Genomic DNA, 461,373 nt, shown 5'->3' with positions numbered 1-461,373 from the left:
ACAAGGCCGATCGCGTTCAGCACCGCATCCACAACGGGCCGGACACGGGGGTCGCTCGCGCGGACGCCGTCGAGCATTCGTGCAACCGCAGTGGCAATCAGGGCCGGAAGAGCCGCCTCTCCGAGGCGCCGGATATCCGGCGCGGGCCACAGCGGGACTGTTGCAGGCAGCCCGCCGAGGCTTTCGGCTGTGGCCGGCGTCACATGCATCGTCGCGCTGAAAGGTGCCAGACCGAGGGACACATGAGTATCATCAATGGCGCCAAGCCGCATCTCTGCAGAAGACACGCCGGCAGGTCCCAGCGTCGCCGCGAGGGCCCATTCGCCCGGGAAGGGCAGGCCGGTGGTCGCGCCGACCCCGACAGTGAGTTCCCGCCGTGCCGGGTCAAACGAGAGACCCGCGTGCTCGCCGAGCACTCCCCCGATCAGGGCCATAAGCTGCGTGCGCAGTTCTGGCGTTGTCAGGACATCATTGAGACGACCGGCGGGGTCGTCCATCCAGTTCGACAGAGCTATCGCGTCAAAGGTTTCGCCCGGTCCGATGATGCCCGCAGCCCGGAGTGCCTGGGTGATGCGGGTAACTGCGGGGTCAGCTGTCGCCCGAATCTGGTTGATCACCGCGTTCATCAGTTGTCTGATCTCGGGCGTTCCAGGGGCCGCGAGCCCATCGATCCCGAGGTCAGCTTCGCTGGTGTCCGGCGACAATTTCAACCTCGGGAAGCTGCGCCCGTGAATGCGTACTCCGTGCAAAATCACTGCGACGCGGTTCAGCGCGGCCTCCGGGCTGGCGCCGATGGTCAGCTGCAGATCGATTTCCACGGACCGCAGTTCCAGATCCAGCGGTCGCGGTGCTGCCGCTGGTCCACCGATCAGCCAGCCAGAGCTGTGGCGCAGTTCTGCGGCCACCGCGATGGCACGCGCACTGCGGGGCGAGACATCCGGAATGTCTCCTGCCAGATCGATGTCAAGGCCGATGATCTCGGCCAGAGCATGCCCGCGCACCTGAAGACCAGGCACAGCTGCTGCCGTGGACAGGGGCAGCCATAGTCCCAGCGATGCGGAAGTAATGGCTTCAGTTTCGCGTGCAGCGCTGCGGGCCAGCGCATTCAGGCTCAGGCCAGCGGCGATTGCCGCTGTCAGCGCGCGTCTGACGGCATCCCCGTCATAGACACCATAAACGAGATGAACAGCCAGATCACCACGCCGCGCACCCGTCCATCCGGCTGGCAGTGCGAGATCAGCTGCCGACGGCGCATCGGCTGACAACGCAGCGGTCAGCAATTCGCGCGCAGCTGCAAGATCCGGGTCGTCGGGCTCGGCGGGGTCCGGGTCCGGCAGGAATTCGGCCAGTCGGCGGATGATTTCCTGTGCCCGCACTGGCAGAGGTGGCGGTATCTGTGCTGGACTGGTGACCAGACCTGTGCTGACGAGCCTGTTGATACCGCTGCCGAGAGCCTGCAGAGCCTGCCAGGCCGCATGCCCTGCCGCAGCGTCCGAGACGATGACTGCGTCCGGCCTGTTGCGGATCAGTGACAGAGCGTGTTGAAGGCGTTGCGTCTGTCCCTGTGTACCATCAACGTCTCCGGCGGGCAGACGCGCATCGGCCCGCGGAGCCAGCAGGATGGTCCATTCGCCCGCCTGATCCGGCAGGGGTGTAAAGGCCAGCGGGTCGCGTCCGGCTTCGCGCATGTCCAGAACACGCGCAACATCGCCCGGGACATCGACAGAGGCAGTCACAGGCAGGACGCGGATATTGATCCGGGTCGCCGGAACGGAGCCCAGTATCTCCTCAAGCGACGCACCCGAGAACAGCGCTTCTGCACTTTCGTTCGGTGTCAGGTGCAGCGTTGTACCTGAGACGGCCACAGCAGGCGGACGGACAAATCCGTCGCTGCCGGTCCAGCGACCGACCAGATCAGTGAGCGCGGAAATCAGCTGACTTGCATCCGGACCGTCACGGAACGGACCGGCGAGGTCCGGAAATTCGCTGAGAATGGCGTCGGCGAGTTTACCCGGATTGAGCCCGGGTACACCGGGTCGCCAGCGGCGCAGCGGTGTCGAGGCCAGAAATTCCGGGAACGGCACCGGTGCGTCGGGCTGTCGCCAGACGGCGATGGCAGGAATACCTGCGCCGGCAGCCAGCGTGACGCGCCATGGATCGCAGATCGTGCCGTTGCCCTCGACGTGGAAATTACCGTCCGGGCGCGATGACAGGACGCGCGCCAGCGGCTGGAGATGCCGCGCGATCTGCTGTTGCCCGTCTGCCAGCAAATCTGCCAGCCAGGACCGCAGCGCTGTCTCTGTGTCCGAAATGAGGGCCGCAAGACGCAGACGGTGACGACGCGGGTTGCCCAGAACGGGTGCCGTGCGCTTCCAGCCGAGCGCGTCGACCAGATCATTCAGCCATGTGACCCCGACGCGTCTTGCAACAAGGCTTATCAGCCGTTCGATGGCATCCCAGTGCGTGTCGCTGAACCTGTCCAGCAGACCTTCGAAACCACCTGACAGATCAGGAACGGGTAACGGCACATCCAGATCGTCAACGAACAGCGCAAGGTTCGGCGCCTCGTGGTCGATGCCAAGACCGCCGTCCGGTGTCCAGCGCATCACAACGCCGACGTGATCAACCTCCAGACGAAGCGCGCCTGATCCGCTGCTCAGCCGGCCACCACCGCGGGCCCGCCCCAGCGCGCGCACCAGAATTTCCGGCAGAAAGCCTGCCGCGCCGGCAGTCAGGTCAAACGCGACCAGCGCAACTCTCAGGCGCGTCTCAATGACGGTGCACCTTTCGCCCAGCGTATCAACACGGCGCAGCAGGCCCAGCCCCAGCAGCAACCGGCCGCCATTGTCCCGCCACACGGCGACATGCAGGCCAGCATCAAGAGGCAGTTGCCAGGGGTCCGTTTCACTGCCCGATCCTGTGACGGCACCCGGCGTCGCATCGCCTGTCAGCAACTCCCTCAGAACCGCCAGCAGGGCAGGGATATCGCCCGAATGACTGGTCAGCACATCGTTCCAGTGTGCGCGCAACAGACCTATCGGGTCGCCCAGAAACTCCAGCAACTCGATCCGCGGATATCCGGCGCCCGCGCCCGGCGGTGCGTCCCAGCCCAGCACGATGCCGATCAGGTTACCGGCTGGCCCGAGATCGCCGATGACTTCGGCAAGTGCGTCGGTCACTGCCTGCGAGGCAGTCGCCGCAAGCGCATCCGGGTTCGTCAGATCAAGGCGCGGATGCGTCGAGCTGAAAATTGTTGCCTGGCGCAGTTCGAGCAGAAGGACGGGATACCGGTCCTCATTGAGGCCAAAACCGAGAACAAGACGGTCGACAGAAACGTCGGGAATACTGAGCCCCGACAGATCGATACTGGCTTCGGCCCGTATAGAAGGCACCGCCACGGCATTGCCGGTGCCCAGATCAATGCGGACCAGATCAGCGGTGATACCGATGTCGGCCTCGGCGCTGTCAAAGCCAAATCCGGCGGAAACCGTGACAATGGGCCGTCCTGTGGCGCCGGCCGGTGCCGAAAGCCCGAGGCGCAGTGATGCAGAACCGATCGGCAGAACGACCGTGCCGTCATCGACGGTGGCTCCGTTGTCCAGCAGTTCGGCAAGCGCCTGCAGCCAGGCCGTGCGCGTGACGGTATCGCCCAGAAGCGCTGCAAACCAGTCGGCCAGAGCGTCAAGACCCCGCGTGAAGATATCTTCGACTGGCAGGGTCGGTATATCAGGGTCATTCCCCAGGCCCAGCATCTTAGCGAAAGCGCGGATCTGCGCCCCGCCGGAGTTTCCAAGCTGCGCCTGCAGCAGGCCGAAAATCAGTTCGAGACCAGCCTCTTTCAGGCTGTCCGGTTCCGTGACGGACAGCACCAGATCCCGCCCGGTGGATTCGCCCGGCAACTGCAACCCGCGCAGTGTCAGGCCGACCTGGGGCGCGCCGTCGACAGTGTCTGTCGGGACGACAAGGCGCAGACCCACAGCCTGCAGACCAGCCTGTCCGGGCGGCGCCGGCGTTTCCGAAACGGTGATTTCGCTGGACAGGGTGATCACACCGCCCGGCTGACCGACAAGCTCCGGAGACGGAGAATTATCGCCCTTACCGGCGCGGAACAGCGGGAACATGAGCGCCGAACGGCTCGCGGTGAGCGGAGCCTGTGTCTCGAACCGGACACCGACAGAGATATGGACTTCAGACGATGGGGCATCATCGACCACAAGAAAGAATGCAATGCGGCCGGTACCTGGCAATGCTTCGGCAAAAATCTCCACCCAGAGGCGGTTTTCACTGTCGCGTTCAGCCTCGCCACCACGGATGGCGGTCACGAATGCCAGCAGCGCTTCGCGCTGGTGATCATTCGCCAGAATGGATTTCAGATAGGTCTCGGGGTTGGCCAGCCAGTCACTGTTGAAATTACCATCTTCATCCACCAGACCCAGCGCGCTGAGCAGGTCCGATGTGTCTCCGAACTCGTCGGGGGAAAACGCGTTCATCGCAGGAACCTCCGCAAGGAAATGTCTGCCTGCGTCTCAACCGTGAACTGCCCCCTTTGGGCTGTCAGTCCGCGGATCACGAGTTCCCTGTTTTCGGCATCACGGCCCGACGCGCCGGCCATCTTACCGGCCACTTCCACCAGGGCTCCGTGTGCCAGCGCAATCAGAGAGTCCCCCCAGATACGGGCCACAACCGCGTTGCCCGCAGGGCGGTCAAGTGTGGCCATCACCAGCCCGCTTTTGCGCTTGTCACTGCCAACCGAGAAAGGCACCTGCATCCTAGCGCGGAGGCTGTCCGCTTCGACGGGTATGTCGATCCGTATGCGTCCCTCGGTGACGGTTGCGTCGATACGGCCGGCATGCACCATGAGCTGGTTGATACCATCGTCCCAGATCACACTGGCCTGACCTTCCGACCGGTTGATCGCCGCCACGCGGATGAGTTTGGCGAGTGCCTCTGTGTTAACCGGCAACGCGGCGCCCTTGTCTCCTGGTTTGAGCGGCCCGTCCGGCAGGGCACCGGGAAATTTCTCACGAAGGCGTTCAAGAACCGAACCCGTAACACCCCTCAGCGGGTCACGTCCGGTGGTCGGTCGCGCCTCATTCAGGGCATCTTCGATTGTACTCGAAACGTCCCGCGCCCGCAGCGCGGGCTTTGGTTTCTCCTCCTGCACATCAGGTGCGGGTCTGTCCGACACAATGATCAGGTCGTCGAGGTTAAAACGATCGAGACCTTCTGCTTCGCGCATGATCCTCTCGATGCGCTCGCGATCCGCCGGAGACAGATTTTCCAGGCGGTTAAGTTCGGAAAGCCTTCGGCCTACGGCTGGCATATTCCGGATGTTCGTGGGTCGGCGTCCCATCGATCACTCCCTGACCGGGCGCTGCTGCTGCGTCCGGCTGATACCGGAGGCTGGAAGTGCGAGTTCCTGAACGGGCGGCGCGCCCTTAAAAATAAATTTTCAGCTGCTCAAAAGATCGGAGATCCTGTTGAACCATCGCATCAAAGCGACTGATCCGGCCTGTTATCGGGTATGTCCCGCTTTGTATCTGCGGCCGCTGTGCGATCGGGAAGACCGCGCAAAAAACACTCGTGAAAAATGAGTTTGGTACGGCAGGGACACTCCCCTGCGGTCGTGGATTTAAGCGAACCTCCCTTCTTCAGACCACTGGCGAAAGAGTAGAATTTCGAAATCTGTTTCTAGTTAACGTTGTATGATGTGATTCCGTCAAGAAGTTGTTTACCTTTGTCTACACGGGCCAGTTCGGTTTCCGGGCTTTCCGGCGGGACTTCGCCACCCGTCATACCGGCGCGAAAAACAACTGCGTAGAACTGCCGGAGTGTAATCGCTATAGTTGTAGTGCGGGCGGTGCGTGAACCTGTATTTTCGGGTAACTCCAGACGCTGCCGTACTTTTGACCGACAGACTTTCGGGGAGTGAAATTATGTATTCTTTGTTTCGGGAACTGGGTGTTCAGATGGCCCTGCGCCGGGAAGCTGTGCCCTTTGCTGCGGCCTTCATCATCGCAGAGATGTTTTACAAATGGAAAAGCTTCACGCTTGAGTGCATCGGGTTTCTGATTACCTGGCTGCTGCTGAGTTATATCCAGTCACTGTTTGTCAAAGACGATGGCTGAACCACCACCTTCGTGTGTCAGAGCCTGGTAACAACTTTCCAGACGAGCACGAGGTACAGTCCGGTAAGAATCGTGCCGGACACACCCGAGCCACCCAGGACCCAGATCCCCGCGCCGACCGCTGTGACCAGGGTAATGAGTACGAGCCAGACCACTGGCGCGAACCGCGATACGCGTGCCAGCGCGGCAGACTGATCTTCGGACCGGATGGATGTGGGGATTTGCGGCGTCTCCCCCGTTACGACAAATTCCGCGATCGCACTCCAGTTTTCCTCGACCAGCGCTGCACTGTGCTGGCCGCGTACGTACCGGACCTGGAAAAGGTGGTTGTCCGCAGCGTCTTCGTCAAAACCGTCATGCCCGCCGCTGCCCAGATCCTGCAGACGCAGAAGCTCGATCGCTTTTGGAAAAATGGCCACAACCCAGTCTGATGTGGCAACAAAGTTCAGGACCCTCTGTACCTGGCCGCGTTTGTATATGGCTGCCCAGTCATAGTCTGACCGCACGACGCTGCCGGCAAAAACAACATTTTTAAAACGGCAGAACGGATAATCCCGCAAGGCACGTGCCAGCAGATACGTTCCGTTGCTGTGGCCCACGAAAGAGAAATGCGCTCCGGGGAATTCTGCCAGTGCTTCGGCGTACTGGTCCATGAACCATTCGACCTTACGCCGCCGCTCCCATGGCAGGAGAAAAGGAAGCATCGGGAAAAAACCATAGCTGGACGTCTCGGAGGCCATGCGGATGACGCCATGGGTCTCCTTGTGTCTGGTCATGATCGCGCGGGCTATTTTCTGTGTCCAGTGGCCGACGTCGCGAATGCCGTGGATGACAAAAACCACATCCGTTATATCGCGGTTCTGGGGATTGAGAGGCCGGTCCGACGGGATATAGCCGGCCCTGTCAAGTGTATCCGGATCCGCGGTCAGCGCTGTCGAAAGAACCTTCCGGCGTTCGTTGCCTGCAGTACTTGCCCTGCCGGCCCGGTCCATGACAGGGGTCTGGTCATCAAGATGCACGACAGATGCGTGACCGGAGTAGGGCACATCCAGATAATGAAAGCTGCGCCCGGAGACGAGATCGATATTGTCCGATGGCGCAACCATATCATCGACCGACCCAAGAAGCTGAACGGTACGTGGAAAATGCCTGCCGCCGGCGGCTGCAGCGTTCGCGGCCCGGATCCAGCCCACCCGTAGTTTTGTGATAAACGGCGCGCCGCGACGGATCGACATGATCAGAAAAGGTGCCTTGCCAGACCAGTTGAGCATCCCGGCAAGGGCTGCGCCCGCCCGCCATTGAATATAGTTGAGCGGGCTGAGGTGGTGCCCCGCGCTCCAGCCGCGGTTCATGCCCGCCAGCAGAACGATACGGCTGACATGGTCAGCCCACGCGGGCTCTCCCGGTGACCCGGCTTCCTGTTCGCGTTCGTGTTTCAGCAGGAAAATGCGCCTCGCCAGCAACCCTCCTATGCTGTGCCCCACAAAGACCACCGACCGGTAGCCGCCGTCTTTTGACGCCTGGATTCGGTCGATTTCCACCAGCTGTTCTTTGGCGATGCGCTCCGGGTCCGCGCGCGAAAACAGGTGGCACGGCAGTTGCGGCACATATTGGTCGGCGTCCGGAAATTCGGACTGAACATGCTCGCAAATGCTTTGCACGGATCGTGGCCCGCCGCGGAATGCATGCAGGATAACAACGAGATCTTCTGATCTGCCACAGCGCCTGAGCGCCGATGATTGTGACGTCATGGCCGGCAGGATCCCTCAGGCAGCCCCTGGCAGGGATTCATGATCCCTCGCGCGGTGGTTCTGTTTCGGCGGTGTCGGCGTTTTCTGCAAGCAGCGCCTCACGAAATGCCACCAGACGGGCCTGCTGCTCCTCAGTCAGGGTTTCATCGGGCCGGTCACGTTCGCGCTCTGCTGCAATCAGCGCCTCGGGCTGGATTTCAGCGACCGCGGTAAATCCATTGGCAATGGCGTCCACAAGGCCGGCCGGATCAAGCTGGCCTTCCTTGTGTCGCAGGATGGCCACCCGCATCCGCCAGTAAGCATCATAAAAGACACTGGCCATACGACCAGGCTGAACGAACGACACAACACCAACAATCACCGTCGACAGAATGCCCAGAAACTGAGGTTCGAGAAACTTCCAGTTGGTCTGGAAATCTGCGGCGATCAGCGAGCCGATAACGATTCCGGAAATGCCGAGGAAAAAGTGGAGGTAGAGCAGCATATGGTAATAGCGGTTCCACCATTTCATTGAATCGCGGGCTGCCGCCAGAGCTGTTTCATCTGCCATTTCCGCACCTTTAAATCTGTTTTATCTGTGCCAACAGCCTGCAGTCACACTCTGAAGTTGTCAAACCTGCCGCTGTGCACGCAAAGACCGGTCCGGGAAAGCAATCGCGCTGTGGCGTCAGATCCGTGTGCTGGACGCGCGGACTATCAGTTCAACAGCGAGCCTGTCCGGGGTTTCAGACGCAGCATCATTGCGGATCATTTCGTACAGTATTCCGGCTGCCATCGCACCGAAGCGGCCAACGTCGCATCTGATCGTGGACAGGGGCGGATAAACAAGCCTTGCCTCTTCGATGTCGTCAAAACCGATCAGGAAAAAGTCCCTGCCGGGCATCTTTCCTGCCTGCGACAGGCCTGCGTGCACCCCGAGTGCCACAAGATCGTTAAAGCAGATGGCCGCCTCAACCTCAGGATGCTCAGCCAGCAGCTTTTCCACGGCCAGTCTGCCAAAGGCGCGTGTCGATGGCCCGTGGAGTATTGTCGTCGGCAGCGTCGCGGCCTGCATTTCTGCCAGATACCCTGACATACGTTCTGCGGTAATGTTCCGTCCCTGCACACCGCCGACAAATGCGATCCGATCAATTCCCTGATCCAGCAGGTGCCGGACGGCCATACGGCTGCCAGACGCATAGTCATGACTGAAAAACGGCAGTGGCGCAGTGTTGCTCTGGGTGTCCCTCAGGACCTGAAGCGCAGGAATTCCGGCCCGCTCTATCGCCTTAAACCCCTTGTCTGCATCACCATAGCAGGGCGAAATCACAAGACCGGCAACATCGTGTTCGAGCATTGTCCCGATTGTCCGGGTCTGGGTTTCCGGGTCTTCGTCACAGTTTGCAATGACGGTGGCGAAGCCCCGTTCAGCAAGTGCCATCTGTACCGATGCTGCAAACTCGGTAAAAAACGGATTGCGCAGATCATTGATGATCAGACCGACGAGGCCGGTCCCGGAACCGCGCAGCGTTGCTGCGGCGCGGTTCCGCACATATCCCAGCGCCACCATGGATGCATTTACCGCCTTGCGGGTCTCTTTTCTGACAAGCGGTGAATTCTGGAGAACAAGCGAAACAGTCGACTTGGAGACCTTTGCATGGGCCGCCACGTCGACAATTGTTGGTCGCTTGCCCGTTGCCATCAGCTGATCCCGTGCATTTCCAGCAGCAGACCCATACGTTTTTCTGCAAGGTCCGGCTGTGCCAGCATGCCTGCTTTATCCGCAAGACGAAAGACTTCGGCATAATGCGCGATCTCACGGCTGGCCTGAAAACCCTGAGGCATGATGAAGTGTTCCTGAGCACCGTTCAGCCAGGCCAGAAATGCGATCCCTGCTTTGTAGTACTGCGTCGGAGCTTTGAAGATTTCGCGGCTCAGCGGTACCGTCGGTTCAAGCAGTTTGTGGAAGGTCGACGTATCGTTCCGGGCCAGCGCCTCAAGGGCCTGCGCGGCGGCCGGCGCAATGGCTGCAAATATCCCCAGCAGGGCGTGACTGTACCGGTTGCCATCGCCTTCGATCAGCGCGGCATAGTTGAAATCGTCGCCGGTATAGAGGCGTACGCCTTTCGGCAGCCGGGCGCGGAATGCCTCCTCGCGCGACTGTTCAAGCAGGCTGATCTTGATACCATCAATCCGTGGGGCGTGATCACCGATCAGTTCAAGAACAGCATCTGAGGCATCGTCCAGATCATCATACCCCCAGTAGCCCCGCAACGCGGGATCAAACATATCGCCCAGCCAGTGCAGAATAACGGGCTGGGCTGCACTTTCGATCAGCCGGCCATATACGCGGGCGTAAAAATCGGGCCCGGTGCCGTTCGCCGCCATGGCCCGGCTGGCCATGATGATGATCTGTCCGCCGTCCGCTTCAATTGCTTCCATCTGAGTGGAATAAGCGGCGACCAGAGCGTCCTCGGTTGTCAGGTCAGCAGGTTCAGCGTGATCAGTCCCCGCGCCACAGGCGACGCGCGGTCGCAGCGGGTGCGATCTGGCCTCTTTCATTGTCCGGCCAATCAACTCGCGCGCCGTGGCCCAGTCGACCCCCATGCCCCGTTGCGCGGTGTCCATCGCCTCGGCCAGCCCCAGCCCCTGATCCCACAGAGAGTGCCGGAAGCGCAGCGTGCTGTCCCAGTCGACGGCGGGCCGCCCCTGCCACGGATCACGCTCGGCAAGCGGGTCAGACACCACATGCGCGGCAGCAAAGGCTGTGCGGCTGAAAGGATGCTCAGGTGCGCGCGGCATGACTGGTGTGCCGGACTGCCGGTAATTTTCAAGGGTGCCGTGATACGTGGGAAGGGTCAGCATCTGCAGGCTCCTCAGTCGGTCCGGACCGGCAGGTCAAGCACAAGAATGCCATCGATGCCACCGACAGCATTCTCGACAAGCTGTCCGCCCAGTGCTTTATGTTCGGGGTTGTCGGCATAGGCCTGCAAAGCCTCCCAGCTGTCGAAATCGACAACGAAACCATGCATGTAGCCACGCTCGATCTGCTCGGGACTTTCCGAGCGTCCGCCTGTGAATCCCCGAGCGCCGGGCAGGCGGTTCGTCAGGTTAGACAAGCCCGCGTAAATCCCGTGGATGGTTTCTTCGGATGTCTCCGGCCTGAATTTTGTCAGAACGATATGGCGTATCATATGGCTATCCCGTGATCCTGCCGGATCATGTCCGAGGCTTTTTCCCCGATCATGATTGCGGCAGCGTTTGTGTTGGAGGAAATGACGGTCGGCATGATCGAATTATCGACGACACGCAGTCCGTCCACACCGTTCAGGCGCAGTCGGGTATCAACGACTGCCTGATCGTCACCGCCCATGCGACAGGTGCCTGCACAGTGATGCGAGGTTTTGGAATGCTCGCAGATAAAGTCAAAATAATCGTCGTCCGTGCGGACCCCTGGCCCTGGCAGGCGTTCTGCCAGAATAAACGGTTGCAGCGCTTTCTGTGACAGGATTTCCTGCGTGATCTTCAGGCCACGGATTGACATTTCACGGTCGCGCGGGTCCTGCAGGTAATTCGGATCGATCAGTGGCGCCTTGGCCGGATCACCGCTCTGAAGCCGGACGGTGCCACGGGAGCGGGGGCGCAGGTAGCACGAATTGAGCGTGACACCGCCCTGGGGCATGGCCTGTACCCCCTTTTCAATGCCCGTACCGAGACCAAGATGAAACTGAATGTCGGGCGAGCGGGCGTCCGGGTCTGCATACCAGAAACCGCCGGTTTCAAACAAGCTGGACGCGACCGGTCCCTTGCCTGTCAGCAGATACTGCAGTCCCGCAAATGCAGAAAGATGCGGCTTTGCATAGCGGTCATAGGTATGAGGGCCCGACACTTCGCAGATACAGTAGAGATCGAGATGGTCCTGCAGGTTTTCGCCAACCTGCGGGTGATCTGCCACCACGGCGATACCGTGTTCGTGCAGATGATCCGCCGGGCCGATGCCGGAAAGCTGCAAAAGACGCGGAGAACCGACAGCGCCCGATGACAGAAGAACTTCTGCCTCAGCCATAAGGCGTGTGCCGTCCATCAGTTCCGCGCCCCGTGCCCGGCCATCCTCAACGATGATGCGCCTGACCTGAGCGTTCAGTTTGCGTGTCAGGTTTGGCCGTTTCAGGTTGGGCGCCAGATAGGCCATGGCCGCAGATGATCTGCGCGCGTTTCGCTGCGTCAGCTGGTAATATGCAGCGCCGTCCTGTCTTTCGCCATTCACGTCATGGTTCCGCGGAATGCCGGCCTGTGCCGCGGCCTCAAAATATGCCTCGCAGATCGGTAACGGGGCAATGGGCTGCGAAACACCAAGGGGGCCGCCCTGGCCGTGGTATCTGTTGTTGTGCGTGTCGTTGTCCTCGGATTTCCGGAAATAGGGCAGCACATCCTCATACGACCAGCCTTCGCAACCCATCTGTCGCCACTCGTCATAATCCTGCGGATTGCCACGGGTGTAGATCTGAGCATTGATCGCCGATCCGCCACCAATAACTTTTGCCTGTGTATAGTTGAAAATGCGGTCCTTCATGTGGCGCTGGGGCACTGTCTCCCATCCCCAGGCGCCGATGCCTTTGGTCATTTTCGCAAAGCCGGCAGGCAGATGGTAAAGGGGATTGCGATCGCCGCCACCCGCTTCCAGCAGGCAGACGCGGACAGAAGGGTCCTCTGACAGACGCGCCGCCAGCACGCAGCCCGCTGATCCGCCGCCGATAATGATGAAATCCCAGGTCTCTGACATGTTTCCCTCTTAAAGACGCTGGATGCTCAGTCCGCCGTCGACCGGGATCACGGCGCCGGTTGCATAGGCCATATCGCCCGTGACGAGAGCACGTACGATCGTGCCGATATCTGCAGGCTGGCCCCACCGGCGTGCGGGTACGAGACCCTCGGCAATCTGCGCGTCGTAGCGGTCATGCACAGCGGCGGTCATATCGGTTTCGATAATGCCCGGGCGCAGTTCAAAAACGCCGATACCGTCGCTGGCCAGACGGGCTGCAAAAAGGCTTGCCATCATCGACGCCGCCGCCTTTGAAATGCAGTATTCGGCCCGTTCGACTGAGACCATCTCTGCACTGACCGACGTGATAAAAACCAGAGAGCAGGCGGCGCTGCCCGCGTATTTCTGCATCCGCTGCGCTGCCCACTGCGCGAGAAAAAAACCGCCCCTCAGGTTTACGTTCATCACCAGATCGAAATTGTCCGGTGTCACATCCAGCATGTCACTACGGACGGGAGCCGGAATTCCCGCATTGGAAACAAGGCTGGTGACAGGCCCCGCGCGCTGTTCGATTTCATCGAAGAGGGCGTCCAGGTTGTCCGGCCTGCGCAGGTCATGCCTGACATAGAGCGCACCGGATCCCAGCTGATCGAGTGCCTGTGTCACTTCCGGATCATCGACGGACTTCTCGGCCGCAAGAACAACCCGGATGCCAGCATCGTCAAGCGCTTTGGCGATCCCCAGACCGATACCGCGCTGGCCACCGGTGATAAGTGCTACCGGGGTCATGCTGCCAGGTCCCGTGACCTTATGTGATCCGCGATGCGCAGGGCCTGCGCCGCTACGGTCAGCGCCGGGTTGACCGCCGCAGAGTTCGGAAGAAAGCCCGCGTCAACGACAAAGAGGTTCGCGTGGTCATGGGTCCGGCACCATATATCCAGCGGGTTTCTTGACGGATCCTCGCCAAAACGAACGGTTCCGCACTGATGTGACGGCACGGTCCGATCGAACGCCCGTGACAGCAGAACCGGCCAGCCTGCGCGCCGCAGCAGCTTGCGCACCTTACGCACTAGAAGCAGGTGCGCCTCCCAGTTAGAGCGTCGCCAGTCCAGCACAATTCGGTCGCCGCGAACGGTCACGCGACTTTCCGGATCGGGCAGGTCCTCGCTCATCAGATACCAGTCAACAGAGCGGCGGGCGATCCAGGCTGTAACCGGCGCGGGCAGGGGGACCTGGCTGGCCAGTATTGCCGGTGTGATTTTTCCGAGCAGCTGGACATTGCCCAGCGGTGTATTGCCCGGTCCGCCGCCAAGGTAGAAGTCATTGAAATACATTGTTTTCTGATAAACAGACGGGTTGCGACGGAAAGGGTGCAAAGCGATCATCGCATGCGTGTTGTGGTTCATAAAGTTCCGCCCGACCTGATCAGAACGGTTCGCCAGCCCGGTGGGAAAGTTATCATTCGCCGACCGCAACAGCAGTGCGGCAGAATTCACCGCACCTGCAGAAAGGATCACGATGCCCGCCCGGATACGCCGCAAAGCGCCATCCTGGCGGTACTCTACGGCCTCGATCCTGCCGTCTTCGGCGCTGACCAGCCGGGTGACATCACATCCTGTTTCCAGCCGGACCGTGTTGTGGCGCAATGCTGCCTTGAGACCCGCGCTTTCAGCGTCCTTTTTGCCGTCTCCGGTATTGGGGTGTGCGTCCCATCCGGTTTCCCCCTCGGACAGCCACGCGTCGATGTCCACTCCCAGAGGCAGATGCGCCGGGTGCAGGCCCTGGTCTCTCAGGCGCCTGGCGGCGGCGTCGATGGCCGGTTCGTGCGGGACAGGCGGATATGCGTAGCTGCCGGAATGCACCGGCTCGGTGGGATCTTCGCCGCTGGCTCCGCGCACTTCATAGAGCTTTTCGGCTTTCTGGTACCAGGGCTCAAAGCTCTCGTATGTGATGGGCCAGGCTGGAGACGTGCCGCCCATGTGCTCAAGAACGCCGAAATCTTCGGCCCGGTAGCGGAACAGCACCGCACCATAGAATTTGGAATTTCCGCCGACGTTATAGTAGTTGCCCGGATTAAACGCGTTGCCTGATGGGTCGTCCCATGTCTCATCGTTGCGAAACACACCACGTTCGAAAATTGCCCGGGCATCGCGCGTATCCGCGGAGGGCCTGATGTGCTCGCCCCGTTCAAGAATGGTGATGCGCGCACCGGACGACGCAAGTCCGGCCGCTATGGTGGCGCCCCCCATGCCGGAACCAATGATGAGCACGTCGGTGTCCATTACGCGATGCGATCTTCCGTTTGTGGATCAAAGGCGACGGCCTTTTCCATGTTGATCGCAAAGGTGGCAGCTCTGCCTGCGGCGACGTCTGCGTCTGACCGCATCCGGCCCACACATTCCGCTCCGCCAATGGTGGTGGTCACAAAAGTGTCGGACCCGGCAGGTTCCGTTACGGTGACTGTGTTTTCAATCTGCTCCACGTGCGAGGACCGCTGATCGGCGCCGTCCACATCCGTCAGAGCCTCAGGGCGTATCCCAAGTTTGACGGTCTTGCCGTCAAAGGACCGCAGTGCTGCGCCGGGTGCCGGAAAGGCGAGGCTGACTTTGCGACCCTGATCGTCTGTCGTGTCTGCATAGACGGCGTTTCCATCGGCGCGGATCGCCACATCAATCAGGTTCATGGAAGGAGACCCCATAAACGTGGCCACAAACAGATTGGCGGGCGTGTCATAGATTTCCTTTGGCGTGCCCAGTTGCTGGACATAACCACCATTCATCACGGCAATCCGCGTCGACAGCGTCATCGCCTCAATCTGGTCGTGCGTCACATAGACGATCGTGGTGCCAAGGCGCTGGTGCAGTTTTTTGATCTCTGTGCGCATGTCGACACGCAGTTTTGCGTCGAGGTTTGACAGCGGTTCGTCGAACAGGAACACATCAGGATCGCGGACAAGCGCCCGGCCCATGGCGACCCGCTGGCGCTGACCGCCTGACAATTGTCCGGGTTTACGGTCCAGCAGCTGACCGATCTGCAGCATATCAGCGACTTTGGCCATTGCGGCATCACGTTCTGTTTTGGGAACACCGTGCATTTCCAGACCGAACGTAATGTTCTTGCCAACGGTCATGTTCGGATAGAGCGCATAGGACTGAAACACCATCGCGATGTTGCGCTTGGACGGGTGGACCCCGTTCATCGGTGCGCCCTTGATGGAAATCTGCCCGCTGGTGATATCCTCCAGGCCTGCGATCATGTTCAGCAGGGTGGATTTGCCACAACCCGACGGACCGACCAGAACCAGAAACTCGCCTTCCTCAACCGAGATGTCGACCTTGTGCAGCACCTCGACCGACCCGTAGGATTTGGTTGCGTTATCAATATCAAGAAATCCCATGGAATTACCCTTTCACTGAGCCTGCCATGAGACCGCGCACGAAGTAGCGGCCGGCAACAATGTAGACGAGGAGTGTGGGCAGGGCAGCGAGGATCGCGCCTGCAAAGTGGACGTTGTACTCTTTCACGCCTGTCGAAGACTGAACGAGGTTGTTGAGTGCCACGGTCATCGGCGCACCGTTCCCGCTGGCAAAGGACGCGCCGAACAGGAAGTCATTCCATATGTTCGTGAACTGCCAGATAATACAGACGACGGCGATCGGACCCGACGATGGCAGGAGAATGCGCCAGAAAATCTGAAAAAAGCCTGCACCATCTATCTGGGCTGCACGCACCAGTTCGGTCGGGAAGACTGCATAGTAGTTGCGGAAATACAGCGTTGAAAACCCGATCCCGTAGACCACGTGCACCAGCACCAGCCCGGCGGTGGATCCGGCAAGACCGAGAAAGCCGAGCACAGCCGCCATCGGGATCAGAACAATCTGAAACGGGATAAAGCAGGCAAAGAGCATCAGCCCGAAGAGGATCGTGTCATAGCGGAACCGCCATTTGGTCAGAACATATCCGTTCAGGGCGCCAAGAACTGTCGATATCGCGACCGCCGGTACGACCATCGAGATCGAGTTCCAGAAATAGGGGCGCAACCCCGTGGGCTCGACGCCGATCTGGGCGGTGGACCAGGCCTTTTTCCAGGGCTCAATTGTCCAGACATCGGGCAGGGACATCATGCCGCCACCGGTGATCTCTGACAGGGGTTTTACCGAGTTCACCATCATCACATAGAGCGGGAGCATGTAGAACAGGGCGAAGAGGATGAGCACGAGGTAAATCAGCGTGCGGGTGACCCGGCCTGTGCGGATCGCGGAGTCCTGCGTTGCGGCAGCCATCACTTCTTCTCCTTCAGTTCAGCGTAGAGATAGGGGATCATGATGGCCGCGATGGTCATCAGCATGATCACCGCTGACGAAGCACCGATGCCCATCTGGTTGCGGCTGAAGGTGTAGGAATACATGAAGGTTGCCGGCAGTTCGGTGGCCCGGCCCGGCCCGCCGCCGGTCATCGCAATGACAAGATCGAAGGTCTTGATTGCCAGGTGCGCCAGGATCACAAAAGCAGACAGGAACGCAGGACGCAGTTGCGGAATAATGATGCGGCGGTAGAGGTTCCAGTTCGAGGCACCGTCCATCTGGGCGGCTTTGAGGATTTCATTGTCGATGCCGCGCAGGCCTGCCAGAAACATGGCCATGACAAATCCGCTGGACTGCCACACTGCCGCGAGTACGACTGTATAGATGGCAAAATCCCGGTTCTTGATCCAGTCGAAGGTGAAACTCGTCCAGCCCCAGGTTTGCACAATATTCTCAAGGCCGATGGCCGGGTCGAGGAACCACTTCCACGCGGTTCCGGTCACAATAAAGCTGAGCGCCATGGGGTAGAGGTAGAGGGGGCGCAGAAGGCCTTCGCCGCGGATTTTCTGATCGAGAAAGATGGCCAGCATCAGTCCGACGAGCGAGCAGATCCCTATGTAAAGGCCGGCGAAGATCGCCATGTTGGTAATCGAGATTTCCCAGTGCGACAGGCTGAAGAGTTTGTCGTAGTTGGAAAAGCCAATCAGGTCATAGGCCGGTTTGCCGCCGTTGCCGACAAAAGGCAGGATGCGGCTGTCGGTGAAGGAAATGTAGACCGTGAACAGGATAAACCCGTAGACGAACACAAATATCATGGCCAGAGACGGTGACAGGACCAGCTTGGGAAGCCAGTTCTGCAGACGCGTCTGAAAATCCGCCTGAGTGCGGTCCGACATGGCGACAATCCCCCGGGAAAATGGTCAGAACAGGTGGGGCGGCCCGGAGGCCACCCCTGGTCTGGTTATTGCGCGATAGATACCGCGTCGACGAGCTCTTCGACAGCTGTTGCGCTGTCGTACTCGCCGTTGAAATGCGCGGTGACCACGTCATAGATGGCGTTTTTCACCGACGCCTGGTTGGCGTGGCCATGGGCCATGGAGCCAAAGAGGTTGCCCGAGGACGCTGCCGCTGCGAGATCGGCCATACCCTGCTTGCCGCAGGCGTCAAAGGCTTCGTCCGAGACGTCCGTACGCGCCGGCACAGAGCCCTTGACCACGTTGAACGCTGACTGGAAGGACGGCGACAGGATCGCGCTGGCCAGTGCTGCCTGCTCTTTGGAAACAACACCACCCTGGTCAAACATCATGAACTGGTCGGCATTGAATGTGACCTGCTCCTGTGTGCCGGGGAAGCGGAAGCACAGAAAGTCCTCGCCCGGTACTTTGCCCGCGTTCAGAAACTCACCCTTGGCCCAGTCGCCCATCATCTGGAATCCGGCTTCGCCGTTGATGACCATCGCTGTTGCCAGGTTCCAGTCGCGGCCCGAGAAGTTGTCGTCCACATTGGCGCGGATAAATGCCATACGGTCGAAAGCTTCTTTCATTGTATCAGAGCCCAGCGCTTCTTCATCGAGATCGATGAACGCGGCCTTATAGAACTCGGGGCCACCTGTAGACATTGCAACGGCGTCAAAGACGGTTGCGTCCTGCCAGGCCTGACCACCGTGTGCGATCGGCGTCACGCCAGCGGCTGACAGCGCATCAACTGCTGCTGTAAAGTCTTCCCAGGTCTGCGGTACGGCAATGCCATTTGCGTCGAGAACCGCCTTGTTTGCCCATACCCAGTTGGTGGAGTGCACATTTACAGGTGCAGAAATCCACTTGCCGTCGTGCTTTGCAAAGGCCTGCAGAGCGGCGGGGACCACGTCGTCCCAGCCTTCTTTGGCGGCAACAGCATTAAGGTCCGCCAGTGCGCCCTGCGCGCCCCAGTCCAGAATGTCAAACCCCAGCGCCTGCACAGCGGTCGGTGCATCACCGGCCGTGACGCGTGCGCGCAGCACGGTCATCGCCTCGGTGCCACCACCGCCAGCAACAGGCATGTCCTGCCAGCCGATGCCCTGGTTTTCCAGATCACCTTTGAGGACGTTGAGGGCGGCGGCTTCACCGCCCGATGTCCACCAGTGCAGCACTTCAACGTCGCCCGCTGTCGCGAGGCTGCCGCTGAAGGCAAGTGCCGCCAGTGTGGATGTTGTCATCTTCATAAAGTCACGCATGGGTTTCCTCCCTTATAGACATGCATGTTGCGCAAAAGCTTCCGCGCAGTTTGTATCAGACCCATTTTTGGCGCGTTTTGCCAATTCGCATCTGTACGGTTTTTAATTCCAGAAACTCCTCGATTCCGCCGGACCCGAGTTCGCGGCCCAGACCGCTTTCCTTGACCCCGCCGAACGGAAGTTCAGGGTAGCCATCCATCCACGTGTTCGTCCAGACTGTTCCGGCTTCTGCCCGGCGAACAAATTCGAGACAGGTGTGAACGTTATCGCTCCATACACCGGCCGAAAGACCGTAACTGGCGGTGTTTGCCAGGGCGATGGCCTCGTCAAATGTCCGGAACGTCAGAACCGAAAGAACCGGGCCGAACACTTCTTCTGTGGCAATGGGCATCTGCGCACCCACATCTGCGACAACGGTGGGCTGGTAAAAATTGCCACTCAGACCATCAATGCTAAGCGCTTCTCCACCCAGCAACACCCTGGCACCGGCGTCCACGGCCTGTCGCACATATCCGTCTATCCTGTCCTGGTGAGTTTTCGAAATGATCGCCCCGACCCGGGTCTCAGGGTTCATTGGGTCGCCGAACGGTACTTTGCGGGAAAGCGCCACGATTTTTTCGTTCAGCGCGTCGGCGACATCCTCATGCACGATGATCCGGGACCCGGAGTTACAGCATTCGCCCGCGTTAAAATACACGCCGAAGACTATGGCATCGGCGGCTTCGTCCAGATCGGCGTCAGCAAAAATCACCTGCGGGTTCTTGCCGCCCAGTTCCAGCGAGACTTTCTTGAGCGTGGCGGACGTAGCCGCAACGATAGATTTCCCGACGCCGGTTGATCCGGTGAAGGAGACCATGTCGACGTCGGCGTGGGTTGTCATCACAGTACCGACCGGATCGCCATAGCCCAGGACGATGTTCACGACACCCGCCGGCAACCCCGCCTCGATCAGGAGCTGACCCAGGAGGACTGTGGTGGCGGAGGTCAGTTCAGAAGGTTTGATGACTGCGGTACACCCTGCGGCCAGAGCGAAGGGCAGTTTCTGGGACACAATCAGAAAGGGAAAATTCCATGGTGTGATGATCGACACCACACCCACCGGGACCTTGAGAACCATCCCCAGCATGTCCGGTCCAAGTGCGTTCTGGCTCTCTCCGCGGATGTTCCAGGCCAGCGTTGCCGCATAACGCCATATATTTGCTGCCCCCTCGATCTCAGCCTCGGCCTGAGAGATGGGCTTGCCACTTTCCTGTGTTTCGAGGCGCGCAATCCGGGTGCGGTTCGTATCAATCAGGTCCGCAACGCGGTTGAGAAAACGCGCGCGCTCTGCGCCGGGCACATCGCTCCAGCGTCTGTCATCAAAGGCCTTTCGGGCAGCCGCTATGGCCTTTTCGGTATCAGAAGCGTCACCGCGTGATGCACGGCTGATAAGCTGCCCGCTGGCAGGAGAATGGCGCTCGAAGGTCTCGCCCGAGGCTGAATCCGTCCAGTTTCCGTCAATAAGATGCTGCAGCTCCACAACGTCCGGCCCGCATGAGGTCTCAGCACTGCCGGCAACAAGTGTAAGGTCATGCTCTGTCATGACTGAACCTTTCCAAAATCGGCTCTGCGTTTTTCGGCAAAGGCGGCAACGCCTTCGGCTTTTTCCGTGGTGGGTGACATGGCGGCGCCGGCCAGCGCTTCGATGGCGGCTGCGCTGTCTTCCTCAAGTGCAGCCGAGATCAGCCATTTGGCTGTTTCCGTTGCCTGCGGGGCGCTGTCCGAGATGCGTTCTGCGATTTCAAGCGCGGCGCTTCTGGGATCGTCCTCGACACCGTTCAGAAAGCCCACAGCATGCGCGCGAGATGCAGAAAGCCGGGCGCCTGTCAGCGCCATTTCCTTGAGGACAGCCGGGGGGATCTGCCGTGCGAGGCGTTGTGTACCCGACCAGCCCGGCACGATACCGACTGTGGTTTCCGGAAGAGCAATGGTAGCGCCAGGTGCGGCAATACGCAGGTCGCAGGTCGCGGCAAGCTCAAGACCTCCGCCAAAAGCGTGGCCCGACAGGACGCCGATCACCGGAACAGGCAACCGGGCGATCCTGTCGAATACACGGTGGCCCCTGCGGACCCAGTCCCGGGCAAATGTCCGTGCGTCCAGTGAGGCCCATTCCCTGATGTCAGCACCGACACAGAATGCCCGGTCACCGGCGGCGGTCAGCAGGACGGAGCGGATGTCTCTGCAGTCTTCAATGCGGGCGCAATGCGCATCCAGTGCTTCAATCATGCTCATGGTCAGAGCATTCAGCTTTGCCGGGTTTTCCAGGCGGATCTCGGCAACGGATCCGGCAATTTCAAGGTGTACAGCGCTCACAGCATCAGCCCCATCGGTCCTTCGGCCAGCAGTGAAACCGGCATGCGTGATGCGTTTCCACAAACCCGCACACGCCCTTCCGAAGCCTGAACGATATCGGCTTCGGGCTCAATGCCCGGCATGATCTCTGTGGCGACGAGCCCGTCGTCATCAAGGCGCATCACACAGCGTTCCGTGACATAGAGAACGTCCTGACCACGTGCCCGCGCGCGCCTGCCCGCAAAGGTTACATGTTCAACCGTGTCCACCATTTTGGTGAATTTGCCCTTTTGCGCCACACGCAGCGCATCAGGGGTCAGTTCGAGCCGGGCGCCGGCTTCAAAGTATCCGGAGAATACGATTTTTCTGGCATTTGCCGTGATATCAACAAATCCACCACACCCTGCAGTAAGATAGGGTTTTTTCCCAAGCTTGGAGACGTTGACGTTGCCGTCGGTATCCACTTCGAGAAAGGAGAGGAACGACACGTCAAAGCCGCCACCCTGAAAGTAAGTGAACTGTGCTGGCGATGGCAGGATCGCGTCCGCGTTGGACGCACAGCCAAATGCAAAACCTGTCAGCGGCACGCCGCCAACAGCCCCCTGTTCGATGGCCCAGGTGACCGCTTGCGCGTGGCCTTCCTCGAGCAGTATGCGCGGCACATTGGCCGAAATACCAAAGCCCAGGTTCGCGCTCTGGCCCTGCGAAAGCTCCATGGCCGCGCGACGGGCGATGACTTTTTCAATCCCGTGTTCCGCCAGAGAGAAACTGTCCCATGGACGCATGATTTCACCTGAAATCGCAGGATCGTAACCTGTTCCCGTTGTCTGCTTCTGATCGGGGTCTGTGACGACGAGATCTACCAGATGGCCCGGAACATGGACGTCATGAGGGCGCAGTGATCCGGTCGCTGTCACACGCTTGACCTGTGCGATCACGAGGCCCCGGTGATTTCGGACAGCGATTGCCTGGTCCAGTGCGCCCAGCGTCGCGCCTTCGTGCTCGAATGTCAGGTTACCGGTTTCGTCAGCGGTCGTTGCCCTGATAATCGCGACGTCGGGCACGATGTTCGGAAAATGCAGCCACGTATCGCCCGCCAGCTCATGGCGGTGCACGATGGGAGCTGCTGCGGCGCGTTCATTCATCGCACAGCCTTCGCGAACAGGGTCAACAAACGTTTCAAGGCCGACCTGGGTGAAAACACCCGGTTTGCGGGCTGCTGCATCGCGGTGCATGTCAAACATGATGCCCGAGGGAACATTGTAGGCCTCGATGCGGTTGTCGACGATCATCTTCCAGATTTCCGGCATTTCCATTGATGACGGACCGCTGGGGTACGAGCCCGCCAGAATGCGCGAGAGCAGCCCGTCGCGGGCAATGTGGTCGACACCTTTGATACCGTACATGTCGCCCGCTGCGATCGGATGAAGGGTTGTCAAGTTGCGCGGATGGCCTTCGGTCTCGAAGCGTTCGCCCAGAGCGCGGAGTACGAGATCCGGGCAGCCCAGACCGGACGAAGACGAAACCGTGACAACGGCATTATCGCTGATCTGTGAAACAGCTTGCTGAGGGGTGACAACCTTGCCCATGTCATACACCTCCATAGTCGACGGAGATCTTCTGGCCGGTTGTCGCCGCTTTCTTTACGGCTGCGGCGACAGCCAGTGATTTGACCCCGTCAATACCCGTTGCAGAGGGAGATCCGTTGCCGGCGCAGGCATCAGCGAACAGCCCCACGGCACGAGCATAAAGATTGTGATCGCTGAAGCTTACAGCTTCCTCTCCGGCTTCGGTGCGCAGGACGATGTCGCCTACAGGTTGCTGCGTCATCACACCGGTCGCGACGATAGAGCCTTTGGTGCCGTGAATCTCAAAGGATGTACCCGCGTGACGGATCGTAAACCCTTCGTGCGTCTGCACCGTCACGCCCGAAGGCATCTGCCAGACGCTCATAACAGAATCCTCGACGCCGCGCCCGAGGCTTTCGGACCGTTCAATGGCAACGACCTCGGCCGGATCTTCCTGCAGGTGAAATCGCACTGTGTCGGCGTCGTGCACCACGATATCAGGAATAACGCCACCACCCGCAGCCGGGTTGTCAATGCGCCAGCCCTGAAGGTTTGGTGGCAGATAAACGGCGTGCGCGACCCGCACGGCCTGCACTGTACCGATCCTGCCGTCCGCGATCAGCTCGCGGATTCTGAGGTGGGAGCCGGCATTGCGCAGATGATGGTTTGTACCAAAGGTCACGCCTTTTTCTGCCGCCGCGCGGACCATCGCGACGGCCTCCGCTACAGTCATTGCCAGAGGTTTTTCGCACAGCACGTGTTTGCCCGCAGCGATTGCCGCCATTGCCTGTGCGTGGTGCTTTTCATTTGTTGTGGAAATGTACACTGCATCGATATCGCCGGAAAGCTGTGCATCCAGGTCTGTGAAGGCTTCGGGTATGTCATGCGCGTCCGCATAGGCGCTCCCGCGATTGCTGTCGCTGCTCAGTACGGACGAGACACTGTGGCCTTCCTGAGCGCGTATCGCGCCGATCATATGTTGTGACGCGATGGTGCTTGCGCCGATCAATGCCCACTTCACAATGATTCTCCGTACTGGATCGTTCCAAAATACGTTACTGGAACGATCCAAAAGATCAAGCTCCGTTTCTTAACTATTTGCTGAGACCGCTGAGCCGGCCGCGTAAGGCCCCCTGTTTCAGAGCAAGCAAAACCGCTCTGACCCGGCTCCGTCCGGCGCCGGGGTGGCTGATTTTCCCATATTCCGGTTATGTATTGCGCATCATGCCTGCAAACCGGGCAAGGCTCAGCCGATTGTGAACGAACACCGGGCGTATGCACTTGCGAAAGAGCAATCGGGCACCAGATAAAACACAAAGTTCAGGAGGAATTCGAATGACGCGCACTCTGATTTCCCGACGAAAGGCGATTGTTGCTACCGGCTCGATGGTGGTGGCCGGTGGATCCGGATTGCTGGTGCCGGCCCGGGCCGCCGGTCTGGAGCCCACACAGTCCATGCGCGGAGGGTCCAACAATTACCGTCCCGGCGCACCAGTTGTTGATCGTATCGGTGGCGGCGGGTTCTGGATGACCGGAACAGTGCGCCGGGCAGGAGACGGCGCACCCCTGCCAGGGCAACGTATTCAGATCTGGGCGCATACGACCGAAGGGCACGAACGTGACCCCGAAAGCCACGGCGCAACCCTGACCGATGCCAATGGAGAGTTTCGTCTTGAAATGCCTCAGATCGTTCCGGCCTTTGGCCAGCCCCACGGGCATCTGGCGTACGACAGCCAGGACTTCCGAACCGTGTTTCTGAGGCCGGTGATGTCCAGCGCAGGTGACAAGACACTTGAAGCACATTTCGTGCTGGAGCCGGCCTGAGGACGGTTCGGCACCGGAATGAACGTTTTTCGCACGGCCTTTCCCTGGCTGGTCCTCGCCGCGGTCATTTTTGTTCCCATAGGGGCCGCTGTTGCCAGCCCGCTTCTGGCCTGGCGTGATCCCGTCTATATCATTGCCGGATTTGCAGGCATTTTTTCGCTGGCACTGCTTCTGGTTCAGCCGTTGCTTATCGGAGGCGACCTGCCGGGACTGAAAGCAATGCGCGGGCGGCTTGGTCATCGCCTGACAGGTGCCTGTGTCATTATCGCTGTTTTGATCCATGTCGGGGGTCTGTGGATCACAAGCCCGCCTGACGTGATCGATGCGTTGCTGTTTGCGTCGCCAACGCCATTCTCTGCCTGGGGTGTCGTTGCAATGTGGGCGCTCTTTGCAACCGGCGTGCTGGCGGTCCTGCGGCGCAGGGCGGGGATCCGGCCCCGGATATGGCGGATCATACATCTGTCGCTCGTCATTGTGATCGTCGCCGGCACGCTGGCGCACGCGCTGCTGATCGAGGGGGCGATGGAACCCTGGACAAGGTTGGTGTTATGTCTGGCCGTCCTGCTCGCAGTTGTTCGCGCGCTGATCCGGTTCGGACTTCCGGCTTTGCGTGCGCTGCTAAATGACTGAAGTGTCGGGTTTGTCTCAGGCGGTCGCGAAGTAATCTGCATACGCATCGCGCAACAGATTTTTCTGGACCTTACCCATCGTGTTCCGAGGCAGTTCATCAATAAGAACCAGCCTGCGGGGGTGCTTGAACCGGGCAAGCTGCCCGGCGGTGGTTTCCGCGATCTGGTCCAGATCTGGTGTGGCGCCCTTCTCGGCGACGATAAGGCCGAGCACCGTTTCCCCGAAGTCTGTATGCGGCACGCCGATTACCGCGCTTTCAAGAACACCGGGCTGGGCATCAAGGACAAGTTCAATTTCCTTGGGATAGATATTATAGCCGCCTGAAATGATCAGGTCTTTGTCCCGTCCGACAATGTGCAGGTACCCGTCAGCATCAAACTTGCCCAGATCTCCGGTTATGAAAAATCCGTTCTCACGCAGCTCGGCCGCTGTTTTTTCCGGCATCTGCCAGTAACCGCGGAATACGTTGGGCCCGCGAACTTCGATCTGACCGACGGTGTCAGGACCCAGTCGCCCGCCCGTAGCTGGATCGGTGACAATGACCTCCACGCCGGGAAGCGGGAAGCCGACCGTGCCTGCGCGTCGGTCTCCGTGGTACGGATTTGACGTGTTCATATTTGTTTCCGTCATGCCGTACCGTTCAAGGATGCGATGGCCTGTTCGTTCCTCGAACTGTACGTGCGTGTCCGCCAGAAGCGGCGCACTTCCCGAGATAAACAGACGCATGTGCGACGTAAGTTCCCGTGTAAAACGTGCGTCTCCCAGCAGGCGGGTATAAAACGTGGGAACGCCCATCAGCGCTGTTGCCCGAGGCAGAAGTTCTATCATCCGGTCCTGGTCAAAACGGGGAAGAAATATCATTGCTCCCCCTGATGCCAGCATCACGTTTGTTGCCACAAAAAGACCGTGCGTGTGAAAAACCGGCAGGGCGTGCAGCAATACGTCGGATGCATCGAACTGCCAGTAATCCGCGAGTGTCAGCGCATTGGACAGCAGATTGCCCTGGGTCAGCATGGCTCCCTTTGAACGGCCTGTGGTTCCTGAGGTATAGAGAAACGCGGCAAGATCATCTTCCGTGCGGGGTGCTGTCCGGAACGGTTCGCTGTACTTTGCTGCTGCGCCGGAGAGCGTCCCGGTGCCGTCGCCATTGAGTGTTTCGACCTGGGTTTGTGTTTTTGCGCAGATTTCCCGGATGGTTTCGGCTTTTGCGCCGTCACAGACGACCAGACCAGCGCCACTGTCTTCAATAAAGTAAGCGAGCTCGCCCGCGGTATACGCAGTATTGAGAGGCAGAAAGATAATGCCGGCCTGAACGCAGGCTGCGTAAAGCGCGAGCGCCTGGGGCGATTTTTCTGTCTGGGCTGCCAGTCTGTCGCCGGGTCCAAGACCTGACTGTGTGATGGCGTGCGCAAACCGTGATGCCATCGCAAGAAAATCCGCATGAGACAGGACAGAGCCGTCCTGCATCATCAGAAAGGGGGTCTGCTGGCCGGTATGTTTTCCAAAAAGCGTGTCAAATAGCACATTCGTCATGAAACGGCCTCTTCCAGAATGACCTTTTTCCCAAGGGCGCTCGCTGATCTGATCTCAGCGGACGCAGCAACACGACCCGAATTGGCGAAGCTCTCATGGTTCTGGGCGACTTTTGCCAGATCGTAAAGATAGTTGACCATCACACCATGTGACTGGCCCAGTCCTTTCGCCGACAGATCAGCGCCCGCATGAACTCTGTGGATCATTGCGCCGTTGCCGAGGTGGAACCGCGCAACCGGGTCACGTGGCCGGCCTTTCGCGTTTTTTGCCTCGGTAAGATAGTATGCCGCAAGCGTGGCCGCATTTTCCGCAGTTATGCGGCTTTGCGGGAAACGCTGTTCGTCAAGCCAGCTGTTCATGCCCGGTATCGGCGACAGCGTGACGTATTGCTTCAGCGACGGCAGTTCGAGCGACAGATCCGTAGCGACCTGTTTGATCAGTGAATTGCCAAAGGAAATGTTGGCCAGACCGGCCTGACAGTTCGAGATGGAGTAGAAGACTGCTGTATCTGCGTCTTCAGCGGCAATTGCATCCCGGTCTTCCGAAAGCAGGTCCTGAACCGAAGAGGGGATGCCTTGTGTGAGGGCAACTTCGACAAAGATCAGGGGTTCGTCTGCCATCGCCGGATGGAAAAAGGCAAAACACCGGCGGTCCGCAGGTTCCAGCCGGCGTCGCAGATCATCCCAGCTGTCAATGGCGTGCACTGCTTCATAAGCAATGATCCGGTCGAGGATATGCGCAGGACTTTCCCAGCTGATCGGCCGCAGCACCAGAAAACCGCGATTGAACCAGGAGCTGAACAGGTGCTGGAAATCAAAGTCGAGTGCGGCAAGAGCCGGGTCAGAGCCGGTCAGTTGCAGCAGGTCGGCCCGCATCGCGACCAGCTGTCCAGTTGCCTGGGGAACGCGGTTGAGGCGTCGGATAAATTCCTGCCGGGCGGGTTCGGCGGCCCGGGTAAACATCTTATAGGTTTCTCCGCCAGGCTTTTGTTCCCAGGCGTTCAAGGCGCTGCGTATCCTGTCCGGGTCGACATCCATGGCATTGGCGAGATGACTGAAAAACGCATGTTTGCCGGTGCTGTCCATCTTTGAGTAGCGGTCCAGGATGGTACGCCCCAGCTGCTGACCGGAGATCTCGCCATCGGTGCCGATCAGAGCTGCCGCCAGCGTCTCTGTGCTGCGCGGGTCATCCGCAGTAGCACCGGGCAGGCGGAGCCTTCGTTCAAAGACTGTCGAGAGCAGGTCTGCCAGCATTGTCATCCGGTCGTTCCCATGACCGTGTCCGGCAACCACGTTGCGATGCCGGGAAAGAGGCACAGCAGAATAATGGCGATGACCATGCAGGCCACAAAAGGCAGTGAGCCGCGCAGGATCGTTTTGAGCGAGATATCCGGTGCGATGCCGTTGATAACATAAAGGTTCAGGCCAACGGGCGGAGAGATGAGGCCGATTTCCATGTTGATCGTCAGAATAACAGCAAACCAGATCGGGTCGAAACCGGCGGTTGTGATAATTGGCAACAGAATGGGTGCCGCCATCAGAATAACCGCGACCGGTGGCAGAAAGAAGCCTGCGATCAGCAGGAAAACGTTGATCGCGCCCATCAGCACCCACCGGTTGACATCCAGCGTGCCGATCCATTCCGCGATGGCCTGTGTGATGAAAAGCGACGACAGCATATAGCTGAAGACACCTGCAGCTGCGATGATGAACAGGATCATCACGCTTTCTTTGGTGCTGTCACGGAGCACGACCCACAGATCAGCGGGGTTCCAGAGTCTGTAGATCACCATTGCGATCACCAGGCACAGCAAGGCGCCGACGGCGGCGGTTTCCGATGGTGTCGCAATACCGCCGTACATCGCATAGAGCACGCCCACAATGATCGCGAGAAACGGCAGGACGCGCGGCAGTATTTCGAATTTTTCACGCCAGGTGTAGCTGGTTGATGAGAGAACGGACGCATCCCCTGAACGCCATGTGGAATAAAGCGACCACGCCATGAAGAGACCGACAAGCATAAGGCCCGGAAAGACGCCGGCGAGGAAAAGCCGCCCGATCGAGGTCTCTGTCGCAATGCCGTAAACAATCATCGTGACAGACGGTGGGATCAGAATGCCCAGCGTACCGCCTGCGGCTATCGAGCCCGCGGCAACCGCATCCGGATAGCCACGTTTACGCATTTCAGGAATGCCCATCTTGCCGATGGCGGCACATGTCGCCGGCGACGAGCCGGACATCGCGGAAAACAGGGCACAGGCCCCCAGGTTGGAAATCACCAGTCCACCGGGCACCCGCGTCAGCCAGCGTTCCAGCGCTTCATAGAGGTCGGCACCTGCGCGGGTGGACGCGATCGACGCGCCCATAATGATAAACATCGGGATCGACAGCAGCGCAAAGTTATCGAGCTTGCCGAAGAGTATCTCGGGCATCAGCTCCAGCGACCGCATTCCATCGAACACGATCAGGAAACCGGCGGAAACGATCAGCAGGCCAAGCGCCACTGAAACACCGGAGAACAGAACAAGAATGGTGGCGACGGCGACAATAGCGCCAAGAAGCAGCGGATCCATCAGCTGTCCTCCAGTCCAAAGGGTTTTTCAATCCCGGTGATTACCGCGACAAGGTCAGCAATCAGCTGCAGAAGCAGCAGGCCAAATCCCACCGGAATCGAGAGGTAAGGAATCCAGAGGCGCACACCCCAGACAGTGTCTGACCGCCAGCCACGTTCCCAGGCAAAATGCCAGTAGTCGTAACCATAAAACAACATAACGGCGACGATCACGACGGAGGCCGACAGTGTGAACACTGCAAGTACATGGCGTGGACCTGGCCGCAGGGCAAGCGGGACAAGATCGACGTTCACGTGGCCTCTGAGGTATTGCACATAGGGAAGACCGATCAGGGTTGCGGCAACGACCAGATAGATCACGGCCTCGGTCTGCCAGACGGTTGAGCCGTTGAGCACAAACCTGATGAAAATCATCTGGCAGGTGATCCCGACGGCCGCAACGATCATGCCGGCCGAGCACCAGCCGGCCAGGGTCGAGATCCCGGCGACAAAGCGCAGAAAGGGGTTGTTGCCCGTTTGAGCAACTTTAGTACTGCTTTGGCCTGCCATTGCGGCCTCCTGAACAGGGGATTTTTTGCGGGGGCAGCCGGGAAAGCAGCCCCCGTGTTCAGATCAGTCGACTGAAAGCGCCATGTCGAGCAGATCCTGTCCGCCTGGCGTTTCCTCGACGAATTTTTTGTAGGATGTCTCCTGAGCCAGCGCCCGCCATGCGTCGAACTCGCTCTGGCTCATTTCGGCGATTTCGACACCGTTGTCGGCAAAGATTTTCGCCGAGTTTGCATCCTGTTTCTTGGCCTCTTCGAGATAGAAGGCTTCGGCCTTGGCTGCACCGTCCATCAGGGCCTGCTGTTGTTCCGCGGACAGACCATCAAAAGTCGATTTGTTCATCAGAAGCGGCTGGTACATGAACCAGAGCGCAAAATCACTGGCCGGCGTATAGCAGGCAACCTGCTCATAGATCCGGTAGCTCACAAACGAAGAGGATGACGTGTTCGCTGCGGTCAGAACGCCCGTCTGCATAGCATTGTAGATTTCCGACGACGCCATGGACGCGATTGAAGCGCCTGCACCTGCCAGCATCTGTTCAAACGCCTTGCCCGCGGCGCGGGTCTGTTGTCCCTGCACATCATCGGGTGATGTGATGCACTTGTCTTTGCCGACAAAGCCCCCGGCAAGGTATCCATGTACCAGAACCATCACGTCATCATTGGCCATAATCTCTTCGATCTGACCCATAAATGCGCTCTCGTTCAGGCGTGCTGCGTGATCATGGTTTTTGACCAGCCCCGGCATCAGTGTCAGGTTGTAGGCCGGTTGCTGACCACCTGCGTAGCTGAGCGGAAAGACCGTCATGTCCAGCTGACCGCGGCTGAGCGGTTTGTACTGTTCGCGCGGTTTGAAAAGTGATTTCGAAGGAAAAATCTTGATTTCCAGGTCAACGTTCGCCGCTTCAACTTCGTCGGCGACAATCTGTGCGACCTGGTGGCGGACGTCCGCTGTGGACCACTGATGCGACAGGCGCAGTTCTGTTGCACCTGCGGCAACAGAACTGGCGAGCATGGCGGCGGATGCCATGGTGGCAATGTATTTCGTATTCATTTCAGTCCTCCCTGACTCTCCCGACTCTGCGTCGGGTCTTCGCTTAAGATGCAGCTGCTGTGTATCAAGTCAATGTTTTTGTATACAAGATGCAAAATCTTGCGTGCGAAAAATCGATATGTTAAAAGAAGATCATGGAACGCAAGCGATCAGACATTATTGCCGACCAGCTTGAAGAGCTGATATTTAACGGCACCTTCGGCAACGGAGAGCGGTTGGACGAGGTTCAGCTTTCTGCCCGGTTTGGTGTGTCCCGGACGCCCGTGCGCGAAGCGCTGCTCAGGCTTGCGCAGTCGGGGCTGGTGGAGCATTTCCCACGACGCGGGGTCTTTGTGCGGCAACCCGGACCGATCGAACTGATTGAAATGTTTGAGGTCATGGCAGAGCTTGAGGCCACCTGCGCGCGTTTCGCCGCCTCGAGGATTTCTGACAGAGCGGTTTCTGAACTGAATGAGACGAACAGGCGCTGCCATGCCGCGGTCGAGGCCGGGGATGCGGATCTGTACTATCGTGAGAACGAGAAATTTCACGCGATATTATACAAGGAATCCGGGAACAGCTTTCTCGAGCAGGAATGCCTTCGTCTTCAGCGCAGACTGCAACCCTTTCGCAGAACACAGCTTCGGCTGCGTGGCCGGCTGAAGCAGTCGATGCAGGAGCATGAACAGATTGTAGCGGCACTCGGGCAGGGGGACGGTTCGCACGCTGCTGAGGTCATGCGCGGGCACGTCGCCGTTCAGGGCGAAAAGTTCCATCACCTTATGGCCAGCCTGAAGACCGCTGCCGCCTGAAAAAACCAGACTGCGATACAGGTGCTGATCCTGTCCTTTTGTGCACCGCCGGCGCACCGGTATTCAGCCTTTTCTAAGATTCGTCTGGCATGATCTCTCTTCATCCTGTGATGCGGAGATCGGTTTCATGACGACAGCAAATGAGCAGCCAGCCAGGAAGTCCGTAAGTCGGTGGCGCCTGCCGGATTCGATTTACCTGAAATGCCTTTTTGCACTGGCACTCTCTTCCGCGCTGACCATTGGGCTGGTGACATTCAAGTCCATGAAATCGTCAGAGGCAGTCGCAACGGACTCAATCACCAAGATTGGTGCCGAGGTGGTTCTGCAGATCGGTGCCCGCACCGGACCAGCTCTCAAGTTCCGCAAGGTGGACGATCTCGACACCGTTTTGCGCTCAACCCTTGACGGACTCGGAGGCAGTGCTTCCGGAGCGCTCATTCTCGATGCCACGGGCGAAGTCGTTTCGGTGGAACTGCTTGACGGATACACCTCGGCAGACCTCCTGGAAACGGCGCGCGTCGCCCTGCAGAACAGTGCTCTTCACAGCAACCCGGAAAGCCTTGTTTTCGCATCACCAGTTCGTTTCGGCCAGGACAACGCAATAATCGGTGTGGTTGCGCTCGACTGGCGTACAGACGTCCTGTTCGCTGCAGTCCGCGAGCAGAACCGCGCTTCCCTGATGTTGGCCAGCGGTGTCGGTTTGGTAATGCTGCTGGTGGTCGGTTTCCTGATCAAACGCACTGTTGCACGCCCATTGCTCGAGATCGCGGCTGCTATGCGGCAGGTGGCCAGCGGAAATTTTGGTACGGAAATTCCAAAATACAGACGCGGCAACGAGATTGGGGTCGTTGCCCGGACACTGGAAGAGTTTCGCGATCAGCTCGAAGCTTCCGAGACTACGCGCAAAGACGCTGCGATGAAGAGTGCTGCGCTTGATGCCGGCTCTTCCGCCGTCATGATCGCATCAGCAGATTTAAAAGTGCAGTATGCCTCGCCGGCCATGATGAACATGTTTGAAATGCACCAGCACTTTCTGGCTGACCGGTTTCCTGAATTCCGTACAGGAAAGATCCTGAATCAGAAGATCGACGGTCTGCTGCACGAAACAGGTGTTTCAGCACAAGCCCTTTCTGAGCCGGGCGCCGGGGGTAGTCAGAAAAGTATTGAGTTTGAGGATGTTACACTGGTGGTAAATACGTCTTCGATAGAGGGCGCGGATGGATCCTGTATCGGCTATGTGCTGGAATGGTCGGACGTGAGCGAGGAGCGGCTCAATGCTGCCGTACTGCATTCGCTCGACAGCAACCAGGCGCGCGCTGAATTCAACGGCGAGGGGCATCTGGTCGACGCAAACGAGGCGTTTCGCAGGCTTGCCGGCACGGATGAGATCAAGGCTGACTGCACTTTTTCCGGCTCAGTTTTTCAGGAAGGCGTTCCGGCAGACCCTGAACAGCCCTCATTCCGCGAATTTGAAATCCGGACAGGTGACGGGCCGCCCTCGTTCCTGCTGGGCGGTATCAGTCCTGTTTTCTTCAGCGATGGTACGCTGAAACGCAGTGTCCTGATCGGCGCGGACGTCACCAGTGAACGCCGTCAGACGACTGCTGCGGAGCAGGAACGGCTTCGTTTGCAGGCAGAGCAGGATGCTATGGTCAGCGAACTCAGTACCGCGCTGGCGACACTGGCCGAAGGTGACCTGAAAGTACGAATTGAGAAAGAGTTCTCCGGACCCAATGATCAGATCCGCCGGGACTTTAATGTAGCGGTTGACCGGCTTGAAGACGCGATCAGTTCTGTAATTTCCAGTGCCGTGACAATCCGCAGTGAGATCAGGAGCGTTGCAAGCGCGGCTGACGAACTGAGTAAGCGCACCGAGAGTCAGGCGGCGACACTGGAAGAAACGGCCGCGGCCGTATCACAGATTACCGCGTCAGTAAGCAGTTCCGCCGAGGGCGCCGAAAATGCCAATGCAGTTGTAACTGCTGCACAGGACAACGCGCAGTCTTCCGGTGGCGTCGTTCGCGATGCCGTAGCGGCCATGGGCAGGATCGAGGAGAGTTCTTCGGAAATTAAGTCCATTGTCAAAGTCATTGACGACATCGCATTCCAGACCAATCTTCTTGCCCTGAATGCCGGAGTCGAAGCCGCACGGGCAGGTGACGCTGGCCGGGGTTTTGCCGTTGTCGCGTCTGAAGTCCGGGCACTCGCGCAAAGGTCTTCCGAGGCGGCGAACGAAATCAGCGCACTCATTGGCGCGTCGTCCGAAAGCGTGGATCTCGGGGTCAGACTTGTCGGTGACGCAGGCGAAGCACTCGACCGGATCATCGCCTCCATATCCGATGTGTCGGGTTATGTCGTCCAGATTGCCAATGCGTCCGGTGAGCAGTCGCAGAGCATTGGAGAGATCAATACTGCCATGAACCAGCTGGACCAGGTAACACAGGAGAACGCCGCCATGTTTGAGGAAACAACAGCTGCAAGCCAGAATCTGTCAGTTGTTGCAGATGAATTATCCAGTCGGGTGCAGTTGTTTTCCACAAAAGGGCAGACAGACACCGAAGCTGGGACTGAACGAATCAACCGGCGAGGTGCGGCATAGCAGCTTATTGTCGGCGATCTTTTTGGCGGCGTGACCCGGCACAGTACAGCCCGTTCAACCCAATTTGCCTTTGCCGTTGCAGACGACGCAGAGCGCCTAAAGAAATCCGTAATTCATCATCCTTGGAACAGGTCAGCAGGCTTTCTTCTGTGGATGCGACGCTGTTTCAGTACTGAACTGAAACAGCGCATCACCCTTTTTGAGTACCGGTTTATCTTTGCCTAACCCCAGCGCGTTAAACACATGGTTGAGGAAACAGGCGATCATGAGTTTTAACGTTCTTGGAAAACGTTTCATTGATTTGTCGACCGAAGCTGTCGCGTTCGGTCGGCTGAAAACCGGTAAGCAGGCTGCACGTTCCGTCTATGTAAACAACGCGTTTCGTAAGTTATATGGTCTGGCTTCAGAGGTTGACGAAAACGAAACGTTCCTGGTGTCCCCGGACGACGATTCAAAAATCTGGAAATTCCTGTCGGGTATCGCGGTCGATATGGATGCCGACAATGAATTACGTTGTTGCGCTGTATCGCTGAGAAGAGCAGATCAAAGCGAAATCCGCTGCAGGGTCACCTTCTTTGTGACTTCATTAAATAATGATACGGACAAAATTATCTGTGCCGGGTTCCGGGAATGTGGTGGCGCCGCGTTGCTATCAGGCGAAGTAAGTCGCTCAGATACGGCCGGAAATTTTTCGGACAAAAAGTATTCCCCTGGAAACAGACCTGACCAGACTGCGCACACGACGGTAAGCACAGTCAGCAACGACGCGATTCTTGACGAAGTCGCCGAACTGATCAAAGAACGAGATGAGGCGATGAATGCCCGCGAGCGTCTTCTCGCAGCGCTGAATGCCTACCCGGATCCCATCGTTATTTACGATTCAGAACTGAACCTTGTGCACTGGAATGAAGGATACGCAGCCTCTGTTTCCGAGGATGCAGACGATCTGGTTGCAGGTATGCACCTGCGGGATGTGCTTCTGCTTGCGGTTGCAAATGGGCGTTATCCGGATGCCCGAGGACGCGAGGAACAATGGATCAGTGAAGTGGAAGCTTCAGTAAAGCAGGAGAAACAGTGGGAAGATGTGGAGCTGGACGGTGATATACATCACCGGCTGCTGCGATCGAGATCGTCGGGCGGCGACTACGTTGTCATCCGTCTGAATTCTACAGAACTCGTTCGTCAGAAACGTTCAGCTCAGGCTGCCGAAGCACGGTTGATTGCTGCGCTGAATGCCTATCCGTCGCCATTTGCAATTTATGATTCAGATGATTGCCTGGTTGTATGGAACGACGCTTATCGCGTTTCCATGACAAACGACCCGAACGGACTGCAGGTAGGCATGCATCGCACAGAGGCCGCCTGCGTCGCGATCAGATCAGGAAAAATCGCAGAGGCCATTGGCCGGGAAGAAGAGTGGATGTCAGCGGCACACCAGCAGGAGGCCGTACAAAAGCCGGTGCAGGACCTTGAGCTGGCGGGCGATATCCACCATAGAATCCTGCGGTCGCGAGCGGAAAACGGTGATCTTGTGATCCTGCGGATTGATACGACTGAACTGGTACGTGAACGTCGGGCCGTCGAGCAGTACGCGGAACGTCTGGAAACGGCGAACAGGGAAATTACCTACAAGGCAGAACACGATGACCTGACAGGTCTTGGAAACCGGCGCCACCTGACCGAAAGATTTCTCGAATTTTCAGATCTCAGAAAACGCTGCGGCGGGGAAATTGCCGCGCTCCACATCGATCTCGACAGGTTTAAACAGATTAACGACACGATGGGGCACGCCGCCGGCGATAAAGTGCTGACTGAAACCTCGGAGAGGATTTGCCGAAACGTAGGGCCGGATGACGTGGTGGCCCGGATCGGTGGTGATGAATTCGTTGTTTTGCTCTATCTGGCGGAAGAAAGCGAACGGCCAGAAGAACTGGCACAGCTGCTTCTGGTGGAGCTGTCGAAACCCACCCATTTTGAGGGGAAGGAGTGCCGTTTCGGTGCTTCCATCGGACTTGCCAGGACACCACTGGCAGAAATCGACGAGCTGCTCACAAACTCCGATGTCGCCCTGTACAAAGCCAAGCATCGCGGACGTGGTCAGCTGGGGATTTTCGACCGCTCCGATCTTGACGAACTCCACAGAAACAAAGCGCTTGCTGATGACATTCTCCGCGGGATCGAATGCTCACAGTTTGTGCCGTTTTATCAACCTCAGGTGGATGCAGTGACAGGCAGAATGGTGGGTATGGAAGCCCTCGCACGCTGGAAGCATCCGGAAAAGGGCATTCTTGCACCTGATATCTTCCTTTCTGTTGCCACGGATCTCAATGTTGCGGCGGACATCGACCGGATGATTTTTGAGAAAGCCATCACAGAATGTCAGGATGTGTTCGGACACCTGCGTGAGCCACCGTCATTGTCGTTCAACGTAAGCGCCAAGCGGGTAAACGACGGAGATATTCCTGCCATCAGAGACCTTGTGCGCGCCTACTCAGGCCAGGTGGCTTTCGAACTTCTGGAGACCATTTTTCTGGAGGAGGAAAATGACGAATTTCTCTTCCAGCTGGACCGGCTGCGTGATCTTGGGATTGCGATAGAAGTGGACGATTTCGGCAGTGGGCGGGCCTCTGTTGTCGCTCTGCAAAGGATAGGACCCGACAGGCTGAAAATTGACAGGCGCCTGGTGTCCCCGGTTGCCGAAGACGGAAACGGTCTCCGGCTTCTGAGATCAATAGTGGAAATCGGGCTGGCGCTGGAAATGGGTGTAACGGCCGAGGGCGTTGAAACCAGCGAACAGGCCGAAATTCTGGCGCGCCTGGGATGTGACAGATTGCAGGGGTTTTTCTTTGCCCGCCCGATGCCTTTTGACGAACTGGTTGGGTTTGCGGGCGAACATCTGACAGGTCGCTTTACGGCGTGACATCTGACCGTCAGGGGCGGCCTTGCCATTCCGGTAATCAGTCCAGGGGCGCAGCGTGCACGTCGTAACGCTGCGCAACAACATCCAGTGCGTGGGTGCAATGCGCGATATCTTCTGCCGCCCGAGCTTTCATCCTGTAAAGGCCCGCCATGCGTCGTGGCAGAGGATACCAGCGATCAAGATCAAGGCCACATCTGTCGAGCAGCATCATCGGGAGTGACTGAACCGCGATGACCTGGTTGAGATAGGCCTGTGCCGCCGAGGCACCGACCCAGGCGTTGCGGTTTTGGCGGAACAGTTTTTCATGGTCCATTGTGTAAAATCCGCGCCCTCGGAGCATGTCCCGGAAAAGCAGGTGAACCAAGAAAAAGCCTGAAACACTGGTCAGAAAATGAAAGCCATCTCTGGCGTTGATGCTGACCAGCGTTCCATGGGGAGATATGCAGGGCAGGTGTTCCTGTTGCATTTCCGCGCGGAAAAAACTGCCGGTACAGTTCACGAAAATGCTGCCCCGCCGCACCGTTTCAGTCGCACCGGACCGAAGTTGCATTTCCGGACCCGCATCTGTGTCTCTGATGTCGGCAAGATATCCGGGCAGTCTGCGAGTCAGCCCCGATGAAATCCGTGCGAGCTCTTCTTCGGACTGCAGCCCGTACAAAAATACACCGTTCGCCGCATCTGGTTCAGTGGAGAAGTTCTCTCTGAAAAATCCAACGGTCGCTTCCCCGTTCGTGCCATCGAAGCTGAGTGCGATGTCGCGAAAAAGCGAGGACACCAGAGCGCCCGAAGTCCATCGTTTCAGCCCGGTCGGGAGAAACCTTGTCCTGTTCAGAAAATTCGTGCCCCGTCCGTTGATCATGGTAACGGTCCGCGCAGGATCCTGTTCCAGAACGGCAAGCACCGTGTCCATGGCGGTCTTGCCACCCCCGACAACGTAAACGTCCGTGCCAGGGTGATCCTGCAACGTCTGACGCAGATCCTGCGGAATAACTGACACCACATTGTTGCTGCTCAGGGCCAGCGGTTCTGCGACGCGATAGTTCAGTCCTGGTGCATGAATGACCCGGCGCGCCCTGAATGTTGCGATGTCAGACGGTCTGTCGACCGGGTGGCAGCTGACCTCGGCAACAAACCCTTCCGTGTCATGGATTTCTTTGCACGATACGACCCGCCGGGAGAATTTTGTTTCGAGGTTTACGGCTTTTGCCACAGGCTCCAGCGACGCCGACAGATGATCGCGTACCTCGTCCCGCCGGGCCAGGTAGTCTCTGGGCCGGTTCCAGTCCCACTTCAGGTTTCCCACAGTGAACATCGGGTGTGGCTGATGGAGCCGGACATAATCATAGGCGGTGTTCCACATGCCGCCGGCATTTGCCTTTTCATCGATAAGCAACACCCGTGCGTCAGAAGAAAGGTATTCAGTTGACGCAAACAGAGCATTCAGTCCGGCGACCCCTGCACCCACGACGATCAGATCATAGGGTAACGTCGGTGAATTCTTCTGCATTTCATCCTGCGCGGAAGCATGATCAAACATAAGTGTCCCCCTTTTCCACGACGGAAATATCACAGATCCAGCGGTTTGTCGTATTCCGTGTCAGATCAGGATTGTGTTCGGATGCACGTGCGGCCCCGGAAGCGGGATCATAATGGCGGACTGCGGCGTGACGCGGGCCAGGGTTGTCGGAGCAGTTGCAAAGACAGCAGCGCAGCGTTCCGGCAGGAACAGAGCTTTGCCAGTGACACACCGGTGCCAGTGCAGATCAGATCCGGAGCACATTCAGTGGCTTCGGGCAAAACTCAGGGTTCGTCAGGGATTGGTTTTGGTGGCCTCCCCGGCCCCTGAGCTGCCTCCTGCGCGGCCCCTGCAACGGCGTTGCGTTGCTCCTCGGTCAGCGCTTCGCCGCCTTCGATTTCGACTTTCACGTTGCGTTCGGCCATACGGATGCCGTTTGCTTCAAAAACGTCCCGTATTTTCTGATAAGCGTCGCGCCGAACCAGCCACTGTTCCCCCGGTTTGGTCATGAACTTCACGCCGACAACCATATTGAACTCCTCCATGCGCCGAACACCCTGTGATTTCAGGGTGCTGAGAATGGATGGTCCATAGTGTTCGTTGGCCGCCAGCTCGGCGCCAACTTTCTTGACCAGCTTTTTGACAAGCTGCAGGTCGGTGTCAAAGGGCACCCGGAATTCGAGCTTCATGATAACCCAGTCGCGACTGTGGTTTGTCAGGCTTTTCAGCTCGCCATATGGGACAGTGTGCACTTTGCCGCGATGATGTCTTATCCGCATGGACCGAACGGAAATGCTCTCCACCGTGCCCATCAGGTCGCCGACCTCGATATATTCGCCGAGCCGAAAGGCATCATCGATCAGAAAGAAGATTCCTGCCACGATATCGCGCACAAGCGATTGTGTCCCGAAACCAATCGCGATCCCGACGATACCTGCCCCGGCCAGAATGGGTGCGATGTTGACGCCGGCGGCGCTGAGAACACTGAGAGAGACCATAATGAGCAGGGCGACCATCAGGATTGTGCGCAACAGGGGCAGAAGCGTAATCATGCGTGCTTCCGGTCCCGGTGCCTGACCGTCTACAGGAGGTTCATAGTCGGCAACGCGCTTGTCGATGACTGTCCTCGCCCAGGTCCAGATCAGATCTGCCAGCAACAGGGCCACGATGCTGTCGATCAGCACTTCAAGGATGCGTCCCAGCACACTGCGGTCTGCAGACAGGTCAAAAATGTTCACGCCCCACGCCGTTGAGAGCAAAACGACAGCGCTCATCAGGAAAATGAACCGTGCAGCCCGCTGAACGATCGGTCGCGTTGCCGCATAAGGGTCTGCAAACTGAGGTGTTTCAGGCTCCGTATCTTCGTCAGCGCTCTCAACATCACTGTCGCCGGGCGCGGCATTTTCTTCACGTGCGATCAGCGCGCGTGCCATCTGTTGCTCGTGTTGTGCTGCGGTCGACTGGTCAAAGAAATGGTCAATCCAGGCTGTCATCAGTGTCAGCCCCGGCACGACCATGCCCACCACCAGCACAGCCGACATCAGACCAAAAAGACCGATAAGCCAGAGCAGAAACACAAGTCCGGTAAGCACGATCAGGTAGTTGCGCCAGAATGTCAGGCGGCGGGGATCTGGTTTTTCACTGCAGAGTTCGGGTACCCGGCGAAATGCGAGCCATATACAGGCCCAGGTCACGAGGACGACGACAAAGGCGAGGAATACCGTCTGTGCAAGGGCGACTGCTGCCAGATTGTCTCCCAGGTCCATTTCCCGCATTCCGGCGATACGGTTCAGCATGTAAGACATCGCCGTTGCCAGAACCACCGCGAGGGTAAGCAGGCGCACCTTGGTGTGCAGGTAGCGTGCTATCGGTGTGTTGTAGGGAACCAGCCGCAGTTCTGGCGCGAAAGGCGCCTGAAAGAACAGCGAAACTGTTGTGACAACTCTGAAAAGCAGTACCATCACAAGGAAATCGAGCACCAGCGCCTCTACCAGAGGATGCCAGTCAAAGGCGTCAAATGCGCCGATACTGCCGATGGCAAATACAACGAGACCGGCAAAAATGATTGCGGCCCGGACTGTGGCACCGGTCAGTTTTTCCAGCGGTGCGTCCTTGGGAGCCTGTTCCATGCGCAAAAGCGGATAGCGCATAAACTGACGATACAGCCATTCCAGACCCAGACCGATCAGCAGAAAGGTCAGAATATAGGTAACCGAACGGACTTTCTGGGCATGCGACAGTTCGCTGGCCCAGACGTCGGCCATCAGAGCCGGCATCTGCGGAATGATGTCCCAGGCGAGTGACAGAGACTGCGCCCGTTCAGCAATGCGCGCCAGCTGGACTTCCAGCTGCTCGCGCAGGCTGAGCGCCGGGCCGTTGTCGGTCTGGCCGCTGTCGTCGACACTGGTGCGGATCCAGTCCTGTATTCCCGGGTCGCCCAGGAGTCTGAGGAACTCCCTTACATCGTTCGGAGAGGGCTCCGGGATCACCTGTTCTTCGGGTGCAGAGGCGCCGGGCACAAACTGCGCCTGCGCCGTTCCGGCAAAAACGCCAAGCGCCAGCACAGTCATCACAACATGGAGTATTGTTCTCAAGTGGCACCTGCCGGCGTGCCGCCGTCCCTGAGAGCCCGGACGTCTTCGAGGTTCGAGTAGTCAGCCTCAACGACCCGCTCAACCACCAGATCACCGGCCATGGGCCTGAGCTGGCAGGCCAGACGTTCGTTCGGGCCCGCCTGCCAGCTGGCCAGAACTCTGGCTTCCGGCTCACCTGCAGGCGGAAGCGTTTCACCCCCCGACACAACACGCACCCGGCATGTACCACAGCGCCCGCGACCCCGGCACATACTTGCATGTGGCAGATCATTTGTGCGGGCCATTTCCAGCAGCGTCAGGCCTGTTTCAGCTTCAAAAGTCGCGGGCCGCCGTCCTCTGTAGGTTACACGTACCGGGCTGCGGACAGTCCGGTTCAGCCTGATCCAGCGCGCCAGAAGCACCAGAGCGACAAGTCCCAGCGAGATACGGGTGGCCGTAACAGGTCTTTCTTTGGCCTGCGCGATAATTTCCGGGATCATGGCCGGGTCAACGGTCGGGCCGGCGGCATTGGGGTCGTTTGCCAGAACGAAAGCTTCACCTCCCTCCTCAACCGGAATGATCTGCCGACCCGCCTCGACATATCCCAGCATGGCCAGGATCGGCAGCGCGACAACAAACGGATAGAAAAACCTGCGCGCCCTGACTGCACCTTCACGCGCCTGGAGCCAGGTATAGACACCGATTGCACCGTGTATCCAGGCCACAACAAGCATCACGACCTGTTGCAGACCGTCGAGCGGCGAAACAACCCAGAATTGCCCGAGCACAAGTGCGTAGGTAGGTTCAAGCCCCAGTTCTTTTACCGCCATAACACCAAAAACATGCATGCCCAGCAGGGGGATAATGAGTACACCCGCGACCAGCTGAGCTGTGTCATAGGCCGGAAGCCGCAGTGTGTTGCGCCAGTAAAGAGACACCAGCGCCACGAGGAAATGCAACACCAGCGAGATCTGAAGCAGCACCTTGAGCGGAAGGAATGATGACCAGACACCGCTGAGCGCCCAGCGCCAGTCTTCCATGGTCTGAACAGACCGCAGACCGAGCGCAAGGTTGGTCAGGTGCATGGTGATAAAGACGAACATTACCATGCCCGTCGCGATCATAATTCTGAGCCGCAGTTTTGCCCCCCGGGCGCCAGCGGTTGCGGTGTCGGCCATCCAGGCTTTCCTTTTTGCGCGTACCTGGCGTCAGGAACGGTTCGGTGCGCCCGACCCTGTGACAGAAAAGGGCGTCAGGTCAAGCCGCAGACCTGTTTACAATCGTGTGCCGGTTTTCAGGGATCGCGGGTTCGGGCGGGAAACAGGGTGCGGATCGCCACGTAGAACACCGGTGTCAGGAACAGTCCCAGAAAGGTCACGCCTGTCATGCCGAAGAAAACGGCCGTCCCGAGTGCCTGGCGCATTTCAGATCCCGGCCCCTCAGCAACCATCAGCGGCAGTACACCAAGAATGAAGGCGAGCGCGGTCATAAGAATGGGTCTGAGACGCAGCCGGCTGGCGTCAATGGCGGCCTCTGCCGGAGAGCACCCGCGTTCTTCTTGGGCCTGTTTCGCGAATTCGACAATCAGGATGGCATTCTTTGCGGCCAGCCCGACCAGAACGATCAGGCCGACCTGTGTCAGAATATTATTGTCCATCCCGCGCATCATCACGCCGATCAGCGCGCCCAGAACAGCCATCGGCACCACCAGAACAATGGCTACCGGCAACGCCCAGCTTTCATACAGGGCCGCGAGGAACAGAAAGGCGAAAAGAATAGAGAAGCCAAAGATATAGGCAGCAGTATCTCCCTGGTTTCGTTCCTGCAGTGCCAGTTCGGTCCACTCAAAATCCACCCCGGGTGGCATGAGCGATGCTGCCAGTTCTTCCATTGCGATCAGTGCCTCGCCGGTAGACACGCCCGGCGCGGCCGAGCCCTGAACAGGAACGGAAACCTGCTGATTGTAACGCTGCACCAGTGCCGGGCCGGCGGTGTCCACAACAGACACCAGCGTGCCGAGCGGGACCAGTGCGCCTGTAGCCGAGCGGACTTTCAGGGCAGTGATATCCGAGACATCAAGGCGAAACTGCTGGTCGGCCTGCGCGCGGACCTGAAACAGCCTGCCGAGCGCATTGTAGTCGTTGACATAGGCAGACCCGAGGTTGATCGACAGGGTCTCGAAAATCGCGCCGATCGGTACATTGAGCATCTGCGCACGAACCCGGTCGATTTCCAGATAAACCTGGGGCGATCCGGCAGAGAACGTTGTAAAGACGCCCTGTACGGCATCGGACTGGGCGGAGGCTCCCATGATTGCATAGGCCGTGTTCAGTACACGGGACATATCCGCGCTCTCGTTTTCCCGCAGCTGCAGTTTGAAACCACCGCCATTGCCGACACCGCGCACGGCTGGTGGCGCTATGGCGATGATAAATGCCTCGCGCAGGGTCTGCATCCGGCCAAAGAGCTGACCGACAATCGCACCCGCATCAAGGCCGGTTCCTGCCCTGTCCTCAAAGCTGTCAAAGGTGGTGAAGATCACGCCCTGATTACTGGCGTTTGTAAAGGTCGCACCGGAAAACCCGGCAAAGGCCACAGCGTTGGTGACACCCGGCGTTTCCAGCGCGATCTCTGTAGCTTGGCGGATAACGCTGTCTGTGCGTTCCAGCGATGCGCCGTCGGGTAGCTGGACCACGACAATTGCATAGCCCTGGTCGGCATCCGGAATGAACCCGGTTGGCACCTCCTGGCTGATCCACCAGGTGGCGCCCAGCAGGGCCACGAATACTGTGAATGACAATGCCAGCATACGGATGGACCCGACCAGCGCCGAGACTGCGGCCGTATAGCCATTGGTCAGCCTGTCAAAACCGCGGTTGAAGATACCTGCAACTGCCGCTCCCAGTCGGGATAGCTGATTTTGCGGTGTTCCCTCACGATGCGGGCGCAGTATGCTGGCAGACAGTGCCGGCGACAACGTAAGAGAGTTGATGGTCGAGATGACCGTTGCCACGGAAATTGTAACGGCAAACTGTTTATAGAACTGTCCTGTGATGCCGGGAACCAGAGCTGCCGGCACAAATACCGCGATCAGCACCAGAGAGGTTCCGATAATGGCACTCTGAACCTCGTCCATCGTGCGCATGGATGCTTCGCGCGGTGTCATTCCGTTCATGATGTTGCGCTCGACGTTTTCCACCACAACAATGGCATCGTCGACGACGATACCAATCGCCAGGATCAGGCCGAAAAGCGTCAGAAGATTGAGCGTGTATCCCAGCGCGAGCATCACCGCAAAAGTGCCGATCAGGGACACCGGTATCGCGAGAAGCGGGATGATTGCGGTGCGCCAGCTTTGCAGAAAAACGATGATGACCACGACGACGAGCAACACCGCCTCGAAAAGTGTTCGATAAACTGCGTTGACCGATGCTTCGATGAATTCAGTCGGGTTGTAGACGACATTGTATTCTAGCCCGGGTGGAAAATCCTCTGCCAGCTCGTCCATCACTGCTATAATTTCGTCAGCCGAGGCCAGTGCATTCGAGCCCGGACGCTGGAAAATACCAAGTGCTACGGCGGGTTTGTTGTTCAGATAGGAATTGTTGACATATGACCGCGCGCCGATTTCGACCCGCGCAACGTCGCGCACCCTCACAACGCGGCCTTCATCTGATGCGCGCACAATCACGCGGCCGAATTCGCGAGGGCTTTCAAGCCGTCCCTGCGTGGTAATCGTGACCTGAAAGGCGCTGCCGCTGTCGTTGGGCGGTGCACCAAGTGATCCGCCCGAGACCTGAACGTTCTGTTCTCTGAGCGCGCCGACCACGTCTCCGGCCGTCAGCCCGAGTGAGGCCAGCCTGTCCGGGTCCAGCCAGACGCGCGCCGAAAACTCCCGTTCTCCAAAGATGAGCAGGTCGCCCACTCCGTCGAGCCGTACCAGTCTGTCCCGCACCCGCGACCGGGCATAGTTGGATACATACAGCTGGTCGAAGGTTTCGTCCGGTGACAGCATATGCACAACCATCATCAGGTCGGGCGAAGATTTCGTGGTGGTTACGCCAAGCGCCCGCACCTCCTGTGGCAGGCGCGGTTCTGCGATGGCGACCCTATTCTGAACAAGCACCTGCGCGGCATCAAGATCTGTGCCGAGCTCAAAAGTAATGGTCAGGCTCATCGAGCCGTCTGCTGTTGAATACGAGGAGAGGTAGAGCATCCCCTCAACCCCGTTGATTTCCTGCTCGAGCGGGGTCGCCACTGTGGCCGCAATCGTTGCGGCATCCGCGCCGGGATAGTTTGCCCGCACGACGATCGAGGGAGGTGCGATCTGCGGATACTGCTCGATAGGCAACTGCGTATAGGAGATCAGACCAACGATGGTCATGATTACCGAAATGACGACCGCAAAAATGGGTCTGCTGACGAAAAAACGCCCCATATCAGTTGCCTGCGACCGGTGGCAGCTCGATCAGCTCGGGTGCTACCACGCTGCCCGGGCGGGCTCTGACAATGCCCTCGACGACAATGACTTCCGAGCCGTCCAGGCCTTCGCGGATTACCCTGTACCCGTCAATTCTGGGGCCGGGTCGTACGGGCAGGGGGGTCACATTTCCCGCATCGTCAACGCTCATGACAAGGCGTCGGTTCTGGTCAGCAACGACGGCATTGTCGGGGACAAGGATGCCTTCATATGGCAGCGAGCCGGGGACGTTTACCCGACCAAACAGGCCAGGCGTCAGGATGTCATCCGGGTTATCAAGCACGGCCCGGACACGCATCGTTCCTGTGGCAGCGTCAATCCGGTTTTCGGAGAAATCCAGATAACCGTCGAGCGGCGGAATGCTCTCGTCAGACAGAGAGACCTTCACTTTCAGCTGACCTGCACCTTCCTGCAGAGATGCACCGCGCGCCCTCGCATCCCGCGCGTATGCAAGAAAATAACGCTCATCAATGTCAAAGTAAAAGTAGATGGGGTCAGACGAAACGATGGTTGTCAGCTGCGTCTGGTTGGCTTCGACAAGGTTACCGGCATCCACCAGAGCCTGACCGATGCGCCCTGACATCGGCGCCGTGATCTGGGAATATTCGACGTCCAGCTGAGCAAGCTCGAGCGCCGCGCGCGCCTGTTCCAGTGCTCCCTGCGCCGACAGATAGGCCTCGCGGCGTGAGTCTACGGCACTCTGGGAGATATTGCCATTTGTCACGAGGGCTTCGGCACGCCGCAGCTGGTCATCAGCGAAGTCAAAAGTGGCCTGTGCCACGTCAATCTGGGCCTGTGCCTGCCGCAGAGCTGTGCGGAACTGGCGCTGGTCGATCGTAAAGAGTATCTGGCCTTTTTCGACCAGGCCGCCGTCGCTGAAATGTACTTCCTCAAGATATCCGGAGACACGTGCGCGCACCGTTACCTGGCCTTCTGCGTCGAACCGGCCGACGAATTCATCGTCCTCTACAATGGTCTTCACCACCGGTTTTGCGACAGTTACAGGTGGCGGGCCGTTCTGTGCGAGTGCCTGTGTCCAGAGAAAAAGCAGTGTAAAAGCAGAGACGAGGCCGGTCGCATAATGCATGGCTTACCCTTCTGGTAATTCGGTGTCGCGCTGAATCCTAATGCGATTGAGCGCGGAAACCAGCTTTACTTGAACTAAGCAGTTCACTTTTGCGGCGTATTCCGCCGATTGTCAGTTCTCTGAGCTGTTTCTGGTCGGCGCGGGTGTGTTGATAAAATCAACGACGCGCCACGATTACGGCTCAGGCGGCGTTTTCCCGCGGGGCCACCAGATTCACACCGCGGGAGACTTTCTCCCACGATGACAGTTCTGCCAGTACAGCTTCGCTATGGTTGCGGGGCGCGTCATCAGCATCGTAACCCGGAGCCAGCCGCAAAGGGCGCGCTTTGCAAAAAGACGATCCTGCGTTCTGCGGTTGCAGCGCAAGTCATGCCAGACACCTTCCGCCTGCCTTCGGCACGTCGAAACCCATGCCCGCCGGTGTCTCAGACTTCCCGGAGCGCTTCGGCACCGTTTTTCGGAAGAGCACTGCGCATGAGGCGGTTCCGTGAAATACCCGTGCCGGCAAATGAATTCCGGTTGTTTTCCCTGCAGATGAAAGCCCTGCCTTTCTGTTATCGGGCTGGCATACAAGCTGTCGATCATAGTGCCCTTGCGGTCAGCGACGTGACGTCAACGGTGATTTCGTCAGCAAGCAGCGCCCGGGCAGCGTCCCGGTCCTTTGCGTTTGCGGCGACGAAAATGCCGTCGTCCAGACGGACCACGTCGGTGCAGCCTGGCAGCGTCTGCATTACTCCGGGGTCGCCGGAAAAGTTGTGAAGGCGCGTGCAAAAACAGCTTAGCGCACCGGATTCTCTGTTCAGGTAAAGGCCGCAGTTGATCTCAGTCTGCTTCGGCAGGCAGGAGTTCGGTCAGGGGACGGTTTTCCCACAGAGGCGTTGTGTTCAGGGCAGTGACCTGCCAGCCCCCTTCCATATTCTTGAGCAGGTAATCGAGGCGACCGGTCTGCTGCCAGGTTTCGCCGTCCCGCGCATAGGTCGCCGTGTATCGCGCTGTGGCGCGGGCAATGACCCTGGTGACTTCGTGGATTTCGATCCCGGTGATGGCGTGTTCGGTTGTGTCAAACTGCGGAAAAAGCGCGGACCAGGTCTCAACCACCGTCTGTTCCTGCACCCGCGCACCCGTGGTTGTGGCAAGGGAAAGCTGGTTCAGAACGACGTGATCCGCAAACTTGTCGTCCAGTGTTTTCCAGTCGCGCGCGTCAGCGGCCTGCGCAATACCACGGATTGTCTCGGTGATGGTCTGTTCAGGACTGGCATGGCCCGGAACAGGCAGAGTGATCAGGGCAGCCAAAATCAGGTGTTTCATGACATTCTCCTGTTGTCGTTGCGTGGGCACCGGGCCCGATGACATGACAGATACAATGCGCGGTGATCAGAGACTTGAACCTGCCGACCTGGTTTTTGAACGGAACTGCTTTTCAGCAGAAATTCAGGTTGCAGCGGCCAGTTCATTGCGGAACGCACGCGGTGTCTTGCCTGTCAGCTGTTTGAAACTCCGCGAAAAGTGCGCCTGGTCGGCAAACCCGCAGGCCATGGCAATCGCGCTCAGCGGCAGGGCCGGGTCCTGCATCATGCGCCCGGCCTGCTCGACGCGGTAGGCCAGAACATACTGCATCGGTGCAGAGCCCAGGGTCTCTTTGAAAACCCGCGAAAAGTGCGAAGGGCTCATACCGGCTTCGGATGCCATGTCATCGACTGTTATTGTCTGGTCCAGCCGCGCCCGGATGAACGCCAGCACGCGGTTGTAATGCGCCGATGTGAACCGCGCAGTCATTGCCACGTCTTCGGGCCGGCGCTTGCCGTACCGCTGCAGCAGTTTGACCAGTAAAACACGACTCATAGCCTCGAACATGACGCCGGAAGAGATGTCATCGGCTTCGAGGGCGTCGCGCAGCATAACACCGGCCGCACAAAGGTCGGCGTCAGAGAACTGTGGCAGGTCCCGGAACTGTTGCGCGTCCAGCAACAATCCAAGCTCGGTCTGGGCAAACCGGTGAACTTTTTCAGGATCCAGCGTGACGACAATGACGTCGGATTTTGCAAACCACCGCCAGCCGGATTTCATACCGGCAGGTGTCACAATGATATCGTTGCAGCGCAGCGTAAAATCGCGCAGCACGCCGTCTCGCCGGTTCTGAACACGGTGCGGTTCAGGACGCAGGTTCAGCAGAACATGGTGTTCCGCAAAAACTTCTTCGGGCATCACGTCGGGTTCCGCCTGGAAGTACCGGACAGACATCAGTGCTGCGGCTGAGACATGTTCCATCGCATCGCTGTCAAGCAATGGCCGCGAAGGATAAATCTCCTCGTATCGGCGGGGCATGGTGCTGTCCTTTCTTCGCCAGACCTAGCGTGCCTCGTCGTGACGACCAGGCGATGTTAACCGAAGGATCCGGCCGGTGCCGGTGTGCAGTATCCGATTAACAGGACAGTAATTCCGCCTTGTTATACACGCCCGGGAAATTCAGTCGGGGATCAGATGTGGCCAGCGGGGTTGGATCAAAACATTCGGGTGTTCCGGCATTCATATTCGCCAGCATGGTCGTTGCCGGCGTTGTCGCGACGGCCTTTGTGCTTTTGCTGTCTCTCTGGATGGCGGCGGAGGCGAACCGACAGGCCGCCGATCATGTTCAGCGGCTTGTGGACCGTGCTGTTGCCGGGCTTACGCAGCGCGCTGAGCTGACCAACTTCGATTTCGCCTACTGGGAAGAAGCTTACTACGCGGTGATTTATGAGGATAAGCCGTGGATCGATTCCAATATTGGCGAAAGCACTTCTGAAACCGGTGTCATGCAGATCGTGCAGATTGTCAGTGGTACCGGCGAACCTCTCTACGGCTATGCGGGCGAAGAAGCTGGTACACGCGTCCTGCCTGATGAGGTGATCGAGGATTTCATGGCCTCTGTGCGCGAAAACCCGGTTGAGCCTGAGATTGCCGCTGTCGGATTTGCGCAAACGAACGAGGGATCCTATCTCCTGGTGGCAAGCTACATGTTTGCGTATGAGCCGGACGAGATGAAGGATGGCCCGCCTCCGGTGCTGATCTCCGGGGTTGACCTGTCATCTGATCGTCTGCGCGAGATATCCGCAGAATATCTTGTCGAGGACGTACAGCTGCGACCTTTGAACGCCGACGTGCCCGATACGCATGGTGCGCGACCACTGCGCGGCGCAGACGGCTCGTATCTTGCGCAGCTGACATGGCGTGCGCCGCGCCCCGGCGACACCCTGATGGCCACTGCGTTGCCGGCCATTGGCGGCATGTCACTGTTTCTGCTGGCGTCCGTCGTGCTCATTGCCCGGCGGTCTTCCGGGATGGCCTCTGTTATTGTCAGCGAGCGCGAGGTGGCCCGAAACACCGCGCGCACTGATTCGCTCACCGGCCTGCTGAACCGGACCGGGTTCGAAGATGCGACCGCTGCGCGTGCCATTTCTGCTGCTATACGGCGCGGGGATGTGGCTCTTGTGTACCTTGATCTGAACGATTTCAAATCGATCAACGACCAGTTGGGCCATGACGTCGGCGACGAAGCGCTCCTGATTACCGCGCGGCGTCTGCGCGCGGCAGCCGGGCCGGGAGACATCATTGCGCGGCTGGGTGGGGATGAATTCGTCTGCCTGCTTATTGGCGTCGACGCGGAAGCATCGGCCCGGAACTTCTGCAGCAAACTGGTCGAGCAGACGTCGGAACCGATAGATCTGGGCCGCGAGATGCGTCTTGTGCGGTGCTCGGTCGGCGTTTCTGTTGGTCAGGAGGGCGACAGCCTGGACGATCAGATGATGCGCGCTGACGTTGCTATGTACCATGCGAAGCGCACGGGCACTCTGAAGCCGGTACATTACTCTGAAGAACTGCGCGACGCGCACAGCTGGCAGAAATCTGTCGAAGAACGGCTGCGCCTTGGTCTGACAGACGCCGCCAGTGGCCGGTCACCTTTCAGGATGGTGTTTCAGCCGGTGGTGAACGGTGCCGACGGTACATTCCTTTATGCCGAGGCGCTTTTGCGCTGGCGTGATCCGGCGCTTGGAACAGTCGGCCCGGATGCTTTCATACCCATCGCCGAAGCGCGGGGGCTGTTGCCTGAAATCGGGACGTATGTCCTGGCCGAGTGCTGCGAGGTCCTGGCAAAAATACGTGACCTGACCCTGAGTGTGAATATCTCGCCGCTTCAGCTGATGGATCAGCAGTTTTCCCAACGCATTCAGGAGATCGTGCGCGCCGCCGGGATCGAGCCACACAGGCTCATTCTGGAAATAACAGAAAGTGCGCTGATCGAAGTGCCTGAAACGGCGCGGGCGCGCATCGATGCGCTGCGCGCGCATGGGTTCCGGTTTGCGCTGGATGACTTCGGTACCGGATATGCTTCGGTAAGCTACCTGCGTCATTTCCCCTTTGAGATTATGAAAATTGACGGCAGTTATCTGTCCCAGGTCGAGACATCGCCGCGCGCGCGCGCGCTCTTCGAGACATTTGTTCAACTGGGGCAGACGCTTGGTATGGAGACTGTGGCTGAAGGTGTTGAAACCGCAGTGCAGGCAACAATTGCCAGCGACTGCGGTTGCCACATTCACCAGGGTTTTTATCACGCTTACCCGCTGTCGCTGGACGACCTGGCCGGTTACCTCGAAAAGCAATCCGCTGACCAGCCGGCCAGAAAATCACCGCGCACGGGATAGTCGTAAAGTACTTTACGGTGCTATTTTGAGACAGCTCAGAGAAGCACTTTCCATCAGGCGTGGCGGTCGCCGGATAATCCTGAAACGGCTCTGAAACTACCTTTGAAAAACCATACGCTGGCGTTTGTAATTTTGCGCGGGTTACAGCCATTGGCTCCGGATGGCTGAACCGTTGCTTGCCAGATCACAATATTACCGCCTAGGTTGAGCAGGCTACACCGTTTTCAGATAATATGTTTCAGATCTGCTGCCTGCAGGGGGGATTTATGCTCGATCAGACGACGAATGCCGAAGTGGAAAAAGTGCTGGGCGCACTTGATGAGGCACTGACATCACAGAATGTCGAAGCTGCCGCAGAACTCTTCACCGAAGACTGCTATTGGCGCGATCTTGTGTCATTTACGTGGAATATAAAAACGTTGGAGGGCCGCGATGCCGTCTCCTCCATGCTGGGATCGCAGCTGCCATCGGTTGAGCCGTCGGGCTGGCGTATCGCAGACGGAGAAGTAGCAGCCGAAGACGGTGGCATAACGACAGCCTGGATCAGTTTCGAGACCGGTGTGTCACGTGGATATGGTCTTATCCGTCTGCGCGACGGGCTGATCTGGACACTTCTTACGTCGATGGTTGAACTCAAGGGCCATGAGGAGCCGCTTGGTATGGAGCGCCCCATGGGCGCAAAACATGGTGCGGGCAAACACCGTCCGACCTGGAAAGAGGAGCGCGAGCAGGAAGCAGCCGAACTCGGCTATTCCAGGCAGCCCTACACGGTCATTATCGGAGGAGGGCAGGGTGGCATAGCACTCGGGGCCCGGCTGCGTCAGCTGGGTGTGCCGACGATCATCGTCGAGAAGAATGACCGGCCTGGCGACAGCTGGCGCAACAGATACAAATCGCTCTGCCTGCATGACCCGGTCTGGTACGACCACCTGCCGTATCTGCCGTTTCCGCCCAACTGGCCGGTCTTTGCCCCCAAAGACAAGATCGGCGACTGGCTGGAAATGTACACCCGGATCATGGAGCTGAACTACTGGACACGGTCCACCTGCCAGAGCGCGCACTATGATGAGAACACCAAAGAATGGACGGTCACCGTTGACCGGGACGACGAAGAGGTCGTGCTGAAACCCAGACAGCTTGTCTTTGCCACCGGCATGTCCGCCAAGGCCAATATGCCCGACCTGCCGGGCATAGACAGGTTTCGCGGCGATCAGCATCACAGTTCGCAACACCCGGGCCCGGACGCCTACAAAGGTAAAAAGGCCGTCGTCATCGGCTCGAACAACTCTGCCCATGATATCTGTGCGGCGCTGTGGGAAAATGACGTTGACGTCACGATGGTCCAGCGGTCCAGCACCCATATCGTGCGATCCGAGCCGCTGATGGAAATCGGCCTGGGTGATCTCTATTCCGAACGCGCTGTGGCCGCTGGGATGACAACAAACAAGGCGGATATGATCTTTGCGTCGCTGCCTTATGCCATTCTGCATGAATTCCAGATCCCCGTTTACGAGAAGATCAAAGAGGTGGATGCAGATTTCTATGCGGGCCTCGAAAAGGCCGGGTTTCAGCTGGACTGGGGCGCGGACGGATCCGGACTGTTTATGAAATACCTGCGCCGCGGATCAGGATATTACATCGATGTCGGGGCCAGCCAGCTGATCATCGACGGCCAGATAAAGCTGGCCCATGGTCAGGTCAGCGAGGTGTTCGAAGACGGTATCGTACTGGAAGACGGCACCAGACTGGAGGCAGATCTGATCGTCTATGCAACGGGGTATGGGTCCATGAACGGCTGGGTTGCAGATCTCGTGGATCAGGCAACAGCCGACAAAGTGGGCAAAGTCTGGGGGCTTGGGTCAGACACGCCCAAGGATCCGGGCCCCTGGGAAGGCGAGCAGCGCAATATGTGGAAACCCACACAGCAGGAAGCGCTTTGGTTTCATGGCGGTAATCTGCACCAGTCGCGCCATTACTCGCAGTTCCTGTCGTTGCAGATCAAAGCGCGCATGGAAGGGATCCCGACCCCCGTTTACGGACTGCAGGAAAGCTTTCACAAGTCCTGACGGGTGTCGCGGGAACGGCAAGGGGCGCGTGACAGCGGGCCTTCGGCCGTTTGTCTACGCGCGCGCTCTGATCAGGGCCTCGACCTCTGCCAGTTCAGGCATCGAGGGTGCGGTGCCTGGTCGGGTGACCGAAATGCCCGCTGTGGCACACCCGTAAAGTGTTGCTTGTTCAGGGGGCATCCCGCGGGCCAGCGCCGCAGCAAAACCGCCGTTAAATGCGTCACCTGCGCCGGTTGTCTCGATCACAGGCCCGGCGGCCATCGCAGGTATCAGACCGTGGCCCCAGAGGTATGCACCCTGTTCACCCATGGTAATGATCGGCGTGCCGACCCCCTTGTCGCGCAAAACCTCGCAGGCCTTTTCGGCATCGCCTGTGGTCGTGACGGTAACGCCGGTCAGCGCTTCGCATTCGGTTTCATTGGGCGTCACATAATCGCAAAGCGCCAGCATGCCGTCTGGCAGTGGTGCCGCCGGCGCGGGGTTCAGCACCGTGGTGACGCCGGCATCCCGCGCGATCTGCAAACCGCGTATGGCCGCGTCCATTGGCTGTTCCAGCTGGGTCACAAAGACATCTGCATCCCTCACAAGCGCCGCATGATCATCAAGATCAGCGGCAGAGATCAGCGCTCCGGCGCCCGGTGCAATGATGATCGCATTGTCGCCGGTTGCTTCTTCGACAAAAATATGCGCGGCACCGGTATAGGTTTCGGACGTCTGGATCACATGGGGTGTGACGCCCGCAGCTGACCAGGTGTTCAGCGCCAGTTTGCCGAAATCATCCTGCCCGAGCCGCGAGATGAAATGGGTGCTGGCCCCGGCTCGCGCGGCGGCCACGGCCTGATTGGACCCCTTGCCACCAGGGCCGAGCGCAAAGGCGTTGCCCATAATCGTCTCGCCCATACGCGGCATCCGGTCAGCGCGATAGGCCGTATCTGCGACAAAAACTCCCAGAATGACAACACTGCCCACGATCAGCCCTCATCCGGTGGCACAACACCCTTGCGAAAGGCAAAACAGCCATAAAACCGCCTCTCGCCGGTCTGAATAACTGCGTAGGCGTCTTTTGCCCGTTCATAGAATGCATAGCGTTCGACACCGATCATTGCCGGACCGCCAACGGCGCTCACCTCTGCCTGAACGCCCTCCATCACGGGAAGGATCGTGTCCGGTTCTCCCACCACTTCCATGCGCGCAGCGGCATCGTCGACAAATGTATCAATCGGATAGAGCGACAGTACCGCCTGAACAACCTCCGCCGCGGGCCGGTCAATACGCAGAACCCTGCCCAGTACAGTCTCGCGGGCAATGCTGTCCGATGGAAAATTGGTATCCGCAATGATCAGATCATCGCCATGGCCCATGGCCCGGATGGCATAAAGGACATCGGCATTCAGTATCGGGCTGATCCCTTTGAGCATGTTCTACTCCCTTTCTGTTTCCAGTTTACGCCGCACAGCCGTCGCCATTGCAAGCCCGATGGCTGCGTGGGCTTCCGCGCTGAGATGTATGCCATCAACCGGATCGACCTCCGCTGCCAGCCCGGCATCTTCGAACCCGGCGCCAGTACGTTCAGCGATCAAAGCCAGAATGGCCGGCAATGCCTGTGACTTTTCTCTGGCTCCGGCGAATATCTCTTTGAAAATGCCCGTTTCCTGCACTTGTGCAGGCGCTGCAATCAGAACCGCCGGCGCTGTGCCGTCGGGTCCGGCATCCGAGCCGGAAATCTCTGCAACCAGCCGTTCGATACCAAGGGCAACATCTGTTGCAGAGGCGCCAAAACGGGCTTTCAGATCATTGGTGCCCAGCATGACAATCACCAGATCAAGGGGCCTGTGACTCTCCAGCAGCACCGGCAGCGCCAGCTGCCCGTTTTTGTGAGACCCTTCGATGGGGTCGGCAAAAACTGCCGTTCTGCCGGGATGGCCCTCTGCAATGACGTCCCAGTCAGCCCCAAGTGCCTGTGCCATAATATCAGGCCAGCGCAAACCGCGCGGATGTCTGCGCCGGTCCCCCCAGAACCGCATCGCCCGGGTGCCATGTGTATTGCTGTCGCCAAAGCACATGATGCAGGGCACAGGTGCTATCCGATCCGCTGGCCGCTCGCGGCATCAAAAAGATGCAGATGAGCAGGGTCGGGCCTGAGATGAATGATCTGGCCAGAGGTGAAGGCATGGCGTTCGCGGAAAACGGCTGTGACTGTCTGTCCCTCGAAGTTCATAAAAACCATCGTTTCCGACCCGGTGGGCTCGACGACTTTGACTTCCATCGGCAGGCCGTCGTCAGCAAGGATGAGATGCTCGGGCCGCACGCCCAGCTTTGCCGGACCGCGCCCACCGGGGCCGGCAATAAGCTGGCCTGCAACCATTATGCCACTCTCCTTCAGCTCTGCATCCAGCAGATTCATCGACGGGGCGCCGATAAAGGTCGCAACGAATTCGTTTGCTGGGTTGTCGTAAAGTTCCAGAGGCGAGCCGATCTGTTCTATCCGCCCCGCCTGCATAACGACAATGCGGTCAGCCAGCGTCATTGCCTCGATCTGGTCGTGGGTGACAAATACCGTGGTCGTCTTCAGACGCTGGTGAAGTTCCTTGATTTCGGTACGCATCTGAATACGCAGCTTGGCATCCAGATTGGACAGGGGCTCATCAAACAGGAATACCTGAGGGTCACGTACAATCGCGCGGCCCATAGCGACCCGCTGCCGCTGCCCCCCGGACAGATGCCGGGGTTTACGGTCCAGATATTCGGTAAGGCTCAGGATTTCGGCGGCCTCACGCACGCGGCGGTCAATTTCCGCACGGTCTGTTCTGGCCACCTTCAGCGCAAAGCCCATGTTCTCGGCAACAGACTTGTGGGGGTAGAGGGCATAAGTCTGAAATACCATCGCAATGTCGCGGTCCGACGGCGGCAGATTATTCACCACACGATCACCAATGGAAATTGTTCCGCTGTCCGTTGGTTCCAGTCCTGCGATCATGCGCAGCAGTGTGGACTTGCCACAGCCCGACGGCCCTACAAGAGCCACGAACTCGCCGTCCGGTATATCCACGTTCAGCCCGTGAATGACTTCGACTGCGCCATAGGATTTTCGGATATCCTGTATCTTTACGTCAGCCATTCAGCGTATTCCCCCACCTTCTCGGTTCGATGCTAGACAATGCCATCTGAGCTGTCCACGCCCATAACCTCGCTTTTGTTGACTCGTCGTCAATATGGCTCATACTGAATTTTCAGTGGGGGATGTCAGAACAAAGCTTGTATAATTTCCAAACAATTTCTTCAGCTTGTCCTTTTCTCACAGTGAAACCAACACCTGTTGTCTTGGGAGGAAACACGTGAAAGTCGAACTCTATAACTACATAAAAGCGGCACAGAAAATGAACCGCCGCCAGATGCTCAAGGGCTCTGCTGCGATCGGCGCGGCCGCGATGATGCCAAAGGCCGCCTTTGCGGACGGGCATGCAAATGTGCGCGCCGAAATCCTCAAAATTCCGGGCGTTGGTGCCGGCTCGCCTACTGACAGCGACTGGCAGAAAGTCGGCGAAATGTGCCTCGGCGCGACAAAAGAGAACGTTGCCGAAGGAGAGTTCGCAGGTGTTGAACTTACTTTCATGGGCCTGAACAACCAGAACCTGCACAACTTTCTGTTTCGCGGGTTCCTTAAGCCCTGGGAGGCTTATACGGGCGCCAAAATCAACTGGATCGATCTGGCCCAGGCCGACTACAACGCGCGGCTACAGCAGTCGATTGCAACGGGTACAGTAGACTTTGATATCGTCGAAATGGGTGCGCCTTTCGAAGGCGACGTTCTGGGCAAGGGTCTGGCTTCCGAGATGCCCGACTGGGTCAAAGAACAGATCGATATGGACGATTATGTGGATTATCTCAAAGCGCCTGTCGGAACCTGGAATGGCAAAACCTATCGTGTTTCCATTGATGGTGACTGCCATACGTTCGCGTATCGTAAGGACTATTTCGGAGCAGATGGCATCGGCGGTGCCGAGGTGCCGAAAACCTGGCAGGAGATCAACCAGGTGAGCAAGGATCTGGTGGGCAAGGAAGACCCGCTGACCGGGCTTCCGGCGCATGGATATCTTGACCCGCTCAAGGGCTGGGGAGGCTTCGGGTTCTACTTCCTGGAAAACCGTGCTTCCGCATATGCCAAGCATCCGAACTCCCCTGCATGGCTCTTTGAGCCGGACACGATGAAGCCGATGGTCAACAACCCGGCCTGGGTGCAGGCGATCCAGGATGTCATGGACCTTATCGAGGCCGGCGCCTACCCGACGGACCAGATCAACGCTGATCCGGGCACAACAGCGTTCCAGCAGTTCCTGGCAGGTACCGGCTCCATGCTGATGTGGTGGGGTGACGTGGGCTCGTCGGCACGTACGTCTGACACTTCCGTTGTGGGCGATGTCGTGGGCTTCGGGATTAACCCGGCGTCCGACCGTGTCTACAATGCACAGTCCGGCGCATGGGAAGAAACCATGAACGAGGCACCCAATATGGCTTACATCGGCTGGGGCGTCTATGTGATGGCGACGGTCGAAGGCGATGAAAAGAAAAAGAAAGCGGCCTGGTCGGCGGCAGCCCACCTTGGCGGCAAGGATCTGTCGCTCTGGGCATCCGCTTATCCGTCCGGTTTCCAGCCTTACCGCAACTCGCACTTCCAGTTCGAGGAGTGGGAAGAAGCAGGTTACGACCGCGCTTATATCGAGGACTACCTTGGTTCCAACGCGGACAGTTACAACCACCCGAACGCGGCGATCGAACCCCGTATCCCCGGTATCTTCCAGTATTACTCGGTGGCCGAGGACGAGCTGGCCAAAGGCTACGCAGGGCAGTACGGATCTGCTCAGGAAACGGCAGACGCAATTGCGGCAGCCTGGGAAAAGATCACCGACCAGATCGGGCGTGAGGACCAGATCGCCGTCTACAAGGCCTCGCTGGGCCTCTGACGTCAGAGATTAAATCTGGAAAGGCGCGGCCAAGCGGTCGCGCCTTTTTTTGTTCCCGTCAGGTTTGACCCGGTCGGATCAAGTGGCCGCTGTTGCCTCGATCTCAAACATGAGCCCGGGGATCGCAAGCCCCGTAACGCCAAGCAGAGTCATTGGCGGGGTGTTCCCCGTGGGTCCGAAGCGCATGCCCATCAGGTCAAAGTTTCTGAGCGCCTCGTCTGTGTCAGTGGCATAGATGCCCAGCCGGATCACGTCGCCCAGCCCCATGCCGGCGCCTTTAAGGACAGCCTCAAGATTGTCCAGAGCCTGACCGATCTGACCCCGCATGTCGCCCGGATGCACCGGGTTTCCTTCGGCATCGACTGAGGTCTGACCGGCGCAGATAAGCTGCCGGGCAGGGGTCTCGATAATTTCAGCCTGATTGTAGCCAAGTTTCAGCGACCAGTCCCAGGGGTTTACGGCAGTACGTTTCATAATTGGATTCTCCTTGTTCGGGTGTCTGAAACAGGTGTAAACGAAAAAGGTGCCAAAATTTGGCACCAAAATCTGCCAGAGATGAAAAATGAACATTCGCTTAAGGCATGACGCCATCGTGCGCAGCCTCCGCCGCAGTGGCACTTCAACGATTGATGAACTGGCCCGGGAGGTCGGGGCATCACGACGTACAGTGCTGCGCGACATCTGCGATCTGCGGGATCAGGGATTTGTGATTCATTCCGAAGCAGGTCGCGGCGGTGGTCTTCAGCTGGATCCGCAGTCCGTTCAGACCACGGCGCGATTGTCCGTTGCAGAGGTTTTTGCGCTCCTTCTCAGTGTTGCGGCCATGCGGGCCGCGCGCAGCCTGCCGTTTGCGGATCTGGCGGATGCGGGGCTCGCACGCATTGAAAAGGCACTGCCCTCCGACAAGATCCGCGATCTGCGTCTGCTGCTGGAGTGCCTCCACGTGGGCCAGCTCTCACCGCTCCAGGACCTGTCGGATATGGGCGCGATGGATCCCGCACTGTTGCCGGCCTTCGAGGCTGCGTTTCTGGATCGCCACTGCCTGCGGTTCCGTTACCGCGATGCCCGGGGCCGTATCACTGTCCGCGAGGTGGAACCTCAGGCCATGCTGATCCTGCCGCCGCTTTGGTATCTGGTGGCCTGGGATCCCGCGCGCGATGACTTCCGGCACTTCCGGATGGACCGGATCAGCGCACCGGAAACTCTGGAGGGCACATCATTCCGTCGCCGGCGCGTGCCGTTTGGAGACGACGTCTGTCCCTACAGCGATCTGCCGCTGTGAGCTGTCAGGACGTCTTCAGGGCCAGTTACTGATTTCCGGTTGCGTAAGGTGGCCTGCAGGCGAAAAGCCCATGACGGCACCGTAAAACACCAGTTCCTGTTCGAGAGACGATATAATGTTCGGACGCATCCGGAACCCGTGGCTCTCGCCGGCGAAGAAGGTCGATGATACCGGCAGGCCCGCGTGCAGCAGAGCGTCAATCATCACCTGTGCCTGATCGGGTGGCACGACCGGGTCGTCGAGACCCTGGAAAATAATCATCGGGCACCGGATCCTGTCTACATGAAAAAGCGGCGAGCGCGCCCTGAAGACTCTGTTTGCAGCGGGCCAGGGACCTACCAGCAGTTCTGCGTAGCGGGCTTCCAGCTTGTCGGTGTCGGTCGCGATCATCTCAAGGTTTGAAATGCCATAATAGCTCGCTGCAGCGCTGAGCAGATCGGTGAATGTCGCCAGCGCCAGCGTCGTGTAGCCACCGGAACTGCCACCCCGGCTGGCAATCCGGAAGCGGTCGACGCGATCCTGTGCGATCAGATCGCGGGCAACGGCGACGCAGTCTTCGGTATCGACGAGGCCCCAGTTGCCATACATTTTCTGCCGGTACGCGCGACCGAAACCGGTGCTGCCGCGATAATTGACGTCCGCCACCGCAAACCCGCGCGACGTGAAATACTGGATCTGCAGGCTCAGCGAGGATCCGGCCACAGCCGTCGGGCCGCCGTGGATAAAGATGATCAGTGGCGGTCTCTCGGTCGGGGCGGGTCGGAAAGATGGATTGCAGGGTGGGTAAAAGAAAGCATGCGTTTCTTCTGTGCCGTCGGGACCGGTTGGCACGGTGATTTTTTCCGGGGTCGACAGAACGGCCTGAACTTCATCCGTCAGGTCACCAGAGGTCCGGATTTCCGTCACCTCCAGCGACGTCAGATCGAGACGGACCAGCCTTGACGGTGCGTCCGGGCGACCACCGACAAAAGCGGCAAAACCATCCGCCACCTGCAGATGACTGATGTCAGACCAGGGCAGGTCGATGTCCTGTACCGCACCGGTTTGCAGATCCACCCTTGCAAGACGGCTTTCGGCTTCGACGCTGTAACTCAGCAGCATCTCTGTATCGGAAATAAATCCGTAGCCGGATGTTCCCAGGCGCCAGAGCGGTTTTGCGCATTCGCCGGCTATCCGTGTAACGGTTTCGATGCGTCCGGCCCGATGCCGGCAGATGTTCCAGTATCGTGTCCCGTCGACCTCTACGCGGTCGGATGCGAAATACAGCGTTCCGTCAGGGGCCCATTTCGGGTCCAGAATGGATTCGGACGAAGTGCGCAGCGCATCTTTCAGCACCGGATTAAGCGCGGGGTCGATCTCTGCCTCAGGCACCGGGTCGCCGGCCACTCTGGCAATATTGCGCAGCTCGCCTGCTGTATCGATGTCCGCTGTGTACAAACTTGTACCTTCCCACGGCATCGACGGATAATCCCAGGAAATCCAGCACAGTTTCCGGCCGTCAGGACTGAGCCGCGGGCAGGCATAGAAATCGGCACCCTCCACAAGCGTCCGCGGCAGTTTCTCCCCTTTAAGGTCAATCGCAACCAGGCTCTGTTTGTCCTGTCCGTTCAGCTTTTCATCTGACTGTTCGCACACCCACACGCCGAAGTTGCCGCTGTGGTGGATCACCCCGTCTGCATAACGCGTGCGAACCTGTGGTGTGATTGGCCGGGGCTGCATCCCCGGTTTCTGTGCGTAAATTCGCTGGTCTTTTGATCCCGGAAAGTCCGGCGGGGCAAAGTTACTGAAATAGAACGTGCCATTGCGTGCCGCTGCAGCGCCCCCGCCGTATGAATTAACAAGTGTACGCGCCGAAAAACCCACGGGCGTCAGGGTTTCAGGCGCATTGCCGACGGTACTGCGCATCAGAACAGACCGCCCGTTTTCATCTGGTCGTGTTTCGACCCAGCAGATGGTTTCGCCGTCGGTCAGGATCTGTTCGAACGAGCGCGCGCCCGCAGCGACAGCCGAGGCAGAAATCGGAGAAACCCAGGCACCATAAGGCGTATAGTCGGCATCGGTCATCTGTCACTCCGGGTATTGATCTGCTGAACAGGACCTGGCTCTGCCAGTTCATCATTAGAGTATGATCCCAGCCCCGCCACACGGCAAGACATTGCGCCGTGCATCCCGACAGGTCAACTCATCCGCGAGCAGCAGATGGTGCTAAACCCTGATAATTATGGTTTTTCCCTGAATTTTCTGGACAGAAAGAGTAACGCTTACTACCGTCGGTTAACCTCACGTTAACTAACCGAAAAGGTCGCTGACACAATGCCACGAGCCCCTCTGAGCGACGATCTTCTTCGGGAACTCGGTCAGTATCACCTCAGGGACAGGTCCCGGGAGCTTGGTCTGAACCGCCCGGGCTCTCAGGTTCCGGAGACATGGTTTCTGGGCCCCAAGGCCGAAAACAAAGAGATGATGTCCGAGCTGATCGTGCAGGCGCTGGAGGGAAACTACCTGTTTCGCGAGGAATATGCGCCGCATGACCCGCCGATTTTCACGCCTGAAGATATCAGCGAGGATCAGACAGACGACGAGGGGAAAGCAAAAGCGCAGGCATATCACCGTTCGCGGGCACTTCTGCACGAGCGGCTGGACGAACTGACCCGCTACCTCAGGGGATCCATCCCGCTTGCCAGCTACCGGAACCAGTCTCACATGTACTGGGATGTGTCGCTGCCCGGCGTCGTCGGGTATATCGCGGCACTGCTCTACAATCAGAACAACGTCGCCGCCGAGGCCTCGCCGGTCACAACAATGCTTGAGATCAAAGTCTGCGATGATCTCTGCCGTATGCTGGGTTACCGGATCCCGAAGCAGTCAGAAATCGGTGATGGTGCGCTCAAACCCTGGGGGCATATCACCTGTGACGGTTCGGTTGCGAACGCCGAGAGTATCTGGGCGGCGCGCAACACCAAATATCTGCCCGTAGCGCTTGCCGAAGCAATCCGTGCTGAAGCTGTTATGGCTTCCGCCAGGAACGTCACCGTCCGGATGCTCGACGGCAAACGCCGCCGTCTGCTTGATCTGGATGGCTGGCAACTGCTCAACCTGCCGCTGGACGAGGTAATCGGCCTGACGCCGCGTATCACCAAAGCAACGGGTATCTCTACGGACGAAATCACGGCCGTGCTCGGTGGCTATTCGGTTCAGTCCATCGGTCTGGTCGATTTCCACCGCCGGTTCCTGCCCGACACGCCACCACCCGTTCTGCTGGCGCCGTCGCCTGCACATTATTCATGGCCAAAAGGCCTTGCGCTGGTCGGGTCAGGCCGCAATGCGATGCGGGTCATCAAGGTCGATCTTGATGCACGGATGTGCATGGTTGATCTGCGCGCGACACTGGATGCCTGCCTTGCTGAAGGTCAGCCAGTTATGGAGGTGGTGGCAGTGATCGGCACGACCGAGGAAAGCGCCGTCGACCCGTTGCACGATATCCTCGAGATCCGCGAGGAATACCGTCAGCTGGGCATGGAGTTCTCGGTCCATGCCGATGCGGCCTGGGGTGGTTATTTTGCCTCGATGCTGCGCGAGGCAGAGGTCTTCGAGGACGAGACCGATGTGCCGGAGTTTTCGGTTACTGACAAGGCAGAGGACGACGCCGCAGAGGAATTCCGCGATGAGGTTCGCCGAATTATCAGCGAAGACATCTTTACCTATGACGGTATCGCTGCGGGCATGCATATGAGCGATTATGTCATGCGCCAGTACCGGGCGCTGGGTCGCGCGGATACGATCACTGTCGACCCGCACAAAGCGGGGTTCATTCCCTATCCGGCCGGTGCACTGTGCTATCGCAACGGGGCCATGCGTGATCTGATCGCCTTTACTGCACCCGTCGTTTATCACGGCGGAATGGACCCGACGACAGGTGTCTACGGCATCGAGGGTTCCAAACCCGGGGCGGCGGCGGCGGCGGTCTGGCTGTCGCACAGCGTCATTCGGACGGACCAGTCAGGCTATGGCCGTCTGCTGGGGCGCTGCATCTTCAACAGCAAACGGCTTTATGCGGCGCTCTTTGAACTGGCCGCCGATCACCCCACTGTCACGGTCACGCCGCTCCAGCGGTTGCCTGCCGAAAAAGCAGGGGGCACGAAGTATGAAATTGAAGAACAGAAGCGCATCCTGGCACGCCGGGTGGCACCGCGCTCCAACGAACAGCTGCTGGAGATTTTCCAGACCCGGCGGGAGGTTTTCGAGCTTTTCCGCGAAGCGGGTTCGGATCAGAGCATTGTGACCTATGCGCTCAACTTCCGCACGGGTGAGGGGCTGAACACCAGCCTTGATCTGATGAACGAGCTGAACGCCGACATCTTTGCGCAGCTGAGCCTTCAGTCTTTCAATGGCGGTCACGTCCCACATGCCGAATTGTTTGTGACGTCTTCGCAGTTTGAGCCGGACACCTTCGGGCAGGACTTCGTCGACCATTATGCCGGGCGGTGCGGTGTCATTCCCGAACCGGGCAAGAGCCTCTTTTACCTGATCTCTACAACGCAGAACCCCTGGCTCACCGAGACGGTGCACAACCACAAGGCAGAAAACGGTAACATGCTGCCCGAAGTGATGAAGGCGCTGGCCCGTGCGGCGGAAAAGTCGGCGGCCAGAGTAATCAGAAGACATGGACTGAGCATGCCCGGGTGAACCGCCGGCACAGACGGAAGGAAAGACCTTGGATCACACAGACTACAAAGCCTCAGCCGGCAACATGAACCTGCCCAAATATGTGACCAACATGCCGCATCAGCATGCGCTCATACTGGTCGGATACGATACGATTTACGGGGTTCACATGACCCAGTATCACCATGAAGAGCACAAATATCAGATGATCCTGGAACTGGATCTGCCCGAACCTGCGAAAACCCGCTATCGCAAAATGCGCGAGACCTGGCCGGAGATGCCGCTGGTGCTGTGCAACGATGTCAAAGACCCGCTGATGGTGCCCGATCTGGGTGGCGGCACGCGCCCGGACTTCAGCGCGAACTTTTTCCCGGGTCTGTTCCCGCTCGATCAGCTGAAGCCTGAAGAAGAAGAGAGCATGCACTTCTTCCCCTGGTCTGCGGATATCATGAAACCCGTGATGGACGCGCCGTTTAAGGTCAAGGTGAAACGGGTCGTGCTCTTCCGCCCGTTCAATCACCAGGAAATTCTGCCGAAATACGCCAACTACATCATCTGGGGCAGTGACACCGAAGCCCATATGACGCACTGGCAGACGGCGCACATGGCCAGCAACAAATACGACACCCCCGCCTTTGGCCCGGACTATGATCATATCATGTCGCTGAAATCTGCGCCTGACTGGGTTCATCCATCCCTGCTGCGCGCAGGCATTACAGTAAGCGTGCCTGCCATCCGTCTGCGGGCCCCTGGCAAAAAGCGCAAAGCCTCGATACCTCTCACGCGGCCGTTCAGGTACAATCAGAAATTCGAGGTGCTCTATCGCGGGATCGGACAGCCCTACAAGGTCAGGGCAGGTTACACTTTTGTCTTTGGTCCGCAGGTTTCGACCAGCCCCGCCATCATGCCCGTTCCGGATCCGTCAGATCCGGATGCAAACAACCCGGAACTGACGCTCTTTATGACCGAAGCACCCGAGGAATACTGGGCCGATCAACGCAGGACGTCGAACCTGAAGGACGAAATCAACAATGAGTGATACTGACATGCAGACCGGGCATGAAGAGCTCTGGAAACAGGTTTTCGGCGAGGGCCACCCGGTTCTGGTCAAAAAACAAAGACGCTTTCTGAAGTGGCCCAACGATCCACGTTGCAAACTTTGCTATGCGCCTTTCGCTGGTTTCGGGGGTTTTCTGGTGCGGCTGACCGGGTTGATGCCGTCGGACCGGAACCCGCACTACTGCAACAAATGCGACGGCTTCCTGCAGGCCTTTCCGGGAGGGGCCGAGGTTGAGATGACCGTGCTGATCCTCGATATACGCGGTTCCGTCGACCTGTCCGGCCGGATCTCGCCCAGACAATTTGCCGAGACCGTCAACAGGATGCGCGAAATTACAAGTGCGGTTCTGGCCGAGAACCGGGGATTTATCCTTGAGTTTCAGGGAGATTCCGTCGTTGCAGTGTTCCCGCCCGGTTTCACCGGCGAGGACCATGCAGAGATGGGTATTTCTGCTGCGCGCAGCATTCTGGAACAGTCACTGACTGTTCAGGGTACTGACGAGCCACTTTCTATAGGCATCGGTGTACACACCGGGCCGGTTTATATCTGCACGGTCACCGCCGCGGGCGGCAACATGCAGGGTGTCAGTGTTTTCGGCCAGAACGTGAACTTCGTTGCCCGTCTTTCGGCAGCGGCAACGGCTGGTCAGGCGCTGGTCAGCCCGGAGACGTTTGCCGCTGCCGGAATGGAAATGCCGCGCCAGGATACTATCGAGGTAGACCTCAAGGGGATAGAAGGTACGTCGTCGGCTGTGCTGCTCAGCTGATCCGCCGGTCGTCCGGTATTGAATCTGGCTGCGCGATCGCCCCGCTTCAGAACTTTCATCCCGTCAACCCCATCCGGCTGTCGGGGGCGCTGCTCAGACAGATTGGATATTATAGTTAAAACAATATCTTACCTGAAGATGCGGATAATCCCTGCGTTTCAGGTTTTCTGGCCCCGAACACTGGTTGCCGGTGCCTGGCACATTCATGCTTAACAGGCGCGGAACCTGCCGTTAACATTCCGGTATGAGCAATACCGAAGGCGATCTCCTCCACACAGTGACGGCCGACAACATTCCCGACGCGCGCAGACGTTTCGGAAAGGCAATCGTCTGGGGCAGCGCGCTCCTGGTGGCCGTGCTGGCGATCTGGCAGATGGCCTTTGAAACCGGTCGTATTGCCAGCGGGTTCCAGACATGGAGGCCGGTGCTATATGCCTATATGCTCTGGGCCACGGCGCTTTGTGCTGCGCAGGTGATCGTGAACGGCGAAAAAGGCAAGCGGACCCTTTTCGTGCTGCCCGCAGCGCTCTTTGTGATCAGCCTTGTCGTCTTTCCGCTGCTCTTTGCGCTCTACATCTCGTTCACCGACTGGAACCTTGCCTCACCCAATGGTCCGCAGCCCAATGGCTGGGACAACATGCGCCAGATGTGGAACGATGGGTTTTACTGGAACGCATTGAAAAACATGGTTTATTATGTGCTGGCAGTGAGCGTGGAATATGTCATCGCCTTTGGTCTTGCATTGCTGCTGAACGCCCAGATCCGGGCGCGCAAATTCTTCCGCGTTGTCTTTCTGCTGCCACTGATGCTCAGCCCCGTGGCCGTTTCCTGGATGATCGGCAAGTCGATGCTGGAGATCCGGTTCGGGCCCATATCGCGGGCATTGCGCGAGTTCGGTGTCGAACCCAGTTTCTTTGGCACACCAGAGATTGCACGGTTCATGATCATGGCGATGGATGCATGGACCTTCATTCCCTTTATGATGATCATGCTGCTGGCCGGTCTGCAGGCCCTGCCGCGCGAAGTGATTGAGGCCTCGAAGGTTGATGGTGCCACCGGCTGGCAGAGCTTCCGCGAGGTGATCTTTCCGCTCATGCTGCCTGTCTCCGTCACGGCCATCGTGATCCGCATCATCTTCAAGCTCAAGCTCGCGGACATCATTATCAACGTCACCTCCGGCGGGCCGGGCGGGGCCACGGACAGTGTCACCAGTTTCATTTTCCGCGAGTACCGTGACCGCTCGAACGTGGGCTACGGCACTCTGCTGGCCATGGTCTATCTGGTGCTGATCGTGATCTTTGTAACGCTGCTCCTCAAGGTGGTCAGCCGCTGGATGGAGCGCCCTGCATGACCGCCGTTTTCAAAGACCACGACGCGGATCACCGCGTAAAAACAAAGTGGTGGGCAAGCCGTATTGCCATCTATGCGGCGCTGCTGACATGGGCGGTGATCTGCCTCTTTCCGATCTTCTGGACGATCACAACCTCCTTCAAGCTTGCCCCCGACGTGATGAAAGGCAACCTGATCCCCTGGGTGGATTTCACACCCCGCTGGAAAGGCTGGGAGTCTCTGGGGATGTCCCCACGTCTGATCGGCGAGGTCTCGACCGTGCGCGAGGAATTCCTCAAACGGTTCTGGAACAGCACAATCGTTTCGCTCTCCGCCTCGACCCTTGCAGTGATACTTGGCTCACTCGCCGCTTACGGCCTGTCGCGCTTCAGCTACCGGTTCGGGTTCATGCGCAATTCCGACATCTCATTCTTCTTCCTCAGCCAGATGATCCTGCCGCCGGTGGTCCTGGCGCTGCCGTTTCTGGTGCTCTACAAATCGCTGGCGCTGCTCGACAGCCGGGTCGGCCTCATTCTGCTCTACACGCTGATGGTGCTGCCCATTGTCATCTGGATCATGCGCGATCAGTTTCAGGGCATCCCCGTCGAGCTGGAGGAGGCCGCTCTGGTGGACGGTCTGGGTATCTGGGGCGCGTTTTTGCAGATCGTGCTGCCCATCGCCCTGCCGGGCATGGTCGCGGCCTTTATCCTGAGCCTCGTGCTCTGCTGGAACGAATACTTCTTTGCGGCCTTGCTGACGGCGACCAATGCCACGACCCTGCCCGTCATGGTGGCGTCACAGACCGGCTCTCAGGGCATCAACTGGTGGTCCATGGCGGCGCTGTCCTCGGCTGCGATCCTGCCCCTTGTGATCGTCGCGATCTTCCTTGAGAAATACATCATCAAAGGCATGGCGGCGGGGGCGGTGAAGTAAAACTGAGTGGCGGCTTTGAGCCCTTTTACCGGATGCTGCAACGTCTACGAACGTCTGCTACTAGTTGGCCAGGGAGTTGCCATTGTTTACAACGTTTGAGCCCGCGATGACATCGAGATACGTGCATTTGGCCTGCCAATTCGCAAAGATAGCATTTCCTGTTATTTTTGCAGCGCCGCTGGCTGCGCAGACGCCGTTACAAGACGTACTTGCTGCATGCGAAGCAAGCGTCGTTGAGGGATCAGATTCTCGCCTGCGAGAAGTTGGAACACTGATCGACAAGAATGACCGCCGCTCTCGAATTCGCGTGGATACACCAGTGGGCACCGTTATGGCGTTGTATGTTCCGCCCACAGGAATAACGACGGCGTGCCTTTTTTGGGGGCGGCAACCAGAGTTAGAAATTGAATTTCAAGAACAATGGCTGGACTGGGTTGAATGGGAAGAAGCCGTCGTTGCCTCAGAGGCTTGGTTCAGCGACGCTATGGAAAATCCCGGTAGCTACGACCTGACCGATTATACCCAACCCGGATATGTCGTCGCACGTTGTAGTGAATTGGAACATGGCTTGGTGCTAACGAGCCAGCCTATGGTTGCAAATGTCGGACGAATGCTTCTGCCAAAACTGGAACCTAAGAGGGAGCAAGTGGTACACTATCAGTTTAGTGCAGTCGCGGCGCTACCCGGTCGATGCTCAGCTGCAGTTGAGGCCCATAAAGCTCAGAACTGAAGTACGCTTCAGCAAACCCGAAAGCCAACATTTGAAATGCCCAGCAATTGGTCAGCTTTGTCCGCACAGCGACCAGGGCGATCAGGTTCTACAGAGCGCCCAGCTCAGCCGCGATATCCTTCGTCTGCTCATAAAGACGCCGGAACAGCGCGTATGATCTGTCATACCGCGGATCGCTTTGCGCTGTGACGGATGTCGCCACCGGGTTCCACTTTGCGATGTCGCCGCGGTCCACGAGACCCACAGCCAAAGCGGCCAGAAACGCATCACCATAGCTGGCACCCGTGGTTTTCTCGCAGACGATCTGGTCGATCCCTGTGATGTCCGAGGTCGCCTGCAGCCAGAGCGCGTTCTTTGTCCCGCCCCCCACGGCCAGCAGCCGTTCGGGGGCCTGCCCCAGTTCGGCAAAGGTGTCCGTCACATGCCGCGTGCCACAGGCGATGCCTTCGATCAGCGCGCGGTACATGTCGCCGCGCGTGTGGGTCAGGTTGAGCCCGAAAAACGTGCCGCGCGCGTTCGTGTCGTGGATGGGTGTCCGCTCGCCTGAAAAGTAGGGCAGCATCAGCAGGCCATTGGCACCGGGGGGCGATGCTGCGGCTTCTGCGGCCAGCGCCGGAAAGGCATCGGCGGGGTCCAGATCACGGGCAAGCTGGTCGCGGAACCAGTGGGTCAGCGTGCCGGATGTGGCCAGCCCGGCCATGGAGGCATGCTCGCCCTCAAAGAGCCAGGGCGCATACCAGATGCGTGGATCGGCCACGCGCTCTGCCGTGCGCAGGATGATAAAAATGGTCGAGCCGTACATCATCATCATATCACCGGGCCGGTCCACACCCACAGAAAACGCCTCGGCGGCAGCGTCGATGGTGCCCGCAGTCACGGGCGTGCCGGGGGCAAGGCCGGTTTCAGCCGCCGCCGCTGCGGTGATGTGTCCGGCGATGTCACCCGACCACAACAGGCGCGGCAGCTTGTCCAGATCAAGAATGTCGTCGGCCAGATCGTCTGTCCAGGCCTGCGTCGCCACATCGTACAGCGGCGAAAAATTAGCGGCCGTGTAGTGGTCGATCACCACCTCGCCCGTAAGCCGCTGAACCAGAAAGCTGGTCGAGGTCAGCACATGCGCCGTCTGCGCATAGATCTCCGGACGATGTCGTTTCAGCCATAGGATTTTCGGCCCTACCGACTGGGATGTCAGGGCATTGCCACAGCGCGCGATGATGGTATCTTCGCCGATCTGTTCCGTCAGGTCTCTGACCTCGGCTTCGGCCCGCCCGTCCACACCGTAAAGCACGCCGTTCATCAGCGGTTTTCCCGCATGATCCACCGGCAGCATGCAGGGGCCGATGGCACTGCAGGCCACCGCAACAATCTCCGACGCCTCAACGCCGCTTTCGCGCAAAAGCGTCCGGCAAACGAAAACGAAATCGCCCCACCAGTCTTCTTCGGGCCGGTGTTCAGCCCATCCGGGCTGTGGGACCAGCATCCGGTGACCCCGGGCGGCGCTGGCGACAACAGTGCCGGCGTGATCGACCAGAACGCCCTTGGTTTCATAGGTGCCGATATCAATTCCCAGCGTCAGTGGCATCAGGTCAGTTCATCCCTGTTAAGTGAGAAATCGGGGCCGATGCGGCCAATGGCCAGCTCAAGCAGTCTGGTGAGTGCGACAAGATCGTTCAGATCGCAAAGCTCGCGCGCGGAATGCGAATAGCGCATCGGAAAACCGACATCGATACAGGCGACACCCTCTCCTTCGAGCTGTACATAGGACAGATCGGTCAGAACCCCGGTCTGGGCGCTCCGCTGCAGCGGCAAGTCATTCACTGCAGCCGTTTCCTCCATGAGCTGCACGAGGGCAGGGTGCGGGATCACGCCGTTCAGCGTACCGCGCCCGTGAAAGGAATAGAGGCTCATGCCCGCGCCGCCGCCCAGAACCATATCGCCGCGATCTGCCAGATCCGGTGTGTCTGTCGCCAGCATCAGATCCAGCTGGATGGCGATATCGGGGGCAATGCGCCGTGCCATGGGCACCACGCCGCGCAGGTTGAACTCTTCCTGAACAGAGAAAACCAGATGAACCGGCGGGCCGTCCGCACGGGCTGCCAGTGCGCGCGCCAGTTCCATGAGGACGGCACACCCCGCACGGTCATCGACGCTGGTGCCACTGATCCGGTCGTCGCCGAGCGCCATTGCCGCTGGTCGGTAAATCACGGGTGTTCCGATCCGGATGCCCGCTTCGGCGACAGCAGCGTCCGAGCCGAGCCCGGTGTCCACGTAAAGCTCGGCATAAGGGATAACCCGGTATTTCTCCGCGGGCGGCGTGGCGTGGTGGCTTTTGTGACCGATGATCCCGGGCACATCACGACCCTCGCCGACACAACAAAGCACGTCCTGCGCCGGCAGGGCGCGTTCAGGTACCCCGCCCAGGCGTTCCAGCCACAACAGGCCATCCGCGCTGATACGGCGCACAACAAACCCCAGCTGATCCATGTGGGTAAAGACCATCACCGTCGGACCTGTGCCGGGAAAATACGCTTCCAGATTACCCATACGGTCGCTCTTGGTCCCGACGCCGATCTCCTGCAGGCTCGCGGAGATGGCCCGCCGTACGCGGTCTTCATGGCCGGACAGACCGGGTATCATCATCAGGTCGCAAAGAGTCCTGCGAAGACGGCTTTTCATGCGCGCGCCTTTCTCACCCGTTCCATAAAGTCACGGGCGCGGTCCGGGTCCACCGGGTTCCAGGTGTCGCCGTCAACCTTGAGCGATGAGCCGACAATACAGCCATCGGCCACCGCAAGGACATCGGCCACTGTTTCATGTTTCACGCCTGTATTGGCCATCACCGGGGTGTCCGGGAGCACCGCCTTGACGGCCTCAAGATCCGACAGTGCCGCCGCCTCGCCGGTTATCTGGCCCGAAACCAGCACTGCATCCGGCACCGACGAGAACACGGCGCTGCGGGCCCGGTCGGGCAGGGAACGCGCATCCAGAGAGTGCGCGAACTCGGCGCTCACATTGTACAGCATCGCCATATCCGACCGGCCGAGGCGGTTGCGATAGCGCATCGCCTGCCCCGCGTCGGGTGTCCAGGGCCCCATGTCCGAAGCATAGGTGCCGGTGAAAATCTCGCGTACAAAAGCGGCCCCCGTCGCAGCCCCCAGAGCGACGGATGACATCGGATCCCACAGAACGTTGACCCCAAAAGGAACCGTGATTTCTGATTTCAGCGCTCCGATGATCGCGGCCATTGTGGCCGTGGAGGCTGTATCGACGCTGAATTCATAGGGACGGTCGTTTTCGTTGCCGAACATGACCGCGTCGAAACCGGCGTCCTGCAGCGCAATGAGGTCGGCGCGTGCAGCGGCAACAAGATCAAGACCGGGATTGTAAAGAGGGGTGCCGGGCAGCGCGCCCAGGTGCACCATGCCGATCACGGGACGCGTTGCGCCAAAAATTCTGGTGAAATCTGAACTCATGGTATCCCCCTCACGCGATCTTATGGCCGGTGGCCTGTTCACGCAAAGGTATACTGCGCTAAGCTGGCCTCAACGAAAAGGGAGACATCCATGGGACTGAAGACACGTCACTGGGACCGGCTGGGCAACGGCGGGCTGACATTCACAGAACTGGGCTTCGGTACCGCGCCGCTCGGCAACCTTTACAGGGCAATTTCCGACGAAGACGCGCGGGCCACACTCGACGCTGCATGGGAGGGTGGGGTGCGGTATTTTGATACTGCGCCGCTTTATGGACTTGGTCTGTCAGAGACGCGGCTCAACCCCTTTCTGCGCGGCAAACCGCGGGACGAGTATATTCTTTCAACGAAGGTCGGGCGGCTGATACAGCATTGCGCGCCCGAGCACCGCGACGGAGAAGGCAAATGGTTCGAGGTCCCGCAGCGCCGCGAGCAGTTTGACTACAGCTATGATGGCGTGATGCGCTCGTTCGAGCAGTCCTTTGCCCGTCTGGGCGTTGATCAGATCGACATTCTCTATGTGCACGATCTGTGCATCTTCTCGCATGGCTCCAAAGAGGCCTCTGACGCCCGCATTGAGGAGTTTTTCGGCGCGCGCGGCTATGATGCGATGGTGTCACTGCGCGACCAGGGTCTGATCCGGGCTATCGGCGGGGGCGTTAACGAATGGCAGGTCTGCCAGACGCTGGCCGAGCGTGGTGACTTTGACCTTTTTCTGCTGGCCGGCCGGTATACGCTGCTGGAACAGACGGCGCTCGACAGCTTTCTGCCGCTGTGCGAGGCGCGCGGGATCGGTATCGTCACAGGCGGGCCTTATAACTCGGGCATTCTTGCGACAGGTGCGAAACCGGGAGCGTTTTACAACTACGACCCGGCGCCGCAGGAAATTCTTGACCGGGTGGATGCCATCGAAGCGGTCTGCCGGGATCACGATGTCCGTCTGATTGATGCGGCGTTTCATTTCCCGCTGTTGCACCCGACACATGTGTCGGTCATCCCGGGCGGGCAGGGGGTTTCTGAAATGGCCGGCAACCTTGAAGCGGCACAGGCCGTGATCCCCGGTGAGCTCTGGCAGGCGCTCAAAGAGAAAGGGCTGATGGACGAAAGAGCTCCTGTATGAGGATCGATGCCCACCAGCATTTCTGGCAACCTGCGCGCGGCGATTATGACTGGATGCCGCGCGACAATGCGGTCCTGAACCGGCCTTATTTCCCGGCCGATTTGTCGGCAACTCTGGACCGCCACGACATCAATGGCACTGTGCTTGTCCAGGCCGCGGCGACAGTCGCTGAAACAGAATACATGCTGGGGCTTGCCGATGCCTCACCGTTTGTGCGCGGCGTGGTCGGCTGGATCGACTTTGAGAAACCCCGTGATATTGATCAGCTGGAAAGGCTCGCGCAACATCCGAAGTTTCTGGGTGTGCGCCCGATGATCCAGGACATCCCGGATACAGACTGGATGCTGCGGGACGATATCGCCTGGGCCTTCGATGCGCTCTGTGACCTGGATCTGACCTTTGACGCGCTGGGCTTTCCACAGCACCTGGGCAACTTTCTGGAACTTATCGGGCGTTACCCGAACCTGCGGGTGGTCTTTGATCATTGCATGAAACCGCGGATCCGCGACCAGCAGGCCGGAAACGATGCCTTTTCAGAATGGGCAGCGGGCATATCCCGGCTGGCCGCCGAGACAGACGGGTTCTGCAAATTCTCCGGCCTTATCACCGAGGCAGGCGAAGGCTGGGTTACGGATGACCTGCGGCCTTTCGCAGATCATGTGCTTGCTGCTTTTGGCCCTGACCGTTTGATGTGGGGGTCTGACTGGCCGGTGTGCCGGTTGCAGGCAGAATACGGCGACTGGCTGGATGTCGCGCAACAGCTGACATCGCACCTGACAACCTCGGAACGTGCGGATGTTTTCGGGGGAACGGCTGCGCGGTTCTACCGTCTGGACTGAGCGGCGAGAAATGCATCGACCTGTAAGTGGTCGAGCGCATCACGCGCCTGCCCGCGGGCCGATACATGAAGCGACGCCGCGCCCTGGGCAAAGGCCAGGGCCTCTTTGATGCCTGCGCCTGCGTCAATCCGGGCAGCCAGGGCACCGACAAACATATCACCCGCGCCATGTGTCGAGACGACATCGGTAACAAAGGCCGGATAGATTATACCTTTGTATTCGACACCCTCGGCGCCAAGGGTTCTGAGAACGTCAGTTGCGCCAGAACTCTCTGCGTAGAATGCAGCTTCGACCCGGTTCACGATCAGCAGATCAACCAGTGCCCTCAGGTCGTCGCACAGGGGCCGGGCAGGCGCGGCATTGAGCCAGACAGGCACGCCGGCCGCACGCGCTTTGCGGGCGATGGTCAGGTTGACGCTTTCCGGCAGTTCATTCTGCAACAGCACAAGTGATGCGGCCGGTGGGACCGTGACCGCTTCCGCATCCATCCTGGCATTTGCCCCCGTCACAATGACTGCGCCGTAATCCCCCTGATCATCAACGATTGCCGTGCTCATACCGCTTGGCCCTTCGTCGGTCTGGAGCTGTGAAAGATCCGGCCCGGCACGCTGCAGCGAATCGCGCAGCATGTCGCCAAAACGGTCGTTGCCGGCACATCCGGCGAAATGCACGTCTGCCCCCATCCGTGCTGCCGCCACAGCCTGGTTCCCGCCTTTCCCGCCAAATACGTATTCGACGGAATGACCGGGCAGTGTTTCATCAATTTCCGGCAGGCGCGGCGCCCGGACAACCACGTCGAGGTGCAGTGATCCGGCCACCAGCAGGCTCATGCCAGCATGGCGCCCTGAACGATCCGCATGGCGGTTGGCGCGTCCTGGGCACTGATGGCCTGTTGCAGCGCCTCATCTGATACCAGCCGCTTCGCAACAGCCCGCAGTTTCTGCACGACTTCAATGTTGGTGCGCGCTTCTGCTACCGGATCCAGCCCGGAATGATCGGGGAACGTGTCGAAATAGATCGTACTGTCGTAGCCCGCGCGTTCCAGTTCCACCAGCAGTTCGACCGTCTGAAGCGGATGCACGGCGCCAACCATCAGCCCGTTGTCCCACTTGCCATACCCGTCGTTCAGATGAACGCCCAGAATGCGTGAATGCCGTGCCACCAGCGCTGCGGCAAAGGCGGGCATTTCGTCGGCATAGAGAACATGCGCGAAATCCAGAGTGACCCCGGTATTGTCGCGCCCGATATCGCGCAGTGCGAGGAGGGTCGTCGCTGCATCGGGCATCAGAGCGAACGCGCGGGGTTCGTTGGGTTTGTATTCAAGTGCGATGTCAATATCGCGATTATGATCGGCAACTTCGGCCATCGCAGATACCGTGTTGTCCCAGGCGCGGGCATAGTCCATCTGGAAGGAATAATCGAAGCCGTCCTGCCCCATCCACAGCGTCATCAGCCGGCCGCCCATTTCGGCCAGCACATCCAGACCGCGTTTTGTTTCGTCAATGGCGGCGCGGCGCACCTGTGGATCGGGATGGGTGAAGGCCCCCAGCTTGTATCCGGGATCTGTGTAGTAGCGCATCGCCATGCCGTTGAGCACCATTCCGTTGTCATCCAGTGCGCGCACCAGATCGCCCGGGCGATCGTCGACAAAATGATCCGGATAATTCAGATCGGCAGCGTTCAGACCCGCAGTCGCGGCGCGGGCAAGCAGATCGGTGGTGGTGACCTTGTTTTTGTGGGGCCAGTAGCTGTCCGCACCAATTTTGAATGCATTGAGACGTGCAGCGAAGCGGGGATAGTTGGGTGTTTCCATAAAATCGAGCGTAGCAGGACAGTGGCACAGCGCGCAATCGCGTCTGCAGACGTTGCGTCCGGGGGGCACAGCGTGTTCTCTGCTCTTCGGGTGTGTCACGGCCACAATAATTGACAAGGGACAGGAAGATGATTGCCGCAGAAGATCTGACAGCGCTGCGACGTGAGTTTCACAGGTTTCCCGAAACCGGGTTCCGCGAAGACCGGACACGGGCGCGGGTCGCGGGTATTCTGCGGGATCTTGGCCTTGAGGTGCACGAAGGTGCGGGCGTTGTCGGGGTGTTGAAACGGGGAAGTGGCAACCGGGCCATCGCCCTGCGCGCGGATATGGACGCATTGCCGATTATGGAAACAAGCAACCACGACTATGTTTCTGAAAATCCCGGTGTGATGCACGCCTGCGGCCACGATGGACATATGACCATGCTTCTCGGGGCCGCAGCACGTCTGGCAACGGCCGGCGATTTCGATGGTACAGTGGTGTTTTTGTTCCAGCCCAACGAAGAGCACGGGCTGGGCGCACAGGCGATGATCCGTGAAGGCGTGCTCGAGCGTTTTCCCTTTGAAGAGGTGTACGCGATTCATAACCTGCCGGGCATACCAACAGGCCATGTTCTGACAAGACCCGGTCAGATCTGTGCAAGTGAGAGCCTGTTTGAAATTGAGGTATCGGGCCAGGGTGGGCATGCGTCTATGCCGCAAACGGGCCGGGATGCGATTACCATAGGCGCCGAGATCGTGCAGGCACTGCAGACAATCGTATCCCGCAAACTGTCACCGGGTGCCGGCGTTGTGGTTTCGGTCACAGAGTTCCTGACCGACGGGCAGCGCAATGTGCTTCCGGGCCGGGCCGTACTGAAAGGAGACGTGCGGGCCAGAAACCGTGAGGACCGCGAAAAGACGGCATCGCTTATGGCGCAGATCGCCGAAGGGATTGCCGCGGCGCACGGTGTTTCGGCCAGCGTGTCATTCGACACAGAGTTCATTGAGACTGTGAATGCACCGGGTCCGACCGAGGCCGTCGTGTCAGCCGCGCGCCGCCAGGGGCTGCACGTCACCCCGGACTGTGATGCAATGAGTTTTTCCGAGGACTTCGCCCACTTCAGTACAGCTGTGCCCGGGTGCTTTCTGCTGCTCGGGAACGGGCATGAGGCTGCCTGCGCGCAGCCGCTTCATTCCTCAGACTATGACTTTAATGACGCCCTGCTGCCTGTGGGGGCGGCCTTGTGGGCACAACTGGTCCGCGACAGGTTGCCGGTACATGCCGGCCACGGAAATGGTCCGGCGACAGGGAGAGAGAAACAGACATGAAACCGGTTATTCTGTCAGCGCCGCATCCACGCACGCTTGATCTGATTTTTGCCCCGGAGAAACTGGCGCAGCTGCATGCAACCTATGACGTGTTTGAAACATCCGGAGACGCCCTGCCGGCGCTGCCCGACGACCTGCTGGCCCAGACACGCTATATCCTCGGGCAACCGCCCCTGTCCGAAGAAACACTCGAACGGCTGACCGGTCTGCGGGCTGTTCTGAACGTCGAATCCAACCTGATCGACAACATGCCGTACAACCGCGTTTTTGAACGCGGTATCCATGTGCTGACGACGGGCGGCGTTTTTGCAGTGCCGGTGGCCGAACTGGGTATCGGGCTTGCACTGGATCTGGCGCGGGGCATTTCCGGTGCCGATCAGGACTTTCAGCGGGGCTGCGAGAAATGGGGTGGGGATGGAAACGCTGATGCATGTCTGCTGTCCGGCGCGCGGGTAGGCATTGTCGGTTATGGCGATCTGGGACGTGCGCTGCGTCGCCTGCTCGAAGGGTTCAGGTGCCGGATCGACGTCTACGACCCATGGCTGCCCGCCTCACTTCTGCTCGAGGACGGCGTCAGTCCTGCATCGCTCGATGATATGCTGGCGCAGGCCGATTTTCTGTTTGTGGTGGCGGCACAAACATCCGAGAACCAGCACTTTCTCGACGCTGAAGCACTCGCGCGCATGAAAGCCGGGTCCCGTTTTATTCTGCTGTCCCGTGCAGGCGTCGTTGATTTCGACGCCCTGATCGAAGCCGTCCGGTCCGGACACATAACAGCAGCCAGTGACGTCTTTCCGTTCGAGCCCATGCCGGCGGATCACCCGGTGCGCACGTTGCCGGGCTTTGTCAGATCTGCGCATCGTGCAGGGGCGCTGGACTCTGCCTTTCGGGCTATGGGCGATATGGTGCTGGAGGATATGGCGCTGATGGACCGGGGTCTGCCACCTCTGAGATGTAAACGGGCAGAGCGTGAAACCGCCAGAAGGATGCAGTCAAAACCGGTGGACCACAACTGAGACCGGTTCATGATGGCGTCAGGTGAATTTACGGAAAAGCTTTGTCCTGTCAAAGATTTCTTCGAGTTCCTGCATCCTGTCGCGGGTGTTGTCCCAGTCCAGGGTCTGTACCGCCGAAATCATACTTTCGACCAGCAACATCGTGGTCGCTGCGGAATCCCATGCCGATGGCACAATGATCCGGCTGGTCAGACTGATGTCCGCAAGCCTGTGCACAGGCGAGCGCCACTGATCAGTGAACAAAACGATCCGCGCGCCGCGGGCACGGGCCATTTCTGCCAGCTTGAGAGTGTTGTTTTCGTATCGCCGCACATCAAAAATGACAAAAACATCACCCTCGCGCGCGTTCAGCAGGTAATGTGGCCAGGTGTTTGACGTAGACTGCACATGGGTCAGGTTCGGGCGGATCACCTGCATGTGCATAAAGAGATATTCTGCGAGCGTATGCGTGATACGTCCCCCGGCGATATAAAGATGCCGGTCAGGATCAGCCACCAGAGCGCAGGCCTCATCGAAGGCCGCGGGATCAATATGCGACAGCGTGTTGCGGATATTGTCGATCACCGCATCCGTGAACCGGTTGAGAATATGCCCTGACGGTGCGGCGCCTGCCCAGGTCTCGTGCTTGGCAATCGGACCTTTGGCAATTGCCCCCAGCTCGTCGCGCAGGTCAGCCTGAAAGTCGGGATACCCCCTGTAGCCCAGTTTCTGAACCATGCGCGCGACTGTCGGTACGGAGACATTCGCTCCCTTTGCCAGTGCGGCGAGCGGCCCGAGGCCCGATGCGGGGTAGTTCTCGAGGATCGACAGAGCCAGTTGTCTTTCCGCGCGGGTCAGATCATCCAGCTTCTCCTGAATACGGTCCGAAATCGTCTGGTTTTCATCGGCCATGCACGGCGCCTCGCAATTGGGCAAAAAAATATCAGCAAAGATCAGTGTGTGATAAATTTTTCACAATTGTGTTGACAGAACGCCGTCATGGCAAGACCTTTCCTGCGTGGGTGCTCAGATGAATCAGCTTGAAAACACGTCGGTTGACCGGAACGCGGAAGTGCAGAATGCACAGGCGGTGTCTCCGGTCGTTCTGGTCTGTGAACACGCGAGTTCTGAAATACCGCTTGAATTCAATGGCCTGGGGCTCGCCGATGAGCACCGGAACAGTCATGCGGTCTGGGATCCGGGCGCCGGGTCTGTTGCGCGGCGCATGTCGATACGCCTCGATGCCGTACTCGTTTCGGCACGGGTGTCGCGTCTTGTCTATGATTGTAACAGGCCGCCGCATGCGCCGGATGCCATGCCAGACAAGAGCGAAATCGTCGAGGTTCCGGGCAACCGCGGGCTCTCTGATGCAGAGAAAACCGCCCGGACAGTGGCGTTTTACGAACCCTTCCGCGCCGCCGTCGCCACTGCTCTGGCGCGCCGCACCGACCCGGTGCTGATCACGGTGCACAGCTTTACCCCGGTCTACCATGGCCAGAAGCGTGATGTCGAAATCGGCGTTCTGCATGACCGTGACACGCGGCTGGCGGATGCTCTCATGGCACTTGCAGACAGGTGCATGCCCCACGTTGTGCGGCGCAACGAACCCTATGGCGCCGGGGACGGGGTCACCCATACGTTGCAGGAACATGCGCTGGCAGGCGGGTTTCTGAACGTGATGCTTGAGGTGCGAAACGACCTTATTGCCGACGAAGCCGCACAATATAAAATGGCTGATCTGCTGTCAGACTGGGTGTCACGTGCAGTCGTTGCGACGCGGGCCGGCGCGTGCTGAGGTTCGTGCTCGGATACATCCGTGTCATTGACGCGCTGAACTACCGGATCGGGCGTGTCATGATGTACGGCATCTTCGTGATGATGGGCATCCTGCTCTGGTCGTCGGTGTCCAAAACATTCTTTGTGCCATCGCTCTGGACACTGGAAATGGCGCAGTTCGCAATGGTCGCCTATTACATGGTCGGTGGCCCCTATGCGATCCAGATGGGCTCGAACGTGCGCATGGATCTGCTCTATGGCGAATGGACTGACAGCCGGAAGGCCCAGACTGACGCGATTACGGTTCTTTTCCTGATCACTTACCTGATTTTTCTGCTCTGGGGCGGCTGGGAAAGCCTGATGTATTCGCTGAGTTATGGTGGTGAGCGCAGCCCGTCAGTCTGGCGACCCTATCTGTGGCCGATCAAGTCCATCATGGTGTTTGGCATTTTCCTGATGCTGCTGCAGGCGATCTCTGAGCTGTTCAAGGATGTGTTGCGCATCAAAGGGCACGACATGGGAGAGAAGACCTGATGTCGTACGAGGCCATTGCCATCCTTATGTTCTCGTCGATGATGCTGATGTTGCTCACCGGGCAGCGCGTTTTTGGCGCGATTGGCTTTGTCGCGGTGATCGCAGCGTTCCTGCTGTGGGGCGATCGCGGCGGATATGATCTGGGCTTTGCCGCCGCGATCAAGCTGATGAAATGGTATCCGCTGCTGACCCTGCCGATGTTCATTTTCATGGGCTATATCCTGTCGGAATCCAAAATTGCTGACGATCTTTACAGGATGTTCCATGTCTGGATGGGCGGGTTGTCTGGCGGTCTGGCGGTGGGCACCATCGGGCTGATGGTGCTGGTCTCGGCCATGAACGGGTTGTCGGTCGCGGGTATGGCGATCGGTGCCACGATTGCGTTGCCCGAACTTCTCAGACGCGGATACGATAAACTGATGGTCACAGGGGTGATCCAGGCGGGCTCATCGCTCGGCATTCTGGTGCCGCCCTCTGTCGTGCTGGTTCTCTATGCAATGATCGCGCGCCAGCCGGTGGGCCAGCTGTGGCTTGCGGGTGTGTTGCCGGGGCTGATGATGGCCACGATGTTCGTGATCTATATCGTCATCCGCTGCCGGATGAACCCATCGCTGGGGCCGGTGCTGCCAGCAGAAGAGCGCGACATTCCGATGGGTGAAAAACTGCGGCTTCTGGGGGCGGGCTTTCTGCCGCTGTTCATCTTCTTTGCGATGATGGTGCCGTTTGTAAACGGCTGGACATCGCTGGTGGAAAGTTCGGCCATCGGCGCAATTGCTGCCTTTGTCGCCGCTGTCGCCAAGGGCCGTATGACGCGCGAGGTTTTCGAAACCTCGGTACGCAAGACACTGGGTATTTCCTGCATGTTCATGTGGATCATCCTGGCGGCTCTTGCCTTTGGTGCCGTGTTCGACGGCCTGGGGGCGGTGAAGGCCATCGAAAGCCTGTTCACCGAAAGACTTGGCCTCAGCCCATGGATGATCCTGATCCTGATGCAGCTCAGCTTTATTCTGATGGGAACCTTCCTTGATGACACCGCGATGCTGGTCATCGTGGCACCGCTCTATGTGCCACTGGTGGGTGCACTGGGGTTCGATCTGATCTGGTACGGCGTGCTTTACACGATCACCACACAGATCGCCTATATGACGCCACCCTTCGGCTATAATCTCTTTCTCATGCGTGCCATGGCGCCGCCGGAAATCACATTGCGCGATATCTATGCCTCTATCCTGCCCTTTGTTCTGGTGATGGTGGTGGCGCTGGCAACGATTATGGTCTTCCCCGAAATCGCACTCTGGCTGCCGGGGTATGTCTATGGAAACTGAACCAAAAAGACCCTGTCAGGGGGCATCTGAGACGAGCAATTCACAGAGAGGATATCAAAATGACAACGAGACGTAAGTTTATTACCACCGCCGGTATCGGCGGCGCCGCAGCTCTGGCAAGCCCTGCTATTGTGCAGGCTCAGACGGCGGTCAAATGGCGTTTTCAGACCTATGCCGGCGCCGCTCTTGGGGAACATGTCACCAAACCGGTGATTGACTACATCAATGCAAATGCCAACGGCGAGCTTGAGGTCGAGCTTTTCTATGCGGATCAGATCGTGCCAACGGGCGAGCTCTTTCAGGCGCTCCAGCGCGGGACAATCGACGGTGTGCATTCGGATGACGACTCGATGGCGTCGCCCACACCGCTGCGGCAGTTCGGCGGCTATTTCCCGTTTGCCACCAAGCATATTCTCGACGTGCCCGTGCTCTTTAACCAGTACGGCCTGAAAGAGATCTGGGAAGAGGAATATGCAAAAGTCGGCGTGAAATGGCTGTCTGCGGCGGGTCAGGACCCCTGCAACTTCAACACCAAGAAGGAAATCACCAGTGTCGCGGATCTCGACGGGCTCAAGCTCTATACCTTCCCGACAGCGGGCCGTTTCCTGTCGAAATTCGGTGTGGTGCCGGTGAATATTCCCTACGAGGACGCAGAGGTCGCTGTTCAGACGGGCGAGCTTGATGGCATGGCCTGGTCGGGCATTACCGAGGACTACACTGTCGGCTGGGCAGATGTGACGGATTACTTCCTGACAAACAACATCTCGGGTGCCTGGATCGGGTCCTGGTTTGTCAATGAAGAGCGCTGGGCCGAACTGCCGGATCACCTGAAATCGGTTGTGATGGCCGCAACCGAGGCCGGTCACACATACCGCAACCAGTGGTACTGGGGTGGCGAGGCCGCGCTGCGTGCCAATGGTGACAAGCTGGCCCTGCGGTCGGTGCCTGCGGGTGAATGGGCCGAGGTCGAGAACGCTGCCAAGGAATTCTGGGAAGAAGTGGCCCAGGAAGGCGAAGTGCACCAGAAGATCGTCAACATCTTCAAAGAGTACAACAGCGTAATCAACCAGGCCGGCGTACCGTATAACTTCGAGTAATCCGACCGGAATTGATACCTGGCGTCCCCGCTGTGCGGGGGCGCTTCCCGTTCAGAAAGGACCCTGACATGTCTGCCAACCTGACCTTTGACGGTTTAAAAAACGCAGTGAAAAACGGCGCAATCGATACGGTGCTGGCCTGTTTTCCGGATATGCAGGGCCGCCTGATGGGCAAACGCTTTCACGCTGTAAATTTTGTGGAAAGCTCGTTCGAGGAAACCCATTGCTGCAATTACCTGCTGGCCACTGATCTGGAGATGGCGACGCCAGACGGATATGCTGCATCGAGCTGGGAAAAGGGCTATGGCGATTATATCATGGCGCCTGATCTGTCGACGCTGCGCCTGCTGCCATGGCTGGAAGGCACCGCCATGGTGCTGTGTGATATTCTGGATCACCATACGCACGAACCGGTGCCCCACGCGCCGCGCCAGATGCTGAAAGCCCAGGTGGCCCGCCTCAAAGCGCTGGGCTTTAATGCGATGATGGCCACCGAACTGGAATTCTTCCTGTTTGAGAACTCTTTTGACGACATCCGGAAATCCGGGTTTCGCAACCTGACGCCGATCAGCGGCTACAATGAGGATTACGCGATCCTTCAGACGACCAAGGAAGAAGGTGTCATGCGACCCATCCGAAACCATCTGTTCGGGGCGGGGTTACCAATTGAGAATTCCAAAGGCGAGGCAGAGACCGGTCAGGAAGAACTGAACATCCGCTATGCCGATGCGCTGGATTGCGCGGATCACCACACGATTGCCAAAAACGGCATCAAGGAGATCGCATGGCAGCATGGGGTTGCTGCGACTTTCCTGCCGAAATGGCACCACGACAAAGTCGGGTCGTCGTCGCATGTGCACCAGTCGCTGTGGCGGGATGGCGAACCGGCTTTTTTTGATGAGCGGGACGATCTGGGCATGTCGCAGCTGATGAAGCACTATATGGCCGGGCTGATCGCCTATGCGCCTGATTACACGTTCTTTCTCGCGCCCTACATCAACAGCTACAAACGGTTCGCCAAAGGTACCTTTGCACCGACAAAGACGGTCTGGTCTGTCGACAACCGCACGGCCGGTTTCCGTCTGTGCGGCGACGGAACCAGAGGCATCCGCGTTGAATGCCGCGTCGGGGGTTCTGACCTGAACCCCTATCTGGCGCAGGCCGCCATGCTGGCCGCGGGCATCAGAGGTATTGAGGAAAAGATGGAACTGGCACCGCCAACGCGGGGTGACGTCTATGAGGAAGCAGGCGCTCAGGACATCCCGCGCACGCTGCGGGCGGCGACGGATACACTGCGCAATTCAGCTTTCCTGCGCGATGCTATGGGCGATGATGTGATCGACCACTATACCCGTTGCGCTGAATGGGAGCAGGAAGAATACGACCGTGTGGTGACCGACTGGGAAATCGCGCGCGGTTTCGAAAGGGCCTGAGAATGATCAGATGTGTGTCCCCGATTGATGGCTCGGTTTTTGCCGAGCGTGAAACCCTGTCCCCATCAGAAGCCAGCGCGGTGGTCGAGCGGGCGCGTGCCGCACAGGCAGCCTGGGCGGCGCTTCCGCTCGAAGAACGGATTCACCTTGTGATGGCCGGTGTTGCAAATGTTGGCGGGATGAATGATGAAATCGTTCCGGAGCTGGCGCACCAGATGGGCCGCCCGGTCCGCTATGGTGGCGAGTTCGGCGGGTTCAGCGAGCGCGCGGGCCACATGGCCGAAATCGCTGGCGGTGCTCTGGCAGATATCATCATAGAAGACAGTGGCGCGTTTCGCCGCGTGATCAAACGGGTACCGCACGGTGTGGTGCTGGTCGTGGCGCCCTGGAACTACCCATATATGACGGCGATAAACACCGTCGCGCCCGCACTGATCGCGGGCAATGCCGTTGTTCTGAAACACGCCAGTCAGACGCCGCTGGTCGGTGAACGTATGGCCTCGGCCTTTCACGCAGCCGGTGTTCCTCCAGAGGTTTTTCAGAACGCTTTCCTGGATCACGACACCACGTCCGCACTTATTGCTGCCAGGTCTTTTGGTTTTGTGAATTTCACCGGTTCGGTGTCCGGCGGGCAGGCGATTGAGCGCGCCGCGGCGGGGACCTTTACAGGTGTCGGTCTGGAACTGGGCGGCAAGGACCCGGGCTATGTCTGTGACGACGCAGATCTGGATGCTGCCGCCGAGACGCTGATCGACGGTGCGATGTTCAACTCCGGTCAGTGCTGCTGTGGGATTGAGCGCATCTATGTTGCCGAACAGCATTTTGATACTTTTGTCGAAAAAGCGGTTTCCATCGTCAGGGGATACAATCTGGGCAACCCGCTGAAGCCCGACACGACGATCGGACCGATGGCGCATAAACGCTTTGCCGATGAGGTTCGTGCGCAGACAGCCGAGGCTGTTGCACAGGGCGCGCGGGCCCATATTGAGACATTCCCCGAGGATGACGGGGGGGCTTATCTCACCCCGCAGATTCTGACGAACGTTAATCACGATATGCGGGTGATGCGCGAGGAAAGCTTTGGCCCGGTGGTAGGGATTATGCCGGTCCGGGATGACGACGCGGCCATTCGTCTGATGAACGACAGCGATTTTGGCCTGACCGCCTCTGTCTGGACGCCGGATGTGGCCCGTGCAGAGGCAATCGCTGACCGGATTGAAACTGGCACCGTGTTCATGAACCGTGCCGATTACCTGGACCCTGCGCTGTGCTGGACCGGGTGCAAGGACACGGGCCGCGGCGGCGGCCTGTCTGTCATCGGGTATCACAATCTGACCCGTCCTAAATCCTATCATATGAAAAAGGCATAAACGATGACGCTGACTGCCAACTGGTCATACCCCACAGCGGTGCGCTTTGGCGCGGGCCGCATTTCCGAGATCGCCGATGCCTGTGCCGCAGCCGGGATCAAAAAGCCACTTCTCGTTACGGACCGCGGCCTTGCCGGCATGGAGATCACGCAGAAAACGCTGGATCTGCTGGATGCAGCCGGACTTGGCCGCGCGGTTTTTTCGGATGTGGATCCGAACCCCAACGAAAAGAATGCCGCCGCCGGTGTGCAGGCCTTTCGCGATGGTGGTCACGACGGCGTTGTCGCCTTTGGCGGCGGGTCTGGCCTCGACCTGGGCAAACTGGTCGCCTTCCTCGCCGGGCAGACGCGGCCCCTGTGGGATTTTGAGGACATCGGTGACTGGTGGACCCGGGCGGATGCCGATGCCATCGCACCCATTGTGGCCGTTCCGACGACCGCAGGAACCGGGTCAGAAGTTGGCCGTGCGTCGGTGATCACCAATTCCGAAACCGAAGAGAAAAAAATCATTTTCCACCCGCGTATTCTGCCCTCGGTGGTGATCTGCGATCCGGAACTGACGGTCGGCATGCCGCCCTTTATCACGGCAGGCACGGGGCTTGATGCCTTTGCTCATTGCGTCGAGGCCTATTGTTCGCCGCATTACCACCCGATGTCGCAGGGCATGGCGCTGGAGGGTATGCGCCTCGTCAAAGAGTATCTGCCGCGCGCCTATACAGACGGGTCTGACCTTGAGGCGCGTGCACATATGATGTCGGCGGCCGCCATGGGGGCCACGGCTTTTCAGAAAGGGCTGGGGGCCATTCATGCGCTGTCGCATCCGATCGGTGCGATTTACCACACGCATCACGGGACAACGAATGCGGTCTGCATGCCGGCGGTGCTCCGGTTCAACCGGCCCGCGATTGAAGAGATCATCGCTCAGGCGGCGCGGTATCTGGGAATCGACGGAGGCTTCGATGGCTTCTGTGCCTATGTGGATGCCCTCAACGACAGCTTTCAGGTGCCAAAAACCCTCGCGGCGCTGGGCATCGAAAATCCCGATATTGACCGCATCGTGGCCGGCGCGCTGTCTGATCCCAGCACAGGCGGGAACCCTGTCAAAATGACCGCCGAGAACACACGTGCGCTTCTGCTGGAAATCGTCTGAACCCTGCTGAACGCGCGGTCAGATACCCTGGTCGGGCAGTGCATCTGACAGAATATTCTGGCCGATGCGTGTGTCAGGTCCGGTAACTGACGCATTAAGCGACCCCGCACCGGTGGCCAGATGCCGGACCATCTGCGGTGCAGCCACGCTGGTGCCGCTCACAGCGACGCGGCTTCCGGAGCGCGTCCCTGCGGCGAGAACGCCCCGACGAACCGGCGATCGGTCGCCCGGGGCGCTGATATCAACGCGCTCTGTTGTGTCATCCAGCGGGGTCGCAGAATAGGTCGCAGGTTGCGGTGTGCCGTCCGATCCGGAAAGGGCACCGGCGCAAAAGATACGCACCTGGTCTGTTGCCGTGGCGATGGCATTCAGACTTCCTGCGCGCCTGATGACAGAAGGGCCTTCATCGGTGACGACCGGATGCCCCGACGGGTGCCGTGCGCGGTAGTCGGGGTCGGTGAAATAGCTCTGTCGGCCCGTATCGGTAAATCCGACGGGTACATCATCGCGCAGAACCCAGGCATCAATCCGGTACAGCGTGCTGGCCGTGTAGGAGACCGAGACCTCCCATGTGCCGGGCGGTGACACCTGCCGCAGATCATGGCCGGGATCGGTCCCGTCGAGAGCAAGCGTCAGCACGGCAATGCCATCCGGATGGCGCCAGACCGACAGTCGGCCGATGATTGCGCCGTCTTTTTCCAGCAGTCTGATGTTTTCCAGCGTCCTGCCGGTCGCCGGAAAGACCGTGGTGGTGATCGGTCCGTCGGCACCGGGTGGCGTGATGCCGAGCGTGACCACCAGCGGCTCCGGCAACGGGTCCTCTTCCGGAGACAGCCGGATTTCCAGGAAGTTTGCGGTTGGGTCGCCGGGCTGCAGCTGCCAGTTGACGCCAAGACTGGTACCTGCCGGCGTACTGCGGGCGTGGCCCTGGCTGAGGTTGTTGTTGCCCGCGGCCACAACAACGGTGAACGGCGCATCTTCTGTGTCCATCAGTTCTTCGATCTGGCTGCGATGACGCTCTGCGACCCGCGCAATGGTCTGCTCCAGCCGGTGCAACCCGTTGCGTGGTCCGCCCGTCAGTCCAAGACTGAAGTTGACGATAACCGGCACCACCGTTCCTGTCTGTCGCATCAGCCTTCGGGCGCGGTCGGCGATGTATTCGAGACCCAGCGCAAAGGGCAGAGCAAGCATCGATCCGGCGGTTTCGCGGGTGACAACCGGCGGCAATGACACCGCGATAATGGGCAACGTGTCGCCGTCAGTGTGCTGCGGATCAAACCCGGCGGCCACATCCAGCACATGGGTGCCGTGGCTCGTCCGCTGGCTCAGAGGGCTGAACGCGGGGGCTGCGGGATCATCGCCCGCAAGGCGCAGCAGGCTGTCCTCATCGCCGCCGGTCGCGGTAAGTGCCTCTTCGACATCGGCCTGCAGCCACTCACGGCCAAAGGGCAGACGGTCGGCCTCTCTTACGGCGCCCTGCATCCACGCGGCGGCGATGCGCGTGCCAGATGTGCGGTGCCTGAACCTTTCGTGGAAAATGTTGATGCCGTGGTCGATGATCCCGACAATTGCGGTTGGTTCGGGCAGCGGGTGAGAGGGGGCAGGCGTTCTCGGGGATCCGATCCCGGTGCGCTGCCGTAGCCTTTCTGCAGTCAGGGCGGCGCCCTCCCGGAGTGGCAGAACGAAAACCCGTGGGTCATCGAAGTCGTCTGCCAGTGGCGACAACAGATCATCCAGCGCTTCGGGCGTGAAGGCCAGCTGGGCCGGGTTATCGCCGGTCGCCGGATTCTCTACCCGCAGTGCGCGCCACGAATCCCGGACGTCTGGTCGAAACCCCTGTGGGTTGACCGGCATAGAGAAAAGCGTTGCCGTTCCGGCGCCGCCGGTGCGCAGATAGGGGCTGTTACGCCGGAACAGCCAGGCGCTTACCGGCTCAAGACGGGGGTGAAATGTGTCCCGTCCCGGATCCTCGGTCCATTGAAATGCCATCTCAGAGGGTCCATTCGGCGACGGCATCGGTCCAGACACGCGCCAGCAGCGGTGACAGATCGGTACCTGCAGTGCCAGGCAGTTGCTCGGTGATCGCGACACCGTCTGAAGTGACCGGCAGCTGGCGTGCGCCGTCATGCCAGACGCGGGTGGTAAAGAAGTCCTCCGTCCCGATCCCCGCGCCGTTGAAACGCAGCGGCTGCACGGTGTCTTCCTGTCCGGCTCTGGCCGCAATCGCATCAGAAATGGCCATGCCCAGCACCGCGCCCGCGAAACTGTCTGCCGGGAAATGCACGCCGGCAATGGTCCTGTTGACCGCGATGCGTGCTGCCATATGCATCAGTTGCGTATCTGTTCCGGGCGCGGCGGTCGCCAGTCTGGACAGCAGGGAAGCGACGGCGAACGCCTCGGTTGCGTGACCACTTGGCAGGCTCGAATGGGTCGGTGTCGGGATGATGGGGTGAATCTGCGGTGACAACGCAACAGGCCGATGACACGCGAGGATATGCTTGCACTGCTGTGCGGCGTGCGTCGCACAGTCCTGTGCCAGCATCAGCAGTTTCAAAGTCGCCGGGTGTCTGGGAGCTTCAAGGCCGGTGATATGGGCGTAGTATCCGATGGTTCCGGCGGTCTGGTCAGTTATTTCCGAGATACGGTCCGGGCGCAGGTCGGCATAGTCGCTGACCATGCGAGCCTGCGCGGCAAAGTCTTCCGGCGTGGGTGCCACCATCTGCACAAGGGGCGCCGCCGTAAGCTGCGGCGAAGTGCCGGAAGGGTCGGTCTGATCGAGAAGGTAAACAACTGCCGCGCCACTGTCCGGGTCGGTTCCGTAGGAAAGCCGTGACAACATTTCATTCGACAGCACAATCTGCTGGCTCTGTGCCCCCCAGAGACCGAGGCTGGCCGGGTCCGCAATATTGCGCGGATTGGCGGCAGCGCTGCCCTGCCACAGCCCGGCAATGCCGTCATGCGCGGTAATGTATCCTACTGGCGATGCGGCGGGCTGCGCGCCCAGTGACTGGAGGCTCTGGAGCGACTGGAGGGATTGCAGAGACTGCAATGACTGCAGAGACTGAAGCGATTGCAGGGATTGAAGAGACTGTAGGGATTGCAGAACCGGCATAAAATATCCTTTTTCCTAAATCAGTTGACCGGAACACCGGCATGTCTGAGCGCATCTGCCCAGACCTGGCTGATATTGCTTTGAGCCGCAGGGTGGTTGCGCTGGTAATCCGAAACCCGCAGCCCGGGGTCGAGCCGCATCAGTTCGCCGGCGGCTTTGCGCGCTTCGGCTTCCCGTCCGGCAAGTTGCAGGCCGATGACGCGGCAACGATGCGCTGAAAGGTGCAGCGGGTTGTGCCGTAAAGAGGCTTCTGCCATCTCAACAGCCTCATCATAGCGCCCGCCGGCCACGTAGCTGCCGGCGCTCAGTGTCTGGAAAAACGGCCTGCGCGGATCGCGCGGAGACAACATGAAAGCGCGGTCGGTCAGAGCGACCGCCGCGCGGCCGTCGCCGGTAAAAGTTTCGAGCACTGCGTTCAGCTGCGAGATGAAAGCGCTGCTCGGATTGATTTCGCGCGCTGCGTCAAACCTCTGCCGTGCAAGGGCAAAATCGTTCTGCAGAATGGTTCGTATATTGCCGTCAATAGCCAGAGACAGGGCGCATCCTGCATTCAGGTCCAGCGCGTTCCGGATTGCGCTCCGGGCTTTCATCTCGTCTGCAGGCGCGTCGTCGCTCCATTTCTGATAGATCCGCAGCAGGTGCCACTGGGCAAGCCAGGCACGTGGTACTGAATGCGACGGACATCTGGCGATGACCTCTTCCAGCTGTGCGGCAGCCCGGTGAAAGTGCCGTTTCTCAAAGGAATGCATCAGGGCCACGGCGGATAGCATCAGCGTATGTGCGGCCAGCTCCGGCAGGGGCGTGCTTGACCCGGCCGCGATGGAGCGCGACATGATGATCCGCAGGGCCTGGCCTGCGATCTTACCCGTCAGGTGATCTTCTCCAGCCAGGAATGCGCCCAGATCAATTCTCTGGCGGTCTGACCAGAGGACACGGTGATCGCCTGCGTCAGTAAGGGTTGCGTCCACAATCAGCGTACCTGCGTTCTGTCGGCACTGTCCGGTGAGTACGTATTCCGCGCTGGTCTCCGGCCTGTCCTGCGGCGCAGCGAGCGCACGGCTTGAAAAATGAGAGATCGCGTCAATCAGTTGCGACCGGGCGAAATGCCCCGTCAGCTCCTGCGCCAGGGCGTCACCGATGCCGATGGTCTGTGCTGCGCCAGTTTCGTTGAACGGGCAGACGATAATGCGCGGCAATACAGAGACACTGGCGGCGGGCAGAACCGGGGTCGCCTCCCGATTGTCCAGCAGGCGCTGATCCCGCAGCCATTCCTCGAAGCCCTCTTCTGCAAGATCAATGCCTTCGAGAAACTCTCCGGTTCCGGTGTTGTCGAGCATTACAGCGTCCGTTGCCAGACTGATGTGGTCGCGTTCCGTAATGAAGACGGTGTCAAACGCCGGGCCGATGGTCTGACGCAGAGCATGCAGTAACTGTCGCAGATTTGCCCTCGCGCGGTCCGGTGCACTGTCGGACCACAGAACGCCGGTCAACCAGTTCCGGCTCCGCCGCATGCCGGGTGCGCAGGCCAGAAGGGCAATCAGAGCCGTGTTTCGTGTTCCGGTGATCCGCAAGGTCGAGGCCCCCGCAAGACATATGTCGGGTGCCCCGTACAGCTTTACGCTGAGCCAGATTTTCCGGCTTTCAGACAGCATTTCACGCGTTCCCACACCAGCGGGTACACCCGGATCGCAACGGCGGACCGGTCGCCCGGGGGCCCGCTCTCCACACTCAGCAGCATGTGGCAAAAGGTCAGTGAAAACAAGCGCAGCGGTATGACACGTGCGACGGGCTTGTGCTGTGGCGGTCTTTGACCGGCTCGGATCAGAGGGGCAGCGGGCGTTCATTGCCCCCAGATCGTCGCGCAGCAAACGTCAGATATCCGTCAGGTCCGCGCCTGACGGATATCTGATGGCCGGTGGTGTGCAGTGCAGTTGCGCATGTTTCTTGCGCCCGTACGGAGCCTGCCCAAACGGCAGATCAGGGTTTGCATCCCCGTTCGGCATACCAACGAAAAGAAAGTTATTGTCATGAAAGCACATGTTTTTTCAGCATCCGCCATTGCGGCTCTCTGCGCCGGCACCGCGTTCGCTGCGCCTATCTCGGCAGACAGCGCGCTGACGCTTTATCACAGTTATACCGTCAACTCCGGGTCTGCCCCGGCGGCCGTCAGGATATCCACTCTGCCCGGATCGCTGGTATTGCAGTCTGATCTCGCCAGCACGGTCGACGACCCCACGGCAACAAACACAACGTCGGTCAACACCGTCATCGGCAACCCGTTTGCCGATCCGGTTGTGCCTTTCAGCAGCGAGCGGACAGATGAAACAACGCTGCCAGGCGGGTCCGAAGGATCGGCCGCCGCCTACAGCGTTGAGATCACAGCGGTCGATGATCCCGAGGCCGATCCCTTCGTCACCTCGATTGTTGAGCGCACCATAAACAACAGCGGCAGCGCCAGCGCCGAAATCACATCTGATCCGGTCGCCGCTGCCGCCCGTGCATCCTTTCGGAACGAGCGGGGCTATCTTTTTGAAAACACCAGTGACGCGCTTGTCTCGTTTAATATAGCAGGCGATGTGCGCGCGTCCTTTCTGTCGACTTACGACGGAACGGACGGGTTCTCACGCGCATCCGGCACGCTGTTCAGCGAATTCGGATCAGGCATCGGTGCCGAGGTCGGCTATCTGCCTCTCGCGCCCTATCTGCGCACGATCACAGAAGAAGGTGAGGGCGCCATGGTGGCTGAGACTCTGGCCACCAGTGGTGAAGGCTTTGATGGTTTTGTCTTTTCGGCGGCCACGAGTGCGCCGGGCACCGGATCACCTGTCGAGGCCGCGCTCGATGTGACGTTCCGCTATCTTTTTTCCATCAGTCTTGAACCCGGCGGATCCCTGGAAATGCGGACCGGTTTCAGACAGTTCAACGCGGTTGAATATGCCCCCGGTCCTTCACCTGTACCGCTGCCTGCCAGCCTGTCGTTCCTGCTGGCTGGTCTTGTCGGTCTGGGCGTCGCGCGCCGGTGCACGCGGGCCTGACCACCAGGCAAACTGTTTCTGATCAAGGAGTTTTTACGATGTTTTTTTCAAGCAACTTTTCTGAGAAGCTGTCTGCAATTCCGGATATCCGACGGATAATCGCGGCTGCAACCATGGCGGCTCTGACGGGCCCGGTGATGGCTGCTGAAGGCCACGCACCTGCGTCTCTGACCTCGGGCATCGACGGTGAAATCAATGCTCTGATGCAGGAGGGCGGGATCATTGGCCTGACCGTTGCGGTGACGCAGGGGGGACGCCTCGTCTACACAAAAGGTTTCGGTCGGTCGCGCCGGTCAGAGGACGCCGGAGGGGGCATCCACGTCATGCAGCACGATGACCGGACCCGGCAGGGGTCTGTCAGCAAGGCGGTGGTTTCGGGACCTGCGCTGTACAAAGCGATGCTGGACCGGGGCATGGACCCTGCCACAACCCGTGTCTATGGCCAGAACGGCATTCTCGGTAACCGTTATAACGGCGTGCAGCGGATCTCGACCGACAGGCATCGCCCGATCATCGCCATGGCGATTGCCTCGGACGATCGCGTCTATGCCTGGTATCGCAACGGCACAGTCAGCATCGGCACCTCGGCCAACCTTACTGCCTATCAGGCGCCCAGGTCTTTTACGGTGGCGGAAGGCCGCGAGATCAAGGACCTGCACGCAGTGGCAATCAGCCCGGATGATCATGTCTATGCCTGGTACAAGGATGGCACCCGGAGCATCGGCACGTCACGCGATCTGGACGCCCGGGCCGGCATTCCTTTTGACGAAGACAACCAGCCGACCCAGAAGGTATCATTGCCGGTGGGACCTGACGGCGACCGTAAATCCATGCACGATGTTGTGGGTATCGGCATCGCCAAGTCCGACAGCCATGTCTATGTCTGGTATGACGACGGTACCGTTTCATCGGGTTCATCGCTGGATTTCGACCGGTACTTTTCCAACCGGACCTATGCGTCACCTGTGATCAGTCAGGCCAACTACCGCTACCGCATCCGGGGTATGGGTATCGCGTCGGATGATCATATCTATGCCTGGACATCCGGAAAGCTCGCGTTCTCCGGCCACAGTGGTAATCTGACGGCATACCGCGCGCCCTACGCCTATTCGCATCCCTTTGATGCGCCCAAACCCAACCGGTTCAGGGACATTACGGTGCAGCACCTCTTTGATCACACCAGTGGGTTTTTCGGCAGCGGTGATGAGGCGGCGACACGGCGGACCTATCCCTCGAACGGGGAGCCGGATTACGATCTGATCCACAAGCACTTTCTGGCGACCCGGCCGCTGCAGTGGCCGGCGGGCGACCGGTACTCCTATTCCAACCATGGCATGGGGCTGACAACGCTGCTTATCGAAGCGCTGACCGGCAAGACCTATCGCGAATACACGGTGAACAGTTACCTCAGGCCAATGGGGCTGAAGGGCAAAGTGCGCGAACAGAAGGCCACACCCGATGCACATGACGCCTATCCCTATGAGCGCACGACCGGCGGGTACAATGAATTGCCGTTCAAACAGTCCACAACCGGTCTGGCAGCCGGAGGCTGGACGTCATCCGCACAGGGTGTGCTGGCGATTACAACGCATCTTGCGGATACGATCGGATACGACGGTATGGATAGTGCGGCCTTCCGGTCCACATCGCGTGGCAAATTGCACCACAATGGATCGCTTGGCGGTGGTTACTCGACTGTTGCTGTCTTCCGACCGGGGTATACTGCTGTCACCGGCGAGGATCTCAGCGAGATCCATGTGGCCATAAGCTCGAACACCAGCGGACTGTCCGACAGTACAACAGCTGATATTCGCGCCATGACCGGCAAAATTGCGAAAATTTTAGCCAATGCAAATGTGCCGCAGAGCACCGACTACTGGGACGTTGCCTGGTAACTTCCGTCCGTTTCCCGATGAGGAGCGGTCTCGTGCGCGGGGCCGCTCCTTGTTTGTGAAATGGTTCAGATATCCGTTCTGAGCTGATACCCGGGCGGGTACTTCAGGCGGACCCGTGTTATGGCTGCATTGTTGTTCCAGGTCAGGCGGTCGATGACGAACATTGCCTGGCCCGGGTCGCAGGCGAGCCTGGCGGCATCCTCGCGGCCGGCCTGCGTCGCGGCGAAGGTGATCTGACCGTGTGACCACGGCGCATTTGCCAGAAGCCATTCGTTGCTGCTGACGCTCTCGAAACGCTCCTGCCGTGCCGCCGGCACAGCTGCGAGGCTGATCCACCGGTCTTCGAGTGCGTAGGGCGTTTCATTGCCAAGGTGGAGTGCAACAACATGCAATTGTGCATCGTGGGCGGGAAGCTGCATCGTGGCTGATACAGCATGCGGCGGCACGGCTTCTGTCCGGGACAATAAAAGATAGCTGTAGGTCATGCCGCGGTCTTCGATTTCGCGGCGGATAACCGGAATATCCAGCGTGGCGCGGGCGACCGGCTGAAGCGCCACGCGAGTACCTGCCTTGCGCCTGCGGTCGATCAGGCCACTGTCTGCAATGCGTCTCAGCGCGCGGTTTACAGTTGCCCTGGCACATCCGAATTCGAGCGCAAGGTCCGCTTCATTCGGGATCAGTTCGCCGGGTGCCCACTCCCGCGTCTGAATACGGCGCCTGACTTCCTGCTCGACGCTTTGCCAGCTGTTGATGATGGGTCTGTTCAAAGCCTGTCCCTCAGTCTGGCAAGTGTTCTGGTATATCCTGCAACGATCCGGTCCCGGTGAATATGCCGGCCTTCTTTTACCATATGCCGCCCGGCCGACCAGACATCCCTGACTATTCCGTTGCCTGCGGCAAATATCCAGGTGTCGAGCGCGGTGTCCTGCCGGGCCTGACCCATGCTGTAGTGGCCCGCGTCCAGCAGCATCAGATCCGCGACACGCCCGCGTTCCAGTCCGGGCTGCCGCCCTGTTGCCTGTGCGCCTCCGGTAAGCGACCGTTCAAAAAGGCTGCGGCCCGTCGAACGGGTGCTGTCGGCAAAAACAGCCCGCCTGTGGTCTCTGAGGCGCTGGCTGTATTCCAGCGTGCGCAGCTCTTCGGTCAGGGAAATCCTGATATTGCTGTCGGTACCAACCGCAATTGTGCCACCCGCTTTGTACCATGTCGTTCCATTGAAAATGCCGTCGCCCAGACTGCTTTCCGTGACCGGGCAGAGACCGGCAACGGCGCCGGTCCGCGCAAGCGCTTCGGTCTCCCCGGCACTCATCTGTGTGCAGTGGATCAGGCACCACCGGTCATCCAGGTTCATATTATCAAGGGCCCACCGGACAGGCCGCGCGCCAAGATGGGCCTGCACTTCGGAAACTTCAGCCATCTGTTCTGCAAGATGCATATGGAGCGGTCCTGTCGGGAAATCCCCGGCGAAACGCTTCAGATCCTCTGGAAGGACAGCGCGCAGCGAATGCGCTGCTGCGCCGCACAGGCTGTCGGCTTCCAGTGAGCGGACGGCTCTCGCAGAGAGCTCCTGCAGGCGCCGGAACTTCCTGCCATCACTGGCAAACCGCCTCTGGCCTGCTGACGGAGCCCGTCCGTCGCATCCCCCTGCAGTATAAAGAACCGGCAACAGGCACAGCCCGATTCCCGTGGCAGATGCGGCTGCGGCAATGCGCACACCCATCTCGGCCAGATCATCATACGCAGTGCCACCGGCCTGGTGATGCAGATAGTGAAACTCCCCGACCGCCGCATATCCTGCCTCCAGCATTTCCATCTGTGCCAGGGCGGCAATACTTTCGACGTCATCCGGTGAAAGGCCTGCAACAAACCGGAACATCTGATCCCGCCAGGTCCAGAAGCTGTCTTTACCATCCGGCCCCTGTTTTTCAGTCAGCCCTGCCATTGCCCTCTGAAATGCATGCGAATGTACGTTGGCAGGCGCCGGCAGCAGCAGACTGCCGGCCGGTGCGGCTCCCGGGATGTTGACGGCGACATCGGCAATTCTGCCGTCATCCCCGACAGAGACCTCGACGTTCTGCGCCCAGCCGTCCGGCAACAATGCCTGTTCTGCCCTGATTATGTGCATGGCGCCCTCGCTTGACAGACTAATATGTACATACATAAAATTATAAAGAGCAGTTTTAATCAAGTGAGTCGCTGTGCTTCTGACCAATTGTTCTCTGGTATCCATGCGGGATGAAGACCCGGGCGTGATCCGGCACGCAGCCATTGCTGTCGATGGCGGCACAGTGCGCTGGGCCGGCGCGGCAAAAGACCTGCCGGCGTCTCTGAGCCGGAACAACAGCGTGGATATGGAGGGGCGACTGGTCACACCGGGCCTTATCGACTGCCACACACACCTTGTTTTCGGCGGCAATCGCGCAGCAGAGTTTGAGCAACGTTTGCAGGGCGTGGATTATGCAGCGATCGCCCGGGCGGGCGGTGGAATCCTGTCAACTGTTCGCGCCACCCGCGCCGCGCCCGGGAGCACCTTGCTGAAAGATGCCCTGGGGCGTGCGGACTGCCTTATGGCCGAGGGTGTTACAACCGTCGAAATCAAATCCGGATATGGGCTCGATCAGGACACCGAACTGAAAATGCTGCGGGTTGCCCGGGCGATCTCGGAACAGCGTATGCTCGACGTGCGCACAACATACCTTGGCGCTCATGCCCTGCCGGAAGAGTTCATCGGCGATCCGGATGCCTACACCGACACGGTCTGCATCCCGGTCATGCGCAGGGCGGCCAGCCAGGGACTGATTGATGCTGTGGACGGTTTCTGTGAGGAGATCGCCTTTGATGCTGACCAGATCGGCCGCGTCTTTGAGGCCGCCCGTTCCCTGGGATTGCCGGTCAAACTCCACGCGGAACAGCTGTCTCACCAGGGCGGGGTGGCACTGGCCGCACAATATGGCGCGATGTCGGTCGACCATATCGAATACGCGCGCGAACCGGATGTCGCGCTCATGGCGCAGGCGGGAATGACCGCTGTTCTGTTGCCCGGCGCGTTCTACACACTGGGGGAAACCCAGCGCCCGCCAGTGGCGGCCATGCGCCGCGCAGAGGTTCCGATGGCGGTCGCGACCGATTGCAACCCTGGTTCTTCTCCGCTGACCTCACCGCTTCTGGCGATGAACATGGCCTGTACGCTTTTCGGCCTGACACCGGATGAGGCGTTGCGCGGTATGACCATCAATGCAGCGCGCGCGCTGAGGTTGCCCGACCGGGGACAGGTGGCACCAGGCCTGCGCGCAGATCTGTGTGTCTGGGACGTGGATACACCGGCAGAGCTGGCATACCGGATAGGGTTCAATCCATTGCACCAGCGCTACTGCCAGGGGGAACCTTCATGGAAACCCTGACCCCGGGACAGGCATGCGCAGAACAGCTGCAACGGATCATAAAGCCCGGGGTGCAGATACAACTTGATCCTGCGGCGCGCCCGGGGATTGAGAATGCGGCCGGTGTGATCGCGCGGGCCGCTTCTGGTGAAGAGGCCGTCTATGGTGTGAACACCGGTTTTGGAAAGCTGGCCAGCGTGCGCATTCCACCGCGCGACACCGCAGCCCTTCAGCACAATCTGATCCTGTCGCACTGTTGCGGGGTAGGCACGCCGCTTGACGCGGAAACGACGCGGCTGATGATGGCGCTCAAGCTGCTCTCGCTGGGGCGCGGGGCGTCAGGCGTATCGCTCGCAACAGTGGATCTGATCACGCAGATGCTGAACCGGGACGTGCTGCCGGTGATCCCGTCGCAGGGATCTGTGGGCGCGTCCGGTGATCTGGCTCCGCTGGCGCATATGGCCGCAGCAATGACCGGTCGCGGTGACGCAGTTTATCAGGAGCACCGGATGCCCGCCGGGGAAGCTCTGAAAGCCGCAGGTCTTGCCCCTCTTGATCCTGGTCCGAAAGAGGGACTCGCGCTGATAAACGGCACCCAGTTCTCAACGGCCTGTGCGCTGACGGGCCTCTGGGGTGCCTGGGCGAATGCCGCCGCGAGCGTTCTGACCTGCGCGCTGTCAACCGATGCGATTATGGGATCCACAGCACCGCTGGAGGACAGAATTCACACATTGCGCGGGCATCAGGGGCAGATTGCCGTTGCGCGGGCACAACGGGCGCTGATGAAAGGCTCTGCAATCCGTGACAGCCATCGCACCGGTGATACGCGTGTACAGGACCCGTACTGCATCCGCTGCCAGCCTCAGGTGACCGGCGCGGCGATGGATCTTCTGCATTTCGCGGCAAAAACGCTGGTCGTTGAGGCCAATGCGGTGACGGATAACCCGCTGGTTCTGGATACGCAGGACAGGATCGTTTCGGGTGGAAACTTCCATGCAGAGCCGGTTGCTTTTGCGGCGGATCAGATTGCTCTGGCACTTTGTGAAATCGGGGCGATTTCGCAGCGCCGCGTTGCGCTGATGGTCGATCCGACACTGTCTTTTGACCTGCCGCCTTTTCTGACGCCCCGGCCGGGTTTGAATTCCGGCCTGATGATCGCCGAGGTCACAACAGCCGCTCTGATGAGCGAAAACAGGCACCTGGCCAACCCGTGTTCGACAGATTCTACACCGACCTCCGCCAATCAGGAAGATCACGTCAGCATGGCGGCCCATGCGGCACGACGACTGGAACGGATGAACGCAAACCTCAGTGTGATCCTTGGGGTCGAGGCGATCTGTGGTGCGCAGGGGATAGGCTTTCGTGCGCCTCTGCGGACCAGCCCGGCTCTGGAAGAGGTCATACGCGTCCTGCGCACCGGTGTGCCTGCCATTGGCGATGACGTTTACATGGCGCCGTTGCTTGAACGCGCCGCAGTCATGGTGTCGGACGGCAGGCTCGTCCGCGCGGCAGGCCTGACCGGGTATGTCACGGGCAAGCCGGAAGCGCCATGAGAAGAGGAGAAAACCATGACCAGTAGCCGTCATAATACCCGGGACATCTACCCGCCCACGGGTCCCGGACTGACAGCCAGAAGCTGGCTGACTGAGGCACCTCTGCGGATGCTGATGAACAACCTGCACCCGGATGTGGCGGAAAACCCGCACGAGCTGGTCGTTTATGGCGGGATCGGACGCGCCGCGCGCACCTGGCAGGACTTTGATACGATTGTGGCCAGCCTGCGCGATCTGAAAGACGATGAAACCCTGCTTGTTCAGTCGGGCAAACCAGTTGGCGTGTTCCGCACGCGTCCGGACGCGCCACGGGTTCTGATTGCCAACTCCAATCTGGTGCCGCACTGGGCCAACTGGGAGCATTTCAGCGAACTCGATAAGCGTGGACTGGCGATGTACGGGCAGATGACAGCAGGTTCCTGGATCTACATCGGAACGCAGGGCATCGTGCAGGGTACCTATGAGACCTTTATGGAGGCCGGACGCCAGCACTATGACGGAAACCTGCAGGGGCGGTGGATTCTGACTGGTGGTCTGGGTGGCATGGGCGGGGCCCAGCCGCTGGCGGCAGTGATGGCCGGCGCAAGCTGTCTGGCGGTCGAATGTGATGAAACCCGCGTCGATTTCCGGCTGCGCACCGGGTACGTTGATGAAAAAACCCATGTCCTGGACGATGCGCTCGATATGATCGGCGCCTGGACACGTGAAGGTACGGCAAAGTCTGTCGCTCTGATCGGCAACGCCGCAGATGTGTTCTCTGAGCTGGCGCAGCGAAAAGTGCGCCCTGATATTGTTACTGACCAGACCTCTGCGCATGACCCGCTGCATGGTTATCTGCCGCGTGGCTGGAGCGTGGCAGAGTGGCGTGCCCGGCAGGAAACCGACCCCCGGGCCGTTGAAGCTGCGGCACGGTCCGCGATGAAGGATCAGGTTGAAGCAATGCTGACGTTCTGGCGGGCAGGGGTGCCGACACTGGATTACGGAAATAATATCAGGCAGGTGGCGCTGGACGAAGGGTTAAAAGACGCATTTGACTTTCCCGGTTTCGTGCCCGCTTATATCCGGCCTCTCTTTTGTCGCGGCATCGGGCCGTTTCGCTGGTGCGCGCTTTCCGGTGATCCGGAGGATATCTGGAAGACCGATGCAAAGGTCAGAGAGCTGATTGATGATCCGCATCTGCATAACTGGCTCGACATGGCGCGGGAACGGATTGCGTTCCAAGGGCTGCCGGCCAGGATCTGCTGGGTCGGGCTGGGTCAGCGCCACAGACTTGGCCTTGCCTTCAACGAAATGGTGCGAAACGGCGAACTGTCCGCGCCTGTTGTGATCGGCCGGGACCATCTGGACAGCGGCTCTGTCGCGTCGCCCAATCGCGAAACCGAAGCAATGCTGGACGGGTCGGACGCTGTGTCCGACTGGCCGCTGCTGAATGCGATGCTCAATGTCGCCAGCGGCGCCACCTGGGTGTCAGTGCATCATGGTGGGGGCGTGGGTATGGGGTTCAGCCAGCATTCCGGGATGGTGATCTGCTGCGATGGCAGTGAGGACGCGGACAGGCGTATCGCAAATGTTCTCTGGAATGACCCTGCCACCGGTGTGATGCGCCACGCCGACGCAGGATATGATACCGCCCTCGAATGTGCCCGCGAACAGGGGCTGAACCTGCCGGGGATACTGAACCGGTGACGGCCAAAACAACATCAACACTTTAAGAAAACTTCCCAGACCGCGTCCGGGAGCAGCGCCTGTGCGGATTGACTGAACATAATCGTTTCTGACGTTTCAGAGCGGTGATCTGAACGGGATGAAAGCGGCCTGCGTCTGACGCGAAATGCCGGTCAGCGACAGAGCCCGTTTGTGTTTGAAATGATCGGCAGGCAACACAGGCCAGGCTGTTTCCTGTCCAAATGACTGCCCTCAGGGCGTGTATGCTTGCGGCGCGTAGCCGTTTGTGAAACCGTTCTCACATGGCCGCTGGGCCGTTTGCGGGGGGCAAATGTGATGAAGATACTGCCAGTTCTTACAATTATACCTGCTTGCGCCGGCACGTTTCTGTTGGCTGGCTTTATGCTGCTTCAGCCCGTCAGGGTGTCTGCTGACTGTGTACAGACAGAATTGTCAGACCCACCCCGCCAGGCATTTACCTGCTCACCCGGCTTTGTCATGGAGCGTGAGCCATCTGCGGCCATAACGATCAAGGAACGCCCGGGCGATGCGCCACCGCGTGCGATTGAACTTCAGAACGGAGCAATCCTGATCAATGTCGTTCCCGGCAGCCGGGCGACACAGATACGAACACCCGAGGCTATCGCTGCAGTCAGGGGAACGGTCTATATCGTGGACGCGCGCGCTGGAGAAACATCCGTTTTTGTGCTGGAAGGTGAGGTCACCGTGACGCGACCCGGCGACTCGTCAGTATTTGCCAGGGTCAACGCCGGTGAAGGGGCCGATGTGAGCAAAGACAGTGGTATTGTCGTCAGCCGCTGGCCACAGGACCGCGCTGTGGCTCTGCGCGCGCGTTTTGGTCGCTGACAGTTCACAATCGTTTTCCCGAAGTGCCGTCCTGCTGGCGCTCGGTGCTTTGCTGGTCTGGGTTGCCGTTGTCGTTCTGCCTCACATATCCGGGCGCACGGGAATTACAGAGGCGACCGAACTCCGCACTGCCGATCTTCGCTTTCGCCTGACGGGGCAGCAGGCGCCGGTTGCGGATATTGTGCTTGTCGCACTGGATGATGAAACACTGGAAGCAACCAGCGGTGCCGGACGGGCGGAGCTTGCAGGCCTGATCCGAAACATCAGTGCCAGCGGTGCCGGCGCACTGGCGATGGATGTGCTGCTGGCGGATGAGCGCGATACTGAAACCGACAGCGAACTGGCGGATGCTCTGGCCTCTGTCCCGTCAACCATTGCAGCAGCAGCACGGTTTGAGGGTGAGGCCACCAGCACACTGTTGCCGCACCCAAAGTTTGCTGCCGTCGCGCAGACCGGGCTGGTGAATATCTCAACAGATACCGGTGGCACCCCGCGTTACATGCCGCTTGTGCTTGAGGCCGGCGGTGCCTTCTATCCTGCTATGGCGCTTTCGGCTGTCGTTCTGTTTACGGGTGAGCAGGCATCATTCGGGCCAAATGACCTGAGTATAGGTAGCCGAAGTGTCCCGCTGAACGAGGCCGTATACCTGCCTCTGCGCCATCTGGGTCCGGCCGGGACCGTGCGGACGATCAGCGCAGAGCTGTTGCTTGCAGGCCCGAGACCAGACCTGCTGGATGGAAAACTGGTGGTGCTTGGGTTTACAGCATCCGGTGTTGGCGACCGTTTCCCCACCCCGTTTGATGACAGCACGCCGGGCGTGGAAATCATAGCGACGGCGGTGTCACAGATGCTCGGGGGCTCCGGATTGCGCCGCGATGCCTCTTTGCGCTGGTGGGATGCTGCGCATGCACTGGTTCTGACAGGCCTGTGTTTTCTTGCCCTCGTCCGGCTCCCCCTGTCACGGGCGGCGCTGGCCGTATCGGTGTTTGTCTCCATCAGTTGTCTGATCGCCTGGGCTGTTTTTGCCGCGGGTATCTGGATCAGCATGGCGGTGCCGCTGCTTGCCGCAGTTCCCCCGGTTTTTGCGGGTGCGGGTCTGCGTTACATGGCTGAGCGTCGCAGCGCGGTCCTGACTGAGCGGGCTGCATCCGCGCTCAGCCGGTTCCAGGCGCCGGCTCTTGCCGACCGGATTGCGCGTGATCCTGACTACCTTGTGCGTCCTGAGGACAGGTTCATGGCCATTCTGTTTGTGGATCTTTCCGGGTTTACAGGCCTGTCGCAACGGCTTGGCCCGGACGGGACGCGGGATCTTCTGCGCAGGTTCCACGAACTGACCGGCGAGGCGGTCGGACAGGCAGGGGGCAGCGTTCTCAACTATATGGGTGATGGCGCGCTTGCCGTTTTCGGTCTCGAAGCAGAAGAGTCCGGGGGGGCGGCGGATGCGGCGATGCGTGCGTCGTTTGCGATTGTTGGTGCCCTGGAAAACGCCCGGATGCCGGAAGCCGGTCAGGGGCAGACCTCCTGCCGGATCGGACTTCACTATGGACCTGTTGTCCTCTCGCGTCTTGGCGCCAGCAGCCAGCAGCAGGTCACTGTGTCCGGTGACAATGTGAATCTTGCAAGTCGCCTGATGGAAACGGCCAAGGAAACGGGTGCGGTTATCGTGGCAAGCCAGGACTTTGCCGCAGCGCTGAAAGAAGCACCAGCTTACCAGCCTGAGGAACGCGATGGCATAGCCGTGCGCGGGCGCAGCGGAGACATTTCAATTGTGTTCTGGACAGCGGCGGCGCTGGCAACGCGCAGGGTCTGACACTGCCGGTTACCGGGAAACGCTACCGGTGCGTGTCGCTGCCAGAAAGTGATTCTATTAAAACGAGAAAAGACAGCTGTCTGAAATACTGCCCTCTGGCGGGCAATCTGCCCGAAAAATTTGCAAACTAAAGGCAGGTTATCCGAAAAATGAGAAAAATAAGACCCATTTGCTGGGGGAAATAGTTAATGATTTCTGAATGGGGCGATATTTGAGTGCCACAGAACTGCCCCGGGATAATCACGGCACACAAGGCGCACGTAAGCGCGCTGATTTAAACACAAGAGGGACATATGCCAACAAAACTGGTCATCGGTCTGGATGGAGCGGGGTCGGGCAATCGTGCGCTCGAACATGGCAAGCAGCTTGCCCGGCTTATCGGAGACTGTGAGATTCTGGTGGTTTACGTGATCGAATGGTCGCCGTTCACTTTCCAGACAGCAGAGGAAAACGCGCAGCGTCACAAGCGGCGCGAGGAGGAAATTTCGATCGCGAACAGCAGGGTTATTGAGCCTGCCGTCGAACAGCTTTCGTCTGAGGGTTTCAGCGCCACGGGCAAAGTGCGCCACGGCGACGTCGCTGAGACGCTGAACGCAATCGCTGTCGAAAACGGCGCCGACCAGATCGTGGTCGGCCGGTCGTCGGAGAGCGGATTCACATCCCGCATTTTCGGCAGTTCGACCAGCAATCTTGTCATGCATGCCAGCATGCCAGTCACAGTTGTCGGGTGAGGGAATAATATGAAAACAGATATCAGATATCTTGCCGGCGCTGTCGCTGCGACCCTTCTGGCCAGTCCGGTTGCCGCTCAGGAAGCTCAGACGCTGGATCAGCGGGTAAACGAGATATTCGCTCAGTTTACCGGGCCTTTCGTCAGTTTTATTTTTGCGCCGTTTCCGGGCACCTCATTCCCGTGGATCGTGATGTGGCTGGTGATCGCAGCCACGGTCTTTACGGTCTATTTCGGGTTGGTCCAGGTGCGTTTCTTCGGCCATTCGATCTCGCTGGTCAAAGGGGATTACTCCGACCCGGATGATGCGGGCGAGGTCAGTCACTTTCAGGCGCTGGCCACGGCGCTGTCGGGAACTGTCGGTCTGGGCAACATTGCCGGTGTCGCGGTTGCCGTGGGTATCGGGGGGCCGGGGGCCACCTTCTGGATGATCCTCGCGGGTCTGCTGGGCATGGCCTCAAAGTTCACAGAATGTACGCTGGGCGTGAAATACCGCAATGAATACCCCGACGGCACAGTTTCGGGTGGCCCGATGTACTATATGTCCAAAGGGTTTGATGAACTGGGCCTGCCGGGTGGCAAAATACTCGCGGTGCTCTTCTCGGTTTTCTGTATTCTGGGGGCACTTGGTGGCGGGAACATGTTCCAGGCCAACCAGGCTCATGCGCAGATCTCCGGGATCGTCGGCGATTATCCGGGCTGGATTACCGGTCTGGTGTTTGCGGGTGTGGTTTTTGCCGTGATCGTGGGTGGTATCAAATCCATTGCCAACGTCACGGAAAAGGTCGTGCCCTTCATGGGCATTCTTTATGTCGGTGCCGCACTTATCATTCTGATCGTAAACTACGATATGATCGGCTGGGCGTTTGGCCAGATCTTTGCCGGTGCCTTTACCGGTCTGGGCGTCGCGGGCGGCTTTGTCGGCGCGCTGATCCAGGGGTTCAAACGGGCGGCCTTCTCGAACGAGGCGGGCGTTGGTTCTGCGGCGATTGCACACTCGGCGGTGAAAACCAAAGAGCCCATTACCGAAGGCTTCGTGTCCCTGCTTGAGCCGCTGATCGATACGGTTGTGATCTGCACAATGACGGCGCTTGTCATCGTGATCTCGCAGCAGCTGATCATTGATGAGGCCACGGGTAACTATGTGCTCAATGAAGCGGGCACGGCGATTGCGACAGTGGGCGGTGTTTCGGGTGTCGAACTGACGTCCGCGGCCTTTGCCTCCGGTATCAGCTGGTTCCCCTATGTGCTGGCCATTGCAGTTGTGCTCTTTGCCTTCTCGACCATGATCTCGTGGTCGTACTACGGGCTGAAAGCATGGACCTATCTCTTTGGCGAGGGCAAAGCGTCTGAGCTGACCTTCAAGGTAATCTTCTGCATCTTTATCGTGATTGGTGCCGCGGCCAGCCTTGGCCCCGTGATCGATTTCTCGGATGCGGCGATCTTTGCCATGGCGGTGGTCAACATCTTCGCGCTCTACTTCCTGATGAAGCTTGTGCGCCAGGAACTTGACTCCTACAGCGCGCGCCTGAAATCAGGTGAGATCAAGAAGTTCTCGCACTGACGGGACAGCCGGGGGCGGCACATCCGCCCCCGGTAGCTGCGGCGATTAACTGCGTACCAGCTGATAATCCGGATCATACGGTCCGGGTGCTGTCACTTCACAGCTGACCAGCTCACCGAGCATATCCACAGACAGCCTCTGACCTGGCTGTGCCAGGGCCGGATCGACAAAGGCCAGCGCCAGGTTCAGGCCCGTCCGGTGGCCGTAGTCGCCCGATGTCACTGTCCCGACAACTGAGCCATCCAGCATGACCGAGGCGCCCCCGTGAGCAGGTGCGTCATGGGTGCCGACTGTCAGCGTGACAAGCCTTTTACGGGGGCCCTGTGCCTGGCGTTGCAGCAGTGCCCCGCGCCCCACGAAGTCGGGTTTGTCCATCCTTACAAAGCGGTCGAGGCCGGTCTCAAAGGGGTCAAACTCAGTCAGTATTTCCGCTTTCCAGTGCAGATAGCCTTTTTCAAGGCGCATGGATTCCACTGCCCGGCTTCCAAACAGCCCCAAACCAAAGGCTTTGCCGGCGTTGCGCAGGGTCAGCCATGCTGCGTAAAGCTGGTTGTTCGGCACGTGGATTTCATATGCCAGTTCGCCCGAAAAGCTGACCGACATCACCACTGCAGGTGCGATGCCGATGAAACACTCCCGCACATGCAGCCAGGGAAAGGCATCCGCCGACCAGTCCTCACGACTGACAGCTGACAGAACGTCCCGCGCCTTTGGCCCGGCGAGCACCAGAATCGTGTGCTCGTTCGTCAGTGAACGGATCTGCACATCCTCATCCTGGCCCCGGTGTGCCTGCAGCCAGTCCATATCGTGGAATTCTGACGCAGCAGCCGAGCCATACCAGACACGCCCGCCGGGCAGCCGGGCCACCGTGGCCTCTGATTTGAGCATTCCCTGATGGTTCAGCAGATACCCCAGGCCAACGCGTCCCTCTTTCTTTAGTACGCGGCCACAGATCATTCGGTCGAGGAAGCCATCAACGTCTGATCCGGTCAGTTCAAACCGGTTGAAGCCGTTGACCTCGGTCAGTCCGACAGCCTTCTGCACGGTCGCAACTTCTCCGGCGACCAAGTCAAAGACGTTGTTGAACCGGAACCCATAGTCTTCGTGAAAATCCGGGTCCGGTTTGATGTATTCTATCCGTTCCCAGCCGTTCATCGTACCGAACGCGGCGCCCTCTGCTGCAAGGATCGGCGTCAGGGGCGTCGTCTTCATGGGCCTGCCGGCGGGGCGGTGTTCGTGCGGAAAGTGGAACCGGAATTCGTTCTGATAATCCTCGATCGCCTTGAGCGCTGTCAGTTCGACATTTGCATGGCCGGTAAACCGGCGCGGGTCGATCACCCAGGTGTCAAAGCAGGCCTCGCCGTGCACGATCTGCTGGGCCAGCAGCCAGCCGTGTCCGCCGCCTTCGCCCAGGCCCGCGCGCAACCCGATGATGCAGAACGCATTGCGTTTGCCCGGGATCGGCCCCACCAGCGGCGCGCCGTCAATGGTATAGGTAATCGGGCCGTTGACCACGGTGTGAATGCCGGTTTCCATCAGCGCAGGCATCCGTTCAAACGCGCCTTCCAGCACGTCCGTGACGCGGTCGAGATCGTCGGGGCAAAGCGCGTTCACAAAGTTCGGGTCGATCCCGTCCATGCCCCAGGTTTTGCAGTCCTGCTCGTAAAAACCCACCAGCAGACCGTTCTTTTCCTGACGGCAATAGTAATCGCTGATCGGACAGCGCAGCAGCGGCATGCGGTGCCCGGCCTCTTTGATCGCGGGGATTTCCACGGTCAGGAAATACTGATGCTCCATCGACATGACAGGGTGGTGCACACCCATCATCGCGCCGACCTCATTCACCCGGTAACCACAGGCGTTTACGACAATCTCTGCGTGAACATCGCCCTTTTCGGTGGAAACGATCCAGCTGTCGTCTGCCAGCTGTCGCAGCGCGGTGACGGGTGTGTTTCGGTGCACTTCTGCACCGGCTTTGCGCGCCCGTCGTGCCAGCGCCTGACACAGCTGCGCCGGGTCGATGTCACCATCGAGCGGGTCCCACAAACCACCGATCAGATTGTCGGTCGAGATCAGAGGATGACGGCGCGCGCATTCCTCGGCGTCGATGACCTCAAAATGCACGTCCATCCCCCGCGCCATCGAGGCGAAATGCCGGTATCCGTCCATCTGCTTCTCGGTGTTCGCAAGGCGTATGCCGCCGTCACCATGGTGATAGTTGATCGGATATTCAGGGTCTTCTGCCAGTTCTTTATACAGACTGATCGAATGTGTTTTCAGCCCGACCATTGTCTGGTTCATACCAAAATTTGTGACCTGCGCCGCCGAGTGCCAAGTCGTACCGGATGTAAGCTCGTTGCGCTCCAGCAGCATCACGTCGCTCCAGCCTTCGCGGGTGAGGTGGTAGAGAGTAGAGCAGCCCGCAATTCCTCCGCCAATTACGACGACTTTGGCTGTGTTTCTCATAGTTATTCTCCGATGCTCACACACTGCCGAAGTGATGGCAGCCCACTATGCCGCGTCAAGGTAATCAGACGGATACAGATTTTTTCGAAATAGTCTTTGGAAAAATCCGAAAAGCGGGTGGCGGCACTTGTCAGGCACGGGCCGGGAACGGCAGCATCACAGATGTAACCGGCAGAGGGAGCGGCACATATGGCACCCGGGGCAGGTCGCCGCAAAGGCAGGGCGGCGCTGAAAGCGCAGCGGGCAAAAGCACCGGAGTTCAATCCGGCGGCACCCGGGCAGTCCGGCGGGGCTTACAGGCCGCTGAGCGACAGTGACCTCAATGCAATTCTGGATACGGCCCTGAGGCTGCTGGCAGAACTCGGGATGGGTGAGGTGCCGGACCGCCTGCGCCAGGACCTCCTGCGGTCGGGCGCCGCAGAAAGACCGGATGGCCGGGTGACATTTCCCCGTGGCCTTGTGTCAGATGCCATTGATCAGGCCGCAAAGAGCTTTGTTCTGCACGGCCGGGACCCTGACAGGTCTATCGAGGTTGGCGGCGACCGGGTCTGGTTTGGCACGGGAGGTGCCGCCGTTCAGACACTTGATCTGGAGACAGGCCTTTACAGGCCCTCGACGCTGCGCGATCTGCACGATTTTACACGCCTGCAGGACCGGCTGACAAACATCGGCTGGTTCACGCGGTGTTGCATTGCCACGGACGTGGCTGATCCGTTCGATCTGGATGTGAACACCGCGTACGCCCTGATGAAGAATACCACACGTCCGGTCGCGACCGCCTTTACCCTGGCCGAACATGTGGCACCGCTGGTCAGAATGTTTGATATTGTCGCGGGTGGCGAAGGTGAATTTTCAAAACGCCCCTTTGTCAAAGCGCATATCAGCCCCGTGATATCACCAATGCGTTACGGCGAAGACGCTGTCGACGTGACCTATGCCTGTCTTGAACACAATATTCCTGTGTCGTGCATCACCGCGGCGCAGTCCGGTGCTACAGCACCTGCGACACTGGCAGGTTTTCTGGCGCAGTCGCTGGCCGAAACACTGGGGTCACTGCTTATGGTTCACGCTGTCCGGCCGGGTCATCCGATGGTGTTCTCAAACTGGCCGCTGGTGGTCGATTTGCGGACCGGCGCCTTTGCGGGTGGTGGCGGAGAGACTGCTCTGCTGAATGCCGCATCGGCCCAGCTCAGCAACTGGCTGGGGCTGCCGTCCGGGGTTGCCGCATCCATGACAGACGCCAAGGCAATCGACGCGCAGTACGGCGCGGAAAAAGGAATTTCCTCTCTCGCGGCGGCCTTGGCGGGGGGGAACCTGATCTACGAGAGCTCCGGTATGACCGCGTCGCTGCTGGGTGCCAGTTTCGAGGCCTTTGTGCTGGATGATGAAATGCATGCTGCCACGTACCGCACATTGCGCGGTGTGGAAGTGACAGAGGATAATCTGGGATATGAGGCGATATGCGACGCCGTTCTAGGGGCCGGGCATTTTCTGGGGGGGACACATACCAGCGCTGCGATGGAGCGGGATTACTTCTACCCGTCGCTTGCCGATCGCGAAGCACCCCGTACATGGGAAGAGAACGGTGCCGAAGACGCATGGAGCAGGGCGCGCGATAAAGCGTGCCGCATTCTGCGCGAACACCACCCGGAATACCTCAATGCAGCGCAGGATCGTGCAATACGAGAGGCTTTCAGGGTTCTGAAGTGAAACTGGCGTGCTCCGGCACCAGCATTTTCCCGATAAGCCAGGGCATTTTATCCACCGCAGGGGTCACCACGCTGTCACTGATCAGGCTTCGCATGTGGTTCCGGACGATCTGAGTTGTCATGGGATCAAAATCGGCGCGGGCAAACACGGAAATATAGCGGGCGAATTCCCTGCCCGGGAGGGGCGCGATCTTTACTCTGTCGCGAAAGCGCCGTGCGCGCAGGTAGTTTGTAGGAGTGGTGATGGCCCAGCCGGTGCCATCGGCGATCATGCCCATGAGCGACTGGTTGCTTTCGAACTGAAACCTGTGGGGCAGATCAATCCGCTGGCGGCGCAGGTGCGCGCTGATCTGTTTGCCGATAAGCTGGTCATCGCTGTAGCGCAGAAAGGGCAGGTCAGACTGACTGGACAGCATGTCGGCAGGAGCAGCCGAGGCACCGGCCGGCATGGCCAGAACGTAAGGGTCGCGCAGAACCGGCCACTCTGTCATGCCGTCAGGAGGGGACTGGGGCCTTGTTGCGATACCGATGTCGATTTTACGGCTGTGCAGCAGGGCAAGGATATCGTGGCTTGGCCGGGTAAGGTGCACAAACCGGCACGATGTCATATCCCGCGCAAGCAATCTTGCCAGGTCGGGCGCAACACTGCTGTCAAAGTCCTCAATAAGTGCCAGACGCAGGTTGCGCACGTCTGACAGACGCCCTGTCAGCGCAGCACTTTCGGCTTTGCGCAGAATGTCCAGCGCGTCATCGACGTATTCAAGGAATGCCGCGCCCTCTGCTGTCAGTGCCATGGGGCGCCTGGCGTGATCCAGCAGGGCAACCCCCAGTGCCTCCTCAAGCTGGCTCAGGTGATGTGACACAGTGCTGACGGACAGGCCAGCTTCACGCGCAACTGTCCTGATCTGTCCGCAGCGGGCGGTTTCGCGGAAAAGTTCCAGCGACTTGAGGCTGAGTTTTGACCGGTGCATGGCGGTTCTCCGTTTCTGCACCGGACAGTATCGCGTTTATTGCCTGTTTGAAATTTCCGAAACAGGGTTTCGACGATTTTACATCTGGTATCCGGGGGTGGATTTCGAGATTGCGGTCTCTTCGTCGTTCATCTCGGCATCAATTTCCTCGAACATCGGTGTCGAGAGATAGCGCTCGCCCGTATCCGGCAGCATGCACAGGATAACCGATCCGGGCGCTGCCGTTCCGGCGACTTGTTGCGAAATGGCAAAGGTCGACCCGCCCGAAATTCCGGTGAGAATGCCTTCTTCAGCGGCCAGCCTGCGGGCCCACGCGATACCGTCGGTCCCGGCGACGGGCAGCAGCTCATCGTAATAACTGCTGTCCAGCCCTTCCTGCAGAACCGCCGGGATAAAGTCCGGTGTCCATCCCTGGATCGGATGTGGCTCAAAGGCGCTGTGGCTGACCGCAGGGGCCCCGTTGTCGCGCCGGTCCTGGGCTACACCACTGCCGACCAGCTGTGCATTTGCGGGCTCGGTAAGGATGATTTTCGTGTCAGGCCGTTCCCTGCGCATGACGCGCCCGATCCCAGTGACAGTCCCACCCGTCCCGTAGCCCGTGACGATGTAGTCGAGCCTGCGGCCGGCAAAATCTCCCAGGATTTCCTGTGCGGTTGTGGCTTCGTGAATATCGGCGTTGGCTTTTGTCTCGAACTGGCTTGCGAGGAACCAGCCGTTCGCTTCGGCCAGTTCAGCCGCCTTGTTATACATACCGAAACCTTTTTCGGCACGGGGCGTCAGAATGACCTTTGCGCCCAGCATCCGCATCAGGCGGCGGCGCTCGATCGAAAAACTGTCCGCCATCGTCACAACCAGCGGATAACCCTTTTGTGCACAGACCATCGCCAGACCGATGCCAGTGTTGCCCGATGTCGCCTCGACCACGGTCTGGCCGGGTTTCAAGGTGCCGGACCGTTCGGCGGCCTCGATGATATTCAGGGCGAGGCGGTCCTTGACCGATGCGGCAGGATTGAAGAACTCGGCTTTGACGTAAAGCTCGACGCCCTCTGGTGCGAGGTTGTTGATGCGGATCACCGGCGTATTGCCGACGGTATCCAGAACTGAATCGAATGTTTTGCCCTGACCTGTCGTCCGGCGGATGGAGGAAGCTGTCATCGGATGTCCTTTCTGTCCCGGTGATTTCGGGTGTCGCGATACTGGCGCGGGCCTGCAGCATCACGCAGGTGCGACCTGTTTGGCAACCATTTAAGCAAACCCGCGCCGGCGAAGGTGGCTGGTGCTGCCTTGTCAGCCGCCGCGGGCCGGTGCTAGCGTAACGCCACCTAACCGGGCAGCGGGGTGTCTACCGGACCCGCCCGACGTCACAAAGGTGGCGCGTGAAATCTCCGCTTTTGACATCCCTTTTCAGGGAAACGGAACGCAGGACGGGGAGGTAACTGTCATGTTCAGAACGGGAATCGCCGGTATTGGCGATATGGGCAGCGGTATCGCGCTTAATCTTATCAGAAACGGGTTTGAAGTCTCGGGATATGACCCGAAACCCGACAGGATGCAGGCATTCATCGACATGGGCGGTAAGGCCGTGGTGAACCCAGCCGAAATCGGCCGGTCCGCAGATGTCGTATTTGTCATGGTGATGACAGGGCAGGAGGCACGCGACGTGATCCTCGGTCCCGACGGGCTGGTGTCGCATATGGCGCCGGGCGGCACTGCGATCCTGAGCGCTACGGTCCGGCCCGACGAGGCCCGCGCAATCGGCGCGGACATGGAGGGATCAGGCATTGATCTGGTCGACACGCCGGTGTCGGGCGGTTACCCGGGTGCACAGTCCGGCACTCTGACGATGATGGCAGCGGCGCCGGATGACGTGCTGGACCGAGTTGCCCCGGTGATGCAGGCGGTTTCCGCAAACATTCACCGGGTCGGCACCCGACCGGGAGATGGTCAGACGGTCAAGGCCTGCCTTCAGTCACTCATCGGCGCGCAGTTCTCCGCTACCTTTGAGGCCGCCGCACTTGCGGCGAAGGCTGGTGTGCCGGGACAGGTTATTCTGGACGTTTTCTCAACCTCTTCTGCCGGCTGTGGCGTCGTCAACAACGCGCTGGAAAAGATCATCGACCGGCAGTTCGAGGGAACCGGCAGCCATATCAACACGATGCACAAGGATCTGACGATCTCGATGGGTCTTGGCGAAGCGCTGGGCGTGCCGTTACATACAGCCGCCGCTGCGATGCAGATATTTCATGCCGGCCGGACAAAATATCCTGACGGCGACAACTGGGTCTGTACACGCGTTATCGAGGAAATCATCGGAGCTGAACTGCACCGCGAGGGCAGCAGGTGAAGCTGGGCGTTATCTGCGACGGCATCAGCCGCGATCTCGCCCGGGCCGTTGATGTGATGGACGATTTTGGCCTGACCTATGCCGAACTGCAGTTTGTGGGTGACACCGAAGTCGGCGATCATTCACCGGAACAAATCCGGCAGATCGACACGTTGCTGCGTGATCGCGGCAAACCTGTTTCCTGTCTCTCCCGCCACATCTTTGCCGGTCTGACAACCGGTAACCACGCGGGAGATCCCGAGCATACCGTCCATATGGATGCCCTGAAACGTGTGATCGATATGGCGCACCGGACCGGCGCACCGCTGGTGCGGATCATGACCCAGAAAAAAGAGCAGATTCTCTGGGGTCACGGTGGCGCCGAGGTCTGGAACGTGGCGCAGGGCGCCTGGGACAGTTTGTTGTCGATGACTGCGCCAGCGGTTGAACTGGCACGGGCAGAAGGGATCAGGCTTGTGGTCGAAACGGGCAACGGTACCATGGTCAACTCAAGTTATACTGCGCGGCGGATGATTGACGACCTGGATGCAAAGGATGTGCTGCAGGTGCTGTGGGATCCTGCCAATAACTGCTGGTGTCATGAAACAGCCTGGCCGGATGGCTATGGCGCACTGCGTGGCGGATACCTTGGCCATCTGCACATCAAGGATGTCATCGTCGATACCCCCCGCGCTACACTTGAGGTCCGACGTCTGGGAGAGGGACAGCTTGGTCCGGTGTTGCGTCCCATCGCTGACGCGCTGCGGGCTGACGGGTATGATGGCGTTGTCTCGCTTGAAAGCGTGTGGCACCCGGGCAATGGCAGTTTCGAAGACGGATTTCGCCAGTGTGTCGGACCGTTTACTGAGATTTTCGGCCCTGACTGACCTCGGACGGAGTCCGCGGCCTTTGAATTGCGTTCATGCAGGATTAGAGTTGCACCGTGGCCCGTGAAACCGGGCGGGAGCAGGTGGGGCTGACAATCGAAACGCCCCCAAGAAGGACGGGCAGGTGGACGTACAACGCCACGAGATTGCAACGCTGCAAACCGGCGCGGGAACGGTTTTCGGCGTCGTCGCGCCCGTAGACGGCGCGCAGACCAGCATGGTGTTTACAGATGTCGGATTTCCGCGTGATGCGCTCGACAGCAACGCCGGGTTTGACATCCGTGCGGTACGCCGCATCGGTAACGCGTTGCAGATCATAGGTAAATCGCCCGCGCCGGACAACGGTGTTGTGCTGCCTCTCACCGGTGAGGAGATGCAGGTTATTTCCCTGAAGCCGCAGCCGGAACTCTTTGACGACCTGAATACCTGCGTTGCGATCAGGCATGCAGAGACAGCAGAAAACGTGCGCGACTGGCTTGTCTTTCACGCCGGCCAGCATGACCTCGAGGCGTTGTTGCTGATCGACCGGGCCGCCGATCCCGAGACCAGCGCACTGGAAACTCTGTTGAACGCGCGTCCGGTGCCCGGGATCAGACGCGTTCTGATCCTGCGTTTTGATACGCCACTGGGTGTGCCCGGCGAGGGTGACGCGCGCCTGCCGTGGTACGCGCCCGATGCGCCGGGCCGTGATCGGATGCAGCACCCGCTGCCGGATCAGGAGAACGCCCCCTACGGTGCCGTCATTCTGTACGAAATGACGCGATACCTGTACCTGGGAAAAGCTGCAGGTGTCATGAACCTGGACGTCAGCGATCTGCTGCTCCCTCTGAAAGGCGATACCGTTTTCGACGCAGCGGCGCGGTCGCCGCGCGGTGTCCTGTTGCTGAAAGGCGAGCGGATTTACCCATGGGGCCTGCGTCCGGGCGGGACAACAGGGTTCGGAGATCATATCTGCCGGAGATTTGATGCGGAGGGGGGAGCGTCGCGGTGGTGCGTCGCACCGGACAGGGTATCCGGCGCTGCGATCTGGCGGCAGGTACGTATCGTCGGTGCAACGGATGATGACACGCCGCAGATGCCCTTCGTCCAGGCGATGGCGTTACGCCACCCGGGTGTACAGGTCTCTGGTATCGCGCCCAAGTCCAGCCTTTCCGAAGATAAAGAACTGATAGCCCTTTTTGCCGGACATTTTGGTGAAACGCCCCGGCGTGCGCCCCGTGTCAGCCTGAAACCGCGACCGGGCGCAGATGCCAACCGGACCGGCATTGTGACCTGTATGAAGAACGAGGGGCCGTTTATCCTTGAATGGCTTGCCTGGCACCGGTCCATCGGCGTTACCGATTTCATCGTGTATTCCAACGACTGCACCGACGGAACCGACAGCTTTCTGAGCCTCCTTGAGGAAAAGGGTCTTGTCCGCCACCGTGACAACCCTTTCCGGCAGATGGGGATGAAACCGCAGCATGCCGCACTTCATGCTGCCGACCAGGAACCGCTGTTTGCGGATCTCGACTGGGTTGTGTCGATGGATGTGGATGAGTTTATCAACATCCACGTTGGAGAGGGGAAGTTAACGGATCTTTACGCGGCAGTGGGTGATGCGAACCTGATCTCAATGACCTGGCGGCTTTTCGGCAATGCCGGTGTGGAAAAATTCGAAGATCAATTTGTTACTGAACAGTTCGCCCGATGCGCGGCACAGTTCACCCGGAAACCGCATCAGGCCTGGGGATTCAAAACGCTGGTGCGGAACATCGGGATATTCCGCAAAATGGGCGTTCACCGACCCAAGGGTCTCCAGCCTCAGCTGGTTGATGAAATCAGGTGGGTGAACGGATCAGGGGCGGCGCTGCCACGCAGCGAATACCGCAACGCCTGGAGATCTACGACAGCGACCTGGGGGTACGATCTGGTAACGCTCAACCACTATGCACTGCGCTCCGCTGACAGCTTTCTGGTCAAGCGCGACCGGGGCCGGGTGAACCACGTGGATCGGGATCAGGGACTCAATTACTGGTTTCGCATGAACCACAATGCTCAGGAGGACCATTCGGCGCAGCGCCTTGTACCGGGAGCGCGCGCTGAATTCGACCGGCTGATGCAGGACGCGGAAATCGCCGCTGCGCACAATCAATGTGTCGAGGCCCACTGTGCGCATATCCGGGCGCTGAAGAAAACGCAGAAATACCAGCAGTTCTACAGTGAGATTACCGGACAGCGCCTGCAGAAACTGTCGCTCATGCTGCGCGCTTTCGGGTCTGCGGTTTTTGCACAGGGTCCTGATTGCATACCGGATCACGTGCTGGACGAGGCCGGAAACCCTGACTTTTTCTTTACTGTTGAGGCGGAGGCTTCGCTGGAGGAAGAAACCTGAGAAGATCAGGCGTTCACCTGTTCCGCGAGCTGGGCCGCAGCCCTTTTCAGAGGCTCGACGAACTGTCTGAGTGTCTCGGGGGTCTGTCGCTGTATCGGCGCATGGACGGACAGCGTGGACATCAGGCGCTTCTGATTGTCCAGCACCGGCACCGCCACCGCAGCCATATCTTCCATGAACTCCTGATTGTCGCAGGAGTAGCCCCGTCTGCGCGTCAGTTCGATCTCTGATTTCAGCGCCACACGGTCAGTGATCGTACCGGGCGCATGCCGTTCCAGTCGCGCGCTTTCCAGATAGCGGTCCAGGTACGAAGGGCGCAGCGACGACAGGTACATCTTGCCACTGGCCGTGCAGTGAAAAGGCACCTGGGTGCCCACCGGCAGCTGAATGCGCAGTGGCCAGTGTGTCTCGATACGGTCAAGATATGTCATGCCCTCGCGGTCAGGCATGGCAATGTTGCAGGTCTCACCGATTTCATCGGCAACACCGCGCAGGATGTTCAGACGCAGCATGCGTACCCGCTGCGATGAAATAGCATTGACGGCCATCGTCCGGAGCCGGGGCCCCGGAGAATAGGAACGGCCGTCAATATCACGTTGCAGGAACCCTTCGGCCTCGGCGGTGTTGAACAGTCTGTGCAACGTGGGCTTTGGCAGGTTCAGGGCATCCTTGATCACCGAGGGGGTGACCGGCACACCGGCCTTCACCACTTCCTCCAACAGGACCAGCAACCTGAGATTGGTGGGTATCTGGTCCTGTTTTTCAGTCATGTTTCCGTCCGGCAATTCTGTCTGGTCCTCTGCTTATTGCATCAACTGAACCAACCACAAGGCGGTGATCGGTGTCAGAGCAACAAAAATCCAGACGATCAGGAGTGACACAAGGTACATCGTGGAGAACTTGAGCAGCCTGAAGTAGGGCACTCCCGTCACCCCGGACGCGACATAAAGGTTCAGACCATATGGCGGCGTGATGAACCCGATTGACGCACCCACAAGGAAGACCACGGCAAAGTGGATCGGATCCACACCGACAGACACGGCAATCGGTGCCAGAATCGGTGCCAGGATGATCGTCACGGGCAGGGATTCAAGGATCATACCGGTTACAAACACGATGACCATCGCTGTGGCCAGAACCGCGTAGTATCCGCCCATGCCGGTGACAAAGTCGCCGATGTACTCTTTTGCGCCCAGCGATGACAGGACCTGCTGCATCGCAACCGACACAGCAATCAGCGGCACCAGAATACCCGTGATCTGAGCGGAGCGGGATACGATGGCCGGCACGCTCGGCAGGGTGAAGCCTTCGACGACAAACATCGACATAAAGCTTTTTTCCTCGACCGGAATGTCTGCGTCGCTGCCCAGCAGTTTGTTCAGCGGGTAGCAAAGGATACCCACAAAGACACAGAAACCCACGGTAATCCCGGCAGCCTCGGTTGGTGAGAACTTACCGGTGTAGATGCCCCACAGAACCAGGCCGATGGCAAAAAAGCCCAGCCATGCGCCGAACGCTGTTTTGAGGACCCGTGCGAATGACAGCCTGATAAGGATACCCCAGCCGTTGATGGTGCAGACGATGAAAGCAACCGCCATCATGGCAATAACCATCAGCGTACCGGGAAGGATCCCCGCGATGAAGAGCTCCGAGATGGGCAGGTTCATCAGGAAGCCGTAAACAATGAAGATGATCGACGGCGGAATGATGATCCCGACCGTACCACCCGCGGCAGCGGTTGCCGCCGAGAAGCGCTCATCATAGTTGCCCTTGACCATTTCAGGATGCAGCATGGAGCCGATTGTGGCAGTCGTTGCAGAGTTTGATCCGGAGATCGCAGCGAACAGTCCGCAAGCTGCGATAGAGGCCATCGCGAGGCCCCCGCGCAGCCACCCCAGACAGGAATAGGCAAAATTCGACAATCGTCGGGCAATGCCGGACTGGTTGATCAGGTCCCCGGTCAGAATGAACAGTGGCATCGCAAGAAGCGCAAAGCCTTTGCTGAAGACGTTGATGAGCTCATTGCCCGTGTTCGACAGCGGCAGGCCGATGACGAAGCTGCAGCCGATGACCCAGTAAAAAATAACAAGAAGCACCGGAGTTCCGAGCATAAAGAGCGCCGTCACGCCCAGCGAAATAAGTGTGATCCATGATCCGTCGGACATTATACGTCTCCCCCGATAACGGCTTGCTTGATGATCGGGCTGCCGGACCGGTAGTTATTCCAGTCTTCCAGCCAGTTTCCGATGACGCGGCCAGACATCAGTGTGAATGCAATGGGGACGGTGATGTAGAACCACCACTTCATCACATCATCGACGCCATCGACGAGCTGGAAGTTGTCTGCGGAAAGTGCCGTGAACCGCAGCGACGTGGTGATTGCGATCCAGCAGAAGCCGAGCCACAGCAGCGCGTCCATCGTCAGTGTCAGCATCTGCCCAGTCGGGCCCATTTTCGCGCGAAATTCGCTGAAGCTCAGGTGGGTGCGCAGTTTTACGTTATACGAACACGCAAACCAGGCCATGACCATAAAGAGAAATGGCGGCACTGTTGTGGATCCGGACCACTGGTTCGAGAATACAAAACGGTCAATGACGCCCCAGCAGATGATGCCGGCGATGATCAGGTACATCGTGACTGAAAGCCCGCGTTCCAGATGCTTTTCGGCGAATGGCACCAGCTGGTAAAACAGATGTGCCACAAATCCGCATACGAATGTCGCTACAAAGCAGAACAGCCACATACCATCGGCGTCAAATGCCTGCCTCATATCCCAGGAACTGCCTGAGAATAATGCGGGAACAACGGCCACCGCTTCAGCCAAAATCGACATAAAGATCTCCCCCTCGCTTTAAGAATTCCGCCACTTCCGGTCGGTATTTTTGAGATGACAAAGGCTGACCCGCGCTTTTGCGCGGATCAGCCCGGTCTCAGGTCAGGCAGATGCCTTGATCAGGCTTTCCACCACCGGCGAGGCTCAACATTCTCTGCCAGAGTATCACCAGGGATCTTGCGCACTTCGTCATAGATGTCCTGATACGTATCAAGGCCACCGGACCAGCCGTTAAGCCGCTCACGCCACTGCTCCCAGAGCTGCGGCTGGTACTCTGGCGAGCACATTTCTTCGGCTTTCTTGATCTCTGCTTCTGACAGGAACGCGTTGCGCACGTTGTTCTGAGCGAAGATTGTATTCGGAAGCTGCGGGTCGGACTGACCAACGGTGTTGATGAGCGCGACTTCGTTGGCTGCCTGGACATGAACCTGTGCCAGATAGGAGGATTCCATCACGGCGTCCTGCAGCTCGCCACCGAGGCTGTCGAACACGGAGGCCGACATGGCCGTGTGCTCGGTGCCGCAGAAGAAGTTCAGGTGAACCGACTGGGACACAACCGGCGACATGTTTGCGTAGGCAACAGCAGACGCCCATGTTTCCGCACCGTCGATGAGACCCTGTTTGAGGCCATCAAGTGTTTCTTCCCATGCAACCGGAACGGGGTTCAGGTTGAGCGCTTCCATTGCGATCCGGCCAAGCTGTGTACCCGTGACACGGTTCTTTGTGCCGGCGAGTTCATCGATCGATGTGACCGTCGGTTTGTCCGCAAAGTTCAGACCCAGCTGGATCCCGCGGAGTTCAGCGTGGCTGAACAGGAACTTCAGGCCGTGACGCTTTTCATAGGGTTCACGCAGCAGTGCCTGAGAGGCCGGCGAGTACAGGAAGTAGTACTGGTCTGCCCGGTTGCGGAACATGTAGGCGTAGTCGAGAACGTTCAGATAAGGTGCGCCCCCGGCGGAGTTCTGAGTGGAAGCCGCATAGATGTCGACGATTCCCTGCTGTGTTTTCTCGACGCAGGATGTCTGACCGCAGATCTGATTGTCGCCGATGAACTCTACGCGAATCTCTCCGTCTGTGCGGCTTTCGAGGTCGCGCGCGAATTCAAGACAACCGGCACGTTCGATCAGAAGGTTGCGGGCGTTGAAGCCTGACGCACCGAATTTCAGTGTATATTTCGGCTCTTTGGCAAAGCGCTTTTCGTAAGTGGATTCAGCAGCTTTGGCGAGATTTGCCACACTCATTGCGCCGCCGAATGTACCGGCTGCCAGAAGCGTGGAACTCATGCCGTAGCGACCCGCAATTTTGAATAAATCGCGGCGTGATATACCATTGATGTTGTTTGATGTTTTCATGCGTTCCTCCCTGAACGTCGATTATTGAGACTTTTCGTCCCAAAAAACACTAGTATGATATTGCGTTTCTGCATAGAGTTTTTTTCATACTACATGGAGGAGACCCTCGTGGAAGCGGATTTTATCGTTGTTGGTGCAGGTTCAGCGGGCTGCGTGCTGGCCAACCGGCTGAGCGCAGACCCGAAGAACAGCGTTATCCTGCTTGAAGCCGGTGGCCGGGATCTGAATCCGTGGATTCACATCCCCGTCGGTTATTTCAAGACAATTCACAACCCGTCAGTGGACTGGTGCTACAAAACCGAACCCGATCCGGGTCTCAACGGCCGATCCATTGAATGGCCGCGCGGCAAGGTTCTGGGTGGCTCATCCTCTCTGAATGGTCTTCTGTATGTCCGCGGGCAGCCGCAGGATTATGACCGGTGGCGCCAGATGGGGAATGCCGGCTGGGGCTGGGATGATGTGCTGCCTCTGTTCAAGCGGGCGGAGAACAATGAACGCGGCGCGGACGATTATCACGGCGATCAGGGGCCGCTGTCAGTTTCAAACATGCGGATCCAGCGTCCCATCACAGACGCCTGGGTCGCTGCAGCGCAGGCCGCTGGCTATAAGTTCAATCCGGACTACAACGGAGCAGATCAGGAAGGCGTTGGTTTCTTCCAGCTGACGGCCCGCAACGGACGCCGTTGCAGTTCGGCCGTTGCCTACCTCAATCCTGCACGTGGCCGCCCGAACCTGAAAATCGTGACACATGCCCAGGTGGACAAAGTCGAAATCAGTGAGGGCCGCGCCACCGGCGTCACCTATACAGACCGGTCCGGCAATCCTGTGACCGTGACGGCGCGACGCGAAATCATTCTGTCTGGCGGGGCGATCAATTCGCCACAGCTTCTGATGCTCTCGGGTATCGGCGAGGGCGCACAGCTTGCGGAACACGGTATCGAAGTAAAGAAAGAACTCGCTGGCGTGGGCAAGAATATGCAGGACCATCTGCAGGCGCGTCTTGTGTATAAGTGCAACGAACCGACGTTGAACGATGAGGTTTCCAGTCTGTATGGACAGGCAAAAATCGGCCTGAAATATCTGATGTTCCGCGCCGGTCCGATGACGATGGCGGCCAGTCTTGCCACCGGATTCCTGAAAACCCGTGACGACCTGGAAACGCCCGATATTCAGTTCCACGTCCAGCCGCTTTCGGCTGAAAACCCGGGCAAAGGTGCCGACAAGTTTTCAGCATTCACAATGTCTGTGTGCCAGTTGCGACCGGAAAGCAAAGGCGAGATCCGGCTGAATTCTGCGCGACCGCGGGAATACCCGAAAATCATTCCCAACTACCTGTCCACGGAAACGGATTGCCGGACGGTTGTTGCCGGCGTGAACATCGCGCGTAAAATCGCGCGACACGCGCCGCTGACCTCGAAGATCTCCGAGGAGTTCCGCCCCCATGCCAGCCTGGATATGGATGACTATGATGCCACGCTGGACTGGGCGCGCAACAACACTGCCTCGATCTACCACCCGACGGGCACTTGTAAAATGGGCTCTGGTGAGGACTCGGTGGTCGACGAACGCCTGCGTGTTCACGGGATAAAGGGTCTGCGTGTTGCGGATTGTTCGATCATGCCGGAAATCGTGTCCGGCAATACCAATGCGCCGGCGATCATGATCGGTGAAAAGGCATCTGATCTGGTGCTCGCTGATAACTGAGGACAGGCGGAACTGTCACAATCGCTTGATAGGCTGGCGATGTGGGGGGGCAGCCGCAGCGTGGATCATTGTATTTCCCGTGATATTTGGTGACAGTTACCTGTGTACGGGCGCGCGCGCCGCGGTCCGGTCCGCTGACATTTTGCGGACATAAAGAAGTTGAAGACATGTCGCCGAAGTTTTTTTCCGCCGCCGGACGCGCGCCGCACCTGGGCAGTTATCCCATGGAAAAATGTGCCCGCGGCAGCCGTCCCGATCTGAAGGCTGTTCCGGTCATGCCGCCGGTCAGCTTTCACAGGCCGCAGGATCCGCAGTCGATTGTAAATGCGATGGCCGACTATCAGGCAACAATGGACGCGCTGCGCGATGGTCTGGTCAACCGCAGCCGGGCGACGATACCGGATGATCCGGGCGAGCGGTCAGACCACCTGAAATCCTTCGGGTACTTTTGCGACGCTTCTGTTGTTGGGATCGGGCCGCTCCCGGCATCTGCGCGTCTGAAAGATCCCTGGCGCAATCCGGATATTGATCGTCTGGCCGGTGAGCTGACGACCCGGCAGACCAAAACACTTGCCTCTGGTATTGACGTGATCCTCGCAGATCTGCGTGACAGTATGCTGGCGCCGGCCACAACAGCAACGGATCACACGACGGTTCTGACATTCCTGTGCGAGTGGCAGCGCGATCCGGCTCCCGGAGAGCCGGGCACCGACTGGCTGCAGAATGCACAGGAACAGCGGGCGGCGATGCGCAGTGCCGAGATTGCGGTGGTTCTGGCCAGCTACATTCGTCTTCTGGGGTGGGACGCCAGGGCCCATACCGCGACCAGCACCGACATTGATCTGAACCAGGCGACCGTTGCGGCCGGTCTCGCTGTGGCGCAGAACGGCATGCTGCTCAACCCTTTCCTCGGCGACCGGTTCGGCGTTGCCTGCGTAAGCACAACCATGCCATTGCGACATGACCGGCCTCTGGCGCCAGCGGCTCTTGAGAACGCCGGCGGTCTGGCATGGCGTTTTGGTGTCGGAACGTCCAGATCCGCGCGAAACCGCGATCCGTTTGCACACCGCGATTTCCGCGACGGGCCACACCCGTTTGAGACGCTCAGACGCCGTGAAGCCCCCACGACCTATATCGATGAAGCGCGTGTCGCGCGTGTGCCAAAACGGGCGGATATGTTTGCCCGCGCCCAGTTCGGCGATATGGGCAAGGCTGTTCAGGACGGCGCGTCGGGGGGCCATTACGCCCGCAAGGCGGCCCCGTCCATGGCGCAGCGCCGGATGCTGGGGGCGCTCACGCTTTTGCAGGACGGCCCGTCCGGTGACGGTGATCGCCCTTCTGACGCGCAGCGCAACGCTGATAATATCAAAGCCGCCTGTTACTTTCTGGGCATTGACGCCACCGGGCTGTCGCGCTGTCCGGAGTGGGCATGGTACAGCCATGACGCCACGGGACAGCCGATCAACCCGCCTCATGATCAGGCGATCAGCATGATCGTTGACCAGGGTTTTGACACCATGGAGGGCGCAAGCGGAGATGACTGGATCAGTGTCGCGCAGTCTATGCGCGCCTACCTGCGGTTCTCGCTTCTGGGGGGCGTTATCGCCCGACAGATCCGCAACCTGGGCTACAAGGCCAAAGCGCATACAGTGATGGACGGTGAGGTGCTGCAGCCACCCTTGCTGTTGCTGTCGGGCCTGGGCGAGGTCAGTCGCATCGGTGAGGTCATTCTGAACCCGTTTCTGGGACCGCGACTGAAATCGGGTGTCGTGACCACAGACATGCCGATGGCGCATGACAGGCCGATAGACTTCGGTTTGCAGCGCTTCTGTGAGAGCTGCAATAAATGTGCCAGGGAATGTCCTTCGGGTGCGATCACGGCCGGGCCCAAACGGATGTTCAACGGCTATGAGATCTGGAAATCCGACAGTCAGAAATGTGCCACTTACCGGATCACCACGGCGGGCGGTTCGATGTGCGGGCGCTGTATGAAGACCTGTCCCTGGAACCTCGAAGGCCTTTTTGCGGAAAAACCGTTCCGCTGGGCGGCAATGAAAATACCCGCGGCAGCTCCGGTGCTGGCGCGGCTGGATGACAGGCTGGGACGGGGCGGGCTGAACCCGGTCAAGAAATGGTGGTGGGACATCGAGCTTGCGGACGACGGCGGATACCACCCGGCGCGCAATCCGGTGAATGCCCGCGAACTGCAGCCTGATCTGAAGCTGCGGTTCGAGGATCAGACACTTGCGGTGTATCCCGCACCACTGGCGCCGCCGCCGGCACCTTATCCGTTCCCGATGGACCGCGAGGCGGGCATCCGCGCCTATCAGGACATGATCTCCGCGGATGACTACCGCGCGCGCCGCGCCGCTGGTGACACCGGACCGTGGGACCACCGTTATACCGCAAACCGCGAAAGCCCTGTGGTCGAGGTTAAACTGGCTGAGGTCCGGGCGCTGACGGACCGCGTGTCGCTTTACGCATTCGAGGCCGCCGACGGAGCGGACCTGCCCGCCTGGACCGCAGGTGCGCATCTCGATATCGTCATCAGCCCGGACAAGCTGCGGCAATATTCGCTCTGTGGCGACCCGGCAGACAGGAAACAGTACGAAATCGCCGTCCTGCGCGAAGAAACGGGCAGGGGCGGATCGGTTCTGCTGCACCGCATTTTCCGGCCCGGACGGCGTGTTTTCGTGGCAAAACCAGCCAATCATTTCCCGCTGGAGCCAGCGGCCACTGCATACATTCTGATGGGGGGAGGGATCGGCGTCACCCCGATGATCGCCATGGCACACGAGCTTGCCGCACGGGGCCAGAAGTTTGAGCTGCACTATTCGGTCAGTGACACAGGCGACGCTGCCTTTGCATCTGATCTCGCAGCAGTGCACTGGGCCGACCGTGTGCATCTGCATGTCTCGGCACAGGGCACCCGCGCTGAACTCGATACGGTTTTTGCCGCTGCCGCACCCGGCACGCACGTCTATACCTGCGGACCAGACAGCTACATGAGCGCCGTTGTGGAAGCCGCACAAAAGGCCGGCGTGCCCGAGGAAGCCTGTCATATCGAGTATTTCACGGTACCCGACACGCCGGAGTACGAAAATCACCCGTTTCACCTGCAGCTGCGCGACGGGCGCGTTCTTGATGTGCCGCCCGAAGCATCTGCAGCGCAGGTTCTGATTGATGCAGGGGTTCCGGTTGATCTCAAATGCGCGGACGGGCTTTGCGGTGTCTGCAGGTGCGGTCTTTTGGGCGGTGATGTCGAACACCGCGATTTTGTCCTCTCAAAGGCACAGCGCGAGCAGAGTATTATCCTGTGCCAGTCCCGTGCTGCCGAAAAAAACGGCACACTTCTGCTCGACCTCTGATCTGTCCACAGGATGCGCCGGTAAACCGTGCCGGATGTGCCGGTTTATCCACAATGATCAGAGAATCGGTGACACGACAAAGAGCGCCCCGGTACCATCGCCGGGGAATCACAGCGGAGCCGGGTCAGCATGGAACAAGAGATCATTTCTGAGAAATATTGCGCGAAAAACATCCTCGACCTTGAGAACGGCGATGTAGCGGCGTTTGTGACCCGGTGCGTAAAGGAACGGTCTCTGAGTTCTATGGTCTGTGAACTGAATGCGGCCCTTTTGTCCGGCACACCGGAAGAGCAGAACAATGCCCGCAAAGCGCTGCAACATATTGGCTTTATCTGATCAGGCCGCGCCCAGCGGCAGACGTGCCAGTTCCTGAAAATGACCGTCTGCGCGTTCGCCGCAGAGTGTAAGCGATGTGATTTCGAATGGTTTCGGCACGCAGCCTGCGAAATGCGTGCTGGCGAGGCTCTGGGTTGCGACACGCGCATCGTTCCCGAGTGGCCCGGTCAGCGTCATATGAAACCGGAAGGCGTCCATAACGTATGGATACCCCCACTTTTTCAGGTTCTCTTCGTGCAAATCTGTCATGCCGGGTTTTCTGCGACGTGCCAGTTCTGCGTCGGTCGGCGGGCGGCGCCAGGCATCGAGACCCCGCACCATTTCTGCGGCAAGGGAAGCAAGCCGCGCTGTATCGCCCTGTGGCGTAAAGGCCAGAAACCGCCCGAGCGCTGAAATCTGCAGACCCTCCAGCGTCACCGGCCGAAGCCCTGCACATAAGGCGCGGGCTTCTTCTTCCAGCGTCTGCGCCGACATACCCTCAGCGAGTGCGAAGGGTGGTTTTACCGTGCCGTGAAAACCGTATTTTCGCGGTTTTTCAGATGCTTCTCCGGCCACCGCGGTCAAAGGTTTTCCGCATGAAACGTCCCAGCCCAGCCAGCGTGCCCCGGCATGGGCAAATGGCCCCGATGGCGGAGTGTAGTATATGGCATATCTGGTCCACATCGTGATCTTGCCCCGGGCTGCAGCGCTGGCGCAGAACCTGCCATCATCCGCGGCGCAGGCCAATGCCCGTTTTTCGCGCCGGTGCCGTCTGTCCGGCAAACCGCCTCTTGCACTTGTCGTGCCAAACAGGCCACATCGGACGGACAATCCAGGAACGGAGATACGTAATGCGTGCGATGCAGGTGACAGAACTCGGACAGCCTCTGAGCATGCAGGACATTCCCGTCCCGGATGCCGGACCGGGGCAGGTCGTTGTCAGAGTGCATACCTGCGGGCTCAACTTCGGTGATCTGCTGATCATCAAGGGGACTTATCAGGAAAGGCCCAAGGTGCCCTTTACACTTGGAATGGAGCTCTGCGGAACGGTGACCGCTGTCGGTGAAGACGTGTCAGGCCTTGCCGTCGGGCAACGGGTCGCCGCCTATTGCGGGTTTGATGCGCTGGCGGATTATGCCGCGATACCGGCCAGCGTCTGCGTGCCGGTGCCGGATGAAATGTCCGATGAACACGCGGCGGCTTTTCTGATAGCCTATGGCACGAGCCACGTGGCGCTTGACTATAAAGCACACCTGAAAAAGGGTGAGCGCCTCCTGGTGCTTGGCGCCTCCGGCGGCGTGGGGCTGACTGCTGTCGAACTTGGCAGGCTTATGGGCGCCGAAGTGATCGCAGTTGCGCGCGGGCCGGAAAAGCTGGCGGTTGCGAAAGCCGCAGGTGCGGATCATCTGATCGATTCCGAAACGGATGATATCCGCGAAATCGTTAAAGGGCTTGGTGGTGCGGATGTGGTGTATGACCCGATTGGCGGCGACCAGTTCAAAGCCGCCCTGCGTGCCTGCCGGCCTGAGGCGCGCCTGATCCCGCTGGGGTTTGCCAGTGGTGAGGTGCCGCAGATCCCTGCAAACCATCTGCTGGTCAAAAACCTTACTGTGATCGGGTTCTACTGGGGTGGTTATACCCGCGTGAACCCCAGAGTGCTGACCGACAGTTTCCGGGTTCTGACGGACTGGTATGTACAGGGGAAAATCCACCCGCACGTCAGCAACGTCCTGCCGCTTGATCAGGCGAACGAAGCGCTCGATCTGCTGCGCACCCGCAAAGCGACCGGCAAAGTGGTTGTTCGCATCGACTGATCCCGTCCCGGGCGATTTAACCGTAGCGAGGTAGCGCAAACCCATGTAGCGTGCCGACGTTCATCAAGGCATTTTGAGGTCGATCATGTCCGAAAATATTCACCCGCAGGCTCCGCATCACCTGCCGCACTGGTTTGCATCCGCAGATGGCGGTGACGGGCTTTTTACGATCATGGTGTTTTTCGTTCTGGGTCTCATTCTGCTGCTCGGCGTTGCCTACTTTACGCTGCACGCGTTGCCGGAACGCATGGCGCACAAAAGCAACTCTGCGCAGCTACAGCTGATTTCCATCCTCTGCATGCTGGCGCTCTTTACGCACAACAACCTCTTCTGGGTCGGGGCTCTGGTGCTCGCGGCTTTCAGGCCGCCGGATCTGGCCGGCCCGCTGAATTCGATGGCGCAGTCGCTGCAGAACCTTGTGAGCAGGGAGCGCTGAGATGCTGGAGCTGATGATCTGCTCGCTGGTCACGATCCTTCCGGACTATCTGCTGCGCCGCCAGTTTCAGGGAAAACGCTGGGGTGATCAGATCAACTTTTTCACGGTGTGGTACGAGTTGCGCTGGGGTATCACGCTCTGCGCAATGCTGACCATCAGTCTGATTACAATCGTCTTTTACTATCACCCGACCACGTCCAGTGTGGCGTCGTTTTTCCGGACGGTGACCATACTTTCTGAGGCCGGCGGCCGGGTCGAGGATGTCTTTGTTGAGAACAACCAGACGGTCGAGGCCGGTGATCCGATTTTCCGGATGGACAGCAGCCGCCAGGAGGCCGCGCGCGAGACGGCCTTGCGCCAGATTGATGAGATCGAAGCGGCTCTGACACTGGCGCAGTCGGACCGGGCTGTGGCGATCGCCACACTGGATCAGGCCCGCGCCAACTATCGTCAGACCTTTGAGGACCTGGAGCGCCGGCGCACGCTGCAGGAGCGCGGGTCGACAGCCGTTTCAGCGCAGGAGGTGCAGAGCCTCGAGAATGAGCTGGATGCGCGACAGGGCGCTCTGGATGCTGCCGAGGCAGGTGTTGCAGCGGTGGATGCAAACATCACTGTCCTGCTGCCCGCGCAGCGCGCTGTGGCCGAGGCCGCACTGGAGCAGGCGGAAGTCGAGATCGCCAAGCTGACCATTTACGCCGGTACCGCCGGGCGCATCGAACAGTTTACCCTGCGACGCGGCGATATCGTCAGCCCGGTCCTGCGTCCGGCCGGTATTCTTGTGCCTCAGGGTGCGGGCGAAGGACGGTTCCAAGCCGGATTCCCGCAGATTTCCGCACAGGTGATCAAACCGGGTGGCGTGGCCGAAATCATGTGCGTATCCAAGCCCTTTACGGTTATTCCCATGGTTATAACAGATGTTCAGGACGTCATCGCCGCAGGCCAGATCCGACCCTCGGACAGGCTGGCTGATGCACAGTTTCAGGGCGCGCCGGGAACCATCACGGCCTTTATGGAACCCATTTATGCCGGGCAGACAGATGATATCCCACCGGGCAGCCGCTGTGTTGCAACCGCCTATACCAACAACCATGACAGGCTGGATGATCCGGAACTGGGACTGGGCAGCTGGATATTCATGCACGTCGTGGATACGGTTGGTGTCGTGCATGCTGCGGGGCTGCGCATTCAGTCTATTCTGTTGCCGCTTCAGACACTGGTATTTACCGGACACTGACCGGGGCTGTCTGACCACAGACCGTGGGCGGCGAGTTCGTGCGAAGTTGCAGAAGTCAGCTTTTCAGACCCCTGACGCCCGGCCCGGCATGATGTCGCTTGTGCGATATCACGTCTGCTACTACAGGGGCCTGTATCGCCCGTGCAGCTGAGACAGCACGCACGGTCTGGCCCGGCTGCCGGGAATGATGGACGGTACTGCAGACAACGGCATTCTATCGGGCGCTGAATGCCGGTCAGAATGGGTCAGGTAACCCGGCGGCTCAGCAACAGAAAACCCATAGTCACAGAAACAACAATGATGGCGATGACTGCTTCTTCGGACGGGCGGTGTGCACCAGAGCCACTGAACGCATAAACCCAGGCGTAGTAGATGCCGGCAGCAGCCAGGGACACACCAAAGGCCTGTTGTGCACCGGCTGAGCCGGAAAAGAGAAAAACAGAACCCGCAACCCCTGCGCCGGATGCGAGGGCAAATGCCAGCCAGATCAGAAGAGGCGTGGCGTCAATAGCGGCGCTGTGAGCCGCTGTGATGACGCCGGACTGAGCCGCAGCTGTGGTGTCCATTGAAAACCCAAGCCAGAACTGGACAAGGCCAAACGTGTACCAGATGATCCCGACAGCCGCGATGATCCTGACCCATCCGGATCCCGCATATGTCGAAGTCCGTGTCGCTGAAATATCCATTTTTGTCCCTTTCTCTGCTTATATGTCGTGGCGCGCAATCTAGCGAAGTGGCCAGTTAGCGATGTTCTGCTCTTTCTTCGCCAGCAACCCGAAAACCGGTGACAGCAAACCGACCATCCGTCCGGTAAAGGCCGGGCGGCCGGTTTCGCAGAGGGCTTTCAGGTTCGTGCCGATAAAGCCCTGCGCAGACACCATTTCCTTAAACAGCTTCCCACCTTCGATTGCGTTTTCAATGGTCAGCGAAAACTCTGTGCCTCCGTCTTTTTCGACGAGCTCATAGGTTACTTTGCAGGGCGGTTCGTCGATGTTGGTCATCTGAAAAGTGTGCGCGTAAAGGTGTGGCGGATCAAAAGCGATGACTTCGCCAACAACCATCGCGATTTTCCTGTTGGGATGAACCATCCGGTACCGCGCACCGGGCTTCAGGCCATCGGTTGTCTGACAGACTGAGCCAAAGAAAAATGGCAGCGCCCTGTCTGTTGCAACAAGGGTGGACCAGACTGTTTCGACAGGCGCTTTGATAAAGGTACGGTTGATATTGGCTTTGGCATACACAGGTTCAGTCATCGTCGTCTCTCTCTTCCAGTTTACGAGCCGCTGCCTCAGCAGCATGTCTGATGATGTTGACGCGATCAGCCCAGTGTGCCGAAAAGGTGTCTGTCCAGCGCTCATGAATGTCCTGGATCGGCATGGCGTTCAGGTAGAGCCTGCGCGACCGCCCGTCCTTTTCGCTGATCACAAGCCCTGCTTTCTCCAGAACAGCCAGATGGTTCATCACAGCGATCCGGCTGACGTCAAAATGGCTTGCCAGCCTGCCGACAGACAGGCCGGGATCATCCCGCAGGTGGTCCAGCATGGCCCGACGGGTCGCATGTGCCAGAGCCTGAAAGATCGCATCCATATCATCATTAGTAATCATGTAATTACATTATTACATAAAAACTGTCTGTCAAGTCGTCTCGGGCCCGGTCAGAAGGCAAGGACCCAAAGCGGGCCTGTTCTGCGTGGCCCGGAGGTGCGGTTTTCTGATGAGAACGTGGGGCTCAGCGACGTCTGACAGGTGCGCGCGAGATGACACGAGCTTTTTGCTTTTCACGCAGAAAAACAAAAAGCCCCGAGCCCAGAATGAGCGCTATGCCTGCCCAGACTTCCCAGACCGGGAGGTCGCCGAAGACGACCCAGCCCCAGAACACCGCCATGGGCAGCCCCACGTATTCAAAAGGCGCAACAGTGGCAGCATCGGCGATGCGGTAGGCCTGGCTGAGGCAGTAGCCGATCACAGCCGCATTGGCACCCATACCCAGCAGCCACACCCAGTCGGACGAAGTGGGCCAGACCCAGGCACGCAGCAGAAACTGCATCGAGGGGTCTGTGGCATTTTCCGCAAAGCGCCCGTCACCGGCGACAAGGAAAAAGGCCACAGAGACCACAATAAACGCGAGCTGCACATAGACTGAAAGAGCAGAAGCCTTGCTTTCGACACCCAGCTTGCGGGTCATCAGCTGGTTCAGTGCATAGGTCAGTGCGGCGAGCACCGGGAGCAGCAGTACAAGGCGCGAGGCCTGCAGCTGGTCGGCGTCCGCCCAGGGGCGCTGCATGATGATCACGCCGGCAAATCCCACGATCACTGCGGTCATACGCACAGGCCCGACTTTTTCGCCCAGGATCGGAATCGACAGCACCGTGATCATCAGCGGCGCGGCAAAGAACAGCGCCGTGGCGTCCGCAAGCGGGATCGCAGCCAGAGCGGCAAAAAAACTCATGTTGGCTACAACGATCAGCAAACCGCGGATGGCGTGCAGGACAGGCCGGCGGGTTTTCAGGATCTGCCAGCCGCCTTCCATGCGGATCAGGAAAAGCGTCAGGATCAGCCCGACAAAAGACCGGATGAACACGATTTCGTGCAGCGGATAGCCGCCCGAGAGTTGCTTGATGAGCATGTCGTTGAAGGAGATAGCGGCTACGCCGCCCAGCACAAAGGCGATGGCCAGAGCGGCATTATTTGTGGGAGTCTGCGACATGATCCAACGGTTATCAGGCCTGCACGGTCTGTCGAGCCAGAAAGCGACATGGATCGAAAACCGATTGGCGCGTCGCTCTGCTTTGTGTCAGTCTTGGCGGGACATGGAAACAGCAGGGAGAGACCGACATGAAGATGTCCGACACACGCCAGATCGCCGCTACGCCCGACGAGGTTTATGCTGCGCTGCTGTCTCCTGAGGTGCTGAAGGCCTGTGTGCCCGGAGCGCAGGAAGTAACCGGCTCCCCCGAAGACGGGTTTGAGGCGACAGTTGTACAGAAAGTCGGGCCGGTCAAAGCGACGTTCAAAGGGGCTGTGACGCTGTCGGATATGGTGCCGGGCCAGTCTCTCACCATCACCGGTGAGGGCAAGGGCGGTGCGGCTGGTTTCGCCAAAGGCGGTGCGGCTGTCAGTATGGCACCCAGCGACGGCGGTACGGCGCTGAGCTATGACGTTGAAGCCAAAGTGGGTGGAAAACTCGCACAGCTCGGCAGCCGGATCATCGACGGATTTGCCAGAAAAATGGCCGATCAGTTCTTTTCCAATCTGCAGGAAACGCTTGAAGGACCGGCTGATCCGGCGGAACCAGGCGAGGAAGCACCCGAAGCGCAAAAGAAAAGCTGGCTTAAACGGGTGACCGGAAAAGCCTGATACGTGCGTACCTGCGGGTTTGCGCACAAAACCTGACAGAGATGTGCGTCAGCGCGCTGTTGTTCCTTTTGGTTTCACCCTAGGACGGATAAACCGCAGGGAGGCGGGCCTATGTCAGCGATTCTGAATATCACCGACCTGCGAAAATCCTACGCTGATGGTTTTGAAGCGCTCAAAGGCGTGAACCTGGAGATCAAGAAGGGCGAGATTGTTGCTCTGCTGGGTCCCAACGGTGCCGGTAAGACGACGCTGATCTCGACCGTTTGCGGGATCACAACAGCGACATCCGGCGATGTGCAGGTCGGGGGGCACTGCATACAGCGCGAGTACCGTGCCGCGCGCAGTATGATCGGCCTGGTGCCGCAGGAGATAAATCTGGAGCCTTTCGAGAAGGTGATCAACACCGTCCGCTTCTCACGCGGGCTGTTCGGCCGGCCGAAGGATGACGCGATCATTGAACGTATTCTCAGACAGCTGTCGCTCTGGGACAAACGCAACAATCAGATACGCGAACTGTCAGGCGGTATGAAACGCAGGGTACTGATCGCCAAGGCGCTCAGCCATGAGCCGCAGTTGCTGTTTCTGGACGAACCCACGGCAGGCGTCGACGTAGAGCTGCGCAAGGACATGTGGGAGGTCGTGGCCGGGCTGAAAGCCTCGGGCGTGACGATTGTGCTGACGACGCATTATATCGAAGAGGCTGAGGCGATTGCAGATCGCGTGGGCGTGATCGCGCGGGGCGAGATGTTGCTGATCGAGGACAAGGATGCGCTGATGGCGCGTATGGGGCAGAAGCAGCTGGACGTGCAGCTGTCGCAGCCACTGGACAGCATTCCCGAGGCGCTGGCGGGCTACGACCTGGTGCTGGGTGAGGATAAACATACGCTGACGTACAGCTATGACACACGTGCCGAGCGCACAGGGATTACCAAGCTTCTGCAGGATGTGAGTAAATCCGGGCTGGTGCTGCGGGACGTGGTGACCCGGCAGAGCAGTCTGGAGGACATTTTTGTTGATCTTGTGCACGCAGACGACGGGGAGGATGCGGCATGAACCTGACAGCGATCCGCGCGATCTTTATGTTTGAAATGGCGCGGTTTTTCCGCACCCTGGCGCAGAGCCTGATCTCGCCGGTCCTTTCGACGTCGCTTTACTTTGTGGTTTTCGGTGCCGCCATCGGCAGCCGTATCCAGGAGGTTGAGGGGGTCAGCTATGGCGCGTTCATCGTGCCGGGGCTGATCATGCTGTCGGTGATCACCCAGGCGATTTCCAACGCGTCGTTTGGCATCTATTTCCCAAAATTCATCGGCACGGTCTATGAGCTGCTCTCGGCACCCGTGAGTTTTCTGGAGATCGTCGCCGGATACGTAGGTGCCGCAGCGGCCAAGGCACTGATCATCGGGGTGATCATCCTGGGCACCTCGTTTTTCTTTGTCGATGTGCAGATCGCGCATCCCCTCGCGATGCTGGTTTTTCTTGTGCTCACCTGTATCAGCTTTGCGTTGCTGGGATTCATCATTGGCATCTGGGCGGGCAGTTTCGAACAGTTGCAGCTTGTGCCGCTGCTGATCGTTACCCCGCTGGTGTTCCTGGGCGGGGCATTCTATTCGATCTCTATGCTGCCGCCGGTCTGGCAGACGATTTCTATGTTCAATCCGGTTGTTTATCTGATTTCCGGGTTTCGCTGGGCCTTCTTTGAGACATCCGACGTGCCGATCGGCATATCACTCTTTGCGATTGCCGGCTTTACGGCACTTTGCCTTGCCGCAATCTGGTGGATATTCAGAACCGGCTGGCGCATCCGGCAATAAAGACGCAGGCTGCAAACTCTTGTGCCGGTCTGCCTTGTTTGAGAGGGTGGTGCATTCTACATGGGGTCACATGAAACGCTGGATACCCTTCATGAAATCCGACCCCGTGGTCGCTGTTGTCCGCCTCTCTGGCGTGATCAGTGCGTCCGGACGGGGCACACTGAACGACGCCACTCTCGCCCCGGTGATCGAAAAGGCCTTTTCACGCGGCAAACCAGCCGCCGTGGCGCTTCAGATCAACTCGCCTGGTGGCAGCCCTGTTCAGTCTTCTCTGATCGGCGCGCGAATCCGGCGTTTGGCATCTGAAAAAGAAGTGCCTGTTATCGCCTTTGTCGAGGACGTGGCGGCGTCAGGTGGTTACTGGCTGGCCGCGGCCGCAGACGAAATTTATGCAGATGACAGTTCAGTAGTTGGTTCAATCGGCGTCATTTCAGCCTCTTTCGGCGCCCATGAACTGCTGGCCCGGCAGGGGATCGAGCGGCGCGTCTATACCGCAGGGAAGTCAAAATCCATGCTGGACCCGTTCCGGCCGGAAAATCCCGAGGACGTCGAGCGCCTGAAGGGGTTGCTCGAAGACATACATACGAATTTCAAAGATCACGTGGCAGCGCGACGCAAAGGCAAGCTGCCCGAGGACCGTGACCTTTTCACCGGAGAAGTCTGGCTGGCGCGCAGGGCGCAGGAACTGGGTCTGATTGACGGTATCGGCCATCTGAAGCCGATGATGCAGGACCGTTTCGGCGAAAAGGTCAGGTTCCGCGCCTATGGCATCAAAAAGCCCCTGCTGGCGCGCTTTGGTGCGCAGCTGATTGACGACACACTGCAGTCCGTCGAAGAGCGCAGCGCATTCGCGCAGTACGGGCTGTAACCGGATGATCTTCAAGATTGTCACCCTCTTCCTGGTCGTCATGGGTGTCCTGGCGATGTTCGGCAAGATGCACTGGCTGGGTGGAAAACGGCTGGCACAGGCCAAATGCGGTGCCTGTGGCCGGTACCGGATCGGGCGGGGGCCCTGCAGCTGTGGCGCGGGAGGGCGTTCGTGAGCGAACTGATGCCATGGCTGCTCTCCGGCCTCGGTCTGCTGATCCTGCTGCTGGCCGGCGATGCGCTGGTAAAGGGTGCTGTGAACCTCAGCCTGCGGCTTGGGGTACCCGCGCTCATCGTATCACTTACAATTGTGGCTTTCGGAACATCTGCGCCCGAGCTTCTGATCTCCATTCAGGCCGTGCTGGAAGGTGCACCGGGCCTGGCGCTGGGCAACGTTGTCGGCTCAAACACCGCCAACATCCTGCTGGTGCTGGGGGTGCCCGCGATCCTCGCGGCGATGCACACGTCGGAATGCAACACCCGGAAAACCTACAACTTCATGATCGTCGCCTCGCTGCTCTTTATCGGGCTGGCGTACCGGGGCGTTTTTGACTGGATCGCGGGCATTATTCTGCTGGTTGCAGTGGCCTTTGTGCTGGGAGACGCCTTTCGCGATGCGCATCAGCACAGGCAGGCCTGCAAGGGCGATGACGACGAGGAGCCCGAAGGCGCCGATCCGGATATGCCCGGATGGCGTATTGCCGTCTTTCTGGTGCTGGGTCTTATCGGTCTGCCACTTGGGGCTGATCTGCTTGTCGATAATGCCACAATCATCGCGCGGCAGTATGGCGTGTCCGATACGGTTATCGGTCTGACGCTCGTGGCGATCGGTACATCTCTGCCCGAACTGGCAACGACCACTATGGCTGCGTTGCGCCGTCAGGCAGATGTGGCGCTGGGGAATGTCATCGGCTCGAATATGTTCAACCTGCTGGCCATCATCGGCATTGCGAGTCTGGTCGGCCCGATCCCGGTTGATCCGGAGTTTTTGCGGTTCGATCTCTGGGTGATGCTGGGTGCATCCCTGCTGCTGGCGGTTTTTGTCTACGGCAAGGTCAATATTACGCGGGGGTGGGGTATTCTGCTCGCCGCCCTATATGCCGGTTACATGTTGTTGCTGCTCAGCTGAACAAAAGACGGGAGAGGATGCTATGGCCAATGCACTTGTTACCGGTGCAGGGCACCGTATAGGCCGCGAGATTGCCCTGTATCTGGCATCACGCGGGTACGCGGTGGCAGTCCACTATGCCTCGTCCAGCGCCGGAGCTGATGAAACTGTGAAACTGATCTCACAGTCCGGCGGCCGGGCAATCGCACTCCAGGCAGATATGCTGGACGACCATCAGACTGAGGCATTGTTTGATGCCGCCACTGAGGCGCTTGGCGGGCCTGTCACCTGTCTGATCAACAACGCCTCGATCTTTGAGTACGACACGATTGGTTCGGCCACGCGCGTGTCCTGGGACAAGCACATGCAGAGCAATCTGCGTGCGCCGTTTATCCTGACGCAGAAGATGGCAGCTCAGGGTCTGGAACCCCTGCGCGATGCCCGGGGCGAGCCTGTGGCAGCAGGTGTTATCGTGAACATGATTGATCAGCGCGTGCGGAAACTGACACCTGAGTTTTCGACCTACACGCTGGCTAAGGCCGCACTGTGGGCGTTCACACAAACCAGTGCCCAGGCGCTGGCACCGGCCATTCGGGTGAACGGTATCGGCCCGGGACCAACACTGCGCGGAGGCCGCCAGACAGACGCGGAATTCGCCAGCCAGCGCGCCGCAACCACGTTGCAGCGGGGGTCAGATCCAGAGGATATAACAGCTGCAGTCGGCTACCTGCTCGATGCCAGAGCGGTCACCGGTCAGCTCATTTGTGTGGATGGCGGTCAGCACCTCGGCTGGGAGACGCCGGACGTCCTGGGCGTGGAATAAATGCGTGACGCACGGGAAGTTTTGCACCGGAGGTGAAGTTGTTACAAAATCGTTACCAAAATGCCTTTGTTTTCAAAACCTTGGCCGGTGTACAAGAAAAAAACGTTTGATAACAATGGGTTAAAATGCTGCCTATTTTTTGTGCAAATCGAAGAAATGCCCATAATCCAACAACATTTTCCGAGTGGCGGGAAGTTATCTGCAGAGTTGTCCACAGGAACCGTGGAAAGGTTCTCTCTTGCGGCTGGCTTCGCTACAGTGCAGCGCCGGGGAAGAATCACTCGAAGTTGACATGACAGATTCGCTTGACACTCAGCCGCAGGATGTGCCGACCGGCCATGAGATCATCCAGGGGTATATGCGCACGCTGGACACATCGCCTGGCGTCTACCGTATGCTGGATGCCGAAAGCCGTGTTCTATATGTCGGCAAGGCCCGAAATCTGCGGGCTCGTGTTTCCAGCTATGCGCGCCCCGGTGGGCATTCAGGTCGTATCGCGCGGATGATTTCGATGACCGCATCGATGATGTTTCTGACCACGCGGACAGAAACCGAAGCGCTGCTGCTGGAGCAGAACCTGATCAAGCAGCTTAAGCCCAAATTCAACGTACTGCTGCGCGACGACAAAAGCTTTCCCAATATTCTGGTGACTGCGGATCATAACTATCCCCAGATCAAAAAGCACCGGGGCGCAAAAAAAGAGAAGGGGAACTACTACGGACCTTTTGCCTCGGCGGGCGCGGTGAACCGGACCCTCAACCAGCTGCAGCGTGTGTTCCTTTTGCGCAACTGTTCAAACTCGGAGTTTGAGGGCCGGACGCGCCCCTGCCTGCAGTATCAGATCAAGCGCTGTTCGGCCCCTTGCGTGGGCCGCATCACGCCTGAGGACTATTGTCAGACGGTGCGCGATGCCGAAAAGTTCCTGACTGGCAAAACGACCGATATCCAGGCGCGGCTGGCCGCAGAGATGAATGTTGCGTCTGAGGAGATGGAGTTCGAGCGGGCCGCCGCGCTGCGGGACAGGATCAAGGCGCTGACCCAGGTCCAGACAGCCCAGGGTATCAACCCGCAGAGCGTGTCGGAGGCGGATATCGTGGCGCTGCACATGGACAGCGGACAGGCCTGTGTGCAGGTATTTTTCATCCGCGCGAACCAGAACTGGGGCAACCGCGACTATTACCCGCGCGTTGGTGCGGATGTGGATGCAGCAGAGGTGCTGGAGGCGTTTCTTGGCCAGTTTTATGACACCCGTGAACCACCGCGCCAGGTGATCCTGTCCAACGGGATCGAGAATCCTGACCTGATGGCCGAAGCCCTGTCTGGCAAACTGGGGCGCCGGGTTGAGCTGGTCGTGCCCAGGCGTGGCGAAAAGGCTGAACTGATTGATGGTGCACTGCGTAATGCGCGCGAGTCGCTGGCGCGCAGGATGGCAGAGAGCGCCACGCAGGCCCGCCTGATGAAGGGACTGGCAGAGGCCTTTGAACTGCCCGCACCACCGGAACGGATCGAAGTCTACGATAACTCGCATATTCAGGGGGCCTTTGCAGTAGGCGCGATGGTTGTCGCAGGGCCTGAAGGGTTCATGAAAAACCAGTACCGCAAGTTCAACATCCGCGGCGAGGAGCTCACACCCGGCGACGATTTCGGCATGATGAAAGAAGTTCTGTCGCGCCGGTTCAGGCGGCTCAAGAAAGAGGATCCCGAACGCCGCGAAGGCCACTGGCCGGATCTGTTGCTGATCGATGGGGGCGCAGGACAGGTGAGCGCTGTGCGTGAGATCATGCGCGAATATGGTGTCGAGGATATCCCTATGGTCGGTGTGGCCAAAGGGCTGGACCGCGACGCGGGCAAGGAAGAGTTCTACCGGACTGGCCGTCAGCCTTTTGCGCTGCGCCACAACGACCCTGTGCTTTATTTCATCCAGCGGATGCGCGACGAAGCACACCGTTTTGCCATCGGTACACACCGGGCAAAGCGCGCGAAAGCTGTTGGTGCAACGCCGCTGGATGACGTGCCGGGCGTCGGTGCGGCGCGCAAACGTGCACTTCTGGCGCACTTTGGCTCGGCCAAGGCCGTGTCGCGGGCGAACCTGAGCGATCTGAAAGCTGTGGACGGTGTTTCCGAGGCGCTGGCGGAAAAGATCTATGACTATTTTCATGAACGCGGGTGAGGCCGCGCCGGTGGCACCGCGCGTTATATCCCGTCTACGGCAGGTCCGCCCGCTTCAGGGATATTTCAGCTCGGGAGACGCCCTGTGCCGGTTGCCGCTTTCGCCCGCAATTCTGGCGTTGTAGGGTCGCTCCATGACACTGACCCTGCCCAATGTGCTGACGATCATCCGGCTGGTGGCCGCGCCGATGGTTGCTGTGATGTTTCTGTACTTTACCCGGCCCTATGCCGACTGGTTCGCTCTGGTGCTGTTTGTGCTGGCGGCGGTCACAGACTGGATCGACGGATATCTGGCACGGGCCTGGAAACAGGAAACAAGACTGGGCGCAATGCTCGATCCGATTGCCGACAAGGCGATGGTGGTCATCGCGCTGATGGTGATCATTGGTTTTTCGAGCTGGTCGCCATGGCTTGTACTGCCGGCAACCGTGATCCTGTTCCGCGAGGTTTTTGTGTCCGGTCTGCGTGAATTTTTGGGAGATACGGCCGGAACGCTCAGGGTTACAAAACTCGCAAAGTGGAAGACGACCTGCCAGATGGTTGCCATCGCAGTGTTGTTTTCCCAGGGAGTTTTCGAGCACTATCTGGGCATGTCGGCCTGGGGTATGGACCAGCAGATGGTAGCGGATATTTTTGAAGGCCGCGTTGAGGACCTGCAGGGGCTGCGCTGGAAGCATGCGGCCATGGAATGGGCCGGGATTATCGGCCTGATCCTGTTGTGGATCGCCGCGGTGCTGACGTTTGTGACAGGTATGGATTACCTGAAAAAGGCAATGCCTTATCTGAAGGATGAACCATAGTGGACGTTTTGTATTTCGCCTGGGTCCGGGAACGGATCGGACTGCCCCGCGAGACGGTTGAGACCAGCGCAGCCACGGTAGCCGAGCTGGTAGAAGAGCTGCGTGCGCGCGAGGAGCGGTATGCCGCGGCCTTTGCCGATATCTCAGCGCTGCGTGTCGCGATCAATCAGGAACTGACGGACTTTGATGCCTCTCTGGACGGCGCGCGCGAGGTCGCGTTCTTTCCGCCGATGACCGGGGGCTGATCCATGCGTGTCGATGTGCGTGAGGCTGTATTTGATCCCGGAGCCGAGCTGACGGCATTCTCGGCTGGCCGGACGGATATGGGGGCGGTGGTGACATTTACCGGTGTGGTGCGGGACACCGGTGACAACCAGTTGCAGGTCATGGAAATCGAGCACTATCCGGGCATGACCGAAAGCGCGCTGACCGATATTGCGCGGACGGCTGTTGAACGCTGGTCGCTCGGGGATGTGCTGATCATTCACCGGCATGGCAGGCTGGTGCCCGGAGAGGTTATCATGATGGTGGCAACCGCGTCGCGGCACCGCAAAGACGCTTTTGAGGCCGCTGAGTTTCTTATGGATTACCTGAAGTCGCGCGCGCCCTTCTGGAAGCGCGAGATCACCGCCGCGGGCACGTCCTGGGTCGAGGCCCGCGACGATGATGAGGCGGCACTGGACCGCTGGCGCGGCTGACTTGACGTGGATCATACCGGAGACGGTGCGCCCGCAATACACTGTGGGCATACTGATCAAAGGGAGATCTGACGATGTTTACGAGAATAGTTGTAGGACTTGACGGCTCTGAACAGGCGGATCGCGCGCTGGACGTGGCCTGTGACCTTGCTGACAAATACGGGTCTGAAATCCACCTGGTGCACACGCCAATGGCCGAAACAGTCGCCTTCGCACTGGGAGCCGTTGCAGGCTATCACGTGGCAACCACGATGCCCTCGCCGGAAAAGGTCAGGGAAGCTGCTGAAAAAGTACTGGGGGATGCACAGCAGAAGATGGGAGGGCAGCCGCTAAGTGCGGATCAGCTGCATATCGGAGATACAGAGCCCGCAGATGATCTGGTGGCCTGTGCCAGGACCTGTGGTGCGGATCTGATCGTGACCGGGAGAAGAGGTCTCGGCAGTGTCTCGGGTGCCCTGCTTGGGAGCACTTCTCAGAAAATCAGCCATGATGCCACCTGTGCACATCTGACCGTGGCCTGACCGAAACAAACCAGCGGGCGGCTCAGCCCGCCTGCTGTGACTTTAGATGCGCGCGCATCTCTTCGGCTTCGTGGCGTGCGTCCCGCAGACCGTCCATGGCGGCGCGCAGTTCTGCCTCGGTCTGGGCGAGCTGATTGGTCAGCTCTGCCTCGCGTTGCTGCAGGTAGGTGATGGCCTGGTCGCGGGTTTCCTCGGCCTCGTGCAGTTCCTGGCTCATCCGGTCCAGCTGGGCCACATCATCCGCCGCCACCCGCGAGAACCTGTGCACCAGCCAGTTGGCAAACCACCCCAGACAAAAGGCAACAAATAAAATGATGGCTGTTGCCACCACAAACTCAGTCCTGCTCATCGCCCTGTTCCTCAGTGCCCGTCCCGGACCCTGTATCCCTGTTTTCCGCGATGCTTTCCAGCGTTGATTCACCCTGCGGGATGCTGGGTTCAGGCTGGATCAGGCGAAATTCTATGCGACGGTTGGCTTCGCGGCCCTCCTCGGTGCCGTTATCGGCGACCGGCGTCGCCTCGCCATAGCCCCTGGCAAGGAAGGAACCGGTCAGGACGCGGCGTGCGCGCAGTTCGTTCAGCACTGATTCTGCGCGGGCCTGGCTGAGGGCGAGGTTCATTTCCTCGCGGCCCTGGCTGTCTGTATGCCCCTGAACCTCAAGGCGCAGGTCACCGCACTCCTGCAATACGCCCGCAATTTCGTCCATGATGGACAGCGCGCTGGCGTCAATGGTGGCTGATCCGGGTTCAAAATTGATTTTACTGGCCGCGACGATCTCACCGATACGCGCCTCGCATTCCTCAGGCGTCGGCAGGCTCGCCACCGGGTCGAGTTCTTCCAGGTAACGCACGTCGATATCAAAAGCAGCGTTCTGACCCAGCTTGCTGACCATCAGCCGCGCAATCGTATCGCTGGCATCCGGATCTCCGGAGGCGCCGGACAGTTGCACGCTGTCTGCCGAAACGATGACCGCGCCGTTGTTCAGAAAGCCGAGCGCTTCGATGCCGGTCAGGACCCGTGCGGGCCAGTCACCGGGCAGACCAGGCACAATCCGCGCGGCTGTATAGACGTTTTCAGAGCCAAACCGCGCGCGGGCAAAGCTGTCAGCGACCTCGCGCATTTTCTCATCTGTGATCCGCCCGCGCAGCTGTACCTGGCCCTCCGGGCTGAGTGTCGCGACAAATTCGCTGGGGCCGGTATCGGGATCGCTGGGTGTCGGGAGAACTGCATTGAGCGCAAAAACATCGGGCAGAGCATTCTCAAGTTCGCCTACGACCTGTTCGAACAGATCGAAATCGGTGCCTTCGGCTGCTGCCAGTGTCACATCGGCATTCGAGAACGTCACCGTGCCGCCCCCGATGCGGGCCAGTGCGTCGATCGCTGTCGTAACGGCTTTGGCCCAGGCCGGGCTGGGTACGCCCATTCCGACGGTGCACCGGCCGGGGCCGGAAAGACCGGCTTCGAAGGCGGCATTTAGAATACTGGTGCGCGATGCTTCCGTATCGGCAGAGCAGGTGTCAAACCGGGCGCCTTCAGCATCCATCACAAAGCGCAGGGCAAAGGGCGTGATAACCGGGCGGGGGGCAGTGATGTTCAGCGAAACACGCAGCGCCGGCGGTGCTGCGTGCGTCAGACGGGCTTCTTTGTCGGCCTTGTCCTCCGCGCTGTCGGCGATTGCGGTTATTTCTACGCGGCCGGCATCAACAGAGACCTTGGCGCGCGGCAGCATTTCCATCGCCGTGATCGCATAGGCAAGGGCGTCTTCCCAGCCGGACGGGGCCGGATAGTCAGCGGTTTCCAGCAGGTCAGTGACCGGCAGGTCGATCATCGCCGTCAGGCCTTCGATCAGCGCCTCACGGTCAGTCGTTTCGGGGATCAGCCCGATAACCGACAGGCCCGCGGTATTGCGCAGCACTTCGGCGGAAAAGCGCGGGGGTTCTATCGCTGCTACGGCCGCGACGTCCATTTCGTCGATGACCCGGGCTGCATCCACGACCGATCCCGTCAGGCTGAGCGCGCGAAAGCGCAGGGCCTCGTTGGGGGCCGTTCCGGCGAGGACCACCTGCAGGCCATTTGCCTCGACCTCGGCCCAGGTCAGCGCATTGAGATCCAGCACCTCACGCACGCCGATCTCCGAGCTTTCCTCGACCAGTTTCACAGAAGAATTGGCAGCTACCAGAGAAAGGGCTGCTGCGACCACAAAAGCCGCGGTAATCAGAGGAAGACGGGTGTTACGCATGTGTCCAGCTGGCTGATCCGGTTCTGCCTGTTTGATACGCCCCGCCGCAGCAGGTTTCAATCACACCAGCAGCGCTGCCACAAAAAAGACCAGCGGGATCATGCCGGTATCCCGGTTGGCGCGAAAGAGCCTGATAAGCTTCGCGTTATCCTCGATATCGAGGCCTCTGAGTTGCCAGGCCATGTGCCAGCCCATGGCCCAGGGCCCTGCCAGCGCGAGGACAAGCGCCAGAATATTGCCGCCTGGCTGGACGGCGAAGATTACCGCAAGCCCCATAAGGCCAACGGTGGCCATCAGAAATCGGCGCAACCAGGCCGCGGTGCGGTCGCCAAAAAGACGAGCCGTGGATTTGATGCCGATCAGGGCGTCATCCTCGGTATCCTGGTGGGCATAGATGGTGTCATAAAACAGCGTCCAGGCAATACCGGAGAGATACAGAAGCACGGCCGGTGCGCCCAGCTGGCCGCTGTGCGCAGTCCAGGCCAGCAGAGCACCCCAGTTGAAGGCGAGGCCCAGAAAGACCTGCGGCCACCAAGTGAAGCGTTTGGCAAAGGGGTAAACGGCGACCGGCAGCAACGCGAGGATACCGAGCGCGATGGCGGCAAGGTTGAACGTCAGCAGGATGCAAAAGGCGAGCAGTGCCTGTGCACACATCCAGATCACCGCACCACGGACGCTGACCTGGCCTGCAGGTATCGGACGGGATCTCGTGCGTTCAACCGCACCGTCAAAATCGCGGTCTGTGATGTCGTTCCAGGTGCAGCCCGCACCGCGCATCAGCCAGGCACCCATCGCGCAGCCCACCGCGATCCAAAGATCATGAAGCGCGGCCTGACCGCTGTAGAGCATGGACAGGGCCAGACCCCACCAGCAGGGCAGCAGCAACAGCCAGGTTCCGATAGGGCGGTCCGCGCGGCTGAGCCTGAGGTAGGGGCGGGTGGCCAGAGGGGCCCATGTGTCGACCCAGTTGTCTTTGACCGCGTCTGCAACGGCACCATCTGGTGCGGGCGTGCGCTCTTGCATATGGTCCCCTTTATGGAACGTGACGTATCAGCAAAAATCCGGCTTTATGTAGAGCACCCTCTGGGGCAGGCGCAAACGCTTCCTTTGACGCGTGAGCAGGCGCACTATCTGTTTGGTGTTATGCGTCTTGGTGTCGGCGCGCATGTACTGGTTTTTGACGGCGCGAACGGCGAGTGGCTGGCAGAGGTCTCTCAGGCGGGGAAACGGAACGGCGCTTTGCTGGTTCTCAAGCAGACCCGCCCGCAGCAGATGCCGCCCGATCTGTGGCTGCTTTTTGCGCCGGTCAAAAAGGCGCGCACAGATTTTATCGTTGAAAAGGCGGTTGAGATGGGCGTGTCGCGCCTTGTACCCATACAGACCGACTTCACGAATTCCGGCCGGATCCAGCGCGACCGGCTGCAGGCGCATGCGGTCGAGGCGACCGAACAATGCGGCGCAACCTTTGTCCCTGAGGTCGGGGAAATGCGCAGAGTGGGTGCAGTGCTGGATGCATGGGACAGTGCCCGCAACATCATGTTCTGTGATGAGACCGAAGCGGGCGCCAGGCGCGGACTTCCCGTGGTAAACGGACCCTGGGCGGTCCTTATCGGACCCGAAGGTGGGTTTACGCAGACGGAACGCGACCGGCTTCACCGGCTGGGGCATGCGCATGCTGTCTCTCTGGGCCCGCGCATTCTGCGGGCAGATACGGCGGCAGTGGCCGCGCTGACACTGTGGCAGAACGCTCTCGGGGACTGGTCGTGATGACACCCGAAGTTCGTTTGCATCTGTTTTTTGCAACAGAAAACGACAGTGCGCTGATCCTGTTGCGTGCCCGCCGCAGGCTGTTCCGGCTTATTTCCTGGGACCGCGCCACGGATACGTTTCAGGACGGGCAGTGGCTGCGACGGCAGGTGTTGCCTGAACAATCGGATCTTTCACCGGACGGGTCGCATTTCATCTACGGCGTTTATGACGGGCGCTACCAGCAACCCGCAGGAGAAGCATACACCGTGGTGTCCCGCCCACCCTGGTTTACGGCGCTTGCGCTCTATCCAGCGGGTGTTTCATGGTCTGTGGGCGGGTACTTTCTGAGCAATACGCTCTACAGACTGCCCTGGGCGGATGGTGCCTGTGACATCATCGGCCGGGCCGACGGGTTGCAGCGGGTGGTTTCCGGGAAAGTCACAAAAGACTGTAAAACCGGTCTGCGTCTGGAAAACGGCAAGGCTGCTCCGCTGCCACGGGACATCCGCGTGGCTCTGCTGGACGGAAAGCCGCCCGCTGATCCCGGTTATCTGGATCGCTACGATACAATGAACGGCTGTCTGCACCGCATTCTGCCGGGCGGAGACCTTGAACTGATCCGGGACTTCCGGGAAATGGAGTTTGAACCCATGCGCGCACCCTATGATGACCGTCCCGAAGGCGACGGCCCGGACACGGACGGTTCCTGGCACCCGTTGCAGAAAGATGAACCATGATCCGACCTGAAGCCCGGGAGACCCTCTGGCGCTGGCGCGAGGTGCTGGCCGGTATGGCGGCGGCTTTGCTGGGCCTGTGGTGGCTGGCCGGTCCGGGCCGCCTGCTTGTGTTACCGGCGATTGCCCTGCTGGTCGCCGGCGCTGCGCTGATCTGGATCGGGGTACAGCGCGCCCGCTTCCGCACTGTGGGGGCGGGTCCGGGCTCTGTCGATGTCGATGAAGGCCAGGTAACCTATTTCGGTCCTCTGACGGGCGGCACTGTCGCTCTGCGTGAAATGCGGCGTCTGGCACTGGATGGTACGGTTTTTCCTGCGCACTGGCGGCTGGAGCAACCGGGACAGCCTGCGCTGATGATCCCTGTGAACGCCGAGGGCGCAGATATGCTTTTTGATGCCTTTGCGACGCTGCCCGGGCTCCGTACAGCCCAGTTGCTGCGCGCCCTCGAACATCCTGCCAATGACCAGATCGTGATCTGGCAGCGTGATGTTGCGATTTCTGCACAGGGTTCGGTGCATTGACACCCCGCTGAAATCGGACCATCCCTGGAAGACGAGAACTGCTCAGCAAAACGGAACCTCCCTCATGTCTATTCCTCAGTCCGGCGGTGGCCCCATCACCTCTTTTGATCAGCTGGCTCAGTATCTCGAGGATGGCTGCAAGCCGCGCGAGGACTGGCGTATCGGGACAGAACACGAGAAATTCGGGTATTGCCGCGACACGCTCAAGCCGCTGCCCTATGATGGCGAACGGTCAATCCGGGTAATGCTGGAGGGCCTGCGCGACGGGCACGGATGGTCGCCGGTGACCGAAGGCGGTCACCTTATCGGCCTGGAGAAAGACGGCGCAAACATCAGCCTGGAACCGGGCGGTCAGCTGGAACTGAGCGGTGCGGCGCTGGAGACAATCCACGAGACCTGTGATGAGGTAAACACGCACCTGCGGGAAGTGCAGGACGTGGCGGACCGCATCGGCGCAGGGTTTATCGGACTTGGCGCGGCCCCGCACTGGACCCATGAAGACATGGATCTGATGCCAAAGGGCCGTTACAAACTGATGAATGATTACATGACGCGTGTCGGCACGATGGGCCGTGTCATGATGCGCCGGACCTGCACGGTTCAGGTCAATCTGGATTTCGGATCCGAGGCCGACATGGTCAAAAAGATGCGCGTGGCGCTGGCGTTGCAGCCTGTCGCCACCGCGCTGTTTGCGAATTCGCCGTTTTTCGAGGGCAGACCAAACGGGCACAAATCCTGGCGTGCAGTTGCCTGGCGCAACCTTGATGCCTCGCGCACCGGCATGCTGCCGTTCGTCTTTGAGGATGGGTTCGGATTCGAGCGATGGGTCGACTATGCCCTTGATGTACCAATGTATTTTGTCTATCGCGACGGCAAATATGTTAATGCCCTGGGGATGTCATTCCGGGATTTTCTGAAAGGGAAACTACCCGCGCTGCCAGGCGAGGTTCCGACGCTGTCGGACTGGGCAGATCACCTGACTACGGCTTTCCCGGAGGCGCGGATGAAAAAGTTCATCGAGATGCGCGGTGCGGATGGCGGCCCCTGGCGGCGTCTGTGCGCGCTGCCGGCGTTCTGGGTGGGTCTGACCTATGACCAGACGGCGCTCGACGCGGCGTGGGACCTTGTCAAAGGCTGGGATATGGGCACGCGCGATCTGATGCGTGTGGCGGCATCGGTTGATGGCCTGCAGGCAGAAGTGCACGGCATCCGCATGCATGATATCGCCCGTGAGGCTGTTGCTATCAGCCATGCAGGTCTCAAAGCGCGGGCGCGCCCTGGGGCGGGTGGTATGGTGCCGGATGAGACGCATTTCCTGAATGCTCTGCATGAGAGCACAGAAAGCGGCAAGGTACCTGCGGATGAGCTGCTGGAGCACTACAATGGTGACTGGCAGGGCGATCTGAACAGGATTTATGCGGAATATTCTTACTGATGTACCTGGATCGCAGAAGCTGATCTGGCGGTCCGGCTGCAGGCTGGGCCGGATGCGTCACGGCTATCCATAAGCGAAGCGTAAACGACCCCGAAAGTTGCCGTTGTTTGGGCTGGTTTTCAGGCTGCACAGTGTGGTCGCGGACGGAGCTTACAGAATGCTGGAGGGTTTTGACGCCAGTTGCGCGGGTAAAGCGGACAGGTGCCGTCGCAGTCTTCGCCTGCGTCAATATCCCGGGACCTTCGACCCCGGTTGAAAAGGTGACCAGTGTTTTTGATGATCTCCTGTCTGACATGCAGGCGCTGAACCGGGGCTGGCGTGGAATCCGTGTCTCGCTCAGACAGGTTTGTCACTGACGAGGCGCAGCCCGAGGTGAGCAGGCGGTGTCCCGACCGCGCACCCGCCCCGTGCGGGATCTCTGATCAGATAGGACATAGCTGCAAGGTGTTCGCCTCCCACGAAAAACGCAGGACAGCGATCGGCAGCCAATCCACTGTAGGGTCCGTCATAGCATTCCATGGTCCATTCCCACACGCTGCCATCGAGATCTGCGATGCCTTCCGGGGAGACAGAAAAGCTGCCCTGCGGCCTGAGCGCCCGGGGGGCCTGGCCTTCGATGAGGTAACTCGACGCCCAGGTCAATGCCGGGTCTGTAAACAGTGGGTCGGGTTTCTCCGGAAGTACATCGGCAGCCATGACACCCCATTCTGCGGCATTCGGCAGCCTGAAGTCGTGACGACTTCTGCCGTTGATCCAGGAGAGGTATTGCTGAACATCTGCGTAGCTCAGACCGGTCGCTGGTGTAACGGCAGGATCCTGGTCAGGACGCGTCCGCAAAGTGAGATGACATGCATCGTCGTCGGCACATCTGTTCCATTCGGCTACTGTGACCTCGAATTTCTGAACATATACCAAATGGCCGTCCGGCATAACGACGGCCTGCTCGGCCATCACAGGCAAATAGTCCGGATCCGGGCCGCGCTGATGGAACGCGGCCCATGCAATGCCGAACGCTGCAAGACCCGGAATGATGAAGCGGAGAGACATCTTTCCAGTTCTTCTTTCTGAGTATGCAGCGGCGGACATCGGTGCTTCTCCTGTGTCAGGTTTCGAAACTGTGCGGGGCGACGACCTGCTCCATGAGCGCATTGTCCCACTGGCCTTCGACCACAACATGCGCGGTCGCACCCAGCATCACACCTTCGATCAGGTTGTGGTTGACGTAGGCGTAGACGCCCGGTTGTTCGAAGGTGTACATCGCGGCCACAGCACTGCCGCCACGCACGAACCAGGTTTCCATGTCCTGCAGTGGCGGATCGGTAAAGGAGGACTCCCAGACATAGTTGCCGTGCCCGCCGATGAGGTGAGGGCGGGAATCGCGGTTCGCCTGGTTGTGGATCATCAGGACGGTCTCTCCCACGCCCGCCCTGATCGCACCCTCGCCGGTCAGGGCACCAACGGCACCGTTGAAGACCGAATGGGTCGGGATCAGACCACGCATCACCTCAAGACTGTCGGCGTAGTCGTCACCGGCGGCCTCGTATGTGCGGTAGTCGCCGTTTTCGTCTTTGGGCAGATAGTAGTCCTGCTCGCCGAAATAGGCGATACGGTCATAGCGCAGCGGATTGCCGTCCTTGTCCTTCAGTCCGTCGCGCGGCAGCACCATGATGGCACCGTTCATACCGTGGGTGACGTGATAGGGGATCATGTCCCCGCCAGGTGCGCAGTGATAGGTGAAGCATCCGGGCTTGGTCGCCTTCCAGCGCAGCACGCATTCCTCGCCGGGATAGACGTGGGTCAGGCCACCGCCACCCAGAGCACCTGTCGAGGCGTGGAAGTCGATATTGTGCTCCATCATGCTGGAAGTCGGGTTGCGCAGGGTCAGCTCAACCATGTCGCCTTCGTGCACGATGATCAGCGGCCCCGGAACGGACCCGTTGTAGGTCAGTGCCCAGACGCTGGCACCGTTGTCCTCATCGACAACCATCAGACGTTCCTCGGTCTCCATGGTGATCTCGACGATTTTCGGCCCACCGGTCGCCACCTGCTCATGCTCGGGCGCGAAAGGAGGGGCCACGAGTTCCTGTCTGACCCGGGTGTAGCCGGACAGATCAGCCGCCCTGGCATTGCTGGCAGCTTCTTCCTTTTCAGCAACACGGTAGAGGTTGTTCGAAGTTCTGTTGATGCCGTTCAGCTTTGGCGCGCGCGGTTTTGCCATCGCAGCAGTACCTGTCATGGCGGCGGCTCCTGCAAGCATACTGCCGCGCAGGACATTGCGCCGGCTGGTCTTCATGAGTCCCGGATTGATGAATTTGGTCATGGTTCCCTCCTCTGAGGTCTGGTTGGTCGGGGGTCACTGGAACGTGTCCTCCGACGATTGGAATGGATTCAGATGTTGCCGAGCTGAGCCTCAAAGCGCTCTCTGGCTTTCGGTGGCACGCGACCCTCAAAGAAACCTTCGGGTACCTCCGCGTCGCCAACTGCGATGGTCATCACCATGCCCATGGCAAAGTGCGGCTTGCAGATCACCCCGTAAACGCCTTCTGCGTCCAGAGTGACCTCGATCTCTTCGTTGATCTTGCCTTTGAAGGCTTCTGCGCCTTCGGGCAGCATGCCTTTGTTGACCTCGGCATTATGGCCCTTGTCGGCCGCGATAAACCTGACGGTGTCGCCGGGTTGTGCCTGGATGAAGGCTGGTTCGAACACCATGCGTTCCCCGTCAGAACCCTTGTTGAGCATCCGGACCTCGAAGGTTTCTGCGAATGCGGCGCCACTCATGAGTGCGGCCAGTACGAGGCCAGTAGCGAATGTACGGATCATTGGTGCTTCCTTTCAGATCAGTATTTCTGTTGATCCAAGGATTACCTGAGGGCGTGCTACGTACTTTGCGCTGGAACAAAGAGTTTGGAAGTTCCGGACAGGCCTTTGCCGCGCAATTCAGTGGCGCTGCACGGTGCTTTCGTGACAACATCCGTGCATGAATGAATTACCGGCCCGCAGGACATTGCCACGACTTGACGAAAGTCTGCTGACGCATCTTCCGCCGTTCTCGCGGCTGGAGCCGCGCGACATCCGCACGATCCTGGATCAGGCGACCTCGCGCAGATACGATGAAGGCGTGGCGATCTTTGACGAGGGGGCCGAAGCCGAACGCTTTTTCATGCTGCTTGATGGGTATGTCCGGGTGGTGCGCATCACACCCACCGGTGAACAGGTTACAGCGCTGCATATACCAGCGGGCCAGCTTCTGGGCATCGCCAGGGCCATCGGACGGGACACCTATCCCGCTACGGCAATAACTGCGACTGACTCTGTCGCGCTGAGCTGGCCGATGCGGTTGTGGGACAGTTTTGTGTCTGATTACGACGGATTTTCCACAGAGAGTTACAAGACGGTCGGAAAACGTGTCAGCGAACTGAACAACCGCATCGTAGAGATGGCCACACAACAGGTGGAACAGCGGGTGGCAAACGCCATGCTGAGGCTGATCAATCAGACCGGACGCAAGGTCGACAACGGGATCGAGATTGATTTCCCGATCACCCGGCAGGATCTGTCGGAACTGACCGCAACCACCCTGCACACCGTGAGCCGGTTGCTGAGCAGTTGGGAAAAACAGGGACTGGTTCAGAGCAGGCGAAAGCGGATCACCGTTCTGGATCCGCATGCCCTCGTGATGCTGAGCCAGAGATAAGGATCACCCGATGCCGGCGGCATGCACCAGTTCAGCCAGAAATGCGGTTTCATCCAGATCATATTCCTGACAGCAGTCCACGATCGTATGAAACGGGCTGATCAGGCAGCCAACACACAGCATCCGGTGGCGATTGAACACGGCAATGGTTTCCGGCCATCGCGTCATCAGGTCGGCTAAAGACAGGTCGGGGTCATCCGGTCTGGGGTGCGCCATGGCGTTCTCCTTCATTGCATCAGGTTAGGCGATAAATCCGCCTGAACGTTGTTGCAGCGCAAACTCCGGAAATCCGCAGGCGGCTACCAATCGGTCATCCAGAATTCCAAGGAGGCCAACCTATGGCGGAATTTCTCACAAAATCGCGGGCGCGAAACATCTTTTACGGAGGCTCGCTGTTTTTTGTCGTCGTCTTTGTGGCGATGACCGTCCAGTCCCACCAATACGTTGTCAGGGTGTCGACGGCAGGAATGCCGCTGAGCGAAGCGGTGATCCATGGCAAGCATGTGTGGGAGCGACATTCCTGCATCAACTGTCACAGCCTGCACGGCGAGGGCGCCTACTTCGCACCGGAGCTTGGGAATGTGATGACGCGCTGGGGCGTTCTCGAAGATCCGGAAGACGCGTTTGAAACGCTGAAAGCCTGGATCGAAGGCCAGCCGAGCGGCATCGAGGGCCGTCGCCAGATGCCAGCCTATGACATGACCGACGAAGATCTCCGTGGCCTCGCGGAGTTTCTGCGCTGGGCGGACCAGACCGATACGCAGGGCTGGCCGCCCAATGATGCCGGCTGAGCCGCGAGAAAGGAGAAAAACATGAAATATCAATCACAAAAAGTGGCTTACTGGTACTTCCTCGCGGCAATGGCGCTGTTCGGGGTGCAGGTGCTGGGTGGCCTGGTCGCAGGGTGGATTTACGTCTCTCCCAACTTTCTTTCGGAAATCCTGCCGTTCAACGTAATCCGGATGATCCACACCAATGCACTGATCGTCTGGCTTTTGCTGGGCTTTTTCGGCGCTGCCTATTTTCTCATTCCTGAGGAGTCCGAGCGCGAGATCTGGTCGCCCGGACTGGCCTATCTGCAGCTCATCATCCTGCTGGTCGGCACGCTGGGCGCTGTCGGCAGCTACCTCGTGGGCATCCACGGAGGCCGCGAGTTTCTGGAGCAACCCCTCTGGGTCAAGTTCGGCATTCTCGTCGCTGCTCTGATCTTTCTGCTCAATATCTCCATGACCGTTCTGGCGGGCAGGAAAACCGCGATTACGGGCGTGTTGCTCATGGGCCTGTGGCTGTTGTCGCTGCTGTGGGTTTTCGCCTTCATTAACCCGGACAACCTCAGCCTCGACAAAATGTACTGGTGGTTCGTCGTGCACCTGTGGGTCGAAGCAACCTGGGAACTGGTGATGGCGGCAATCCTTGCCTTCCTGCTTCTCAAGCTGACAGGCGTGGATCGCGAAGTGGTGGAAAAATGGCTCTATGTCATTGTCGCCACCGCGCTCTTCTCAGGCATCCTCGGCACCGGGCACCATTTCTACTGGATCGGACTTCCGGGATACTGGCAGTGGGTCGGATCGGTCTTCTCGACCTTCGAGGTGATCCCGTTCTTCCTGATGATGTCCTTTGCCTTTGTCATGGTCTGGAAGGGCCGCAAGAACCACCCCAACAAGGCCGCATTGCTGTGGTCCCTGGGGTCCAGCACAGTGGCCTTCTTTGGCGCGGGCGTCTGGGGTTTCCTGCATACGCTGCATGGGGTCAACTTCTACAGCCACGGCACGCAGATTACCGCGGCACACGGGCATCTCGCATTCTACGGGGCCTACGTGGCGCTGAACCTTGCGATGTTCACCTATGCGATGCCGATGCTGAAAGAGCGCGCGCCGTATAACCAGGTACTCAACATGGCGTCCTTCTGGCTGATGACCGGTGGCATGGCCTTCATGACCTTTGTGCTGACCTTCGCGGGCACCATCCAGACGCACATGCAGCGGGTTGTGGGTGACTATTACATGGACGTGCAGGAGAGCCTGTCGATCTTCTACCTGATGCGCTTTGGCGCAGGGGCGGCGGTCGTGCTTGGGGCGCTCCTGTTCATCTACTCCATGCTGGTTGTCCGGAGGGCCGAGATCATCACGCCGGGTCCTGCGGCATCTGTTCCGGGAGAATGAGCAATGAACATCGCAACTCAACCCAGACTGCCGTTCTATAAGGCAACCGGTCGCGAATGCGATCTGTTCGAGATGGCCCAGGACAACGGTTTGCCCCTTCTTCTGAAGGGGCCGACCGGTTGCGGCAAGACGCGTTTCGTCGAACATATGGCGGCGCGTCTCGGTAAGCCGCTTTACACCGTGGCCTGCCATGACGATCTGTCCGCCGCCGATCTGATCGGGCGCTACTTGCTCAAGGGTGGTGAGACCGTCTGGGTCGATGGCCCCCTGACCCGCGCCGTGCGGGAAGGCGGCATTTGTTACCTCGACGAGGTGGTGGAGGCCCGCAAGGATGTAACTGTGGTGCTGCATCCACTGACGGACACGCGGCGCACACTGATGATCGACCGCACCGGCGAGGAACTGGCGGCACCGCGGGAGTTCATGCTGGTGGCCAGCTACAACCCCGGCTATCAGAACGTGCTCAAGCGGCTAAAACCCTCGACCCGGCAGCGTTTTCTGTCGATCAGTTTCGACTTCCCCGAGGCGGAAACCGAGATCGCGGTCGTTGCTTCAGAAAGCGGGCTGGAGCCGGGACGTGCCGCACCTCTGGTCCGGCTGGCAGGCCACATCCGCAAGCTCAGCGGAATGGACCTCGAGGAAGGCGTTTCCACCCGCCTGCTGATCTATGCCGCGACGCTTATGGCGGGCGGTATGGGCGTCACCCAGGCGCTGGAAGCGGCCATCATAGAACCGCTGAGCGATGAGCCGGATGTGCAGCAGGCGCTGCGCGACCTGGTCAGCACAGTCTACGGGTGACGGCGATGCATCTGCGCGATCTCATGGAGCCCGAAGAAACGGTTGGAAACCTCTGGCACAACATGGCCCATGGGATTGGCGCAGGCGTCACCTATCCGGATGCGGGCGTCACACTGGCCTCCGTCCGCCCCAGTCTCGTGGTGTTGTTTCGTGCGCTTGGCGGCGCACCAGGCGTCGAACTGGTCGAAGTCGCATCGAGTGTGGTGCAGCACCGTCAGGTGATGCGCCGCAAGCTCGGCGCTGAACGGGATCGCGAATGGGTGGCACGCTTTGACGGCGAACGGCTGGCCCTGCCACCTGTCATGGAGGCTTTTCCTGATGCAGTTCTTAACCGTGCCGCTTTCTTCTGGCTGACGGCGCTGGCCGCAGTGACCGTGGTGGATGCACCTGATCCGGGCAGTGGCGGTCCCGGACTGGACCGGGCGCAGATTCTCGCCAATGGAGCGGCTGCAGAAAGGGCGTATCTGGCCTGCCCCGGACTGCGGGAGAGCTATCAGGTAATGGCCACGTTCTGCGCAGACCATCGGACAGAAATGCACCGCCCGGCACAGGAGGCGGCAATGGAACAGGCAATCTGCGACCAGCTGCGCGGCAAGGTGCCCGCGACAGAGACTGTAAATGCCGAGGCACGCAGTTATCTGCCGGCTGCCCCGGTTCCGATCTGGCTGCGCTTTGAACGTCCCGGCTCCGGCGGACAGGCCGCTGAAGATGCCGACACCGATCCAGCCGCACCGGCGCCCGATGCCGCCCTCAGCAACCGCAAGCTGGGAGAGCGCAAGGATCAGGACCAGCAGAACCGCAAGGACAGCTTCATCATTCACCGCTTTGAATCAATCCTGTCCTGGGTCGAATCCATGAATATCAATCGCAGCGTCGATGACGACGATGACGAAAACGCCCGGAAGGCTGCTGACGATCAGGACCGGATCACGCTTTCGAAACAGGATCGCAAGGTCGCCACGCGGTTGCGCCTGCATCTCGACCTGTCGCCGGCCGATGCCGATCACGAGGCGCTGGCGGGCGTGCACACCTATCCGGAATGGAACCACAGGTCACGCAGCTATATGCAGGATCACTGCCGGGTGCTTGATGCGCCTGCGGTGGCCGAAGGGGAAACCTACACACCCAACGCCCGCTATGTCCGTGAGGTCCGACGCCAGTTCGAGGCCCTGCGCCCACGCCGGGTGCTGCAACCCCGCCAGATCGACGGGGCAGAAATCGATCTTGATGCTGTTCTGACAGCGCGGGCGGATATGGTTGCCACGGGGCGCGGATCCGACCGTATCTGGCAGGCAGCGCGTCAGAAAGATCGCGACGTGTCGGTTGCCTTCCTGATCGACACGTCGCGGTCCACCGAAGCGGCGATTGGCGACACCTCGGTCATCGACGTGGCACGTGACACGATGGCGGCATTGGCCACAGGGATCGACGCTGCCGGTGATCGCTGTGGCATCTGGGGGTTTTCGTCACTGCGCCGTGACAGAGTGTTCCTGACCCGCTGCAAGGGCTTCGACGCCCCTGTTTCGCCATCAGTCACCGCCAGTATCGGCGCGCTGAAACCCGGCCATTACACCCGGCTCGGCGCCGCGATCCGGCATGTCAGCGCCCAACTGGCCGAGGAACCCGGTGCCCGCAAACTGTTGATCGTCCTGACCGATGGTAAACCGAATGATCTGGACCACTATGAGGGCCAGCACGGCATTGAAGACAGCCATATGGCCGTGCGCGAAGCCCGTGCCGCGTGTCAGAGCCTGCATGGCGTTGTGATTGACGAAGATGGACAGGACTGGTTTGCCCGCATCTTTGGCCGAGGCGGATTTACGCTTTTGCCAGATCCCGAACGGCTGTTGCGCGCGCTGCCCGACATCTACAGAACACTGACACAGGAGACCTGAAATGCGCTTCTTTCTTCCTCTCACCGGTATATTTGTCGTCGCGGGCGCGCGCCTTTTTGCGGAAGGCTTTGACCGGCCGGTGCCCCAGGCACAATCCGCGACGGCCGAATTCTGGTATGCACTGGCCTGCCTGATGCTCATTCTCAGTATGGTGGCGGTACAGTGGCTGGTTTCGCGCAGATGAAACGGGCCTCATGGTCTGCGCGCAGGATCGCTTTGGTGCTCTACCCCTTCGGGGCAGGCGCAGCAGCGGTGAATGTGTTCTTTGCCGCCCTGATTTTCAGCTGGGTCGGCGGACCCGTCCTGTCAACCGGCCTTTCAGTTCTGATCGGAGCGCTTCTCGGCATTCCTGCCACATGGTATTTCGCAAAACACATACGTCATCTGATGGACACGGCAGACAAAGGAACGGTGCAGTGAAAATCGACATGAGTGGTGACCAGCCCATAATTGACGCCCGCGACCTTGGTGAATTACTCGATCTGCCCGCAGACGAGATCCAGGCTCTCATGCGCTCAGGCGAAATAACCTCGCGTTTTGAGACAGGGGAGGCCGAAGATGCAGGCAAGGTCAGGCTGACCTTTTTTCATCAGGGTCGCAGGGTACGCCTGACATGCAGCAACGACGGGACGGTTCTTTCCACGTCCCGCGTGACAGCGGAGCGACCGTGATGGCGCAGTCATCCGCAGAACAGATGCGCAGCTGGAAAGGGCCCGCTGTCTTCAGCTTCGGGTTCCGCCCGTTTTTTCTGTCTGCAGCGATCTGGGTCGTCGTGGCTATGATCCTTTGGCTTGCAGTGCTGACAGGTGGGCTTGACCTGCCAACCCGGTTTGCCCACGGTTCGTGGCATGCACATGAATTCCTGTTTGGTTATCTTGGTGCTGTGCTGGCCGGCTTTCTGCTGACAGCGGTGCCAAACTGGACCGGGCGCCTGCCCATTGTCGGCTGGCCACTGGCGGGGCTTTTCGCGCTCTGGTGCGCCGGGCGTGCGACGATCCTGTGTTCTCAGCTGCTCCCGCCCTTTCTGGCGCCCGCAACGGATCTCGCCTTTCCCATCGTGCTTGGTGGTCTGATCCTGCGCGAGATCATTGCAGGCAAAAACTGGCGTAACCTGACTGTACTGGCTCTTCTCGCTGTCTTTGCACTGGCCAATGCGCTTTTTCATTATGAGGCGCTTGTCGGTGAGTATGCGGCGCAGGGCTATGGGCTGCGGCTTGGTCTGGCGACGGCGGTAATGATGATCGCCGTCATCGGCGGGCGGATCATCCCTTCCTTTACCCGCAACTGGCTGGTCAGCAAAAACCACACCGCTCGACCCGCACCACCGATGCAGCGGTTTGACAAACTGACAATTGTGCTGAGCCCGCCGGTTCTGGCGATCTGGACGTTCCGGCCCTTCACGATCATGACCGGGTATTGTCTGCTTGTCTTTGGCGCACTGCACCTGATCCGGCTCATCCGGTGGCAGGGGCACCACGCGTTGTCTGAACCGCTGGTGTTTGTTCTGCATGCCTCATATGGCTTCATTCCGCTGGGCGCTTTCGCGCTGGGGCTGGACCAGATCTTGGGCGGCCAGGGCACTGCAGGGGCGCAGCATCTCTGGATGGCGGGTGCGATCGGCGCGATGACGTTGTCTGTTATGGTCCGTGCGACACTCGGCCATTCGGGCCATGAACTGAAAGCCGACAAGGCCACTGTCGCAGTCTTTCTGTGCATCTTCGCCGCGGGGCTGACACGGTTTCTGACGCCACTGCACCTGCACCTGAGCATGCTTTCCGGTGTTTTCTGGATTCTGGCGTTTGGCGGGTTCGCGCTGAGCTATGGTGCAATGCTTCTGCGGCCAAAAGCAGAGTCTGGCGCGTGAGCTGGGCGGGCTTCATCGGCATTTTTGTCCTCTTTTTTGCGACGCATTCCATCCCGGTGAGACCGGCGATCAAATCGCGCATTGTCGGGCGGATCGGGCCACGGCGGTTTGCCATGGGTTATTCGGTTCTGTCGCTTGTGATGCTCGCGCTGCTGATACAGGCGGCGCGCATGGCCCCTTACATAGGGCTCTGGCCCCAGTCTGACTGGCAGCGACACGTTGCGCAATCGGGTATGCTGATCGTTTGCCTGATCCTTGCATTTGCAATCGGGCGCCCCAACCCGTTTTCCTTTGGAGGAGTGCACAACGAAACATTCGAGCCCGCGCGCGCGGGCATCATTCGTCTGCTCCGGCACCCGATGCTGGCAGCACTGGCGCTTTGGGCTTTCCTGCACATGCTGCCCAACGGCGATCTCGCCCATGTCCTGATGTTCGGCGTTCTGGGCAGTTTTGCCCTTGGCGGTCGGAGGCTGATCAACCACCGCAGAAAAACGGAAATGGGTCCGGCGGAGTGGGAACGCCTCAACGCAGCGGTTGCCCGCGTGTCGGTCCCCATGAGGCCGGTGTCCTGGCCTGGAGCTGCGGTCAGGCTTGCCTTCGGGATCGCCCTCTTTGCCGTCCTGATCGTCCTGCATCCGGTCGTGATCGGAGTGCCGGCGCTCTGAGCACTGCCCGCCGGGGCCAGTCTAGATATTTTTTGTGCATAGATAGTGACCTGTACCGTGCGGAAAACAGACGCCTTTCAGATCTGTTTTTTCAGAGAACAGAGGTTATTTGACGGTATCCGCAAAAGGCTCAGCGACCACCTGATGCGTATCCTCGTAGATGATGTAACCAATGCGGTTCTCTTTCAGCACCTCAATCCCATAACCGTATTCTTCCAAAATACTCTTGAGTTCAAAAGCTTTTGAAATGTGCTCTGTCGCACTCGGTTTAAACCAGCTCAGGCCCTTCGTTTCCTTCAGATAATATCCTTTTGAACTGGTCCTGGAAAAACGGTCAGGAAGTTCCAGGTGATCGCCGAACCACAGACGAATGGTGTTTACACGCCGGGTTACAAAAACGTCGGTGAGCGGATTGTTTGCCAGTTCGGCAGCAGCCTGAAAAAAACCCTTACGGGCAGCCATTCCGTTCACTGGCCTTGCATATACAAATCGCAGGTACACAGGGCTTTTTTAGCAATGAAAACTGACCAGATTATGGCCTGACAGCCGCGCCACGCCAGGCTGAGGGCAAAAATTGACACATCAGGTTCTGCAAAAAAAAAAGCCCCGGCATTTCTGCCGGGGCCCAGTCGTTTTCCGATGCGTTCGGACGCACCAGAGATCAGTTCGGGATCTCGCCGGTGATGCCTTCGACATAGAAGTTCATGCCGGCCAGCGTGCCGTCATCGGCTGTCTCGCCCTCCGCCAGGAAAGGTGAGCCGTCCTGTTTGTTCAGCGGACCGGTAAAGGCATGATAGGAGCCGTCCGCAAGTGCCGCTTTGAGTGCCAGCGCTTCTTCTTTCACATCCGCGGGAACGGCGTCAGAGATTTCGCCGATGCCAACCATGCCGGCACCGATGCCGTCCCACGTGTCCGTGCTTTCCCATGTGCCATCCATCACAGCAGCCGTGCGTGCGATGTAGTAGGGCGCCCAGTCGTCAATGATCGACGAGACCCGCGGGAAGGGCGCATACTGACCCATGTCAGAGGCCTGACCAAAGGTGATCACGTTGCCTGCTTCCTGTGCGGCGGCCTGGGGAGCGGTGGAATCTGTGTGCTGCAGCACAACATCCGCACCCTGTTCAATCAGCGCCTTGGCGGCGTCGGCTTCTTTTGCCGGATCAAACCAGGTGTAAACCCAGATGATCTTGAATTCGACATCAGGGTTCACGCGCGACGCGTGGATATAGGCAGAGTTGATGCCGCGGATCACTTCGGGGATCGGGAAAGAGGCGATGTAACCGATTGTATTGGTCTTGGTCATCTTGCCCGCGATGTGACCCTGGATGGCGCGGCCTTCGTAGAAACGTGCCGAGTAGGTCGAGACGTTGTCGGCGCGCTTATAGCCGGTGGCATGCTCGAACTTCACATCCGGGAACTTCTGGGCAACGTTGATTGTCGCATCCATGTAACCGAACGACGTGGTGAAAATCAGGTCAGCGCCGTCGAGCGCCATCTGCGTCATAACGCGCTCGGCATCCGGGCCCTCGGCGACATTTTCAACATAGACTGTTTCGACCTTATCGCCGTGCGCTTCTTCGACGGCCAGACGGCCTTTGTCGTGTTCATATGTCCAGCCGCCGTCACCGATCGGGCCAACATAGACAAAGCCGACCTTGGTCTTTTCGTGGCCATCGGCATAGGCCGCGGCACCGAGGCCGAGCGCGACAGCAGCGCTGGCCAGAAGTGTGGTGAGTTTCATTTTCAGGTCTTCCCCATGTTAAATCGCCCCGTTCCCCGGGGCGTTGATTGGCCTCTATCCTGAGGCATGGAATGGCCGGCCCAGCGAGCCGGGTGCCGCGCTCTTATCTGCAGAAAGAATAACCAGCACGACAATGGTGATCAGATAGGGCGACATTGCCAGATATTCCACGGGGATGGCAACGCCTGCGCCCTGGAGATTCAGCTGCAATTGCGTGATTCCGCCAAAAAGATAGGCACCCAGAAGAACGCGCCAGGGCTTCCAGCTGGCAAATACCACCAGAGCGAGAGCAATCCAGCCGACGCCCGCCGTCATGCCTTCGGTCCATTGCGGCACGCGGATAAGACTTATGTAGGCGCCGCCGAGGCCAGCCAGCGCGCCGCCAAACATGATGGCCAGTGTCCGGATGCGCACAACCTTGTAGCCAAGCGCGTGCGCCGCGTCGTGGTTTTCGCCAACGGCGCGCAGCACGAGGCCCACGCGGGTATACCGCAGAACAGCCCAGACAATCGCAACCAGCAGCACGCCCACATAAAGAACCGGATCGTGGGAAAAGAGAATGGGTCCGACAACCGGAATGTCTGCAAGTGGCCCGAAATTCACATCACCCATACGGGGCGGTTTGATCCCGACATAGCCCTGACCCAGCAGCGAGGACAGCCCCAGTCCGAAGAGCGTGAGAGCAAGGCCCGAGGCGACCTGGTTGGCAAGGGTCACCTGAGTGAGCAGCACAAACAGCAGGCTGAGAAGCGCGCCACCGACGGCCGCTGCGACAAATCCGGTTGTCGGGGAACCGGTCTCGACTGCAATGGCAAAACCACAGATCGCACCGGTGATCATCATGCCCTCGACCCCAAGGTTCAGAACCCCGGCTTTTTCGACAATAAGCTCGCCGGTTGCAGCAAGGAGGATGGGTGTGGCCGCAGACATCAGCGCGGCAATCAGCAGGATCGGGTTGATTGCAGACAGGTCCATTACGCGGCCTCCGTCCGGCCAGTACGCAGCCGGTAATTGGTAAAGAGATCAAAGGCCAGCAGGAAGAACAGCAGCATCCCCTGGAACACCTGAATGGCGGCAGCGGGCAGGCCCAGCTGGCTCTGGGCAATGTCGCCGCCGATGTAGGTCAGCGCCATCAGCAACCCGGCCAGCACGATGCCTATGGGGTGCAGACGACCCAGAAATGCGACGATAATTGCGGTAAAACCATAGCCGGTGTTGAAATCGATCGTCACCTGTCCCGCAGGACCCGAGACCTCGAAAAGCCCGGCCAGCCCGGCCAGCATGCCCGATGTTCCAAGGCAGAACAGCACCAGACGTCCCGGGTTCACGCCCGAGAATTTTGCCGCGCGCGGGGCCTCGCCCGTGACGCGCACGGCAAAGCCCAGTCGGTGACGGGTCAGCAGCACATAGGCGAAAATAACCGCGATCATGGCCGCGACAACGCCCCAGTGCATGCCGGAACCGGCGATCAGTTCGGCGTTATGTGCCGAAGGATACTGCTGCAGATTACGGCTGCCCGGAAATCCGAAGCCTTCAGGGTTTTTCATCAGTCCCAGTGACATGGAGGCCAGAAACTGTTCGGCGACATAGACCAGCATCAGCGACACCAGAATTTCATTGGTGCCGAAACGCACTTTGAGAATGGCGGGAATCATCGCCCAGATCCAGCCGCCAAAGGCACCGGCCAGCACCATGCCGGGGAAGATCAGCGCACTGTCGGCGGGATAAAACGCCAGTCCGAAACCTGCGCCGAAAAGCGCTCCCATAATGTACTGGCCCTCGGCGCCGATGTTCCAGATGCCAGCGCGGAAGCCGAGGCTGAGACCGATGGCAATCAGTACCAGCGGCGCACCTTTGATCAGCAGTTGAGGACGGTAAAAAAACGAGAATTCACCAAAGAGCGGCTGCCAGAAGATTGTAAGAATGGACTGGACCGGATCTTTTCCCAGAGCCGCGAACAAAAGCCCGCCAAAAAAGAATGTTGCCAGTACCGCAAGGAGCGGAGCAGCCCAGGAAAAGGCGCGGCTGGGCTGCGGGCGTTTCTCGAGCCGGATCATACCGTATCCCCGCAGGCTCTGCGTCTGTGAAAAAGCCATTCAGACATGTGCGACCTCCATGCCGTGCGCGCCGCCCATCATCAGCCCGATCTGCTCGACACTCAGACCCTGTGCAGGCAGGGGTTCGGACAGGCGGCCTTCGTTCAGTGCGGCAAAGCGGTCGGAAATTTCCATAAGTTCATCAAGGTCCTGACTGATGACAATGACAGCTGCACCGCCGGTGGCGAGATCTAGCAGTGCCTGGCGGATGGCAGCGGCGGCCGAGGCATCGACACCCCAGGTCGGCTGATTGACCACCAGAACTTCGGGACGCTGCAGCACTTCTCGGCCGATCACGAACTTTTGCAGGTTGCCGCCTGAAAGTGACCGCGCCGCATTGCCGGGGCCGGGGGTGCGCACGTCGAAGGTTTCAATAATTTTTTCGGCAAAACTGCGCGCGGCTGGCCAGTTCAGAAAACCGTTTCGCACAAGCTGTTCGCGCGCGGCACCGGTCAGCATGGCGTTCTCCGTCAGCGTCATATTTGGCGCGGCTGCATGCCCAAGGCGCTCTTCGGGGGCCGCAAGAAGGCCCAGTTGCCGGCGCGCTTCGGGGCCCTTTGGGCCGATGTCAGAGCCTTTGAAGCTGATCATGCCGGCAGGCGAACGCATCTCACCGGACAGCGCAGCCAGCAGTTCATCCTGGCCGTTACCTGCCACGCCACCGATCCCGAGCACCTCGCCGCGGCGCAGGGTGAGTGTGATCTCTCTCAGAGGCATTCCGAAAGCCGACGGTGAGGCATGCGAAAGCTGTTCGATTTTGAGCACAGGTTCCCCCGGGGCAGTGCCTTCGCGCGAGGGTGTTGCCAGTACCTTGCCGACCATCATCTCCGCCATGTCCCGGGCCGTCGTTTCGCGCGGCACACAGGTACCCACGACTTTGCCCAGACGCAGAATTGTGGCGGCGTCACAAAGCGTGCGGATTTCTTCAAGCTTATGGGATATATAGAGAATTGCCGTACCTTCGGCGCTCAGTTTACGGAGGGTCTCAAAGAGGATTTCGACCTCCTGCGGTGTCAGAACCGAGGTCGGTTCGTCCATGATCAGCAGTTTGGGTTCCTGCAGCAGGCAGCGGATAATCTCGACGCGCTGGCGTTCCCCGGCGGACAGATCACCAACAACCCGGTCCGGTGACAACGGCAGCCCGTAGGTGTCAGAGACCCGCCGGATCTGCTCGGACAGCGCGCCCATAGCCGGTGCGTTTTCCATTCCCAGCGCAATGTTTTCTGCCACGGACAGGGCATCAAAGAGGGAAAAATGCTGAAAAACCATCCCGACACCTGCCGCACGGGCGGCACGCGGTTCCGGAGGGGAGAAATCGGTCCCGTTCATCTGCATTGCCCCCTGGTCGGGTTTCACGAGACCATAGATTATCTTGACCAGAGTTGATTTACCGGCGCCGTTCTCGCCCAGCAGCGCGTGGACCTCACCGGGGGCAATCGACAGAGAGACGTCATCATTGGCGACGACACCGGGATAGGCTTTGGTCAGCCCTGAAAGCGACAAAAGTGGTGTCATGCAGTGTGTTCCAGTCTGTTGTCTGCCACAGCACGTCGCCGCAGCAGTTCCGCTGCGGTCCCTGTGGCAATAGCATAGGGATGTTTACCAAGGGCAGGATCACCAATGGGGCAGGTTATCTGCGAAATTCTCCCGGCTGTGTGACCAAGAGCTGTGAGCCTTTTGCGGAATCGCGCCCATTTGGTCGCTGACCCGATCAGTCCTGCAAAACCGAAACCGCGGATCAGCAACTGGTGGCAGAGCTCCAGGTCCAGCGCATGTGAATAAGTCAGTATGAGGTGCTCGGCCTGGCTCGGTGCGTAGGGCGCAAGCGCTGCGGGGTTTTCTGCTGTCAGCATGCGGATGCTGTCGGACACACCGGCCGGAAAACGGTCCGCCGAAGTGTCAATCCAGGTCAGCGCGAAACCGGGTAGCGGATGCAGGACATCGACCATGGCACGGCCCACGTGGCCCGCGCCCCAGATCCAGATATCCCGCGTTGTCCGGGTGACGGGTTCGACCATCCAGTCCCCGATCAGCCGGGGGGACGGTCGGGTGCCGGAACTGCGCATGTCGCGCATAATCCTAGTTACTGCCATCGGCGGCTCGCCGGGTCCGCGTATGACAGCGTCGTCTTCGAGGACACTGACAGATTTGCTGTCCCAGACCTCGGTCAGCAGATCGACCGACCCACCGCAGCACTGCCCCATGTCTGGACCGAGAGCATGACGGCTGATCCCGGCAGCGCCGCCGCTCAGGGCCTGTCGCGCCGCAAGTGTTGCGGAGTGCTCCAGTGTGCCACCGCCAATTGTGCCAGCCTGCCCATCGGGCCAGACCAGCATTGCGGCGCCGACCTCGCGCGGAGCAGAGCCGCGCACCTGTGCAACCACAACACGCGCCACGCGACCATGCAGCGCGCAGGCGTCCTGCAACGCACTCAGATCAAAGGACATTATAGTGCTCCCCGTCTTTTGCAGACCGGATCGCTTTCAGCACAGTTTCGGCCGTTGCGGGTGTCTGCAGATCGCCATATCCCGGCCCGCATGCGCGTACCGCATCGGCGAGTGCCGACCAGGCCGAAATGCCCAGCATCAGAGGCGGCTCGCCGACGGCTTTTGAGCGATAGATGGTTTCTTCCCGGTTTGGAGCATCCCAGAGGCGCACATTGAAGATATCCGGACGATCCCCGGTTGCAGGGATCTTGTAGGTTGATGGCGCGTGGGTTCGCAGCCGGCCTGCATCGTCCCAGACCAGCTCTTCGGTGGTCAGCCAGCCGGCGCCCTGGACATATCCGCCTTCGATCTGGCCGATATCGATGTCCGGGTTCAGCGATGTGCCACAGTCGTGCAGTATATCGGCCCGGAGAATGCGGTTTTCGCCCGTCAGCGTATCGATCACAACTTCTGTGACAGCAGCGCCATAGGCGAAGTAGAAAAATGGCCGCCCCGTCCCGCGGATCCTGTCCCACGCAAGGCCGGGCGTTTTGTAAAATCCGGTAGAGGACAGACTGACGCGGGATTCATAGGCAAGTTTCGCCACGTCCGCAAAGCTGTAGCGCGTGACTCCGGCAATCACCGTGTCGTCTGAAAACTGCACATCCTGATCAGCGACGTCATGTTTCTGCGCGAGCAGCTCCGCCATCCGGCCTCTGATCGTCTCACAGGCCGCACGCACGGCCATCCCGTTCAGGTCGCTGCCGGACGATGCAGCAGTCGCTGATGTATTGGGTACCTTGGCCGTGTCGGTGGCAGTGATTTTCACTGCGTCCATGCTGATGCCGAACGTGCCCGCCGCGACCTGTGCGACCTTCTGGAACAGACCCTGACCCATCTCTGTGCCGCCGTGGTTCAGATGCACCGAGCCATCCTGGTAGACATGCACCAGAGCGCCGGCCTGATTAAGATGGGTCAGCGTGAAAGAGATACCGAATTTAACCGGCGTAAGCGCGATGCCCTTTTTCAGCACGGTATTCTGTGCGTTCCAGGCATCGGTTGCCGCGCGTCTGGTCGCGTAGTCGCTTGTCTCCAGCAGGTTATCGATCATTTCGGGCAGGATAAAACCGGTGACTGCCTGGCCGTATGGGGTGGTATTTCGCGCGCCGTCAGCACCGTAGAGATTTGCGCGCCGCACTTCCAGTGGGTCAAGGTCAAGATGTTCGGCGATATGGTCCATCACCCGTTCGATCCCGACCATCCCCTGCGGCCCGCCAAAGCCCCGAAACGCTGTCGCGCTCTGGGTATTGGTTTTCAGCCGGTGGCTGGTGATCCGAACGGCGGGCAGGAAATAGGCGTTATCTGCGTGCAGCATCGCGCGATCCGCCACCGGCAGCGACAGATCCTGGGCCCAGCCGCACCGGGCGTAATGCGTAAAATCAATTCCCAACAGGCGCCCCCGGGCGTCAAAACCTGCATCATACGTCACGCGGAAATCATGCCGTTTACCGGTAATGATCATGTCGTCGTCGCGGTCGTACCGCATTTTACAGGCTTTTCCGGTCGCGCGCGCGGCGATTGCACAGGCCACGGCGAGCGCGTTGCCCTGGCTTTCCTTGCCGCCGAACCCGCCCCCCATGCGGCGTGTTTCCACGCGGACACCATGCATCGGCACTCCGATTGCCTCGGCGACCTTGTGCTGGATTTCGGTGGGGTGCTGGGTGGAGCTGATAACCAACATATCACCGTTCTCCTGGGGGAGTGCGCAGGCGGCCTGGCCTTCAAGATAGAAATGTTCCTGCCCACCGATATCCAGAGAGCCGCTGAGCCGGTGCGGCGCCTGTTCCAGGGCAGCAGCAAGGGCGCCGCGTTCATAGACGCGCGGCCCGTCCTCAAACCGGCTGTCGCGTGCAAGCGCGTCCTCAATCGTGAGGATGCTTTCATGAGGGCTGATCGAAACCTCTGCCAGACGCGCGGCGTGCCGGGCGGCCAGATGCGAAGTTGCGATCACAAGGAAAAGAGGCTGACCGGCATAGTGCACAGCACCATCCGCAAGCAGCGGCTCGTCATGTGCAGAGGGCGACACGTCGTTGTCGAAGGGCAGGTCCTGCGCCGTCAGGACGGCAACCACACCCCTGGCGGCGCGTACCGCACTCAGGTCCATGCCATCGACGGTGCCAGAGGCTACGTCGCTTGTCCCGAACGCGAGGTGCAGCGTACCGGCGGGCAGGGGGATATCGTCGACGTAACGTGCCTGGCCAGTTACGTGCAGCCTGGCGGAATCATGGGGCAGAGGCCGGGAGACACTCATGGTCCGACCTCCTGCACTGTTACCAGGGTGGCGCCGGTGTCCTCGAGCCAGTACCGCCGGAGCATATTCTGCGCTGTTTCAAGACGGTAGCCCGCGCTGGCACGCATATCTGACAGGGGTGTAAAATCCTTTGCAAGTGCCTGCATTGCCGCCTCGACGCTGGCCTGCGTCCAATGCGCGCCGGTCAGCGCGGCCTCAGCGTTCAGGGCGCGGGCGGGTACGCCCGCCATGCCGCCGTAGGCAATACGAGCGGCGGTGACCCTGCCTTCTGTGACAGTGACCGAAATGCATCCGCACACGGCCGAGATATCCTGGTCAAAGCGCTTGGAGAGTTTGTAGCACTTTAGGCGATCAGACTGCCGCGGGATGCTTATGCTTTCCACGAACTCGCCCGGCGCACGGTCCTGTCGGCCATACTCCAGAAAAAAGGATTCAAGCGGCAGGCTGCGCCGGGTGTCACAACGACGCAGGTTCAGCACAGCGCCCAGAGCGATCAGTGCCGGTGGACCGTCCCCGATAGGCGAGCCGTTGGCGATATTGCCGCCGATCGTCGCCGCGTTGCGCACCTGTACCGACCCGTAGCGGCGGATCATGGCCGAGAAGGAGGGATGAAAGGGTTCCAGTGCTGCTTCCAGCAGGCTCAGACTGGTCATTGCGCCGATTGTGATGTCTGCGTCGCCGATGGTCACGCCGCGCAGGTCTGTGCATCGGTTCAGGAAAGCCACCGGCCCCAGGTCGCGGAAATCCTTGGTGACCCAGAGGCCGACGTCTGTTGCACCGGCGATCAGTGTGGCTTCCGGATTGTCAGAGTACCAGGCCGCGAGCGCGTCCGACCCGTCGGGCTGGATATGCTGCGCATCTGTGGGGACAGACGTGGCACGAACCGCATCGTCGCGCATATGCGCCGGCACCGGCTGGTCTTCGGCCGCTTCTGCCGCCCGGACAATGGGTGCGTAGCCTGTGCAGCGGCAGAGATTGCCGGCCAGCTGTGTGTCGTGGTCAGAAGCGCCGTTCAGATGAGACACGGCCATTGAAACGACAAACCCCGGTGTGCAGAAGCCGCATTGCGATCCGTGATGTCCAATCATTGCCTCCTGTACAGGATGCAGTGTGCCGTCCGGAGCGCTGATCCCCTCAATCGTGCGCACCGCGCAGCCGTTCAGCTGGGGCAGGAAAAGGATGCAGGCATTAAGGGATCTGGCACCTGTATCATCGGTCACCATGACCGTGCAGGCGCCGCAGTCGCCCTCATTGCACCCTTCCTTGGTGCCAGTCAGGCCGCGTTCCTCCCGCAACCAGTCCAGCAGTGTTCTGGTTGGCGCGACATCTGTCAGCGCCACTGTTTCTCCGTTCAGGCGAAACGTGATGTCCATTCAGTCAGATCCGCCGCGGTACCACGAGCCCCCGGGTGTGCCTGTCGTTCGATGCGGCGTAGAACGACGGGCGGGCAGTAACGTCGCCCAGGCTATCGGGCGTCGGTGGCGCTTGGCAAGGAAAAAGCTGTCGGGAAAACTGCGGGCACGGGCGGACTGTGAAAAATTCACCGTTCCGGTCCCGGCGGGCACTGGCGGCTTCCGTGGCTCTGGCATAGCCTGGGCATATGAACACTGAGCCCCGATTCATCCACCTGCGCACGCATTCCGAATATTCGCTGCTGGAGGGCGCGCTGCGGCTGAAAAAACTGCCCGGTCTCTGCCGGGATCAGAAAATGCCGGCGATGGCGCTGACCGACACAAACAACATGTTTTCCGCGCTGGAGTTCTCGGTAGCTATGTCCGGTGCCGGCGTGCAGCCGATCCTCGGGTGTCAGGTCGACGTGACCTACATCACCGCGCGCCCCGGTGACAGGCCCGCAGAGCCCGCACCGCTGGTTCTGCTGGCGCAGTCTGAGACCGGGTACGAAAATCTGATGCGGCTGAACACCTGCCTTTATGTGGACAAGGGCGGGCAGCTGCCACAGGTCACGCTGGACGAGCTGGAGAGCTTTGCGGCAGATGTGATCTGTCTGACGGGCGGCCCGGACGGGCCTGTGGGCCGCCTGTTGCAGGCAGGTCAGACGCCAGCTGCGCAGGCGCTTATGGACAGGCTCAGCGCTGTCTACGGTGACAGACTGTATGTCGAACTGCAGCGACACCCGGGCGAGGACGGTCAGCCTGAAGCCGAGCGCCTGACGGAGCGCGGCTTTGTCGAGATGGCATACGCGATGGACCTGCCGCTGGTCGCGACCAATGACGTCTATTTCCCCGATGCCGGGATGTACGAGGCACATGATGCGCTGATCTGCATCGCCGAAGGGGCCTATGTAGACCAGCAGGACGCGCGCCGGCGTCTGACCGCTCAGCACTACTTCAAAAGCCAGGCCGAGATGGTTGCGCTTTTCGCGGATCTGCCAGAGGCCATTGAAAACACGGTTGAAATCGCAAAGCGCTGTGCCTTTCAGGCATATCGACGTGATCCGATCCTGCCAAAGTTTGCCGACAACGAAATTGAGGAACTGCGTCGGCAGTCCCACGAAGGACTCAAAAACCGCCTGGCGGTCATCCCGCATGCGGTGAGTGTTGAGGAATACGAAAAACGTCTCGATTTCGAGCTGGGCATTATCGAGGGCATGGGGTTCCCGGGCTATTTCCTGATCGTTGCCGATTTCATCAAATGGGCCAAGGACGAGGACATTCCGGTGGGGCCTGGCCGGGGATCAGGCGCCGGGTCCCTTGTTGCCTATGCGCTGACCATCACGGATCTTGACCCGTTGCGGTATAACCTGCTGTTCGAACGGTTTCTGAATCCCGAACGGGTGTCGATGCCCGACTTTGATATCGACTTTTGCATGGACCGGCGCGAAGAGGTGATCCGGTATGTGCAGGACAAGTATGGTCGCGACAAGGTGGGACAGATCATCACCTTTGGTGCGCTTTTGTCAAAAGCCGCGGTGCGCGATATCGGGCGTGTGCTGCAGATGCCTTATGGCCAGGTGGATCGTTTGTCCAAAATGATCCCGGTTGAGGGGGTAAAGCCCGTCAGCATCGAAAAGGCGCTGGCAGACGAGCCGCGCCTGCGCGAAGAGGCGCGTAACGAGGAAGTCGTCGCACGCCTGCTGGAATACGGGCAACAGGTCGAGGGGTTGCTCAGGAACGCCTCGACCCACGCCGCCGGTGTGGTGATCGGTGACCGGCCGCTCGACCGTCTGGTGCCGCTCTATCAGGACCCGCGCTCGGACATGCCTGCGACCCAGTTCAACATGAAATGGGTCGAACAGGCCGGTCTGGTGAAATTCGACTTTCTGGGTCTGAAAACCCTGACCGTCATCCAGAACGCGGTGGACCAGATCAAAGCATCCGGGCGGCACCTGCACATCACTGCCGACGGTACGGAACTGTTTGAGCCGCCCGAAGGCCTGATCGACGACATCGCCACCATCCCGCTGGATGACGAAGCGTCCTACAAACTTTATGCCAGCGCGAAAACAGTTGCGGTTTTCCAGGTGGAGAGCTCGGGCATGATGGATGCCCTGAAGCGGATGAAACCCACCTGTATCGAGGATATCGTGGCGCTTGTGGCGCTCTACCGGCCCGGGCCTATGGAGAACATTCCGACCTATTGTGAGGTCAAGAACGGCCAGCGCGAGCTGGAATCCATTCACCCGCTGATCGATGGTATTCTTGAGGAAACACAAGGTATTATCGTCTATCAGGAGCAGGTGATGCAGATCGCCCAGGTCATGGCGGGTTACAGCCTTGGGGGTGCTGACCTGCTCCGCCGCGCGATGGGCAAGAAGATCGCCGAGGAAATGGCCAAGGAACGTCCCAAGTTCGAAAAGGGCGCGATGGAAAACGGGGTCGACAAGAAAAAGGCGACCGAAGTTTTCGACCTGCTGGAGAAATTCGCCAACTACGGCTTCAACAAATCCCATGCCGCTGCCTATGCGGTGGTCAGCTATCAGACCGCCTGGCTCAAGGCCAATCACCCGGTGGAATTCATGGCAGGGGTGATGAACTGCGATATCCATCTGACCGACAAGCTGGCGGTCTATTTTGAAGAGGTGCGCAAGCAGCTGGAACTGCCCTGGGTGCCGCCCTGCGTGAACCGGTCGGATGCGACGTTCAAAGTGGTTGATGGTGCGCTGGTCTATGCGCTGGGCGCGCTGAAAAACGTCGGTATCGAGGCCATGAAACTGGTCACGGAGGGTCGTGGAGACAAACCCTTTTCCACGCTGTTTGATCTGGCGCGCAGGGTGGATCTGAAACGGGTGGGCAAGCGGCCTCTCGAGATGCTGGCGCGTTCGGGCGCGTTTGATCAGCTGGACAGCAACCGGCGTCGTGTCTTTGACGCGCTGGATGCACTGGTAAGTTACTCGGCCGCCATCCACGAGCAAAGGGCATCGGACCAGGTGTCGCTCTTTGGCGAGGCGGGAGATGACCTGCCCGAACCGCGCCTGCATCCGGTTGACGACTGGCTGCCCGCCGAACGGCTGAGCGAGGAATTCCGTGCCGTCGGGTTCTACCTGTCGGGTCATCCACTGGACGACTATATGGGGCCGCTGAAACGCAAATTCGCCAGCGACCGTGGCGCGCCTTTCCTCACGCTTGACGAACTGACGGACAAGGTCCGCGAACGCGGCGCGATGAATGCCAAGCTCGCCGGGATTGTCGCCGGCCGGCAGGAACGGAAATCTGCCAAAGGCAACAGATTTGCCTTTGCTCAGCTGTCGGATCCGACCGGTGCATACGAAGTCACACTTTTCTCTGACACGCTGGAAGCTGCGCGGTCGTATCTCGAGACCGGCTCACAGGTCATCGTGGCGGTCGAGGCCACGATGGAGGCAGATCAGCTCAAACTGCTTGGTCGCTCTGTGGGTCCGGCAGAGGCGGCGGTGGCTGACGCAGGTGGTATGGGGTTGCGTGTTTTTGTCGAGGACCCGGGCGCAGTCAGCGCTGTTGCCAGCGTGTTGCAGGGTGCTGCAAAAGCGGCGCGCAACGCCGGACGCGGTCCCGTTCATTTGTGTCTGATGCACCCTGATCTGCCCGGAGAGGTCGAGGTCGCCCTCGGCCAGGATTTTGCCGTCAATCCACAGATCAAAGGCGCGATCAAATCACTGAACGGCGTGCTGGAAGTCGAGGATATGTAATGGTTTCTGCCGTGCCGGTCTGAATCCGGCGAACAGATCAGTAATGCGGCGGCCGCTCATCGCCCACGACGATCCCGCCCGTTGACTGCGCTTCGCGTTCGCCTTCGCGCTGCATCAGCATGTGCACCCGGCGGGTGAGCGTTGCGATTTCCGTTTCCTGACGTGCGACCACCTCTGACAACTCGTCAACGGTGCGTGTCAGATGGGCAATCTGTTCTTCGAGTTTCAGGGTCATGCGTTGCTCTCCTGATGGCTCCACTAGCATGGGCGGAACGGAGCCGGAAGAGGGCGTACCCCATGCCTTGTCTCGCGCAGCACCATCCGGTAGACCGCGCGCGACACCTGGCACAAAGGGAATCCCATGGCCAAGCCCAAGAAAACCCCGCGCCCCAGGGCCGAGACGCCCAAAGGCTTTCGTGATTATTTCGGCGCTGAGGTCACCCAGCGCGCGGAAATGCTGCGTAAAATTGCGGGTGTGTACCATCGGTACGGGTTTGACGCGCTGGAAAGCTCGGGCGTGGAAACGGTCGAGGCGCTGGGCAAATTCCTACCCGATGTGGACCGCCCGAACGAAGGGGTTTTTGCCTGGCAGGAGGATGCCGAGGCGGACAAACCGGGCGACTGGCTGGCGCTGCGCTATGACCTGACGGCCCCGCTGGCACGCGTCTATGCCCAGCACCGCAATGACCTGCCCACGCCCTACCGCCGTTATGCAATGGGCCCGGTCTGGCGCAATGAAAAGCCGGGGCCCGGTCGCTTTCGTCAGTTTTATCAGTGTGATGCGGATACGGTGGGTGCACCGTCGGTGGCCGCCGATGCCGAGATCTGCGCGATGCTGGCCGACTGTCTCGAAGAAGTCGGCATCCCGCGCGGCGACTATGTGATCCGGGTGAACAACCGCAAGGTGCTGAACGGCGTGCTTGAAGTGGCGGGCCTGGCAGGCGACGACAAAGAACGCGAGCGCGGCATCGTGCTGCGCGCCATAGACAAGCTGGACCGCCTTGGACCAGACGGCGTGCGCGCTCTGCTGGGTGAGGGCCGCAAGGACGAAAGTGGGGACTTTACGGACGGGGCGGGCCTTGGTGATGCGCAGGCAGACGTGGTCATGGGTTTCATGGACGCGAAACGCACAACGGGTGCTGAAACCGTCGCCCGGTTGCGTGAGCTGGTCGAAGGTTCGGCCATCGGTGCAGAAGGCGTGAGTGAGCTGGAAACAATCGCTGGACTGCTGGCGGCTGGTGACTACGGTTCGGACCGGATCGAGATTGATCCTTCTGTCGTTCGCGGTCTCGGGTACTACACCGGGCCTGTCTACGAGGCGGAGCTGACTTTTGACATTCAGGACGAAAAGGGGCGTACGCGTAACTTTGGGTCTGTGGCCGGTGGCGGGCGTTATGATGATCTGGTCAAGCGGTTCACCGGCCAGGCCGTGCCGGCGACGGGTGTGTCGATCGGGGTCGACCGCCTGCTGGCGGCGCTGCATGCCAAAGGCCGGATGCAGTGCGACACCGCAGGCCCCGTGGTCGTGACAGTGATGGACCGCGACCGCATGGCGGACTATCAGGCGATGGTGGCAGAGCTGCGCCAGGCGGGCATCCGGGCAGAGGTCTATCTGGGCAACCCCAAGAACTTCGGCAACCAGCTGAAATACGCAGACCGGCGCGCGAGCCCGGCGGCGGTGATCGAGGGCGGCGACGAGAAAGACCGCGGTGTCATCCAGATCAAGGACCTGATCCTGGGCGCAAAGATTGCTGAAAGTGCGACGCTGGAGGAATGGAAAGACCGCCCCAGCCAGTTCGAGGTGCCGCGCGACCAGCTGGTGACGAAAGTGCGCGACATTCTGAACACGCACGGTCTGGACGAGGGCGCAAAATGACATCGCGGCGCGAGACCCTGGCGCTGGCCGCAGAGCTGCGCGCCGGGTTCGAGGAGGCTGGCGCGGTCACGGTGGAGACGCCGGTTCTGCAGCCTGCCGACATTCTGCTGGACCTTTACGGCGAGGAAATCCGGGCGCGCGCCTATGTGACCTCGGATGCGTTGCGGGGTGAGCAGATGTTGCGCCCTGATTTCACGGTGCCTGTAGTGCAGATGCATATGGCTGACGGAGCCGAGCCTGCGCGCTATACCTATTCAGGAGAGGTATTCCGCCGACAGGAGCACGATACTGACCGCGCAAATGAATATATCCAGGTCGGTTATGAAGTCTTTGACCGCAGCGACCCGGCTGCGGCGGATGCAGAGGTTTTCGCACTGATTGCCAAAGCTTTGTCTGCACTGGATCTGCGTGCTGCCACAGGCGACATCGGTCTGCTGACCGCGGCGGTGCGGGGTCTGGAGACGACTGAGGCGCGCAAGTCGGCGCTGTTGCGGCATATCTGGCGGCCGCGCCGCTTCCGCGGTCTGCTGGACCGTTTTTCCGGCAGGATCAGCGTGAATCGCGAGCGCGCTGCGCTGGTTGCAGGCAACACGCCGCCATGTGATGCGCCACTGACCGGACGCCGCACACAGCAGGAGATCGAGACACGTATTGCGGCCCTGCGCGCGGACGCAGCAACCGCGCCGATCAGTGCTGAGGAAGTCGGTCTGCTGGACGCATTGCTGAACGTACGCGAAACACTTCCCTTTGCCCTCGAAAACCTGCGCGATCTTGCTGTTGACCTGCCGTCGGTAACGGATGCAGTCGCCGGACTGGAGGCGCGCGCCGAAGCACTGGACAAACGTGGTGTGGATCTGAGCGCTCTGCCCTTTGAGACGAGCTTTGGAAGAACATCCATGGAGTACTACGACGGGTTTGTCTTTGGGTTCTACAGTGCCCGCAGGCCCGACCTTCCGGCGATTGCCTCTGGCGGGCGGTACGATGCACTGACCCGCCGGCTGGGAGCCGGCGCGGAAATTCCCGCAGTCGGCGGGGTGCTGCGCCCGGGGCTTATGCTGGAACTCGGGGGGACGTCATGACTGTGCGGCTGGGTGTACCCTCCAAGGGGCGGCTGATGGAAAAGACCTTTGACTGGTTCGCGGCACGTGGCGTGACCCTGTCGCGCAGCGGTTCGGACCGCGAATACGCAGGGATGGTTGAAGGGATCGAAGGCGTATCGCTGGTGCTGCTTTCTGCGGGTGAAATTCCACGCGAACTGGCTGCAGGGCGCATCCATTTTGGCGTGACAGGCACCGACCTTATTCAGGAAAAACTGCCGCTGTGGGAGCATCAGGTAGCGCCTGTGAGGGAACTTGGATTTGGTTTTGCCGATCTGGTCCTGGCCGTCCCGAAAGCCTGGGTCGACGTCGATACGCTTGATGATCTGGATGCCGTTGCCGCGGCGTTCCGCGAACGACACGGCATGCGCCTGCGGATCGCGACCAAGTATCACAGGCTGGTACGCGAGCATCTGCGGCACGGTGGTGTTGCGGATTATGCGCTGGTCGACAGCCAGGGCGCAACTGAAGGAACGGTTGCCAATGAGACTGCCGAAGCCATTGCGGACATAACGTCGAGCGGCGAAACGCTGCGCGCCAATCACCTGAAAATTCTGAGTGATGGACCTGTTCTGCGCAGCCAGGCCACGCTCTGGCGGAGCAGAACGGCCAATGCGTCAGATACAGACCGCCGGGTCATTGCAGGACTGCTTGAGAAACTTGAAACCTGAGAAAACCAACGGGTCACAGGTCAAAAAGCACCGCAACCGGGCGTGAGCGGTTCTGAGATGTGCCAGCCTGGCCGCAGTGCCGGCTTTTTCAGTTGCGGTCATCACGCGCGCCGCTGCGCGACTGCTCAGAGAACGCCGATTTCGGCCAGTGCACGGTTGAGTTCTACGGGCAGGGGATCCTCACTGGCGCGACCTTCCGGCAGGTCAGGCGGCGCGTCGGCAGGCACGAGGTACCGCCAGCCCTGAAAAGGTCGGCGCAGGCTGGTCTGCGTTCGGATCAGTTCGGGCTGCAGAACAATGGCGCAACGCCGAATTCCGTCCTGTCCGATATATTCGTCCAGCCGGTCAATCTGCTGGCGGCACTGAATAACCCCTTTGATAACCCAGTAGATTGACCCGCCATTGAGAATCTCGGCCTCGCGCCGGGGCCACATCCGGGTAACGTGACGGGGAAGCCCATCGGGAGCCTGCGCGCGTTTCGTGGCCTGCCAGGCGGCAAGACCCTCCACATTTTCCGTCCCGACGGAAAGTTTGATCAGATGAACAGATTTATCCACAGCTTACCCACGGTGTTACGCACAGAATCCCTTAGTCAGCACTATATACGGTAATGCTGTCGGGGTCTGCTTCAAGTTCTTGTGGCAAATGCAGAGAATCCAGGTTATTTTCCGGTTCCTCTTTTCATTCCGGAGACATGCACCGATGACCCGCTTTGCCGCCCCAATTGCTGAACAGATCTGGGACATGAAGTATCGTTTCAAGGAAGCAGACGGCACGCCCAGGGACGCAACCGTCGAAGATACCTGGCGGCGTATCGCCCGCGATCTTGCAAGCGTCGAAAAAGAACCTGCGCTGTGGGAAGATCGCTTCTACGCGGCGCTGGAGGACTTTAAATACCTGCCTGCAGGCCGGATTACCGCGGGGGCGGGCACGGCGCGGTCAGTGACGCTGTTCAACTGCTTTGTCATGGGCACAGTCCCCGACAGCATGGGCGGTATTTTCGACATGCTCAAAGAGGCGGCGCTGACCATGCAGCAAGGCGGCGGCATCGGGTATGACTTTTCCACGATCCGGCCCCGGGGTGCTGATGTGCGCGGTGTGGCGGCGGATGCCTCTGGCCCGCTCTCCTTTATGGACGTCTGGGATGCCATGTGCCGCACGATTATGTCGGCGGGGTCCCGTCGCGGTGCGATGATGGCCACGATGCGGTGTGATCACCCGGACGTCGAGGACTTCATCGCCGCGAAATCCGACCCGGCGCGGCTGCGTATGTTCAACATGTCAGTACTGATTACGGATCCTTTCATGGAGGCCGTCAAAGCCGACGGTCCGTGGGATCTGGTTTTCGACGGCAGGGTTTACCGCACGCTGCAGGCGCGGGACCTGTGGAACAGGATTATGCAGGCGACGTACGATTATGCAGAGCCGGGGGTAATCTTTATCGACCGGATCAATGCGGCCAACAATCTGAGCTACTGCGAAACAATTGCTGCGACAAACCCCTGTGGCGAGCAGCCGCTGCCGCCATATGGCGCCTGCCTGCTGGGCTCGGTGAACCTTGCGCGGCTGGTTACGGATGCCTTTGAAGAGGGCGCGGCTCTTGATGAGGCAGCGCTCGGAGATCTGGTGGCTGTGGCTGTGCGCATGATGGATAATGTCGTTGACGCCTCAAGGTTCCCGCTGGAGGCCCAGGCGCGGGAGGCGCAGGCGAAGCGGCGCATCGGCCTCGGCGTGACCGGGCTGGCGGATGCGCTGCTGATGGTCGGGCTGCGGTACGGATCAGACGAGGCGGCGCGTCAGACCGGGCGCTGGTTGCGCCTGATCGCCCGCGCCGCGTACCTGGCGTCGGTGCAGCTGTCGAAGGAGAAGGGTGCCTTTCCGCTGTTTGACGCAGAAGGATACCTGGCCTCTGGTACGATGCAGATGATGGACGAGGATGTGCGCGAGGCCGTGCGCGAACATGGTATCCGCAACGCGCTGCTGACATCCATCGCGCCCACCGGGACCATCAGCCTTTATGCGGGCAACGTCTCTTCGGGGATCGAGCCTGTGTTTGCCTATGCCTACACACGCAAGGTGCTGCAGAAGGACGGCTCGCGCACCGAAGAGGAAGTGGTGGATTACGCGGTGCAGATGTGGCGCGAGAAATTCGGTGATGTCGAATTGCCGGAATATTTTGTGAACGCACAGACTCTCGCACCCGAAGATCATGTGAAGATGCAGGCGGCGGCCCAGAAATGGGTGGATTCGTCGATTTCCAAGACGATCAACTGTCCGGAAGACATCAGCTTTGATGCCTTCAAGGACGTCTACATGCAGGCCTGGGATACAGGCTGCAAAGGCTGCACGACATACCGGCCGAATGCGGTGACGGGGTCTGTACTGAGTGTGTCGGAGGAGAAGAAGCCGATTCTTGAAACCGCAGCAGAACGGCTGAAATGGGCTCAAGAAAATGCCGGCTTTGACACTCAGAAAACTGCCGCAGACAAACTTGGTGTTGCCAGAAGTCGGTACGCGAATTGGACGACGGGAATGCAAGATCTTTCCAAAGAAGGAGCAAAACTAGCAGCTGAGCACTTCGGTGTATCTGCCGGCTGGCTCCTGTTTGGTGATGCCGAAACCGCCCCCGAAGTCATCACCACCTCAGACGCAGAGCCTCAGCAACCCCATGGCGACGTCATTTACATGTCTGAGCCGCTCGACCGGCCAAGCGAGCTCGAGGGCAATACCTATAAAGTCAAATGGCCCGACAGTGAGCATGCGCTCTACATCACCGTGAATGACATCGTGCTGAACGGGCACCGCAGGCCGTTTGAGGTATTCATCAACTCCAAGAACATGGAGCATTTTGCCTGGACCGTTGCGCTCACAAGGATGATCTCTGCGGTGTTCCGTCGGGGCGGCGATGTTTCTTTTGTGGTTGAGGAGCTCAAGGCGGTCTTTGACCCCCGCGGTGGCGCCTGGATGCAGGGCAAATACATTCCTTCTATCCTCGCGGCTATCGGTGGCGTGATCGAGCAGCATATGATTGCGACAGGGTTTATCGCGGGCGAGGGCATGGGCCTCAAGAGCGATCCGCAGGCTCAGGTCGTTGGTCTGGAAAACCAGCGCGGTCAGGCCTGCAGCAGTTGTGGTCAGTATGATCTGCGGATGGTCGAAGGCTGTATGACCTGCGGCTCGTGTGGATATTCAAAATGCGGCTGATCTGAGGTTTTACTGTTCTGCTGTCCCGACGGGCAATTCAGTGCCATTTCGGCTGAATTGCCTGCCACTTGCCCAGTCTATTTTTGCCTTCAGCCGTTAACCTTTTGATTTCTTTGGAAATGAGGGGCGGGTGTTCTTGCCGGGGCAGCCCATCCCCGCTTCAGGTGGCGCAAAATGCGCGATCTTGATCCAGCACAAGATTTGTTCCTCAAATGTTCCCGAGGTTCCGGAACCTTCCATGATCAACAGCCCTGCCGCCAACGGCATGGGCTCACCGTGCGGCTGAGTTGCCGCGCCATGAGAGGACTCCGCCATGACCCGTTCAACGACTACGATAGAGTTTCACGACCTTACCTTCCTGGATAATATCCCGAACGTCCGTGATGTTGAGGAAAGGTTGAAGAAGTCCCTTCGCCGTGTGCGGCATGTGAAGCAGGAGGAGGACCTTGAAGCAGGCCGGGTCAAGAAAGGTGACCTGGTCAGCATCTATGATCTGATCGATGACGATGACAGAAAGCGCATTAAGTGCCGGGCGAGGCGGTATCTGGAGCGTGTGCGTTCCTCAATCGGTATGTACCACCTGAGTGAGGAAAACCGCGCCCGCCTGACACCGCTCCGGGGTGGCTTGCCAGTTGCCAAAGTGTCCACCGAACACGAGGCCGACGAGATCGCCGCCGCCTTGCACGCCGAGATGCCATGGATGGCACCCGCGACAGAAGAAGTCTGGCATGGCCTGCGGGCCTCTGCTCGCGAAAGGTTGCCCGGGGTGCGATTCAAGCCGCTCGTGCTTGTGGGACCACCTGGCATCGGTAAAAGCCACTGGGCGCGGCGTCTCGCGCATCACCTTGCGGTTCCGACGACGATGATCGAGGCCACAGGAGAGCCCGCGACGTTCTCTCTTGTGGGCGTCCAGAAGGGCTGGGGCAGTGCCTCTGCTGGCAAGCTGATGCAGACAGTTCTACGCGAGCGGCACGGTGGACCTCTGGTCATCATCGATGAGGTTGAGAAGTCTGGTGAGATGCGGTCGGAGAAGGGCACGCGTCATACGTTGACCGACGCGCTCCTCCCGCTCCTTGAGCGCATGACGGCTGCGACATGGGAATGCCCGTTCTTCCAGATCAAGTTCGACATGTCATGGGTCAATTGGGTGATGACGGCGAACAGCCGGACTGGCTTGCCGGAGCCGTTGCAAAGCCGATGCGTGGTGCTGGATTTGCCCGACCTGACGACTTCTCAGTTGAGGGACTTTGCCGTGACCGAAGGGACGCGTCGCGGTCTGCCTGACCCGGCCGTTGCGGCCTTGGTCGATATCTTCGACCGTGGAGCCATCTCGAACGCCCGCTTCAGCCTGCGAACGGTCAGTCGCATGCTGGATCGGGCCGAGATCCTCGCGCGCCGACCGATGCTCAATTGAGGTGGTGATATGTCCAACGAACAGACGCGACCCAAAAGCCGCCCACGTGCGCTCTTCCTGGATCTGACCTCACCGTCCCTGTCGTCCTATGCGGTGCCCAAGAACACTGGGCCGATCATACGTGACCAAGATCCTGGAAGCTTCGAAGATGCGTTGTGCCGTTCTGCAGTTGAAACGGGGCTGCCCATCGTCGCGCTTCGGCAGCCTGTCAATCAAGCACCACAGGCTCTGGCGGACGCCTCGGAGGCGCAAGTCATTCTGACAGAACCTGGACAGGAGATCGAAGCTTATGACGCGCTTCAGGCCCGCGCTGGCCTTCAAGCCGGGGACGTGCTGCTCATCTCGGATGCGCACCAATCTGCTCTTGCGACTGCGGGGGGCCAACATTGCTCGTTGGGCAATGCACTCCCGGTCCTGCGTCACCTTTCGATCACGGCTCGCACCGCAGCATTTGCGAGGGCCGACGGCACAGCAGAACAACTTGCCCATACAGTCCTTTTGCCCCTGGATCTCGAACTTGGTTCAATGGAAGACCCGCACGCCTTGCTGACGCATGGTCGGCTGATCTTCGATACAGTTTTGCTTTTGAAAGAGTTTGTGCCGACAGAAGGTTTCAAGGCGAAGGCGCTGGAGAAGCTGATCGCCGACTACGCACCGATCGTCTACGCCCTGGGGGAGGACAATGATCCTGCACACGTGGTCTTGTCGGACGTATTGGGGCGCTTGCACCAAGCCGGTGCGAGGCAGATCGTGATGGTGTCCGCAACTGGCGAGACCAGGAACACAAAGGGCGACCTCCAGAGGCTGATCGAGGCCCATGGGTTTGAATGCCACATCTGTGCGTGGAACAGCTTACCTCAGTGATCTCCGGGGTGATGCAAGGACAGCGTCTGTCCGCCGTACTCCTTCCGCGTTGCCGAAGTATCTCTCTGCTGCACCAAGCTGAAATTCAAAGCAGTCTGTGAGGTGCCCTTCAGACCATGATAGGATGCGACCGATCCATCCTGCGTATTGGGCCAACGATTGAATTCCCAACATCAACCCAACTTGTTTTGACGGAGAATGGGTAGGTCTCTCACTTACCCGGCGACATGTGAACAAACTTGCAACTTCGGTGGTATTAGAAGATTGTGCGCACGTGCGGCTTGGTTGCTGTTTGCGATCATAGCACCGTCGTCGTCTCCGGGATGTACGCTTCCACGATCGGAAATCACCTCTCATCGGGGATGCAGTATTTCCGATCTCGTGCTATCTCTCTGAGATATTGATGTTTTTTGACCCATGGAGACTGTTTTGTCAGAGATTGAATGGACTGACACAACTTGGAACCCAGTTGCAGGGTGTACAGCGGCGTCTAGCGGATGCACGAACTGTTATGCGATGCATATGGCTCTTCGGTTGGAAGCAATGGGGACGGAGAAATATCAAGGGCTAGCGAGGCGCTCGGGCAGGAGAACCGTTTGGACAGGTGCCATAAATCTGGATGAAAAATCTTTGGAGGCCCCGCTGAAATGGCGAAAGCCTAGGAAAATTTTTGTCAATTCCATGAGTGATCTCTTTCATGAAAGAGTGCCATTCGATTTCGTTGAAAGAGTTTGGTATACAATGGAGAAAACGCCACACCATCAGTATCAAATTTTGACAAAAAGACCTGAGCGCATGCTTGAGTTTACGAGAAACCATCTCGATGCGGTGCTTCCAAATGTTTGGTTAGGAACCAGTGTTGAAAGCGCTGAAACAGTTGCAAGAATCGATGCCCTTTCGATCACTCCAGCAATAATCCGTTTTATTTCCTTTGAGCCGTTGATTGCGCCGGTTGGAGAGGTCGATCTACGCAATATCCATTGGGCTATTGTTGGTGGAGAGAGTGGATCGCAAGCGCGACCCATCAAAGAGGAGTGGATTGATGAAATTCATTCATTGTGCCAACGTTATGGAACTGCGTTTTTCTTCAAGCAGTGGGGAACGTGGGGAAAAGATAACAAGAAACGTTCTAAAAAAGCGAACGGGAGGTTGTTTCGGGGAAAGGTTTGGGAAGAAATGCCGAAAATTTTGGTGTCTCCATAGGGTTTTCGGGGCGCCTTCAGTATGGTTAAGAGACAGTATGACTGGGAGAACGGTGCCAAAATCGGACCGCACTCAAAGATCAAGCTTGAGATTATCAAAGAGTATATTCACGAGTACGTTCGTGTTAGATGTAGCTTGCCTCAACAAGAGAGATTCCGGCTGTCCTTTGTGGATGGGTTCTGTGGAGCTGGAGCATACGAATGTGGTACGCTCGGTTCACCCCTAATAGTGCTACAAACGCTTAAATCAGTGAGCGCCGAGGTAAATCTCAGAAGGAGAATAGACGGGTTCAAACCGATTTCCTTCGAATTCTTCATGTACTTCAATGATCTTTCCCCCGTTGCCCTACAGGCCCTACGAGGTCGTGTTGATACATTCTTGCAGCAACACCAAGATGAGCACAACGGTGCAATGTTCCGCGTGAAGTATTTCGAAGGCGATTTCGGGAGAAACCTTCCAAGTATCACTCAAATGGTTCTAGCCTCTAGGGTTCGAAATACCATTTTTAATCTCGATCAGTACGGTCACGCTTATGTATCTGAAGAGCATCTTCGAACGGCTCTCTCGCTGACGCGATCTTCCGAAGTGTTCCTAACATTTTCTATTAAATCCTTCTTGGCGTTCATCAGCCCTGCGAGAAGGCAAGACAATAGATTGTTTGATGGGCAGATTTCGGATATCTCGCTACACAAAACCAAAAAGGAGTGGCTTGCGGCAGTCGAAAAGGTCGTATTTGACGAGTTCCAGACGTTAGCAAACTTCGTTAGTCCATTCTCGATCAATAACCAAAGCGGGTGGGAGTACTGGCTGGTACATTTCGCAAATTCTTTCCGTGCCAGACAGGTTTACAACGATATCTTGCACCGAAAAAAGAACTCGCAAGCACATGTGGGTAGGTCTGGTCTGCAGATGTTAAGGTATAACTCTATCGAGGATGCTTCGCTGTACCTGTTCGATGCGAACTCGCGGCGAGGAGCAAGGGAAGAACTCTTGGCTGATGTGCCAAAGTTCCTCAGGGATTGCACTCCTGAAGCTTCGCTATCAATCGCAGATTTTTTTGATAAAACATACAATCAAACGCCCGCCCACTCCGACGATCTCAACAGTGCATTAATCAAATCACCGGAAGTTGAGATTTTGACCGCGACAGGCGGAAGACGGCGGAAGCCACAGATGATCAAACGAACAGATACAATTCGACTGACACCACAAAGGTCTTTTCATTTCCTTTGACCCCAGTCGGAGAGCAACCGAAAATTTTGGAGTATGTAATGGACTGGAACAAACTTATGTCCGAAACCCGGCGTAAGGACATATACAGCGACAAAATGCAGGCGCTGAATGCAGGCGGTGATCGAACGGAGATTGAACGAGACTATGATCGGGTTCTTTTCAGCACACCCGTTCGGCGGTTGGCCGACAAAACCCAAGTATTCCCTTTGGAAAAAAACGACAGCGTTAGAACGCGCCTTACTCATTCCCATGAGGTGTCCAATATTGCGCGGAGTATTGGTGTTGCACTCGTTCATCGCGACGGAACTAAGTTTAGTTTAGCCGAGTATCAGCGTGATTTGCCTTCAATTCTCGCGACAGTAGGGCTAGCACATGACATCGGCAACCCACCGTTCGGTCATCAAGGAGAGTATGCCATTGGTGATTGGTTCAAAAGAAACAACGATATTGCATTCGAGTTTCTCGATGGTGAGGACTTGACCCTTCAAGACGATTTGAAGGAGCGTATGCGTCTCGATTTTGAAAAGTTTGAAGGTAATGCCCAAGCGCTTCGCGTGCTCACCAAGCTCCAGATCATGAACGACAACTTCGGGCTCAATCTTACGTGCGGCGCACTGGCTGCTCTAATGAAGTACCCTGTCACCTCGGAGCAACAGGACAAGTCAAACATAGCGACAAAAAAATTTGGGTGCTTTCATTCGGAACTTGATGTGGTGGCGGACGTTTGGAAAGAAACGGGGCTGAAAGAGGGGCTGCGGCACCCATTGACTTTCTTGATGGAGGCTAGCGATGACATTGCCTACTCGGTTTTGGATGTAGAAGACGCGGTCAAGAAAGGACTGGTTTCCTACAGAGACTTGATCAGCTACCTTCAAGCTGGAGCGGACGGAGAACCTGAAACCGACGCTGCGATAAGGGATGTCTGCGAACGAGCGGACGCACAGCACAAAAAGCACAAAGATGTGAAGCTATCGCCGAATGAAGTGAATGATATTTCCACCCAGATGTTCAGGGTGTTTGCCATTGGAAACATGGTTTCTGCCGTCATTGAGGCTTTCTTAGAGAGGCAGTCCGATATCGAGAAAGGTGCTTTGAAAGAAGACCTGATCTCTGTTTCAAGTGCAGCATTGCTTTGCGAAAAGCTTAAAGCTTTTGCATTAGCGAACGCCTACAAGCACCGAAGTGTTCTTGAGCTGGAGCTGGAAGGGCACAAGGTTATCCATTCAATCATGGATATGCTTTGGCCTGCTATCGTTAGCCGTGGTGATCCCCAGAAGGAGACCAAAGGGCATCCCGGAACTCCCTTTCAGAAGTACGCTTACGGACGCATCTCCGAGAATTATCGGCGAGTTTTCGAGAGCCCGAACGAAGACCTACCGCTGGGTTATCGCCGCTGCCAACTGCTTGCAGACATGATCTCTGGTATGACAGACGGCTTCGCACTAAGCTTCGAACGGGAACTTAGAGAACTTCGTTGCTGAGGAGAGAGATGAAACCTGCACTTGACCAGAAAGCCGCCAAGAAGCGTATACGTCGCTTCTTTGATGAGCCGATGGCTGAACGTAGGGCTGTTGGGCGCTTCATTGACGAAGTATCTGTTTGCGCGGATATTTTTGTCTTTGGTGGAGCTCTGAGAGACATCTCCCTTCTCGGTGCTCCAAGCTTCTCCAGCGATGTAGATACCGTTGTTCAGGTGCATGATAGTGAAGCCTTCATGGACATCTGCGGGCGGTACGAAGCAGTGCAGAACAAGTTTGGCGGACATCGTGTTCGTTTTGGAAGATGGAACTTTGATGTATGGGAAGTGTCGCGAACTTGGGCTTTTGCGGAGGGTGTCGTTGAAGCTCACAGTCCGTTGTCCCTTCTCGAAACCACCTTCTTCAATTGGGACGCAATTCTATATGACTGGCGATCTGGTTCGCTCCACTACGGCCAGAATTATTTTTCTGATCTGTCTCAAAAGTATTTGGAGCTCGTACTGGAGGACAATCCGAACGCTTTTGGCGCACTAGTCCGCACACTCCGAACACTTTGCTTGTCTGATGAAATTCTGACCGGGCCAAGGCTTTCTGCGTTCGTTGTAGGTGGGCTTGAGGACATCTCCAATGAGGAGATATTGTCCTACGAAGCAAAGGGTTTCTCGCGAAAAAGGCTGTCTGAAACGTTGCTTTCTGACATGAGGGCCAGAGCTTTAGAGTGGGATCAAAGCAATGCATTTCAGTGGGTGCCTAAGCGGCAATTATCTCTATTTGATAGCTTTGCCAGCTAGCTGGAGAGGTGGAGTCTCCTCGGCTTGATGGACACTTTTCGCTTGATGAAGGTGAGTGTTTTTCATGCCGAGAATGAGGAAACCGTACCCGATTCTAGCTGCCAGAGAGACGTTATCTACCCTGGTCAGGATAGAAGGGTTTTCTAATCCTCAACAGTGTATCGTCCGTGAGATCGGCGACGCGTGCATTTCGAGGGTGCAGTCCATTCGCGTTGCTAAAACCGCGACCGAGACAGTCTCAACTGCGAGAGGCGAACGCCTGAGCTCGGCCCCGTATCGCGGCGAGCGCGGCAAACCCAAGCAGTGAAGCCCATAGCTTTCCAACCACTTGACCCGGAACGTAGTCCAGCGTGCCGAAGGCCAGCCATACGAAGACAAAGCTATCAGCCACGGATCCTGCGACTCCACTTGCCAGCACCGCCCACGCTAGGCTTCTTTTGACGATAGGCGTATAGACCGCAAGATCGATGGTTTCTGAGACGACGAACGCTACCACTGAGGCGAGAACAAGACCCGGGCTGGCGGTTAGCAAAGACAGTACTGCGCCGATCCCGATCGCGACCATTGCCCAGCGGATGCCGAGATAACGCTGGACGAAGTCTCGCAGTACAAGAGCGATGCCGATCACCAGTACCCCGCTCGGTGCGTCAAGCCCCGGTGCGACAGGAACTAGGCAAGGGCCGTCAGGCACACAGGTGACGCCGACATTTTCGATGAGCCAGTTCGCAAGAGGCACGCAGGCGGCGAACCCGGCCAGCATTATGTATTGCCATGGTGCGCGTGTAGGGATGGGCAACCTATTGTTCCTCACGGGCAAGGCATTCCCGAAGCTCCAGCGTCTTGTTGCAACCCCTGCACTGTCCACAAGCGACGGAAGCCCGATGGCACGAGAAGGTCCAGCCCAAAAGCTCGTCTGGGAGTTTGCTGGTCCTTACCAGCTCTTCGGTATTCATATGGATTGCGGGTGCGCGAACCAAAACCGACGGCAATTCACACCGAATGAGCGCGCCGATGCGTTCGAGAAATCCAGGTGTCCCATCCGCGTGAACTCGATCAGTCGCTACGGTTCCGATCAGGATCTCGGACAGGCCGCAATTGGCGTACTTCATCGCTGCGAGGGTGATCAGGAACTGATTCCTGAACGGCCAAGCCTCAGAGACTTCTGAATGCCCCGCCTTCGGTTTCCCCACCAGATCGCCGGATCCCAGGTGCGCCGCATCCACTGCAAGTTCATCATGACCAAGATCGAGAAGGCCGGCAAGATGTCGGGCAGCGCGCAACTCGCCCACCGCCGGAGCCTGTCCATAATCAACGGTTAGAAGCCGATCCGGCCGGTGCTGGAACGCAAGGGCCGTCGATTCAACACCACCAGAGAACAGCAGCACCCTCACGTCCGCGCCCACCATGCGGTATGGTACACAGCTGTCGAAAGGTCGTCGTGGATATGACAGTTCGCCGACCCGAGCATCATGGTCAGGTCCGACTGCTTCGGATTCTGGGACAGGCAGATGACCGGGATACCCTTTTTGACCGCGTAGCCGATCTCGAACATGGTCCCTGGGTCCGTACCATCGATGCAGGCGAAGACGGCTGTCGCGCGCTCGAGACCGGCGATGTCCCTGGAAACGACCTTTTCGGCGGTGCCGAAGCCGACATCCCGGTAGGGAGAGAACACGGGCACTCCCAATCCTTCCAGGGCCTCCGTCACCTGATCGATCATCCAGATCTCTGACATGGTGAAGATCGGTCCAGCGAGATAGACCAAACCATCCCTCGTTTGGACGATCGGCTTTCGGTCCGTGCCCGCTTCCTCCAGACTCACTGTGGGTGTTCGGCTCTCGGCGTATCGCGCCACGCATCGAGAGGCGATGTCGGCCGCTTCGAGGCAAGTTTGGCCTTCGAGCATCCAGTTGCGGGCGAAGGCGGCGCTGAAGACATCCCCGGTTCCGATCTTGTAGACACGCTCGGACCAGTAGGGCGGAACGGTTCCCGAGAGGATCCCATCCTCATAGACCCGGCAGCCTTCAGCGCCCGCCTTGACGAGTACAATCGACCCTGGATGTGATTGTCGGAGATGCGCGATCGCTGAAGCTTCATCCGTGGCAGATGCATATTTCAAGACTTCCGCGCTGTTCAGGACAAGCGCCAGGACTCCGGCCCTCGATCCGTTCTCATGAAACGGGCGTGGGTCGTTCGTGGATTGGGGATCATAGACGCATGTTTCGGCGTCGATCACCGCATCGCCCTCCATCAGACCGAAGCGGAGGACCTGCGCTGCTTTAACCTCGATCGACGGGGCAGCATCGATCTCGCCCGGATAGAAGACTGGACGAGAAAGCGGATGGTGATATTCGAACGTGATCTGCTGGGTGCTGAAGTATGGTTTATGAGTAAGTCGTGGCCATGCCACAATTTGCTCGGCCTCGGCCGATAAAGAGGTTGGACAATAGTAGTGCCAGTCGACGTTGTGCCCCGCGCGCGCAATTGCGACGGCTGCGCGACCGCCGGATCCGTACAGTTCATCCACATTCGGATGGATGCACCGCTCCCCATAAAGGCCGCCGACGACGGCAAAGGAACTCATGCGTTCTCGATCCGGATTCGGATGTTCGGACCGGAGGCTGAAAGTACAACGCCGGAATAGCTGACGCCGCTGTCCAGGCACTCAATGAGTTGAGGGAGTTGTCGAACACCCGCGACAGATCCGGCCTGGGCGCCACCCAAAGTGGGTGCGAAAACACCTACCTGCGCGGGAGCGGCGCCTACTACGCGGATGCTCAGGAGATCACCGGTCGAGAGCCGGTCCGCTACGCCCGGCACCGGGCTGAACAGATGTGTCTCAAAGGACAGAGCGCATTCATCAGCCCCGTCAGAGCCATCGCCCCCACCGCCCCCTGGACCTGCACCGCCACCGGTGTAATCAACTGGTCCCCCACTTCCACCCATGACGCAACCTCCCCCAATAGTTACAACTTATCCTAGTGGGGCAAGATCTTACTTGCCAGCCTTGAACCAAAAATCCTCATGTCCGACCACATCACGGCATCGAGAACGGCGGGGCGAACGTCTAGGGCCTTGGCGAATTCCAGAAATTTCTGCTCCAAGGCGAGGTAGTCTTTCGGCAGTCGAGCCCCGCGATCAAAAATGCCCAGATACCAGCCCGCGCGTAGAACGTGGATGTCGAGAATGGCGACGGTTTCGGCGCCGCGCCAGTTGCGGGTGATCCAGCTGCCGGTCTTGGGTCCCACACCCGGTATTCGACAGATCGCTTCGCGAAACTGAAGGTCGTTGAGTGAGGTCGCATCGAAATCCGCGAGCATACGCAAAGCGTCTGAGATCCTACGCGCCCGTTGTTTCGGAAACCGGTAGCGATGAAAGCGCCCCTCAACTTCGATACGCTCCTCGAGAAGCGCCAGGAGCGTGCTTTCAGACGCCGGGGCCTCCAATGTCAACGCGCCGGCAGCCTTAAGGTGCCGAAAGAATGCCTCGTTGACCTCCATGCGGATGCCGAAGCCTCCGAGAAGACAGAAGGCGACCTCGTCCTCGAGAGCGCCGTCCTTAGTCACATAATCATGACCTTCGGCGGCGCCGATTTCGCACCGCCATTTCCAGTAGGCTGGTGTCAGAAGCTGGTCTTCGCGCCCAATCGGAACGCCAGGCAGGAGGTCCGGACCGGCCGCGCCGACCATGCCTGAAGAAAAAGTTGCACTCTGATGTGCGCCGATGGCTTCCAAAGATGTCATGCATAGAGTATGCATAGTCTATGCAGAACAACAAGGTAAATCCTACCGACCTTGGGGTCCAATTGCGCCAACATCGGCGCCGGTCTGGCCTGTCACAGTCCGCTCTAGGCGAAGTCATTGGAATCTCGCAATGGACGCTCTCGCGGATCGAAGGCGGTCAAACAATCAATGGCTTTTCCTTTGAAAGGGCACGGGAGTGGTGTGTCGGGAAGGAGGCGGAGGGCGTAGATCTGGACGTCGTGCTCAGGAGGGTTTCGGCTTCACCTGAACTCCTAGAGCTCATCCGGCGTGTTGCATCTGAACTCGATGTTTCCCGAGATGCATAAGATGCATAGATTTATCCAAATACAGCCGTAGGTGCCTGTAAACGAAGGCCAAGTCTGCGAAATAATTTGCGAAAAATGCGCGTCCCCCTCTTGCGGAGAGATCGGGGATCCAACATGTATTCAGCGTCAACGGCGCGAAAGCGTCTAGGTAGTGGAGCACGCCTCGGCAAAACAGCTCCTCGCCGAATGGACATCGTGATCAAAAAATCGAAAAGCAGACGGCAATGCCGTCCCAAGATCTCGCATGAACGTGCGGTCTTGGAAGCTGATGCGGATCTGAAGCGGTGTCCACGACCTCCCTCCAGAATCGCGCCATCGACAGGTGGCTGGTGCCAGATCGGCGTCATATCGGCTTTGCTCTTCGGCAAGGTCGATTTTTTTTGGGCGCGTTTCGCCGCGTCCAAAGCAGGCGGTCAGAAGCAATTTCTGGCTGGCAATGGACGGAGGAAGACAAGATGTGGTGCAACGATTTGCGACTGACAAAGAACGCGATTTCTTCGCAATTTCATGATTAAAAACAGTGTGTTGACTCGTTTCTCGATAACGGAAACGAATTAGGCATCGACAAAATCGACGGAACTGAAACCAGCAGAAAGGAGCAAGAAAAGAAAAAAGCGCGCCCCTGGCAGGACGCGCCCTAGTCAACGACCGTATGCGATCGCCTTGTCTACGCAACAGATAGACCCTCTGAAGGGCAGTTGCAACCTCGCATCCGGTCATCACGCAAAATCAACTCGGAACGATGTTCCGGGAACGGAGAAGTAATGTCTGAGACTGCGAAAAACGAAACCCTCGGCACATCATATGTGCCGATCTCAATGCCCGGGACATCACGGGCCGATCGGAACGTGCCGGCCGCATCGTCCGCCCATTGCACGGCCCATGCGGTTCTGGGTGCCGGGTCCGGCCACCATGTTCAAGCCGAAAGCTGGCTTGAACTGAGTGCCCTTTACGTGCTGAACGCCATGCAGAATGTCGCGTCGATTCAGGAGCAGGTCCGGTTTTTCTACGGCTATGATCCGAAGAAACTGAGCCAACATGTCTTCGACGTGGTCGCAACCCTGACCGACGGCACCAAGATCGGGTTCACCGTCAAGCCGGAGGTGCGCCTCGTGTCGGGCCGCTTTCTGACCGAGATGCAGGAGGTGGCCTGGTGGGCCGTCGAAAAGGCTTTCGTTGACGAAGTTCGCCTTGTCACCGAGCGCGACATCGACAAGGTCGATCTGCGGAATGCCCAGACGCTCGCTGCCGTGCGTGAGGCCGACCCCGAGGCCGATGCCCTTGCGCTCTCGTTGATCAGCGGGTTGCCGGAAGGGGTCGGACAGACCCTGCGACGCCTCACGATCGACATGGGGATGCAGGCCCGTGGCTACCGCGCTCTCATTCGGCTCATCCGGGAAGGGATGCTTTGTCCGATAAAGCGAGGTCTCATCGGTCCGGAGTTGACTGTTGCGCAGACGGAAAAACCCTTCCGGCAGATGGTGGATACGGATGACAGTCCGACGGTCACCCCGGAGATGATCGCCGCCTAGAGCCTTCACGAAAATCAAGAAATTCACCCGCGCGAAAACGGTTTCGCGCGGGAACAGAACCCGCTTGCCAAGTGGCAGGCTCCACACGGTCGCAAAAAAGGATCGACAACATGCCCAGAGATTTCGCAACCGAGTTCGCCGCTTTCAGCCTCGACATGCACCACATCTACAAGATGAACGGTGAGACGTGGCGCTTCGCCTATCAGTCCAATAGTCAGGTGACCTTCTCGGTCATCGATGACCCGGCGACCAAGGTGACTTATGAGCTTGCCACGCTGAACCGCATGAATGCATCGGGACAGATCTCGATGACGCCCTACGGTCTCATGCCGGAACACCTGCGTCCGCAGCCGGTCGATGACTGTGAAGACGTATTCCTGTCGGGGCTGCCCGAGGCGCAACGGAAGCGCGTGAGCGCGCGCCATGCAATGGTGATGAGCTTCCTGGCTCTCTACGAGGCCGGACAGGTCAAGAAGACGGACGAGGTGATCGTCGATGCAATGTTGGACATTCGTGAGGGTGCGGAAGAATACCTTGCTGATCACCTTCCCGACCCGGAATACAGCGCGAAACTGAAGCTCTGGAAGGACGGCAAAGGCAAGAAGCCAAAGACGAAGAGCCTGGTCACCTTGCCGGATTCCGTCTCCCCCCGCGCACTTCGCCATTGGGTCAGCCTTTACAACATGGCTGGCAAGAAAGCCCTGGTCGATAACTGCGCGCGGCAAGGAAATCGCAACAGCTACTTCACCGCAGACGAAATGAAGCTGTTGGCCGAGGTTGTGCGCGATGAGTACCTGACCCTTCAGCGCAAGCCGATCTCTGAGGTCGTTCTCGACGTGCAGCATACCTTCCGCGAGGAGAACGAACACCGGAAGGACACGGATGAGCCACCCTTGCGTGTGCCGGGACGGGAAGCCGTGCGCCTCTTCATCGCGCGGCTCGACAAATTTCGCGTCATGGTCGCTCGCCACGGTGAACAGGCAGCCATGAAGAAGATGCGCTCGGCAAAGTCGGGGCTCGAAGTCCTGCGTCCGTTCGAACGTGTCGAGATGGACGAATGGAAGATCGATCTTCTGACGATCATGGCCAAGAGCGGCTTGCTCGCCATGTTTTCCAAGGAGGAGCTGGAGGCTCTCGGCCTAGACAAGGGCAAGATGCGATGGTGGCTCGTGGTCGCGATCGATTGCCGGACCCGTTGCATCGTTGGGATGACGCTGACCGCCAACCCCAAGACCAGCAGCGCCATGAAGTGCCTGCGTATGGTGATGAGTGACAAGGGCCAGTTCGCAGACCGGGTGGGTTCGCTGGCACCATGGTCGATGGCGGGTAAGCCGGAGATCCTCGCTGTCGACAACGGCAGCGCATTCAAGTCCGACCTGTTCACCTCGGTCTGTGCGGATCTCAGCATCACGAAGCTCCAGACGATCGCCGGAGAACCGTCGATGCGCGGGCGCATCGAACGGGTATTCAATACCTTGATCCTGAGCCTGCTTCCGCGGCTTTCGGGACGCACCTTCGGGGATGTCTTGGAGCGTGGGGATCATCCGTCGGAGAAGCGGGCCTGTCTCTCGGTAGAGGACTTGTCTTTCGCCCTCGTCCGTTGGGTCGTGGATATCTACCACAATACGCCCCACGAGGGTCTCAATGGTCGGACGCCTCTGCAGCAATGGGAGGCTGACCTTGAGGCTGGCAATTACCCGCTCCACACCCTTCCGACCTTGCGGCAGAAACGGATCGCGTTCGGCTTGCCTCTCAAGCGGTTCGTCCAGAAGGACGGCATTCGCGCCATCAACGTCCGGTACCATTCAAACGAACTCGCGCGGTGGTACCTGAAGCATGGCGAACGTCCGGTCGACGTCCGTTGGTTCGACGAGAACATCGGTAGCATCGAGGTCCAGCTCGATGGCGTCTGGCACATGGTTCCGGCCGTCTCCGAGACATTCCAAGATGTCGATGCATCGACTTGGGCCGCGGCGCGCCGTGCCCTGCGAGCCAAGGATGCAAAGCGCAAGGGATGGGAAGAGGAGGTCATCTACCAGGCAATCAAGGACATCAAGGAGATGAATGCAGAGCGTCAGATCTCGTACCGGATCACGGACCACGCCTGGACCGAAACCCGCTTCAAGGCAGTGGAAAACGAGGCTGTTGCGAACTTCGATGTCGTGCCGACCACCGAGAAGACGGCACAGGCCGCCGACGGCTACGGTCGCTCGATCACGCCCTCCAAGCCCGTAAAGCCATCGCCGGTCAAGGAAGCGCTGGAAGCCTCCAAGGGCGACAAGCCTGCCAGCCGCCGCTGGGATTTCGGTGAATAACTTCGAGCAGAAAAGGAGAAAGTCATGCCGAAGACAGTCCAAGAGATCGCCGCAACAATGAAGATGCTGCGCAACCACCATGTGGTCACCGAACGTGATCGTGATTTCGAAGCCCTCCTCGTCGACCTCCTGGAGGTCGACGAACACGGACAGCTCACCCATGAGCCGATCCGCGTCACCGCGGGGACGGAGACCCACGGCATCGCCCTCATCGAGGGGTCCGGCGGCGGAAAGACCACGGCGATCCTGAAAGTCTTGCAGGGGTGTGAACCCCTGCAAAACAACCCCGAAACAGGTGCGCCTCGCTATCTTCATGTGAAGGTCGAAAGCCCGGCGACACTTCGCAGCCTCGGCAGCCAGGTTCTCCGCAAGCTGGGCGTGGATACCGTAAGCGATCGGGCCAAGGTCTATGATATCTGGGCCATGGTGCGGCACAGGCTGGCGGTCATGGGTATCAGCGTCCTGTGGCTCGATGAAGCCCATGACATGTTCAAATCGGCCACATCTCTCGAGACCGACAACATGTTCAAGATGCTTAAGTCACTCATGCAGGGAGATCACCCGGTCATTCTTGTCCTGAGCGGCACCGAACGGCTTGATTGGATCACGTCCTTCGATGCCCAAGTGAACCGGCGCTTCAGCAAGCTGCGGCCCCAGGAGCTTCAGTTTGGCGTGGACAATATGCCGTTGAAGGAGCTGATCGAATTCTATGCGCGAAAGGCCGGCCTTGAGGCGGCGATCGACGAGGACACGGTTGTTCGACTGATCCATGGCGGACGTCACCGGTTTGGCCGGTGTGTCCGGACCTTGGTCGCTGCGATCAAATGTGCCCTCCAGGACGGCTCCAATGAGCTGCGACAGGAGCATTTCGAGATCGCGTGGGGCCGGGAGGAAGGCTGCGAGATCGTGCAGAACGTGTTCGCCGCTGCCGATTGGCAATCGATCGAACTCAAAGACGAGAACGATGAACTGTATGAGCGCCAGCGGGCAGCGCAGGATCCGAAGTCGAAAAAGAAAGCAGGTGTGGTTTGATCATGCCGCTTCTTCCAATCCTGCCTGTCCTTCGGGGCGAAAGCCTGACGTCCTATGTCAACCGCGCGGCGCATGCCCACGGGAACATCGACGTCCATCGTTTCCTGTCGCTTCTCGAATTGCCACAGGGCGCGATCATGGTGCCGCAGCCTCATCAGCTGCGGCGCATCTCAGACCTCTTCGGCTTGTCCGCGGGCCAATTGGCGGAGATGGCGTTCTTGCCCGAGGGCGGCCGTATGCGGTCCATCTGCGGCGAACGGGTTCATGTGGAATTCGCATACCTCAACAAGACCAGCTTCTGCCCGGCATGCCTACTCGACGATGCGGACCGTCACGGTCCGTCCGATGGACGAAGGGTCGGCCGGATCGCATGGCAGATCGAGGCCTTCAGGACATGCCCGATCCACGACCTTCCGCTGCATCGACGGAAGAACACACGACATTCCGAAAACATGCAGCTCATGTCCGAAGTCGCCCCCGGAGACAATGTCCTTGAGGAATTGGTTCGTGGATCCGAAAGCCGCTCCCCATCCGGGCTCCAGACCTACATCGAAAAGCGGCTGGGGGGAGAACGGCACTCTCAATGGTTGGACGGCCAGCCCATCGATCTCGCGGCGCGCGCCTGCGAAATGCTGGGTGTCATCATGACTGCTGGAACACATTGTGATCTCCGGGCAGTCACCAAGGCTCAATGGCATGAAGCAGGTCAGGTCGGCTTTGAATTCGCCGAACGGGGTGAATCCGGTATCCGCGAGGCGCTGGAGTACGTGAGGTCAGAGGCCATCGCCCGGCAGATCCGAGGCGGTCCGCAGAAGGTGTTCGGACGCCTCTATCAATGGTTCCAGTTCAACAAGAACGGCAAACCTCAAGGGCCTATGAGAGATGTTGTCCGCGAGTACCTGCTCGACCACTTTCCAATCGAAGCGGGATCCCAGCTGTTCGGGGCAGCGGTTGAGGAGCAAAGGGTTCACACCGTTCATAGTCTGGCGCGGAAGACGGGGGATCATCCCAAGACCATCAATCGCGCCGTCGTGTTGGCCGGGCTGAGCGAGGGAGATCCCAACCGCGTGCAGGGCCTGACTGTGTTCGACCGTCGGGGAGGCGAAACACTGATGGGCCGTGTCCGCAACTCGCTTCCCGTCACTGCTCTACCTGGCTATCTGAATTGCAACCGAGTTCAGGCTCAGCAACTCGTTCGAGGAAACATCATTCCACGGCTGGTTCCTGAGAACCCCAACGCAACGGGTGTCCTGAAGCAAGTCGCCATCGAGGATGCGGATCGCTTCCTCGATAGGTTCATGAGTGCCGCAACGAAGGTCTCTGAAGCCTCTGACGGCATGTTGGATCTTGTGGCTGCTGCCGAGGTGTCCAGGTGGCCGGTCATCGACATCATCTCGGGCGTGCTGTCGGGCAGCTTTGCGCGGGTAGAGGTCGTCAATCCCGCATTGAAGTTCAAAGGGGTTCTGGTCGACCCGGTCGAAGTTCGTGAGGTTCTGTCGCGTCAGGACGGCGTTCGATTGGTCGGAGCCGATGAAGCTGCCCGCCTGACGGGATTGTCGCGGTCGGCGCTCAATGCGCTCACACGCATCCCGCGCCCGAATGGCGGTGCATGGCTGAACGTGCGAGAGAAACTGAATGCTAAGGGCGCTGCGGTCCGGCTGTTCTCGGTTGACGAATTGGAGGCGTTCCTCGCGGAGCACATCTCACTGAAAGCGTACGCGGCCGAACGCAAATGGTTGTCGAAGTCCGCAAAGATCAAGCTGGATCGGAAAGGAATCCGCCCCGTCGTCGACGATCACAGTCTCGGTCGATTCTACTATCGACGAACTGATTTGGTCGACTGACCAGACACGAAGCCCTCCAATCACGTCGAAGCCGCCCACATGGGCGGCTTTGTATTGTTTTGTCGCAACTTTTTATGGAAGAAATAGTGTGGGTCAGATGGCAGATTTGCCCGCCGCATAGTTTCTGAAAGTCCATAAAAATAGGAGGTTTCAGGATTTGAGTGGCAAGCTATTGGTTGGTTTTACATCTGCCCGGGAGTGGTCGTGTCGGGCCGCAATCCGGGCGGCAGCGGCGATATCATCGTCGCTTGGTCTGCCGATGATGCTGTGGATCTGTCCCTGGCGTGTCCTGCGCTCTATGGTCCAGAAGCTCTGGCCGGGCCAGAGCGCCATCATGACGGCGGATGAAAAGACAAAGAGAAATGCGCTCCCGGGGTCAGCCGTTTGCTCCATCGCCCGCAGGAGACAGGCAAATGGCAGCATCAGCAAAATGGTCCAGCCCAGTGCACAGAGCGCGAGCTCTGTCAGCCCGCTGAGATAGATCCAGAGTATTTCTTTCCGCGTCATCTGCTTTCCCCTCGCGCCTCTGGCGCCGGCTCGATCATGACGCGGGAACAGAAATTTTCGGTAAAGACACGGTGCCCGGCCATGGAAATTTCTGGCAGGCGCGGAAAAGGTGTGTGACACCGGTCCGGACCACCGGAGAAAACCAGGCGAAAGAGGTGATGCCGTGACTGTACCCGAAACGATGCGCGCTGTTGTCCTGACAAAACACGGTGGTCCGGAAGCGCTCGAACTGCGCGAAGACTGGCCCGTCCCGCACCCGGGTCCACGGGACGTTCTGATCCGTGTGGGTGCCTGCGGCGTGAATAATACTGACATCAACACACGCACCGGCTGGTATTCCAGTTCAGTGACCGGCGCCACAGACGAAGCAGTTGATGCAGGCGGGGATTCGTCCGGCTGGGGCGGTGCGCCGATCAGCCTGCCCCGCATTCAGGGGGCCGATGTCGTCGGCGAGGTGGTTGCCGCCGGATCCGAAGCCGACCGGTCGCTGATCGGAAAGCGTGTGATGGTAGATTGCTGGCTGCGCGACTGGGATAACCCGCTGGACCGGACGAAAACCGGTTACGTAGGGTCGGAATGCGACGGCGGTTTTTCCGGATTTATGACCGTGGATTACCGTAACGCAGTGCCTGTCAGCAGCCCGATGAGCGACGCAGAACTGGCGACCTTTGCCTGTTCGTACAGCACTGCCGAAGGGATGCTCACGCGTGCCGGCGTTACGGCAGAAGACACTGTGCTGGTCACCGGCGCTTCCGGTGGCGTAGGTTCTGCCCTGACGCAGCTCGCTGGCCAGCGCGGGGCGCGGGTGGTGTGCCTCGCCGGTGAAAGCAAACACGCGCAGATCGCCGAGCTGAAGCCTGCGGCCATTCTGCCGAGAGCGCCTGCGGATCTGGCGTCCGCTCTGGAGGAGGTCATCGGTCAGCGCAGCGTCAGTGTGGTTGCGGACATCGTTGGTGGAGGCAGTTTTCCGCAGCTTATCGATGTTCTGGAACGCGGCGGCCGTTACACCTGTTCCGGGGCGATCGCGGGTCCCATGGTCGAACTGGATCTGCGTACGCTGTACCTGCGCGACCTGACATTCACCGGCTCCACGGTTCTGCCGCCAGAGACTTTCCGTACTCTCGTTGGGTATATTGAACGGGGAGGGCTACGCCCGCTCGTAGCGGCGACGTACCCGCTTTTTGACATTGCACAGGCTCAGAAGAGCTTTTCCGACAAAAAACATGTCGGCAATATTGTGATGCTTCCATGGGCATGACAGGGGGCGATCAGGGCGCGCAACCCTGACGCGAAACGTATTTAAAATCCTCAGCTTGTTTTCGCCATTTGCGGGAATTTGACTGCGAATGCGCGCCCGTCATGCAACAGTTTTGAGTCGGCGGTCATAGCAACTTACTGGAATCAATGAATAAAAAGACTTCACACAGCGATTCGCGTTGGTTAATGAAGAGTTAACAACAAGAAAAACAGGTTAACGGGCTATGAAGTCGGGCGTGCGGGGCACTTTTGTCATCTCATGGGCGCAGACCGAAGTGGACGGGCTCATGCCCGCACCGGTCGAGGCGCTTGGTACGGGTGTGTCATGGTCCTGGCAGGGCGATGCGGTTCAGGTAGACGGACCATCCGGCGTACTGCGTCTCGATGCGGCAGAGGGCGCAGAAGACCTTCGGCGGCGTGCAGCGCGCGCTGTTCAGCGCCTCGTTGGCACAGTGACGGGCCAGAAGGGCGACACGGGAAGGCAGGATGACGATCGGCAGAACACGCACGCCCAGAGCAGCTTTGTCATCACTGACGGGCTGGCAAGTTATACGGTAACGCTCATCAGTACAGGTGCCGGGACGCCGCCACTGCTGATGTTTCTGGACGAGCTGCCGCCCCGGAATACCGAAATGTGGGTGGTCCACTGCAACGCGCGAACCACTGCGGGACACGAGCCGGAAAGCGGACGTGTCATTTGTTTTACGCCAGGCACACGGATCAGCACGCCGCGCGGGCAGGTCCCTGTCGAAGCGCTGCGCCCGGGCGATCTGGTTCAGACGCGCGATAATGGTGCGCAGCCTGTACGCTGGCTGGGGCGGCGTCACATGTCAGGAGCGCGGCTTTTTGCAATGCCCGCACTGAGACCGGTCAGGTTCCGGACTGGCGCACTGGGTATCGAAATACCGGATCAGGAGCTGCTGGTCTCTCCGGCGCACCGGATGCTGATCAGAGGTGCCGTGGCACGGGACCTTTTCAACACTGACGAAGTACTTGTCGCAGCCCGTGACCTGATCAACGGCGACCGGATTGTCCGCGACACAGGCGCGAGACAGGTGACCTATTTCCATCTGCTGTTACCGACCCATAACGTGCTCTGGGCCAACGGGGTAGCGACCGAGAGCTTCCATCCCGCCGATACCGGACCTGATCTTCTGGATTCCGGCGACAGAGCGCGGCTCACGTCTGTGATTCCCGAAGCTGTGTCAGACCCCTGGCGCTATGGCGTTCACGCCAGACGATGTCTCACTGCCGCTGAGGCCGCGCTGATGATCCGCGCGGCCTGAACCGGCAATATTCAGCTGTTCCTGCCCAGAATAGTGGCCAGGATCGCTTTTGCACTGTCCGAAGACCAGTCTGCGTCCCCCCTCAGCCGCGCGATCTCGCGGCCCTCCGGGTCAATCAGAACCGTGATCGGCAATCCGAAGATACCCATCTGGCTGGCCAGCGCCTGTTTGGGGTCCTGATGGCGGGGCAGGTTCGAAATGCCGGTTTCCTCAAAAAACTTCTGGATGCCCGCCGGTGAGTTCCGCCCCGTGGCGATGGTCAGAACCTCGAAGTCCTCACCGCCGAATTCGGTCTGCAGTTCGGACAGCATGGGCATTTCCTTGCGGCACGGGGCACACCACGTGGCCCAGAAATTCAGCAGCACATACTTGCCGCGCCATGCTTCAAGTGATGTCTTGCCCGCGCCATCGGCCAGATCGAACTGGGCGTTTGACGTGGCCTCGGGCACCTCATGGATGACCAGCTTCTTCATATCACCCTCGCGCAGCAGGGCGGCGGCGTCCAGATCGGCGTATGCGGCAGTAGCGCCTGTGATTGCGCCCAGGCTGAGGGCCGTATAAACGAGCGCAGAAACGAGATTTTTCATATCCCCTCCGGAGGATTCAGGCAGATGACAAATTCCAGCGACACGCAAAAGGCCAGCACATCCAATGCCATGTGGGGCGGCCGTTTCTCTGCCGGTCCTGACGCGATTATGGAGGCAATTAATGCCTCAATCGGATTTGACCAGCGGATGGCGGCACAGGATATCGCAGGCTCGCGTGCGCATGCCGCTATGCTGGGGGCGACAGGCATCCTGCAAGCTAACGATGTTGAGGCCATCAGGGAAGGGCTGCTCACGGTCTTGTCAGAGATTGAAGCCGGTGATTTCCCTTTTTCAGCGGCGCTCGAAGACATCCACATGAACGTGGAAGCACGACTGAAAGAGATCATTGGCGAACCCGCCGGCCGTCTTCACACAGGCCGCAGCCGGAACGACCAGGTTGCGACAGATTTCAAACTCTGGGTGCGCGACCAGCTTGATGCCTGCGATACCGGTCTCCAGGCGCTGATCCGCGCGCTGCTGACGCAGGCAGAGGCAGGAGCTGACTGGGTGATGCCCGGTTTTACACATCTGCAGACTGCACAGCCGGTGACATGGGGGCATCACATGATGGCCTATGTTGAGATGTTCGGGCGTGATCTCAGTCGTGTGCGGGACGCGCGGGCGCGGATGAATACCTCGCCACTTGGGGCCGCGGCACTGGCCGGAACATCATTCCCGATCGACCGGCACATGACAGCCGAAGCACTCGGTTTTGACGCACCCGCGGCAAATTCGCTGGATGCGGTGAGTGACAGGGATTTTGCGCTGGAGTTTCTGAGTGCCGCGAGCATCTGCGCGATGCATCTGAGCCGTTTTGCCGAGGAACTGGTGATCTGGTCTTCGGCTCAGTTCCGGTTTGTCACGCTGAGCGACCGGTTCTCGACCGGATCCTCGATCATGCCGCAGAAGAAGAATCCTGACGCCGCCGAGCTGATCCGTGCCAAGGTGGGCCGCATCTTCGGCGCTAGTACAGCGCTGATGATGGTGATGAAAGGCCTGCCGCTGACCTATTCGAAGGACATGCAGGAAGACAAGGAACAGGTCTTTGATGCCGCCGACAACCTGATGCTCGCGCTCGCGGCGATGACAGGCATGGTCACGGATATGACTGCCAACCGCGAGAGTCTGGCAGCGGCGGCGGGATCCGGTTTTTCGACGGCGACGGATCTCGCAGACTGGCTCGTGCGGGTTCTTGGCCTCCCGTTCCGGGATGCGCATCACATTACAGGCAGCCTCGTTGCGCTTGCAGAATCCAAGGGCTGCGATCTGCCTGACCTGACGCTGGACGAGATGAAATCCGCCCACGACGGTATCACCGGGGATGTCTTTGACGTGCTCGGGGTGGAAAATTCTGTCAGTTCGCGTACATCTTACGGGGGGACGGCGCCCGCACAGGTGCGCGCGCAGATTGCCCGCTGGAAGGAGCTGATGGCATGATCAGACTGACAGGAGCTGTTTTCCTGATGGCGCTGCTGGCAGGATGCGGCGTCGATGGTGAGCCGGTGAGACCCACGGTGAACGGTGGCGTGACGATTTCCAACAGCGGGATTTATCCCAGCGCCAGCATCGGGTTGGGCAGAGGGCCTGTTTCCGTGCGTGTCGGCCTGTGATGCGTTACGCCGTTACACTCTTTTTTCTGGTTTCTCTGATGGCCTGCACACAGCCTGAACCGATCGATCCGACGCTGAAGCCGATCCCGCGCGACTCTGCCACAAAAACCGGCATTTCCATTTCGGGTGATGCCCGGTTTGGTATGACGAAGGGGCTGTAAAACCGATGCGCTACGTTTATCTCGCGCTTGCGGTCTGGGGCACAATCCATCCGATGAGCTGGTTCATTACCTGGTTCAATGAAAACGGTTATGACCTGATGGCTATGGTCGATGCGTGGCATGCGAATGCCGCGACGAGCGGCCTTGTCTGGGACCTGACGGTTGCCGCGACGGCCCTGACCGTCTGGATCATTGCGGAGACGGTCCGCACAAGGCGCTGGCGGGGCCTGATCGCGATCCCGGCGACGTTCTGCATCGGTGTCAGCTGTGGCCTGCCTCTCTATCTGTTCCTGCGGACCGGCAACGACACATAGAATTTTCCGGATTTCGGAAACAATCCAGTCAGAATTCTGCCATTTTTTCGGTCTACGCTTCACTGAAACGAGACTGAACGGGGCAGAAATCATGAATACAGCGACCCAGGCCGGGGCAAACCTGCTTGAAAAAACAGACGGCGCGGCAAAGCCGCCCGCACCTGTAATTCTGCGGGTAGCAAAAGAATTCGGAGTAGGCCCGGCGCGGCAGCTGCGCGAAATGCTGTCGCTGAGATTTGGTCCGGGCAGGCTGACCTCTCAGGAATATTACGATCAGGGTCTGTTCGATCCAGCGCTGACCAGCGCTGAGAAACGTGAGTTTGTCGGCGTTGCCACCAGCAAGGCCCTCAACACGCGGTTGTCCCCGCCGGAAGTTGTCCAGACAGGCTCTTTTGTCGGGCACAAAGTGCTGTTTTCCGCGTTGATGCGACAACTGGGACTTGCTGTACCTGAAACACTGGCTGTGGTGTCGCGCACCGGTTCTTTTGGCAACACCCCGATGCTTCGCGATGCGGCCGGGGTTTCTGCCTTCCTGTCCGACGCGTCGGCGTATCCGCTTTTTGGCAAGCCGCTGGGCGGGTCACTTTCGGTCGGCTCGGTTTTGCTGCGGTCGTTTGATGCAGAAACGGGATATCTGACACTCGGCAACGGGAAAACCACGTCGCTGTCAGATTTCAGTGCCGAGGTTACTGACAAATATGCGGGGGGGTACCTTTTTCAGCCAGCTCTGACGCCGCACGAGGAGATGTCGGCGATAACCGGAGAAACCACCGGGTGCCTGCGCATCGTCACGGCGATGACAGGTCCGGTGCCACAAACTGTCTATGGTCTCTGGAAAATTCCCGCGCCCCAGGCGATGTCGGACAATTTCTGGCAGGCTGGCAGTATGCTGGCCCACATAGAAACGGAAACCGGTACAGTCACGGGCTGCCGCAGTGGCAGCGGCCCGGACATCGGGCGACCGGATGTCAGCCCGCGCACCGGCGCGCGGGTCACAGGCCTGACGATCCCGCACTGGCAGGCTGCGCGCGAACTTGCGCAACAGGCTCATGCCGTGCTGCCCGACTATGGCGTCTGTGGCTGGGATATTGCGATAACGCCTGACGGTCCGGTGATTGTTGAGTGCAACGACAGCCCTTTTCATACACTGTGGCAGACGGCGACCGGCCGCGGTGTGATGAATGCAGAGTTTGCAGCCGTATGGCAGGCTGTTGAAGCCCGGCAGGCTGAGCGGCTTGCCCGGATCCGCGCGTCGAAATAACGGGACAGATTGTCCGGCCGGGCAATCTGCATTGATCTGCCCGGGGATTCGTGGCTAAAGCGCGGGCATGGATCATTTTCTTTACAAAGACGGCGCGCTTTTCGCCGAGGACGTGCCGGTGTCGGAAATCGCGGCGGCGGTCGGGACACCTTTCTACGTCTATTCCACAGCGACACTTCTGCGCCATTTCACTCTGTTTGATGAGGCGCTTGAAGGCGTAGATCACCTTGTCTGCTATGCTATGAAAGCGGCCAGTAATCAGGCCATTCTCAGGACGCTGGCTCAGGCCGGTGCGGGTATGGATGTGGTGTCTGGTGGGGAATACTTGCGCGCAAAGGCGGCGGGTGTTCCCGGCGACAGGATTGTTTTTTCGGGCGTTGGCAAAACAGCTGCGGAAATCCGTCTGGCGCTGGAAGGCGGTATCCGTCAGTTCAATGTGGAATCTGAACCAGAAATGGTGGTTCTGGATGCAACTGCCCGCGAAATGGGCGTTGTTGCCCCTGTCACCATTCGCATCAATCCGGATGTTGACGCCAAAACCCATGCCAAAATTGCGACGGGCAAGTCGGAAAACAAGTTCGGGATCCCCATTTCGCGCGCCCGCGAAGTCTACAGGCTGGCGGCCTCGATGCCCGGGCTCGAAATCATTGGGATTGATGTGCATATCGGCAGCCAGCTGACGGATCTTGCACCCTTCGAACTGGCATACCAGAAGGTGGCCGAGCTGACAGAAACGCTGCGCGCCGATGGTCACAACATCCGGCGGCTCGACCTTGGCGGCGGGCTCGGTATCCCATATGCGCGTGACAACCAGGCGCCGCCCCTGCCGTCTGACTATGGCGCTATGATCCGGAAAACGCTGGGACATCTGGGTTGTGAGATCGAGATTGAGCCGGGTCGCCTGATCGCCGGGAACGCAGGCTTAATGGTTTCTGAAGTCATCTATGTGAAATCTGGCGAAGGTCGCGATTTCCTGATCCTGGATGGCGCAATGAATGACCTGATACGCCCGGCCATGTACGAAGCCTATCACGACATCGTCCCTGTGGTGGAGCCCGGGGCGGGTGTTGAGAAGGTGAAATTCGATATCGTGGGACCGGTGTGCGAGACAGGTGATACCTTCGCCCGCGAGCGCCTGATGCCGCCTGTCAGCGCTGGCGATCTTGTGGCCTTCCGGTCTGCTGGTGCGTATGGCGCGGTTATGAGCAGTGAATACAACTCGCGGCCCCTGATTCCGGAGGTTCTGGTCCACAATGATCAATTTGCGGTTATTCGCCGACGGCCGACCTTTGACGAAATGATAAATCGGGATACCATTCCTGAATGGTTGTGACGGCATAGTGGTGCCAGACCCGCCCAGTGGAGAGGTACCGATGTCATCATTTTCCCGGCACGATGCAGACAGAACACTGCGCGCCATGCGGTGGCCGTTGCGGTTAACGCATCTGGGCATGATTTCAGAACGGATGCTGCGCAGCTTCTGGCCGCTGATGAGTATTCTGCTCTGTATGCTGGCTGCACTGATGCTGGGTCTTCATGAAAGCATCAGCGTCGAAATTGTCTGGGCGACTGTTGTACTGTCGGTGCTCGCCCTTGTCGCCTCCGGGATTTACGCGTTCCGCACATTTCGCTGGCCCCCGCGCAGCGAAGCGCTGGCACGACTGGATGCAAGCCTGCCGGGACGTCCGGTGCAGGCACTCCTCGATACCCAGACCATCGGACATGAGGACGCGGCCTCGGCGGCTGTCTGGCGCGCGCACCAGGCCCGTATGGCCAGACGCGCGCAATCCGCGAGCGCCGTCGCTGCGGATCTTCGGATCGCAGACCGGGACCCATATGCACTGCGGTACGTGGCGGCCTTGTTTTTTGCTGTGGCTCTTGTCTTCGGGTCTGTCTTGCGTGTGGGGACAGTTGCTGACATGGCCCCCGGCGCCGGCGGCCTGGCCAGCGGTCCAGTCTGGGAAGGCTGGGCGGAAAGTCCGCGTTACACCGGCAAACCCACCATCTATCTCAACGATATTGACGCAGGCACGCTCGAAGTGCCCGAAGGCAGTCTGATCACCCTCCGCCTTTACGGCGAGATCGGGGCATTGACCCTGTCCGAGACTGTGTCCGGGCGCACAGATGTACCGCCGGCCTCTGATCCGGCACAGGATTTTATCGTAGCGCAGAGCGGGGAAATCACGATCAATGGCCCGGGTGGTCGCAGCTGGCAGATCGTTGTCATCGAAGACGCCCCGCCCGAGATTGCGGTTCTGTCTGATCCGACCGCCTCGGCCGTCGGCGAAATGACACTGCCGTTTGAGGCCAGTGATGATTATGGCGTTGAAGCCGGCGAGGCGGTTTTCACCCTTGATCTTGCCTCGGTCGACCGGCGTTACGGCCTGACCATCGATCCCGAAGCTCGCCCGGACCTTGTTGTCCCGCTGCCCACGCCCATTGCGGGCAATCGTGCACAGTTCGAGGAAAACCTGATCGAGGATTTCTCAGAGCACCCCTGGGCCAATCTGCCGGTGCTGGTCAGCCTGTCGGCGCTGGACGGGGCCGAACAGACCGCTGTCACGGATCCGCGTGCGATTGTCCTGCCGGGACGCCGGTTCTTTGATCCGCTGGCCGCCGCGGTGATTGAGGCGCGGCGTGATCTTTTATGGTCGCGGGGCAATATGTCACGCATTGCGCAGGTAATGCGCACCGTGACCCACGTGCCCGAAGACGTGTTCCGCAAGGAAACGGATGTGCTCCGGTTGCGCCGGGTGATCCGCCAGCTTGAGACCCACGCCAGACACGGCATGAGCGAGGAAAAGCAGAACAGCATCGCAGATGACCTTTGGGATCTTGCGATCCTTCTGGAAGAAGGCGATCTGGCAGACGCAGCCGAACGGATGCGTCGGGCGCAGGAACGCCTGAACGAGGCCATCAAAAACGGTGCTTCGGACGAAGAGATCGCCGAGCTGATGCGCGAGTTGCGCCGCGCGACAGAGGATTACCTGCAGCAGCTCTCCCGCGAGGCACAGCGCCAGCAGGAACAGCAGAACGGTCAGCAGCAACAGCAGGGTGATCAGCAGAATTCCATGCAGATGACGCAGGATGATCTTCAGCAGATGATGGACCGGATCCAGGAACTGATGGAACAGGGCCGGATGGCAGAGGCGCAGCAGGCGCTTCAGGAACTGCAGCAGATGATGGAAAACATGCGCGTCACCCAGGGCCAGCAGGGCCAGGGCGGGCAGAGCGCCGGCGAGCAGGCCATGGAGGGTCTCGCTGACACTCTGCGTGAACAGCAGGGCCTGAGCGATCAGGCGTTCCGCGACCTGCAGGAGCAGTTCAATCCGGGGGCCCAGGCGGGTGAAAGCCAGGGCAATGAAGGCCGCAATGGCGGAGAAGGACGCGGTCAGAGCCACGAAGGCCAGCAGGGTCAGGGGCAGGGCAGCGGCGACGAGAATGCACAGCAGGGCGCACCCGGCCAGCCGGGTCAGGGCGGCGATACTCAGGGCAGCATCGCTGACCGCCAGCAGGCACTGCGCGACGAGTTGAGCCGTCAGCAACAGAACCTGCCCGGTTCCGGTACGCCTGAAGGTGACGCTGCACGTGACGCACTCGATCGCGCGGGCCGCGCAATGGAAGGTGCCGAAGACGCGCTGCGCCAGAATGATCTGGCTGAGGCAATCGACAATCAGGGACAGGCGATGGAAGCGCTGCGTGAAGGAATGCGGTCCCTGGGCGAAATGATGGCTCAGCAGCAGCAACAGCAACAACCGGGTCAGGGCGCTCAGGAATCGGATCGCCGCGCGGACAACCGGGACCCGCTGGGACGCGAATCCGGTAACTCAGGCGCGGATGGTGACAATGGACCGCTTGCACTGAACGACGATGCCTACGGCCGCGCGCGTGAGCTTCTGGATGAAATCCGCCGTCGCTCGGGCGAGGCTCAGCGGCCCGAAGAAGAACGTAACTACCTCAACCGGCTGCTGGACCGGTTCTGATCAGTACGGGCTGAGACAATCTACTGGCTGCTGGAAACGGCGACAGCGTCCAGCCAGCTGAGCGTTGCCTCCAGCTTGGTGTCCAGCCACGTCCGCCAGCTGTCGATCATCGCTACATAGGTCTGCAGCGCATCAGCCAGTTGTGGTACTGCTTCGGCAATCTGCGGGGCATAGACATAGACCAGGGCCATCAGGGCGACGATGGCAATCACAAGGACAAATCCACGACGCGAGCTGCGTTTCTCGCGCACTTCTGCCTGCGCTGTCTGGCCGGGGTCACTTCCGGGATTCCGGTCGTTGTTTGACCGGAGCGTCGAATTGATTTCCTCGATATCAGGCAGAAGGTCGCGCCGCGATCCGGCCGCTGCTGCGGTCATGCCGGCAGCAGCAGCGGCTTCCGGCATAGTGTCGTCATCGGCTGCTGTTTCACCGCGCATACGGGCCATACGGTCGCGTGATTCCTCCGCCCTGCGCGCAGCCTCGTCCGAGTTGTCCGTCTGAGGCAGTCCAAGATCCGGCTGGCTTTCCAGAGTTTCGGCCATTTCGTTCCGGCGTGCCTGTGCCTCAATCTCGGCCTCTTCCTGCAGAACTCTGGCAACGGCAGGGTCGACACGACGCCGGGCAGGTTGATCCGGTGCGGGCTCGTCCGGCGCGTTGTCAGTATCAGAGCCGGGTTCGAAAGTAGGCACATCCGGTACGGCCGGGGGGTCCTGAACCGGCGGGTCCGGCAGCTGTGCCGCGGGTGCTTCCGGGGCAGTCTGCACCACTTCTTCGTCTGGCCGGGGGGCAGAAAGCTCGGTCGCTTCTGCCTCTGCAACGGCATCCGGGTGGTCCTGAAACCAGGTTTGCCCACAATTCGAGCACTGCACGTCGCGCCCTTCGGGCGGCATCACTTCGTCCGGAACTTCGTATTGTGCATCGCAATTCGGGCATATCAGTCGCATGGAAAAACCTGCTGTTTCATAACCTCGGACCACTTTTTTTGGTTTTAGCGCATCTTATGCCCTTCGTGTCTCTGCGAAAAGTGTTAACTGTGCATTAAGCGGGCAAGTGATGCATTGAAACCAGACCTGTGCTGAGGCACAACATCGCCTGTATCTGAGCGGAGGCACTGTGATCGAGCTGGAAAATGTCGCCTACAGCTATGGCGGTGGCGCTCTTTTGTCGGACGTTTCTGTGAGCCTCGGGGCCGGATCGTTCCATTTCCTGACTGGTCCTTCCGGTGCGGGTAAAACGACACTGCTCAAGCTTTGCTATGGTGCGCTGACGCCCGCCTCAGGTCGTGTCACAGCCTTTGGCGAGGATATGAGTTCCCTGGAGCGGGACGGCATTGCGCTTTTGCGCCGCCGGATCGGGGTCGTGCATCAGGACTGTCAGTTTCTGGACCACCTGAATGTTTCCGAGAACATCCTGTTGCCGCTGGCAGCTGCCGGTCGCCAGACGTCGGACGCGGCGGAAGACCTGCAGGAGCTGATGGCATGGGTCGGTCTCGGGCACCGCGAAGGCGCATTGCCACCGGAACTGTCCGGTGGTGAGCGCCAGCGCGCCGCACTTGCCCGTGCGGTGATCATGTCACCTGATGTCGTTCTGGCCGACGAGCCTACAGGCAACGTGGACTGGGAAATGTCGCAGCGCCTGCTGCATCTGCTCGTTGAACTGAACCGCATGGGCAAAACAGTGCTGATCGCCACGCACGATCTGAGCCTCATCCGTGCAGCCAAGGCGCAGGTTCAGGCGCGTGTGCTGCGGATCGCAAACGGTCAGTTGCAGCTGGCAGGAGCGGACCTGTGAGTCTCCCCGAAGACATTTTGATGCTGGTGCGCGGCGATACGCGATCAGACCAGGTTGTTCCGCCGTCGGAGTTTACCGCCCGGCTGACTGTTTTTGCGGCTGCGGCCATGGGGTTTCTGGCCGTCTTTGCCCTGGCGCTCACGCTTGCAGCAGACAGGCTCGCTGACAGCTGGGGCGATGGTCTGGCGCGAACCTCGACCGTGCGCATCTCCGCCCCGGCCGCTCAGATGCCCGCATTGCAGGCCACTGCACTCAGTATTCTGGAGACAACCGCCGGCGTCGAGGCTGTACGTGCACTGAATGCTGAGGACCAGCAAGCGCTGCTGGAGCCGTGGTTTGGTGCAGGACTTGACCTGACTACACTTCCTCTCCCGGGGCTGATTGAGATCACCGAGGCCACCAGTGGCTTTGATGCGCAGGGCCTGCAGCTCAGACTCGAGGCAGAAGTGCCGGGTGCTGTGCTTGATGACCACAACCAGTGGCGCGCGCCACTTGTGGCTTCGGCACAGCGACTGCGCTCGGTGGGATGGTTCAGCGCCCTTCTGCTGGGCCTGACCGCTGCTGCGATGGTGACGCTGGCGGCTAACGCGTCGCTTGCCGCAAACGCGCAGGTGATCCGTGTGCTGCGGCTTGTCGGAGCGACAGACCGGTATATCGCACAGGCCTTTATCAGGCGTTTTACGTTGCGGGTGCTGCTTGGGGCCTTTGGCGGCGCTGCCGTTGCGATGGTCTTTGTCCGGGTGCTGCCGCCTGCGGCTGATATGGCGGGTTTCCTGTCGGGCATCGGTTTCGAGGGGGCGGAATGGCTGCTGCCTGCGATTATTCCCCTGCTGATGGCAGCGGTGGCCTTTTTGGCCACGCGATATGCAGCGCACCGTGCGCTCAGGGAGATTGCCTGATGTTTCAGTATATCCGCTCGGTCATCTTTATCGTCCAGATGTACATTGCGATGCCGGTTATCGGGATTGCACTGCTGCCCTGGGCCTTGTTCAGCCGCCGCGGAGCCTATGCGGCGTGCAAGGGGTACTCCAGATACGTTTTCTGGACGGCTTCGTGGATGGTAGGCCTGAAATGCGAGGTCCGCGGAACCCCGCCGGACGGCGAGGCGCTGATTGCAGCCAAACACCAGTCTTTCCTTGATATCATGATGATTTTTACGGCGCTTCCGGCAGCCAAGTTCATCATGAAAAAAGAAATTCTGATGATGCCCATCATCGGTCAGTACGCCCGGATGCTGGACTGCGTGCCGGTCGACCGGGGTAAACGCGGCAAGGCCATTGAAAAGATGGTGGCCGATGTTGAGGCAGGGCGGGCTGAACCGGGACAGCTCATTATTTACTCGCAGGGAACACGCGTTCCGCCAGGGGAAAAAATGCCCTACAAGGTCGGTACCGGTGTGCTCTACGAGCAGCTGGGCCAGCGCTGTGCGCCGGTTGCGACGAATGTGGGTGTGCTCTGGCCAAAACGTGGTCTGCTGCGCAAGCCGGGTGTTGCCGTGGTGGAGTTCCTGCCGGTCATCGAGCCAGGTCTGTCGCGCGATGCTTTCATGAAGAAACTGGAAACGGATGTTGAGAGCCGCTCAGATGCACTGATGGCCGAGGCCGGTTTCAAAGGAGATACCGATGCCTGAACCCGTCAGAACGGTCGAAGCGCTCGAAGCACTTTACGGTCAGCCGGGTTCGGCTTCGCTGCGCAAGGTGGCAAACCGGATGACGCCGCTTTACCGTAAATGGATCATGTCCTCAAAGTTCTGCGTCCTGACGACTGTTGGTGCAGGCGGAACCGACGGCAGCCCGCGGGGCGATGCCGGCCCGGTGGTGACCGAGCTGGACCCCGAGACGTTGGCCATGCCGGACTGGCGGGGTAACAACCGACTGGATTCATTGCGTAATATCGTTGAGGACGGGCGCGTTTCGCTGATGTTCATGGTGCCCGGTTCAAACACCGTGGTGCGGCTGAACGGGCGCGCCTGGCTGACAGCTGATGCTGATATGCTGCAGCGTTTTGCGCGGGACAAGCATCTGCCCCGCACCGTGATCATCATCCGGATTGGGGAGATTTATACCCAGTGCGCCCGCGCGCTGCTGCGGTCCGGGACGTGGTCCGGCACCGACGAAAGTGCCGGGTTGCCCACTCCGGGCGAAATCCTTGCCGAACAGACCGGCGGAGAAGAAGGCGGCAAGCCCTATGACGATGCCTGGGGGCCCCGCGCTGCCCGGACGATGTGGTCCGATCCCGACTGACGCAGGCCCGGCAGGGTTTTACATGTGTATCGGACCATCACCACAGGCGAGGGCTGCCTCCCGTACAGCCTCGGAATATGTCGGGTGCGCGTGACAGGTCATGGCCAGGTCTTCGGCTGAGGCACCGAATTCCATCGCGACACAGATCTCGTGGATCAGATCGCCCGCTGCCGGGCCGAGGATATGCGCGCCCAGGATGCGGTCGGTGTCCTTGTCTGCGATGATCTTCACAAAACCGTCTCCCGCGAAATTCGCCTTCGCGCGACCGTTGCCCATAAAGCTGAACTTACCAACTTTGTAAGCGCGGCCTTCTGCTTTGAGGGACTCTTCTGTGGCGCCGACATTGGCGACTTCAGGGTGGGTGTAGATGACGCCGGGGATCACGCCATAGTTCACATGTCCATGCCTGCCGGCGACCTGTTCAGCAGCGGCCATGCCCTCGTCTTCGGCCTTGTGAGCCAGCATCGGGCCTTCGATCACGTCACCAATCGCCAAGATGCCAGGGACACTCGTTTCCCATTTTTCATTCACGGCGATCTGTCCGCGATCCGTCATTTTGACGCCCAGAGCGTTAAGACCGAGACCTTCCGTGAAGGGCTTGCGCCCTGTTGCCACCAGCACCGCATCAGCCTCAAGCACGTGCTCGCTGTCGTCCTTGCGCAGCTTGTAATGCACTTTCGCCTTTGTCTTTGTGGCTTCGGTTTTCTGCACAGCGGCACCCATAATAAAGGTCAGGCCCTGTTTTTTCAGAGTGCGCTGAAAGGTTTTCTGAATCTCGCCGTCCATTCCCGGCGTGACCACGTCGAGAAACTCGACAACGGTCACTTCGCTGCCAAGACGCGCATAAACAGACCCAAGTTCCAGTCCGATGACGCCCGCGCCGATGACAACCAGCTTTTTGGGGACCTTGCCAAGTTCCAGCGCGCCGGTAGACGTGACAACGACCTTCTCGTCGACCTCTACACCGGGCAGGGATGCGGGTTCTGACCCTGATGCGATGATGATGTTTTTCGTCTCATGCACATCATCGCCCACTTTGACCTTGCCGGGCTCCTGGATCGATCCCCAGCCTTTCAGCCAGTCGATCTTGTTCTTCTTGAACAGAAATTCGATGCCCTTGGTGTTCTGTTCGATAGTGCTTTCCTTGTAGGTCAGCATCTGTTTCCAGTCCACCGAGGGGCTCTTGCCCTTCAGACCCATGGTCGCAAAATTGTGCTCTGCCTCATGCAGCATATGGCTGGCATGCAGCAGTGCCTTGGAAGGGATACAGCCCACGTTCAGACAGGTCCCACCCAGCGTCTCGCGCCCCTCCACACAGGCCACTTTCAGGCCCAGCTGCGCGCAGCGGATGGCACAGACATAGCCGCCGGGGCCGGAGCCGATGATAATTACGTCATAGCTGGACATGGATGTCTCCTTGGTCATTTTCCGGGCGGCATGGAAGGCGCACGACGGGCAGGGTTCATTTCACTATAGGAGCGCTGCGATCAGGATCGCAACCGTTGCGGCAAAGCCCGAAAACCAGATCAGGGATCGCCATGGGGTCAGGCCGAATGCATAAGCCGGGATGTAGGCCACACGCGCTGCCAGGTAGACCCAGGCACAGGTGGCCGTAAAGGATGTGGACTGATCGCTCAGCGTGATCACGATGCAGGCGATGGAAAAGAGGATCAGCCCTTCGAAGTGGTTATTCAGAGCACGGTAAAGCCGTGCAGTGCGCGGGCTCATCTGCTCGGCCAGTGGCTTGCCGCCCATCCTTTCGGGATCGCGCGGGCTGAGCGTGCGCGCAGGCCCGAGTTCGAGATTTGCGGGCACGGCCATCAGCACGAACTGCACGACCTGCAGCAGGGCTGCCAGCGTCAGGACAGTGAGTTCAGGGGTCATCGCGGGCAGTCATCAGAGAGCAAGAAAGTAGAGAAGAGCCGTGGCAAAAAAGCCGACCGTCCAGGCAAGGCTCCGAATGCCGGCGACGCCAAAAGCATAGGCCGGCAGGTAAATGATCCGCGCGATCAGAAAGGCGGTTGCTGCAAGCATTGTCTGGTTGGTGCTCTTGTCCGCGATCTCGATCAGCAGTACGGCGGGGGCAAAGAGCACCATGGCCGTGACTGAATTGTTCAGTGCCCGTTCCAGACGGGCGGCAATACCGCCAACCGTGCGCCCTTCGTCGCGGCTGCCCAACAGGTATCCCATGCCCAGCTGCGAAAGCGCTCCGGTGGCCTGCAAAAGCAGCGTAAGCAGGACGAGAAAGCCATAGAGTATCAGTGCGGTCGTTTCAGCCATGTTGTCACTCCTGTTTGTCCTGACCGGAAAGCCCGCCGTGATCAGAGACGGTGCTCCGGGTTTCCGTCGTCGCCGGCACCCCGCCATGAGACGGGGTGACAGCTTTCAGTAATCTGCGGACGCGTGTCCGGTCAAAGGTCCATCAGCAGGCGTCTTGGATCCTCGAGGGCCTCTTTGACCCGTACAAGGAATGTCACCGCTCCTTTGCCGTCGACGATCCGATGGTCATAGCTGAGTGCCAGATACATCATCGGGCGGATCACGACCTGACCATTGATCGCCATCGGACGGTCCTGGATTTTGTGCATGCCAAGAATGCCTGATTGTGGCGGATTCAGGATCGGAGACGACATCAGCGAGCCGTAGACGCCACCGTTGGAAATGGTGAATGTGCCGCCCTGCATCTCGGCCATGGACAGCTTGCCGTCCCGGGCACGCGCGCCTTTCTCAGCGATTGCCTTCTCAATCGCCGCAAAGCTCATCGAATCGGCGTCCCGGATGACCGGCACCACGAGACCCGTCGGCGTGCCAGCGGCAATGCCCATGTGAACAAAGTTCTTGTAGACGATATCCGTGCCATCGATTTCGGCGTTGACTTCGGGCACTTCCCTGAGCGCGTGACAGCAGGCCTTGGTGAAGAAAGACATAAAGCCCAGTTTGACACCGTGTTTCTTGAGAAACAGGTCCTTGTACTCATTGCGCAGGGCCATCACCCCGGTCATGTCCACCTCGTTATAGGTGGTCAGCATGGCTGCAGTGTTCTGGCTGTCCTTGAGGCGGCGCGCGATAGTCTGGCGCAGACGGGTCATCTTCACCCTTTCCTCGCGGGCAGCGTCATCGGCGGCGACCGGTGCACGTGGTGCCGCGGCTGCGGGCGCTGCTGCAGGAGCGGCACCGGCAGCAGCGACTGCGGCCGCGACATCCTCTTTCATGACGCGACCATCCCGGCCTGAACCGGTGACCTGATCACGGCTGATACCGGCCTCAGCCATGGCTTTTCTGGCAGAGGGTGCATCTTCGACATCTGCGCCACTGCCGGGTGCTACCGCCGCAGCCGGTGCTGCTTCCGCCGCGGGAGCAGCGCTGGCAGCGCCTGCACCTGCAGACATCACACCCAGCTTGCCACCGGCCTGGATCGTGGCACCCTCGGGGGCCAGAATTTCGCTCAGCGTGCCCGCCGCGGGTGCGGGAACCTCGACCGATACCTTGTCGGTTTCCAGTTCGCAGAGCATCTCGTCCTGAGCCACAGTGTCGCCAACGGCTTTGAACCAGGTGCTGACTGTCGCTTCGGTGACGCTTTCACCCAGTGTCGGAACCATGATGTCCACGGCGCCGCCAGATGCGGCAGGCGCAGCAAGCGCGGCAGCGGCGGGCGCGGGGGCTGCGGCCGGCGTGTCGCTTCCGGCACCTGCACCGTCCCCTTCGGTGATGGTGGCGAGCAGCGCGTCGACACCAACTGTTTCACCTTCTGCTGCCACAACTTCGGCCAGGATGCCGGCCGCAGGCGAGGGCACCTCAACGGTCACCTTATCGGTTTCCAGCTCGCACAGCATCTCATCCACAGCAACCGCTTCGCCGGGCTTTTTGAACCAGGTGGCAACGGTGGCCTCGGTAACGGATTCGCCCAGCGTGGGCACGCGTACTTCGGTGGTCATGTCTTATTTCCCCTTGATGGTCAGCGCATCGTTCACGAGCGCCGCCTGTTGTGCTTTGTGCTGTGAGGCCAGGCCCGTCGCGGGCGAGGCGGATGTAGCGCGGCCCACATAGATCGGGCGCGGGTGCTTTGCCCTGATGCGGCTGAGCACCCATTCAATATTGGGTTCAATGAAGGTCCAGGCCCCCTGGTTTTTGGGCTCTTCCTGGCACCAGACAACCTCGGCCTGCTTGAAACGCTCCAGCTCCTTGACCGCCGATTGTGCGGGGAAGGGATAGAACTGTTCGAGGCGCAGCAGGTAGATGTCGTCGATACCACGTGCATCGCGTTCCTCAAGCAGGTCGTAATAGACCTTGCCCGAACACATCACGACCCGTTTGATCTTTTTGTCCTCGACCAGCGTGGTTTCCGAATTGCCGTGCTGCGCATCATCCCACATCAGGCGGTGGAAGCTCGATCCGGTGGTGAACTCCTCTGCCTTGCTGATCGCCAGCTTATGACGCAGCAGCGATTTGGGCGTCATCAGAATGAGTGGTTTGCGGAAGGAACGGTGGATCTGCCGGCGCAGGATGTGGAAGTAGTTTGCCGGCGTGGTGCAGTTGGCCACGATCCAGTTATCCTGACCGCACATCTGCAGGAACCGCTCGAGGCGGGCGGAAGAGTGTTCGGGTCCCTGGCCCTCGAAACCGTGGGGCAGCAGACAGACCAGACCGGACATGCGCAGCCACTTACTCTCGCCCGAGCTGATGAACTGATCGAACATGATCTGCGCGCCGTTGGCAAAATCACCGAACTGCGCTTCCCACAGCGTGAGCGCGTTCGGCTCGGCCATGGAGTAGCCATACTCAAAACCCAGCACCGCATATTCCGAGAGCATCGAGTCGATGACCTCATATTGTGCCTGCCCGGCTCTGATGTTGTTCAGCGGGTAATAGCGCTCTTCGGTGTCCTGATTGATCAGCCCGGAGTGGCGCTGGCTGAAAGTGCCGCGTGTGCTGTCCTGGCCGGCCAGGCGCACCGGGTAGCCTTCGGTCAGCAGCGAACCAAAGGCCAGTGCCTCCGCCGTTGCCCAGTCGATGCCTTCGCCGCTCTCAAACATTTTCTGTTTGGAGTCCAGCAACCGCCCGACTGTTTTGTGAAGAGGATAGCCCTCAGGCACGGTACTCAGGGCCTGGCCCACTTCCATGAGCGTCCCCTTGGAAATCGCGGTCTTGCCACGCTGGTATTTGTTCTTCTGTTTGTCGAGATGCGACCACTTGCCGTCCAGCCAGTCGGCCTTGTTCGGACGGTATTCCTTGCCCGCCTCGAATTCTTCACTGAGATAGGCCTGGAACGCGGCTTTCATATCCTCGATCTCGCCCTCGGGCAGCAGACCGTCACGCACCAGACGCTCTGTATACAGGCTGAGCGTCGTCTTATGTCCCTTGATTTTCTTGTACATGATCGGATTGGTAAACATGGGCTCATCGCCCTCGTTATGGCCAAACCGGCGGTAGCAGATGATGTCGATCACCACGTCCTTGCGGAACTTCTGCCGGAACTCGGTCGCGACTTTGGCCGCGTGGACCACCGCCTCCGGATCATCGCCGTTCACATGGAAAATCGGTGCCTCTACCACCAGTGCGTTGTCCGTAGGATACGGGCTCGAACGGCTGAAATGCGGGGCCGTGGTAAAGCCGATCTGGTTGTTGACCACCAGATGCATTGTGCCGCCGGTTTTGTGACCCTTGAGGCCAGACAGCGCGAAACACTCTGCCACAACGCCCTGGCCGGCAAAGGCCGCATCGCCGTGCAGCAGGATGGGCATGACAGAGGTGCGTTCGTCATCGTTGTTCTGGTCCTGCTTGGCGCGGCATTTGCCCAGAACGACGGGGTTTACCGCCTCAAGGTGTGAGGGGTTTGCCGTCAGGCTCAGGTGCACGGAGTTGCCGTCAAACTCGCGGTCTGATGATGCGCCAAGGTGGTATTTCACATCGCCAGAGCCATCCACGTCTTCGGGCTTGAAGCTCCCGCCCTGGAACTCGTTGAAGATCGCGCGGTAAGGTTTTGCCATCACATTGGCCAGCACCGACAGCCGCCCGCGGTGGGGCATGCCGATCACGATGTCGCGCACGCCCAGAGCGCCACCGCGTTTGATGATCTGCTCCATTGCGGGCACCAGACTTTCGCCGCCATCAAGGCCAAACCGCTTGGTGCCCATGTATTTCACATGCAGGAATTTCTCAAAGCCCTCGGCCTCGACCAGCTTGGCCAGGATCGCTTTGCGGCCCTCACGGGTAAAGGAAACCTCCTTGCCGAACCCCTCGATACGCTCTTTCAGCCAGCCCGCTTCTTCGGGGTTGGAGATGTGCATATACTGCAGCGCGAAAGTACCGCAGTAGGTGCGCTTCACGATCGAGATGATCTCGCGCATGGAGGCCATCTCGAGCCCCAGCACCTTGTCGATGAAAATCGGCCGGTCCATGTCGGCCTCGGTGAAACCATAGGATTTGGGGTCAAGCTCTGGGTGCGGGTCATTGTTGCGCATGCCCAGCGGGTCCAGATCGGCCACCAGATGCCCCCGGATCCGGTAGGCGCGGATGATCATCAGCGCGCGGATGCTGTCGAGCACAGCGCGTTTGATCTGCTCCTCTGAAACGGCGACGCCGGCGGAGGCCGCTTTTGCCTTTATCTTGTCTCCGGCCCCTTTGAGTTCGGCATCGGGTGCCCATTCACCTGTCAGCGCCTGGGTCAGGTCGTCACCGGGTTGCGGGGGCCAGTCCGCGCGTGCCCAGGACGGCCCTGCCGCCTCGTGCTTGACCGACACCTCATCGTCGCCCATCGCCTTGAAAAACGCGCGCCAGGCATCATCAACCGCATTCGGATCATTGGCATAACGCGCATACATCTGCTCGAGATATTCCGCGTTGTGCCCCTGCATGAACGAAGAGGCGTGGAACTGGTCGTTGGGGGAATGTTCGGTCATGGGGATACCTCATGTGGGTTGGGACCGTAGATATTTGAACCGGGTTGCGAGGGCCTTGTGAGCCAGAAAAGAACGATGAAGGGCGACAGGACCACGACGATCAGAGAAACAATGACGACCAGCCCGAACACGCCCTCAAACAGGGCCGACGGATCGGAGCCTTCAAGCATGTCCGCACCGCCGAACATACCAATGAAAACGGACAATCCGATAATCGCGATCATGGGATAGAGCAGATACAGGCCGGATCGCCCGCTGTCGTGCATCCGCCGCCAGCCAGCAGCGAGACCCGGAATGAACGTGGCCAGGTTGAAAGCGCCCGACAGCAGAGTCGGACCACCGGGGGTACCTGCGGCTGCGTTGATAAACCCCTCAAGCAGCCCCGCAACAAATCCACCCAGCACGGTAAAGAGGAAAAACCACCAGTATTCTGACCGCGAAGCGCGGCCCGAGAAGGTGAAGTACTTCTGAAAGCAGGTGATGATGGACTGGCTGAAGGTCACCGGAGCGACCCTCCCGCCCGGTCGGCACTGCCGGGCAGGGCCCGGGCCTCTCTGAGGCAAAGCGCTGTATGCACCCACTCAGGCTCCGGCGTTGCCCTCATCAGGTTTGCCGCGGCGGACGACACAGGGGCATACTGCGGCACCAATTTACCACAGCCGGTTGCGGCCCGTCCTGAGCTCGCAGCGCGGCTGACCGGGCGATGGTGAGGCGCGCCCCGTTCGCTGCGCGCTATTACCACAGGCGTTTCTTCCTTGCTTATGCCCGGTTCCGTGCTCACCCTTTGTCGATCGCCTCTTTCACAGCCTCGCCCAGCGTCGCGGGGCTGTCCGCCACCACGATGCCAGCGGCGCGCATGGCTTCGATCTTGTCCTCGGCACCGCCTTTGCCACCGGCGACAATCGCGCCCGCGTGACCCATGCGGCGGCCGGGTGGTGCCGTGCGGCCGGCGATAAAGCCTGCGGTCGGCTTCCAGCGGCCTTTTTTCTTCTCATCTGCAAGGAACTGTGCTGCATCTTCTTCGGCGCTGCCGCCGATTTCACCAATCATGATAATGCTTTGCGTCTCATCATCGGCCAGAAACATTTCCAGAACGTCAATGTGCTCGGTGCCTTTGATCGGGTCGCCGCCAATACCGACAGCCGAAGACTGGCCCAGACCCATATCCGTGGTCTGTTTTACCGCCTCGTAGGTCAGTGTGCCCGAACGCGAGACCACACCGCAGGAGCCGCGCTTGTGGATGTGGCCGGGCATAATGCCGATCTTGCAGGCGTCGGGCGTGATCACGCCGGGGCAGTTCGGGCCGATGAGCCGCGACTTTGACCCTTCCAGCGCGCGCTGCACCTTCATCATGTCCAGCACCGGGATGCCTTCGGTGATACAGACGATCAGCTCCATCTCTGCGTCAATGGCTTCCAGAATGGAATCCGCAGCAAAGGGGGGCGGCACATAGATGACGCTGGCGTTGGCATCTGTCACATGTTTCGCCTCGTGCACCGAATTGAAAACCGGCAGATCAAGATGCGTCTGACCGCCTTTGCCCGGTGTGACGCCGCCGACCATCTTTGTGCCATAGGCGATCGCCTGTTCGGTGTGAAATGTGCCCTGGCTGCCGGTCAGACCCTGGCAGATCACTTTGGTGTTTTCGTCGATAAGTACGGCCATGTTGCTTCCTTTGACTTACATTCTGGCTACAGCGGCGATTGGTGCGCCGGGCGTTTCGTGAGGAGAGGCTGCTGCATCAGATCGTATCCTCCTGCAGCAGAACGGAAAATCGGTCGTCGAAAGCTCCGACGATGTGTTGAGCGGGCGGTCTCCGACATCTCAGCGGTCCTCCCATCCTGAAGGCAGCCGGTCGACTGCCATGAAAGTCTGTCCGTCCCGCAGGCCCACATGCACGACCGCCACGCGCCCGCGCAGCAGTTCCCGTCCCTCGATCAGGGTGGTGCCGGTTTCGGCCGTATGTGTGTCCGGCAGATCAATGGCAAAGCCAAAGACCGGTGGAGTGGCCATCTGCACGCGCAGCGCGTCGACGGCGCGTTCGGTGTGATCGCCCGCGAACGTCACCTGACAGCGCCGCTCGATCTTCGCGAATGCTGCGGGGCCCGGCTCCAGCGTCCGGTCCCAGAATATCAGCTCAAAGGGCAGGGGGCTGCTCGCCCTGGCTTCCATACGGACCCGGGCCGCGTCTGCGGTCTGCCCTGCTTTGAAACAGACACCGTTAAAGGCGGCAATCGCCTCATCGGCGCTGTTGCCGGCCTGCGCGACACCTGTTGCCAACATCCCCAGAGCAGCCAGCAAAGAGAATACAATGCGCCTCATGCCCGGCCTCCCGGACGGTACAGGATCAGCATATACCGGTACCAGTCCACGTCAGGTGTCCGCTCGGTCGCGATCAGAAAGGGTTCAGACCCGCCGACTTCCCAGGCCTGTTCGATGGTGTTGCCCAGCGGGGCAGGATCAACTGCCCGTGCCTGCGGGAACGTGTCGGCGACGTAGCGCTGAAAGCGGTCCGTCTGACCTGACCTGCTGCTGGCCGCGACAACGCACATGGCATCAGACAGTGCGACGGCCGGGGCCTCGTCGTCCTCGACCCAGGCGCGCGCGCCGGGCGTTCGGCTGTTCGGCAACGGAATGTACTCCGCCGCCCGGAGATCCCGCTCGGCCTGGGCCATGTCGCGGCTGCCGTTTACGCAGAACCGGTCAAATGTCCTGACCATCTGCGACGGTGTTGCTTTCGGGACCAGATTGGCCCGCCACATATTATTCAGCTCCGCCGCATCGGACGAAACTGCCCCGGCAGTACAACCGCCGAGGACCAGGCCTGCGCAAAGCGCTGCGACCATCATGTGACCAGCCGGTGCCAAGGGTCAGCCCTTGACGGCTTTTACGATCTTCTGCGCGCCGTCCTTCAGATCATCGGCTGCGATCACATCCACATCAGAGTTGTTGATGATGTCCTTGCCTTCCTGAACGTTCGTGCCCTCAAGGCGTACGACCAGCGGGACCTGCAGACCGACCTCTTTCACCGCAGCAACAACGCCCTCGGCAATCACATCACAGCGCATGATGCCGCCAAAGATATTCACGAGGATGCCCTTTACGTTGGGGTCCGATGTGATGATCTTGAAGGCTTCGGTGACCTTTTCTTTGGTCGCGCCGCCGCCCACGTCGAGAAAGTTTGCTGGCTCGGCGCCGTACAGCTTGATGATGTCCATGGTCGCCATCGCCAGGCCCGCGCCGTTGACCATACAGCCGATCTCGCCATCCAGCGCGATATAGTTGAGGTCATACTTGGAGGCTTCCAGCTCTTTGCTGTCTTCTTCGGTGGTGTCGCGCAGCTCGGAGATATCCGGGTGGCGGTAAACCGCGTTGCCGTCAAACGCCACCTTGGCATCAAGCACTTTGAGATCGCCTGTATCCGTTACGATCAGCGGGTTGATCTCCAGCATCTCCATGTCTTTTTCCATGAACGCTTTGTAGAGCAGTCCCATCAGACCGACGCATTGTTTGACCTGCTTGCCTTCGAGGCCCAGTGCGAAAGCGATGCGGCGCCCGTGAAAGGCCTGATAGCCTGAGGCCGGATCAACAGAAAAGGACAGGATTTTCTCGGGCGTCGACGCTGCGACCTCTTCGATGTCCATGCCACCTTCGGTCGAACAGACAAAGCTCACGCGGCTGGTCTGACGATCTACGAGCAGCGCGAGGTAAAGCTCGGTCGATATGCCGGAACCGTCTTCGATATAAATCCGGTTGACCTGTTTGCCCGCAGGCCCGGTCTGGTGCGTGACCAGCGTGCGGCCCAGCATCTTCTTTGCTTCTTCGGCGGCTTCTTCGACAGATTTCGTCAGGCGAACGCCGCCTTTTTCGCCTGCGTCGGGTTCTTTGAAACTTCCCTTGCCGCGTCCACCGGCGTGGATCTGCGCCTTGACCACCCACATCGGGCCGTCCAGCGCGCCAGCCGCCGTTTTGGCATCCTCAGCCTTGAGGACAACGCGTCCGTCAGAAACGGGAGCGCCATAGCTGCGCAACAGGGCTTTGGCCTGATATTCGTGGATATTCATCTTGTCCGTCCTGTGGTTGTGTATCGGTTCCCAACTCCAGATAAGATCGTAAAAACCACCGGAAACAACAGGTTTCGGGCAGACCGGCCGCTTGTCCGCCCGAAATCGACAATTTGTGATCACACGCAAAATAAGTGTGATCACAAATTAACACGTGTCCTGCGGGTTAGTAAGTTTTTAATGAAAACCGGAAGGTCAGGACGACTCAAGAAAAATGCGCCGCCCGGAGGGCGACGCATGACTTTTGATGAATTGACTTCAGCGGTGGTTTCAGGCGGCCTTTTTGCGGCGGCGCGAGTACCAGCCCATCAGACCCATGCCGCCTGCCAGCAGAGGCAGGGATGCCGGAACCGGCACCGCTTCGACGGATGCAACCGACAGATAGATTTCCTGCCCCGGCGCAGAACCTACGCTGGTAAAGTCGAAGTCGCGGGAAGATCCGAGCGCGTCCAGAATGACCATACCGTCATCGCCGGTGTCAAAGGCGATGCCGTCGATCAGCAGCGCGCCGACAACGTTGCTGATCAGGTTGTGACCTGCGTCACGGATCTGCAGCGCGGTGAGTTTGACGCTGGTACTGAAAGAGAGTGTCAGCTCTTCCGGGCTTACCAGGTTGTCATCACCGGGATCGGAGCCGACATTGGACGAACACTGGCTGATGCCTGCGCCGAACGTGCCGGAGGAACAGACACCCAGACCGGCCAGCCTGGAATCCATGAACGGATGTGTGCCTGTCAGCGAAGACGCAGACACGGTGATGCCCATGCTTGTATCTTTGCCGGATGTGCCGGCATCAATAGCGCGGGCGCTGGTGCCGTAGACCTGATCAAATGTGCCTTCTATTTTTTTCCCACCGACGTTGTCGACGTTGGAATTAAAGAACGCTGTTGCGTCCGCTTCAAAATCAAATGTGGCGGCGTTGACCGCGACACTCGAAACCGCCACGGCCACGGCCGCCGCAAGTACTCGTGTGAACATAGTATCCCTCGTATGTTCCCGCCCGGAGCAAAAACGGGCGGATTTTTGTAAATCAGGCAAACAAAGCTGGCCTGTCGGCGTTTTTCCGCCGCAGGGATATATTACGCCCGGAAACGCTGTTCTGGACAAAAATAAGGCAAATATGTCAAAAAAAAGCCGGAAATTCCACCAGCGCTAGAAGTTAACCTGGGCGAAACCTCCGTTAACAGTCGATGGCACCGGCGTCGAAAACGCCGGTGCTATAATTCTCCGATCTCCCAGAGAATCACTCAGGAAAGACTGCTGTCGATCCCTTTGCAGGCTTCTACGAGGCCCTTTACCGCATTCACGGAGTTGTCGAACATGGCCTGTTCGTCTTTGTTCATGTCGATGTCGACGACGCGCTCGACGCCACCCGCTCCGATGACCGTGGGTACGCCGACGTAGAATCCGTCGAGGCCATAGGCTCCGTCAACATAAGCTGCACAGGGCAGGACGCGCTTCTGGTCTTTGAGATAGCTTTCCGCCATCTCGATTGCCGACGTTGCAGGTGCATAAAAAGCCGAACCGGTTTTCAGCAGACCGACGATTTCCGCGCCGCCGTCACGGGTGCGCTGAACGATCGCATCCAGCTTCTCCTGCGTGGTCCAGCCCATTTTCACAAGGTCGGGCAACGGTATGCCCGCCACTGTGGAATAGCGTACCAGCGGTACCATCGTATCGCCGTGACCACCGAGGACAAAGGCAGTGACGTCTTTCATAGAAACGTTGAATTCATCGGCGAGGAAGTGGCGGAAGCGTGCGGAATCGAGCACACCGGCCATGCCGCAGACCTTGCTGTGGGGCAGGCCTGAGAACTCGCGCAGGGCCCAGACCATGGCGTCCAGCGGGTTGGTGATGCAGATGACAAATGCGTCGGGGGCATGTGCGGCGATACCTTCGCCCACAGACTTCATGACCTTGAGGTTGATCCCCAGCAGATCGTCGCGGCTCATGCCCGGTTTGCGGGCCACACCTGCGGTAACGATGCAGACGTCCGCACCGGCGATGTCCTCATAGGACTGGGTGCCGGACAGTGAGGCGTCAAACTTGCCCGCCGGGCCGCTTTCTGCGATGTCGAGCGCTTTTCCTTCCGGGACGCCTTCTGCGATGTCAAATAGGACAACGTCTCCGAGTTCCTTCAGGGCGGCGAGGTGGGCGAGGGTGCCGCCGATCTGGCCGGCGCCGATCAGCGCAATTTTGGGTCTTGCCATTGGTGAATGCTCCGCATGCGGTTTAGGGTGGCATCCTGCTATCCAATCACGGCACTCAGCGCAAGTTCACTCTGCGGTGCAGCGAAGCCCCGGCCCCGGCATGGACAACAGCCGGATTTCCGGCCAGATGTTGCGGCATGCTGGTTATGGACCTTTCATTTTTTGCAGTTGCCGGCCCGGCTGTCGTCTTTGCGGGAATATCCAAAGGAGGATTCGGGTCGGGCGCAGCTTTTGCTTCGGCGGGCATGCTGGCACTGGTTATTGAACCCGGTCAGGCGCTTGCGGTGATGCTGCCGTTGCTGATGCTGATCGACGTAAGCACACTCCGGCCGTACTGGAAGCGCTGGGATCCGCAGGCCGCGCGGCTTTTGATACTCGGCGCCGTTCCGGGTGTGCTGCTCGGAGCAGCATTGTACAGGATAACCGAACCCGACCATTTTCGCATCCTGATCGGTGCCATCGCCGTAGGATTTGTGCTGTGGCAGTACGCCGTACGACAGGGATATCTGGCGGGGGCGCGAAGGGAAATGTCTCAGACTGCGGGCGCCGTCGCCGGGCTTGCGGCAGGCTTCACTTCTTTCGTGAGCCATGCGGGCGGACCACCCGCGGCGGTCTATCTGCTGTCAAAGAAACTGGACAAGACAGAGTATCAGGCAACGACTGTCCTGGTTTTCTGGATTGTGAATATTGGCAAGTTCATCCCCTATGCCTGGCTGGGAATGTTTACGGCCGAAACGGCCCTTGCGAACCTGTATCTGGCACCCTTTGCCCTTTTCGGGGCGTGGCTGGGAGTGCGGGCGCACCATCTGGTCTCCGAACGGCTGTTCTTCGGGCTGACCTATTTGCTGTTGAGCATCACCGGATGCAAACTGATCTGGGATGGTCTTTTCTGACCGCGTTCCGCAAGGTCCGGTTCTGCCACCCGGTACGGTCCCGGGGTGTCACGGGCAGGTGGGCCTCAGCCCACCCGGATTTTCAGGCGTCGTTACCCTTGGCGGGCAATGCCTCTGCCAGCGCCTCAAAGGACTGACCCGATGCTACAAGACAGGTAAGTCCGTTCGGCGTGGTTACGGTGATTGTCCACGTGCCGGTCTCGTCAGAGGCAAAAACCTCTACAACGGCATTGTTTGCGCCAAGCCCCATTGACTGGCGTGTTTCGCCATACCCGTCAGCAAGCCGGTCTACGACGGCCTCCCGCGGGCCGCAGTTGCGCGAATTCTGCGCCGCTGCATCTGTTGTTGACGAAATCCACAGTGCTGCCGCCGCAGTCAGAGCACCGAGATGCAGTATCTTTGATGTGCGTTTCATAACGTGTCTGCCTTCATTCGAAAGGCTGCACCCGCTGTCATCTGGCCTGCCGGTTTCCGGCGATGACCGGGCGGCCCCGGTTCAAGATAAAGCCCCTGTGACTTTCGAAATCCGACCCGGCATTTTACCGGGAAAACCGTATTCCTGCAGTCAGGGAACGACCTCAGCATCGGCTTCATGCCTGAAATAATGGTTAATCCTGCGTCCGCAAAAGGTTCGAATTTGAATTTTGCTGCGCCGCAGCGCAATTCCGCTTGTATTTTGTGCAAAAAAATGCGTGTGTCCGCGCAATATTCTATCGCGCCCGACGGGCGTCCGCACAGACTGGAGACCCGAATGTCCGCTTCTTCCCGCCCGCTCCGATCCGTCCTCTATATTCCCGGTTCGAAGGAAAGGGCGTTGGAAAAGGCGAGAACGCTGCCCGTTGACGCCATTATTTTTGATCTGGAAGACGCAGTTGCGCCGGACGAAAAAGCCGCCGCGCGTAACACCCTGGCCCGGGCACTCGCAGCTGACGGGTATGGAGCGCGGATGAAGATCGTGCGCATCAACGCCCTTGGTACCGAATGGGGGGCTGACGATGCGCAGGCGGTGCGCACAATGGGAGCGGATGCTGTTCTGCTGCCCAAAGTGGACAGTGCGGCGGACCTGGATGCGCTTGCCGCGCTGACCGGTGACCTGCCGCTCTGGGCAATGATGGAGAGCCCGCTGGGCATGATCAATGCGGCGTCGGTTGCCGCACACAGCCGGCTGGAAGGCATGGTCATGGGGACGAACGACCTGGCCAAGGACATGGGCACACGGTTCCGGCCGGATCGCCTTCCGCTCATGGGTGGCCTGTCTCTCTGCCTGCTGGCGGCAAAAGCCTGCGGAGTTTCTGTCATCGATGGCGTCTACAACGCGTTCAGAGATGACGAAGGTCTGGCGGCGGAATGCGCCCAGGGCCGCGACATGGGTTTTGACGGAAAAACGCTGATCCATCCTGCACAGGTGGCCATCGCCAACGAGGCATTTTCCCCCACACCCGAAGACATTGATCTCGCCGAACGGCAGATCGCCGCCTATGAGCAAGCGATTGCATCAGGTCAGGCGGTTGCCGTTGTCGATGGCAGGATTGTCGAAAATCTGCATGTTGCAACCGCACGGGAAACCCTGGCAAAGTCTGCTGCAATAAATGCCATGAACACGGAGTGATCTCATGACACTGTTAATCGCCGGTCTCGCGCTGTGGTGCATCGCGCATTATTTCAAACGGCTTCAGCCAGACCACCGCGCGGCCCTTGGCGCACCGGGCAAAGGGATCATGGCGCTGGGCATTGTTGGTGGACTGGTGCTCATGATCCTGGGTTACCGGGCCGCTGGTTTTATCCCCGTCTGGAGCCCGCCGGCATTCATGGTGCATGTCAACAATACGCTGATGCTGGTGGCCTTCTGGGTCTATGGTTCCAGTGCGGCCAAAGGCGCCAAGGCCTGGCCTGCTTATAAACTGCGTCACCCGCAGCTGACTGGTTTCAAAATCTGGGCCGCCGCACACCTTCTGGTCAACGGAGATCTGGCGTCGGTGATCCTGTTCGGTGGCCTGCTGGCCTGGGCGGTGGGCGAGGTCATTCTGATCAACCGCGCCGAGCCGGAGTGGACCGCTCCTGAACCGGCGGGACGGGCAACCTATATCCGCCTGGCGGTAATATCGCTTGTGCTCTTTGTCGCAGTGGCGGGCATTCACATCTGGCTTGGCGTCTGGCCTTTCCCCACCTGAACACGGACCCTGCTATGAAACTGTACCGTTTTCTCTCCGAAGAGGACACGTCCGCCTTTTGCCACAAGGTCACGGATGCACTGAACAAAGGCTGGGAGCTGCACGGCAGCCCGACCCAGACATGGGATCACGCAGCAGGCGTCATGCGCTGTGGACAGGCGGTCGTCAAAGAGGCCCCCGGCACGTATACACCCGAGACAAAACTGGGGGCCCAGTGATGGTTAAAACCAACCCCGGCCGCTTTTTCGAAGACTACACCCTTGGCGAGGTCATCCGGCATGCCGTGCCGCGCACGCTGTCGGGCGGAGAGCGCGCCATTTATCATGCGCTCTATCCGGCGCGCCACGCTTTCTATTCCTCGGACGAATTCGCCCGCAGTTGCGGCCTGAACCTCAGTCCTCTGGACGACATGATCGTGTTCCACACAGTGTTCGGCAAGTCGGTCCCGGACATTTCGCTGAACGCGGTTGCCAACCTTGGTTACGCCGAAGGCCGGTTCCTGCAACCGGTCTGGCCAATGGACACGCTGCGCTCGGAAAGCGAAGTGATCGGTCTGAAACAGAACTCCAGCGGCAAAACCGGTGTGGTCTATGTCAGAACCCGGGGCATAAACCAGCATGATGCGACAGTGCTCGAATTCGTGCGCTGGGTGATGGTGCGCAAAAGAGACCCGAACAGTCCCGCCCCTGAAACGCGCGTGCCTGAACTCGATACCGCCATTGCGGCCAGCGATCTGGTTGTACCGCCGGGACTGTCCTTTGCCGGGTATAACTTCGGCCTGTCGGGTGAACCGCACCGTCTGGACGACTACGACATCGGAGAGCGGATCGACCACGTTGACGGCGTGACGATCGAAGAGGCCGAACATATGATGGCAACCCGGCTCTGGCAGAACACTGCCAGGGTGCACTTTGACACCTCCGCCCGACCGGACGGATCGCGGCTGATTTATGGCGGTCACGTCATCTCGATGGCCCGTGCGCTCAGTTTCAACGGGCTGGCGAATGCTCAGATAATTGTGGGCGTCAACAGTGGCGCTCACGCCAATCCCTGCTTCGCGGGCGACACGGTGCGCGCATGGTCCGAAGTTATCGACAAGGCAGAGACCAGCGCACCCGGTGTGGGCGCGATACGCCTTCGCCTCGTCGCGACAAAAGGGGGCGATGCTTACAGCCTGCGGGACGATGACGGCAGATATCTGCCCCATATTCTGCTCGATCTGGACTACTGGGCTCTGATGCCCGTCTGAGCTGACAGGAGTTGACTGCGATGAAGGTTCTCACCGCTCTGCTGTGTGTCCTGTGTTGCCTGGGCGGTCAGCTGCAGGCGTCCGAACGCGGGGATGCTTTTGTCAGGGCCAATGTTCTGGCCATCCTCTATCACGAAATGGGTCACGCGCTGATTGATGTGCTGGCGCTGCCGGTCTTCGGCCAGGAAGAAGATGCAGCGGATGTGCTCAGCGTTCTGCTGATCAATGACCTTTATGAAGAAGAAGAGGCCAGCGACATTATCTATGACGCGGCCTTTGGATTTCTGGGAGAGGCGCAGGAAAACGAACCCGCATTGTGGGACGTGCACGGACCTGATCTGCAACGCTACTATACGATGATCTGTCTGTTTTACGGCGCCAGTCCCGATGCCCGTGCCGACCTTGCCGACGAGCTGGACCTGCCGGCAGAACGGGCCGAGACCTGTGAGGAAGAGTTCGGGCTGGCCGCTGACAGCTGGGGTCCTGTTCTGGATGACATTGCGGCCGGTGACGAGGCGTCGTCGATGGCTTATGAGGGGCAGGACAATACGCTGATCGGCCAGCTCGTGGCTGATGAAGTGATGGCTCTGAACGGCGATTTTGATCTGCCCGAACGTCTTGTCATTGCAGTCGAGGACTGTGGCGAGGCCAACGGTTTTTACGATCCGGGTCTGCGTCGCATCACCATCTGTACAGAACTCGACGGGTATCTGCGCGCGCTGACCGATTTCTGAGTGCAGGTGTGCAGGATGTGTGCCGGACCGGGCTCGCGCGCAGAACGGCGTTTGCGGGAAACAGACCTCAGGGGCACAGACTGCAGCAGCGGGATTGCCGGCTGTTTTCCACTTCTGTTCAGTTCGGCAAAGCGAGCCGCAGCCTGTCGCTGTGGCCTGCACGGTATCCACCGGTCCATCCGGGCGGGCCGAAGGTGGCGACCAGAAAACGCCCGACGTTCCCCTGCAGGATCTGACAGAAGGACTCAGACGAAGGCCCAGGTATCGTCCGGTTCCTCTTCGGTCTGGTCATCTGCGGCCTGCGCCGCGCGCTCGATCGCATACAGAGAGGCATCGGCAGACAGGAACAGTTCTGCAACCGGGTCTTCTTCCGGTACTGAAGATTTCGTTTCAGCCATTGCTGTGGCCACCCCGGTGAGATCATTCTCGAACACGTCCAGTTTTTCGTTCTGACCGCCGATGGTCACGGTGGTTTCAAAGGCGGTTTCCAGATCGCCTCCTTCAAATCTCACGCTGTACGTGCCGGCGTCGAGAGCAAGCGAGTATCCACCTGAATCCCAGGTGGACGTTGCATAGACGTTTTCGTCTGTCCAGGCAGTGATCTGTACGCCGCCCTGACCTTCGCCGATGTCGTAGAATTCGTCACCATCCACGTCGTCAATCACGACACCGGTCAGGTAGGTCTGACCATCATTGGCGAATTTTTCAGTGACGAGCATGGCCGTCGGAAAGGTCGTGCCGGGGTACGCCCATTCACCCCAGTCAACACCGATGCCCACAACCGTATGAGTGGCCTGCAGCATCCCGAACTGATGACCATCAGATTCCCACAGACCAGCATGGCTGGCTGCAACCCAGCCCTGTTCATCTGAGACAGAAGGCGCACTTGTCCAGCGCGCCGAAATATTTTCCCATACACCGCCACCGTCCCAGTCTTCGTCACGGGCCCGGTCGGTCGGACTGTCTCCGTCCGGGTTGGTATGCGCAAAGAAATCGCGTGCCAGCATATCGGCTGAATGGTTGTCGGCAGCCGCCGAAAGGATCGGGTCGACCGCAAGCGCCTGTTTGGGTGTGGATGACACACCGGAATCCACCGCGTCGCCTGTACGTTCCGCTTCTGCCTCCGGGTCCAGACGGGCGCGGTTCACGAGTTCCAGCATGTACTGCTCCTGGGCGGTCAGCCCCACCCAGTTAAGGTCATAGGCGCTGTCAGGCAGGTCCGGGGCATCGGATGCCACGCCCTTGTCGCTTTCTTCGCCTGCGGGCAGCGGGGCTTTTTCGACTGCCGGTGGGGGGGCTTCGGGCGCGTCCGCCGGCGGGCTGTCAGCTTCCGGTTGCGGGGCTTTCAGCGCCGCCGCCGGAGACAGGGAGGCCGGTGCAGGTTCCTCGGAAGCAGACGCCCTGCCACCACTGGCACCCGTGGCAAGAGCGCCGCCGCCAAGCAGTGCGAGAAACAGGTTCAGAAATGGTGGCATTTTACTCTCCCTGTGACGACGAGGCCGCGGTGCATCCCAAACGCGGCACAGCCATGTGACCACGTAGAGCGCTGAAATCAGACGCAATTAAGGCAAACTGAGTCGATCTTCCGGGATTGAAAACGTGGAAACAACAATCCCTGGCTGTCGTCAGGATTATTTCTGTTTTGTGGCCATATGCGACCATTCTGAGTGCTGCGTACGGGTGGATATCCGCCTGCAAACGGCGGATCAGCGCCTGGTACGGGTGGTGCTGGCGGGAAACTGCAGTTGCTCGTTTACGAATTCCCGCAGACAGCATGTTCACCTTTCCGCGTGACAACCCCGCCCGGTCCGGTACGCTTGTCGTCATGCTGCGCGTGCTGACAATGATCCTGATGCTCACGGTGGCCAGACCGGTCATGGCCTGCCAGCTCGCGCTTGTGCTGGCAGTGGATGTGTCGGGCTCAGTGGACCAGCAGGAATTCCGCATTCAGATGGATGGTCTGGCCGAAGCACTGCGGGACGGCATCGTGATCGACGCACTGATCAGCCAGGAAGCGATGGTAACCCTCATTCAGTGGACCGGCTCCTCGCGCCAGCGCCAGACCATTGGCTGGACGTCTGTGCGCAGCGGCGCGGATGCAGCTGCTCTGGCGGATGCCGTTGGGTCGAACAAACGCGTCTGGCGTAACTTTTCCACGGCGATCGGCGAGGCACTGGGCGCCTCTGAGGCGGCCCTGCGGCAGGTGCCGCAATGTACACGCCGGGTCATCGACGTCTCCGGTGACGGCGTCTCAAATGAGGGGCCGGAACCCCGTGAGCACCACCCGGCCCTCAGAGAAATGGGCGTGACGGTTAATGCTCTGGCCATCGAAACCGATGAAACGGACCTTACGGGCTGGTTTTTCGAGAACCTGATCATGGGCGAGGGAGCTTTTGTGATCACCGCCAGCGGCTTTGAGGACTATCCCGAACAGATACGCCGCAAACTGCAGCGCGAGACCACCCGGCAGCTCAGCAGCCTGCCTTAATGTGATCACAGCGCTTTTCCATGTGATCACAAATGTAAATTGTTATCGAAAAAGTTCCAATCCGCGCCAAATAACCGCGCCTGAGCGCCGGAGCGACAGGTGACAAGCCTTGAATATAGGGTACTAATACGCGCAGGGAACAAAAGGAATCTGATATGGCTGATGTGAACCGGGGCAATCGCCCGTTGTCACCGCACCTGGCGATCTACCGCCCGCAGCTGACCTCCATGACTTCCATACTGACGCGGATTACCGGCAATGCGCTGCTGATCTCGTCGTTGTTGGTGGTCTGGTGGTTTCTGGCCGCCGCGACGTCGCCTGAATACTTTGCCGTCGCTGACGGGGTGCTGACCAGCTGGTTTGGTGATCTGGTCATGCTGCTGTCCGTCTGGGGCCTGTGGTACCACACACTGGCCGGTGTCCGGCACCTGATCTGGGATCAGGGCGTCGGCCTCGATCTCGAAACAGCCTACAAGATGGGCTACGCAGTGATCGGCGGTTCTTTTGTGCTGACCCTCCTGACAATCATCATCGTATAAAGAGGGCGCCATGAGCTATCTGACTGACCGCAAACGCGCCACCGGCCTCGGCTCGGCAAAATCCGGCACCGAACATCACTGGTCCATGACCGTCAGCTCCGGTGCGCTGCTGATACTGATCCCGCTTTTTGTCTTTACCTTCGGCCCGATGCTGGGCGCGTCCTATGAAGAAGTGACCGCCTACTTCGCCCGCCCGTTCCCGGCGGTTGTTGCGGCGCTTACCTTTATCGTGGGCTTCCGGCATTTTGCAGGCGGCGTGCAGATCCTCATCGAAGACTACGTGCACGGCGTCGCCCAGAAGATCGCAATCATCGCCATGACCTGCCTCTCTTATGCGGCCATGGCTACCGGTCTTTACGCCATCGTGCGTCTGGCCCTCTGAAGATATTCCGCGCGGATCCTGCGCATCTGACACATCCGGGAGAAACTCCATGGCTGCATATGAATACGAAACACATGAATACGACGTCGTGGTTGTCGGTGCCGGTGGCGCCGGGCTGCGCGCGACCCTCGGGATGGCCGAACAGGGGCTGCGCACCGCCTGCGTGACTAAGGTCTTCCCGACGCGCTCGCACACGGTTGCCGCCCAGGGTGGTATTGCCGCCTCGCTGTCAAACATGGGCCCGGACAACTGGCAGTGGCACATGTATGACACCGTCAAAGGCTCCGACTGGCTGGGCGATACGGACGCGATGGAATATCTCGCGCGCGAGGCCCCCAAAGCGGTCTATGAACTGGAACACTACGGCGTGCCCTTCAGCCGGACCGAAGAGGGCAAGATCTACCAGCGTCCCTTTGGTGGCCACACCACCGAATTCGGTGAAGGTCCTGCGGTACAGCGGACGTGCGCAGCCGCCGACCGCACCGGTCACGCGATCCTGCACACGCTTTACGGCCAGTCGCTCAAGAACAACGCGGAATTCTATATCGAGTACTTCGCCATTGATCTGATCATGTCCGACGACGGCGTTTGCCAGGGTGTGCTCTGCTGGAAACTCGACGACGGCACGCTGCATCTTTTTGCCGCCAAGATGGTCGTGCTGGCCACGGGTGGTTATGGCCGCGCCTACTTCTCGGCGACCTCCGCGCATACCTGCACCGGTGACGGTGGCGGCATGACCGCGCGCGCGGGCCTGCCTCTGCAGGACATGGAATTCGTTCAGTTCCACCCGACCGGCATCTACGGCGCGGGCTGTCTGATCACCGAAGGCGCACGGGGGGAAGGCGGTTACCTGACCAACTCCGAAGGCGAGCGTTTCATGGAACGCTACGCGCCTCAGTATAAAGACCTCGCACCGCGGGATTATGTCAGCCGCTGCATGACCATGGAAATCCGCGAGGGCCGGGGCGTCGGGGCCAACGGCGACCACATTCACCTGAACCTCAACCACCTGCCGCCTGAGACGCTGAAGCTGCGCCTGCCGGGGATTTCGGAAAGTGCCCGGGTCTTTGCCGGTGTGAACCTCAACAAAGAGCCAATCCCGGTGTTGCCGACAGTCCACTACAACATGGGCGGCATCCCCACGAACTACTGGGGCGAGGTGCTGGCACCCACAACAGACGATCCGGACCGCGTGTCACCCGGCCTGATGGCGGTGGGTGAGGCGGGCTGTGCCTCCGTGCACGGCGCGAACCGTCTGGGCTCCAACTCGCTGATTGACCTTGTCGTCTTTGGCCGGGCGGCTGCGATCCGTGCCGGCAAGATCGTCGATCCCGACAGCGCGGTGCCGACGCCGAACCAGAAATCCATCGACGCAGCCCTCGACCGGTTTGACAACACCCGATACGCCAAAGGCCACACTCCGACTGCGGAGCTGCGCCTGGAAATGCAGCAGACGATGCAGAAAGACGCGGCTGTGTTCCGCGCCAATGACACCCTGGCTGAGGGCAAAAAGGCCATGGAGGAGGTTGCGGGCAAATGGGCAGATGTGGGTGTGACCGACCGCAGCCTTGTCTGGAACTCTGACCTGATGGAAACGCTTGAACTCGCAAACCTGATCCCCAACGCCGTGGCTACGATCACAGGAGCAGAGGCGCGCAAAGAAAGCCGTGGTGCCCATGCGCATGAGGACTTCCCCGAACGCGATGACGAGAACTGGCGGAAACACTCGCTGATCTGGTTCAAGGGCAACAAAGCCAGCCTGGGCTATCGGGGTGTGCACGAGCAGCCGCTCACCAGCCACAACGACGGCGGTATCGATCCCAAGAAAATTGCCCCCAAGAAAAGGACTTTCTGATGCGGACATTATCCAGAGCGATCGCCATGGCAGCTTCGGCTGCTCTTCTGAGCGCGGCACTCCCTGCCGCAGCCATTGCCAGCGGGATCACCGATCAGACCTATCAGGGCGGCAAATTCAGCAAGGGCGGCAAAGCACATCATGCCGGGCGGCAGCACCGCGATCCCTTCGGGGGCTGTCCGGTATCCCAACGCGGTCTGTATTACGGCGACCAGTACTGTTTTGTGCCAGTGCGTGCACAGCATGCGCCGCGTCATCCGTCGTGCCCACAGGGTTACGCCGGATTCTATCGCGGTAACATTTTCTGCACGGAACAGCGCTGAGTTGATACGCGACGCCACGCATAACCTGCAGGACATGCGCCGGGCGCTGCGCAGTGAGGGGATGGCCGTCCATCCCATCAAGACGCGCGCGCCCTATCTGCGGGGCTATGGGTTCGCGCCTGACGTGGTATTCGACATCGGCGTCGCTGATGGCACACCGTGGCTTTACCGGGCCTGTCCGGATGCGCGGTTTGTGCTCGTTGATCCCCAGGCACACTGCGCCGAGGCAGTGCGCTCCAACGGGGTTTTGCGGGATTTTCATTTTCATCACGCGGCACTCGGAGAAGCCCCGGGCAGCGCACGGCTGAACGTGCCGGTCAGCGACAGGGGCAAAGAGGTCAATCTGGCCAGCCTGCGCCGACGGACCGACCGGCTGGCCCGCTCCTTTATCGACATTGACAGCACTGACGTCCAGGTCCGCACCCTTGACGATATTGCGCTGGGCTACCCCGGGCGCGCGGGTCTCAAGATCGACACCGAAGGCTCAGAACTTGAAGTACTGCGTGGTGGTAAGGACACGCTCAGACGATGTGATTTCGTGATTCTTGAGCTTTCGGTCAGTGCTCGGTTTGAAGGCGTGGGCCTGCCGTCGGCATCGGTGAAGCTGCTGGCGGATGCCGGGCTGGAACTGCGCGATGTGCTGACAGTTGCCGCAGGCGCAGGAAAACGCGCAAGACCCAGATATATGGACGTTCTTTTTACAAGGTGGGCTGCATGATCAGACTGATACTTCCTCTGTGCCTGGTGCTGGGCGCCTGTGCTGATATCCAGCAGGCAACAGACCAGGCGGGCCGCAGCACAGCCAAAACTGTCCTGCCCGAAGCGCTGGCCGTCTACTTCCCGCAGGTGCCCAAATCGCTCTTTCAGCCGTTTACGGACTGTGTGGTCGACAACGCTGATGCCAGCGAGGTCCAGTCGCTGGCCGCCGATGCGGTGACGGGCATCGATCCGGGCACTGCCGATACAATCCGCGCCGTGCTTGCGCGCCCGGCCACCCAACAATGCCTCGCCGCTGCCGCCCCGGCCGCGCTGTCACTGTAGAACAGACAGGAGACCCGACATGGTTCAACTGAAGCTCCCGAAGAACTCCCGCGTCACGACAGGCAAGACCTGGCCAAAACCCGAAGGTGCCACAAATCTGCGCAAATTCTCGATTTATCGCTGGAACCCCGACGATGGCGAGAACCCGCGTGTGGACACCTATTTTGTTGATATGGACACCTGCGGGCCGATGATTCTTGACGCGCTGATCAAGATCAAAAACGAGATTGACCCGACGCTGACGTTCCGCCGCTCCTGCCGTGAAGGCATCTGCGGTTCCTGCGCGATGAACATCGACGGTATCAACACGCTCGCCTGCATCTACGGCATGGACGAGGTAAAAGGCGACGTGAAAATCTATCCGCTGCCGCACATGCCTGTGGTCAAGGATCTGATCCCTGATCTCACGCATTTCTATGCGCAGCACGCCAGCATCATGCCCTGGCTGGAAACCAAAACGAACCGCCCGGCCAAGGAATGGAAGCAGTCTATTGAGGACCGCAAGAAACTCGACGGTCTGTATGAATGCGTGATGTGCGCCTCGTGCTCAACCTCGTGTCCGAGCTACTGGTGGAACGGCGACCGCTATCTCGGGCCGGCAGCGCTGCTGCACGCCTACCGGTGGATCATTGATTCCCGTGATGAGGCAACGGGTGAACGTCTGGACGATCTGGAAGACCCGTTCAAACTCTACCGTTGTCATACCATCATGAACTGCGCCAAGACCTGCCCAAAGGGTCTGAACCCTGCCGAGGCAATCGCGAACATCAAAAAGATGATGGTAGAACGCCGGGTCTGACCCGGTTGGAAACGGAAAACGACAGTGGGGGCCCCGTTTCGCGGCCCCCGTTTTTTGTCTGCTCGAAAGCGATCAGGCGCGCACTGACCGTCTGTGGCGCATATAACCGAAGGCGGCCAGCCCTGTGAGCACCAGTGGCAGCCCTGCAGGCACTGGCACAGTCGAGACCAGGGGCTCGGCAGGCGTGGTCAGGTTGTCAGTATCCTGGACAAAACTGAAGCTGCTGCCACTTTGCAGACCGCCCGTGCTGAGCTGGTCAAAACCGATACGCAGCGTGCCATACAGGTCTCCGGCAGGCGTCTCGTCCCGGAGTGCAAGGATGTTACTGAAGAGTACCGGGATGGTGCCGTCGAGCGAGGTTCGCGGTGTAAAATCTGTGCCATTGGCACTGCCCGGTGTCCCGGTGCCACTGCGCTGAGTGTCAAAGACGGTATCTCCGGGCAGGGCATCAATCTGCAACCAGGTCAGAACACCGCGTGACACGCTCAGCTCAAAAGGCGTCGAAAAGGTAGAGAAACCGGAGAGACTCAGGGAAAACCCGTCTCCCTCTGCTGCGCCGGACTGGCGGCCGGTGGCACCAAAGACCGCACGGCTGGTATTGCCGTCCAGAAATCCGGCGGTTACGCGCATGCCGTCCATGTCGGCGCCGCTGGTTGTATATCCTGTCAGACCGTCCGTGCTCTGCACCGATCCGTCCGTTTTGCTGATGTCGACGGTCGCCGCCTGAACAGTGCCACCGATGGCAAAAACAGCGACGGCCGCTGCTGTGATGTGTTTGATCATACTCATAACCCTTATTCCTGAATGTTGCTCAGGCAGGTGTCGCAGAGGCGCGCGTTTCGGGCGAGCGGGCATGCGGAGCGTCGGGCTGTTCTGATGGTCAGGTGGCTATCCCTTCGGACAGTTGCTGGACAGCGATGGTGTCAGAACCTAAATCGGGGCTATGCATATCGTCATTGGTCTGATCATTGCCTTTGTCGTCGTCGCGATTTTTGCGCGCCGCAACAGGGCCACGCGAAGGTGTCGCTGGCGCGAGGACCGTACCGGAGACCGCGGTGCGCTGAAAAAATATCGCTGTGCGGCCTGCGGAGCGACAGGGTTTTCCGCGACCGGCGGACCACCACGCGATTGCAAATCCAGCCTTCCAAAGGTTTAACAGGCAGGACCCCGGCAAGAGGAACCCGCATGACCAGACCTGCTGACGCCGACGCCCGCCGCGCTGCAGCCCCCGTGATCTGCTATCCGGTGGACACGCTCCCCGCGCCGGATATGGCGCTCTATTCGGCTGCGCGCGACACCCTGGTGAAAACCGGTGAGGTCACGGTGCCTCCCCGGGAAGCCCGCACGTTCAGTGTTCCGGCAGGGCATTTCTTTCGCATTAACTCAGTGCAGGGGGCGCAGGTAGGCGATCTCAATCTGCACAACGCGCATGATCTGTCGGAACGCTTTTACTCGGGGAAAACCCGGGCGTTGCACGGCACGCACATTACGACGGGCGAGCGTATGTGGTCGTCCTTTCCCCATCTGCGCCCCATGGCGACGGTCACCCATGACACGCTCGGCTGGTACGGGATCGATGATTTTGGCGGGTCGGTGCATGACGTGATCGGCACCCGTTGTGATCCTTATACCCACACGCTGCTGTCTGACGGTGATCACTACCACCACTGTTGTCACTCTAACCTGACCCGGTCGCTTGCCGGGTACATGGGCGTAAGCCTCAACGAGGCAGAGCCGCTGGTCCATGATGTGCTGAACGTCTTTATGTGCACCGGATTTACGCGTGACACCGGCCAGTATTTCATGAAGGCGAGCCCGGTACGTCCCGGTGACTATCTGGAGTTCATCGCCGAGATCGACCTCATCGGCAACCTTTCCGCCTGTCCCGGCGGTGACTGCTCGTCTGAACATTCCAGCGATGCGACGGCTTGTCATCCGCTCCTTGTCGAAATCTACGCCCCCGCCAGGAGCAGCCTCACGGGATGGACATCGCCCGTATCCAACAGCTACGACCGCAGCCACGGCGCCTGATCTTCACCCTTCCGGAAATACTCAAGCGCGCAGCGCGCGCCGCCGGCAGGCGTCGATAACGTTCATCGGGCGTATGCATGTTTAACCCGGTCAAATCCGCAAAAACCGATCCGGGCACCGACGCAATACCGACATCTTTCTTCAGGTTCAGGGACTTAGCCCGAAATGCCCCGACCAGGATGGTCCGGAACACCGCATGTTACGCGAGCGATCAGGTAAAGGCTGCTTCCAGGGCGATTTCAACCATGTCGCCGAAAGTCTTCTCGCGGTCCTCTGATGGCAATGCCTCTCCTGTCTGCAGGTGATCACTGACCGTCAGCACGGCAAGGGCACGGCGCCCGTGCCGTGCCGCCAGCGTATAGAGCTCGGCTGCTTCCATTTCGACGCCCAGGATCCCGTGCCGCACCATCTGTTCATCCAGATCCGGACGCTCGGCATAAAAAACATCCGAGGAATAGATCCCGCCAACATGCGTCGGCGTGCCCCGGTTTTTCGCAGCTGCCACGGCTGCAGCCAGCAGTTCATAGTCTGCGGTGGGCGCAAAGTTGATCTCACGGAAAAAGCCGGATGAAGGCGAGGTGATCGTTGTGGCTGACATGGCAATGATCACGTCCCGCACTTTCACATGCGACTGCATGCCGCCGCAGGATCCGATACGGATCAGGGTTCGGGCATTGTAGTCCGAGATCAGTTCATTCGCATAGATTGAGAGGGATGGCATACCCATACCGGACCCCTGGATGGTGACCCGGTTACCCCGCCATGTGCCGGTAAAGCCCAGCATCCCTCTGACTTCGTTGACCAGTTCTGGGTCTTCCAGAAAGGTTTCTGCTGCCCACTTCGCCCGATACGGATCGCCTGGCATAAGGACCGTTTCAGCGATGTCGCCCGGCGCTGCGCCGATATGAACCGTCACGACTCAGATCTCCATCGATCTGGGGTCGGCACCTGCCTCAACGGCCTGCATGAACCAACCGGGTTTGCGGCCACGTCCGGTCCAGACCTGGGTTGGGTCAGCGGGGTTCGCATATTTCGGTTTGCCGGGAACCCGTGCCGCAGCTTTTTTCTTTTTTGGCTTTTCGGGCGCGCCTGATCCTACCAGTTCCGTCAGGCTGAAACCGAACTTTGCGGCAGCTTGTTCAGCAGCTTTCCGCGCCTCGCGTTTTTCCCTGGCAGAAATGGATTTCAACGCGCGCTGTGCATCCGAGATGAGACGCTCCAGTTGTTTGCGGTTCATTTTCTTCAGATCGGCCATAGCCCGTCCTCCTCTGTACAGACGTGCCATACAACCAACAGGCCTTTATACACAAGGGTTTAGCTGTTTGGGCAGTCGGACAGGCGGGCTTACTGAGCTGCTACCGCCCGGGGATCGGCCAGCGTTACAATGTCCTGCATGATCGTATTCAGCTCAAAGTCTTTGGGCGTATAGACCCGGGCGACGCCCATGGCGCGCAGTCGATCAGCATCATCATCAGGGATGATTCCGCCAACAATAACAGGCACATGGTCCAGACCGGCCGCGCGCATCTGTTTCATCAGATCGCCGACCAGCGGGATGTGAGAACCCGACAGGATCGACAGGCCTACGACATGTGCTGCATCCTCGCGTGCTGCCTCTACAATTTCGGCAGGCGTCAGCCGGATGCCTTCATAGGCTATGTCCATACCGCAGTCGCGGGCACGTACGGCAATCTGTTCGGCACCGTTCGAATGGCCGTCCAGGCCTGGTTTCCCGACAAGAAATCTGAGGCGGCGGCCCAGCCGGTCGCTCACCGCGTCCACCGCATTGCGAAGATCGTCCAGGCCCTCAGTGCGGTTGGACCGTGCGCCCGAGACACCCGTGGGCCCGCGATATTCTCCATGAACTGCCCGCATCTGCGCGGCCCACTCGCCTGTTGTTACGCCGACCTTTGCGGCGGCGATGGACAGCGGCATAATGTTGCGGCCCTCGCGTGCTGCGGCGCGCAGCTCTTCAAGCGCAGTCCTTACAGCATCGGCATCACGCTCGTCGCGCCATGTCTCCAGCCGGCCGATCTGTTCTGCTTCAACAGCCGGGTCCACGACCATGATCCCGCCATCTCCGGTCATCAGGGGGGAGGGCTCGCCTTTCTGCCACTTGTTCACGCCGACAACCACGGTCTCACCCGCTTCAATTCTGCCGAGGCGTTCGGAGTTACTGTCGACAAGACGCGCCTTCATATAGTCGATGGCTTCAATCGCGCCGCCCATACCGTCAAGGTTGGCCAGTTCATGGCGCGCCCCTTCTTTGAGTGCCTCGACCTTCGCGTCTACGGCCGGGTTGCCATCAAACAGATCATCAAACTCCAGCAGATCGGTCTCATAGGCCATGATCTGCTGCATCCGCATGGACCATTGCTGGTCCCATGGCCGGGGAAGTCCCAGCGCTTCATTCCAAGCAGGCAGCTGGACCGCACGTGCGCGCGCCTTTTTCGACAGGGTCACGGCCAGCATTTCGATGAGAATGCGGTAGACGTTATTCTCGGGTTGTTGCTCGGTGAGACCCAGTGAGTTCACCTGCACACCATAGCGGAAACGGCGGAACTTCGGGTCTTCAACACCATAGCGCTCTGCACAGATCTCATCCCAGAGGTCCACAAAGGCGCGCATCTTGCACATTTCGGTGACAAACCGGATCCCCGCGTTCACAAAGAAGGAAATGCGCCCGACGACGGCTGGAAAATCCTCAGCAGGCACACGCGGCTTCAGCGCGTCCAGCACGGCGGTTGCAGTCGCCAGCGCAAAGGCCAGCTCCTGCTCGGGCGTCGCACCGGCTTCCTGCAGATGGTAGGAGCAGACGTTCATAGGGTTCCATTTTGGCACATGTGTATAACAGTACTCGGCCACGTCCGCGATCATGCGCAGGCTGGGCGCCGGGGGGCATATGTATGTCCCGCGGCTGAGGTATTCCTTGATCAGGTCGTTCTGGACCGTGCCCTGCAGCCCGGCGACGTCCGCGCCCTGCTCTTCGGCGACGGCAATATAGAGCGCCAGCAGCCAGGGTGCCGTGGCGTTGATGGTCATCGAGGTGTTCATCTGCTCCAGCGGGATCTGGTCGAAAAGCGTGCGCATATCGCCCAGATGACAGACCGGCACACCAACTTTGCCAACCTCGCCCCGGCTGAGGATGTGGTCGCTGTCATAGCCGGTCTGTGTGGGCAGATCGAAGGCCACTGAGAGGCCCGTCTGACCCTTTTCGAGGTTCGCACGGTAAAGCGCATTGGATGCCTGAGCGGTGGAGTGACCGGCATAGGTGCGGATCAGCCAGGGGCGGTCCTTTCGGGTCTCGGTCATGGGCGTCCTCGTGAATCAGTCTTGTAATATTATTGCGCTTGGTGACTGATACCTGTAATTTTATACCGTTGTCAATTCGCCGCGCCGCGGCAACTGCAGTGCAGCATCCTTGCCCCGCAGGTTTTTGCCTTTGCCACCCGCCAGAGAGACTGTAAGTGTCGGGACTATGACGCAAGTGGTTGAAATCCCGCTCTGGCTCTTTGTGCTGGTATTGCTTTTCGCGGCGGTGACATTTGCCTCGCACTTCCTGTTTCCGTCTGTCCGCTGGTTTTTCCGCCGGCGGCTGGAGCGCGCAGTATCGCGTCTGAACGAACGGCTGACCCGGCCCATCGAACCGTTCAAGCTGGCCCGGCGGTATGACATGATCCAGCGGCTGATCTATGACCCGGAAGTGACGCGCGAGATCGTCAATTATGCGCAGGAACATGGGGTGCCCGAGAACGTAGGGTTCGAAAAGGCCCGCAGCTATGCGCGTGAGATCGTGCCGAGTTTCAGCGCTTTTACCTATTTCGGACTGGGCATCCGTATGGCACGGGTGCTGGTAAATGCGATTTACGAGGTCTGGACCGGTCCGCGCAATGATGAGGTGATCCAGAGCATTCCCAAAGACGCAACAATCGTCTTTATCATGAACCACCGGTCCAACATGGATTACGTGCTCGTCACGTATCTTGCCGCACGTGCCTCGGCTTTGTCCTATGCTGTGGGGGAATGGGCGCGCGTCTGGCCTGTCAGCCGCATGATAAGAATGATGGGCGCGTATTTTATCCGCCGCAAATCTCGCGGCGCACTCTATCGCAAGGTGCTGGCACGGTATGTGCAGATGGCCACGCAGGGCGGTGTTGCGCAGGGCGTGTTTCCGGAAGGAGGCCTGAGTCTGACCGGAAAACTCATGCCACCCAAGATGGGGCTGCTGACCTACCTGCGCGAAGGATATGATCCCGGTGGGCGCGACGTGGTCTTTGTACCGGTTGCCATCAACTACGACCGTATTCTTGAAGACCGGGTGCTGATCGCCGCCGGAAAACGGGGCGACCGGCGGTTTGGTGCGCGGATATCTGTGGTGATCGGTTTCATCCTGCGCAAGTTCTGGCAGGGGTTGCGGGGGCGATACGTGCGGTTTGGCACCGCCGCTGTTGTTTTCGGAGAACCTCTTTCGCTGAGGCGTTTCGGACCCGACAGACCGGTGGAAGAGCTGGCCGACAATCTCATGCAGCGGATCGAGGATGCTATGCCGGTTCTGATCGTCCCGCTTGTGGCACATGTTCTGCGTGCCCGGCAGGCGCCGCCGACGACGGCTGCTGTGGCGGAGGCCGCAGCCGGTCTTGCGGCACAGGTGGCCGCGCATATGCCGGGAATGCCCGATGAAGACTTTACCCGAGCTGTCGAAAGCGCCCTGCAACGGCTGAAGAAACACAGGGTTTTGTCTGATGACAGCGGTCTGTGGCGCGTTGTCGAAGGTGAAGAAGCCGTTCTGGATTTCTACGCAATGTCTGTGGCGCATCGGTTTGCGGGGGATTCCGCCACAATCTGAGATTTTCTGCGGCCGCTCGGTTATAAAATTACAAAAAATACCCCTCAGGTGTTGCAATATTTCGTGACGGTGCATATTCCAGTGCTGAAGCCCCGCGATTCTGCGGTGCGGCATGATTTACGTTAGCTGGAGACTGACATGGCACTGGATACGACGATCGCGCAATACGACGCACCAGAGAAAGACCTCTATGAAGTCGGCGAACTGCCCCCGATGGGCTATGTGCCGAAACAGATGTACGCCTGGGCCATCCGCCGGGAGCGTCATGGTGAGCCGGACAAAGCGATGATGCAGGAAGTCGTTGACGTGCCGGAGCTCGACAGTCAGGACGTGCTGGTTCTCGTGATGGCCGCGGGTGTGAACTATAACGGTGTATGGGCCGCACTCGGCCAGCCGATCAGCCCTTTCGACGGTCACAGACAGCCTTATCACATCGCGGGCTCTGACGCTGCCGGCATTGTCTGGGCTGTTGGTGAGAAAGTAACGCGCTGGAAGGTCGGCGACGAGGTGGTTATCCACTGTAACCAGGACGACGGCGACGACGAAGAGTGTAACGGTGGCGATCCGATGTACTCCGCGAGCCAGCGCATCTGGGGGTATGAGACCCCGGACGGCTCCTTCAGCCAGTTCACACGGGTGCAGAGCCAGCAACTGATGCCGCGCCCCAAACACCTGACCTGGGAGGAAGCGGCCTGTTACACGCTGACGCTCGCAACGGCATACCGTATGCTGTTCGGTCACGAGCCACACGATCTGAAGCCCGGCCAGAATGTTCTGGTGTGGGGCGCGTCCGGTGGCCTCGGTTCCTATGCGATCCAGCTGATCAATACCGCAGGGGCGAATGCCATCGGTGTCATTTCTGATGAGAGCAAACGTCAGTTTGTCATGGATCTGGGTGCCAAAGGGGTTCTCAACCGGCGTGACTTCGATTGCTGGGGACAACTGCCAACCGTGAACACGCCCGAATACGCGGCGTGGTTCACAGAGGCCCGCAAGTTCGGCAAGGCTATCTGGGATATCACCGGAAAAGGCATCAACGTGGACATGGTGTTCGAGCACCCGGGCGAGTCGACTTTCCCGGTGTCCACCTTTGTTGTGAAAAAGGGCGGCATGGTCGTGATCTGTGCCGGGACCACCGGTTTCAACCTGACGTTCGACGTGCGGTACATGTGGATGCACCAGAAGCGCCTTCAGGGCAGCCACTTTGCGCACCTCAAGCAGGCGAGTGCTGCCAACCGCCTGATGCTTGAACGCCGTCTCGACCCCTGTATGTCGGAAGTGTTCACCTGGGCAGACCTGCCACAGGCGCACATGAAAATGATGCGTAACGAACACAAGCCCGGGAACATGTCCGTTCTGGTCCAGGCACCGACGACCGGACTGCGTACTCTGGAAGACGCGCTGGAAGCCCGTCGTTAAGCAATAACCGAGTCGTTTTACTTTACTGAACCCTGCGAATCGTCTAACCGTTTCGCAGGGTATTCCCGTTAAACGTGTGACGCTCTTTAGGATCAGTGACTTAGAAAATTCGCCCTCGCTATTTCTGGGGAGTAAATAACCGCGAATTTTCAAGCAAGGTTAGTACATGCTAGAGTTGTGTTAATCTTTCATTAACCTTTAAGAGGCGAGTCTGCTATGCGAAGTGACTGGATTTTGGACGTTCTGACGGACTTGAAAACTTTTGCGACTGCGAATGACTTGCCGGTTCTTGCCGAACAGTTGGACGACACCGCAATCGTAGCTCTTGCCGAGATCGCAGCCCTTCATGAGAAGACGCAAGGCGATACAGAGCATGGAAGAGAACTTGAACCCGGTGGAAGCGGTTTTGGCGGCGCTGGAGCAGGCGGACACGCTTGAAGGCATACAGGATGCGATTGTCGCCCTCAGGTCGCACTATCGGGTCGATAATATCGTATATCACTGGGTCGACAGCGCAGGCGCTCAGTACGGCTATGGTACCTATCCCCTGGACTGGGCCGAGCGCTATCAGGAACAGAACTATCTGCGCATCGACCCGGTGGTCATCGGATGCTACCAGCGCTTCCACCCGGTTGACTGGAAAAAGCTGGACTGGTCCAGCAAGGCAGCGAGGGCACTTCAGGCAGAATCCATAGAGTACGGGATTGGGAATCAGGGTTACTCCATTCCCATTCGCGGACCTAACGGGCAGTTCGCGCTCTTTACCGTGAATCACTCCTGCGATGACGATGACTGGGCGGATTTCACGGAAACAAACCGCCGCGAGCTGATCCTTATCGCGCATTATTTTAACCAGAAGGCGCTCGAGTTCGAACCCAACAAGGCGCCGGAACAGTCTCAGCCCCTGTCGCCGCGTGAAACTGATGCGCTGACGCTGCTTGCCGTTGGTTACAACAGGGCGCAAGTCGCTGAAACGCTTTCGATTTCCGAGCATACACTGCGGGTTTATATCGAGAGTGCGCGGTTCAAACTGGGCGCGGCGAACACGACACATGCTGTGGCAAGAGCAATCAGCCGGGGCCTGATCGTCGTGTGAAAAAATGGCCGATGTTGCCCCTAAAAGTTACCGGCGCGCGCGCGCCGGTTTCCGGCAGTTAATGATGATCAAGCCATCCTTGTCGCACCTTCTGATGCGACCAAAGGATGATACCACATGCTTCGTTACCTCTACGCTGACCAGCTGAAACAATACCCGCTTCTGACTGAAACGATGTTCCGCGACCGTGCGGACCAGTTCAAAACCAGGCTTGGGTGGGAAGTTGATGTCGATGCCGAGGGGCATGAGCGCGACGAATATGATGATCTGAACCCGCTCTATGTAATCTGGGAAAAGGCAGACGGAACGCACGGTGGCTCCATGCGCTTTCTGCCAACAACCGAGCGCACTATGGTGAACGACCATTTCACCGACCTGATGGGAGGTGGCACGATCACCAGCCCTCTGATCTGGGAATGCACACGTTTCTGCCTGAACCGCGAGGCGCCCAGCACTGTCGCTGCCGCGCTGATGCTGGGGGGCGGCGAGATCATGAACGGCTTTGGCGTGAAACACTTTGTGGGTGTGTTTGATGCACGTATGGTCCGAATCTATCGCATGATCGGATCTTCCCCCGAAGTACTGGGCAGCCGGGGAGAGGGGCGGGACAAAATAAGTGTTGGACTGTGGGAGTTTACGCCCGAAGCCCAGGCGAAAGTCGCCCGTCGTGCCGGCGTATCGCCGGAGTTGTCCCGGCTCTGGTTTGAGCGTGCTTTTGGTGCAGCAGATGCACCGTGCCTGTCGCGTACCGGCTGAGCGGTATCTGACGGCTGGCACCCGGCGCGGCCTGCCTGTAGGGTCGCGCTATGAACGCTCCCGCCGTCACTTTCTCCGAAGACCAGGCCCAGGCCTATGATACGGTCGCAGACCTGCTGCGCAGTGCCGGTGTCAACCTCGACGATCAGCTTCTGATGCCGCCCAAAGGTGACGTTTCGGCTGTTCTGGCCGTGACGGGCAAGGCTGGTTCGGGCAAAACCCTGTTGCTGGCCGAGCTGACGAAATCACTGCAGGACGCAGGGGTCGAGATCGTTTCAGGAGATTATGAAAGCCGTCGACGGAAGGACCGGCGCACGCTTGCCGTTCTGGCCCCGACAAACAAGGCGGCGTCTGTGCTGCGGTTGCGTGGCGTGCCGGCGACGACAATCCACAGGATCCTGTACACCCCGGTCTATGATCCTGAATACGAACGGATCGCCGAGTGGCTTGCGGGCAATGGTGAGCGCCCGGAAATTGAAGGGCTCACCGAAGAGGCACTGAACCGGGCCGCCGCTTTCTATGCCGGAAACAAATCAATCCCCGGCGCTCTTGCGGCTGCCGGACTGCGTGGCTCCGATTTCATAACGGGCTGGAAGCGCCGTGAAGAGCCGCTGGATATTGGTTTCATTGACGAATCCTCGATGCTGGATGACCGCCAGTTTGAAGACCTTAAAGAAATTTTCCCGACTCTGCTTCTGTTCGGTGATCCGGCCCAGCTCGCACCGGTGAACCAGTCGGGAACGATGGTTTTTGACCGCTTGCCGGAGCGGCGCGTCCTGAACCTCGAGCGCATACACCGTCAGGAAGCTGACAACCCGATACTTGATCTGGCGCATGCCCTCAGTGATCCGGACATCGGATTTGAACAGTTCGAAAACATGGTCCAGGAGGCGGCAGCCCGCGATGACCGTGTTGTCTGGGGTCAGCGTGTCGAAGTGGACCTGATGGCACGCAGCCCCGTGCTGGTATGGCGTAATGTGACACGTATCCGTCTGATCAATGCGTTTCGCCAGGTGCACGGCGCACCCGAGGACGCGCTGCTGCCTGGTGAGCCACTGATCTGCGACGGGATCGAACTGCCGCTCAAGCACCGCAAAAAACGCCTTGATCTCGAAGCCAGGGGTCTGATCAAGGGAGCGCAGGTCGTGTTTCTGGGAGAGGGGCGCAAACCCGGTTTCAGCCGCCTGCACGTGATGGGGGCCGAAGACCCGCAGGTCTCGGCCGCATCCATCGTGAAAATCGAGAAACCGGATGAAGAAGAGCCTTTTATCCCCTTTGCCGCGCGCATGGGGGCCACCTTTCTGCATGGCGCGGCTGTGACCATTCACAAAGCCCAGGGTTCACAGTGGGACACGGTGCAGGTGTTTGCCCCTGATCTCTACACAGCAGCACGCATGGGCCGCACAGAGGCCGGTCAGCCCCTGTGGAAGCGGCTGGCCTATGTGGCCATCACGCGCGCGCAGAACCGGCTCATCTGGGTGGTGCGCAACCGTCTTGCGAAACCCACCGGGCCGCTGGTCACAGATGATCTGCGTGCTCTGCCGGCGGCACCGCTTTCGCTTGCTGAACCCCCTTCGGAGGAATTGCTATGAAGTCTGTCATTATAACGGGTGCCAGCTCGGGTATCGGGTATGCCACAGCGGAACTGTTCCTGAATGAGGGGTGGCGCGTCGGCCTGATTGCCCGCCGGGGTGAGCTGCTTGAAGCACTTGCCGACCGGTATGACACAGCGGTACCACTGCCTGCCGATGTGACGGATGCAGAGGCGATGGAGGCCGCATTTGACGCCTTTGGTCACATCAATGTTCTGTTCAACAATGCGGGACTTTTTGGTCCGTCAGCCACCATCGACGAGGTGCCGCTGGAGGACTGGGCGCAGGTGCTTTCGGTGAATGTGGGCGGCATGTTCATCGCAGCCCGGCTGGCCTTTGCCAGAATGCGCGCCCAGGATCCGCAGGGCGGGCGGATCATCAACAACGGTTCGCTGTCGGCCTATGTGCCGCGGCCGAATTCCGTGTGCTACACGACGACGAAACACGCCGTCACCGGGCTGACTAAAACGCTGTCTCTGGATGGCAGACCCTTCGGGATTGCCTGCGGCCAGATTGATATCGGCAACGCTGAAACGGCGCTGTTGCAGGAACTGAAGAAAACGCAGCCCGGCACTGCCACGATGGACGTATCAAACGCGGCGGCTTCGGTGCTGCATATGGCGAACATGCCTGCCGGGGCAAATGTGCAGTTCATGACTGTGATGGCGACTACAATGCCCTATATCGGGCGTGGGTGACGTCCGTCTCAGGCCCGGAAAATTCTGAACACAGCCGAGGCTGACCAGCCCGCGCCTATGGCGATGGCAAGCGACATAAGCCCGTACATGAGCGCGTTTTCCCGCGACAGCCGGTAAAGCCAGCGCTCCAGACCCACCTTGCGCACGTAGATGCTGGCATCATAGCGCGAAATGACCTCACCCCCCCTGGTCAGAAAGATGCGGGTTTCATAGTCGCCTTCTGTCAGCGCAGCCGGCAGTTTGATTGCTGTCCGGAACAGCGTCTGAGCATCCACGCTGATCGTGCCTTCGTTCAGCTGATACTGGTTGGAGGAGGATTTGATCCGGATCAGGGCGTCTGTGAAAGTGGTCGCATCCTCAATGGTGTCCGGCGCGCCAACAGAGCGGATCGCCCGCGGAATGGACACGCGGTGCCGGAGATCTTCGGTGTCGCTGAGCGACAGACCGAGCGCCGTACTGGTTGATACAGCATAAAAACTGGGCGCGCTGTCGATCTCAACGGCGTCCGTGTTTACCCAGATGCCGAACCGCTTTTCCTTGCGGCGTACCGCAAAGGTCTCGTTCGGTCCGGCTACTGTGATGATAACCTGCAGGCGGGGTTCGTCCGGGATGGGAGCCTCGCGCTTGACGGCTCCGAAAATCAGGATTTCCGATCCGTCGAAACTCGTGTTGATCGAGACGGTGTCCTTGCTGAAGCCAAGAACGACTTCTTCGGCCAGCGCCGGCAGCGCACAGAACAGCGCGACAAGAACTGCAACGACCCGCATCAGTGGCCTGCCTCGCCGATAGAATAGAGCTCCGATGGCATGATCAGCAGATCAAGCGCCAGTTTGCCACAGACGGCGAGCACCATGATGGCCAGCAGGATACGCAGTTGTTCCGCTTTCATTTTCACGCCGATACGGGTGCCGATCTGCGCCCCGATCACGCCCCCCACAAGCAGCAGAACGGCCAGCACCACATCGACTGTAAAGTTGGTGGTCGCATGAAGCATGGTGGTAAAAGCCGTCACGAAAATGATCTGGAAAAGTGACGTTCCCACAACGACTTTAGTAGGCATGCCAAGCAGATAAATCATCGCAGGCACCATGATAAAGCCGCCGCCAACACCCATGATTGCGGCCAGAATACCGACCGAAACCCCCACAAGCAGGGGCGGAATAACCGAAATATAAAGGCCCGAGACGCGGAACCGCATCTTGAAGGGCAGGCCGTGAATCCAGTTGTGTTTCTTGCGTGTGGGTGGCTTTCCGCGCTTTGTGTTGCGGATCGCGCGCAGGCTTTCGAAGAACATCAGCCCGCCGATGATCCCGAGGAAAACGACGTAGCAGAGCTTTACCAGCAGATCGACCTGACCCTGTGCCTTGAGGTAGTTGAAAACCACAACGCCGAGAGCGGCACCCACAAGGCCCCCGATGAGCAACACCGTGCCCATCCTGAGATCCACCGTCTTTCGCTTCAGGTGCGCCAGAACGCCGGAGAAGGAGGAGGCGACAATCTGATTGGCTTCGGTTGCAACGGCCACCGCGGGCGGAATGCCGATAAAGAACAGCAGCGGCGTCATCAGAAAGCCACCGCCCACGCCAAACATACCGGAAAGAATGCCGACAATCCCACCGAGGCCCAGCAACAGAAAGGCGTTGACCGATACTTCGGCGATGGGAAGGTAGATTTGCATGTCCTCTGTTAGGCCCCGCTGCTGCCAAAATCAATGGGTCCCGCTGCTGTGCAGCAAACAGGACCGATGCAATCGCCAAACTGGACTTACGTCAGCGTTCTTTCACATAGGGCTCGCCGCCCGCACGTGGCGGAATGGCTTTGCCCACAAATCCGGCGAGGATGATCACGGTCATAATATAGGGCAGGGCACCAAGAAGCTGGCCCTGTACCTTGATGCCGATCACAGCCTGGATCACGTCGGGTCGTGTCTCCAGCGCGCCGAAAAGACCGAACAGAAGCGTCGCCCACAGCGCATACCATGGACGCCACTTTGCAAAAATCAGAGCGGCCAGAGCGATAAATCCACGGCCTGCCGACATGTCTTTGACAAATCCGGCCTGGAGCGCCGTGGAAAGATAGGCGCCGGCGATGCCACACAGAACGCCGCAGATAATCACTGCTGCGTAGCGCAGGCCGATAACCGAGACGCCCGCCGTGTCAACTGCGGCCGGGTTCTCGCCCACAGCGCGCAGGCGCAGACCAAAACGGGTACGATAAAGGATCCACCATGTGAGCGGTACTGTCGCAAAGGCAATGTAGACAAGGATCGAATGACCGGAAATCAGTTCCGAATATACCGGGCCAAGGAAGGGCACAGACGACAACGCTTCGGCAAAGGGCAGCGTCACCGGCTCGAAACGTGCGCCGCCCATCAGCGAGGGCGTGCGTCCACCCTGGCTGAACCAGTCCTGCGCGATCAGTACAGTCAGGCCTGCTGCAAGGAAATTGATTGCAACACCGGAGATCAGCTGGTTGCCACGGAACGTGATCGAGGCCAGGCCGTGTAGCGCGCTCAGCGCTACAGAAGCCGATATCCCTGCCAGCAGACCAATCCAGACGGACCCGCTGAGCGCTGCAACGGCCGCTGAAAAGAAAGCAGCTGCCAGCATTTTGCCTTCCAGACCGATATCAAATATTCCGGCCCGCTCGGAAAAGAGGCCCGCCAGGCAGGCCAGCAGCAGCGGCGTTGCCAGCCTGACTGTGCTGTCGAGAAGCTGAATGAGCGTCAGGAAATCCATCAGGCATCTCCCCGGCGCATCATCAGAAAGAGCCGCTCCAGCGGCATGCGCACCATATTGTCGAGCGCGCCGGTAAAGAGGATCACCAGTGCCTGAATGACCACGATCAGTTCACGCGGGATCGACGTCCAGAGCGCAAGCTCTGCACCGCCCTGATAGAGGAAACCAAAAAGGATCGCCGCCAGAAAGACCCCGAACGGATGACTGCGCCCCATGAGCGCCACTGCGATGCCGATGAAACCTGCGCCTTCGACGGCGTTCAGCACAAGCCGCTCTGCTTCGCCCATGACGTTGTTGATCGCCATCATGCCAGCCAGCGCGCCGGAAATCAGCATGGCGATCATAGTGATCGCAACCGGTGAGATGCCGGCGTATTTAGCAGCCGGTTCCGACTTGCCATAGCTGCGGATCTCATACCCGAGCCAGGTCCGCCACAGGAGCAGCCAGACAAGGACACAGGCCACAACCGCAATCAGAAACGTGACGTTTGCCGGTGCCGCTTTGGAAAAGCTGATCCCCACCGTGCCCAGAATGTCATGTAGCGTAGGAAGGTGCACTGCTTCCGGGAAACGGGCCGTCGCCGGGTCCATACTACCCGCCGGGCGCATCAGGTTCACCAGAACATAGTTCAGCACCGCAGCCGCAATAAAGTTGAACATGATCGTGGTGATCACGATATGGCTGCCGCGTCTGGCCTGCAAAAACGCCGGGATCGCCGCCCAGGCCGCGCCAAAGAGGCCCGCGGCAACAGTCGCCGCGACAAGCGCGATCGTCCAGTGCGGCCAGGGGATCAGCAGACAGGCAAGGGCCACGCCAAGCCCGCCCAGCATCGCCTGGCCTTCGCCGCCGATGTTGAAAAGACCCGCGTGGAAAGCCACCGAAACTGCCAGGCCGGTAAACAGGAAATTCGTCGCATAATAAAGGGTATAGCCCCAGCCATAGGTGCTCCCCAGGGCGCCGGTGACCATCAGGTTGACGGCCTCTACCGGGTCTTCGCCGATCGCAAGGATCACAAGGGCCGACAGGATCGCCGCGAGGATCAGAGAAATGAGAGGCACGAGGATGACCTCGGCCCATTTTGGCATCACATCCATGCGTCAGCTCCCCACGCCGGCCATCAGCAGCCCAAGTTCTTTTTCATCGGTCTCGGACGAAAGCCTTTCGCCCATGATGTGCCCGTCAAACATAACCGCCACACGGTCCGCAAGGGCGAGGATCTCCTCCAGTTCGACCGAAACCAGCAGGATCGCTTTGCCCTGGTCGCGCAGCGCCACGATCTGCTGATGAATGAATTCGATGGCTCCGATGTCCACACCCCGCGTCGGCTGGCCGATCAGCAGAAGGTCAGGGTTGCGTTCGATTTCGCGGGCCAGAACAATTTTCTGCTGATTGCCACCGGAAAAGCTCTTGGCCGCCAGCGCAGGGTTCGGTGGGCGCACATCAAAACGCGCCATTTTTTCGGCGGTATCATTTCGGATCGCCTGGTTGTTGAGCAGGGCGCCTGACTGATAGGCCGGCTCTCGGTGATACCCGAAGGCAGTATTTTCCCAGGCGGAAAAGTCCATGATCAGACCTTCGCGCTGGCGGTCCTCGGGCACATGACCGATGCCGCGGCGACGGCGTGACCGCCCGTCAGAAGAGCGGCCACTCAGATCAAGCGGCGTGCCGTTGAGACTGACATCGCCCGTGCCGTCAGCATAACCGCCAAGTACCTCGAGCAGTTCGGACTGCCCGTTCCCGGCCACGCCGGCAATCCCCAGAATTTCGCCGGCCCGGACCTGCAGGTCGATGCCCTTCAGGCGCTCGACTTTCTGATCATCCACGACCCTGAGCCCCTTGATGTCGAGCACGATGTCACCTGGGGTCGCCGGTTTTTTATCCACCCGTAACAGGACCTTGCGGCCCACCATCAGTTCAGCAAGTTCAGCCGGTGAAGTATCAGAGGTTTTTACCGTTGCGGTCATTTCGCCACGTCGCATGACACTGACAGTGTCGGTCGCTTCCATGATCTCACGCAGTTTGTGCGTGATCAGGATGATGGTTTTTCCTTCCTCGCGCAGGCGGCCGAGAATGCGGAAGAGCTGATCCGCTTCTGCGGGTGTCAGCACCCCTGTCGGTTCATCCAGGATCAGAATGTCGGCCTGACGGTAGAGCGCCTTGAGGATTTCGACGCGTTGCTGCATGCCCACGCCGATGTCCTCGATCAGCGCGTCGGGATCTACGTTCAGCCCGTATTCGTCGGCCAGTTCCACCAGGGTCTTGCGGGCCTTGGCCAAAGAAGGACGCAAAAGGCCACCATCTTCTGCGCCGAGGATAATGTTTTCAAGAACGGTAAAGTTCTCCACCAGTTTGAAGTGCTGGAAAACCATCCCGATGCCCGCCGCGATTGCGGCCTGGCTGTCGGGGATATCGGTCTTCTGTCCGGCGATGAAAATCTCGCCTTTGTCCGCCTTGTAGAACCCATAGAGGATGGACATCAGCGTGGATTTGCCCGCGCCGTTTTCGCCGATAATGCCGTGTATAGTGCCAGGCATTACGCGAATTGAGATGTCTTTGTTCGCCTGAACCGGACCGAAGGCCTTGGAGATGCCTTTTAGCTCAATAGCAGGGGCTGTCATGATGATCTGTCCGTTCCCGCGAAGCCCTTGGTGACGCCTGGCGGGTCGGCTCCCGCGGATCATCCGGCTCTTTATTGTGGCAGTGAGCCGCGCAGCGTCTGTCGCTGCGCGGCCCGGATTCAGTTCAGCTGGCTCAGAAGTTCAGAGCAGGGCAGCTGTCGTCAGACATGTAGTCATGAACAGCCACGTCACCCGCGGCGATTTTGGCGGCTGCGTCATCAACGCTGGCCTGCATTTCGGCACTCACGAGGGACGCGTTGTTTTCGTCCATAGCGTAACCCACGCCACCGTTCGCAAGGCCCATGACCTGGAAACCGGTCTCAAGGCCGGGGCCGTCGCTGAAGGCCTCAAAGACGGCATTGTCAACGCGTTTCATCATGGATGTCAGTACTTTACCCGGGTGCAGGTAGTTCTGATTGCTGTCAACGCCGATGGACAGAATGCCTTCATCCGCGGCTGTCTGCAGCACGCCGACACCGGTGCCGCCCGCAGCAGCATAAACAACGTCAGCGCCCTGGCTGATCTGTGCTTTGGTCAGTTCGGACCCTTTCACGGGGTCGTTCCATGCCGCAGGCGTCGTTCCGGTCATGTTGGCGATCACCGTTGCGTCAGGGTTCACGGCCTTGACGCCCTGAGCGTAGCCGCAGGCGAACTTGCGGATCAGCGGGATGTCCATGCCACCTATGAAACCAACAGTGCCCGAGGAAGATGCTTTGGCAGCCATCATGCCGACCAGATAGGACCCCTCGTGCTCATTGAAGACCACTGAGCGGACATTCGGAGCATCAACGACCATGTCGATGATGACGAAGCTTGTGTCGGGGTAATCTGCTGCGACCTGGCCGAGCGCATCACCAAATGCAAAACCGGCCATGACAATCGGGTTGGAACCGGCTTCGGCAAAGCGGCGCAGGGCCTGCTCACGCTGCGCCTCGGACTGCAGCTCGATCTCGCGGAAGCTTTCGCCTGTTTCTTCGGCCCAGCGGGTGGCGCCGTTAAAGGCGGCTTCGTTGAACGATTTGTCAAATTTACCGCCCAGATCAAAGATCAGCGCAGGCTCTGCCAGAGCGGCACCGGCGGAAAGGGCCAGCGCGGCGGATGCGCCGAGAAGTTTGTTAAAAAGGGTCATTCAGGTGTCTCCCAGGTTGTGTTTTGGGGCTTGCGCCGATCTGAAATGCAAGGCGCTGCCCGGATTGAGCAGAGGTTATCTGATCCTCGCCAAATTAGGACCTGTCCGGCAGGCAGGGTCAACCGGTTTTTGCGCGAAAAGGCCTGCTTCAGGGCATCTGACGGGGGGTCAGCGCTGCGCGCATCAGCAATGCGTCGACGGGTGGCTGCCCCTGTCGCGTGTAATAGGCGCGGCGCTGGCCGGTCACCGCGAATCTGTGCCGGGCATAGAGGGCAAGTGCGGCATGATTGTCAGCAGCAACCTCCAGAAAGGCTTCGGTGGCCCGGCAGGACTGCATCCATTCGGCCATAATCGCCGAGGCGATGCCCTGGCGCTGGTGCGCCGGATCTACGGCCAGCGTCAGCAGTTCGGCCTCGCCTGCCACATCGCGCACGAGGGCGAAACCATGAGGGCGACAGGCTGAAAAAACATGCGGCGAAGTAAGCAATGAGCGGATTTCCGGCTCTGTCCATCCGCGTTCCTGCGGAAAGGCCAGAGTATGTATCCTGCTCATCTCTGCCGGCGTCACGGCAGGATGACCGGTGCCGCATCGCGTGTAGGGGCTGCATCCGCCGGACGGATATACAAAGGCGCGGGACGCGGCATATCGGTGCGACGGTTGCGCAATGCACAGCGCGCGATGGCTTCTGCGGTCGGATACACCGGAGAAACCGCCTTGCCGGAAACCTCTTCCGCGATTTCGGCCGCGCGGTGCCCGACGCACGTGGCCTGAGCGGCACCGGGAAGCTCTGGCAATGTATCCATGTCGCACAACAATGGTTCATAAGGCTGCGGAGCGCCCAGCAATTGAAAATACAAAGCGCCGCGCCGCCCGTCGAGGGTCGAGATCACCGGACCATCAAGGCCATACGCCTGCGCTTCCAGGATGCTCACGCCAATGGCCGGAATACCCAGGCCAAGGGCCAGTCCGCGCGCCGCGGAAACAGAAATACGTATTCCGGTGAAGTTACCTGGCCCTGTGCCGGTTGCGATCAGGTCCAGTTCACCAACCGTTACCCCCGAGCGCTGCAGCAGCTCAGCGCAGAAGCCCATCAGGCGTTCTGCCTGTCCTTTGGCCATCTCTATGCGGGCCTGATCAAGGACCTGCGTGCCGCGCAGCACAGCACCTGCGACATGCGCAGACGACGTGTCAAAGGCAAGAACAAGCGGTTCCGCGGTGTTTTCCCGATTGCTGGCCGGCATGATTTCAGCGGTGTCCTGCAAGGTGGCAGACGGGCATCAGCCCGTTCGTGCACGCTGGCTCAGGTTGCGACCGGGCGTACTTCGGTCACTTCGGGAATGTAGTGGCGCAGCAGGTTTTCAATACCCATTTTCAGCGTCAGCGTGGACGACGGGCATCCCGCGCAGGCACCCTGCATGTGCAGATAAACAACACCGCGGTCAAATCCGTGGAAGGTGATGTCACCCCCGTCCTGAGCAACCGCAGGGCGTACCCGGCTGTCGAGCAGCTCTTTGATCTGGTTGACGATCGCGCCATCTTCGCCTGCATGTTCTGCGTGGCCGGATGCCGGCGTGTGATCGCCCGCCATAACCGGTTGTCCGGACTGGAAATGCTCCATGATCGCCCCCAGAAGCGCGGGTTTGATATGGTCCCAGTCCACCGTCTCGGCCTTAGTTACTGTCACGAAATCATTGCCGAAAAACACACCCGTCACGCCTTCTACCGCAAATATCCGCGTTGCCAGCGGCGATTTGTCTGAAGTTTCCGCTGTCGGGAAATCGGCGGTGCCCATTTCCATCACGGTCTGGCCGGGAAGAAACTTGAGTGTCGCGGGGTTTGGTGTGGATTCGGTCTGGATAAACATCTGCTCTCTCCTGAGGTCTTCCAGATATGCGGACAGCACCGGTCCGAGTCAAGGTTTGGAACGATTCTAATCTGTGCGCTCATGCGATGAACCGGTGTGCCGGTCCGCAGGGAAGGTCAGGTGATGGCTTCAAGCTTTTCCTTGCTCAGATCGCCAGGCACAATTGTGATGGGAATGGGCAGCCCGCCGGCATTCCGGGTCAGCTGCGTCACCAGCGGTCCGGGTCCCTTTTTGTCTGTGCCAGCACCCAGGACCAGCACGCCGATTTCCGGATTCTCGCGGATCTGGGCCATTATTTCATCGACGGGTGTGCCTTCGCGGATTACCAGCTGGGGCTCTACACCCTGCCTGTCGCGCATCCATTTGGCGAAGACCTCATAGTGCACTTCGATGCGTTCGCGGGCTTCCTCCCGCATCATCTCGCCAACGCCGATCCAGTGGTTGAATTCGTCCGGCGGAATAACGGCGAGCACCTCGACACCGCCACCGGTGTGCGCCGCGCGCATGGCAGCAAAGCGCATGGCATTGAGGCATTCGCGGCTGTCGTCGAGAATAACGAGAAATTTGCGCATCTTGGACGCCCCCCTTTTGCGCAGATCATGGCCCCTGCGCGGTGAGGGCGCAATCTCAAACTTCCGGTTGAGCCCAACTGGCCCTGTACCCGCTGGTGCGCTGGCCTTACGGCGTGTCGGTGGCAGCCCAGTCCCAGTACATCTCGCGCAGACGCCGCGCGACGGGGCCGACCTGATACTGCCGGTCCTCGAATGCGGTTACCGGCGTTATCTTTGACATGTTACCCGTCAGGAAAACCTCGTCGGCCTCTTCAAAGTCGGCAAAGGTCAGGACGCACTGATGCACCCCGGTGCCGTCAGCTTTGAGGTTCGAAATGTGCCGCGCGCGCGTAATCCCGGCCAGAAATGTACCGTTGGCGATGGGTGTGAAAATTTCTCCGTCGCGCACCATGAACACATTGGCTGTCGCGGATTCTGCCACATTGCCCATAGCGTCGGTGACAAGGGCGTTACCAAATCCGCGTGCCCGGACCTCGGTCAGCATGCGTGCGTTATTCGGATAAAGGCAGCCGGCTTTGGCGTTGACCACACTGTCCTCAAGCACCGGTCGGCGGAAACGCGTACGGGCTAGAGTGGTCGCCGCATCCGCCGGTGCCATCGGGATCTGTTCAAGGCATATCGCAAAACCTGTTGCACCCGGGTCCGGGACGATCGCTGTCGCGTCGCCGTGGATGGCCCAGTACATCGGTCTGATGTAAACGGCATCGTCCGGGCCATAGTTCCGGAGACCTTCCGCGATGATATCCACCATTTCGGTGGCCTCGACCGTAGGCGTGATCATCAGCGCACGTGCGGAATTATTCACCCTTTCACAATGGGCCAGCAGGTCCGGCGCGCGGCCGGCAAAGAACCGGGCCCCGTCGAACACGCTGGTGCCGAGCCAGCTTCCGTGATCAGCCGCACGCATAATGGCGACGTCGTCGCGGTGCCACCGGTTCTCAAACCAGGTGAAAATATTGCTGCCGATGCTCATCTGCGTTCTCCCTGAAAGGTTCTCTGCGTTACAGCACCCCATACACAGCCGGTCAACGCCTCAGTCGGCCCTGTAGACGCCCTCCGGCAGATCAAGCGCTGCGGTCAGGTCCCGCCATTGCTCGGGCGACAAAGTAACCGAGACCACCTTGTCCGTGCGCGGGTCGTACTGATTAAGAAGAATCGCACTCTCAGTCGCGTGCACGGTTACGTCTTCCTGAAGGGGCGTTTTGCCGTCATCGACAAGCGTGACAACGGTCGCATCAAATTCGTGCTCAATGGTAAACATGTGTCCAGCCTACGCAATGAACAGGTCTTTGCAAGGGTCACAAACGCGTGTGTTCGGGGTGGCGTCCCCGCGTGCTTGCGCTAGAATGCATCACGTAGTTTCTGGTGCTGTGAGGCCGGTTTTAATGTTGAGAAAAGTATCGTTGATCGCAATGGTCGCGTTGTTGGCGGGATGCGAGGTGACCACGACATCCGGCCCGGTAAGCACAGGGCCCGGTGGCGCAGCCCCGGCATCGCAGCAGGTATCACCGGCATCATCGCGCAGTTTTGCCCAGGTCGTGCGGACCGTCGAGCCGGTGGCCGAACGCGAGTGCCGTGCGAGAACACAGCGGGTAAACTGCGATTTCCGCATTCTGGTGGATGACCGGCCGAACCAACCGCCCAACGCCTTTCAGACAGTCGATAAATCAGGACGCCCGATTATTGCGTTCACGCTCGCGCTGATTGATGACGCGAGAAATGCTGATGAACTGGCCTTTGTCATGGGGCATGAAGCGGCCCACCATATCCGCGGGCACATCGCTCGCCAGCAACAGAACGCTGTGGCAGGCGCGGTGATTGCGGGCAGTCTCGCCGTGCTGCTGGGTGGCACACCGACGGCTGTGCAGGAAGCACAGCGCTCCGGCGCGCAGGTGGGTGCCCGGACCTATTCCAAGGATTTCGAACTGGAAGCAGATGCACTGGGCACGGTGATTGCTGCGCGCGCCGGATATGACCCGGTTCGGGGCGCAAAATTCTTTACCCGTATTCCGGATCCGGGCGACCGGTTCCTTGGCACGCACCCGCCCAATGCACAGCGCATCGAAACCGTCCGACGCACCGCCGCCGGGCTCTGACGGGATCAGCGACGCGCGACCCGCCGAAGGTGCTGGCGATAGAGCGCTGGTGCGAGAATGTGGTCATAGACGAGAACTGCAGCCGCCCGCACGCCGGGCAGTCCGACCAGCCGCGCCAGCCAGTGATATCGCGGGATATCCTGCCACAGCGCGATGAAGGCCGGGATACCGCTCAGAAGCTCACCGTTTTTCTGAACGTGCAGGCGCCTTGCCGCATCGTCAGCCGAAACGCCCCATGCAGTCAGCAGACCGGCGTCGTTGAGGTCATCATAGCGGATCGGCAGAGCCGCCTTTTCGCTGATGCCGGCATAGTGCCTGATCTCTTTGCGGCACACCGGGCAGGCGTCATTATAAAGAACCGCCGTTCCGGTCGCCGCAGTTTTTGAATCTGTTCCGTCGGTCATACCAGGACAGCTAGGTCCGGGAAGCGTCGCAACCAGACCGGTGCGACGAAATGCTCAGCGCGGTTTGTTGCTGTCGATCCAGCCGGACATCAGACCTTTGTCACGAAAGCACTCCTGCGGGATTTCACGCCGCCTTATGCGGGCAATCCGCTCTGCAAACGCTACCTGTCGTGACGAAGGGTAATTAGAAAAATGCCCCGTCGAGGCTTTCACCTTGTTACGGTCGATCCAGTCCGACAGTTTCTTTCGGTCGCTGGCAATATCGCGCGGCAGCCGCGTGCCCGACTGTCGCGCCAGCGCTTCGGCATAGCGGATCTGTTTTTCACTGCCCGGTTGCGGGCTTTCAAAAGGCAGCGCCGGTTGTTCAGGTGTCAGCAATCCGGGCAAAGCAGGGTGATAGGACATTCTCAGCCTCCGTTCATATATTGTTAATATAGAACATAAGGAGAACATTTTCAAATCAGATGGCGCTACTTCCGGAAATTGTGAATGGTGTCAGTCGTCTCGCGGTCAGAGTTTGTTGTGCGATCCGTCACACATTGGGGCCTTACCGGTGGCCTTGCAGCCACAGAAAAAAAGCTTTGCGTCTTTTTCAGCCTCATATTTCATAGGTGAAAACCCGGTGTCTTTATGAGACCCGTCGCAAAAAGGCTGGTTATCTGACTGACCGCAGGTGCACCAGAAATACGATTTACCGGCCGTGACATCGACCGGATAGGGGCCCTTTTTTGCGATTTTCGGTGTCTGGGTCATATGCGCCTCCGCGTTGATCTGATGTTTCAGACCTAGCGCGCAGTGACGGCAGGGCAAAACAGGCGGTTCAGTCGGCCAGTGCGCCCCACAGATCATATTCGCCCGCCTCGTCCACCCGGACGCTGACGATATCGCCGGGCGACAGCGCCTCGAAGCCTTCATCAATAAAGAGGTTTCCATCAATTTCCGGCGCATCTGCCATTGTCCGGCAGGTGGCGGCCTCGTCGTCGACTTCATCCACGATGACATCCAGTGTCTGGCCCACTTTTGCCGCCAGTTTCGCCTCCGAGATGCTCTGGGCTTTCTGCATAAAGCGGTCCCAGCGTTCCTGTTTTACGTCGGCTGGTACATGGTCCGGCAGGGCGTTTGAACGTGCACCGTCGACATTTTCGTACTGAAAACAGCCAACCCGGTCGAGCTGTGCCTCATCGAGCCAGTCGAGCAGCGTCTGGAATTCTTCTTCTGTCTCGCCCGGATAGCCCACGATAAACGTCGAGCGCAGCGTAAGATCCGGACAGATATCCCGCCAGGCTGCAATTTCGTCGAGCGTCCGTGCCGCCGCCGCAGGGCGCGCCATGCGGCGCAAGACGTCCGGATGCGCGTGCTGAAACGGGATGTCCAGATACGGCAGCACCAGGCCGTCGGCCATCAGCGGGATAAGCTGGCGCACATGCGGATAGGGATAGACGTAATGCAGGCGCACCCAGGCCCCCAGCGATCCCAGATCGCGCGCCAGATCGGTGATATGCGCGCGGTGACCGCGGTCTTCCGCGTGGCGGATATCAACGCCATAGGCCGACGTGTCCTGGCTGATGACCAGCAGTTCGCGTACGCCGTTTTCAACCAGTTTTTCGGCCTCGCGCACGATCGCGTGGGCCGGGCGGCTGGCGAGCCTGCCGCGCATGTCCGGGATAATGCAGAACCTGCACTTGTGATTACAGCCCTCAGAAATCTTTAGATAGCTGAAATGCCTTGGGGTCAGGCTGACACCGCTTGCCGGCAACAGATCAACGAAGGGATCAGGGCTGGGTGGCACCGCATCATGCACGGCATCCAGCACCTGTTCGTACTGATGTGGGCCGGTGACGGCGAGTACCTTGGGATGCGCGCCGGTTATGTATTCGGGTTCTGCGCCCAGGCATCCGGTCACAATAACGCGACCGTTTTCCTGCAGCGCCTCGCCAATCGCGGACAGGCTCTCGGCTTTTGCGCTGTCGAGGAAACCACAGGTGTTGACAATGACCGCATCCGCCCCCGCATAATCAGGAGAGATACCATAGCCTTCGGCGCGCAGCCGCGTCAGAATACGCTCACTGTCGACGAGGGCCTTGGGACAGCCAAGGCTGACCATTCCGATGGTCGGCTGGCCACGGCGCACCGGATCGGTGAGGCGGGCGCGTGGTGCAATATCGGGGCGCAGGTCAGGTGGGTTCGTGCTCATGACCCGGGCTATAGTGCAAGTGGTGCCTATCGAAAAGGGCGGTAAAGCGGTGAGGAGCAGGCAATGAAGTGGGTTTTCAGGATTCTGGGGCTGGTTGTGGTTCTGGCGGTGGTGCTCGTGGGCGCTCTGTTCTTTCTGCCGGCCGACCGCATCGCGCGCATTGCGACGGACCAGCTGCGGACCGTGACGGGGCGGGATGTGGCCATCAATGGTGAAGTGGCTCTGACCTTCTGGCCCGTTCTGGGCGTACGCGCGTCAGGGCTCGAAGTCGGCAATGCAGAGTGGTCAGAACAGGGGCCGATGCTGCAGGCGGCGAATGCTGCGATTGGGGTGGATGTGGCAAGCCTGTTGCGCGGCGAGATCAGGATCACCAACATCGAGGCCGAAAGCCCGACCATCCGGCTGGAACAGAAACTCGACGGTCGGGCCAGCTGGCAGTTCACTGACGCCAGTGGTGAGGCGCAGATCGAGACCACAACAAGCCCGGCCCGCGAAGCGCGCCCGATCAGTATCGAACGGGTGAGCATCACGGATGCGCAGCTGATCTATGATGCCGAAGGCAGCGATCTGGTATCTTACGCAGGTGTCGATCTGACGCTGGACTGGCCCGAGCGGCTGGGGCCTGCGGACATCAAAGCCACGCTGCGGCCGGCGGAGACCCCTGTTGTGGTCGAAGCTTTGATCGATGGCTTTGCCGGGTTCATCACCGGAAACGTACAGAACGTCGATCTGTCCGTAACAGCCGGGGACGCGTCTTTGTCGCTGGACGGCCGTGCCAGCACAGCCGGCGAGGTCGCAGGGACACTGGGGCTCAGGACGGCGAACACCGGGACGTTCCTCGCAGCACTGGGGCTGCCGGCCGTTGATCTGCCCGCCAAACTCGGTCGCAGTATCGACATGACCACGGATCTGACCCTGACCGCAGACAGACAGTTGTCGCTGCGCGATCTGGTCGTTGATCTGGGGGGCAACCGGCTGACGGGTGGCGCAGATATATCTCTGAATGGCGTGCCGCAGGTCAATGCTCAGCTGGATGCGGGCCCGCTTGACCTCAGCGACCTTGGCGGTGACAGCCCGGCAGGAAGCGGCGGTGGTGGCGGCGCAGGTGCCTCCCCTGCAGCGGGGGGATGGTCAAAAGACAGCATCGACGCCAGCGGTCTTGCCGCTTTCAACGGTGACATCGCACTGAGCGCGCAAAGTATTGATCTCGGGACATTTCAGCTGGGCCAGACCCGGACAGTGCTGAGCAACGAGAACTCACGCATGGTTTTCGAGCTCCGTCAGGTGGCGGCTTATCAGGGCAATGTTACGGGTCAGTTTGTTGTCAACAACCGCAGCGGCCTGTCGGTCGGAGGTGCGCTGAACGCAGCCGCTATCCAGATGCAGCCAGTGCTCAGCGATGCCATAGGGCTGGACCGCCTGACCGGGGTAGGCAATCTTGCCGTCAGTTTTCTGGGCGCGGGGCCATCTGTTGATGCGATCATGCGGTCCCTGTCAGGCGACGGCAGTCTGAGCATCGGGCAGGGTACAATTGAAGGTATCAGTCTGGACCGGCTGATGCGCTCGGGCGATGTCAGCGGCGGCACCACAATTTTCGACAGCCTGACCGGATCGTGGAAGATTGCAGGTGGCGTTCTGGACAACCGTGATCTGCTGTTGCAGCTGAAAAATTACCGCGCGTCGGGCGAAGGCGTAGTGGGGATCGGTGCTCAGAACGTGGACTACAAGTTCACGCCGGTTGCGCTGCGGGCCAACAGCGGAGAGGGGATCGCCATTCCGGTCCGCTTCAAAGGGCCATGGTCTGATATTTCGATCCGCCCTGATCTCGAAGCTGCAGTGGATCTCCGTCTGGAGCAGGAAAAAGAAGAGCTGAAAGCAAAAGCCAAGGAAAAGATCGATGAAAAGCTGGGAGGCGCCACTCAGTCGATCGAGGACGCCGCGAAAGACAAGGTCAAAGACAAACTGCGCAGCCTTTTTGACTGATCCGAAAGGTCAGAATGTCTGGTCGTAGTCACCGACACCCGGTTCGGTGCGGATAAGGGCGTCCAGGTCAGCAAAGATCGCGCGCAGCTCCGCCTCGCTTTCCGGGCTTTCGCAGACGACGACCAGGTTGGGCGTATTTGACGATGCACGTACAAGTCCCCAGGCGCCATTGTCCAGGATTACCCGCGCGCCATTTACTGTAACGACCTCGGAAATTGCCCGGCCGCCGAGTGTGCCGCCCTCGCGGGCGCGATCTTCGATCCTGCTGACAATGCGGGCCAGCGTGTCGTATTTTTCGGTATCCGCACACCAGGGAGACAACGTGGGCATCGACCACGTAACCGGCAGCGCGCGCCGCAGGTCTGACATCGAACTGTCCGGATTGCGGTCCATCAGCTTGCAGATTTCGACCGCAACCCGCATGCCGCAGTCGTAGCCACGGCCAATGGGTTCGGCGAGGAAATAGTGGCCCGACTTTTCAAAGCCTGCCAGAGCACCGAGCTCCTTGACGCGCCGTTTCATATGGCTGTGACCGGTCTTCCAGTAATCCGCCCGGATGCCGTGTTTTTTCAGCTCAGGGTCAGACGCGAACAGGCCGGTGGATTTCACATCTGCAACAAAGGTTGCCCCCGGATGCAGCGCGGCGAGATCGCGCGCCATGATGACACCTACCTTGTCGGCAAAAATCTCTTCGCCCTCGTCGTCAACAACGCCGCAGCGGTCGCCGTCGCCGTCAAACCCCAGTGCCAGATCAGCGCCTGAGGCTTTGACGCTGGCGGACATGTCATGGAGCATTTCCATGGCTTCGGGGTTTGGATTGTAATGCGGAAAGGTATAGTCAAGGTCGGTGTGACTTTCGACTACTTCAACGCCGATGCGTTTCAGCAACTCGGGCGCAAATGCAGCGGCCGTACCGTTGCCGGTCGCACAGACCACCTTGAGCGGGCGCGACATCCGGAAGTCCCCGGCAAGATCGTCCAGGTAAGCTTCTCTGACCCCGTCTACGAGCTCCCAGGAACCTCCGGGATGCGGTTGACCCTCACCGCCAAGTACAATGTCACGTAACTCACTCATCTCATCCGGGCCATGCGTCAGCGGACGCTCAAAACCCATTTTCACACCTGTCCAGCCGTTTGGGTTATGGCTGGCCGTGACCATCGCGACAGCCGGTGCGTCAAGATGAAACTGAGCGAAATAGGCCATAGGGCTGAGTGCCGGGCCGATATCGCGCACACGAATGCCTGCCTGCACCAGGCCGAGGATCAGTGCGTTTTTGATTGCGAGTGAATAGTCGCGATAGTCATTGCCGACCGCAATCACGGGTTCTATGCCGCGCCTGCGTATCTGGGTGCCCAGACCGAGGCCCAGGGCCGTCATACCCGGCAGGTTGATCTCTTCGGGATACTTCCAGCGGGCGTCGTATTCCCGGAAACCGGTCGGAGCGATCATTGGGTCGCGCAGGAATTCCCACGTGTTCGGGGTAACGGTAGGTGCAGGTTTCATGCTGTGTCTCTTTCTGGCCGTTCAGAACTGAAGCGGCGATGCCTTGGACAGACGGTCGAAAGACATCAGGGTCTCGATCAGCGCAGGCATCTGGTCAAGATAGATCATATTCGGGCCGTCGCAGGGTGCGTTGTCCGGATCCTGGTGGGTTTCCATAAAGATGGCACCAACCCCGACCGCTGCCGCCGCCCGTGCCATAACAGGTGCAAACTCGCGCTGTCCGCCCGATGAGCCGCCGCGTCCGCCTGGTTGCTGCACCGAATGTGTGGCATCCATCACAACCGGGTATCCGGTCGTCGCCATCTGCGGCAGCGAACGCATGTCGACGACCAGTGTATTGTAGCCAAAGGTTGTGCCGCGTTCGGTCAGCAGAATGCGTCTGTTGCCAGTGCTCTCGATCTTGGTGCAGATGTTTTCCATCTCCCAGGGTGCCAGAAACTGGCCCTTTTTCACATTGATCGCGGCACCTGTATTGCCGGCCGCCAGAAGCATATCCGTCTGCCGGCACAGAAACGCCGGGATCTGAATGATATCGGCCACCTCGGCGGCGATGGCACATTGCGCTTCGTTGTGCACATCTGTGATCACTGGCACACCGTTTGCCTTGCCCACTGATTGCAGGACTTTGAGACCCTGATCGATGCCGAGCCCGCGTTTCCCGTCCAGCGACGTGCGGTTGGCCTTGTCATAGGACGCCTTGAACACATAGCCGGCGCCGGCCGCCGCGCAGGCTTCCTTCATGGTGCCTGCGATCATCTGCGCATGGTCTTCGCTTTCCAGCTGGCAGGGCCCTGCGATGATTGTCAGGGGCAGGTCGTTGCCGATCGTCAGATCGCCGACTGAAACATGCTGCATATCAGGAAGTCACCTGTTCTCTGAGAATGGAAGAAGTCAGAGAGACCATCAGGTAGATGCCCGCAAAGATCAAGAACGCCAGCACGGTATTCTCAAAGCTGCGCGGATAGCTGGCTTCCTGTGGCGCAACAGGCTGGACGCTGATGGTCAGGTAACGCACCTGGCGGTTCGCCTCAAGGCGCGTCTGTTCCATCTGCTGCAGTGCTGACTGCAGCAGCATGTCACGGGTTGCGAGGTCGGCCTGCGCCATCTGGATGCGCACGCTGAGCTGAGCGAGAGAGTTCTCGCCCTGGCTGGCGTCTGTCATCCGGGTATTCAGCTCATCAAGCTGGTCGTTCAGGCGCCGGATGTCACCACGTGCACCATCAACGCGGGACTGGTTTGGCCGGGCATTGTCCAGCAGCGCGGCCAGTTGCAGTTCTTTTTCCAGGATCTGCAGTTCGATCTGGGTGATCTGCGATCGCAGACTTGCGATAACGGCTTCCGGGTCCAGGGTGGCTCCCTGAATCTGCAGGTTTACCAGAGCTTCCTGTGCCGCCCGCCGTTCGGCGTCTGCTTTGCGGAAACTTTCTTCTGCATCAGCCATCTGATCGCCGCGTTTTTGCTGGCTGAGGTTATTCACCCGCTCCTCGGCGTAGGCAATCAGCGCTTCGCTGTAGCGGGCACTGATCTGCGGATCTGCTGCAATCACTTCCATCCGCAGCACGCCTTCGGTCGGATCATAGCCGACTTTCACGGACTTCTGGTAGGTCCTGTAGGCTTCCTCGTTCGTCGGGTCGGGTGAAAGCCGCTGGATCGGATCGATAGTAGGCTGCGAGAAGTGCGATTTAAAGCCGACATCCCGGTCAAGCCGCAGCATCGCTTCGGTTGACTGCAGATAGGACTGCACGGCGATACTGTCGGCAGAGGTCGCAAACTGCGTACCACTCAGCAGGCCGGCTGCGGGGCCAGAACCCTGACCATCGGCCTGAAGGATCAGAAACTCGGCTTTGGTGGCGTACATCGGCGTTGCCACGGCAAAAAAGTACCAGCCCGCCAGTATCGTCGGCAGAATTACAAAAGCGGCAAGGCGCGCCATCAGCATGCGCATCTTGCGTTTGCGGCGGCGCGTGATGTCCTGCTGAATCTCGGAGATCTGGCGGTTACGCTGCTCGGCGGGACTGAGATCGGTCGAGGGCAGGTTTTCGCCGGGTGCGGGGACAGTCTGGGGCAGCTGGACGCGCGCCCTGCGTTCGCCGGACGCGCCCGTTCCATCTGCCGGTCCGGGCGGTACCACCAGTTCCAGCATGTTGGATCGCTGGAACGGGTCAATACCGCGTTTGCGCAGCAGACGCACAGCGTCAAAGTCGGATGTCGGGGCCATACCGTGTTTCTGGGCCACGCGGCGCGCCATGCGCAGCTGGCGCCCTGTCAGACCTTCGCGGCGGATCGCGTCCAGTTCAGCTGCTGTCGCGTCGCCTGTCCCAGCGGTGGAAGGTTTCTGACCAGATGGCTGGCCGGACTGCGCCGGGGCTTTCCGTTCAGGACTGGTGGGTTGCCCGGATGTCTGCCGAGTCTGCTGCTGCGCCGACTGCTGTGCCTGTTGCTGCTGCAACTGCTGTTGCCTCGCTTTGCGCGCTGCGAGGACTTCGGCTTCAGCCTGCGCACGGGCCGCATCCGGTGAAACCGGTCGACGGGACGGATCGGCTGCGTCAGCGCTCAGACCCGGGCCTGTCCGCCGGATGCGGTACTTCTTAGCTGTGGGTTTCGTAGTCATAGAGCTGCTTCGCTTCTTCCAGAGTGTCAAACATGTGAAGTTGCCCACCGATCAGCACTGCTGCTGACCTGGCAAACTTTTCCAGCGTTTCCGGCTGGTGTGACACGATTACGATTGTCGTTGTGCGGAGGCGTTCGCGCAGAACTTCACCGGCTTTGCGGTTGAACTCCACGTCAGTGGTTGAGGGCATGCCCTCGTCGATCAGATACATGTCAAAGTCGAGCGCGAGCATCAGGGAAAACGAAAACCGGGCGCGCATGCCCGCAGAATAGGTTCCCAGCGGTTGCTCAAAGTATTCATCGAGATTGCACAGCCAGCGGCAGAAGCTCTCGACGTAGTCGGGGTCCAGACCGTAGAGCCGCGCGATGTACCGCGCGTTTTCGACCGCCGACACCTTGTTTACGACGCCGCCCATGAAGCCCAGCGGGAACGATATGTTGCATCCGCGGCGGATTTCACCGCTGTCGGGTTTTTCCAGGCCTGCCATCATATTGATGAGGGTTGTTTTACCGGTTCCGTTGGGCGCGAGAATGCCGAGCGAATTGCCCAGCTCGACACGAAAGGACACCTGATCCAGGATGACCTTGTGCTGAGTCCCTGTCCAGAAGGACTTGGATACATTCTCGAACGCCAGCATGACTGCTCCGTCTGCCCCTTTTGTCCCGAACACGGGTTTTGGTGCTCTTTGGTACCAGAGCTTATTTACGGATTATCTACCGAATTGGGCCACATTATGTCGAAAACTGAAACAAATGTACAAGAAGGGCCGGGCATTGTCTCCGGCTGCAGGCGGTAACACGCCCACGCCCCCCACGTCATGCGCAACTTCCCGCCATGCGGGTATCAGGCGACGGCCTGCCAGGCGAGACCGGCAATGACTGCGCCGATCAGGGCAAAGGTCAGGTAGGCCGCAAAGATGCGTGGTTTTACCAGCGCCCAGACCGCAATCGCCGCCGGGATCGAGCTGACGCCGCCTGCAATGACAAACGACATGGCCGCCCCTGCTGCCATGCCCTGCGCCAGCAGGGCGTCGACCAGAGGTACCGCAGCGTAGCCGTTCAGGTAAGCAGGTGCGCCGACAAGAGCGCCCAGCACGATCGGGCCGATACCATCACCCCCGAGCAGACCGGCAATCATTTCTGCCGGGACATATGCCAGCATCAGCGCCTCGACAACATAGGCCAGTGTGAGCCACTTCAGCAGGAAAAGCGCGTTCTCCCAGGCGGTTTTGCGGAAGGTGTCGCGGCGGTCGCTGTGGTGCCAGAAGCGCCAGACGGGTGCCCCGGAAAATGGACGTGACGCGCCACAGCACCCGCCCACGGCCGGGCGTTCGCGCAGCGGGTCACGGAACACGGGTGTGCCGGCAAACAGCATGGTGCCAAATCCTCCGAGCAGGCCCAGTCCCACTGCCGACAGTGTTTTGGCAACAGCGAATTCCCAGCCAAGGATCCCGGAGGTGATGGCGAACATTGCCGGATCCATCAGGGGTGAGGCGAGCCAGAACGCCATAACGGCGCTGAGTGGCGCGCCCACCGCCAGAAGGGCGGCGATAAAGGGGATTACCTCGCAGCTGCAGAACGGAGAGAGCCCGCCCAGCAGGGCCGCCATCAGGATCATCCGGGACTGTCTGCCTTCGAAAGCGCGGGCAAGAAGGGATTCAGCGCCGGTAGCCTTGAGCCAGGCCACGGCCAGCACCGCAAAAAGGATAAATGGTGCCGTTCCTGCCAGGGCACCAAGTGCGAAGGAGATGGTGCCTCCGATCCGGGCGGTGTCAAAAACGAAAACCAGCACGAGCAGGCCGGCGGTGATCCCCCAGGCACCAGGGTTGGGAATGCGCCGGATTGTAGCGCTGAAAGCAGTTGTGTCAGCCATGAGGGCCCCCGTCCTTTTCCGGTTGCGCATCTGCGCAGCATTCATTCAGCAGAAAGGCGGAAAGCCTCTGCACATCGTCAAAAGCAACTGCAGCGCAGATGATACTGCGCCCCTGGCGCTGCTGTGCAACGAGACCTGCGGATGTCAGGATTTTCATGTGATGCGTCAGGGTAGAACCTGTTATGCCCGTCCGTTCGCCAAGCATTCCAATGCTCAGCCCCGCTGGTCCTGCGCGTACAAGACAGCGCAGTACGGCAAGCCTTTGTTCGGACCCAAGTGCGGCAAACTGTGCTGCGGCAATGGTCAGGTCGGCGATATTCAGCGGTTTATTTTCCATATTTCGAGAAGTATAGAAATAAATGCGGATCCACAAGAGTTATTTCGATATATGTCGAAATGAAGCGCCGCGTGTCCCTTCGTAACAGCCCATACGCGACAAACGCCCCGTTGTCCGCCTGATGCAGGCAGTGGACCAGAACGACCGGCGCGACCGGTTCCGGTTCCACAAACGCCGCGCACACAAAACCGTGCGCGGGCCTGTTGTTGGACTCAGGGGCTAGGCACGGGGAGCTGCAGGCATTACGTCACGCCTATGAAGGATGTTTCCGCAGAACTGGCCAGCTGTTCGCTGTGTAAAGACCGATTTGCTGACACTGAGACAGGACATGCGCCCCGACCAATCGTATGGTTTCGCCCGCGCGCGCGCGTGCTGATTGCAGGTCAGGCACCTGGCATGCGGGTACACCTCGATGGCAGGCCTTTCACAGATCCGTCGGGTGACCGCCTCAGAAGTTGGCTGCAGACAGATCCGGAGACCTTTTACGACCGTGACCGGATCGCCGTTGTTCCCATGGCCTTCTGTTTTCCAGGATATGATGCAAAGGGATCTGATCTGCCGCCGCCGCCGGTCTGTGCCAGAACGTGGCGGGCATCCGTGCTGGCGATGCTCCCGGATGTCGCTGTAACACTCGTGATCGGTGGTTACGCGATGAAGTACCACCTCGGCAAAGTCGCATCAGTGACGGCTGCCGTGCGTGAACAGCCGGGTCGTGACCGGGGTGTGTGGGCCTTGCCGCATCCAAGCTGGCGGAATACAGGGTGGCTGAAGAAAAATCCCTGGTTTGAGGCCGATGTTCTGCCGGACCTGAGACAGGCGGTTCATGAGGCGATCAATGACTGAAGAAACCCCACTGGATGCTGCATATCTTGCCATGACTGCAGCGCCGGACGATGACGCGGCACGGCTGGGTTTTTACGAACGTCTGGCAGATGCAGAACTGTGCCTCATGCTCGCAGAAGAACCGGGGACAGGCGATGACATGGTCACGCCAGAGCTCTTTGACGTGGGCGACGCGCGATATGTGCTGGTTTTCGACCGCCCTGAAAGACTGGCAGGCTTTGCCGGTCAGGCAACCCCCTATGTTGCGCTTTCGGGCCGGGTCATTGCGGGGATGCTGCAGGATCAGGGCATCAGTCTGGGGCTGAACCTTGATGTGGCACCCTCATCCGCATTGCTGCCGGTCGAAGCCGTTTCCTGGCTGAACGAGACACTGGATAACACGCCCGATGAAGTCCAGGCACGGGTGGCAAAGGTACAGGTGCCGGCAGGTTTGCCGGACAGGCTTATTGCTGCGATCGACACAAAACTGGCAACAGCGATGGGTCTGGCACGTTTTGCCTGCCTGGTGAGCGTCACGTATGAAACACGTGCAAAAGGTCACATGCTTGCGTTTGTGGATGCGGTGCCCGCAGCAGAAGACGCGCTGGCCCGGGCTGTTGCCGAAGCGCTGACCTTTTCGGGGATTGAGGCGGGAGCACTGGACGTCGGCTTTTTCAGGAGCTCTGAAAGCATCGTGGAGCGTCTGGAACGTACCGGCCTGCGTTTTGACCTGCCACAGCCGCAACAAAGCCCGCCCGGGCAGCGCCCGGCGCCCGGCACGGACCCCGACAATCCGCCACGGCTGAAATAAACCACGCTGTCTGCTGGAGCATTTTCACAAACTGATCACGGGATACGCCCGATTTTCACAAGCCTGAGAGGATGACCGTAACAGGGTGCACAGAGCGGTCCGCACCCTCTACATCTGTCCTACCGGTGGACACAGGGTCCGCCTGAACTTACACAACCGGAGTATGCGACAATGCGTTTCCCCCTGAACCTTCTGGCTGCCACTGCAGCAGTGGTGACTTTTGCAACTGCGTCCTTTGCTGGCGACCAGTATGTTGATCCGACAGGATTTGCTGTGTCGGGCTATGATGTGGTCGCCTACTTCGACCTCGAACAGTCCCCCGTTGGTACATCCCAGCCCGCCGCTGTCCCTGGCGACAAGGACATCACAGCCGAATACAATGGCGCCGTCTTTGCCTTTTCTTCCGAAGCCAACCGCGACCGTTTTGTCGCGAACCCGGCCGCGTATGCACCACAGTATGATGGCCACTGCGCCTATGGTGTGGCGCAGGGTGGCAAGGTGCCGGCCAACCCGAACCTGTGGCGTATCGTGGACGGCAAGCTTTACCTGAACATCACGAAAAACGTTGTGGGCTTCTGGGAAGAAGACATTTCGGGCAACCTGTCCAAATCCGAAAACAACTGGGTGAGCATTGAATCTGCCGCAGCATCCGACCGCGCCATCCCTCAGTTTTCCAGCTCAGCGCCGGTCAACTGAACATGACCATGTCTGATCCTTCCGGGAACGGGCAGCAAAAACCCCCGTCGCGTATGACGCGGCGGGGTGCTCTGGTTCTGGGGCTCGCAGGGATTGCCACAGGCGGCGCCGTGGCGGCGCAGTGGTACAATGTACTGGCCGAGAACGATGGCGAGGCCGCGATCAGCCCTGTTGAGGCGCATCGCGCGTCCGGTGCCGGCGAGATTACCCTGGTAGACATCCGGCGTCCCGACGAATGGGAACGCTGGGGTGTTGGCGAGGGCGCTGTGCCGATCGACATGCGCCGGGCGGATTTCATCGACGAACTGCTTGTCCGGACCGGTGGCGACCGCGGAAAACCCGTCGCACTGATCTGCGCGCGCGGCGTGCGGTCCCGACGTATGACAGAACGGCTGCAGGCCGCCGGTTTTACGCAGATCATCGATGTGCCCGAGGGTATGCTGGGCTCCGGCGCCGGTCCCGGATGGATCAAGCGGGAACTCCCTGTTTACCGGCCCTGAGCCTTAAAAGAACAGGCACGCCTTCGGGCGATGCCGCAACCCGCCCGACAGCTGTCCCCCCGGCTTTGGGCGGGTTTTGTCATTTAAGTTACCTGGTTTACTCCGCAGGCATACCTGCATTTCTCAGCAGGTCTGCCAGCCGGCGCCGTTGCACCCTGGCGCGGGATACGATGGCTGGTTCCCGCAAAGTATAGGGGCTGTTCATGCTCAGCGGTCCGGGCATGTGGCGCGATACAGGCAGCGCGCTCAGTGCAGAGAGCGGCACCGCGAGGCAAAGACTGGCCGCGATCGGGATAAGCCACAGGGAAACAAGGCCCGATATCAGCCCGGCGAGCAGGATCAGCCCCAGCACGGTTTCCGCCCAGTGGAACCGTACAAGAACTCCAAAGGGATAGGCGCGCGCGTCACGCACCTGCGGTGCCCACGGATCCGCACGACCGAGCGCGGCACGCACGACCGCGCGCGTCTGCTGGATCATCAGCACAGGCGCGTAGGCGACCGACAGCACGATTTCCACCAGAAAAGCGGCCAGAAAAGCGGGCCGCCCCCCATAGACCCGCGTGGCCTTGGGGTGCAGAGCGATGATTCCTGCGCCAACCATCTTGGGGGTCAGCAACATTGCATACATGATCACAAGGAATACTGCGGAATCGATATGGCTCATTGCCGGAGGCCAGTCCGGGAAGAGCGGATTTGCCTCGTTGAAGTAGCGAATAACGTTTGTTTCGGAATCCTTGCCCAGAAGCGCCCAGATCACCAGCAGGCCAAACCATGCAGGCGACAGCAGATAGGCAACCGCACCGTGCAGCAGGTGAAACCGTGAAACGGGGTGGAGCCCGGCAGTACGTAACAGGCGCAGGTGCTGCAGGTTGCCCCGGCACCAGCGCTGGTCACGCAGCACGTAGTCAATGAGCGTGCCCGGCGTTTCCTCAAAACTGCCTGTCACGCGCGGGAGGAAGCGTACCTGCCAGCCCGCGCGGCGCAAGAGGCCGGCCTCAACGAAATCATGGCTCAGGATCAGCTCCGAACGCCCGCCCCGTCCGGCCAGATGCGGCAGTCCCGCGGAGGCGGCAAAGGCGCGGGTGCGGATGATAGCATTGTGACCCCAGTAATTGCCTTCGGTGCGCGCCCAGTTGGCAAGCCCCTCTGCAAGCAGCCAGCCATAGGCAATGTTGGAAAACTGCTGAAGCCGCGCAAAGAGGGTGCCTGCACCGATCAGCATCGGAAAGGTCTGGATAAGGCCCGCATCCGGGTCGCGGCTGAGCTCGCTTGCGAGACGGTCAATGGCCTTGCCGGTCATCAGGCTGTCAGCATCCAGAACGACCATAGCTTCCCAGGCGGCACCCCAGCCGGTGATCCAGTCGACAAGGTTGCCGACCTTTTTGTCTGTATTGGCCACGCGCCGGCGGTAGTGTACGTCAAATCCGGCAGGCGCACTGGCCTTCAGCGCGCCGAATGCGCGCGCCTCATCTGCGGCAATGGCATCGTCCGAGGTGTCGGACAGAACAAAAAGAGTGTAGCGATGCGGACTGTCACGGCGTGCCAGATCATCCAGCATAGCAGCGGCATTACCGAAGACGTCACTGGGGTTCTCGTTATAGACCGGGACAAGAAGCGCCACATCAAGGCCCTGTGCCTGCGCAATGTCCGGGTCATCTGCGTCTTCGCGTGCGAGCAGCCCTGCGACCGCCACACCGATCGTGCTCACCGACAGCGAGACCCAGACAAATGTCGCACCAATCATGGTGAGCAGCGCCCATTCCAGGCCTGTCATACCGGTTTCAGACAGCCAGCCATACATCGCGCTGACCATCAGTGCGGTACCGACAAGAGCAGGCAGGAAAACGCCCAGCCGCCAGCGCGTCGCCCGTGCCGGCGGTGAGGTTTGCGCGCCACGCGGTTGCGGACGGGCCGCAAGATCCTGCGCATCCATTCGCAACGGCGCGCGCGCGGGCATTGATATGAGCGGGCCTTCCGTCATCCGGCGGTCCAGCGGTAAAGCCAGACTTCGCTCAGCGGCGCGCCGTCGAGCCGGAGTTGCGCGCGGAACTCAATAAGGTCCGCTTCGCCCGGTATGAACGTGAAGGCAAGGCGCGGACCATTCGTTTCCGGATTGCGCTGGACCAGACCGGGCGTCACGTCACCCGCACTGCCCCGTACGAGAATGTCGATGCGCGACAGATCCTCAGGGACCAGAGCGCCGTCCTCGAAATCGATTGCGACGATATTGCCTCCCTCGGGGCGACCACCAATTGCCGTGTTCAGGACACGCAGCGGCATGCCGGTCGCCGGGGCAGGCGATGCACCCCAGTCGAGCGTATAGCTCATCTGGTGGCTTTCGCCCGCTGCAATGGGGCGCGACGGGCGCCAGTAGGCGACAATATTGTCGTAAATCTCAAGATCAGCGGGGATTTCCACAAGCGTAACGGATCCTTGTCCCCAGTCCTCGCCGGGTGTCACCCAGAGGGCAGGGCGCTTGTGGTACAGTGCCTCCAGGTCTGCGAAGTCTCCGAAGTCGCGGGGGCGCTGCATCAGACCAAAACCGCGTGGATTGTTGTCGGAAAACGCACTTATCTGCAGCGATACGGGGTTCGCGAGCGGACGCCAGATCACTTCGCCGGCTCCGTTGTGGATGAGCAGCCCGTCGCTGTCGTGCACCGCGGGACGGAAATCAGAGAACCGCTGGCGCATTGTCTCATCAAAAAGGAACATGGACGTGAGAGGTGCGATGCCCACGTGCCGCATCTCTTCGCGGGCAAAAAGCGTCGCACTGACCTTCATCTGCAGAACTTCGCCGTGCGAGATGTCAAAGCGGTAAGCGCCGGTACAGCTTGGGCTGTCCAGAAGCGCATGGAGCACGACATTCCGCGCACCCGACTGAGGCGTTTCGAGCCAGAATGCCGTGAAATCCGGGAATTCCTCGCCGGACGGGTCACCGGTGCGCAGCGCCAGACCACGCGCGGACAGGCCATAGATTTCGCCGGTGCCAATTCCGCGGAAATAGCTTGCGCCCTGAAACACGGCATATTCCTGGAAGATGCCCGGTTCCTGCAGTTCGGCGCGCAGCCTCAGTCCGGAATAGCCCAGTGTGCTGTCGATCTCGACGTCGGGGAATTTGTCCGTCTTGTCGAAGACGTTCATGTCAAAGGCCAGAGGACGGGCACGGCCCGCCTCGATCACATTGATCTCAACCGGCTGCGGAAAATAGAGGCCCGGCGGGAAAACATCGACACGCTGGGGCCTGTCGGACCCCTCCCAGAGGGCATTCCGGCTGTCGAACCATATCTTGCGATACTGGTCATAGGTCAGATTGCGCCAGGTTTCGGGGATCATCGGACGCGGGGTATACGGGCTTGCAGCCAGTGCACGAGCGCGGCTGACAACGGTTTCTGCGTCAAACGGAACACCGTCGCCCAGTTGCAGACCAGGTTCTGCGGCCAGTGCCGCAGCAGGAACAGCGGCCATCGCTGCCAGAGATTTCAGAACATCACGTCGCAGCATCATGCACCTGCCTTTCGGGTACGCCAGGGCTGGGATTTGAACCAGCCGGCGCTGTAAGCGGTGAGAACAAGAACGCCCATACCGGCAAGATTGACAGCAACGACAGTCCAGACATCCCGGCCCAGCACGTCCATCGCAAAGCCGCTGAAGCGGGCCGTGAACATGCTGACGATGAAAACGGCAAGCGATTGCTGGCCTACCTTCAGTATGATGGACAAAAGGCGCTGCCAGATACGGGCCCACAGACCTGCGCCCGTCGCCAGAAGCCGCGCACCTTTGTCGCCCGCAGCGACCCAGCAGATATAGGCCAGCGCCAGAAAATGAACATAGCGCAGGATGCCAAAGTCAGATTTGGTAATCCATGCGCGGTTCCCGATCCGCCACTCGCGCGCCCAGTCAAACCCGAACTCGCGGACGCCGATATTGCTCAGTGGAATGTTTGCCAGAACAAGAAACAGAGCCAGAGCAATCAGTGTCGTGTTCACCGGCGGCTTCGGAAGCCAGCCGCGCATAAACGCAAAACCAGTAAAGAAAATCAGCTGCCAGCCGAAAGGATTAAAGAACCACTCACGCTGTGAACCGTTGTCCTTGACCCAGGGCTCGGCCAGAAAGTTCCAGTGCGGCAGGCCGAGGGTCTCGGTCAGCGCGCGCTGGCCCATCAGCCAGGTAAGCGCAATAAAGGCGGCCACCAGCCAGAGATTGACCCGTGACAGGGCCATAATCACCGGCATCATGATCAGCACGACCATATACATCGGCAGAATGTCGAAATAATTCGGTACATAGCGCAGTGTGACAAAGCTGAGCCAGATATCCTGATTGGTCCAGCGTTCGCTTTCGACAAAGAGCGGCCAGAGGTTCAGCTGGCCCCAGTAGTTCCGGCCGGTGATCTCAAGGTCGGTCAGGAATACGACCAGCGCGACGGTGGCCACAAACAGACCCACATGCGCCCAGTAAACCTGCCAGACACGATAAGCGACCCGCGCAGTTCCCAGTGCAAAACCCGCACGGTCAAAAGTAGAGCCGAAAGCGATGGCAGAGGCCATACCAGAGCAGAATACAAATATCTCGGTGGCGTCTGAAAAACCCCAGCGCGCAGGTATCCATGACGTAAAGAAATTTCCGGGCGTATGCGCAAAAAGGATGATGAACATCGCAATACCACGGAAAAAATCCAGGCGCAGGTCGCGCACGCGCGCGCCGCCCTGCGAGGCAGAATGCGCCGCAGCAGCACCGGACATGCCGGCGGTAACGGTATCTGGGTCGGCAAGGGTCATAGCCGGTCTTTATGCGTTACGTTCAGGATTGTCATCAGGCAGCCGGGTTCACTGCGCAGGGATTCGCCGTGCCTGCGAGATTGCCTCCATCCGGGACGTGGTAAAGCGGTCCGCTCTGCCGGCCCGCCGTGCAAGGCGGTCATGCAGAATTGTCTCGGTCGCGTCATAGCGGCCGGCGCGCAGACCGGCATCAATGGTAAGACGCTCGAACACATCGCGCTGGGCATGGCTGCCACCGATGGTCTGCATCGCGGGGCGCGCGGCGGCCAGATCCGCGAACGCGGCATCATAGCGACCCTCGGCAAAAGCGTTCAGACCTGCAAGTGCTGCAACACCCGGATCGGCATAGCGCGACTGCATCTCGCCTTCCTGTGCGGCGTCGCGGGCGAAACGTGCGGTCATATCTGCGATAGCGTCAGGGCGGTCAGCACCTGTAAGGGCCAGCATGTAGTGCAGATCTGCAAAGACCACACAGCCATCGTCCGTGCGGTTCTGGGACAGATCAGCCAGCTCGTTCCAGCGCGGACCAACATCCACACCTTCCAGCTCGAGCCGTGTCAGAAGCGACGTGGCGTTGGAAATATCACGATAGTCGTCAGTTTTGTCAGCACGGATCTGAGCATCATAAAGCCCGAGGGCCACGTCCATTTCGCCACGGTCAAGATGCAGCAGCGCTTTGTGCCACCAGACGTGATAGCGGAAATTGTTGCAGTGGTCCCAGGCACTTGTGTGATCCTCGATCATGCGAATGCCATCGTCCGAGCGGGCTGTCATGTCGTAGACATGCGTGACGGCATGCAGCCCCCAGCTGTCCTGCGGCACGAGTACCAGCCCGTGACGGCCGGCTTTTTCTGCCATCTCGTAGTCGCCGGTTTCCTCCAGCGCAAAGGCGTGGCAGCCAAGGGCAAAGCCGCGCAGTCTGTGATCCTCGCCATGGGCGTCAAGGACCCGTTCGATGGAGCGGCGCATGCCGGTTGCATCGCCCAGAATAAAGCGGATGGCGTGGCTGACCTTTGCAGACAGCGTGTCAGCCGGATTCTGCGCAAGTACCTTTTCCATTTCGGCCACCGCACCGGTAAGGCTGCCTGCGAGCCAGTGATCCAGCGCGTCGATCCATGCGCGTTCCCGGGGTGTAACGGACCCGTCGGCCGCGGCAGCATGAGCGGCGGCCGCAGCCTCATGAGCGACTGTGACCAGCTCCCTGCGTCCCATCATCATCGAGAAAAGCCCGCGTGCGGCATGGCCCATCGCAAAATCCGGATGGCTTTTCATTACCGCGCCCAGATGTGTGGGTGTCGCCGTGCCATGCGCCAGAAAGGCATGAACCATATCGTTCCATTCCGAAAGAGCCTCTTCGGTTCTCAGGGACACCGGGCTCTGGCAGATATCGTACTTCATCAGGTTTGCGCCTCTTTAGCGTTTCGTTTTCTTTGTTTACCGCAATATCGCGCCCGGCGAAGCCATACCCAGGCGGACACACGCCAACGTGAAGCCATGTGTCCCGATCCTTCCAATATTTCAGCAAATTGCAGCCGGATGATGGGCCAACCGGCGAATTCCGGCCGGTCAGTCCGGGAATGTTACGCTTTTGGCGGCTGCAGTCCGAACATCCGACTGACGGTGCTCGTGTCCTGCCCGAAAACAGGTGGTGCTTTACGGTACTTAACCGGAGTGCGCGACAGTTTCAGAGGGTTCGCGAGCAGGCGCACATGACCGTCCGCCAGCCCGTCTGCCCGGACACTGACGACTGTGCCACGCGCCTTTGCCTGGTCAGAATTGAGCGCCTGGGAAACCGTGTGAATCGGGCCCGCCGGAACCTTTACGTCATGCAGTTTCTGCAGCAGGTCAGACATCTTAAACCCCGCAATCGCCGGGGCCAGAAGGGTGATCAGTTGATCGCGGTTTTCGATCCGGCCCACATTCGTTGTGAACCTGACATCCAGGGACAATCCGCTCAGACCGATGGCGTCGCAGAAGCGCGCAAACTGCGCATCATTGCCAACAGCGATCAGCACATGCCCGTCCGAGCACGCAAAAGCGTCGTACGGGACAATGTTCGGATGTGCGTTGCCCCGGCGCACCGGTTCGCGGCCCGAGGTCAGATAATTGGTGCCTTCATTGATCAGCCAGGCCATCTGGGCATCGACCAGCGACAGGTCGATATGCTGACCTTCGCCCGTCGCGTCACGGTGTCTCAGCGCGGCGAGGATACCGATCGTCGCGTACATGCCGCACATCACATCAGCGATGCCGACACCGGTTTTCATGGGCGGGCCGTCCGGATCGCCGGTCAGCGACATGATCCCGCCATAGCCCTGCGCCATCAGGTCATAGCCAGGCTGTGCGCTGTTCGGGCCTGTCTGGCCAAAGCCCGAAATGGAGCAGTAAACGAGGCCTGGATGTGCCGCGCAGAGCGTTCTGTGATCCAGCCCGTATTTTTCCAGACCACCGGGTTTGTAATTCTCGATGACAACGTCGGCCCGGGCGGCAAGCCGGTGGACGAATTGCTGGCCCTCTGCCGACGACAGATCCACGGCGACCGAATGTTTGTTCCGGTTGGCGGCCATGAAATAGGCAGAAAGATCAGTCTTTTCGCCGTTCTCATCCAGAGCAAAATTCGGACCCCAGCCCCGCGTATCATCACCACCGGTTTTCGGGTTTTCGATCTTGATCACCGTCGCACCGAAGTCACCCAGCATCTGGGTGGCGGTGGGGCCTGCGAGAATACGGCTCAGGTCGAGGACAACCAGACCGTCCAGCGCCATCGGTGTGTCAGATGCGTCCGTCATAGCCACCCCGGTCGATTTCGGCCGCAATCACCGTAAAGGTGTCGGAGGTCAGCGCCGATTGCAGGGCGCTTTCAAGCTCTGCACGGTTTGTCACGGTATGACCCGCGCCGCCAAAAGCCCGGCCGATCGCTGCAAAGTCATGCCGCGCAAAATCCACGCCGTTGTTTTTCATCTGGCGTGAGCGCTGTTTCAGCTCGATCAGGGACAGCGAGGCGTCCACAAACACCACGAATATGGTTTTCAGGCCGAGTTCGGCCGCGGTGCTGAGTTCACCTGTGATCATCAGAAAACCGGCATCGCCACTGAACGAAACCACAGGCCGGTCGGGTTCGGCAACCTGCGCGCCCATGGCCAGCGGGATTGCACAGCCCATCGTACACAGGGCTGTCGACTGCGTAAGCGCGCGCGGCTCATAGCACTCCCACATCTGGCTGAGCAGAATCCTGTGGGCGCCGCTGTCGACAGTTGCGAGCGTTTCGCGGGGCAGGACATCCCGGCAGGTTGCGATAACGCCGGCAGGCCCCCAGTCGTCATCTTTCGGGAAGGCGCCGGACAGCGCCTGAGCGGTCGCTTCAATCTCGCCGCCCGTCCAGGTGTCAACGGCATCCAGACCGTCGGACAGCGCATCCAGCGAAGCCACACAATCGGCAATAAAATTCAGACCGGACTGGTGCATGTAATGGTGATTGGGTTCCGCAGTGATATCGATGACGTTCTGGTGCCGCGGATCCCAGGCGTCACGCCATCCGGTACGCATCTCGATCGGGTCATAGCCAAGGCAGATAATCAGATCTGCCTTTGCCACCAGCGGGAGAAGGTGACGGTCCGCAAGCGGTGACAGTCCGGCGCCCCCCAGCGCCAGCGGATGATCCTCAGCCAGCAGGCCCTTGGCTTTGTAGGTCGTGATCACCGGTGAATTGTGTTTCGTTGCAAAGGCTTCAAGCCGTTCGCCTGCGCCGTCATTCATTGCATCGAGGCCCACGATCAGCAGCGGGCGCTGCGCTGCCGCCAGCCAGCTCCGGGCCTTTTCGAGATCAGGTCCGGCGGGTGCCACTTTGGCGGCATCGGTGCGTGTGGCCGGGGCCAGGGCTGCGACCAGGGCGTCTGCAACGCTGATCGGCACGTCAATATGCACGGGCCCGGGGCGGCCCTCTGTGGCGATGGCAACGGCCTTGTCTGCAATGACATGCGCCGCACCGGGGACAAGCGAAAAGCTTGCCTTGGTAATGGGCCGGAAAACCGCCTGCTGGTCGAGAACCTGATGCGTGTAGGTCTGCGCTTCGTCAGCATCCACAGCACCGGCAAGAACGATAACCGGCACGCGGTCCTGGTGGGCATTGGCCACCGCGTTTACGCCATTGAGCGCACCCGGCCCCACGGTTGCCACCAGAATGCCCGGCGCGCCGGTGCGGTGATAAACGCCCTCTGCCATAAAGGCCGCGGCGTTTTCGTGTTTCGTAAGGATAAACCGGATGCCCGCCGCCTCCAGAGCATCAACCAGCGTCAGAACCTCGCCGCCCGGCATGCCAAACGCAAACCGGCAGCCAGCATCAAAGAGACGTCGTGCGAGCGCGTCTGCAGCGCGGATAGTCTGAGGTGCGGACATCAGTTTCCCTCCGGATTAATTTCCCAGAGAGGGCATATACCATGCCCGCGCGAGCGCAACTCACCATTGCGTTGAAAAGATTTCAGCGGGTGGGCTCAGCGGCGGCGGTCGCGACGCGACGACATCGGCTGAAATGCGACGCCGACATGCGCTTCGCAATAGGGTTTCCCCTGCTGGACCGGCAGCCCGCAGAACCAGAAGTTATCGGTTGCCGGATCACCGACTGGCCATTTGCAGGTCCGTTCGGTCAGTTCCATCAGGGACAGCTTCTTGGCCTTTTTCTCGATCTCGGAGACTTTGGCCAGTGCTTCGGGGCTGATCTCGTTTGCCGAAGGCTGCGGTGGCAGAGGCTGTCCCGCAGGGATAATCTGCTTGCGCGCAGGAAGCGGTTTAGGCGCGGCTTCGGGCTCGGCGCGTGCAGCCGCAGGTTCGGCCGGTTTTGGTGCGGCCTTTGGTTTGGCTTCTGCTTTTGGCGCGGGCTTGGCCTTGGCTTCTGGCTTGGCGGCTGCGGTCGCCCTGTTGGACAGGCCAAGACGGTGAACCTTGCCGATGACCGCGTTGCGGGTGACGCCCCCCAGCTCTTTTGCGATCTGGCTGGCGGACTGGCCTTCCCCCCACATCTTTTTGAGCATTTCAACGCGTTCGTCGGTCCAGGACATCGGCCATTCCTTAAGTCAAAAGCGGCCCCGTTTATCCGGGCCGCTCTGTAAATTCGTCAGGGCTCTATTTTAAGCAACGTGCGCCGAGTTACAAGCGGTGAACGCTCATTGAACCGTATTGCCGGCTGCAGGTCTGGTACGGGCCTCGCGGATTGCCAGCAGAATGCCGCCTGCAAGGATGACTGCAGCGCCCAGTATGGTCACCACATCGGGCGTATGCGCAAAAAAGAGCAGATCATAAAGGGTCGCAAACAGCAGCGTGCCATAGCTGAAAGGAGCCACGAAACTGGCATCGGCGCGGGCCATCGCATTGACGAAGCAGGTCTGGGCCACAGCCATCAGGCATCCCAGAGCCACAAGCAGCGCCCATTGCTGCGCTGTCGGCATCTGCCAGACGGCAAGAACAGCAAGGCTGGACAGGCCGATCCCCAGAAAATTATTGATCAGCAGGATCTGAAACGCAGGCTCCCGTCCGGACAGTTTTTTGATGAAGATAAGCTCCATACCCATGACGGCCGCAGCCCCCAGAGCCAGCAGGCTTGCGGCCTGAAAACTTGCGGGCGTCGGGCGCAGCAGGATCATCGCGCCGGCAAGCGCCAGTGCCGCAGCGGACCACCGGATGCGTCCGACACGCTCGCCCAGCAGAGGGATCGCAAGGATCATACCGAACACCGGGTTCAGAAACGTGATGGCCGTCGCATCCGCCAGCGGTATGTAAGCAACAGAGGCAAACATCAGCGTGACGCCGGCCCAGCCAAACGTTGTGCGTGCAAGATGCAGCCGCCAGTCAGGTTGTCTGAAACGGGGCCTCAGCACTGCGGCGACAGCCGACAGTGTCAGAAAGGCGAAAACAAACCTGCCGTGCGTGATCTGCAGCGGGTGCAGGGCGGTTCCGGCAATATCGCCTCCGAGTGTCTTTGCCAGCAGCATTGTCGCGGCGATAAAGGCCGTTGCGATCATCATCAGCACAACTGCAAGGCGCGGATTGTATGGAACGGCAGAATGCATGTCGCCCTATGCGCCGGTCCGGTTTGTGCCGCAAGGGCACAAAATGCTTTTCTCTGCAGGAAACATCCGCTACGCAGCGTACATGAGAAACACGACACGCCATCAGTACCGACGACGCACCTGCGCCTGAACCACCTCTGCGTGATCCGGGGCGGCCGCCCCTTCTCTTAACTCTCTGAAAATTGTTGACCTGCTCCAGAGGCTCATGCACGTTCCGTGCTTCAGCCAGAGCGCACCTGACAAGGATGATCCGATGATCCCGACCATACTGCCGACCTATTCCCGTGCCCCCATGAGCTTTGTCAAAGGCGAAGGCTCCTGGCTTGTGGAAGCAGATGGCCGACGTTTTCTGGATCTGGGTGCCGGTATTGCCGTGAATGCGCTGGGCCACGCACATCCGGCGCTTGTTGCGGCGCTGACTGAACAGGCCGGCGCGTTGTGGCACACATCGAACCTTTACCAGATCCCCAGACAGCAGGAACTGGCTGACCGGCTGACTGAAAATACTTTTGCCGATACGGTCTTCTTTACCAATTCCGGCACCGAGTCCTGCGAACTGGCGGTGAAAATGACCCGCAAGTACTGGTTTGAAAAGGGAATGCCGGAGAAGACCGAGATCATAACTTTCTCCGGGTCCTTTCATGGCAGATCTTCTGCCGGTATTGCGGCTGCCGGATCCGAGAAAATGACCAGAGGTTTCGGGCCGTTGCTGCCTGGTTTTGTACATCTGGAGTTCGGGGATCACGACGCGCTGAAAGCGGCAGTGAATGACAACACGGCGGCGGTTCTGATCGAACCGGTGCAGGGTGAGGGCGGTATCCGCCCGGTGCCGGATCAGTGCCTGAAAGGCCTGCGTGACTTCTGCGACGAACATGGCCTGCTGCTCATCCTGGACGAAGTTCAGTGTGGCGTTGGCCGGACGGGCAAGCTCTTTGCACACGAATGGGCGGGTATTGAGCCTGATATCATGATGGTGGCCAAAGGTATCGGCGGGGGTTTCCCGCTGGGTGCTGTTCTGGCCACAGAAAACGCAGCATCCGGCATGACAGCCGGCACGCACGGTTCGACATATGGCGGTAATCCTCTGGGCTGTGCCGTTGGCTGCGCTGTGATGGATATTGTCGCGTCACCGGAATTCCTCGCGGATGTGAACCGCCGTTCGGGTCTGTTGCGTCAGAAACTCGAGGGCCTTGTCGCAGCGCATCCGGATGTCTTTGAGGGCGTGCGGGGCAGCGGAATGATGCTGGGTCTGAAATGCCGTGCTGCGAACACGGATGTTGTGGCGGCCGGATATGACGAGCTGGTGCTGACGGTGCCGGCTGCGGATAATGTGATCCGTCTTCTGCCGCCGCTCAACATTACCGAAGAGGAAATGGCCCAGGCTGTGGAGCGGCTGGATGCTGCCGCCCGCACCGTCTCCGCTGCCTGATCCATTATTTTAAAGTAGAATGATATGAAGCACTTTCTGGATATTCACACGACGTCTCAGGAGGACCTGAGAGCGATCATAGACAACGCGGCCGCGATGAAAACGGCACGCGCAGGCCGCCCGCGGGGTGCTCTGGACGCAGATCAGCCGCTCAAAGATCATATGGTAGCGCTGATCTTTGAGAAACCATCAACCCGGACACGCGTGTCCTTTGATGTCGGTGTGCGCCAGATGGGCGGTCAGACAATGGTGTTGTCGGGGGCAGACATGCAGCTCGGTCACGGCGAAACCATAGCCGATACCGCGCGCGTCCTGAGCCGGTATGTGGATCTTATCATGATCCGCACGTTCGAAGAGGCAACTCTGCTGGAAATGGCGGAATACGCCACGGTGCCTGTGATCAACGGGCTGACCAACCGTACGCATCCCTGTCAGATCATGGCCGATGTCATGACCTTTGAAGAGCACAGCGGCCCCATCAGAGGGCGCAAGGTGGTCTGGTCCGGTGACGGCAACAACGTGTTCGCCAGTTTTGCACATGCCGCGAAGCAGTTCGGGTTCGACCTCACCTTTACCGGCCCGCCGCCGCTGGATCCTGAACCGGCCCTCGACGGTCTCTACACCATCGAACGGGACCCGGCGAAGGCGGTGGAAGGAGCTGATCTGGTGGTGACGGACACCTGGGTTTCGATGCACGATCCGCAGTCCGCCCGCGAACGGCGCCACAACCAGCTGCGCGGTTATCAGGTCAATGCGGAACTCATGGCGCAGGCCAGGCCGGACGCGCTCTTTATGCATTGCCTGCCGGCCCATCGCGACGACGAGGCCACGTCTGAGGTCATGGACGGGCCGAACTCTGTCATCTTTGATGAAGCCGAAAACCGTCTGCATGCGCAGAAAGCGATTATGCGCTGGTGCCTGGAACGCTGACCGGATTTCTCAGCCTTTGCGCGGTTTCGCTCTGAGGGTCGGGTCTGCCTGTGTGGGATCCTCCGGCCATGGGTGTTTCGGGTAACGGCCGCGCATGTCTTTTCGGACATCCGAATAGGACGAGGCCCAGAACCCCGGCAGGTCTTCGGTGACCTGAACCGGTCTGCGTGCCGGTGACAATAACGTCAGCTGCAGGGGCGTACCGGCAACGCTGGGATGCCGGGTCACGCCAAAAAGCTCCTGCAGCCGCAGCGCTATCTGTGGCTGTGCGCCGTCATAGCTGATCGGTACCCGGTTTCCGAGTGGCGTGGTGAAATGTGCGGGCACTTCCCGGTCCAGCCGCTGCATCTGGTCCCATGTCAGCCAAGCGCGCAGGGCATCGGTGATGTCGAAACGTTTCCAGTCTGCCGCAGTACGCACTCCGCTGATATGCGGCAGCAGCCAGTCTTCGAGACCTTCCAGCAGTGCGTCCGTGTCAAAGGCTGGAAAATCCGGGTCGGTCCGCTGCAGCAGGCGTGCGCGGGCGATAAACCTCTCAGCGGCAGCGGAAGGGTGCAGGCCGAGCTGGCGCACCCCATCCAGCATCGCGCGGGCGACGGCCTCGTCCGGAGCATCCTGCCAGACGCGGTCATCGAGGATCAGCGCGCCGAAACACTCCTGTCTGCGCGCCAGAACGCGGCCCTCCCGCCGGGACCAGGTACAGACATCCTGCCATGCAATCTGGTTGGGGAAGGTTTCGCGCAGTTCGGCCTCGCTGATTACTGCTGCCTGCCGGATGCGTGCCTCCCGCGGGTCCCCGTCCAGGTTGGTGGCGACGATCAGACGTTCATTGCTGAAAGGATCACCAGCGGGAAGAACAGCGCCCTTGCCACCGGACAAAACATAGCGCGGGGCATCTCCGGGCCGCCGCAGACCGATGCGGTCGGGATAGGCCAGCGCGGCAAGAACGCCCGTGCCACCGGCTGCTCCGGTTTTTGCGCGTTTTTTCAGCCGCCGCGCTTCTTCGCGGATGCGCGACACGGCGGCCCGGTCAGGTGTTTGCCCGGTGTCCGCCTCAAACCGGCGCGGGTCTGACAGAGCGCGCAGTCTGAGACCGAGGTCAACCGGCCCGTTTCTCAGAATATCGCGTTCAGACAAGGCTGCTGCCAGCAATGGTGCAGAACTGTCTCCGCGTACAACCATATGGGCAAGTCTGGGATGCAGTGGAAGGGACGCCAGGGCGCGGCCGTGTTGTGTAATCCGCCCGTTCTCGTCCAGTGCGTCCAGCATCCGCAGCACGCGCCGGGCTTCTTCCAGCCGACCGGCGTGCGGTGGCGTGACAAAGGCCATGTCGTCGGCCTGACTGCCCCAGACAGCCAGTTCAAGCGCAAAGCTGGTCAGATCTCCGGCCTCGATCTCAGCGGGAGGTTGCGCCGGCAGCGCGCCATCTTCTCCGCGTGTCCAGAGCCGGTAGCAATCGCCCTCTGCAACACGGCCCGCACGACCTGCGCGTTGCGTGGCTTCGGCCCGCGAGACGCGGGTTGTGATCAGCCGCGACATACCGGAAGAAGGATCGGATTCGGCACGGCGCGACAGGCCTGCGTCCACCACGATCCGGATGCCTTCGATTGTCAGCGAGGTCTCGGCCACCGACGTGGCCAGAACGACCTTGCGCCCTTCGGTGGCGGGGCGGATCGCGGCGCGCTGGGCGCGAAAATCCATTGCCCCGAACAGCGGATGCAGCGTGGTGCCAGGTGGCAGATACGGGCGCAGTGAGGCCTCGGTGCGCCTGATTTCACCCTCTCCGGGCAGAAACACCAGTGCGCTGCCCTCAGAACGGGACAGCGCCTCGAGCGTCAGGTCGGCCACGGCCTGTTCCAGGCGGACATTCCCGCGAGATCGTGGCAGAAAATGCTCTCGTACTGCAAAAGAACGCCCCTCTGATGTCAGGATCTCCGACCGCATGAGTGTGGCGACAGGTGCGGCATCAAGGGTCGCTGACATCACGACGATCACCAGGTCGTCACGCAGCGCAGAGGCCGCCTCAAGACACAGCGCCAGACCCAGATCCGCATTCAGAGACCGTTCGTGAAACTCATCAAAAATGATCGCGCCTATGCCAGGCAGATCAGGTGTGTCCTGCAGCATACGGGTCAGGATGCCCTCTGTGATGACTTCTATGCGTGTGCTGTCGCTGGTTCTGGACGCGCCGCGCATTCTGTACCCGACGGTCTGGCCGGTTTCCTCGCCCAGGGTTGCGGCCATGCGATCCGCGGCGGCGCGGGCTGCGAGCCTGCGCGGCTCAAGCATCAGGATACGCCCTGCGGTGAGGCCGGCGTCCAGCATCGCCAGCGGCACGCGGGTTGTTTTGCCTGCACCCGGCGGGGCCTGCAGGACAACGCGGCCATCACGACGCAGGACGTCGGTCACCTGTGGCAGGATCTCATCAATGGGCAGGGAAAACCGCATGGCATTTCAATAGCGAAAGCTGCGCTGCGCGCCAAGCACTGGACTTTTGCAGGGGCAAAGCGGAAAACCGTCCCGGAACATTCGGGGCAGGGCCATGAACCTATCAGAGCTTGCAGAAGGGGTCGCCGCAGGCCAGCGCCGTGCACTGGCGCGCGCCATCACGCTGGTCGAAAGTGCGCGCGAAGACCACCGTCAGGAAGCTGCGGCATTACTGGAATCGCTGCCCAGAGACCGCCAGGCTTTGCGGATTGGTCTGTCGGGCACACCGGGTGTGGGCAAATCCACATTTATTGAGAGCTTTGGGATGATGCTGACCGGGCAGGGTCTGAAAGTGGCCGTGCTTGCGGTCGACCCGTCATCCAGCCGGTCCGGCGGGTCCATTCTGGGTGATAAAACCCGGATGGACCGGCTGGCCCGCGCGCCCGGTGCGTTTATCCGCCCGTCGCCCAGCCAGACCCATCTGGGCGGTGTGGCACGCAGATCACGCGAGGCGGTCGCACTCTGTGAAGCCGCAGGTTTCGATGTCGTACTGATCGAAACAGTTGGTGTCGGCCAGTCTGAAACCGTTGTTGCCGAGATATCGGATGTATTTCTTCTGCTGCTTGCCCCTGCCGGGGGGGACGAGCTGCAGGGGGTCAAGCGCGGGATCATGGAAATTGCGGACATGATCGTTGTGAACAAGGCAGATGGAGACCTTAAGCCTGCAGCCACGCGCACCTGTGCGGACTACGCAGGCGCACTGCGCCTTTTGCGGAAAAGGCGCCGGGATCCGGAGGGGTTTCCCAGGGCGGTTATGGTCTCGGCATTGGAAGAGCAGGGTCTTGCAGGAGTCTGGCAGGATCTGAATACGCTCGTCAGCTGGCGGCGCGCCAATGGGTTCTGGGAAAAAACCCGCGCAGATCAGGCCCGTTACTGGTTTGCTCAGGACGTGCGGAACAGGTTGCTTTCTGAACTGGAAACGCCGGAATCGCGAACCGCGATGGCTACCCTGACAGATCGTGTGGCATCGGGAGAAATCTCACCTGCGGCGGCGGCAGATCAGTTCGTGGCCGACCTGCAGTCGCGCAGGACACCAAAGTAGCTAAAACACGCGCTGCGCGGGTTGACCCCTTGTGCGATTCCCACTAAAGCCAGCGAACGAATTTCCGGGGCGTGGCCTGTGGCTGCCCCCTTTTGTCGTCTACCGGACCGCCGGTGCGACGTGAGAGAAAAAGGAAGAACCCATGTCACGCGTTTGCGAACTGACCGGAAAAGGCCCGATGACTGGCAACAATGTCAGCCACGCCAACAACAAGACACGCCGGCGTTTTCTGCCGAACCTGAACGATGTGACCCTGCAGTCCGAAGCGCTGGGTCGCGGTTTCAAGTTCCGCATCTCCGCCGCGGCACTGCGCACTGTCGATCACCGCGGTGGTCTGGACAAGTTCCTGGCAAAGGCCAAGGACAGCGAACTGTCCGCCAATGCGCTGAAAGTGAAAAAGGCGATCGCCAAATCGTCCGACACGGCAGACGCGCTGAGCTGATACTGCCGAAGTCTGGTTTGTACGGACCCTGCCCTGACCGGGCGGGGTTCGCGTCGTTTTGGCACAGCGAAACTGCTCCACGTCAGGATATAGTGGCCCTGTGAAGAGCGTTTTCCGTCCTTTTGCCGCCATAGTGCTTGGCCTGATGCTTGTCCTGACCGGGCAGAGCATGGCCGTCGCGCGGGGTGCGGCAGCCGCGACCGGCGAGATGGTTATCTGTACCGGCGCAGGTACGGTAACTGTTTACACGGACGCCGGGGGAAACCCGACGTCAGCGCCGCACATCTGTCCGGAATGTATTGCTGCAGTTCTGCTGGCCATTGTCCCGGTTGCCCCCTCTGCCGTACGGCCAGCGCGTACAACTGAGCGGCCATGGCCCATCACGGCATCCGTGTCACACACGGCACTGCGGCCCACAACAACGCGATCGCGGGCACCTCCTGTTCTGATCTGACACCTCAGGATCAATTATCAGAAACATCAGGAGACCAGAATGTCTTTCAGAACTTTGCTGCGCGCTGCCGCGCTATCTGCGGGTTGCATGTTGCCGGTTGCCGGCATGGCAGCGGACATCATCATAAGCGACGCATATGCGCGCGTTTCGCGGCCGGGCGCACCGACAGGCGCTGCTTTCATGCTTATCACCAATGCCGGCGACAGTGCTGATCGTCTGATCAGCGTCACCTCAGATGTGGCCAGACGTGTGGAACTGCATACGCATATCGATCAGGGCGACGGCATTATGAAAATGACCGAAATCGATGGCGGAATACCTTTGCCACCGGGCGCAACTCACAAAATGGTGCGGGGCGGTGACCATGTCATGTTCATGGGCATTGAAACGCCGCTGGAGCAGGGGGGAGAGGTCACAGTCACCTTTACCTTCGAGCATGCCGGAGATGTTGTCGTAACTGTCCCCGTCGATAATGAGCGGAAGGCAGATCACAGCGCAATGGAGCATGGCCACAAAGAGCACGGTGCTACCAACTGATTGCGGCTGTGACCGTCAGGACGCCAGAATCTCGTCAACCCAGGCCGGAAGGGTCTGGGTTGCGGGCCCCAGCCGTATATCATCAAAATGGCTGCCAACCTCAGAGGGCTCAAGGTTGAATTCCAGCGTAACGGCCCCCTGACGTTTTGCCTCGGCCACAAAACCGGCCGCCGGGTACACATTACCGGAGGTGCCGATGCTCACGAAAAGATCCGCCTCGCTGAGGTGCCCGAAGATTTCTTCCATGTCATAGGGCATTTCGCCGAACCACACGATATCGGGCCGGGCGGTTGGCGCCTGGCACACGGGGCAGGTGTCGCCCGGATGCATAACCGCGGGCGCAGGCCAGCGGTGATCACAGGTGCCGCAGAGCGCTCCTTTCAGGGCGCCATGCATATGCATCACCTGTTCTGAGCCGGCTTTCTCGTGCAGGTCATCCACATTCTGGGTCACGACGACGACTTCGCCACTGAACCCTGCTTCAAGACGGGCCAGAGCCTCGTGTCCGGCATTGGGAGCCGCCGCCGCGGCCTGGGCGCGACGCGCGTTATAAAAATCCATGACCAGTTTCGGGTCACGCGCAAAACCTTCGGGCGTTGCCACGTCTTCAATGCGGTGCTGTGCCCATAGTCCGCCTTCGGCGCGAAAGGTTCCAAGGCCGCTTTCCGCAGATATACCTGCGCCGGTCAGTATCACGATTTTTCTCAGCATGGTGCCAGCGCTGCCTCCGCCTTGCGTCAGCTTTCAAGTATACGCAGTTCGCCGGTGAGAAAAGGCAGTTCAGATGTTGCAGGGTCAATAACCTGGCTTTTCATCAGCCTGCGCATGGTCGCGGCAATATCACGCGGAACGTCTCCGTCCCACTCCTGTGAGGTGATCAGAGAAATCTGTCGCGCAAAAGTCGTGAATGGCAGGGGGATCGCCTCTATCTCGCCGTGAAAGCGCATGGCGCGCATGTATCCGAGCGGTGTTGTCATCGCCCAGCCTATGCTTCGCGCAACCATTGCCATCAGTGCCAGATGGCTGCCGATTTCAAAGCGTTTGGGCGGGGTCAGGTGCTGGCGTTCCAGTTCCGCTTCTGTCTGCGCACTGATCAGCTGTTCGGAATCATATCTCAGAAGCGGCGGTGATCCGGGCGAGAACAGCGACCCGGTTGTCATTCCCGCGTCACGTGGCACAACTGCGACAAATGGGTCGCGCGCCAGTGGGTATTCGCGGATACCGTCCGGCAGGTTACCGGTGACGGCGGAGACAGCCAGTTGCAGCCGGCGCTCAGACACAGCCTCCACGAGGTCGTGGCTGGAGGCTGTGATCATCCTGAAACTGCAGTCCTTCAGGCTGTCCGCAAGAATGGTGGCAAGTCGCGGTGTGATATTGTCGTCAAAATCATCAATTATTCCGATGCTCAGCGATCTGACGTGCGCCAGATCCATCACGGTCATCTCGCTCTGAGCCTGGCGCAGTTCGCCGAGGGCCCGCTCAGCTCTGGCCAGAAAGGTTTTACCCGCCGGAGTGAGGCGCATTGGTCTGCGCGAATGGTCCATGAGTTCGATGTTCAGCGCCGATTCCAGATTGCGCATCTGCTGGCTGACAGCCGGCTGGCTCAGACCTGTTCTGAGCGCAGCTTTGGCAACCGAGCCGCTTCCTGCCAGCGCCTCGAACACTTCCAGCCCGCGCAATGTAACGCCTTTCATACTCATGATCGTCTTTCGCCCTGTGTTCTGCTTTTTTTAATGTGGTCTGGCCCAAGGTCAAGAAAACCCGGTCAATTCGATCTGTTTATTTGAAAAACGTAAAAGTGCTGTGACATCTTGCAGCGCACAGCCGTTTTGCCGACGATGCCCGGGAAACGCCGTTGGGAGAGAGCCTCAAATGATAGTTGCAGCCGCAGCCTACCCGCTCGATTTTCTGAGCTCGTGGGCGCAGTATGAAGACAAAATCAGTGACTGGGTGAGTAAAGCGGCGGGGAATGCAGCTGATCTGCTCGTTTTTCCCGAATACGGAGCAATGGAACTCGCCACCCTTGAAGGCGCACAGGTCGCCGGCGATCTGGAGGCGTCACTTTTTGCTGTGTCTGACCGGCTGGAGGATGCCGATACCCTGCACAGGCGCCTGGCGCAGGAATACGGGGTGCATATTCTGGCAGCGTCAGGGCCTGCGGCCACCTCCGGCCGTCCGGTAAACCGTGCGCGGCTTTTTACACCGGATGGCATGTGCGGCCTTCAGGACAAGCAGATCATGACGCGCTTTGAGCGAGACATCTGGCGGGTGGAAGGCGGCGGCCCTCTCCGGATATTTGAGACAGCGGTCGGGAAAATTGGTGTTCTCATCTGTTATGACGCAGAATTTCCTCTGTTAGGGCGGGCGCTTGCCGCCTGTGATCTTATCCTTGTGCCCTCCTGCACCGAAGCGCTCAGCGGCTACTGGCGTGTCCGGATCGGTGCGATGGCGCGGGCTCTTGAGAACCAGTGCGTAACGGTAATGTCGTCGCTTGTCGGTGAAGCGGCCTGGTCGGACGCTGTGGATACCTCGACCGGTGCGGGCGCGATATTTGGTCCGCCGGACACGGGCTTTCCGCCTGACGGGGTTCTGGCCGTTGGCGCTGTGGGTCATCCCGGCTGGACATACGCGCTGGTTGAACTGTCCGATATAGCTCACGTCCGCGCGGATGGTGTTGTCCTCAACAAAACCCACTGGCGCGAGCAAAGTGGCCGTGACGGTGATGCCACAAATGTGCTGTTGCGCTGAATTGCTCTTGAAAATCCACGGAAACAGGCGCATTTAAGCGGCGTCCGCAGAACGGCGGGCGTGCAAATCAGGAGAAACCATGGCCAAGGAAGATACGCTCGAATTTCCCGGTGTCGTCAAGGAACTCCTGCCAAATGCGACATTTCGGGTCGAGCTTGAAAACGGCCATGAGATTATCGCGCATACGGCAGGAAAAATGCGAAAAAACCGCATCCGTGTTCTGGCAGGCGACAAGGTACAGGTCGAGATGACCCCGTATGATCTGACCAAGGGTCGGATCAACTACCGCTTCAAATAACCCTTGTTTATTCTCGGGTCAGGCTCTCCGCGCCGCAAGGAATTGCTGGCGCAGATCGGCGTTGTTGCGGACGAAATCCGTGCGCCTGATATCGATGAAACGCCGCGGCCCGCAGAACTGCCGCGCCCTTATTGTGCGCGTATGGCCCGCGAAAAGGCCCGGGCGGTACCCGCACGCAAGGAAGACGTCGTGCTCTGCGCAGACACAACCGTTGCTCTGGGCCGCCGCATCCTTGGCAAGCCCGCGGATGCAGACGAAGCCGTGAGCTTTCTCAAAGCACTGTCAGGGCGAAGACATCGTGTGATTACCGCCGTGGCCGTACGGCAGGGCGAACGCCTGCTGGAGCGCGATGTGGTCAGTGTGGTACGTATGAAATCGCTCTCCGAGCAGGATATTGCATTCTATATTGCGACCGGTGACTGGCAGGGTAAAGCCGGTGGATATGGTATTCAGGGTCCGGCCGGTGCCCTTATTCCATGGATACGCGGGTCGTTTACCGGGATTGTTGGTCTGCCGCTGGCCGAGACAGCAAATCTGCTGCGCAGCGCGGGTGTGAAGGTGATGATATGAAGGGACGCACTGTCATCCTTGACCACTGGCAGGGCCGCGAGACCGCAGCGCTTCTGGTGGATGGTCAGCTGGATGATCTGCTGGTGGACTCCGATCTGCCACGTCCCGGCACGATTTATCGCGCCATCGCGGACCGGCCCGTTAAGGGGCAGGGGGGCATGTTTCTGAAAACGCCGGACGGTTCTGCTTTTCTGCGTCAGGTGCGGGGCCTTGCGCCGGGGCAGCCCGTGCTGGTCCAGGTGTCGGGCTACGCCGAACCGGGCAAAGCCCTGCCTGTGTCACAGAAACTGCTTTTCAAAAGCCGCTATGCCATCGTAACGCCCGGCGCGCCGGGCCTGAACATCAGCCGTTCTGTCAGAGATGAGAACGAGCGCGACCGTCTTCTGGAAATTGCGCATGATGCCGCTGGCGATTCGACAGAAGGTCTGATCCTTCGCTCGTCCTGTGAACGCGCGGATGCAGACGAGATTGCACAGGATATCGAAGCAATGGTGGTTCTGGCCGGGCGGATCGCCGAAGACGATGGCAATGAGATGGAGATGCTGCTCGAAGGAGATGGCCCTCATCTTCTGGCATGGCGCGAATGGACCGGTGTTGCCGACATCAGCACAGCCGCTGGCGGCCTTGAAGATCACGGTGTCACAGAAGTCATCGAGGCTTTGAAGGGGCCGCGTGTCGCGCTGGACGCGGGAGCGTCCATCTTTGTCGAACCGACACGCGCGCTTGTCGCGGTTGACGTAAACGCAGGACCGGACATATCGCTTGCAGCCGGGCTGAAGGCGAATATTGCCTGCGCGCGAGCGCTGCCGCGTGCCCTGCGGCTGCGCGGGCTTGGCGGGCAGATTGTTCTCGATCTTGCGCCGATGCCCAAAAAGGACCGCCGTACCTTTGAAACAGCCCTGCGACAGGCATTCCGCCGGGATGATACCGAAACGGCTCTGGTCGGCTGGACCCCTCTGGGGCACTATGAACTTCAGCGTAAACGAGCCAGACTGCCGCTTTCGCAGGTTATGCCGTGACCTGCCCGATGTGCGGAAGGCCGACAGAGGAAAAGGTGCGTCCTTTTTGCTCAAAGCGCTGTGCAGACCTGGATCTGGCACGCTGGTTCAACGGCAGCTACGCGGTACCGTCAGACGATCTCAACGATACCGATGAACTTCTGGACGCGCTTGACGAGGCCAGTCGCTCCGGCGAAAAGCCCGGATTGCCTCACTGAGGCGGGCTCACCACCCCTGGCCGGAGCGCCTGTCATGGCGGCAGTCTGAAAGCAGTACACAGGCTTCCGCTGCAATTGATGCAGAAGGTCAAAAAAGGCTCTGGACACCTACCGCACAACCTCCTAGAAACCGCTCACCCAGCCAGGCGTCTGGCATCCCGTGCCCGGGTAGCTCAGGGGTAGAGCAGTGGATTGAAAATCCTCGTGTCGGTGGTTCGATTCCGCCCCCGGGCACCATTTTTTAAAGTGAAAACAAAGAATTAGACTTCTGTCGGCAGCTTACCCTATGTGATGGTTTCATACTGGGTGACGTTTGGGTGCCATCAATATTGGCAAGATCGTATAGAGCTGTGGAGTTACCCGAGCCAGCTTTCCGGGATCAGTTTTTCACCATCTCTCCATTCTGCAACTTTGTAAACATGCTCGAAGTCACCCCAGACATCTTCACCAGCGTGATCCAGAACAATTATTTGCATCCTGCTTCCGGCACCGTCCATGACGCTTGAGAAAGCGTTGAATATCTTTCGAACAGCTCGAATGTCCTCGTCCTTCCAATCAAAGTCCTTAGAAGAATCCGAGCGATCAACGAGCGCGCGAGGGAAATACACTTGGCTAGGTTGGTCGAACACAAGGAACGACGGCACTGGATGATGCGGTGTCTTTAAAAAGAAAACGTGCAGAGCAAGCAGCATTGCCACGTGGTAGGCCAGCCAGTTCGCGCCGCTGCCGATCTCCCAAAGATAAGCTTCTTTGCCATCATCAACGACTTGAACGGTTAACTCTCGGATCAATAGACGAATGGGGTTGTTGGGGTTCTCAGCGTCGAGGAACTTAACTAACCTCATCGCCTCAGCATCGACTTCTGAGAGGGCGTTCCGTTGTCTGCGAGCTATTTGCCCATCAGAAATCCCTCTCCGTAGTTCCTCTATTCGTTCTTTGAGCGACGTGACTTCCTCACGCAGTGGTCCAGTTTGGTCGGCACGGTCGTACACAGTCAGTGCTTGTGTGAGCTTGCCGAGAAAGCGCGAGATGTCTTCGCTTCGCTTTAGCTCTGCATCGACTTCTTCAGAACGTTTTTCTAGCTCTCGCATTTCTTGGCGAATTTCATTCAATCGACCAAACTCGGTTTCTGCCGCCGCTCTTTCACGGACCAGCTCTTTGTCCATTCGGTCGGACAGCATTGGTTGCGAAGATGCTTGGATTTCGACTTTCTCTAATGCATCGCAAAGGGACTCAATCTGCCAACGTTGACTTGCTTCAAGTTGTGCCAGCACATCTTCGCCGCTCGGGTCACCGAGTGTTTTGAGCCAAGTTGAGAGGGATAGGCGATCACGCTGGATGTGAAGGGCATCACCATACTTCTCGCTACTCTCAACCAATCGGCGCATTTCGTTTAGGTTGCTGCGATGCTTGAAAAGACGCTTAGAGGTGTCTGTTTCCTCACGCCTCAAAGCTTCAAGGCGCTGTAAAGCTTGTGACATCCCGCGTAAATTTGGTCTGGCCGCGGTTTCTCGTTGTTCACTTACCGATCTAAGCAGATCGACCGTCTGATTCCAATCCGAGGGAACCTGCTGTTCTGGTGACAGCAGCCCAAACTCTTGAGCTTGCCTGAACCACGCGTTCACTTCTGTACGCCATGCCTCGGTTGACCTAGCTTCTGCTGTTAGTCGCGCTTCCTTCCGTCGCAATTCTCTAGAAAGCTGCTCGATTTCATATCTTGCCAACAGAGTAGCTAAGGTGATCGCTCCCAGAACATAAGGGAATATGGTTTTCAGCTTCTCTCGATGCTCTGTGGTATCAGCCTTGAAGAAAAGGACATCCGGGTTAGCCACAACGTTTTGGGGTTGAAAAGTGAATGCCATAAGGTCGCGGAATGCGGGTCTCGTTTTTGACGGATTGTCACTACCCGGTTCAAAGCCCAGTCCGGGCAGTCCGGCCATTCGATCCAGATCTCGCTTTAACAGTGCTCGATCCTTGTTTTTTCCTGGCACAACCTGTGGGATCGTTATGGATGAGCCTTCCAACACAAAAAAGTCATCCGTGCTCTTCTGTTCGCCTGGCTCCCGCCTAGCAACAAGCAGTTGCCCTTGGACAGTTTCCACCACCACCCCAAACCATGCCGAGGTCTTACGGATAATCCCAACAGGGATAGAACAACCATCGGAACCGAGGCAATAGTCAACAATTGGGATGATTGCAGACTTCCCCGTCTTTGAAGCTCCGGTGATTACATTTATTTTTCCACGCTCAAAGTCGACTTCTCGCGGGGCGTCTCCAGATTTCGGCCAAATGATCAGTTTGGAAATTTGAAAATACATCTTACAAACTCACGTTGAGCGCTCTGACAATCTGCACCGTATCGAGCTGGGAACACCAAACCCCTACCTTATAGGAGGCTGGCCCAATTTTTTTAATTCTTTCAGGTATTTTTGCCTTGGCAATCAGTTCGGGCGACGTCGCTCTGATCTTCGCGTTTTCGTAGCTGGGTGAAAGCAGCTTTCGCGAGGTGCCAAGCACGATTGAGTTTAAGCTCAAAGGACGCATTGCCATCGCACGCCCATGAAGTGCCAACAACTCCTCACGATTATCATTCATCTTCTGAACGAACTTACCCAAACCCGAACTTTCTAAGGTCGAAGAAATGCAAGCCAGCGTTTGTGCATGATAGACCATTGGCAAAACTAAGAAGTACAAGGAAAAAGGTGCTGGATCGGAATTGGTTTTTTGATGGCCAAGGCCGAACTGCCAAAGCACATATGCTCCCAGTGCTGGGTTCTGAGTGACTTCAAGCTCGGAGTAGTTTTGCAGTTCGTCCAGCATTCAGCTATCCTCACTTAAGATGGCCTGATGATTGGGATGCCAACCAATTTCCCCCTCTGGTTCATCCGCTAATTCATGATAGGAGCCTGGAATGAAATGATCCGGCACCTCTTGGCCGGCCAATTTTGCACTAGTTCTCAAACACAACCTGAGTGTTTGTCGACCTTGGACTTCTTCAGAATGCTCCGCATGTAGATCTTCGACCTCACTCTTATGCAGTTGAAAAGAACGGACCAATGAGGTTTCCAAGTCATCCAAGTCACCCTGCACGATATCACCCTCTTCGGCCCAAATTGTCTTGTCGGCTGATGCCCGAAGGTAGTCTGCTACAGCTCGCGTTTCTTGGTCCTGCCCAATGTTAATAATCTCAAGCTGACGAACAAACTTTGGACGTTGCGCATGAACCTCGGTAACGGCGTCGTCTGATGGTTGGGTAGAGGTGCTAGCCAAAAAATTTGGCAGATTTAGGCGGGCCGCGAAGAGCCGAATTTCGTTCTTAAAGGAGCCAGCGTTTAATGCGCCCTCACGGCCTAATTTGATTTGTGCATTGGCTTTGTCACGCGCCACCCCGATTGCGTAGCTAGTGAGCCGCTGAGTGGTCTCGTCGCTATATGATGGCCCCCACAAACGTTCAACGGAATGCTCAGGTCGCTCATGTGTGCTTTCGATTCTCACCCTCGCCAGAAACTCAGGGAGTGTACTTTCACCAAGGCCAAGCAACGCCTCAACAGATTTGTTGCACCGCGGTTTTCTAGACAGTGCATCTCGCTTAGCAATGATCAGTTGCTTTAGCTCCGCTGCGGTCTGATCATCGCTTGCGGTATGTATGGCGTCGGCGATTTCACCAGTTTGAACCGGTGTGACGTAGAGGCGAAACATCGTTCGATGTAATTCGACTGCACCACTCTCGATATCCGCAATCCAATTGCCAATCGTTTTCCAAAGATCGTTTGACCAGTCAGAGAGAGCATTGTGTTTGGTCGCGCTCTTTACCTGTTCAAGAGTTTTTTCCCCACTTGAATACCGAATGGCCACGTCATCCTCACCTTCCATTACAACTACAGCGTCATCAGGAGAAGTGAGCAGATAGTAGCAGAACCGAGCTTCTTGCTCGGAGTATCCAAGATACTGACCGGCAGCCTTGTGCGTAGAGGGCTTACTTGCGACGTTCATTTAAACCAAAAAATTAAATTCTCTCAGAACGGTAGCAGGTCGAAATAAGCTTGCACAAGGCTGCGGATGGAATTTGCTTACTTCAACCCAAAATTGATCGCGCCTGCTTTTCTGCCGCCGACCCCTTCACCCACTGCCACGGCGTGCGCGGCTTACGGGCCTTTGCCAGTTCTGGGTTCGCTTTTGCGTCGCCGACTGCAGCGCGTAGGCGTTCGCGAGCTTCGCGCGGGTCAATCTTCAGTTCTTCGCACAGGGCTTTCAGTGTTAAGATGTCGGTCATTTCGATCTCCCGAGTTTCTGATGCAGATCGATAAGACACGGACCGCTGAGGTGTCAGGGATAACCCCAGCCCGTCTTTAGCTTTTCTAAGATTGCTGCTAATCGTCGTCTCGACGTGGCAGACGCGGTCACGTTGGGGCATAGCAACCCCGCGCGTACTAGGCCGATGCGTCGGCTCAACCTTTGACCCTATGGTCGGGGTGCCTGTGTTATACAACAGGCTCCGGCTAAAGGCACAGGGTCCGTGTACGCGCGGATTGCTAACACCCCGATCACCAGTCAACAGCGAGGGCGCTCGCAGGTCGGGGCACTATGGGTTTACATGTATCTGAGCCAGTATGCTGGGATGAGCTGACAGGGTTGCCACAGCATGCAGGCATTTACGTGATCGCAAAGGGTGATCCAAGCAGTACTGTCTACATCGGTCGGACGTGGGGCACTAAAGGCATCAGGGGCAGGATACGGCAGTTCAATCGATCTGCCGTCACCGGACAAAAGGGGCACGCGGGTGGCGTCACGTTCCACGGCGTGTTCGACGGCGACACGACTGGCCTGTTCGTTTCCGTGCACCTGCCAAACGGCATCGATCTCAAGCCGGAAATCTTGCATCCCTACATCGCCTATGCCGAACGGCGACTGATCTGGGAGCATGTGGAGGCGCATAGGGGCTTGCCGGTGTGCAACTCGGAATGACCTGCAACAAATCCCCGGCAGGCAGAGTTAGACGCGCGCGTGGCAGCGTTGCAATGAGCCAGAGACCCCGAAGAGCGCCCGAGGTGAGGTGATCCCGTCAAATACACTGCTGGCGCGCTCAGGCAGGCGCTCAGGTGATTGGTGATGCCATTTTCGCGTCCGACCCAAGTCTCCTGCATTGATCAGGATTTTCCCTGACGGACACCTGCCTATTTCTTAACGTGCTCGCGCAAGCGACAGGAGGCATCGCGCTGGAGCCGATAGAGATCATCATCTTCGTCACAGTCGTTCTGGCTCCTGCGGTGATCGCCTTTGTGTGGGTCATGTGGGAGGGCTGGGTGCTGCCGACGCTGATCCCGAAATCCGAAATCATCGCGCTGGCAGGTGAACTGATCGATGAATACGGTGACCGGGCAGTGGAAGTTGCTGCCAACCGAGAATACGAAGCCTGGTATCGGTCTGAACTCACAGATCAGGGCAAATGGCGCAGGGTGCGCCGCGAAATCGAACTTCGGAAACGGCGTGGCTGATGTGTTGGTATCGTGGTCTATTCTTGTCTCGTTACTAAAGAAATGGCTGGCCAAAATATGACACTGCAGACATTCCAGCCAATGAGTAAACCCACCCACGTGGCACCCGAAAGCACCCACTCAGATGAACCCAAATGAAGACTGATTGAAAAGACTCAGCTATTCGAGTCCGCTGCACCTCCAACAGCCTGATCAATAGTCCGCGTGTCGTTCTCGGGCACATCTGAACGAACCTTCTGAGGCGCTGGCCGTAGAAGACCACAAGGGGGATGGGGGAGGCGTTTTTTTATCGACGCGCTCCCTTTGCGCGGCCAAGTGGTCATACGTATCTCCGAGATTTTCGGCCCCTAGCCGATCCCAAGAACGTCAAGATCGCCAAGGGCGTCGCGCATCATCATGGCGAACTTGAGGGGTGAAGCACGCCAAAATCAACAATGGCGATGTTGGCGTTCTTGGCGCACTTCATACTCACCTGTGGTCATTCTTCGTCTGGCAACGACAAAAACCAGCCTTTCCCCTTCTTCTTTGACCTGACGCCCAGAGCACGCCGTGCGCGTTCCAAGGTCTTGGGGGAGATGTCGCGTGCAGCAGCCTCTTTCTCAACCCTTGTGGACGCCTCAGGGCCGTTCTTGAGAAATACGCGCAGGAACTGGGTCGCCTCGTCCAGTGCCGACATTCGGGGTGGGCCATCGGAAGAAATCAGATCATCAATCGTGATGTCTGACGGCCCAAGCCAATTCAGGGTCGCCATACCTCCTTCCTCGCCAGCAATCTCGTAGCTTTGGGTTTGCCCCCTCGTGGCGATGTTGTGTTTGATGTGAACAACCAGCTTGGTCGAACTGTCGTTTGGATGTTCGCAGACCAAGAAAGCGGACCTAGCAGCGCCGATCACATCCATAGACCCACCACCTCTGTAGATGGCCTTGTCGTGCTTGGCCTTGGTCAGGTGCCGGATGATCACCACAGCAGTCTCGCCAGCTTCAGCGATGTCTTTCAGGAAGGACAAAAGCTGCCGGATTACATTGGGCTTGTAGATATCTTGCCCAGCCGGGATATAGGCGAACAACGGGTCAAGGATGAGAAGGTCCGGTGGCTTTCGCTTCACCTCGCGCATGAGCGCCTGCAGACCTTTCTCGTCCAGCGACAGGAAGTCACCCTGAACCCGAATGCGTGACGGATCGCCCCCCATCGCATCGATGCGCGGCCTGATCGTATAAGCTGCATCATCCTCGGCGCTGAGGTAAAGGACGCGACCGCGCCCCACCTTTTGACCATCTGGTAATTCCCCACCAATGCTGACCTGTACGGCCAGTTGCATCGCGAGGAAGGATTTGCCGACGCCGGGATCGCCCTCCATGATCGTGATCATGCTAAACGGGATGAACGGCTCCCACAGCCACTCGACTGCCTTGGGGTCGATTGTATCCAAGCCGACGAACAGTTCCTTTTTCTTTGAGGTCATTGAGTGTCCCCCACCTTCGCGATGATCGCGTGGATTTCGCGCCCAAGACGGCTCAAGTTGTCCCCGTGCTTGTCCCGAAAATAGGGGCTGGCCCAGATGACGCTTGCGATTTCGTCCAACGAGGCACCGGCCTCGTGAAGCCCGGCCACCATTGCGAAAATTCGGTTTGACCTATCGTGGGCGCGCGCTGTGTTGTGCCTGATAAGCGAGCTAGTCGAAGCGTCCAGCTTGTGTCGGTATCTTTTCCACACATCCCATTTAGAATGCGCATGTGGGTCCAAATCCTGACCACGAAGATTGACCGTGTACGAACCTCGCTGGCTGAGTAACAGCTTTGGCCTTTCATCCATACACGTGGGGTCGAACTTCAAAAGTGGGATGAACGGCTTCCCGTATTCCGGCTTGTGATTGTATGATCCCGGTATCCTCAGGAGCTTGTTTGCTGCACTACCACCTTTGTCGCCTCCGAACCGATAGGCGAGGGCTTTGGAATATGCCGACGCCGTTTCAGGCGTATGAGGGCAACCCCAGCACCATAGCGCTTGGGTACGTCCCGGCGACGTCTGCCACACGATTGACGGTTTGGGGTTGAATGCAAATGGATCGGCTTCGTCCACTTCGCACCAACCAAACCAACAATCATGGAATACGCTGCTGAGTTTTCGGTTCTTCCGGGTGTAGGTATTGGGACTGAAATACTGGTCCCACTCGTGTCGGCTGTAGGAGCGCAGGATGTCAGCCACGGACATGTCATCATCGACCTGCACGAACTCTTGCACCATTCGTGACGAACCCTTTTTGCGAAAGCAGAGCGAGGCGTAGGTTGTCACACTGTCCCATACCTGTGGTCCCCAGATCGCGAACAGAAACTCGTCCTGCTCTTTCACTGTAGTTCGATCTGGCCAGCCGTCTTGAAAGAGCGAGGGCGTCAGGAAGTCATCAATTTCCGGTGTCATGATATGTCCTTTCGAAACACATAGCTTCACCATCCGTGCGATGCGCACGTCTGTTTCGCTGCGTTTTGTGTTGAAGAATGGAGGGGCGATTATCGCCCCACCGTCGCTTATTTCAGGTTCTGCAAATGAGGAAAGGTGCGTGGGTTCCCGTTACAGCTAGATACCACTTATCAACCTCTTCAGCGTTCCATGTGGAGGGGCCAATTCTTTTGGGAAATACACCCTTGGCTTCAAATCGCCTTAGTTGTTTCGGTGTGTTTTTGATGCCCAGATACTTCAAGCATCTCGGGCAATATGTGCGAGTATAAGCAGCTTCCATCTTGGCTTACCTCGCATCAGCATAGTGCCAATCGGCACGCTCGGCCTTGCGGCGATCCAACCATTCGGCCACCTCCGCGCGATCCCAGCAAACCTTTGCCGGACTTAATCGCAGCCGACGTGGGAAGGCACCGCGGGCCTCAGCCCTAAGCAGCGACGAATTCGATAGATTGACGCCCATGCTTTGCAAGTCTGATCGCGTCAGCAGCACCTTGGGCTGTTTGGGGATGTCGTCCCCAGTGTTCTGTTTCGGTTCCATTTCGGACCTCCTGTTTTGTGTGGAGGTCTTTCAATTACCCATGATTCTTCCGGCAATCTTTGAGGAATAAATCGAGTTTATTCTTCGCAGTCATACTCTCGCAGCAGTTTGTCAACGATTGGCCGGATTTGGTCTGGACCTGCCGGTTCCGGGTAGGTCTCGCCTTGCCAGTCACTCGCTGCATTTATGAGCGTTGCCTTAGGCTTGGCAGTTTCTTTTAGTAGCTCTGTGTTGCGTTCAATGTGGTCACGGCACCATCGCTCGACCTCAAGCAAGTTGTGCTTGTTGGGCGCTCCACGCGTTTCTGTTGCTTCGATCAGCAATGAAACCAAACCCATTGCATCCACGGTCAGATCAAACTGCTCCGAAGTAAGGCGACCAACAGTTGAGTCCAAGACGCGTATTTTTGAAAAATCAGACCTGTTCAGGCTGCGTGTCACCGTGCGTGCGTCTCGGTTGCGCAATCCCGGGTTTCGTACCGAATGGGAGAAATACTTCAAACCTTCTCGAACGAATAGTTTTTCTAGGTACTCTGTCGCAGCATATAGCCGATACGTTCGCCCGGCCTGCCATCTTTTGAGCGCGGGCTGGCGTATAGGGCGCTTCAAAGGCAAGCCTTGGCGTGAGGTCTCTCGTGCTACTTGCTCGTAGGGCATCTTGTCATCTTCCGTAAGTGGACGGAATTCGGTCCAATGCCAGCCGACTGGATATAAGAAATAGCCTATGAGATTGGCAGCAGGGCGCAGCCGTATTTCCCAATGCTTCTCGTGGTACGCTTCAATTTCACGCCATACCTTTGGGAATGCTAACTTGTTAATTCGGCTAGGTGGTCGGCCCATTGCTCCAGCGCCTCACGCTTCTCGTTGAAATACGTGTAGCGATTGTAGGTTGCGCCAACGCCTGAGACGACTCCTGATTTAAGGTTGGTCACGGCATCGATCACATGGGGTGCAATGCCGATCTTTGCCATCCCTGTGGAGGCCGTGCGCCTGAAATCATGGAAGCGCCAATCAGGTGTGTTTTTGGGCAACGTCGCCTCGATACGTTCCTTGAGGCGTCCGAACCCAGAAATTGCTGAACGCCCAGTCGTCGTGAAAACGAAGTCGCTTTCGAGGAACCTGTGCAGGGATCGCAGTATATCCACGGCCTGTGGAGGCAAAGGCACGATATGCAGGCGCGCGTTTTTCACACGGCTCGCCGGAAGTTCCCAAATTCCCTCATCAAGATTGAGTTCAGACCAGCGCATGTCAGACACTTCTGCCCGTCGCTGCCCTGTCATCATCAGCAATTTGAGGAAGGGACCAAACGGGTAGCCCTCGACGTCGCTCTGTTGCCAGATATTTTGAATTTCATCATCGCTCAGCACACGATCACGCGGAACCTCACGCGTAGGCGGCCTGAGAAGAGCCACAGGCGATGTTTCGATATCGCCACGCATAACACACCAGTTCATGAGCTTTTTGATCGCTGAGAGCGCCCGGTTTGCGCGTGTCGGCGTGCCGTTGGCGATGATGCCGTCCAGCACCTTGCTGACATCCTGCCGCTTGATCTGGTCGATAGGCCGATCCTTCAAGCCGTCGAACTTTTGCAGAACGCTTTCGGTGCGTTTCCAGTCCTTGGTGTTTGGCTTTGCATGAAGCTCGATGAACTTGGGGATGATCTCGCCCAGCGTCGGGGCCGATTCCTCCGAGACCTCAGGCGCTTTCTCGAACTCGCCCAACTCGACATCACGGGCAATTTCCATTGCTTTGCGTCTGGCGTCGGCAAGGGAGACCACAGGATAAGGGCCGATTTTGATGCGCCTGCGCGAGCCGTTCGGGCGCGCCATCGTGTAGAACACCTTGGCACCTGTGGTCGACACACGCACATGCAGGCCGTTTACTTTCTGATCGCGGACCTCGTACCGTTTGGCGGTCGCCGGTGGCATCGAGTCGAGTGATTTGGTTGTCAGCATCTGTTTCATGCAGACATCGTAAGACACCCAGAATCCGCGTGTCAGGGTACAATCTGAAGGGGTTTGAAGAGCAGCTAGACAATCCGAGGGGAAGTGCAACAACTTAGTACTCAGAATACTGACTTAGGAACGAGTCGTTTGCCAAAAAGATCAATTTCTCAAAGGACCGGAGACCTCGCTGAACATATCGCCCAAGGAGCGTTCCTAAAGGCTCCAAATTGGATTTGCCGAACACAGTCGCATGATTTCGGAATTGATTTGGAGGCAGAGCTTATTGACGTTACTGACGGTGTCGAAGAACTATCTGGTGCTCTCGTGAAGCTTCAGGTCAAGGGAACGCTCAAACCTATCTATAAAAACCGTGGCTACTACGTTCGACTAAAAACTGAGTATTTGAAATACGCAAATCAGTTCCGAGTCCCGGTTCTTCTTCTCCTTGTGAATGTTCGGAGCAACGAAATCCACTATTTGTGGCTCCAAGAGTACCTTATTGGCAGAGAGGGCATTTTATGCGGTTCCAAAAGCGCTCTGATAAAGGTCCCTGAAGAAAATAAGCTAAACCTGTCGTTCCAGCATCACCTACCCGAGATCGCGCTTGGCGTAACCAAAGGCTCTCAGTTAATGGCCGTTCAGAAACTATTTGAAGTGTTTTCCTCAAAGTATGATGCGAAGGCACTGGCGCTGGCTTCGGACCTGCTTGAGCACCTCGGCGATGACGCCCACATCGCGATTTTCAATGGAGCTATCGACAAGCTTATCAAGCGTGGCCCTCACCTTTCGCGGGTAGATTCGCAAGAATTTGGAAAAGTTTTGGTAGACCTCACTCGGCGGTTTGGCGACAGATTGGATGCTGATCAAATTCTGAAGATGGTTGTTAGGGGAGACACCTACTCGCTAGCCGGTCTCGATGGTTTGCTCGGCCTTTATGACGGTTTTCCCGACCATGCAATGTCGCTTGGTTTGGCACACAGATTTGACGAGCTGAAGCTCTACGAGTTGAGTTGGTATTGTCAGTTTCGGGAAGCACACGCCGAACTGGACGCGATGAGTATTTGGCTGAAAATTGCTACGCTAGAAACTGCGTTCGAAACCGGGGCTGGCATTCTTCATATCCCAGAAAAGGACCGTGACTATTGCACCATGAAGTGGCCAAACCGGGCGGATGCAGTTTACCTCCAATCGCTATGCTTACAAGAGCCGACACCAAAGCGATAACGAATTGTTTTTAAGGAAATAGCATGGCCACAACTTTAGATTCAGACCGGGCACTCGAAAACGAAGCCGAGGACCAATTTGGTTTCGTCGGCATGGCTAAACGACTAGCGCCATCAATCATTGAAGCGTCAAAAGGCGATGGCATGGTCATTGGGCTGGAAGGACGGTGGGGATCAGGAAAGACCTCATTGTTGAACTTCCTTCGCTCCGAACTGGATGATGCTCAAAAGCAAGGGATTTATACAATTACAATCGCGCCTTGGCTGAACGGGGATGCGTCTTCGCTGGTTTCGTCGCTGTTGGACCCAATATCGGCAATACTGAAGTCACGAGAAGATGAACTCGCTGCGGCCAATGGCGAAGAAGGAAACGCTGCACTGGACGCGATGGCTGAAGTCGGTCAATTGCTTCGCGACTATGGTCCCAAGACAGCCCGTGGGATAGCCTCTGTTGCGAATGTCGCAGGTTACTTTGTACCCGGCGCTCAGATCGTTGGTGGCGTGTTGCAAGCAGGAGCTGATGCTGCAGAACAGGTTTTGCCGACTGGCCCCACACCATCCGAGCTAAAACAAAAGATATCGAAAAAAATTCAGGATTTGAATGTTGGGTTCGTTGTGATCCTCGACGACCTTGACCGTCTTGAACCCGAGCAAGCAGTTGAAGTGGTCCGTTTGGTTCGGTCAGTCGCTGACTTCCCAAGGGTAGCATACTTGATGTGCTATGATCGCGAAGTACTGGCTCAAGCTCTTAAGACTGGCCTCAAGGTTGCTGACGGTGATCTTTTTCTTCAAAAAATAGACCAACTCACCTTCAGCATTCCACTTCCTGAACCATTCGATCTTCGCACTCAATTTCTTGATGAAGCGAAAGCTATCTATGCAGAAGTCACTGGGTCGGATGCTGAAGACCCCCTGCTCGACGACCTAAAGTCAGCAGTTGACCGAGAAGGAATGGGCTTGTCCACACCGAGAGAAGTCAAGCTTGCCTTGAACAGCATTCGTTTTGTGTTTCCACAGGTCGCAGACGACGTGTACTTCCCAGATTTTTGTCGTCTTCATTTGATAAAAACGACAAACTTCAAGCTGTATCAATGGCTTGAGGTATATCTGTCGGTGCGTTCTGTGCTGATAACGGGAGACGCATCCGTTGCAAGTGACGAAAGAACCAAAATGGGCAATGAGCTAAAGAAATTGCTGCCTTCTGAGGGAGCCGATTCAGGCCGTTCAATTTGGAATTTGAGACGCTTCGTGCCCGGTGTGGCCAATGTGGAGGAAGCCGACAAACGAGTGTTCAATACCATGAATTCTGCGGCTGTTTCGGAAGCAGTAGCACTAAAGCGACTGGGTAGCCCTTTACATTACAGGTTTTACTTTGCTCTCACAGGCCCAAAAACCGTTATGCCTGATGGTGTCTTCAATGAGCTTTTGCAATTGGCAAGGGACAACCCAGACCAGTTGACCACACGATTTACGGAAGAGGTGAGGAAGCGTCGGAGTTCGGGAAAAACTTGGTTCGAACACGTGCTCGACAGACTAGACGACGAGTGCATTGCTGCACTAAATGAAGATCAACTGGCAGGGGTACTTAAAGCGCTTTCCGACATGATGGATGTTGCGTTGGAGGAAGATGGGGAGCATCGCGCTTTCGATCTATCGCTTGACGCAGTCGCGAATAGAGTTGCGAAGAGATGTCTCAGTCGCTTGGTTGAATTGAATCCAGCCAGACAGCCCGAAGTTGTCCAAGAAATGGCAGCAGATGGTGTAGCCATAAATTGGTTGGTTGGAAAGTTCTTTAGGAGTCAGTTGTTTCAACATGGGAGGGTTGGAGATCAAGCCGAACACCATGAGCAATGGGAGATTTCAGACGAGGTCTTGAACGGTGCCATTGAAATACTGAAAGAGCGCGTCAGGCGGCCAGAGACCAAAGCCCTCATAGCAAATCTCCCCGATGTTTCAGGTTACCTATACGGCTGGCTTAACCTAACAGAGGATGACCAAGCCATTGATTGGTTTCAAGAGCACACGGCTTCCGACGAAGGGTTCCTCCAAATCTTGGACCACCTTAGGAGTTGGGCAATGAGCGACAGAGTTTACTATCCCCTGTCCAAGGAAGCCGTCTCTAGGTTCCTTGACTGGGGCCAAACTGAAGCGCGCTTGGACGGCTTGAAGGATGGAGAATTCGCAGATCAGGTGGCTGAGATACAGCTGGCCATTGAGCAATCACGGCATTGAGATCGACTTTTTGACTCAGGGGTACAACCAAATGTCGTCATCATTACCAGGAACGGCATTTCGCCAACAGGCACCATGCCAAGTGGTGCGAAGACAGGTATCTCAATGGAGCATAACTTATGAATAGAGGGTTTAGTCGCGCCATAAGGCTGCGTGACACTTTGTTGACCGATTTGTCGTCTGCTTCCAACCCACTTGTATGGAATGGGGATGCATCTTTCGCGCGATCTGTCGAGGATCGCGTGCTTGAAGCCAAACCGTTTCATGTGGACAAAAACGCCTCGAAATTTTTGCTGGATAGCGCGGCAGAACTAAGCGCCGAAGACTTCTATCAATCGATTGCAAAAGTTCGCTTGCCGTTCAAAGAACTTTGGCTTGAGATCGATGCGTCAACACCTGATGGAAAACATCACGGGCGTCTGGGGGCAGTTATCGACTACGTTGAAGATGGGCTGCGGGTTTTTGTGGCCCAACTGTTCAAGTTTCCTAGGAACAAGTCTCTTTCGGTTATCTACTCTGGGACAGAGGTTGTCTTCGCTGCCGATTGAACCGTTAGTTTGTCAGATACTCCATACGCGTATTTCCAAGATGCAGTAACTGAGAGCGACAAGGAAAGATTGAACAGAGATAAGCTTCGTCGTGACGCGCCCTTTGATGCTGAGACCATCAGGGATCGGGAGCAAAACGATCTGCAAACTGCAACCAAGTGCGTGGCACTGGCTATGTCTCTTGCAGGGCTACACGGTCGGCCAGAACTCGTTGAGATTTGCGAACCAACTGCGCCTTCGAAAAAGGTGTTGAAGTCGTTTGAGCATCGAGGGGTTAAGCCTCCAAAATTCAGTTTGTCTACCATCAAGCTAGGCAAAGCGGCAGCGGGCCAACTGAAAGCTTCATTGGGAACGGATGACGACGCTGATACTGTTGGTAGAAAAAGAACTGCGCATTGGGTCCGTGGCCATCTGTTTCTTGCGCGAAATGGGAAACTCACTTGGCGGAAGGCACATGTTCGTGGCGTTGGAAAGCCGATACAAACGGCGAGAAAAGTAACGACCTGAAGTTATGGTGCTGCGTACCAAGACTCGGTTTGCTGTCTCGAATTGCGAGGCCAAAGCCTCTCTTGGGTGTCCGATGGGTGCAAACACAGCCGAGCTAGGATGAAATGGCTTGAAGGACCTCGGTATGGTCTGGAAGCCACAAGGTATTCAATGAAAGTGTTTTTTGCCTTGGCCTGAGTTGATTTGAGAAAGAATGAATGGAGACCCAGGAAAATTGAAAATCCTCGTGTCGGTGGTTCGATTCCGCCCCCGGGCACCATTTAAATCAAGCGAAAACAGCTGTCTGCAGGACGTCAGTGACGCAGCTTAAATCGCTGAAGACCGCAAAATACCATGTCACGGTTTCAGCACAGCCGGAATTTGCTCTGCCGGCCTCGGCGATGCGAACCGCTTGGCAGGCGTTCCGGCCGTCGAACCTGATGCGGGCGCATCGATTGGCCAAATCAGATGGATTGACGCGGTCACGCAACGCTTATCAGACAACCTGAATGAGCTTCCCGGCTCGCCTGCCGACTTTTCCGCGGCTCACGCTGAGGCTGAGCTACCAGCTTTGGCATTGCCGGGTAAAGCCCGGTGAGCAAGGGTTTTATGCGTTTGATCCGGTGCGATGCCAATGCATAAATTCCAGGTGACGAAAGGCATTCTGACCACGCGGCATGACTGGCGGGAAGCGTTCAGGAAATCGTTGCCACGCAAATCCAAAACGAGTTTTCCGACACTGCTCAGCGCTGTCGGAGACAAAGCGTGCCTGTATGTCCGCGTCACTGGCAAAACGTCGGGGCCCTGAAGACCGTTGCGCAGGCGGGGCAATCAAGCCTCCCTGATAAATAGATGTTACGCGTCGCCCGGTACGCCGTAGGATGGAGCGGCCGAAGGGTCCAGCGCGCGGCGCACGTAATCGTCCAGTTGCGGTCTGTATACGTCCCAGGCGGTTGCCAGGGCTTCTATGGGGCAGTCTTCTGTCCAGTCGCAGCGCAGATCGGCGACTGGCCAGGCGACGGTGTCAACCAGCAAAAGACCTGCGGAATGCACGGGCCCGGCTTCACCCCCGGCCAGGAGTGCTGCACGCATCGCTGTGATCAGGCGGTCACCCAGATGACCATCCGAGGCTTCGAATGCGGAGACAACCGCCGCAGGTACCCTGTCGTTGTCCAGAAGGTTTCCGCCAGATGCGACGTTCTCGCCGCGTGCTTCATTCCAGTTACCCAGGACATGTGAACCTGAATAAGTGGCTGTGCGACCCTGCGCGTCGATGGCCAGCACCTGGCGGTATTCGATGTGCGCCGTCTGCTGTCTGATCCTGTGCACAGCGTCGCCGGCTGACAGACCCTGTTCCATCAGTTCCAGTGCCACAGGCCCGAGGCGCGGATCGGTCACGTTCTGGCTGGCCACTGCGCCCACACCGGCGCGGGCAAAGGCACACCGCGCCGCCACCGCCGGCGAAGACGAGGAAATCGCCATTCCCAGCATCCCGGATTGCGCACAGCGTGCCACGAGCGAGAAAGTCACCTCAGGTGTCCGGAATAACGGCGGTGGCGTCTATTTCCACCAGCCATTCCGGACGCGCAAGAGCCTGTACCACCAGCCCCGTAGAGACCGGGTGCACCCCCCTGATGTACTCGCCCATGGTCCGGTACACCGCCTCGCGGTGGCGTACATCTGTGATGTAGACAACGACCTTGACCAGATGCGACATCTCGCCCCCGGCCTCTTCGATCAGCTGGCGGATATTCTGCATGACCTTGTGGGTCTGTTCAGATGGGTCGTGGCTGTCGATGTTCGCTGCGTCCTCGAGATTCTGAGGGCACTGTCCGCGCATCCACACCGTTTTCCCCCCTCGCGTGACCACTGCCTGGCAGAGATCGTTGTCGAGTGATTGTTCGGGGTAGGTTTCGCGGGTGTTGAAATGTCGGATCCGCTCATGCGCCATTTCAGGCGGCTCCCTGTTCGCCGCGCCCGGCATCGATTTTTGCCATGAGATACTGCGCAAAGTCGTAGTTGGGGCGCTCCAGGTGGCTCAGATGCCCAGGCGTTGCCATGTCCGAACAAAGGCCGCGGTATACTTTTTCGGTGCACCCCCGGTCTTCGACATTCACATCGTCAAGAAGAGTCTTGAGGGCGACAAAATTGTCCTGCGCGTCCGGGTCATCTGCAAAATCGTCCGACATGCCGCCGCCAAAGCGGATGTGAACCTGCCCCGGTCCCCTCGGGTGCAGGGAGAGATACCAGAAATAGCCCGGAGTCAGCGTGATCATCAGGCCGGGATAGAGAGCAAGCAGAATTGTCATGCGCCTTTCATCCCCGTGAAGCCGGTCATTGCGTGTGGGATGCGCCAGCGCGATGCGCAGAGTGTCGTCTTTCAGGATCGTATGATAGTTGTATGCAGCTCCGCCCGGTGGGCAGATCATGTCCTCGAGCCTGGACAGCCCCCCGATGGTGCCGGCATGGCAGACGGGCAGGTGGTAGCTTTCCATAAAGTTTTCGGCCAGAACCTTCCAGTTCGTATCCCAGACGTGCTACTCGTAGAAGGATTCGGAATATCCGGTCATGTTGTAACCTTCGATCATCCGCGCCACGTCGGACAGTTGCTCCGCAACCGGTGCGGCATCCGGATCAAGGCAGATGAACACCCACCCCAGCCATTCCTCGCAGCGGACCTGAGGGAGGGTGTAGTGATCCTTGCAGAACGCGTCATTCTGCGCCATCGCTGGCGCGCCGCGCAGTTTACCATCAAGGTTGTAGGTCCAGGCGTGATAGGGGCAGACAATGGTCTTTGCGTTCCCGCGCCCGTGCAGCAGAGTTGACATGCGGTGCAGGCAGACATTGCTCATCGCCCGCAGAGCGCCGTCCTGGTCGCGCAGCACAACAATGGGCTGGTCGGCGAGTTCGCAGGAAACGTAATCTCCGGGCGACGACAGGGCGTCCGCGCGCCCGACACAGTACCAGTCCTTGCGGAAGACGTGTTCAAGCTCGGCATCAACAAATGCCTGCGACGTGTATACTTCGTTCGGCATTGCCCGTGCGCGTTCAAACGGCACAGCGGTGTTTTCCCGCAGAGCGGCAATCGGGTCAGCATGATCCTTCGGCATAGACAGATCTCCAGCGATGAGTCGGTACGCAAATTTCAAGCACAATAGTGCGACCGGTCCGGACAAAAGGAAAGTGCCCGAACGCCTTGCTGTTGATAAGCCGCAAACTTACCAACGTCTGAAGATGCAAAACCAATGCTTTGCAAATGACTGGTTGGTGCCCGGGCGCACGACCGTTAGCACTGGTGGTCAGCAGAACAGGCTATGACTATGGAACAGATCGACACACTGGTTATTGGCGCAGGTCAGGGAGGGGTCGCAACCAGCGAGCACCTTACATCTCATGGCATCAACCATGTCGTTCTCGAGCGGGGACGCATCGCGGAGCGCTGGCGCTCGGAGCGCTGGGATTCTCTGGTCGCGAACGGGCCTGCCTGGCATGACCGCTTTCCTGGCATGACGTTTACGTGTGACGAGGACGCATTCGCCGGCAAGGAAAGCGTCGCAAAATATTTCGAAGACTACGCGAGGATGATCTCGGCGCCGGTGAGGACCGGTGTTGCGGTAGAAGAGGTCACTCCCCACACAGGCCGTGCGGGGTTTCTCGTGCGCACGTCAGCGGGCACCTTTGACGCGCGAAATGTGGTTTGCGCAACCGGCCCGTTTCAGAAGCCGGCGATCCCCCCGGTTATTCCGGAAACAGCCGCCGTCACGCAGATACACTCGACGGCCTACCGCAATCCGCAGACTCTGCCCGAAGGCGCTGTTCTGGTGATCGGGGGCGGGTCTTCCGGCTCTCAGATCGCCGCGGAACTGAACGAGGCCGGTCGCAGGGTCTACTTATCTGTCGGCCCGCACGAGCGCCCGCCAAGGCGCTATCGCGGGCGTGACAATGTGTGGTGGCTGGGTGTCCTGGGTATCTGGAATATGGACACACCGGCCCCCGGGACGGAACACGTGACAATCGCGGTCAGCGGCGCGCATGGTGGCAGAACGGTGGATTTCCGACGTCTTGCCGGGCGGGGCGTCTCGCTGCTTGGCATGACCCGGGCGTATGAGAACGGCGTGCTGCATATCGCCGGTGATCTGAAGACCAACCTTGACGCGGGAGACGCCGGTTATCTGTCGCTTCTCGAAGCAGCAGATGCTTTTGCGGACTGCAACGGTCTGGATCTGCCGCCCGAACCTGATGCCTGGGATATTCCGGATGATCCTGCCTGCGTGTCCGATCCGGTCCGGGCGCTTGACCTGGCCGGGCACGGGATCAGCACTGTCATCTGGGCCACGGGTTTTCGCTTTGACTATAACTGGTTGAACGCCGACACCCTCGACGAGACCGGACGGCCCATCCATCAGCGCGGCGTATCAGAGGTGCCCGGTCTCTATTTTGTCGGGCTGCCGTGGCAGTCGCGCCGCGGGTCTTCGTTCATATGGGGGTATGGCACGACGCAAAGTTCGTTGCCGATCAGATCGCTATCCAGCGGGATTATCTGGCATACCACCAGAGCAGGGTGTGACGTTTTCAGATCGAGTTCTCTGAGCAGGGGGCAGGCCGGCACCCGTTCCCGGCTGCCGGACCCTGCGCGGGATGGTCGGCGGGTGGCCGGCGTTCCGGACAAGGGGTCGCCACGGACACAGCACAGAGGCGCCTGACCCGCGCGACGCGAAGCGTTCTGTCTGCGTCTTTCCGGAAATTTACCGGTGCCGATCGCTGTCAGGTGTTACGGGCCGTAAATGAAATCTGTCACCGCGTTTGTTTACAATTTGTTCAGAATCTTCACGCAGGGTCTGACAGGGGAGCGGACAGATGCAGGAAGTATTGTGACACAACTCAATTCTCCCCGTTCTTTCGACAGTCTCCAGAACTTCTTTGACAACACTCAGGCGGCGTCGCTGTCGGCCTGTGATCAGGAGCAGGTGCACCTGAGCGGTCGGATTCAAAGCCTCGGGGCACTTCTGGTGCTCGACCGGGAGACAAACAGACTGATTGGCGGATCACCAAATACCGCGGCGTTTCTGGGGACGGAAATCCACGGTGCTCTGGGTGCGCCGCTGTCCGAGTTTGACGCTGATCTCGCAGATGCGCTGATGTCCTGCGGGCAGGGGGATCCGGCCAGCCATATCGTGCTGGATGAGGACGCCCGCGTCGATAACACGATTTACGATACTGTGGTGCATTTCGGAGCCCGGCAGTCGTTGCTTGAGTTTCTGCCAAACTCCGAGGCAGGCGCACAGGGCCTCAAACAAAAAGTCCGGCGGACAGCACGATGCTGTTCCGCAATCCAGAGGTCAGAGTCGCTTGAGGATGCTTTTGAAATTGCCGTGACCTCGGTGCGGGAGCTGACAGGGTTTGACAGGGCAAAAATTTATCAGTTCCAGCCAGACTGGTCGGGACATGTTATCGCAGAGGCGCGGGCGCACGACGACACCGACAGCTTTCTTGGACTGTGTTTTCCCGATACGGACATTCCGCAGCAGGCCCGGGCAATGTATTCTCTGATGCCATGCCGCGCCATCGGGTCAGCATTTGACGAAAACACACAGCCTGTGATCTGTGATGCCACACAGAGCGGGCCGCCTGATCTCAGCTATTCGCTCCTGAGGTCGGTGTCTCCGATGCACACAGCCTACCTGCGAAACATGGGTGTCAGCGCGTCATTTTCCATCAGCCTGATGTCACGTGGCAAACTCTGGGGGCTCATTTCCTGTCACCATCACAGCGAAATCTGGATGCCTTACGACGACTGGGGTCTCGGGTATGAAATCGGGGCTGCTCTGATGCGTCGGGTCGAGATGGAAGAAGACGCCGAAACTACGAGGAACCTCGTCAGGGTGCGCCGGATCGAGCACGAGATTGCAGTCAGGATGCGCCAGAAAGGTGATATCGAAAGCGTTATTGCCGAGATGATCCCGATGTTTCAGGAGTTCCTGAATTCGGATGGTTTTGCGCTGTGCTATGGTGACCAGCTCTACACAAGCGGGACAACGCCACCGGATACCTTCATCCGTGACCTTCTGAGCTGGGCCAATCTGGAAAATCCTGACGATCAGCTGTGCACCACGCAGCTGCACGCAGACTGGAGTCCGGCAGGCGAGCACATGGACACAGCCTGCGGGGTTCTGATGCAACCGATTGTTGCCCATCGTGTCTGCCAGCTGATCTGGTTTCGCCGGCCAATCACCAAATCGGTTGCCTGGGCTGGCCAGCCGCAGAAAGTGCCTGCGAGCGATGACCCACTGGCCGGTCTGATGCCGCGCAACTCCTTTGCCAGATGGGAAAGCACGCACTCTGATCAGAGCATGCCCTGGCGACAGACGGAGCTGGAAAGCGCCCGCGAAGTGCTCAAGGAGATTCTTGATATCGTTGCGTCACAGTTGCTGCTGTCGCGGGAAAACGAAGAACTCAAAGACATCGCCAGCCAACTTGCGATGAAAGAACAGACCGACGCAATCAAACGCTTTGTCGGCATTGCTGTGCATGATCTCAAGGCCCCGCTGCGCGGTATCAATTTTGCACTGGAAATGATGCGGGAAGATGGTTTTGACCCGGAAGTGGTCGACGAGGCCTACAGCATCGCAGAGGTGTCAAGCCAGCGCATGCAGAACCTGACATCAGATCTTCTGCAACTCGCGGAAGCGCAGCATACGGAACTGCAGACAAGCACAGTGAACACCGGCGAGCTTGTGGAAAGCGCGCGAAAAGTGCTGAGCGGCGACAGTGCGGCCGCCGGAGCCGTTTTCGATATCGGTCCGCTGCCCGGATTTACGGGCGACGCGGCTCGGCTGCGACGGTTGTTTGACAATCTTCTGGGTAACGCCATCAAATACCGTGATCCGACGCGGGCGCCGCACATCCGGATAACCGGTGAGGACCGTGGCGAGCAGATTGTATTGCGCGTAGCGGACAACGGCATGGGTATTCCGGCGCATAAGGCCGAATACGTTTTCGAGCCGATGCAGCGTCTGCACAGTCAGGACGAAATCGAAGGGACCGGCCTGGGGCTTGCGATATGCCGCGCTCTTGTCGAGGCACATGGCGGCAGTATCCGGATCGATCCCGCTTACACCGGTGGCACGTGTTTCGTGATCACTCTGCCAAAGCACGCGCGCTCGTGACCGCGCAATCCCCGGTACGGCACTGGGTGGCCGCGCAGACACGCATGGCACACGAAGCGCTGCACGATCATCCTGTTTTTGCAGCGCTTTTGCGGCATGATCTGAGCGAGCAGAGTTATTTTGACGCGATAGAAGTGTTTTTCCACCTGTTTTCCGGAGCCGAGGAACGGCGTATGCAGTCCGGCCTGTTCGGGCAGTTTCATCTGCGGCGGCAAACGTCGGCGCTGCGCGCGGATATCGGGTGCCGGCGATCTGAGCGGCCCGGGTCGCATTTTTGCATCCCGGACCATCATGGTGCGCCATTTCTCCTGGGCGTGCTGTACGTCTGCCACGGGTCCGGTTTTGGCGGAAATGTAATTGCCCGCAGAACCTCGCTTTTTTTACCAGGGGTGCCCGCGGCATTTTTCGGATTACCGGTACGCGCTGACACCTGGCGGCAGATGGCCACCGAGATGGAGGCATTCGGACGAAAAGAAGCGGACAGGTCACATCTTCTGGATGGCGCACTTTATGCTTTTAACTGGGTAACGTCTTTTGCCGACCGGGTTGCGGCGGGCAGGGGCGACCCTTCACGTGACCTGACAATGCGCCGGCAAACACAGGAAATATCAGACAGCCACAAGCCGGGTGTCGAAACCTGAACTGCACCGGGCGGCACAACCGCAGCTGGTCCCTGCTCCTGGCGTGTCGGCCACCAGCCACATATGGTCAGAAGCCGACCGCTGCACCGTCTTTACGCGGGTCGGAACCCGCTGCATACCCGCCCTCCGGCAGCCGGCAGATCAGCTGAGCACCACCAAAGCCAAAAGCATTGTCCGGCGTTTCCAGCGAAATCCCGTGACCCATGGCCCGAAGCGCCGACAGCGTTGCCTCAGGCATTGTGTCTTCTATCGCCACCCCCATGCCTTCGGTCACACGCCAGCGCGGGGCGTCCACGGCCATCTGCGGATCCTGCCCCCAGACCCGGGTTCTGAGCACCATCTGGACATGCCCCTGGGCCTGCATAGGTCCGCCCATGACGCCGAAACTCATCAATGGCCCGTCATCGCCCATCAGAAACCCGGGGATGATCGTGTGAAAGGGCCGCTTCGCGGGACCGACCCTGTTCTGGCTTGCGGGATCAAGCGAAAAGCCTGCGCCCCGGTTCTGCAGATGAATGCCGGTGCCCGGTACGGCGACACCTGAACCAAACCCGGCATAATTCGACTGGATGAAAGACACCATCATGCCAGACGCATCCGCTGCCGTAAGGTAAACTGTTCCCCCATGTTTCGGGGCGCCCGCACCAAAGTTCTGAGCCTTTGCGGGATCGATCAGACCGGCGCGCGCCTTCAGATAGGCGTCGCTCAGCATATGGTCGGCCGTTGTGTCGTTCATGTGCCCGGGATCGGCAACGTAGGCCTCTGCATCAGCCAGCGCCAGTTTCATCGCTTCGATCTGAAAATGAAAGGCCAGCGGGTTATCCGCACCCAGTTCGCGAACTGGTGTATGTTCAAGAATACCAAGGCCCATCAGTGCCGCGATTCCCTGGCCGTTCGGTGGAATTTCATGCAGTTCAGTACCAGCGAAAGAACGGCTTATTGTACCGCACCAGTCTGCCCGGTGAGCAGCCATATCTGCCATGGTGAGTGCTGCATCATGCTCTGCCGCGAAACCGGTTATGGCCTGGGCGAGTTCACCCTCGTAAAACGATCTGCCTTTCGTCTGTGCAATCAGGCGCAGCGTTTTGGCCAGCGGTGCATTCCGGAAACGGGTGCCGGCCGCCGGAGCGATGCCGTCCGGCAAAAAGGTTTCCGCAAAGCCTGGCTGCCCGGCCAGTTGCCCCGCAGCACGGGCCCAGAGTGCCGCGATTTTCGGCGTGACGAGAAAGCCGTTTTCCGCCAGCGCAATCGCCGGGGCAAACAGCTCTGCGAAAGGCAGTTTGCCGAAACGTTCCGAGACGGCGACCCAGCCGGACACGGCACCCGGCACGGTAACGCTCTCCCACCCGTGAAATGGCATTTCCTGCAGACCGGCAAAACGCTCTGGCGTCCAGCCGGCAGGAGAGCGGCCGGAAGCATTCAGCCCGTGCAGTTCTTCGCCGTCCCAAAGAATGGCAAATGCGTCCGAGCCCACGCCGTTTCCGGTGGGTTCAACCAGTGTAAGTGTGATCGCGGTTGCGATGGCCGCATCTGCGGCGTTTCCACCACGCGCCAGCATCGACAGACCGGCCTGAGCCGCCAGCGGCTGCGAGGTGGCCACGACATTATCTGCTGTTACTGCTGACCGGCGCGAAGGGTAGTGGTGTGTGTCGCGTAGCTTCATGCTGCATCCTTTATCATGCCCGGGCGAAGGCACCTTGTGCCTGTCTGTTTCTGATGCTGTCAAGATCACCGCTGATCACGACTTACTGTTAACCAGTTGTTAATCAATGTCGCCGCAGGCTTGGTGATCTGCGGCGCAGGCCATAGGCTTGGGCTTTGTGACCTGGTGCCGGGGATTAGAATGATCCGTTTTCTCATATCAGTCTGCGTAACATTTGCTCTGCTGGCGGGATGTACGGAACAGGTCAGTAACGATCAGCCCGCGCGCATTCTGACCATGGGGGATTCCATGCTCGCCTGGCACGACGGCTCGGACAATTCAGTGTCGGACGTGATCGAGCAGATTCTCAATGAACCGGTTATAGATCGCTCTGTGCCGGGGGCACGCATCTTTTACCGGTTGCCGATCACCGGGGCGCTGGGCATGAATATCTCCAAGCAATACGTTCCGGCCGACTGGGACTGGGTTATCCTCAACGGTGGCGGAAATGACCTTTGGATGAGCTGCGCCTGTGCGTTCTGCGACCGCAGGATCAACCGCATGATTTCGGCTGATGGCAGCACCGGCGCAATTCCGGACATCATCGACCGGGCACAGACCGCCGGCGCACGGGTGATCTGGGTCGGATACCTGCGCAGCCCGGGAGTGCGTTCAGGTTTTGAACACTGCCGGGAAGAGGGTGACGAAATCGAAGCGCGTCTGGCCAGACGGGCCGCGACCGATGAAAACTTCTGGTTTGTGTCGATGAAGGATCTGGTGCCGTTCGGCGATCGTTCCTATCATGATGACGATATGGTGCACCCGTCCCGGAAAGGCAGTCGCGCCATTGCCCTGCGCGTCGCAGGGGTGATCAGAAACGCGTCCCCGGACCCGGCATACTGACCCGGCCCATCTGCGCGAGGGTCAGACTGGCCTCATCCGCGATCAGCTTCCAGAAGGCGGACAGCCCGTCGCGGCCACCGGCGGCAATCGCGAACTGCATCGCGCGGCCGAAAAAGACGAAATCTGCGCCCATCATATAGGCTTTTATGACGTCCTCACCGGAACGCATTCCGGTGTCGTAGAACAGCGGATAGTCGGGTCCAAGCGCCTGGCGGATCGCCTGCAGCGCCAGTATGGGCGGAGGTGCGCTGTCCAGTTGCCTGCCACCGTGGCTGGAAACCTGAATGGCATCGACGCCTTCCTTTTGCAGACGCACGGCATCATCGACATGAGTAACGCCCTTGGCGACCAGATTACCATCCCACTGATCCCGCAGCCTTTTGAGGAAATCCCAGTCGGCCAGTGCCCGGCTCTCGGTCCGGTCAAAGGTGAAACCCGGTGCTTTGAAATTCGCAAGATCCGGCGCGCCTGAGAGCAGGCTGGAGATCGACCACTGCGGGTGCAGCGCAAAGTCGATAAACTGCATCGGCCCGATCCGGAACGGCATCTTGAACCCGCGCCGCAACTCGCGCGGCCGCCGCCCGACTTCAGGCACATCCAGCGTCATGATCAGTGTTTTGTAACCGGCCGCTTTTGCGCGTTCGACAAGTTTTGTTGTCCCGCTGCCATCGCCGGAAAAATACAGCTGGAACCAGGCGTGACCGTCGGCTTCCTCGATCATCGTTTCAAGCGAGGTCGACGCCACGGTGGACACGCCACAGGGAACCTGATGTTTTGCGGCAATCCGCGCCAGCATGATATCCGCACCCGGCCCGGACAGATTGCACATGCCCATCGGGCTGATGCCAAAGGGCACCTTGCCTGCGTGATCAAAGACCGTACTGCCGATGTCACGTTCGGTCACATTGACCAGAACGCGCGGCTCCAGCGTGATGTCGCGCAGGGCGGCCAGATTGCGGGCTTCCGCCACACCTTCTCCGGCCGCCCCGTCAATATAGTCGAACACCATCCACGGCAGACGGCGGCGTGCCAGACGCCGCGCATCCGCGTAGGAGTGGATGGCATTCGCCCCTCCCACGGGTTCTTAAGCCTTTACCGCTTCCATGAAGCGGTGGCGGATCACCACCGGGTCAATCGTGATCACAGGCAGCTTGATGTTGCCGCTCTCACATTTGGCGACGATGATCGTCATCTGCCTGCTGTCGATTGCAGCCTGCAGAACTGTACCGGTGTCTTCGGCGGCACAGGTGACAACGTTCTCGCAGCCACAGGCCTTTGCGACATCCTCAAGCTTTGTCTTCTTGCCCGCGTATGTCGGCTGGTCACCGGTCGAGCCATAGGAGCCGTTGTCGATGATGAGCAGGATGTAGTTGTCGGTCACGTTGTTTGCGATCGTCGGCAGTGTGCCGAAATTCGTCAGGACCGAGCCGTCACCGTCGATGGAGATGACTGTTTTGTCCTGCGCCATGGCAAGGCCGAGACCGATGGAAGATGACAGGCCCATCGTGCCGAGCATGTAAAAGTTTTTGGCGTTGTCGTCGATCATGTGCAGCTCCTGGCTGGGCAGACCGATGTTGCAGACAACAAGCTGATCCCGGAGGATCGGCGCGATTTCACGAAGGATATCAGAACGGATCATTGGTCGCCGTAGCCTCCCCAGAAGGACGCATCCGTCAGGATCGCCACAGGTTTGTTGGACATAAAGCAGTATTTCAGAATTTCGGGCAGCTCGGCTGCATCTGCTTCCTTGTGGAAGTGGTACGTCGGGATGAGCATCTGGTTCAGCAGCGCCTTGGTGTGAACCGCCATTTCGACCTGGCAGGAAACCGGCTCGCGCAGTTCACCGCGATACGAGATCAGCATCGGCAATGGCATCCGGTAGAACTGTGTCAGCGTAGCCAGCGTGTTGATAGTCACACCGATCGCTGTGTTCTGCATGATGATCGCGGGCTTTTTGCCGCCCATAAAGGCACCGGCGCACAGCCCCATGCCTTCGTCTTCCTTGTTCGAAGGCACGTGGTGGATTTCCGGACGTGCTTCGACTTCGTCGATGACGCCAGCGAGCTGTTTACAGGGTACTGTGGTAATGAATTCAACGCCTTCGGCGACGAAATCGTCCACAATCTTGGAACTGATGGACACGTTTGATTACTCCTCGTGTTCGGGGATCAGAATGATTTTGGGTGCGGCAACCACACCCGATCGAATGTCCTGGAAAGCCTGCTGGCCTACGGCCAGAGGGCGCGTTTCGATCCAGTCAAGGGTGCCGAGGCTCCCGTCAAAAATCGCAGCGGCGGTTTCCCGGAAGTCCTGCGGCGTGTAGGTATAGGTACCGATAAAGGTGATTTCCTGCAGGGTCATCCGCCGCACATCGAGGCCACCGGTGTCCTCGCCCAGACCGATATGCGCAATCACGCCGCCCGGCTTTGCAAGTGCACTGGCAGCCGCGCGTGTTGCGGCATAGCCCACACCATCCACGATCAGATCGGCACTGCCATCGGCCGGTGCGTCAGGAGCGCCGGGCGCATGGGCACTGAAACCGTCAACCTCTTCGAGGCGCGCGCGCCGCAGGTCATTCGGTTCAATGAGTGAAATGTCGGTCGCGCCCTGTGCGCGCAGCGACAGGGCCGCACCCACGCCTATCGCACCTCCGCCGATCACGACACACCTGCGCCCCGAAAGATCGCCGCCCAGGACAGCACGCCCCAGACGCACCGCATGCCAGCCACAGGCAATCGGTTCCGCAAGTGCTGCATGACGCAGATCGACACCGTCGGGTACAGTGACCAGATTGCGCTCCGGCATGGCCACATATGCGGCAAAAGCACCTTCGCGCGGCGGCATGGAGATTATCTGGCGGTTCGGGCAGAGGTTCTCGCGGCCCGTTGCGCAGAATTCACAGGTCTGGCAGGCAACCAGCGGGTTGATGGTGACCCGGTCACCGTCGCGTGCGCCGCCCACAATCACGCCGGCGGCTTCGTGGCCCAGTGTCAGCGGGGCGGGGCGCCGGGCATCATGCCCGAGAAAGGCGTGCATGTCCGAGCCACAGATGCCCGAAGCCTCAATACGGATCAGATGTTCACCGTTTGCTGGAACAGGCATGGGCCGGTCCTGATAGGTGAGCTGCTCCACGTCAGTGTAAACCAGTGCTTTCATTTTGCGGTGAACCCCCCGTCCACAAAGAGAACCTGCCCGGTCACATAATCAGATGCAGATGCGCAGAAGAACATCAGTGGTCCGTCCAGATCGCTCGGCTCGCCGTTGCGCCCGATACAGGTCTGATCGGCATTGCGTTTCGACAGAACCGGATCTGCAAATACCGGCCCCGTCAGTTCGGTGCGAAAGAAACCGGGTGCGACGGCGTTGGCAGTCACACCATCCGGCGACCAGGCTTCTGCCATGGCGCGGGTCATCTGTTCGACACCACCCTTGGAAGCACCATAGGCGATGCCATTTGCAAAGGCGCGGCGCGACTGAAGCGAGGCGAAATTGATGATCCGCCCCCAGCCGCGTTTTTTCATGGCCGGCACCATGGCCCGGGCCAGGAAAAACGGTGCGGCAAGGTTCAGGTTCAGTGTGACGTCCCAGCCATCTGCCGTGACATCATCTGCGTTCTGGCGCGTGTTGATTCCCGCGGCGTTGATCAGAATGTCCGGTGCGCCAAAGGGTTCGGCGGCGGCCCGTGCGATGTCTTCGATGGCAGAGCGGTCGGCAAGATCGCCCGTGATCGCCGCAGTCTCGCCGGTGGCTTTGGCAGACCATTCGGCGAGAGCATCCGCCCGCCGGGCGATACCCACGACGCGCGCGCCTGCGCCTGCGAGCAGGGTTGCGGCCTGTCGGCCCAGCCCACTGCTCGCGCCGGTCACGCACACCACGCGTCCGCTGACATCAAAGAGCGCACTCATCTGATCAGTCGGCCGCTGAAAGGTCGAAGTTTTCCTGGGGGAAATACTTGTGCAGACGGGCGTCCGCCGTGCGGGCATGACCCTCCATACCCTCAAGCCGGGAAATCCGTGCTGTGGCCTCCGCGACAGGTTTTGCACCATCGCGTGTAGCGCGCTGCCAGGTGACGATTTTCATGTATTTGTGCACAGAAAGGCCGCCGGTATATTTCGCGGACTGCGATGTGGGCAGCACGTGGTTGGTACCTGATGCCTTGTCACCGAAGGCGACAGTCGTCTCTTCGCCCAGAAAGAGCGAGCCATAGCACTGCAGACGTTCCAGCCACCAGGGCAGGTCTTCGGCCTGAACGGTCAGGTGCTCCGGCGCATAGTCGTCAGAGCAGGCTGCCATTTCCTCGCGGTCGGCACAGACGATCACTTCGGCATAGTCGCGCCATGCCGCTTCTGCGTTGGCGCGGTTGAGCTCCGGCAGGTCAGCGATCAGACCGGGCACGATTTCCATGACTTTTTCTGCCAGCGCACGGTCGTCCGTGACCAGCCAGACGGGCGAGTTATAGCCGTGCTCGGCCTGGCCGACGAGATCGGTTGCCACGATGAACGGATCTGCAGTTTCGTCTGCGAGGATAAGGCTGTCGGTCGGTCCGGCGATCATGTCGATGCCAACGCGACCAAAGAGAATGCGTTTTGCCTCGGCCACAAACTGGTTGCCGGGGCCGACGAGAATGTCTGCCTTTGGCAGATCGAAGAGCCCGAAAGTCATGGCTGCGACGCCCTGGACACCCCCCATGGACAGGATCTTGTCCGCGCCACACAGGTTCGCTGCATAGATAATCGCTGGTGCGATACCGACGCCGGGGCGGGGCGGCGAGCAGGCAGTGATGTGCTGGCAACCGGCAACCTTGGCCGTTGTGACCGTCATGATGGCGCTGGCGATGTGGCTGTAACGTCCGCCGGGCACATAACAGCCGGCCGCACGGACCGGGATGGCTTTCTGACCAGCGATCAGGCCGGGAACCACTTCCAGTTCGACGTCAGTCATCGTGGATTTCTGAACTTCGGCAAACCGGCGCACGTTGTCATGGGCGAACGCGATGTCATCCTTGAGCTTTTGCGATACCTGACGACTGGCCGCCTCGATCTCTTCGGCGCTCAGGATAATGCTGCCCTGATAGTTGTCGAATTTCTCTGCATAGCGCAGGGCTTCCGCGTCGCCACCCGCTTCGATGTCGGCCAGAATGCCCTGGACTGTCTCGCGGACATCGCCAGCGTCCGTCATTGCGGTCTTGGTTGCTTTTTTCAGATAGTCACGGGCCATTTGCATACCTCCCTGGTCGTGCAGGTGTTCGAAGTGTCCGGGCCGATGGTGTGCCGCAGATTCTTCTGTTGTCCTGTATCGTGTAAGCGCTTGCACAGATCAATGCAAGCGCTTACACATGACTCGTTAATCTTTTTATTCCGTCCGGATTGCTGAAGGCGCATCCGGTATATGCAAACAGGACATCCGCCATGTCAGCGCCGACACTGGAAGACGTTGCCCGGCTCGCCGGGGTTTCCACAGCCAGTATTTCGCGCGCACTGAATACACCGGGTAAGGTTGCACCAGCGACCCGCAAACGGATCGAAAAAGCTATTGAGACGCTCGGGTATACACCCAATTTCGGCGGGCGCGCTCTGGCGTCCGGGCGGGCGAACACTGTCGGCGCCGTCATACCTTCGATGGCCAACGCGATGTTTGCCAACGCGCTTCAGTCGTTTCAGGAGGCTCTGACTGTCGAGGGCGTGAACCTTCTGGTTGCCACAACCGGGTTTGATCCGGTCCAGGAGCTGGCTGCAATCAAGTCGCTCGTGGCGCATGGGGCAGGTGGTCTGATGCTGATCGGGAATGATCGTCCGGACGAAACATGGGCCTTTCTTGAAAAGCGCCGCGTGCCCTATGTAATTGCGTGGAGCAGTTCAGCGCCGTCCGGGCGGCGGTTTGTCGGCTTTGACAACGCACAGGCCGCGGCAGATGCAGCGCGCCATGCGCTGGATACAGGCCACCGGCGCGTTGCCATGATCAGCGGCCGTGTCGACGGCAATGACCGGGCGCGGGCGCGCCGGGATGGTGTTGTCGCGGCGGTGCGTGCATTTGGAGAGGGCGCCCGGATGACCCATGTGGCGCAGGCAGAATACCTGCTGGACGATGGTGGGCGCGCATTCCGGGAAATCATGTCACAGAAGGACAAACCGACTGTCGTTATCTGTGGAAACGACGCGCTGGCCGCGGGAGCCATGGTCGCTGCGCGCGAGATGGGGATCGACCTGCCACAGGATATGTCTTTTGTCGGATTTGATGACATTGGTCTTGCGCGTGTCGTCACGCCGGCCCTGACAACGGTTCGCGTTCCACAGAACGGCATCGGTCGGGAAGTTGCAGGCCTGCTGTTGCAATACCTGAATCATGAAGAGCCCGGTCCCTCCGTGACACTTGAGACTGCCTTTGTCCGTCGGGCATCTCTTGTTGCACCCCGTGCATGATGGCCGGACTTGACATCGGATGCCTCAGTCCTTCTGACTTGACGCGACAGTTTTGATAAAAGGACCCCGCCATGATGAGAACCCGTGCCGCCGTCGCCGTTGCTGCCGGTCAGCCGCTTGAAATTATGGAGGTCAACCTTGAAGGACCCCGTGCAGGCGAAGTTCTGGTCGAGATCAAGGCAACCGGCCTGTGTCACACCGACGAATTCACCCGCTCGGGCGATGATCCTGAGGGCATCTTCCCGGCGATCCTTGGTCACGAGGGTGCCGGTGTTGTGGTCGAAGTTGGCGAAGGCGTTACAACGCTGGAAGTCGGTGACCATGTCATTCCGCTCTACACGCCCGAGTGCCGTGAGTGCGAGTACTGCCTGAACCCGAAAACGAACCTGTGCCAGAAGGTCCGCGCCACGCAGGGCCAGGGTCTGCTGCCGGACGGCTCTACGCGGTTTTCGATGCTGGATGGCACGCCGATCCACCACTACATGGGCTGCTCTACATTCGCCAATCATACAGTTGTGCCGGAGATAGCACTCGCAAAGGTCCGCAAAGACGCGCCCTTTGACAAGATCTGTTACATTGGCTGTGGCGTGACCACGGGCATCGGTGCGGTGATCAACACGGCCAAGGTCGAGATCGGTTCGCGCTGTGTGGTGTTCGGGCTGGGCGGCATTGGTCTGAACGTGATCCAGGGTCTGCGGCTCGCCGGTGCTGATCAGGTCGTCGGTGTCGATCTGAACGACGACAAGGAAGAAATGGGTCGCCATTTCGGCATGACCGATTTTGTGAATCCGTCAAAAGTGGATGGCGATATGGTCGCTCACCTCGTTGAGCTTACCGGCGGTGGGGCTGATTACACCTTTGACGCGACAGGCAATGTGAATGTCATGCGGACAGCTCTGGAGGCCGCCCACAAGGGCTGGGGTGAGAGCATTATCATCGGCGTTGCACCTGCTGGCGCAGAAATCTCGACCCGACCGTTCCAGCTGGTGACGGGACGCGTCTGGCGCGGTACAGCCTTTGGTGGTGCCAAGGGCCGGACCGACGTGCCAAAGATCGTCGACTGGTACATGGACGGCAAAATCGAGATCGACCCGATGATCACGCACAAGCTGAAGCTTGAAGAGATCAATCATGGTTTCGATCTGATGCACGAAGGCAAGTCCATCCGCGCCGTCGTAGAATTCTGACACAGCACGGGACACCGCGTCACCGTTGATGAAGGCCTCTGGCTGCCGTATTCTGCCGGCAACCAGAGGAAACCCAGGAAATGAAACTGACGGTCAACGGTACCGACCATGATGTTGAGGTAGCGGCAGAAATGCCGCTGCTCTGGGTTTTGCGCGATACGCTCGGCATAACGGGGCCGAAATACGGTTGCGGGATCGCGCAGTGCGGTGCCTGTACTGTACATATTGACGGGATCGCGGTGCGGTCGTGTCAGCTGGCCGTGGCGGATGTCGAAGGTGAGATCACGACGATCGAAACACCGGATGCGCCTGAAACGCTGAAGATCGTGCAGCAGGCCTGGATTGATCATCAGGTAGCGCAGTGCGGGTATTGCCAGGGCGGTCAGATCATGCAGGCGGCTTCGTTTCTGGACCTGGTTCCGGATCCCACAGACGAGGACATCGACGCAGCAATGAGCGGCAACCTCTGCCGGTGCGGAACATACCCGCGGATACGGGCCGCGGTCCGCTCTGCTGCGCGCCGCCTGAGTGGCGCATGATGCGTGCGGCGGCGTTTCTGTTTCTGTGGCCGGTGGTTGCATATGCACAGGAGCCGCAGGTGAGCGCGGCAGATGGTCTGGCCGCCTGGGACAGAATTTTCGAAGTCGTCTCGCACCCGCGGTGCGCCAACTGTCATACAGGCCCGTCCGACCGCCCCATGTGGTCCGGTCCCTCCTATGGCGAAACCAGGGTTCACGGGATGAACATCCGGGCCGGTGAAAGCCGCATCGGTGCAGAATTCATCCCCTGTCGCACCTGTCATGTCACCAGCAATACCGCGCAGAACGACACGCCCCATGCGGCGCCTCAGGTGGCAGACGCGTGGCGACTTGCCCCTGTTGAAGCGCACTGGTTCGGCCAGAGCAGTGACGACATCTGCCAGCAACTGCGTGATCCTGAACGGAACGGCGGGCGGACCGTTGAAGAACTGGTCGAGCACCTCGGTCATGATGTCATCCTGCACTGGGCCTGGGCCCCTGGCGGCGGGCGTGCGCCTGCACCCTACAGCCTCAGCATTCACATCCGGGACATGCAGATCTGGGGAAATGCCGGGCAACCCTGTGCGGCGGGCTGACGACGCAGCCTCCCGGTAGTCTACTCTGCCGCCGGCACGGTCAGCCCCAGACCGGAGACCGCACGGAGTTCTGTGAGAACCTGCGCTACCCCCTCACCATGGCGCAGGGCACAGAACACAAAGGGCCGCCCCGCACGCATCCGCCTGGCATCACGGTCCATCACATCCAGACACGCACCGACATGGGGTGCAAGATCGGTTTTATTGATGATCAGGATGTCCGAGCGTGTGATCGCAGGACCTCCCTTGCGCGGGATTTCCTCGCCCGCGGCCACGTCGATGACATAGAGTGTCACATCAGCGAGCTCCGGTGAGAAGGTCGCACTCAGGTTGTCGCCGCCGCTTTCGATCAGAATGGCCTCCACGTCCGGGTGGCGCTTTTGCATTTCGTCCACAGCGGCCAGGTTGATCGAGGCATCTTCGCGGATGGCGGTATGCGGGCATCCGCCGGTTTCGACACCGATGATCCGGTCCCGTGGCAGGATCTGCAGACGCAGCAGGGCATCGGCGTCCTCGCGGGTGTAGATATCATTCGTGATCACGCCGATAGAATGAGAAGGTGACAGGGCGCGGGCAAGCGCCGCGGTCAGGGTGGTTTTCCCGGCACCAACGGGACCGCCAATCCCGATACGCAACGGGCCATTCAGTCTGGTCATGTGCGAAAAACCTTTGAGTACTGGGTTTCGTGACGCATGGCCGCGATGTCTCCGGCGATGCAGTTGGAATAAAGCGGTGCGCCTTCAGCGCAGGCGTCACCGGCGACTTCGGTGATAAGCGGGCCCAGATCTGCAAGCACCTTCTGCCCTTCGGTCTGGCCCAGAGGAACAAGACGCACCGCAGCACTGATCAGGTTTGCCGCAAAGGCGTGCAGATAGGCTTCAGCGGTCAGATCCAGTGGCAGCTTGCGACGCGCTGCGGCCAGACCCACAGCGACCGGATAGGTGCACGGCCCGACAGCCGTTTGCCAGATGTCGTCCACTGTCCGGGCAAAGGCGGCCCCCTGATCGCGCGTTTCGGTCAGACGCTCAGCACCTGATGCCAGTGCCAGGGCAACTGCTTCCGTCTTTTCGGCATTGTCAGTACTGCGCCAGGCTTCGGCCAGCAGGGTCGCATCGCTGCGGCCGGCGCCATACCGGATGATATCCGTGACCCAGGACCGGAGTGTTTCGGCATCACGCAGGTTATCTGAGGCAATCACAGTTTCGAGCCCGTGACTGTAGGCAAAAGCACCCACCGGGAAACCGGGCGACATCCACTGCATGAGGGTCAGGACATCAGTGCTCATGATGGTGCGTGTGTTCATGGTCAGACCCGTAAGGGCCGTGCGCAGCAGTCTGGTCGTGACCATGCGTACGGCCATGCCCATAGGCACCACCTTCGGGTGTAAATGGCTCGGTCACTTCGCGGACCTGCGCGCCAAGCTTTGTCAGCATATCGGTCATGACCTTGTCCTGCTGTATGAGCAGGCGCGCGGCTTCGATCTGGCAGGGAGTGTGGCGGTTACCAACGTGCCAGGCGATCCGGTGCAGGTCCTGCCCGGTAATCTCGAGCAGCGGTTCGGGCGCCGCCACTACGCGGATAAGCGCGCCGTCTGTTGTCTGCAGCGCATCGCCGTCTCCGATGGACGTGGTGCGGGGCAGGTCAATCAGGACCTGGCGGCCAGCCCGCGTTGTCAGTACTTTGCGCCGCAAAAAGCGCGCATCATAATCGAGGCTAACCTCGTCGGCAGCGGCGTCGGACAGTGGTACAACATTTTGTGCAGTCTGCATTGCGCACTCCTCAGAACATAAAATAGCGTTGTGCCATGGGCAGTACGTCAGCGGGTTGACAGGTCAGCAGCTCGCCATCGGCGCGCACCTCATATGTCTCGGGGTTCACCTCAATCACCGGCAGGGCATCGTTCAGAACAAGGTCCTTTTTTCCGATCCCGCGTGTCCCCCTGACGGCGACCACATCCTTGGCCAGCCCCAGTGTATCGCGGATCCCCGCAGCTTCGGCAGCAGCGCTCACAAATGTGACTGCCGAGCGTTCGACAGACCTGCCAAAGGCCCCGAACATCGGGCGGGAATAGACAGGCTGAGGTGTCGGAATAGAGGCATTCGGATCGCCCATCTGCGCACAGACAATCGTGCCGGCCATCAGAACCATCTCTGGCTTTACGCCGAAAAACGCCGGGTTCCACAGGCACAGATCTGCGCGTTTGCCGACCTCGATACTGCCGATCTCGTGGCTGATACCATGGGCGATGGCCGGGTTGATCGTATATTTGGCAATATAACGCCGCACCCGCAGATTGTCGTTTTCACCGGTCTCTTCTGCCAGTCGCCCGCGTTGTTTCTTCATTTTGTCTGCTGTCTGCCAGGTGCGGATCAGCACCTCGCCCACGCGGCCCATGGCCTGGCTGTCGCTTGCGATGATCGAAAACGCGCCCATGTCATGCAGGATGTCTTCTGCGGCAATAGTTTCGCGCCGGATGCGGCTTTCGGCAAAGGCGACATCCTCAGGGATCGATTTGTCCAGATGGTGGCAGACCATCAGCATGTCCAGGTGCTCTTCGAGCGTATTTACCGTAAACGGCCTGGTCGGGTTGGTCGAGGACGGGATCACATTGGCATCCCCGCAGATTTTGATGATGTCCGGTGCGTGTCCGCCCCCTGCGCCCTCGGTGTGAAAGGCGTGGATAGTGCGTCCCTTGATGGCCGCGACCGTGTTCTCAACAAAACCGCTTTCGTTGAGTGTATCTGTGTGGATCATCACCTGAACGTCCATGTCGTCGGCCACGCTCAGACAGCAGTCAATCGCGCCGGGTGTCGTCCCCCAGTCCTCGTGCAGCTTCATTGCACAGGCACCACCTTCGACCATTTCGACAAGGGCTTCAGGCAAAGACGCGTTCCCCTTGCCTGAAATGCCAAAGTTCATCGGAAAGGCGTCCAGAGACTGCAGCATCCGCCCGATATGCCACGCGCCGGGCGTACAGGTCGTGGCCAGCGTACCGTGGGCAGGCCCTGTCCCGCCGCCCAGCATTGTGGTGACGCCGGAATGCAGCGCATCCTCGATCTGCTGTGGGCAGATAAAATGGATGTGACTGTCAAAGCCACCGGCTGTCAGAATGCGCCCTTCGCCCGCGATCGCCTCGGTCGAGGGACCGACGATGATATCCACGCCGGGCTGGGTGTCGGGGTTGCCAGCCTTGCCGATCGTTTCGATGCGACCATCGCGCAGGCCGACGTCTGCTTTGTAAATGCCGGTGTGATCAACGATCAGCGCGTTGGTGATAACAGTATCCACAGCCCCGCCGGCGCGGGTGACCTGGCTCTGACCCATGCCATCGCGGATCACTTTGCCGCCGCCGAATTTCACTTCTTCGCCGTAGGTCGTCAGATCCCTTTCCACTTCGATCACCAGGTCGGTGTCGGCCAGCCTGACACGGTCGCCCGTTGTCGGGCCGAACATGGCGGCGTAATTGTCGCGGGAAATGCGTGTTGCCATGTCTCAGAGGTCCCCCATGATCTTCTGGTTAAAGCCAAAAATGCGGCGCGCGCCAGACACCGGGATCAGCTGCACTTCGCGGCGCTGTCCCGGTTCAAACCGCACAGCTGTGCCCGCGGCGATGTCCAGCCTGCAGCCGCGCGCGGCGTCGCGGTCGAACTCCAGCGCGCCGTTGGCTTCTGCAAAATGATAGTGGCTGCCGATCTGAACCGGGCGGTCGCCGGTGTTCGCGACCATCAGCGTAATGCTTTCGGTGCCGTCGTTCAGGGTGATATCGCCATCGGCGGTGATGATCTCTCCGGGTATCATGTGCGCCTCCTCAGCGGATCGGGTTGTGGACGGTCACCAGCTTGGTGCCATCTGGGAACGTGGCCTCGACCTGAACGTCGTGGATCATCTCGGGCACGCCTTCCATGCACTGCGCACGGGTCACGACATGCGCACCGGCCTCCATCATGTCGGCAACCGATCGTCCGTCACGCGCGCCCTCAACCACGGCGTCCGTGATCAGGGCGATGGCCTCGGGGTGGTTCAGTTTCACGCCGCGCGCCAGTCGTCTGCGCGCAACTTCTGCGGCCATGGCGATAAGCAGTTTGTCTTTCTCTCTCGGGGTCAGCTGCATGGGTCAGAGTCTCCAGCTTCTGGGCAGTTTGTCTTTGGTGAGGTGGTCAAGCAAGGGGACAAGCGCCTGGCGCAGCGCATATCCATCGTCAGCAAGAAAGCGGCAGAGCAGAACATCTGGCGCCAGCAGGCTCGCCCCACCCGATTTTCCTGCGCTCTGGCGGGCAAAGTCCAGCGCGCCACCGGCTGCGGGATGGACCCACAGCACGCTGGCCATGGCCCGTGCGCCGCCCGCGATGGCCGGGCGGTCGAGCTGTGATGCCACGTCGCCGGAAAATCTCAGACCATCGACCCAGAGCGGGACATTATTCCGCCGGACCTCGATACGATCGGAAAAGAACAGTTGCCGGACATCTTCGCCCATCGCCTGGCGGCCAAAGATCAGCGGTTCCACCATCAGAAAATGTGCCGCCGTCCCAAGGTCTGCCTGAAAGTCCCGGGTCAGTGCCGCGCCCTCAAATAAAATGGTTTCCTGCGGCAACCAGTGCAACGTCGCGCCATCTGCCACCTGCAGACGGTTCCTGACCTGGCCCGTCTGAGCAGCCTGAGCGCGGTAGGCGCGCTCTGCTGCCTGGGTCGTGATCGTCAGATGTGTGTCCTGTTCCGCCGATGCGGTTGTGGCAAACTGATCACCACCGGTGATGCCACCTGCTGTATTGACGAGTACCGCTTCGACGTCCTGCCGGTTACACGGAAACAGAAGCTTGAGGGCGCCGGCCTGACGCAGGGTGCCGATTACGGTACGCGTATCTCTCGCCCTGACAGACACCCGCGCTTCGCCGACCGCGCGCGGCTGATCCAGAGGTGTTAGGGTGGACATCAGCACGTCGGGCTGCTCCCGGTGGTCTCAGTGAACCAGCAGACTTTCCCATGCTGCCCGGTGTTTGACCAATGTCTTTTCACTTTTTGTCAGAAATTTCAGACAGCTGCACATTTTTTCAGCAACGGGTGTCTGACCCCCGGGCATTACAGGCCGGGAATTTTCCGCGTGGGTCCCGGATCGAGCCGCCAGATGTGTCCGGCAGTGCCTTGCGGGAACACCTCGGTAACAATCGGGTCATGCCCGGGCACGATGAGCTCTGGTTTGCTGGCCAGTCTGAGCAAAGTGTCGAAACCCTCCAGCATGTCCTGCAGGTCGACAACAATAGGAAAGGGCTTTCTGGCCACAAAGTTTTCGTAGTAATGCGCAGCGTCCGATGCCAGAACCATCCATCCCTGCTCCGTACGCACCCGTACAGCCTGAAGGCCTCTGCTGTGGCCACCGATGCAATGGACGGTGACGCCTTCGGCTATTTCCGCTTCGCCGTCCGTGAAAACGACCTTGCCGGAGTACAGACGCTTTACGGCCTCGCAGATATGGCCTGCGGTAAAGGGCATTCGCAATGCTTCATGGCACATGCAGGGTCCCGTAGCATAAGCCATTTCTGCTGCCTGCATGTGCAGGCGGGCATTGGGGAACAGGTGCAGACCGCCAGCATGATCATAGTGAAGATGCGTGACGATGACGTCTGTGATGTCATCCGGCGCGATTCCAAGCGGGGCGAGCGCAGCAGCCGGGTCAAGCCGGATCGGGCGATCGCGACTGGTGGCCTCGGCGGTGTCATATCCTGTATCGACGAGTATTGACCTGGCGCCACATCGCAGCAGCCACATAAAGTAGTCCATCGGATGCGGCGCATCATGGTTGTCATCAAAGATAAAACTGTCGCGGCGGGTTCTGCTGTTTCTGTCCGCATATTTCACCGCATGGATTTCCCAGGTGCTCACTGGCGCACCTCCGACCAGGTCGCGACGGTTTTTTCCGCGACCATTGCCTCTGTCTCTTCTGCGAAGCTGAGAAAGTGTGGCAGCGTCAGATGAGCTGTGAAGTCAGCCTCTGTGTCGTAAAGCTCATACAGAAAAACAGTATCCGGACGGGCGGGATCGGTCACCACATCGAACTGTCGACATCCCGGCTCATCGCGCAGGGATGCCGATGCATTCGCATACATCAGCGGGAGAAAATCCGGCATTCTGCCCGGCGCAATCGCGAAGGTGACGGTCACAGCGTACATACATATTTCTCCCGTGCAGTCTGGCTCTGAGGACTGTGCACCGGTGTAACCGCACCGGGCAAGTCTGGCCTGCAATTGTTAATGAGTTTTTTGTTGCATACTTTAATGTATGCATTAAAGAGTAAAGTACCATTTTTCAGGCCCCAGGCTGACAGTCAGGAGATCAGATGAAGTCAAATTTTGAAATTGCCGTTTTCGAGGGTGACGGCATTGGCCCGGAAATCACGCGGCCGACGGTCGAGATCCTCGCGGCGCTGGCTGGCAAAAGCGGATACCGTCTCAGCTTTGATACCGTGCCGGCGGGCGCTGCGCATTATGCTAGAACAGGGGAATCGCTGCCGGAGGCATCTTTGAGGACCGCCCGTGCGGCGGATGCCATTCTTCTGTCCGCAATGGGACTGCCGTCGGTGCGTTACCCCGATGGGACAGAGATTTCGCCACAGATTGATCTGAGAAAAGAGCTGACCCTTTTTGCGGGCGTCCGGCCTGTGCGGATCTTTCCCGGTCAGCGTACGCCGCTGAACCTGCCAGAGGGAAATGAGGTTGATTTTGTCCTGATCCGCGAAAGCACAGAAGGATTGTTTCACACCCAGGGCTGCGGAGAAGTCAGCGAAAACGAAGCACGGGAAACACTGCTGATCACGCGCGATATCTCAGAAAAGCTCTTCCGGTTCGCTTTTGAACTGGCGCGCGAACGCCGTGACGCCGGGAGAGGACCGGGCCGGGTCACCTGTGTGGACAAGGCAAATGTGTTCCGGGCCTTTGCCTATTTCAGGTCTCTCTTTGATGCAGAAGCCCGAAAGCACCCTGACCTGCAGGCCGATCACGCCTACGTCGATGCGACTGCACTGTGGTTCGTTCTCAAGCCATGGGATTTTGACGTTCTGGTCACCGAAAATATGTTCGGCGACATCCTCTCAGACCTCGGCGCGGGTCTGATGGGCGGGCTTGGCGTTGCACCGTCCGCGGACATCGGTCTGAATAATGCAGTCTTTCAGCCATGCCATGGCTCCGCGCCGGATATCGCCGGTCAGGGGGTGGCAAACCCTATGGCAATGATCCTCTCTGCGTCCATGATGCTTGACTGGCTTGGCCTGCGGTTTGATGCCCCGGCGCTCCGGCAGGATGGCAGAGTATTGCGCGAGGCCGTTGAACGGGTGATCTCGCGCGGGCAGGTTCTGACCGCAGACTTTGGCGGGCATGCAACAACACAGGAGGCGGCGGCAGCTGTGGCCGCGGAACTCGGGCTATGAGCACACCGGATACGCTGCGTGTTGCCTGTCTCGGTGCCGGCTATTTCAGCCAGTTCCACTATGACGCATGGAGCCGCATTGAAGGCGTTGAGACGATTGCGTCCGCTGACCTGAATATTGCAGCGGCGCAGGCGACCGGACTGCCCGCTTTCGGCAGCCTGGCCGCGATGCTGGACGCCGGAGTACCGGACATCTTGGACATTATTCTGCCGCCACCCGGTCATGCGACCTCTGTGCGCCGGGCCATCGCGGCCGGCGTTGGGACGATAATCTGTCAGAAACCTTTTTGCCTGGACCTTCGTGAGGCGCGGGAGATTGTCGAAGAAGCCCGTGCCGCTGGTGTCACGCTGGTTGTGCACGAGAATTTCCGTTTTATGCCATGGTACCGTGTCATCCGGGATCAGATTGCGTGCGGCAGGATCGGAAGACCGATGCAGGCGACGTTCCGGCTGCGCCCCGGAGACGGGCAGGGGCCGGAGGCCTATCTCGACCGCCAGCCTTACTTTCAGCAGATGCCCCGGTTTCTGATACATGAAACAGGTGTGCACTGGATCGACACGTTCCGGTTTATCTTCGGCGACCCCACCGCAGTTTACGCAGATCTGCGCCAGCTGAATCCCGCCATCGCCGGTGAGGACGCAGGCATGGTGCATTTCGATCATCCTGACGGTGTCCGCACTGTTTTTGACGGCAACCGGCTTGCGGACCATGTGGCCGACAACCTGCGGCGCACCATGGGTGAGGCGGTTTTCGAAGGGACAGATGGCTGCCTTACGCTTCTGGGCGACGGCAGCGTTTCGTTCCGCGCCTTTGGATCAGACAAATCAGAAAACGTGCTGGCACCGGATGAGGCGAACGGATTCGGCGGTGATTGTGTGCGGCATCTGCAGGCCCATGTCGTGGATTGTGTGCGAACCGGCCGGACACCGGAAAACACAGCGGCTGACTACCTGACAGTAATCGCTGTGCGTGATGCCATCTACGCTTCGGCTGAAAACGGGCGTAAGGTCATGCTATGATTTTCGGGCCGCCAAATGATTTCAGGGAAAAGTCCAACAGTTATCGCGCTGTGGGTGAGCTCAGGCGCCTGATCTTTGCCGGCGAGCTTTCTCCCGGATCCGATCACCTCGAAACAGAACTTGCAGAGCGGCTGGGCATGTCCCGGACGCCCGTGCGCGAAGCAGCTCTGATGCTTGAGGCACAGGGCCTTGTTGAGGTCCGGCCGCGGCGTGGCATCCGCATCCTGCCGGTGTCTCCCGAAGACATGCAGGAAATTTACGATATTCTGACCGAACTGGAAGCGCTGGCAGCTGCCCGTGCCGCATCGGCACCTGCCGGGGAACGCGATCTGTCCCTGCTGGAACGCAGCATCGAGGATATGGACGCGGCTCTCAAATCCGAAGATCGTCAGGCCTGGGCAGATGCAGACGAGCGGTTTCACTCTGAACTCGTGCGGCTTGGCGGGAACCGGCGTGTCGAGGCGATCACGGCAATGATGGCCGACCAGGTGCGCCGCGCGCGGGCGATGACCCTTTATATGCGTCCGGCTCCGGTCAAGTCACATGAGGATCACAGAGGTGTTCTGGAGGCAATCCGGTCCGGCGATGCAGAGGCTGCCCGCCGGATTCATCACTCTCACAGGACAGAGGCCGGTGCCATGCTCATAGCGCTTTTGCGTCAACACCGCTTTCACCAGCTCTGACGCGGCATTGGCTGTGGCATTGTGCGACCCGGTGAACCTGCTATGAACTCTGCTCATGACATCTGAAATTGTTCTGCGCGAAACCATCTGTACACTTGCGGCCTCGCTCTTTGACCGGGGGCTCACGGGGGGCAGTACCGGCAATATTTCGGCACGGACGCAGGATGGCGGCCTGCTGGTGTCTCCTACGGGCACCAGTTTTGGCCGTCTTGACCCAGCCCGGCTCAGCCGGTTTGACGCCTCTGGCACGCTGACGGACGGGGACCCGCCCACCAAGGAAATGCCCCTGCATTCGGCCTTCTACGAGACCCGCAGCACGGCAGGTGCGGTGGTACATCTGCATTCATGTCACTCAGTCGCCTGGTCGATGATGCCGGATGCTGACGAGGACAATTTTCTGCCACCGCTGACACCCTATGCCATAATGAAACTGGGTAAGGTAAAGCTGCTTCCGTTCTTTATGCCGGGTGATCCCGCGATGGGCGAGGCGGTGCGCGGTCTTGCCGGAAAGAGAACGGCGGTGATGCTGGCAAACCATGGCCCGGTGGTGGCAGGCAAAGACGTCGAGGCCGCCTGCAACGCCATCGAGGAACTCGAAGACACGGCCCGGCTTGCGATGATGATGCGCGGCATAAATGCGCGGATGCTGACGGCAGAACAGGTCAGCGGTCTCGTAGAGCGTTTTGATGTGGAGTGGGATGATTGACAGCATTTTCGGCGAACCTGGGATTTTTGTGGGCGGATCTGCCGCTGGCAGACGCAATCCGCGCGGCTCATGCTGCCGGTTTTGATGCAGTCGAATGCCACTGGCCCTATGACAATGACCCGGCCGGAGTGCGTGACGCGCTGATCGAAACCGGGCTGCCAATGCTCGGGATCAACACGGTGCGGGGGGACACCGGGGCCGGGGAAAACGGTCTGTCGGCGTTGCCGGGGCGCGAGAGTGAGGCGCGCGCCGCTATCGACCAGGCACTGGATTATGCGCAGTACATCGGTGCCGGAGCGGTGCATGTGATGGCGGGTTTTTCCTCTGGCCCTGAAGCCGGGAAAAGCTTTGCGGCCAATCTGTCCTATGCCTGTGAAAGGGCTGCGCCGCACGACATAACTATCCTGATTGAACCGCTCAATGCTTATGATGCGCCGGGGTATTTTCTGAATTCGACCGCGCAGGCACAGTCGATTATTGAGCACCTGGGTGCGGGCAACCTGAAACTGATGTTCGACTGTTATCATGTGCAGCTGACCGAGGGAGACCTGACCAATCGTCTGACCAGGTTGCTGCCACTGATCGGGCATATCCAGTTTGCATCTGTCCCCGACCGGGGCACGCCGGATCATGGTGAGGTCAGCTATGCACACGTTTTTGATCATCTGAAATCGCTCGGATATACAGATCCGCTGGGGGCAGAGTACCGGCCCGCGCGGCCGACCAGCGAAACACTTGCCTGGATGGCCCGGTTCCCGGGCTGATCAGATCCGGATCAGGCAGCCTTGGTTCCGCAATGCCCGCAACGCGCTGAGCGCTGTCAGCGCGGAGGTTTTGGGGTTGGAGGCGAGCGGAGATCCGGCGGTGGTATAATCGAGAGAAACGACGGGACCCGTTGCGACTATCCGGTGTGAATTTCCAGCCGCCCGGGGATCCGCAACGAGCGTGACCCTGGTGTCGTCAAACCCGACCGAAGCGAGCGCGACTGTTGCAACAACGTTTGCGTTTTTTGGAAACAGACGGGCAGCTTCGCGGGCGCTGCCGCTGAAAAACTCGAATTCTTCGGTCAGATCGTCAAGCGTACAGATTTCTTCTGCCGGGCTGCCCCGCCAGGCCTGCGGCGGTTTGCGCCCGGCATAGATCACAGTATCCAGGCCGTCCTGCGCCGCCGCCAGCGCATCAATGCCTCCGATTGCACCGGGCAGGACCGATATCTGAGCGCCTCCCTGCAGGGCAGCGTCTTCAAGCGCCCGTGCGGTCTGCTCATCTGCCAGGGCTCCGGCGGACAGTATCCCGAGGTGAAAACCAAGCCTGAGAACCGCGGGCGCCGTATTCTGAACGGCAGCATGACCTGCGCATTCGAGCACAAAGCTGACATCAGGCGACAGGTCTTCTGGCCGTGTGACCACCCGAACATGCGGACCGAGCGCTGCGCGTACATCTGCCGTGCGCCCGGGCCGTACAAGCACGTCGCTGACAAAGACCGAAGGATCGCTATTCAGTTGCCCGCAGATTTCTGCACCAATGGCACCATATCCGATAATCGCAACCTTTTTTGCGGGTGATTGAAAGCGGTTTTCCTTCATCTGTAGAGCCTTATCCCTGATACAGCGACATCTGCGGTGAAATCGCGTCCGACAGCCAGAATACCGATGCGGCGCAGGTACGCCGGGTCAAACGCAACGTCCGTGCGATGCGGCGCAAAATCGTCAAAGCTGATCCTGACGGTCGTCCAGGCATGGTCGGCCCGGAAGGAGGCGCGGAAGGACTGCCAGGGCCGGCTGAGCTGCTCTGTCCTCAGGCGGACATCATATTCCTCGCCATTGCCGCGGACGTCCAGCTCGATGCCCTGCCAGCCGGACGCATCAACCGGCCCACCGCCCGGCGACAGGTCAAAAGCCATCTGGATAAAGCCTCCGTTGTTGTCCGTCGACACACTGCCGGTCAGGCGCATTGCATGTCGGCCCTGCACGTGCACCCGCGCCGCCGTCCCATCCGAAACACCTCCCATCACCGTGTCCGCGACGTATTCCCAGTCGGGGTTCAAATCCATATCAGCTTCTCCCGCAGCGGCGGCAGGCCACCCGGGCATGGCAATAACCATGACCAGTAAGGGAGCGAAAACCATTGCGTTTATGTGAAAGGTCATCCTGAACACCAACCTGGTGCGGCTACAGCCGCATGGCAAGCGGCAGCGCGCGGACAAATGTCAGCTTACGCGCTCTCCACGGCTCCAGACCCCCTTGATCAGCGGTGTCGGCCCACTGGTGCGGACCCGGATCAGATCTCCGCGCAGACCGGTCTCTATCCGGCCACGATCGGTCAGGCCGGCGGCCGTCGCCGGGTTTTCGGTGACACACCGGATGGCGCGCGGCAGATCCTGCCAGATGTCGGCCAGGCGAAAGGCAGACAACAGTAGGGCAGAGGGCACATAGTCTGAAGAAATGATGTCCAGGATACCTGCCTCAGCCAGGGTCTGCGCAGAGACGTTGCCGGAATGGGAGCCGCCCCGGATAATGTTCGGCGCGCCCATCATAACTGCAATACCTGCCTCTGCGCAGGCTTCTGCAGCTTCGAGGGTGGTGGGGAACTCGGCAAAGTTCACCCCGTTCCTGCCAGAATGCGCGACCTGCGCTGCAGTTGTGTCGTCATGGCTGGCAAGGGCAGACCCATATCGGCGTGCCTGGGCGACAGCACCCTTTTCATGTTTATCGCCATAGAGTTTCTGCAGTTCCCTGAGATGTGCAACGTGTGTGACAAACTGCGCGTCGGACAACCCGCGCTTTTTGCCGACGTAGGCTCTGAGCACTTCCAGATCGCGAAACTGCCGCTGTCCGGGCGTGTGGTCCATCAGGCTCACGATCCCGATGCGGTCATCCGGCCCGAATTCGGCCATTTCCTCAAGCAGTGTTTCCGAACAGATTTCAGCCCTCAGATGCAGTAAATGACTAATCCTGAGGCACCCGGAATCGCGCGCTGCAAGGATTTCAGTTGCCATCTGTCGGGCATAGGCACCGTAGCGCGCCGAACTGTTGTGGATCGACCCCACGCGCAGGGCATCAAACACAGTTGTAATGCCTGTGGAGGCCAGCTCTGCATCGTGTGCGATAAGAGCGGGCAGATGGGGCCAGTCAACAGCGGGCCGGGGTTCGATATGCCGCTCAAGGTTGTCGGTATGGAGTTCCACAAGACCCGGCAGCAGATAATCGCCCTGGCAGTCGATGGCGCCCTCTGGCGTGACCGTGCCTTCTGCCACGTCGGATATTATTCCGTCCGTGACAGTAACCTGGCCGCAGACGATCCCGTCCGGCAAAACCAGGCGCGCATTCGCGAAGCACTGTGCATCCCCGGACGGGGTGTTGCCCGTATCCTGACCTGCGCCAGATGGAAAAGAAGAGTTCATGTATTCAGGCTTTCTGTGTTCTGCCACCGTAACGGGGTGGGTTTCCTTGCCGGCCACCGGCAAACGGGTCGGGCATTTCCTGGCGTCCGCGGGATCATAGCCGCACGCCTTCAATGCGCAGAGCATGTACGGCGCGCGCAACGGTATCCTCGAGCGCACCGTCGTTGCTGATCGTTGTGACGTCAATTTCGCCCGGCATCGGGCCGACCTTCCGTGCCAGTCGTTCGGATATCTCGCCGGTGGTTTCGCGGCCCCGGCCGGACAGCCGGTGTGCCAGAGTTTCCGGACTTGCCGTGACGTTGAGAACCTGCAGGTCGGGAAAGATCGCCGCGGCCTGCGAAAGAACGCCCCGGGACAGATTGGCGATACAGAGTTTCCCATGGCGTACATCGTCTGCAACGCCGGCGGGGATGCCATAGTGCAGCCCGTGGGCGCCCCAGTGCAGGCAGAAGTCACCGCGTGCGGCGGCAGCCTCGAACGCTCTGAGATCAACCGGGTCAAACACTTCGCCACCTGCATCGGGATTACGCGTGATAGTACGCCGGACGACGCTGATGCCCGGCAACGCGCGCGCAATACCTGCGATCACGCTGTCTTTGCCGACGCCCGATGGTCCGACGACCGCGATGAGGCGACCACGGGTCATGCAGCGGCACCGGGGTTGAATGAAGTGACGTCAATTTCCCGGTCGCAGACCTGCCGGCGGGCCGTGTCGTCGTGAAATATCCCCACGATTGCGGCGCCCCTTGCTTTTGCCTCTTTGATAACGTGCGGAACGACGTCCCTGTTGGCGACGTCGGGACTGGCCGTCGGCTTGTCCAGCAAGATTGTGGGAAAATTGCGTACGAAACCGCGGGCAATGTTGACGCGCTGCTGCTCACCTCCGGAAAATGTTGTTGGCGACAGGTTCCAGAGCGTTTGTGGAATATTGAGGCGCTCCAGCAGTGAGGTGGACCGCGCGCGCGCGGCCTCCTCTCCGCTGCCGGTAGACGGCAGCGGCTCTGCGACCACATCCAGTGCCGGGACACGGGGGGCAACGCGCAGGAACTGGCTGACGTATCCCGGCAATTCGCGCCGCGTGCGGATGATCTTGCGCGGCTCAGCACCGGCAGGACCGGCATCACCCACTGTGATCCTGCCTGAACGGGCCATACATTTGCCGTAGATCATGCGCATGAGCGTAGATTTTCCGCTGCCGGATGCGCCCGTCGGTACAACACAGTCACCGGGTGCCACGGCCAGGCAAACGTCGCGCAACACCGGTATCTCGACCCCACCCTGATTGTGCAGCACAAAAGTCTTTGAGACGTTTTCAAGTTCAATCACGGCGGGCCTCATCTCTGCAGGACCGAGCTGACGAGGAGCTGTGTATGCGGGTGCCCGGGGATCACCAGGAACACGGTCTGCAAGTCCACTTTCTACCACACGTCCTGATTTCATGACCATCGGGTGATCTGCCAGCAGGCGCACAACGGCGATGTCATAGGTCACGATGATGGCCGACAGGTGCATATTCCGAACAAGACCGCGCAGAAGATCCAGCCGTCGGCACTGAACGCTCACATCCAGACCCCCGGTGGGCTCATCCACAAAGACCGGCCCCGGACCCGATATGAGGTTGCGCGCAATCTGAAGCCTTTGCTGTATACCGCCGACAAAAGTTGTCGGGCGATCATCAATGCGGCCGGCGTCAGTCTCGACCCGGGTCAGCCAGTCAGTGGCGTGCGACCGGATTTTGCCACAGCGGCGCGCGCCCACGGAGATCAAGCCACGTCCTCCTGTGTGTTTTCCGCTCCTGCCGCGCGCCGCATCTTTCGGACCAGTTCCAGCTCTGACTGAAAGTCGACGTAATGGGGGCAGCTTGATGTGCTCCAGAAACCCGGTCGCCTGGATGTTATCCGCATGGGAACGAACAAATTCGGCATCCAGAGCCGGCGCGCCCTGAAAGTCTTTACCGGATCCTTCCCATCGGAGCGTACGGTCGACCAGCGCCATTGATATTGCCCTGCGTTCGCTCTGCCCGAAGACGCGACGGTAGCCGCAGGTAAACTGCGGCGGTTCCGTCCGGGAAGCCCTGATCTGATTAACCGTCTCGCATTCGGTCAGCGTAACCTCTCCGATTTCCACTGTGAAACCGAGTTCAGGTATGTCCACTTCGACAGGCACTGTCCCGATCCGTAACTCACCGACAAAGGCGTGGTTCCGCGCGCAACCACGCCGGGTCGAATAAGCCAGCGAGAGGATAAAGCCCTCATCCGCCCGTGCCAGCGTCTGAAGTCGCAGGCTGCGGTATGCGGGTAATTCGAGTGACTCGCGGGGCAGGTCCCCCGGAGCCTCATCAGAAGCCCCGGCGTCTTCGATCAGGCCGTCGCTGTTCAGGAAATCGGTAACGTGGGGCACGGTCGTCTGTGGCGCAGCACGTCGCGGCGCCCCGGGCACCTCTCCTTCGGCTGCAAGTCTGAAGTCCGGCGGGCGATGCGTGTAATCAAACGTCGGGCGCGGAATCTGCCCGCCCGGAGCGTCCTTGAATGTTTCTGATATACGACTGTCGCGGGTCATTGTGCCGGTATCTGCCGGTTCTGCCGGTCCAAAGCGGGGCAGGGTGGTCCGGTATGCGCGGATCAGGAAAATCGCTTCGATCAGATCACCGCGTATCTTTTTGATTGCAAGCGCTCCAAGGTCCGGATCGTAAAGAGATCCCTCTGCCATAACCCTGTTGATCGCGAGACCCAGCTGTTCGCGGATCTGCGAAACAGACAGCCCGGCAAAAGAAATGTCGCCGCGGCGTTCTTCGGCCAGCCATGCATGCGCGTTGCTGATCGCGCGTGCGCCGTCTTTTGCGTCTGCGTACATCAGCAAACCTCAGCAGAGCGCGGTACAGCCGCGATCAGATCATCACACGTGAACAGAAAATCGAGCCCGACGGGAAGGAGGCCGTGGTTGGTCTGAAAACAGGCGGCTTCAGGCCGGCTGAGGTGGGAGGTCGTTTTGATCCCGGGTCCCGTCAGTGTCACACCGACCGGTGCCAGCCGGGGAAGGTCCGCGATCAGGGTTGCTGAGCGGTTCGGGTATTCAGGCGTGCCCACCGGATAGGCGGACAGAGGCTGAAGGTCATTCCAGGACCCCGCAGCAAAGGTCGCCTCCGCCGCTGTGCAGAACGGAGCGCCGGTGTGAAAGGCGATCCAGTCGCGCACCGCCTGGCAATCGACAACACCGGCGAGGAAGACCGGTGTATCTCCATCGCAGAGTGTCAGGATCGCCGCTCCGGCCGCCTGAGACCGAGGGCGAGGTGGCTGTGCCCCCTGCAGACGCCGGATCGTACCGGGACGCGCCACGCTTTCCATGATCGCGCGGAAAGCCCGGGCCGCATCTTCAGCGGGTTGTGCAAAACCGCCTTCAAGGGTCAGTGTCTGCATCAGTCCTCGCCCGGCGCCATTGCAAAGAAATCGACTTTGGTTGCTGAAGCATTCTCTGCCCGGGCCAGACGCAATTCCGCGCGCTCTTTCTTCAGCGGATCAGGAACCGCAGATCTGATGTAACCGGCAACGCCGGTCTGCATCAGTGCGTCGGTCGGCGCCGCCGCCTCAGCACAGGGCTTGCGGCGACCCATGAGCCAGGCGTGCCCGACAGTTCCGCACCCAAGGCGCAGGGCGCAGCGGATGACAGTCATTTCGCCCAGGTTGAAGGGCGCGCCTGTTGCACCGGCCCGCCCCCGGACCATTACACTGCCGATCTCAGGGGGCCGCAGCCGTGTGAATGCGGAGCGGTCGCCTGTTTCCGGCAACAGCGTTGAAATCCGGCCCTCAGGTGCTCTTGCAAGCAGACCCCTCCGGGCCCGGCGCTCAGCGTGTGGTTCACCGCAGTCTTTCATCTCGACAACTTTGCCTATAACTATACAACTAGACATATTATATCAGGAAATGCGCAGTTCGACAGAGGAGATTTGCAGATTGTGAACGACAGGCCAAAAGGACGCCGAAAAACCCCGGTCTGGCAGGCCATCGCAGCACACCTTCGCGGTGACATCGCTGAAGGTCGCTATAAGGCTGGCGACAGGTTACCGACGGAATCCAGACTGGCTGAACGTTTTGGCGTGAACCGCCATACGGTGCGTCACGCACTGGCGCATCTGATACAGGAGGGTCTGGTGCGCACCCGTCGCGGATCGGGTGCTTTTGTTGCCGCGACGCCTACCGACTACCCGATCGGTGGTCGGATGCGGTTCCATGAAAATCTGCTCGCCGCCGGGCGGCTTCCGGAAAAACGCATCCTGCAGATTGAGAACCGTGCCGCAACGCCGGGCGAGGCACGGGCGCTGGCCGTGCCCGAGGGCGGGTATATCTGCGCATACCATGGATTATCTCTTGCCGACGGTCAGCCGATTGCACTGTTCGAAAGCCTTTTCCCGGTATCCCGCCTTCCGGGCATTGATGTGGCTCTGCAACAGACCCGTGGGGTAACCCAGGCACTGGATCTGGTAGGCATCACGGATTTTGTTCGTGTTTCCACCCGGTTGACGGCGGTTCTCGCTGATGCGACCCAGGCGTTGCATCTGCATCTGCAGGAAGGAGATCCATTGTTACGCACGACGGGCGTAAACGCAGTACCTGACGGCGCGCCTGTCGAGTTTGGCAGGACATGGTTTGCAGGCGATCGCGTCACTCTTACGCTGGACGGCTAGCCGCTGTACCTGACCCGCAAAGCCCCGGCGCGTCAGGCGAAACGTCCTGGCACCGGCGCAGTAAGCCGTGTGCTGGTGTCCGATGCCTGGAAGAGACGCTGAACTCTTGCAGTTGTGCCGGCAATATTGGTGCCGGTTGGCTTTCCTGCGTATCACCGAATTCTCTGCGGCGACGGAAGCACACCGCGAAATGCCTGACGCCCCTGCTGATCAGGCCTGAAGCTCAGTCAAAGCGCCGGACCGTCCGGCAGTCCGAGGATCTGCCGGGCCTGCTGCCAGGTGGCGACCGGGCGCTCATGTTTTTCGCAGATATCGGATACCACACGTACAAGGGCTGCGTTTGACGGCGCCAGCCTGTCCCGGTCAAGCCGGATGTTATCCTCAAGACCCGTGCGGGCGTGACCACCTGCGCTGACCGACCACTCATTGAGAACCTTCTGGTGAGCACCGATCCCCGCAGCACACCAGGGTGTGTTATCGCCAAAAAGACGCCTGACTGTTCCGACATAGTAATCGAACACATGCCTGTCGGCAGGCATCGCATTTTTGACACCCATCACAAACTGGACATAAGGCGTATCGCGTATCTGGCCGGCTGCGTGCATCTGAGCCGCGCGCAGGATGTGCGAAAGATCAAACGCCTCAATCTCGGGTTTCACGCCATATGTCATCATTTCCGCCGCCAGCCAGTCCACCAGATCCGGGGGGTTTTCGTAGACGCGTGTCGGAAAATTGTTGGAGCCCACGGACAACGACGCCATGTCAGGCGCCAGCGGCAGCATCCCGCCGCGCGACTTTCCCGCGCCCGAACGGCCACCGGTCGAGAACTGGATAATCATTCCGGGGCAGTGCTTTTTCAGTCCCTCCCTGAGTGCCGCAAATTTGTCCGGGTCGCTGCTGGGGCTTTCGTCAGCGTTGCGCACATGAGCATGTACGATGCTTGCACCGGCCTCAAAGGCTTCGTGTGTGCTTTCTATCTGTTCGCTGATGGTAACCGGTACGGCCGGATTGTTCTCCTTGCGGGGCAGTGAGCCGGTGATGGCCACACAGATGATACAGGGCTGGTTCACGCTGCAGGCGCCAGAACGAAATCATGCACAACCTCATAAAACGGTCTGTCAAAGCCTGCAGCACTGATCCGCGCCGGATCCTCAACCAGCTCAAACTCTGCCAGCAGGCTCTCTTTGACACCGAACACCGCATCGGAATGGATGTAGGGATCATCCGGATCAAAGATATGAGTGATCAGCGTCTCAAATCCGGGCGCTTCGAGAATATAGTGAAGGTGCGCCGGCCGGAACGGATGCCGCCCCAGCTTTTTCAGCATCTGTCCTACCGGGCCGTCATCCGGGATAGGGTAGAACTTCGGTTTGACCCCACGGAAATGATAACTGCCATCCGGGCCGGTCCGAAACACGCCACGCAGATTGAAATCCGGCTGCAGCCCCTTTTGCTGGACGTCGTAAAACCCTTCATCGTTGGCCTGCCAGACGTCGATCTTTGCGCCGTCCACCGGCTGACCGTCTGTCCCGAGAATCCGGCCCCGTACGAGCATCGGCTCGCCTTTCTGGTCGAGACAGATATCGGCGCCCATCGGAAGCTCGGGTGCATCAGCGACATGGAACGGCCCCAGAACCGTGGATTCAGAGGCGCCCGAGGGTTTGCGGTTGTTGATCGCATCCACCAGCATGGAGACCCCGAGGCAGTCCGACAACAGGATGAACTCCTGGCGCCAGTCGTTGCAGGTATGACCCACACCGGTGAGAAACCGGATGGCCTCGAACCATTCTTCCTGTGTCGGCTCAATCTCCTTGACAGCTGCATGCAGGTGTTTCGTGACTACCGCCATCACCTCGGCAAGCCGGGCATCCGGTGCGTCAGCGCTGCGGCTTATGACAACTTCTGCCGAGTTTTCTTCGGTGAAATACCCCGTTTCGCCGGTGCTCATAGCTGTCTCCTATCTTGCAAGTACGGTGGAAAGAACGCGCGTCAGTGCGGCCACAGGATCGTCTGGCAGACCGTCGTGCCGCCAGCAGACATGCTGGTCGGGTCGTGTGATAATGCATCCTGCATCACCCACTTCGCGCGCACGTGCCCAGTCGCCTGTGTGATCCACGATGGCCTGGCGGGGCCCGATGACATGCGTGTTGAGCGTTATGCCCATTTCCTGCGCAACACTGGCTGCGGCCTCCGTCCAGGCCTCTCCACCCAGACCGGTAAAGAGAGTAAAGGCGCCGCCACCCGCGAGATCGAGCGTCGAGTGCTTTGTCCCTTTCTGGTCAAATACCCAGGCATGCGGTATGCGCGCGCCCGGCCATGTGGTGGGCTGATAGTGCAGGTCCGCGTCCTGCCGGAAGTCCGGTTCCACCTGCCCGTCGGTGACCGTTGCGTCCGAGCTGTAGCGCTGGTTCATCTCGACCCCATGAGCGTCGAACTCGTATTTCTTGAACGCGATCGCTTCCCGGATAGCGGCACGTTGTCTTTCCGCATCCGGGGTCGGATCGCAGCGCCCCTCGAGATTTTTCTGCATGGTTTCAGGGTCGTTGCTCTCGGTCAGACCAAGGGCCTCAAAAATGGGCCCGAACTCTCCGATTGACTGGTTTGCCCGTGTGACGATCTGTTTGGCCACCGGGGCGCGTTCATCCGAATAGGTATCCAGCAGTGCAGGTCCGGCCTGGCCTTTCAGAACGGCGGCCAGTTTCCAGGCGAGATTGAACGCATCCTGGATCGAGGTGTTGGACCCCAGCCCGTTCGAGGGCGGGTGGCGATGGATCGCATCGCCCATACAGAACACCCGGTCCTTCTGCAGATGGGTGGCATAGTAGTTGTTTACCGTCCAGGTTGACCAGCTGGTGATGTCCACCTCGAGGTCCGGGTCGCCGACCAGATCACGCACGACTTTTTCTGCAAAGGCATTGTCAACGTCCGGGGCAGGCTGACTGATGTCATATCCCCAGACAATCAGCCATTCGTTCCAGGGGCGTACCATACGCACCAGCCCCATACCGATCCCGCCAACGTCAGCGCCGGGCTGGACCACCCAGTAAAGAACCGACGGTCTGTGCGCCACGAATTTTGAAAGATCAGCTTTGAACAGGATGTTCATCGAGCCGCCGACCCCCATCTGTCCTTCGAACGGCAGGTCGATGTGCTCGGCGACCAGAGAATTGCCGCCATCTGCCCCCACCAGATATTTTGACCGGATCGTGACCTCTTTGCCGGTCAGGCGGTCCAGACAGGTGGTTGTGACGCCATCCGCGTCCTGTTCATGTCTCAGGTATTCGGTGCTCATCCGCGCCTGTGTGCCGCGCTGGCAGGCTGTCTTGAAAAGCAACGGCTCCATGAATGTCTGCGGCAGATCGTTCATGAAGGTCGGTGAGGACAAAAGGTGTTCGGCTTTGGACAGCGGGTGCGTGCCCCAGCTTTTCATGCGCCCGATCTCTTCGCCTGCGAGGCTCTCGCAAAAAACGTTTTCGCCCATGATTTCCTGTTCGGAGGCAAACAGATAGGCCTCGTCTTCGACCTCGCGTCCCAGATCCCGCAGCACCTCCATCGTGCGCTGGTTGGTGATATGTGCGCGCGGCGTGTTGGCCAGCCAGCGATAGCGGTTGATGACCATGTTTTCGATGCCATATGTCGACAACAGTGCGGCCGTTGCCGATCCGGCCGGTCCGGTGCCGATGATCAGTACATCCGTGGTGATATCTGGCATGATTATTCCTCCGCTTGGGTCAGTTGTCCGCCTGAGAGCCGGCGGCGAATTGGGAAAAGGTGCAGCCCCGTGCGCCCGGACAGCAGCCCCCAGAGGCCGCGTGGGGCGACAAGCATCACGACAATGGCCAGAACGCCAAGGCTCATGAGATACCAGCTGCCGAAATCGGCGAGCAGGGACTGGAGCGCAAAGAAGACCAGCACGCCGATAATCGGCCCTTCGATGGTGCCGATCCCGCCGATGACAACGATAAAGATGACGTAAGCTGTCCAGTCGGTCACGCTGAAGGCGGCGTCGGGGCTGATCCGGGCTTTCTGCATATAAATCAGACCGCCGGCCAGGCCGGTGCCGAGTGCCGAGGTCAGAAAGACGATCCATTTCATCCGCGACGCATCAACGCCGACCGATTTCGCGGCCTCGACATTGTCACGTACAGCGGCCAGAGCAAGACCCCGGCGGGTTCGCAGCAGCCAGTAGATGCCACCGATCGTCGCCAGGGCCAGCAGCAGGGCCAGCCAATAGGCAAGGATGTCGCGCGCGGCGGCTGATCTGACGCCCAGTGCGTCCTCGATCAGGGACACAAACCACATGTCGCGCGTTGCCTCCCGGGGCAGGGACGTACCGGTGCCACCCCCCAGTGTTTTCCACTGCGCGACCAGCAACCGGACAACTTCGGCGATGACCCACGTGCCGATGGCAAAGTAGGCGCCGTTCAGGCGGAAGGCAAAAAAGGCGGTCGGCACGGCAATGACAAGCGCGGCGACGCCCGACAACAGGATGGCGGGTACCGGATCAATGCCCCACAGGATCACCGCTCCAAAGAGTGCGTATGCGCCGGCGCCGACAAATGCCTGCTGGCCAATGCTGACAAGCCCTCCATATCCTGCCAGCAGATTCCAGAACTGCGCCAGCACCAGCATGGTCAGAATGAAGAACATATCGCGGATCGTTCCGCGCCCGGCAAAAAAGGGCAGGGCGATCAGCACCAGGATCAGAACTGCGGCAGCAGCCGTTGCGACGCGGGAGGCCGGGGTCTGCACAGAGACGGAATAGCTCATCAGTCGTTTGCCCTCGGAAAAAGACCGCGTGGCCGGACCAGCAGTACAATAAGGAATGCGATGTGACCGGAGAGGATCTGCCACTCCGGGTTGACCGCGGCGCCAACGGTCTGGGCCACGCCGATTATGATGCCCCCCGCGAGTGTGCCCCAGAGCGATCCGAGGCCGCCGATGATCACCGCTTCAAAGGCATAGATCAGACGGGCAGGACCGATATTCGGGTCAAAGTTTGCGCGCAGTCCCAGATAGAGCGCAGCAATGGTGACGATCACCAGTGCAATGCCCGTCGCAGTCGCGAAAATATTTGCCGGGCGGATGCCCATCAGGCTCGCTGTTACTGCGTCATCGGATGTGGCGCGGAATGCGCGTCCGAGGCTGGTGCGGTAAAAGAGCTGGTTCAGACCGACGATTACCAGAACGGCAGAGGCGAATGTCAGCAGCGGCATAACGCCAAGTGCTATGGGACCAACCTGAAGCGAGGCTGTGGTCAGCGCATCAGTGGGCAGGCGCTGGCTGTCGGCGGAAAAGGTTTCCAGCAGCGCGTTCTGCAGAACCACAGACAGGCCGAAGGTCACCAGCAAAGGTGGCAGGATGTCATCTCCGAGGGTCCGGTTCAGCAGGAATTTCTGCAGCCCCCACCCCAGACAGAACATCACCGGCATCGCTATGAGCAGGGCCGCAAACGGCGGCAGCCCCAGCAGTGTCACCAGAACGAGGATCAGATAGGCGCCCATCACGATGAGATCACCATGGGCAAGGTTGACCAGCCGCATGATCCCGAAAACAAGGCTCAGCCCTGCCGCGAAGAGGGCGTAGAGACCACCGAGAAGTATGCCCTGCAGAACGGTATCAATCCAGATCATTGGCCGGCTCCGAAATATGCATCATGAATGGCGTCCCGGCTCAGGCTGTCGGGCGTTCCGGACAGGGTGATGCGGCCCTCCATCATGCAGTACACACGGTCCGCGACGGCCAGAGCCTGGGCGATGTCCTGTTCGACAACGATCAGGCTTGCGCCGGCGGCCTTTATGGCCGGCACGGCCCGGTAAATATCCTTTATGACCACCGGAGCCAGGCCGAGACTTATTTCGTCGCACAACAGCACGCGCGGGTTGCTCATCAGCGCCCGGCCAATGGCCACCATCTGTTGCTGCCCCCCCGACAGAGCAGTGCCGGGTGAGTGGCGCCTTTCTGCGAGGATCGGAAAGAGCCCGTAAATTGTTTCCAGTGTCCAGTGGCCGCCGCCACGACGGCCATAAGCGCCAATGAGCAGGTTTTCCTCCACCGACAGAGACGGAAACAGCCGTCGGCCTTCAGGGACCATCGCAACCCCGCGGGTCACAATTTCATCTGCAGTCAGCGTGCCGATATCAGCGCCGTCAAAGCGCACAGACGACGTCTCGTTGCGCAGCACCCCGGCAATCGAGCGCATCAGCGTTGTCTTGCCTGCACCGTTCGCACCGATAATTGCGACCGTTTCGGCCTCGCCCAGTTCGATGTTTACACCAAAGAGCGCCTGAAAATCGCCGTAGCCTGCTGTCAGGCCCGATGTCTGAAGAAGCGCCATCAGACCTCAATCCCCAGATAGATTTCGCGCACTTCCCGGCTGGCCATAATGGCATCCGGTGCGCCGATGCCGATTACCTTGCCGAAATCGAGCACCAGCAGGCGTTCGACCACCGATGTCAGTGCGTGCAGGACATGTTCGATCCAGATGATGGTCACGCCCTGCGCATGAATGTCGCGTATCGTGGCGATCAGGGCCTGACATTCGCCCTCGGTCAGGCCGCCTGCGATTTCGTCCAGCAGCAAAAGCCGGGGCTGTGTGGCCATGGCGCGGGCCAGCTCCAGACGTTTGCGTTCAAGCAGCGACAGCTGACCCGCCGGCGTATTGGCCCGACGGATCATTTCCGTACGCTCGAGAATATCCGCACAGTCCTCCAGCACTTCAGCTTCGCTCTGGCTCCGTCCGTGCGTGGCAGCAACGACCAGATTTTCGTAAACCGTCAGCTTTTCGAACGGCTGCGGGATCTGAAAGGATCGCCCGATCCCCGTGAGGCACCGCTCCATAGCTGAGACGCGCGTCACGTCGCGACCGTCAAAGCCGATACTGCCGGAATCCGCGCGCAGGTTTCCGGTTATAAGGTTGAACAGCGTCGATTTACCGGCGCCATTGGGGCCGATGATGCCCAGAGCTTCCCCCGGAGACACGTCAAAAGTGACGTCGTCGGTCACGGTAAGCGCGCCGAAGCTTTTGCTGACGTTCCGCAGTGACAGAATAGACATGAACCGCTCCCTGGTCAGGCCGTCCCGCACAGGCGGGACAGCAGCTTATCAGCTGATTGCTTCCATCGTACCGCCAACAGGGATGTCGGGGTGGTCGCTGTTGTCCACGATGACAAGGTCGTAGCCTCCATCACCGCGCAACCGCCACTGACCGCCGACCAGCGGCGTTTTGGCGATATTCGCGGCGGCAAAGGGTGGCAGGCCGGATCCGTCAAAGGCCAGCCGTCCGACTATGGAGTTCAGCTGTGTCGCCGCAATCGCTGCAGCAACCTCATCCGGGTCGCGGCTGTCTTCGACGCGGCCCATCACGTCTGCGGCCATTTCAAACAGCGCATGGGCAAAGCCTATGGGCTGTGTCCACTGCTTACCGGTAGCGGCCATGTATCCTGTGGCCAGATCACCTGCCGAAGCGCCGGTGAGCGATGACGCAAACGGATGTGTTGGCGACCACCACACTTCAGAGCTGAGGTTGTGGCCCTGATCACCCAGCGCTTCGACGGCCTGCGGGAAAAGTATTGCCTTGCCGATGCTTGCCGCTTTGGGCGCAAATCCCTGTTGTTTGGCCTGGGTCCAGAAGGTCGTGAAGTCAGGCGGAATGGGTACGCCCGTTACGATATCGCAGTCCGCCTGTTTAAAGGCATTGATCTGTGCGCTGAAATCATCCGTCAGGTTCTGGTACCGGCCCGGATCCGTTAGGCCGTAGCCCTGTGCAGCAAGGGGTTGCGGGAAGCCGACATTCGGATCACCCCAGGCATTGCCGTCACCATCGTTGGGGAAAAGGCCGCCAACCTGTTTATTGGTGTCCAGCTGGTTCCACATGGCAGTGAAAACACTGATCACGTCCTCAAGTCCCCAGAAGAAGTGGAAACTGTAGTCAAAGGGACGCCAGGATCCGGGTTCGCCGGGGTTGCCCTGCTGCCCGATGAACCAGGGTTGCCAGGGCGCTACTGTCGAGATGACCGGTATCTGTTCTGCTTCGCAGGTCGTGGCCACAGGGTTTGTGGTCTCTGGCGTCGAGGCGACGAGCATCATGTCGATCTCGTCATCAATGATCAGTTCCTTGGCGACTTCGGCCGCGCGGTTCGGGTTGGACTGGCTGTCCTTGACGATCACCTCAAACTCAGCACCTGCCTCCGAGGCCAGAAAACCGTCGATGATGAATTTGTCGGCTTCAGAAAAAGCCGCGAGAGGGCCTGACTGTGGGCTCACATAGCCCAGCCGGATTCTTGCGCCCTGCGCGATTGCGGGGGCCGCCAGGCTGCCGGCAGCCATGGTGAGCCCTGTTGCGGCGGTGGTTCTGAGAAGTGAGCGGCGTGTAATCATGATGTCCTCCCTGACGTCATCAGCTGTCTAGTTTGCGGGTGTTTCGCCGGCCCATGCGGCCTGCAGCAGTGCCCGTATGTCCTCTCGGGTTACGGGCTGCGGGTTTGGATAGGGGCGGCTGGTGGCAAGTGTTGCAGCGCGATCAAGATCAGCTTCGCGCAGACCCAGGTCGCGCAGGGCAAGCGGTGCGTTTACCTTCTGTGCAAAGCGGTGCAGAGCACGCCCTGGGCCCGGACCATCGAAAATATCAGTGACCGGCTTCAGGGCAGCGGCAGCGGCCCGCGCATTGTATGAGACCGCATGGGGAAGAACGATCGCGTGCGTGTCAGCGTGCGGCAGATCAAAGGTGCCGCCGAGCGTATGGCAAAGCTTGTGGTGCAGCGCCATGCCGACCTGACCCAGTACTGTCCCGCAGGCCCAGGCCCCGCGCAGCGTGGCTTCGCGCGCAGCGATGTCACCGGGTGATTGAATGACCTGTGGCAGGCCGTCTGCGAAAGCCCGGAGCCCCTCAATGGCCAGCGCGTCGGATGCTTCTGTCCTGTCCGGCGCGTAGAGCGCTTCTGCCGCATGCGCCATCGCATTGAGCGCTGATGTTACAGTCATCCCGACAGGCAGGCCCGAAACAAGCTCCGGGTCATAGAGAATGACCTGCGGCAGAACACGGGCATCTGTCAGAGTGGTTTTGACACCGTTTTCGGTCTGACCGAGGATGGGCGTTGCTTCGCTGCCCGCGTATGTCGTGGGGATAACGATCTGGGGCAGGCCTGTGCGCAGCGCAATTGCCTTGCCGAGGCCCGTGGTCGAACCTCCACCGATCGACACAAGACAGTCAGCGCCTGTCTCCTGCGTGTGTGCGACGGCCTGTTCAGTGACATCCACGGGCGTGTGCATGGTGGCGCGGCAGAACACCCCGACGGCTGCAGAACCAAGCTTTTCGGCAAGCTCAAGCGCGCTGTTGCTTTGCTGAGGTGTCGACAAGACCAGCGCATGGGTTGCGCCGAGCCGTGCGACCTCGTCCGCAATACTGTGTCTCAGACCCGCTCCGAAACGGACGCGGACAGTTTCATCAGATTTGGTCAGAAAGCCTGACATTCTCGCCCCGTTAACCTTTTCGAAACCTTAGTATCCTGCGAAAAAGTGATAGTTGATCGAAAATTGGGTAAAGAATATAACCTGATGTTATGAAGATTGATCCAAATCACCTGATGATCCTCGCGGCAATTGCAGATTCCGGTGGTCTCAGCGAGGGCGCGCGGGTTGTCGGCAAGTCGCAACCGAGCCTGTCGAGGACGATTGCAATGCTTGAAGCGCGTCTGGGATCACGGCTGTTTGAAAAAGGGAAAAAGCCGCTGCGCCCCACAGAGCTCTGCCGCTCGCTGGCCGATCAGGGGCGGGTAATTGCTCAGGCCGGCCTTGCAGCACAGCAGGCCGCAGAGCTGTACAACTCGGGCAAGGCCGGCACCGCCCGCCTGGCAGGGACTCCGATTTTTATGGATGGCGTGATTTCGAGTATGATCGCGTCTTTCCAGACCGCGCACCCCGAGGTGTCTGTGCACCAGACCTATGGATATCTTTCCGAGCTGACCGAACAGCTGAATGTCGGAAACGTGGATATCGCCATCTGTCCGGTCCGCCCTGACCGGGTTCCCGAAGGTCTCTCCTTCAAGCCGATCCTGCAGGGCAGAAACGTGATCGCCTGCGCGCCGTCACATCCGCTGGCCCGCAAACCGGCACTGACGCTTGCAGATATTGCCCCATATTCCTGGATTGCCCCGCCCGCCGGCAGCCCGCTTTATGAGGATCTGCGCAACGCACTCAGCAGTATCGGCATCACTGACTTCAGGGTCAGTTTTACCGGCGGGTCGCTCGCGTCAATCATCAGTGTGATGTCCGGGTCGGAAGCACTGACGGTTTTGCCGTATTCAGTGGTCTTCATGCAGCAGCATACCCGGTCGGTCACATCGCTGCCGATCCGGATCGATCATCCGGACCGTGAACTTGGCCTCCTGTGGCGGGAAGACCGTCAGGCACGTCCGGCGGTGAAGCGTTTTCGCCGGTACATAGAGGACGAATTCTCAGATCTCGCCCTGCAGATCAGCGAAAAGGGTCGTAACGCAGTCTGGCGGGCCTGAAGAAGGATATCCCTCAAGCCTGCGCAGTTTGTATGGCCGGCAGTGCGTCCGTACCTGAACGGCCCCTGTACGAGACAAGGGCAGAACCGCGAGGCACTCTCAGAAAGACGGGCAGCCTGGATCAGGACCCGGTTGTCGGTCAGACGGCGCCGGCCCGGCACAGGCAGCTTGCGCGGATCGGCACATCCGCCCGTGCCAGTGCCTGATCAAGCAGTATGCCGATGTGTATGATTTCCGAGGTTTCACCGCGCCGCGAGAGACATTCGTGCAGACCATGCAGCGCCCAGACATTCCGCGGGTTCTGGCTGGGGCGCGGAAGCCTGCCATCAAGGCCCAGATCCGCGCGGTACACCGCTTCGGCCTCAACGAACTTCCCGTCTTCCATCAACAGCGCTCCGAGCGCATGACGTGTTGGCTGCGGCCAGGCCCAGGGTTCTTCATACATCAGACCGTCGTCCAGACGGACGGCCGCACGCAGATATTCCAGGCCCTCTTCACGTTGCCCTGACTTGAAAGCGACTTCGCCCAGCATCATCTGCTCTGCCACGGCGAGCACATCCCGGGCGCTGTTGTTGAACAGCATCCGCTCTTCGGGAACCTGTGCATAGGCTTCACTGAAGGCCATGGCAGCCTGTTGCGCATCGGCGTGACGGCCAAGATTGGCCAGCGCTACGGTTTTTGCGTAAAGGATCAGCGCATTGGTCGTGGTATAGAGCTCCTTGTCAGCGGGCTGCTCCAGTTCCAGCGCCTCGGCCCACATACCGAACCGGATGAAAACATGCGGCTGCGCTGCGACAAAGGTTTCGAACAGGTCCGGGTAAACGCGGACCACCTCGTCCGGAACTTCGGCCAGAAGCCGGCCGGCCACATCCAGCGCCGCAGCCTTCTGCCCCAGAAACATTGCGCCATAGAGCGCGAAGTGCAGATTGTGGATCCGGTAGAGCGCATAGAAGTTGGCCGCGCCCGCGTATGATCTGAACTTCTCATCAGCGCTGGCCGCGGCCAGATTGCGGGACAGGACATTCTGATAGTCGCCGCAGAGTACGTCGATATGCGACGCCATATGCACCAGGTGTCCCGCGTCCGGGACGAGACCGTTGAGACGATCACCGTGTCGCAGCGCGCGCTCGGGGTGCGGTGACATCTCCATAAGGTGAATGTACATGTGTAACAGCCCCGGATGATCCCAGGCGCCGGGTGTTTCGGCAAAGGCACGTTCCAGAACGGCCATGGCCTCTTCGGTGGAGGCGTCCGGGTTGGGAATGCCCTGCCAGAAATCCCACAGTTTCCACGGGGTCCGGTTCATCAGAGCCTCGGCGTAGATACAGGCGACGTCGAGGTCATCGGGCCAGGCGTCGTAAACCGGCTTCATCGCAGCGGCGAAACCGTCGTTGAACGGCTGAAAATCCTCAATATCAGGGTCCGTGGGATACCTCAGAGCCAGCGCGTCGATCAGTGCTTTTTCCACCGGCGTGGCGCTTGCCAGCGCGCGGCCTGTGGCGAGGGCGTCATGCGCCCTGGCCAGCGCCGGCGCTTTCTCTTCCGGGGAAAAGACCTCCCACGGCTTGTTGTAGTTTGGTCCGATGCCATAGGCGATGCCCCAGCAGGCCAGCGCACAGGTCGGATCTGCGTCAAGCGCCCTGTCGAAGCAGGCAACTGCCTCTTCGTGGTTGTAGGCGTAAAGCCAGACCAGCCCGCGGTCGGACCAGCGCTGTGCCTGTTCGTCTGCGCTTGCGGCACGCGAATAGCGCCCGAGATCAAAGTAGTCAGTCATACGGTCCCCCTCCCGGCCGTCATCCTAGCACAGAAACGGATCGCAGCAGCAAGCCGCTCAGGCACATCCGCTGTGTCCCGCGTCCCGGATCAGATGTCTTTTGTGAGAAGAAGAACGTCACCGGTATAGTAAGGCTGGCAGGGATGCAGTCTGACGGGTGCGGCAGAAATCTGCGTATAGCCAAGGCGGGTATAGAGCCGCACGGCACCGGTGTTCTGTCCGTAGACCTGGATACTCATCTTTTCATACCCTGCGGCCCGCGCCAGTTTTTCACTGTGCCGCATCAGTACAGTGCCGGCACCGCAACTGCGATACCCGGGCAGGACAGCGAGTGCATTGATGTACCAGGTGCCGACCGACCGGATTTCCAGCGCGACAAAAGGGGCGACAGGTGCCGGCAGGTCATCCGGGTCATCCCCGGGCGCGGCGTCAATGGGATAGCTGAGAACCATCCCGACCGGCTGCTCACCGCGCAGTGCGACGACAGCATTTGAAAACGAAAACCCGCCCGTCGTTCTCCGGGCCCGCGCGGCGCCGACGTCCAGAAATGTCTCTTCCACAGTTGCAGATTGCTGCCACAGCCATGAAGGTATGCCTTCACCCGCGATATCAATCAGTTTTGCCAGCAGCAGGGCGTCGTCAGCCGTGGCGTCCCGCAGGCGAATATCTGTATTGGTCATTTAAAAACCCGTTTAACAAAAATTTCTTTCGGCCCGGCGTGACCGGACCGGTGTTTCAGAGGCGGATCAGTTGTCCGGTGCAGACCCGACGGGTCCACCAGAGTCCCACGTGTCGTCCTCGGCGCGCTGATAAGCTGTTTTATCATTGTTGAAACCAGCACGTATGGTGCCGTTGGTCAGCTCTGCAGCGACGCCCGGGTGCGCATATTGTTCCGACACACAGCATTCCGGTTCCATAGGACTGTGTGTGGGCGATCCCATGACGGGTGCAGTTACAGCGGGACCGGCTGCCGCCCGGACGACAGCAACACAGGTCAGAGCGGTGAACAGAAAAAAATGTTTCGTCATCTGGTATACCTTTCAAAAAAATCTGTGGTGACCGGTCAGGCGCTGGCCAGCGCGCGCTCCTGCGCGGCGATACAGCCCACATGCCGGTGATCGGTGCCGCAGCACCCGCCCAGAACTTTTACCGAAGGCAGCAGATCAAGCAGGTTACCACTCAGGCGTCCCAGTTCAGCCGGGTCACCGTTGTCCAGTACCTCTGCCCCGTCCAGCTCCGCATGGCTCATACGCGAGGCGTTTGACCGGATGCCACCAATCCTGTGCCGCCAGCTGTCAGAACCGGCAAGTACCTCGCTGAAATGATCGGGATGTGCGCAGTTGATCATATAGTAGAGCGGTGCAGCACCGGTTGCGGCATCCACCTGTGCGATTGCATCACTCAGCCGCTGACCCGATGGCAGTCGCCCGTCGGTCTCAAGCGTAAAGGCGATAACCACAGGTATATCGCATTCCTTCGCCGCGCGGGCGATACCGGTCGCTTCGTCCGCATGGGTGAGCGTCATGGCACTGATCATATCAGCTCCTGCACGTCCCAGCGCCGCTGTCTGGGGCGCATGAATGTCATACGCCTCGTCAGCAGACAGAATGGTATCCGGCGCATATGCATCGCCCGCAGGACCGACCAGGCCGTTGACCAGAATGGGAAGGCTCATCGTTTCGTGGCGGGCCCGGACAGCGCCAACGAAGGCGACGGCACGCTCGTTTGCGGCGAGGGTCTCGCTGACTGTCTGGCCGAGAGGCCCCGCCCAGGCGACGCCGGCGCGCCAGGTCGGCGCATCAAGGATAAACCCACGACCGCTGTTGCGGGCGATGCCAATGTATTTCTCAAAATAGTCGGTCAGATCCTGGCGTCCGGCTGCCGTATCAAGCAACACCGCCGCTGAGAAACAGGGCAGGTCGTGGCCTTTGTCAAAAATCATGTAGGTTTCGAGCCCACCATCAGAGAGGTAAAAACGGCTGGACTCTATAAAATGTTGAATTCGCATTACTCGTTCCTTTATCGACAATACCCAGTGAGTACCTGCAGGCCGTCACAGGCTGTAGTTGCCTGGTGGTCCGGTTTTCAGAATAAGATTTCTGTTTCGGATTTAGGGGCTTAAGGGGTATTCAGTGAAAGCGGCCCGTGTGAGAGGTCATGTCAACTGTACCTGCGGTACAGTGGGAGAAAGACAGATGGTGGCAAAACCAGATACCCGGTCGAGAATCCTCGACATCGCCGAAGCGGCGGTGCTTGAAAAAGGATTTGAGGCCACATCCATCGAAGAAATTGTTGCGGGCGCGGGCATTTCACGCGGTGGGTTCTTTTATCATTTCAAGGACAAGAACGCGCTGGCCCGGGCGATGCTGGAGCGTTACATCGACGCCGAAAACCGGCTTTATGATGACCTCTTTTCCCGGGCGCGCGAGCTGAGTGACGACCCGCTGCACTGTATGCTGATCGGGCTGAAGCTGCTTGCAGAGTTGCTGGAGGAGATGCCAACCGGTCATCCGGGCTGCGTTATTGCCGCTACGGCCTATCAGGACAGGCTTTTTGACAAGGGCGTGCGCGACCTGAACCGCCAGGCAATTCTGGGCTGGCGCAAAAGGTTCCGGGGCATGTTCGAAGAAATCGCGCGTGTCTATGAACCACGCGAAGCGGTCAACATGGATGCGCTGGGCGATATGGTGTCCGGTGTGGCCGAGGGTGGGCTTGTTCTGCAGCGCGCGCTGGGCGAACACAACAGCGCCTCGCAACAGATCATGCTGTTCCGCACCTATCTGAAACTGCTGTTCGCACCGCGCGAGGCCTGAAATCCCGCAGCCGCGGCCGGACGCCTGTGCTTTCCCGACAACCCCTGTGCCTTTTGCTGCAGAACGATTGTTGCCGGATCCCCCCCTCAGGTACTAACAATAGAGCAGGGGGGAGAAAACTTGGACGTCATCAGCCTTACGACGGAAATGGCCGTGGTACTCGGCCTTCTGGCATTTACCGTTTTCCTCTTTGTGTCAGAAATCGTCCGGATCGATTTTGCAGCCATTCTGGTGATGGTGCTGCTGGGCCTGCTCAGCCAGTTGCCGGGTCTGGGGTCGCTGGCAGATGTCAGCAGGCTGTTTGACGGGCTGGCGTCGAATGCGGTGGTGTCGATCATTGCTGTAATGATCATCGGGGCGGGGCTCGACAAAACCGGTCTGATGAGCAAGGTCGCGTCGCTGATCCTGAAACACGGCGGCAAGACGGAAACGCGGATCATCCCGATCGTTTCCGGCACGGTCGGCGTGATCTCGTCGTTTATGCAGAACGTGGGCGCTGCGGCGCTTTTTCTGCCTGTTGTCAGCCGGATTTCAGTTCGGACAGAGCTGCCGCTCAGCAGGCTTCTGATGCCGATGGGGTTTTGTGCCATCCTCGGCGGTACGCTGACGATGGTGGGATCCTCGCCGCTCATCCTGCTGAATGATCTGCTGATCAGTGCAAATCAGACGCTGCCGGCCGGGCAGCAGATGGAACCCTTCGGGCTGTTTTCTGTGACGCCTGTTGGTGTCTGCCTTGTTCTGACCGGTATCCTCTATTTCACTCTTCTGGGGCGCTGGGTGCTGCCCGCTGGAAAAAAGAGCGGCGATGGTACCAGTGGTCAGTCCCTCAAAACCTATCTCAAGAACATCTATGGCCTGAAAACGGATATCTTTGAAATCTCCATTCCCGCGGGCCACCCCTGCGAAGGAGAAACCTTTGATGACGTGATGCAGCGGTATCATATCTACATCATCGGCAGCGCCTATCAGGGCAAGCGGTGGTTCGCGCCGGTGATCCAGACCCAGATTACCGCGCCCTGCCGGATCGCTGTGCTGGGACGCCGTAAAGTGATCGAGCAGATGGTGGAGGAAGGTGGATACATCCTGCACAATGACCTCGAAGTCTTTGCCGAAGACTATGCGGCCACCAAATCCGGCGTTGCCGAAATGGTGGTGCCGCCGGGGTCATCAGTGATTGGGAAATGCGCGCATGATCTGGTTTTTCGCAAAACCTATGGCGCGAGCCTGCTGGCGATCCACCGCGACGAAGAGACCATGAGCTACGTAGAAACCGAGGATCACGCGCCGACACCGGTGGGCGAAGAGCCGTTTCATGCAGGCGATACACTGGTGATTCACAGCACATGGGAAGCGCTTACGCGGCTGACCCGTGACCGGGATTTTGTCGTGGTCACCACAGATTTTCCTCAGGAGGAACTGAGGCCCAAAAAAGTCGGGTGGGCGCTTTTGTTTTTTCTGATCTCGCTCACGCTGATCCTTTTTACCGATCTGAGGCTGTCCCTCTGCCTGCTGACCGGGGCAGTGGGCATGATCCTGACCGGCGTTCTGGACATTGACGACGCCTATGATGCTGTCAGCTGGAGCACGGTATTTCTGCTCGCAAGTCTTATTCCTCTGGGGCAGGCCGTGCAAACCACCGGTACCGCCTCCTGGATTGCGCAGCAGATCCTGATGTTGCTTGACGGGTGGCCGTTGTGGTCACTTCAGGCAGGCGTGGCGGTGCTGGCCACCATATTCACGCTGATCATGTCCAACGTGGGTGCCACCGTACTGCTTGTTCCGCTGGCAGTGTCGATTGCTGTGGCGGCCGGCGGTGATCCGGCGATTTTTGCGCTGACGGTTGCGATTTCCACTTCCAACTCGTTTCTGATCCCGACGCATCAGGTCAATGCGCTGATCATGGGGCCGGCGGGTTACCGGGTCACAGATTTCATCAAGAGCGGCGGGATCATGACGATCCTGTTTCTGGTCGTGTCGCTTCTGATGATGAATGTGGTGTTCTGACCTGCAACCCTCTGTCGGGCGCGGGCCGGGCACTCTGCGCGCGATACAGCATGCGGGTGAGCGCCCGGGATCTGAGATTTCACGGCGGGGAGCCGGTCCGAGGTGTCGGTCTGTCTGCCAGCCAGTGATCGTCAAGGTTCTCCAGAGAGACCGGACGGCTGAAGTAAAAACCCTGGATCTGGTCGCAGTTGTGATATGACAGCCAGTCAAATTGCTCTCTGGTTTCAACGCCTTCGGCAACGACGGTCGCACCAACCTGTTGTCCCAGCGCAAGGATTAGACTGACGATTGGTCCCGTTTCAGGCAGTTGCCGGATGAAAGACTGGTCGATTTTCAGGCCGCTGAGCGGAAACTGGGAAATGTAGGCGAGGTTGGAATAACCCGTCCCGAAGTCATCAATCGCAATACGGTATCCCATTTCGGAGATTGCTTTGAGTTTCGACGCGATCGCACCGACATCACCGATCAGTATGTTTTCGGTGATCTCAAGTTCAATCCGGTGAGACGGAAAATCCCGTGTTGCCGCAAAGCGGGACAGCGTCTGCATCAGCTGTTTGTCCGAGAATTGTCGCGGCGAGATGTTCAGGGACATGTCTATGGACCGTCCGGCGTCATGCCATGCCCGGGCCTGGCGAAAACCGATCTCGAGCACGTGCTGCCCGAGCGTCTCGATCAGACCGGTTTCCTCGCACACAGGAATGAATTCATCCGGTGGGACCAGGCCGCGTTCCGGGTGGTTCCAGCGCACCAGCCCCTCGACAGAAACGACCGCGCCTGATTTTACATCGACGCGTGGCTGAAAATGCAGGACAAACTCTTCGTTTTGCAGCGCCTGTTCGATTTCGGACTCCAGCCTGATTTTCGCCAGAGCAGCCCTGCCCATATCCGTGTCAAAGAATGTCAGGCGGTTCCGGCCTTCTCTTTTGGAGTGATAAAGCGCGATATCTGCCTGCCGCATGACCGCTTCAAAATCGTCCTTACCCGGCGCGAAGCGGGCGCAGCCCATGCTGACATGAACGGGGATGCTGGCAGAGCCGCGCACAAGAGGGCCGGCGAGTTTCTCAAAAACCTGTTCGGCCCGTTGCAGGGCCATCTTGTCCTCCGCCGGGCAGGTCAGAAGAACAACAAATTCGTCGCCGCCGAGCCGGCCCACGATGTCACCATCCCGCACTGCGCTCAGAGCCCGTTTGGCCAGGGTTTTCAGAACGGCGTCGCCGGCTTCGTGGCCGAACGTGTCATTGACATGTTTGAAACGGTCAACGTCGAAGTAGAGCATGACATGACCGGTTTGCCCGTCTGCCTGCAAGGCATCAAAATGGCGCTGCATGTAAAACCGGTTATAGCAGCCGGTAAGCTGATCACGGTCTGCCAGATACCGCGCTGTATCGCGGGCTGTTTTCAGCTCGGTCACATCAATGGCGGTCACGAGAACGGCCGGTTCACCGGTAACGGCGTCGCTGCAAAGTTTGGCAGAGAGATCGAACCACATGGGATCCGGCGACAGGGCCACCTGCGCCACCATACGATGCTCGCCTCTGCCATCCAGGTCAAACATCATCGCGTGATAATCGGCTTTGTCAGTAAACAATGAGCCCAGGTTTTCGGCAGCGCAGCCAATGACATTGCGCGCGGCGGGGTTCATGTAGAGCGCAGTCCCCCTGAGATCAAAGTGGGCGATCATGACGTCGGTATGCAGCAGGGCCTCTGTGCTTCTGAGGTTGTCGGGCGTGTCCCCGGTTCCTGACAGGATCTCGCACAACATGGCCATCCGGTTATCCGGCAGGCGAAAACCCCGAAATGCGACGTTTGAGCTGACCGGCTTGCCATGCGGGTACAATGTCCACATTTCGCGGAACGTGATCCCGGGCTGGCGGAGGAAGTCGTCCTGATACTGACGCAGGCGACGCGCAACCGTTGTTGACATACCCAGAGACATGTCCCGCGCGCAGAGTTCAGCCTCGTCTTCGGCCTGCCACATGGTGCAGGCAGCAGCATTCGCGCAGATTACCCGGTTGTGATCAATGTCAAAGACCCAGACCGGGCTGGAAAGCTCCCGTACGACCTCAAACGTGTCCTGCCGGTCCGTCAGCGGGCCATCCGGTGCCGGTCCCGCCCTGTGATCGGGCCTGTGCGCGTGCATAAAGTGTTCTCCGCAGCTGCCGTTCAGGCAGCGCGATCCGACGCGCTGCCCAGGTCGGCCAGCGGACGGAAGTTATCTGTGCCGGTGACATCAGCAAGCCAGCGGCTGACAGACGGATAATCAGCGAGCGGAATGCCAGCTTCTTCAGTTACATGTACATAACCGAACAACGCGATGTCTGCGACCGAATAGCCCGAACCGAGCATGAACTCTGATCCTGCAAGATGTGTGTCCAGCCGCGCCAGCCCCGGTTTTGCGGCGGCCTGCCATGCTGCGATATCTGTTGCACGTTTTTCACGCTCTGCAGGCAGGATTGTGGTAAAAAAGCGCGCGGGCGAAATATAGGGCTCCAGGCGCGACTGCTCAAAGAACATCCATTGCAGAGCTGAGGCGCGCTCATGGTTGTCTGCGGGCATCAGATATGTGTTTTCGGCCAGATACCACAGCATCGCATTGCTCTCGCCCAGGCCCCGGCCACCGTCTGTGACAAGATAGGGCACGACGCCGTCAGGGTTGATTTTCATAAACCAGTCGGATTTCTGTTCGCCGGCCAGAACATCCACCATGGAAAGTTCAAACGGCAGGCCCAGCTGGTTGAGGGCCAGCCAGGGTTTGAAGCAGTTTCCGGAACCCGGGCAGGCATAAAGTCGCGTCATATTGTGGCCTTTCGTATAACAGGGACTGAACCCGCGAAATTAATCCTTGTCGGTTAAGCGGTGTTAAATCGGGCAGGTCCACAGACCGACGTTTTTCGGCAAATTGTCCGTTTCGAAGAGAACGCGGCCCGGTTCAGCAGGCGCTGGTCGGCGATGGCCCGGACATCCCGAAAATGCAGTTTGAGCAATCTCTTGCCCAGCGTTGGACGATTTCCGCCGAAAGGAGGCGGGTTTCTGTCTCTCAAGTTCAAAGGTTGTATAGTGGGGATAATCAGCGGTCCTGCGGATTTTTTTGTGTGTTTTGTGGATAAAGAGGGGCGGTTATGGATACGATTGATGGGATGCGCACCTTTGCTGCGGTCGCGGCGGAGGAATCCTTTACCGCTGGTGCACGGCGGCTCGGGATCAGCACAAAACTGGCCAGCAAATATGTGCGGCAGCTGGAAGAACGCCTCGGCGCTCAGCTTCTGCACCGGACGACGCGCAGCGTCACGCTGACGGACACAGGGCGCGCATATTTCACGCGCTGTCAGCCACTGCTTGACCAGTTTGACGAGCTGGAAGGGCTTGTGCAGGACAAACAGTCCGAGCTTGCCGGCCTGATCCGGATAACAGCGCCAACCGGTTTCGGCAGCACACATCTCGTCGAAGCGCTGCGTCCCTTTCAGCTCGAAAATCCGCGTGTCGAAATCGAACTGAACCTGTCGGATCACCATGTGTCTGTCATCGAACAGGGATTTGACCTGGCAATCCGGTTTGGTGCGCTCAGCGATTCAGTCCTCGTCGCACGGAAAATCCTCGACATGCGGATCGTCTGCGTCGCGTCGCCGGAATATCTCGCAGAACACGGCAGACCGCAGGATCCGGCGGCCCTGGCAACACACAACTGTCTGCTGCAGGCAACCGGTGACAGCAGCGATCACTGGGTCTTCAGGAAAGAAGGCAGGGACGTGACCGTTGCCGTGGGCGGAAACTTTCGCGCAAACTCGCCAATGGCAGTGGCACGCATGGCAGCCGGTGGCCTCGGGATCGGGCGGATACCGCTCTATACTGCGCAACCGCTGATCGACACAGGGCAGCTTCAGGCCTTGTTTGAGGATGCAGAGGTGGAATCGATCGGGCTCTATGCAGTGTACCCGCCGGGGCGTCACCTCACGGCGCGGATCCGGACACTTATTGAACATCTGCGTACCGAGCTGACCTGACCGGCTGACACGTCTGCCGACGGAATTTCGGGCCCGTTTCGTGTTACTCTCTGAACAGAACAGACGCAGAAGGCGGCACAGTGTGACGGATACGGCAGGAATCAGGTTTGCCTACGGATTTGGCCCGGCCCATCCGCCGGTTCCGGTCCGGCGTCTGCTGAACGATCTGAAAAAGCCGGACGACATGGTGTCGCGCTTTCCTGTTATGACCACATCTCAGGCTCTGCGCGAGGGACAGGCTTTCCGGAAGGCTGGTAAGGCCGCGCAGGCAGGAGACGCCGCGGCGCAGGCAAGGTACGAAACCCTGAGAATGTCCCTGCGCAATGCCGTAACCTCCGGGCTGAGATCTTCGGTTGCCCGCATGCTTGATACGCAGGCACCTCTGCGCGAGCGGCTTGTCTGGTTCTGGGCCGATCATTTTACCGCGGCGCCGGACAACCTCGTCCTGCGGGCCGGTGCGGTTTCCTATGTGGATGAGGCGATCCGCCCATATGTCACCGGCTATTTCGCGGATATGCTCAAGGCGGTTGTACGCCAGCCTGCGATGCTGAGCTATCTGGATCAGGCTGTATCTTTTGGCCCGGCGTCGCCGCTTGCGGCCCGCACCGGTCGCGGCCTTAACGAGAATTTCGCCAGAGAGCTGCTGGAACTGCACACCATGGGCGCAGGGTCGGGCTATACACAGCAGGATGTGCGCGCAGCCGCAGAGCTGCTGACGGGTCTGACGGTAAACCCGAAAACGGGTTTTGTTTTCCGCCCCGCGGGTGCGCAACCCGGCGCGGAAACAGTACTCGGGCGCAGCTATGGCTCGGACAAACGGGCCCGGCCCGGCGATATAGACGCCTTTCTCGACGATCTCGCCGCGCGGCCTGAAACCGCGAGGCATATAGCGCGCAAGCTGGCGGTACACTTTGTGGCAGACACGCCGCCGGGTTCTCTGGTTGCTGATCTGGCCGAAAGCTACAGCGCGTCCGGCGGAAACCTGATGGCGGTAACCCGCACACTGGCAGAGCATCCGCAAACAGCCTCTGCACCTTTGCGCAAGGTGCGCCAACCGCTTGAGTTCATTGTGTCGGCCCTGCGCGCGTTCGGCCTGACAGGCGCACAGATCAGCACGCTGCCTGCGCGCGACATGCGGCGTATGCTGGTGCGTCCGCTTGCGCAGATGGGGCAGCCTTTTATGCGACCACCCGGACCGGATGGATGGCCCGAAGCGCCGTCGCACTGGATCACTCCGCAGGGTCTGGCAGCCCGGATCAGCTGGTCCCGGGCCCTGACCGGGCGCCTTGAAGACAGCGTATCAGACCCCCGCCAGTTTCTGGAGCAGGTTTTACCGGGTATCGCCGGTCCGGATCTCCGGTTTGCGGTCCCGGCGGCGGAAACCAGGGCAGAGGGCATCACGATGGTTCTCGTCTCTTCGGAGTTCAACAGGCGTTAGGAGCAGGCATATGACATCTGCATTTCTGTCACGACGAACGATCCTGAAAGGACTTGGCAGCGCAGGGTGTTCCGCTGCTGCCTGGCCTTTTATGTCCGGCATCACAATGGCCTCGGCACCCTGGGATGCGAGACTGGTCGTTATTGTCCTGCGCGGTGCCGTGGATGGGCTTGACGTCGTTCGCCCGGTCGGAGATCCGGCGTTTGCAGGTCTCCGGTCTGGCTTCGGCAACGGGGTTCATGACCTCGATGGGTTTTTCGCACTGAACGCCGGTCTCTCTCAGCTGATGCCACTCTGGGATGCGGGCGAGCTGGCTTTTGCACATGCAGTGTCTACGCCGTACCGGAATGAGCGCAGCCATTTTGACGGTCAGAACATGCTGGAAGCCGGTATGGGCCCGGGGAGCGCGCCGGGAGAGAGGCGGGACGGCTGGCTGAACCGCCTGCTGCAGGCCAGCCCCGGGATTCACATGGAAACCGGATTTGCCATTGGCCGGGGCGATCTGCGGATTCTGGCCGGTGACGCACCAGTTGCAAACTGGTCGCCCGACAGCCGCCTGTCACTGGGGTCGGCAGCCGAACAGCTGCTGGTGCGTATGTACCGGTCTGATCCGCTGTTTCGTGATGCGGCAGCAGAGGCTCTGGTTCTTTCGCGCGATACAGAAGGCCTGCAAAGCGCGTCTGCGCGCACGCCGGGCCGGCCCGAGCGCGCCATTGCAGAGTTTGCGGCCAGCCGGATGCGTGGAGCCACGCGCATCGCGAGCTTTTCGCTGAGTGGCTGGGACACACACCGCGCTCAGGCACGCGAGATGCCGGGCCTGCTGGGGCGTTTGTCTGACACGATCCTGACGCTGCAGCGCGGGCTTGGCCCGGTCTGGTCCGAAACGGCCATACTGGCGGTAACAGAGTTTGGCCGAACGGTCCGCCAGAACGGATCGCAGGGTACCGATCACGGGACCGGTGGTGTCATGCTGATGGCCGGTGGGGCTGTCAGAGGCGGCGTGGTCTATACTGACTGGCCGGGTCTGTCCGAAGAAAACCTGCTGGACCGCAGGGATCTGATGCCGACTGCCGATGTGCGTGGTTACGCGGGTGCCGTGATGCAGGGCCTCTTCGGGCTTGAGCAGAGTATGATCGAACGGCATGTCTTTCCGGGCCTCGATCTTGCGGGCCTGCCAGAGGTTGTCCGGTGAGACCGGACAGATCAGCAGGGGGGCTCAATACCCAGACTGCGCAGCCGTATTTCCTGGCGCGCGGCCAGAGCATCGGTTTCAGCTGCAGCGGCGGCAGACAGGGTGGCACCGGGTCTGCGAAGTGTTGGATGTGCGATAACCCCCTGTCGGAACAATGAATACTTTCGGATGGCCAGTCCCATTCCCGGTTGAGCCTCGTACCGGATCATCGGCATATAGGCGTCAAAAATATCCCGGGCTCTGTGCTGATCACCGTCATCGAGCGCCGCGATAACCTGCGCCATCATCTCGGGATACCCAAAGCCAGTCATCGCGCCATCGGCACCCCGCAGCATCTCCTCAAGCAGATACAGTCCGCCATTGCCGCAGAGGATTGAAATACGCCGCGCGCCGGCGTCTGACGCAGCGCGCAGAGCCGATATTTTTTCAAGACCAGGCCAGTCTTCGTGTTTGAGCATCACGCAGGTCGGGCAGGTTTCGACAATCTGCAGAATGACGGACGCTGATATCTGTACGCCGGTCGCAAGCGGAAAATCCTGCAGAACAAAGGGAATACTGCCGAGGTTTTCTGCAACATCCTGAAAATACCCCAGGATCTGCGCATCGGTGCGCAGTGTGGGCGGGGGCGCCACCATGACACCGGCGGCTCCGGTGTCCACTGACGATTTTGCCAGCGCAGACATAGCCGCAAGACCAGGCGCTGAAACACCCACAACCACCGGCACAGAGGCCCGCGCGATGACCCGACTTACCACCAGTTTGGATTCCGCCGCGGTCAGTTTGCCGGCTTCTCCCATCATGCCAAGGATCGTCAGACCGGTGGCGCCACGTGCGATATAGGCGTCTACCATCCGGTCGAGGCTGTCCGTGTCCAGCTGGCCGTCCGGCAGGAAAGGTGTGGCCGCAATTGTGAAAACGCCATGGGTGGTCTCGTCAATCATCGCAGGGCCTTTCGTTTCGGTGTGTCAGCCTCAGGGCGATCTGCCCCAGAGCCATGGCTGCGGCTGCCTGAGTGGGCTCAACCACCGGCAGACCTGTTGCATCCTTGAGGTCGTCCCGGTACCGCGCCATGCCCGCACACCCCATGATCAGAACATCGGCGCCGTCTTTGTCACGGAGAGTTTTTCCGGTCCGGATCATCGCCTGAAGGCAATTGTCGTCGTCTGCCAGATCCGCGACACCGAGGCCAAGTGCACGATCCCCCGCCAGCCTGTCCAGCACACCCATCGCCCCAAAGGCGCGCAGATGCCGGGGAACCGACCTTGCGAGAATTGAGATTACGCCGAACCGGTGCCCCAGTGTCAGAGCTGTCATGACAGCAGCCTCCTGAATACCGGTAACGGGCAGGGCGGTCTGATCGCGGAGCGCGTGCAGGCCGGGGTCGCCAAAGCAGGCAATAACATACCCGGCCGCATCTTTCTGCTGTGCTGCCAGGTCAAGCATCGGCGCGATTGTGCGGTCTGCCTGCAACTGGGTTTCGATACCGGCGGGCCCCGCGGCCAGGGTAAGACAGCGGATCGGTGTGCCAAAGCGGCGCAATGGCTCGACCGCCGTGTCGATACCCCGTGTCACCGTTTCCGACGAATTGGGATTGATCACAATCAGTGACTTCATGCGTCCGCCCGTGACGCTGACTGAATTTCGATCTGATAGCCTTCGGGGTCCGGCATGACAAACGCGCGGATGCCCAGTGCTTCATTTTCGAACATTTCTGACAAACCAGGGATTTCCTGTGCTGCGGCCCAGCTGTACCATCCGTCGACGTCGGGCGTGCGGATGCAAAGCTGTACCGGCTTTTCCGGCGTCCAGCGGTTCATGCCGCGGGTTTCGTCAACCAGTCCGACGTGCGCGCCCCCACAGATGCGGTAGATTTTACACCAGCCCTGATCGATTGCGAGCGTCAGCCCCAGGACGTTCTCGTAGAAATCCATCGCCCGGGGCAGATCGCGATAGTAGAAAAAAGTGATGGCGAGCGTGTTTTCGATGACCGGCCGGTTCATGCCCTGACCTCTGGTGTGGAGGTGAAAGTGACCGGTTCCGGCCGTTGTATTCTCCGGCCCGTTCCGGGCGAGCCCAGAAACGTTCCGTCGTCAACGAGCAGATCACCGCGCAGAAAAACCTGTACAGGCCAGCCGGTAATACTGCGACCGCTCCAGGGATTGTATCCCACGTTGTCATGCAGATCGTCGTCGCCCCAGGTCACCTTTCGGTCCGGGTCCCAGATTGCAATATCAGCGTCCATACCGGGCGCGATCGATCCTTTGCCGGCGAGCCCGTAAAGGCGCGCAGGAGCAGTGGCCGTCAGCTCTGCGAAAGCAGAAAGCCCGGCGTCTCCCTGTGAAACCATCGCGTCGAACATCAGCGGCAGCCGCGTTTCCAGTCCGGGCAGGCCATTTGCGATCTGGTGAAAACCGGCATCCGGCCCGGCGGACAGTTTACCCGTTTCATCAAACCGGTAGGGCGCATGATCTGATGAAACCAGTGAGAGCGTACCGTCCGCCAGTCCGTCACGGAGTGCGTCCTGATCGGTCTTTGTGCGCTGGGGGGGTGAGCACATCCATTTCGCGCCCTCAAGGCCCGGGCGGTCCAGAACGTCAGCGGTCATGAAAAGATAATGCGGACAGGTCTCCGCCCTGACAGGTGCGCCACGGGCCTGTGCTGCGCGTATTGCAGTGACACTTTCGGCTGCAGAGACATGAAAAATCATCACTGACTGGTCCAGGTGTTCTGCAAACCGGCAGACGCGTTCGATTGCCTCGATCTCGGCAACGCGGGGGCGTGACCTGGCGTGGTCTGCGGGGGTGATCTGTCCGGCTTCGATCAGACGGTCGCGCGCATCCGCGATGATCGCATCATTTTCCGCATGTACACAGACCAGAGCTCCGGCCTCACGCGCCAGGCGCATGACCCCCAGCAGTGCGGCGTCGTCCAGCTGAATGTTATATGTGGTGAACACCTTGAGCGACCGGTGACCTTCTGCGGCGAACCGTCGGATGTCCTGCCCGAAGTCCTTTACCGCAGGGTCCGTGACCGTGATGTGAAACGCATAGTCGATCATGGCGCCCCGTCCGGCGCGGGCGGCGTAATCGGCCACGGTCTGCTTAATGCTTTGCCCTTTGTTCTGCGCGGCAAATGAGATCACGCTGGTCGTACCACCCATGGCGGCGGATTTCGTAGCTGTTTCAAAGGTATCGGCGTTCCACTGGCCCATCCCGGACATCTGTTCTATGTGCGCATGCGGGTCGATACCACCGGGCAAAACCACTTTGTCCGTGGCATCGACAACTTTGTCTGCCGCGCTGAATTCAGGGCCGACGGAGATGATTTTTCCGCCCCGAATACCGAGATCGCCCATGATCACACCCTGCGGTGTGACGATCTGGCCGCCTTTTATCACGGTGTCAGGTCGCATCGCGTTCCTTTGTGTTGCATTGCCGCTCAGCATGACGTCATTTTGCGCGCATGCAAAGTCCCGCTGCGTGCTCACGGGCCGTGCTTTATTCAATGGCATAAACAGGCAGAATTCCGAGATGACCTCAGACAGCCCGATACGTTCATTCTGCGTGCTGTTTCTGCAGCGCCGCGGAACAGGAGCCGGAGCGTGACTGTGGCCTCACCCAGCAGATCCGCGGTGCGGGCCGCTTTGTGGCGTGACCGTGGGTGGCGCGCAGTCGTGGCGGCCTTCACCTTTAACGGGCTCTTGTTCGGTGTCTGGGCATCCCGTGTGCCCGCGTTCAAAGAGGGCTTTGCGCTGGAACCGGGCACGCTTGGCCTGCTTTTGCTGGCGCTCGCAGCCGGGGCAATTGTATCCTTCCCTCTGGCCGGGGCATTGTCCGAAAAATGGGGCGCTGACCGCCTGACGATCAGATGTGCTTTTGTCTATGGGCCGGCACTGGTTGCCCTGGCGCTTGCACCCGGGCCAGTGTCACTGGCGGTGCTGCTGTTCTTTTTTGGCGCGGCGCATGGCTCCATGGATGTTGCGATGAACGGCTGGGGGGCACAGATCGAGGATCGCCTCGAACGTAGTACAATGTCGGTTTTTCACGCGGCGTTCAGCCTCGGAGCGGGGCTGGGGGCTGCCAGCGGTTATGCTGCTGTAAGCGCCGGGCTTGGTGTCCTGCCCCATTTTGCGGCTGTTGTCGTGCCGGGCGGTATTCTGGCGCTCGCTCTTATGATCCCGGCGGCGGCGGCACCGACAGCTGTGACAGGGCCGGACAGCCCACCCGGGCCATTGGTTGCGCTCCCGCGCGGCGCGCTTGGATTTGTCGGTCTGATTGCGCTGTCAGCGTCGATGGGCGAGGGGGCAATCGCTGACTGGGGTGCGGTTTTCCTGCGCATTGCCGTCGAGGCGACGGAGGCCCAGGCGGCACTGGGCTATGCGGTTTTCAGTATTATGATGGTGCTTGTGCGGCTGACGGGGGGGCATCTGACAGAACGTTTCGGGCCAGTGCTGACGACACGGGCCAGCGCGGTCTCTGCATTCACTGGAATGATGCTCGTGGTCTTTAGTGAGGCACTTGGGACAGTGTTGTCCGGTTTTGCGCTGGTAGGGGCGGGTTACGCGGTATTGATGCCGCTCGTGTTCTCCCGTGCGGCCCGCGATGAGACTATGGCGCCCGGTCCTGCCATCGCAGCAGTTGCGACACTGGGATACGGGGGCATGCTTCTTGGCCCGCCGGTTATCGGGTTCATTGCAGAGCTTACCGGTCTGCGTCTGTCGTTTCTGGTCCTGGCCGCACTCGCTGTGATGGCCTTTGTTCTGGCGCCGTGGTTGCGTCCACCTGTGCGCGGGAAGTGAGTCCGGGCCGGCGATCAGCGCTCGGATCCCTGTCTGGTTGATCTGCGGGGCTTTCGGATCTGCGCTGAGACATCCGGAGACACTTGTCACTGAATGCGGCCGGTTTTGCGCGCGTGGCCGGTTCAGACGCGATAACTCGGCAACCCCTGAAAGGCCTCGCGCAGCGCATCTCCCCATCCGTTGGAAATCGTCTGATACACGGGGTCCGACTCTTCAATGCGGGTTCTGCGATCAGAGGTGAGGCTGTCCCGCTCATAAACGTGCAGATCAAATGGCAGACCACACGACAGGTTTGATTTCACAGTGGAATCAAAGGAAACCAACAACAGCTTTACCGCATCCTCAAAGGCCATTGCCGGATCATAGGTCCGCACCAGGATCGGTTTGCCGTACTTCGTTTCACCAATCTGAAAAAATGGTGTGTCGTCGCTGATCTCGATGAAATTGCCTTCGGGATATATGAGGAAAATGGTTGGCTCACCGCCTTTGATCTGTCCGCCCACAATGATTGACGCGGCAAAACGGTCATCGGCTGTCGGACCGTCGGGGCCGGAATCAGCAATCACTTCTTTCAGCGTTGCACCCACCAGTCGCGCAACCTGAAACATTGTTTCGCGGCTCAGAATGCCGGGGTCGCGCGCCTCGGTGGCCACCGAGCGTTCTTCGAGAAGGCTGACAACTGCCTGTGTCGTCGCGAGATTGCCTGCCGTCATGAGGGTGATGCTGCGCTCGCCCGGAACTGTCCAGTTGAACATCTTGCGGCTGGTGGAAAAGTTGTCGACACCCGCATTGGTACGGGTATCCGACATAAACACCAGCCCGTCGTTGAGCCGCATCCCGACGCAATAAGTCATCCGAGGTCTTTCAGTGGTTTTGATCTGATCAAATGACTACTGCTGTACCTGCAAAGATACAATCATCGACTCGTCAGCAGTGCCGTGACGCAGGCCGTAAATCGGTGCAGCCTCGGCCCCGTCCCGTCCGATCGCGATACGCACATACCGTTCATCCGGTGAGATGCCGTTTGAGACATCGAAACCAACCCATCCAAGCCGGTCAATATGTGCTTCGGCCCAGGCGTGGCTGGCATCCTGATCGGCCCGGTCATCCATCATCAGATACCCGCTGACATATCGCGCCGGGATGCCGGCGGAACGCGCGGCGGCAATGAATATATGCGCGTGGTCCTGACACACGCCCTTGCCGGTCGCCAGTGCCTCTGCTGCGGTCGTGCCGACCTGTGTGGCACCGGTTTCGTACGGAACGGCCTCCAGAACGGACGCTGACAGGGCGTGCAGCTCTGTCAGCCTGTCACCTGCCTCTGCCATACCGGCCGCCAGATCCCGGATTGCCGGGTTGCAGGTCGTCTGTGGCGTTTCCCGCTGAAAGTGCCACAGGGGCGCGCGTCCGTATACCTGGCCGAAAACGCCGGCTGTGTCCTTGGTGTTTATCTGTCCTTCGGCGCGGATGATCAGTTCGGTCGTACCCGGATTGGCACTGATCAGATCAGTCTGATTGCCATAGTGATCGCGGTATCCCGCCTCGGCCTTGCCGCCATCTGCATGCAGGGTCCATTCGACAACGGTCTGCACCGCATCCGAGCGCGGCGTCAGACGCACTTTCTGCAGGGCGTATTCCACCGGATGGCTGTACGAGTAGCGGGTTTCATGGCGGATACTGAGCAGCATTATCTGTTGAACCGGTAATCTTCCTCGATCTGCAGTCCCAGACGGGCAGTGTCCTGCAGGATCGAACTGATGAACTCGTGAAGACCCTCTTCAAAGATGGACGCAATGTCACGGTCTTTCAGGCGGGCACGCAGATCGTCCGCAAGATCGTGACAGGGCATCCGGGTGCCATATTCCTCGGCGATGTAGCTCAGATTGTCCACGATCTGCGCGACACTGAACGACAGCGAGCGGGGCATACGGCGATCCAGGATCAGAAAGCGTGCGATATTGGGCGCGTTGAACTCTCCATCCTCGGCCCAGCGAAACGAGCGGTGACCGGATACGGATCGCAACAGGGTTTCCCACTGAACATTGTCAATCCGGCTGCCGACAAAGGTTGGCGCTGGCAAAAGGGCGTAGTATTTCACATCAATAATCCGGGCCGTGCTGTCGGTGCGCTCGATGAAAGTTCCCAGACGACAGAAATCGAAGATGTCGTTGCGCAGCATGGTACCGTGCAGCGCGCCGCGTACGAGCGCTGATTGTTGACGGATCGTTGCCAGAACATGCGGAAGCTCTGTCTCAGGGACAGGCTCGCGCAGCAGATCGCAAAAAAGCATCCAGGTTTCATTCACAGCAGACCAGACTTCTGTGGTCAGGGCCGTCCGGACCAGCCGCGCATTGTCGCGGGCCATTTTCATGACAGACAGGACCGAGCCGGGGTTGTCCGGGTCGCGCAGCAGAAAATCGGTAACCCGCGTGCTGTCATACCCATCGTAGCGCGCGTCATATTGTGGCTGTACCGCAGAGGTGATGATAACGGACTGCCACTCGCTTTCGGCATCGCTGGATCTCGTCAGTGCTATGCGGAACCCGGCCTCGATCAGGCGCGCGGTGTTTTCCGCCCGCTCCAGAAAGCGGAACATCCAGTACAGACCTCCTGCGGTTTTTCCCAGCATATCAGTCTTCCAGTACCCAGGTGTCTTTGGTACCGCCGCCCTGGCTTGAGTTGACCACCAGGCTGCCTTCGGTCAGCGCGACCCGCGTCAGCCCACCCGGTGTAATGTTGACGCCAGAGGGCGACACGAGTGCGAAGGGCCGCAGATCGACGTGTCGCGGAGCCAGATCGGCGCCCGTGAAAATCGGACAGGTCGACAGCGACAGAGTTGGCTGAGCGATATAATTGCCGGGTCGGGCCCGCAGCTTGTCGGCGAAATCGGCAAGTTCCTTCCTGCTGGCCGCGGGGCCGACCAGCATACCGTACCCGCCTGAACCATGGACCTCTTTGACTACAAGATCCGCCAGGTTATCCAGCACGTAACGCAGCGCCCCGGGTTCGGAGCAGCGGAAGGTCTGCACATTTTTCAGGATTGCCTTCTCGCCAGTGTAGAACTCAATAATATCAGGCATATAGCTGTATATTGCCTTGTCATCGGCCACACCGGTTCCCGGCGCGTTTGCGATCGTGATATTACCCGCGCGGTAGACGTCCATAATGCCGGGCACGCCGAGCATCGAGGTCGGATTAAAGGTAAGGGGGTCCAGAAACTCATCGTCGACGCGCCGGTAGATTACATCGATGACTTTGTAGCCTTTTGTGGTGCGCATCGCGATATGGCCATCAACCACGCGCAGGTCGTGGCCTTCTACCAGTTCGACACCCATCTGATCGGCCAGAAAGCTGTGTTCGAAATACGCGGAGTTGTGGATGCCTGGTGTCAGTACAACAACACAGGGCCTGCCGTTGCAGGAAGCAGGTGCAGAACTTTCCAGCGACCGGCGCAGGTTCTTTGGATAGTCGCTGACCCGCTGCACCCTGATGCGGCTGAAAAGCTCCGGGAACATCTGCAGCATGGTTTCGCGGTTTTCGAGCATGTAGCTGACACCGGACGGTGTCCGTGCATTGTCCTCGAGCACGTAAAAATCGTTTTCGCCGGTGCGCACAATATCCGTGCCGACGATATGGGTATAGACCTCTCCAGGAGGGCTGAAATCCATCATCTGCGGCAGGAAGGCTTCGTTCCGGGAAATCAGGTCAACCGGAATAATACCTGCCCTCAGAATTTCCTGGCGATTGTAGATATCGTTCAGAAAGGCATTGATTGCACAGACACGCTGGTCAATCCCGCGGGACAGCTTTGTCCATTCGCGTGATGAAAGAATGCGCGGTACCAGATCGAACGGGATAAGTCGTTCTTCGGCGTCGCTTGCTCCATAGACATTGAAGGTGATGCCGGTACGCCGGAAAAAGGCTTCGGCTTCCTGCGACTTGCGGGCAAGCCGGTCTGTGTTCTGCTGCGCGAACCACGCCTCGTAATCACTGTAGGGCGTTCTGGCCTGCGCCCCGTCGCGCATCTCGTCAAAAAACTGGCCCGGAGTATTCATCCCTTCAGCATGCACAACGCGCTGTCAGAAGCAATGCATCGGCGCGGCATAATGCTTATCCGCCGGGAGGCTGACTGTTTATTAGCCAGTGCGTCACAAAAACGGCTGTTCAAAAGGGGGGCAGCGTGGTGTGATCGTGACGGACTTTCCGGTCGGATCGGTTCAGGATGCGGCCTCAAGGTCATCGGGGCCGACAATTTTCTGAACTTCCTGCAGGCTCAGAGGTTTGCCAAAATAGTATCCCTGCACAAAGGTACAGTTTTCCGAGCGCAGGAAACTGAGTTCACTTTCCTGTTCCACCCCTTCCGCCAGAACCGGTATTTTCAGTGCATCACCAAGCAGCAGAGTGGACCGGACGATGGCGGCGCGCTGATGGTCTGTATGGACATCCTGTACAAAACTCTGATCGATTTTGATCTTGTCGAACGGAAAGGCCTGTAGCGTTGCAAGCGATGAGTACCCGGTCCCGAAGTCATCCATGGCAATGCGCACACCCATGGCTTTGATTTTGTGCATGACATCAATGGTGAGTTCCTGGTCTTCAATGATGCTGGCCTCTGTCACTTCCAGTTCCAGCCGCTCTGGCGGCAGTCTGCTCTCGATAAGGATGTCAGACAGATGCTCCAGGAAAGTCGGCTGCACCAGTTGCTGAGGCGCGACATTCACGGCGACGCTGAAAGGTTTGGTCCAGGTCGCAGCCTCCATGCACGCCGTGCGCAGGACCCACAGACCGATTTCGCGGATCAGGCCTGTTTCTTCAGCAACCGGGATAAACTCTGCCGGTGATATCCGGCCTTTTTCAGGGTGGTTCCATCTGATCAGTACCTCAAAGCCCACCGGCGCGAGGGATATCAGATCGTTCTGCAACTGATACACCAGTTCGAATTGGCCCCGGGAGGCCGCCTGCCGCAGATCGCTGATCAGCTGAAGTCGGTCACGGCTCTGCTCATCCAGTTCAGGATCGTAGAAACAGAGCAGCTTGTCTGCGTGCATTTTGGCGCGGTACATGGCCAGGTCAGATTTTTGCAGCAGGTCTTCAGCGACCCTGCCATGTTCAAGCGTCGTAGCGGCTCCAACAGATGCTCTCAGCGCGGCAGAGACAAACTCCAGTTCTACGGGGGTGGTGATCTGCCTGTTCAGGCGCTGCGCAAAATCCTCAACTTCCTGTGCTGAACGGATGCCCAGTTTGAGCGCAACGAATTCGTCACCGCCCGTGCGTGCAACAAACTCTCCTTCGGCGCAGCAGGATCGTAGTCTGAGCGCAATTTCTTTCAGCACTGCATCGCCGGCCGCATGCCCGTGAAGATCATTGATCTCTTTGAACAGATCCAGATCAATTGTCATAACTGCGGCATGGAGATCGTGCTTTTGCTTCATGGCGCGTTCAAACCGCTCCATCTGGCGGCTCAGTTCAAGCCGGTTGGGCAGTCCTGTCAGATGGTCGTGATGCGCTGTATGCTCAAGCTGTTCCAGTGCCTCGCGCTCAATGTTGACCTCAATACTGATAGCGGCAAATCCGACCACGAGAATGACAGCAGTAACCGCCGAGATCATCAGACCGAGAACAGCGTCGGGAAGGACCTGAGGCGGCACCTCAATCAGCGGGCTGAATTCGAGCGCAAAGGCTGTCATGCCTGTAAAGTGCATGGTGCAGATCGCCAGAACCATCAGAGCCGACCCGCCCAGCCAGCAATAACGGGTAACGGGAAACAGGACACGGTGGTAGGCCGCGGCGCCGAGGGTCATGCCCAGCAAAACAGAGACCAGCACTGTTCCGGGGTTCCAGACCAGCGTGCCCGGCAGCAGATAGGCTGACATGCCTGTATAGTGCATCGTGGAGACCGTCAGGCCGAAGCCGGCACCGGCGATTATCCATCTGAAAGAGCCGGTAACAAAGGCTATTGTCGCATTGGACAGCAGCATGCCACCGACTGCGACCGCGAGAGACAGCCCCGTCAGAACCGGTTCGTACCCGTGCTCGAAGCCCGGATCATACGCCAGCATTGCAATAAAGTGTGTTGACCAGATTGTGGCTCCTGCAATCAGGCTGCCCAGCACCAGCTGTACCTGTTGGCGGCGCCCGCCGGACCCGAGAATACGTCTGGAGATCAGGACCGAGAGGCAGGAGCCGATCACGCACACAAGCGCTGCCACAGCAACCAGCCAGTGGTTGTGCTCATGCGTCAGACACTCGATTACACGGTACAAAACCTAACCCCGGCTCCCAGATCAGGCGCATCGGTAACCCGGTTCCGGTAAACGTCTCCTTTAGGCAGACAGATGATTTTCAGACATTTTTCAATGCATTTTCCGATGTAGGCAGATGCGGCAGACAGTTTTGCCGCTTGACAGGTGTGGTCCCGGGGCTGCTAACTCGAAGTGCACGATGGAGTTACGGATTGAGCGCAGTTCGGAAAAACCGGGTGCCGGTCAGCACCGGCATGTCACGCCGCGATACAGGCTGTGATCTGGTCGTCTGACTGGCAGGCAGCGCGCCTCCGGCGTACCGCTTCAGTATTCTGTTTGACGACTTCAGGCTCATCTCATGACATCGAAACCCGGATTGCGCATGGCAATCGATATCGGCGGAACATTTACCGACACAGTGCTGATGGACGCGCAGGGGTGCGTCCGCGCGTCCTCGAAAGTATCGACAACGCCACATGATCCCGTTGCCGGTGCCATCGAAGGCGCGGAGGCAGCGCTGTCGCAGTCCGGTGCGATCTGGTCGGATATTTCTGCTTTCATTCACGGGACAACACTTGCCACAAATGCGCTGATCGAAAAACGTGGCGCAGTTGTCGCGACCGTAACGACTGCTGGTTTCCGTGACATTCTGGAAATTGCCTACGAACGGCGGTACAGCCAGTATGCCATCGACATTGAAAAACCGGACCTGCTGGTGGCGCGCCACCGGGCCTTTACGATTGGTGGCCGGATAAATGCGGCAGGGCACGAGCTGGCACCGCTTGACGATGTGGCGGTCCCGACGCTTGCAGACCAGATTGCCGCATCCGGTGCCGAAACCATCGCCGTTTGCCTGTTGCACGCCTATGCCAATCCGGACCATGAGCAAAAGCTGGCGCAGATGCTGGGCGAACTGCTGCCGGATATTCCGGTATCGCTTAGCCACGAGGTCAGCCCCGAGGCCCGCGAGTTTGATCGTCTGTGCACCACGGTTGCGAACGCGTCAGTTCGCCCTCTGATGGTAGGTTATCTGGCTGATTTTCAGAAAGAATTTTACCGGTGTGGTCTGAAGTGCCCGGTTCTGATGATGACGGCAGGCGGCGGGATGACCACGCTCGAGACAGCGGCGCGTCTGCCCGTCAGACTGGTCGAATCCGGCCCTGCCGGCGGCGCAATACTGGCCGCCCGGATTGCGGCCGGCGCGGATGAACGTGCTGTCCTGTCCTTCGACATGGGAGGAACGACCGCGAAACTCTGCCTGATCGACGATTTCCGCCCGCAGATGGCCCGGCGCTTCGAGATTGCCCGGGCCGCCCGCTTTATCCGCGGATCGGGCATGCCGGTGCGAATTCCTGTTATCGAAATGATCGAGATCGGCGCCGGCGGAGGCTCGGTCGCCGCTGTCGACGGAATCGGAAGGGTCACGGTAGGGCCGGAAAGCGCTGGCGCGGACCCCGGTCCGGCGGGGTTTGCCCGGGGGGGAGAGCTGCCTACTGTAACCGATGCGGATATTGTACAGGGCTACATCGATCCCGGTTCCTTCGCCGAAGGTCGGCTGACGGTTGATGCAAAGCTTTCCGCCACGGCCCTCGAAGTGCATATCGGCGGCCCTTTGTCCGCCGCAGCAGAAACTGCAGCAACGGCTGTGAGCGAAATTGTTGATGAAGCGATGGCTGGTGCAGGGCGGATGCACGCCGTTGAGTCAGGCAAGGACCTTGCATCACGGCTGATGATAGCCTTCGGTGGCAATGGCCCGTTGCATGCAACCCGTGTTGCACGACGCGCTGGCGTGAGACGGATTCTGATCCCGCGTGACCCCGGTGTCGGGTCTGCTGCCGGTTTTCTTTTTGCACCTGTGTCCTTTGAAATCATCCGGTCGCGGTACACGCGCCTGGATGACCTGCAGCCTGAAATGATCAATGCTCTGTTCAATGAAATGGCGGAAGAAGCGGTAGCCGTCGTGCGTGCCGGAGCGCCCGAGGGCACTCTGAACCAGCGGCGTGTCGCCTATATGCGGTATCGGGGGCAGGGCCATGAGATCGAGGTGGATCTGGGCAACGATGCGCTGCACGCAGCAGACGCAGAACGCCTCGGGAAAGCCTTTGGTGACGAGTACAGCCGCCAGTTCGGACGGACAGTACCGGGAATGGTGACCGAGGTCCTGAACTGGGGTCTTACGGTGTCTGTGGAAACGTCTGCTGCACCACAGGCCTCTGCGCATGTCGCGGGCAGGGAATGCGTGGCCACTGGCCATCGCAGGATATGGTGCAATGTCTCGGGTCGGTTTCGCGATGCGGAAGTGCATCAGCGCGCCGATCTTGTACCCGGCAGCCGGATCGCCGGGCCGGCGCTGATCACCGAAGCACAGACAACGACCTTTGTGAGCGCCGACTTTGTCGCCGAAACGGACAATGTCGGTAACATCTGGATGACCCTGAAAGAGGAGCACGCCACATGAAACCATCCGACACAACGCTGCAGGTCATGTGGAACCGGCTGCTGGCAATTGTCGAGGAACAGGGCCAGGCACTGGTGCGCGCCGCTTTCAGTCCGATTGTCCGTGAATGTGGTGACATTTCTGCCGGTGTCTTCGATGCCGGTGGGCGCATGCTGGCCCAGGCCGTGACAGGAACACCCGGGCATATCAACACTATGGCGGCCGCAGTCCGGACGCTGCAGAAACACTTTGGCAACAGCAACATGAAGCCCGGCGATATCTACCTGACGAACGACCCCTGGATCGCCTCTGGTCACCTGAATGATTTTTTACTGATGATGCCGGTTTTCAGAAACAATGTGGTTGTGGGATTCACATCATGTACCTCCCATCTTGTTGACCTCGGCGGACTGGGGATGGGCCCTGAGGGGTCTGATATCTATGACGAGGGGTTACTGATCCCGCCCTGCCGGCTGGTCAGCCAGGGCCGCGTCAATGAGCTGCTGATGGATATTGTCCGCGCCAACTCGCGCGAACCGGTGGCCAACGAGGGTGACATATATGCTCTGATTGCCTGCTGCGAGGCCGGTGCGGCAAGGTTGTCGGGTATGATGGCGGAATTTGATCTCGAAACGCTCGATGCGCTGTCAGAATACATTATCGGGACGTCAAGATCAGCAACGATGAACGCGATCCGGGCGCTGCCGCATGGCACGTGGCAGAGCGCGCTGATCTGTGACGGATACGCCTCGGATATTCGCCTGTGCGCCGGGCTGACGATCAGCGATGATGGTATCCTCGTCGATTTCGCAGGGACTGACGGATGCACCGACAAGGGGATCAACGTGCCTCTGAACTATGCGACGGCCTATACTGTTTTTGCCCTGCGTTGCCTGATCGGTCCGGAGATACCCAATAACGCAGGCTCACTGGAGCCCTTTCGTGTTGTCGCCCCGCCAGGGTGTATTCTGAACGCGCAGCCCCCTTCACCTGTCGCCATGCGGCATACGCTGGGCCAGATGACGCCTGACCTGGTGTATGGCTGTCTGTCGCAGGCCCTGCCCGATGCTGTTCCGGCAGAAGGTGCATCCTGCATGTATGACCTGCCGCTGCGCCATACGACGGATGCGGCCTCTGACCCCGGGCGCCATTTCGCGCTTGAGCTTGTTTTTAACGGTGGAACAGGTGCGCGACCGGCGCTTGACGGCCTGTCGGCTACGGCTTTCCCCAGTGGTGTCTGGGGCAGTCAGATAGAAACCACCGAAGCGGCAGCACCTGTCCTTTTCCACAAACGCGAACTCAGAGAGGATTCCGGTGGCGCAGGAACCTGCCGTGGCGGGTTGGGGCAGCGTATCGAAATAAGCCCCGCGGGCGAGGACGCGTTTCTGGTTTTTCTGTCAGTAGAACGGATGCGCAATGCTGCGTCGGGTCGCCGGGGCGGGCAGGCGGGCGCATCGGGTCGCATCCGGCGGATCCGCCCGGATGCGCCGGACGAGGATCTTCCCGGAAAAGGCACATTCCGCATCGGAAGTGGCGAGACGCTGATTTTCGAAACACCTGGCGGAGGCGGGTACGGGCCTGCCGCCGAGCGACCCCGAAAAGCTGTCCTGGACGATGTTACGGCGGGGTTCATCAGCCCGGATGCGGCACGCACCATCTACGGGGCTGACATATGATCCGCGCGCTTCCCCACATCGAGGCAATGGCGCCCTATGCTCTGGCTGACAACGACCACGGAGGGCCCGATAAGCCTGTACTGATGGCTCAGAACGAGAGCGTGCGGCCCCCCAGCCCGGCCGCTGTCGAGGCGGCGCAGCGGGTTCTGAGATCGGGGGCGCTTTATCCTGATCCGGACTGGACTGATCTCAGACGTGCACTGTCCGACCTGCATGATATCGATGCGGCCGGGATACTCTGCGGCAATGGATCACTCGATCTGATTGCAGCACTTGCGCGCGCGTATGCAGGGCCGGGCCGCGCGGTTCTCGCGCCAGCACACGCCTATCCGTTCTTTGCCACCGCTGCAAAGCTGGCGGGAGCCCGGTTTGATACCGCGCCAGAGGCGCCACATGGCGTGTGCGTCACAGAACTGCTGCGCGCGGTACGTGACGACACACAGGTCGTGTTCGTTGCCAACCCGGGAAACCCGACAGGAACACGGATACCCACAGAGGCTCTGCGCGAACTGCGCGAGGGCCTGCGAGATGACATTCTGCTGATAATTGACGAGGCCTATGGCGAGTTCGCCAATGGCCCGGACAAAGGCTGCTGGAACCTTACAGAAGCCGGGGACTGCGTTGTTCTCCGGACATTTTCCAAAGCATATGGTCTGGCGGGGTATCGAGCCGGATGGGGGTTGTTTCCACCGGGGGTTGCCGCGGAAGTACGCAAGGTTCTCAATCCGAACAATCTTGCTGCGGTCTCGCAGGCGGCTGCAGAAGCCGCCGTTTCGGATCAGGCATACATGCGCGAAACCTGCGCCCTGACAGCACGCGCCCGGGACAGGTGGTCAGGTAAACTGGCTGGCGCCGGCTTTGACGTTGTGCCGGGATGCACGAATTTTCTCGTGGTCCGCTTCGGGGATGCAATTACCGCGGCAGAGGCTGACGCATTCCTGCGCAGCTCAGGTGTGTTTGTGCGCCGCCAGCATGGTGCTGGTCTGCCGGAGGCGTTGCGGTGGACGCTGGCCGCAGATGCAGAAATGGCGCGGGCTTTCGGGGCGCTCATGAGCTGGAAGGAGCAAAGAGATGGGTGACGCGCGGCGCGGAAAGAGAATAGGGATACTGGTTCCCTTTACGAACACAAACCTTGAGCCGGATTTCGCACTGATGACACCACCCGGCGTGACGGTTCATACAGCGCGGATGGGGGGGTATGACGAGCACGAAATACCCGGTGTCGAGCAGATGCAGGGACTGGGCGCATCAGTGCCGGACGAACCCTTGCGCCTGTTGAACGGCGTACGCCCGGACGTGGTTGTTTATGGCTGCACATCGGCCACGCTGACGCACGGCGCGCAGTTTGACCGGGAACTGGCTGGCAAAATCAAAGCGCTAAGTGGCGCGCAGACCGTGACGGCCGCCGGCGCAATTGTGGCAGCCCTCCGGGCGCTGGAAGTCAGCGACGTCGCCTTCGCCTCGCCCTATGTGCCCGGTATCAATGCGCTGGCCATACAGTATCTGGTGGAGTGCGGTTTCAGGGTCACCGGTCACGCGGAAGTGCAGGGCGAACTCAGTAACGAAGGGCAGGGCGCGCTGACGCCAGAAGACGTTTATGCCCTGGGCAAAAGCGCAGTGTCTTCACAGACGCAGGCCATTGTGCTGTCCTGTACGGATATGCGAAGCACGGAAATCATCGCGGCGCTCGAAGCTGAAACCGGCAAACCGGTCATCACGTCAAATCAGTCGATGATGTACCAAGCGCTGAAAGCAACGGGCTTTCGTGGCGTGATCAACGGATACGGCCAGCTTCTGGCACGGGGCCTCAGTTGAGTGTCCGGCGCGCGGCATGCGCGACATCGGGAAGGGTGGGATCGTGACGCTTCGTGTTCTTTTGCACAACGATAAAACCGCGCCACTGTCCAGAGCGCTGACCCGTGCTTTCCCTGATGCGGACGTCACGACATGCAACAGCTATGAAGATCTGCCCGTTGCACTCAGGCAGTCAAAACCGGATGTGGTCTATACGGTGCGCTTCGCCGGATCGGAAGGGTATCCCCGCGAGGCGCTTTTCGGTGCGGACGGACCCCGGTGGGTATCAAACGGCGGTGCGGGTACGGATCATTTCGGCGTATGGGATGCAGAGCGCATCACGGTAACAAATGCTGCAGGTGTCGCCGCTGACATGATGTCAGAATACATCATGGGCGCTTTCCTGCACTTCAGTCTTGATCTGCCAGGTCTGCTGCGGGACCAGCAGGACCGGATCTGGCGGGCCCGTACCGTCAGCCCACTGCGTGGCCGGGTCCTTGTGATTGCCGGAATGGGACAGACAGGTCAGGCGCTCGCAGCGCGGGCCAAAGCCTTTGGAATGCAGGTTTACGGCACCCGGGCGCGCCCGGCACCTATGGAGAATACGGACGCTGTCATAGCGCCGGAGGCGCTCCCGGAGCTGCTCAGTCGCGCAGATTATATTGCAGTCTGCACACCTCTTACAAAAGCCACGCACGGGTTGCTGGGCCAGAGGGAATTCGACGCTGTAAAGCGCGGTGCGGTACTGGCGAACGTGTCGCGTGGTGGGGTTGTGGATGAAGCTGCCCTTCAACGTGCGCTCATGGACGGGCGTCTTGCCGGGGCCGCACTTGATGTTTTCGCAACAGAACCCCTGCCGGCAGACCATCCATTCTGGCGCATGCCGTCTGTGATCGTGTCGCCCCATTGTTCGTCTGTTTACGAAGGATGGGAAGCTGCATCGTTTGAGATGTTTCTTGAAAACCTCAGACGGTGGGTCGAAGGAAAACCGCTTTGCAATGTGGTGGACCCGGGCAAAGGGTACTGAAAACAGGATATCCTACGTCGCCGTCAGGGCCGACGGGGCAGTTTCCTGACCCAGTTGATCAGGTCAGCCTCACGGACAGGTTTGCGCAACCAGTCGTCCGCACCAAGGTCGCGGGCAGTGCGCAGTGGAGAATAGCCGCCCTTTACCTCAGCGCCGCCGGAAATCGCGAGCACGGGAACAGGTACATTGTTCCTGCGTTTACCAGGCGACATGCGTTTTACTCCCGCGATCAGCGTCAGGCTGCCTCGATATTGTCCGGTGTCATCATATGAGAGGAACATATCCAGAATGATCCCATCAAACGCCTCTGACTGGCTCAGCGCGATCGCTTCATCGGCGTCAGTGGCGACCGTTACTCTGTGCCCTTCCTTTTCGAGCACTTCGACTATTTCTTGCTGAAGCGGTACGTTGTCTTCGACCAGCAGAATGCGTTTCGTGTCTGATTTCTCTGGCGGGCGGTCTGACGATCGCTGACTGAGAACCGATACAAGGTGACTGTAATCCACAGGTTTTGTGAGGACGGGTACCTCCCGGAACTCTGACAGCCAGTCGTAGTTTTCCGCATAACCTGTCAGAAAAACAAACGGGATATCTGCGCGCAACAGCTCCCGTGCCACGACTTCGCTGGTCTCAATGCCCAGGTTAACGTCCAGAATGGCAACACTGACCTGAGCCTCCTGAATGACCGACAGCGCCTTGTCCACGCGCGACGCGTACGAGACGACAGGGATGCCTGCATCGATAAGCGCAAACCTGATTTCAGCACCGATCAAAGGGTTATCCTCGACAATCAGAACGTGATCCAGAACAAGGTTTGCGGCGGCCGGTTCCGCCTCGCGGACCGGTGTGTGGATCAGTGTATTTTTTCCGACGTCGCGTTCAGAAATGGCCCCCGGCAGCACGAGATCCATCGTGACGCCGTCGGGGTGATTGTCGATGACGGTCCGTCCGTCCAGCCGGTCATTGATTGCCTGCTGGATGAGAAACTGGCCGAACCCTGCCGTCGCAACGTTGTCCACCCGCGGACCGTCTGTCTCGCGCCAGCTGAGATGCAACCTGTCTCCGCGCTGAAACCAGCAGACGGTGACCAGACCCTGCGGTACGCTCAGCGCACCGTGCTTTGCGGCGTTTGTCACCATTTCATGCACAACAAGGACAAAAACTGTCGCAGTATCCTTGTCGAGAAACACATCTGTGCCGTCCGTCCGGTACTGGTGCGCCGGAAAGGCGGCGAACTCTTTTTCGATGACGTCGGACACCGGAATTACACCGCCATCAGAAGCTGTCAGCAGGTCATGTGCCCGTGCCACCGCCAGAACACGGTTTTCCAGTGCGTGCGCATACTCCGGCACTGATGTGGGAAGGCGCGAAGTCTGACGGATAACGGACTGTATCAGCGACAGAACATTTCGTACGCGGTGGTTCAGCTCGTGTATCACAAGCTGAAAATTGTTTTCCCGGTCCAGACGCTCGCGACGCGTTTCGATCGCACGACCCAGACAGGTTCTCAGAACTTCCGCAACCATGATGTCATCGGGCTCCCAGGCGCGGCTGTGCCCTTTTGCCTTTTCCCGGTACTCTTCAAAGGAGCTTCGCGGCAGCAGGCGCGTTTCTGTCCCGGTGTGTTCGATCGTTTTGTCGGGGGCGCCGGCCCACCTTACCGTTTCGTTTTCCTCGCGCCGGTAAAGACGCAGAAACAGATCAGAGCCGGAAAAGAAACGGATCCGCATCATGCCTGCGATTTCCTGATCACCGGCCGCCCCGTTCACCGGCGTCAGATTGCTGCTGCATTCCACATCTGCAACCTGTGTCGCCGCCAGGTCGCGGTCATAGTGCAGCTCTGCCTGCCGGTCCGGCTGGATACCATATTCAAGACGTTTGGTGTCCGATCCCAGTGACAGCCCGTCGACCCGAAGCTCTTTGCACAGCTGGGGCGCAAAAGCTGACCAGTCCCTGCGGTCGAGCAGATCGTCAAAACCGGTTGATTTCTGCTCTCCAAATCCTGCGGTAAGTGTCTGGTAGTAAGCGAGACGTGCTTCGCGTTCATGCCCGAGCATATTGCCCACAAACACCTGCAGTATCTGACCCGCCAGTTCCAGGTTCAGGGTTTCCTCGATACTGTGTATCCGGGGCTTTCTGTGATGACAGGAAAACATGCCCCAGAGGTTGTCTTCAAAAATGACAGGCAGAACCAGCGATGACCTCACGCCCATGTTCTGCAGATACTTTATGTGAACCGGTGAGGTTCCGCGCAGTTCTGCAAGTGTAAGGTCCGGTCTGTCGGTGACGCCTGGCATGGCAATCAGCTCGACATCTGTGGATGACAGATCGGCAATGAGGCGTACCGGTTGCTCCATACAGATGTTTCTGGCGATACGGGGGACATCCTGAGCCGGAAAACGCAGTCCGAGATAGCTCTGAATGTCAGGTGTACGGTCTTCTGCGATGACCTCGCCTGATCCGTCGGGCCGGAAGCGGTACAGCATCACTCGGTCAAAGCGGATCAGGCTTCGCAGATCTTTCACAATCCGGTCAATACCCTCGGAAAACGGAATTTCTCTGTCCTGTCTGGCCATCAGCCAGCGCAGGCTTTCAAGTCCCCCCTGGCCGGTGTTTTCCGCAGCGGGCTGAGGAGTTGCTTCCAGAATGACGAGTTCACCGGACCTGTGAACCGCGCACAGAAACTTTTTACCTGTGACCTGTTGAGAACCAAGAAATTCCCGCTGAGATCTGCTTGATCTGAGCATCAGGGCATTGCGCAGCGCGTGAATACCTTTTTCGTCCATCAGGTCTGACGCAGGCCTGCCCAGCAGGTCCTCCGGAGCGGACCCGGTGAATTCAGTACAGTTTGCGGAAACATGCAGAAGCTTTGACAGCTGCTCATCAAAGATGCACATGAAGCCATGTGGCTGAATACGGTCAGGCGTTCGGATCTGTTCTGCTTCGCATGTTTTCAGAGCAGCTTCTTCCTGTTCACCCGTCATTCCTGTCATAAGTGTCACTTTGCCTGATTCAGGTTATCGGGTCCGCGGTAACCATAGTCGTCGTTGCAGCTGTGCGGGTAGGACCATACTGCATCAGACGGTCAGCGTGCGCGCTGTCCCCCGGTCACCGCCAGAAATGTTCAGCAGAATTTTCAGAAAACGTATTTATGAGCCATCTGCATCCCGCGTTGTCTGGATTATCACTTCAAAATCCAGGCGGGGAAAGGACTTTTTCAGACACCAGAACTACCCTCGGCTAAGGCAGGTGGAGGGTTAGGCGGTACTTGCTCAACGCCCTGAGTTCAGGTTCCGGAAGAGACGATCTGCAGGGAGCAGGTTTTCGGCAAAAAAATCCCCCCGAGCACGTATGGCCGGGGGGATGTGTCTCCTATTCTGCTTTCTGCGCCGTCAGAAATCTTCCCAGCCATCGTCCGCTGTGAATTCTGCTGGTTCAGGAACAGCCCTGCTTCCGGCTGCTGCCAGCTTACGCGGTGGCGCAGCGGGTGCACTTCTCTGCGTCGGGATGTTCGAAGAAGGTGCAGCTGATGGTCGCCGGACGGCATCCTGACCAATACTGAAACGCTCCACAGCATGCACCAGCGACCCCGCTTCCTGCGTCAGCGCATGGCTCGCAGCATTGGTTTCCTCGAACATAGCGGCATTCTGCTGTGTGACATGGTCCAGTTCGTTGACTGCGGAATTGATTTCCCCGATACCTGCAGACTGCTCCCGGGCTGATGCCGCGATCGTTGTGATACGCTCTGATATCTCCGTCACAGACCGAAGGATAGCATTCAGGGAAGTTCCGGTTTCTCCAACAAGCTGCACGCCCTGTTCCACCTGGCCGCTGGAATTGGAAATGAGCGTTCTGATTTCCTGAGCAGCTTCTGACGAACGTTGCGCCAGTGCTCGTACTTCGGTGGCGACGACGGCGAAACCGCGCCCGGCTTCACCTGCCCGTGCAGCCTCGACGCCCGCATTCAGCGCCAGAAGGTTGGTCTGGAAGGCAATATCGTCAATGACCTGCGTGATTTTGGAAATTTCCATTGATGAGTTGCGGATGCTGTCCATGGCTTCGACGGCTTTATCCGCGACTTCGCCTCCTTTTTCTGCGCTGGTACGCGCATCAGAAGACATGCGAGCCGCGTCGTCAGCACCTTCAGCGGCGGATCTGACAGAACTGGTCAGCTCGTCAAGGGCCGCGGCTGTTTCTTCCAGTGTAGCTGCCTGTTTTTCCGTCCGGCGCGAAAGATCGTCCGCCGAGGATGCGATCTGGCCGGTTTCCAGCCGGATTGATTCTGCATTCTCCTGAACTGCACCGATTGCTTTGCGAAGCGATCCAAGAGCTCCGTTGAAGTCCTGGCGGAGTTTTTCATACTCATCGGGGAACCGTTCGGTGATGTCGCTCAGCAGGTTTCCGTCCGCAAGATTTTGCAGCCCCATTCCAAGCGCATCCACAACCCGATTGAGTTCGCCGGTTCTGACTTCACGCTCCTCGAGCTCTTTCTTCTGAGCCACCTCGCGCTCCTTGCGCAGTTTCTCTTCTGCCCGCTGCTTCTCTTCTGCGGCAACTTTTTCTGCCTCAAGCCGGGCATTCTCTTTGTCCCGCAGTTCCTGCTCGACACGGCGCTCACGCTCGCGCTCTTCCTCAGCCCGGATTTTTTCTTTTTCCTGCATTTCGTTGCGCTCGATCATACCTGCGCGGAAGGTTTCAAGCGCACGGGAAATCTCTCCGAACACGGTTTTGTCGTTGCCGTAAGGTAACTCGGATTCGGTATCACCCGTTGTCAGCCCGGACATACGCGACGTCAGAATCTTGATCGGGCGTGTGACGGTGTACGCGATGACAGCCGCAGCACCCGACATTATGAGCGCCAGAATGGCCAGCATCATGTTCAGTTCGGTATTGAGAGTTGCATGTGCGGCTTCAATCCGTGTCAGGTATGCGCCTGTGCCGATAATCCAGTTCCACGGGCCGAACGGCTGCACGACCGACAGTTTGTCTACGGGCGGATCGCCTGCTGCAGCGCCCGGTGCGGCCCACTGATATGCGACCGTCGCGGCCGATCCATCGCGGGTGCCTTCGACCATTTCGCGGAACAGGTACACGCCGTTCGGGTCGGTGAACTCTGAGAAGTCGCGACCAGCAAGAGACGGGTTTGCACCATGCATCAGCATGACGGGGCCACGGTCATTTACCCAGAAATAATTATCCCCTTCGTAACGCAGCTCCTCGAGGACCTTCAGTGCGCGGGCCTGCGCTTCCTCGACCGTGAGCGCCCCGGATTCGGCCTGAGAGTGATAGGATTTCACGATTGAAAGCGCGAGATCTGTCAGATGCGTCAGCTCGACTTCCTTTTGCTTCAGAGCAGTGCTGTCAAAGGCATCGATCGACACCTTCTGCATGGCAAAAATGCCCAGAACCGAGATCAGTACCAGCAGACACATTCGCCCGCCGACACCTATTTTGCCAAGAATATTCATATGTACCGCTCCAGCTTATAAACTTGTGCTGAGCAGTAAGGACTGCAGTTTAAATTTCTGCTAACGCGGTCTGTAAACTGAAGGGGTTTCGGGCTGGATTTACTCCATTGTTGTGCAGCGGACCCCGAAAACCGGCTGCCAGGCAAAAAGTGTCCCGACCAGAGGTTTCAGAGCCGCCCCTGATCCGTTTTTCGGGCCATGAGCGCCATGGAAAACCGCAGTTTCAGCCGCTGGCTGCACCGACCAGCGACAGGTAGAGATCTGCAACAGGATCGTGCCCGAGGGTGACATCATCAAATGTCAGCACGGTTCCTTCCGAGACGTCTCTGTCGAGCGCAATACCGTGAGCGAGACCAACGGGCAGTGCGTTGCGGGCACAGTTTGCAGGCAGCGCCCGTCCCCAGACCATATAACCGCCTTCGCCGTCCAGAACCTCACCGGCCTTCAGATCCCGTTTGGCGACCGAAGCAACGGTGCCACGCATTTCCCGGGTGCTGCCGGTCGCTTCGCGCCGCAGGGCCGCGCTGAGCACGGAGACTGACAGCTCAAGCCCGATCAGATGGAAAGGTTTGTACATCGCCGCAAACCTGCCGGTGTCGTCCGTTGGCAGACCGTACTGGCGAAAGCAGGCCGCAGCATAATCATTGGGAGCTTCAAGCACAACGTAGACACCCCAGCGCAGATCCCGGAACACCGGTCGGCCATCCCGCTCGAGCGATGATACTGTTTCGACCAGCCCCCGCCTGCTCAGTTGGCCTCCAAGCTCACGAGGCCGCATGACATGAGCCAGATCATCAACACCGCAGGGAGGAAATGACAGACCGTTCTGCGGCACTTCCAGTCCACACGCGTTTGCCACAGCGACCATTTCAATTGCGCTTTTGGTGCCATCCAGAAAGGAATTGAACATCTGAGGATTCATCCCGGCGCGCGCTGCCTCGTCGGCCGTCAGACCATAGTGCGTCCAGACGTCGTCGGGCGTGACGGTGTGATACGCTGGCAGGTACCGGGTGCCTTTGCCGGCGGCCGCCACTGAAAAACCCGTGGCTCTTGCCCAGTCGACCATCTCGGCAATCAGTGCGGGCTGATCGCCGTACGCCATTGAGCAGACCACTCCGGCGGCTTCAGCTTCCCGGGCCAGAGCTGCACCGGCCAGAACATCGGCCTCAACGTTGACCATCACGATATGTTTTCCGGCCGCGATCGCGGCCCGCGCATGTGCAATTCCGGCACGCGGGTTGCCCGTGGCCTCTATTACAACGTCGACATCATCACGCCATGCGAGATCCGTACCACTTTCCAGAAACGCAGTCGTTCCGATGTGTTCGTCAGACCAGCCGACGGCGGCGCAGGCCGTGCGTGCCCGGTCGGGGTCGAGATCTGCGATTGCAGAAACGTCGAGGCCCGGGATCGTGGGGATCTGACTGAGAAACATTGAGCCGAATTTGCCGGCGCCGATCAGTCCGGCTCTGACCGGTTGCCCGCGTTCGTTTGCCTCGGCCGCAAGTCTTGCCAGGTTCATTTTGCGCTCCTCCCGTCTGTCCTTGTGCCACGGATCTGACCGGATGTCATATAAGACCAGATGGTGAGCGGCAGATCCCATCGCACCCCGCCGCCGTACCAGCCGGCAGAGCCCTGGTCAGGCCTGCCTGTTCCGGAGTGTTGCCTGCGACTGAGAAAGCTTTACCGCTAATTCCAGATCCTGACAAAACAGCAGGGATGCCTCTCTGCGGCGGCCCGCATCCCTCAGGCGCAGCAGCCATGAGGGATGTACTGTGATCAGCACGGGCGTTTCGTCCGGACCTCGCTCGACCTTCCCGCGCCGCGCGAGAAGATCAGCGCCGTTTCCCGTCAGCGACCGTGCCGCTGTTGCGCCGAGAGCCAGTATCAGCTGCGGTCTGATCTGCGCGATCTCTGCCATCAACCACCATCTGCAGTGCTCAGTTTCCCCCGCGTCCGGTCTCTCATGCAGGCGTCGTTTCCCATCCGGCCGGAATTTGAAATGCTTGACTGCGTTCGTGACGAATACCTGTTTTCTGTCCAGACCGGCCTGTTGTGCTATCTGATCGAAAAGGCGACCGGCAGGACCGACAAACGGGCGCCCGGTCAGGTCTTCCTCGTCGCCGGGCTGCTCGCCGACAATCATCAGTGAAGCATCAGCAGGGCCTTCGCCAGGAACGGCCTGCGTTGCAGTCCTGTGCAGCGCGCAGCGTGTGCAGGTGCTGATGGCACTGACCAGTTCGTCACGCGTGCCATCCCATGCCGATACATTCGTTGCCTGCTGTGCCTGAACAGCCGCCAGTCTTGCCGGCGGCAGGGTAGGTGCGGCCAGCGCCATCTCTCGCGCTCTGTCGGGCGCGCGCGCGATCAGTTCGGGGATGGCCGCCGCCTCTGGCATATTTTTCCAGTATTTTTTGGGCATTTCAGACTGCATGGCCTGAACCTTGAGCCGCGCGGGATTAAAGATATTCCTGAAATAGGTGACCCACAGGGCTTCGCTTGCATCGTCCGGCAGGTCGGGTTGCGGTACGTCTACCTCAAAGCGCAGTCTGCCGTTTTCAAAGAATACAGACACATCGGGCGTGATGATCTGCCAGTCCATGTCTGCAAAACGCCGGACAAAAAACTGCGCGGTTGGTTCTGTGGTATGATGCGTAGGTTCAAACCAGGCTGCAAAGGACCGTCTGTCAGCATCCGGAGCGCCGGTTTCACGAAAGCGCACAAACGCCTTCATCTTGTGCTGGCAGCGGTGGACGTTCTTTTCCATCCGACGCAGTGCCGCGAGATCAGCATCGCCTCTGTCTGTCATCAGATGTGGCGCGTCACGCAGCCGCCACAAAAAAGCATAAAGCCGGGCAAACCGGGAGGGGTCGCTGTGCCATACCACGCTGTTTGCCATGGACAAAAAGCTCCTGGGCACCGTGACCAGGGTGTGCTGGGGCGTATCCGCGCTGATGTCGAAGAGACCGGCCTGAACCGAAGTGTCCCCCCAGCTGATCTCCTGCGGCGGTGTGCCTGTCGCCAGAAACCCCCGGGCGGCCTTTCGCCAGGCATCGGCTGTTCCGATGCGGGGCAGTGAGACGCGGATCATCAGAAGAGGCTCAGCTGTTCCGGCGGCGGGGCAAAACGCGCCCGGAGCCCGGCACTGTCTGTCAGCTGGCCGGGCGTCCAGCCGGCCGCTTCGATGAAGGCGCGCGCCTTTTTCATCTGAGCCCCCATGCGAATGAGGTCGTCATAACGGATATTCCGGTGTCTGCGCGTGCTCAGAATGCGTCCGACGGTCTTTGTGCCGAACCCGGGCACCCGCAGCAGCAGTTCACGTGGCGCGCGGTTTACGCTGACCGGAAACAAAGCCCGGTTGGCCAGTGCCCAGGCAAGTTTTGGATCAATCTCAAGGTCGAGGTTGCCGTCCGGTCTGTGACCGGTAATTTCTTCGAGGTCAAAGCCGTAGAAGCGCAACAGCCAGTCTGCCTGATACAGGCGATGTTCTCTTTGCAGTGGCGGGCTGATCAGTGGCAGCCGCGCCGACGCGTCCGGAATAGGCGAAAAAGCGGAATAATAAACGCGTTTCAACCGATAGCCTGAATACAGACGGGTCGACTGCCCCAGAACAGTTGTGTCCGTGGCGTTGTCTGCGCCAATGATCATCTGCGTCGACTGACCAGCCGGTGCAAAACGCGCCGGGCGTTTTCCGGTGTGCGACCGGTCTTTGGAAATTTCCTTGCGCAGGCGTACCCCGGCCATCGCGCGCCGGATCTGTTCGGGATTTTTCTCCGGAGCATATTGCCGGACCGAGGCGTCCGTGGGCAGTTCGACATTTATGGAAAGACGATCGGCCAGCAGCCCTGCCTCTTCGATCAGCTCAGGGGCCGCATCGGGAATTGTCTTGAGGTGGATGTACCCCCTGAAATTCTCATCATGCCGCAGTTTACGGGCAATCCTGACCATATCGAGCATCGTCGCATCCGGCGACCGGATAATACCGGACGACAGGAACAATCCCTCGATGTAGTTCCGCCGGTAAAACTCAATTGTCAGACGCACAACTTCGTCAACCGAAAACCGCGCACGCGTGACGTTGGAGGACGATCTGTTGATGCAGTAACTGCAGTCGTAAATACAGAAATTCGTCATCAGAATTTTCAGCAGGCTGATGCATCGTCCGTCCGGGGCATAGGCATGGCAGATCCCGCTGCCCTCGTTGGAGCCAAGGCTTTTGCCTGCGCGCGAGTCGCGCCGGGTTGAGCCGGATGATGCACAGGAAGCATCATACTTAGCTGCATCCGACAGTATTGCGAGTTTCTGTTCAACTGTTTGTCTGACCATTTGTTCACTATATGTTCACGCTTCAGCCTGCGCAATACGCGAAGCAGATGCGCCTGTGCTACAGCGGGTGCGGTCCGGTACAGAGACCGCAGCTGCGGAAATCTGCGGGAAAAAAATTTACCGCGTGTAAAATTTTTGAGTTACCATGTTGACGTGCAAGGCTTGTGATAGCGATAACTTACCCAGCGCTGCGGAGGGGCAAATCCTGTATGAACGACCCGAAAATCCGGACTATGGAGGAGTTCGCAGCGATCAGCGGCATTTCGCGACCGACTGTTTCCAAGTACTTCAACGACCCGGGCAGTGTCCGGAAATCGACGCGCACACGTATCGAGCAGGCACTGGAGCAACACAACTATCGCCCCAACATCTACGCAATCAACCAGAACCGGAAGCTGACAAAAAGCATAGGGCTGGTTGTGCCTTTTCTGGTGGACCCTTTCTTTGCCGAAATCGCGCGCAATATCGAAAACCTGATTGTCGCAACGGGCTACCGTCCGATCTTGCTGAACTCGCAGGGGCGTCCGGAACAGGAAGTTGAGAATCTGGATAACCTCCGGTCTTTCCGGCCCGCGGGTGTATTGATTGCGCCGCTTGGGCGACAGTCTGACAGATCGGCGCTGGAAGCTTTTTGCGAAGAAGTGCCGACCGTTCTTTTTGACAGCAATATCAGCGGGATGGGGAGGGGTTTCGTGGGGGCGGACAACCGCCAGTATGCCCGTGACATCGTCGAGTACCTGTGCCGTTCAGGCGAGCCGCCCTGTTTTTTCGAGATGCGCACGCCTGCAAACCCGAACGCGAATAAGCGGCGACAGAGTTACCTGCAGACCATGGAGGAACTCGGTTATGAACCGCATGTGATCAGCGTCGATGGCGAAGGATGGGCTTTTGAGGATATCGGCTATCGTCAGGGCATGGCGGCCATCGAAAAGCGCCGGTTTGAGACCAATACAATCCTGTGCAGCAATGACCGCCTGGCGATCGGATTCCTGGCTGCGTGTTATGAAAAGGGATACCGTGTTGGCGGTGGGCCACAGAACGCCCTGCGGGTAGCCGGTATGGATGACCACCCTTTCGCGCGGTTTACCTGCCCGCCTCTGACCACCGTTGCACAGAACTATGCAGCCATTTCCAGCTCTGCGGTTGAGACCCTGCTGACATTGCTCAACCTGGGCGATTCTGAGCTTCCACCGCGCCGGGAACTGCTTTTCGAGGGTCGCCTTGTCAAAAGAATGTCGGCTTAACAGGCTGATTTAAAAGAAATCCTCAAAATAAATTTACTCGCGTAAACTTTTAATTTGACGTGAGGTCGGTTCACAACTTAGTGTGTCGCCACAGCATCCAAAACAGGGAGGATCGGATGTACTTTTCTCACGCACTTCGTGCGGCAAGTGCCATTGCGTTGATCGCAGCTGGTGCCGCACAGGCAGAAACACTCACAATCGCAACGGTGAACAACGGTGACATGATCCGTATGCAGGGCCTGACCGACGATTTCACAGCCAAAACAGGCCACGAAGTCGAATGGGTCACGCTCGAAGAAAACGTTCTTCGCCAGCGTGTCACAACCGACATCTCCACCAAGGGCGGCGCTTTCGACATCATGACAATCGGCATGTATGAAACGCCGATCTGGGGTGCGAATGGCTGGCTTGTGCCGCTGGACGATCTGTCCGAGGAATACAATGCCGACGACATTCTGCCGGCAATGGCAGGTGGTCTGAGCTATGACGGCACGCTCTATGCGGCCCCGTTCTATGGCGAAAGCTCGATGGTCATGTATCGCACGGACCTTATGGAAGCAGCAGGCCTCGAAATGCCGAAAGCTCCCACATGGACGTTCATTCGTGAAGCCGCGGCGGCAATGACCGATCGTGACAACGAAATCAACGGTATCTGCATCCGGGGCAAGGCCGGCTGGGGCGAAGGCGGTGCTTTCATTACAGCAATGTCCAACTCCTTCGGTGCACGCTGGTTTGATGAGGACTGGAACGCCCAGTTCGACACGCAGCCCTGGAAAGACACGCTGGAATTCTACGTTGGCATGATGAACGAATCGGGCCCTCCCGGATATGCGACAAACGGGTTCAACGAAAACCTGTCGCTGTTCCAGCAAGGCAAGTGTGGCATGTGGATTGACGCGACTGTTGCGGCATCCTTTGTGACCAACCCGAACGAGTCGACTGTAGCTGACAGTGTTGGTTTCGCTCTGGCACCCGATAATGGCCTGGGCAAACGTTCCAACTGGCTCTGGGCATGGGCGCTGGCAATTCCTGCCGGTACTCAGAAAGAAGCAGCAGCAAAAGAGTTCATCGAGTGGGCAACATCCACCGGCTACATTGAGCTGGTCGCAGAGAACGAAGGTTGGGCAAACGTACCGCCCGGCGCGCGTACATCTCTGTATGAGAACCCGAACTATCTCGAGGTTCCTTTCGCTCAGATGACACTGGACTCGATCCTGTCTGCTGATCCGCAGAACCCGACGGTTGACCCGGTACCTTACGTAGGTATCCAGTTTGCCGCTATTCCTGAGTTCGCGGGCATCGCCACCGAAGTCAGTCAGGAATTCTCGGCAGTCTACGCTGGGCAACAGTCCATCGACGAAGCGCTGGCCAAGGCTCAGGCCCTGACCAACGACGCAATGGAAGCTGCCGGCTACCGCTGAGGCCCGGCTCCATCATATCAGGGGGCGGTGCGCCCGCCCCCTGGTACATTTTTCCAAAAAACTGCACAGTCATCTCCTAAGGCGGGTATTTCCGTCAACGAAAGAGGTATGTCATGGCCACACAGAGTTCACGCTCAGCAGCACGCCTGATGATGGCACCCGCTGTGATCCTCCTGCTCGGATGGATGCTCGCGCCGCTTATAACGACACTGTACTTCTCATTCCGCCGTTATCTGCCGCTGCGCGGCGGCGATCAGGGATGGGTCGGTTTTGAAAATTATACCCGATTTATCGGATCCAGCGCTTTCTGGCCCAGCATCCAGACAACTCTTATTATTGTTGGGGGCGTGCTGGTCATCACCGTTCTGCTGGGGATTGTTCTGGCGCTTCTGCTCGACCAGCCAATGTGGGGGCAGGGCATTGTCCGTATCCTCGTGATCGCACCTTTCTTTGTGATGCCGACTGTATCCGCTCTGGTCTGGAAAAACATGTTTATGGATCCGGTGAACGGTCTGTTTGCCCAACTGTGGAAGTTCTTTGGAGCCACGCCCGTCGAATGGCTCAGCCAGGCTTCGCTGCAGTCGATCATTATGATTGTCAGCTGGCAATGGCTCCCCTTTGCGACCCTGATCCTTCTGACAGCGGTCCAGTCGCTGGACGGAGAGCAGCTCGAAGCGGCTGAGATGGACGGTGCACCCTTTATCAAGCGCTTCTGGTATATCGTGCTGCCGCACCTCGGCCGGGCAATCACAATTGTGATCCTGATCCAGACGATCTTCCTGCTCTCGATCTTCGCGGAAATATTCGTCACCACCGGTGGCGCCTTTGGAACCCGTACACTGACGTACCTGATCTACCAGCGTGTGCTGGAAAGCCAGAACATCGGGCTGGGGTCTGCAGGCGGCGTTTATGCAATCATTCTGGCCAACATTGTTGCCATCTTCCTGATGCGCATCGTTGGCAAGAACCTGGACAACTAGGAGGGAGCGAACATGGCACGTGCTGTTACAACAAACCGCAAAATCCTGAACACCGCCGTTGCTTGGAGTATTGGTCTGCTGATCTTCTTCCCGATCCTCTGGACCATTCTCACCAGCTTCAAGACAGAAGCACAGGCGATCAATGATCCTCCGATCTTTCTGTTCTTTGACTGGACGCTGGAAAACTACGCCGTCGTCCAGGAGCGCTCCAACTACATGAAGTTCCTGTGGAACTCGGTCATTATCGCGGGCGGGTCCACTGTTCTGGGTCTGATTATCGCGGTGCCGGCGGCCTGGTCGATGGCTTTCGTCCCGTCAAGACGGACAAAAGACATCCTGCTCTGGATGCTGTCCACCAAGATGCTTCCGGCGGTGGGTGTGCTTTATCCGATCTACCTGGGCTTCATCAAACTGGGCCTGCTGGACAGTCGCTTTGGTCTGGTGATCGTCCTGATGCTGATCAATCTGCCGATCATTGTCTGGATGCTGTACACATACTTCCGTGAAATTCCGGGCGAAATTCTGGAAGCCGCGCGGATGGACGGTGCAAGCCTGAGGGAAGAGATACTCTATGTTCTCACGCCGATGGCCATACCGGGTATCGCATCCACCCTGCTGCTGAACTTCATTCTGGCCTGGAACGAAGCCTTCTGGACACTGAACCTGACGGCTGTGAATGCAGCTCCGCTGACCGCGTTCATTGCCAGCTACTCCAGCCCTGAGGGCCTGTTCTACGCCAAGCTTTCGGCGGCATCGACAATGGCGATTGCGCCAATCCTCATCCTTGGCTGGTTCAGCCAGAAACAACTTGTGCGCGGCCTCACTTTCGGCGCTGTGAAATAGGAAAATATCATGGGACGTATTACACTCAATAAAGTCACCAAGAGTTTTGGCGAAACACAGGTCATTCCACCGCTGGACCTGACCATCGAAGACGGCGAGTTTACTGTCTTTGTCGGCCCCTCCGGTTGCGGTAAATCAACGCTGCTGCGCCTGATCGCCGGGCTCGAGGACATCACATCGGGACAGATCGACATCGACGGTGTGGACGCGACTGCTGTCCCACCCGCCAAACGGGGCCTGGCAATGGTGTTCCAGTCCTATGCGCTTTATCCGCACATGTCGGTTCGCAAGAACATCGCGTTCCCGCTGCGGATGGCAAAGATGGATCAGGCAGAGATCGACCGCCGGGTGGATAACGCGGCCTCGGTGCTCAACCTTGCCGACTATATCGACAGACGGCCGGGCCAGCTCTCGGGTGGTCAACGCCAGCGTGTGGCCATCGGACGGGCGATTGTCCGCGAACCGGCAGCCTTTTTGTTCGATGAGCCACTCTCCAACCTGGATGCCGCGCTGCGCGTGGGTATGCGTCTGGAGATCAGTGAACTGCACAAGCGGCTTGAAACGACAATGATCTACGTGACCCACGACCAGGTCGAGGCCATGACAATGGCGGACAAGATCGTCGTTCTGCGGGCAGGCTTCATTGAGCAGGTCGGCAGCCCGCTGGAGCTCTACAAGTCTCCGAGAAACCTCTTTGTCGCTGGATTCATCGGATCGCCGAAGATGAACTTTGTCGAGGGAGCCGAGGCCGCAAAGTACGACGCGCACACCATTGGCGTGCGTCCGGAGCACATTGCGATTTCCGCGACCGAAGGTGTGTGGAAAGGCCGCGTCGGGGTCTCCGAGCACCTCGGATCGGACACGTTCTTTCATGTGCATGACACCGGCCTCGCGGAAACGATCACAGTCCGTGCCGACGGTGAAGTGAGCTTCCGCCACGGTGACACCGTGTTCCTGACGCCACGCGAGGATGTGCTGCACCGTTTCGGTGCGGACGGGTTGCGGATCGGATGAAACGCCTGGCCGGTAAATCTGCGCTGATAACCGGTGCCGCCCGCGGCATCGGTCGCAGCTTTGCCGAAGCCTATGTCCGCGAAGGCGCCCGCGTTGCTGTCGCAGACATCAATATCGCGCGTGCCCGGCAGACAGCAGATGAGATCGGACCGCAAGCTTTTGCCGTTGCTATGGATGTGACCGATCAGGCGAGCATTGATGCCGCTGTTGCAACCACTGTCGCAGAGCTGGGGCAGATCGATATCCTGATCAATAATGCGGCGCTCTTCACTGCGGCACCGGTCACAGAAATTGACCGTGATGACTACCGCAAAGTATTCGACATAAACGTGGGTGGCTGTCTTTTCACGCTGCAGGCCGTGGCAAAACACATGATCGACCGGGGGATCCGCGGGCGCATCATCAATATGGCAAGCCAGGCGGGGCGCCGGGGTGAACCGCTTGTGGCGGTCTACTGTGCGACCAAGGCTGCAGTCATCAGCCTGACGCAGTCGGCCGGGCTGAACCTGATCGAGCATGGTATCAATGTGAATGCCATTGCACCGGGCGTGGTCGACGGAGAACACTGGGACGGCGTGGATGCTTTCTTTGCAAAGCATGAGAACAAGAAGCCCGGCCAGAAGAAGAAAGAAGTGGCAGCCGGAGTTCCGTTCGGGCGTATGGGGCGGCCGGAGGACCTGACGGGTATGGCGGTTTTCCTTGCCAGCCAGGAAGCGGAATACGTTGTCGCGCAGTGCTACAACGTCGATGGTGGACAATGGATGAGCTGATGATCGACTCTGCACAGAAACCTGAAACTGTTGTGAAACTGAAAAATGCAACGCTCGACCGGTTGCCCGAAGGCATTCCGTACCCTCAGTACGACCGGAGCGCGCTGACGCCCGGCATCATCCACATCGGTCTTGGCAACTTTCACCGCGCGCATCAGTCGTGGTACCTGCACCGTCTGATGCAGGACGGTCTGGCGCAGGACTGGGCAATCGTCGGTGCAGGCGTGCGTGCCTATGACAGCATCATGCGTGAAAAGCTTCTGACGCAGGACTGTCTGACCACTCTGATCGAACTGGACCCGTCGGGCACGTCGGCTGAGGTGATCGGCTCCATGACAGGGTATCTGCCGGTCGAAGAGGGGAATGGCCCGCTGATCGCGGCAATGGCAGATCCCTGCATCCGCATTGTCGCTCTGACGGTGACCGAAGGCGGGTACTACACCGACCCTGCCACCGGCGGGTTTGATGCGGCCCATGACGACATGCAACACGATGCAGCGCATCCCGACAGGCCGCGTACTGCTTTTGGTGCAATGATTGCGGCCCTCCGGGAGCGTCGCGATTCCGGTGCTGGTCCGTTTACAGCGCAAAGCTGCGACAATCTGCAGGGTAACGGTGCGGTTCTGAAGCAGACGCTTGTTGCGCTCGCACGGATGGCAGATCCGGAACTGGCCCTCTGGATCTGCAACAACGTCGCGTTTCCGAACTCGATGGTCGACTGCATTGTGCCCGCGACCGGCGCGTCAGAGATCGCGCTCGCGGGGCGCCTCGGCATTGATGATGCGGCTCCTGTTACGCATGAAAATTTCCGCCAGTGGGTGATTGAGGACAATTTTTGCGCGGGGCGTCCCGACTGGGACAGGGCTGGCGCAGTCTTCTCTGATCGCGTGCATGACTATGAAGCAATGAAAATCCGTATTCTCAATGGCGGCCATCAGGTGATTGCGAACGCCGGCGAGCTTCTGTCCTGTGAAACCATTGCTGATTGCATGGCGCATCCCCTGATTGCCGGCATGTTCCGCAAGGTGCAGCGCGAAGAGATTACACCCTACGTATCCGCTGTGCCGGATATGGAGCCCGGCACATATGCGGAGCTGATACAGAGCCGGTTTGCCAATCCGGAGATCCGCGACACCACAAGACGGGTTGCGTTTGACGGCTCATCCCGTCATCCCGGATTTGTTCTGCCGGTTCTGAGAGATGCGGTAGCTGCGGGCGGATCCATCAGCGGGCTGAGTCTTGTAGAGGCGCTTTGGGCACGTATGTGCGCCGGGACCCGTGAGGACGGGAGCCTGATCGAGGCGAATGACCCGTTCTGGGATGACCTGCATCGCGCAGCGCTGGAGGCGCGGGAAAATCCGCGGGCCTGGCTTGAACAGCGACAGTATTATGGTGCACTTGCCGACAATGACGTCTTTGCGGCTGCATTCTCAGGCTGGTTGACGACCATCTGGTCCATTGGGACTTCAGGCGCGCTGCAGCAGTATCTTGCTGACTGACTGAGCTGCCCTGGGGCCTTCACAGCAGAAGGCGGAGGGGATCTGAGCGTCCTGACGCCGTGGACGCAGGATCCGTTTTCGCGCGCCCTGTTCCTGGACTACGCCCAACCGGCGCATTTTGTGACCGGCAAACTGATCTGAGCGACATCAGCCTGCGCAAGGTCGCAGGGAATAATCCGGATGTTGCCTTTTCCGACCTCTCAGACAATGAGCCGAACCGCCACAACGTCGGGCCCGCCCATGGGTGTAACGGGCGTCCCGACATGCTGTGTTTCGTAAATCTGACGCACCGGGTCTTCCTGTCAGATCGGGTCAAGAGCATTCAGACAGGGCGTTGCGCCACTGATCGCACTTTCAGAAAAATCTTTGAAAATTTCTTTTCTTAATGCTTGTGACACAGGCTGCGTGAGGACAGAGTTATCCTGCAGAAACAAACGGAAAGACGCTCCGGTATGGTCGAGGATCAGAGCAATGGCGCTACAGGTATTGCCCCGTTGCGGAAGTCAACGGTGCGCGAGATCAGGCGGGAACAGCTGATCGATGCAACGATCCGCTCTGTCGCGAAGCTGGGTATCGCCAACACCACCATGTCCTCGATTACCGAAATTGCAGGACTGTCAGTCGGGCTGGTAAATTTCCATTTCGAAAGCAAGCAGAAACTTTTTCAGGAGACACTGCTGTTTCTCGCGCGCGAACACGAGGAACACTGGCGACGCGCGCACAGGCGCGCGGGTCTGAGTGCCGCGGACAGATTGCTCGCGATTGCCGATGCGCACTTTGACCGCCGGATCTGCAAGCGCCGGAAGCTGGCGGTCTGGTATGCCTTTTTTGGCGCGGCAGGCAGGCGTTCTGAGTACCGTGACCTCATTGACGAGTTTGACAACGAACGGTTGGCCGTTTCCGCTGATCTTTGTGACGCGATTATTGCAGAGGGTGGTTATTGCTCGATCCCGGCCGATGTAATCGCGCGCACCCTCGAAGGTCTTTATGACGGTCTGTGGCTGAACATTCTGATGGCCCCGGACCAGTTTGACCGGCACCTCGGAAGGCAGCAGGTACGGGCCTATCTGCATGCTGTTTTTCCCGCTCATTTTACAGTCCCGGTATTTCAGAACTGACAGAGCGGGCGTTTTTGGTGAAACCTCGTGCCGCGCCGGTTCAGGACCCTCTGTGGACATGCACCGCGCATTGGGCGTGACGCACGACGTGAGAGGCCGTTGAGCCCAGGAAATAATCACGGATTCCGGGTTTGTGTGATCCCATTACGATACACTCTGCCTTGCCGGAATTTGCAAAGTCGATGATCGTGCGGGCGGAGTGCCCTTTGGTAATGACGGGCGTTACCCCTTCAATACCATGCACTTTCTCGTTCAGGCGGTCGGTCGCTTTCTGATAGGCCTCGCGCATCGTTTCTTCGTCAACGTAGGCACTGACTGTGCCTTCCGGCGCTTCATAGACGTGCAGAGCGGTGATGGACCCACCCGGGGCCAGCAGGGCGCGCGCAATCTGAAGCGATTGTGGCGACAGCCCGTGGTCCAGTGCCATGGGCACAATTATTGTCTTGTACATTCAGTCCTCCGTCCTGCGCGTTTTGCGCCGTTTGCACCAGACCGCACCGGGCCGGGTAATGCGTATATAGCATAGCCCCGCGTCCTGTCGTCGCTTTGATGCGTGTCAAATGCGCGGCTACTGATAAATCTCGGGCAAAAGGCTCGTCGAAAGTGCAGGAACATATGCGATCAGCAGGGTTACAAGCAGCATGAAAAGTACGAACGGAACAGCCCGGTAAGCGATTTTCAGAATAGACTCGCCCGTAATCCCCGATACGACAAAAAGGTTCAGACCCAGCGGCGGTGTGATGAAGCCGACACCAAGCGCAGTGATCATCATTATGCAGAACTGGATTTCGTTCATGCCGATGTTGTCCGCCAGTGGCTTGAGGATCGGCGCAAGGATCACAATGTTGGGCGTGGTTTCCATAACGCACCCTGCGGCAATCAGTATGCAGATCATCAGAAGAATAAGCATGGCCGGATCGTCGGTCAGTGATGTCACAGAGGTCACGAAGCCCTGTGGTACCCCCATAATGGCAAGCGCTTCGGCCAGTGGTGCGGAGAACGCGATGATGGGAAGAATGACGCCATTTACCTTTGCCGAACTGACGAGCATTGCCGGGAAATCCGCAAACCTGAGCGTACCCAGAATAAAACCCATAATGATTGTTACGACGACGGCGGTGGCGCCGGCTTCGGTCGGGGTGAGCCGGCCGGAAAAGATGCCGTAGAAAATGATGCCGGGCACGATGAACGCATACCAGCCGGATCTGAGCGCGCGGCCCAGGTTTCCGATCCATTCGCCAAAGGACATGTTACCGCCACCTTCCCAGCCATAGAGCCGGTTCATGACGATATTGGTTGCGAGGATCGATATCAGGATAGCCAGGCCCGGAATGAGCGCGGCGAGAAAGAGTGTCGATGCGGATATGCCAAGCACAAGGCCGATGATGATATAGGCGATGGACGGCGGGATCAGGATGCCCGTACAGGCGCCTGCGGCCACGAGCGCACAGGCATAGGGGCGGGGATAGCCGCTTTCCACGAGGCGGTCGATTGTCATGCGGCCCACGGCGGCGGCACCCGCAGCATCCGATCCGGAGATCGCGGCAAACATCCCGCAGACAAGCACGGTCGCAGAACCGAAGCCGCCTTTGGCAAAGCATGTCAGTGCCTCGGCCACGTCGAGAAATTTGCGCGAGAGGCCGGTCCGCACCAGCACGTCGCCGGTGAGAATAAAGAGCGGTACGGCCGTCAGCGCAAAGGCATCAATGCCCGCAAATAGGCTTTCGCCCACGAGGCTCAGCGGCAGGTCGCCGGACATGACCAGCATAACGATTGCAGCAGAACCGATAGCCGCCCAGACGGGAACAGCAAGTGCAATAAGTACGACAAACATGATGACGGGAACATAAAAGTCCCATCCCAGCTCGACGGTCTGATTGAGGGTATTCCAAAGCATTCTGTCTCTCCTCAGTCAAACAGCTTGTCGCCCTCGAAGACGGGGGTACCGTCCCGGAGCGCACGGAAATCGCGCAGGAAAGACTGCAGAAGACGCCAGACCATCAGGATGAAACCCGCAGGAACAGCCATCAGAAACCAGACCTTGGAGACGCGCAGGCCATCGGTGACAGAGCCAAACTTTGCAGAGACGTGCACCGTCTCCAGCGACCAGTAGAGCGCGATCACGGCGACAGTGAACATCACCAGATCGCCGAAGATATAGAGCAGAGCCTTGGCGCGCGGCGGCAGATAGTGCATCAGCACGTCAATCCTGATGTGCGCGCGCTCCTTGACAGCCGCAGCAGCTCCGATCCAGGCGAGGTAGATAAACGAATACCTGACGATCTCTTCGCCCCAGATCGACGAATAGGCAAAGATTTCACGCCGCAGCACCTCAATTGCCATCGTAATGACAAGCATCACGTAAAAAGTGAGGAGCAGCCAGCGTTCGGCGTCGCGGTCAATTCTGCGCAGAATATCCATAGGGCATCCGGTTGTGATTGAGTGCAGTTCACCTGTTCCGGCAGGGCGCCGGGCATAACATCAAAGGTGAACGGAAAACGGGCACCCGAAGGTGCCCGCTGAGTAAGTTACGCGTCGTGGACGTAATATTTGCCTTGCGTGCCTGCTGCTTCTTCCAGCTTTGCAAAGGCGTCCATTGATCCGGCGAGCTCTGTTTTGAAGGGGTCCCATTCGGACCGCTGGTAGCCGCCTGCGTCCTGCCACTCGGCCAGCTGATCACTGCTCAGCGCGTGGAACTGCACACCGGATTTCGCCAGCTCTGACATCGCATAGGCCCGTGCGGACGGTACTTTGGACAGGTTCTGGTGCGCGGTCATCTCTGACCCCCACATCACACCTTCCTGCACGTCGGCGGGCAGGCTGTTAAACCATTCCAGATTACAGGAATAGACCTGACTGTCCGGCACCGCCTGGGTGAAGGTCACATGGCTCAGGATGTCTTTGAACCCAAAGACATAAAGCGCGCCAACGGATGGATCCAGCGCATCAGCAACGCCCTGCTTGATCGCCGAAGGTGTCTCACCCCATGCCACCGGTGTTGGGTTGGCGCCGACCATACGGTAATACTGTTGCAGCATTTTTGATCCCGGTACGCGGAACTTCACACCAGACAGATCACCTGGGCTGAGCACTGCGCCCGCACCGCCCTTGCGCACGGCGACAACACGCGGATCGATGTTGACATAGAACAGAGCCTTGAAGCCTGCGGCCTCGACACCCGGATGCACCTGGCTGTTCCAGTAGTCCGATGTCACAAGATTGGTAAACCGCTGGTTGGATCCGCACAGATAGGGCATGTTGATCAGGTCAACGGTCGAGGCGAAGGGTGCAAAGTTCGACAGCGAGTGCTGGGCCGCCTGAATGGTACCACCCTGAACCTTCTGCACCAGCGAACCGCCTGCACCCAGCTGGCCGCCGGGTGCCAGTTTGACATAGATTTTTCCGTTGGTTGCGTTCTGGATGTTTTCTTTCAGATCCAGTTGCATAATGGGGTAGCTGCGAGACGCGCCCAGCACATAGGCCGTGGCCACTGTCATGATGTGTTCGGCTGCCTTTTCCCGGTCACGCTCTTCGTTGGCTGTCTGGGCCGCGGCCTCTGTCGACCAGAGTGTGCCGGCAGCACCGGCAACCAGCGCTGCGGTGAAACTGCCGGTGGTTGCAAGCTTCAGAAAGTTGCGGCGCTCAGCTGAGGCCAGTTCTTTGCGTTCGTTATCCAATCTTCGTCCTCCCGTTGGACACTCAGCTGCCGTCTTTGTTTTTTCGGTCAGCTTCTTTTTTGAGAATGGCCACGACGAACAGTATCGACGCGGCAAACAGAACCAGCATTTCCTGGACGTCTCCCATGAAGGCATTTCCTGTGAATGCTCCCATCGCAACGTTCACTGCGAATATCGCAAAGACCACAGCAGACGCGCCAAGAAACATGAAAAACCCCCCGTACAGAATCGGTTCCGTGAATTACTGTAAGCCGTTACATTAACTTAATGCAACGGCTTACATTTTGCGCCCTGATTGCGTGGTGCTGTTTGAAACCGGCGCAGAAGGTGGCATACACCCGGTGATTTACTTTGGCCGGATTTCCTGCATACTGCATTTATGAGACTGATTGGATCAATAATCCGCACGGGTGGCCTCAGGTGACGTCAAACCGGTCCGTTCCTACACTCTATGATGTCGCGAAAACCGCAGGCGTCTCTACGGCGACCGTATCAAGGTGCCTGAACTCTCCGGAGCAGGTGGTAGAGCATACGCGCAAGCGTGTGCTGGAGGTCGTGCATCAGCTTGGCTATACGCCGAATTTTGGTGCGCGGGCGATGGCTGCGAAGCGCACCTACACCATCGGCGCTGTGATCCCAACGATGGAAAATGCGATCTTTGCGCGTGGTCTTCAGGCCTTTCAGGAAGAGCTCCGGGCGCGGGGTTACACGCTGCTAGTGTCCAGTTCTGCCTATGATCCGCAGATCGAGGAAGAGCAGATCCGCGCGCTGATTGCGCGCGGGGCTGACGGTCTTCTGCTTATCGGACACGACCGGACAGAGACCGTGGCGGAATACCTTGAGAAGCAGGGAACACCGGCGCTTGCGGCCTGGAGTTTCGAGGAAAAAGGCGCTCTGCCGTCAGTGGGTTTCGACAACCGCAGAGCAATGCAGGCTCTGGCAGAGGAAGTCCTGGCGCTTGGCCACCAGCGCATAGGGGTAATTTCTGGCATAACGAGCGGCAATGACCGGGCGCGACGGCGGGTTGAGGGTATCCGCGACGCGGTGGCCGGAGCAGGGCTGGCTGAGAACTGCGTGACTGTGGTCGAAACACCCTATGATATTGCAAACGGCGCAGACGCTTTCGCAACACTTATGCATGCCGCTGACCGCCCCACAGCGGTCATGTGCGGCAACGACGTGCTGGCCGCCGGCGCTCTCAAAGCTGCCCGGGAAATGGGGGTATGCGTACCGCATGATGTCTCCGTCACGGGATTTGACGATATCGAGCTGGCAGGTATCCTGTCACCTTCCCTGACGACGGTACATGTACCCCACCGGGAAATGGGCCGGAAGGCGGCACAGGCACTGATGAGCATGGTGCAGCACGGAACCAGTGGAAAGACTGCTCTTCTGGAAACGCATGTGTGTCTGCGCGGCTCCCTTGCCGCGCCGGGTGGTCTCTGAACGACAGCTCCTGCGATCACCGCAGGGTTGGCCCCGTCGCCGGACCTGGCCCTGAAAAGGGCGAAACACAGGCAAAAACCCGCATCTGATCCGGCATTTATGGCCATTCTGCCATTAACCTATTGCATATTCGACACTCGCCGGAACTTCAGTTCTTTTCTATGTTGAGTAAAATTTTATTAGATTTACGAGTAATCAATCCGATGCGGGTTTGTGGAGTATTGGTATGCATAACCGTAGGCAGATGTTTGCGCCTGCAGGGTTCCTGCGCGCAGGCACATCACTTGCTGCACTTGCGGCCGGATCTCTCTGGCTGAGTACGGCGCAGGTTGCTGCGCAGTCGCCTCAGGGTGGTGTTGTTGCTTCGGGTGCTGCGACGATTTCAAAGACCGCATCACAGTCAGTTATTCAGCAGTCCACACAGCGGGCTGTAATCGACTGGCAGGGCTTTGACGTCGGGCGCGACCATACGGTGGTCTTTGACCAGCCCGGCCGCAGTTCCGCAACGCTGAACCGGGTGCAGTCCGTGTCGCCCAGCCTGATCGAAGGGACAATCACGGCACCTGGTACGGTTGTCATCCAGAACACGGCAGGTGTTCTGTTCACCGGTACGGCGCGTGTCGATACCGGCGGCCTGGTTGCGGCATCGCAGATCGTTGATGCCGGCTATTTCCTGAACAGCGGCAACTACCGTATCGGTGGTGGCGAGCGCCCCGGCGCCCGGGTGGTGAACGAGGGCAGCTTTACCATCGGAGACGCAGGCCTTGCAGCTCTGGTTGGCACCGACGTCGAGAACGCCGGCGTGATCATGGCACATATGGGCACTGTTGCGCTGGCGTCGGGAACACAGACCACCATCGATCTGTCTGGTGACGGGGTGTTTCAGATCGCAGTGAACGGCGCTCCTGAGGGCGGGCGCGTGTCACATACCGGAACCATAAATGCGTCCGGCGGCCAGGTGTTGCTGACGGCCGGTGGTGCCGCCGGCGCCCTCGACAGCGTTATCAATACCTCGGGTGTGATCCGGGCTGCATCCGGGTCCCGCAGTGGCGGCAGCATCCGTCTGGTCGGCCGGGGCGGCGGCGCTGTCCGGGTTGCCGGAAAAGCCGATGCATCATCTGACAAGGCCAGTGGTGGCAGCATCTGGGTGCTGGGCGAAACGATCGACATCAGTGCCTCTGCTGTCCTGTCTGCGGACGGCGCTGCAGCGGGCGGTGAGATCCTGATAGGCGGCGATGTGAAGGGCAGCGGACCTCTGCGCCGGGCGGCCGAAACCCGTGTCAGAAACGGCGCAGAGATTTCGGCAGACGGGGCTTCCGGCCCGGGTGGCAGGGTCGTGGTCTGGGCGGATCAGTCCACATGGTTTGACGGCATGGTCTCCGCAACCGGTACGATATCGGGTGGTTTTTTAGAAACATCCGGCCGGATCAATCTTGATATCGGCGAAAACGCTCAGGTTTCGCTCGGCCAGGGGGGCCAGTGGCTTCTCGATCCGCGCAACGTCAACATCGTGAACAGTGGAGCGGATGTCGTGGCGGGCGTAAACAACCCGCCGGCGGGCGCCGGCGACTTTCTGATCCGTCGTAATTCCATCCTGTCCGTTCTGAATGCAGGCTCGGACGTGACCATCACCACAGAACAGGCAGGCTCGACCGACGACGGGAATATTACGCTGTCTTCGGCATTGCGCTGGAACGGCGCGGGCAGCCTGACGCTGGATGCGGACGCAGGTATTTTCATCAATAACTCTTTGCAGACACGTGGTGCGGGCGATCTCACACTGGCCGCGGGCACGGACATTGTCATTCAGAGAGATGTCCAGTCCCGCGGAACGGGCGACATACAGATGACCGCCGGCGGCAATGTGACGGTAAACCAGAACGTACAGACCCGGACGACCGGTAATATCAGTATTGATGCAGGCGGCTTTGTGGACCTGAACCGCGCTGTCTTCAGTCGCGGCGCCGGGAATGTAGCCATCCGCGCGGATGGTACGGCTACAGTTGACCGTTTCCAGCAGAACCTCGGTGCGGGCGGATATCTGATCGATGCGGGTGATGAACTGGTGATCAGTCAGGGCATCCGGTCGAGAGGCGCGGGTACAGTTGATCTGCGTGCCCAGAACAATGTCACAGCCAACAGCGGCATTTCCTCTCTGCAGGGCGGGGACCTGACCATTCTGTCCAGAGCCGGCGATGTAACGGTAAACAGCGGTGTCACCACACGCCAGGGCGGCGACCTCACGATCGAGGCTGCGACGGGCAACGTGACAACAAACGGCAGCATATCAGCGCGGGAAGGCGGTGATCTGACAATTCAGACCGTGACCGGCGATGTGACAACAGACGGAAACGTAGCCACGCGCGGGGGGGGTGATCTGACGATCCGCACGCAAACCGGCGATCTGGCTGTCAGTCGTTCTGTCACGGCCCACCAGGGTGGTGCGGTTACAATCGAAACCACGACAGGCAACGTGACGCGGAACGGAAATACCGAAACGCGGAACGGCGGTAACCTGACCATTCAGAGCGGGACAGGTACCGTTGAGATCAATGGCAGTGCGGTTGCGCGTGGTGGTGGCGATATCGCGCTTCAGGCTCAGACCGGTGACGTGACCACGAACGGTAATGTCACCGCGCTCGATGGCGGCGACATCGCAATCGGGACCCGGGTGGGTGACGTCGAAATCAATCGTAACGTCACGACACGCAACGGCGGCGATGTGACACTGCAGACTGCGATGGGCGATATCACGATCAACCGCAACGTCGTCGCACTTGGCGATGGTGATCTCACGGTGCTTGCTCAGTCAGGCGATGTGATTTTTGGCGGAAGCGGTGCAAATCAGGTGTTGCGCACGCAAAACGGTCGGATGCTGCTCGAGGCCACCAGCGGCAGCGTATTGCTGGAGCGGACGAATACGACAAACCGGAACACACAGGTATTCTCTGATGCCGGGGCAATCGACGTTGTGGCGGGCACAGAAATCCGCCTGCAGGGCGGCACCGGCACGCGGCAGTTTGCCCGTCTGGGCAGGACAAGGGACTCTTCCGATATCTCACTGACCGCTCCGACGGTGTCGATCCTGGGTGGCAACGGCTCAAACCGTGGCAACGCACAGGTGCTTGCCGGGGCCGATGGCTCGATCAGCATCGATGCCGACACGCTGACCGTGGCCAATGGCACAGGCGGCGCACGCGGCCAGATCCAGGCGCTGGGTGGTGCAACGCTGGACATCGACGCGGGCACTCAGACCTGGGACGGCTTTGTGCGCGGCACCGGCGATACCACTCTGACGGGGGATATCACGGCCACGGTGCGCCCCAGGTTCGACCTAAATGATGGCTCTGATTTCACGCTGGCGTCGGGCAGCTTCGGATCTGCGAACCAGCGCCTCGACGTCCGTACGGCCGCTGACTCCGGCGCAGGCGGGATCATCCGGATTGGCGGACCAGTCGAGGCCCGTACTGTACTGCTCGAGACGGATGCAGGTGTGCGTATTGACAGCGGGGCGCGCATCACAGGCACCGCAGGTGGCACACCAGTTGTGGTCGCGGCCGGGGCGTCATTCCGGAATGACGCAGGCAGTGACGTCCTGCAGACAACCGCCGCCGGATCACGCTGGCTGCTTTACATCGACACCTTCGCAGGTCTGACGGGTACGGAGCCAGCCTCCGGACAGTTTGATCTGTATAATCGTCCCTACGCGTCGACGCCGCCCGGATCGCTCGGCGCATTCACCGGCAACAGGATCGTCTACGGCGAACAGCCAACGCTCACCTTCACAGCAACATCGCTGACAAAAACCTACGGCGAAGACGTCACAGCGTCGCTTGGTTTCTCAGTCTCCGGCCTGCGGTCCGGCGACAGTGAGGCAACCGCACTCACGGCGCCCGCTTCGGTAACCAGCGCAGGCGCTGATGCATCGGCGCCCGTGGCGGGCAGTCCGTTCACGATCAGTATGGCTGCGACAGCTTCTGATCAGGGTTATAACGTCGTCACAAACGATGGCACGCTGACAATCAATCCTGCCGCGCTGACGATTGCGGCAAATGATGCCAGCCGTGATGTGGGTGAGGCAAACCCGGTATTCACCGAAACCATCACCGGTTTCGTCCCTGGCGAGACGCTGGCCGATCTAAGCGGGACACTGACCCTGACCACCCCCGCAACACTGGCGAGCCCCGCCGGCATCTTCGCGATCACACCCGCAGGGGTCAGTTCGGACAATTATGCGATCACCTTTGTTGACGGTGCGCTCACCGTTGGCACGCTGCTGCCTGAAGGTTTTGCGGCGTCCGATCTGACCGAAGCCGGCGCCATTGGCGAACGTCGCGCTGGTCTGCGTGCCTATCCGCTGACGCCTGGTGATGCGGCATTCCGCACCACTGAACGGGACGCACCGCTGGCACAGGCTGATCCTTTTGCACTGACATACTCGCTGGGTGAGGTTGTGACCTTTGCGCAGGCCGGTGACACCGGATCACAGGGTTTTGTGCCCGCTGCGGGCGGTCTGGACGAAGATGCAAGCGGCGACTGCGGTGTGGCGGCAAACATCGGCACAGCACCGCGCGCGGGATGCGTACCTGTTGTGCGTGCTGAATCATACTGGGATCGCCGTTAATGCGCCTGTTTCCTGCTAAGCTGACCGGCCTGCTGACAGCGATACCCGTGATAGCTGCGGCGCAGGCACCAGAGGTACCGCCTCTGCCGGAAACATCTCCAGCGGATGTGCCTCAGGTCTCGGCCCCGGATTCACCGGGCGCAGATGCACCGCTTGAGCCGGGCGGCGAAGGCCCTTCCTTTGTGCTGCGTGGTGTGGCCCTCGAAGGCGTCACTGCACTGGATCAGGACGTGCTGGTTCCGATCTGGACTGATCTGCTGGGTCAGAACGTGACAGTGGCGACACTCGAGGGCATCGCCGCGCGTATCAGCGCTGCCTATCGGAATGCCGGCTACGTGCTGTCGCAGGCAATCCTGCCGGCCCAGTCGATAGATGACGGTGTGGTCGAGATACTGGTGGTCGAGGGTTTTGTTGATCAGGTGCGCCTCAGCGGTGGCAGACCAGAACAACAACGTCTGGTGCTGGAATACTTTGGTGCAACGGATGCCGACCGCCCACTGCGCCTTGAGACGCTGGAAAGAAGCGTCCTGCTGTCCCGTGATGCGGTCGGTGGCGCATCGCCGGATTCGGTTCAGACGGTACTGGGACCTTCTCCGGATACATTCGGTGCCGCTGATCTGGATGTCAGCATCACAGAGCAGAGCAGCACCGGATACTTTTCTGTCGATAACCGTGGCTCGCGCCTTTATGGCGAGTGGACGCTTGGCGCCGGCCTGCGCACGTTCAATGCTTTTGGCCTGAACGAGACCGTGGACTACACTCTGGCCCTCGCTCCTCAGGGAACATCACTGACGTTCGGTGCAGTGACGTTGGAGGCGCCGCTGTCCGGCGTCTCGGGGAGCTTCCTGGACGGCGCGCGGCTGCGGTTTAATGCAAACTACTTCCGTGGCGATCCGGACCTTACAAGGATCGGTGCAACAGCGGATCTGACGACAATTTCTGAACAACAGGAGATTTCGGCGTCACTGGTGGTCCCTTTCGTACGCACCCGTTCGTCTAACCTGTTCGGACGGCTTGGGTTAACCGCGCGGCAAAGCGATGCGGAAACCCGTCTGTCCGGCCTGACCACCGAAGAGGAAGACAGGCTGATTATTCTCGAGGCCGGGCTGGCCTGGGATGTGGCTGACCGGCGGGGCGGTATCAGCCTGGTGGACATTTCTCTGCGCCAGGGCCTTGATGTGGCCGGCGCCCGTCAGTCTGCCAGCGGTCCGGCTGCCGGAGAGCTGACATTCACCTCCGCACAGGTTCGTCTGTCACGGCTGCAGTCGCTCGGGGAAGGTCCCTGGTCTCTCTATGGCGAGGTGATCGGGCAGATGTCGCGTGGCGTACAGCCAAATTCGGAGCGATTCTACCTCGGCGGCTCGACCATCGGGCGGGGCTTTGCGCCAGGCAATACGTCCGGCGATACTGGCTATGCAGGCAGGGCGGAAATCCGGCGTGGCATCGGCGCAGACATGCTGGGTTCATTTGCCGAGGCCGCAGAGGTTTTTGCCTTTGTGGACTACGGTCGCGCCTATGACCGGTCGGTCGCGCGGGATGGCCGCCAATGGGAAAACCTGGGATCTGTCGGCATTGGTGCGCGCATTGCGGTTACGCCCTGGCTGTCGCTGACGCCTCAGATCGTCCGACAGATCAGCGGCACAGCAAGCGACACGGTTGATACGTCACCGGAAACACGGTTCTTTATCGGCGCGGTTGCGCGGTTCTGATCTGTCCATCCGGCGTTTTACTAAAATTCTGTGAATTCCAGCGGCTGCTGTTAGCGGCGGGTTAAGGCCCGGCGCTCACACTCTGGTTCGGGTCTGTCCGAAATTCCGGGCAATTTGGGTTGGAGTGTATCTATGCTTTGCATCAGGGCAGGGCGCAGGCTGAGCTGCGTCGCGCATTTTTCTGTACGTTTTTTTCTGATACTGGCCGTCGCCGTTTTCCTGCGTGCAGGGCCGGTGACTGCGATAGAAGCACGGGCGCCGGTTATGTACCACGCCGCCGTCGTCAACGGCTCGGTTACCGGATCGGCCTTTTCGATATCAGACGGAATTGCGGTGACCAATGCTCATGTTGTTGGCGGGCGCGGGCCGGGCGAGCAGATCTACCTTCTGCTGCCGGGCCAGCCACGCGTCGCGGCACGTATCCTCGCAGTCAGTCGGCGCATTGACCTGGCAGTACTTGCCGTTTCGGATGGCGTATTGCCGGTGACCCCGCGTGGTCCCGCGCGGGATGGTCCGGGCCAGGCGATCTATGCGGTTGGGGTTGTGGCTGCCAGTGGCGCGCCCCGTCGCCAGGTGACGGCTTCCGGAACGGTGTCTTCGGCGATGCGGACGGTGCGTCCTTTCGGACGCGGTGTCATTGCGCGGATGCCGGGGGTTCGTCGCGGGTTTTCCGGGGGGCCGGTGTTTGACAGGAGAGGCCAGCTGGTCGGTATGGTCGCCGCCCTGCGCCCGGGTTCAGCCGGTAATCCGTCCGACCGCGAGGCATTTATTCTCAGCGCAGATGACGTCCGCCGCGAAGTTGCACGACTGCTGCGTCGGGCAGATGTCTGGCCAGCCGGCGCGGACAGATAGGTTCGTTTCCGCACCGATTGGGATTACGAGCAGGCTGCTGAATGTAGTGTTGATAGTTGCAAAAGTAACCACTAAACCCTTGGAAAGCTCGTTTTCAGGGAGGATGCCGGATGAACCGCCAGACAGAGACTGCTCCGCTCGTTCAGGCACCATCACTGCCGGGACCGCATGCGGGCTATATGCCGGGCTTCGGGAACGACTTTGAGACTGAAGCGCTCCCCGGGGCTTTGCCACAGGGCATGAACAGTCCGCAGAAATGCAACTATGGCCTCTACGGAGAACAGCTCAGCGGGACAGCTTTCACCCATGAACGTCCCGAGCGCACCTGGTGTTACCGTATCAGACCTTCTGTCCGCCACTCTCATCGCTACCAGAAAACCGAACTGCCGTACTGGAAGTCGGCACCACACATGCCGGACGACGTTACAAGCCTGGGCCAGTACCGGTGGGATCCTGTACCGCATACAGATGCCCCGCTGACATGGCTTACGGGCATGCGCACGATGACCACGGCCGGCGATGTGAACACACAGATCGGTATGGCAAGCCACATCTATCTTGTGACCGCGTCTATGGTGGATCACTACTTTTATTCCGCAGACAGCGAAATGCTGGTCGTTCCGCAGGAGGGTCGGCTTCGGTTCTGTACCGAGCTTGGCATCATTGATGTCGAGCCGCGGGAAATCGCGATACTGCCCAGAGGTCTGGTGTACCGGGTTGAGGTTCTCGAGGGCCCCTGTCGTGGATTTGTCTGCGAGAACTATGGCCAGAAGTTTGATCTGCCGGGGCGCGGGCCAATTGGTGCGAACTGCATGGCAAATCCGCGCGATTTCAAAGCACCGGTCGCAGCCTTCGAGGATCGCGAAGTCGCGTCCACGGTCACCATAAAGTGGTGCGGTCAGTTCCACGAGACACAGATCGCGCAGTCGCCGCTGGATGTGGTTGCCTGGCACGGCAATTACGCGCCATACAAATATGATCTGAACACCTATTGCCCGGTTGGCGCAGTACTGTTTGACCACCCGGACCCGTCGATTTTTACCGTACTGACAGCGCCTTCAGGACCGCCCGGTACCGCCAGTATCGATTTTGTGCTGTTCCGCGAACGGTGGATGGTTGCCGAAGATACCTTCCGGCCGCCCTGGTACCACAAGAACATCATGTCCGAGCTGATGGGCAATATCTACGGCCAGTATGACGCCAAGCCCAAAGGCTTTGTTCCGGGCGGCTTGTCACTGCACAATATGATGCTGCCGCATGGGCCGGACCGCGATGCGTTTGAAAGGGCGAGTAACGCCAATCTGGGGCCGGACAAGCTGGACAACACAATGTCATTCATGTTCGAAACCCGATTTCCGCAGCATCTGACCACCTTTGCCGGCAAAGAGGCGCCCCTGCAGGACGATTACATCGATTGCTGGGAGAGCCTGGAGAAGAAATTTGATGGAACGCCGGGGCGGAAATGAAGGTTGCAACTCTCAACGACGGAACGCCCGACGGGCGGCTGGTTACGGTTTCTGATGATCTGACCATCCAGCGGCCCTGCAGCGACCGAACGCTGCAGCAGGCTCTGGATCACGACCGGATCGTACCTGAATTCACGGAACAACCGTTTGCAGAAGAGCTGTGCACGTCGCCACTGCCCCGCGCGTACCAGTTTCTCGATGGCTCAGCCTATGTGAATCACGTCGAACTGGTGCGTCAGGCGCGCGGCGCAGAGATGCCGGCCAGTTTCTGGAGCGACCCGCTCATGTATCAGGGCGGCTCAGACAGTTTCCTCGGGCCGAGAGAAGATATCGTGGGTCACGCGGACTGGGGCGTTGATTTCGAAGGCGAGATCGCGGTGATTACTGACGTGGTTCCGATGGGCGCCAGCAGGGAAACAGCCCTCGCTGCCATCCGCTATGTCATGCTGTGCAATGATGTGTCGCTGCGCGGTCTTATCCCGGGAGAACTGGGCAAAGGTTTTGGCTTTGTGCAGTCCAAACCGGCCTGTGCTTTTTCACCGCTGGCGGTAACGCCCGATGCGTTGCCCGGCTGGCGGGACGGGCGGCTGCATGGCGTTCTGCATGTGGATCTGAACGGAGAACCCTTTGGACGGGCAGATGCAGGTGTTGATATGACGTTTGATTTCGGCACGCTGATTTCACATGCCGCGAAAACACGGCGGCTTGCTGCAGGTACGATCGTCGGTTCGGGAACGGTGTCCAACAAACAGGATGGCGGCCCAGGCAAACCGGTGTCGCAGGGTGGTGCGGGGTATTCGTGCATTGCCGAACAGCGCATGATCGAAACCATTCAGACGGGCGCGCCGGTAACGCCCTTTCTGCAGGATGGAGACCACGTTCGAATGTGGATGGAAGACGATCAGGGGCGGTCGCTGTTTGGAAGCATCGATCAGAATGTGCACTTGTCCGGGTGACTAAAGCACAACCAGGCGCGCGACGCGTCGATTGTGAGTAAAAGAGCGGGGAGATCAGGAAATGACAAAGAAGTTTGCGTCTCAGGGGGATATAGGGGAGAAAAAAGTCACTTTTGATGAAATTGGCGAGGGCCTCTGGGCCTTCACAGCCGAAGGTGATCCCAATTCCGGCGTGATTATTGGCGACGACAGCGTGATGATTGTCGAGGCGCAGGCGACCCCGCGCCTTGCGAACCTCGTCATAGAAAAGGTCCGCGAAGTTACCGACAAGCCAATCAGTCATCTGATCCTCACGCATTATCACGCTGTGCGTGTTCTGGGGGCCTCGGCCTATGGGGCAGGTCAGATCATCATGTCCGACACGGCTCGTGCCATGGTAACTGAGCGCGGACAGGAAGACTGGGACAGCGAGTTCCAGCGGTTTCCACGTCTGTTTGAAGGGCACGAGAGTATCCCGGGCCTGACATGGCCCACGACGACTTTCAGCAGGAGCATGACGGTCTATCTGGGTAAACGCCGTGTGGACATCAGCTGCCCGGGTCGCGCGCACACAGCAGGCGACGCGGTTATCCATGTGCCGGATCAGAACGTGATGTTCACTGGTGACATCGTGGAAGATCACTCTGCCTGCTATTGTGGCGACGGTCATTTCGGCGACTGGGGCGGAACGCTTGATGTAATACGTGACTATAGGCTGGATGCAATCGCCCCTGGTCGGGGCGGGGCACTGATCGGGCAGGACGCTGTGAACCGCGCGATCGCGTCGACGCGCGATTTCATTGACAGCACCTATCGACCAGCGGCAAGGGTCGCTGCGCGGGGCGGTTCCCTGAACGAGGCCTGGCACGCGGTGCGCGCGGAATGCGACCCGAAGTTCAGCGACTATGCAATTTACGAACACTGTCTGCCGTTCAACGTCTCCCGCGCCTACGATGAAGCGCGTGGCATGGACACACCGCGGATCTGGACGGACAAACGTGATCTTGAGATGTGGGAACAGCTGCAGGGCTGATGGGCGAGGCGAAAAAGATGGTCGATGTGCGCTATGATCTGGCCTTCAGGCTTTACCCCTATGAAAAGTCAGCAGATCAGGAAGCGCCGGCCCGGCGGCATCCTGTGGTGATCGCAGGCGGCGGCCCTGTTGGCATGGCCGCCGCACTTGATCTGGGCAAAAAGGGTGTCCCGGTCCTTGTTCTTGACGACCACGAAGGCGTTGGGCAAGGCAGCCGGGCAATCTGCTTCTCCAAACGGACGCTCGAGATTGCCGACCGGCTGGGCGCCGGCGAGGCAATGGTCCGGAAGGGCGTGGTCTGGAACAAGGGCAAGGTGTTTCACGGCGACAACAGGGTTTTCGAATTCAACCTTCAGCCCCAGGCCGGGCACAGAAGGCCAGCATTCATCAATCTGCAACAGCCCTATTTCGAAAAGTATCTCGTCGATGAGATCCGGTCCGCGCAGAATGCAGGTGCGCCCATCGAGATCAGGGGGCGCAATGCCGTCACCGGGATTGAAGTGACGGGAGATATCGCGTGTCTGCAGGTCGAAACGCCGGATGGCATCTATGCGCTCGAAGCCGACTGGGTTATCGCCTGTGACGGCGCGCGATCGCCTCTGCGACAGATGATGGGGCTCAGCTTTGAAGGCCGTGTTTTCGAGGATAACTTTCTGATCGCAGACGTTAAAATGAAAGCGGATTTCCCCACGGAACGCTGGTTCTGGTTTGAGCCGCCATTCAAAAACAGCGGGCAGTCTGCACTGCTGCACAAGCAACCTGATGACATCTGGCGCATTGATTTCCAGCTTGGCTGGGACATTGACCGCGAGAAGGAACTCGATCCTGCGCGCATCCGGGAAAGGGTGGACGCGATGCTGGGCGACGAGGTCGCATATGACCTTGAGTGGACGTCCATCTATACGTTTCAGTGTCGGCGGATGGAACGTTTCCGGCACGGGCCGGTGTTGTTTGCGGGCGATGCAGCCCATCAGGTCTCGCCTTTTGGTGCGCGCGGCGCGAATTCCGGCATACAGGATGTCGACAACCTGTGCTGGAAACTGGATATGGTGATCAGGGGGGCGGCACCCGCTGCACTGCTCGACACCTATTCCGAAGAACGTGTTGTTGCCGCGGACGAGAACATTCTGAACTCGACCCGCGCGACCGACTTTCTGACGCCGAAATCCGGGACAAGTGCGGTTTTCCGCAATGCGGTGCTGGAACTGGCGGGAAGATATCCGTTCGCGCGCCCGCTGGTTAATTCGGGGCGTCTTTCAGTTCCCTGTGTGTATGACGGCTCGTCGCTGAACGGGCCGGACATTTCGGGTGCGCCACAGGTGAGCAGACCAGGGGCGGCCTGTCCGGACGCACAACTGGCCACCGGATACATTCTCGACCGCCTGACGGGTGATTTTTCTCTGCTGTGCATAAACAACACGGATGCAGCGTCGTCTGATGCGCAGATGTCTCTGCACATTGTTCACCTCGATACATCAGCCGATGACCCCGCGGGTGCGCTGACTGAGCGCTATCTGGGGGATCTGGCCGCTGCTGTCTATCTTATCCGTCCGGATCAGCACGTTGCCGCACGCTGGGACCACTATGACCCGGTCGCAGTACAGGATGCGATCAGAGCTGCAACCGGGGGGGGCGACCATGACTGAACTTAACCTTGAACCCAATATCGATGACCCGGATGGTTTTTACGACGAACTGCTGTCGGCTCACAGGGGCTTGAGCAAGGAAGACAGTGAGGCTCTGAACGCCCGCCTGATCCTGATCCTCTGCAATCATATCGGAGACAGAAGCGTGCTGCGTCAGGCGCTTGCAGCAGCCGCCCGCAGCGAAAGCTGACCTGGTCTCTGTTGTACTTCTGCGCCGTCTTTCCGCGGTATCATCAGAGTATTTCAGTGCAATTTCGCTGCCGTCCCGGAGCCCGGGCAGTCTGTCCGCAGACGACGGTCTGTCTGCGCGGCGCCGGATTTCGGTACCTGTTGCCGTTACCCGTTGTGACATGCGCCGGCACTTTTCCACCTGCGGCTTCGATTGTTGCTTCTGCAACATCAGCCGCTTCTGCCAGCCCTGTACAGTTTGTCCCTTGCGTCGCATACGCCACAGGTCGCGGATAATCGGGGGAATGTTTGCAGACGGAGCGAGGAAGAGGTTTTTCCCGCGCATCCGGAGTTTCCACAGACAGTCGCCGTGATCTGATTTCAGATACTCGTTCTGAGGGATGCGTTTGCCGTCATGGGAGCCGTCGGGTCTTCTACCCGCAGGGCGTAATCGTTCCACAGTGCACCTTACGACGATATCTAATGCCGGATGCAACCGAACATGCCGTAAAGAGTAATCAAACCGGGCCCTCTGCGGCGGCCCGGCGATTGTTTCAGTGCTGCGGGCGACGTGGAAAACATCGGGGTGCTCGCGTCAGGTCATCAGGCTGGATATTTGGGCGCGGGATGTGCAAGCCTGCAAAAACACAGCTGATGGAGAAACCAATGGCCGACCGTCGCCCCGTTATCATCACATGCGCGATCACCGGTGCGATACACACACCATCGATGTCGCCGCATCTGCCTGCCAGCGCTGCGGCGATCATTTCTTCGGCTGAAGAGGCAGCTGAAGCAGGTGCCGCGATACTGCATCTGCATGCCCGCGATGAGGCGACCGGGCGACCGGATCAGAGCGTTGAGGGATTTGCGCGGATTGTGCCTGATATCAGTCAGAGAACGGATGCGATCCTGAATCTGACTACCGGCGGCAGCCCCTACATGACCGTTGACGAGCGGGTGCGACCGGCCGCGCATTTTGCGCCACAGCTGGCCTCGCTGAACATGGGCTCGATGAACATGGGGCTGTTTCCGATGCTGGGCCGGTACCCGGATATTGCCGGCTGGGAAAGAGAACACCTTGAAGGATCGCGTGATCTTGTTTTTCGCAACAGTTACAGGGATATATCGGCGGTTCTTGATGCTTGCAGGGGCAACGGCACGCGGTTCGAGTTCGAGTGCTACGACACGTCTCACCTCTATAATCTGGCCTGGTTCGCGGACGAGGGTCTGGTAGAGCCCCCGTTTTTTGTTCAGACTGTTTTCGGCCTGCTGGGCGGGATCGGTGCGCATCCGGACGATGTGGCACACATGCGCCGCACGGCGCTGCGGCTGTTTGGCACTGATATGGTCTGGTCCGTCCTGGGGGCAGGCGCGTATCAGATGAAAGTGGCCGCGCAGGCCATCGCCGCAGGTGGTCACGTACGTGTCGGGCTCGAAGATTCGCTCTGGTCAGGGCCCGGAGAGCCGTCCACTTCCAACGCGGAGCAGGTCAGAACAGCAGCGTCGCTGATCCATGCGATGGGAGGGCGCGTCGCGACACCGGATGAGGCGGTTGCCTTGCTGGGACTGCGGGAAAGCAGGATAAAACCCTGAGGCTGACAGTCAGTTTTCTGAACCGGATGGCCCGACAACCCGCCTGGCGATATCCAGCAGGGTGATTTCCATATCGAAGGGTACTTTCGCCTCCTTGAGCTTGCCGTCGATAAGCAGAAACGACAGACCGTGAACGAAGCTCCAGAGCAGGAAAGCCTCATTTACATCTGATTCGATAACCTCACTCCGACCGTGGCATTTCGCCACCTCGGACTGTACGACACAGAAGGTGTCGTCACCCAGCTGGACAAGATCGCAGTGGTCGGCATGGTCTTCTGACAGCCCGAACATCAGCCGGAACACCCCTGGCTCTGCCAGTGCAAAACGTATGTACACACGACCCATTGCGACAATGCGGTCAAGCGTTCCGGCTTCGCACAGCGCGAGTTCGTCCAGCATCTGCTGGCGCTGCCGTTCCATGCCGGCATGGGCGATGTGGTGCAGCATTTCTTCTTTGTCTTTGAAATGCTTATACGGTGCCGCTGTGGAGACGCCCGCACGCCTGCACGCTTCAGAGACAGAAAACTGATCCGGGCCTTTCTCCTCAACCAGCTGACGGGTCGCTTCGAGCAACTGTGCGCGCAGATCGCCGTGATGGTAACTTTCACGCGCAGCGTTTTGTGGGCTTGTGTTCATGATCCAATCTTTCTCAGGAAACGTACCTCTTGTCAAAGTAAGAACCCCTAACATATGTTAGAGGTGCTAACATGCAGATCGGGAAATGGTGGCGATGACACAGAAGACAGGACTTCTCGGACGAATTATCCGGCGCAGTGGCACAATCGGACTGACGCTGGGCGTTGCAGCTGCAGCAGGTGCGGCGGTGGTCGCCGGCAGCGGCTTTCTTGCAGGGCGCGCTGCGAGCGTTGAGGCCCCGCAGGCCGCAGAGCTTACCCCGGTGTCACTCGCGACGGTTGCCTATCTGGACAGCTATGAGAAGACACGCAGCTTCACCGGCCAGACAGAGGCCGCAGAAGAAGTAACCCTGTCCTTTGAACTCGCCGGGCGTCTGACCGAACTGACTGCGACAGAAGGCGAAGCTGTCGAGCAGGGACAGGTCATTGCCCGGCTCGATACGGACCTGCTGGAGGCTGATGCCCGGCGACTTTCGGCTTCCCGGGCGGCTGTCAGTGACCAGCTCATTTTTGCCGAAAGCCGGGTTGTGCGGGCGGCACAACTGCGCGAGCGCGGGTTTTCCAGCCAGGAAGCACTCGATCAGGCAGTCAGCACACGTGATGAACTGCGCAACCGGATGGCCGAGGTCTCAGCAGCGCTGGATACCGTTGAGATCAACCTCGAGAAATCTGTGTTGACCGCACCGTTTTCAGGTCGTGTGGGGACACAGCATGCAGAGACCTCTGTGACACTGACAGCGGGGCAGCCCGTGCTGACACTGATCCGCACCTCTGCGCCCGAAGCACGGGTCGGCCTGCCAGTCGAAGTCGACGTTCCGCCGGGTACCGGTGTATCGCTGCGCGTCGGTGACCGGACGCTGCGTGCCCGGCTGATGCAGTTCCGTCCGGACCTTGATCCTGTAACCCGCACGAGAACCGCGCTGTTTTCAGTCGAGCCGGATGGCGCCACCATCTTTGGTCAGACTGTCGTTCTGGATCTGCTGACGACAGTGCAGCAGCGCGGCGCCTGGATTCCCGTTGATGCTCTTCGGGAAGGTTCCGGAAGCCAGTGGACGGTATTCGTACTGGAGCCGGATGACGTTGTGCGGGCCGCTTCGGTTGAAATTATTCACGCCGAGGACACCCGCGTATTTGTACAGGGATCGCTGGCAGAGGGCGCGCGCTTTATCACCTCTGGCGCTCACCGCGTCGTGCCCGGGCAGCGCGTCCGCCCGCTCGGTCTGGGAGGCTGACAGATGGAGACGCTTACCTTTCGCCAGCCACGTCTGGTTGCGCTCATCCTGATGGTTCTCATTACTGCGGGTCTGTCGTCTTTTCTGTCGCTCGGGCGGCAGGAAGACCCGACAATCACGAACCTTTTTGCAACGATAACAACTGTTTTTCCGGGCGCTGATCCCGCGCGCGTAGAAACGCTTGTCACGTCTGAGATCGAAGAAGAACTGCGCGAGATTTCCGAGGTGGACGTCGTATCCTCTGTCTCGCGGACAGGCGTGTCGGTGGTTTCTGTTGAATTGCTGGAAACACTGGACGAAGCGACCATCGAGCAGGTCTGGTCGGAAGCCCGCGACGCGGTCGAAGAAGCACGCAGCAGTTTTCCGGCCGGTGTCCAGGCTCCTGAATTCAACGCAGAAGGTATCTCGGCCTATTCCGCTGTTGTTGCCGTAACGGCGGATCACGCTGCAGTGCCCATGTCGGTGGTGCAGGCGCATGCCGAAGATCTGGCAGACCGGCTGCGCTCGGTGCCTCTGACGCGGGCTGTGGACCTTTTCGGCGAGGCAGAACCCGAAGTACTGGTAGAGCTTGATCCGCAGAAGACCGCAGCACTTGGCCTGACAGCAGATCAGGTTTCCGCCCGAATCCTCGCTGCGGATGGCAAGGTGCAGGCCGGCCGGCTCCAGCGGAGCGATACCGATCTGACGATTTCCACGTCGGGCGCCATCGAGGAACTCGACAGGCTGGGTCGCGTTGTTCTGCGTGAAAACGAGGCAGGCGCCCGCGTTCTGCTCGCAGATATCGCCCGGATCAGCCGGGTCGGGGCGAACCCGCCCGAGGAACTCGCCATTGCCAATGGCAAACCGGCTGTACTCGTTGGCGTGCTGGCTCAGGACGGCGTTCAGATTGACCGCTGGATGGGGTTTGTGCGCGATACCCTTGCCGAAGGCCGTGCTCTGGTGCCGGCCGGTTTGTCCGAGACACTGATGTTTGACCAGAGCCAGTACACAGCAGACCGTCTGGCAGAAGTGGGAACCAATATGGCGATCGGCGTAGCGCTCGTCGTCGGGGTCCTGTTCCTGACCCTTGGCGCGCGTGCTGCGACGATCGTTGCTCTTGTTTTGCCGGTGGTCTCGCTGGCGACCCTGGCCAGCATGAATTTCATTGGCCTGCCGATCCATCAGATGTCGGTGACGGGGCTGATTGTGGCGCTGGGGCTGCTGGTGGATGCAGCGATCGTGATGGTTGATGAAGTCCGCCAGCGGCTTGAGCGCGGAATGTCGCGTATTTCAGCGACCGGGGATGCCACCCGCCGGCTTGCTGCACCGCTGTTTGCGTCAACCGTGACCACGGCGCTGTCGTTTACGCCCATGATCCTGCTGCCGGGCCCCGCCGGAGACTTTGTCGGCGCGATTGCAATTGCGGTCGTTCTGATGCTGGTCTGGTCGCTCATCGTTGCCGTGACGGTGACACCTGCTCTCGCCGGATGGTTTCTCAAATCCGGAACCAGGACAGGGATCAGGCTTCCGGTTCTGGGGCCGCTCTTTGCAGCCTCGCTGCGCTGGTCTGTCCGCAACCCGCTTCGTTCTGTTGCACTTGCTCTGGTGCTGCCCTTTCTTGGTTTTGCATCTTTCCCAACACTGACTGCACAGTTCTTTCCCGGCGTAGAGCGCGACCAGTTTTATCTTGAAGTAGATATGCCGCCGGGCACGGCGATCGATGAAACCGCGCGCGTTTCGTCGAAAATCGATGCCCTGCTCGAACAGGCCGAGGGAATCGACAAGGTTTTCTGGACAATCGGAAAATCCGGACCCGCCTTTTATTATAACATTGTTGCAGGCCGTTCTTCGGAGCCCGGTTATGCACAGGCCATGATCAAAACAGACAGTGCACAGGACGCAGCCCGCCTTGTGCCGGAACTGCAGGCAGATCTCGACAGCAGGTTCCCCGGGGCCCGTATCATTGTGCGGGCGCTGGTCCAGGGACCGCCGGTGGATGCGCCCGTCGAAGTCCGGTTTGTCGGGCCGGACCTGAACGTGCTGCGCGATCTTGGTGACGAGGCCCGGGCGATCATGGCGAACCTTCCTCTGGTAAACCAGGCGCGGTCGGTTGTCGCCGGTGGTGCACCGCAGCTGAGGTTTGAGATCGATGAAGGGGCTGCCCGGCTCGTTGGCCTGAACGTCACCGACATCGCGCGTCAGCTTGAAACAGCGCTCGTGGGCGTGACCGGTGGCAGTCTGGTTGAAGGCACTGACCAGTTGCCTGTGCGTGTCCGGCTGGGGCAGGGCGTGCGCGGTGATCTGTCGGTAATCACGGACATGCCCGTGGTTCTGCCCGGTGCTGCCGCCTTGTCGGCCCGGGGCGTTTTCCCGGCAGTTCCGCTGTCGTCGCTGGCCTATCCGGTGCTTGAGCCGGCGGAAAGTGTCATCACGCGGCGCAATGGTGAGCGGACCAATACGGTTCAGGCCTTCATCGTGCCGGGCGTTCTGCCCGAGGAAGCGCTTCAGTCCGTTCTGGCTTCTATGGACGAGGCCGGATTTGCGCTGCCGCCGGGGTATCGCATGGAACTGGGCGGCGATTCCGACGCCCGCTCCAACACGGTGGGTAATCTGATGGCCTCTGTTGGGCTGATCGTTACCCTGACGATTGCCGCCATCGTGCTGACGTTCAATTCGTTCAGGCTGACTGCGATTGCGCTGGTTGTCTGTGTGCTTTCGGCAGGGCTGTCCATTCTTGCGCTGGCCGTGATGCAGTTTCCGTTCGGAATTAATGCAATCATCGGTGTCATCGGCTCGATCGGGGTGTCCATAAACGCGGCGATCATCATTCTGACAGGTCTGAAAGCGGATGCAGAGGCCTCTGCGGGGAACACCGATGCCATGGCCAGAGTTGTGGGCGGCTCAAGCAGGCACATCATATCGACGACCATCACCACTTTTGGCGGCTTTTTGCCTCTGATCCTCGCAGGTGGTGGCTTCTGGCCGCCGTTTGCTGTGGCCATTGCCGGTGGCGTCCTTTTGTCGGCTGTCGTGTCGTTCTATTTCACACCGCCGGCCTTTGCGCTGATCTATGGCAGGCCAGGCCGCCGCCGGGCGACCGGTACTGTGAAAGCGCCCGAGCCAACGTCTGTAAAACCGGTGCCTGTGCGGCTCGCAGCCGAGTAACCGGTACCCAGGTCTGCCGCAGGCAATCAGGCCGTTACCCGACGGGCCCACGTCTGTCGTGGTGACAGGTCAGTGTCACGATCCCTGCAAGCAGTTCTGACAGCTTCAGAGGTTTTTCCAGAACCATATCTGCGCCGATCCTGCGTGCCGTTGTCAGGATAGTCTCCATGCCGGGGTATCTGGTGGAACCGCTGACGGCAATAATCGGCATATCCTGAATGCCTGGACGTGCACGGACCCATGCGATGAGCGAGATGCCTCCGTCATTGAGGGATCTGTTGTTTCTGCGCACGAAAATATCGGTGATCAGCAGGTCATAGGAGGCGGCTTCCATCTCCGTGCGCGCGCAGGCTGCGGACCTGCAGGCGCTGACCCAGTGACCTGCATCTTCAAGGCACTGTGTGAGTGAATAACTCAGTTCAGGATCGTCTTCCATGATGAGGATTTTGGGCAACTTTTTTCTCCGTACCGGGCAGGGCTGTATCCGAAAATGCAACGTTACCTCCATGAGGTCGCCGGGAACTTACCGCACCGTACGGTGCTTTCAGCACGTCTTCACGCGTGGCGTTCAGAAAGGGTTGGTTTTTCCGGGACGTCATTTATGGACAAGATGCCAGACACTGAAGAGATTGCCCGCGCGGTTGAGCGCTGTTCTGAAGAGCCGATCAGAATACCCGGCGTAATCCAGGGGTTCGGCTGCCTCATCGCAGCGGATGCCACAACGGGCGCAGTGCGCTATGCCAGTGAAAACGCCGCCGGTGTGTTCAGACGTCCGCTGGAGGACGTTCTGACAGCCAGCCTTTGCACACTTTTCGACGAAGAGATCCTGCACGGAATACGTAACGCCCTGGCAAGAGGCGGTGCAGAGAATAACGCTGTCTTTGCCGGTTGCTTCCTGATTGGTGAGCAGTACTGGGACCTCAGTATCTGCGAGAGCACAGGGTGCACCGTGGTTTCCATGGAGCCGGCCGGGACCGGACAGAGCGATCAGGGCTGCATGCTTCAGTCTATGAGTTTCATGATCGGCAAAATTCTGAACTGTCATTCGCACCCGGATCTGTTCGCACTTACAGTGCAGCTGGTGCGGCACCTCACCGGTTTTGACAGGGTGCTTGTTTACAGATTTGACCAGGCATTCAACGGCGAGGTGCTCGCCGAGACCTGCAGGCCCGGCATGCAGTCGTTTGCCGGGCTTTGGTTTCCGCGCTACGACATCCCGGATCAGGCACGTGAAATGATGAAACGCATTCCACTGCGGATCTGCGGCGACACCAGTGCCGATCAGATACCGGTTGTGCCCGCCCGTCAGAATCTGCCACCGCTGGACCTTACCCATTCGGTCTGTCGTGGGATGTCCGGCGTTCATCTGCAGTACCTTCGGAACATGGGATCAGCAGCGACCCTGACGTTGCATATCGTGGTCGAGGACGAGCTGTGGGGTGTGATCTCCTGTCATCACGAAACGCCGCGCCGCTGCGATCGCTCGCTGCAGGAAATTCTGGAAAATATCATCCCCGTTTTTTCGGCAAAGCTTCTGTCGATCCGGCGACAGGACACACTGGACCGGATCCGGCAACTGGACAGCTACGTCATAGGACAGGCCTCGGGCAGTGTGCAGCTCGACAGCCTGCTGACGGAGGTTGCGCCGGGTGTCCTTGATGTGATCGGCGCTGATGGCATTGCAACCCTGAACCCCGGAAGGACGACACGGTTCGGGCTGGTGCCGGAGCAGTCACTGCTCGACCAGCTTCAGATCTGTGCAGAGGCGCAGGAAGGAGACGTCCTTGCGATCGATAACCTGGCGGACCGTTTTCCGGCATTTGCCGAAGCTGCCGGCGACTGTGCCGGAGCGCTGGTCACGGCGCTTTCGCCCGACAGCCTGATCTGTGTTTTCCGAAAAGAGATGGTCCGGGAGGTGTCATGGGCAGGGAACCCTGACAAAACCGTAGAGCTCCAGGAAGGCGTGATGCGGCTGACACCCCGCGCGTCATTTTCTGCCTTTCTTGAAGTTGTCGAAGGCAGCAGCCGTGCCTGGTCAGAGGATGATCTCTATTTTATCCAGCACGTGCGCACCCTGCTGCATGCCTCAGAGCGTCAGTCCCTGATGAACCGCATGAACCGTCAGCAGTCCCTGATGATTGATGAGCTGAACCACCGGGTGCGCAATATCCTTGCTCTCGTGCGGTCGGTTTCTCATCAGGCACGCCGTCGGCACAGTTCTGTCGAAAGCTATGCCGCTGCGATGGAAGGCCGGATACAGGCCCTGGCAGCATCGCACGATCTCATTGCCGGCTCGCTTCCCCATCCTGTGTCTCTTCTGAACCTGATCCGCAAAGAGCTGGAACCTTACAGCAGCATATCAGACCGCAGGGTCGGGATCACCGGTGATGACCGCTCTGTGCTGGCCGAGATTGCGCCGTTTTTTTCCCTGATCATGCACGAAATGATCACGAACGCGGTAAAATACGGAGCCTTGTCTGTCGAGGGAGGGAGTGTGCGGATTGCCATGACCCGCGCCGGTGACGGTGCACAGATTACCTGGGCTGAAGAGGGCGGACCACCGGTCGAAACATCGCCGGAAGCAGGGTTCGGCACGGCGATGATCACCCGGTCGGTGCCTTTCGAACTGGGTGGAAAGTCAGAGCTTTTCTTCAGGCCGGATGGCGTCAGCGCGCATTTCTTTTTCCCGGGTACATGCTTTGACGACACGTTTGGTCCTGCACAGCTGACCGATGACACGCCCCAGGCACCAAAAGAGGCAGCCGGCATCCCGGCGGAGGCATTGAAAGGTACAGTTCTGCTGCTGGAAGACAACTTTATCATCGGTGCTGAAATGTGCGACCAGTTGCGGGATTTCGGCTTTGCGCATGTGGCGCTGTTTTCCAATGCTCAGCAGGCGATGGCGTTTCTCGACGCACAGACCCCGGTGCTGGCCGTTCTGGATTTCAATCTGGGCAAGGCGCAGACCAGTGAGGCAGTGGCCATCAGGTTGCGGGCAGCAGGTGTACCGGTGGTATTCGTAACCGGATACGGGGATAAGGCCGCCAGCGCCCCGGAGCTGCGGGATGTGCCGCGCATGACCAAGCCGGTGTCAGTCGACAGCCTCCGGGACGAGCTGTCGGGGTTGCTGCAATGACCAACCGGTACTTTCTGAAAACGTCGAGCCAGGCGGCGCACCGGATGGCAGAGAGTGCCTGGCTCGGTCAGGGGTACTTTAACGGGCAATCGGGTTATCTGGCATGGCTGCAGGCTCTGCAGCTGGCGCACGGCTATATTGGCATGGCCGCCAGCGCCACCATTTCACCGGTTGAGGGATGCGCCGAAGAACGCACAAGGCTGAGAGCTTTGGCGTCTGATCTGCACTCGCCTGGTCTGCCTGTGCCCAAAATCCGGTGCTGTCCGGACCACAGCTGGGCCTGGGGCGCCTGCTACGCGCTGAATGGATCAGCTCTCGGCGCTGTTGCCCTGCTGCGGCGCGGCATGATCAGTGACACCTGGCCTGCATCTTATGTCGAACACATGGCGGTCTATGCAAAGTCGGGTGCTCTGGCAGGTTTTCTGAAAGCACTGGACAGTCAGGTTCTTGATCGTGAGGCAGCAGGCAAAGGCACACATGCAGTTTTCGCGGCCCTGAGCGAGCCTGACCGGTTCCGGCGGATGCTTGAATGACCAGACGCGCCGGTGGGTCCGGTTAAGCTTTCGGTCTGATTGCCTGTCGGACGGTGGCAACGATCCGGTGCATGATCCGGGCGTCGCCACGGGGCCGGCGCGGACGGTTCATATGGGGCATTTCAGGAAAAAAGGGCGCCGCTGACCGGCGCCCCCTCATTTCTGGCATAATTCCGAGGAAGTCAGTTCAGCGAGCCCATAAAGCTGTCCACCTCGTCCAGTGAAATGTACTGCAGCTCTTCGATACCACCTTCAGAGAAACCCCAGGTGACCGCGGGCGCCGAAACATCGCCGTTGGCGTCAAAGCGTACATTGCCCGTCGCGCCCTGATAGAAAACGCTGCCACCGCCTGCGAGTATTTCCTTTGCTGCAGCAAAGCCCTCGGCGTCGGCTGATACGGGTGTTCCGGCCGGATCTGTTACCTTGCCGACCATCGCGGCTATTTCCTCACCGCTTGAGTCTTTGCCTGCGGCTTCCATCGCCAGAAGCGCAATCATCGTCGCGTCGTAGCTGTTGGACAGACCGGGGCCGCTGGGGGCGCTTCCGAAATGCTCGGTGTACTGATCGACAAACCTGGTGGCCGACGCGCTGCGGGGTGATGCCGTGTCCGTGCCAGTCGTGTTTCCAAGGTACTGCAAACCAACATTTTCGCGGAATTCATCTGATTTCAGAGAGTTGGCAACAATCATGTTCTGTGTGCCACCAAGCGAGATCCATTCGCGCACTGCCGCTGTCCCTTCTTTGGGGTAAAGCGCCAGATAGATCGCTTCGGGCTGGCCTTTCAGGGCTTCGGTCACTTCGGCACGGTAAGACGCCTGACCGTCGTTCAGGGCGACAGAACCTGTCACCTCTACGCCCACAGCCGCGAAATCGGCCGCGGCCAGCTTGCCGATGTCCTGGCCCCAGTCGTCATTCTTGTACAGGATAGCGATCGATTTATAACCTTTGTCCTTTGCGACCATCGCGGCAACCGCCGACTGAACACCAGTCGTGGCGAACGTCCGGAACCACAGCCCCTTTGTTTTGCCTTCCTCTGCCAGACCTGTGAAGGCTGTCGAGGACGAACAGCATGACATCTGCATCACGCCCGCCGGTGCTGTTACCGAGGTCAGGATCGGCATAGAAACGCCGCTCGAAACGGCGCCGAGCAAGACCTGAACACCGTCCAGATCTACAAGCGCTTTGGCCGCATCGACGCCGACCTTGGGGTCAACCTGGCTGTCACGCAGAACCATCTCGATCTCGCAGCCTGCAACACCACCGGCGGCGTTTACCTGCTCGACGACATACTGCGCGGTCGCAGCGATTGGTTTGCCCCAGTCGACAGATGTGGGCAGCACAGCGCCGATTTTGGTGGTGCAGTCCTGTGCCGCGGCGGCCCCGCCAATGGCAGTCAGCCCTGCGGCAAGACCCACTGCAATGCTTGTGTTTCTCATGTGTTTTTTCATCTTCTGTCTCCCTGTAATTCTTTTGTTGCGGTGCGCCCCTGTTGCGAGACGACCAGTTTTTCTTCGAATAATCCCTGCGGACGCCAGAGCAGCATGCCCACAATCACAAAACCAATCAGGATGAACTGGACCGATCCGGTATAAAGCTGCACCTCCTGCGGTGCAAAGCGTGAGAGCGCCCAGCCGCTGGCGGTCCAGGCGCCCCAGATCAGAAAGGCGCCGGCAACTGCGCCACGGTTGTTCCCCGCGCCGCCGACGATGAGCATCGCCCAGATCTGAAAGGTCAGGATCGGCAGTACATCCTGAGGAGAGATAAAAGCGTAAAAGGTACCATAGAGTCCACCGCTCATCCCCATGATCACCGAGCCGGTAATAAAAGAGGTCAGGCGGATGCGGGCCGGGTTCTTTCCCAGCGACCTGGCGGCTGTTTCATCCTCGCGGATCGCGCGCAGCAGACGGCCAAACGGCGACCGGATCAGGCGTTCGAGAAAAACGTAAACGGCCAGCAGCAGAACAAGAACGCAGATAAGAAACAGAGAATTATAGGCAAGACCACCACCCAGGGCATCAAACAATGGCCGCTCGAACCCGCGCAGTCCCTGCGCCCCACCGGCCAGTGCTTCGGCGTTGCGCATCAGGTTTTCAAAAGCGACGGCGACACCGAAGGTGGCGATTGCCAGATAGTCGTGACGCAGTCGCAGCGTGAGAATACCCACAATCCAGGCCATAACCCCGGCCACGAACATGCCTCCCAGCAGCGCAAGCGGGTAGGGCAGGGCAAACCCGCCCAGCTGCCCCTCCTGCGGTGTCCCCCCGAAGATCAGCGTTGCATAAGCCCCTGCGCCAAAAAAGGCGACGACCCCGCCATTAAAGAGGCCGGTGTTGCCCCACTGCAGGTTGAGCCCCAGAACCGCGATGGCGAGGATCGCCGCGACCGTGCTGAAAAACACCAGATAGGATATCACACCGATCATGGCCTTTCCTCGCCAAACAACCCGGTGGGGCGCACAAGCAGGACAGCCAGAATGATCAGAAAGGGCACCGCCGGACTGTAGCCGGAGGGCAGGATCAGCAGGGCCACATTGGATGCGATGCCCACAAGAAACCCGCCCAGAACCGCTCCGTATATGCTGCCGATGCCGCCCACGATTGTGGCCGCGAATATCGGCAACACCAGATCGCGCCCCAGAACCGGATTGATCTGGTTTGTCAGCCCGTAAAAGATGCCCGCTGCAGCGGCCAGGCCACCGCCGATCAGCCAGATCAGGATGATCATACGCTGGAGGCTGATCCCTGAGACCTGCGCCAGCGTGGGGTTCTCTGCCACCGCGCGCAACGCATATCCGAATGTGGTTCGTGACAGCACCAGATGCAGAATCATCATGAAAACCAGAGCCGCGACCAATGAGAAAACCTGATCCGGTTTGATCAGTAACAGCGGGTCGCTGCTGATCATGACGGCAAAGACGATGTCTCTGGAATAAAGCTGCGCCTGTAGTCCAAAGATCAGCCCGAGAATATTCCGCAGGATCATCGCCACTCCAAACGAGGCAAACACCATTGACAGCTCGCCCCCCAGAGCCCGGACGCGCCGGAACACAAGCCGGTCAATGGCCACCGCCGAGAAGCCGGTCACGGCCATGGAAACGATAATTGACAGTGCAAGCGTCCAGGTCAGGCTCAGCGACCCGATGGCCTGCGCCAGGCCGCTGTGCACACCGGCAAAAACGCCGTCGAACACCAGCGCGCAATAGGCCCCGACTGACAGCAGTTCGGCATGCGAAAAATTGGCAAAACGCAGCATATGCATGACCATCGTGAGGCCGATAGCGCCAAGTGACAGAATGGAGCCGACAAGTATGCCGTCTGCGAGGTGCTGGATCATGCGGGCGCCACCCTTTTGCCCCCGAGATATATCTGACCGACAATCGGGTCGTTCATCAGGTCGGCAGCCGGTCCGTCAACCTGGTTCTGGCCGTCCGCGAGGATAAAGCAGTGATCTGCAATGCGCAGCGCCTGGCGGACATTCTGCTCGACAAGAATGATCGTAACGCCGTCTTCGGTCAGCGCCCGCGCCATCCCGAGGACCTCCTGCGCGGCTTTGGGTGCCAGCCCCGCCGAGGGTTCGTCCATCAGAATAACTGAAGGCCGGATGGCAAGTGCCATCGCGACGGCAAGAAACTGTCGCTGACCGCCGGACAATGCACCGGCCTTCTCCTTTTGCTTTGCTGCAAGCGGGGGAAACTGCCCGAACAATGCATCAAGCCGCGCCGCCCGGTCGGCACCCGCATTCCGCAGAACAAGCTCCAGATTCTGCCTGATCGTCAGAGTGCGAAAGATGTTGTCAGTCTGTGGAACGTAAGCGACGCCTGCGGCACCCATTGTGTCCGGCCGCGGATTGGTTATGTCCTGGTCGCCCAGCATGACAGTGCCGGCGCTGACCGGGACGAGGCCTGCGATGGCCTTGATCAGCGTCGATTTTCCGGCCCCGTTCGGCCCGATGATCACGGTGACACGGCCGCGTGCGGCCTGCAGATGCACATCGCGCAGAATGGGCAGTTCAGGCACGTAGCCGGCCACGATGCCCCGTGCTTCCAACGCCAGATCAGTCAACGGCCACCGCCCCCAGATAGGCCTCGAGCAACAGCGGGTCTTTCTGGGCCTCTTCGGGTGTGCCGCGAAAGACAACCCGCCCTTCGGCCAGAGCAATAACCGGCGTACAGTGCTGCATCACAAAATCCATGTCATGTTCAATAATGACAAAGGTCCTGCCCTGGCGGTTCAGTTCTTCGATCTTGCTGATCAGCAGTTTCGTCAGCGTCGGATTTACGCCAGCAGCAGGTTCGTCCAGCAGGATCACCTGCGGATCCCCCATAAGGACGCGTGCCAGCTCAAGCAGCTTCATCTGCCCGCCCGAGATCTGCCCTGCGGCCTGGTCTGCAAGCGGCAAAAGGGTCACGAAATCCAGAACCTCTATGGCTCTGTCGCGGATTGTGGTCTCCTGTCTGTGCATACTGGCCGACTGCAGGAAAGGACCATGCAGCCGCTCTCCAACCTGTCCGCCGGGGGCCAGCATCACATTTTCCAGCACGCTCATCCGTGCAAACGGGCGGGGGATCTGGAATGTGCGCCCGAGACCTGCCGAAAAAAGGTGATCCGGCGCCAGGCCTGTTACGTCCCGGCCATTCAGCATGACGCTGCCCGCTGTGGGCTCCAGCGCGCCTGTCAGAACATTGAAAAGCGTCGTCTTGCCGGCCCCGTTCGGTCCGATCAGCCCGGTGATACTGCCGCGTTCTATATCGAGACTGACATCATCGACAGCTCTGAACGGGCCGAAGTCGCGCGTGATGCCGCGCAGGCTGAGGATTGTGTCATCCATCCGCGCCAAGAACCTTGTCGTCCGGTCGGGTATTCAGATTGTACTTCATAATCCGGCCGTGGCGGCTGGTTCTGTCCGCCTCAAGCGCAAAGACGTCGCCCTGCGGGCCGGGGTGCGCATCAAGCACCGCGTTCAGAACTGCGTGATCCTCGTCGTCGAGTTGCAGATCAAAGACCTCCAGAGTGCGCGGCAGATGACGGGCATACCGCGCGCCAACGATCCCGCCGGCAACCTGTGGCTGGTCAAGCACCCAGCGTGTGGCAACACTGCTGAGCGATACGCCGTGGCGGTCGCCCACTGCTTTCAGCGCGCCGAGCAGCTTCTGAAACTGCTCCCAGGAGCCGAACTCGTCGATGATCAGCCGGTATTTCACCAGGCTGCGGTTTTCAAAGGCAAACCCGGGATCAGGCTGCCCCAGCCAGTTTTCCGTCAGAAACCCACCCGCAAGAGTACCATAGCAGACCAGCTGCATGTTCTGAGTGGCGGCCCACGCGGCCAGGCCGTTTGCCGGACGCCGGTCGAGAACCGAAAACTGCACCTGTGCGGCTGCAATATCGAAACCCGCGTCGACAAAGGGCGCTATCTGTGACCGGTCCCAGTTGTTGATCCCCAGACTGGCAATTTTGCCTTTGGCCTGGAGGTCTTTCAGTGCGCTGAGGCCCTCCAGCGGCTGCCCCATGCTCAGATCCCACCAGTAGAACTGCACCAGATCCAGTTGTTCGACCTGCAGACGCCGCAGTGATCTGTCGACAATCGCCTCGACATCTGCCGGGCGGATACGTTCAAGGAGTTCCAGATCAGGCACCAGTTTGGTGTGCACGCAGACCTGGCTGGCAACAGAAGCGCCACGCCTTCGACGCACATCTGCGATAAACGTGCCGATCATCTCCTCGACGCCCACGTAAATGTCCGCACAGTCGAAGGTGTTGATGCCTGCATCAAGGAAAGCTTCCATGTCCCGTATCGCCTGGCCACGGTCCACAGCGCCGTGATCCCCGGCCAGCTGCCACCCGCCCTTGATAACCCGCGAGATCCGGTGGTCCGGTCGCAGCAAAACCGTCTCAGTCATGCGAACCCGTCTCCTCTTTCTGCCAGTAAGGCGTTTCGCGCTGCTCCGGCAGGCCGGTCGTTTCTGCGTGACGGAACCATCGTTTTTCACCGCGCGTGATCCTGAAACGACCGCCGCAGTGCGGATCGGGGCAGGCGATTTCCGCATCCGTCGACATCCAGTCTGTTGCCGGGGTCGCACGCTGTTTGGCCGGCAGCAGCGGCAACAGTGCCGCCAGCGCGTACATCGACACCCTCTGGCCCTGCTCAAAGACCAGAAGTTCACCCTCGACGGCAAAGCTTTCGCCTTCCACATGGCGACAGACGGCCGTTCTGTCGCCGACCACCGTCTCGACCCGCAGATCATAAAGCCAGAAGCCGTCGTCTGTTGTGCTGGCTGACATTTTCATCCCCCACGGTCCCCTTGCGCGCTGCAGCGGGCAAAAGCCGTACTTTTCATCAGGTTGCGGGCTGGGGCTCAGGCTGTCAACTGCCAGCGTCGCCGGAGCTCCCGGTAGAGAGTGCTTTGCATGGACAAGTGCTGCGTGATCCACCAGAACAGTCATCAGGCAACGCGCGCGGAGGTCCCATGCCCCATCCACCGGAATACAGGCTGACTGACCGGCTTTCTGTGACAAGGGCGCTTGTCGGTCTGTGGCAGGTTGCTGACATTGAAAAAGAAGGCAACCTGATAGATCCCGAAACAGGCGCAGATCACCTGGCGGCCTACGTCAGTGAGGGTTTCCGGACCTTTGACATGGCGGACCACTACGGAACTTCCGAGCTGATCACAGGTGCGTTGCTGCGCCGTGGCGGTTCCCCCTGTCCGGTTGTCTGTACCAAGTGGTGCCCGGTGCCGGGGCCGATGACCGCCGAAACAGTGCGGGCCGGTGTTCAGGACCGGCTGGACCGGCTTGGTACAACCCGGGTCGACCTGCTGCAGTTTCACTGGTGGAGTTTTGAGCACCCCGCCTGGCTCGATGCGCTGCATGAGATGGCAGAGCTGCGTGAAAAAGGTCTGATCGGCGAAATAGGTGTGACCAATTTTGATGCGGCGCATCTGCACCTGGCGCTGGCGGACGATATCCCGGTTGTCAGCAATCAGGTACCGTTCTCACTGGTCGACAGACGCGCCGCGGGACCTCTGGCGGAGCTCTGCGCCCAGACAGGTGTGCGTCTGTTGTGTTACGGCACGCTGGCCGGTGGTTTCCTCTCGCAACGCTGGCTGGGGCAGCCGGATCCGGCGGAAATATCCGACTGGAGCAAAATGAAGTACCGTCGGTTCATCGGGGCCGCAGGCGGCTGGGACGTATTCCAGCGGATCCTTCAGGCGGCATCGGAAATTGCGGCGCGACATGGCGTTTCTCTTTCCAATGTGGCGACGCGCTGGGTGCTGGACAATCCCTGCGTTGCGGGTGTGATTATTGGCGCCCGTCTTGGGGAAGCGCGGCATTCCGAGGACAATGCGCGCCTTTTCGGTTTTCAGCTTGATGCAGGCGACCTTGACCGCCTTGAAGAGGCGTTTGAAGGCGCGCAGCCACTGCCGGGCGATTGCGGCGACGAGTATCGCAGGCCGCCGTTCCTGACCGCGTCGGGTGATCTGAGCCATCACCTTGATGAAATGCCCCGCGCGGTGACCACCCGGGAAGTGCCCGGACGGCCCGGCGAAATGCAGGTTGGTACAGGCAGCGAATGGGAAGAGATCGCGGGGTATTGCCGGGCGCAACGCATCGGCGATCGTATTCTGGTCTCGGGCACAACGGCAACCGCCGGTGCCGACCGTGTTGTGGCACCCGACGATGCAGGGGCGCAGACAACATTCATTCTGGATAAAATCGCGGCTACTCTGGGTGCGCTGGGTGCCGGCATAGAAGATGTGATCCGCACGCGTATTTATCTGAGCGATGCGGCGGATGTGATGGCCGTTTCGCGCGCACATGGCCGCGTTTTCAGCGATGTCCGCCCGGCGAACACGCTGGTTGAGGTGTCAGAGCTGATCGGCGGTTACCGTGTTGAAATCGAAGCCGAAGCTCTGATCCGCCCCTGATCACCCTGAGCCACCCGCCAATGGTTTTGACCCCGGTGCTGTGCGGGGCAATTCGCAGCTCAATAGGCGCGGTGTCTGAGGTGCAGGCGGCGACGCATAAACCACAGTAAATCAGCCTCTGGCACGTGCAGGTTGTGCGACGTGGCGCGCGCTTTGGTTGTCATCATCCTGTGCCACGGTGCAGCCGGCCTCCGTGCGGGACATGGCAGCGTGCTGTACCGGAAATCCGGCCACAGGTTGCGGGACATCGGGCACTGTGCCCGAGGGTCGGTCTTGCGCCGGATGCCCGCAGCCCGGACCCGAAACCGACCCGGGGCGTTCCCGCGTTGCTGTGTGGGCGAAAACCCTGTCACCACCATCATTTCCGGAAACTTCGGCACACCGGAGTGCCCTGCAAGGGCGGCGGCAGCTCTGACGTCTGACGGCAACTAACCCGCCACGCGCTTGCCGGTACGCCGCTCCGGGTGATTTTTATTGCGATTTTGCCGGTGATCCCGCAATCTGCGCCCAGGCACAAATGACGGGTCAAAAGACCCGCGCACACCAGAGGCGACGCGGTGGCAGATACAGGACAGACGCTCCTGCTCTCGACGGTGAGAGACGAGGGGCCGTATATTTTGGAATGGCTCGCGTATCACCGGGCCATCGGTTTTGACCGTTTCCTCATCTACACCAATGACTGCCGGGATGGCAGTGATCTGATGCTTGATCGCCTGGCGGCGCTGGGCGAGGTTGTGCACGAGCGGAACGTCGTGCTGAAACGGGGACCGCAGAAATCTGCGTACAAGGCGGCAATGCAGCACCCCGAATATCTGCGCGCCGACTGGGTTTTCGCCGGTGATGCAGATGAGTTTCTGAATATCCGCGCGGGCAAAGGTATGCTGGCTGACCTGATTGCGGCATATCCGAAGGCTGACGCGATACCGGTCACCTGGCGGCTGTTTTCGCACGGCGGGCAGGAGGCCTTGCCCGTCGGGCTGATCACCGAAACCCTCATTGATGCGCAGCCCGCGGCATGGCGAGGCGGCGACAAAGGCCGGTTTGTCAAAAGCCTTTTCAGACCTCACCCGGATATGAAACGCATTGGCAGTCACGCCCCGGTGTATGAGGATGCCGCCGGTCCTGGTATCCGCTGGGGTGCGCCGTGGCTGGATGTCGCCGGCGAGACCGACCCGCGCCGACCGATGAAAGTGTTTGGCTATGAAACAGCGCAGGTCAATCACTACGCGGTGCGCACAGTCGACAGTTTTCTGCTCAAACGCGACCGTGGTGATGTCAATCTGATGAAGGACCGGCTCGAGCTGGAATACTGGCAGCGATGGTGTGTTGGCGGAGAGGAAGACAGGTCCATCCAGCGCCACCTGCCTGCGGTGCGTGCCGAACTGGAGCGGTTGCTGGATGATCCGGTGTTGCGTGCGTTGCACGGGGCCGCACAGGAAGTGCATAAAAGACGGCTGCGGGCGTTGCTCGGCACGTCGGAAGTCTCTGCACTGAAACAGAAAATCGTAAGTGACAGTGCGGTGCAGACCGGTGCTGCTGACGCGCCGGTGGGACAGGCCGCCGAGGCAGAACTCAGGCTGCGCGCGCCGAAACGACATCTGAACCGGCTGAAACTGCTGCGCGAAATGCCCAAATCCGGCCGCTGCGCGGAAATCGGTGTCTGGAACGGCGGATTTTCCGCGGCCATTCTCGATGAGACCACGCCTGCCGAACTGGTGCTGATTGATCCCTGGGATCTGCTGTCCGATCAGTCTTCTGACGAGATGACACACGGGCGTCACAGCGACCACGGCTATATGCGGTCGATGTATGACAACGTGAGCGCGGCCTACAGCAACCTGGAAAATGTCACGATCCGACGCGGGTTTTCGGCAGAGGTGCTGGCGCAATACCCCGACGGTTACTTTGACTGGGTCTATATCGACGGCAACCACCTCTATGACTTTGTGCGCACCGATGTGGCCATGTGTTTCCGCAAAGTCCGGCCCGGAGGGACCATTGCAGGCGATGACTTTTTCTGGAAACGCGACGGGCGGATGCACGTCAAAGAGGCTGTGCTGGATGAAATGCGCGCACAGGGGATGACAAACAGGCCCACGCGTTTCGGGCAGCAGTTCTTTTTTCAGGTGGGGGTCTGATATGGACGGTGCAGGTGGACCGGTCGCGGATCAGGCATTTGCATGCCCGGCCTATGAAAAAACGCTGAAAAGTCACGGAATTCTGGTGCCCTACGTCCCGGCGGTTGTTTCTGACCGGATGAAAGACGTTCTGGTGCGCAACCGCTACGAAGCAGGCGAAATCGCCACCCTGCGCCAGCATCTGGAGCCGGATGATATCCTGCTCGAGGTCGGGGGTGGCATTGGCATGATCTCAACCCTGGCGGCGGGCATTGTCGGGCCTGAAAATGTTACAGTGGTTGAGGCTAATCCGGAGCTGATCCCGCTGATCCGCGAAACGCATGCGCTCAATGATATGACAGGCGTGCGCGTCCTGTCAGGCATCGGCGTGCCCGAAGCACCAGAGGCAGACGCAGTGGTTGATTTCCACCTGCGCGACAATTTCTGGGCCTCATCACTTTTGCCGCCACGCCCGCGCGAAACTGTCCGGACTGTGCCGGTGCCACTGGTTGGACTGAATGACGTCATCCGGGCCGAACGGCCGACAGTTCTGTTCATGGACATCGAAGGGGCCGAGCTTGACGTGCTGGGCGCGCTGGACCTGTCGTCCTTCCGGTTCCTCGTCGTCGAGGTTCACCACCGCGTTTACGGGCTGGACGGGATAAGTGGCCTTTTCGACGCGATGGCCGCCCAGGGCTTTACCTATGATCCAAAAAGATCCCGCGGCGGGTCTGTTGTGGTGTTCAGCCGGTTCCGCCCCGCGCCGGTACAGCAGGTCACCACCACGGCCATCACCTGTATGAAAGACGAAGGTCCGTTTATTCTGGAATGGATCGCCCACCACCGGGCAATCGGCGTGACCGGTTTTCTGATCTTTTCAAATGACTGTACCGACGGGACTGTTCCGCTGCTCAACCGTCTTGATGAAATGGGCATCATACGCCATCTGCCCAACCCCTCAACGGCGATGGGCACCGAACGGCACCAGCCCACGGCCCTGGCCTATGCCGGTCTGCACCCCGAGGTGCAGAATGCTGACTGGGTGATTTCGATGGATGTCGACGAATTCCTGAACATACACGCAGGCGATGGCACGCTGGGTGCGCTTTATGGCCGGTTGCCGGATGCCGATGTCATTTCCCTGTCGCATGTGGATTTCGGTGACAGCGGGATTGAACATTTCAGCGACGGGTTAATCACAGACAGAATGCAGTACGGGCAGGTGCGCGCGCCGGACAAAGCGGAACGGCGCGGGATCAAGACGCTGGTCAGCCGGCATGCGCCGCCCCACCGCCTTTCCAACCACCGGCCGTATTTTGACGAGACAGACGGGCGGACACCGGTCTGGTACGATGGCAGCGGGCGGCCCTGCGCGGACACATTGCTGGGGTCAAAGGCCAAGGGTCTCGATTGTCGCGACACCTATAATCTGGCTCAGATAAACCACTATCCGGTGCGCGATATGGAGACCTACCTGACCAAAGCCGCCAAGGGTGATGTTGTTGCAGTGGGCCATTTTGTCGGGATCGACTACTGGGCCAGGCGCAACCGGAACGACGCGCATGAGGCCTCAATCCAGAAACATCTGCACAGGCTTCGCGCCGGACTGAAGCGCCTTCTTGAAGATGACCAGCTTCGCGCATTGCACGAGGCTGCGGTCGCGCAGCACAGAAACCGCATCGCAGTGCTGAAGGCAGATGAGGCGTCACAGGCTCTTCTCGAAAATATGCGCAAAGCCTCCCTGTCAGACCAGGGCTGACCTGTTCTGACAGGAAACGCGTTCAGGACGATTTTTCGTCGGCCCATTCCAGGTCGCCCGTATAGCGGTGCGTCACCGTACCATCGTCCGCAAGTGCGAACAGGTGCAGCCACCGGTTGTCGAACAATGCGCGCACCTGCGGATGACGCGCCAGAATGTCCGAGATGGCGGCATGCGGCGCTGCAACATACACGGACAGGCGCAGTGGGTCATGCCGCAGGTGCGCGCCGTCGTGAACAGACTGCATCGCAAGCCCTGTGCGCAGGACACCGCCGTTGCCCTCAAAAACGCCGATGCCACCGGTCACATTATGCAGCAGTTTGTTGCCGGACCCGAATACATCCGGGGCGACGGACGAGCCGTAGTATTGCAGGCTGATCCAGCTTGCGACAACGACCGGTGCGGTGAGGATCAGCTCCAGGACAGGATAGCCGTTCCTGGCATCCCGCTGGTGATCGTACTCGTGCAGAAAGACCTGACCGCTCAGGCTGTCGCCACTGGTCTGTGCGCGCGGCGCGGCGACGAAGGCACGGCACCCGGCAAGCCCCCATTCAGGCCGCGTTTCTGCCCAGTCCTGTGCCCGCGCCTGAACGTCGGGCGCGGTGGTGGCTCCCGGCAGCTGGGGCAGACGCTCGGACCGTGCGATATTCCCTGCCATCTGCAGCCAGCTCTGCGCCCGCGCCAGATCGGCGGTGTGGTCAGGTGCACTGACGTCGCCGGTGTAAAGCGTGACATCATCCGTGGTGGTGTCATGCAGACCGGCGACAAAGACGGTATCGGCAGGAATGTTTATTCCTTTTGCTGACAGGCCTTTGCGCACGGCAGGCCGGTTCAGGATGCCGGCCAGAAGACGGGCATTCACCTCACCGGAATATCCCCCGCAGGCGCCACACTGCAGGCCGCTGGCATGGGGGTTGTTGGTGGCTGTTGCGCCATGTCCGCAGAGCAGAACAAGACGGGCAAATCCGTCTGTCAGAGACATCGCCCCCAGGATGCCTGCTGCCGCAGCGATCTGTGCATCCGTGTCCATGTCTGGCTGCGGGCAGGATGAAGCCGCGCCCGGAACGGGCTGTGTTGTGCGGCTCAGCGCGTCGCTGACAAGTTTTGCGGCATAGACCGGTCCGGTCGCCTCCACAAAGGCAAACGAGGACACTGCCGCCTGCCGGAACCTGCCCCATGCGCGCTTCGCCCGCGCCACATAGCGTGTTTCGTTTTCGGCCCTGGCTTCTGGTGCGCCCCCCTGAGTTTCGCCAGAGGTCAGGCCGTGGTTGAGCAGTACGGGCAGGCGCAGTTCCTCTACATCTGAACCGCAGGCACTGTGGCGGGTCGCCAGGCCAAAAAAGCCGGCAAATCCAAGTGTCCGGACACCGGTGTCGGTGCTCTCCAGCGCGCGCCGGAAAACCTCAGACCGGACATCGATGCAGAATGCAGCTTGCAGAGCGGGCCGGATCGAGGGTGCCTTCGTTTCCCGCGGGGTAAACTGCCCCGCCAGTCTGCGCTGAACGGCACGCTCCTTTGCTTCCTGCAGGATCTCATTGATCACAAAATCAGATGCCAGGGGCTCTGGTGTTGCATGTGCCATAACCGCATCGGCCCAGTCCGGCGCGATGTCGGCTCCGAACCCCGTAAACAGCGCCGCTTCCCACGTCAGCGCGATGGCCAGCAGGCCGGTCAGCGTACTGTCGGATTTGCCTGCCAGCTCGGCTTTCCAGAGTTCGTACCGGGCGACCTGCGCCCAGCCGCCCTGTGACATCAGCACCTGGTGGAAATATCCGGGAACTGCCGCTTCCGACAGTCCCAGAACGGCCACTGCCTCCTCGATTGCTTCCGCTGCATCTGCAGGTGTCTGGCCGACCAGCGCGCGAAAGCCGGAGAAGCCCATCATCCCGGGGCTGAGATCAGCCATGGCAAATGCACGCCAGGAGGCCCAGGCACCGTCATTGCGCGGAGCCGTCCACATAGCCTGGCCGGCATCAAAATACCCTGCAGCCCAGGCTCCGGTGCGCTCGGCAATGAACCCCGGCCAGTCAAAGCCGCTCTTTTCGGCCAGAAGATCTGCCATCATGGGCACCGGACCATTGTGTGTCACGGTTTTGCCTGCTGCGGCCTTCAGTGCGTTGGTATCCGCCGGTTTGCCGGCGTGCCCGCTTGCTGCCAGCGCTGCGGCAAGATCTGCCTCTGTGATTTCGCCACTTTCGATCCGGGCGGCATACCAGTCGCGCGGCATTGTTACGGGCGCCTTGCTGATGCGGCCAAGCAACTGCCCGGTTTCGGCAAGCGAGAGAGAGCTCTGGCCGAGGTACGGGTTGACCGCGACCGATGAAGCCAGCGGCCAGACAGGCGGGATCTGGCGGCAGGCGCTGTCTGCCAGCCGTTCGAGCGCTTCAGGCGAAAGTATGTGTGAAGTTGTGTCCAGTGCCATGGTATCGTCCTCGGTATCAGATGCAGGTTGTGTCAGAGATCAGGAGAATTTGCGCAGACTGCGGGTTTTCAGAAGCCGGTCGGTCAGCGCATTGGCGTAAAGTCCGTTTGCAATGTGGACACGCAGGCCAGCAATCGCGGGTGCGGTGGCCCAGTGTGCGAACATGCTCTGGGCGATGGCGAGCGCGCCAAAGCTGACAAGCGCGAGGGCCATCAGCAGCCATTCCAGTGTGCCCGGGGACGGGGTTGCCGGCAGGGCAGGGCCCCAGATCGCATCCGCGCCGGCCTGCAGGGCAAAATAGCTCAGCGAAGCCGTCAGGGCATACAGCGTTGTCCGCCGCGTCAGCTGCATCGGTGCGCGGTCAGCAAATCCCTGCGCCAGCAGATAAGCGACGCCAAAAATCAGGATGGCGCCGAGTGCCAGCATCTGAGGTGGTTTCCCACCGGCGCCGAAGATCGCAGCAACCACAGCAAAAATCGACAGGGCCACGGCAAAGGCCAGGGCAACGGCAGCAGGTCCCGGAACCGCGACCGGGCCCGGCTTTCTGGCATCAGTTACGGCCTCAACGGCGGTGCCGGATGACAGAAAGGCATGGGCCTTGTAGAGCGAATGGGCAACAATGTGCAGCAGAGCGAGCGGAAAGAGCGCAAAGCCGCACTGCAGAACCATGAAACCCATCTGCGCCACCGTTGACCAGGCCAGAGAGGTTTTCACCGCCGGCTGCGTCAGCATCACAAGGCCAGCGATCAGCGCAGTAAAGCCACCGACAAGCACAAGTGCAGCCAGAACAAATGGTGCCACTGTCAGGACGTCGGCAAAGCGGATCAGCAGAAAGCCACCGGCGTTGATGACGCCTGCATGCAGCAGTGCGGAAACGGGGGTCGGCGTTTCCATGACCTCGGTCAGCCATCCGTGGAAGGGGAACTGAGCAGATTTAAGGATCGCGGCAAGGGCAAGCAGAGCTGCTGCCGCTGATACATACGCCGGGGCAGCGCTGTTGGCTGCGGTGCTGAGGATTGTCGCAATATCGCCCGTGCCGAAGGCCGTAGCCAGCAGCAGGGCAGCGAGCACAAGCGACAGGTCACTGATCCGCGCCATGAAGGATTTCTTGTAAGCAGCCCGGCTGGCCGCGACCCGGTCTTTGTAAAAGACCAGAAGCTGATGCAGAAACAGGCTCGTCGCGATCCAGGAGGCGACAAGGGTCAGCAATCCGCCGGACTGAACAAAGAGCAGAACGCTGGCAATCGTGGCGCAGATCAGCGCGGTAAAGCGCGTGTGCCCCGGCTCGCCCCGCAGGTAGGTCCGGCTGTACCGGAGCACGACCCACCCGACAAAACATACCAGCAGCGCCATTGTTACAGTAAGTGCATCGATACGCACCGAAAGCCCCGCGGTGAGCAGACCTGCAGAACCGGGTCCGGCAGTCAGCAGAACAGCGAGGCCGGCGAGACCGGACAGGCCGGCAAGCAGGATTGCAATTTCTGCGGCGCGCCCGGTCTGTGCCGCGGCATCGGCAGGCCGGACAGCGGCAAACAGCGCAGCCACGGCGAGAAGGGCGGGGGCGATCAGGGCAATTGCATGGATGGTCATCACGGGCTCCGGTGTGAAAGAGTGTCAGCCGGGATATATGCAACTGGCAAATATAAGAAAAATATATTGTATGAAATGATTTGTTCTGTTTTATAGATTGAATGGAATTCAACTACCATCACCTGCGCTATTTTCAGGCGGTTGCCGAGGAGGGAAACCTCACCCGTGCGGCAGCGTTGCTGAATGTGTCGCAATCGGCTGTGTCAATGCAGATCAGACAGCTTGAAGAGCGCCTGGGCCAGCCGCTTTTCGAACGGCGTGGTCGCGCCCTTCTGCTCACCGAAGCCGGGCGGATTGCACTTGATCATGCAAACACGATATTTGCGACAGGCCGTGAAATGGTGGCGACGCTTCAGCAGACCGGGGCAAGCCGCCAGGTGTTGCGGGTCGGCGCAATCTCGACACTTTCGCGCAACTTCCAGCTCGCATTTCTCAAGCCGGTGCTGGGCCGGCCGGATGTCGAGATCGTACTGCGCTCGGGCAGCATGGCCGAGCTTGGCACGGCTCTGGCCGCTCTGCATCTCGATCTCGTCCTGACCAACCAGGCACCGCCAACGGATGCGCTGACACCATTCAATGTCCAGCAGCTGGACACGCAGAATATCAGCCTTGTCGGACCGCCTGATAGGACTCTGGCACAAGTACCACTGGCGGAAATTCTGATCCGGCGGCCGCTGATCCTGCCGACCCGTGCAAGCGGCGTGCGCGCAGGTTTTGATGCGCTGACAGAACGTCTTGGTCTGCGCCCGCAGATCGCCGCAGAGGTTGATGACATGGCCATGATGCGCCTGCTGGTGCGCGATGGTGCAGGGCTTGCAGTGTTGCCGCCCATCGTGGTCCGGGACGAGATTGCCGCCGGAACCCTGACCGAACTGGCCGTTTTGCCTGAGCTCACAGAGACGTTTTACGGGGTAACGGTCGGGCGCCGCTTTCCCAATCCGCTTCTGGTCGAGCTGCTGCAGGTCCGCTGAAATCAGACGTGCCTGCCGGGATGATCACCCACCGCTTCCCGCGGCACGGAAACTGCTTTCACAACGGCAAAAACGGGCATACCTGGCCGCAGCCCGAGCGCATCGCAGGAACGGCGGGTGATCCTGGCGAGAATTGTATTTCCGCCCGCATCCAGGCGCGCCAGCACGCCGGGGCCATCACCCTGGCGCAGATCCGTCAGAACCGCCGGCAGAACGTTGAGCGCTGAGATGTCAGTTGGATGCGTGGTTGCGATCATAACGTCCTGCGCCTCGATCCTGACGCGCAGCGTTCTGCCGGGGGCATGGTCGATACGGGGCAGCAGCAAGGGCAGTCCACCTGCATCCAGTTCGCTTATACCGTCGTCATGATGCCGGACCAGCCGGGCTGTCAGCATGGCTCCGGCGGACCGGATCCCAAGGGGAGTGACCGTCGGGTCGCTCAGGACGTCGCGTGCGGGCCCCAGGCCTGTGACACGCCCGTCCTCTATGGCGACGACGGTTGTCGCCAGGCGCGCGACCTCGCTGGCCGAATGGCTGACATAGAGCACGGGTACTGACAACTCGTCGCGTATGCGTTCGAAATAGGGAAGGATGTCCGCTTTGCGGGCATCGTCGAGGGCCGCCAGGGGTTCATCGGCCAGCAGAATTTCCGGACCGGACAACAGCGCACGGCCAATGGCAACGCGTTGTTTCTCGCCACCGGACAACATGCCTGGCCGTCTTTTCAGCAAATGGCCGATACCCAGCATGTCGATTATTCTGTCCGGAGTTTCCCGCCGTGCGGTGCCTGGTGCGAACCAGCGGCCATAGAGCAGGTTCTGCTGCACTGTCAGATGTGGAAACAACCGCCCTTCCTGAAAGATATAGCCAATCCGGCGACGGTGCGGCGGAATCCAGATCCCTTCCGCGGTGTCAAAAAGAATGCGCCCGTGAATCTCAGCCCGGCCGGCAGTCGGGCGCAGCAGGCCGGCAACCGCATTGATAATGCTGGTCTTGCCAGTGCCTGAACGGCCGTAAAGAACAGTGATCCCCTGCGGTGCTTCAAACGAGACATTGAGCGAGAAGCCTTCAAAGGCCTGTGATACAGAAACCGAGAGCATTATGTCCCTCCGGTCCGGCGGGCGATCCTGCGCGCCAGAATTTCTGAAATCAGCAGCGCGCCCATGGCGACAGCGACCGAAATCAGCACGAGCCGAAGCGCCTGATTTTCACCTCCGGGCACCTGCAGAAAGGCGTAAATGGCAGACGGAACCGTCTGTGTCTGACCCGGAATGTTTGAGACAAAAGTGATCGTTGCACCAAATTCGCCCATTGCTTTGGCGAAAGCCAGAATGGCACCGGCCAGCACACCGGGCAGAATGAGTGGCAGGGTGACGGTCAGGAAAACCCAGACACGGGAAGCGCCAAGAGTGCCTGCGGCTTCTTCAAGTTTCGGATCCACCGCTTCGAGGGATAAACGGATTGCGCGGACCATCAGCGGAAATGCCATAACGGCCGCTGCCAGCGCCGCACCGGCCCAGTTAAACGCAAAACTGATGCCGGCCTTTGCCAGTGCACTGCCAGCCGGCCCCTGGGGACCGAATGTCAGAAGCAGCAGGTATCCGGTGACAACCGGTGGCAGGATCAGTGGCAGCATCACAAGACCATTGAGCAGCTGTTTCCCGGGAAAGTCCCTGCGCGCGAGAATGAACGCGACCCACACCCCGGCGGGCAGGCTGAGGAGTGTCGCCCAGAACGCGACGCGCAGTGAAAGCGCCACGGCCTGCCATTCCTGCGCGCTGAGCCATTCCATCGCGATGCCTACTCCGTCATTGCGACAAAACCCAGCCGCGTCAGGATCTTATCTGCCTGCGGGCTACGAAGATAGTCAAGGAAGCTGCGCACGGCCGCAGAATCTCTGTCTGTGACTGCCACAGCGGGATAGATGACCGGCGTGTGACTTTCCTCAGGGAAAGTCGCGACCACGGAAACACGCGGCTCGGCCAGCGCGTCCGTTGCGTAGACGATTCCGAAAGGTGCTGCGCCGGCAGCGACCAGCGCCAGCGCGGCGCGGACATTGTCCGTCTGTGCCACACGGGGCGCGAGCGTATCCCAGAGCCCGAAATGGGCGAGTGCCTCTTTGCCGTAGACGCCTGCCGGGACGGCATCGACGAGCGCCATCGCCAGCCTTCTGTCGCCGATCATACCCGCCAGGTCAGTGTCGTGATTCAGTCTGATCCCGGGTGCTGAAGAACCCGCTGCTATCAGGACAAGGCGGTTGCCGGCCAGATCAAAACGGGTGTCACGCTCTGCAAAGCCCTGAGCCTCCAGATGATCCATCCAGTCCTGGCTGGCCGATACAAATACCTGAGCGGGGGCGCCAAGGCTGATCTGCCGCGCCAGAACCGAAGATCCGGCAAAGGATAACAGAATTTCGTGCGGGTGCCCCTTTTCGAAGTCAGCGGCAATTTCCTCCAGCGCTGTTCGCAGGCTGGCGGCGGCAAACACTGTAATCCGATCCGCTCTTGCCGGGGTTGTGACCAGCGCCAGAACGCAGGCCAGAATACAAAGGGCGGCTCGGGGCGGGATAAACATACCCGTACTGTCCTTCAGGCTTTCCGAAGGCGCAAGCCCCGCCGTATACTGACACAAACTGTCATCTGGCTGTGGCCTGCTGTCATCCTGAGACAAACGGAAAACCGGAGGTGAAACTATGCGGACACTTGTTGAGATTCTGGACATCAGTGCCGCGCGCAAAGGCAGCGAGACTGCGATATTCGAAGGGTATGAACCGTCCGGGTCACCTGCGGAAACTGCCGAAATCCCGGACGACCGGTGGCTGGCCCAGATGACCAGGTCGATTTTCCAGGCTGGCTTCAACTGGAAAGTTGTCGACAACATGTGGCCCGGATTCGAAACTGCTTTTCGTGGTTTTGACCCGGGGCCCTGCGCCTTTATGGACGACGAATGGTTCGATGCTCTGATTACCGACAAATCAATCGTGCGGCACGGCCCGAAAATAAGGGCGGTACAGGAAAACGCCGTGTTCATTCTGGATATCCGCAAAGAGCATGGCAGTTTTGGACAGATGATTGCTGACTGGCCATCAGACGACTATGCCGGACTTCTTTTGCGCCTCAGGGCGGACGGGTCCCGGCTGGGCGGAACGACCGGCCAGTACTTTCTGCGCTTCATGGGCGTTGACGGCTATATCCTGTCGCGCGATGTCGTGGGACGCCTGATTGCCGAAGGGGTCATCGACAAGGCGCCCACCTCGAAAAAAGCGATGATGGCGGTTCAGGATGCCTTCAACAGCTGGATGGATGAATCTGGCCGATCCCTCAAAGAGATCAGCCGGATTCTTGCGACCAGTACAGGCTAGCCACGCAGACGGGCGGCGCCGAATGTACTCAGGCCCAGCATCAGCGCAGCGGTAGCGAGGCACAGAGGCAGCCCGCCGATCTGGTAGCTGACCCCCGAAAGCAGTGTTCCCAGAAGCCGCCCGGCGGCATTGGCCATATAGTAAAAACCGACATCCATGGTCACACGCTCGCCCGTGCTGAATGCCAGGATCAGATAGGAGTGCAGGGCAGAATTGACGGCAAAAACCGCACCAAAGAGCAGCAGTCCGGTGACAAGCGTCGTTGTCAGCCAGGGCGCGGGTGCCCCGGCGCTCCAGACCATAAGTGCCAGTGCTGCCGGAATGACAATGAGCCCGGCGCTCCAGTTGCGCGCGGCCACAACGAGGTCCCGCGCCGGACGGCGCGCGGCGCGCAGGATTTTCGGGGCCGATGCCTGTACGGCGCCATAAAGAATTATCCAGACCGCCATGAAACTGCCAATCATAAAGAAGGCGGCCCGGTTTCCCTGCTCAGATCCGTCAGACAGCACGGCATAGAAATAGATCGGGATTCCCACGACAAACCAGACATCGCGCGCGCCAAAGAGAAAAACACGCGCAAAGCTGAGCCAGTTTATGTCCGGGTTTCGGGAAAAAACCTCAAGGAACTTTGCGTCTTTGCGGCCTGTGGGCAGACCCGCCGGCATTCCGGCCAGAACCGCGACAAGGACAATCGTGAGGACCGCCGCCATACCGAGTACTGCGGCCTGCAGGCCTGCGGTAGCGAGCAAAACCGCGCCCAGCAGAAAGCCGACGCCTTTGACCGCGT

415 protein-coding genes, 1 tRNA gene and 4 pseudogenes (2 of these 420 running past the window's edge) are annotated in these 461,373 nt (G+C 59.4%); 198 read left to right on the top strand and 222 right to left on the bottom strand.

The window, feature by feature from the left end; all coding sequences use genetic code 11:
• Both Q0792_RS07295 and Q0792_RS07290 read right to left on the bottom strand, forming a co-directional pair.
• Positions 1-4,490, bottom strand: partial view of a DUF6603 domain-containing protein gene (locus Q0792_RS07295; protein WP_298838161.1) — the 5' portion only. Its footprint begins 5,353 nt before the window's first position; the window shows 4,490 of its 9,843 coding nt (coding positions 1-4,490); it begins with the start codon at positions 4,488-4,490; its stop codon lies off the left edge, out of view.
• Entirely contained in the window at positions 4,487-5,353 is an 867-nt protein-coding gene (locus tag Q0792_RS07290; RefSeq protein ID WP_298838158.1) for a hypothetical protein, read from the bottom strand. The genes Q0792_RS07295 and Q0792_RS07290 overlap by 4 nt, the downstream gene beginning before the upstream one ends.
• A gap of 583 nt (positions 5,354-5,936) precedes the next feature.
• Here Q0792_RS07290 and Q0792_RS07285 point away from each other — a divergent pair.
• A complete protein-coding gene (locus Q0792_RS07285) occupies positions 5,937-6,128 on the top strand; it encodes a hypothetical protein (protein ID WP_298838155.1) in 192 nt (63 codons plus the stop codon).
• 17 nt (positions 6,129-6,145) lie between these two features.
• Here Q0792_RS07285 and Q0792_RS07280 read toward each other — a convergent pair whose 3' ends face one another.
• The 16 genes from Q0792_RS07280 to Q0792_RS07205 form a co-directional block, all read right to left on the bottom strand.
• A complete protein-coding gene (locus Q0792_RS07280; protein WP_298838153.1) occupies positions 6,146-7,879 on the bottom strand; it encodes a hypothetical protein in 1,734 nt (577 codons plus the stop codon).
• A 37-nt stretch (positions 7,880-7,916) separates the two neighbouring features.
• Positions 7,917-8,429: a hypothetical protein gene (locus tag Q0792_RS07275; RefSeq protein WP_298838150.1), complete on the bottom strand. Its 513-nt coding sequence runs from the start codon at positions 8,427-8,429 to the stop codon at positions 7,917-7,919.
• A gap of 117 nt (positions 8,430-8,546) precedes the next feature.
• Positions 8,547-9,560, bottom strand: a complete 1,014-nt coding sequence (locus Q0792_RS07270) for a LacI family DNA-binding transcriptional regulator (RefSeq protein ID WP_298838147.1) — start codon at positions 9,558-9,560, stop codon at positions 8,547-8,549.
• A complete protein-coding gene (locus tag Q0792_RS07265) occupies positions 9,560-10,723 on the bottom strand; it encodes a dihydrodipicolinate synthase family protein (RefSeq protein WP_298838142.1) in 1,164 nt (387 codons plus the stop codon). Before Q0792_RS07265 ends, Q0792_RS07270 begins: the two co-directional genes overlap by 1 nt.
• Positions 10,724-10,734: 11 nt before the next feature.
• On the bottom strand, positions 10,735-11,052 hold the full coding sequence (locus Q0792_RS07260; protein ID WP_298838138.1) for a Dabb family protein: 318 nt from the start codon (positions 11,050-11,052) through the stop codon (positions 10,735-10,737).
• Positions 11,049-12,641 (bottom strand): GMC family oxidoreductase, encoded by a 1,593-nt coding sequence (locus Q0792_RS07255; RefSeq protein WP_298838136.1) that lies wholly within the window; start codon positions 12,639-12,641, stop codon positions 11,049-11,051. The genes Q0792_RS07260 and Q0792_RS07255 overlap by 4 nt, the downstream gene beginning before the upstream one ends.
• A 9-nt stretch (positions 12,642-12,650) precedes the next feature.
• The gene (locus Q0792_RS07250) at positions 12,651-13,409 is read right to left on the bottom strand and encodes a 3-ketoacyl-ACP reductase (RefSeq protein WP_298838133.1); all 759 of its coding nucleotides are present in this window, start codon (positions 13,407-13,409) and stop codon (positions 12,651-12,653) included.
• Positions 13,406-14,902: an FAD-dependent oxidoreductase gene (locus tag Q0792_RS07245; protein WP_298838130.1), complete on the bottom strand. Its 1,497-nt coding sequence runs from the start codon at positions 14,900-14,902 to the stop codon at positions 13,406-13,408. The genes Q0792_RS07250 and Q0792_RS07245 overlap by 4 nt, the downstream gene beginning before the upstream one ends.
• Positions 14,902-16,017, bottom strand: coding sequence for an ABC transporter ATP-binding protein (locus Q0792_RS07240; RefSeq protein ID WP_298838128.1), 1,116 nt, complete (start codon positions 16,015-16,017; stop codon positions 14,902-14,904). Before Q0792_RS07240 ends, Q0792_RS07245 begins: the two co-directional genes overlap by 1 nt.
• 4 nt (positions 16,018-16,021) lie before the next feature.
• Entirely contained in the window at positions 16,022-16,903 is an 882-nt protein-coding gene (locus tag Q0792_RS07235; protein WP_298838125.1) for a carbohydrate ABC transporter permease, read from the bottom strand.
• Positions 16,903-17,820, bottom strand: a complete 918-nt coding sequence (locus Q0792_RS07230) for a carbohydrate ABC transporter permease (RefSeq protein ID WP_298838122.1) — start codon at positions 17,818-17,820, stop codon at positions 16,903-16,905. Before Q0792_RS07230 ends, Q0792_RS07235 begins: the two co-directional genes overlap by 1 nt.
• Before the next feature lie 65 nt (positions 17,821-17,885).
• On the bottom strand, positions 17,886-19,136 hold the full coding sequence (locus tag Q0792_RS07225; protein ID WP_298838119.1) for an ABC transporter substrate-binding protein: 1,251 nt from the start codon (positions 19,134-19,136) through the stop codon (positions 17,886-17,888).
• A 55-nt stretch (positions 19,137-19,191) separates the two neighbouring features.
• A complete protein-coding gene (locus Q0792_RS07220) occupies positions 19,192-20,718 on the bottom strand; it encodes an aldehyde dehydrogenase family protein (RefSeq protein WP_298838117.1) in 1,527 nt (508 codons plus the stop codon).
• The gene (locus Q0792_RS07215; protein ID WP_298838114.1) at positions 20,715-21,488 is read right to left on the bottom strand and encodes an enoyl-CoA hydratase/isomerase family protein; all 774 of its coding nucleotides are present in this window, start codon (positions 21,486-21,488) and stop codon (positions 20,715-20,717) included. The genes Q0792_RS07220 and Q0792_RS07215 overlap by 4 nt, the downstream gene beginning before the upstream one ends.
• A complete protein-coding gene (locus Q0792_RS07210) occupies positions 21,485-23,056 on the bottom strand; it encodes an acyl CoA:acetate/3-ketoacid CoA transferase (RefSeq protein ID WP_298838111.1) in 1,572 nt (523 codons plus the stop codon). The genes Q0792_RS07215 and Q0792_RS07210 overlap by 4 nt, the downstream gene beginning before the upstream one ends.
• Before the next feature lies 1 nt (position 23,057).
• Positions 23,058-24,056: a Gfo/Idh/MocA family oxidoreductase gene (locus Q0792_RS07205; RefSeq protein ID WP_298838108.1), complete on the bottom strand. Its 999-nt coding sequence runs from the start codon at positions 24,054-24,056 to the stop codon at positions 23,058-23,060.
• Positions 24,057-24,370: 314 nt separating this feature from the next.
• On the opposite strand from Q0792_RS07205, the gene Q0792_RS07200 reads away from it, so the two are divergent.
• Both Q0792_RS07200 and Q0792_RS07195 read left to right on the top strand, forming a co-directional pair.
• Positions 24,371-24,859, top strand: a complete 489-nt coding sequence (locus Q0792_RS07200) for a twin-arginine translocation pathway signal (protein WP_298838105.1) — start codon at positions 24,371-24,373, stop codon at positions 24,857-24,859.
• An 18-nt stretch (positions 24,860-24,877) separates the two neighbouring features.
• Positions 24,878-25,489 carry a ferric reductase-like transmembrane domain-containing protein gene (locus tag Q0792_RS07195; protein ID WP_298838103.1) on the top strand — a complete coding sequence of 204 codons (612 nt, stop codon included), beginning with the start codon at positions 24,878-24,880 and terminating at the stop codon, positions 25,487-25,489.
• Positions 25,490-25,504: 15 nt separating this feature from the next.
• Here the strand turns inward: Q0792_RS07195 and Q0792_RS07190 are convergent, their stop codons facing one another.
• The 5 genes from Q0792_RS07190 to dctP all read right to left on the bottom strand — a co-directional run bounded on the left by Q0792_RS07190 (position 25,505) and on the right by dctP (position 31,192).
• The gene (locus Q0792_RS07190) at positions 25,505-27,022 is read right to left on the bottom strand and encodes a malonyl-CoA synthase (protein WP_298838100.1); all 1,518 of its coding nucleotides are present in this window, start codon (positions 27,020-27,022) and stop codon (positions 25,505-25,507) included.
• Positions 27,019-28,281 (bottom strand): malonyl-CoA decarboxylase, encoded by a 1,263-nt coding sequence (locus Q0792_RS07185; RefSeq protein ID WP_298838097.1) that lies wholly within the window; start codon positions 28,279-28,281, stop codon positions 27,019-27,021. The genes Q0792_RS07190 and Q0792_RS07185 overlap by 4 nt, the downstream gene beginning before the upstream one ends.
• Positions 28,278-29,594 carry a TRAP transporter large permease gene (locus Q0792_RS07180; RefSeq protein WP_298838094.1) on the bottom strand — a complete coding sequence of 439 codons (1,317 nt, stop codon included), beginning with the start codon at positions 29,592-29,594 and terminating at the stop codon, positions 28,278-28,280. The genes Q0792_RS07185 and Q0792_RS07180 overlap by 4 nt, the downstream gene beginning before the upstream one ends.
• A complete protein-coding gene (locus Q0792_RS07175) occupies positions 29,594-30,142 on the bottom strand; it encodes a TRAP transporter small permease (protein ID WP_298838091.1) in 549 nt (182 codons plus the stop codon). The genes Q0792_RS07180 and Q0792_RS07175 overlap by 1 nt, the downstream gene beginning before the upstream one ends.
• Positions 30,143-30,205: 63 nt before the next feature.
• Positions 30,206-31,192, bottom strand: coding sequence for a TRAP transporter substrate-binding protein DctP (gene dctP / locus Q0792_RS07170; RefSeq protein WP_298838088.1), 987 nt, complete (start codon positions 31,190-31,192; stop codon positions 30,206-30,208).
• Between the two features lie 134 nt (positions 31,193-31,326).
• Between dctP and Q0792_RS07165 the strand changes: the two genes are divergently transcribed.
• The 3 genes from Q0792_RS07165 (at position 31,327) to Q0792_RS07155 (ending at position 37,502) form a co-directional block, all read left to right on the top strand.
• Positions 31,327-31,983, top strand: coding sequence for a GntR family transcriptional regulator (locus tag Q0792_RS07165; RefSeq protein ID WP_298838086.1), 657 nt, complete (start codon positions 31,327-31,329; stop codon positions 31,981-31,983).
• A 127-nt stretch (positions 31,984-32,110) separates the two neighbouring features.
• A complete protein-coding gene (locus Q0792_RS07160) occupies positions 32,111-34,582 on the top strand; it encodes a methyl-accepting chemotaxis protein (protein ID WP_298838083.1) in 2,472 nt (823 codons plus the stop codon).
• Positions 34,583-34,847: 265 nt separating this feature from the next.
• On the top strand, positions 34,848-37,502 hold the full coding sequence (locus Q0792_RS07155; protein WP_298838080.1) for an EAL domain-containing protein: 2,655 nt from the start codon (positions 34,848-34,850) through the stop codon (positions 37,500-37,502).
• 37 nt (positions 37,503-37,539) lie between these two features.
• Here Q0792_RS07155 and Q0792_RS07150 read toward each other — a convergent pair whose 3' ends face one another.
• The 8 genes from Q0792_RS07150 to Q0792_RS07115 all read right to left on the bottom strand — a co-directional run bounded on the left by Q0792_RS07150 (position 37,540) and on the right by Q0792_RS07115 (position 49,483).
• Positions 37,540-39,039: an FAD-dependent oxidoreductase gene (locus Q0792_RS07150; protein ID WP_298838077.1), complete on the bottom strand. Its 1,500-nt coding sequence runs from the start codon at positions 39,037-39,039 to the stop codon at positions 37,540-37,542.
• Between the two features lie 263 nt (positions 39,040-39,302).
• Positions 39,303-41,612 (bottom strand): mechanosensitive ion channel family protein, encoded by a 2,310-nt coding sequence (locus tag Q0792_RS07145; RefSeq protein WP_298838075.1) that lies wholly within the window; start codon positions 41,610-41,612, stop codon positions 39,303-39,305.
• Entirely contained in the window at positions 41,609-42,769 is a 1,161-nt protein-coding gene (locus Q0792_RS07140) for a 2Fe-2S iron-sulfur cluster-binding protein (RefSeq protein WP_298838072.1), read from the bottom strand. The genes Q0792_RS07145 and Q0792_RS07140 overlap by 4 nt, the downstream gene beginning before the upstream one ends.
• Before the next feature lie 116 nt (positions 42,770-42,885).
• Complete coding sequence (locus Q0792_RS07135; RefSeq protein WP_298838069.1) at positions 42,886-46,029, bottom strand: efflux RND transporter permease subunit; 3,144 nt, start codon at positions 46,027-46,029, stop codon at positions 42,886-42,888.
• 1 nt (position 46,030) lies between these two features.
• Positions 46,031-47,158 carry an efflux RND transporter periplasmic adaptor subunit gene (locus tag Q0792_RS07130; protein WP_298838066.1) on the bottom strand — a complete coding sequence of 376 codons (1,128 nt, stop codon included), beginning with the start codon at positions 47,156-47,158 and terminating at the stop codon, positions 46,031-46,033.
• A gap of 581 nt (positions 47,159-47,739) precedes the next feature.
• Positions 47,740-47,889 (bottom strand): hypothetical protein, encoded by a 150-nt coding sequence (locus Q0792_RS07125; RefSeq protein WP_298838063.1) that lies wholly within the window; start codon positions 47,887-47,889, stop codon positions 47,740-47,742.
• A gap of 91 nt (positions 47,890-47,980) precedes the next feature.
• Complete coding sequence (locus tag Q0792_RS07120; protein ID WP_298838061.1) at positions 47,981-48,466, bottom strand: nuclear transport factor 2 family protein; 486 nt, start codon at positions 48,464-48,466, stop codon at positions 47,981-47,983.
• A gap of 123 nt (positions 48,467-48,589) precedes the next feature.
• Positions 48,590-49,483: an AraC family transcriptional regulator gene (locus Q0792_RS07115; protein WP_298838059.1), complete on the bottom strand. Its 894-nt coding sequence runs from the start codon at positions 49,481-49,483 to the stop codon at positions 48,590-48,592.
• Between the two features lie 158 nt (positions 49,484-49,641).
• Here Q0792_RS07115 and Q0792_RS07110 point away from each other — a divergent pair, with 158 nt between their 5' ends.
• On the top strand, positions 49,642-51,837 hold the full coding sequence (locus Q0792_RS07110; protein WP_298838056.1) for a bifunctional diguanylate cyclase/phosphodiesterase: 2,196 nt from the start codon (positions 49,642-49,644) through the stop codon (positions 51,835-51,837).
• Between the two features lie 266 nt (positions 51,838-52,103).
• Complete coding sequence (locus Q0792_RS07105) at positions 52,104-53,903, top strand: NAD(P)/FAD-dependent oxidoreductase (protein ID WP_298838053.1); 1,800 nt, start codon at positions 52,104-52,106, stop codon at positions 53,901-53,903.
• A 54-nt stretch (positions 53,904-53,957) separates the two neighbouring features.
• Here the strand turns inward: Q0792_RS07105 and Q0792_RS07100 are convergent, their stop codons facing one another.
• From Q0792_RS07100 to Q0792_RS07085, 4 genes are read right to left on the bottom strand one after another with little or no spacing between them, the layout of a single operon-like run.
• Positions 53,958-54,872: a ribokinase gene (locus Q0792_RS07100; protein ID WP_298838050.1), complete on the bottom strand. Its 915-nt coding sequence runs from the start codon at positions 54,870-54,872 to the stop codon at positions 53,958-53,960.
• A gap of 2 nt (positions 54,873-54,874) precedes the next feature.
• Positions 54,875-55,321 (bottom strand): RbsD/FucU domain-containing protein, encoded by a 447-nt coding sequence (locus Q0792_RS07095; protein ID WP_298838047.1) that lies wholly within the window; start codon positions 55,319-55,321, stop codon positions 54,875-54,877.
• 3 nt (positions 55,322-55,324) lie between these two features.
• Complete coding sequence (locus Q0792_RS07090; protein ID WP_298838045.1) at positions 55,325-55,978, bottom strand: SGNH/GDSL hydrolase family protein; 654 nt, start codon at positions 55,976-55,978, stop codon at positions 55,325-55,327.
• Between the two features lie 5 nt (positions 55,979-55,983).
• Positions 55,984-57,021, bottom strand: a complete 1,038-nt coding sequence (locus Q0792_RS07085) for an ABC transporter ATP-binding protein (protein WP_298838042.1) — start codon at positions 57,019-57,021, stop codon at positions 55,984-55,986.
• A 217-nt stretch (positions 57,022-57,238) separates the two neighbouring features.
• Here Q0792_RS07085 and Q0792_RS07080 point away from each other — a divergent pair, with 217 nt between their 5' ends.
• On the top strand, positions 57,239-58,864 hold the full coding sequence (locus Q0792_RS07080; protein ID WP_298838037.1) for a substrate-binding domain-containing protein: 1,626 nt from the start codon (positions 57,239-57,241) through the stop codon (positions 58,862-58,864).
• Positions 58,865-58,942: 78 nt separating this feature from the next.
• On the opposite strand, the gene Q0792_RS07075 is transcribed toward Q0792_RS07080, so the two are convergent.
• Entirely contained in the window at positions 58,943-59,338 is a 396-nt protein-coding gene (locus Q0792_RS07075) for a RidA family protein (protein WP_298838034.1), read from the bottom strand.
• 88 nt (positions 59,339-59,426) lie between these two features.
• On the opposite strand from Q0792_RS07075, the gene Q0792_RS07070 reads away from it, so the two are divergent.
• Complete coding sequence (locus Q0792_RS07070; RefSeq protein WP_298838032.1) at positions 59,427-60,146, top strand: YafY family protein; 720 nt, start codon at positions 59,427-59,429, stop codon at positions 60,144-60,146.
• Between the two features lie 15 nt (positions 60,147-60,161).
• Here Q0792_RS07070 and Q0792_RS07065 read toward each other — a convergent pair whose 3' ends face one another.
• Positions 60,162-62,210, bottom strand: coding sequence for a prolyl oligopeptidase family serine peptidase (locus Q0792_RS07065; protein WP_298838026.1), 2,049 nt, complete (start codon positions 62,208-62,210; stop codon positions 60,162-60,164).
• Between the two features lie 249 nt (positions 62,211-62,459).
• On the opposite strand from Q0792_RS07065, the gene Q0792_RS07060 reads away from it, so the two are divergent.
• The 6 genes from Q0792_RS07060 (at position 62,460) to Q0792_RS07035 (ending at position 69,629) form a co-directional block, all read left to right on the top strand.
• Entirely contained in the window at positions 62,460-64,832 is a 2,373-nt protein-coding gene (locus tag Q0792_RS07060; protein WP_298838023.1) for a pyridoxal-dependent decarboxylase, read from the top strand.
• Between the two features lie 28 nt (positions 64,833-64,860).
• Positions 64,861-65,850 (top strand): hypothetical protein, encoded by a 990-nt coding sequence (locus Q0792_RS07055; RefSeq protein WP_298838021.1) that lies wholly within the window; start codon positions 64,861-64,863, stop codon positions 65,848-65,850.
• Positions 65,843-66,637 carry an adenylate/guanylate cyclase domain-containing protein gene (locus Q0792_RS07050; RefSeq protein ID WP_298838018.1) on the top strand — a complete coding sequence of 265 codons (795 nt, stop codon included), beginning with the start codon at positions 65,843-65,845 and terminating at the stop codon, positions 66,635-66,637. Before Q0792_RS07055 ends, Q0792_RS07050 begins: the two co-directional genes overlap by 8 nt.
• Positions 66,638-66,881: 244 nt before the next feature.
• Positions 66,882-67,988 carry a carbohydrate ABC transporter permease gene (locus Q0792_RS07045; protein ID WP_298838013.1) on the top strand — a complete coding sequence of 369 codons (1,107 nt, stop codon included), beginning with the start codon at positions 66,882-66,884 and terminating at the stop codon, positions 67,986-67,988.
• Positions 67,985-68,899, top strand: a complete 915-nt coding sequence (locus Q0792_RS07040; protein ID WP_298838009.1) for a carbohydrate ABC transporter permease — start codon at positions 67,985-67,987, stop codon at positions 68,897-68,899. The genes Q0792_RS07045 and Q0792_RS07040 overlap by 4 nt, the downstream gene beginning before the upstream one ends.
• An 82-nt stretch (positions 68,900-68,981) precedes the next feature.
• Positions 68,982-69,629 (top strand): hypothetical protein, encoded by a 648-nt coding sequence (locus tag Q0792_RS07035; protein ID WP_298838006.1) that lies wholly within the window; start codon positions 68,982-68,984, stop codon positions 69,627-69,629.
• Positions 69,630-69,717: 88 nt separating this feature from the next.
• Here the strand turns inward: Q0792_RS07035 and Q0792_RS07030 are convergent, their stop codons facing one another.
• The 3 genes from Q0792_RS07030 to Q0792_RS07020 are packed head-to-tail and all read right to left on the bottom strand — an operon-like array spanning position 69,718 to position 73,102.
• Entirely contained in the window at positions 69,718-71,211 is a 1,494-nt protein-coding gene (locus Q0792_RS07030) for an FGGY-family carbohydrate kinase (protein ID WP_298838003.1), read from the bottom strand.
• Entirely contained in the window at positions 71,211-72,305 is a 1,095-nt protein-coding gene (locus tag Q0792_RS07025; RefSeq protein WP_298838000.1) for a M20/M25/M40 family metallo-hydrolase, read from the bottom strand. The genes Q0792_RS07030 and Q0792_RS07025 overlap by 1 nt, the downstream gene beginning before the upstream one ends.
• Entirely contained in the window at positions 72,302-73,102 is an 801-nt protein-coding gene (locus Q0792_RS07020) for a BtpA/SgcQ family protein (RefSeq protein WP_298837998.1), read from the bottom strand. The genes Q0792_RS07025 and Q0792_RS07020 overlap by 4 nt, the downstream gene beginning before the upstream one ends.
• Before the next feature lie 90 nt (positions 73,103-73,192).
• Here Q0792_RS07020 and Q0792_RS07015 point away from each other — a divergent pair, with 90 nt between their 5' ends.
• Positions 73,193-74,221, top strand: a complete 1,029-nt coding sequence (locus Q0792_RS07015) for an aldo/keto reductase (RefSeq protein ID WP_298837994.1) — start codon at positions 73,193-73,195, stop codon at positions 74,219-74,221.
• Positions 74,218-75,060 (top strand): amidohydrolase, encoded by an 843-nt coding sequence (locus Q0792_RS07010; protein ID WP_298837992.1) that lies wholly within the window; start codon positions 74,218-74,220, stop codon positions 75,058-75,060. Before Q0792_RS07015 ends, Q0792_RS07010 begins: the two co-directional genes overlap by 4 nt.
• Here Q0792_RS07010 and Q0792_RS07005 read toward each other — a convergent pair.
• Together Q0792_RS07005 and Q0792_RS07000 are read right to left on the bottom strand one after the other, a co-directional pair.
• Positions 75,045-75,890: a ribokinase gene (locus tag Q0792_RS07005; protein ID WP_298837989.1), complete on the bottom strand. Its 846-nt coding sequence runs from the start codon at positions 75,888-75,890 to the stop codon at positions 75,045-75,047. The genes Q0792_RS07010 and Q0792_RS07005 overlap by 16 nt on opposite strands.
• Positions 75,887-76,942, bottom strand: a complete 1,056-nt coding sequence (locus Q0792_RS07000) for a TIM barrel protein (protein WP_298837985.1) — start codon at positions 76,940-76,942, stop codon at positions 75,887-75,889. Before Q0792_RS07000 ends, Q0792_RS07005 begins: the two co-directional genes overlap by 4 nt.
• A gap of 59 nt (positions 76,943-77,001) precedes the next feature.
• Between Q0792_RS07000 and Q0792_RS06995 the strand changes: the two genes are divergently transcribed.
• Both Q0792_RS06995 and Q0792_RS06990 read left to right on the top strand, forming a co-directional pair.
• Entirely contained in the window at positions 77,002-78,183 is a 1,182-nt protein-coding gene (locus Q0792_RS06995; RefSeq protein WP_298837983.1) for an amidohydrolase, read from the top strand.
• Positions 78,180-79,199 carry a hydroxyacid dehydrogenase gene (locus Q0792_RS06990; protein ID WP_298837981.1) on the top strand — a complete coding sequence of 340 codons (1,020 nt, stop codon included), beginning with the start codon at positions 78,180-78,182 and terminating at the stop codon, positions 79,197-79,199. The genes Q0792_RS06995 and Q0792_RS06990 overlap by 4 nt, the downstream gene beginning before the upstream one ends.
• A gap of 18 nt (positions 79,200-79,217) precedes the next feature.
• Here Q0792_RS06990 and Q0792_RS06985 read toward each other — a convergent pair whose 3' ends face one another.
• A complete protein-coding gene (locus Q0792_RS06985; protein ID WP_298837979.1) occupies positions 79,218-80,090 on the bottom strand; it encodes a MurR/RpiR family transcriptional regulator in 873 nt (290 codons plus the stop codon).
• A 118-nt stretch (positions 80,091-80,208) separates the two neighbouring features.
• Between Q0792_RS06985 and Q0792_RS06980 the strand changes: the two genes are divergently transcribed.
• The 7 genes from Q0792_RS06980 (at position 80,209) to Q0792_RS06950 (ending at position 87,862) form a co-directional block, all read left to right on the top strand.
• Entirely contained in the window at positions 80,209-80,973 is a 765-nt protein-coding gene (locus tag Q0792_RS06980) for an N-formylglutamate amidohydrolase (protein ID WP_298837976.1), read from the top strand.
• Positions 80,967-81,488 (top strand): TRAP transporter small permease subunit, encoded by a 522-nt coding sequence (locus tag Q0792_RS06975; RefSeq protein ID WP_298837974.1) that lies wholly within the window; start codon positions 80,967-80,969, stop codon positions 81,486-81,488. The genes Q0792_RS06980 and Q0792_RS06975 overlap by 7 nt, the downstream gene beginning before the upstream one ends.
• On the top strand, positions 81,488-82,813 hold the full coding sequence (locus Q0792_RS06970) for a TRAP transporter large permease subunit (RefSeq protein WP_298837971.1): 1,326 nt from the start codon (positions 81,488-81,490) through the stop codon (positions 82,811-82,813). Before Q0792_RS06975 ends, Q0792_RS06970 begins: the two co-directional genes overlap by 1 nt.
• Positions 82,814-82,872: 59 nt before the next feature.
• On the top strand, positions 82,873-83,910 hold the full coding sequence (locus tag Q0792_RS06965) for a TRAP transporter substrate-binding protein (RefSeq protein ID WP_298837970.1): 1,038 nt from the start codon (positions 82,873-82,875) through the stop codon (positions 83,908-83,910).
• A gap of 68 nt (positions 83,911-83,978) precedes the next feature.
• On the top strand, positions 83,979-85,343 hold the full coding sequence (locus tag Q0792_RS06960; RefSeq protein WP_298837967.1) for a glutamine synthetase family protein: 1,365 nt from the start codon (positions 83,979-83,981) through the stop codon (positions 85,341-85,343).
• 2 nt (positions 85,344-85,345) lie between these two features.
• Positions 85,346-86,713 (top strand): aldehyde dehydrogenase family protein, encoded by a 1,368-nt coding sequence (locus Q0792_RS06955; RefSeq protein WP_298837964.1) that lies wholly within the window; start codon positions 85,346-85,348, stop codon positions 86,711-86,713.
• Positions 86,714-86,716: 3 nt separating this feature from the next.
• Positions 86,717-87,862: an iron-containing alcohol dehydrogenase gene (locus Q0792_RS06950; RefSeq protein WP_298837961.1), complete on the top strand. Its 1,146-nt coding sequence runs from the start codon at positions 86,717-86,719 to the stop codon at positions 87,860-87,862.
• Between the two features lie 18 nt (positions 87,863-87,880).
• Here Q0792_RS06950 and Q0792_RS06945 read toward each other — a convergent pair whose 3' ends face one another.
• From Q0792_RS06945 to Q0792_RS06935, 3 genes are read right to left on the bottom strand one after another with little or no spacing between them, the layout of a single operon-like run.
• A complete protein-coding gene (locus Q0792_RS06945; RefSeq protein ID WP_298837958.1) occupies positions 87,881-89,851 on the bottom strand; it encodes a S8 family serine peptidase in 1,971 nt (656 codons plus the stop codon).
• 1 nt (position 89,852) lies between these two features.
• Positions 89,853-90,974 (bottom strand): phosphatase PAP2 family protein, encoded by a 1,122-nt coding sequence (locus Q0792_RS06940; protein WP_298837955.1) that lies wholly within the window; start codon positions 90,972-90,974, stop codon positions 89,853-89,855.
• Between the two features lie 20 nt (positions 90,975-90,994).
• Positions 90,995-92,626, bottom strand: coding sequence for a hypothetical protein (locus tag Q0792_RS06935; protein WP_298837950.1), 1,632 nt, complete (start codon positions 92,624-92,626; stop codon positions 90,995-90,997).
• Between the two features lie 375 nt (positions 92,627-93,001).
• On the opposite strand from Q0792_RS06935, the gene Q0792_RS06930 reads away from it, so the two are divergent.
• Positions 93,002-94,009, top strand: coding sequence for a VPLPA-CTERM sorting domain-containing protein (locus tag Q0792_RS06930; RefSeq protein WP_298837948.1), 1,008 nt, complete (start codon positions 93,002-93,004; stop codon positions 94,007-94,009).
• A 38-nt stretch (positions 94,010-94,047) separates the two neighbouring features.
• Positions 94,048-95,904 carry a serine hydrolase gene (locus Q0792_RS06925; protein WP_298837945.1) on the top strand — a complete coding sequence of 619 codons (1,857 nt, stop codon included), beginning with the start codon at positions 94,048-94,050 and terminating at the stop codon, positions 95,902-95,904.
• A 65-nt stretch (positions 95,905-95,969) separates the two neighbouring features.
• Here the strand turns inward: Q0792_RS06925 and Q0792_RS06920 are convergent, their stop codons facing one another.
• Together Q0792_RS06920 and Q0792_RS06915 are read right to left on the bottom strand one after the other, a co-directional pair.
• Entirely contained in the window at positions 95,970-96,671 is a 702-nt protein-coding gene (locus tag Q0792_RS06920) for a GntR family transcriptional regulator (protein ID WP_298837943.1), read from the bottom strand.
• Entirely contained in the window at positions 96,668-98,029 is a 1,362-nt protein-coding gene (locus tag Q0792_RS06915) for a formimidoylglutamate deiminase (protein ID WP_298837940.1), read from the bottom strand. Before Q0792_RS06915 ends, Q0792_RS06920 begins: the two co-directional genes overlap by 4 nt.
• 73 nt (positions 98,030-98,102) lie before the next feature.
• Between Q0792_RS06915 and hutI the strand changes: the two genes are divergently transcribed.
• The 7 genes from hutI (at position 98,103) to Q0792_RS06880 (ending at position 107,473) form a co-directional block, all read left to right on the top strand.
• A complete protein-coding gene (hutI, locus tag Q0792_RS06910) occupies positions 98,103-99,305 on the top strand; it encodes an imidazolonepropionase (protein ID WP_298837937.1) in 1,203 nt (400 codons plus the stop codon).
• Complete coding sequence (gene hutH / locus Q0792_RS06905; RefSeq protein WP_298837934.1) at positions 99,293-100,837, top strand: histidine ammonia-lyase; 1,545 nt, start codon at positions 99,293-99,295, stop codon at positions 100,835-100,837. Before hutI ends, hutH begins: the two co-directional genes overlap by 13 nt.
• A 15-nt stretch (positions 100,838-100,852) precedes the next feature.
• Complete coding sequence (hutU, locus tag Q0792_RS06900; protein ID WP_298837932.1) at positions 100,853-102,523, top strand: urocanate hydratase; 1,671 nt, start codon at positions 100,853-100,855, stop codon at positions 102,521-102,523.
• Between the two features lie 429 nt (positions 102,524-102,952).
• Positions 102,953-103,369 carry a FecR family protein gene (locus tag Q0792_RS06895; RefSeq protein WP_298837930.1) on the top strand — a complete coding sequence of 139 codons (417 nt, stop codon included), beginning with the start codon at positions 102,953-102,955 and terminating at the stop codon, positions 103,367-103,369.
• Complete coding sequence (locus Q0792_RS06890; protein WP_298837927.1) at positions 103,308-105,179, top strand: CHASE2 domain-containing protein; 1,872 nt, start codon at positions 103,308-103,310, stop codon at positions 105,177-105,179. The genes Q0792_RS06895 and Q0792_RS06890 overlap by 62 nt, the downstream gene beginning before the upstream one ends.
• Positions 105,180-105,472: 293 nt before the next feature.
• Positions 105,473-105,910: a universal stress protein gene (locus tag Q0792_RS06885; protein ID WP_298837924.1), complete on the top strand. Its 438-nt coding sequence runs from the start codon at positions 105,473-105,475 to the stop codon at positions 105,908-105,910.
• Positions 105,911-105,919: 9 nt separating this feature from the next.
• A complete protein-coding gene (locus Q0792_RS06880) occupies positions 105,920-107,473 on the top strand; it encodes a sodium:alanine symporter family protein (protein ID WP_298837921.1) in 1,554 nt (517 codons plus the stop codon).
• Between the two features lie 45 nt (positions 107,474-107,518).
• On the opposite strand, the gene Q0792_RS06875 is transcribed toward Q0792_RS06880, so the two are convergent.
• Complete coding sequence (locus Q0792_RS06875; protein WP_298837918.1) at positions 107,519-109,939, bottom strand: FAD-dependent oxidoreductase; 2,421 nt, start codon at positions 109,937-109,939, stop codon at positions 107,519-107,521.
• 189 nt (positions 109,940-110,128) lie between these two features.
• Here Q0792_RS06875 and Q0792_RS06870 point away from each other — a divergent pair, with 189 nt between their 5' ends.
• Entirely contained in the window at positions 110,129-111,649 is a 1,521-nt protein-coding gene (locus Q0792_RS06870) for a trimethylamine methyltransferase family protein (RefSeq protein WP_298837916.1), read from the top strand.
• Here Q0792_RS06870 and Q0792_RS06865 read toward each other — a convergent pair.
• The gene (locus Q0792_RS06865; RefSeq protein ID WP_298837913.1) at positions 111,633-112,619 is read right to left on the bottom strand and encodes a LysR family transcriptional regulator; all 987 of its coding nucleotides are present in this window, start codon (positions 112,617-112,619) and stop codon (positions 111,633-111,635) included. The two genes, Q0792_RS06870 and Q0792_RS06865, sit on opposite strands and share 17 nt — an antisense overlap.
• A 78-nt stretch (positions 112,620-112,697) precedes the next feature.
• Positions 112,698-113,774 carry a PLP-dependent cysteine synthase family protein gene (locus Q0792_RS06860; RefSeq protein ID WP_298837911.1) on the bottom strand — a complete coding sequence of 359 codons (1,077 nt, stop codon included), beginning with the start codon at positions 113,772-113,774 and terminating at the stop codon, positions 112,698-112,700.
• 286 nt (positions 113,775-114,060) lie between these two features.
• Between Q0792_RS06860 and Q0792_RS06855 the strand changes: the two genes are divergently transcribed.
• The 3 genes from Q0792_RS06855 (at position 114,061) to Q0792_RS06845 (ending at position 118,203) form a co-directional block, all read left to right on the top strand.
• Positions 114,061-114,963: an NAD(P)-dependent oxidoreductase gene (locus Q0792_RS06855; protein ID WP_298837910.1), complete on the top strand. Its 903-nt coding sequence runs from the start codon at positions 114,061-114,063 to the stop codon at positions 114,961-114,963.
• Positions 114,960-115,829, top strand: a complete 870-nt coding sequence (locus Q0792_RS06850) for a sugar phosphate isomerase/epimerase (RefSeq protein WP_298837908.1) — start codon at positions 114,960-114,962, stop codon at positions 115,827-115,829. Before Q0792_RS06855 ends, Q0792_RS06850 begins: the two co-directional genes overlap by 4 nt.
• Positions 115,830-115,953: 124 nt before the next feature.
• On the top strand, positions 115,954-118,203 hold the full coding sequence (locus Q0792_RS06845) for a glycosyltransferase family 2 protein (protein WP_298837906.1): 2,250 nt from the start codon (positions 115,954-115,956) through the stop codon (positions 118,201-118,203).
• A gap of 5 nt (positions 118,204-118,208) precedes the next feature.
• Here the strand turns inward: Q0792_RS06845 and Q0792_RS06840 are convergent, their stop codons facing one another.
• From Q0792_RS06840 to Q0792_RS06825, 4 genes are all read right to left on the bottom strand, one after another.
• Positions 118,209-118,973: an IclR family transcriptional regulator gene (locus tag Q0792_RS06840; RefSeq protein WP_298837904.1), complete on the bottom strand. Its 765-nt coding sequence runs from the start codon at positions 118,971-118,973 to the stop codon at positions 118,209-118,211.
• 33 nt (positions 118,974-119,006) lie between these two features.
• Positions 119,007-120,368: a TRAP transporter large permease gene (locus tag Q0792_RS06835; protein WP_298837901.1), complete on the bottom strand. Its 1,362-nt coding sequence runs from the start codon at positions 120,366-120,368 to the stop codon at positions 119,007-119,009.
• A complete protein-coding gene (locus tag Q0792_RS06830) occupies positions 120,368-121,036 on the bottom strand; it encodes a TRAP transporter small permease (RefSeq protein WP_298837898.1) in 669 nt (222 codons plus the stop codon). Before Q0792_RS06830 ends, Q0792_RS06835 begins: the two co-directional genes overlap by 1 nt.
• A gap of 119 nt (positions 121,037-121,155) precedes the next feature.
• Positions 121,156-122,388 carry a TRAP transporter substrate-binding protein gene (locus Q0792_RS06825; RefSeq protein ID WP_298837896.1) on the bottom strand — a complete coding sequence of 411 codons (1,233 nt, stop codon included), beginning with the start codon at positions 122,386-122,388 and terminating at the stop codon, positions 121,156-121,158.
• A 93-nt stretch (positions 122,389-122,481) separates the two neighbouring features.
• Between Q0792_RS06825 and Q0792_RS06820 the strand changes: the two genes are divergently transcribed.
• The 3 genes from Q0792_RS06820 to Q0792_RS06810 all read left to right on the top strand — a co-directional run bounded on the left by Q0792_RS06820 (position 122,482) and on the right by Q0792_RS06810 (position 127,796).
• Positions 122,482-124,092 carry a GMC family oxidoreductase gene (locus Q0792_RS06820; RefSeq protein WP_298838664.1) on the top strand — a complete coding sequence of 537 codons (1,611 nt, stop codon included), beginning with the start codon at positions 122,482-122,484 and terminating at the stop codon, positions 124,090-124,092.
• 167 nt (positions 124,093-124,259) lie between these two features.
• The gene (locus Q0792_RS06815; RefSeq protein WP_298837893.1) at positions 124,260-127,460 is read left to right on the top strand and encodes a 4Fe-4S double cluster binding domain-containing protein; all 3,201 of its coding nucleotides are present in this window, start codon (positions 124,260-124,262) and stop codon (positions 127,458-127,460) included.
• A 129-nt stretch (positions 127,461-127,589) separates the two neighbouring features.
• Entirely contained in the window at positions 127,590-127,796 is a 207-nt protein-coding gene (locus Q0792_RS06810; protein WP_298837891.1) for a hypothetical protein, read from the top strand.
• Here the strand turns inward: Q0792_RS06810 and Q0792_RS06805 are convergent, their stop codons facing one another.
• A complete protein-coding gene (locus Q0792_RS06805; protein ID WP_298837889.1) occupies positions 127,797-128,558 on the bottom strand; it encodes a DUF1045 domain-containing protein in 762 nt (253 codons plus the stop codon).
• Positions 128,559-128,626: 68 nt separating this feature from the next.
• Here Q0792_RS06805 and Q0792_RS06800 point away from each other — a divergent pair, with 68 nt between their 5' ends.
• The 3 genes from Q0792_RS06800 (at position 128,627) to Q0792_RS06790 (ending at position 131,259) form a co-directional block, all read left to right on the top strand.
• Entirely contained in the window at positions 128,627-129,589 is a 963-nt protein-coding gene (locus tag Q0792_RS06800; protein WP_298837886.1) for an NADPH:quinone oxidoreductase family protein, read from the top strand.
• An 85-nt stretch (positions 129,590-129,674) separates the two neighbouring features.
• On the top strand, positions 129,675-130,025 hold the full coding sequence (locus Q0792_RS06795) for a hypothetical protein (RefSeq protein ID WP_298837884.1): 351 nt from the start codon (positions 129,675-129,677) through the stop codon (positions 130,023-130,025).
• Between the two features lies 1 nt (position 130,026).
• A complete protein-coding gene (locus Q0792_RS06790) occupies positions 130,027-131,259 on the top strand; it encodes an HlyD family secretion protein (protein ID WP_298837881.1) in 1,233 nt (410 codons plus the stop codon).
• 245 nt (positions 131,260-131,504) lie between these two features.
• Here the strand turns inward: Q0792_RS06790 and Q0792_RS06785 are convergent, their stop codons facing one another.
• The 5 genes from Q0792_RS06785 to Q0792_RS06770 form a co-directional block, all read right to left on the bottom strand.
• On the bottom strand, positions 131,505-131,825 hold the full coding sequence (locus Q0792_RS06785) for a hypothetical protein (protein WP_367276761.1): 321 nt from the start codon (positions 131,823-131,825) through the stop codon (positions 131,505-131,507).
• Positions 131,747-131,983: a DUF4224 domain-containing protein gene (locus tag Q0792_RS20125; protein WP_367276760.1), complete on the bottom strand. Its 237-nt coding sequence runs from the start codon at positions 131,981-131,983 to the stop codon at positions 131,747-131,749. The genes Q0792_RS06785 and Q0792_RS20125 overlap by 79 nt, the downstream gene beginning before the upstream one ends.
• A gap of 1 nt (position 131,984) precedes the next feature.
• Positions 131,985-132,512 carry an SRPBCC domain-containing protein gene (locus Q0792_RS06780; protein ID WP_298837874.1) on the bottom strand — a complete coding sequence of 176 codons (528 nt, stop codon included), beginning with the start codon at positions 132,510-132,512 and terminating at the stop codon, positions 131,985-131,987.
• Positions 132,505-132,864 (bottom strand): helix-turn-helix transcriptional regulator, encoded by a 360-nt coding sequence (locus Q0792_RS06775; RefSeq protein ID WP_298837871.1) that lies wholly within the window; start codon positions 132,862-132,864, stop codon positions 132,505-132,507. The genes Q0792_RS06780 and Q0792_RS06775 overlap by 8 nt, the downstream gene beginning before the upstream one ends.
• A gap of 124 nt (positions 132,865-132,988) precedes the next feature.
• On the bottom strand, positions 132,989-133,966 hold the full coding sequence (locus Q0792_RS06770; RefSeq protein ID WP_298837869.1) for a DMT family transporter: 978 nt from the start codon (positions 133,964-133,966) through the stop codon (positions 132,989-132,991).
• Between the two features lie 128 nt (positions 133,967-134,094).
• Here Q0792_RS06770 and Q0792_RS06765 point away from each other — a divergent pair, with 128 nt between their 5' ends.
• The 12 genes from Q0792_RS06765 to Q0792_RS06710 all read left to right on the top strand — a co-directional run bounded on the left by Q0792_RS06765 (position 134,095) and on the right by Q0792_RS06710 (position 143,413).
• Positions 134,095-134,616 carry a CoxG family protein gene (locus tag Q0792_RS06765; protein WP_298837867.1) on the top strand — a complete coding sequence of 174 codons (522 nt, stop codon included), beginning with the start codon at positions 134,095-134,097 and terminating at the stop codon, positions 134,614-134,616.
• Between the two features lie 111 nt (positions 134,617-134,727).
• Positions 134,728-135,669: an ABC transporter ATP-binding protein gene (locus Q0792_RS06760; protein WP_298837864.1), complete on the top strand. Its 942-nt coding sequence runs from the start codon at positions 134,728-134,730 to the stop codon at positions 135,667-135,669.
• Complete coding sequence (locus Q0792_RS06755; RefSeq protein ID WP_298837861.1) at positions 135,666-136,427, top strand: ABC transporter permease; 762 nt, start codon at positions 135,666-135,668, stop codon at positions 136,425-136,427. The genes Q0792_RS06760 and Q0792_RS06755 overlap by 4 nt, the downstream gene beginning before the upstream one ends.
• A gap of 70 nt (positions 136,428-136,497) precedes the next feature.
• Positions 136,498-137,295 carry a S49 family peptidase gene (locus Q0792_RS06750; protein ID WP_298837858.1) on the top strand — a complete coding sequence of 266 codons (798 nt, stop codon included), beginning with the start codon at positions 136,498-136,500 and terminating at the stop codon, positions 137,293-137,295.
• 4 nt (positions 137,296-137,299) lie between these two features.
• Entirely contained in the window at positions 137,300-137,470 is a 171-nt protein-coding gene (locus Q0792_RS06745) for a hypothetical protein (protein WP_298837853.1), read from the top strand.
• A gap of 5 nt (positions 137,471-137,475) precedes the next feature.
• Positions 137,476-138,423, top strand: coding sequence for a calcium/sodium antiporter (locus tag Q0792_RS06740; protein ID WP_298838660.1), 948 nt, complete (start codon positions 137,476-137,478; stop codon positions 138,421-138,423).
• On the top strand, positions 138,392-139,225 hold the full coding sequence (locus Q0792_RS06735; protein ID WP_298837851.1) for an SDR family oxidoreductase: 834 nt from the start codon (positions 138,392-138,394) through the stop codon (positions 139,223-139,225). The genes Q0792_RS06740 and Q0792_RS06735 overlap by 32 nt, the downstream gene beginning before the upstream one ends.
• A 292-nt stretch (positions 139,226-139,517) precedes the next feature.
• Positions 139,518-141,395, top strand: a complete 1,878-nt coding sequence (gene uvrC / locus Q0792_RS06730; RefSeq protein ID WP_298837849.1) for an excinuclease ABC subunit UvrC — start codon at positions 139,518-139,520, stop codon at positions 141,393-141,395.
• 133 nt (positions 141,396-141,528) lie between these two features.
• A complete protein-coding gene (gene pgsA, locus Q0792_RS06725) occupies positions 141,529-142,194 on the top strand; it encodes a CDP-diacylglycerol--glycerol-3-phosphate 3-phosphatidyltransferase (RefSeq protein WP_298837846.1) in 666 nt (221 codons plus the stop codon).
• Positions 142,191-142,439 carry a molybdopterin converting factor subunit 1 gene (gene moaD / locus Q0792_RS06720; protein WP_298838657.1) on the top strand — a complete coding sequence of 83 codons (249 nt, stop codon included), beginning with the start codon at positions 142,191-142,193 and terminating at the stop codon, positions 142,437-142,439. The genes pgsA and moaD overlap by 4 nt, the downstream gene beginning before the upstream one ends.
• A gap of 3 nt (positions 142,440-142,442) precedes the next feature.
• The gene (locus tag Q0792_RS06715; RefSeq protein WP_298837842.1) at positions 142,443-142,892 is read left to right on the top strand and encodes a molybdenum cofactor biosynthesis protein MoaE; all 450 of its coding nucleotides are present in this window, start codon (positions 142,443-142,445) and stop codon (positions 142,890-142,892) included.
• A gap of 74 nt (positions 142,893-142,966) precedes the next feature.
• Positions 142,967-143,413, top strand: coding sequence for a universal stress protein (locus tag Q0792_RS06710; protein WP_298837837.1), 447 nt, complete (start codon positions 142,967-142,969; stop codon positions 143,411-143,413).
• Positions 143,414-143,435: 22 nt separating this feature from the next.
• Here Q0792_RS06710 and Q0792_RS06705 read toward each other — a convergent pair whose 3' ends face one another.
• Genes Q0792_RS06705 through ubiA form a run of 3 tightly spaced genes read right to left on the bottom strand, consistent with a single transcriptional unit; the run spans position 143,436 to position 146,676 of the window.
• Entirely contained in the window at positions 143,436-143,762 is a 327-nt protein-coding gene (locus Q0792_RS06705) for a hypothetical protein (RefSeq protein WP_298837834.1), read from the bottom strand.
• Entirely contained in the window at positions 143,749-145,653 is a 1,905-nt protein-coding gene (locus Q0792_RS06700) for an OmpA family protein (RefSeq protein WP_298837832.1), read from the bottom strand. The genes Q0792_RS06705 and Q0792_RS06700 overlap by 14 nt, the downstream gene beginning before the upstream one ends.
• A 60-nt stretch (positions 145,654-145,713) precedes the next feature.
• Entirely contained in the window at positions 145,714-146,676 is a 963-nt protein-coding gene (gene ubiA / locus Q0792_RS06695; RefSeq protein WP_298837829.1) for a 4-hydroxybenzoate octaprenyltransferase, read from the bottom strand.
• Between the two features lie 12 nt (positions 146,677-146,688).
• Between ubiA and Q0792_RS06690 the strand changes: the two genes are divergently transcribed.
• The 4 genes from Q0792_RS06690 to Q0792_RS06675 all read left to right on the top strand — a co-directional run bounded on the left by Q0792_RS06690 (position 146,689) and on the right by Q0792_RS06675 (position 150,092).
• Positions 146,689-147,420 (top strand): 16S rRNA (uracil(1498)-N(3))-methyltransferase, encoded by a 732-nt coding sequence (locus Q0792_RS06690; protein WP_298837826.1) that lies wholly within the window; start codon positions 146,689-146,691, stop codon positions 147,418-147,420.
• Positions 147,420-148,139, top strand: a complete 720-nt coding sequence (locus Q0792_RS06685) for a hypothetical protein (protein WP_298837823.1) — start codon at positions 147,420-147,422, stop codon at positions 148,137-148,139. The genes Q0792_RS06690 and Q0792_RS06685 overlap by 1 nt, the downstream gene beginning before the upstream one ends.
• Positions 148,136-148,657 carry a hypothetical protein gene (locus Q0792_RS06680; protein ID WP_298837821.1) on the top strand — a complete coding sequence of 174 codons (522 nt, stop codon included), beginning with the start codon at positions 148,136-148,138 and terminating at the stop codon, positions 148,655-148,657. The genes Q0792_RS06685 and Q0792_RS06680 overlap by 4 nt, the downstream gene beginning before the upstream one ends.
• Positions 148,658-148,721: 64 nt before the next feature.
• A complete protein-coding gene (locus Q0792_RS06675) occupies positions 148,722-150,092 on the top strand; it encodes a glutamate--cysteine ligase (RefSeq protein ID WP_298837818.1) in 1,371 nt (456 codons plus the stop codon).
• Positions 150,093-150,428: 336 nt separating this feature from the next.
• On the opposite strand, the gene Q0792_RS06670 is transcribed toward Q0792_RS06675, so the two are convergent.
• The 3 genes from Q0792_RS06670 to Q0792_RS06660 all read right to left on the bottom strand — a co-directional run bounded on the left by Q0792_RS06670 (position 150,429) and on the right by Q0792_RS06660 (position 152,912).
• Positions 150,429-151,139 (bottom strand): SUMF1/EgtB/PvdO family nonheme iron enzyme, encoded by a 711-nt coding sequence (locus Q0792_RS06670; RefSeq protein WP_298837815.1) that lies wholly within the window; start codon positions 151,137-151,139, stop codon positions 150,429-150,431.
• A gap of 55 nt (positions 151,140-151,194) precedes the next feature.
• A complete protein-coding gene (gene nirK / locus Q0792_RS06665) occupies positions 151,195-152,412 on the bottom strand; it encodes a copper-containing nitrite reductase (RefSeq protein WP_298837812.1) in 1,218 nt (405 codons plus the stop codon).
• Between the two features lie 68 nt (positions 152,413-152,480).
• Entirely contained in the window at positions 152,481-152,912 is a 432-nt protein-coding gene (locus Q0792_RS06660; protein ID WP_298837809.1) for a pseudoazurin, read from the bottom strand.
• Positions 152,913-153,069: 157 nt separating this feature from the next.
• On the opposite strand from Q0792_RS06660, the gene Q0792_RS06655 reads away from it, so the two are divergent.
• The gene (locus tag Q0792_RS06655; RefSeq protein ID WP_298837806.1) at positions 153,070-153,786 is read left to right on the top strand and encodes a Crp/Fnr family transcriptional regulator; all 717 of its coding nucleotides are present in this window, start codon (positions 153,070-153,072) and stop codon (positions 153,784-153,786) included.
• Between the two features lie 3 nt (positions 153,787-153,789).
• On the opposite strand, the gene Q0792_RS06650 is transcribed toward Q0792_RS06655, so the two are convergent.
• On the bottom strand, positions 153,790-154,002 hold the full coding sequence (locus Q0792_RS06650) for a DUF1858 domain-containing protein (protein ID WP_298837804.1): 213 nt from the start codon (positions 154,000-154,002) through the stop codon (positions 153,790-153,792).
• A 122-nt stretch (positions 154,003-154,124) separates the two neighbouring features.
• Here Q0792_RS06650 and Q0792_RS06645 point away from each other — a divergent pair, with 122 nt between their 5' ends.
• The 9 genes from Q0792_RS06645 to Q0792_RS06605 are packed head-to-tail and all read left to right on the top strand — an operon-like array spanning position 154,125 to position 161,170.
• The gene (locus tag Q0792_RS06645) at positions 154,125-154,577 is read left to right on the top strand and encodes a cytochrome c (RefSeq protein WP_298837801.1); all 453 of its coding nucleotides are present in this window, start codon (positions 154,125-154,127) and stop codon (positions 154,575-154,577) included.
• 21 nt (positions 154,578-154,598) lie between these two features.
• Positions 154,599-155,948 carry a cbb3-type cytochrome c oxidase subunit I gene (locus Q0792_RS06640; RefSeq protein WP_298837798.1) on the top strand — a complete coding sequence of 450 codons (1,350 nt, stop codon included), beginning with the start codon at positions 154,599-154,601 and terminating at the stop codon, positions 155,946-155,948.
• A gap of 3 nt (positions 155,949-155,951) precedes the next feature.
• Complete coding sequence (locus tag Q0792_RS06635; protein ID WP_298837796.1) at positions 155,952-156,746, top strand: CbbQ/NirQ/NorQ/GpvN family protein; 795 nt, start codon at positions 155,952-155,954, stop codon at positions 156,744-156,746.
• Between the two features lie 5 nt (positions 156,747-156,751).
• Positions 156,752-158,641, top strand: coding sequence for a nitric oxide reductase activation protein NorD (locus Q0792_RS06630; protein WP_298837793.1), 1,890 nt, complete (start codon positions 156,752-156,754; stop codon positions 158,639-158,641).
• A gap of 1 nt (position 158,642) precedes the next feature.
• Positions 158,643-158,825 carry a protein NnrT gene (locus Q0792_RS06625; protein WP_298837791.1) on the top strand — a complete coding sequence of 61 codons (183 nt, stop codon included), beginning with the start codon at positions 158,643-158,645 and terminating at the stop codon, positions 158,823-158,825.
• A complete protein-coding gene (locus Q0792_RS06620; RefSeq protein ID WP_298837789.1) occupies positions 158,822-159,061 on the top strand; it encodes an NnrT protein in 240 nt (79 codons plus the stop codon). The genes Q0792_RS06625 and Q0792_RS06620 overlap by 4 nt, the downstream gene beginning before the upstream one ends.
• Positions 159,058-159,312 (top strand): DUF6522 family protein, encoded by a 255-nt coding sequence (locus Q0792_RS06615; protein ID WP_298837787.1) that lies wholly within the window; start codon positions 159,058-159,060, stop codon positions 159,310-159,312. Before Q0792_RS06620 ends, Q0792_RS06615 begins: the two co-directional genes overlap by 4 nt.
• The gene (locus tag Q0792_RS06610; protein WP_298837785.1) at positions 159,312-160,505 is read left to right on the top strand and encodes an NnrS family protein; all 1,194 of its coding nucleotides are present in this window, start codon (positions 159,312-159,314) and stop codon (positions 160,503-160,505) included. Before Q0792_RS06615 ends, Q0792_RS06610 begins: the two co-directional genes overlap by 1 nt.
• Complete coding sequence (locus Q0792_RS06605) at positions 160,502-161,170, top strand: NnrU family protein (protein ID WP_298837784.1); 669 nt, start codon at positions 160,502-160,504, stop codon at positions 161,168-161,170. The genes Q0792_RS06610 and Q0792_RS06605 overlap by 4 nt, the downstream gene beginning before the upstream one ends.
• Positions 161,171-161,275: 105 nt before the next feature.
• Here Q0792_RS06605 and Q0792_RS06600 read toward each other — a convergent pair whose 3' ends face one another.
• The 8 genes from Q0792_RS06600 to xdhA all read right to left on the bottom strand — a co-directional run bounded on the left by Q0792_RS06600 (position 161,276) and on the right by xdhA (position 171,117).
• Entirely contained in the window at positions 161,276-161,632 is a 357-nt protein-coding gene (locus tag Q0792_RS06600; RefSeq protein WP_298837782.1) for a hypothetical protein, read from the bottom strand.
• A 199-nt stretch (positions 161,633-161,831) separates the two neighbouring features.
• Positions 161,832-162,911, bottom strand: coding sequence for a BMP family ABC transporter substrate-binding protein (locus Q0792_RS06595; protein ID WP_298837780.1), 1,080 nt, complete (start codon positions 162,909-162,911; stop codon positions 161,832-161,834).
• A 54-nt stretch (positions 162,912-162,965) separates the two neighbouring features.
• The gene (locus Q0792_RS06590; RefSeq protein WP_298837778.1) at positions 162,966-163,886 is read right to left on the bottom strand and encodes an ABC transporter permease; all 921 of its coding nucleotides are present in this window, start codon (positions 163,884-163,886) and stop codon (positions 162,966-162,968) included.
• Positions 163,886-164,968 (bottom strand): ABC transporter permease, encoded by a 1,083-nt coding sequence (locus Q0792_RS06585; RefSeq protein WP_298838654.1) that lies wholly within the window; start codon positions 164,966-164,968, stop codon positions 163,886-163,888. The genes Q0792_RS06590 and Q0792_RS06585 overlap by 1 nt, the downstream gene beginning before the upstream one ends.
• 39 nt (positions 164,969-165,007) lie before the next feature.
• Positions 165,008-166,522 carry an ABC transporter ATP-binding protein gene (locus Q0792_RS06580; RefSeq protein ID WP_298837775.1) on the bottom strand — a complete coding sequence of 505 codons (1,515 nt, stop codon included), beginning with the start codon at positions 166,520-166,522 and terminating at the stop codon, positions 165,008-165,010.
• On the bottom strand, positions 166,519-167,454 hold the full coding sequence (gene xdhC, locus Q0792_RS06575) for a xanthine dehydrogenase accessory protein XdhC (protein WP_298837772.1): 936 nt from the start codon (positions 167,452-167,454) through the stop codon (positions 166,519-166,521). The genes Q0792_RS06580 and xdhC overlap by 4 nt, the downstream gene beginning before the upstream one ends.
• Positions 167,444-169,744, bottom strand: coding sequence for a xanthine dehydrogenase molybdopterin binding subunit (xdhB, locus tag Q0792_RS06570; RefSeq protein WP_298837769.1), 2,301 nt, complete (start codon positions 169,742-169,744; stop codon positions 167,444-167,446). Before xdhB ends, xdhC begins: the two co-directional genes overlap by 11 nt.
• The gene (xdhA, locus tag Q0792_RS06565; RefSeq protein WP_298837767.1) at positions 169,741-171,117 is read right to left on the bottom strand and encodes a xanthine dehydrogenase small subunit; all 1,377 of its coding nucleotides are present in this window, start codon (positions 171,115-171,117) and stop codon (positions 169,741-169,743) included. The genes xdhB and xdhA overlap by 4 nt, the downstream gene beginning before the upstream one ends.
• 227 nt (positions 171,118-171,344) lie before the next feature.
• On the opposite strand from xdhA, the gene dnaE reads away from it, so the two are divergent.
• A complete protein-coding gene (dnaE, locus tag Q0792_RS06560) occupies positions 171,345-174,869 on the top strand; it encodes a DNA polymerase III subunit alpha (protein WP_298837764.1) in 3,525 nt (1,174 codons plus the stop codon).
• A gap of 37 nt (positions 174,870-174,906) precedes the next feature.
• Here dnaE and Q0792_RS06555 read toward each other — a convergent pair whose 3' ends face one another.
• The gene (locus tag Q0792_RS06555) at positions 174,907-175,104 is read right to left on the bottom strand and encodes a SlyX family protein (RefSeq protein WP_298837761.1); all 198 of its coding nucleotides are present in this window, start codon (positions 175,102-175,104) and stop codon (positions 174,907-174,909) included.
• A 126-nt stretch (positions 175,105-175,230) separates the two neighbouring features.
• Between Q0792_RS06555 and hisS the strand changes: the two genes are divergently transcribed.
• Genes hisS through hisG form a run of 3 tightly spaced genes read left to right on the top strand, consistent with a single transcriptional unit; the run spans position 175,231 to position 178,513 of the window.
• A complete protein-coding gene (gene hisS / locus Q0792_RS06550) occupies positions 175,231-176,745 on the top strand; it encodes a histidine--tRNA ligase (protein ID WP_298837758.1) in 1,515 nt (504 codons plus the stop codon).
• A complete protein-coding gene (locus Q0792_RS06545; RefSeq protein ID WP_298837756.1) occupies positions 176,742-177,824 on the top strand; it encodes an ATP phosphoribosyltransferase regulatory subunit in 1,083 nt (360 codons plus the stop codon). The genes hisS and Q0792_RS06545 overlap by 4 nt, the downstream gene beginning before the upstream one ends.
• Entirely contained in the window at positions 177,821-178,513 is a 693-nt protein-coding gene (hisG, locus tag Q0792_RS06540) for an ATP phosphoribosyltransferase (protein WP_298837753.1), read from the top strand. The genes Q0792_RS06545 and hisG overlap by 4 nt, the downstream gene beginning before the upstream one ends.
• Positions 178,514-178,638: 125 nt before the next feature.
• Here hisG and Q0792_RS06535 read toward each other — a convergent pair whose 3' ends face one another.
• A complete protein-coding gene (locus Q0792_RS06535) occupies positions 178,639-179,070 on the bottom strand; it encodes a DUF1489 domain-containing protein (protein ID WP_298837750.1) in 432 nt (143 codons plus the stop codon).
• Positions 179,071-179,215: 145 nt separating this feature from the next.
• Between Q0792_RS06535 and Q0792_RS06530 the strand changes: the two genes are divergently transcribed.
• The 7 genes from Q0792_RS06530 to Q0792_RS06500 all read left to right on the top strand — a co-directional run bounded on the left by Q0792_RS06530 (position 179,216) and on the right by Q0792_RS06500 (position 188,700).
• A complete protein-coding gene (locus Q0792_RS06530; protein ID WP_298837748.1) occupies positions 179,216-181,717 on the top strand; it encodes an adenosylcobalamin-dependent ribonucleoside-diphosphate reductase in 2,502 nt (833 codons plus the stop codon).
• A gap of 313 nt (positions 181,718-182,030) precedes the next feature.
• Positions 182,031-183,131: an AAA family ATPase gene (locus Q0792_RS06525; protein WP_298837746.1), complete on the top strand. Its 1,101-nt coding sequence runs from the start codon at positions 182,031-182,033 to the stop codon at positions 183,129-183,131.
• A 9-nt stretch (positions 183,132-183,140) separates the two neighbouring features.
• The gene (locus tag Q0792_RS06520; RefSeq protein ID WP_298837744.1) at positions 183,141-183,995 is read left to right on the top strand and encodes a hypothetical protein; all 855 of its coding nucleotides are present in this window, start codon (positions 183,141-183,143) and stop codon (positions 183,993-183,995) included.
• Between the two features lie 429 nt (positions 183,996-184,424).
• On the top strand, positions 184,425-185,198 hold the full coding sequence (locus Q0792_RS06515) for a phage Gp37/Gp68 family protein (RefSeq protein WP_298837742.1): 774 nt from the start codon (positions 184,425-184,427) through the stop codon (positions 185,196-185,198).
• Positions 185,199-185,219: 21 nt separating this feature from the next.
• Positions 185,220-186,431 carry a three-Cys-motif partner protein TcmP gene (locus Q0792_RS06510; RefSeq protein ID WP_298837739.1) on the top strand — a complete coding sequence of 404 codons (1,212 nt, stop codon included), beginning with the start codon at positions 185,220-185,222 and terminating at the stop codon, positions 186,429-186,431.
• Between the two features lie 38 nt (positions 186,432-186,469).
• The gene (gene dgt / locus Q0792_RS06505; RefSeq protein ID WP_298837737.1) at positions 186,470-187,912 is read left to right on the top strand and encodes a dGTP triphosphohydrolase; all 1,443 of its coding nucleotides are present in this window, start codon (positions 186,470-186,472) and stop codon (positions 187,910-187,912) included.
• A gap of 8 nt (positions 187,913-187,920) precedes the next feature.
• Positions 187,921-188,700 (top strand): hypothetical protein, encoded by a 780-nt coding sequence (locus Q0792_RS06500; RefSeq protein ID WP_298837735.1) that lies wholly within the window; start codon positions 187,921-187,923, stop codon positions 188,698-188,700.
• 238 nt (positions 188,701-188,938) lie between these two features.
• Here the strand turns inward: Q0792_RS06500 and Q0792_RS06495 are convergent, their stop codons facing one another.
• The 5 genes from Q0792_RS06495 to Q0792_RS06475 are packed head-to-tail and all read right to left on the bottom strand — an operon-like array spanning position 188,939 to position 192,443.
• A complete protein-coding gene (locus tag Q0792_RS06495; protein WP_298837734.1) occupies positions 188,939-189,460 on the bottom strand; it encodes a VUT family protein in 522 nt (173 codons plus the stop codon).
• Between the two features lie 37 nt (positions 189,461-189,497).
• Positions 189,498-190,085 carry a 7-cyano-7-deazaguanine synthase gene (locus tag Q0792_RS06490; protein WP_298837732.1) on the bottom strand — a complete coding sequence of 196 codons (588 nt, stop codon included), beginning with the start codon at positions 190,083-190,085 and terminating at the stop codon, positions 189,498-189,500.
• Positions 190,086-190,087: 2 nt separating this feature from the next.
• Positions 190,088-191,284 carry a PfkB family carbohydrate kinase gene (locus tag Q0792_RS06485; protein WP_298837730.1) on the bottom strand — a complete coding sequence of 399 codons (1,197 nt, stop codon included), beginning with the start codon at positions 191,282-191,284 and terminating at the stop codon, positions 190,088-190,090.
• Positions 191,281-191,646, bottom strand: coding sequence for a hypothetical protein (locus Q0792_RS06480; protein ID WP_298837728.1), 366 nt, complete (start codon positions 191,644-191,646; stop codon positions 191,281-191,283). The genes Q0792_RS06485 and Q0792_RS06480 overlap by 4 nt, the downstream gene beginning before the upstream one ends.
• A 32-nt stretch (positions 191,647-191,678) precedes the next feature.
• Complete coding sequence (locus tag Q0792_RS06475; RefSeq protein ID WP_298837726.1) at positions 191,679-192,443, bottom strand: hypothetical protein; 765 nt, start codon at positions 192,441-192,443, stop codon at positions 191,679-191,681.
• 20 nt (positions 192,444-192,463) lie between these two features.
• Between Q0792_RS06475 and Q0792_RS20120 the strand changes: the two genes are divergently transcribed.
• The 5 genes from Q0792_RS20120 (at position 192,464) to Q0792_RS06455 (ending at position 199,492) form a co-directional block, all read left to right on the top strand.
• On the top strand, positions 192,464-192,769 hold the full coding sequence (locus Q0792_RS20120; RefSeq protein ID WP_367276759.1) for a helix-turn-helix transcriptional regulator: 306 nt from the start codon (positions 192,464-192,466) through the stop codon (positions 192,767-192,769).
• A 764-nt stretch (positions 192,770-193,533) separates the two neighbouring features.
• Entirely contained in the window at positions 193,534-194,301 is a 768-nt protein-coding gene (locus Q0792_RS06470; protein ID WP_298837723.1) for a hypothetical protein, read from the top strand.
• A 110-nt stretch (positions 194,302-194,411) separates the two neighbouring features.
• Positions 194,412-196,616 carry a DDE-type integrase/transposase/recombinase gene (locus Q0792_RS06465; protein WP_298837721.1) on the top strand — a complete coding sequence of 735 codons (2,205 nt, stop codon included), beginning with the start codon at positions 194,412-194,414 and terminating at the stop codon, positions 196,614-196,616.
• Positions 196,617-196,640: 24 nt separating this feature from the next.
• Positions 196,641-197,648, top strand: a complete 1,008-nt coding sequence (locus Q0792_RS06460; RefSeq protein ID WP_298837719.1) for a TniB family NTP-binding protein — start codon at positions 196,641-196,643, stop codon at positions 197,646-197,648.
• A gap of 2 nt (positions 197,649-197,650) precedes the next feature.
• Positions 197,651-199,492: a TniQ family protein gene (locus Q0792_RS06455; RefSeq protein ID WP_298838651.1), complete on the top strand. Its 1,842-nt coding sequence runs from the start codon at positions 197,651-197,653 to the stop codon at positions 199,490-199,492.
• A 150-nt stretch (positions 199,493-199,642) separates the two neighbouring features.
• On the opposite strand, the gene Q0792_RS06450 is transcribed toward Q0792_RS06455, so the two are convergent.
• Positions 199,643-199,999, bottom strand: a complete 357-nt coding sequence (locus tag Q0792_RS06450; protein WP_298837717.1) for a hypothetical protein — start codon at positions 199,997-199,999, stop codon at positions 199,643-199,645.
• A 163-nt stretch (positions 200,000-200,162) separates the two neighbouring features.
• Here Q0792_RS06450 and Q0792_RS06445 point away from each other — a divergent pair, with 163 nt between their 5' ends.
• Entirely contained in the window at positions 200,163-201,257 is a 1,095-nt protein-coding gene (locus tag Q0792_RS06445; protein WP_298837715.1) for an alcohol dehydrogenase family protein, read from the top strand.
• 223 nt (positions 201,258-201,480) lie between these two features.
• On the top strand, positions 201,481-202,542 hold the full coding sequence (locus Q0792_RS06440; protein WP_298837713.1) for a Hint domain-containing protein: 1,062 nt from the start codon (positions 201,481-201,483) through the stop codon (positions 202,540-202,542).
• 11 nt (positions 202,543-202,553) lie between these two features.
• On the opposite strand, the gene Q0792_RS06435 is transcribed toward Q0792_RS06440, so the two are convergent.
• Positions 202,554-203,129 carry a TlpA disulfide reductase family protein gene (locus tag Q0792_RS06435; protein WP_298837711.1) on the bottom strand — a complete coding sequence of 192 codons (576 nt, stop codon included), beginning with the start codon at positions 203,127-203,129 and terminating at the stop codon, positions 202,554-202,556.
• A gap of 24 nt (positions 203,130-203,153) precedes the next feature.
• Here Q0792_RS06435 and argH point away from each other — a divergent pair, with 24 nt between their 5' ends.
• The 7 genes from argH (at position 203,154) to Q0792_RS06400 (ending at position 210,458) form a co-directional block, all read left to right on the top strand.
• On the top strand, positions 203,154-204,566 hold the full coding sequence (gene argH, locus Q0792_RS06430; RefSeq protein ID WP_298837709.1) for an argininosuccinate lyase: 1,413 nt from the start codon (positions 203,154-203,156) through the stop codon (positions 204,564-204,566).
• Positions 204,563-204,739, top strand: a complete 177-nt coding sequence (locus Q0792_RS06425) for a hypothetical protein (RefSeq protein ID WP_298837707.1) — start codon at positions 204,563-204,565, stop codon at positions 204,737-204,739. The genes argH and Q0792_RS06425 overlap by 4 nt, the downstream gene beginning before the upstream one ends.
• On the top strand, positions 204,739-204,900 hold the full coding sequence (locus Q0792_RS06420) for a hypothetical protein (RefSeq protein ID WP_298837706.1): 162 nt from the start codon (positions 204,739-204,741) through the stop codon (positions 204,898-204,900). The genes Q0792_RS06425 and Q0792_RS06420 overlap by 1 nt, the downstream gene beginning before the upstream one ends.
• A gap of 5 nt (positions 204,901-204,905) precedes the next feature.
• Positions 204,906-205,214, top strand: coding sequence for a DUF2834 domain-containing protein (locus tag Q0792_RS06415; RefSeq protein ID WP_298837705.1), 309 nt, complete (start codon positions 204,906-204,908; stop codon positions 205,212-205,214).
• Positions 205,215-205,305: 91 nt separating this feature from the next.
• Positions 205,306-206,475 carry a sugar-transfer associated ATP-grasp domain-containing protein gene (locus Q0792_RS06410; protein WP_298837704.1) on the top strand — a complete coding sequence of 390 codons (1,170 nt, stop codon included), beginning with the start codon at positions 205,306-205,308 and terminating at the stop codon, positions 206,473-206,475.
• Positions 206,476-206,542: 67 nt separating this feature from the next.
• Positions 206,543-207,808 (top strand): diaminopimelate decarboxylase, encoded by a 1,266-nt coding sequence (gene lysA / locus Q0792_RS06405; RefSeq protein WP_298837702.1) that lies wholly within the window; start codon positions 206,543-206,545, stop codon positions 207,806-207,808.
• 40 nt (positions 207,809-207,848) lie between these two features.
• Complete coding sequence (locus Q0792_RS06400) at positions 207,849-210,458, top strand: TIGR02302 family protein (RefSeq protein WP_298837700.1); 2,610 nt, start codon at positions 207,849-207,851, stop codon at positions 210,456-210,458.
• A gap of 20 nt (positions 210,459-210,478) precedes the next feature.
• On the opposite strand, the gene Q0792_RS06395 is transcribed toward Q0792_RS06400, so the two are convergent.
• Positions 210,479-211,402 (bottom strand): zinc-ribbon domain-containing protein, encoded by a 924-nt coding sequence (locus Q0792_RS06395; RefSeq protein ID WP_298837698.1) that lies wholly within the window; start codon positions 211,400-211,402, stop codon positions 210,479-210,481.
• A gap of 169 nt (positions 211,403-211,571) precedes the next feature.
• On the opposite strand from Q0792_RS06395, the gene Q0792_RS06390 reads away from it, so the two are divergent.
• The 4 genes from Q0792_RS06390 to Q0792_RS06375 are packed head-to-tail and all read left to right on the top strand — an operon-like array spanning position 211,572 to position 214,492.
• Positions 211,572-212,249, top strand: a complete 678-nt coding sequence (locus tag Q0792_RS06390) for a cell division ATP-binding protein FtsE (protein WP_298837696.1) — start codon at positions 211,572-211,574, stop codon at positions 212,247-212,249.
• A 20-nt stretch (positions 212,250-212,269) separates the two neighbouring features.
• Positions 212,270-213,148, top strand: coding sequence for an FtsX-like permease family protein (locus Q0792_RS06385; protein WP_298838648.1), 879 nt, complete (start codon positions 212,270-212,272; stop codon positions 213,146-213,148).
• On the top strand, positions 213,148-213,879 hold the full coding sequence (locus Q0792_RS06380; protein WP_298837695.1) for a 1-acyl-sn-glycerol-3-phosphate acyltransferase: 732 nt from the start codon (positions 213,148-213,150) through the stop codon (positions 213,877-213,879). The genes Q0792_RS06385 and Q0792_RS06380 overlap by 1 nt, the downstream gene beginning before the upstream one ends.
• Entirely contained in the window at positions 213,872-214,492 is a 621-nt protein-coding gene (locus Q0792_RS06375; protein WP_298837693.1) for a pyridoxamine 5'-phosphate oxidase family protein, read from the top strand. The genes Q0792_RS06380 and Q0792_RS06375 overlap by 8 nt, the downstream gene beginning before the upstream one ends.
• An 18-nt stretch (positions 214,493-214,510) precedes the next feature.
• Here the strand turns inward: Q0792_RS06375 and lpdA are convergent, their stop codons facing one another.
• From lpdA to mdh, 12 genes are all read right to left on the bottom strand, one after another.
• A complete protein-coding gene (lpdA, locus tag Q0792_RS06370) occupies positions 214,511-215,899 on the bottom strand; it encodes a dihydrolipoyl dehydrogenase (protein ID WP_298837692.1) in 1,389 nt (462 codons plus the stop codon).
• Positions 215,900-215,962: 63 nt separating this feature from the next.
• Positions 215,963-216,376, bottom strand: a complete 414-nt coding sequence (locus Q0792_RS06365) for an MAPEG family protein (RefSeq protein WP_298837690.1) — start codon at positions 216,374-216,376, stop codon at positions 215,963-215,965.
• Positions 216,377-216,388: 12 nt separating this feature from the next.
• Positions 216,389-216,772 carry an MAPEG family protein gene (locus tag Q0792_RS06360; protein ID WP_298837688.1) on the bottom strand — a complete coding sequence of 128 codons (384 nt, stop codon included), beginning with the start codon at positions 216,770-216,772 and terminating at the stop codon, positions 216,389-216,391.
• A gap of 131 nt (positions 216,773-216,903) precedes the next feature.
• Entirely contained in the window at positions 216,904-218,427 is a 1,524-nt protein-coding gene (odhB, locus tag Q0792_RS06355; RefSeq protein WP_298837685.1) for a 2-oxoglutarate dehydrogenase complex dihydrolipoyllysine-residue succinyltransferase, read from the bottom strand.
• Positions 218,428-218,430: 3 nt separating this feature from the next.
• Positions 218,431-221,391 carry a 2-oxoglutarate dehydrogenase E1 component gene (locus Q0792_RS06350; RefSeq protein WP_298837683.1) on the bottom strand — a complete coding sequence of 987 codons (2,961 nt, stop codon included), beginning with the start codon at positions 221,389-221,391 and terminating at the stop codon, positions 218,431-218,433.
• Positions 221,388-221,894 carry a DUF805 domain-containing protein gene (locus Q0792_RS06345; RefSeq protein WP_298837681.1) on the bottom strand — a complete coding sequence of 169 codons (507 nt, stop codon included), beginning with the start codon at positions 221,892-221,894 and terminating at the stop codon, positions 221,388-221,390. The genes Q0792_RS06350 and Q0792_RS06345 overlap by 4 nt, the downstream gene beginning before the upstream one ends.
• 274 nt (positions 221,895-222,168) lie before the next feature.
• Positions 222,169-223,056 (bottom strand): succinate--CoA ligase subunit alpha, encoded by an 888-nt coding sequence (gene sucD, locus Q0792_RS06340; protein ID WP_298837680.1) that lies wholly within the window; start codon positions 223,054-223,056, stop codon positions 222,169-222,171.
• A gap of 159 nt (positions 223,057-223,215) precedes the next feature.
• Positions 223,216-223,713, bottom strand: coding sequence for a hypothetical protein (locus Q0792_RS06335; RefSeq protein ID WP_298837678.1), 498 nt, complete (start codon positions 223,711-223,713; stop codon positions 223,216-223,218).
• Positions 223,710-224,258, bottom strand: coding sequence for a hypothetical protein (locus tag Q0792_RS06330; protein ID WP_298837675.1), 549 nt, complete (start codon positions 224,256-224,258; stop codon positions 223,710-223,712). Before Q0792_RS06330 ends, Q0792_RS06335 begins: the two co-directional genes overlap by 4 nt.
• 3 nt (positions 224,259-224,261) lie before the next feature.
• A complete protein-coding gene (gene sucC / locus Q0792_RS06325; protein WP_298837672.1) occupies positions 224,262-225,455 on the bottom strand; it encodes an ADP-forming succinate--CoA ligase subunit beta in 1,194 nt (397 codons plus the stop codon).
• Positions 225,456-225,725: 270 nt separating this feature from the next.
• The gene (locus Q0792_RS06320; RefSeq protein ID WP_298837670.1) at positions 225,726-226,433 is read right to left on the bottom strand and encodes a PEP-CTERM sorting domain-containing protein; all 708 of its coding nucleotides are present in this window, start codon (positions 226,431-226,433) and stop codon (positions 225,726-225,728) included.
• Between the two features lie 269 nt (positions 226,434-226,702).
• On the bottom strand, positions 226,703-227,665 hold the full coding sequence (gene mdh / locus Q0792_RS06315; RefSeq protein ID WP_298837667.1) for a malate dehydrogenase: 963 nt from the start codon (positions 227,663-227,665) through the stop codon (positions 226,703-226,705).
• Between the two features lie 137 nt (positions 227,666-227,802).
• Between mdh and Q0792_RS06310 the strand changes: the two genes are divergently transcribed.
• A complete protein-coding gene (locus tag Q0792_RS06310; protein WP_298837664.1) occupies positions 227,803-228,558 on the top strand; it encodes a sulfite exporter TauE/SafE family protein in 756 nt (251 codons plus the stop codon).
• 82 nt (positions 228,559-228,640) lie between these two features.
• On the opposite strand, the gene Q0792_RS06305 is transcribed toward Q0792_RS06310, so the two are convergent.
• On the bottom strand, positions 228,641-228,973 hold the full coding sequence (locus Q0792_RS06305) for a hypothetical protein (RefSeq protein WP_298837661.1): 333 nt from the start codon (positions 228,971-228,973) through the stop codon (positions 228,641-228,643).
• A gap of 336 nt (positions 228,974-229,309) precedes the next feature.
• On the opposite strand from Q0792_RS06305, the gene Q0792_RS06300 reads away from it, so the two are divergent.
• Genes Q0792_RS06300 through Q0792_RS06280 form a run of 5 tightly spaced genes read left to right on the top strand, consistent with a single transcriptional unit; the run spans position 229,310 to position 232,712 of the window.
• A complete protein-coding gene (locus Q0792_RS06300; protein ID WP_298837659.1) occupies positions 229,310-230,167 on the top strand; it encodes a CoA ester lyase in 858 nt (285 codons plus the stop codon).
• Positions 230,168-230,171: 4 nt separating this feature from the next.
• Complete coding sequence (locus tag Q0792_RS06295; protein ID WP_298837656.1) at positions 230,172-230,729, top strand: NnrU family protein; 558 nt, start codon at positions 230,172-230,174, stop codon at positions 230,727-230,729.
• Between the two features lie 14 nt (positions 230,730-230,743).
• Positions 230,744-230,947 (top strand): DUF1737 domain-containing protein, encoded by a 204-nt coding sequence (locus Q0792_RS06290; protein ID WP_298837654.1) that lies wholly within the window; start codon positions 230,744-230,746, stop codon positions 230,945-230,947.
• Positions 230,947-231,978, top strand: coding sequence for a MaoC family dehydratase (locus tag Q0792_RS06285; RefSeq protein ID WP_298837651.1), 1,032 nt, complete (start codon positions 230,947-230,949; stop codon positions 231,976-231,978). The genes Q0792_RS06290 and Q0792_RS06285 overlap by 1 nt, the downstream gene beginning before the upstream one ends.
• A gap of 20 nt (positions 231,979-231,998) precedes the next feature.
• On the top strand, positions 231,999-232,712 hold the full coding sequence (locus Q0792_RS06280; protein ID WP_298837648.1) for a DUF4344 domain-containing metallopeptidase: 714 nt from the start codon (positions 231,999-232,001) through the stop codon (positions 232,710-232,712).
• A 245-nt stretch (positions 232,713-232,957) separates the two neighbouring features.
• Here Q0792_RS06280 and Q0792_RS06275 read toward each other — a convergent pair whose 3' ends face one another.
• On the bottom strand, positions 232,958-234,187 hold the full coding sequence (locus Q0792_RS06275; RefSeq protein ID WP_298837645.1) for a CAP domain-containing protein: 1,230 nt from the start codon (positions 234,185-234,187) through the stop codon (positions 232,958-232,960).
• Between the two features lie 350 nt (positions 234,188-234,537).
• On the opposite strand from Q0792_RS06275, the gene Q0792_RS06270 reads away from it, so the two are divergent.
• The 8 genes from Q0792_RS06270 to Q0792_RS06235 all read left to right on the top strand — a co-directional run bounded on the left by Q0792_RS06270 (position 234,538) and on the right by Q0792_RS06235 (position 240,139).
• Entirely contained in the window at positions 234,538-235,200 is a 663-nt protein-coding gene (locus tag Q0792_RS06270; protein WP_298838645.1) for a DUF1194 domain-containing protein, read from the top strand.
• 155 nt (positions 235,201-235,355) lie between these two features.
• Entirely contained in the window at positions 235,356-235,739 is a 384-nt protein-coding gene (gene sdhC / locus Q0792_RS06265) for a succinate dehydrogenase, cytochrome b556 subunit (protein ID WP_298837641.1), read from the top strand.
• Between the two features lie 10 nt (positions 235,740-235,749).
• Complete coding sequence (gene sdhD, locus Q0792_RS06260; RefSeq protein ID WP_298837636.1) at positions 235,750-236,121, top strand: succinate dehydrogenase, hydrophobic membrane anchor protein; 372 nt, start codon at positions 235,750-235,752, stop codon at positions 236,119-236,121.
• Between the two features lie 49 nt (positions 236,122-236,170).
• The gene (sdhA, locus tag Q0792_RS06255; protein ID WP_298837633.1) at positions 236,171-237,976 is read left to right on the top strand and encodes a succinate dehydrogenase flavoprotein subunit; all 1,806 of its coding nucleotides are present in this window, start codon (positions 236,171-236,173) and stop codon (positions 237,974-237,976) included.
• Complete coding sequence (locus tag Q0792_RS06250) at positions 237,976-238,299, top strand: hypothetical protein (protein WP_298837631.1); 324 nt, start codon at positions 237,976-237,978, stop codon at positions 238,297-238,299. Before sdhA ends, Q0792_RS06250 begins: the two co-directional genes overlap by 1 nt.
• A gap of 1 nt (position 238,300) precedes the next feature.
• Positions 238,301-239,017 (top strand): FkbM family methyltransferase, encoded by a 717-nt coding sequence (locus tag Q0792_RS06245; protein ID WP_298837628.1) that lies wholly within the window; start codon positions 238,301-238,303, stop codon positions 239,015-239,017.
• Complete coding sequence (locus Q0792_RS06240) at positions 239,014-239,340, top strand: hypothetical protein (protein ID WP_298837625.1); 327 nt, start codon at positions 239,014-239,016, stop codon at positions 239,338-239,340. The genes Q0792_RS06245 and Q0792_RS06240 overlap by 4 nt, the downstream gene beginning before the upstream one ends.
• A gap of 19 nt (positions 239,341-239,359) precedes the next feature.
• The gene (locus Q0792_RS06235) at positions 239,360-240,139 is read left to right on the top strand and encodes a succinate dehydrogenase iron-sulfur subunit (protein ID WP_298837622.1); all 780 of its coding nucleotides are present in this window, start codon (positions 239,360-239,362) and stop codon (positions 240,137-240,139) included.
• Between the two features lie 72 nt (positions 240,140-240,211).
• On the opposite strand, the gene Q0792_RS06230 is transcribed toward Q0792_RS06235, so the two are convergent.
• Entirely contained in the window at positions 240,212-240,928 is a 717-nt protein-coding gene (locus Q0792_RS06230) for a VPLPA-CTERM sorting domain-containing protein (protein ID WP_298837620.1), read from the bottom strand.
• Between the two features lie 396 nt (positions 240,929-241,324).
• Here Q0792_RS06230 and Q0792_RS06220 point away from each other — a divergent pair, with 396 nt between their 5' ends.
• Complete coding sequence (locus tag Q0792_RS06220) at positions 241,325-242,170, top strand: DUF1989 domain-containing protein (protein ID WP_298837614.1); 846 nt, start codon at positions 241,325-241,327, stop codon at positions 242,168-242,170.
• 211 nt (positions 242,171-242,381) lie between these two features.
• Here the strand turns inward: Q0792_RS06220 and deoD are convergent, their stop codons facing one another.
• From deoD to Q0792_RS06205, 3 genes and pseudogenes are all read right to left on the bottom strand, one after another.
• Positions 242,382-243,086 (bottom strand): purine-nucleoside phosphorylase, encoded by a 705-nt coding sequence (deoD, locus tag Q0792_RS06215; RefSeq protein ID WP_298837612.1) that lies wholly within the window; start codon positions 243,084-243,086, stop codon positions 242,382-242,384.
• A gap of 3 nt (positions 243,087-243,089) precedes the next feature.
• Positions 243,090-243,425, bottom strand: coding sequence for an H-NS histone family protein (locus Q0792_RS06210; protein ID WP_298837609.1), 336 nt, complete (start codon positions 243,423-243,425; stop codon positions 243,090-243,092).
• Positions 243,426-243,514: 89 nt separating this feature from the next.
• Positions 243,515-245,485: pseudogene (locus Q0792_RS06205) on the bottom strand (methylmalonyl-CoA mutase family protein); the annotation flags it as partial.
• A 163-nt stretch (positions 245,486-245,648) separates the two neighbouring features.
• On the opposite strand from Q0792_RS06205, the gene Q0792_RS06200 reads away from it, so the two are divergent.
• From Q0792_RS06200 to Q0792_RS06175, 6 genes are all read left to right on the top strand, one after another.
• Positions 245,649-247,016, top strand: coding sequence for a 1-acyl-sn-glycerol-3-phosphate acyltransferase (locus Q0792_RS06200; RefSeq protein WP_298837606.1), 1,368 nt, complete (start codon positions 245,649-245,651; stop codon positions 247,014-247,016).
• A gap of 138 nt (positions 247,017-247,154) precedes the next feature.
• Entirely contained in the window at positions 247,155-248,435 is a 1,281-nt protein-coding gene (ccrA, locus tag Q0792_RS06195; RefSeq protein ID WP_298837602.1) for a crotonyl-CoA carboxylase/reductase, read from the top strand.
• 373 nt (positions 248,436-248,808) lie between these two features.
• Positions 248,809-249,531: a LuxR family transcriptional regulator gene (locus Q0792_RS06190; protein WP_298837600.1), complete on the top strand. Its 723-nt coding sequence runs from the start codon at positions 248,809-248,811 to the stop codon at positions 249,529-249,531.
• A gap of 117 nt (positions 249,532-249,648) precedes the next feature.
• Entirely contained in the window at positions 249,649-250,287 is a 639-nt protein-coding gene (locus tag Q0792_RS06185) for an acyl-homoserine-lactone synthase (RefSeq protein WP_298837598.1), read from the top strand.
• Positions 250,288-250,337: 50 nt separating this feature from the next.
• Positions 250,338-251,879: an ATP-dependent RecD-like DNA helicase gene (locus Q0792_RS06180; RefSeq protein ID WP_298837595.1), complete on the top strand. Its 1,542-nt coding sequence runs from the start codon at positions 250,338-250,340 to the stop codon at positions 251,877-251,879.
• The gene (locus tag Q0792_RS06175; protein ID WP_298837591.1) at positions 251,876-252,577 is read left to right on the top strand and encodes an SDR family oxidoreductase; all 702 of its coding nucleotides are present in this window, start codon (positions 251,876-251,878) and stop codon (positions 252,575-252,577) included. Before Q0792_RS06180 ends, Q0792_RS06175 begins: the two co-directional genes overlap by 4 nt.
• An 8-nt stretch (positions 252,578-252,585) precedes the next feature.
• Here the strand turns inward: Q0792_RS06175 and Q0792_RS06170 are convergent, their stop codons facing one another.
• The 12 genes from Q0792_RS06170 to Q0792_RS06115 all read right to left on the bottom strand — a co-directional run bounded on the left by Q0792_RS06170 (position 252,586) and on the right by Q0792_RS06115 (position 262,760).
• Entirely contained in the window at positions 252,586-253,347 is a 762-nt protein-coding gene (locus Q0792_RS06170; RefSeq protein WP_298838642.1) for a TIGR02186 family protein, read from the bottom strand.
• Positions 253,344-254,255, bottom strand: coding sequence for a sulfite exporter TauE/SafE family protein (locus Q0792_RS06165; RefSeq protein WP_298837588.1), 912 nt, complete (start codon positions 254,253-254,255; stop codon positions 253,344-253,346). The genes Q0792_RS06170 and Q0792_RS06165 overlap by 4 nt, the downstream gene beginning before the upstream one ends.
• 91 nt (positions 254,256-254,346) lie before the next feature.
• On the bottom strand, positions 254,347-255,315 hold the full coding sequence (locus tag Q0792_RS06160) for an ABC transporter permease (RefSeq protein ID WP_298837585.1): 969 nt from the start codon (positions 255,313-255,315) through the stop codon (positions 254,347-254,349).
• Positions 255,315-256,409: an ABC transporter permease gene (locus Q0792_RS06155; RefSeq protein WP_298837582.1), complete on the bottom strand. Its 1,095-nt coding sequence runs from the start codon at positions 256,407-256,409 to the stop codon at positions 255,315-255,317. Before Q0792_RS06155 ends, Q0792_RS06160 begins: the two co-directional genes overlap by 1 nt.
• A 3-nt stretch (positions 256,410-256,412) precedes the next feature.
• Positions 256,413-257,933, bottom strand: a complete 1,521-nt coding sequence (locus Q0792_RS06150; protein WP_298837579.1) for an ABC transporter ATP-binding protein — start codon at positions 257,931-257,933, stop codon at positions 256,413-256,415.
• Between the two features lie 133 nt (positions 257,934-258,066).
• The gene (locus tag Q0792_RS06145) at positions 258,067-259,062 is read right to left on the bottom strand and encodes a BMP family ABC transporter substrate-binding protein (RefSeq protein ID WP_298837576.1); all 996 of its coding nucleotides are present in this window, start codon (positions 259,060-259,062) and stop codon (positions 258,067-258,069) included.
• Between the two features lie 148 nt (positions 259,063-259,210).
• Positions 259,211-259,615 (bottom strand): GNAT family N-acetyltransferase, encoded by a 405-nt coding sequence (locus Q0792_RS06140; RefSeq protein ID WP_298837573.1) that lies wholly within the window; start codon positions 259,613-259,615, stop codon positions 259,211-259,213.
• An 11-nt stretch (positions 259,616-259,626) separates the two neighbouring features.
• Positions 259,627-260,304 (bottom strand): tRNA (adenosine(37)-N6)-threonylcarbamoyltransferase complex dimerization subunit type 1 TsaB, encoded by a 678-nt coding sequence (gene tsaB / locus Q0792_RS06135; RefSeq protein ID WP_298837570.1) that lies wholly within the window; start codon positions 260,302-260,304, stop codon positions 259,627-259,629.
• Between the two features lie 59 nt (positions 260,305-260,363).
• Positions 260,364-260,927, bottom strand: a complete 564-nt coding sequence (locus Q0792_RS06130) for a NifU family protein (RefSeq protein WP_298837567.1) — start codon at positions 260,925-260,927, stop codon at positions 260,364-260,366.
• Positions 260,928-261,043: 116 nt separating this feature from the next.
• The gene (locus Q0792_RS06125; protein WP_298837565.1) at positions 261,044-261,499 is read right to left on the bottom strand and encodes a universal stress protein; all 456 of its coding nucleotides are present in this window, start codon (positions 261,497-261,499) and stop codon (positions 261,044-261,046) included.
• A gap of 106 nt (positions 261,500-261,605) precedes the next feature.
• Positions 261,606-262,472 carry a branched-chain amino acid aminotransferase gene (locus tag Q0792_RS06120; protein WP_298837562.1) on the bottom strand — a complete coding sequence of 289 codons (867 nt, stop codon included), beginning with the start codon at positions 262,470-262,472 and terminating at the stop codon, positions 261,606-261,608.
• Positions 262,473-262,532: 60 nt separating this feature from the next.
• Complete coding sequence (locus Q0792_RS06115) at positions 262,533-262,760, bottom strand: hypothetical protein (protein ID WP_298837559.1); 228 nt, start codon at positions 262,758-262,760, stop codon at positions 262,533-262,535.
• A 124-nt stretch (positions 262,761-262,884) separates the two neighbouring features.
• Here Q0792_RS06115 and Q0792_RS06110 point away from each other — a divergent pair, with 124 nt between their 5' ends.
• Positions 262,885-263,595: a M48 family metallopeptidase gene (locus Q0792_RS06110; RefSeq protein ID WP_298837556.1), complete on the top strand. Its 711-nt coding sequence runs from the start codon at positions 262,885-262,887 to the stop codon at positions 263,593-263,595.
• A 5-nt stretch (positions 263,596-263,600) separates the two neighbouring features.
• Here the strand turns inward: Q0792_RS06110 and Q0792_RS06105 are convergent, their stop codons facing one another.
• The 4 genes from Q0792_RS06105 to rimO form a co-directional block, all read right to left on the bottom strand.
• On the bottom strand, positions 263,601-263,999 hold the full coding sequence (locus Q0792_RS06105; RefSeq protein WP_298837554.1) for a thiol-disulfide oxidoreductase DCC family protein: 399 nt from the start codon (positions 263,997-263,999) through the stop codon (positions 263,601-263,603).
• Positions 264,000-264,053: 54 nt separating this feature from the next.
• Complete coding sequence (locus tag Q0792_RS06100) at positions 264,054-264,404, bottom strand: hypothetical protein (protein ID WP_298837551.1); 351 nt, start codon at positions 264,402-264,404, stop codon at positions 264,054-264,056.
• Positions 264,405-264,509: 105 nt separating this feature from the next.
• Positions 264,510-264,752, bottom strand: coding sequence for a CDGSH iron-sulfur domain-containing protein (locus Q0792_RS06095; RefSeq protein WP_298837548.1), 243 nt, complete (start codon positions 264,750-264,752; stop codon positions 264,510-264,512).
• 67 nt (positions 264,753-264,819) lie between these two features.
• Entirely contained in the window at positions 264,820-266,193 is a 1,374-nt protein-coding gene (gene rimO / locus Q0792_RS06090; RefSeq protein ID WP_298837545.1) for a 30S ribosomal protein S12 methylthiotransferase RimO, read from the bottom strand.
• 63 nt (positions 266,194-266,256) lie between these two features.
• Between rimO and Q0792_RS06085 the strand changes: the two genes are divergently transcribed.
• Complete coding sequence (locus tag Q0792_RS06085) at positions 266,257-268,176, top strand: AsmA family protein (protein WP_298837543.1); 1,920 nt, start codon at positions 266,257-266,259, stop codon at positions 268,174-268,176.
• 9 nt (positions 268,177-268,185) lie between these two features.
• Here the strand turns inward: Q0792_RS06085 and Q0792_RS06080 are convergent, their stop codons facing one another.
• The 6 genes from Q0792_RS06080 to Q0792_RS06055 all read right to left on the bottom strand — a co-directional run bounded on the left by Q0792_RS06080 (position 268,186) and on the right by Q0792_RS06055 (position 274,499).
• Positions 268,186-269,679 carry a phosphomannomutase/phosphoglucomutase gene (locus tag Q0792_RS06080; RefSeq protein WP_298837538.1) on the bottom strand — a complete coding sequence of 498 codons (1,494 nt, stop codon included), beginning with the start codon at positions 269,677-269,679 and terminating at the stop codon, positions 268,186-268,188.
• Positions 269,680-269,700: 21 nt separating this feature from the next.
• Positions 269,701-270,534 (bottom strand): 3-deoxy-8-phosphooctulonate synthase, encoded by an 834-nt coding sequence (gene kdsA, locus Q0792_RS06075; protein WP_298837535.1) that lies wholly within the window; start codon positions 270,532-270,534, stop codon positions 269,701-269,703.
• Between the two features lies 1 nt (position 270,535).
• Positions 270,536-272,290 (bottom strand): capsule biosynthesis protein, encoded by a 1,755-nt coding sequence (locus Q0792_RS06070; RefSeq protein WP_298837532.1) that lies wholly within the window; start codon positions 272,288-272,290, stop codon positions 270,536-270,538.
• Positions 272,268-272,927, bottom strand: coding sequence for an ABC transporter ATP-binding protein (locus Q0792_RS06065; RefSeq protein ID WP_298837529.1), 660 nt, complete (start codon positions 272,925-272,927; stop codon positions 272,268-272,270). The genes Q0792_RS06070 and Q0792_RS06065 overlap by 23 nt, the downstream gene beginning before the upstream one ends.
• A gap of 206 nt (positions 272,928-273,133) precedes the next feature.
• The gene (locus tag Q0792_RS06060; protein ID WP_298837526.1) at positions 273,134-274,162 is read right to left on the bottom strand and encodes a permease; all 1,029 of its coding nucleotides are present in this window, start codon (positions 274,160-274,162) and stop codon (positions 273,134-273,136) included.
• The gene (locus Q0792_RS06055; RefSeq protein ID WP_298837523.1) at positions 274,155-274,499 is read right to left on the bottom strand and encodes a helix-turn-helix transcriptional regulator; all 345 of its coding nucleotides are present in this window, start codon (positions 274,497-274,499) and stop codon (positions 274,155-274,157) included. The genes Q0792_RS06060 and Q0792_RS06055 overlap by 8 nt, the downstream gene beginning before the upstream one ends.
• A gap of 255 nt (positions 274,500-274,754) precedes the next feature.
• On the opposite strand from Q0792_RS06055, the gene Q0792_RS06050 reads away from it, so the two are divergent.
• From Q0792_RS06050 to Q0792_RS06035, 4 genes are all read left to right on the top strand, one after another.
• Positions 274,755-275,342 carry a uracil-DNA glycosylase family protein gene (locus Q0792_RS06050; protein ID WP_298837521.1) on the top strand — a complete coding sequence of 196 codons (588 nt, stop codon included), beginning with the start codon at positions 274,755-274,757 and terminating at the stop codon, positions 275,340-275,342.
• Complete coding sequence (locus tag Q0792_RS06045; RefSeq protein WP_298837519.1) at positions 275,335-276,132, top strand: SseB family protein; 798 nt, start codon at positions 275,335-275,337, stop codon at positions 276,130-276,132. The genes Q0792_RS06050 and Q0792_RS06045 overlap by 8 nt, the downstream gene beginning before the upstream one ends.
• 171 nt (positions 276,133-276,303) lie before the next feature.
• Positions 276,304-276,828, top strand: coding sequence for a YHS domain-containing (seleno)protein (locus tag Q0792_RS06040; RefSeq protein ID WP_298837518.1), 525 nt, complete (start codon positions 276,304-276,306; stop codon positions 276,826-276,828).
• A gap of 8 nt (positions 276,829-276,836) precedes the next feature.
• Positions 276,837-277,328: a rhodanese-like domain-containing protein gene (locus Q0792_RS06035; protein ID WP_298837516.1), complete on the top strand. Its 492-nt coding sequence runs from the start codon at positions 276,837-276,839 to the stop codon at positions 277,326-277,328.
• A 97-nt stretch (positions 277,329-277,425) separates the two neighbouring features.
• On the opposite strand, the gene mdoH is transcribed toward Q0792_RS06035, so the two are convergent.
• From mdoH to Q0792_RS05995, 8 genes are all read right to left on the bottom strand, one after another.
• Positions 277,426-279,309, bottom strand: coding sequence for a glucans biosynthesis glucosyltransferase MdoH (mdoH, locus tag Q0792_RS06030; RefSeq protein ID WP_298837514.1), 1,884 nt, complete (start codon positions 279,307-279,309; stop codon positions 277,426-277,428).
• On the bottom strand, positions 279,306-280,829 hold the full coding sequence (locus tag Q0792_RS06025) for a glucan biosynthesis protein (RefSeq protein WP_298837512.1): 1,524 nt from the start codon (positions 280,827-280,829) through the stop codon (positions 279,306-279,308). Before Q0792_RS06025 ends, mdoH begins: the two co-directional genes overlap by 4 nt.
• Positions 280,829-282,106: an OpgC family protein gene (locus Q0792_RS06020; RefSeq protein WP_298837510.1), complete on the bottom strand. Its 1,278-nt coding sequence runs from the start codon at positions 282,104-282,106 to the stop codon at positions 280,829-280,831. The genes Q0792_RS06025 and Q0792_RS06020 overlap by 1 nt, the downstream gene beginning before the upstream one ends.
• Before the next feature lie 48 nt (positions 282,107-282,154).
• On the bottom strand, positions 282,155-283,504 hold the full coding sequence (locus tag Q0792_RS06015) for a tetratricopeptide repeat protein (protein ID WP_298837507.1): 1,350 nt from the start codon (positions 283,502-283,504) through the stop codon (positions 282,155-282,157).
• A gap of 182 nt (positions 283,505-283,686) precedes the next feature.
• Positions 283,687-284,895, bottom strand: a complete 1,209-nt coding sequence (locus tag Q0792_RS06010; RefSeq protein ID WP_298837505.1) for a CaiB/BaiF CoA-transferase family protein — start codon at positions 284,893-284,895, stop codon at positions 283,687-283,689.
• Positions 284,879-286,501 carry a thiamine pyrophosphate-binding protein gene (locus Q0792_RS06005; RefSeq protein WP_298837502.1) on the bottom strand — a complete coding sequence of 541 codons (1,623 nt, stop codon included), beginning with the start codon at positions 286,499-286,501 and terminating at the stop codon, positions 284,879-284,881. Before Q0792_RS06005 ends, Q0792_RS06010 begins: the two co-directional genes overlap by 17 nt.
• 95 nt (positions 286,502-286,596) lie before the next feature.
• Positions 286,597-287,160, bottom strand: coding sequence for a GcrA family cell cycle regulator (locus tag Q0792_RS06000; RefSeq protein ID WP_298837499.1), 564 nt, complete (start codon positions 287,158-287,160; stop codon positions 286,597-286,599).
• A gap of 105 nt (positions 287,161-287,265) precedes the next feature.
• Entirely contained in the window at positions 287,266-288,168 is a 903-nt protein-coding gene (locus Q0792_RS05995) for a DMT family transporter (RefSeq protein ID WP_298837496.1), read from the bottom strand.
• 253 nt (positions 288,169-288,421) lie between these two features.
• Here Q0792_RS05995 and Q0792_RS05990 point away from each other — a divergent pair, with 253 nt between their 5' ends.
• Both Q0792_RS05990 and argF read left to right on the top strand, forming a co-directional pair.
• Positions 288,422-289,597, top strand: a complete 1,176-nt coding sequence (locus tag Q0792_RS05990; RefSeq protein ID WP_298837494.1) for an aspartate aminotransferase family protein — start codon at positions 288,422-288,424, stop codon at positions 289,595-289,597.
• A 24-nt stretch (positions 289,598-289,621) separates the two neighbouring features.
• Entirely contained in the window at positions 289,622-290,527 is a 906-nt protein-coding gene (gene argF, locus Q0792_RS05985; protein ID WP_298837491.1) for an ornithine carbamoyltransferase, read from the top strand.
• A 9-nt stretch (positions 290,528-290,536) separates the two neighbouring features.
• Here argF and hrpB read toward each other — a convergent pair whose 3' ends face one another.
• Positions 290,537-292,975, bottom strand: coding sequence for an ATP-dependent helicase HrpB (gene hrpB / locus Q0792_RS05980; protein ID WP_298837487.1), 2,439 nt, complete (start codon positions 292,973-292,975; stop codon positions 290,537-290,539).
• A 94-nt stretch (positions 292,976-293,069) separates the two neighbouring features.
• Between hrpB and meaB the strand changes: the two genes are divergently transcribed.
• The 4 genes from meaB to Q0792_RS05960 all read left to right on the top strand — a co-directional run bounded on the left by meaB (position 293,070) and on the right by Q0792_RS05960 (position 295,489).
• Positions 293,070-294,056: a methylmalonyl Co-A mutase-associated GTPase MeaB gene (meaB, locus tag Q0792_RS05975; RefSeq protein WP_298837485.1), complete on the top strand. Its 987-nt coding sequence runs from the start codon at positions 293,070-293,072 to the stop codon at positions 294,054-294,056.
• Positions 294,057-294,198: 142 nt separating this feature from the next.
• Complete coding sequence (gene rpmB, locus Q0792_RS05970) at positions 294,199-294,498, top strand: 50S ribosomal protein L28 (protein WP_298837483.1); 300 nt, start codon at positions 294,199-294,201, stop codon at positions 294,496-294,498.
• 100 nt (positions 294,499-294,598) lie between these two features.
• A complete protein-coding gene (locus tag Q0792_RS05965; protein ID WP_298837480.1) occupies positions 294,599-294,952 on the top strand; it encodes a hypothetical protein in 354 nt (117 codons plus the stop codon).
• A 39-nt stretch (positions 294,953-294,991) separates the two neighbouring features.
• The gene (locus Q0792_RS05960) at positions 294,992-295,489 is read left to right on the top strand and encodes a copper chaperone PCu(A)C (protein ID WP_298837477.1); all 498 of its coding nucleotides are present in this window, start codon (positions 294,992-294,994) and stop codon (positions 295,487-295,489) included.
• 15 nt (positions 295,490-295,504) lie between these two features.
• Here the strand turns inward: Q0792_RS05960 and Q0792_RS05955 are convergent, their stop codons facing one another.
• Positions 295,505-296,197 (bottom strand): NAD-dependent deacylase, encoded by a 693-nt coding sequence (locus Q0792_RS05955; RefSeq protein WP_298838639.1) that lies wholly within the window; start codon positions 296,195-296,197, stop codon positions 295,505-295,507.
• Between the two features lie 29 nt (positions 296,198-296,226).
• On the bottom strand, positions 296,227-297,189 hold the full coding sequence (locus tag Q0792_RS05950; protein WP_298837475.1) for a LysR family transcriptional regulator: 963 nt from the start codon (positions 297,187-297,189) through the stop codon (positions 296,227-296,229).
• A 172-nt stretch (positions 297,190-297,361) separates the two neighbouring features.
• Between Q0792_RS05950 and Q0792_RS05945 the strand changes: the two genes are divergently transcribed.
• The 6 genes from Q0792_RS05945 (at position 297,362) to Q0792_RS05920 (ending at position 300,558) form a co-directional block, all read left to right on the top strand.
• Positions 297,362-298,237, top strand: a complete 876-nt coding sequence (locus tag Q0792_RS05945; RefSeq protein ID WP_298837472.1) for a carbon-nitrogen hydrolase family protein — start codon at positions 297,362-297,364, stop codon at positions 298,235-298,237.
• A gap of 79 nt (positions 298,238-298,316) precedes the next feature.
• Positions 298,317-298,535, top strand: a complete 219-nt coding sequence (infA, locus tag Q0792_RS05940; RefSeq protein WP_005978431.1) for a translation initiation factor IF-1 — start codon at positions 298,317-298,319, stop codon at positions 298,533-298,535.
• A gap of 3 nt (positions 298,536-298,538) precedes the next feature.
• Entirely contained in the window at positions 298,539-299,105 is a 567-nt protein-coding gene (locus Q0792_RS05935; RefSeq protein WP_298837469.1) for a nucleoside triphosphate pyrophosphatase, read from the top strand.
• On the top strand, positions 299,102-300,124 hold the full coding sequence (locus Q0792_RS05930) for a ribonuclease E/G (RefSeq protein WP_298837466.1): 1,023 nt from the start codon (positions 299,102-299,104) through the stop codon (positions 300,122-300,124). The genes Q0792_RS05935 and Q0792_RS05930 overlap by 4 nt, the downstream gene beginning before the upstream one ends.
• Positions 300,121-300,321: a DNA gyrase inhibitor YacG gene (locus tag Q0792_RS05925; protein ID WP_298837463.1), complete on the top strand. Its 201-nt coding sequence runs from the start codon at positions 300,121-300,123 to the stop codon at positions 300,319-300,321. Before Q0792_RS05930 ends, Q0792_RS05925 begins: the two co-directional genes overlap by 4 nt.
• Before the next feature lie 162 nt (positions 300,322-300,483).
• A tRNA-Phe gene (locus tag Q0792_RS05920) sits at positions 300,484-300,558 on the top strand.
• Between the two features lie 119 nt (positions 300,559-300,677).
• On the opposite strand, the gene Q0792_RS05915 is transcribed toward Q0792_RS05920, so the two are convergent.
• From Q0792_RS05915 to Q0792_RS05900, 4 genes are all read right to left on the bottom strand, one after another.
• Positions 300,678-302,639, bottom strand: a complete 1,962-nt coding sequence (locus Q0792_RS05915; RefSeq protein WP_298837460.1) for a DUF3732 domain-containing protein — start codon at positions 302,637-302,639, stop codon at positions 300,678-300,680.
• 1 nt (position 302,640) lies between these two features.
• Positions 302,641-303,141: a three component ABC system middle component gene (locus Q0792_RS05910; protein ID WP_298837458.1), complete on the bottom strand. Its 501-nt coding sequence runs from the start codon at positions 303,139-303,141 to the stop codon at positions 302,641-302,643.
• On the bottom strand, positions 303,142-304,176 hold the full coding sequence (locus Q0792_RS05905) for an ABC-three component system protein (RefSeq protein ID WP_298837456.1): 1,035 nt from the start codon (positions 304,174-304,176) through the stop codon (positions 303,142-303,144).
• 220 nt (positions 304,177-304,396) lie between these two features.
• Positions 304,397-304,594: a hypothetical protein gene (locus tag Q0792_RS05900; protein ID WP_298837454.1), complete on the bottom strand. Its 198-nt coding sequence runs from the start codon at positions 304,592-304,594 to the stop codon at positions 304,397-304,399.
• A 311-nt stretch (positions 304,595-304,905) separates the two neighbouring features.
• Here Q0792_RS05900 and Q0792_RS05895 point away from each other — a divergent pair, with 311 nt between their 5' ends.
• Positions 304,906-305,286 carry a hypothetical protein gene (locus tag Q0792_RS05895; protein WP_298837451.1) on the top strand — a complete coding sequence of 127 codons (381 nt, stop codon included), beginning with the start codon at positions 304,906-304,908 and terminating at the stop codon, positions 305,284-305,286.
• Positions 305,287-305,507: 221 nt separating this feature from the next.
• The gene (locus Q0792_RS05890; RefSeq protein ID WP_298837446.1) at positions 305,508-305,816 is read left to right on the top strand and encodes a hypothetical protein; all 309 of its coding nucleotides are present in this window, start codon (positions 305,508-305,510) and stop codon (positions 305,814-305,816) included.
• A gap of 478 nt (positions 305,817-306,294) precedes the next feature.
• Here the strand turns inward: Q0792_RS05890 and Q0792_RS05885 are convergent, their stop codons facing one another.
• The 5 genes from Q0792_RS05885 to Q0792_RS05865 form a co-directional block, all read right to left on the bottom strand.
• Positions 306,295-307,278: an AAA family ATPase gene (locus tag Q0792_RS05885; RefSeq protein ID WP_298837443.1), complete on the bottom strand. Its 984-nt coding sequence runs from the start codon at positions 307,276-307,278 to the stop codon at positions 306,295-306,297.
• Positions 307,275-308,234: a DNA-primase RepB domain-containing protein gene (locus tag Q0792_RS05880; RefSeq protein WP_298837440.1), complete on the bottom strand. Its 960-nt coding sequence runs from the start codon at positions 308,232-308,234 to the stop codon at positions 307,275-307,277. Before Q0792_RS05880 ends, Q0792_RS05885 begins: the two co-directional genes overlap by 4 nt.
• 325 nt (positions 308,235-308,559) lie before the next feature.
• Positions 308,560-308,811: an AlpA family transcriptional regulator gene (locus Q0792_RS05875; RefSeq protein WP_298837438.1), complete on the bottom strand. Its 252-nt coding sequence runs from the start codon at positions 308,809-308,811 to the stop codon at positions 308,560-308,562.
• Positions 308,812-308,888: 77 nt separating this feature from the next.
• Entirely contained in the window at positions 308,889-309,650 is a 762-nt protein-coding gene (locus tag Q0792_RS05870; RefSeq protein WP_298837435.1) for a hypothetical protein, read from the bottom strand.
• A complete protein-coding gene (locus Q0792_RS05865) occupies positions 309,617-310,774 on the bottom strand; it encodes a site-specific integrase (RefSeq protein WP_298837432.1) in 1,158 nt (385 codons plus the stop codon). The genes Q0792_RS05870 and Q0792_RS05865 overlap by 34 nt, the downstream gene beginning before the upstream one ends.
• A gap of 129 nt (positions 310,775-310,903) precedes the next feature.
• Between Q0792_RS05865 and Q0792_RS05860 the strand changes: the two genes are divergently transcribed.
• From Q0792_RS05860 to Q0792_RS05850, 3 genes are all read left to right on the top strand, one after another.
• Complete coding sequence (locus Q0792_RS05860; RefSeq protein ID WP_298837429.1) at positions 310,904-311,980, top strand: DUF4365 domain-containing protein; 1,077 nt, start codon at positions 310,904-310,906, stop codon at positions 311,978-311,980.
• 23 nt (positions 311,981-312,003) lie between these two features.
• Positions 312,004-314,211, top strand: coding sequence for a P-loop NTPase fold protein (locus Q0792_RS05855; RefSeq protein ID WP_298837426.1), 2,208 nt, complete (start codon positions 312,004-312,006; stop codon positions 314,209-314,211).
• 119 nt (positions 314,212-314,330) lie between these two features.
• On the top strand, positions 314,331-314,759 hold the full coding sequence (locus Q0792_RS05850) for a hypothetical protein (RefSeq protein WP_298837423.1): 429 nt from the start codon (positions 314,331-314,333) through the stop codon (positions 314,757-314,759).
• Positions 314,760-316,100: 1,341 nt separating this feature from the next.
• Here Q0792_RS05850 and Q0792_RS05845 read toward each other — a convergent pair.
• From Q0792_RS05845 to Q0792_RS05835, 3 genes and pseudogenes are all read right to left on the bottom strand, one after another.
• Entirely contained in the window at positions 316,101-316,775 is a 675-nt protein-coding gene (locus Q0792_RS05845; protein WP_298837420.1) for a DUF1028 domain-containing protein, read from the bottom strand.
• Position 316,776: 1 nt separating this feature from the next.
• A complete protein-coding gene (locus tag Q0792_RS05840) occupies positions 316,777-317,196 on the bottom strand; it encodes a RidA family protein (protein ID WP_298837417.1) in 420 nt (139 codons plus the stop codon).
• Position 317,197: 1 nt separating this feature from the next.
• A pseudogene (locus tag Q0792_RS05835) lies at positions 317,198-318,355 on the bottom strand (aromatic ring-hydroxylating dioxygenase subunit alpha).
• A gap of 204 nt (positions 318,356-318,559) precedes the next feature.
• Here Q0792_RS05835 and Q0792_RS05830 point away from each other — a divergent pair.
• From Q0792_RS05830 to Q0792_RS05820, 3 genes and pseudogenes are all read left to right on the top strand, one after another.
• Positions 318,560-319,812: pseudogene (locus tag Q0792_RS05830) on the top strand (flavin-containing monooxygenase).
• A gap of 304 nt (positions 319,813-320,116) precedes the next feature.
• Positions 320,117-322,411 carry an ATP-binding protein gene (locus Q0792_RS05825; RefSeq protein ID WP_298837415.1) on the top strand — a complete coding sequence of 765 codons (2,295 nt, stop codon included), beginning with the start codon at positions 320,117-320,119 and terminating at the stop codon, positions 322,409-322,411.
• 44 nt (positions 322,412-322,455) lie between these two features.
• Positions 322,456-323,052, top strand: a complete 597-nt coding sequence (locus Q0792_RS05820; RefSeq protein WP_298837412.1) for a biliverdin-producing heme oxygenase — start codon at positions 322,456-322,458, stop codon at positions 323,050-323,052.
• A gap of 67 nt (positions 323,053-323,119) precedes the next feature.
• Here Q0792_RS05820 and Q0792_RS05815 read toward each other — a convergent pair whose 3' ends face one another.
• On the bottom strand, positions 323,120-324,715 hold the full coding sequence (locus Q0792_RS05815; protein WP_298837409.1) for a gamma-glutamyltransferase family protein: 1,596 nt from the start codon (positions 324,713-324,715) through the stop codon (positions 323,120-323,122).
• A gap of 180 nt (positions 324,716-324,895) precedes the next feature.
• Between Q0792_RS05815 and Q0792_RS05810 the strand changes: the two genes are divergently transcribed.
• Complete coding sequence (locus Q0792_RS05810) at positions 324,896-325,597, top strand: SGNH/GDSL hydrolase family protein (protein ID WP_298837406.1); 702 nt, start codon at positions 324,896-324,898, stop codon at positions 325,595-325,597.
• Here Q0792_RS05810 and Q0792_RS05805 read toward each other — a convergent pair.
• The 6 genes from Q0792_RS05805 to hisD form a co-directional block, all read right to left on the bottom strand.
• Entirely contained in the window at positions 325,566-326,606 is a 1,041-nt protein-coding gene (locus tag Q0792_RS05805) for an alpha-hydroxy acid oxidase (RefSeq protein WP_367276767.1), read from the bottom strand. The two genes, Q0792_RS05810 and Q0792_RS05805, sit on opposite strands and share 32 nt — an antisense overlap.
• 75 nt (positions 326,607-326,681) lie before the next feature.
• On the bottom strand, positions 326,682-327,236 hold the full coding sequence (gene comE, locus Q0792_RS05800; RefSeq protein ID WP_298837400.1) for a sulfopyruvate decarboxylase subunit beta: 555 nt from the start codon (positions 327,234-327,236) through the stop codon (positions 326,682-326,684).
• Positions 327,233-327,739, bottom strand: a complete 507-nt coding sequence (gene comD / locus Q0792_RS05795; RefSeq protein WP_298837398.1) for a sulfopyruvate decarboxylase subunit alpha — start codon at positions 327,737-327,739, stop codon at positions 327,233-327,235. Before comD ends, comE begins: the two co-directional genes overlap by 4 nt.
• A 6-nt stretch (positions 327,740-327,745) precedes the next feature.
• Positions 327,746-328,753, bottom strand: coding sequence for an alcohol dehydrogenase catalytic domain-containing protein (locus Q0792_RS05790; RefSeq protein ID WP_298837395.1), 1,008 nt, complete (start codon positions 328,751-328,753; stop codon positions 327,746-327,748).
• Positions 328,750-329,502 (bottom strand): SDR family oxidoreductase, encoded by a 753-nt coding sequence (locus tag Q0792_RS05785; protein WP_298837392.1) that lies wholly within the window; start codon positions 329,500-329,502, stop codon positions 328,750-328,752. Before Q0792_RS05785 ends, Q0792_RS05790 begins: the two co-directional genes overlap by 4 nt.
• Before the next feature lie 4 nt (positions 329,503-329,506).
• Positions 329,507-330,814: a histidinol dehydrogenase gene (gene hisD, locus Q0792_RS05780; protein ID WP_298837391.1), complete on the bottom strand. Its 1,308-nt coding sequence runs from the start codon at positions 330,812-330,814 to the stop codon at positions 329,507-329,509.
• Positions 330,815-331,005: 191 nt separating this feature from the next.
• Between hisD and Q0792_RS05775 the strand changes: the two genes are divergently transcribed.
• The 4 genes from Q0792_RS05775 (at position 331,006) to Q0792_RS05760 (ending at position 334,317) form a co-directional block, all read left to right on the top strand.
• Positions 331,006-332,016 carry a LacI family DNA-binding transcriptional regulator gene (locus Q0792_RS05775; RefSeq protein WP_298837389.1) on the top strand — a complete coding sequence of 337 codons (1,011 nt, stop codon included), beginning with the start codon at positions 331,006-331,008 and terminating at the stop codon, positions 332,014-332,016.
• Between the two features lie 74 nt (positions 332,017-332,090).
• Positions 332,091-333,203 carry an S-(hydroxymethyl)glutathione dehydrogenase/class III alcohol dehydrogenase gene (locus Q0792_RS05770; RefSeq protein WP_298838636.1) on the top strand — a complete coding sequence of 371 codons (1,113 nt, stop codon included), beginning with the start codon at positions 332,091-332,093 and terminating at the stop codon, positions 333,201-333,203.
• An 80-nt stretch (positions 333,204-333,283) separates the two neighbouring features.
• Positions 333,284-333,742, top strand: coding sequence for a (2Fe-2S)-binding protein (locus tag Q0792_RS05765; RefSeq protein ID WP_298837387.1), 459 nt, complete (start codon positions 333,284-333,286; stop codon positions 333,740-333,742).
• On the top strand, positions 333,739-334,317 hold the full coding sequence (locus tag Q0792_RS05760; RefSeq protein WP_298837386.1) for a hypothetical protein: 579 nt from the start codon (positions 333,739-333,741) through the stop codon (positions 334,315-334,317). Before Q0792_RS05765 ends, Q0792_RS05760 begins: the two co-directional genes overlap by 4 nt.
• Positions 334,318-334,337: 20 nt before the next feature.
• On the opposite strand, the gene ureG is transcribed toward Q0792_RS05760, so the two are convergent.
• From ureG to Q0792_RS05715, 9 genes are all read right to left on the bottom strand, one after another.
• Positions 334,338-334,973, bottom strand: a complete 636-nt coding sequence (gene ureG / locus Q0792_RS05755) for an urease accessory protein UreG (RefSeq protein ID WP_298837384.1) — start codon at positions 334,971-334,973, stop codon at positions 334,338-334,340.
• Positions 334,970-335,602 carry an urease accessory protein UreF gene (locus tag Q0792_RS05750; protein ID WP_298838633.1) on the bottom strand — a complete coding sequence of 211 codons (633 nt, stop codon included), beginning with the start codon at positions 335,600-335,602 and terminating at the stop codon, positions 334,970-334,972. The genes ureG and Q0792_RS05750 overlap by 4 nt, the downstream gene beginning before the upstream one ends.
• Positions 335,592-336,086: an urease accessory protein UreE gene (ureE, locus tag Q0792_RS05745; RefSeq protein WP_298837382.1), complete on the bottom strand. Its 495-nt coding sequence runs from the start codon at positions 336,084-336,086 to the stop codon at positions 335,592-335,594. Before ureE ends, Q0792_RS05750 begins: the two co-directional genes overlap by 11 nt.
• 10 nt (positions 336,087-336,096) lie before the next feature.
• A complete protein-coding gene (ureC, locus tag Q0792_RS05740; RefSeq protein WP_298837380.1) occupies positions 336,097-337,806 on the bottom strand; it encodes an urease subunit alpha in 1,710 nt (569 codons plus the stop codon).
• A 3-nt stretch (positions 337,807-337,809) separates the two neighbouring features.
• The gene (locus Q0792_RS05735; protein ID WP_298837378.1) at positions 337,810-338,115 is read right to left on the bottom strand and encodes an urease subunit beta; all 306 of its coding nucleotides are present in this window, start codon (positions 338,113-338,115) and stop codon (positions 337,810-337,812) included.
• 10 nt (positions 338,116-338,125) lie between these two features.
• Entirely contained in the window at positions 338,126-338,428 is a 303-nt protein-coding gene (locus Q0792_RS05730; RefSeq protein WP_298837376.1) for an urease subunit gamma, read from the bottom strand.
• Between the two features lie 3 nt (positions 338,429-338,431).
• Positions 338,432-339,247, bottom strand: a complete 816-nt coding sequence (locus Q0792_RS05725; RefSeq protein WP_298837374.1) for an urease accessory protein UreD — start codon at positions 339,245-339,247, stop codon at positions 338,432-338,434.
• Between the two features lie 146 nt (positions 339,248-339,393).
• Positions 339,394-340,194 (bottom strand): N-acyl homoserine lactonase family protein, encoded by an 801-nt coding sequence (locus Q0792_RS05720; RefSeq protein ID WP_298837372.1) that lies wholly within the window; start codon positions 340,192-340,194, stop codon positions 339,394-339,396.
• Positions 340,191-340,481, bottom strand: a complete 291-nt coding sequence (locus Q0792_RS05715; protein WP_298837370.1) for a putative quinol monooxygenase — start codon at positions 340,479-340,481, stop codon at positions 340,191-340,193. Before Q0792_RS05715 ends, Q0792_RS05720 begins: the two co-directional genes overlap by 4 nt.
• Before the next feature lie 167 nt (positions 340,482-340,648).
• Here Q0792_RS05715 and Q0792_RS05710 point away from each other — a divergent pair, with 167 nt between their 5' ends.
• Genes Q0792_RS05710 through Q0792_RS05690 form a run of 5 tightly spaced genes read left to right on the top strand, consistent with a single transcriptional unit; the run spans position 340,649 to position 344,906 of the window.
• Positions 340,649-341,734, top strand: a complete 1,086-nt coding sequence (locus Q0792_RS05710; RefSeq protein WP_298837368.1) for an isocitrate/isopropylmalate family dehydrogenase — start codon at positions 340,649-340,651, stop codon at positions 341,732-341,734.
• Complete coding sequence (locus tag Q0792_RS05705) at positions 341,731-342,753, top strand: Gfo/Idh/MocA family oxidoreductase (RefSeq protein ID WP_298837366.1); 1,023 nt, start codon at positions 341,731-341,733, stop codon at positions 342,751-342,753. The genes Q0792_RS05710 and Q0792_RS05705 overlap by 4 nt, the downstream gene beginning before the upstream one ends.
• Entirely contained in the window at positions 342,750-343,436 is a 687-nt protein-coding gene (locus tag Q0792_RS05700) for a GntR family transcriptional regulator (protein WP_298837364.1), read from the top strand. The genes Q0792_RS05705 and Q0792_RS05700 overlap by 4 nt, the downstream gene beginning before the upstream one ends.
• Before the next feature lie 55 nt (positions 343,437-343,491).
• Positions 343,492-344,142 carry an aldolase gene (locus Q0792_RS05695; RefSeq protein WP_298837362.1) on the top strand — a complete coding sequence of 217 codons (651 nt, stop codon included), beginning with the start codon at positions 343,492-343,494 and terminating at the stop codon, positions 344,140-344,142.
• Positions 344,139-344,906: a TIM barrel protein gene (locus tag Q0792_RS05690; RefSeq protein WP_298837360.1), complete on the top strand. Its 768-nt coding sequence runs from the start codon at positions 344,139-344,141 to the stop codon at positions 344,904-344,906. The genes Q0792_RS05695 and Q0792_RS05690 overlap by 4 nt, the downstream gene beginning before the upstream one ends.
• On the opposite strand, the gene Q0792_RS05685 is transcribed toward Q0792_RS05690, so the two are convergent.
• From Q0792_RS05685 to phnG, 8 genes and pseudogenes are all read right to left on the bottom strand, one after another.
• Positions 344,907-345,728 carry an aspartate dehydrogenase gene (locus Q0792_RS05685; protein WP_298837359.1) on the bottom strand — a complete coding sequence of 274 codons (822 nt, stop codon included), beginning with the start codon at positions 345,726-345,728 and terminating at the stop codon, positions 344,907-344,909.
• A complete protein-coding gene (locus tag Q0792_RS05680) occupies positions 345,725-346,195 on the bottom strand; it encodes a CIA30 family protein (protein ID WP_298837356.1) in 471 nt (156 codons plus the stop codon). The genes Q0792_RS05685 and Q0792_RS05680 overlap by 4 nt, the downstream gene beginning before the upstream one ends.
• A gap of 156 nt (positions 346,196-346,351) precedes the next feature.
• Positions 346,352-347,545 (bottom strand): alpha-D-ribose 1-methylphosphonate 5-triphosphate diphosphatase, encoded by a 1,194-nt coding sequence (locus Q0792_RS05675; RefSeq protein WP_298837353.1) that lies wholly within the window; start codon positions 347,543-347,545, stop codon positions 346,352-346,354.
• A gap of 94 nt (positions 347,546-347,639) precedes the next feature.
• Positions 347,640-348,191, bottom strand: a complete 552-nt coding sequence (gene phnN, locus Q0792_RS05670; RefSeq protein ID WP_298837350.1) for a phosphonate metabolism protein/1,5-bisphosphokinase (PRPP-forming) PhnN — start codon at positions 348,189-348,191, stop codon at positions 347,640-347,642.
• A complete protein-coding gene (phnL, locus tag Q0792_RS05665) occupies positions 348,188-348,871 on the bottom strand; it encodes a phosphonate C-P lyase system protein PhnL (protein ID WP_298838630.1) in 684 nt (227 codons plus the stop codon). The genes phnN and phnL overlap by 4 nt, the downstream gene beginning before the upstream one ends.
• Before the next feature lie 437 nt (positions 348,872-349,308).
• Positions 349,309-350,398: pseudogene (locus Q0792_RS05660) on the bottom strand (carbon-phosphorus lyase complex subunit PhnI).
• Positions 350,398-350,961, bottom strand: coding sequence for a phosphonate C-P lyase system protein PhnH (gene phnH / locus Q0792_RS05655; RefSeq protein WP_298837348.1), 564 nt, complete (start codon positions 350,959-350,961; stop codon positions 350,398-350,400). The pseudogene Q0792_RS05660 and the gene phnH overlap by 1 nt, the downstream one beginning before the upstream one ends.
• Positions 350,961-351,416 carry a phosphonate C-P lyase system protein PhnG gene (phnG, locus tag Q0792_RS05650; protein ID WP_298838629.1) on the bottom strand — a complete coding sequence of 152 codons (456 nt, stop codon included), beginning with the start codon at positions 351,414-351,416 and terminating at the stop codon, positions 350,961-350,963. The genes phnH and phnG overlap by 1 nt, the downstream gene beginning before the upstream one ends.
• Before the next feature lie 81 nt (positions 351,417-351,497).
• Between phnG and phnF the strand changes: the two genes are divergently transcribed.
• Positions 351,498-352,226, top strand: a complete 729-nt coding sequence (gene phnF / locus Q0792_RS05645; RefSeq protein ID WP_298837345.1) for a phosphonate metabolism transcriptional regulator PhnF — start codon at positions 351,498-351,500, stop codon at positions 352,224-352,226.
• 227 nt (positions 352,227-352,453) lie between these two features.
• On the opposite strand, the gene Q0792_RS05640 is transcribed toward phnF, so the two are convergent.
• The 9 genes from Q0792_RS05640 to Q0792_RS05600 are packed head-to-tail and all read right to left on the bottom strand — an operon-like array spanning position 352,454 to position 361,697.
• Entirely contained in the window at positions 352,454-353,296 is an 843-nt protein-coding gene (locus Q0792_RS05640; protein ID WP_298837343.1) for a 3-keto-5-aminohexanoate cleavage protein, read from the bottom strand.
• Positions 353,293-354,174, bottom strand: a complete 882-nt coding sequence (locus tag Q0792_RS05635; RefSeq protein ID WP_298837341.1) for an intradiol ring-cleavage dioxygenase — start codon at positions 354,172-354,174, stop codon at positions 353,293-353,295. The genes Q0792_RS05640 and Q0792_RS05635 overlap by 4 nt, the downstream gene beginning before the upstream one ends.
• Before the next feature lie 9 nt (positions 354,175-354,183).
• Positions 354,184-355,938 carry an FAD-dependent monooxygenase gene (locus tag Q0792_RS05630; protein WP_298837339.1) on the bottom strand — a complete coding sequence of 585 codons (1,755 nt, stop codon included), beginning with the start codon at positions 355,936-355,938 and terminating at the stop codon, positions 354,184-354,186.
• 2 nt (positions 355,939-355,940) lie between these two features.
• Entirely contained in the window at positions 355,941-356,996 is a 1,056-nt protein-coding gene (locus Q0792_RS05625) for a branched-chain amino acid ABC transporter permease (RefSeq protein ID WP_298837337.1), read from the bottom strand.
• Positions 356,996-357,859 (bottom strand): branched-chain amino acid ABC transporter permease, encoded by an 864-nt coding sequence (locus Q0792_RS05620; RefSeq protein WP_298837336.1) that lies wholly within the window; start codon positions 357,857-357,859, stop codon positions 356,996-356,998. Before Q0792_RS05620 ends, Q0792_RS05625 begins: the two co-directional genes overlap by 1 nt.
• Complete coding sequence (locus Q0792_RS05615; RefSeq protein ID WP_298837334.1) at positions 357,856-358,563, bottom strand: ABC transporter ATP-binding protein; 708 nt, start codon at positions 358,561-358,563, stop codon at positions 357,856-357,858. Before Q0792_RS05615 ends, Q0792_RS05620 begins: the two co-directional genes overlap by 4 nt.
• Complete coding sequence (locus Q0792_RS05610; RefSeq protein ID WP_298837331.1) at positions 358,563-359,282, bottom strand: ABC transporter ATP-binding protein; 720 nt, start codon at positions 359,280-359,282, stop codon at positions 358,563-358,565. Before Q0792_RS05610 ends, Q0792_RS05615 begins: the two co-directional genes overlap by 1 nt.
• A 48-nt stretch (positions 359,283-359,330) precedes the next feature.
• Positions 359,331-360,605: an ABC transporter substrate-binding protein gene (locus tag Q0792_RS05605; RefSeq protein WP_298837327.1), complete on the bottom strand. Its 1,275-nt coding sequence runs from the start codon at positions 360,603-360,605 to the stop codon at positions 359,331-359,333.
• A 27-nt stretch (positions 360,606-360,632) separates the two neighbouring features.
• Entirely contained in the window at positions 360,633-361,697 is a 1,065-nt protein-coding gene (locus Q0792_RS05600; RefSeq protein ID WP_298837326.1) for a maleylacetate reductase, read from the bottom strand.
• Between the two features lie 89 nt (positions 361,698-361,786).
• Between Q0792_RS05600 and Q0792_RS05595 the strand changes: the two genes are divergently transcribed.
• Entirely contained in the window at positions 361,787-362,737 is a 951-nt protein-coding gene (locus Q0792_RS05595; RefSeq protein WP_298837324.1) for a LysR family transcriptional regulator, read from the top strand.
• A 139-nt stretch (positions 362,738-362,876) separates the two neighbouring features.
• Here Q0792_RS05595 and Q0792_RS05590 read toward each other — a convergent pair whose 3' ends face one another.
• The 4 genes from Q0792_RS05590 to Q0792_RS05575 form a co-directional block, all read right to left on the bottom strand.
• A complete protein-coding gene (locus tag Q0792_RS05590; RefSeq protein WP_298837322.1) occupies positions 362,877-364,511 on the bottom strand; it encodes a hypothetical protein in 1,635 nt (544 codons plus the stop codon).
• Positions 364,512-364,600: 89 nt separating this feature from the next.
• On the bottom strand, positions 364,601-365,191 hold the full coding sequence (locus tag Q0792_RS05585) for a GNAT family N-acetyltransferase (protein ID WP_298837320.1): 591 nt from the start codon (positions 365,189-365,191) through the stop codon (positions 364,601-364,603).
• 66 nt (positions 365,192-365,257) lie between these two features.
• On the bottom strand, positions 365,258-365,539 hold the full coding sequence (locus tag Q0792_RS05580) for a hypothetical protein (RefSeq protein WP_298837318.1): 282 nt from the start codon (positions 365,537-365,539) through the stop codon (positions 365,258-365,260).
• Positions 365,540-365,574: 35 nt separating this feature from the next.
• Positions 365,575-366,519, bottom strand: a complete 945-nt coding sequence (locus tag Q0792_RS05575; protein ID WP_298837316.1) for a homocysteine S-methyltransferase family protein — start codon at positions 366,517-366,519, stop codon at positions 365,575-365,577.
• 187 nt (positions 366,520-366,706) lie between these two features.
• Between Q0792_RS05575 and Q0792_RS05570 the strand changes: the two genes are divergently transcribed.
• Entirely contained in the window at positions 366,707-367,324 is a 618-nt protein-coding gene (locus Q0792_RS05570) for a TetR/AcrR family transcriptional regulator (protein ID WP_298837314.1), read from the top strand.
• Positions 367,325-367,444: 120 nt separating this feature from the next.
• Positions 367,445-369,328: an SLC13 family permease gene (locus tag Q0792_RS05565; protein ID WP_298837312.1), complete on the top strand. Its 1,884-nt coding sequence runs from the start codon at positions 367,445-367,447 to the stop codon at positions 369,326-369,328.
• 79 nt (positions 369,329-369,407) lie between these two features.
• On the opposite strand, the gene Q0792_RS05560 is transcribed toward Q0792_RS05565, so the two are convergent.
• Complete coding sequence (locus tag Q0792_RS05560) at positions 369,408-371,468, bottom strand: bifunctional diguanylate cyclase/phosphodiesterase (RefSeq protein WP_298837310.1); 2,061 nt, start codon at positions 371,466-371,468, stop codon at positions 369,408-369,410.
• A 23-nt stretch (positions 371,469-371,491) separates the two neighbouring features.
• Positions 371,492-372,124: a glutathione S-transferase family protein gene (locus Q0792_RS05555; protein WP_298837308.1), complete on the bottom strand. Its 633-nt coding sequence runs from the start codon at positions 372,122-372,124 to the stop codon at positions 371,492-371,494.
• A 323-nt stretch (positions 372,125-372,447) separates the two neighbouring features.
• Here Q0792_RS05555 and Q0792_RS05550 point away from each other — a divergent pair, with 323 nt between their 5' ends.
• The 3 genes from Q0792_RS05550 (at position 372,448) to Q0792_RS05540 (ending at position 375,959) form a co-directional block, all read left to right on the top strand.
• Positions 372,448-373,329 carry a LysR family transcriptional regulator gene (locus Q0792_RS05550; protein WP_298837306.1) on the top strand — a complete coding sequence of 294 codons (882 nt, stop codon included), beginning with the start codon at positions 372,448-372,450 and terminating at the stop codon, positions 373,327-373,329.
• 82 nt (positions 373,330-373,411) lie between these two features.
• Positions 373,412-374,767, top strand: coding sequence for a DUF1800 domain-containing protein (locus Q0792_RS05545; protein WP_298837304.1), 1,356 nt, complete (start codon positions 373,412-373,414; stop codon positions 374,765-374,767).
• Between the two features lie 10 nt (positions 374,768-374,777).
• A complete protein-coding gene (locus Q0792_RS05540) occupies positions 374,778-375,959 on the top strand; it encodes a DUF1501 domain-containing protein (protein WP_298837302.1) in 1,182 nt (393 codons plus the stop codon).
• Between the two features lie 11 nt (positions 375,960-375,970).
• On the opposite strand, the gene Q0792_RS05535 is transcribed toward Q0792_RS05540, so the two are convergent.
• From Q0792_RS05535 to hydA, 4 genes are read right to left on the bottom strand one after another with little or no spacing between them, the layout of a single operon-like run.
• Positions 375,971-376,900, bottom strand: a complete 930-nt coding sequence (locus tag Q0792_RS05535; protein ID WP_298837299.1) for a dihydrodipicolinate synthase family protein — start codon at positions 376,898-376,900, stop codon at positions 375,971-375,973.
• The gene (locus tag Q0792_RS05530; protein ID WP_298837297.1) at positions 376,893-377,573 is read right to left on the bottom strand and encodes an aspartate/glutamate racemase family protein; all 681 of its coding nucleotides are present in this window, start codon (positions 377,571-377,573) and stop codon (positions 376,893-376,895) included. The genes Q0792_RS05535 and Q0792_RS05530 overlap by 8 nt, the downstream gene beginning before the upstream one ends.
• Positions 377,570-377,959, bottom strand: a complete 390-nt coding sequence (locus tag Q0792_RS05525; RefSeq protein WP_298837294.1) for a VOC family protein — start codon at positions 377,957-377,959, stop codon at positions 377,570-377,572. The genes Q0792_RS05530 and Q0792_RS05525 overlap by 4 nt, the downstream gene beginning before the upstream one ends.
• Complete coding sequence (hydA, locus tag Q0792_RS05520; RefSeq protein ID WP_298837291.1) at positions 377,956-379,371, bottom strand: dihydropyrimidinase; 1,416 nt, start codon at positions 379,369-379,371, stop codon at positions 377,956-377,958. The genes Q0792_RS05525 and hydA overlap by 4 nt, the downstream gene beginning before the upstream one ends.
• Positions 379,372-379,566: 195 nt before the next feature.
• On the opposite strand from hydA, the gene Q0792_RS05515 reads away from it, so the two are divergent.
• Complete coding sequence (locus tag Q0792_RS05515) at positions 379,567-380,757, top strand: MFS transporter (RefSeq protein ID WP_298837288.1); 1,191 nt, start codon at positions 379,567-379,569, stop codon at positions 380,755-380,757.
• 122 nt (positions 380,758-380,879) lie between these two features.
• On the opposite strand, the gene Q0792_RS05510 is transcribed toward Q0792_RS05515, so the two are convergent.
• The 5 genes from Q0792_RS05510 to Q0792_RS05490 all read right to left on the bottom strand — a co-directional run bounded on the left by Q0792_RS05510 (position 380,880) and on the right by Q0792_RS05490 (position 387,020).
• Positions 380,880-381,611, bottom strand: coding sequence for a proteasome-type protease (locus Q0792_RS05510; protein WP_298837284.1), 732 nt, complete (start codon positions 381,609-381,611; stop codon positions 380,880-380,882).
• Positions 381,612-381,647: 36 nt separating this feature from the next.
• Positions 381,648-382,445, bottom strand: a complete 798-nt coding sequence (locus Q0792_RS05505) for a transglutaminase family protein (RefSeq protein ID WP_298837281.1) — start codon at positions 382,443-382,445, stop codon at positions 381,648-381,650.
• Positions 382,445-383,386 (bottom strand): alpha-E domain-containing protein, encoded by a 942-nt coding sequence (locus Q0792_RS05500; protein WP_298837278.1) that lies wholly within the window; start codon positions 383,384-383,386, stop codon positions 382,445-382,447. Before Q0792_RS05500 ends, Q0792_RS05505 begins: the two co-directional genes overlap by 1 nt.
• Position 383,387: 1 nt before the next feature.
• The gene (locus tag Q0792_RS05495; protein ID WP_298837276.1) at positions 383,388-384,812 is read right to left on the bottom strand and encodes a circularly permuted type 2 ATP-grasp protein; all 1,425 of its coding nucleotides are present in this window, start codon (positions 384,810-384,812) and stop codon (positions 383,388-383,390) included.
• Between the two features lie 162 nt (positions 384,813-384,974).
• Positions 384,975-387,020: a bifunctional diguanylate cyclase/phosphodiesterase gene (locus Q0792_RS05490; RefSeq protein WP_298837274.1), complete on the bottom strand. Its 2,046-nt coding sequence runs from the start codon at positions 387,018-387,020 to the stop codon at positions 384,975-384,977.
• A gap of 337 nt (positions 387,021-387,357) precedes the next feature.
• On the opposite strand from Q0792_RS05490, the gene Q0792_RS05485 reads away from it, so the two are divergent.
• The 5 genes from Q0792_RS05485 to Q0792_RS05465 are packed head-to-tail and all read left to right on the top strand — an operon-like array spanning position 387,358 to position 393,933.
• Positions 387,358-389,457, top strand: coding sequence for a hydantoinase/oxoprolinase family protein (locus tag Q0792_RS05485; protein WP_298837272.1), 2,100 nt, complete (start codon positions 387,358-387,360; stop codon positions 389,455-389,457).
• Positions 389,454-391,112: a hydantoinase B/oxoprolinase family protein gene (locus Q0792_RS05480; RefSeq protein WP_298837270.1), complete on the top strand. Its 1,659-nt coding sequence runs from the start codon at positions 389,454-389,456 to the stop codon at positions 391,110-391,112. The genes Q0792_RS05485 and Q0792_RS05480 overlap by 4 nt, the downstream gene beginning before the upstream one ends.
• Positions 391,109-392,191, top strand: a complete 1,083-nt coding sequence (locus tag Q0792_RS05475) for a histidinol-phosphate transaminase (RefSeq protein WP_298837267.1) — start codon at positions 391,109-391,111, stop codon at positions 392,189-392,191. The genes Q0792_RS05480 and Q0792_RS05475 overlap by 4 nt, the downstream gene beginning before the upstream one ends.
• Entirely contained in the window at positions 392,184-392,927 is a 744-nt protein-coding gene (locus Q0792_RS05470; protein WP_298837264.1) for an Asp/Glu racemase, read from the top strand. Before Q0792_RS05475 ends, Q0792_RS05470 begins: the two co-directional genes overlap by 8 nt.
• A 16-nt stretch (positions 392,928-392,943) precedes the next feature.
• Entirely contained in the window at positions 392,944-393,933 is a 990-nt protein-coding gene (locus Q0792_RS05465) for a D-2-hydroxyacid dehydrogenase (protein WP_298837262.1), read from the top strand.
• Between the two features lie 23 nt (positions 393,934-393,956).
• On the opposite strand, the gene Q0792_RS05460 is transcribed toward Q0792_RS05465, so the two are convergent.
• The 5 genes from Q0792_RS05460 to Q0792_RS05440 form a co-directional block, all read right to left on the bottom strand.
• The gene (locus tag Q0792_RS05460) at positions 393,957-396,926 is read right to left on the bottom strand and encodes a response regulator (protein WP_298837259.1); all 2,970 of its coding nucleotides are present in this window, start codon (positions 396,924-396,926) and stop codon (positions 393,957-393,959) included.
• Between the two features lie 399 nt (positions 396,927-397,325).
• A complete protein-coding gene (locus Q0792_RS05455) occupies positions 397,326-399,401 on the bottom strand; it encodes a methyl-accepting chemotaxis protein (RefSeq protein WP_298837257.1) in 2,076 nt (691 codons plus the stop codon).
• 223 nt (positions 399,402-399,624) lie between these two features.
• Positions 399,625-400,923: a Gfo/Idh/MocA family oxidoreductase gene (locus Q0792_RS05450; protein ID WP_298837255.1), complete on the bottom strand. Its 1,299-nt coding sequence runs from the start codon at positions 400,921-400,923 to the stop codon at positions 399,625-399,627.
• A 117-nt stretch (positions 400,924-401,040) separates the two neighbouring features.
• The gene (locus tag Q0792_RS05445) at positions 401,041-402,492 is read right to left on the bottom strand and encodes a UdgX family uracil-DNA binding protein (protein WP_298837253.1); all 1,452 of its coding nucleotides are present in this window, start codon (positions 402,490-402,492) and stop codon (positions 401,041-401,043) included.
• Positions 402,492-403,727, bottom strand: a complete 1,236-nt coding sequence (locus Q0792_RS05440; RefSeq protein WP_298837251.1) for a putative DNA modification/repair radical SAM protein — start codon at positions 403,725-403,727, stop codon at positions 402,492-402,494. Before Q0792_RS05440 ends, Q0792_RS05445 begins: the two co-directional genes overlap by 1 nt.
• 209 nt (positions 403,728-403,936) lie before the next feature.
• Between Q0792_RS05440 and Q0792_RS05435 the strand changes: the two genes are divergently transcribed.
• From Q0792_RS05435 to Q0792_RS05400, 8 genes are all read left to right on the top strand, one after another.
• Positions 403,937-404,971 carry a LacI family DNA-binding transcriptional regulator gene (locus Q0792_RS05435; RefSeq protein WP_298837249.1) on the top strand — a complete coding sequence of 345 codons (1,035 nt, stop codon included), beginning with the start codon at positions 403,937-403,939 and terminating at the stop codon, positions 404,969-404,971.
• A gap of 116 nt (positions 404,972-405,087) precedes the next feature.
• The gene (locus Q0792_RS05430; protein WP_298837247.1) at positions 405,088-406,392 is read left to right on the top strand and encodes a sugar ABC transporter substrate-binding protein; all 1,305 of its coding nucleotides are present in this window, start codon (positions 405,088-405,090) and stop codon (positions 406,390-406,392) included.
• Between the two features lie 113 nt (positions 406,393-406,505).
• Positions 406,506-407,372, top strand: a complete 867-nt coding sequence (locus Q0792_RS05425; RefSeq protein ID WP_298837244.1) for a carbohydrate ABC transporter permease — start codon at positions 406,506-406,508, stop codon at positions 407,370-407,372.
• 12 nt (positions 407,373-407,384) lie between these two features.
• Positions 407,385-408,215, top strand: a complete 831-nt coding sequence (locus Q0792_RS05420) for a carbohydrate ABC transporter permease (protein ID WP_298837241.1) — start codon at positions 407,385-407,387, stop codon at positions 408,213-408,215.
• Positions 408,216-408,224: 9 nt separating this feature from the next.
• Positions 408,225-409,229 carry an ABC transporter ATP-binding protein gene (locus Q0792_RS05415; RefSeq protein ID WP_298837238.1) on the top strand — a complete coding sequence of 335 codons (1,005 nt, stop codon included), beginning with the start codon at positions 408,225-408,227 and terminating at the stop codon, positions 409,227-409,229.
• The gene (locus tag Q0792_RS05410; RefSeq protein WP_298837235.1) at positions 409,226-409,999 is read left to right on the top strand and encodes an L-iditol 2-dehydrogenase; all 774 of its coding nucleotides are present in this window, start codon (positions 409,226-409,228) and stop codon (positions 409,997-409,999) included. Before Q0792_RS05415 ends, Q0792_RS05410 begins: the two co-directional genes overlap by 4 nt.
• Positions 409,999-411,498: a mannitol dehydrogenase family protein gene (locus Q0792_RS05405; protein WP_298837234.1), complete on the top strand. Its 1,500-nt coding sequence runs from the start codon at positions 409,999-410,001 to the stop codon at positions 411,496-411,498. The genes Q0792_RS05410 and Q0792_RS05405 overlap by 1 nt, the downstream gene beginning before the upstream one ends.
• A gap of 452 nt (positions 411,499-411,950) precedes the next feature.
• Positions 411,951-412,616, top strand: coding sequence for a TetR family transcriptional regulator C-terminal domain-containing protein (locus Q0792_RS05400; RefSeq protein ID WP_298837231.1), 666 nt, complete (start codon positions 411,951-411,953; stop codon positions 412,614-412,616).
• 40 nt (positions 412,617-412,656) lie between these two features.
• On the opposite strand, the gene Q0792_RS05395 is transcribed toward Q0792_RS05400, so the two are convergent.
• From Q0792_RS05395 to Q0792_RS05375, 5 genes are all read right to left on the bottom strand, one after another.
• Entirely contained in the window at positions 412,657-413,067 is a 411-nt protein-coding gene (locus tag Q0792_RS05395; RefSeq protein WP_298837229.1) for a universal stress protein, read from the bottom strand.
• Between the two features lie 117 nt (positions 413,068-413,184).
• Positions 413,185-414,513, bottom strand: a complete 1,329-nt coding sequence (locus Q0792_RS05390; RefSeq protein WP_298837227.1) for a TRAP transporter large permease — start codon at positions 414,511-414,513, stop codon at positions 413,185-413,187.
• Between the two features lie 11 nt (positions 414,514-414,524).
• Positions 414,525-415,037 carry a TRAP transporter small permease gene (locus Q0792_RS05385; protein WP_298837224.1) on the bottom strand — a complete coding sequence of 171 codons (513 nt, stop codon included), beginning with the start codon at positions 415,035-415,037 and terminating at the stop codon, positions 414,525-414,527.
• Between the two features lie 107 nt (positions 415,038-415,144).
• Positions 415,145-416,293, bottom strand: a complete 1,149-nt coding sequence (locus tag Q0792_RS05380) for a TRAP transporter substrate-binding protein (protein WP_298837221.1) — start codon at positions 416,291-416,293, stop codon at positions 415,145-415,147.
• A 22-nt stretch (positions 416,294-416,315) separates the two neighbouring features.
• On the bottom strand, positions 416,316-416,501 hold the full coding sequence (locus Q0792_RS05375; protein WP_298837216.1) for a hypothetical protein: 186 nt from the start codon (positions 416,499-416,501) through the stop codon (positions 416,316-416,318).
• 212 nt (positions 416,502-416,713) lie between these two features.
• Between Q0792_RS05375 and Q0792_RS05370 the strand changes: the two genes are divergently transcribed.
• The 10 genes from Q0792_RS05370 to Q0792_RS05325 all read left to right on the top strand — a co-directional run bounded on the left by Q0792_RS05370 (position 416,714) and on the right by Q0792_RS05325 (position 431,765).
• Positions 416,714-417,739, top strand: a complete 1,026-nt coding sequence (locus Q0792_RS05370) for a LacI family DNA-binding transcriptional regulator (protein WP_298837213.1) — start codon at positions 416,714-416,716, stop codon at positions 417,737-417,739.
• A gap of 226 nt (positions 417,740-417,965) precedes the next feature.
• On the top strand, positions 417,966-422,363 hold the full coding sequence (locus Q0792_RS05365) for an MBG domain-containing protein (protein WP_298837210.1): 4,398 nt from the start codon (positions 417,966-417,968) through the stop codon (positions 422,361-422,363).
• Positions 422,363-424,072 carry a ShlB/FhaC/HecB family hemolysin secretion/activation protein gene (locus Q0792_RS05360; RefSeq protein WP_298837207.1) on the top strand — a complete coding sequence of 570 codons (1,710 nt, stop codon included), beginning with the start codon at positions 422,363-422,365 and terminating at the stop codon, positions 424,070-424,072. Before Q0792_RS05365 ends, Q0792_RS05360 begins: the two co-directional genes overlap by 1 nt.
• A gap of 132 nt (positions 424,073-424,204) precedes the next feature.
• Entirely contained in the window at positions 424,205-424,924 is a 720-nt protein-coding gene (locus tag Q0792_RS05355) for a serine protease (protein WP_298837203.1), read from the top strand.
• Positions 424,925-425,034: 110 nt separating this feature from the next.
• Positions 425,035-426,390 (top strand): homogentisate 1,2-dioxygenase, encoded by a 1,356-nt coding sequence (gene hmgA / locus Q0792_RS05350; RefSeq protein WP_298837200.1) that lies wholly within the window; start codon positions 425,035-425,037, stop codon positions 426,388-426,390.
• Complete coding sequence (locus Q0792_RS05345; RefSeq protein WP_298837197.1) at positions 426,387-427,346, top strand: fumarylacetoacetate hydrolase family protein; 960 nt, start codon at positions 426,387-426,389, stop codon at positions 427,344-427,346. Before hmgA ends, Q0792_RS05345 begins: the two co-directional genes overlap by 4 nt.
• Positions 427,347-427,407: 61 nt before the next feature.
• The gene (locus Q0792_RS05340; protein ID WP_298837194.1) at positions 427,408-428,358 is read left to right on the top strand and encodes an MBL fold metallo-hydrolase; all 951 of its coding nucleotides are present in this window, start codon (positions 427,408-427,410) and stop codon (positions 428,356-428,358) included.
• Between the two features lie 17 nt (positions 428,359-428,375).
• Complete coding sequence (locus tag Q0792_RS05335) at positions 428,376-430,004, top strand: FAD-dependent oxidoreductase (protein ID WP_298838626.1); 1,629 nt, start codon at positions 428,376-428,378, stop codon at positions 430,002-430,004.
• Entirely contained in the window at positions 429,997-430,194 is a 198-nt protein-coding gene (locus Q0792_RS05330; RefSeq protein WP_298837192.1) for a DUF2783 domain-containing protein, read from the top strand. Before Q0792_RS05335 ends, Q0792_RS05330 begins: the two co-directional genes overlap by 8 nt.
• 644 nt (positions 430,195-430,838) lie before the next feature.
• Positions 430,839-431,765 (top strand): 3-keto-5-aminohexanoate cleavage protein, encoded by a 927-nt coding sequence (locus Q0792_RS05325; RefSeq protein ID WP_298837189.1) that lies wholly within the window; start codon positions 430,839-430,841, stop codon positions 431,763-431,765.
• 9 nt (positions 431,766-431,774) lie between these two features.
• On the opposite strand, the gene Q0792_RS05320 is transcribed toward Q0792_RS05325, so the two are convergent.
• Entirely contained in the window at positions 431,775-432,401 is a 627-nt protein-coding gene (locus Q0792_RS05320) for a TetR/AcrR family transcriptional regulator (protein WP_298837187.1), read from the bottom strand.
• Positions 432,402-432,495: 94 nt separating this feature from the next.
• Between Q0792_RS05320 and Q0792_RS05315 the strand changes: the two genes are divergently transcribed.
• The gene (locus Q0792_RS05315; RefSeq protein ID WP_298837184.1) at positions 432,496-433,632 is read left to right on the top strand and encodes an efflux RND transporter periplasmic adaptor subunit; all 1,137 of its coding nucleotides are present in this window, start codon (positions 432,496-432,498) and stop codon (positions 433,630-433,632) included.
• A 3-nt stretch (positions 433,633-433,635) separates the two neighbouring features.
• Positions 433,636-436,776: an efflux RND transporter permease subunit gene (locus tag Q0792_RS05310; protein ID WP_298837181.1), complete on the top strand. Its 3,141-nt coding sequence runs from the start codon at positions 433,636-433,638 to the stop codon at positions 436,774-436,776.
• Between the two features lie 34 nt (positions 436,777-436,810).
• Here the strand turns inward: Q0792_RS05310 and Q0792_RS05305 are convergent, their stop codons facing one another.
• Positions 436,811-437,230, bottom strand: a complete 420-nt coding sequence (locus tag Q0792_RS05305) for a response regulator (RefSeq protein WP_298837178.1) — start codon at positions 437,228-437,230, stop codon at positions 436,811-436,813.
• A 147-nt stretch (positions 437,231-437,377) separates the two neighbouring features.
• On the opposite strand from Q0792_RS05305, the gene Q0792_RS05300 reads away from it, so the two are divergent.
• Positions 437,378-439,912, top strand: a complete 2,535-nt coding sequence (locus tag Q0792_RS05300; RefSeq protein WP_298837176.1) for an HWE histidine kinase domain-containing protein — start codon at positions 437,378-437,380, stop codon at positions 439,910-439,912.
• On the top strand, positions 439,909-440,445 hold the full coding sequence (locus Q0792_RS05295) for a hypothetical protein (protein WP_298837173.1): 537 nt from the start codon (positions 439,909-439,911) through the stop codon (positions 440,443-440,445). The genes Q0792_RS05300 and Q0792_RS05295 overlap by 4 nt, the downstream gene beginning before the upstream one ends.
• A gap of 182 nt (positions 440,446-440,627) precedes the next feature.
• Here the strand turns inward: Q0792_RS05295 and Q0792_RS05290 are convergent, their stop codons facing one another.
• The 7 genes from Q0792_RS05290 to Q0792_RS05260 are packed head-to-tail and all read right to left on the bottom strand — an operon-like array spanning position 440,628 to position 446,723.
• Positions 440,628-441,881, bottom strand: a complete 1,254-nt coding sequence (locus Q0792_RS05290; RefSeq protein WP_298837170.1) for an ABC transporter substrate-binding protein — start codon at positions 441,879-441,881, stop codon at positions 440,628-440,630.
• Between the two features lie 8 nt (positions 441,882-441,889).
• Positions 441,890-442,867, bottom strand: a complete 978-nt coding sequence (locus Q0792_RS05285; RefSeq protein ID WP_298837167.1) for a branched-chain amino acid ABC transporter permease — start codon at positions 442,865-442,867, stop codon at positions 441,890-441,892.
• Complete coding sequence (locus Q0792_RS05280) at positions 442,864-443,778, bottom strand: branched-chain amino acid ABC transporter permease (protein WP_298837164.1); 915 nt, start codon at positions 443,776-443,778, stop codon at positions 442,864-442,866. The genes Q0792_RS05285 and Q0792_RS05280 overlap by 4 nt, the downstream gene beginning before the upstream one ends.
• On the bottom strand, positions 443,775-444,506 hold the full coding sequence (locus Q0792_RS05275; RefSeq protein ID WP_298837161.1) for an ABC transporter ATP-binding protein: 732 nt from the start codon (positions 444,504-444,506) through the stop codon (positions 443,775-443,777). Before Q0792_RS05275 ends, Q0792_RS05280 begins: the two co-directional genes overlap by 4 nt.
• On the bottom strand, positions 444,499-445,272 hold the full coding sequence (locus tag Q0792_RS05270) for an ABC transporter ATP-binding protein (RefSeq protein WP_298837158.1): 774 nt from the start codon (positions 445,270-445,272) through the stop codon (positions 444,499-444,501). The genes Q0792_RS05275 and Q0792_RS05270 overlap by 8 nt, the downstream gene beginning before the upstream one ends.
• Entirely contained in the window at positions 445,265-446,341 is a 1,077-nt protein-coding gene (locus tag Q0792_RS05265; protein WP_298837155.1) for an aldo/keto reductase, read from the bottom strand. The genes Q0792_RS05270 and Q0792_RS05265 overlap by 8 nt, the downstream gene beginning before the upstream one ends.
• Positions 446,334-446,723 carry a TIGR04076 family protein gene (locus Q0792_RS05260; RefSeq protein ID WP_298837153.1) on the bottom strand — a complete coding sequence of 130 codons (390 nt, stop codon included), beginning with the start codon at positions 446,721-446,723 and terminating at the stop codon, positions 446,334-446,336. Before Q0792_RS05260 ends, Q0792_RS05265 begins: the two co-directional genes overlap by 8 nt.
• A gap of 185 nt (positions 446,724-446,908) precedes the next feature.
• Between Q0792_RS05260 and Q0792_RS05255 the strand changes: the two genes are divergently transcribed.
• From Q0792_RS05255 to Q0792_RS05245, 3 genes are all read left to right on the top strand, one after another.
• Positions 446,909-448,366, top strand: a complete 1,458-nt coding sequence (locus Q0792_RS05255; RefSeq protein ID WP_298837150.1) for an aldo/keto reductase — start codon at positions 446,909-446,911, stop codon at positions 448,364-448,366.
• Positions 448,367-448,923: 557 nt separating this feature from the next.
• Positions 448,924-450,504: a glycosyltransferase family 2 protein gene (locus tag Q0792_RS05250; RefSeq protein ID WP_298837147.1), complete on the top strand. Its 1,581-nt coding sequence runs from the start codon at positions 448,924-448,926 to the stop codon at positions 450,502-450,504.
• Between the two features lies 1 nt (position 450,505).
• Entirely contained in the window at positions 450,506-452,242 is a 1,737-nt protein-coding gene (locus Q0792_RS05245) for an FkbM family methyltransferase (protein ID WP_298837145.1), read from the top strand.
• Between the two features lie 22 nt (positions 452,243-452,264).
• Here the strand turns inward: Q0792_RS05245 and Q0792_RS05240 are convergent, their stop codons facing one another.
• Both Q0792_RS05240 and Q0792_RS05235 read right to left on the bottom strand, forming a co-directional pair.
• On the bottom strand, positions 452,265-454,664 hold the full coding sequence (locus tag Q0792_RS05240; protein ID WP_298837143.1) for a YbcC family protein: 2,400 nt from the start codon (positions 454,662-454,664) through the stop codon (positions 452,265-452,267).
• 39 nt (positions 454,665-454,703) lie between these two features.
• Positions 454,704-456,254, bottom strand: coding sequence for a proton-conducting transporter membrane subunit (locus Q0792_RS05235; RefSeq protein WP_298837141.1), 1,551 nt, complete (start codon positions 456,252-456,254; stop codon positions 454,704-454,706).
• 101 nt (positions 456,255-456,355) lie between these two features.
• Between Q0792_RS05235 and Q0792_RS05230 the strand changes: the two genes are divergently transcribed.
• The gene (locus Q0792_RS05230; protein ID WP_298837140.1) at positions 456,356-457,225 is read left to right on the top strand and encodes a LysR family transcriptional regulator; all 870 of its coding nucleotides are present in this window, start codon (positions 456,356-456,358) and stop codon (positions 457,223-457,225) included.
• A gap of 2 nt (positions 457,226-457,227) precedes the next feature.
• Here the strand turns inward: Q0792_RS05230 and modC are convergent, their stop codons facing one another.
• The 3 genes from modC to modA are packed head-to-tail and all read right to left on the bottom strand — an operon-like array spanning position 457,228 to position 459,799.
• Positions 457,228-458,325, bottom strand: coding sequence for a molybdenum ABC transporter ATP-binding protein (gene modC / locus Q0792_RS05225; protein ID WP_298837138.1), 1,098 nt, complete (start codon positions 458,323-458,325; stop codon positions 457,228-457,230).
• Positions 458,325-459,017: a molybdate ABC transporter permease subunit gene (gene modB / locus Q0792_RS05220; protein WP_298837136.1), complete on the bottom strand. Its 693-nt coding sequence runs from the start codon at positions 459,015-459,017 to the stop codon at positions 458,325-458,327. Before modB ends, modC begins: the two co-directional genes overlap by 1 nt.
• A gap of 8 nt (positions 459,018-459,025) precedes the next feature.
• The gene (modA, locus tag Q0792_RS05215) at positions 459,026-459,799 is read right to left on the bottom strand and encodes a molybdate ABC transporter substrate-binding protein (protein WP_298837135.1); all 774 of its coding nucleotides are present in this window, start codon (positions 459,797-459,799) and stop codon (positions 459,026-459,028) included.
• 118 nt (positions 459,800-459,917) lie between these two features.
• Here modA and Q0792_RS05210 point away from each other — a divergent pair, with 118 nt between their 5' ends.
• Positions 459,918-460,586, top strand: coding sequence for a DNA-3-methyladenine glycosylase I (locus Q0792_RS05210; RefSeq protein WP_298837133.1), 669 nt, complete (start codon positions 459,918-459,920; stop codon positions 460,584-460,586).
• Here the strand turns inward: Q0792_RS05210 and arsJ are convergent.
• On the bottom strand, positions 460,583-461,373 hold the 3' portion of the coding sequence (gene arsJ, locus Q0792_RS05205; protein WP_298837130.1) for an organoarsenical effux MFS transporter ArsJ. 433 nt of this gene lie beyond the right edge of the window; the window shows 791 of its 1,224 coding nt (coding positions 434-1,224); its start codon lies off the right edge, out of view; it ends in the stop codon at positions 460,583-460,585. The genes Q0792_RS05210 and arsJ overlap by 4 nt on opposite strands.

Source organism: uncultured Roseobacter sp. (assembly GCF_947495025.1).
Taxonomy (GTDB): Bacteria; Pseudomonadota; Alphaproteobacteria; order Rhodobacterales; family Rhodobacteraceae; genus Roseobacter.
The sequence above is the reverse complement of the archived record's forward strand: the minus strand, read 5'-3'. Positions and strand labels throughout refer to the sequence as shown.

What these genes read in the sequence shown, in the direction of transcription:
- Q0792_RS05505 (WP_298837281.1), bottom strand. Translation starts at nt 382,445, where the DNA reads ATGCTGCTCAGTATCCGCCATGAAACCCGCTACTCGTACAGCCATCCG.
- Q0792_RS05390 (WP_298837227.1), bottom strand. Translation starts at nt 414,513, where the DNA reads ATGCTTTGGAATACCCTCAATCAGACCGTCGAGCTGGGATGGGACTTT.
- Q0792_RS05420 (WP_298837241.1), top strand. Translation starts at nt 407,385, where the DNA reads ATGGCACGTGCTGTTACAACAAACCGCAAAATCCTGAACACCGCCGTT.
- Q0792_RS05425 (WP_298837244.1), top strand. Translation starts at nt 406,506, where the DNA reads ATGGCCACACAGAGTTCACGCTCAGCAGCACGCCTGATGATGGCACCC.
- Q0792_RS05430 (WP_298837247.1), top strand. Translation starts at nt 405,088, where the DNA reads ATGTACTTTTCTCACGCACTTCGTGCGGCAAGTGCCATTGCGTTGATC.
- Q0792_RS07225 (WP_298838119.1), bottom strand. Translation starts at nt 19,136, where the DNA reads ATGCGTGACTTTATGAAGATGACAACATCCACACTGGCGGCACTTGCC.
- Q0792_RS07095 (WP_298838047.1), bottom strand. Translation starts at nt 55,321, where the DNA reads ATGCTCAAAGGGATCAGCCCGATACTGAATGCCGATGTCCTTTATGCC.
- Q0792_RS06165 (WP_298837588.1), bottom strand. Translation starts at nt 254,255, where the DNA reads ATGCAAATCTACCTTCCCATCGCCGAAGTATCGGTCAACGCCTTTCTG.
- Q0792_RS06035 (WP_298837516.1), top strand. Translation starts at nt 276,837, where the DNA reads ATGTCTGATCCTTCCGGGAACGGGCAGCAAAAACCCCCGTCGCGTATG.
- Q0792_RS06925 (WP_298837945.1), top strand. Translation starts at nt 94,048, where the DNA reads ATGTTTTTTTCAAGCAACTTTTCTGAGAAGCTGTCTGCAATTCCGGAT.
- Q0792_RS07240 (WP_298838128.1), bottom strand. Translation starts at nt 16,017, where the DNA reads ATGGGATTTCTTGATATTGATAACGCAACCAAATCCTACGGGTCGGTC.
- dnaE (WP_298837764.1), top strand. Translation starts at nt 171,345, where the DNA reads ATGAACACTGAGCCCCGATTCATCCACCTGCGCACGCATTCCGAATAT.
- Q0792_RS06040 (WP_298837518.1), top strand. Translation starts at nt 276,304, where the DNA reads ATGCGTTTCCCCCTGAACCTTCTGGCTGCCACTGCAGCAGTGGTGACT.
- Q0792_RS06655 (WP_298837806.1), top strand. Translation starts at nt 153,070, where the DNA reads ATGAATGAATTACCGGCCCGCAGGACATTGCCACGACTTGACGAAAGT.
- Q0792_RS07130 (WP_298838066.1), bottom strand. Translation starts at nt 47,158, where the DNA reads ATGCATTATGCGACCGGCCTCGTCTCTGCTTTTACACTGCTTTTTCTC.
- Q0792_RS05630 (WP_298837339.1), bottom strand. Translation starts at nt 355,938, where the DNA reads ATGCCAGATATCACCACGGATGTACTGATCATCGGCACCGGACCGGCC.
- Q0792_RS06070 (WP_298837532.1), bottom strand. Translation starts at nt 272,290, where the DNA reads ATGACTACGAAACCCACAGCTAAGAAGTACCGCATCCGGCGGACAGGC.
- Q0792_RS07255 (WP_298838136.1), bottom strand. Translation starts at nt 12,641, where the DNA reads ATGTCAGAGACCTGGGATTTCATCATTATCGGCGGCGGATCAGCGGGC.
- Q0792_RS05400 (WP_298837231.1), top strand. Translation starts at nt 411,951, where the DNA reads ATGGTCGAGGATCAGAGCAATGGCGCTACAGGTATTGCCCCGTTGCGG.
- ureG (WP_298837384.1), bottom strand. Translation starts at nt 334,973, where the DNA reads ATGACCAGACTGAATGGCCCGTTGCGTATCGGGATTGGCGGTCCCGTT.
- Q0792_RS06815 (WP_298837893.1), top strand. Translation starts at nt 124,260, where the DNA reads ATGTCGCCGAAGTTTTTTTCCGCCGCCGGACGCGCGCCGCACCTGGGC.
- Q0792_RS07210 (WP_298838111.1), bottom strand. Translation starts at nt 23,056, where the DNA reads ATGGGCAAGGTTGTCACCCCTCAGCAAGCTGTTTCACAGATCAGCGAT.
- Q0792_RS05260 (WP_298837153.1), bottom strand. Translation starts at nt 446,723, where the DNA reads ATGTCAGCCAGCACAACAGACGACGGCTTCTGGCTTTATGATCTGCGG.
- Q0792_RS05715 (WP_298837370.1), bottom strand. Translation starts at nt 340,481, where the DNA reads ATGTACGCTGTGACCGTCACCTTCGCGATTGCGCCGGGCAGAATGCCG.
- Q0792_RS05635 (WP_298837341.1), bottom strand. Translation starts at nt 354,174, where the DNA reads ATGAGCACCGGCGAAACGGGGTATTTCACCGAAGAAAACTCGGCAGAA.
- Q0792_RS06015 (WP_298837507.1), bottom strand. Translation starts at nt 283,504, where the DNA reads ATGAAGTACGATATCTGCCAGAGCCCGGTGTCCCTGAGAACCGAAGAG.
- Q0792_RS07135 (WP_298838069.1), bottom strand. Translation starts at nt 46,029, where the DNA reads ATGGGGCGTTTTTTCGTCAGCAGACCCATTTTTGCGGTCGTCATTTCG.
- comE (WP_298837400.1), bottom strand. Translation starts at nt 327,236, where the DNA reads ATGATCCGTTCTGATATCCTTCGTGAAATCGCGCCGATCCTCCGGGAT.
- Q0792_RS05610 (WP_298837331.1), bottom strand. Translation starts at nt 359,282, where the DNA reads ATGTCTATTCTGTCACTGCGGAACGTCAGCAAAAGCTTCGGCGCGCTT.
- Q0792_RS05585 (WP_298837320.1), bottom strand. Translation starts at nt 365,191, where the DNA reads ATGACCAATACAGATATTCGCCTGCGGGACGCCACGGCTGACGACGCC.
- Q0792_RS05340 (WP_298837194.1), top strand. Translation starts at nt 427,408, where the DNA reads ATGACAAAGAAGTTTGCGTCTCAGGGGGATATAGGGGAGAAAAAAGTC.
- Q0792_RS06930 (WP_298837948.1), top strand. Translation starts at nt 93,002, where the DNA reads ATGAAAGCACATGTTTTTTCAGCATCCGCCATTGCGGCTCTCTGCGCC.
- meaB (WP_298837485.1), top strand. Translation starts at nt 293,070, where the DNA reads ATGAACCTATCAGAGCTTGCAGAAGGGGTCGCCGCAGGCCAGCGCCGT.
- Q0792_RS05285 (WP_298837167.1), bottom strand. Translation starts at nt 442,867, where the DNA reads ATGATCGGTGTGATATCCTATCTGGTGTTTTTCAGCACGGTCGCGGCG.
- Q0792_RS05435 (WP_298837249.1), top strand. Translation starts at nt 403,937, where the DNA reads ATGAACGACCCGAAAATCCGGACTATGGAGGAGTTCGCAGCGATCAGC.
- Q0792_RS05485 (WP_298837272.1), top strand. Translation starts at nt 387,358, where the DNA reads ATGACATCGAAACCCGGATTGCGCATGGCAATCGATATCGGCGGAACA.
- Q0792_RS06410 (WP_298837704.1), top strand. Translation starts at nt 205,306, where the DNA reads ATGAATACAGCGACCCAGGCCGGGGCAAACCTGCTTGAAAAAACAGAC.
- Q0792_RS05875 (WP_298837438.1), bottom strand. Translation starts at nt 308,811, where the DNA reads ATGGAACCGAAACAGAACACTGGGGACGACATCCCCAAACAGCCCAAG.
- Q0792_RS05235 (WP_298837141.1), bottom strand. Translation starts at nt 456,254, where the DNA reads ATGACCATCCATGCAATTGCCCTGATCGCCCCCGCCCTTCTCGCCGTG.
- Q0792_RS05730 (WP_298837376.1), bottom strand. Translation starts at nt 338,428, where the DNA reads ATGCAGCTGACCCCGAGAGAGAAAGACAAACTGCTTATCGCCATGGCC.
- Q0792_RS05595 (WP_298837324.1), top strand. Translation starts at nt 361,787, where the DNA reads ATGAAGATTGATCCAAATCACCTGATGATCCTCGCGGCAATTGCAGAT.
- Q0792_RS05500 (WP_298837278.1), bottom strand. Translation starts at nt 383,386, where the DNA reads ATGCTGGGAAAAACCGCAGGAGGTCTGTACTGGATGTTCCGCTTTCTG.
- Q0792_RS06145 (WP_298837576.1), bottom strand. Translation starts at nt 259,062, where the DNA reads ATGACCCTTTTTAACAAACTTCTCGGCGCATCCGCCGCGCTGGCCCTT.
- Q0792_RS07160 (WP_298838083.1), top strand. Translation starts at nt 32,111, where the DNA reads ATGACGACAGCAAATGAGCAGCCAGCCAGGAAGTCCGTAAGTCGGTGG.
- Q0792_RS06295 (WP_298837656.1), top strand. Translation starts at nt 230,172, where the DNA reads ATGACACTGTTAATCGCCGGTCTCGCGCTGTGGTGCATCGCGCATTAT.
- Q0792_RS07120 (WP_298838061.1), bottom strand. Translation starts at nt 48,466, where the DNA reads ATGAAACACCTGATTTTGGCTGCCCTGATCACTCTGCCTGTTCCGGGC.
- Q0792_RS05995 (WP_298837496.1), bottom strand. Translation starts at nt 288,168, where the DNA reads ATGCATTCTGCCGTTCCATACAATCCGCGCCTTGCAGTTGTGCTGATG.
- Q0792_RS05295 (WP_298837173.1), top strand. Translation starts at nt 439,909, where the DNA reads ATGACCAACCGGTACTTTCTGAAAACGTCGAGCCAGGCGGCGCACCGG.
- tsaB (WP_298837570.1), bottom strand. Translation starts at nt 260,304, where the DNA reads ATGCCGGCCAGCAATCGGGAAAACACCGCGGAACCGCTTGTTCTTGCC.
- Q0792_RS06050 (WP_298837521.1), top strand. Translation starts at nt 274,755, where the DNA reads ATGAAGGATGTTTCCGCAGAACTGGCCAGCTGTTCGCTGTGTAAAGAC.
- Q0792_RS05590 (WP_298837322.1), bottom strand. Translation starts at nt 364,511, where the DNA reads ATGACTGACTACTTTGATCTCGGGCGCTATTCGCGTGCCGCAAGCGCA.
- Q0792_RS07180 (WP_298838094.1), bottom strand. Translation starts at nt 29,594, where the DNA reads ATGGATCCGCTGCTTCTTGGCGCTATTGTCGCCGTCGCCACCATTCTT.
- Q0792_RS05415 (WP_298837238.1), top strand. Translation starts at nt 408,225, where the DNA reads ATGGGACGTATTACACTCAATAAAGTCACCAAGAGTTTTGGCGAAACA.
- Q0792_RS05255 (WP_298837150.1), top strand. Translation starts at nt 446,909, where the DNA reads ATGCCCCATCCACCGGAATACAGGCTGACTGACCGGCTTTCTGTGACA.
- Q0792_RS06005 (WP_298837502.1), bottom strand. Translation starts at nt 286,501, where the DNA reads ATGTCCGCACCTCAGACTATCCGCGCTGCAGACGCGCTCGCACGACGT.
- Q0792_RS05600 (WP_298837326.1), bottom strand. Translation starts at nt 361,697, where the DNA reads ATGTCAGGCTTTCTGACCAAATCTGATGAAACTGTCCGCGTCCGTTTC.
- Q0792_RS20120 (WP_367276759.1), top strand. Translation starts at nt 192,464, where the DNA reads ATGCAGAACAACAAGGTAAATCCTACCGACCTTGGGGTCCAATTGCGC.
- sucC (WP_298837672.1), bottom strand. Translation starts at nt 225,455, where the DNA reads ATGAATATCCACGAATATCAGGCCAAAGCCCTGTTGCGCAGCTATGGC.
- Q0792_RS07140 (WP_298838072.1), bottom strand. Translation starts at nt 42,769, where the DNA reads ATGGCCGACACCGCAACCGCTGGCGCCCGGGGGGCAAAACTGCGGCTC.
- Q0792_RS05355 (WP_298837203.1), top strand. Translation starts at nt 424,205, where the DNA reads ATGCTTTGCATCAGGGCAGGGCGCAGGCTGAGCTGCGTCGCGCATTTT.
- Q0792_RS05265 (WP_298837155.1), bottom strand. Translation starts at nt 446,341, where the DNA reads ATGACTGAGACGGTTTTGCTGCGACCGGACCACCGGATCTCGCGGGTT.
- Q0792_RS07235 (WP_298838125.1), bottom strand. Translation starts at nt 16,903, where the DNA reads ATGGCTGCCGCAACGCAGGACTCCGCGATCCGCACAGGCCGGGTCACC.
- Q0792_RS05570 (WP_298837314.1), top strand. Translation starts at nt 366,707, where the DNA reads ATGGTGGCAAAACCAGATACCCGGTCGAGAATCCTCGACATCGCCGAA.
- Q0792_RS07200 (WP_298838105.1), top strand. Translation starts at nt 24,371, where the DNA reads ATGACGCGCACTCTGATTTCCCGACGAAAGGCGATTGTTGCTACCGGC.
- Q0792_RS07195 (WP_298838103.1), top strand. Translation starts at nt 24,878, where the DNA reads ATGAACGTTTTTCGCACGGCCTTTCCCTGGCTGGTCCTCGCCGCGGTC.
- Q0792_RS05790 (WP_298837395.1), bottom strand. Translation starts at nt 328,753, where the DNA reads ATGAAAGCACTGGTTTACACTGACGTGGAGCAGCTCACCTATCAGGAC.
- Q0792_RS06025 (WP_298837512.1), bottom strand. Translation starts at nt 280,829, where the DNA reads ATGCTGCGACGTGATGTTCTGAAATCTCTGGCAGCGATGGCCGCTGTT.
- Q0792_RS06685 (WP_298837823.1), top strand. Translation starts at nt 147,420, where the DNA reads ATGACACCCGAAGTTCGTTTGCATCTGTTTTTTGCAACAGAAAACGAC.
- Q0792_RS06860 (WP_298837911.1), bottom strand. Translation starts at nt 113,774, where the DNA reads ATGACAGCTTCCTCCATCCGCCGGACGACAGGTCAGGGCAAAACATTC.
- Q0792_RS06115 (WP_298837559.1), bottom strand. Translation starts at nt 262,760, where the DNA reads ATGTTTACCATTGAGCACGAATTTGATGCGACCGTTGTCACGCTTGTC.
- Q0792_RS05460 (WP_298837259.1), bottom strand. Translation starts at nt 396,926, where the DNA reads ATGACAGGAATGACGGGTGAACAGGAAGAAGCTGCTCTGAAAACATGC.
- Q0792_RS06735 (WP_298837851.1), top strand. Translation starts at nt 138,392, where the DNA reads ATGCCGGTTACATGTTGTTGCTGCTCAGCTGAACAAAAGACGGGAGAG.
- hisD (WP_298837391.1), bottom strand. Translation starts at nt 330,814, where the DNA reads ATGGCCCGTGACTATCTGAAAAAAGCAACCAAGACCGCAATGACGGAC.
- Q0792_RS05680 (WP_298837356.1), bottom strand. Translation starts at nt 346,195, where the DNA reads ATGGATTTGAACCCCGACTGGGAATACGTCGCGGACACGGTGATGGGA.
- Q0792_RS05330 (WP_298837192.1), top strand. Translation starts at nt 429,997, where the DNA reads ATGACTGAACTTAACCTTGAACCCAATATCGATGACCCGGATGGTTTT.
- Q0792_RS06280 (WP_298837648.1), top strand. Translation starts at nt 231,999, where the DNA reads ATGAAGGTTCTCACCGCTCTGCTGTGTGTCCTGTGTTGCCTGGGCGGT.
- Q0792_RS05280 (WP_298837164.1), bottom strand. Translation starts at nt 443,778, where the DNA reads ATGATCCAGCACCTCGCAGACGGCATACTTGTCGGCTCCATTCTGTCA.
- Q0792_RS06500 (WP_298837735.1), top strand. Translation starts at nt 187,921, where the DNA reads ATGAAACCTGCACTTGACCAGAAAGCCGCCAAGAAGCGTATACGTCGC.
- xdhA (WP_298837767.1), bottom strand. Translation starts at nt 171,117, where the DNA reads ATGGACATCACGTTTCGCCTGAACGGAGAAACAGTGGCGCTGACAGAT.
- Q0792_RS05550 (WP_298837306.1), top strand. Translation starts at nt 372,448, where the DNA reads ATGGATACGATTGATGGGATGCGCACCTTTGCTGCGGTCGCGGCGGAG.
- Q0792_RS06825 (WP_298837896.1), bottom strand. Translation starts at nt 122,388, where the DNA reads ATGAAAACATCAAACAACATCAATGGTATATCACGCCGCGATTTATTC.
- Q0792_RS07060 (WP_298838023.1), top strand. Translation starts at nt 62,460, where the DNA reads ATGCCACGAGCCCCTCTGAGCGACGATCTTCTTCGGGAACTCGGTCAG.
- Q0792_RS06010 (WP_298837505.1), bottom strand. Translation starts at nt 284,895, where the DNA reads ATGACGGACGCATCTGACACACCGATGGCGCTGGACGGTCTGGTTGTC.
- Q0792_RS05315 (WP_298837184.1), top strand. Translation starts at nt 432,496, where the DNA reads ATGACACAGAAGACAGGACTTCTCGGACGAATTATCCGGCGCAGTGGC.
- Q0792_RS05535 (WP_298837299.1), bottom strand. Translation starts at nt 376,900, where the DNA reads ATGATTGACGAGACCACCCATGGCGTTTTCACAATTGCGGCCACACCT.
- Q0792_RS05910 (WP_298837458.1), bottom strand. Translation starts at nt 303,141, where the DNA reads ATGCTGGACGAACTGCAAAACTACTCCGAGCTTGAAGTCACTCAGAAC.
- Q0792_RS05685 (WP_298837359.1), bottom strand. Translation starts at nt 345,728, where the DNA reads ATGAAGGAAAACCGCTTTCAATCACCCGCAAAAAAGGTTGCGATTATC.
- Q0792_RS06830 (WP_298837898.1), bottom strand. Translation starts at nt 121,036, where the DNA reads ATGTCGATTTTGGCTGAAGCGGTGGCCGTTGTTCCCGCATTATTCTCA.
- Q0792_RS06060 (WP_298837526.1), bottom strand. Translation starts at nt 274,162, where the DNA reads ATGGCTGACACAACTGCTTTCAGCGCTACAATCCGGCGCATTCCCAAC.
- Q0792_RS05675 (WP_298837353.1), bottom strand. Translation starts at nt 347,545, where the DNA reads ATGAACTCTTCTTTTCCATCTGGCGCAGGTCAGGATACGGGCAACACC.
- sdhD (WP_298837636.1), top strand. Translation starts at nt 235,750, where the DNA reads ATGAGCTATCTGACTGACCGCAAACGCGCCACCGGCCTCGGCTCGGCA.
- infA (WP_005978431.1), top strand. Translation starts at nt 298,317, where the DNA reads ATGGCCAAGGAAGATACGCTCGAATTTCCCGGTGTCGTCAAGGAACTC.
- Q0792_RS05605 (WP_298837327.1), bottom strand. Translation starts at nt 360,605, where the DNA reads ATGATTACACGCCGCTCACTTCTCAGAACCACCGCCGCAACAGGGCTC.
- Q0792_RS07150 (WP_298838077.1), bottom strand. Translation starts at nt 39,039, where the DNA reads ATGTTTGATCATGCTTCCGCGCAGGATGAAATGCAGAAGAATTCACCG.
- Q0792_RS07050 (WP_298838018.1), top strand. Translation starts at nt 65,843, where the DNA reads ATGAGTGATACTGACATGCAGACCGGGCATGAAGAGCTCTGGAAACAG.
- Q0792_RS05560 (WP_298837310.1), bottom strand. Translation starts at nt 371,468, where the DNA reads ATGCACGCGCACAGGCCCGATCACAGGGCGGGACCGGCACCGGATGGC.
- Q0792_RS05270 (WP_298837158.1), bottom strand. Translation starts at nt 445,272, where the DNA reads ATGGATGACACAATCCTCAGCCTGCGCGGCATCACGCGCGACTTCGGC.
- Q0792_RS07040 (WP_298838009.1), top strand. Translation starts at nt 67,985, where the DNA reads ATGACCGCCGTTTTCAAAGACCACGACGCGGATCACCGCGTAAAAACA.
- Q0792_RS06105 (WP_298837554.1), bottom strand. Translation starts at nt 263,999, where the DNA reads ATGACCGACGGAACAGATTCAAAAACTGCGGCGACCGGAACGGCGGTT.
- Q0792_RS06065 (WP_298837529.1), bottom strand. Translation starts at nt 272,927, where the DNA reads ATGCTGGCGTTCGAGAATGTATCCAAGTCCTTCTGGACAGGGACTCAG.
- Q0792_RS06705 (WP_298837834.1), bottom strand. Translation starts at nt 143,762, where the DNA reads ATGAGCAGGACTGAGTTTGTGGTGGCAACAGCCATCATTTTATTTGTT.
- Q0792_RS06435 (WP_298837711.1), bottom strand. Translation starts at nt 203,129, where the DNA reads ATGAAAAATCTCGTTTCTGCGCTCGTTTATACGGCCCTCAGCCTGGGC.
- Q0792_RS06130 (WP_298837567.1), bottom strand. Translation starts at nt 260,927, where the DNA reads ATGTTTATCCAGACCGAATCCACACCAAACCCCGCGACACTCAAGTTT.
- Q0792_RS05620 (WP_298837336.1), bottom strand. Translation starts at nt 357,859, where the DNA reads ATGATCTGGATTGATACCGTTCTGCAGGGCATACTTCTCGGTGGTCTC.
- Q0792_RS05455 (WP_298837257.1), bottom strand. Translation starts at nt 399,401, where the DNA reads ATGAATATTCTTGGCAAAATAGGTGTCGGCGGGCGAATGTGTCTGCTG.
- Q0792_RS05580 (WP_298837318.1), bottom strand. Translation starts at nt 365,539, where the DNA reads ATGACGAAACATTTTTTTCTGTTCACCGCTCTGACCTGTGTTGCTGTC.
- Q0792_RS06870 (WP_298837916.1), top strand. Translation starts at nt 110,129, where the DNA reads ATGGCACCCGGGGCAGGTCGCCGCAAAGGCAGGGCGGCGCTGAAAGCG.
- Q0792_RS05300 (WP_298837176.1), top strand. Translation starts at nt 437,378, where the DNA reads ATGGACAAGATGCCAGACACTGAAGAGATTGCCCGCGCGGTTGAGCGC.
- Q0792_RS05950 (WP_298837475.1), bottom strand. Translation starts at nt 297,189, where the DNA reads ATGAGTATGAAAGGCGTTACATTGCGCGGGCTGGAAGTGTTCGAGGCG.
- Q0792_RS05245 (WP_298837145.1), top strand. Translation starts at nt 450,506, where the DNA reads ATGGACGGTGCAGGTGGACCGGTCGCGGATCAGGCATTTGCATGCCCG.
- Q0792_RS07065 (WP_298838026.1), bottom strand. Translation starts at nt 62,210, where the DNA reads ATGACCGATGCCGACTATACGCCTTATGGTGCCTGGGTTTCTCCGATT.
- Q0792_RS06400 (WP_298837700.1), top strand. Translation starts at nt 207,849, where the DNA reads ATGTCATCATTTTCCCGGCACGATGCAGACAGAACACTGCGCGCCATG.
- Q0792_RS07115 (WP_298838059.1), bottom strand. Translation starts at nt 49,483, where the DNA reads ATGCCCCGCCGATACGAGGAGATTTATCCTTCGCGGCCATTGCTTGAC.
- odhB (WP_298837685.1), bottom strand. Translation starts at nt 218,427, where the DNA reads ATGACCACCGAAGTACGCGTGCCCACGCTGGGCGAATCCGTTACCGAG.
- Q0792_RS06045 (WP_298837519.1), top strand. Translation starts at nt 275,335, where the DNA reads ATGACTGAAGAAACCCCACTGGATGCTGCATATCTTGCCATGACTGCA.
- Q0792_RS06385 (WP_298838648.1), top strand. Translation starts at nt 212,270, where the DNA reads ATGCTGGTGCGCGGCGATACGCGATCAGACCAGGTTGTTCCGCCGTCG.
- Q0792_RS06510 (WP_298837739.1), top strand. Translation starts at nt 185,220, where the DNA reads ATGGTTAAGAGACAGTATGACTGGGAGAACGGTGCCAAAATCGGACCG.
- Q0792_RS05865 (WP_298837432.1), bottom strand. Translation starts at nt 310,774, where the DNA reads ATGAAACAGATGCTGACAACCAAATCACTCGACTCGATGCCACCGGCG.
- Q0792_RS06990 (WP_298837981.1), top strand. Translation starts at nt 78,180, where the DNA reads ATGAAACCGGTTATTCTGTCAGCGCCGCATCCACGCACGCTTGATCTG.
- Q0792_RS06775 (WP_298837871.1), bottom strand. Translation starts at nt 132,864, where the DNA reads ATGATTACTAATGATGATATGGATGCGATCTTTCAGGCTCTGGCACAT.
- Q0792_RS06640 (WP_298837798.1), top strand. Translation starts at nt 154,599, where the DNA reads ATGAAATATCAATCACAAAAAGTGGCTTACTGGTACTTCCTCGCGGCA.
- Q0792_RS07270 (WP_298838147.1), bottom strand. Translation starts at nt 9,560, where the DNA reads ATGGCAACGGGCAAGCGACCAACAATTGTCGACGTGGCGGCCCATGCA.
- Q0792_RS07220 (WP_298838117.1), bottom strand. Translation starts at nt 20,718, where the DNA reads ATGACAGAGCATGACCTTACACTTGTTGCCGGCAGTGCTGAGACCTCA.
- Q0792_RS07265 (WP_298838142.1), bottom strand. Translation starts at nt 10,723, where the DNA reads ATGCTGACCCTTCCCACGTATCACGGCACCCTTGAAAATTACCGGCAG.
- xdhB (WP_298837769.1), bottom strand. Translation starts at nt 169,744, where the DNA reads ATGAGTGTCTCCCGGCCTCTGCCCCATGATTCCGCCAGGCTGCACGTA.
- Q0792_RS05855 (WP_298837426.1), top strand. Translation starts at nt 312,004, where the DNA reads ATGGCCACAACTTTAGATTCAGACCGGGCACTCGAAAACGAAGCCGAG.
- Q0792_RS06485 (WP_298837730.1), bottom strand. Translation starts at nt 191,284, where the DNA reads ATGAGTTCCTTTGCCGTCGTCGGCGGCCTTTATGGGGAGCGGTGCATC.
- Q0792_RS06620 (WP_298837789.1), top strand. Translation starts at nt 158,822, where the DNA reads ATGAAACGGGCCTCATGGTCTGCGCGCAGGATCGCTTTGGTGCTCTAC.
- Q0792_RS07015 (WP_298837994.1), top strand. Translation starts at nt 73,193, where the DNA reads ATGGGACTGAAGACACGTCACTGGGACCGGCTGGGCAACGGCGGGCTG.
- rpmB (WP_298837483.1), top strand. Translation starts at nt 294,199, where the DNA reads ATGTCACGCGTTTGCGAACTGACCGGAAAAGGCCCGATGACTGGCAAC.
- Q0792_RS05710 (WP_298837368.1), top strand. Translation starts at nt 340,649, where the DNA reads ATGAAGTCAAATTTTGAAATTGCCGTTTTCGAGGGTGACGGCATTGGC.
- Q0792_RS05700 (WP_298837364.1), top strand. Translation starts at nt 342,750, where the DNA reads ATGATTTTCGGGCCGCCAAATGATTTCAGGGAAAAGTCCAACAGTTAT.
- Q0792_RS06935 (WP_298837950.1), bottom strand. Translation starts at nt 92,626, where the DNA reads ATGCTGTCTGAAAGCCGGAAAATCTGGCTCAGCGTAAAGCTGTACGGG.
- Q0792_RS06120 (WP_298837562.1), bottom strand. Translation starts at nt 262,472, where the DNA reads ATGAGCATCGGCAGCAATATTTTCACCTGGTTTGAGAACCGGTGGCAC.
- Q0792_RS05785 (WP_298837392.1), bottom strand. Translation starts at nt 329,502, where the DNA reads ATGAGTGCGCTCTTTGATGTCAGCGGACGCGTGGTGTGCGTGACCGGC.
- Q0792_RS07245 (WP_298838130.1), bottom strand. Translation starts at nt 14,902, where the DNA reads ATGGACACCGACGTGCTCATCATTGGTTCCGGCATGGGGGGCGCCACC.
- Q0792_RS06915 (WP_298837940.1), bottom strand. Translation starts at nt 98,029, where the DNA reads ATGCACATAATCAGGGCAGAACAGGCATTGTTGCCGGACGGCTGGGCG.
- Q0792_RS05375 (WP_298837216.1), bottom strand. Translation starts at nt 416,501, where the DNA reads ATGTTTCTTGGCGCGTCTGCTGTGGTCTTTGCGATATTCGCAGTGAAC.
- Q0792_RS05760 (WP_298837386.1), top strand. Translation starts at nt 333,739, where the DNA reads ATGATGCGTGCGGCGGCGTTTCTGTTTCTGTGGCCGGTGGTTGCATAT.
- xdhC (WP_298837772.1), bottom strand. Translation starts at nt 167,454, where the DNA reads ATGTCCTTTGATCTGAGTGCGTTGCAGGACGCCTGCGCGCTGCATGGT.
- hutH (WP_298837934.1), top strand. Translation starts at nt 99,293, where the DNA reads ATGGAAACCCTGACCCCGGGACAGGCATGCGCAGAACAGCTGCAACGG.
- nirK (WP_298837812.1), bottom strand. Translation starts at nt 152,412, where the DNA reads ATGACCAAATTCATCAATCCGGGACTCATGAAGACCAGCCGGCGCAAT.
- Q0792_RS07155 (WP_298838080.1), top strand. Translation starts at nt 34,848, where the DNA reads ATGAGTTTTAACGTTCTTGGAAAACGTTTCATTGATTTGTCGACCGAA.
- Q0792_RS07230 (WP_298838122.1), bottom strand. Translation starts at nt 17,820, where the DNA reads ATGTCGGACCGCACTCAGGCGGATTTTCAGACGCGTCTGCAGAACTGG.
- Q0792_RS06240 (WP_298837625.1), top strand. Translation starts at nt 239,014, where the DNA reads ATGATCAGACTGATACTTCCTCTGTGCCTGGTGCTGGGCGCCTGTGCT.
- Q0792_RS06320 (WP_298837670.1), bottom strand. Translation starts at nt 226,433, where the DNA reads ATGTTCACACGAGTACTTGCGGCGGCCGTGGCCGTGGCGGTTTCGAGT.
- Q0792_RS06480 (WP_298837728.1), bottom strand. Translation starts at nt 191,646, where the DNA reads ATGGGTGGAAGTGGGGGACCAGTTGATTACACCGGTGGCGGTGCAGGT.
- Q0792_RS05915 (WP_298837460.1), bottom strand. Translation starts at nt 302,639, where the DNA reads ATGTATTTTCAAATTTCCAAACTGATCATTTGGCCGAAATCTGGAGAC.
- Q0792_RS07285 (WP_298838155.1), top strand. Translation starts at nt 5,937, where the DNA reads ATGTATTCTTTGTTTCGGGAACTGGGTGTTCAGATGGCCCTGCGCCGG.
- argF (WP_298837491.1), top strand. Translation starts at nt 289,622, where the DNA reads ATGAAGCACTTTCTGGATATTCACACGACGTCTCAGGAGGACCTGAGA.
- Q0792_RS06625 (WP_298837791.1), top strand. Translation starts at nt 158,643, where the DNA reads ATGCGCTTCTTTCTTCCTCTCACCGGTATATTTGTCGTCGCGGGCGCG.
- Q0792_RS06350 (WP_298837683.1), bottom strand. Translation starts at nt 221,391, where the DNA reads ATGACCGAACATTCCCCCAACGACCAGTTCCACGCCTCTTCGTTCATG.
- Q0792_RS07275 (WP_298838150.1), bottom strand. Translation starts at nt 8,429, where the DNA reads ATGGCAGATGAAACAGCTCTGGCGGCAGCCCGCGATTCAATGAAATGG.
- Q0792_RS05575 (WP_298837316.1), bottom strand. Translation starts at nt 366,519, where the DNA reads ATGCGAATTCAACATTTTATAGAGTCCAGCCGTTTTTACCTCTCTGAT.
- Q0792_RS06660 (WP_298837809.1), bottom strand. Translation starts at nt 152,912, where the DNA reads ATGATCCGTACATTCGCTACTGGCCTCGTACTGGCCGCACTCATGAGT.
- Q0792_RS06155 (WP_298837582.1), bottom strand. Translation starts at nt 256,409, where the DNA reads ATGGATGTGATGCCAAAATGGGCCGAGGTCATCCTCGTGCCTCTCATT.
- Q0792_RS05815 (WP_298837409.1), bottom strand. Translation starts at nt 324,715, where the DNA reads ATGAAGCTACGCGACACACACCACTACCCTTCGCGCCGGTCAGCAGTA.
- Q0792_RS05310 (WP_298837181.1), top strand. Translation starts at nt 433,636, where the DNA reads ATGGAGACGCTTACCTTTCGCCAGCCACGTCTGGTTGCGCTCATCCTG.
- Q0792_RS05725 (WP_298837374.1), bottom strand. Translation starts at nt 339,247, where the DNA reads ATGTCCACCCTAACACCTCTGGATCAGCCGCGCGCGGTCGGCGAAGCG.
- Q0792_RS07165 (WP_298838086.1), top strand. Translation starts at nt 31,327, where the DNA reads ATGGAACGCAAGCGATCAGACATTATTGCCGACCAGCTTGAAGAGCTG.
- Q0792_RS06760 (WP_298837864.1), top strand. Translation starts at nt 134,728, where the DNA reads ATGTCAGCGATTCTGAATATCACCGACCTGCGAAAATCCTACGCTGAT.
- rimO (WP_298837545.1), bottom strand. Translation starts at nt 266,193, where the DNA reads ATGAGCACGAACCCACCTGACCTGCGCCCCGATATTGCACCACGCGCC.
- Q0792_RS06635 (WP_298837796.1), top strand. Translation starts at nt 155,952, where the DNA reads ATGAACATCGCAACTCAACCCAGACTGCCGTTCTATAAGGCAACCGGT.
- Q0792_RS05805 (WP_367276767.1), bottom strand. Translation starts at nt 326,606, where the DNA reads ATGGTGTTCGACTATATTGACGGGGCGGCCGGAGAAGGTGTGGCGGAA.
- Q0792_RS06950 (WP_298837961.1), top strand. Translation starts at nt 86,717, where the DNA reads ATGACGCTGACTGCCAACTGGTCATACCCCACAGCGGTGCGCTTTGGC.
- Q0792_RS06425 (WP_298837707.1), top strand. Translation starts at nt 204,563, where the DNA reads ATGATCAGACTGACAGGAGCTGTTTTCCTGATGGCGCTGCTGGCAGGA.
- Q0792_RS06610 (WP_298837785.1), top strand. Translation starts at nt 159,312, where the DNA reads ATGGCGCAGTCATCCGCAGAACAGATGCGCAGCTGGAAAGGGCCCGCT.
- Q0792_RS06835 (WP_298837901.1), bottom strand. Translation starts at nt 120,368, where the DNA reads ATGTCCGACGGATCATGGATCACACTTATTTCGCTGGGCGTGACGGCG.
- Q0792_RS06200 (WP_298837606.1), top strand. Translation starts at nt 245,649, where the DNA reads ATGACGCAAGTGGTTGAAATCCCGCTCTGGCTCTTTGTGCTGGTATTG.
- Q0792_RS07025 (WP_298838000.1), bottom strand. Translation starts at nt 72,305, where the DNA reads ATGAAAAGCCGTCTTCGCAGGACTCTTTGCGACCTGATGATGATACCC.
- Q0792_RS06335 (WP_298837678.1), bottom strand. Translation starts at nt 223,713, where the DNA reads ATGAGGCGCATTGTATTCTCTTTGCTGGCTGCTCTGGGGATGTTGGCA.
- Q0792_RS06995 (WP_298837983.1), top strand. Translation starts at nt 77,002, where the DNA reads ATGATTGCCGCAGAAGATCTGACAGCGCTGCGACGTGAGTTTCACAGG.
- Q0792_RS06555 (WP_298837761.1), bottom strand. Translation starts at nt 175,104, where the DNA reads ATGACCCTGAAACTCGAAGAACAGATTGCCCATCTGACACGCACCGTT.
- Q0792_RS06765 (WP_298837867.1), top strand. Translation starts at nt 134,095, where the DNA reads ATGAAGATGTCCGACACACGCCAGATCGCCGCTACGCCCGACGAGGTT.
- Q0792_RS05450 (WP_298837255.1), bottom strand. Translation starts at nt 400,923, where the DNA reads ATGAACCTGGCAAGACTTGCGGCCGAGGCAAACGAACGCGGGCAACCG.
- Q0792_RS06595 (WP_298837780.1), bottom strand. Translation starts at nt 162,911, where the DNA reads ATGAAACTCACCACACTTCTGGCCAGCGCTGCTGTCGCGCTCGGCCTC.
- hmgA (WP_298837200.1), top strand. Translation starts at nt 425,035, where the DNA reads ATGAACCGCCAGACAGAGACTGCTCCGCTCGTTCAGGCACCATCACTG.
- sucD (WP_298837680.1), bottom strand. Translation starts at nt 223,056, where the DNA reads ATGGCCGTACTTATCGACGAAAACACCAAAGTGATCTGCCAGGGTCTG.
- Q0792_RS06630 (WP_298837793.1), top strand. Translation starts at nt 156,752, where the DNA reads ATGCATCTGCGCGATCTCATGGAGCCCGAAGAAACGGTTGGAAACCTC.
- Q0792_RS06880 (WP_298837921.1), top strand. Translation starts at nt 105,920, where the DNA reads ATGAAAACAGATATCAGATATCTTGCCGGCGCTGTCGCTGCGACCCTT.
- Q0792_RS07190 (WP_298838100.1), bottom strand. Translation starts at nt 27,022, where the DNA reads ATGACGAATGTGCTATTTGACACGCTTTTTGGAAAACATACCGGCCAG.
- Q0792_RS06855 (WP_298837910.1), top strand. Translation starts at nt 114,061, where the DNA reads ATGTTCAGAACGGGAATCGCCGGTATTGGCGATATGGGCAGCGGTATC.
- Q0792_RS05210 (WP_298837133.1), top strand. Translation starts at nt 459,918, where the DNA reads ATGCGGACACTTGTTGAGATTCTGGACATCAGTGCCGCGCGCAAAGGC.
- Q0792_RS06680 (WP_298837821.1), top strand. Translation starts at nt 148,136, where the DNA reads ATGATCCGACCTGAAGCCCGGGAGACCCTCTGGCGCTGGCGCGAGGTG.
- hydA (WP_298837291.1), bottom strand. Translation starts at nt 379,371, where the DNA reads ATGCGACCTGACACCGTGATAAAAGGCGGCCAGATCGTCACACCGCAG.
- phnG (WP_298838629.1), bottom strand. Translation starts at nt 351,416, where the DNA reads ATGAAAGACTGCGGTGAACCACACGCTGAGCGCCGGGCCCGGAGGGGT.
- Q0792_RS06000 (WP_298837499.1), bottom strand. Translation starts at nt 287,160, where the DNA reads ATGTCCTGGACCGACGAACGCGTTGAAATGCTCAAAAAGATGTGGGGG.
- Q0792_RS05895 (WP_298837451.1), top strand. Translation starts at nt 304,906, where the DNA reads ATGGGTTTACATGTATCTGAGCCAGTATGCTGGGATGAGCTGACAGGG.
- Q0792_RS06690 (WP_298837826.1), top strand. Translation starts at nt 146,689, where the DNA reads ATGGAACGTGACGTATCAGCAAAAATCCGGCTTTATGTAGAGCACCCT.
- Q0792_RS05395 (WP_298837229.1), bottom strand. Translation starts at nt 413,067, where the DNA reads ATGTACAAGACAATAATTGTGCCCATGGCACTGGACCACGGGCTGTCG.
- Q0792_RS06960 (WP_298837967.1), top strand. Translation starts at nt 83,979, where the DNA reads ATGTCTGCCAACCTGACCTTTGACGGTTTAAAAAACGCAGTGAAAAAC.
- Q0792_RS06875 (WP_298837918.1), bottom strand. Translation starts at nt 109,939, where the DNA reads ATGAGAAACACAGCCAAAGTCGTCGTAATTGGCGGAGGAATTGCGGGC.
- phnH (WP_298837348.1), bottom strand. Translation starts at nt 350,961, where the DNA reads ATGCAGACACTGACCCTTGAAGGCGGTTTTGCACAACCCGCTGAAGAT.
- Q0792_RS06645 (WP_298837801.1), top strand. Translation starts at nt 154,125, where the DNA reads ATGGCGGAATTTCTCACAAAATCGCGGGCGCGAAACATCTTTTACGGA.
- modB (WP_298837136.1), bottom strand. Translation starts at nt 459,017, where the DNA reads ATGGAATGGCTCAGCGCGCAGGAATGGCAGGCCGTGGCGCTTTCACTG.
- Q0792_RS05840 (WP_298837417.1), bottom strand. Translation starts at nt 317,196, where the DNA reads ATGGCGCATGAGCGGATCCGACATTTCAACACCCGCGAAACCTACCCC.
- Q0792_RS06770 (WP_298837869.1), bottom strand. Translation starts at nt 133,966, where the DNA reads ATGTCGCAGACTCCCACAAATAATGCCGCTCTGGCCATCGCCTTTGTG.
- Q0792_RS06840 (WP_298837904.1), bottom strand. Translation starts at nt 118,973, where the DNA reads ATGACTGAAAAACAGGACCAGATACCCACCAATCTCAGGTTGCTGGTC.
- Q0792_RS05510 (WP_298837284.1), bottom strand. Translation starts at nt 381,611, where the DNA reads ATGACTTATTGCGTCGGGATGCGGCTCAACGACGGGCTGGTGTTTATG.
- Q0792_RS06525 (WP_298837746.1), top strand. Translation starts at nt 182,031, where the DNA reads ATGACCCGTTCAACGACTACGATAGAGTTTCACGACCTTACCTTCCTG.
- Q0792_RS06290 (WP_298837654.1), top strand. Translation starts at nt 230,744, where the DNA reads ATGAAACTGTACCGTTTTCTCTCCGAAGAGGACACGTCCGCCTTTTGC.
- Q0792_RS06465 (WP_298837721.1), top strand. Translation starts at nt 194,412, where the DNA reads ATGCCCAGAGATTTCGCAACCGAGTTCGCCGCTTTCAGCCTCGACATG.
- Q0792_RS06310 (WP_298837664.1), top strand. Translation starts at nt 227,803, where the DNA reads ATGCTGGTTATGGACCTTTCATTTTTTGCAGTTGCCGGCCCGGCTGTC.
- Q0792_RS05345 (WP_298837197.1), top strand. Translation starts at nt 426,387, where the DNA reads ATGAAGGTTGCAACTCTCAACGACGGAACGCCCGACGGGCGGCTGGTT.
- Q0792_RS06455 (WP_298838651.1), top strand. Translation starts at nt 197,651, where the DNA reads ATGCCGCTTCTTCCAATCCTGCCTGTCCTTCGGGGCGAAAGCCTGACG.
- Q0792_RS06140 (WP_298837573.1), bottom strand. Translation starts at nt 259,615, where the DNA reads ATGAGCAGGATACATACTCTGGCCTTTCCGCAGGAACGCGGATGGACA.
- Q0792_RS05325 (WP_298837189.1), top strand. Translation starts at nt 430,839, where the DNA reads ATGGCCGACCGTCGCCCCGTTATCATCACATGCGCGATCACCGGTGCG.
- Q0792_RS06955 (WP_298837964.1), top strand. Translation starts at nt 85,346, where the DNA reads ATGATCAGATGTGTGTCCCCGATTGATGGCTCGGTTTTTGCCGAGCGT.
- Q0792_RS06980 (WP_298837976.1), top strand. Translation starts at nt 80,209, where the DNA reads ATGAATCAGCTTGAAAACACGTCGGTTGACCGGAACGCGGAAGTGCAG.
- Q0792_RS06800 (WP_298837886.1), top strand. Translation starts at nt 128,627, where the DNA reads ATGCGTGCGATGCAGGTGACAGAACTCGGACAGCCTCTGAGCATGCAG.
- Q0792_RS05870 (WP_298837435.1), bottom strand. Translation starts at nt 309,650, where the DNA reads ATGGGCCGACCACCTAGCCGAATTAACAAGTTAGCATTCCCAAAGGTA.
- sdhC (WP_298837641.1), top strand. Translation starts at nt 235,356, where the DNA reads ATGGCTGATGTGAACCGGGGCAATCGCCCGTTGTCACCGCACCTGGCG.
- Q0792_RS07005 (WP_298837989.1), bottom strand. Translation starts at nt 75,890, where the DNA reads ATGAGCCTGCTGGTGGCCGGATCACTGCACCTCGACGTGGTTGTCCGG.
- Q0792_RS06590 (WP_298837778.1), bottom strand. Translation starts at nt 163,886, where the DNA reads ATGGACCTGTCTGCAATCAACCCGATCCTGCTGATTGCCGCGCTGATG.
- Q0792_RS07175 (WP_298838091.1), bottom strand. Translation starts at nt 30,142, where the DNA reads ATGGCAGGCCAAAGCAGTACTAAAGTTGCTCAAACGGGCAACAACCCC.
- Q0792_RS05615 (WP_298837334.1), bottom strand. Translation starts at nt 358,563, where the DNA reads ATGGCGCTTCTTCAGACATCGGGCCTGACAGCAGGCTACGGCGATTTT.
- Q0792_RS05230 (WP_298837140.1), top strand. Translation starts at nt 456,356, where the DNA reads ATGGAATTCAACTACCATCACCTGCGCTATTTTCAGGCGGTTGCCGAG.
- Q0792_RS06150 (WP_298837579.1), bottom strand. Translation starts at nt 257,933, where the DNA reads ATGACAGCCCCTGCTATTGAGCTAAAAGGCATCTCCAAGGCCTTCGGT.
- Q0792_RS06745 (WP_298837853.1), top strand. Translation starts at nt 137,300, where the DNA reads ATGATCTTCAAGATTGTCACCCTCTTCCTGGTCGTCATGGGTGTCCTG.
- Q0792_RS05775 (WP_298837389.1), top strand. Translation starts at nt 331,006, where the DNA reads ATGTCAGCGCCGACACTGGAAGACGTTGCCCGGCTCGCCGGGGTTTCC.
- Q0792_RS05445 (WP_298837253.1), bottom strand. Translation starts at nt 402,492, where the DNA reads ATGATCCGCGTCTCACTGCCCCGCATCGGAACAGCCGATGCCTGGCGA.
- ureC (WP_298837380.1), bottom strand. Translation starts at nt 337,806, where the DNA reads ATGGCAACACGCATTTCCCGCGACAATTACGCCGCCATGTTCGGCCCG.
- Q0792_RS05440 (WP_298837251.1), bottom strand. Translation starts at nt 403,727, where the DNA reads ATGGTCAGACAAACAGTTGAACAGAAACTCGCAATACTGTCGGATGCA.
- hrpB (WP_298837487.1), bottom strand. Translation starts at nt 292,975, where the DNA reads ATGCGGTTTTCCCTGCCCATTGATGAGATCCTGCCACAGGTGACCGAC.
- Q0792_RS06750 (WP_298837858.1), top strand. Translation starts at nt 136,498, where the DNA reads ATGAAACGCTGGATACCCTTCATGAAATCCGACCCCGTGGTCGCTGTT.
- lpdA (WP_298837692.1), bottom strand. Translation starts at nt 215,899, where the DNA reads ATGTCCAGCTATGACGTAATTATCATCGGCTCCGGCCCCGGCGGCTAT.
- Q0792_RS06580 (WP_298837775.1), bottom strand. Translation starts at nt 166,522, where the DNA reads ATGACACCACTTTTGTCGCTTTCAGGGCTGACCAAAGCCTATCCCGGT.
- Q0792_RS06965 (WP_298837970.1), top strand. Translation starts at nt 82,873, where the DNA reads ATGACAACGAGACGTAAGTTTATTACCACCGCCGGTATCGGCGGCGCC.
- Q0792_RS05410 (WP_298837235.1), top strand. Translation starts at nt 409,226, where the DNA reads ATGAAACGCCTGGCCGGTAAATCTGCGCTGATAACCGGTGCCGCCCGC.
- Q0792_RS05365 (WP_298837210.1), top strand. Translation starts at nt 417,966, where the DNA reads ATGCATAACCGTAGGCAGATGTTTGCGCCTGCAGGGTTCCTGCGCGCA.
- Q0792_RS06810 (WP_298837891.1), top strand. Translation starts at nt 127,590, where the DNA reads ATGGAACAAGAGATCATTTCTGAGAAATATTGCGCGAAAAACATCCTC.
- dctP (WP_298838088.1), bottom strand. Translation starts at nt 31,192, where the DNA reads ATGAATACGAAATACATTGCCACCATGGCATCCGCCGCCATGCTCGCC.
- Q0792_RS06190 (WP_298837600.1), top strand. Translation starts at nt 248,809, where the DNA reads ATGGAAGAGAACTTGAACCCGGTGGAAGCGGTTTTGGCGGCGCTGGAG.
- Q0792_RS07070 (WP_298838032.1), top strand. Translation starts at nt 59,427, where the DNA reads ATGAACATTCGCTTAAGGCATGACGCCATCGTGCGCAGCCTCCGCCGC.
- Q0792_RS06790 (WP_298837881.1), top strand. Translation starts at nt 130,027, where the DNA reads ATGCTGGAGCTGATGATCTGCTCGCTGGTCACGATCCTTCCGGACTAT.
- Q0792_RS07125 (WP_298838063.1), bottom strand. Translation starts at nt 47,889, where the DNA reads ATGCAGACGCTGCCAGGCTGCACCGACGTGGTCCGTCTGGACGACGGC.
- Q0792_RS05900 (WP_298837454.1), bottom strand. Translation starts at nt 304,594, where the DNA reads ATGACCGACATCTTAACACTGAAAGCCCTGTGCGAAGAACTGAAGATT.
- lysA (WP_298837702.1), top strand. Translation starts at nt 206,543, where the DNA reads ATGGATCATTTTCTTTACAAAGACGGCGCGCTTTTCGCCGAGGACGTG.
- Q0792_RS06180 (WP_298837595.1), top strand. Translation starts at nt 250,338, where the DNA reads ATGAACGCTCCCGCCGTCACTTTCTCCGAAGACCAGGCCCAGGCCTAT.
- Q0792_RS06985 (WP_298837979.1), bottom strand. Translation starts at nt 80,090, where the DNA reads ATGGCCGATGAAAACCAGACGATTTCGGACCGTATTCAGGAGAAGCTG.
- ureE (WP_298837382.1), bottom strand. Translation starts at nt 336,086, where the DNA reads ATGCAGACTGCACAAAATGTTGTACCACTGTCCGACGCCGCTGCCGAC.
- phnN (WP_298837350.1), bottom strand. Translation starts at nt 348,191, where the DNA reads ATGACCCGTGGTCGCCTCATCGCGGTCGTCGGACCATCGGGCGTCGGC.
- Q0792_RS07075 (WP_298838034.1), bottom strand. Translation starts at nt 59,338, where the DNA reads ATGAAACGTACTGCCGTAAACCCCTGGGACTGGTCGCTGAAACTTGGC.
- Q0792_RS06380 (WP_298837695.1), top strand. Translation starts at nt 213,148, where the DNA reads ATGTTTCAGTATATCCGCTCGGTCATCTTTATCGTCCAGATGTACATT.
- Q0792_RS06785 (WP_367276761.1), bottom strand. Translation starts at nt 131,825, where the DNA reads ATGGACACCACAGCTGCGGCTCAGTCCGGCGTCATCACAGCGGCTCAC.
- modA (WP_298837135.1), bottom strand. Translation starts at nt 459,799, where the DNA reads ATGTTTATCCCGCCCCGAGCCGCCCTTTGTATTCTGGCCTGCGTTCTG.
- Q0792_RS06110 (WP_298837556.1), top strand. Translation starts at nt 262,885, where the DNA reads ATGTTGAGAAAAGTATCGTTGATCGCAATGGTCGCGTTGTTGGCGGGA.
- hisG (WP_298837753.1), top strand. Translation starts at nt 177,821, where the DNA reads ATGACTGTGCGGCTGGGTGTACCCTCCAAGGGGCGGCTGATGGAAAAG.
- Q0792_RS06755 (WP_298837861.1), top strand. Translation starts at nt 135,666, where the DNA reads ATGAACCTGACAGCGATCCGCGCGATCTTTATGTTTGAAATGGCGCGG.
- kdsA (WP_298837535.1), bottom strand. Translation starts at nt 270,534, where the DNA reads ATGCAGCATGTTTCAGTCGGCGATCTGACGATCGGCAACGACCTGCCC.
- sdhA (WP_298837633.1), top strand. Translation starts at nt 236,171, where the DNA reads ATGGCTGCATATGAATACGAAACACATGAATACGACGTCGTGGTTGTC.
- Q0792_RS06600 (WP_298837782.1), bottom strand. Translation starts at nt 161,632, where the DNA reads ATGGCTGCCCGTAAGGGTTTTTTTCAGGCTGCTGCCGAACTGGCAAAC.
- Q0792_RS06450 (WP_298837717.1), bottom strand. Translation starts at nt 199,999, where the DNA reads ATGACGCGGAAAGAAATACTCTGGATCTATCTCAGCGGGCTGACAGAG.
- Q0792_RS05885 (WP_298837443.1), bottom strand. Translation starts at nt 307,278, where the DNA reads ATGACCTCAAAGAAAAAGGAACTGTTCGTCGGCTTGGATACAATCGAC.
- Q0792_RS06475 (WP_298837726.1), bottom strand. Translation starts at nt 192,443, where the DNA reads ATGACATCTTTGGAAGCCATCGGCGCACATCAGAGTGCAACTTTTTCT.
- Q0792_RS06715 (WP_298837842.1), top strand. Translation starts at nt 142,443, where the DNA reads ATGCGTGTCGATGTGCGTGAGGCTGTATTTGATCCCGGAGCCGAGCTG.
- Q0792_RS06080 (WP_298837538.1), bottom strand. Translation starts at nt 269,679, where the DNA reads ATGAAACCTGCACCTACCGTTACCCCGAACACGTGGGAATTCCTGCGC.
- Q0792_RS06055 (WP_298837523.1), bottom strand. Translation starts at nt 274,499, where the DNA reads ATGGAAAATAAACCGCTGAATATCGCCGACCTGACCATTGCCGCAGCA.
- Q0792_RS06440 (WP_298837713.1), top strand. Translation starts at nt 201,481, where the DNA reads ATGAAGTCGGGCGTGCGGGGCACTTTTGTCATCTCATGGGCGCAGACC.
- dgt (WP_298837737.1), top strand. Translation starts at nt 186,470, where the DNA reads ATGGACTGGAACAAACTTATGTCCGAAACCCGGCGTAAGGACATATAC.
- Q0792_RS05335 (WP_298838626.1), top strand. Translation starts at nt 428,376, where the DNA reads ATGGTCGATGTGCGCTATGATCTGGCCTTCAGGCTTTACCCCTATGAA.
- Q0792_RS05360 (WP_298837207.1), top strand. Translation starts at nt 422,363, where the DNA reads ATGCGCCTGTTTCCTGCTAAGCTGACCGGCCTGCTGACAGCGATACCC.
- mdh (WP_298837667.1), bottom strand. Translation starts at nt 227,665, where the DNA reads ATGGCAAGACCCAAAATTGCGCTGATCGGCGCCGGCCAGATCGGCGGC.
- Q0792_RS06095 (WP_298837548.1), bottom strand. Translation starts at nt 264,752, where the DNA reads ATGACCCAGACACCGAAAATCGCAAAAAAGGGCCCCTATCCGGTCGAT.
- Q0792_RS06700 (WP_298837832.1), bottom strand. Translation starts at nt 145,653, where the DNA reads ATGCGTAACACCCGTCTTCCTCTGATTACCGCGGCTTTTGTGGTCGCA.
- Q0792_RS05945 (WP_298837472.1), top strand. Translation starts at nt 297,362, where the DNA reads ATGATAGTTGCAGCCGCAGCCTACCCGCTCGATTTTCTGAGCTCGTGG.
- Q0792_RS06395 (WP_298837698.1), bottom strand. Translation starts at nt 211,402, where the DNA reads ATGCGACTGATATGCCCGAATTGCGATGCACAATACGAAGTTCCGGAC.
- Q0792_RS05555 (WP_298837308.1), bottom strand. Translation starts at nt 372,124, where the DNA reads ATGACGCGACTTTATGCCTGCCCGGGTTCCGGAAACTGCTTCAAACCC.
- Q0792_RS05850 (WP_298837423.1), top strand. Translation starts at nt 314,331, where the DNA reads ATGAATAGAGGGTTTAGTCGCGCCATAAGGCTGCGTGACACTTTGTTG.
- Q0792_RS05290 (WP_298837170.1), bottom strand. Translation starts at nt 441,881, where the DNA reads ATGAGAAACACAAGCATTGCAGTGGGTCTTGCCGCAGGGCTGACTGCC.
- Q0792_RS06650 (WP_298837804.1), bottom strand. Translation starts at nt 154,002, where the DNA reads ATGGCGCACCCCAGACCGGATGACCCCGACCTGTCTTTAGCCGACCTG.
- Q0792_RS05525 (WP_298837294.1), bottom strand. Translation starts at nt 377,959, where the DNA reads ATGAACCGGCCGGTCATCGAAAACACGCTCGCCATCACTTTTTTCTAC.
- Q0792_RS05495 (WP_298837276.1), bottom strand. Translation starts at nt 384,812, where the DNA reads ATGAATACTCCGGGCCAGTTTTTTGACGAGATGCGCGACGGGGCGCAG.
- Q0792_RS06160 (WP_298837585.1), bottom strand. Translation starts at nt 255,315, where the DNA reads ATGGATTTCCTGACGCTCATTCAGCTTCTCGACAGCACAGTCAGGCTG.
- Q0792_RS05820 (WP_298837412.1), top strand. Translation starts at nt 322,456, where the DNA reads ATGGCACACGAAGCGCTGCACGATCATCCTGTTTTTGCAGCGCTTTTG.
- Q0792_RS05770 (WP_298838636.1), top strand. Translation starts at nt 332,091, where the DNA reads ATGAGAACCCGTGCCGCCGTCGCCGTTGCTGCCGGTCAGCCGCTTGAA.
- Q0792_RS05695 (WP_298837362.1), top strand. Translation starts at nt 343,492, where the DNA reads ATGACATCTGAAATTGTTCTGCGCGAAACCATCTGTACACTTGCGGCC.
- Q0792_RS06710 (WP_298837837.1), top strand. Translation starts at nt 142,967, where the DNA reads ATGTTTACGAGAATAGTTGTAGGACTTGACGGCTCTGAACAGGCGGAT.
- Q0792_RS06125 (WP_298837565.1), bottom strand. Translation starts at nt 261,499, where the DNA reads ATGCGCAAATTTCTCGTTATTCTCGACGACAGCCGCGAATGCCTCAAT.
- Q0792_RS07105 (WP_298838053.1), top strand. Translation starts at nt 52,104, where the DNA reads ATGCTCGATCAGACGACGAATGCCGAAGTGGAAAAAGTGCTGGGCGCA.
- hisS (WP_298837758.1), top strand. Translation starts at nt 175,231, where the DNA reads ATGGCCAAGCCCAAGAAAACCCCGCGCCCCAGGGCCGAGACGCCCAAA.
- Q0792_RS06230 (WP_298837620.1), bottom strand. Translation starts at nt 240,928, where the DNA reads ATGAGTATGATCAAACACATCACAGCAGCGGCCGTCGCTGTTTTTGCC.
- Q0792_RS06365 (WP_298837690.1), bottom strand. Translation starts at nt 216,376, where the DNA reads ATGACCCCTGAACTCACTGTCCTGACGCTGGCAGCCCTGCTGCAGGTC.
- Q0792_RS05960 (WP_298837477.1), top strand. Translation starts at nt 294,992, where the DNA reads ATGTCTTTCAGAACTTTGCTGCGCGCTGCCGCGCTATCTGCGGGTTGC.
- Q0792_RS05735 (WP_298837378.1), bottom strand. Translation starts at nt 338,115, where the DNA reads ATGATACCCGGAGAGATCATCACCGCCGATGGCGATATCACCCTGAAC.
- Q0792_RS05470 (WP_298837264.1), top strand. Translation starts at nt 392,184, where the DNA reads ATGGGTGACGCGCGGCGCGGAAAGAGAATAGGGATACTGGTTCCCTTT.
- uvrC (WP_298837849.1), top strand. Translation starts at nt 139,518, where the DNA reads ATGACAGATTCGCTTGACACTCAGCCGCAGGATGTGCCGACCGGCCAT.
- Q0792_RS06085 (WP_298837543.1), top strand. Translation starts at nt 266,257, where the DNA reads ATGAAGTGGGTTTTCAGGATTCTGGGGCTGGTTGTGGTTCTGGCGGTG.
- hutU (WP_298837932.1), top strand. Translation starts at nt 100,853, where the DNA reads ATGACCAGTAGCCGTCATAATACCCGGGACATCTACCCGCCCACGGGT.
- Q0792_RS05385 (WP_298837224.1), bottom strand. Translation starts at nt 415,037, where the DNA reads ATGGATATTCTGCGCAGAATTGACCGCGACGCCGAACGCTGGCTGCTC.
- Q0792_RS05530 (WP_298837297.1), bottom strand. Translation starts at nt 377,573, where the DNA reads ATGAAGTCACTGATTGTGATCAATCCCAATTCGTCGGAAACGGTGACA.
- ccrA (WP_298837602.1), top strand. Translation starts at nt 247,155, where the DNA reads ATGGCACTGGATACGACGATCGCGCAATACGACGCACCAGAGAAAGAC.
- Q0792_RS06100 (WP_298837551.1), bottom strand. Translation starts at nt 264,404, where the DNA reads ATGTCCTATCACCCTGCTTTGCCCGGATTGCTGACACCTGAACAACCG.
- Q0792_RS07085 (WP_298838042.1), bottom strand. Translation starts at nt 57,021, where the DNA reads ATGGCTGACGTAAAGATACAGGATATCCGAAAATCCTATGGCGCAGTC.
- Q0792_RS06250 (WP_298837631.1), top strand. Translation starts at nt 237,976, where the DNA reads ATGCGGACATTATCCAGAGCGATCGCCATGGCAGCTTCGGCTGCTCTT.
- Q0792_RS06670 (WP_298837815.1), bottom strand. Translation starts at nt 151,139, where the DNA reads ATGTCTCTCCGCTTCATCATTCCGGGTCTTGCAGCGTTCGGCATTGCA.
- Q0792_RS05475 (WP_298837267.1), top strand. Translation starts at nt 391,109, where the DNA reads ATGATCCGCGCGCTTCCCCACATCGAGGCAATGGCGCCCTATGCTCTG.
- Q0792_RS06675 (WP_298837818.1), top strand. Translation starts at nt 148,722, where the DNA reads ATGTCTATTCCTCAGTCCGGCGGTGGCCCCATCACCTCTTTTGATCAG.
- Q0792_RS07260 (WP_298838138.1), bottom strand. Translation starts at nt 11,052, where the DNA reads ATGATACGCCATATCGTTCTGACAAAATTCAGGCCGGAGACATCCGAA.
- Q0792_RS05405 (WP_298837234.1), top strand. Translation starts at nt 409,999, where the DNA reads ATGATCGACTCTGCACAGAAACCTGAAACTGTTGTGAAACTGAAAAAT.
- Q0792_RS06415 (WP_298837705.1), top strand. Translation starts at nt 204,906, where the DNA reads ATGCGCTACGTTTATCTCGCGCTTGCGGTCTGGGGCACAATCCATCCG.
- Q0792_RS05240 (WP_298837143.1), bottom strand. Translation starts at nt 454,664, where the DNA reads ATGGCACTGGACACAACTTCACACATACTTTCGCCTGAAGCGCTCGAA.
- Q0792_RS06885 (WP_298837924.1), top strand. Translation starts at nt 105,473, where the DNA reads ATGCCAACAAAACTGGTCATCGGTCTGGATGGAGCGGGGTCGGGCAAT.
- Q0792_RS07045 (WP_298838013.1), top strand. Translation starts at nt 66,882, where the DNA reads ATGAGCAATACCGAAGGCGATCTCCTCCACACAGTGACGGCCGACAAC.
- Q0792_RS06795 (WP_298837884.1), top strand. Translation starts at nt 129,675, where the DNA reads ATGTCCGAAAATATTCACCCGCAGGCTCCGCATCACCTGCCGCACTGG.
- Q0792_RS06175 (WP_298837591.1), top strand. Translation starts at nt 251,876, where the DNA reads ATGAAGTCTGTCATTATAACGGGTGCCAGCTCGGGTATCGGGTATGCC.
- Q0792_RS06585 (WP_298838654.1), bottom strand. Translation starts at nt 164,968, where the DNA reads ATGATCCGGCTCGAGAAACGCCCGCAGCCCAGCCGCGCCTTTTCCTGG.
- Q0792_RS06520 (WP_298837744.1), top strand. Translation starts at nt 183,141, where the DNA reads ATGTCCAACGAACAGACGCGACCCAAAAGCCGCCCACGTGCGCTCTTC.
- Q0792_RS05625 (WP_298837337.1), bottom strand. Translation starts at nt 356,996, where the DNA reads ATGAGCTATTCCGTCTCTGTGCAGACCCCGGCCTCCCGCGTCGCAACG.
- Q0792_RS05990 (WP_298837494.1), top strand. Translation starts at nt 288,422, where the DNA reads ATGATCCCGACCATACTGCCGACCTATTCCCGTGCCCCCATGAGCTTT.
- Q0792_RS05540 (WP_298837302.1), top strand. Translation starts at nt 374,778, where the DNA reads ATGACATCTGCATTTCTGTCACGACGAACGATCCTGAAAGGACTTGGC.
- Q0792_RS06375 (WP_298837693.1), top strand. Translation starts at nt 213,872, where the DNA reads ATGCCTGAACCCGTCAGAACGGTCGAAGCGCTCGAAGCACTTTACGGT.
- Q0792_RS06270 (WP_298838645.1), top strand. Translation starts at nt 234,538, where the DNA reads ATGCTGCGCGTGCTGACAATGATCCTGATGCTCACGGTGGCCAGACCG.
- Q0792_RS07030 (WP_298838003.1), bottom strand. Translation starts at nt 71,211, where the DNA reads ATGCCACTGACGCTGGGAATTGATATCGGCACCTATGAAACCAAGGGC.
- Q0792_RS06820 (WP_298838664.1), top strand. Translation starts at nt 122,482, where the DNA reads ATGGAGGAGACCCTCGTGGAAGCGGATTTTATCGTTGTTGGTGCAGGT.
- Q0792_RS06210 (WP_298837609.1), bottom strand. Translation starts at nt 243,425, where the DNA reads ATGGCCGATCTGAAGAAAATGAACCGCAAACAACTGGAGCGTCTCATC.
- Q0792_RS06185 (WP_298837598.1), top strand. Translation starts at nt 249,649, where the DNA reads ATGCTTCGTTACCTCTACGCTGACCAGCTGAAACAATACCCGCTTCTG.
- Q0792_RS05880 (WP_298837440.1), bottom strand. Translation starts at nt 308,234, where the DNA reads ATGACACCGGAAATTGATGACTTCCTGACGCCCTCGCTCTTTCAAGAC.
- Q0792_RS05810 (WP_298837406.1), top strand. Translation starts at nt 324,896, where the DNA reads ATGATCCGTTTTCTCATATCAGTCTGCGTAACATTTGCTCTGCTGGCG.
- Q0792_RS05750 (WP_298838633.1), bottom strand. Translation starts at nt 335,602, where the DNA reads ATGAGCACTGATGTCCTGACCCTCATGCAGTGGATGTCGCCCGGTTTC.
- pgsA (WP_298837846.1), top strand. Translation starts at nt 141,529, where the DNA reads ATGACACTGACCCTGCCCAATGTGCTGACGATCATCCGGCTGGTGGCC.
- Q0792_RS06545 (WP_298837756.1), top strand. Translation starts at nt 176,742, where the DNA reads ATGACATCGCGGCGCGAGACCCTGGCGCTGGCCGCAGAGCTGCGCGCC.
- ubiA (WP_298837829.1), bottom strand. Translation starts at nt 146,676, where the DNA reads ATGCAAGAGCGCACGCCCGCACCAGATGGTGCCGTTGCAGACGCGGTC.
- Q0792_RS05320 (WP_298837187.1), bottom strand. Translation starts at nt 432,401, where the DNA reads ATGAACACAAGCCCACAAAACGCTGCGCGTGAAAGTTACCATCACGGC.
- Q0792_RS05705 (WP_298837366.1), top strand. Translation starts at nt 341,731, where the DNA reads ATGAGCACACCGGATACGCTGCGTGTTGCCTGTCTCGGTGCCGGCTAT.
- Q0792_RS05480 (WP_298837270.1), top strand. Translation starts at nt 389,454, where the DNA reads ATGAAACCATCCGACACAACGCTGCAGGTCATGTGGAACCGGCTGCTG.
- modC (WP_298837138.1), bottom strand. Translation starts at nt 458,325, where the DNA reads ATGCTCTCGGTTTCTGTATCACAGGCCTTTGAAGGCTTCTCGCTCAAT.
- Q0792_RS06460 (WP_298837719.1), top strand. Translation starts at nt 196,641, where the DNA reads ATGCCGAAGACAGTCCAAGAGATCGCCGCAACAATGAAGATGCTGCGC.
- Q0792_RS06300 (WP_298837659.1), top strand. Translation starts at nt 229,310, where the DNA reads ATGTCCGCTTCTTCCCGCCCGCTCCGATCCGTCCTCTATATTCCCGGT.
- Q0792_RS07250 (WP_298838133.1), bottom strand. Translation starts at nt 13,409, where the DNA reads ATGACCCCGGTAGCACTTATCACCGGTGGCCAGCGCGGTATCGGTCTG.
- Q0792_RS06020 (WP_298837510.1), bottom strand. Translation starts at nt 282,106, where the DNA reads ATGACCCTTGCCGACCCAGATACCGTTACCGCCGGCATGTCCGGTGCT.
- Q0792_RS06970 (WP_298837971.1), top strand. Translation starts at nt 81,488, where the DNA reads ATGTCGTACGAGGCCATTGCCATCCTTATGTTCTCGTCGATGATGCTG.
- Q0792_RS05465 (WP_298837262.1), top strand. Translation starts at nt 392,944, where the DNA reads ATGCGCGACATCGGGAAGGGTGGGATCGTGACGCTTCGTGTTCTTTTG.
- Q0792_RS07010 (WP_298837992.1), top strand. Translation starts at nt 74,218, where the DNA reads ATGAGGATCGATGCCCACCAGCATTTCTGGCAACCTGCGCGCGGCGAT.
- Q0792_RS06865 (WP_298837913.1), bottom strand. Translation starts at nt 112,619, where the DNA reads ATGCACCGGTCAAAACTCAGCCTCAAGTCGCTGGAACTTTTCCGCGAA.
- Q0792_RS07185 (WP_298838097.1), bottom strand. Translation starts at nt 28,281, where the DNA reads ATGACAATGCTGGCAGACCTGCTCTCGACAGTCTTTGAACGAAGGCTC.
- Q0792_RS06360 (WP_298837688.1), bottom strand. Translation starts at nt 216,772, where the DNA reads ATGGCTGAAACGACCGCACTGATACTCTATGGCTTTCTCGTCCTGCTT.
- Q0792_RS06235 (WP_298837622.1), top strand. Translation starts at nt 239,360, where the DNA reads ATGGTTCAACTGAAGCTCCCGAAGAACTCCCGCGTCACGACAGGCAAG.
- Q0792_RS06945 (WP_298837958.1), bottom strand. Translation starts at nt 89,851, where the DNA reads ATGGCATTTCAATGGACCGAGGATCCGGGACGGGACACATTTCACCCC.
- Q0792_RS06305 (WP_298837661.1), bottom strand. Translation starts at nt 228,973, where the DNA reads ATGAAACGCACATCAAAGATACTGCATCTCGGTGCTCTGACTGCGGCG.
- Q0792_RS06470 (WP_298837723.1), top strand. Translation starts at nt 193,534, where the DNA reads ATGTCTGAGACTGCGAAAAACGAAACCCTCGGCACATCATATGTGCCG.
- argH (WP_298837709.1), top strand. Translation starts at nt 203,154, where the DNA reads ATGACAAATTCCAGCGACACGCAAAAGGCCAGCACATCCAATGCCATG.
- Q0792_RS06220 (WP_298837614.1), top strand. Translation starts at nt 241,325, where the DNA reads ATGACCAGACCTGCTGACGCCGACGCCCGCCGCGCTGCAGCCCCCGTG.
- Q0792_RS06530 (WP_298837748.1), top strand. Translation starts at nt 179,216, where the DNA reads ATGACCCGCTTTGCCGCCCCAATTGCTGAACAGATCTGGGACATGAAG.
- Q0792_RS06780 (WP_298837874.1), bottom strand. Translation starts at nt 132,512, where the DNA reads ATGACTGAACCTGTGTATGCCAAAGCCAATATCAACCGTACCTTTATC.
- Q0792_RS06420 (WP_298837706.1), top strand. Translation starts at nt 204,739, where the DNA reads ATGCGTTACGCCGTTACACTCTTTTTTCTGGTTTCTCTGATGGCCTGC.
- Q0792_RS07280 (WP_298838153.1), bottom strand. Translation starts at nt 7,879, where the DNA reads ATGACGTCACAATCATCGGCGCTCAGGCGCTGTGGCAGATCAGAAGAT.
- Q0792_RS07290 (WP_298838158.1), bottom strand. Translation starts at nt 5,353, where the DNA reads ATGGGACGCCGACCCACGAACATCCGGAATATGCCAGCCGTAGGCCGA.
- Q0792_RS06940 (WP_298837955.1), bottom strand. Translation starts at nt 90,974, where the DNA reads ATGCCGGTTCTGCAATCCCTACAGTCTCTTCAATCCCTGCAATCGCTT.
- Q0792_RS06495 (WP_298837734.1), bottom strand. Translation starts at nt 189,460, where the DNA reads ATGCTGGCCGGGTTCGCCGCCTGCGTGCCTCTTGCGAACTGGCTCATC.
- Q0792_RS06275 (WP_298837645.1), bottom strand. Translation starts at nt 234,187, where the DNA reads ATGCCACCATTTCTGAACCTGTTTCTCGCACTGCTTGGCGGCGGCGCT.
- Q0792_RS05930 (WP_298837466.1), top strand. Translation starts at nt 299,102, where the DNA reads ATGAAGGGACGCACTGTCATCCTTGACCACTGGCAGGGCCGCGAGACC.
- Q0792_RS06285 (WP_298837651.1), top strand. Translation starts at nt 230,947, where the DNA reads ATGGTTAAAACCAACCCCGGCCGCTTTTTCGAAGACTACACCCTTGGC.
- mdoH (WP_298837514.1), bottom strand. Translation starts at nt 279,309, where the DNA reads ATGACGGAAGGCCCGCTCATATCAATGCCCGCGCGCGCGCCGTTGCGA.
- Q0792_RS05765 (WP_298837387.1), top strand. Translation starts at nt 333,284, where the DNA reads ATGAAACTGACGGTCAACGGTACCGACCATGATGTTGAGGTAGCGGCA.
- Q0792_RS07020 (WP_298837998.1), bottom strand. Translation starts at nt 73,102, where the DNA reads ATGAGTTCAGATTTCACCAGAATTTTTGGCGCAACGCGTCCCGTGATC.